We start from the raw sequence: 461,373 nt of genomic DNA, 5'->3' as shown, positions 1-461,373 counted from the left end.
CCAAGTTTTTTACTTGGAGAGCCATATGTAGCGGTTAATGCCTGCATTATTGGTGCACCATCAACAGAAGTCCATTGTGCTTTAACAGCTGCACTTACCTCAAATTTTTCTGCTATCCCCGCCAAAGAGGGGTTTGAAAGATATTGATTTTGATAATAGCTACTAGCCATTGGATTTAATTGTGCATTGACTTTATTAATAGGCAAGGCTAAAAAACCTAGTAATGCTGCTTTTAAATATTTATTTTTCATTTCTTATTAAAATTAAATTCCTGACTATTTTTGACTTCTAATTATAGTTATAGTACCCCTTATTAAACCTTGTCCTATACCAAGATCAATTACATACAGATATGCATCCTCATTTAAAGGTTTGCCGTTATAGGTTGCATCCCAATCATTTTTATATCCCTTCTTGTTATATATTAGTCGGCCGGCACGATCGTATATTTTAACATTGTTATTAGGGAAATATTCAATATTTTTTATGGTCCAATAATCATTCTCTCCATTACCATTAGGCGTGATTATATTTCCAGGTATAACTTTTACTATTGGGTTGACAACCAATGTAATTTCTCCAACTATACTACATCCTGTTGCATTGCTTACTTCAACTGTATAAGTTGTAGTTTCATCTGGACGAACTAATATGCTAGATGTGCCTTGACCAGAAATAATACCTGTTGTTGGCATCCATGTAAAACTACTCCCATCGGCAACACTTAAAGTAGCAATATCACCTTTGTTGATATTGCTTCCCAAGTCGCTTTTTACAATGGCAGTAGGAAGTTCTGAAATAGTTATTTTTCCAGTTAAAATCGGAGAAACACAGTTACCAACAGCAGTAACTGTATAATTAAATGAACCTGTAACCGATGGAGTTCCTTCAATCTCCATTGTTCCATTTAGATAAGTTGAAGTTAATCCAGTTGGTAATCCAGTAACTATAATATTCGTAGCATTAATTGAAGAATAAATAATTGATGATATTGGTTTTCCAATACATATAACTTGTGCAGCAGTACTTGGTAAAGTAGTTAGGATTAATTGAGTACCCATTTTTATACTTAAAACTCCGCTTGAAGTTGCTGGACTACAACCGCCAGTAGTTGTCACTGTGTATGGAAATATTCCATATGCAGTTGGTGTTCCTGTAATGGTAAAAATTCCTGCAACATAATTTCCAGTCACTCCGTTTGGAAGGCCTGTGACAACAGCCCCTGTTGCATCTGTAATTTTGTATGAAATATCGGTAATCTTTACACCTTCGCAAGCACTTTGCTGATCAGTACCAAAAACGCTTGTTAACGTAATGGTTGGTACTTGATTAATTGTAATTGTTCCAGTAGCTATTGGAGATTGACAATCACCCGTTGCACTAATCGTATAAGTGAACTTACCTATAATGGTTGATGTACCCGAAATGGTTACTACATTGTTAGCAAAATTGCCAGTTATACCTGCGGGCAGACCAATAATTTGCACATTATTTGCATTTGTAATATCATAAGTGATATTACTAATTGTTGAATTAATGCAGGTAGTTTGAGCATCGGTACCAATTCCACTAGTTAAGGTTATTTTGGTAGCTGGTACAATTCTTAATTGCCCAGAAGTTGTTACTGGGATGCACCCACCCACAGTAGTAACAATGTAGGTAAACAAACCGTTTTCGGTAGGGATGCCACTAATAGTTAGTATACCCCCAGTAAATGTAGCACTTACCCCATTAGGAAGTCCTGTTACGGTTACATCTGTAGCTTGGGTAACGGTATAAGTAATCGGCGTAATAGCTATTTCTTCACAAGTGCCTTGAATATCGCTACCAGCAACACTTAGTGTAATAGTTGGCGTTTGTTGAACTGTGATCGTACCCGTTACTACTGGAGATTGGCAAGGACTTGTCGCACTTATGGTATAAGTAAATGTTCCACTAATAGTAGGTGTACCAGAGATGGTTACCACATCATTAATGAAATTGCCAGTTACACCAGCGGGTAAACCAGTAATTTGAACAGTAGGTACATTACCAATATCATGTGTAACATCATAGGTGATATTAGTAATTGGTGCATTAATACAGGTCGTTTGTGCATCGGTTCCAATGCCACTTGTTAATATGATTTTAGTAGCTTGGGCAACTCGTAGTAACCCTTTTTTTATTATCGTTTTACAACTTCCAATTGTTGTGATAGTATATTGAAAGGTTCCATGTTCATGTGGAGTACCACTAATTGTGAGTTCTCCTGAATTAAATACATAGTTTACACCCAATGGCAAGTTGGTTACTGTAACACCTGTGGCATTAGTTACAGCATAGGTAACAGGAGAAATAGCGCTTTCCTCACAAACATCTTGTGTTATAGTGCTTTGACCACTAGTTAATGTGATGGTAGGGTCTAATCCAATTGTGATTGTACCAGTAGCTATTGGCGATTGGCACTCACCAGTTGTGCTAATTGTATAATTAAACATACCAACTTCGGTTGGTGTCCCATAAAGGGTTACTACATTATTAAAAAAGTTTCCGACTACACCAGCTGGTAAACCATTAAATTGAACCTTAGAGGCATTTGTAACCTGATAAGTTATATCAGTAATTGGAGAGCCAATACAAATTATTTGGGCATCAGTACCAATAGCACTGCTTAAAGCTATTTTTGTGGCTGGTTGTACTCTTAGTATGCCAGTTCTAGTTACTGGTTTACAACCGCTTACTGTAGTTATTGTGTAAGGAAAAGCACCATTCTCGGCTGGAATTCCACTGATAGTAAGTACACCTGATGCAAAATTTGCAGTTACTCCATTTGGTAGTCCGGTTACTGTGGCACTTGCGCCTTGACTAATCGCATAAGTAATGGTTTCTATTGCAATATCTTCACATGGACTTTGAAAATCTGTTCCTGCCACACTTGTTAATGAAATAGTAGGAGAGATTGGATCATCTATGGCAATTGAGGTGGTTTGAATGATAGCTCCTGATGCATTCTTTACTGTTACAGTATAATCCCCAGTAGCTAAATTAGTAAAGGTTCCACTTGTAAAGTAATTCGTGCCATTAATGGAATAAGTATATCCAGTAGAAGACGCATCTGGTACAACAGTTATGGTCCCTGTTGGAACTGCACAAGTCGGTTGAATAACATTAATCTGCAAGTCAAATACTAACTTTTTTCCATTCAAGTCAAGTGCTAAATCATACTTTGATTTTAAAAGGCTGTCGGAGGTGGCCTTTACCTGAAATATTGATAATGCTAAAAAGAGCACTAACAAATAGTATCTACATAATTTTTTCATTTTTTGGTAGTTTTAAGTGTACCAACAAGCTTTTTGTTGGTTTGCGCAAATCTACCTGATTGATGAACCCTATAAAATCGTCTTTTAGGGGTGAGGTTTATGTAGGGATTGATTTAAATTCACCTTTAAGTGGTGTTAAACTCTATGTGTTAAAAAAACCGATGGATCTAAATCATCTTTATAGTGAGGTATAAAAATTTAATAGCCGTATTTTCAAGATCAAAGCTGACCCTGTTTTCTAACATTAAAATATAAAATTGAATAGTTAGAAATAAAAGCAAAATATTGCTTTTTATAGTATGGTTTTCTTTTAAAGAATTTTATTAAAAATAACTATATGAGATTTAATAAATAATTAAAATTACTTCTCTCTATCTAGAATTTGCTGTACTAATTCTCTAAAATTGGCTTTCTTTTCATCAGCTACAGCTAAACTATCTAATGCAAAATTAGCTTTTGTTAGAAATTTATTCATTTCTAAGGCAGCTTTTTCCTTTATTTCATATTTATCGTATAATTGTTTCACAGCATTTATTTTGTCGATTTTATTGTCAGAAATGCTTACTAGACTTTCTTTTTCATTTTCATTAGCTAAAGCCAATGTTTTTAAATGCAGAAACGTTTTTTTATTGGCAATAATATCTCCACCAACTTGTTTTCCGAATTTTTCTGGATTGCCATATACATCTAAAATGTCATCTTGTAATTGAAAAGCAACGCCCAAATTTTCACCAAAGTTATATAGTAGTTCTGCATCAACTGAATTTGCACCACCAACAATTGCCCCTAATTTCATTGCTCCACCTAGCAAAACAGCTGTTTTAAGGCGTATCATTTCTAAATATTCATCTATGCTTACATCGCTACGCTGTTCAAATTCCATATCTAATTGTTGACCTTCGCAAACTCCTTGGGCGGTAGCATTAAATGTATCTAAAACTGCTTTTAACACAGTAATATCTACTTTTGATAAATGCTTGTTTGATTCAACCATCATCACATCTCCACTTAAAATAGCATTATTATTTCCCCATTTTTCATGTACAGTCTGTCTACCGCGGCGTAAAGGAGCATTGTCCATAATGTCGTCATGAACCAAAGTAAAATTATGAAAGGTCTCTATAGCTAAAGCTACATCAATTGCTTTGTGAACTTCAGTAGTAAATAATTCTGAGGCCATTAAGACCATTACTGGTCTTATCCGTTTGCCACCTAAACTCATGATATAACGAATTGGCTCGTATAAATTTGCCGGATGTGATGGATATTCTATTTGGGGTATAGCTTTTTCTATTATTTCTTGTAATTGTGTAGAACTATGCATTATTTAAGGGTTAGTCTTGTGATAAAAGTATATTTGCTTCTATCTTTAGTGAAGAATTTTGCTAATCAATTCTATAGGTTTTATATATTGTTTCTTACTCTAATAGTTACTTTATAGATATCAACCTTTATTAAAATTTCTTTATTAATCTTGTACTAATGAAAAATCTATTTGACGTTTAGATAGATCCACTTTTTTAACTTTTACTTGTACTTCATCACCTAATTGGTATTTTTTATGTTTACGTTGACCGACAATGCAATAGTTTTTTTCATCCCAAACATAAAAATCGTCTGTTATATCTCTTAAGCGAATCATTCCTTCACATTTATTTTCTGATATTTCTACATACATTCCCCATTCGGTTACTCCAGAAATTATTCCAGTATAAATACTTCCAATATTATCTTCTAAATATTCGGCTTGCTTATATTTTATAGAAGCTCTTTCTGCGTCAGAAGCACGTTTTTCCATTGAAGATGAGTGAGAACTTGCTGCTTCATATTCTTCTGCATTTGCCGAGCGACCTCCATCTATGTACAAAGCTAATAAACGGTGTACCATTACGTCGGGATAACGACGAATGGGAGAGGTGAAGTGTGTATAATGGTCAAATGCTAAACCATAATGACTGGTTTTTTTAGTTGTGTAAATTGCTTTGGCCATTGAACGAATTGCTAATTGTGTCAGCATATTCTGTTCTTTTTTTCCTTCTACATCTTCCATTAAAAAATTTAACGATTTAGCAATGTCTTTATCAGTTTTGGTATTGATTTTATACCCAAAACGAGAAGCGAAAGCCGCAAAATTATTTAAATTTTCTAAGTTAGGTGAGTCATGTGAACGATAAACAAAAGTGTATTTATTCTTGCCATTGCCTTTTTTTGCAACAAATTCTGCTACTTTTTTATTAGCCAACAACATAAAATCTTCAATTAATTTGTGTGCATCTTTTCTCTCTTTGACATACACGCCAATTGGTTTCCCGCGTTCATCTAGTTTAAATTTAACTTCAGTACTTTCAAAGCTGATGGCACCATTTTTAAATTTTCGATCACGTAAAATATAGGCAAGCTCGTTTAACTTTAAAATCTCTTCAGCATAATCGCCGGCTTTAGTTTCAATAACTTCTTGAGCCTCTTCATAACTAAAACGACGGTTTGAATGTATGGTTGTGCGGCCAAACCATTCGCTTTTAATATTAGCTTCGCTATCTAATTCAAAAACAGCGGCAAAACATAATTTATCTTCATTTGGTCGTAAAGAACACACACCATTGCTCAATCTTTCTGGCAACATAGGTATTACTCTATCCACTAAATAAACAGATGTAGCACGTTCATAAGCTTCTTTATCTAATGCGCTATTAGGTTTTACATAATGAGAAACATCTGCAATGTGAACACCAATTTCAAAATTTCCGTTAGGTAATTTTTTAAAAGAAATGGCATCATCAAAATCTTTTGCATCTGCAGGATCAATGGTGAAAGTAATGGTATCTCTAAAGTCTTTTCTTCCTTTTTCATTTATTTCAGCTTCACTAACTGTTTCTGGAATGGCATTGGCTTCTTTTTCAACCTCTCCAGGAAAACTTAAAGGAAAACCATATTGAGCCAAGATGGCATTCATCTCAGTATCATTTTCGCCCTGCGTACCTAAAACATTTATAATTTTTCCTATCGGATTTTTTGCTCCTTCTGGCCAATCAGTAATGCTAACTTGTACTTTTTGCCCATTTTTAGCTCCGTTTAAATCGCTTAATGGTACAAAAATATCATGCAACATTTTACGGTCATCTGGTATAATAAATGCAAAACGTTCTGAAACTTTCGCAACACCAATAAAATCTGTCTTTGCTCTAGTTATGATTTCTACAATCTCACCTTCATTTCTACGTCCACTCGTTTTTTTACCAAAAACATGAACTTTAACAATATCTCCATGTAATGCATTGCGCAGTTTACGTGGGGCAACAAAAATATCTTTCTCAAATTCATCATCTGGCACAATAAAAGCAGAACCGTCAGCAGTCATGTCTACCTTTCCTGTTAAGAAGACTTTCTGATCTTTTAATTTAAATTTGCCACGTTCTGGGCGAATAAACAAACCATTTTCTGTTTGCTCTATTAATACTTCTAAAATAGTATCAACAGCAGCTTTATCGCTTAAATTTAGCTTGGCAGCAACTTGTTTGTGGTTAAGTGCCACATTTTTATTTTTCTCGAATATATCACTAATCATTTGTGTTAAAACGAGTTTGAATTGAGAATTTTTGTTTTTTGCCATAGCGTTTTGCGTATAGTATCGAAGATAGTAATTGTTAATTTACGTTAGGTTATTTTTTGCAAGAATTAACGTTTCTATAACACAATTGGGTTATAGTTTGGTTTTGTATATAGCGTAATATGCAGAGAAAAAGTATTAAGCTACTATATTTCCAGTGCCGGGGATAGCGGCGATTAATTTTTTAGTGTATTCGGCTTTTGGAGAATTATAAATTATTTCTGGAAATCCTTCCTCTTCCACTTTTCCTTTATTCATCACAATCATTCGATCTGAGATGTGCTTTACAACAGCTAAATCATGAGAAATGAAAATGTAGGTTAGGCCAAACTCTTGTTGTAACTCTCTTAATAAGTTTAAGACCTGCGCCTGAACCGAAACGTCCAATGCTGAAACGGATTCATCACATATGATAAATTTAGGTTGTAAGGCCAATGCTCTAGCAATTACAATACGTTGACGCTGCCCGCCAGAAAACTCATGTGGATAACGATCAAAATGTTCTGGATTTAAATTTACCTTTTCTAATAAATGTAAAACATGTGCTTTGCGTTCCTGATCATTTTTAAACACATGATGCACCTGTAAAGGCTCCATTATGGCATTACCAACAGTAATTTTTGGATTAAGAGAAGAATAAGGATCTTGGAAAATGATTTGAACATCTCTGCGCAATCTTCTTAAATCAGCTTTGCTAGATTTGATTAAATCTGTTCCATTAAAAATAATTTTACCAGAAGTCGGTTCTACTAAACGTAATATGCTTCTGCCTAATGTTGTTTTGCCACAGCCAGATTCACCAACTAAACCTAGAGTTTCTCCAGGAAAAACATCGAAAGTAATATCATCAACTGCTTTAACGTAAGAAGTGGATTTGCCGAACAACCCCTTTTTTATTGGATACCAAGTACATAAATTTTGCAATTGTACTAATGGTTTTTGTGTATATAGATTGTGTCTTCGTTGCTCAATTTCTTGTTGTGTATAGCTATTAATATCAAGCAAATGCCTTACAGCAACATCTTTATCTTCATTCAAGAAATCAGCAACAATTGGTAATTTTTTTAAACGTCGTTGTGGCGCTGGTCTGCAAGCTAATAAGCCTTTTGTATAAGGGTGTTGTGGGTTAGTAAATAATTCTTTTGCAGGACCTTGTTCTACAATATTTCCTTTATACATGACTAAAAGTTCATCTGCTATTTCGCTGATTACAGCTAAATCATGTGTAATGAAAATTAAACCCATGTTACGCTCATTCTTTAGTCTAAGCAATAAATCTAGAATAGTTTTCTGAACAGTTACATCTAAAGCAGTAGTTGGCTCATCTGCAATTAATAACTCGGGATTACAACTTAAAGCCATTGCAATCATTACACGCTGCTTTTGTCCGCCAGACAATTGATGTGGGTAACTTTCGAAAATATTTTCAGGGCGGGGGAGTTGTACTTCCTTAAAAAGATCGATGGTTTGTGTTTTCGCTGTTTCCTTATCTACCTTTTGATGCAGCATAATGGCTTCCTGAACTTGATAACCGCAGGTAAAGACGGGGTTTAAAGAAGTCATGGGTTCTTGGAAAATCATGGCCATTTTATTCCCTCGGAAATTTCTGATTTCATGATCAGATAAATTCAATATACTGACGTTGTCAAAATCTATTTCACCAGAAATATTAGTGTTTTTAGAATCATGCAAACGCATGATAGAGAAAGAAGTAACAGATTTTCCAGAGCCTGATTCACCAACAATACCTAAGACTTTTCCTTTTTCGAGTTTGAAACTAACTTTATGTACAGCTTCAGTCCAAGTTTTTTCTTCTCGGTTATAAAATTCTATGGCGAGTTCTTTTACGTCTAACATTAATCACTAAGGTAACGTTTATCGATGATTTTGCCAATCAGTTTTATTTATATCATCAAAATTTTTTGGCCGCAGATTAAGAGATTAAACAATGATTTATTAATCTGCAGCTATTTTTACTTATTTATTTTTTTGATGAGGCAATTGTAATGTTTTCTGCTAAAATTGCTTCCATTCCTTTAAAACGTAATAAAATTTGTGCGGTGGTAATTACATCTTTCTGGCAGTAGGTTACAATGCGTTGTAAATCATTTTGTTGGTAGTATACATCCTTAACCATACTTCCATCAATATCATCTTTTGGTGTAGGGATATTGAAAATAGCTGCCAATAAATTTAAAGAAGTATAGTTTTTATAGTCTCCAAATTTCCATAATTCCATGGTATCAAGGTGATTAATTTCCCAGGGCTTTTTGCCAGCAATTTGTAATTGCGGAGGAATAGGAATGCTGTTCACCAACATTCTACGACAGATATAAGGAAAATCAAATTCTTTACCGTTATGTGCGCAAAGAACAAGATCTTTTGATTGTTTGGAGAGTAATGTGTTAAACTGATTTAAAACTTCAGCCTCATTATCGCCAAAATAAGAATTTACTCTGAAGTGCAGTTTGCCTTTGTGTGTATGAAATAGCCCTACGCTAATACAGATGATTTTGCCAAATTCGGCCCAAATGCCAGCTCTTTCATAAAAGTCTGATGGTGTTTTATCGTCTTTTCTAAGAAATTGAGTTTTGCTATCCCACAGAGATTGCATTTGTAAGGGCATTTGCTCAAAATATTCATACAATGGAATAGTTTCGATGTCAATTACAAAAACCTTATTTAAGTTAACGTCTTTAAGCATAAGCGTAAATGTTTAGATGTAAATTTAAATAGGGAAGTTGAAGATATAGAAAATAGTTGAGTTTATTCAAACTCTCTTTCGTCATTCCAAAATTTAATCGAGAATCGTAATGCGATTTATATCATTGTGCTTTACGATTCCCGTTTCACGGGAATGACTAGCTGGGCGCATAAAAAAATCCTCCCCATTTTGTAGGAAGGATTTTAATATACATTGAAATTCAATTAAGAAGTATAACCCAGAATTTTTAAAACCTGTTTACTGTTTTGTTCTTCTCCAAAAACTTCAAAATTGAAAGTCTCATCTCTATTTCTGCGAATAATTACATGCTTTGGACTTGGTAATAAACAGTGATGAATACCTCCATAACCACTCAAAACTTCCTGATAAGCACCAGTGTTAAAGAAGCCTAGGTATTGTACTTTACGCGTTTTCGGCATAAATACACTATTCATGTGCGCTTCTTGATTGTAATAATCCTGACCATCGCAAGTAATACCACCCAAGTTTACGCGTTCGTATTCTGCATCCCAATTATTAATTGGCAATAGAATATATTTTTGGTTCAATGCCCAAACATCTGGCAAATTTGTAATAAAAGAACCATCTAACATCAACCATTTTTCACGGTCATTTTGTTGCTTACGACCTAGTACTTTATATAAAATACCTGATGCTTCTGCTACTGTATATTTACCAAATTCTGTAATAATATCTGGTTCAACAACATCATGCTCAGCACAAATTTCTTTAATCCGTTTAACGATTTCATTTACCATGTATTCGTAATCGAAATCAAATACCAAGCTATCTTTAAATGGCATACCGCCACCAATATCTAAGGTATCTAGTTCTGGATTAATTTTTTTGAACTTACAATAAAGGGTTACATATTTTTCTAATTCGTTCCAGTAATAAGGAGAATCAGTAATGCCAGAGTTAATAAAAAAGTGTAATAACTTAACTCTAAAGTTAGGATTTGCAGAAATTTTATTGTTGTAAAAATCGATAACATCTTCCATACGTACACCTAAACGTGAAGTATAGAATTGAGAATCTGGTTGTTCCTCTGCAGCAATACGGATTCCTAAATTACACGGAGTATCCATTTCCACCTCATCATCATAAAGATTAAATTCTTCTTTATTATCTAAAACTGGAATAATGTTTTTAAACCCATCGTGCAACATATCAATGATATATTGTTTGTATTGGTACGTTTTAAAACCATTACAAATTACAGTAATGTCTTTCGTTAATGCACCCTTTTTCTCCAAAGCCTCAATCATTGGCATATCAAATGCCGAAGAAGTTTCTAAGTGAATACCATTTTTTAACGCTTCCTCAACAATGTGACGGAAGTGAGAACTTTTAGTGCAGTAGCAATATTTATAATCGCCACGGTAATTATTTTTAATAATAGCCTGCTGAAACAACAACTTAGCCTGTTGAATCTTCTTACTAATCATGGGTAAATAAGTGAAACGCAATGGAGTGCCATAGGTTTCTATCATTTCCATTAAATTTAGATCCTGAAAATATAATTCATCGTCTATAACGCTGTAACCCTCTTGTGGAAAGCCAACACTTAGATCAAGAAATTCGGAGTAACTCTGCATTTATATCAAATAATTTTTGCAAAAATGTAATTTTAATTCGAGAATTAATGTAGTAGTTTAAAATTAATCCACTCAGTTCATAAACTTTTACGAAAAGTATATAATTGATGAATAACAGTCGAAAAGCAAAAACAGTTTTTTATCGGAAACTTAAGCCCTGCTGTACACTTTATTTCGCTTCGCTACATGTTCGTTTCCATCAGGTTTAGCACTATTAAGTTCGCGTTACTATTTAAGCTTGCTCAGTTTGATGTAATAAAGAAATATTGTCATCCTGAGCCTGTCGAAGGACTTAACTTTTTAATGTTTCAATTTATACAAAACTTCGGTCGGTGGAGACACCAACCGATAGCGTAATTTATTTTTATTAGGTCTCCGACAAGCTCAGACTGACAGCTAATTAATAAACTATTGTTCTATGTACTGGAAAATTAACCTTTCCTTAAATACTTTGTTAAAATCACAATCGTTTGTCCTTCTACTTTGCCCTCTATTTGCTCAGTATTATCATGCACCAAACGAATATTTTTAACAACCGTACCTAATTTGGCACTTATAGTGGAACCTTTAACATCTAGCGTTTTAATTAAAACAACAGTGTCACCTTCATATAAACGAGCTCCATTGCTATCCTGATGAAATTCTACCGTACCATCTTGTTCATGATCTCCAGTTTTTTTAGCCCATTCTAAAGTTGCTTCATCAAGATATAAAATGTCTAAACTATCAGCAGCCCAACCTTCATTTCTTAACCGACTTAACATACGCCAAGCCACAACCTGCACAGGCGCAAATTCAGACCACATGGTTTCTGTTAGTATTTTCCAATGGTCAGCGCTAATTTGCTCATTTTTTTCTATCTGATCTAAACATGTTTTACAAGTAATAATGCTGTTGTCTGCATTGGCATTACTAATTGGTGGAACTTCGTAAACTGATAAATTAGATTGGGAAGTACATAATTCGCACTGGTGATTAGCACGTGTTAGCAATTGTTGTTGTAAAGACATTGAATTTAGATTTTCTGCGAAAATACTAAATTAATTTAAAGGGTATTAATCAAGTATGGGCTGTTACTGCAATTTTAGCACCGTACCATAAGTTTTTTCTTTAATTTCTGTTTTAGATATAATTTCGAACTTATAGGTAACATTATCAGCTTTGACTGTGATTAAACTGCCGCTAATTTTATACGTGCCTCGCCAAACGATATCTCCAGTAGGCAATACATCAGCAATACCATCTGGTTTTAAAGTAAGCTGCCAGCCAGAATTGTAAGGGAAACCAGAATCTCCATGATCTACCTGTATAAATACTTTTTCTTGATCTACAATGAGCTGATCTTTCTTGCAACTGCTTAACAAGAAAATAGAAATAATAAAAAGAGCGATAAATGTTCTAATGACTGTTAGTTTCTGGTTCATCTTAATGAGTTTAGGTTTATTAGCCTTTACGTTTACCTATTCAAAAACGCTACACAAATTATATTTTATAATAAAAGAGTTAATTGGTAAAGAGAGCTCTGCTAAAAAAAACATATTTGTTGCTTTGTCATTCCGACTTTGGAGGAATCTCTAATACAACATTTGAACAGGGATTCTTCGCTGTACTCAGAAGGACAAATAAAATAAGGATTATGTTGTCGTTCGAAATAATGATAGCTTAAAAACTATGTCTTCTATGTTTCTATGTGGTTTACTTAACTGGTAAATGGATTTCCGCTAACATGCACCTTGCACTTCCACCACCATTTTTTTCTATTGTATATAAAGGGGCGTAAATTAATTTACAATGTTTTTCTAGCGAGGCGATTTGCTCCTTTTTTAAAGCTAAATAAGCTTGTTCCGACATCACGAGCAAGCTTTCATTCTTTTTGTTTTTAACCTGAAGCATGTTGCCTGCAAAATGGTTCATCTGATCAAAATTAATTGCTACAAGTTCTTTGCCCGAATTCACAAGCCTTTGCTTAACATTCTCTTTTTCTTTCAGATCAGGAATAGAATCAAAACAAACTACAGCAAAAGTATCACCAACACACATCATCACATTGGTGTGGTAAATAGGGAAGCCCTCCGAATCCACAGCGTTAAAAACAACCGCATGATAACCAGTTTTTTGACAAAAATCAGCCAATACTTTTTCATCCATTCTTACCGATCTGCAAGCATAGGCTATTTGATGATCACGATCTAAAACTAAACTCCCTGTACCTTCCAAAAATAAGTTTTGCGTTTCGTAAGTGCTTAAGTCTGTTATTTTATCGACCTTAAATTGATGGCCAATGCTGGTAATAATATCTTCTCTCCGTTCAGCACGACGATTTTCTGAAAACATAGGATATAAAATAACCTCGCCATTTGCGTGAAAAGAAACCCAATTGTTTGGGAAAATAGAATCGGGAGTTTCAGGAGTTAAGGTATCATCAATTACAGTTACATCTACTCCATTTGCCACTAACATTTCTACAAAACCATCAAACTCCTTTAAAGCTTCGTTTTGAACATCACTTTGTGCAGATGCTTGCTGAAATTTATTATTTACCGCCGTTTGCGCATTGAATTTAAAATCAACAGGGCGGATCATTAAGATATGGTTGGTAGATTGGCTCATTAGTTCAATTGTATATTAGTTCATTGGTTCAGTTGTTCATTAGTTCAGTTGTTCATTAGTTCATTGGTTCAGTTCAATTGTTCATTTGTTATTAGGATAATTTCTTATTAATAATCCCAACCGAATGAACTAATGACTAATAAACTAAATCATCTCTCAATAGAGGTAAGCTCATACAATGAAAACCGCCACGAGCTCTTGATAATTCAGCAGAAGGCATTAAAATTAAGGTATCTGTTACCGTTTCAGGATCGATTTTACCACTTTCTAAGTCGGCAATAAAGTCTTTAACTTTTGCCACATTGAAGCCTTTTGCTTTAAATGCCTCTACGGTTTTATCATTCCGATCATAACCTAAAACTATACCTTCTTTTATGGCTAATAAATTGCATGAATCTGTCCATTGCTCTCTACTATCGTAAGGAAAAACATTTCCACCGCTATAAATTACTTGAGTTGGAGTTTTACTTCCTAAATCATTTCTACTGATATCATCTAACAAAGCTTCCACATGTTCAAAAACTTTAGGCTGACCTGGATTATTTTTATGAAACTGCAATGCAGTAGTTGTCTCTAATTTTTCTGGCTCTTTCAAGAAATGAATAGGTTCATTTGCATCATAAACCGGACTATGTGCAATGCTATGCAAAATTACCCAAGTATCTCGTTTTACTTGAGTAAAAACCGTGTCTAAGTGCATGTAATCCCTTTTAGCAGGAATTTTTACCACAGTTACTTTTTCTACAACATTATTTTCGAAAAGCAATTTAATCGCTTCGTTTGCACCTTCTTCAGATGTACGCTCACTCACCCCAATAAGTACATGATTTGGTGCAACCATCATCACATCCCCACCCTCTAATGTGGTGCGAAACTCCGGCTCATCACCAGGTCGCAAGAAATGTTGGGTAGGATCTGGAATTTCTAGCACATTTCCTCTGTATGCTTCAAAAAACGAATGGTTAAAAAAGATATAGCGCATCAACATCGTTTCGCGAACCCTAGCTTTTTTGGCTGGTTTATTTAATAAAACAAAGTTGTTGATGGTTGTACCCACATCTCTGGTAAAAATTAAATTGGGGATAGGGGCAAAAATCATCGTATCATCTGCCATTGTTCCTGAAATAAAAATTTCAGCCAATTCTTTAGGTTCGGTAGATGATAATTTTAACTGTAGCTTATAGGTACATCCTTCAATGGCACATACAGCAGCGGTTAATTTTTTTCGGATATATTCATCCTTTAAAATATCAGCTAACAAATTTTGTACTTCAATTACATTTGCTGAATTATGAAAATTAGGATGGTTTGGTTTGTAAAAACCTCTATTTGCAGCTTCGCTATCAATAGCCGCTAATTTTCCTTTAATCTTATCGGGATCTAAGAAATACATCAACAATTTGAGATAATAATCGTACTCATCTTTGCGAATGGTATCTAAATGAACAATATCTTCAAAAAGCCAATCTTGTGCTTTAGAAGGTACTACTTTACCTATTCCACTATCCGGACTATGGATCAACAATTTACGTAATCTGCCGATTTCCGAAGTTACATTCACTTTAAAATTTTCGTTCTGCCCACTCATATATTTGGTTGTCGTTATGCAAATCTATTTAATTTTTCGAGAGTCCGAAAGTCCTGAAGCTTGGAGTTCGGAAAGTACTGATGGTTTTCTTAGGGCTATTGAGGTTCTTAACACTTTCTGACTTTCGGGCTCCTTCTTTTGACTTCCCGACTTCTTTCCTTATTTTAGCCCTATGAATTTTATCATTACCGAAACACTTAACGCAGTCAAACAAATTTATAACGAAGAAATTGCTGAAAGTGTCATCAATATACAAGAAACCCGTAAAGAATTCGAAGGTCAAATTACCCTAGTAGTTTTTCCGATTGTACGTTTTTCAAAGAAATCTCCAGAAGAAACGGCAACCGCAATAGGCGAATATTTAGTGCAAAATGTAAAGGAAGTTACTGCTTTCAACGTTGTTAAAGGATTTTTAAATCTAAGCATAGCTGATAGTTATTGGCTAAACTTATTTAATACGGAGCTATTAAATGATGATTTTGCTAAAGTGAAACCAAACGGGCAAAAGGTAATGGTAGAATATTCTTCGCCAAATACCAATAAGCCTTTGCATTTAGGGCATGTGCGTAATAATTTATTAGGTTATGCAGTAGCCGAATTGTTAAAAGCCGATGGTTACGAAGTTTTTAAAGTGAATTTGGTAAATGACAGAGGAATTCACATCTGCAAATCCATGTTAGCGTGGGAGAAGTGGGGCAACGGAGAAACCCCAGAAAGCGCAAATCTAAAAGGCGATCATTTAGTAGGGAAATACTATGTGATCTTCGATAAGGAATATAAAAAGGAAATTGAAGCTTTAATAGCTGAAGGACAAACTGAAGATGAAGCCAAAAAGAATGCTCCTTTAATTAAACAAGCACAGCACATGCTATTGGCTTGGGAAGCTGGCGACGAACACGTGATTGCCTTGTGGAAAAAGATGAATGGCTGGGTGTATGATGGTTTTGAAGTGAGTTATAAAAACTTAGGTGTCGATTTTGATAAATACTATTACGAGAGCAATACCTACCTTTTAGGAAAAGATACAGTTGATGAAGGTTTAGAAAAAGGCGTTTTCTTTAAAAAAGAAGACGGTTCTGTATGGATAGATTTAACCGCTGAAGGCTTAGATCAGAAACTCGTATTACGTGCCGATGGAACTTCAGTTTACATTACCCAAGATTTGGGAACTGCACAAATGAAATACGATGATTATCACATGGATCAGTCTATTTATGTGGTAGGTAATGAGCAAGATTACCATTTCAAAGTGTTGTTTTTAATTTTGGAGAAATTAGGCAAAAGCTGGGCTAAAGGTTTACACCATTTATCTTACGGCATGGTAGATTTACCTAGCGGGAAAATGAAAAGTAGAGAAGGAACTGTAGTTGATGCCGATGATTTGGTAGCTGAAATGATTGACACGGCTAAACAAAAAACGGAAGCATTAGGTAAAATAAACGATTTCTCTGATAAGGAAAAACAAGCCTTATATTACAACATTGGATTAGGTGCTTTAAAGTACTTTTTACTTAAAGTAGAACCTAAAAAGCGCTTATTGTTCGATCCTTCAGAATCGATAGATTTCCAAGGTCATACCGGACCCTTTATTCAATACACACACGCAAGAATTAAATCGCTATTAAGTAAAGCAAATTATAAATTAGTTGCAGGAGAGGAACAAATAAATGTTCCATTAGCTCCAACAGAACTGGATATGATTATGCTGTTGGCTAAATATCCAGAAGAAATTTCAAATGCAGCCAAAGCATACAGTCCAGCGTTTTTAGCTAATTATTTATACGAAGTAGCCAAATTGTTTAACAAGTTTTATCACGAAGTGCCACCAATCGTAAAAGAAGAAAACGAGGCTTTAAAACAACACCGATTAAACATTTGCAAGCTTACAGCTGATGTATTAAAAAGTGGTACAAAGATTTTGGGTATCAACGTGCCAGAGCGAATGTAGACTAGTAGTTCATTAGTATCATTTGTTCATTTTAGCAATATGCTACATCTCAAGCCAAAGTAGCAATTTAGTGCTGCTAAAATCGCCCTTGGCTGATGCGGAATGTACCAACTAAGTATAAGCAGAGCCTTTAATAGCATCAGGCGCAGGCGTGGCTTTTTTGGTGACTTTTTCAGCTACAGGAAAAAGTCACACCCCGTAGGGAACAATTTGTTTTGGTTCCTCACCAATCGAAAGTTGAATAGATTATTGCTGCAATTTGAATTAAAATTTACGCTCTGAAATGGCAAACATGATCCAAGAACTCATTTTACTTTGCCTAGCTGCCTTTGCAGCAGGTTTTATTGATGCAATTGTTGGAGGAGGGGGCCTCTTGCAAACCCCAGCTACCTTACTCATTTTACCACACTATCCAGTAGCCAGCATTTTTGGAACAGTTAAAATTCCTTCTTTAGCAGGCACAACTGTGGCTGCCTATAAATATTCCAAGCAAGTAAAATTCAATTATAAAGTTTTAATTTCTTGTGTAGTTGCAGCGTTTTGCACGTCTTTACTCGGTGCTTATTCGGTCAGCATGATTAACAATGCTGTTATCAAACCTGTAATCTTAGTGGTATTGATCGCAGTTGCACTGTATACCTATTTCAATAAGCAATTTGGTATTCATCAACATAAAGCGCATTCCCTACAAAAGCAGATTTTGTTGGCAGGCTTCTTCGGGTTAATTATTGGCTTTTATGATGGTTTAATTGGTCCTGGAACTGGTTCTTTTTTAATCCTAGTATTTATCGCGGTTTTAGGGTTTGATTTTGTAGGTGCAAGTGCACATGCTAAAATCGTAAACATGGCCACCAATTTGGCAGCCCTACTTTATTTTAGTTCAACAGGGCATGTGCTGTATCAATATGCCATCCCAATGGCGCTATTTAATATCTTGGGCTCATTTTTTGGTGCTAAATTAGCATTGCTGAAAGGCAATAAATTTATCCGAATTTTCTTTTTAATTGTAGTTTTTGGTACAATCTTAAGATTTGCTTGGGATGTGTTGCTGAAATAAAATAGCCCAACAATATTCGTACTTCATGAATTTGTCAAGCCAAAGCACCAAATTAATGCTGCTAAATTCGCACTTGGCTGATGCGGGAATGTAACAACTGAATATTCACAGCCTTTAATAGCATCAGGCGCAGGCGTGGCTTTTTTTGGTGACTTTTTTCAGCTACAGGAAAAAAGTTACACCCCGTAGGGAAACAATAATTGGTAAAATAACCGATTATCATCACAGCCTTTAATAATTTTTCAGCTACAGGGAAAATTCACCGTCCGTAGAAACTAATAAGAATCGATCAAAAACCTTACTTCTTATCAATCGTTCCTGACTTCGTGGTAACAGGAGCCAATTTTCTAAACTTTGGAAAAGTTAATGGACTTTTAGTTGGCCTTTCATCACCCAATAAAACGCCCCATTGTTTAAACGATTCACTGCGGTCAAAAATGATTTTTAGTACGGCGATAATGGGCATGGAAAGAAACATACCAGAAATTCCTGCTATACTTCCACCAATAAATACACCTAGAATAGAAACAAGTGCATTGATTTTAATCTTAGAACCTACAATACGAGGCATTAAAATATTGTTATCCAAAAACTGAACCACGGCAATTACCCCTAAAACCGTTACCACTGGCCATAATTCTGTAGAAGAAGTTAAGGTTAACAGCACACCTATTAAATTTCCGATTAACGCACCGATATAAGGTATCAGATTTAAAATGGCAAAAATAACCCCAATTAAAAGCGCATGTTTAATACCAACCAATAGTAAAATGCCACCTAAAAGGACGGTCATGTAAGAAATCTGAATCAACAAACCAACAAGGTAACTTTTAATGATCGATTCGGTTTCGTATACTGCATCTTTCACTTTTGCATGATCATCTGTTTTAAACCACAAAAACACGAAACGCATCAGAATGTCTTTGTAAAACAAAATCAAATAAATATAAATCGGCAATAAACCCACAAAAATGAATATACCACTTAAGGTTACAAAAGCCCCGCTAGCAGCAGTTCCAGCCATGCCTAGCATATCATCACTTTTTGTCTTGATGAACTGTTCTTGCTTAGAGATGCTCATTTTGGTAAAACCACTAATCCATTGCTGCAAACTCTGTAAATGCTTAGCTACATTTTGTTTAATTTGAGGGAAATCATCTACCAAAATACCCACCTGTGCAGATAAAAACCACATAATTCCGGCAACAAAAAGAAGTACTAATAAAATGGGCAAAATAATAGCAAGCGATTCAGGTACCTTACGTTTCCTTAAAAAGCGATAAATGGGCAATAGCATAATGCTGACAAAAAATGCCATCAGTACAGGCATAAAAATGTCTTTACCCACTACTAAAATGACAACAATAAGTGAAATGCCTAATAACTCTATAGACCGTTTTACAGTAAGGGGAAATTGATTCGTCATTTGTTTGGTAGTTTTCTGGTGTTAAACACTAAGATAAGGAATTTGTTTGGCTGATGAGAAAGAAAGAAATTACGATTTCATGTTTTCAAGTGATTTACCCATTGAAAATTCAGATCTTCATGTACTAAATCTCCGCGATTTCTCCTAGTTTCCTCCCACACTGCTCCTAGTCTTGTTCTGGAAAACGGCGTTTGAGAAGAAGAAACCTAGGGTAAAACTCGAACAACACTAGAACAAAACTACTTTTTTACTGACATTTTCGGACATACTCAGACATTTTCGGACATTTAAGCTGCTTTATCTGAAACAGTAGCAATTTAACCGAGCGCTAATAAAAATATCCTTATTTTTGTGCTTCGATTAAGTTTAGGGCGGAAATAGAAAAAGTGATTTTTAACGCCAAAACAACAGAATCCGATTGTTAAAGAAAAAGAAATGTATACAACAGATACGATTATTGCTTTATCTACACCTCCAGGGAGCGGCGCTATTGGCGTTATTCGTTTATCTGGACCAGAGGCCATTACACTAACCAATCAGGTTTTTGCAGGCAAAGATTTAACTAAACAAGCATCTCATACCTTGCATTTTGGTTTAATTAAAGATGAAGAAGTGATTGTAGACGAGGTGGTTGCAGGGTTGTATATTGCGCCTAAATCGTATACGAAAGAAAATGTGGTTGAAATTTCTTGTCACGGATCTAATTACATCATTCAGCAAATTTTAAACCTGTTTCTAAAAAAAGGAGCTAGAGCAGCAAAGCCAGGAGAATTTACTCTAAGAGCTTTTTTAAATGGTGCATTCGATTTAAGTCAGGCAGAAGCCGTGGCAGATTTAATTGCATCAGATAGTAAAGCCTCTCACGATGTGGCTTTGCAACAGATGAGAGGTGGTTTTTCTAATGAACTGAAAGATTTACGTGAGCAATTAATTCATTTCGCATCCATGATTGAGCTAGAGCTCGACTTTGCAGAAGAGGATGTAGAATTCGCCAATCGTGAACAATTAAGAGCCTTAATTTTAAAAATTAACACGGTGCTATATCGCCTAATCTCTTCTTTTGAGATGGGTAATGTACTGAAGAACGGTGTTCCAATTGTGATTGCTGGTAAACCTAATGTAGGTAAATCAACCTTGTTAAATGCCTTGTTAAATGAAGAAAGAGCTATCGTATCAGATATTGCAGGTACTACACGTGATACCATTGAAGATGAACTCAATATTAATGGTATCATTTTCAGATTTATAGATACAGCGGGTATTCGCGATACCGCAGATATTATTGAAGCAAAAGGGGTAGAGCGGACCTTAGAGCGAATGAAACAAGCGAAGCTGATCATGTACATGGTGGATGCTCTGCAAACTCCTGCTGAGCTGGAAGAGCAATTGAATGATTTGAAGAAGATTGACATCCCATATCTTGCTATTGTAAACAAAGCTGATTTATTTACCAAAGAACAAAAAGCAGCCTTTGCTCAACAGGAAGTTTTGTTTTTATCTGCCAAGGAAGGAATAGGGGTAGAAGAACTGAAAACTGCCCTTTTAGCAAAAGTGAACCTTCACCACATCAATACCAGTGAAACACTAGTGAGCAACATCCGACATGTAGAGGCTTTAAAGCTTACCGAAAAAGCCTTAGAAAATGTGCTCAACAATATCGATAACCCCATCACTTCCGATTTTCTAGCTATGGATATTAAACAGGCCTTACATTATTTAGGGGAAATTACGGGTACAGTTACTACTGATGACCTGCTAGAAAATATCTTTAGTAAGTTTTGTATTGGAAAGTAAGGTTTGTTATTCTTTGAAGATTTAACGCATTTCACTTATTGATCTCGAATTCTAACCCTATCCGACTTTAACGTCCACAGGTTGCCAATTTTAGAATCTAAAAATTGTGTATATCTTTAAAGCAGACCATACACATCCGAATCATCCTTAAAAAAAATGAAAAAACTGACTTTGCTATTCGTGGGGCTCATCGCTTCGCTAGGTTTAAATCCGGTGCTGGCCCAAACTACTGCATTTACGGTCATTGCCAATCCAGGAGCAAATGCGTCGAGCGAAATCAGGCTCAATTGGCACACTAGTCTCGGTAGCGGAGATTCGTATATTACCTTTACCAAGAAATCAGATAAAAATTGGAAAAAAGCGACCATCCTTAAAGCTGATCAGGCCCTATGTACCGTGTTCGATAGCATTTATTCTAAAAAGGCAAATGGAGATAGTTTTTATGAAGATGCCAGGTTTTTGCGCAATACCATCGCCCTGCAGGGACTAACACCAAACACTATATATCAATACAAGCTTTCTTCAGCAACATCACCAGCTAAGGAAACCGACGAAATTCACGAGTTCAACACTGCTCCAAAATCTGGAAAATGGCAAATGGGTGTCATTTCCGATATGCATGTATACGCTCCACTGCCCGACAGGCAAAAAGCGGCCATGAAAATGATCCAGCAGTTGGAAACACAAAATAAAAAGCCTCTCAATATGATGCTCCACGTGGGAGACATCGCTGCATGGGGCGGAAGTTATTCGTTTTGGCCAGCCTTATATGCTGATTCTACTTTCCGTAAATACGTATGGGCGGGGGTAAACGGCAATCACGATAACATGACCCGACAAAATGCGCAAAGCAACCAATTTTTCCGCAACGTGAACAGCTATCCGCTTAACGGATATGCTGGAGAAATAGGTGTATCCTATCATTTTACCTACGGAGGTGCATTGTTCATTATGCTTAACAATGAAGCTATGAGAAGCGAAGAAGGCCTGACAAAGGCGCAGAATTGGACAAAGGAAGTGATTAAAAACAATCCAGCAACATACATCATCGTTATGGAGCATTACCAATGGTTTAATGGAGAAGATGGTAAGAGTGCGCAATACAATAGATGGAAGGAGCTGTTCGACGAATATGGGGTTGATCTTGCCATTAGCGGCAACAACCACATTTATGTACGTACCAATGCCGTGTACGCCGAAAAAGAAACGGATGGCACCAAAGGAACGGTGTACATTCAAACGCCTTCATCAGATAACGAAAGAGGGGTGTCATCTGGCGAACAGCGCTACAACAACGATCTCATTAAATTTCGTTGGACTGAAGGGAGCAAAACGGTTGGAGCCATACTCATGAAAGCTGATAAAAAGCAGTTAAGCCTTACGCTCTTCGATCGAAAAGGACAAGCAATCGATCAAGTTGCAGTGAAGGCAAAAAGAAAATAAATGTGAGTTAGGGTGATTGATCATCTTTTTTTTAGTGGTAATTGGGGCTAAGCGCATTATGATACTCAGTCATGCTGAGTATATGACGGTGTACTGAGATAGATCCTTCGGCTACGCTCAGGATGACGAAATGGAGGTTCAGTATGACGATCGAGGTAGGATACTATCGGATTATAATGCCCAGTCAAGCTGGGCATGACGTGTGACAATAGATCCTTCGGCTACGCTCAGGATGACGATACATGGAAGGACGGCCTCAGTGGAGAGACGTTAAGAAACCGTTTATCAAAAGAGATATTTTTTGATAATAAGCTCCATCTCTCCGCTAAAAAACAATAAATAGGATGAGATGAAATCAAGGAGTGTAGCGTTAGAACAAAAAGCTGTTTGAGCGAAGCGAGTTCTTTTTGTTTAGCGGAACGATTGGATTTTTAGTCGAGCCAGTGCAGCCTTGATTGTTTGTTTCTTTATCATCAAGGATAAAGAAATAGGGGTTTCGGCGCCTATGAGCCGAGGCAAGGTGGTGCGGAGGGTTGCCAAGTTCAAAGATCCTTCGACTGCGCTCAGGATGACGAGATGGGGGTGCAAGATAGGTGTTGGGTTGAAGATTACTGCATTACGATGCCCAGTCAAGCTGAGCATGACGGTTTAACGAGAGTTCTTCGCTTCGCTCAGAATGACAAAAAACTCAATAAAAAACTAAAACCGATCTGACTAAGATAATGTTATCAATATAACATTATATAACCTTGACAATCATGTTAGTTAAAACTATTATCATCAACCTTGTGGTTCTCGGCATTTATTGTACCTTAATCACCACTGGTTCTGAAGCTGCGAACAAAGGCTTTAACATTGCAATTGGAGCTGGAGTTTGCATGGCATTGCATGTAGGTTTAAATATTATAATAGGCTTGATCTTTCTAATAATAGGCAAGAAGGAGTTAGCTAAATCATTGCTTATCAGTGGAGGAATTCTTGCTCCAGTTGGGTTTTGTACTTGGCTCATATTGCTGAGCATCTACGGATAATATGCTAAGAAGTAGTTTTTTGAATTTAAAGCAGGAGCCATCACTAGACTGATTTTAAGCTATGAAACACAAACTGGGAATCTTCATGACTCCCAGTTATATAATTGCTCGCTTTATTAGAAATTGATTGAATAAAGATTTTAGTCTTTCACGAGTCTTACTGCGCAACCAGTCGTCTTGCTATAGTCGGTTACACGAGGTTCTGAGTATTTGTTAAAGTCAAGGTAGTAAGCGAAGCTATCGCCGCTTGACTTAGTTGTACTCGACCACCAGTAGCTTAACCATATTCCATACTTAAATGATTGGCCGCCACCATACTCATCTCCTGATGCACTACCATTTGTAAGTAGGTTAAGGCCAGATGAGTTATCGCCATTGCCATGGGCAAAATTATACGAATCCTTTATGTCCCAACCTTTAGTGCCACGCATTTTCTTACCGGCTACTTTTTCGCCACCTAAAGTATTAATAAGTGTTAAAAATTCATTACTACTAGGTATATGCCAACCTGCAGGAGCTAGTCCACGTCGGTCGGTTACTGCATAGAAGTTGTACAACTTTCCATATTTCTTTTCATTGCTGCTATCGAAATTTAGGTAACAATAAGCTGGAATTTTTTCTCTGCTTACCTTTTCCCATTCTTTTTGGTTAGCTGCATAATATATTTGCTCACCATTTCTATAAGTGCTTACGTTTAGATTGGTGCTTGTCCACACTTGATTGCCAATTTTTACTGGACCAGTGATTTCCGGAGATGCATTATATATTTCTTTTAACGGAGCAGTTTGTGCTGAATTGCAACTCCACACAAAATTAGTGGGTTGTACACCACCACTTCTTTTTAAACATTCTCTGGTCGCAATTGCATCTGCTTCTTCTTTTGTTTTTCCAATGCCCCAGCCAAATGCAGTACCTACATTACCATTTATGGTGCGGTACGAGGCACAACCTGTACCCGAATAAGTGAGTACAATGCTACAAGAACCACCGCGTTTATTGCATTCGGCAACAGCTCTTTTTTCTGCCTCTGCCAAGTTAGGCTGATCGAATGAAAAACCATAGTAAAAACCATTTGAGCGGTCTACGGCTAAAGCTCCATATTTGGTGCTAACTTGAGCAGCTGGTTTAGTTGCTGGCTTTTTAACCTGGGCAAATAATGTGGTAAAATGGATCGATTGCACAAGGAGTGCCATTAAGAGTAGTTTACTTATTTTCATGTCCTGACGATTTGTTACTCACAAATTTACTAGTCGGCCTAATAGCCATCAATACCAATTATTAGGTATATTTTATCGGATAATAGAAGAGAGATATGAATGGTGACATTTCCTGATGTTGTAGCATAATAAGATGATCAAATCGATAAAGATTTGAGTAAATGGAATTTCAAATAGTATATATTTGTAAACTACTTCCAAACGGCCATGCAAATTAAGCAATTCCCAGTCCGAAACCCGCTCTTGCATAAGTATATTGATTATTACTATATATTAACTACCAATAATATGGATGCCGGAGCAAAATACATCGCTTATCCATCTATTAATACTCCTTTGGCGTTTTTTAATCAATGTAAAGTTGAAATTGGCAAAGAACTTACGATTGTGGAAAAAGAACCTGGAATGGGAATAACATCGGTATTGGCTGGTAATTTTATAAAACCAGTGCATATCTCTATTGGTAGCGGTATTACAGAGTTTTCCATTGTATTTAAACCAATTGGCATCAATTGTTTGTACAGTGAAAATATTGGCAAGCTGCTTGGCAATGGCCTAATGGAAGTGAATAATTTTGACTTTCTAAAAGGAACTGTCGCCAAAATCTTATCAGGTGAATTTGCCTTTGAAGAGTTGGAGGAATTGATACTTGAACACTTTGAGTGCACAATAGAACTAGAGAAACTCGAACAAATCATTAAATTGTTGTGCATGAGTGAAGTCATTTCATTTCAAGAAATTTCTGACCGTTTAAGAATTCCATATAAGGCAATCTACAGATCTTTTATTAGGCATTTGGGCATTAGTCCCATACAGTTTAAAAAAATTAGAAGGTTTAGTATGGCCATCAAAAAAGGAGTTAATCCTGCATATGAAAGCAGGATGTCGAGCATTGCACTTGAAAGCGGCTATTTCGACCAAGCCCATTATATCAATGAGTTTAAAAAGATGACAAAGCTTACTCCAAGAAGTTTTAAGCTAGGTGTGTGGACGGATGAGAACAGAAGGATAGTTTGGAAACTTGAATAGCTGTCCGATTTTTCCAATTTACCGATTGGAAACATGTTTAGTTTTGAAAGAAAAATCATGAAAAAAATCATTATCCTAGGTTTTATAGTGTTACAGGGAGTAACCGCCCTTGCTCAAGATAAGGTTAAAGCCTTACAAAAAAAGATTGATAGCTTGTTGACCATAGATCAGCTTGTTCAGCAAGAAATGATCAAAAGCAATAAGAATGGCGCTTCAACAGTGCAAATGGACAGTTTGGAGCATGTCAAAATGGAAACCTTTAATAGGCATATACCTATCTTAAAGCAAATCATTGCCAAGTATGGATTGCCCACATATAGTTTGGTGGGGGTAAAAAGTTCAGATAACTTCATAGTTATGGTAAACCACAGCGTTACTGACACTAAATTCCAAGAAAGGGTAATCAGTTTAGCTCAAAAGGAAATGAAAAAAAGGAATATTTCTGGACAACAGATTGCATTATTGACTGATAAGATGCTCATTTCCTCGGGGAGAAAACAGATTTACGGAACTCAGTGTGGATATGATAAGGATGGGAATGCATTTGCTAGAGACCTTCAAGATCCAGCAAACGTAGATGAAAAAAGAAAACTTGCAGGATTGACAACATTAAAAGAATATCTTTCTTTTATGACTGATCTTCACAAACAGATGAACAAAAAGAACTAACTACTTTTGGTACAAGTATTTGGTCTATGTGTAAATGAGATGTCAAGGCAGTGCAAAATAGCGCTTTTCGCTTTAAACACAAAAGGAGTAGGCACTAACTTCATAAATATTTCAAAATTCAAAAGTTATTTTTTACCTTTCTTCCAATTAATATAACTTGCCATTTTGGATTTTATAGTTTAACACTTACTCTGTATCCTTCAACCATGACACTAAATACGCATACATTGCTACAAAAAAAGAAAAAAACCATCCTTGAGCTTTGGATGAAAAACCAGCTCGCTGATGAAGGACTTCGTGAAGATTTAATCAGTAACGAAGAACTCAGAAGCCAATCTGAAGAATTGATCACCGCATTGGTTGGGAATCTTTCAGGTGATAACTTTTCAAACCTTGAGTCTGATGAATGGAGTCCGGTAATTGAAATCCTAGGTGGAATTGCTATTACTCGAGCTCGTCAAGGCTTTAGTCCTCGTGAAACTGGAAATTTTGTGTTTTCGCTTAAGGATGCAATTCTTGACGTGCTTCAACAGGAGATTACCAATGACCCTGCCACCTTATTTGTGGAGAGTCAAAAGGTAAATAAACTGATGGATAGTTTAAGTGTAGTTACTTTCGAAACTTTTATTAAAGGTCGGGAAGAAGTAATCTTACGCCAAACTGATGAAATTACTGAAATTTCTACCCCAGTCATCCGTGTGTGGGAAGGGATACTTGCATTGCCTATTATAGGTACACTTGACAGTGCCCGTACACAGATTGTGATGGAAAATTTATTACAAGAAATTGTGGAAACAGGATCGAGCATTGCCATATTGGATATTTCTGGGGTACCTGCAGTTGATTCTTTGGTTGCACAACACCTGATTAAAACAGTTAGTGCTACCAGATTAATGGGTGCAGAATGTATCATTAGTGGTATCCGTCCGGAGATTGCACAAACGGTAGTACATTTAGGAATTGATCTTTCCAACATCATTACTAAAGCAACATTAGCGAGTGCGCTTGCTTATTCGTTTAAGGTAATGCGACTTGAAGTGAAAAAAGTGACAGTAACAAAACTCTAATATAATAAAATGGATAAAATTCCTATTCTAAGGATGGGGGCTTTCCTCTTGGTGACCATACAGGTTGATTTGTATGACCGTTTGGCGCTAAATCTGGAAGCTGATCTAGTACAAATGGTTAATAAGACAAATGCCAAGGGTGTTTTGATAGATATTTCTGCTGTTTCAATTGTTGATTCCTTCATGGGGCGAATTATTGGAAACATTGCAAGCATGTCTAAAATTTTGGATGCAGAAACTGTAGTTGTGGGTATGCAACCTGCAGTAGCGATTACATTAATTGAATTGGGACTTCCACTTAAGGGTGTACACACTGCTCTTGATATGGAAAAAGGTATGAACCTACTGAGATCTATGATCGACGTTGACGATGAAAACGAAGATTTAGAATCAGAAGAAAATGATTTTATCACTGAGTAAAGATACCGTTCAGGTACTTAAGGAAACCGACGTAGTTTTTTTGAGGAATCGCGTAAAGGAAGTTGCTGTAAAGATTAAAATGGGATTGGTGAACCAGACCCGTTTACTTACAGCTGCAAGTGAACTTGTGCGTAACATGATGCGTTATGCCAATGGCGGAGTATGTATGATCGAAGTAGTTTCCAGTGGACGAATGAATGGGGTTAGACTTACTTTTTCGGATAGTGGCCCAGGTATTCCAGATATAGCAGCCGCTATGCGAGATGGCTTTTCTACAGGAAGGAGCCTTGGACTTGGTCTTCCAGGAACCAAAAGATTGGTAAATGAATTTGATATCAAAAGTAAAGTAGGAGAAGGTACAGTGGTTACAATTTTAAAGTGGGCTAATGGTTGATGCAACACATATCAGCTTTACCGCCGATGACAGAAGTTACTTCTCGTTAATCAAAAAAGAGATTCACCGCAAAGCGGTTGAAGTGGGGATGGATGCAGAACGAATCCATAAACTTGATTTGATTGTAGCAGAAATGACTTCTAATCTTTTCAAATTTAGTGATGATGGTGAGCTACTTCTAGGTGTATTTTCTAATGGAGGGGCTCCATATATAGAACTGATTAGTATTGATAATGGTCCTGGAATGTCTAATCCAACGCGTATGGTACAAGATGGTGTATCAACTAGTAATACGCTAGGTCATGGACTAGGAAGTATGAAACGACTTTCCGACACCTTCGAACTTTACTCACAAGTAGGCTGGGGAACTATCGTACTTTCAAGAATCTATAGTCAATCGGAAAAGCCTAGTCCAAAAAACTCCGTACAGATTCATCCTATTGTAGTTCATAAACCGGGAGAAAAAGTAAGTGGTGATGGTTTTGTTTTCAAGAAGACGGATAAATATCTCAAAATGATGCTAGCCGATGGGCTTGGTCATGGTCCTGAAGCAAATTTCGCCGTCAATGAAGCTGCCACCGCTTTTAAAGTGTTTCCTGATTATAGTCCAGCAGAAACCATTCGCTTTATCCATACTGCCATCAAAAAAACTAGAGGTGCAGTAATCAATATAGTAGGATATGATTACCAAAGGCGTTTGTGGACATCGGTAGGAGTTGGCAACATTGCTGCACGTTTGTACGGGCCAGTTCAATTTAAGAACCATATGTCGTATAATGGTATTGTGGGCCATAACATTCCAAATACGCTCAATGAGCAAAGTTATTTAGCAGATGAATTTAATCAGGTGATGCTCTGTTCTGATGGAATCAAAACAAGGATTGAACTCTCTAAATATCCAATGATGTATAAATATGATTTGACAATTCTTGCAGCAGCCATCTACAAGGACCATGCCCGCAGGAACGACGATATGTCGGTAGTAATGGCAAAGATAAAATGATCAAACTAGTCTCAATCACATTAGAGAATGAAATGGATCTTGTGCTTGCGCACAAGCGCTCTATGATCGTAGCTGAAAAACTTGGCCTTACACTTTCTACCCAAACTACCTTCGCTACAGCAGTATCAGAAATCGCTCGGACGATTATTGAACATACGGATCAGGGAATACTCGAAATTGGACTCGAGCAACAGAAAGCTCGTTACAGCTTATTTGCTCATGTAGCATTCGATAAGGAGATTCATTTTACCAATGATGACTCTGGATTTTACTATGCACAAAAACTTGTACCAGAGTTTAACATGGCATTGGTTGGTGAACACAATCTGATACAGATGAAGATTGGATTGCCGCGATCACTTAAGCTTGATCCTACGAGGATTGCTGCATTAAAGGTTTATTTTTTAAATGAACAACCATTAAATGCTTATGAGGAGATTAAGCAACGTAATATATCTTTAAATAAACTTGCCGGTGAAAAAGAAGAAGAACTTCGTCAGTCAAAATTGATTGATGAAAAGAAAACGGAATTTATATCGGTAGCCAGTCATGAAATCAAAACACCAATGACGGTACTCAAGGCTTATACCCAAATGGCCAAAGCAACAAAGGAGCCCATTTCGGAAAGATTAAGATTAGTGCTAGAAAAGATAGATCTTCAATCAACTAAGCTAATGCAACTTGTGCAACAGCTAATGGATATCTCTAAAATTGAGAATGGCAATCTCCAATACAATCTAAAAAAAGTACAGCTGAATAAGTTTCTAGTGGCACAGCTTGCGGTAATGCAACAAATTTTACCTGATTATGAGCTTTTCTCAGAATTAGGCAGTGATGCAGAAGTGAATGTTGATGAATTGAGAATGGAGCAAGTATTTTCTAATCTATTGGGGAATGCGGCAAAATATTCTGACAAAGGAACCCATATTACTGTGAGTTCTAATCTTACTGAAGATGGAATGATTTGTATCAGTATTAAAGACCAAGGTAAGGGCATTTCTAAGAATAACTTGAAATCTATATTTGATAAATTTTTTAGGGCAGAAGATGTGCTAACCACACACGCAGGGTTGGGAATGGGACTTTTTATTACGTCGAAAATTATTACAGATCATGGTGGTAAGATTTGGGTGGAAAGTGAGATTGGTCAGGGATCGACCTTTTTCTTTACACTGCCATCTACTCACTCTTAAGCATAATGAGCAGCTTAAAAAGGCTCAAAGAACCCTATTAAATTACTCTTTTTTCCATTAAACTATTTTTCGGTAAATTTTTAATTTTGCTGCTCGTTTTTGCAAACAAACGAAGAAGGATAAAGGTTATAGTTTAAAATACCTATAATAATGGAAAATCAAGATACAACCAAAAGAGGGAATAGTTCAAAAACCGATCAAGGAGGTACAACTGTTCCCATTGCTACTCCACAAGATAAAAATCCTGCTATTAAAGAAGGTGATCCTGCACAGCAACGACCTGAATATGGCTCTAAAGGTGGTCCAAATACCTCAACCCGTGAAGACCAATTACCGACTTTGGATGAAAATACGGATGGAAAATCGCAAGGAAAAGAGTAATTCTTATTAAATATGAAGTTACTTAGCGCTGGCATTTTAGCTTATCGAAAGCACTCGGGCATCGTAGAATTTTTTCTAGTGCATCCTGGAGGACCTTTCTTTGCTAAAAAAGAGCTCGGGGTTTGGACTGTGCCAAAAGGATTGGTAGAGGGAGAGGACGAGCTGTTGGCCACAGCCAAGCGTGAGTTTTTAGAGGAAACAGGATTTGAGGTTCAGGGAAATTTTATTGATTTAGGCCATATCGTACAAAAGGGTGGCAAGAAGGTATATTGTTTTGGCGTGGAATTCGATCTTGATTCCTCAGCGATAAAAAGTAATACCTTTGAGATGCAGTGGCCACCTGGTTCAGGGAAAATATCATCTTTTCCTGAAATTGATCGGGGTGAGTGGTTAGATCTGAAAACCGCTAAAGAGAAAATCAATCCACAGCAAGCAGAGCTACTGGATAGGTTACTTCAATTACTTTAAACTGATTTGCCTAGTAAGCGTAGCGTTTTAGGATCTTTTTCTCCTTTAAAAAATTGATCTAGTACATCGTTGAAGACAGAATTTGGGCAGATCACGCTAAACAGAGTCATACTTGAGCGTAACTTTAGGTCGTCTGGGCTACCCATCAGTTCAGTCGCATTATCAGTACTAGATTGGAGCAAAGCTGTGGAAATTTCAATCAATCTTTGGCCAAGTATTGGGTGTGAAAGATAAGCTTCTGCCTGTTTAAGGCTTTTGATGCCATAACGAATGGCCATTTCACTGTGGCCCAGCCCTTCTAATTGAGGAAAGACGAACCACATCCAATGACTGGTCTTTTTGCCATTTTTAATTTCTCGGAGCGCTGTTGTGTAGGTATGCGCTTGGGCAGTAATGAAGTGGTCAAGATTGGCTTCCTGGGTCATTTTAATTATTTCAGGTAAAAGTAAAACATCGCTTTTACGATTTGGCTCATCGATCGTTTGCCTGTCACCCAGTCCGAGATACTTTCTCGATCCAGACCAGTATCAAATGCTATCTGTTTAATCCGTACTCCCTTTTGTTGCATTTTGCTTTCTAGCCAAGCGGTGGTTACCGTACTAGCTGGAGAGGGGGCAAAGGTCTGAGCATAAATGCGGAGCTTTGTTTTTGGAAGCAATTTTGAGAAAAGGTCTTTTGTTCTGGTAGATAAAGTAGTTTCGCTAGCATATCTGCCAGACTTAGTTTCTCCTTGAGTAACCTCAATTTCGATCCCTTCTTCATTTACCGAAAGGATGGTAAAATTCATATTGGAAGTTTCACTATGACGCCCTGCTGCTTTAACAAGTTTTTCGATTTCAGTGCTGCTCAGTAGCATGCTGAGCTTTTCGATACCTGGAATACTATTGATCATAATTTTCTTTATCTGTAATGCGACGGCTTGTTATACAATTGCATATGAATAACAATGGCTGGGTTTAATTGTTTAAGCGATATGTTGATCTACCTTAAACTGTTAAATTTGAGATACGACTGGAATTTAGAGCTGCGATTTCAGTAATGGCCAAACGTTTTGGGCAATGATCTTGTAACCAGCAGCATTTGGGTGGACTAGATCTGGCAAATTGAGCAAACGATTTCCGATTACCCCTTCGAGCAGGAAAGGCAGAAAGGTGAGCTCATATTTTTTTGCCAAATTTTTGTAGCTATCTCGATAGGCAGAAACTCGGTCGTGGGAAATCCAGGCTGGAAGTTCCATGCCAAGCAAAATGATCTTCGTATTGTGATCGTTTATCCTTATTTTTTGAATAATTGCCTCCATGTTAGCGTTCATGGATTGCGGTGTATATCCTCGAAGAATATCATTGGCGCCTATACCCAGTACGAAAATATCGAAATTTCTTTTTAATATACCAGGCAGTCGCTGCAAGGCAGTAGCCGAAGTATCGCCGCTAATACCAGCGTTGGTATAGGAGAACGCATGATCTTCTTCCACAGCTTTTTTCGCAAGCAGTGCTGGAAAGGATTCAGTAGAAGGTGATTTCAGGCCGTAGCCTGCCGTAAGGCTATCGCCGAAAAATAGGACATGTTTCATGGATAATACCTTTGCTATCTTTCCAAATGTTCAATGGCGATGTGTGCGGCATTATCGGCTCCAGTTAGACTTGTTATTCTCTGGTCCAGATCATCTGCCCAATCCATAATGGCCTCTTCTGGACTGTCTCCGCAACCATAAATTCCTACCTGCGGATCAGGTCCGAATACGCAGCAATAGGCGAAGCCATCTTTGTAAAGGTGTGGTTTAAGTTTCTGTGCTCTTTTTGGTACCCATTCTTGGTCGAAGTCAAATTCGATCTTTTCATAATTTTCAAAGTCCCTGTTGTTCATGTTGATGTAGCTAGGTTTTAACTGTTAGCATGTCACTTCTTCTTTTTTAACAATCATTACTGAGTTTGGTTTTTGGCTTAGTCAAGATCATATTCCTGATGATACTCTGGAATGGCAATGTGTTTGAAACCTTTTTCACGCAGCCGATCAGCAAACTTCTGCTGGGTAGCATACTCGCCATGTACCAAAAATACCTGCTTATTCTTTTCTGGGTCTTGGCATGACATGAAATGCAGTAAATCTTGGTAATCTCCATGTGCACTCATCGATTTGATAACTTTGACCTCTGCATTAACTTGGTAATACTGTCTAAAGATCTGCACATTCTTTTCTCCTGCCAACAATTTTCCTCCAAGAGAATTTGGATCACAGTAGCCCACCATGAGTATAGTGTTCTTTTGGTTTTCGATGTTATTTTTTATATGGTGACGAATTCTTCCACCCTCGGCCATACCAGATGAAGCGATAATAACGCATGGACGGGGATCTTCGGAAAGTTTCTTTGATTCGACAGGACTGTCTACAAAACGCAATCCTTTAAAATTGAACACATCATCATCTACCTTTAAGAGCTGCTTAACACCATTATTAAATACATCGGGGTGGTTGCGCAACACCTGTGTAGCCTGTGTGGCCAGTGGGCTATCCACATAATATGGAATGTCGGGTAATTTCCCCTTAAGTTCTAGGCTATTTAATGCAAAAAGCAGTTCTTGAGTTCTTCCAACGCTAAATGCTGGGATTAGTACCTTTCCTTTTTTAATGGTACAAGTCTCATTAATGATTTCCAATAGGAGATCCTCAATGGGCAATTGGTCTTTGTGTAGGGAATCACCGTAGGTTGATTCTAATATAACATAATCAGCTTGGTGAAAGGCTTGTGGACTTCTCAGTAATAGGTCAGAATATCTGCCAATGTCGCCACTGAAAGTAATAGAAGTTTGCTTTCCATTCTCAATGATTTTTAAATGTACTGCAGCACTACCTACCACATGTCCGGCATCAGTGAAAGATAACTTAACGCGATCATCAATGTCAATTTCCTCACCATAATCGACCACCTTAAATAAACCCATGGTTTTAATTACATCCTCTTGGGTAAAAAGTGGAACTTGTTCTGGCTCATCAATATTCTTGTTTTCATTGACAAAGTCGGCGTCCTGTTCATGGATATTTGCAGAATCAAGTAATAATATTCGTGCAAGGTCCATTGTGGCTGGAGTAGAATAAATGGTTCCCTCAAAACCTTCAGCTACCAATCTTGGAAGTAATCCGCAATGGTCAATATGTGCATGGGAAAGGATCATCATAGTGACTGATGAGGGTTTAAATCCGAAATAGCCATTGAGTAAATCGGTCTGTTCACCCATGCCCTGAAACATGCCGCAGTCTAAAAGTATCGTGGTGCCGTTGTCCAGTTTGATTAAATGTTTGCTACCGGTTACGACACGTGCTGCACCATGGAAAGCTATTTTCATAATTCTATATGATTGTTTTTTATTGGATTAGATTTATTGAGGTTAAAAGTAATTTAGACCCAGTTTCGCATTTTTTGTACGTTATTCGGCTACACTTTGCGATATCCATTTCACACGCTTGTTCCGGGCAAAATTGACCAATCATCATGTCACCTGTTAATTATTGCAGGTGGCATGGTGTAAAATTGCATGTGTTGGTTAGGATAACTTAGGATGCTGTTTCTGGTGCAGTTAAGCCAGCATAATTTAAGAAATCTGCTTGCTCAACATAATCTTTGAAACTTTGGATATCTTTCCTTATCATTTTTTCAAATAAACCATTAAATAGCGAAGTTATTGTGCGTCCTACACTGCCAGCAGGGGCAAAATAGTTAAGTTCTACATGGAGTTCAGTTCCGATAGCATTAAGAGTATCTGTGAAGGTAATTTTTCCAGCATGTTCAATCATCGAACCCTGTGTTGACTGCCAGCCGATATAACTTCCTTGTTCTTCATGGGTAATTTCTGCATTCCATGTAAGTGGAATAGGGTTGCCCGGGATCTGTGCTGCCCAGTGTGAGTGTGTTGCACTGTTTTCAATGACTTGTTTCAGGTGCGACATAAATTTAGGTAGGTTAGCTAATTCCCTCCAAAAGGCGTATACCTTTTCTCTGGGTGCGTTAACCGTTAAGGTTTCGGTAATCTGCAGGGCTTCTGGATCAGTGGTATCAATGTCAAGTGCTCTATATACCGGACAAACTCCTGTTGCTCCACGGTAAATTAGCAATCCACTTGCAGCTACTCCTTCAAGTGCGAGTACTGGATGAGTGGTGATGAGCTTGAATGATTTGTATAGTAAGTAAGTCCCTCCAAGAAAAGATAATGCACGTTCACCTGTATCAATGTTTGCAGTTCCTGTTGGTTTAATGTTAATGTCTTTGAGCTTATTTATAATGTTGTTTGAAAGAGTATTTTCCATAGTTTCTATTGTTGATATGAAAAGATAACAGTGGCAGAAAAGTTTTGTTTAAGAAAAAGCTTTTATAATTGGAATAACTTAGGTTTTAGCGTATCTGAATGAAATATCAGGAACAATTTTTACTAGTTATTGTTGTAGAATTAGAATGAATATACCATTTGAACACTACTATTCAGGAACTAGTGGGCTTTTGCTACCTGTACCAAATAAGCTTTATTATCCAGAAGAATTTCAGGATAAAAGTAGGTTATGTTATTATGCCTCGTTAATGGATACGATTGAGGTCAATTCTTCTTTTTATAAAATCCCACAGGGTCGGACGCTATCTAAATGGGCTAACGATGTACCTGAAGAATTTAGGTTTACCTTTAAGTTGTTTAAGGAAATTACGCATAATAAGGATTTGGCTTTTGATCCACAATTGGTGACCCATTTTTTCGATGTGATCAACCATGTTGGGGATAAAAAGGGTTGCTTGCTAGTCCAATTTCCTCCTAGTGTGCGGATTAGCCATTTTGCGCAACTGCATCTGTTAATGGGAATTCTTCGGCAAAATGACCCTGATCAGGATTGGAAAATCGCTCTAGAGTTTCGCCATCCCTCACTTTATATAGATGAGGTTTATGAAGTATTAGAAGAGTTTTCTTTAGGAATGGTGATCCATGATAAAGGTGCTGCCTCTTCGCCCTTAAGAGATGATCAAATGGATTTTATTTACCTACGCTTTCATGGTCCAAGTGGAAATTACCGTGGAAGCTATTCAGATGATGTGTTGTATGAATATGCAGGCTATGTAACCGAATGGCTCGAACAGGGAAAAAAGGTCTTTGTTTATTTTAACAATACGCTGGGGCAGGCTCATGAAAACTTAAATACCTTGCGTCAGCTGGTACGGGATACTTATTAGCAGCTGTAGCCAGAATTCTTATTTCTGAAATTTTTATTCGTAATTGTTAACTATATAGGATTTCGGCTCTTCTTTAACTGCTATGAGTTGTTTTCAGTGAGTATAGGTGCAACTATGTTCTGAACAATTTGTCGGAGCCAGGTATTGGTGTTTCGATTATCGGAGATGGTCTGCTCAATAAGCGCTGGTACGGTTTCCAAGTTGAGCGCTACCGCTATTGGATGGAGCAACTCATAAATGGCTAACTTCTGGTTTTGAATGTTTAACGCATTCTCGATAATCAATAAGTCTTGAGTAGGGTTTGCCTTTGATTTTAATTGTAACACGGGCAATTCATATTTTATTTCTAGTTGAGACGTTTTAGGTACCAGCTTTTTGATTAAGGATAAACGTTGCTGATGAGCAAGTATGTCAGTAGATTCTGGATGCAAACATTTAGCAAGCTCATCTGTATGAGCAACTTTAGTAAGCTTAGCGTATTTTTTTTCTGAAAACTTTTCTAGTTTTTCCGCTTGATCAATGCGCTGTGCGAAAAATTGATGAAGTGAGGAATTATTTGAGTTTGGCATTAATTTATTGGTGTTTGATGTTCATTGGAGTATATGTAAATGGGAGTGCTACAGGCACTCCCTTAACTATTTTTCTAAGCTTGATATTCAGGTCTCTCTGGGTCACCTTCTCCCTTGTGCTGATCTCCACCTTGGTTGTGCGAGGCACCAGGCTGTAGCCAAGGTTTAATTTGATGCTGTTCATTGTGGTGGGTATTTTCTCCAGTGTGCTCATCGGCTGCGTGTAAATTGTTAGCTTTTGACCTTTCGATCATCTCATGGATGGATTTTTGCTCGTTAGCCCTTTCAGGGTTTCCACCACGCTGGTAGAAACTACCAGTATCAAAATGTTGATGCGCATAAAACTGTTGTTGATCAAAATCTATCATTTTTTCCTCCATCCTTAATGCTGCAGGGCTGCCTATAACATTGCGGATATAAGCCTCTGTGTCTGGACCAATTTTGTCGGCTTCGTATGCTGGAAGTGCATTATACTGGTCTAGATGTATATTCGGTAACACAACTTCATCATCGCTGGTGTGTAAATGAGCAATACCGATCGGGATCATTACCCGTTTATCATCGATAGAAAGATCATTGTCATCGAGGTCAATAATTAAGTATCTTACTGATCTGGTTTCCGGATCGAAAAGTAGTTCTTCTACTTCTCCAATATAGGTACCTGTTTCGGATTTCACTTCCCAGCCGATAATGTTCGGTTCACCGTTTACGATCTGGAAGTCGGAGCTTGATAATTCTTTTAAGGATTGATAGGTATGTTGTGCCATGATTTTTAGTTGATGTGTTTGTTTAGGTAACGCTATTATTTGCAATTTTCAAAATTGACACATTCTGGTAAGGAGCACTTGTGTCAAAAATTGTTGTTGTGTCCTTTTGAGCACGCATTGCATCAGATTTTTCTGCATCGCATTTTCTCACGAGGGTTAGTCCAACAAGTATCAGTACGATGATGGTCAGGAGCCAAAACCACCAGGGACGTTTTGGTTTAGGTTCTACTTCTAGGTGGGCCATAGCTTTTTGTTTTTAATTAGTTGCGCTGCCTTTTGCAGTTGAATAGGTTAACATTATGGATTTAAAATTGTTTTTGGCAGTCGAACGGAAGTTGCAAAACAATTTTTTGATGACGAATGTTACGAAGTTGAACGCAGTCTGTTAAAATGCTGCAATAGGTAAACATTTACAACAAAATTTAATGTTATGGCAGAATTACCAGATCTTACTGTATTTGCACAAATATTATCACGCAGATTTAAGGGTAAAACTTTAAAAGAAATTGAAGTTAAGGTAGCTAAGAAATTTAAGCCTTCGTCAAGTGAAGTGAAATCTGCCCTCGAAGGAAAAAAACTTTCTACTGTCAGTAGGGAAGGAAAGACTTTGCAATTCCATTTTGCTGGAGAACATGTTTTAGGACTTCATCTGATGCTTCGAGGAGAACTAAAAGCCTTAGAAAAAAATGCTACGCTTCCAAAGCACACTGTTTTTGCGTTTCACTTTTCTGGTGGTGAAGGATTTGCTGTTGTAGATATTTTAAAGCAAGCTACACCAACGCTCAACCCCGAAACACAAAAGTCTCCAGATGCCTTGGAGATGGGGGCAAGTTACTTTACTGACCTACTTGCCAAGAAAAAGAAAATGGTTAAGGAAGTATTGATGGATCAGAAGCTGATGCGTGGCATAGGTAATTCTTATGCCGATGAGATCTTATGGGATGCAGGAATTTCTCCTTTTTCTATTGCCAACACCATTCCAGATAAAGAAGTGAAAACTCTCTTTAGGAGTTTAAAGGGTGTACTTGAAAAAGCCATTTCTGATATCGCTGCGGAGAATGAGGACGAATTGGTGGGTGAACTTAGAGATTTTATGAAGGTACACGGATCTAAGATTGAGAAATCTCCAACTGGAGGGAAGGTTAAATCTGAGAAGATAGGTGGTCGTACTGCTTATTATACAGATGAACAAAAGCTTTATTCATAGTTAGCTATTTATGTTAACCATTTGCTATTGCCTGATAAAAAGACTCACGATAAACTTCACCTATTGCTATCTTTTTATCGCCAATGCTTACCATATTCCGTTCCACACTGTTAATCTTATTAATGGCTACGATAAAAGATTTATGGATTCGAATAAATTGAGCTGTAGGTAGCTGATCTTCTGTTTTTTTCATGGTTTGAAGACTCGTAATTTTTCCTGTAGCCGTATAAATCATCACATAATTTTGTAAACCCTCAACATATAGAATATCCGTTATGTTAATTCTAACCAGTTTGTATTCTGTTTTTACAAAGATATGGGTGAGCTCTTTCTCCTTTGTAAGCGATTTAGTGCTTGTTTTAACTAGTTCTGCTCGACCGTTTAAAATCAATTGTGTTTTTTCTACCGCTTTATAAAACCGCTCAAATGACACTGGCTTTAAAAGGTAATCAACAGCATCATTATCGAAACCTTCCAGTGCAAACTCAGCATAGGCAGTAGTTAAAACTACTAAACACTTATTTTTAACGATTTTCATAAATTGTAGACCTGTAAGTTCAGGCATTTGTATGTCCAAGAAAACCAGATCCACCTCACCTTCAAGTACCTTGTTTAAGGCTTCTAGCGGGTTAGTGGTACAAAAACTTAATGTTAGCGACGGAACTTTAGCGATGTAATGCTTTAAAACATCAATGGCTAGGGGCTTGTCATCTACAACGATGCATCTAATCATATAGGTCAATTTTTAAATCAACGATAAAAGTATCGCTTTGCTGGTCAATTAAAAGTTCATGTCTATTTGGATAGATTAATGACAAACGTCTTTTCACATTGACATGGCCAATTCCACCAGTTTTGTCTTTTTTAGCCATATTGATCTTATTGCGAAGATGCAAATGAAAATTATGTCTGTCAACAGTAATTAAAATTTCTATTGGTTCTTCACTATTTTTAAAAACACCGTGTTTGAAGGCATTCTCAATAAAATTAATAAGAATCAATGGCGCAATCTTTTGTTGACCAATTTCGCCTACTAGCTTAAAATTAATATGCGATTGTCCTTTTTGTCCAATCTTTTGTAAATCAATCACGTTATTCAGGTAATCTATCTCATTGATTAGAGGTACGTAAGGATCATCACTCTCTCTTAACATATAGCGAAGCAGTTCTGAAAGCTTAAGCAGTGCTTCTGGAGCCTCCTCAGATTGTTGTTGGGTGAGGGAATAAATATCATTAATGGTGTTGAACAGATAATGTGGGTTTACCTGCGATTTTAAAAAGGCAAGTTCTGTTTTAAGCTGCTCCTTTTCAACAACCTCTTTCTCAGCACGGATGCTGCGCCAGTCCATGAGATAGCTGAGCAATAAACCTAAAAATATATTCAAAAAATTTGCCGCTAAGGTAACAAAGAATGCGAAAAGGAAATCGAGGTCCATGCTATAGCTTTTCCAGCCAATTAATGGATATACAATTTGTTCCATCAAGTAATAGAGCGGGCTGAATACAAGTATACATCCTAACAAGGAACCTATATATTTAATAATGCTTCCCTCTTTTAGCACATATGGAACCAACAACAGGTAATTTACATAAAAAAATAAGGCAGAACAGGCAGTTTGTAATACTTTAACAGGCAATACAATGGAGAGGAATAAGCGCCAATCGAATTGTGTACCCATAACCCCGGTACCCAGAGCAACGAGTAAAATTTGCGTCAGCACCAATAACCAATAGCCAATATGTAGGTGAATAATTAGTCGTTTCTTCATGGTTTAAAAGTAAGTTAAATTAAGAATGTCAAGAAAAATAATCCACTAAGTGGTCAATTTTATTGACAAGACTGGTTAATACATACACAAAGATTGATTGCTACATAATTCATTCTTGTCAAGGGAAGTGTGGCGTTCGTCAATCGTTTTTCCTTTAGCAATTTTAGATACAGACATTTGAGGAGTTAAACAAAAATATATATGAAAACAATTAAATATAACTTCCTATTGCTGTTAGCTATCCTATTGTTAAATACAACTAATGTACAGGCACAGCAGCTCAACGTTAAAATTCAAAATGAGAACATCCAACGGTTTATCCAGATATGGGGATTGGTTAAATACAAATCACGAAAAAGTATTGCTGGAAAATTTGATGCCGACAAAGTGTTTCTGTCACTCATCGATTCCGTAAAAGATGCTAATGAGAATCAATTCAATCAATTGATGTCATCACTGATAGGCACTGTAGATGTTTCTTTAGATGCAGTAGCAAATGGTTACGATCGCAAAAAATTGAACAACTACCAGCATCTGCTTAAAAATGTTGATTATAACTGGATAAAAAACAAATACTTTTCGAGCACATTGAGAGAACAGTTAGTAGCACTATCCAATCAAGTTAATCTGAGCGCTAAGCATCAATATATCCCATCTGTTTGGTATGAAGGAGATTTGCCAAATGAAGGTTCTTATGCTAATTATGCTTTTAACGAAGAAAAAATGAATTTGTTGACCTTAGCTAAAACCTGGAATGCTGTTGAATACCTATTTCCTTATAAATATATGATGGATAGGGATTGGAAAGCGATTTTAATAGAAATGGTACCGGTTTTTAGAAAGATCAATGATAGGTTAGGCTATGAAAAAAGTATATTAATGTTGGCTGTTGCAATTAATGATACACATGGGGGAGAATTGATGGAGACTGGAAATTTGAAAATGACCAGTACTATTTTTAATGTTAGATATTATCCGCCATTTGATTATAAAGCGGAGCTAAAAGGTATCATCATTAAGAAATTCTTAAACGACTCCTTGAAAAATAGTAGTGAGTTGAAGGCAGGAGATGAGATTGTTGCCATTAATGGAATAAAAATAGAACGTTGGCTTAAAGAAAGAGGAGCCTTGCTTCCTGCATCTAATGACGCAGTTATGTATAGAGAATTGAGTACATCTAATAATAACCGAGGAGATACTTTTGCCTTTAGCAATTTACCAAGTGGAACTTTAAGCGTAAAAGTTAAAAGAGATAAAGCTTATTTAAACTTAACATTAGTAATGTTGGACCGTTCTCAAAAAGAAAATGTGAAACTGATAGAAAATGATATTGTACAGAAAAGAATAAAAGAAAAAAGTATCAAAGGCAAAGAAAATATAGGTGAGGATATAACCTTGTTTAGAGCGGGCGATTTGTTTGATAAAGATCTACCTCGAGAAAAAGATCTTATTATTTTATCAGCCGAATTAAAAAGTAAAAAGGCCATCATTGTCGATATGAGAAAGTATCCACAGTCACCAGGTTTTTTTAGTTATTATTTGCCTTTGCTTTTGGGTAAATCTCCATTTGTATTTGCCCGTTATTATGCAGTAGACTTAAAAGATCCAGGAGCTTTTCTACTTAGAGAAGGAATTGAAAATTATATGCATGTAGCCAAAGATGGCTCAAAACCTATAGGAGAGTTATATAAGGGTGAAATAGTGATTTTAACAGATGAAAATACCCAAAGCATGGGCGAGTGGTTTGCTATGATGTTGCGCCAGTTAAATGGCAATACTACGGTTATCGGTAGTCAAACGGCAGGTGCCGATGGTGATGTAAAAAGATTGACCTTACCAGGTGAGTATCGTTTTAGCTTTACTGGTAACGGTATTTTTTATCCAGATGGAAAGGAAACTCAGCGAATTGGTATTAAACCTGATATTTATTTTAAAGCATCTGCCAAAGAGTTAAGTGGGGAGGAAGATGCACACCTACAACGAGCGGTGAAATTTATTAGAGAAGGAAAATGATTTCTTTCGATAAATTCTCTAGTAATCACTGGTTGCTCAACTCTACCAACATTTTTTTATAACCTAACGGTCATGCTGGCAAGCTTTCTCGTTTTTTCCTTGAACGTGTCTATATCAAAAGGCTTTTCCAGGTGATCATCGGCGCTGCTCTCGATTTTTATGGAGAGCAGGTCGTCCGTTGCAGACATAATTAAAATAGGAATGTCTTTTGTCTGTTTATGCGATTTGAGTTCCTTACAGATGTCAGCACCGTTTCCATCTGGCAAACAAACATCCAATAACATCATATCCGGAAGATCATGCTGTCCAAGGGCGGCATGGAATGTGGTAGCATTAGGGTAGGCGCTAACTTGGAAGCCATCCTGGCTTAAAAGGTAGGTGAAGAGTTCACGAAGAACAGCCTCATCCTCAAGTACGTATATGCTTTTTTTCATCATTGTAGGCTAGGTTCTCTATTTCCAACAGTGATTTAGTTCTTTTGTTTGTTGTATTATTTACAATCCCACAACCTATTGGGTTAAGCTTGTAGTGTCATATTTACAGGCCTTGCAAACTTTTTGGACAAGAGAGGGTTTAATCTGTAAAAAATCTAAAAGACATGGAAAACAATCAAGAAATTATCTCCGACCTAAAGGGTCTGATCTCTATCATCAATGATGGTAAAGAAGGTTATATGTCGGCGGCAGATTCGACCGATAATGTAGAACTTAAGGCTGTGTTTGCAAAGTATGTAGCCGAAAGAAAGTTATACGAGACTGAGCTAAAAGCGCATTTAGCTAAACATGGCGCAGCCTCAGAAAATGATGAAGGTGGTATATTAGGTGCTATTCACAGAACTTGGATAGATATTAAAGAGGCTTTAACCGATAAAAGTGAAACTGCTTTGTTGGGTGCCGTAATTACAGGGGAAAAAGCCGCACTGGAAAAATACGACATGACCATTAAAGACAATGAGCTACATTCAGATCATTTAAATTTGTTGACCTCGCAACGCAATGGAATCGCAGAAGCGTTAAAAGAGATTGAAGTTTTAGAACAAAAATACAAGGACTTGTAGTTCTCTATTCACTAAATAATTACGGAATTCTCCGCAACTTTATGCAAAATACTAAGATTATAAGAACGGGAAAGGTTTAAGCCTTTCTCGTTCTTATGTTAATATGCTCAGTACTTTGTACTTATTTTCAATTTAGTAATAAATTGTCCTTAGTAATAACAGAACACTATCTAACCTAAATTTCATCTTTGCATTTGTAATGCAAATCAAATCTTAATTCGAACGACATTATTATCTTTCTAGTAATCTAGATACAGAGTTTAATAATACGTCAATGTCAAATGGTTTAGCTAAGAATTCGTCAGCACCTGCCGCATTTGCGATAGCCTTCCCATCAGTACTTGCAGAATACATTAATACAGGCATTGGCATACCATCTGCTTTCATCGCTCTTAAAACTTGATCACCAGAGATTACAGGCATCCAGATGTCTAGCAAAACAAGACCAGGTGCTTCTGCTTTAATCTTTTTGAGTGCATTCACACTTTTGTCTTCTAGCACTACCTCATAACCCTCCTCCTCTAAAATTAACTCCAACATTTCTAAAATGCCTGGATCGTCATCGCAGACTAATATTTTTTTATTATTCATATTTATCTGCTTAATTGTTTATTGGTAAGGTAAAATTGAATACCGAACCCCTTCCTTTTTCACTCTCTACCCATATTGTTCCACCGTGGTTAGAAATGATCTGTTGGCAGATATAAAGACCGATGCCCATTCCTGGATAATCTCGTTGAACTTCACCAACTCGGTAAAAACGGTCGAAGACTTTTGCTTGGTCGTCAGTTGCAATACCCATTCCCTGATCAGATACTGATACTCTAAGAAAATCGCTAATCTTACTGATCTGTACACCAACCGTGCTTTTTGCGGGTGAATACTTGATAGCATTACTCAAAAGATTATTCAAAACTTGGATCAGGTGTGATTCATCACCATTATAGAAAATTTCTGTTTTTCCAGAAAGTTCTATGGTTCTGTCTGGACTTGCGCCCCTCATGCCTTCTATAGTTTCAACTACCATACGATCAAAGTCGAAAGGTTCTCGGTGCAATTCGATGTTACCTGTCTGGATGCGTGAAACGTCTAAGAGTTCAGATAACAATTGGTTAAGTCGTTGTACATACCGACCAGTCTTTTCAACAACGTTTTTAAATTTATCAGTTGCATTTTCTGGCATCAACCTTTCCATCATTTGCATATAGCCCACTATTGTGGTTAAAGGAGTTTTAAGTTCGTGGCTGGCTATTGAAAGAAAATCGTCCTTACGCTGTTGAATAGCACGGCGTTCAGTGATATCTTCAATGGCCAGTAGGATCCAGTCTTTGTATTGTCCTTCAAGCTCGATACGATGAGCATTAAGTAGCATCAGTTTTTTACCAATGTGGGGAAATTCGTGTTCCACCTCATAGTCTAGCACTGGATTGTTAGTAGGAAGAATTTCTTCCATCATTTTTCTAAGTTCTGGAATATCCCATTGTCCGTTTCCAAGCTCAAAAAGTAATTTACCTTTAGTTTCATTCAACGAGACCTTAAACGTATGTAGAAAATGATTGTTAGCGCTAAGGATTTTATATTCTTTATCCATCACTACCAGACTTTCACGAATGGTTTCTACAATACTTGTCAAATATTCTTGACTTTCTTTGTAAAGTTGGGTACGTTGTTCAATGGTTTTCTCCATTTCACTGTTAGCCATTTCCAACTCTAACTGAGATTTTTTACGTGAGCTTACATCATTTTGCACACCAATAAAGTGGGTAACTTTCCCGCTTTCATCCTTAACAGGAGAGATATACAATTCGTTCCAAAACAGTTTTCCGGTCTTGGTGTAATTTCTTATCTCTACATTGCATGGTTCACCATTAGCTATCGCATTAGCAATAGTTTGGCGCTGTTGCTGGGTACGGTCTTTTCCTTGCAAAAATCTGCAATTATGACCAATAATCTCGTTGCGTGAGTATCCAGATATTTTTTCAAACGCCGGATTGCAGTAAATAATTGGATTGTCTGGCAACCCATTATCGGTAATCACAATGCCCGTATTAGTAGCATCCATTACTTTTGAGAGCAGTTCCAGGTCCAACTTGGCACCTGTCGCCTTTTTTGTGTTATAAGTTATTTCGTCCAAATCAAAAAATTATTTTACATAAACGTTTCCTGGTAGCGAAAAGTTTTTTATCTGGAAAAATTTATATGATTTTAAAGCAATGTCGATAATTAACCTTTTCCTTCGGCTCTTTTTTGTTGATCATGTATTTTTTTGGTATCTAATTCTTTCATCATCTTTTTAAGCTCAGGATCATTGTTTACAATGCCAAGCTTTTCTTGTATCGCCTGGAGCATGCCCAGCACCTTGGTAACTTCCTTTTCTGCTCGCAAATTAACTTCAAACTCTACTTGCTCTGCAATTTTTTCTAGCCTTGCTTGACGTTTCTGGCTAATGAGTACTGCTGTTGAAAGGAAGATGGCGAAAGCCGAAAGAAAAAGTTCCAATTTAGAATAAGGATCTGGGTCTATAGGTTTAATTCCCTTAATCATACCACTATTATAAATGATCCAACCTGCTGTGGCAATTAGGAAACTTATCAAAAAGGCGATGCTGCCAAAAATATTGGTAATGTAATGAGCTATTCTGTCTTTTGAATGATGGCTACTATGATTAGTACCTGCTTTTGTAGGATTATTATTTTTTTGCTTTGGCATTACATGAACTTTGGATTTGTTTTAAAACAGTTGGACTGAATTTTTGTTTTATTTCCAATAGTTGTGGGCTTGTTCGGATATGGCATTTTTAGCTACTTGTTTTGCCGTACATTTATGTACATTTTAATCTTATGATCGAGAATACCTTTGGAAAGAATATCATTCCTGAAAATGATACCGAGCGGATTGCAGCACTTGAACAATACCGAATAATGGATTCTCCACCAGAGGACTGCTTTGATAATCTGGCCCAGCTAGCTAGGGAATTTTTTGACGTACCCATTGCTTTAGTTTCCTTAGTAGATGCTGAACGTGTGTATTTCAAGAGCAATGTTGGCATGGGTAGTACAAAGGAGAGTAATCGTGGCAAAAGCCTTTGCGCACTTGCTGTCTTAGATCGTGAAGTGACCGTTTATGAAGATGCCTTAAAAGAACCATGTCTGATAGCTAACCCTAATGTAGCAGGAGATTTCGGCCTAAGGTTTTATGCAGGGGCACCTTTAATTTCTCCAGCTGGTTTTGTGATAGGGACTTTATGCATTATTGATAAGGTGGCTAGAGCATTTTCTAAAAAGGATAGGCAATTGTTGGCCAAACTTGCTAAGGCGGTTATGGACCAGATCGAGTTAAGAGCTGCTGCCTTATCAGATCGTTCGACCCATGAAGATGAAAAGGTTACTCATGTGGCATTCTCGGAAGAGTTGCAGGCAATGAACGAGGAAATGTCAGCAACAAATGAAGAACTAGCTAATTCTAGGGATCACTTGGTCCAAGCAAATGCCAATTTAGAGCAAATTTTAAACATGCTGCCCGCTTCTGTAGTGGTAATTAGGGGTTATGATTTAGTGGTCGAAATGATCAATACAAGTAACCTAACCTATTGGAAAAAGACTAAAGAGGAAGTATTAGGGAAACCATTTTTAGAAATCTTGCCCGATCTGGCCGATCAACCCTTTGCTGGTCAATTAAGACGAGTAATGGATACTGGAGAGATCATTGATGTGAAAGAAAGCCCAGTTTTATTTGATGCAGGTGATGGAAACATACGTGAAACCTACGTAGATTATACTTATCAGCCACTGTCAGATTTAGCAGGCAATAGGAACGGAGTGCTCGTAATGTCTTTTGAAATTACTGAACGGGTGATTTCTAGGCGCTTGTTGGAAAAATCGGCCAAAGAGCTTGCTAATGCTAACATGAGATTACTTGCCAGCAATGACAAACTTTTTAAAAGCGAATCGAGGTTCAAGTTCCTAATAGAAGAGGCTCCGGTTGCCATTGGGGTATTGCATGGTAAGGAATTATTCGTGGAAACAGCAAATACCAAGTTGTTAGAAGTATGGGGCAAGAGCAGTGGGGTAGTAGGTCTTCCCTTAGCTGAAGCTTTACCCGAAATTGCAGGACAACCTTTTTTATCAATCCTAGACGATGTGTTTCGTACGGGTCAGGCATTTTATGCTAATGAAATTAGGGCGCTTTTAGAACATCAGGGCGAACTACGTGAGTTGTTCTTTAACCTAGTATATCAGCCCGTTCGTGATTCTGCAGGTGCTGTAGCAGATATATTGGTCGTAGCCGTTGATGTGAGCCAACAGGTACAGTCAAGAAGACTAGTTGAGCAGGCAGAACTAACTACTAGACTTGCGGTGGAAGGGGCAAACGTTGGTACTTGGCGTATTGATGCAAAAACAATGGATATTGTTGCATCACCTAGGTTAAAGCAACTATTTGGATTTGCTGCAGATGCAGAGGTTTCGGTGGGGCAGCTGGTAGAGCAGATTGATCCAAGTTCGCGAGCCGATGCCGTGGCACAGATGGAAAAGGTAATTTCCCAAGGAGGAAGCTATGATATTACTTATCTTATTGGACGTGATGGAGAGAAAAAACGCTGGCTTAGAGCCTTAGGTAAGTTAACTGGAGAGCCTGGCGACGATGCCACCCTTTTTTCGGGTGTGGTAATGGATATTACGGATATCAAAGAAGATGAGATCAGAAAAAATGATTTTATTGCAATGGTGAGCCATGAACTTAAAACACCATTAACCTCGCTTACTGGTTATTTGCAATATATGCAGCGTAAGGTTTCAAAAGGGGATGTGCTTTCAGTTTCGATGTTCAATCAGCCACTTAGGCAGGCAAAGCAGATGGCAGAGATGATCAATGGATTTTTAAACGTATCAAGGCTTGATTCGGGAAAGATACATATCGAAAAATCAGTTTTCGATCTTTCAGAATTAATTGCTGAAGGTCAAGCAGAACATTTTTCCGTTTATGGAACAGATCAGATACTTTTTGAAGGAACCGATAAACTTCTAATTAATGGTGACCGGGCTAAGATTGGCCAGGTGCTGAATAACCTGGTGAGCAATGCGGTGAAATATTCTCCAGTTGGTGCATCAGTTCAAATTACCTGTAGTCGTTCAGATGGTTTTGCAAGAGTTTCAATAACAGATCAGGGTATAGGAATAAGAGCACAAGATTTGGAAAAATTGTTTGAGCGTTTCTATAGAGTAGAAAACAACAATAATATATCTGGATTTGGGATTGGACTATATTTGTGTTCAGAAATTATTGAACGCCACGGCGGGAGGATTTGGGCAGAAAGTGAGTTGGGTAAAGGCTCTGTATTTACATTTGAGCTTCCACTTGAATCATAAATCTGTTTTAAGTTTAATAGTGCCTTATGCAAGTTGTTGTACTTTATCAATAAAATAATTGATGTCAAAAGGCTTTGCTATGAAAGCCTCTGCAGGACAGTCATGTATATGATTAAAATCGCGGTGTGCTGACATCATGATAATTGGAATATTTGAAGTTTGGGGATCTGCCTTAACCTCTGCACAAATCTGCATGCCATCCCCATCAGGTAACTTAACATCCATTACAATAATGTCTGGTGTTTCTTTGTCAAGACTTTCTTTAAAGGTTCTGGCCGTGGGGTAGGCCTTTACTTCAAACTCTTCTTCTTCTAGTAATAAGGTAAATAGTTCGCGAAGCGACTGGTCATCTTCAAGTACAAATACGCATTTTTTCATAACTGATTAAGTTGTTCTTAGTTACAAACTAACTATGGTAGTAGTTGGTTTGAAATTTTTACCGCTTTCGTATTCCAGAATTGTTTATAAGATTGATTTTTATCATGCAGATTAACTCCATTTGTCTTTTTACAATATTTACATTTTAATTTACAATTCTGATTCACCCGACTGAAGTACATTGAAGTAATTTTATTGCACCAACTCAAAAGGGTTTAAATAAACAAATGTGATATTGATCTAATTGATCAGGAGACTTTAACTAATAAAAAAAAATGAAAAAGATCATTTATTGGCTAATCATAATACTGGTTGTGGTAAGCGGACTACTATTTGCCAATGGTAAAATTAAAAACGAAGTTTCTAAAAAGGCATCTTCAAAGCCTTTAACTGCTGCTGAAAGAGCATCTGAAATGAAAAGATGGGAAGCTAGCCCTGATGGTGTTAAATATAAAAAATGGGAAATGTCTCCCCAAGGGAAAAAAGTGTTTGCTGGTGTTGCTAAAATAAGAAGACAAGTAAAGGATTATACCAATATGCAAGCAATTGTAACCTCACTTTCTCTTCCGCCCGGTTCAAAATTAGGTTTTGGGATGATGGTCAAGATTAATGGAGACGATTATATTCTTAGTTTTGGACCAGAAAATTCTGACAGAAATTTAAAGCTTAACAATCAATTTAAGCAACTGCATAACTTGAAAGTTAACGACAAAATAATTTTAAAAAGCCATGGCGTATCGGTAGCACCTAAATATGCATACCCAATTGTATCTGGCGATTTTGTAGCACAAGATGGTAAAATAATTTATAAACATATCCCTCGAAAAGGAGGTTGCTAATTGAAAACTAAATAGATACATCTACTAGACAAGTTCTACATCGATTTATCTTCTTCATCTAAATCGATGGTTCCTGTTGCTTTAGTGATAGAACGAATTACCTGATCAAGTTCATTGGCCGAAGCCACAAGATAATCGTAAATGGTTTGCTGTTCGGCAGATGCTTCAGTAATTTGGCTCAATAAGGGGATGAGGCCCATAATTCGAGACAGAGGTGCTCTAATCACATGAGATTGCATCCAAGAAATGTCTAATAGTTTTTTATTCTGGGCTTCAATGGCTTTAACATAGCGAACTCGCTCTGTTACATCATTTGCAAGTACAACTCTAGCTTTTACACCTTTATAAACAATTTGGTTGCTTTGAATATCTACCTGAATAATTTCACCGTTTTTTTTGCGATGGCGAAATGTGCCATGAGTTTTTACTTTATGCTCTTTTTGTTGCTCTAAAAGTACATTTTGTATTAAGGGAATATCGTTAACTGGTCTAATGTCTAAAATGGTCATGGCTAAAAAATCTTCCCTACTATATCCATAATGTGTTATTGCAGCAGCATTTACATCTAAATATTTCAAGGTTTCTATCTCATAAACAAACATGGGCAATGGACTTAGCTGAAAGAGATCACTATAACGTTTTTCTGATTCAGCTAGTGCTTGCGATGATTTTTTACTTTCGGTAATATCTCTGAAGAATACAGATAATCCATTCTGTGAGGGGTATGCATTAATACCAAACCAAGTATTCATGGCCGGATAGTAATCTTCAAAATGTTGGGCATTACCTGTGCGCATTGCCCGTTGGTAATATTTATAGAAATCTAATTCAACTACATCACTATAAATATCCCATAAACAACGACCCAGTACCATTTCTCTCGAATTACCCATTGTTTTTTCAGCCGTGGCATTCCAATAGGTAACTATCCAGTTATGATCTACTGCAAAAAAACCATCACCAATACTGTCTAGAATATTATTACGTTCGGCAAGAGTAGCTATGGCAGCTAATTCCGCTCGCTTCCGGTCATCAATGTCTTGAAAACTACCATAAACCCTTATGCATTCTCCATTTCTAAACTCCGCTTCTGCAATAGCTCTAACCCAGCGGGTATTTCCTTTTGCGGTAACCAATTCTACTTCTGCATCGCAAGGTTGTCCTGTAGCTATGGTCCCTGCCATTTTACCAGCAATGTAATCGCGATCAGCTCCTTCGCGGTAAAAGGATAACCAATTATCAATTCCTGGAACAAAATCGTCAGGTACCTCATAAATCTCTCTCGTAATTTGTGACCAGTAGGCAATACCAGTCACCCTATCTATTTCCCAACTTCCTATCCGGGCAAGTTGATTAGCCTTGAGCAAGAGATTTTCCATTTCCTTTTTCTCAGAAATGTTTTTACCTACACAAAACATCAATCCGTCATCTTCAGAGCGTGTCACTGTCCATGATAACCAGATAGTTTTGCCACTTTTGGACACAAATCGATTTTCGAAATATAAAGTTAAATCACCTGTAGCTAAAAATGCTAGAGTTCTTTCACGACTAACTTCTAGATCTGCTGGGTGTACTAACAAGTCTAGAGGTGTTTCAAGTAATTCCTGTTCTGTATACTCTAATTGATTACACATGGCAGGATTTACTCTTTTGAAATAACGATCAATCCCCAGTATACCAATCATGTCTGGTGCCCGATCAACAAGCATATAATATTGCTGATCTGCTTTTTTACGAATGGTTATGTCTTGAATGAACATAGAAAAACCATCCTCTCGAGGATAAATTCTGTTTTCCTGCCATAACCCAAGCGGAACGTAATGATCTTCATTAGTAATATATCGTTTTTCACGTAGTGCTTGCTGAATACATTCGTAAGTTGATGAGCCAACCGCATCTGGAAACAGTTCCCATATATTTCGGCCAATCATATCTTCCGGGTTCATGCCAACAATTTCACCCAACTTTTTATTCACATAAGTATAACGTTGTTCAGAATCCGCGGAAAAAAATCCATCAGTAATACTGTCCATCAATTCTTCCATCTGGCTTGATTGCTGTCTAACTTCGGCCTCAGCAAGCTTAATTTCTGTGATATCGTAAATTAATGAGTAGAAGCCTTTAACCTTGCCAGGAGGTCCATCAGGTAAGTATTGTGTATGTGTAAATAAGGTATTGCCATTTTCTGAAGGCAAGCTGCGCTCAAAGCTTTGGCGATGGCCCTTTAATACAGCTTTTAAGTGACGTTGATGTGTGCTGTACTCTTCTGGAGACAATAATTCTGATTTTAATCTGCCAATTACACTTTGATTTCCACCAAAAAAATCTTCATAAGGTTTATTAGCAAAGCGGCAACGAAGATCAGCCGAAAAATAAGCAATCATGGCTGGAGTGTGATCTGTTACCATGCGAATAAAATCAGCTTTTTCCCTCAAAAGAGCTTGGCTCTGATGTTGCTCAACTTCAAGTTCTACCTGCCTAGTAATATCTATGAAATTGAAAACAATCGCTTCTATGTCTTCCTCATGCAGTAGATTAGTTAATGTACAGTCTATCCAAATATAGTTACCATCAAAATGTCGAATTCTAAATCGGGTAGAAAGAGACTCTCCTGGTTGGGCATATACACGAAGTAATACATCTTGAAGAATATCTTCATCATGGGGATGAACTAAGGAGGAGGGACCAATTTCCGAACGTTCTGAATCACTCCAGCCAGTAATTCGTTGAGCAGAAGGACTTCGATAAATCATCTTCAAATCCTTATCCATAAGTGTCACTCCTGCATAACTATGTTCAATTAGTTTGCGGAAAGACAACTTACCATTGGTTATTTGGTTAGTTACTTCAGGTCTACCCATTGTACAGTCTTATCTAGGTTTATTGTAAGTTACGTATCCTAGATGACAATCAAAAGACATTAGTGGTTTTTCTCTATGACTTAGGTAGTTCAAGTATATCACGAAATTTGTTCTTGATTGAGAGTGCTATTGGCCCATGCTGGAAAATACAGCCTCAAGATTGGGTAATCGGTTTAACTATGAATTTGATGTATAACAGTGGTGATTATGAATTTGATTTTTCTAGTTTTAGTGAAACATTAATAATCACTTCTTCAGCTGCATCGCCAGGTTTAGTATTTGGTAATGAAATTCCAAATGAACTTAATTTTACAAATTGTTTAGCATTTAAGGTAATGCTTCCATCTTCATTAGCTTCAGTGCTCATTTGCATTGGAACACTATTTACGCGGTCGCCAATTTTTACTTCACCAATCATATGAATCATCTTCATAATTGGGAGAATCATTACTCTTTGTTGTTTAAATTCAATTTCTTCACAGTTTTTGCCTTTCAATGAAGTAATCAGGCTTTCTGCTGACTGCACACTTGCAGATTGAAGTTGATCTAAAGTAAAACCTAAACTCAAATTCTGAATATCACTAAGTTCATTATCCTCTATGGTAAATACGCCTTTACAGTTAGCACTTTTAATGTTTACTTTCCATTGATCACTTTTTGCTGAACCAGAAATAAATGCGTTCGAACTAGCAACATGGTAGTTGCTTTCAGTTGGAGCACTTACAAAAGACATCATCATCATACCGATGGTAATAATTACTAAGCTAAGGATACGTGTTTTCATAGGATTATAAGTTTAGCGTTAATGAATTTCCAATGATTCAAATTTGCACAATTCACTATCCTTAGTATATCATTACAATTATGAAAATCTTGTCATAATTTGTTCTACAAAAAGTGTGATAAGACAAGGTAAAGATGGATGTTATAAATTACCTACATGCCTACTATAGAAGTAATATTTCACAGGAGGTAGGTAAGCACTTATATAATTATTGGTGTTTTCTTGAGGAGAAATCTAAATTTCCTTTAAGGTGAAGACTTTTCCCTGTTACTCAAAGCTCTTTCCCTGTTACTCAAAGCTCTTTCCCTGTTACGCAAAGCCCTTTTCACGTTATGCAAAGCCCTTTTCCCGTTACGCAAAGCTCTTTTCCTGTTACGCAAAGCCCTTTTCCCGTTACGTAAAGCTCTTTTCCTGTTACGCAAAGCCCTTTTCCCGTTACGCAAAGCTCTTTTCCCGTTACGCAAAGCTCTTTTCCTGTTACGCAAAGCCTTTAGACTTCAACGCAAAGGCCTTTCCTTAACGCGGAAAACTAAACAATGCATTTATTGATTGAAGAAATGTAAGTCTAGAACCTTGTACATAGTAGTTTATCCTTGGGTGAGGTTCGATGTCTAATAATAATGAAGTTGCGTTATATTAAATTAGAAGGAAGTCGTGAAGAGACTGGATTATTTGACTAATTTTTGCGTAATGGCATAGGTTGTTAATTCTGCATTGTTTTTCATTTTCATTTTTTCCAGAATTCTAGCTCGGTAAGTGCTAATGGTTGGCTTACTCAAAAATAATATTTCTGCAATCTCGGTTATTGTTTTACCAGATGCAATTAAGATTAAGGTTTGATATTCGCGTTCAGATAATAATTCATGAGGTTCTTTATCAGAATTGGCTTCAAGCATATACAGTAGCTGTTCAGATAGGGCTTGTGATACATATTTTCGTCCAGACATAATTTGATTAATTGCCTTCACAAGTTCAAGATCGGCAGCATCTTTAGATAAATAACCTGCCGCACCCAGTTTCAATGCCCTAAGCGCAATTTGCTGTTCTCCATGAAAACTGAACATCAACACCGGTATTTTTGATTTCTCTGCCTTAATTTGCTGCAAAATTTCTAATCCACTTCTGCCTGGTAAATCGATATCAAGAATAAGAATATCCCATACATCGCTTTTCAATCGATGAAACACCTCCATCGCATTTGTTGCTTCGCCAATCACTACACCAACAAATTCACTCATACAAATCTGCTTAACACCTATTCTAATGGCAGAATGGTCGTCAGCTATTAAAATTTTCTTAATCATTTGGATTTACAGTTATTTCAATTATTGTTCCACTGGGTAAATTATTCGTAATAATTAACGTAGCTCCAATTAGGTAGCTTCGTTCTTTCATATTTAAAAGTCCCATAGATATTGAATTGTTTAAAGAATTTGGTATCCCAATTCCATTATCACTTACCTTAAAGTGCCAAGTATTTTCAATGCAAGCAATATCTAATTTAATTTCGGTAGCCTGCGCATGCTTTGCAATATTCGTTAAAGCTTCCTGACAAATGCGAAAAATATTAATTTCTACTATCTTATCTAAAACAAGTGGCGTATCAACAACATTAACCTCGCTCGACATGCCAGTTTTTTTAGCGAACTCTTTTACAAGCCACTCTAAAGCAATAGGTAGGCCCAATTTATCTATCAAAACAGGGCGCAATTCATTCGCAATTCGCCTTACCATTTCAATAGAGTTATTCACTTCCTCCACTAAAGAATTAATAAACTCTTCCTGAGCTTCTGGCGAATTTTTAAGTTTTCGCAAGGCAGATAAAGACATTTTAAGACCAGCTAATTGTTGACCAAATTCATCATGTATTTCCCTTGCAATATGCGCTCGTTCTTCCTCTAAAGCATTGTTAAGTTGGTTAGCAAAACTTCTAACTTGTTTTTCAGATTCTTTTAATTTATTGCTTATTTTTTGACGCTCTGCACTATAAATAAGACTTTTATACAAGCCATTTGCGTTTAAGTCTTCTTTTAAAAGATAATCAGAAACACCCATGCTCAGCGATTTTACACCAAATTCAAAATCACTGAAACCCGTTAGCACTACTACGGGTGTATGCCTAGAAAGTGCAATAATTTCGTGAATTAAATTTTCACCATTTTTATCTGGTAAGGAGAGGTCTAATAAAATGATATGATAAATATTTTCAGGTTTAGCTAATAAGGTTTCTGCTTCTTTAAAAGAATTTGCATGTTCAATTTTTGGAAAATCGACACGCTCAATAATAAACTCTTCAATTAAAGTAAAATCTCCCAAGTTATCTTCAACTACTAAAATTCGATATGGGCTTGTGGTAGAATTAATCATAACTATATCACATCAAAAATTTTCAATTTGATTAGTGGTCTTCATAAAAATGTCTATATCTAGCGGCTTACTCATAAATGCATCTGCGCCGTTTTGTTGCGCCAATTGCATATCACGTTCAGACGAAGAAGTAGTCAACATAATTACGGGTATTTTGCAATAAACCTTATGCTGCTTAATAAAACGTAACACCTCATGACCAGTTCTTTTAGGAAGATTGATATCTAATAATATTAAATCAGGGATTTCTATCTTATCATCTGCTTGCTCAAAATAAGCAATAGCTGCGGCTCCATCCTTAATAGTCTTTATATTATGACTTACATTATGATCTTCTAAAGCCTCTATCGTCAGTAAAATATCGCCTTCATTATCTTCTATAAGTAAAATCGTTATTGGTCTCATGGTTTATTTTTCTCAATGGTAAAATAAAATGATGTACCTATACCAAGTGTAGATTCCAGCCATATCTTTCCGCCTAAGTTTTCTACAATTTTCTTCGCAATAGCTAAACCCATTCCCGTACCACTATATTCATCTTTATTGTGTAAACGCTGAAAAATAATAAAAATCTTGTCGTAATACTCCTTTGAAATACCGATCCCATTATCCTTAATGCAAAATTGATAATGGTGAGCAGTTTCTTTACAACTAATCGCAATCTTTACTGCACGACTTGGATCCTTGTACTTCAGTGCATTACTAATTAAATTTTGAAAAAGCTGCCTAATAGGAACCTTATAAGAATTTATAGTTGGCATACCTTTAAAAGTGATTACAGCATCATGCTCTTCAATTTTTTTACGGTACAATACAAGCACATCCTCTATAATTTCTGCAATTGAAACTTCTTCTACCTGTGCTTTTAAACGACCAATTCTAGAATATTCCAATAAATCTAGAATAATCTGGCGCATCCGTTTGGCACCATCAACCGCAAAATAGATGTACTTTTTGCCCCGATCATCTATTACATCATTATATTTGAGCTCTAGCTGAGTTAAAAAACTGGTAATCATTCTCAGTGGCTCTTGCAAATCATGAGAAGCTACATAAGCGAATTGTTCCAATTCAGCATTTGAATCCGACAGTTCTTTAGCTTGCTGATGTAAAGAAACATTCAAGTTATTTAATAAAAGCTCAGAAATTTTACGCTCGGTAATGTCTTTAAAATAGACAGATAAGCCAGCGTCAGAAGGGTAGGCGCTTATTTCATACCATTTACGCAACTGCGTATATTGATCTTCAAAATGTACAGATTGGTTGGTTGCTAAAGCTTCATGGTACTTAGTATAAGATAATGAACTAACATTTGTTGCAAAAACATCCCATAAATTATGGTGTAGCACTTCCTCTTTCGGTTTAAGCAACACCTTTGCGGCAGAGTTATTCCAATAAGTAACCACCCAATTTTTATCTACAGCAAAAAAAGCATCTGCAATACTCTCCAATATAGTATTACGTTCTTCAAGTACTTTTTTAGCTCTAATTTCAGCATTTTTTAACGTGTTAAAATCATCCTCCATTTTGCGCTGCAGCAATTCTTCAGCTTCCTTTGCTTCAGTAATATCAATACAATTACACACAATTGCATTGACATCTACATCATTTAGCATGTTGGTAAACGTACATTTTAACCAGATGTAATGCCCAAGTGCATGTTTAATTCTAAAATGAGTGGTTTTTTGAGCATTTGCTACCTGCCGCACTTCTTCAAGTGCGTCTGTAACTATTGCATAATCATCTGGATGAACCAATTTTGTGATATGATTATTGGTATCATCAATAGTGGCATAGCCATTTATTCTTTTAGAAGAATCATTACTATAAATGATTATATCATCTTCATTAATTAAAGAAATACCTTCCTGACAATGTGCTATCAATTTTTGATAAAAAGCAATACTGTTATGCAGCGTCTTATTTTCTTTCATGTATTACTAAATTAGGCAATGTGCCTGTCATCCGCTTTAATTTTTAACATAGCATATCGGTTACAACAAATTTCTCTATTCACAAGTTAATACAGTTAAGGTAGTTATAAAATTGTAACCGATATAATTTAATTTTTAAAATCCATTTACCCATATTTAGCGCAAATAACAAACAATTGACCACTTAAACATTATATAGAGGCTATAATTTTCTTAATATTCTTTACAATTGATAATATTAATTAACTTGACGGCCAGCACAAAGGATTGACCACTATGAATTCCAAAATATTAGTTATTGATGATGACAAGGTCATCCTGTTTATTCATAAAACGCTAATGGACATTAGTGGCATTACAGCCGAAGTAGAATACTTCCACGATCCAGAACTTGCCCTACAACATATTCTTAACCATATCAATACACATACCTTTTTGTTGCTTTTAGATATTAATATGCCCTCTATGAGCGGTTGGGATATGCTCGATATCCTAAAAGATCATGAGTTTCATCAAAACATTCATGTAGTCATTATTACTTCATCCGTTTCAGACTTAGATAGAGAAAAAGCATTTACCTATCCTCAAGTATGTGAGTTTTTAACAAAACCGCTTAAAGTAGCCGATTTTATTGCCTTGCAAGAACACGAAATTACAGGTAAATACCTAAGACCAGTTTAAATAGGGTTAAGAATTCTAATTGATACTGAACTAAAACACATTTTAGTTCAGTATATATTTAAGAGTTCATAGGCAGGCTGAAACTAAAGATAGAGCCCTTACCTTGTTCACTCTGTGCCCAAATTTTACCGCCGTGGCGATCAATGATTTCTTTGCAGAGATATAATCCAATACCAAAACCTGATACAGTGGACATTTTACTATCCTGTACACGGTAAAAACGATCGAAAATCTTTGAAAGATCAGGAGCGCTAATGCCAATTCCATCATCTGCAATTGCAACATAGGCAGTACTTTCATCGTTTGTGCAGGAAATGCGTATAGTAGAATTACTGGGCGCATATTTAACTGCATTAGAGATGAGGTTGTGCACTACCTGTCCAATTTTATCATGATCTGCATTAATGATAGTACTATTTACTGGATCAAAAATTACTTTGTGTGTATTGATAGTAGTATGTGTCTCTTGTTCGGCCTCCCTAATAAGCAGGGCAAGATCAAACTCCGTAGGCTCAATGCTAATCTTTCCAGATTCAAGACGCGAAACTGTTAAAAAACCATTAATCATCCCTGTCATTTTTACAGTTTGAGCGAAAGCTTTTTCTAATGCGCCAATAGCAGAATCATCGCCCATAGTAAGAAGCTTTCTGAGCACGATTTGAATATAGCCCTTTAGTGATGTCAACGGGGTTTTAAGCTCGTGGCTAACCATAGCAATAAAATCGTTCTTCCTTAATTCATCAGTTTTCTGTTCGGTAACATCCATTACAACTCCTGTAAAAGCAGAAAATGCGCCCGAAGAATCTGCTTTTAGATTACCTATAGCCCGTAACCAACGCAACTTGCCATCGTGTAATCCCTCTACAGGATAAGTCACATCATATTCGCCATTGTTATAAATAGCATTTTCTAATTTTTGAGAAACCATTTCCCTATATTCTTCTGAAATCTGGGCAATAGCCTGCTCAATAGTAAGTTCCTCATCAGGATAAAAGCCAAACAGTTCTTTAAGCCTGCCATCAGTAATAAATTCTCTAGTAACTGAATTGATATACCAAGTGCCAAAATCAGCTCCTTCTATAGCAAGGCGCAGAGCGATTTCAGTATCCTCTATTTTTTTTCTAGCTTCCAGCAGCTGGTCGTTTAGCCTAATTAATTGCTCATTGCTAGCAATTAGTTCTTCATTAGTCGCAGCCATTTCCTCAACTGTACTTCGCAACTCTTCATTTGTAGTTTGCAACTCTTCGCTAGTTTCCTGTAGCTTTAGCTTAATGTTATTTATTTCTGTAATATCTCTGGTGGTTCCAGCAACTGCAATTACTTTCCCATCATTGCCCATTACCGGAGTAAAAATATAATCGTAAATTCTTTTGCCCAGAGTGGCATGGGGGAAAGACACCTCGCCGCGTATGGGCTTTCTCGTTGCTACCACTTGGTCAATTTCTTTTTCATGCATTTCGGCATGCCAAGGTTCATATCCATTATCTAGCAACCTTTTGCCAATGGCATTATCCCAAGTTTTTCCCCACATATTTAGTAATGCTTTGTTGGCATAGGTAAAGCGATAGTTCAGGTCAAATACATACATCAAATCTGGAGTACCTGATATGATAGTTTCATAAATTTGCTGCTGATCTTCGATTGCTTTTCTTGATTCAGTCAATGCAATCTCGGCCTCTTTTCTTTTAGAAATATCTTTAGCAATGCCATACCATTCTTTGATATTCCCACTTTTGTCTAAAATCGGCACTGCCCTAGAGTAGGTCCACCCAATGGTACCATCAGCTCTATTAACTCGATGTTCTAATTCAAACATCTTTTTGTTTTTGATAGCACTGGCAATTGCCTCATCAACAATTTTCAGGTCCCCTAAAAAAACATTTTTTTCTTTCCAGTTCGTTATGGGTTGATTGGCATCTAGCAGAAATCCACGTCCGTCCAAAGGATGCATAATCTTCCAGTCTGCACTAAGACTATAAGTCACATCGGCCGAAGCCGCAGTTAACGCGTCCAAGCGTTCTTGAGCTGTGTTTTTGTTAGGAGTTAGGTTTTGTTCTTCTGAATTCTGATCCATTTGCCATGTCGAAAAAGTTAACACAAAAACAACACATAAATTGAATTTGTTTGATTTTAGAATTAAGTTAAGCTGTGTTTTCACCCGCTTGCTATACGATATTATACCAAAAACATGCATCAATGGAAAAAGCACTAATTATATATAGGGAGGATGCCAAAATAATTTAACTTTTGAATATCCTCTGTACTGCAAACTCATAGATACATTTAAGGAATGGTAAAGAAGTAATAATTTCATATACCTAAAAATTGGTATTGACAGGAATTTGCAATTCTTCTTAAATTAGTATCCTAAACCTAATTTAACTGAATTTCAACATGAAAAAAATTTTACTACTTGTTTTATTCTCTATTGTTATTTGTAAAATAACCAATGCTCAAGGTTTAACTCAGTATTGGGATAATACCACATATAAGTATGGCTTAAAAGACAAAAACAATAAGATAATTGCGCCTGCCAAGTACGATGTGATTTATTACAAAGAAAATGTAAATCTATATGTGGTGCAATTAAACTATAAGTATGGATTAATGGATCCAACTGGAAAAGAAATTATCTCTACCAATAACGAATTTATAGGCGACTTTAGTGAAGGGCTAGCCATAATTAGATCTTCAAGTTATAAGGATGGTTATATTGATCAGACAGGCAAATTAGTTATTCCTATGAAATTCAAAGATGCTTCAAACTTCAGTGAAGGATTAGCAAATGTAGCTATTGAAGTAAAGCAAGGATTTTACGACGTAAAAAAATATGGCTATATAGATAAAACAGGGAACTTTGTTATTCAACCAACTTTTCAGCAAAGTTTATCTTTTTCTGGTGGTTTTGCTGGGGTAGGACTGGATGGTAAATGGGGATATATAGATAAAACTGGAAAGCAAATAGTACCTTATCAATACGATGCAGTATATAACTTTTATGAAGGTATGGCTGTCGTAAAAAACAACAATAAATATGGTTTTATTAATGAGCAAGGTAAGGTGGTTATTCCCCTTAAATATGATTATGCCAATGGATTTAGTGAAGGGCTTGCATCGGTAAATTTAGGTGCCCAACCAGCTTTTTCTGGTTTGCCAAAAGGAGGGAAGTATGGCTTTATTGATAAAACTGGTAAAACAGTAATTGCGTTCAAATACGATTCTTCTTGGAGCCTGTATAAAGGCAAAGCCGAAGTTGAACTCAATGGACGTAAATTCAATATCGATAGAAATGGAAATGAAGTGAAGTAGATAGTGATTATTTACGAATCTTAAAAATATACACAAACAAAGGCTTATTGTGATGAGCAATAAGCCTTTGCTTTAATTTTAGATTGTCGAACCGCTTAAAAAAGCAGCAATAACCATCTAAATTTAATTAGCTCTATCCTTCGAAAGTTTTAAAGGCACATCGCCTTTATCATTTTTAATGCTCTGAATCATTTTATTCACAGTTTCTGCATGAGCAGCATGCGCTTTGAGTATGGGTAAATGTTTAACCGCAAAAGCTTTCAATGCCGCATTGCTTTCATTCTCACTAGCAGCGGTAAACAAAGCAACCGCTTCCTGATGTTCTTTCACCATCAAATCAGCATAATAACGGTTAGCCTCTTCTTCTTTTAACGTGCTGATATGGTTAAGCTTTTCCATCTTGTCAGACGGTAAGGTTTGAGGAAGATTAAGTTTTTCTCGCTTAGCAATTTCCTTTAACTCATTATTGGCAGCTGTGTGGTCCTTTACCATCATAGCAGCAAGCGTTTGTATATCTGGATTTTCTGTAAACTTGATCATTTTAGCACTCGATTCAACTTCCATCATACCGCCAATAGCAGCTTTTTCGGCAAAATTATCCATATTAGGGTTGGTAGCAAGCGCAGTATCAACTGGTTCCTTTGAGATTTGAGTAGTGTCGTTCTGGCTAGAGGGATCAGGTTTCGCATTGCAGGCAAATAAAAGTGCACTAGATAAGGCACAAAGTAATAGATACTTGGTTTTCATGTTCTTGTCATTAGGTTGCTTGCCAACCGACCATCGGTCAACAAAAAATAAACAGCCAAAACTTAGATTTAGTTTTTATAGGTATAAATTGTTGTTCATATGCTTTATTGATAGGCTAAATCAAATTAGCAATCATTAATTTTAAAACTTATTCATGATTAAATTGATCAGTACCATTTAATGTTCGAATGTTTATTTCTAAATTTTACTTTTGATTGAGTATATCACTGATTTTTGGTGTCCTTTAATAAAACCAAACAATTAGCCATCAAAACAAAATCATTAATGCTAGAGAAGAAAGATCACCTTATTGTGTTGTTTAAGGAAATTCAAGGTGGAAATACACATGCATTTGATGAACTTTTTTTGCGTTACCACGATAAATTATTAGCATTTGCCCTTCAATATGTAAAACAATTAGAAAGTGCCGAAGAAATAACTTCCGAGCTATTTGTAAAGATATGGCTTAAAAGAGCCATGCTTACCAACATCCTCAATCCAGAAATCTATCTCTTTATCTCCATTAAAAATGCATGCTTAAATTGGCTGAGGTCTAATCATAAAAAAAGCAGATTGGTTACTGTTTCATCAGATGAACAGTCATTAGATATCGTCTCCGCATACCAAACAACCATTGCCGAAGAAAAAGAACTCTCAAGAATTTTAGATCTAATTGTAGCTAAACTACCAGAACAGCGTCGACTGATTTTTAAGTTAATTAAAGAGCAGGGCTTGAAACGTCATGAAGTCGCAGAAATATTGGGCATCTCCATTAGAACCGTCGAAAACCAATTGCATAAGGCCATAATTACACTAGCCGAAGCCATTAGCGGTTATTTAGGTTACGATCCAAGAAAGAAAACAAGTAAAACACAAAAAACTTTCCTAATCACTTCTTTATTTTTTTTGTGGTAGATAAGTATGAATTAAAATTCGAGTGTCCTTAAGATATAAAAGCTAAAACAATAGCAGCTTTATTCTTTACTAAAGATGAAGCAACAAAATTCAACAACATGAAAAAAGATAAGTTTCTATTCTTATTGTCTAAAAAGCTCAGCAATGATATTGCTGCTGAGGAGAATGAGCTTTTAACGATAGCGATCAACAATAGTGAAGAATACAAACAGCTTGCAGATAAGCTGACCAAGTATTTTAACCAGCGGAAAGTTAAAAACTCAAAAACAGACAAGTTAAGAACTACATGGGCAATGATAGCTAAGGCGGGGGCAGACGACTTTGAAGAAACATTTGATTATAGCCCGCCAAAAAGAAAGTTAAATACCGCTCTTTTTCTTAAAATAGCATCCGTATTTATTTTAGCAATCGCATCTACATTCCTAATTTATAGGCTACAAAACCGTACTGAGCAAGAGATTGAAACCATCAGCACAGGTACTACTAAATCTTTTAAATTATTAGCAGATGGTACAAAAATTTGGCTCAACAAAAACTCTGCGCTACAGTACAACAGTGCCTTTGGTAAAGAAAAACGTGAAATTACCCTTAAGGGCGAAGCTTATTTTGATGTAGTGAAAAATTCTTCTATTCCTTTATTCATTCATGCTGGTAATATTACCATAGAAGTAAAAGGAACGGCATTCAATGTAAATGCATATAGCGATAAACCAAATATTGAAGTGGCTTTAATCAGAGGGTTAATCCAGGTAAGTCATACTTCAGACTCTGAAAATATGGTGCTGCTTAAACCTAATCAAAAACTCATTATTCCAAATGCATCAGCAAACGGCGCTCATTCAAAATTTATAATAGAACCAATCAATAGTTTGGCATTATTAAATGAAACCAAATGGACATCAGATACGCTGATCTTCAAAAAGGAGAAACTAAAAGATTTGGCTTTGCAGCTAGAAAAAAAATATGAACTAAAAATTGAAATCCAAAGTGCACAATTAAAAGAACGCCGCTTTAGTGGAACATTTACCACAGAAACTATTAAACAAGTTTTAGAAGCACTCAAACTTTCTTATCCATTAACCTATACCATCAGCAATAAGCTGGTAATTATTAAAGATTAAAAGATGAGAAAAATAATTACCGTACTAATTGCACTAAGCTTACCCATGCTAACTTTTGCACAAGATCGAGTGGTAACCCTTAATCTCAACAAGCAATTTATCAGTTCGTTATTTAAACAGATCGAAGAACAGAGTAAATATAGTTTCGTATACAGTGATGATGTAGTTTCTGATACCATGAGAATATCTTTAAACGTAACGAATATGTCGGTTAATGAGGTATTGACAAAGATATTACCCGAGCAAAACCTCTATCATCAGATGATTACCAATAGACTAATTGCAATTGGTAGTAGAAAGCAATTAGCAAAAGAAAAATCGATTTATAAAACAACTTTAAATGGTAAAATAGTTGATTTAAAAGGTAAAGGGGTTCCATTTGCCTCAGTAGGGTTATTTGATGATAATGTGCTCTTGGGCGGTAGCATTAGTAACGAAACTGGGAACTTTCAATTGGCGTTTAATTTTTTGCCAAATTATACATATCGCTTAAAAATTACATCTGTTGGTTTTAAATCAAAGGAAATGGATTTCACTTATCCTGATACCCTTGCGGCAAAGCAAATTACACTGGGTGATGATCAATTGGCACTCAAAACAGTAAATGTAACAGGAACCAAACCTTTAATGGAAAGGAAAACCGATCGATATATCGTAAATGTGGAGGGAAGTTTCTTAGCAAATGGAATGAACGGACTAGAAGTATTACAGCGATCGCCAGGGATTTGGGTAGATAACAATGGTGGTATTAAAATAAGGGGAAATCAATCTGTAATGGTCATGATTAATGATGTGGTGCAACGCATGTCTGGAAATGACCTTGCAGATTATCTGCGAACCTTAAAATCTGAAGACATTAGCAAAATTGAAATTATTTCTAGTCCACCATCAGAGTTTGAAGCATCAGGCTCCGGTGGTATTATCCATATCATTCTTAAAAAATCTCGTAAGGACGGATTGGTAGGAAGTGTAAATACGCAATATCGTCAAATCGAAAATCGGTATGGGTATGGAGTTGGACTAACATTGAACTATAAAGTAAAGAACTTGTATCTTTTTGGTAGTGTATCAGCTGGGAATGAAAAGAGTGAATCCATCGCCACTAATCGAGTTACTTATCCAAATCAGGATTCTTATTCCAGCAATACAGATCGGTACAATAACAATGATGCTACTAAGTATCAATTTAGCGCAGGGTACGACTTAGGCAAAAATCAGTCTATCGGCATCCAAACAGTTCAAACCGGAACTAAGTTAAACCAGTATTTTAATACCTATAATAATTTTATTGGTGCTCAACCACTATCTGGTACGGCAAGATCTGACTGGTATAGAAAACCTAGTCTTAGTGGAACTACTATAAATTATGTATGGAAATTGGATAGTTTAGGCTCAAGCTTTAAAGTAATTGGCGATTATATTTACAGCAATAGAAAGGAAGTAAATAACTTTTCTTCGGTTTACGATGTGCCTTCAAAAAATTCTACCTACCGCAATAATACCCCAAATACTACAAATGTATATAGCCTTCAAACAGATTATACAAAAGTGCTAAAACAACAGATTTCCATTAAAGCAGGTTTGAAGTTTGCCTCTACAACAAGAGATAATGAAGTAATTAACGAAAATTACACTGGAGGTACTTGGGTGCTGAATCCCAATTTAAGTAACCAATTTATTTATAAGGAAGACCTTTCCATGGCCTATGCTTCAATGGAAAAGAGCTGGAAAAAACTAAGCGTCAAAGCAGGTTTAAGAGCAGAACATACCCATATGAATGGAAATTCAATCACATTGAACAATCAATTTACACGAAACTATCTTGGACTTTTCCCTTCGGTGTTCATAAACCAAAAGTTGGATGAAGAAAAAGGTTCGGCTATTTACTTTAGTTATGGGAGGAGATTGCAACGCCCTTCTTTTGCAGATTTAAATCCTTACCGTTTACAGTTTGATGATTATCTGGTGCAAATCGGAAATCCGGACCTTACCCCAGAATATACGCATAAATTTGAAGTGGGAAGTTATTTTTGGAAAGACATTGCTGCAGATTTATACTTTGCGGTTACCACAGATCGAGTTGCACAATTGGCACAACCTGTTGCAGGAAATGTAATCGAATATCAAAACCGCAATTTTAGCAGTAGTAAAGAATACGGCTTTTCTATATATGCACCAGTTAAATTCTTTAAATGGTGGACAATGAATACATCCCTATCAGGATTTAATTTAAGGTATAATTTAGGCAATTATCAGATCTCTCAATCAACCTTAAATGTTTCATTGCAGCACGCAGTAACGATTAAAAATATTGTTGACCTAGATGTATACGGTTATTATCGTTCACCCTCTGTAAATGCAAATACCAAATCTTCAGAACAATTTAATGTAGATGCTGGGCTTACCAAACGTCTACTCAATAAAAAACTACAAATCAGAACCTATTTCGCCGATATCTTTAACCTCGCAAGAGAAAAAAGTTATACGGAGTATTTAGGAACGAGCATAGATTTCTATCAGAAAAGACAAACCAGAACAATTAACTTATCCTTAAATTATACCTTCAGCTCGGGTAAAAAATTCAGTAACAAGAAAATCGAACAAAGTAACGATGACGAAAAAAGAAGGATAGGGAATTAAGCATAGGCAATTAATCAATGGGAATATACTATGACAACAATTTGCACAACCATTCATAGTTTGTCATAACCAACTCGATTGGATATCTTAATGAATAAATAAGTTAAGAATTTAGCTTTGTCAAACTTTTAACAAGATGCAAAGAAGTTTGACAAAGCTCCTGCATTATAATTCATAGTTCGTCATACTCAACTCGATTGGGGTATCTTAATGCATAAATAAGGTAAGAATTTAGCTTTGTCAAACTTTAAACAAGATGCAAAGAAGTTTGACAAAGCTCCTGCATTATAAAACCTGAACCCTTCCTAGACCACAACCTATTCCCAAGCGGCCTTGTAGCATCCCGAAGGAGAATGCAATCAACTTGTAAACTCGATTGGGTATCTTAATGCATAAATAAGCTAAGAAAATCAGCTTGGTAATAAAGTAACTACGAACACCTTTACAAAACAACACATCGCATAAACTGTTGATGACATTGATAAAAAAACATACTAAACAGCAGCTTCAAATTATATATTTGTAACTAGAATTGATAAAACCTTATTCTTATGATACGCAACATTTCATTAAAAAGCTGGCTATTCACACTTATCATCTTTATTGGATTAAAAGCAACAGCACAAACTGTTACACTAGATAACTACTATAACCAAGAAACAAAAAAGGACAAGTCTGGTAACATGGTTAGCTTTCATTACTTATGGGATGAAACAGCATCATCAGGTTTTTCAATTTTCAGCGAAGCCTTTAAAAGGAATGGTGCTAAAGAATTAAAAACATTAAGTACTGCACCAAATGAAACAAATTTAAAAGGTACGTCTATTTACGTTATCGTAGACCCAGATAATTTAAAAGACAATCCGAAACCTAATTATGTAGCAGAAACAGAAGCAACAGCAATTGCAAAATGGGTAAAGGAAGGCGGGGTATTATTAATTATGGCAAACGATGATGTAAATGCTGATTTAGAACACTTAAACCTGTTGACGACTAAATTTGGTTTTACCTTTAACAAAGATTTAATTCTTCATGTTATAGACGACCAGCATTTTGCTGATGGTGAACTGACCATAGAGAATAACCCAATTCTAAAAACTGCAAAAACGATCTTTATAAAAGATGCCTCTTCAATTACGATTAACAATTCTGCCAAACCTATCTTAAAAACAACAGACGGGAAAAATGTGATGGTGAGTGTGAAGTATGGTAAAGGAACAGTATTAGCTGTTGGGGATCCATGGTTGTACAACGAATATGTAAATGGAAGGTTGCCTGTTAAGTATGAGAACGATAAAGCAGCAAACGATATCGCAAATTGGTTATTAAAACAAACTACTAAAAAATAGTTTCAAACTAACCTTGAAGACTTTTTAATTTTTGCTGTAGTTCTTGCATTCTGTTTAATAGATGTTTGATGGTTTCTATACCCGCCATATTAATCTCTAAATCATAATGCAAGCGCATGTATCTTTCTAAATCAGGTAATTGCTCATAGCTAATAAACGCTTTTTTACCCGAACGACTGAGTTCAATTAAACCCTGTTCATTTAATTGCTGTACAAATGTTGTTTCTATGCTATAGTAAACGCAGCAATCTTCAACCGATATTCTTTGTGCTTTATCTATACTATTTTTCATTCTATGTAATCTTTAAATGATTTTAAATCATTAAATATTTAACGCTCTTTAGCAAGCTGTCCAAATAATTCTTTTTCTTTCTCTGTAAGTTTAGTCGGAATTTCTACATGATAGGTGAGGTAGAGATCACCAAATGCGCCTTCCTTTTTATATACAGGAAAACCTTTACCCTTCAAGCGTACTTTTGTTCCATTTTGTGTTTCAGCAGCTATTTTCATTTTTACCTTTCCAGATAAAGTTTCAATCATTTCTTCGCCACCCAACACCGCTGTATAAAGATTGATGCTTACATCCTTGTAAAGATCATTTCCCTTACGCACAAATGAAGTATCATTTTTAATCTCAAAAGAAACATATAAATCACCATTCGGACCACCATTTGTGCCAGGTGCACCATAACCAGCAATTTTTATTTCCTGTCCATTTTCAATACCAGCAGGTACCGTAATACGGATATTCTTTCCATTAATGGTAAAGGTTCTTTTATGAGTTTGATAAACTTCAGATAAATTAAGTTGAACAGAGGCACGGAAATCTTGTCCTCTAAATTTGGATTGCCTGCTGCTACCACCACGGTTACCAAACATCGATGAGAAGAAATCTGAAAAGTCACCACCGTCTCCAGTAAAGGATCCGTATTGCCCACTTTCGAAAGGGTTGCCTCCTCCACCAAAGGGATTTCCTGCACCACCACGTCCAGATGATTGTTGCTGTTTGCGAGCTTCTTCATATTGTTCGGCATGCTTCCAATCATTTCCGTATTGATCATATTTTTTCCTTTTCTCAGGATCGCTCAATACTTCATTTGCCTCATTAATCTGCTGAAATAGTTTTTCAGTCTCAGCATTATTAGGATTTAAATCTGGATGGTGCTGACGTGCAAGTTTTCGATATGCCTTTTTTATCTCATCAGCAGTTGCACTTTTGGTAACGCCTAAAGCCTTATAGTAATCAATATAATCCATCGTATAAGAATAATACTACAAGATAACAACTAAAGCTGTTAGAACGTTTGATGAAGATCTTTCTTTTTTATGATTTACATTATACATTGAACAGTTCAAACGTTTGTGTTGCATTAAACCATTCCCTTACATCAAAATATTTCTAGTTTAGAGCAATCCCTAACCAAACTTTATTAACCATCATGTCTCTTAAAATTAAACTGCCAATCCTCGCAATACTCCTGTTAAATTTTCAGTTTGGAAGCGCATATGCACAGGAAGAAAAGCTAACCAGCGAAGATTCGACAGCATTTAAAGCCGTAATTTCACAATTATCCTTTTCCAAAAAGTTGGAGCAAGGTACTCATCAGTTGGTGCTTCCAAAACCGACAGCAGGATATCAGCTTTTCTTATACGGGTCGAGTAGAAAACCGGTTATAAATACAGATGGGAAAGTATATCAACCCTTAACTGATTCTGAAGTACAATTGGTTTTTAAGTTAAAGAATACACAAAACAATCGCTCGTACGAATTTCCACAAACCTTGCAAGTAGTAGGTCAATTTCGTCCAGAGACGGGTGTTAACAAACAACCATTTGTAATTCCAGCCCTACAAGAATGGAAGGGTGGCAATGGTTATTTTAAATTATTAAAAACGAGTAGAATTATTGTTAGTGCAACAGCAAAAAAGGTTTTACAACCAGCTGCCGAAATCTTTTTGAAAGACCTTAAACTCGTAACAGGCTTTAATAACTTAACTATCTCTAATGGAAAGGCAAGACCTGGAGATATTATCTTGAGTTTAACTCCAACACAGCAAAACTTAGGGAACGAAGGTTACGCAATTAATATTGATCAAACTGTACACATTAAAGCCCCTTATTATAAAGGAACCTTTTGGGCTACGAGAACCATTCTACAACTTTTAGAACAAGATCCTTTACATCGTCAAATTGTAAAAGGTACAACACACGATTATCCTAAGTATGAAGTAAGGGGATTTGTGCTCGATGTAGGTCGTAAATTTTTTACACTCAACTTTTTAAAACATTATGTAAAAATGATGGCCTACTATAAAATGGGCGATTTCCATATTCATTTAAATGATAACGGATTTAAACAGTTTTTTGACGGTGATTGGAATAAAACTTATTCAGCATTTAGGTTAGAGAGCACCGTATATCCTCAATTAACTGCAAAAGATGGTCACTATACAAAAGCAGAGTTTAAAGAACTTCAGCAGACTGCGAAATTATATGGTATGCGCATTATACCCGAAATAGATGTTCCTGCACATTCTTTAGCATTTACCAAAGCCTTCCCTGAAATTGGGAGTATAGTGTATGGAATGGACCATTTGGATATCAATAATCCTAAAACTTATGAAGTTATAGAAAATGTATTTAAAGAATATATAGGTGGAAAAGATCCTGTTTTCGTTGATCCAGAAGTTCATATCGGTACCGATGAATATGCAAAGAAAGAAGCCGAAAGTTTTAGAGCATTTACCGATCATTACATTCGTTTTGTGCAGAGCTTTGGTAAAAAAGTACGCCTATGGGGTGCACTAACTCATGCACAAGGACAAACTCCGGTAAGTGCAGAAGGGGTAACAATGAACGCTTGGTACAATGGTTATGCAGAACCTAGAGAAATGGTACGTTTAGGTTACGACCAAATTAGTACACCGGATGGATGGCTATATATTGTTCCTGCCGCTGGGTATTACTATGACTTTTTAAATGTAAAACAACTTTATCAAAATTGGGAACCTAATCAAATCGGTAATGTTGTTTTCCCAATGGGTCATCCTAAAATAAGAGGAGGGATGTTTGCTGTATGGAACGATCATGTTGGTAATGGCATTACCATGAAAGATGTCCACCAGAGAGCTTTCCCAGCGCTACAAGTATTAGCAGAAAAAATGTGGACAGGAAAAACTGCACAGTCTAATTGGAGTGACTTTACTAAAAACAGTACTAAAATAGGTGAGGGACCTGGACTTAATATGCGAGCTATAGTAAAATCAACCACAACAGACTCACTGGTGTTAACAAATGATTTACTTACCAAAACATCCAAATCAATTCGACTGCCATTAAAAGAAATTGGTTATCCGTATTCAGTTGCTTTTACCTTACAACCAGCTGTAGGAAGTAAAGATGATGTCACTTTATTTAAATCTGAAAATGCCAGCGTATTCTTACTTCAAGAGAATGGATTGAAATTAGGCTTTACTAGAGAAAATTATACCGATTTGTTCGATTTTGTATTCTCAAAAGATAAAACTTATAAAATTTTAATCACAGGGAATGAAAGAGGAACTTGGTTATATGTAGACGGAAAGCTTGTTCAAAAAATGGAGGACAAAAAAGTAAGCTTCCCAAATACGAGAGATAAAATAAGCAGAATGCAAACTCTCGTATTTCCTTTAACTGAGATAGGAGATACTAAAAATGGAGTTTATGGAATAGTATCATCATTAAAAGTTTACAACAAAAGATTAGACGATCAAACAATAGAAGATTTAAAGTAAACGCAACAAGCAAATTAAGTATACGGCATAAACAAACGTTTGTGCTGTATTAATCTAATTTAGGTTTACGAGTTGTCTCATAAAATCAAGTTGTAAAACAAGCCTACCTATGCAATATTCATAAAAGCTATCTAAGCAAGAGGCAGAAAATATATTGTTCTAATTACCCATTATAAAGAACAGACACTCAAAAATACTTAACTAATAGTTAACAAGGTCAATAAGCCTGTTATTACCTTGTTATGACCCTGTTATCACCTTGTTAACACCTTGTAAAAACAGTTTAAAAAAGAATGAAACCGAATAGCAAAAACGATCTAAAATTAACTTAAAGTTAATTCTGGTTTTATCTCACAGTAATTACAAGAGGGGATAATTTGAATAAAAATAAATTTATTTATCAATTTACTTTGAAATGCAAAGTACTTTTATTTAACTTTGTAGCTCAAAGCACTTTTGTGGAGAACACATTACAAACCAAATTATGCAGATGATGAACATAAGAATAATTGTACTTAGCCTAATAATGATGACAGTAGGTACCGCCAGTTACGCACAAACGGTTAATAAAGCAAAACTAGATCAGTATTTCGACAAGTTAGCAGAAAAAAGTAAGGCTATGGGTACAATAGTTATTGCTAAAGAGGGCAAGGTGGTTTATACACGTTCTATAGGTTATAGTGAAATTGGAGAAACACAAAAAAAACCACTTACAACGACAAGCAGATATCGAATTGCTTCTGTTACTAAAATGTACACAGCTGTATTAATTTTTCAATTAGTGGAGAAAGGAAAATTAAAACTCACAGATACACTAGCAAAGTTTTTTCCTCAAATTGCTAACGCCGATAAAATTACAATTGCTCAAATTCTTGCACATCGTAGTGGAATTCATGATGCGTTAATAGATCCAAACTTGCGTCCTAAAGATAAAACACTATCAATCACTAAAGATGAATTAGTAGGTATTATCGCAAAAGGTAAATCTGATTTTGAACCTAATACGAAACATGCGTACAGTAATTCTGGTTATGCGCTCTTGGGGTTAATTATAGAGAAATTGACAGGTAAAACCTATGCTGAAATTCTTAAAGCAAATATTACATCAAAATTAAAACTTAACGATACCTATGTGGCCACAGGAATCATTAACGTAAATAAAAATGAAAGCCTTACCTACAAATATAATAATGGTTGGAAACAAGAACCCGAAACACATCCGAGTATTCTTTTTGGTGGTGGGTCAATAATTTCAACACCAGTTGACATGGCTAAATTTATTCATGCTTTGTTTGAGTCGAAACTCATCACAAAAGAACATTTAGCTATTATGCAAACCATCAAAGATGAAGATGGATCGGGAATGGAAGCTTTTTCTTTTGCAAATAAAACTTTTTATGGTCACACCGGTGGAGGTGATAATTATGGTGCATGGCTAGCTTACCAGCCAGAAGAGAAACTAGCGGTAGCTTATACCACTAATGCAAAGTTATATCCAGTAGCAGATATTATGAAAACAACTATGGATATTTATTACAATAGACCAGTTGAGATTCCAACATTCGAAGCACTTTTAGTGAGCGAAACTATCTTAGATAAATATGTTGGTGTGTACTCTTCTACGTCAGCACCGGTGAAATTTACTGTTACCAGAAACGGATCATCACTTAATATTCAGCCCTCAGGACAAGCCATCATAACATTAGAAGCAACAGCTCAAAATAAATTTAAAATCGAAGGCAACAATGCAGTAGCTTTTGAATTCGATGTAGAAAAAAGTCAGTTAATCATTAAAAGAAATGGCGGAGAACGCGTTTTTACTAAAGAAAAATAAAGAAGAAAAAAAATATTCACAACTTATAAATCAAACAACCATGACATTAGAAAACAAATTTGCATCACGACCAATTGATAAACGGTCATTAATTACAAGAATGCTAGTAGGTGCCGGAATTGGCTTAGCTCTAGTTACATTTTTTTTAATTGGAAATACATACACTAGACCAGAATGGGGACAATTTTGGATGCTCAGACCTTTAATAATAACTCCTTTAGCAGCTGCTGGAGGTGGATTAGGCACTTATTTTATGCAATATATGTTAGGTTACAAAGGAGGTTCGAGCAAAGTAATAGCTGTAATTATTAGCATTATAGGATTTTTAATTTCACTTTGGTTAGGTACAGTATTAGGCTTTGCCGGCACATTGTGGAACTAATTTTAAAAGATTTAATAGTATAAATTAAAAGCTCATGAAAGATCAAATTGTAATTCACATCAACGATCCTAAACAACTCGAAAAACTCTATCGAACTAATAAGTCTCAATTTAAGCAAGCATTTAATGAATTATATCCAGAGCTTAAAGGAAGTACGGTAGCAGATTTTTGGGATGAAAGATTAAATTACGAAAGCGAAACAGTTAAATGGGGAACGGGTAAAGAATTGGTATTTGTAATTATTGCTTCCCTTTTAGCAGGTCTTATTGCAAAATTGCCAGTATTGCTTAATCTTAGCGAAGATTATTTCTATCCAAGAAATATTGGCTTTATCGTTTTTCCGGCGTTAACAGCTTACTTTGCTTGGAAAAACAAACTATCAACAGGTAAAATTGCTTTTATTGCTTGTGCAACCTTAGCAGGCGTGGTTTTTATTAACTATTTGCCAAACGTTAAAACAAGTGATACCTTGATTTTATCATGTATTCATTTGGTACTGTTTTTAGGTTCAATACTCTGCTTTACTTTTGTTGGCGATTATAGAAACATTGAGGATAAGCGACTTGCATTTTTAAAATACTTAGGCGATTTAGTTGTAATGACAGGCCTAATTGGTATCGCTGGCGGAATATTAACTGCACTTACTATTAACCTGTTTTTATTAATTGGCTTACATATTGAAGATTTCTATTTTAATTATATCGGAGTATTCGGAGCTTGTGCTGCACCGATAGTAGCCACTTATCTAATTCAAACTAATCCACAATTAGTTGGTAAAATTTCACCAGTAATCGCTAAATTGTTCAGTCCACTAGTTTTAGTGATGTTGGTGGTTTATCTAATCGCGATTATATATTCGGCAAAAAACCCATACAATGACCGTGAGTTCTTACTCATTTTTAATGCACTGTTAGTCGGAGTAATGGCACTGATTTTCTTTTCTATTGCAGAAACAAATCAGTCTACCAAAAGCAATACACAAATCTGGATACTTTTTTTACTTTCGGTTGTAACCATTATCGTAAACGGAGTAGCACTTTCAGCAATTATATTCCGAATAGTTCAATGGGGAATTACACCAAACAGAGTAGCAGTTTTAGGAAGTAATGCATTGATATTAATTAATCTCTTGTTGGTAACGGTTCAATTGTATAAAGCTGCTCAAAGAAAAGTAAATATTAGCGCTGTAGGCAAAACCATTGCTTATTATTTACCTATTTATCTAATATGGGCAATTATAGTAACCTTCATTTTCCCTTTCTTATTTGGCTTTAAATAAAAACAGAACAATAATTTATATTAACATTAATGAATGAGAAACATAATTACTGTTTCTCATTTTTTATGTCATAAAATGCTTGTGGCGAAAGCCTAAATTTTAATGATTAGGTTATTTGCTAATATTGAAGAATAGTATGCTTATTCTGTAAACTTTAATACCATTGTTTTTAAATATTCTTGTTTAAAGATTATCCCTAATGCAATGAATAAATTGATTTTTACATCTATATTATTTTTTATCACACTTTGTTCATTTGCGCAAGAGAAGGTGCAAGAAACAGAAAAACCATCTTTAGGATCTAAATTACTAGTAGAAAGCTTCACTGGACCTGTTACTAAAAATGAAATAACTGCATTTAAAGCACATATTAGAGATGTTAAAGCACCTGCCTCGGCAGATGGAAATGTATATGTATATGGCAATCCAGGTAAAGTTATAGAGGCCTGCGGTTTGATGTATGAAATAACAAACGATCAAGAAATTTTAGATAGAATGATTTATTATTGCGACAATGCATTGGCAGGTCGTAATGATTTAGCAACTGCAACCAATGGCGGTCAAAGAGTAGTATGGACAGGCAAAATCGAACCAGTTTGGCCACCTTCAAAAGCTAACATTTCTCCAGCTGGTGCGGGTATAGAACAAGGAAGTGTATTGGCGCATATGCTATATAGCGCAAAACTAATTTTATCAAATCCAGCAATCTGGAATAAAAAAGTGAGTTTTGGAGATTCAAAAGGATTTGGACTTACCTATAAAGAAAGAGCTTTAACTTATGTAAAGCAATCCGATTTTGTTATTGAGAATTGGATTTTACCCTACTTTGTAAGGAAAGATAAGAAATTTTATTTTCCAGATGCTCCAAACACCTACAAACCAAAAGAAGCTGCGCCTTGGAATCAGTTATTTATGTTAACAAATGGCTTAATTCGTTTATCGCAATGCCATATATTACTTAACGATGCACAGGATAAAGTGAAATTATACGACGAGCTTATAACCGAAAATATCAATTGGTTTAAGCGAAATGTAAAATCATATACGTCTTCGTTAGGTACAAATTGCTGGATATTTGATTACGCATTAGTATCTAGGATAGAAGATACTAATCATTTTGCTTACGAAAGCGAAGGGATGTGGCTAGCTTATGATGCAGCAAAATATGGTGTAACTAAAGCAGATATGATGGCAATGGCAAATACCTATTTTGATGTGGTATTGGCAAACATACAAAATGGTCGTTTTGCTGGTAATGTAGATGGAACGACTGGTAAAGGTCATGCTGGTGGTGATAATTATGTAAGAGACGAATACATTTATTTAGCAGCGATTAGACCAGAGAAATACGAAACCGTTGGCAAGATTGAACAATCGACAGGAAAGATAGCCACTTCACCACAAATTACCGCAAGGTTATTATGGCTAAAAGACCGTAGATTTAAAACAGGGGAATAAATATGAAAAGACAGCTTTATTTAGGTTTATTTTTAACGCTAGCAAGTTTTGCTTGTTTAGCTCAAGGTAACCAGCAAAAACCCAATGTAATTTATATTTTGGCAGATGACATGGGCTATGGGGATATTAAAAAATTAAATGCCGATGCGCAAGTAAGCACACCAAATTTAGATCGTCTGATTAATGAAGGTGCTGTTTTTACCAATGCACATTCTGGATCAGCGGTATGTACACCAACTCGATATGGGATTTTAACGGGTAGATATGCATTTAGATCGACCCTTAAAAAAGGAGTGTTAAATGGTTATTCTCCTGCATTGATAGAAGAATCTAGATATACGGTAGCTAATTTGGCAAAGGCAGCCGGTTATCAAACTGCAATTATTGGTAAATGGCATTTAGGCTTTAACTGGACACCTATAGATGGTACTAAAAAGGCAATTACTCCTGGAGAAGATCAATATAAACCTGATTTAAGTAATGTAAACTACCAAGTACCCGTAAAAACAGGCCCTAATCAAAATGGATTTGATTACAGCTATATCATTGCTGCATCTTTGGATATGCCACCCTATACATATTTGGAAAATGGGAAATCTACAAGTCTGCCATTGGTGCCTTTTAAAGGCTCAAATTCACCAAGAGGCGTTTTTTGGAGAGCTGGCCCAGCTGCAGAAAACTTTGTGATCGAAAAAACACTCGATGTTTTTATTGCTAAAGCACAAGATTACGTGGTTAAGGCAAGTACAAAAAAAGAACCTTTTTTCCTTTATCTTCCTTTAACAAGTCCACATACACCATGGCTGCCAGCCGATAAATTTAAAAACACTTCTAAAGCTGGTATTTATGGAGATTTTGTACAACACACTGATGATGCAGTAGGTAGGATTTTAAAAACACTAGATAGCTTAGGTATTGCGAAAAATACAATTGTTATTTTTACATCTGATAATGGCGCCGATTGGAAGCCAGGTGATGAAAAGGAATATCCTTTACACCATGCAAATTATATTTTTAGGGGAGAGAAATCTGATATTTGGGAGGGTGGACATCATATTCCGTTAATTGTACGCTGGCCAGCTTCGGTTAAGGCAAATCGCACTATTTCACAAATTACCTGTTTAACAGATTTAATGGCAACATTCGCAGGAATTACAAATCAAAAACTTCCAGCGGGTGCTGGTCCAGATAGTTTCAATTTACAACCTGCTTTAATGGGAGATGTTAAACCTGTCCGTGAAAGCATTATTCATCATTCTATAGACGGCATGTTTGCCATTAGAAAAGGAAAATGGAAATTTATTGATGGCAAAGGAAGTGGTGGTTGGTCTATGAAAAAAGGTAAGCCAGATGACCCTGATGGACAGTTGTATGATATGGAAAAAGATGAACGTGAAACAATTAATCTATACACCAAATATCCGTTGATTGTTAAAGAATTGAAAGCACTTTTAGAAAAACAAAAGGAACAAGGTTATAGCGATAGATGAGAAAAATAATTTATGTGTTACTTTTTGTAGCAGTTTCATTTACTGTCCAAGCGAAAGACTTTTATGTTGCTGTAAATGGCAATGATCATAATCCAGGTACTTTAGTAAAGCCATTCGCAACCCTACAGAAGGCAATAGAAATAGCTAGAAAATACCCTGAACAATCGATAATAATATTTGTGCGTGGTGGTAATTATTATTTACCGAAAGCATTAACATTCACAGCCCTCGATAGCAGAAATAAAAATGGCACATTAACAATTAAAGCCTATGCAAAAGAGATTCCTATTCTAAGTAGTGATAAAGTATTAAAGCTAACATGGAAACCACTTGGGAATGGTGTTTTTTCTGCTGATTTAAAAGATACTAATCTAAAATTTGATCAACTCTTTATTAATGGTAAACGAATGGTAATGGCTCGTTACCCTAATTATAAGGAGGGTGTACTTCCTTATGGTGGAGCTGCCGCAGATGCAATTGCTCCAGAAAGAATTGCAACCTGGAAAAATCCTGTTGGCGCATTTATTCATGCCATGCACAATAGTCTTTGGGGTGATTTAAGTTATAAAATTACTGGGAAAGATAATTCAGGTAAACTCGTAATGGAAGGAGGATGGCAAAACAATAGACCATCGGCTATGCATGCCAAATACAGATTTGTAGAAAATATAAAGGAAGAGCTAGATCAGCAGAACGAGTGGTATTACGATAGCCAAACACATCAATTGTATATCATTCCTGAAAAGGATTTAAATTTATCAACGGCGTTGATACAAACCCCACAACTAGAAAGTTTAATTACTTTTAATGGAACAGTTGATAAACCTGTTGAGTACATAAATATAGAGGGTTTAACCTTAACGCATACCTTACGTACGTTTATGAAAACGAGTGAGCCTTTACTACGAAGTGATTGGACGATGTATAGAGGAGCGGCAATTTTTGCAGAACAAACTGCACATATCAATATCACCAATTGCGATTTGCAATTTTTAGGCGGCAACGCCATTGTTTTCAGTAACTTTAATCAATACAATACGGTAACCAGTTGCCACATTAAAAATATTGGCGCTAGTGCAATCTCATTTGTTGGCGATCCAGCGGCAGTACGTTCGCCAAGTTATAAGTACCAGGATTTTGTAGCACTAAAAGATATAGATCGAGCTAAAGGTCCAAAAGGCGATAATTATCCAAGATTTTGTAAGGTTTCTGATAACCTAATTCATCAAATTGGAGAAGTAGAAAAACAAACTGCTGGTGTACAAATTTCTATGTCGAGAAATATTGAAGTACTACACAATACCATTTATGATGTACCAAGAGCAGGCATTAATTGTAATGAAGGCACATGGGGTGGCCATTATATTGCCTACAATGATGTATTTAATACCGTTTTAGAAACTGGCGATCACGGCGCATTTAACTCTTGGGGTCGAGATCGTTTTTGGCATCCCAAACGAGAAATCATGGATAGTTTAGTTAAAAACCATCCCGAATTGATTTTACTAGATGCAATTGAACCAACCACATTATTTAATAACCGTTTTAGATGTGATAATGGTTGGGATATTGATTTAGACGATGGATCATCGAACTATATTATAAAAAATAACGTGTGCCTAAATGGCGGCATTAAATTGCGTGAAGGCTTTAACAGAGTGGTGGAGAATAATGTGATGATTAATAATTCTTTTCATCCACATGTGTGGTTTAAAAACAGCAATGATCTATTTAAACATAACATTGTGGGCTCAGCCTATCAACCTATCCGAATTACCGATTGGGGAAAACAGATCGATTATAATTTCTTTCCAGATCAAGCTTCGCTTGATAAAGCTCGATTGCAAAAAACAGATATGAATTCTACTTATGGAGATGCTTTATTTGCAGATGCAACTAATGGTAATTTTAGTTTAAAAGCTAACTCACCAGCATTGAGTTTAGGTATAAAATCTATTGACATGAATTTTGGAGTAGTTTCTCCTCGTTTAAAAAAGCTAGCTAAAAGGGTAGTGATACCAACCTTAGTTAACTTAAAAATTGTAGAAGATAAGGAAGTTGATTTCTTTAATCTAAAAGTTAAAAATATACAGACTTTAGCAGAGCAATCGGCAACAGGAATGCCCGATAAAAATGGAGTGTTAGTGACCAAAAGTAATTTAAAAAGTATATTGTACCCTTTGGTTAAAGAAAATGATGTCATTTTGTACTTTGCAGATCAAAAGATAAATAACATTAAAGATCTGTTTGATGCACGTTTAACAATTACATCAAAAAAAACAACAACAATGACTGTTTTTAGAGATCAAAAATCACAAGAAATTACGGTTGATATTAAATAACAATAAATGAATAAACTGATAGGATTTATCTTTTTTGCGCAATTCATTACTTATTCAGTTTGTGCGCAAATTGCGGGCTCAAATACAATGATTACCTATACCGATAGGAGCCCTCATATTGCTCAAATCTCTAACAACCAACTAGTTTTGATAACTGGAACAACATATAGCTTTACAGTCGATACTCCTGAAGATAAAGGTCTAATCAGTACTCAAGCAACAGTTGAAGAGTTGATGAATGAAATTACTTCAACAGATGGTTCTAAACAACGTTATCAAATAACAGATAAGATTGGCGTTTTAAAAACTACAGGATTAATAAATGGAGGTGATAGATTAAAAGTTACTGCCAACGACGGAAAAACAACAAAAGAATATGCAATCGTATTAAAACGAATGGCATTGAGTGGGAAATTAACATTGGTACAAAAACAAATCACCCAGAATACCAATCAAATCATTACACTTTTTTATACTGCAGGGCAAAGAAGTTCAGATGCAAGTGTTAGATTTCATTTGCCACCAGGCATTGAACCAAATTTAGAAAATACAAGTGTAAATGTTATTGGTAGAGGTTTTGTAAAGCTCAGCGAATTATCAAAACAATCTATTGGAAGGGTTGGCTCACTTTATTCTTATGCACAAGTAGGAACAGCTGCTATTACTAAATCTATACATGGTACTGCCATTACGCTTAATCATTTAGATTTCAGACCAGCAAACGGAGCCGATATAATCCTCAAAATAAATAATGTAAACTTAAAAACGTTAGGTAATCTTACATTTACCGCCACTTATACCACCTCACAACCAAACGTCTTAAGCAGTGCGGGTACAGGAAATGAAGTTACAGTTTTAAAAGTAACCAAAACCATTTCAGATTTTATTCGCGTTGTCGATCGTAGTTTAGCTTATCAAGAAACTCCAAATACTTACACTTCGGTCAACTTTAAATGGCCAGTAGTAAACGATGCCAAAAATATACAACTCCAAGCATCAACAAACAATGGTAAGACATGGTCGGCTATAGCTGCGGTAATAGATGCAAAAATAGGTAAAGCAAAAGTATCCAACCTAAAACCAAATATTTTATACAGCTTTAGATTGTTGGTAAAGGATGGTGAGAAAAAGGGTTACTCTAATGAAGCTCAATTTTACACCGGTAAAATGGATGTTAAAAAATTTGGCGTAAACGCAGACGATCAATTTGACGATACTCAAAAAATAAACGAAGCATTAGCTTATTTAAATAAAATTGGGGGCGGTACATTAGCATTTACCAAAGGGACTTATTTGGTTAAAACAGTCCACCTACAAACTAATGTGTATTTATTTATTGATAAAGACGCTACTATAAAAGCTATTAAAGGAGCTGATGCACCTGAACGAACTTGGTTTAGTGATAAAAAATACCGTTCTGGCTTATCTCCAACGGCTGTTGGCCCGTATGCTGATCCAGAAAATTACATGACAAAACAAGATGTAGGACATCACTACTTTAGAAATACCATGTTCTTTGGCGAACGATTAGATAACGTAAAAATCATTGGAAATGGAAGAATTACTGGCGATGGCAACTTAGTAAATGGCGATAATGTGATGAACAATGCAGCTGATAATAGAGCTGATAAAATGTTTACGTTAAAACTGTGTACCAACTTAGAAATAGGAGGTTTAGCGAAAAAAGAAGATTTATGGTACGATCCCGCTAAAGACGAACCGTACTACATCGCCAAAGATGGCTCTAAAGACTTTAATACAGAGAATATGCTCAATATAGATAGAGCAGGGCATTTTGCATTATTAGCAACGGGCACAGATTCTATCAACGTTCATAATACCTATTTCGGAAAAAATAACACCTCAAACGTTCGTGATATTTACGATTTTATGCAATGCAACGAAGTAACTGTAACTAACATCTATTGCAAAGTAAGTTCAGATGATATCGTTAAACCTGGTTCTGATTGTTCATTAGGTTTTACAAGACCTGCTCGTAATTATAAAGTCCGTAATATTATAGGTGATACAAATTGCAACCTATTTCAGATCGGTTCGGAAACCGCGGATGATATTATGGATGTCTGTGTGGATAATATTTATGTATTAGGAGCAAATAAAGCCGGATTTTCTATTTCAACTAACGATGGTGCACACATTAAAAACATACATTTAAACTGCGGCCACACTGGAATAATACATTCTAGGTCTCAAATGTTGCGCACTACTACACCTTTCTTTATTTCCATTTCTAATAGAGGCAGAGTTTTAGGCGCAGATGTAGGCAAATACAACTTTACCGATAACGGTGAAAAACACAGCGAACTCTTAGTGAAGAACATCAATATCGGTACAGTAGAAAATATCATCATCAACGGTGTTGATATTGCAGAAGTATATGGAGGAAGTTCATATGGTGATGCCACCAACCGCTGGAAAGCCTACAATGGTAAACAACGCAAAGCAAGCCCGATCATTGCAGGTTATAAATTGCCAGATCCAGCAACAGTAGACGGTGGCTTAGACTTTAAACTACCTAACGGGCAGCATACAGGTTACATCAAAAACATATCCTTTGCAGATGTAAATATTCTAGTAAAAGGTGGAAATGATGTTAGTGATACCTTACAAACTCCTCCAGAATTGGGTGTAGGGCAATACAATGTTTCCAATTTAAAAACACAACCCTCTTATGGTTTATGGGCTCGCCATGTAATGGGGCTAACCGTTAAAAAAAGCTCATTTAACTATGAAAAAAGAGACAGCCGTTATGTTATCTTTTTAGACGATGTAATAGGCGCACAACTTTCAGACTTGAAGATGGTAAAACCAATAGACAATCCTACTTTAATCGGACAGAAAAATGCTTCTCAAATTAAAATCGATAACATCGTTTATTACGACGATGAAAATGGTAAAAATCCAAAACAACACAAATGATTAAGCGCAAAACAACTACACTTCTTACTGCTTTAGTATTACTGGCAATAAACACGCAAGCTCAAAAAGATAAAATTTACCATAAAGGCTGGATTGATTTTAACAAAAACGGGAAAATGGATGTTTTTGAAGATCCATCAAAACCGATTGATAGTAGAGTGAAAGATCTATTGAGCCAGATGAATTTGGATGAAAAAACCTGTCAAACAGCAACACTTTATGGGTATGGCAGAGTATTAAAAGACGAAATGCCAACAGCCGAATGGAAAACACAAATTTGGAAAGATGGTATTGCCAACATAGATGAGGAGTTAAATAGCTTACCTTATAACAAAAAAGCGGTAACGCAATACTCATTTCCGTTTAGTAAACATGCTAATGCTATTAATACTGTACAAAAATGGTTTGTAGAAGAAACACGCTTAGGTATTCCGGTCGATTTTACCAACGAAGGTATTCATGGACTTTGCCACGATAGGGCAACGCCATTTCCAGCGCCAATCAACATTGGTACGACATGGAATAAAAATCTTGTCTTTAGCGCAGGAAGCACAGTTGGTCGCGAAGCAAAAGCATTAGGTTACACCAATGTATATGCACCAATTCTCGATGTAGCCAGAGATCAACGATGGGGCAGAGTAGTAGAATGTTATGCAGAAGATCCTTTTTTAATCGCCGAACTCGGGAAACAAATGACATTGGGCATTCAAAGCCAAGGTGTAGCAGCAACATTAAAACATTATGCAGTATATAGTGTGCCAAAAGGCGGTAGAGATGGTCAAGCTCGTACCGATCCACATGTGGCACCTAGGGAATTACACCAAATGTTTCTTTATCCGTTTAAAAGAGTAATACAAGAAGCTAAACCCATGGGTATCATGAGCAGTTATAATGATTGGGATGGCGAACCTGTAAGCAGTAGCGCTTATTTTCTTACAGAACTCTTACGTAAACAATATGGTTTTATGGGTTATGTAGTTTCAGATAGTGAAGCTGTAGAATTTATTGCTAGTAAACATCATGTGGCAGATGATTATAAAAGCGGAGTAAAAAAGGCAATTGATGCTGGACTAAATGTGCGCACTCATTTTACCATGCCCGAAAACTTTATCCTTCCACTTCGTGAACTTGTAAAAGAAGGTAAAGTGGCAATAAAAACACTGGATGAACGCGTGGCTGATGTGCTAAGAGTAAAATTCGAATTAGGTTTATTCGATAGCCCTTATGTAAATGACCCAGCTGCTTCCGATAAAAAAGTGCATACGGTTGCAGATGAAGCATTGGCTGTACAGCTTAACCGCGAATCGATGGTATTGTTAAAAAATGATAAGAATTTACTTCCGTTAGATGTAAAACAATACAAAAACATATTAGTTACTGGTCCGTTAGCAACCGAAGTAAACTATACCACTAGCAGATACGGCCCATCAAACAACCAAATTGTTTCCATTTTAGATGGAATTAAAGCTTACGCAAGTAAATCTGCAAATGTAACGTACAGTAAAGGGTGCGATGTAATTGACGCTACTTGGCCAGAAAGTGAAATTATTACTACTCCTTTAACTGCCGAAGAACAGGCTCACATCAATGAAGCAGTGGCTGCGGCAGCTAAATCCGATATTGTAATTGCTGTGGTTGGCGAGACGGATAACCAAGTTGGCGAAAGTAAATCAAGAACAAGTTTAAACTTACCTGGTCGACAACTTTTATTGCTACAAGCTTTATATGCAACAGGGAAACCAATAGTTATGGTGATGGTAAACGGTCGCCCTTTAACAATCAATTGGGAAAATCGCTACCTTCCTGCAATTCTTCAAGCAGGATTTCCTGGTCCATCGGCAGGAACCGTTGTTGCCGAAACCTTATTTGGAGATAATAATCCAGGAGGTAAATTGACTATGACCTACCCAAAATCAGTGGGTCAAATTGAATTGAATTTCCCTTTTAAACCAGGTTCTCAAGCAGGTCAAAGTAAAAGTGATGATCCAAATGGAACTGGTAAAACCAGAGTACTTGGTGCGCTTTACCCATTCGGATACGGATTAAGCTATACCACATTCGAGTTTACTAATCTTAAATTAAGCGCACAAGAAATTCAGCCAAAAAATGATATTCAGATAGCGGTAGATGTTAAAAATACAGGTAGCCGTAAAGGAGATCAAGTTGTACAACTTTATCTTAAAGATATGGTAAGTAGTGTTACGGTATATGAGTCTGTTTTAAGAGGATTTGAACGTGTAAGTCTAGCCCCAGGTGAAACTAAAACTGTAAAGTTTACGCTAAAACCAAGCGATTTGCAGCTTCTAGATAAAAACATGAAGTGGACAGTAGAGCCTGGTAAGTTTCAAGTAATGATAGGTAATTCATCAGAAGATATTAAACTGAAAAAAGAATTTACAGTCTCTAAATAGCATATTTCCGTCATTGCGAGGTACGAAGCAATCTTACAACACAATCAGATAAATTCATCGCTTTAAGATTGCTTCGTACCTCGCAATGACGCCATTCAATATAAAATCGAAGAGGGAACTAACGCCAATATATCTGATTTAAAAGCTAAAGTGCCTTATTATATTTTACATTTTAATAACTAGGTTAGAAATTAAATTATACCATTTATAAAATGAACCGCAAAAAAACCATTCTACTCGCTTTTCTATTACTCACATCAGCAACACTATTTGCTAAAACAGTTACTGTCGCATCTATAGCAGAATTACAAACTGCAATCGATAAAGCGCAACCAGGCGATGTGATTGTATTAAAAAATGGCACTTACACTACCACAGCAGATATTATAGTAAACAAACAAGGTTCAGCTCAACATCCCATTACCATTGTAGCAGAGAAAATTGGCGAAACAGAAATTACAGGTAAAGGAGGATTTAGTATAGTCAGCCCAGCAAAATACATTATTATTAAGGGCTTTAAATTCACACATATCGCTTCAAAAGCCAAGACTGGCAATGGTACTAGTTTTTGCCGTTTTACACAAAATATCTTCGAAACACCAGGAGATGGAGAGAATTTAACTGTTGCAGGTTCAGACCAAGAAATAGATTACAATACTTTCCAAAATAAAAATGCGATGGGCAGGTTTATTGCCATTAGAGGCGAAGGAAAACAAATTGCCGAACGCTTACACATTCATCATAATTATTTTAATACAGCCGCAAGTCAAGGTGGTAAGAACGGAGCAGAAGCCTTTCAGTTTGGTTTAAGTGGGTTCAGTATGTCGTTAAGTAATAGCATAGTAGAATATAACCTATTCGAAAAATGTGAAGGAGAAAACGAATTAATCTCAGTAAAAGTTGGCGGTGTAACCTTAAGATACAATAGCATTATAGATTGTCCAGCACAATTTACTTTGCGTCATGGCAATAAAAACTTAGTGTATAGCAATTACTTTAAAAACACACCAGGGTTAAGGATATTTGGAGATGACCATCAAATCTTTAGCAATTATTTTGAAGACTGTAAACCAGCAATTACCATTGGTAATGGCGGTGCAGAAGTAGCTGATGGAGCACCGTTGACATCTCATGATAGACCAGATAGGATTTTAATTGTCTTTAATACCTTAGTTAATAATAAAGAAAACATTGTTCAAACCCCTAGAAAAGATGGTATAGGAGCAACATACGTTACGGTTGCGAATAACATTATTGAAGGCGGTGGTGTTGCTGCTAAAATTTCAGGTCCAATGACAAATGCCAAATGGCAAGGAAATATCATTTTTAAAGTAACGGGAGCAGGAGATTTACCTGCGGGTTCTTACCAAGAAATGAACCCTAAGTTGGTTAAAGATACGTCAGGCATTTTTCAATTACCAGCAAATAATCCGGTAATTAATAATACAATAGGTCAATACCCAGTTGTAAAAGCAGCAGGCAAAATTGTTGTTTTATCACCAAGTCAAGTAGGCTATTTAGCAAAAAAATAATGAACAAACTGACTACAACTTTTCTTTTAGCTTTTATTTTTTCTATTGGTAACTCTGTATATGCACAAAATAGCGAATGGGTTAAATACAACCAAAAAGGAAAATTAACCTATAAAACTACACCTGCGGGAGATCAGATTATGGATTTTTCTCATGCAGGATATTTGGGTGGTGGTGTAGCTTTGCCAACAATTACTACTACAATTACTGTAAAACCATCTGGAACAGGTGATGATACGAAAACAATTCAAGCTGCAATAGATCAAGTGGCAAAAATGCCATTAAAAAATGGTTTCCGTGGAGCAGTGGAACTTTCTGCAGGTGTATTTAATTGTGCAAGTTCAATTATTATTTCAGAAAGTGGAATCGTTTTACGTGGTAAAGGAAGTGATCGAAGTGGTACCACGATTAAAATGAGTGGCGACCCACATACTGCTATTGTAATAGGCAAAGGAAATACAAAAGTAGCTTTGGGTGCAACAGAAGATACCAATCAAGTGGAGCAAACGACTACACGTTTTGTTGATTCTTATGTTCCGTTCGGAGCTAAATCTTTCAATGTTGCCAATGCAAAGGGTTTCAAAATTGGAGACACGATTGCTATTTATAGACCAACTACTGATGCTTGGGTTCATTTTATGGAAATGGACAACATGTATAGAGAAGGCAAAAAGCAAACGTGGGTGGGAACAGGTAGAGAAGAGATTTCTAAACGAATAGTTAAGGCAATTTCAGGTAATCGAATAACAGTTGATGTGCCATTAGCAGATTCGTACGATGCGAAATTTTTAATGCCAATGGGTGTAAAAGTAGCGAAGATAAAAGCATTAAATAGAGTAACTCATGTTGGCATTGAGGATTTGCATATCCAGTGTGAACCTTTAGAATCTTCTTATGGAAATGCACCTTATGCAGGGATTAGAGTAGGTGGTGATGATTGTTGGGTTAAAAATGTTTTTGCAGAAGAAACCATGAATACCACCGTTTTAGCAGGAGATCGGATTACGATGCAACGCGTGAAAATTAAACATACCTATACCAATTTAGGTGCATCTAAGCCTGCAGATTTTAGTTTAGAAGGTAGTCAGAATTTAATAGACCGCTGTGAAGCAACTGGTGGAAACACTTATTTTGTATGGACATCAAGTTTAATAACAGGGCCTAATGTAGTGTTAAATTCTACTTTTAGAGGTATAGGAAGTCGCATACAACCACATCAACGTTGGGCTACAGGATTGCTAGTAGATAATTGTACCATCGCCGATGGTAATATTGATTTTATGAATAGAGGCATTGCTGGTTCTGGGCATGGTTGGACGATGGCTTGGGGAGTTGCTTGGAAGTGCATTGCAAAAAGTTATATTATTCAAAACCCACCAGGAACTGTAAATTGGGCAATTGGCTGTATCGGACAAAGAGAACAAACAGCTCGGTTATTTGATGGCAGCCCAATCATCCCAGATGGAAATTTTGATTCTCATGGCAAACCTGTAGCTATTCAAAGTTTATACTTAGCGCAACTGCAAGAAAGAGTTGGTATTAACGGCTTAAAAAACATCGGCTACCAAGGCAATACGAAGAGCGAGTTTAAAAATAAAACAATAGCACTCAGTCCATTTACTCCAGATCGTGATTCTAAACTAGGTATCAACTTAGCCTTTGAACGACCTGTAAATACAAATAATGTGAGGGGCACTACACGTGAATTTGGAGGAGAAAGAGCTTTAGATGGAAATGATAAAACCTATTGGGCAGTTAATGATGAGGTAAAACAAGCTACATTAGAGGTAGATATGGAAGGGCCAGTGCTCATTAATGCCTTAAAAATGAGTGAAGCGCTTGGTCAAAGAATAGAAGAATACAAAGTAGAAGTGCAGTTAGATAGTAAATGGATTTTAGTAGATAAGGGTACCACAATAGGTACAGATAAAACGGTGAAATTTCCAAGTATAGTGGCATGGAAAGTAAAACTAACCATTAGTAAATTTAGCAATTATCCAGCCTTAAAGAGTTTTGGATTATACCTTAGCAAATAGCATACGTAACTTATATCTTATTGTAAAGTTCAAAGATTTAGCTTCGCTGAGCACTACGTGGTTCTCGGCTACGCTCGAAATGACGATAAGACTTCTTTTTATTAGTTTGTTTTCTCACAGTTAATAGACATTTCTCATTTGTAAATACTCTTTTATGGCAGGGAAAATGGTTTTACATTAAAGTTTATTGAATTTTCTTAAGTAGAATTCTTCTTTGCATAAAGGTCGAAAGGCTTCTATCGCTTTTCGAAGGGCTTCGCGTTTGGGTTGAAGAGTTCGCGTTTGGGTCGAAGGGCTTTGCGTTTGGGTTGAAGAGCTTTGCGTTTGGGTCGAAAGGTTTTCCGTTTGGGTCGAAAGGCTTTACGTTTGGGTCGAAAGGCTTTCCGTTTAGGTCGAAGAGCTTTCCGTTTGGGTTGAAAGGCTTTGCGTTTGGGTCGAAAGACTTCGTGTTTAGGTTGAAAGGCTTTTCTCGACGAGAAAACCGAAATTTCCACTATGTTTCTCTATTTGCTAAGAACAAGTAAAGAGCAATATAATTTCAATTGGATATACATTAAAAAGCTAAAGCAGACCTCTTAATGTCAATATTGTTGAATAAAAAGATAATTCTATTGCGTAAAACTTGACTAATTATCACGTAGTTGCAATAACTAAATATAAATGAACTTCAGGTTCAATTCTTTTATTTTAAAGTATACTGTATGAGGAAATTAGTTGCACTATTCGCTTTCCTATTCATAATTACAACTGTAAAAGCGGCAGATTTCGATATTACCAAATACGGTGCAATTGGTGATGGAGTTACACTCAACTCACAATCAATTCAAAAAGCAATTGATGCATGTTACAAAAGTGGTGGTGGAAAGGTAATTATCCCGGCAGGAAAATTTTTATCGGGTACCATTGCGCTGAAAGATAACGTTACGCTTAATCTAAAAAAAGATGCGGTATTATTAGGTAGTATAGATTTAAAGGATTATCAAAATTTAGATCCATTTACAGAAGGATTAGGCATTGATGTGGGCTGGGCTTTACTGGTTGCAGTTGATATAAAAAATATTGGTATTGAGGGTGAAGGAACAATAGATGGACAAGGAGCAGCTATAAAAGCAAAACATATTTTAACAGATACCCGTCCTGAAGGACAACGCTGGGGATTAAGACCTTTTTTAGTCCGAATTGTAAGATGCACTGGAGTTACTGTAAAAGGCGTAACCTTAAAATATGCAGGTGCATGGACTTCACACTATTTCCAAAGCAAGCAGATTTTAATTGAAAATGTAAAAATTCAAAGTGTAGGTGTTGCGCACAACGATGGAATAGGTATTGATGGTTGTCAGCAGGTGCGCATAAAAGACTGTGATGTAGTAAGTGGCGATGATGCATTGGTATTTAAAACTACATCGAGCTTAATGTCATGTAAAGATATCGAGGTATCTGGTTTACGATTAAAGAGTAGTCAGGCAGGTATAAAAATAGGAACGGAGTCTATTGCTGATTTCGAAAATATTAAAATTACCAACTGCCATATTTACGATACTAAAAATGGTGGAATTAAATTGTTAACGGTTGATGGTGGGCACATTAGAAATGTACTGATTTCTGATATTACCATGGATGAAGTGAAAACTCCTATGTTATTTCGATTAGGTTCGAGATTAAATGTTTTCAGAAAAAAAATGGAAACCAAAAAACCTACAGGAACTTTCGAAAACGTAGTGATTAGAAATGTAAAAGCCAAAGCAGCAGATCAGGCACAATTAACGCCACCATCTGGAATTTTAATTACTGGCGTACCTGGGCATGATATTACCAATTTGACTTTAGAAAATATCGAAATCACTTTAGCTGGAGGTGGTACCGCAGAGGATTCACGTAAAGCAGTTCCCGAAGCAATAGATCAATACCCTGAGGTAAAAACTTTTGGTCCAAAAATTCCAGCTTATGGTGTTTGGGCTCGACATGTAAAAGGTCTAAAGTTAATTAATGTGAAATTTAATTTAGATAGTAACGATCTACGTCCAGCACTGGTTTGCGAAGATGGTAAAGATATACTAGTAACCAACTGGAATTTACCAGAAACTAAAGGTGCAGAGGCTATTGTTCGTTTAGAAAATGTATTAGGGGCAAATATTAACGCCTTAACTGTACCAGGAGAAGCACAAGCATTGGTAAGAGTAGAAGGAGCTAACAGTGCATCAATTAAGGCTGCTAAAAACACAATGCCATCTATTAAAAAGGAAGTAGAAACCATAAAATGAAGAAACTCATTCAACTCGTAATACTTTTCTTATTAAGTCATAATGCTTTTGCTCAGGCAAACATTACAGAAGAGAAAACCAGTACTTGGAATAAATTTGAAAAAGTAGCCTTTAAATTTAATGGGATAGAAGCGTGGTATGTAAAACCATCAGTTGCAGCTAAAGGAAATCCTTGGGTTTGGCGAGCACATTTTCCTAGCTGGCATACCGAAATGGATAGTGTTTTGTTAGAAAGAGGCTTTTATGTTGCCTATATTAACACCAATGATTTATTTGGACATCCAAAGGCGATGATGATTTGGGATGATTTTTATAATTATTTAGTAAAGGAAAGAAACTTTGCGCCAAAAGTGGCTTTAGAAGGGGTAAGCCGAGGCGGTTTGTATGTATATGGTTGGGCAAAAAGAAATCCAGCTAAGGTAAGCTGCATTTACACAGAGACACCAGTTTTAGATTTTAAGAGTTGGCCGGGAGGTAAAGGGATTGGAAAAGGTTCGCCTAAAGATTGGGCAAAGCTTTTAGAAGTATATCATCTTACAGAAGAAGAAGCTTTAAAATACGATGATTTACCTATCAATAATCTCGACGGTTTGGCTGCGTATAAAGTTCCTATTTTGCATGTAATTGGTTTGCAGGATAGCCTTGCTCCACCGGTAGAGAATACTGATGTTTTAGTTAAAAATTATATCAGCAAAGGTGGACCAGCAACAGTAGTTCCCATGACAAAAGGAAAGCAAACGCTTAGTGGACATCATTTTTCCATAGAGGGTCCAGAAAAACTAGCCGACTTTATCTATCAGAATAGTATGCCTGTTATTCCTAAATTGAAAGATGAAGATTTTATACAGATGTTTGGTCAGCTTTCTAATATAGCTTACCGCATTAAAAAAGAAAAGAAAGCTACAGTTGCCTTTTTAGGTGGTTCTATAACTAATATGAAGGGTTGGCGAGATAAAGTTTGTACCTATTTAAAAGAATTGTATCCAGAAACTGATTTTACATTTATCAATGCAGGTATTCCTTCGTTAGGAAGTGTTCCACATGTTTTCAGATTAAAAAATGATGTATTAGATAAGGGAAGAATTGATCTAATGTTTATCGAATCGGCAGTAAATGATTATGGAAATGGAACTTCAGAACAACAACAAAGAAAAGCATTGGAGGGTATTGTTCGACATGCTTATCAAGTTAACCCCAACATCAACATGATCATGATGGCTTTTGTTGATGAAGATAAAATTGCAGATTACAAAGTAAATAAAATTCCGGTAGAGGTAAAAGTGCATCAAGATATTGCCAAACATTATCAAATTCCATTTATCAATTTAGCTGAGGCTGTAAGTAGACGCATTGAAGCAGGAGAATTTACATGGGATGGCGATTTCAAAAACCTCCATCCATCACCATTTGGACAAGAAATTTACTTCTCTGAAATCAAAACTTTAATTAGAAAAGGAATTAAAGATAATTTAACTACACAGCTAACAGCTTTTAAATTGCCTTTAGCAATTCAAAAATATGCGTATACCAAAGGTGATTATGTTGGCGTAGAAAAAGCAGTAATTAAAAAAGACTTTGTGTTAGATCCTTCTTGGAAACCCAAAAATAAAGTAAATACCAGACCTGGTTTTGTAAATGTTCCAGTTTTATCAAGCACAAATCCTGATGCAGAACTCTCGTTTTCATTTACAGGTAATGCAGTTGGAATTGCCATTTTAGCAGGTCCAGATGCTGGAACAATCAGCTATACGATCGATGGAAAAAATCCTAAGATAGTAGACCTTTATACACAATGGAGCAAAAATCTTCATTTGCCTTGGTACTTGGTATTGGGTGATGAGCTTGCAAAAGGCAAGCACGTTTTGACTATAAAAGTCTTAGCAAATCATAATGAAAAATCTTTGGGCAATGCCTGTAGAATTGTACATTTTTTAGTGAATAGTAATGAAAAGTAAAATTTGGATTATCCTTTTGTTGATCTTGCCTTTTATAGCTTCAGCAGAAGTTAAATTACCTTCTTTAATTGCGGATGGAATGGTTTTACAACAGAAATCATCGATTTCTTTATGGGGATGGGCAAACCCAGATGAAAAAATAACAGTTGTAGCAAGTTGGGATCATCAAAAAGCTGAAGTGATAACGAATACTAATGGCGAATGGTTAGTTAAATTAAAAACGCCAACAGCTGGTGGTCCGTTTACTATAACAATTAGTGGTACTAATAAAATAGAAATTAAGAATGTACTTGTCGGCGAGGTTTGGTTATGCTCTGGGCAATCGAATATGGAATTTCCGTTGCAAAAAACAACACCTTCATGGAAAACAGGTATTGTTAACTATGAAAGCGAAATAGCCAAAGCTAATTATCCCAACATAAGAATGTTTACGGTAAAGCAAACTGTAGCACAAGAACCTCAACAAGATGTGGAGGGAAAATGGGAAGTATGTAGTCCAGCAACTGCTGGGAAGTTTTCGGCAGTGGCTTATTATTTTGGTCTCGAACTAACCAGATCATTAAATTGTCCGATTGGTTTAATTCATTCGTCTTGGGGTGGCACGCCAGCAGAATCGTGGGTTAAAAAAGAAGTGTTGGAAAAAGATACTGCACTTATATCAATTTTAACCAACTACGATAAAGACGTTAGAAGCTATAAAGCTGTTGATTCTACTTATCAAAATGCTTTAACAAAGTGGAAGGAGGATAAAGCGAAAAATCCATCTTCAACAGTTGTTGCCCCAAAAAAGCCAGTAGAACCTACTAAAAACTCAAAATCAGCAACAAAACTATACAATGGAATGATTGCACCTTTAATTCCATTTACCATTAAAGGCGTTATTTGGTATCAAGGAGAGTCGAATTCCGGAAGGGCATATCAGTATAGAAAATTATTTCCGGCGTTAATCAATTCTTGGAGATCAGATTGGAAGACAGATTTTCCTTTTTATTTCGTTCAAATCGCTGTGCATTACCAGCAACTTCCAGAAATTAGAGAAGCGCAATTATTTACCATGCAGTCTACTCCACAAACGGGCATGGCTGTAATTACTGATGTAGGTGATTCATTGAATATTCACCCTACAAATAAAGAAGTTCCAGGTCATCGTTTGGCACTTTGGGCGTTGGCTAAAACTTACAATCAAACACAATTGGTGTATAGCGGGCCTCTTTATCAATCGATGAGAGTTGAAGGAAATAACATCATCCTCAAATTTAGATATGCAGATGGTTTACTAGCCAAAGGCGATACACTGACCGAATTCACCATTGCAAATAGCAATCAACAATTTATACCAGCAACAGCGGTAATAAAAGGAGATGAAATTTGGGTGTCAAGCCCATCAATTAAAAAACCAATAGCAGTTCGTTTTGCTTGGAAGAATTTCTGTAGACCAAACTTATACAACGCCGCAGGTTTACCAGCCTCGCCTTTTAGAACAGATAATTGGACAACCAAAAATTAATTATGAAGAAGACTTTTTATTTATTGACGTTGTTAGCAATCCTCCAATTCCCCATACGTAGTTTCGGTCAAACCATGGATCAAATGTGGGATAGCAGTGTTTCGGGAAAAGAAAATCCAAATTTGCAATGGTTTAAGGATGCTAAGTTTGGTATGTTTATCCACTGGGGTCTGTATTCAAAAATTGCAGGAGAATGGAATGGGAAACGTTATTACGGTAGTGGCGAATGGATCATGAACCAAGCCAAAATCAAAGTAGCTGATTACAATAAAGTAGCTTCAACCTTTAATCCAATAGGTTTTAATGCTGAGGAATGGTCGCAGTTGGCTGCAGATGCAGGTATTAAATACATGGTGATTACTGCTAAACACCACGAAGGTTTTTCTATGTACAAATCTAACGTGAGCGATTTTAACATAGTTGATGCTACACCTTATAAAAAAGACCCGATGAAAGCATTGGCAGAAGCTAATCGTAAACGTGGCATTCAATTCGGATTTTATTATTCGCAATTTCAAGATTGGCATGAACCTAATGGTGGAAGAAATACCTGGGATTTCGATGAATCAAAGAAAGATTATCAAGCATATTATAGAGAAAAAGCAATTCCTCAATTAAAAGAGTTATTAACAAATTATGGTCCGTTAGGCATTGTTTGGTTCGATACACCTGGTGGGATGACTAAAGAACAAACCCAGTCGTTTGTAAATGAGTTAAGAGTATTGCAGCCAAAAACATTGTTTAGTAGCAGAGTGGGACAGGGTCTTGGCGATTATAAAGATTTCGGAGATTCTGAAGTACCTAACACGCCAATTAAAGGAGCTTGGGAATCCATCTACACGCACAACGATTCGTGGGGTTACATTAAACACGACATGAATTTTAAAAGCAGTAAGGAAATTATTCAACTGCTTGCAAACGTAGCTTCAAAAGGTGGAAACCTGATGTTAAATGTTGGTCCAGATGGAAATGGAAAAATACCGGAATATTCGGTTAAATTTTTACAACAAACAGGTAACTGGCTTAAATTAAATGGCGAAAGTATTTACGGTACAACCTACGGTTTAATTCCTACTCAACCTTGGGGAGTTAGTACATCTAAACCGGGTAAACAATATTTACACGTCATGAACCGACCAAAAAATGGAAAATTATTCATTCCAGATTTTAACGTAGCCATTAAAAAAGTTTATGCCCTGACAGATAAAAAAGAACTATCGTTTAAAAAAAACGGAAAAGCAGTAGTTATTAATTTACCATTATTTAATCAAGATTCTGTAAATACTGTTTTTGTGGTCGAATATTCTGGAACGGTTACTGATTATAGCTTGCAAACTCCAATTACAGTATCTGGTCAATTTGATGAAAATAATGTAGATGCTGTTTTTGCTCAAGCTACTGGGAATACAAAAATTCAATCACTTACCTATAGCCATTATTACGGCGATTGGAAACACACCACCTGTGTAACCAATATGAAAGATAGTACGGACCAAGCTACATTTACCATTAACGTAACCGAGCCAGGCGATTATCACATTAAAGTTGAATACAGTTGCCCACAAGAAAGTGTGAAATTGGAAGGTAGTTTAAGTGTTAACAATCAAGAGTTTCTATTTAGAACCTTGCGCACATCCGAATTTGATAAAAGTTCACCTTTATTGTTCATTAAACACACCGTTGCAACTACTACGTTTTCAAAACCAGGAATATATCAAATTAAAATTCATCCATTACAAAATGGAAAAGAGCTTTTTAAGTTAAAATCCGTTATACTAGAACCTGTTAAATAGATATGAGAAAAATTACAACCATAGCCGCACTTTTAATTTGCTTGGTGTTTAGTCAAGCTAAAGCGCAAACACTTAAAGATGCTATGCAGCCTGCCGTAAAAAACGGAGGTTTTAAAATGGAAGGCTATATTTTATGGTGTCCATCGGTTATAAAAGTAGGAGATACCTACCATATGTTTGCTTCTCGCTGGCCAGATAAATATGGTTTGGGTGGATGGACAACCTATTCGGAAATTGTAAGAGCAACTTCAAAAAGCTTATACGGTCCTTATGAATTCCAAGAGGTAGTCATACAAAAAAGACCAGATTTCTGGGATAATGATCGAGCACATAACCCTAAAATTGTAAAGGCAGGAGATACGTACGTGCTGTATTATATCTCGTCAGCAAATGAAACCGGTTACGCTTATAGTAAATCCATAACCGGTCCATGGACAAGAACGGATAAATTAGCAATGCCATTTTCTAATCCAGCGCCACTCGTTAAAAAGGATGGAAGTGTGTATGTTTTTGGAAGAAAATCGGTAGATAACATCCGCATTGCACAAGCCTACCAGGCACCAACTTTTAATGGAAATTATACACAGGTTAGCAATCAATATAACTTACTGCCAGATAAAAATCAATTAGAAGATCCAACAATATGGTGGGCAAAAAATCAATACAATGTTATCCTAAGTGATTTTAGAGGAGATGCCACAGGTACAGGTAAAAATGGCGCACAATATGCATCAAAAGATGGAATTAACTATATATTAGTGTCTAAAGAGTCTGTTTATACTAAAACTGTAAAGTATGATGATGGCACCGAACAAACATTTAGAAGAAGAGAAAGACCGTTTGTCTATGTAAATGAAAAAGAACAAGTAACCGCATTTTTCACTTCATGTTTAACCCAAGCTAAAGATGGTAGTGAAAAATCATGGATTGAAGTAAATCCTGTAAATAAATATGTTCCAAAGGAGATAAAATAATCCTATGATTACCATAATTCAAAGAAAAAGGCTATTCTCAAAGAAATAGCCTTTTTTATTAGTAATCATTATTTATCCCCTCTAACAGCTTTAACCTGAGCTGGAGTAATTAAGCTTGCTTTATTTCCGAAACTGTTGCGAACAAAACTCAACACATCTGCAACTTGCTGATCGCTAAGATGGCCTAATCCAGGCATTGGGTTAGCGTAGGTATCTCCATCAATTTCAATCTCTTTATTAAAACCCTTTAAAATAATATTAATTAATCTTTTTTGATCCCCTAAAACATATTCAGTTTTACTTAAAGGAGGATTTAAACCCATTACACCACCACCATCTACCTGATGACAAACCATGCAGTATTTAGTGTAAACCAATTTGCCATTTACAATGGATGGTGCAGGAACAGCAGATTTAGCTTTAGTTTGGATTTTTTTAGTTTGAGCACTTAAGCTCAATACGCACCCAATTGTTAAAAGTGCAGCAAAAATTATCTTCTTCATACATTTTATTTTTTAGTATAACCAATTCTATAAACAGCACCTTTTACATCATCTGTAACAAATAAAGAACCATCAGGACCTTGAGCTAATCCGCAAGGTCTATGTATAGCTTCTTTTGGTGCCATAATTTCTGCCTGACCAGAAAAATTATCTGCAAATACTTCCCATTTGCCAGTAGGTTTTCCATCTTTAAAAGGAACAAAAACCACAAAATAACCAGCTTGTTTTTCTGGTGCTCTATTCCAAGAACCATGAAAAGCAACAAAAGCACCATTTTTATATCTTTCAGGAAACATATTGCCAGTATAAAATAACAATGCATTAGGCGCCATGTGCGCAGGGAAAGCCACAATAGGATCAATAAATTCTTTACTTCCTTCTATTTTACCATCGCCACCATACTCTGGTGCAAGAATTTTTTTGTTTAAAAATGGATCATAATAGGTGTAAGGCCAGCCTGCATTATCACCCTTTTTTAACATATACATTACTTCAGCAGGTAATTCTGCAGATTGTTTATCGGTATATAATTTTGGCCATGATGAACTTAAATTATCTCTGCCATGTTGCATTACATAAAGTGTATTATTTTGAGTATTCCAATCTAAGCCCATTACATTTCTTAAGCCAGTAGCATATTTTACACCATCAACATAGGTTTGATTTAACTTGTCTGCTTTAAATTGCCAAATTCCGCCAGCAGAATCTAATATTGGGCAACCTGCTTTTCCTTTTGATTCTAAACCACGATCCATTTCTTGACAAGAATTAGATGGGGAACCAATATTCACATAAATATGATCATCGTTATCTAAAACAATAGATTTAGTTTGATGTTGCCTGCCCGCTATTAAGCCTGTTATTATTTTTTCTGGTTTGGTAGGATCAATTACCTTTTCGGCATCATCTAACTTATAACGGAAAATCTCTTTGTCGGAAGAAGCATATAAATAACCTTTCTTAATTGTTATTCCAGTTCCGGCGTAATCGCCAAATGCTAATTGGGTTTCGTATTTTCCATCTTTATCGTTATCCTGAAGAAAGAGAATACCTTTTCCATTAACCAATCTAAAAAGCTTAATGTATATGCTACCGTCCTTTGTTACTATAATATGTCTAGCTCTGCCAATGTTATCAGCAATCTTATTAGCTCCAAAACCATCAGCTAATTTTAAACCAGCATTATCAGTATCAGGTTTAAACGGAGTGATTTCATTTGTGTGCTTGTATATAAAAGATAATAATGCGCCTATTAGTAAAAAGCATGCAAAATAGCGTAGGATAATAGTTTTAACTCTCATTTATTTAGGGATTAACATAATTAGTATTTCAAATCTAATGCATACAAAAAGGCATAATTGTTAGTAATTGGCTTTTTATACAATAAAATTGGCATAAAACTATTTTAAACAATTCATTTACATAGAAAAATGTCTTATAAGAATTCCTGTAATTTCAAGTTTTCTAATATGATGTTATTATTAAAAAATAGAAAGAATTTGTTGCTGAAATATACAAATAGCGCATTTTTTACGAAAGATAAAGTTTGGATTTTCAGGGAAATAAGCCTTATTTGGTTAAAAATGTTATCAACTTTTTAAGCATGTTTAGTTTAATATTTATTTAAGGTATGCCAAAATAACTGATTAATACGCTAAAAACATTCACTAAAGGAAGTTGAGAATTTCTTTCTATTGTATAACCAATTATAAACTATTCAACTATGACACCAAACCGCAAAAGTATGCGTTTAATCGCATCCTTAAATGCTTATCCAACATGAATGAATTTTGATCATTTCACAAAAATCAAAATTTAACCTAACAAAATATTCATTATATGGACAAGACATTTACAAAACTCATTAACCATAACATTTGGAAAACATTCGTTTTCTTACTGCTTATGTCTCCAATTGTTTCATTTGCACAAACAATTACTGTTACAGGTACAGTTAAAGACAGCAAAGGAGAAACAATTCCAGGTGTAGGTATTAAAGTAAAAGATGGAACTACCTCTACACTAACTGATAAGGATGGAAAATTCTCGATTAAAGTTCCAGATCAAAAAGCAAAGTTGATATTCAGTTATATCGGTTATAATCCTTACGAAGAACTGGTAGGCGATAGAAAAGTACTTTCTATTGTGTTGCAAGAAAATATTGCTGCTTTAACAGAGGTAGTAGTTCAAGGATATGGTGGTTCTTCTAAAAAATCAGATTTAACAGGATCTACTGTTTCTATTAATGCTGCTCAAATTGCAGAACGCCAACCTACTAATATATATGATGCCATTCAAGGTCAGGCATCTGGTGTATTAGTAATTAACGATAATGGAGAACCAGGTGCTGAAGGTTCTATTCAAATTCGTGGAGCTTCTACCTTTAGTGCGGCTGGTAATAATCCATTGTTTGTTATTGATGGTGTTGTTAGCGAAGGAGGAATTTCTGCTATTAATCCTAACGATATTCAAAACATCGAAATTTTAAAAGATGCTGCATCTACTGCTATTTACGGAACTAGAGCGGCAAATGGAGTTGTTTTAGTAACCACTAAAAGAGGTCAGGTAGGTAAACCAAGAGTAGATGTTTCTTATGGTCGTAAAATAGGTAACATTGCGCATACTATACAACAAGCAAATTCAAAAGATTTACGTTTATGGAGACAAATTCAAAACAATAATAACCCAAGCTCAGGTAGCAATACCGATTCATTAAACATTGCTTACAATGCTGATAACTATTTAGAAGATATGTTATTAGGTAATACAGCTATTTTAAATGATATTAAATTAGGTATTAGTGGTGGACAAAAAGGCTTAACTTATTATTCGAGTTTAAATTATTTGGATGATAAAGGAAGTGTATTAAATACATGGTCTAAAAGATTGCAAGGAAGGATGAATATCGATTTTCAAGTAACTCCTAAACTCAGAAATAATACCAATATTACCTTTAACTGGAATAAAAAATCTACATGGAGTACAAATAACTCTTTAAATCCCGTATTTGATAGACCAAATAACTTGAGGATTTACTTACCAGATGGTTCATTAACAAGTTATACCTCAAGTAAACGTAATCCAATTGCAAATGCTTTACTAGAAACCAATATAGCTGATGGTTATGGGGCGGCCATTACCAATAATCTTGAATATAAAATTTATAAAGATTTAAGATTTACAGCAATTGGAAGTGGATCATTAACCAATAACAACACAAAGTATTTTCAACCGGAGTTTTTAGATGACAATGGAAATGAGAATAGAGGAAATCAAACTTCTGCGATACGTTTTAACTGGACATTACAATCTTTCTTAAATTATGATAAAACCATTGGAAAAGATCATGTTATTAATGCAACGTTAGGTGTAGAATCGTCGAGAGTTGATAATAGATCTTTAAAGTTACAAGCATTACCTGGCTCTTTTGTAAATGAGCAAATTACCAATTTTAACTTAAGTAATATAGATATTAGAAATAGTAACTCTGGTGGCGGTGGTAATTCATTAGCCTCGTTGTTTGCTCGTGTAGGTTATAATTACAAAGGTAGATATATTCTTAATAGCACATTTAGAAGAGATGGATCATCTAAGTTTGGTACTGATAATAAATGGGGTAATTTCTTATCTGGTTCATTGGCATGGCGTTTATCTGATGAGAAATTTATGTCATGGGCTAAAGGAAAAGTGTTAAATGATGCAAAAATTAGAGTAAGTATTGGGCAGCAAGGAAACAATGGTATTGGTGATAATGAAGATGCTACTTTAGTAAGCTTCGGAGATGTAAGTTATTTAGGAGATGCAGGTGCCGTAATTTCAAATAGATTAGGTAATCCAGAAATTCAATGGGAAAATACAGTTCAAACCAATTTAGGAACTGATATTAGTATGTTTGGTGGAAGGTTACTATTGGTAGTTGATTATTACCATAAAGCAACTAACAAATTGTTAATGGATAACTTATTGCCAAAAGAAACTGGTTTCCAAACAGTACGGGTAAATGCTGGTGATTTGTATACCAATGGTGCTGAATTTTCACTTTCTGGTACACCAGTTGCAAAACCTAATTTTACTTGGTTTGTAAATGCGAATATCTCGTTTGAACAAGGAAGAGTTAAAAGCCTGTTCAAAAATGAGCCATTTATTGCAGGTACTAGATATCTAATTACACCAGGTGGTAGGTTAGGAGATTTTTATGGCTATAAACAGTTAGGTATTTACAGATGGACTGCATCTAATGCTTATTCTTCAGACTGGACTAGATTAGAACCAGTAAATGTTGCTCCAGATGGGCAATCTGCTGAATATTATACTTTAAATGGACAACGTTATACCGGTGCTATTCAAAAAGTGAGTGGTCCTGCAGGTTTTCTTAAAGGTGGAGATACAGAATGGTTAGATGTAAACAAAGATGGTTTAATTGATGATGCTGATCGTAGCATTATTGGTAATGCAACACCAGATTTTTACCTAGGTTTATCTAACACTTTCAGTTATAAAAGATTTTCATTAAACGTAATGTTAAATGCTACTATTGGTGGACAAATCTATAACTCATTTAAAGAGAGTTTTTCAACTTTTGGCTCTACAAATGGAACTGCATTTCCTGAAGCTATTTACGGCGCATGGAGAAAAGAAGGAGATATTGCGATTTATCCATATTTCCCAACAAAAGACAATAATGGAAATCAAAAAAGAGGTGTAAATAGCTATTATTTAGAAGATGCTTCATTTGTAAGATTATCAAGTGCAAGATTAAATTACTCATTCCAACCTGCGTTAATTAATAAATATAAGTTGAAAGCGCTTTCATTATTTGTTTATGGTACCAATCTATTAACATGGACAAATTACTCAGGTTTTGATCCAGAATTTAGTAACGATAATCCATTAACGCCAGGAACCGATGGTGGTAAATATCCTAAGCGTAGAGAATTTGGTTTTGGTATAAACATTAGCTTATAAAATTAGATATGAAAAAGATAGCAAGTATTGCTTTTTTAACAGTAATGATAATGTTAGGAAGCTGTAAAAAGTTTTTAGAAGTTCCGCCCGTAACTGCCATCAGGGCAGAAGATTTTTACAAATCGGCCAAAGATATGACTGGTGCAATGGCTTCATTATATGGGAATTTTCAACAAGCAATGGTTGGAGAATCACAGTTTAACAATAAATACACCATGTGGGGTGAAGCTCGTTCGGATAATTTTGAAAGAGGGGGCAACTCAAATTCTACTTATGCAGAACTACAATTAAATGGGTTAACAGCTGGTAATCCATTTTCAGATTGGTCTAGTATGTTTAAGGTAATTAACATTGCCAATTTAAATCTTAAATATTTTCCAGGTATTGCTAAGACAGAAATTAATCCGGCATTAGTTACACCATTAATTATTAATGATAATATCGCACAAAGTAGAGCTCTAAGAGCAATGGCTTACTTTTATATTGTAAGAACTTGGGGGGATGCACCGATTAAACTAACTCCTTTTGAGGATGCTACTTTAGATGCAAAACAAGCTAGAGACGGTGTAGATAAAATTTTCGATACTGTAATTATCCCTGATTTGGAATTCGCTTATAACAATGTAAATACTGCAAATTATAGTGTATTTAAATTTAGTAGAGGAGCAGCTTGTGCAGCATTAATGGATGTTTACATGTGGCGTAAAGATTATGTAAATGCTAAAAAATGGTTTACATTATTAGGAACTGCTAAAGCACCTGCAAAAGCTACTTATGGTGGTACAGCAATTACAGATTTAGAACCTACTGCTAACTGGAATAAAATGTTTACCGACCCATCGAATAGCATTGAAGCTATATGGAATATTCATTGGGATAATGTTGTAAATGGTTGCCCTTGTATGGCTGGAGTTTCTACTTCTCCAAATAATTCGCCTTTAGTAATCGATTATGGCATTTTTTACGATTGGCCTTTGAAATATCCTACAGATATTAGACATAGAGCAACTTATGATATTGCCAAAACTGATGCTAGAGATCGCGTTTGGAAGTTTTATAAAGGAACCGGAACTATAGGTACAACTACGTATACCGTAGCTGCAGCTGATAGAGATGCGAACAATTCTGTTGTTTATCTTTCTATGTATAGACTAGCGGATATATATTTATTATATGCAGAGCTGTTAAATAAAACTGGCGACAAAACCAACTCTTTAAAATATTTAAACTTCATTCGTACAAGAGCAATGATACCTGTTTATACAACAAGTAGTCCAGAAGTTTCGGTAACACCTGGTGTATTAGATGAAACTAAATTAGAAGATGCAATTATTCAGGAAAGACAATATGAACTTTTTGCAGAAGGAAAAAGATGGTTTGATTTAGTACGTACAGATAGAGTAATTCAGGTAATGGATCCAATAATTAAAGCTCGTCAAGTAAGAGCTGGAGTATTACCTGCAGATGCTACCGGTTTTGGTACAGATAAAAGAAAATATCTGTGGCCATTAAACAGAAACGTGCTAAACTCTAACTCTTTATTAACTCAAAATGCACCATATACAGACTAAGAAATTTATATCATGAAAAAAATAAAAATAACATTTAATAGACTAGTGGTGCTGGTTGCTCTTAGTTTATTTATATCGGGATGTAGCATGTTTGGTTTAGATCTTCAACAAGATTATGATTATAAAAAATCAATCCTTCAAGAAAATGTGAACATGACTGCATGGGCCTATTTGAAATCGAGAGCGGATGGAAATAATCCAAATGATACCGTTTTTAGATGGATGAAGAAAGCAATTGATTATTCTGAAATTGATACGTTGGAATATACAAAACCAAATAGAACATATATCTTTTTACATAACGATGCAATTAGAAGAGTAAATGGTTCACAAACCTTACAATCAAACTGTTTTTTTATCGATTATCCGACAATAGTTAAAAATCCAGATGGAACTATAAAATTCACTACACCTACTTCTGGCATTCCAACTACTTCAGCTGGTACTAAAAGCTGGAAAGATTATGATAAAGAAACGGTGAGGAAATATCTATTGTATCTAATTGGATTAGGAGATTATAATTATGATAACCTAACCCCATCAGGTGTAGATATTCAGTCATTACTGCCTGCTGGTAGTGTTGCAACAAAAGAAACCCGATTAGGATATATGGTTACACCATCCACTACTCCTGGTTTTACAACGGCAAGTACAGGCACACCTGCAGTATTTGCTTTTAATTATACTGGTACAGGAACAGCACCTACAGGTTTTGATCCAGAAGGTAAGTTTAATTTAAAGGTGTCTAATACGGCAGATTCTAAAGTGTTTTTTAACGGAGGTTTAATCGTAAGATCATCGAACTATAAGTGTACCAATGGCACTATACATGTTTGGGGAGTTACAGTTCGTCCATCTAGATAATTCATTTTAATTAAAATATAAACAAATGAAAAAACTTTTAATCCTCATAACCATACTAATAGCTGGTCATAGCTTAATGGCCCAAAAGACAAAGTTTGGTGTAAGAGCTGGTTTAAATTTCCCATCCTTACAACCTAGAACTAGTTTTAGTCCCTCTTCAGAGTATAAAATAAGTGCTAAATTTTTACTTGGAGTTTTTACAACTACCCCTGTTGGCAAAGCCACAACTTTACAAACTGGTTTAAATTTTTCAGTAAAAGGAAATAAATCAGTAGAACAACATAATAGTATTTCTTTCGGTTACCCAGTGCCATACACTACTGAGCGTAATATCAACTTAGCTTATTTAGAACTTCCTGTTAACTTGCTTTACAATAAAGAAGTTAATTTAGGAACAGTATATATAGGTGGCGGAGTTTATGGCGCATATGCTATCGGAGGTAGAATAAGATCAATTGACAAAAGAGATATCTACATTAAAAGAGGTAGTGCAGAAAGTATAGAATTTGGCGATCAACCAACCGAGTTAAAATCTGGAGATTATGGGCTTAATGCTTTAGCGGGTTTCAGATTGAAGAACGGAATGTTTATTGACTTAAATTATGGATTCGGTTTAGCCAACATTAGTAATAATGATAACTTTAAATCACATAATAGAGTAGCCGGATTTTCACTGGGATATCTATTTTAAAATTAATTATTTTAGCAAAAAGGCCGCCCATTAGGTGGCCTTTTTAGTATGGCTACTAGCTACTAGTTTTTATTAAATCATTAATATGTTAAAAAAGACCTTAGTTTTTGGCATTTGGATTTGCCTTTCTGTTTCTGTTTTTGCGCAAAACAAACAAAATGATGCTGCTCTAAAGTTATGGTATTCAGCACCCGCTGCGAATTGGAATGAAGCATTGCCAATTGGAAATGGCAGGTTAGGAGCAATGGTTTTTGGTAATCCAGCTAAAGAACAATTGCAATTAAACGAAGAGACAGTGTGGTCGGGTGGGCCTAATCAGAATATTACTGCAGAATCTGGAGCAGCAATCCCTGAATTGAGAAAATTGATTTTTGAAGGGAAATTTGAAGAGGCACAAGCAATTGCTGATGTGAAAATGTTCCCGAAAAAAAACAGTGGAATGGTGTATCAAACCGTAGGGGATTTGTTTCTTGATTTTAAAGGTCATGAAAAAGCTAAAAACTATTATCGGGATTTAAATATCGAAAAAGCGGTAGCAACAGTTACTTACGATTTGAATGGTGTACATTATAAAAGAGAAATATTTTCATCTTTTACAGATCAAGTAATGATTGTTAGATTAACAGCCAGTAAACCTGGGCAAATTTCTTTTACCTCTTCGCTAGCTTCGCCACAAAAAAGTGAACAAAAAATAAGCAATAGCAAGTTAATTTTAAATGGAATAACATCAGATCACGAAGGAGAAAAAGGACAGATTAAATTCGAATCGCAAGTTAAAGTTGTTAACCAAGGCGGTACTATTACAGCAAAAAACAATACCTACGAAGTCAAAAATGCCAATTCTGCTATTGTCTATATTTCTATCGCTACTAATTTTAAAAAGTATAATGATCTCAGTGGAAATGCAGCAGAGAAAGCGGCGAAATTTTTAAACAAAGCTGTGCTTAAAAATTATGATGTAGCCTTAAAAGAGCATATTCAATTCTATCAAAAATACTTTAATCGCGTAAAATTAAATCTTGGTGTTTCTGCTGCGGTAAATAAACCTACCGACCAACGTATTTTAGAATTTGCAAAGTCGAATGATCCGCATTTAGCTGCGCTTTACTTTCAGTACGGACGATATTTATTGATTTCTAGTTCACAACCAGGTACTCAGCCAGCTACTTTACAAGGAATATGGAATGATAAATTACTTCCTCCTTGGGATAGTAAATACACCATTAATATCAATACAGAAATGAATTATTGGCCTGCCGAGGTTACCAATTTAACCGAACTGCATGATCCTTTATTTAAAATGGTAAAAGATTTATCCATCACCGGACAAGAAACGGCGAAAGTAATGTATGGCGCTAAAGGTTGGGTTACACATCATAATACAGACTTATTTAGAATTACAGGACCTGTTGATCGTGTTTTTCCAGGTTTATGGCCTATGGGTGGAAATTGGTTGAGCCAACATTTATGGGATCATTATCAATTTACGGGCGATAAAAATTTTCTAAAGCAATATTATCCAGTGTTAAAAAGCGCTTGCGAATTTTATTTAGCTATTTTACAAGAAGAGCCTTCTCATAAATGGCTGGTAGTTGTACCTTCAGTTTCGCCAGAGAATACGTATGTGGAAGGCAAAAGAATATCTATTTCAGCTGGTACAACAATGGATAATCAATTGTTATTCGATTTATTTACTAAAACGAGTAAAGCGGCATCAATCTTAAATTTAGATGCTGATTTTAGAAAGAAATTAGGTTCGACACTAGATAGATTAGCACCAATGCAAATTGGAAAATATGGTCAGCTACAAGAATGGCTAACTGATTTAGATCGTGTTGATGATAAACACCGTCATGTATCACATCTTTATGGTGTATATCCAAGTAATCAGATTTCGCCAAACCGTACACCAGAATTATTTGATGCTGCAAAAACTTCTTTATTATATCGTGGTGATCCAGCAACAGGATGGTCTATGGGCTGGAAAGTAAATTTATGGGCAAGGTTTTTAGAGGGAAATCATGCCTACAAACTCATTGCAGATCAATTAAGATTAGTGGGGAGTAAACTCGATACGGTAAACACAAAGGGTGGAGGTACGTATCCAAATTTATTAGATGCTCATCCACCATTTCAAATTGATGGAAATTTTGGTTGTACAGCTGGTATAGCCGAAATGTTGCTACAATCTCATGATGGCGCAGTGTATATTTTACCGGCATTGCCTGATGTGTGGGCTAATGGAGAAATTAGTGGTTTAATTGCTCGTGGCGGTTTTGAAATTGCAATTGCTTGGAAAAATGGACGGATAGCTCAATTAAAAATTCAATCTAAATTAGGAGGCAATTGTCGCTTACGGTTAAATGATTCTCAAATAGATAAAAGTAAAATTCCATTTAAATTAGCAAAGGATAAGAATTCAAATGCTTTTTATGAAATGCCGCAAATCAAAATGCCGTTAATTTCAAAAGAAGCTAAACTAAATAAAGTACTTATCCCTAAATCAACCGATTATGATTTACCAACTGTAGCCGGTAAAACGTATACTTTTAATTTTTAACAGATGAAACGTTTCCTTTTTCTAGCCTTAGTATTTTTTACATTTTCTGCATCAGCACAAGTAAAAGACCCACTTAAACTTTGGTATACTGCACCAGCAAGAGTTTGGGAAGAAGCGTTGGCTCTGGGGAATGGAAAAACTGGAGCTATGGTTTTTGGTCGAGTTAATAAAGAACGGATTCAGTTAAATAATGCAACACTTTGGTCTGGTTATCCCGATGGAGGTAATAATCCAAAAGGAAAGGAATTTTTACCAAAAGTTCGCCAGGCAGTTACCAATGGAGATTATGGTCAAGCTGCAACGTATTGGAAAAATATGCAGGGAACGTATTCTGCAAGGTATTTAACCATGGCCGATCTATTTTTGGATTTTGGGTTAAAAGACTCAACTGCTATCAATTACAACAGAACTTTAGATTTAAATACTGCGGTTCATACAGTAACCTATCAAATTAACGGGATAAACTATAAAAGAGAAACGTTGGTGAGTTATCCAGATCGTGTGCTGGTAATTAGAATTACTGCCGATCAAAAGAATGCTATTAGTTTTACAACAAGTTTAACCAGCAAATTACGTTATCAAACCAATGCAATCCAGCCAAATTATCTTGTTTTAAAAGGAAAAGCACCTAAACATGTTGCACATCGTACTACCGAACCTCAACAAATTGTGTACGATGATAAAGAGGGAATGACCTTTGAAGTTCATGTTAAAATCAAAAATGAAGGTGGAACTGTGATGCCTTCGGGTAATGAGATTAAGGTTTCGAAAGCAAATGCAGTTACCATTTATTTAACAAATGGAACGAGTTTCAATGGCTTTGATAAATCACCTGGTTTAGCAGGAGTGAATCCATCTATTGAAGCGAAAGCAAATTTAAAAAATGCAGAACTTAAATCATTTTCGACTATAAAAGCTGCGCATCTGGCGGATTATCAGAAATTGTTTAATAGAGTAAGTTTTAATTTAAATGCGGATGCTAATTTGAGCAAATTGCCGACAAATATTCGCTTATCACAACAAGGACAAATCGGAAATGATCAGGGTTTACACACACTTTATTATCAATTTGGAAGGTATTTAATGATTGCCAGCTCTAGACAAGGAAGTCAGGCAACAAATTTACAAGGGATTTGGAATGATGCAGTTCAGCCACCATGGGGAAGTAATTATACTGTAAACGCCAATACGCAAATGAATTATTGGTTAGCTGAAAATACCAATTTATCAGAATTGCATCAACCCTTACTCGATTTTATTGGTCGACTAGCTAAGAATGGAGCAGTAACAGCAAAAGTAAATTACGATATTAATAGCGGGTGGGTGGTTCATCATAACAGTGATATTTGGGCTAAAACATCACCAAGTGGCGGATACGATTGGGATCCTAAATCAGCAGCTCGCTGGTCGGCATGGCCAATGGGTGGCGCTTGGTTAAGTACTCATTTATATGAACATTATCTTTTTACTGGCGATAAAGTTTTCCTAAAAGAAAAAGGGTATCCTTTAATGAAAGGTGCCGCAGAATTTATGCTCAATTGGTTAGTGGAAGACAAAAATGGCTATTTGGTTACTAATCCTTCTACTTCGCCAGAAAATGTTTTTAATCTAAATGGAAAAGATTTTGAGATAAGCATGGCTACAACCATGGATATGAGTATCATTAGAGAACTTTTTGCCGATTGTATTTCATCTGCCAAAGCGTTAGGCATAGACAACGAGTTTACTGATCGATTAATTAAGGCGAAAGCAAAATTATACCCTTTTCACATCGGGCAATACGGGCAATTGCAAGAATGGTTTAATGATGTAGATAATCCGAAAGATACACATAGGCATTTATCACATTTATTTGGCTTATATCCTGGTCAACAAATTAACCCATTAAAAACACCCGAATTGGCAGCTGCAGCCAAACAATCCTTACTACACAGAGGTGATGTAAGCACAGGTTGGTCTATGGCTTGGAAAATTAATTGGTGGGCAAGATTGTTTGATGGAGATCATGCGTTAAAAATTTTAAAAACAGGTTTAACCTTAATAGATCCTGTTAAAAGTACAGAAGTAGCCATGACAGGAGGGGGAACTTATCCGAATTTATTTGATGCGCATCCACCATTTCAAATTGATGGCAACTTTGGGGCAACTGCTGGTATTACCGAAATGCTGTTGCAAAGCCAGAATGGCGAACTTTATCTATTGCCAGCTTTGCCAAAAGAATGGAATGTAGGTGCAATTAATGGGATTAAAGCAAGAGGTAACTTTACAGTAAATATAAATTGGAAAGACAATAAAATAACGAAAGCTGTTATTGTTTCTAATATGGGCGGTAATTGCAGATTAAGAACAACAATTCCAGTTAAAGTTGTAGAAACAACAGCTCATACAGCCACAGGGGTAAATTCAAATCAACTCAATAGTTTTGCAAAAGCAGAAGAGTTTAAGAAAAATGGAACTGCTAAATTAGTAGATTTAGCTATTGCTAAAAGTTATGTGATTGATTTTGATACAATTAAAGGTAAATCGTACACAATTATACCGTTGTAGTCATTCAACTATATACTCCTATTATTTGAAATCCATCTTTTATTGATGCCAAAATAATTGAATAAAGTGTATAGTAGATGGAATGAAAAGAGGGTAAAAATTCTTTACTTGCTTATCTTTAGTCGAACAACCAAATGTATAAACCTGTCATGAAACTTAGAATTGTACTATTCTCTTGTATACTTTTTTTTGCAACAATTTTTAATGGAAACGCACAAGAAATAGCATGGACACAGGTTGAACCTGGAGTTTGGAAAGGTGTATTTGGTACTCCCGAAGCATACGATTTATTAAAAGCATCAGGTGCTACACCAAACCACGAATCACTTACTAAATTAGGTTCAACTCCATTTCCTTTTGCACACCAATCAATCGTAGCACAACTAATAGATGGAAAAACCTATTTAAGAATTCCGCTAGATAAAACCGAACAGTTATATGGTTTTGGTTTAAATTTTCAAACCGTACATCAAAGAGGAAAGATATTAGAATTGCATGTAGACCATTACGGAGGTAAAGACAATGGCAGAACGCATGCGCCAACACCTTTCTATATTTCTTCTAATGGATATGGGGTTTTTATCAATTCGGCCAGATATCTTAAAGTTTGGACGGGTACTGGAATGCGAAAAGACAGTAAAAATTTCCCTACACCAAAAGATAGAAATTCTGATAAAACATGGTCTTCCCGAAACAATGGCGATGAAGTAGAAATTTTAGTGCCTTCTGCAGGGATAGAATTTTACGTTTTTGGAGGACCAAAGCCTTTGGATGCCATTAAAAGATATAATTTATTTAATGGAGGTGGGTATTTACCACCAAGATGGGGTTTAGGTTTTACGCAACGTGTCATGACCCGTTCAACTGCAGCTGATGTAGAAAAAGAAGTAAATAGTTTTGAAGAAAAAGGATATCCGCTAGATTTTATAGGATTAGAGCCAGGCTGGCAAAGTAAAGCCTATCCAGGAACTTTTTCATGGGATAAAAACAGATTCGCTGAACCCGCTAGTTTTGTGAAAAGCATGTTGGCAAAAGGTATTCGATTAAATCTTTGGATCAATCCGTATGTATCTCCAGATGCTCCTTTTTATAAAGATATTAGACCATTAACAGGTTCGCATACCGTTTGGCTAGGCGCAGTTCCAGACTTTACACTCCCTAAAGCACAAAATCTATTCTTCAATCAGCTAAAAAAAGATCAAGTTGATATTGGTATAAGCGGATATAAAATTGACGAAGTTGATGGTTATGATCACTATTTATGGCCAGATGTGGCAACTTTCCCATCGGGAATTAGTGCCGAACAAATGCGCCAAACCTACGGATTATTAATGCAGCGATACTCTGCAGAAATGTTTAAAAATAGTAATAAACGCACTTTTGGTTTAGTAAGAGCGTCTAACGGCGGGGGGACTTCATTTCCTTATGTAATCTATAATGATTATTATAATCATGAAGATTTTATCACAGCACTCATTAACAGCGGTTTCGCTGGCGTACTGTGGACCCCTGAAGTTAGGGCTTCAAAAACTGGAGAAGAATGGTTGAGAAGATTTCAATCTAATGTTTTTTCGCCTATGGCAATGATTAATGCATGGGCAAGCGGCACTAAACCATGGACCTATCCTGACGTAGAAAAACAAGTAAAAGAGTATGCTTTATTAAGAATGAGGATGATGCCATATTGGTATACCGAATTTGCTAAATATCATTTTGAAGGCACACCGCCTTTTAGAGCAATGAGTTTAGAAGATGGTTTTAAACAAGAAGTAAAAGTAGAAACTGGCAACGTTAATTTAGAAGAAAATCCTTATGCGGAAGCTGTTTCTAAAGAAATAAAAGATCAATATATGGCTGGAGAGTATTTATTGGTTGCACCGATGTTTACTGGCCAAACGCAGCGTAAAGTAGTTTTACCAAAGGGAAAATGGTATGATTTTTACACAGGTGCTTTTGTTGGCGATGGACAAATAATAACCGTTACACCGGGCTTAGATAAAATACCAGTATACGTTAAAGATGGCGGAATTATTCCGATGATGCCCGCTGTATTGCATGCACCTAAATTAGGTGAGAAAGTAGATTTAGAAATCCGTCATTATGGAGAAAAAACGAATGAGTATAACTTATATGACGATGATGGAGAAACCTTTGGTTTTGAAAAGGGACAATTATCTTGGCGAAAAATTAAGGTCGAACGCTTGAAAAATGGTCAATTGAAAGGCAGTATTTCTGCGCCTGAAAAAGGAAAACCAAATACCATTGGTAAAGTAAGTTTCACATTTATGACGAAATAACATGACGTTAAAAATTAACCATTTGCTGTTTTTATTTTTTGTTTTTGCTTTTACAGCTAAGGCAGATCAGAAAGATGATAAATATACTGCTGAAGTAAGTAAGGTACTGAGAAAGCAAATTTTAGCAGAAGCAAATTGGGCATTATCGCAATCACCAATAACAGTTACTGCAGAAACCTCGCCAAGAAGCGCAGGAACTAAACATGATTTTTTTTCAGAAGGAGATTATTGGTGGCCAGATCCAAGTAATCCAAAAGGACCTTATATTCAAAAAGATGGATTAACTAATCCAGATAATTTTGTAGCACATCGTTTAGCAATGATCCGTTTTAGTAAAGTTATCGGAGCACTAGCATCAGCCTATAAAATTACAGGAGATGAAAAATATGTTAAACATGCGTTTGTGCATTTAAAAGCATGGTTTGTAAATGCTGAAACCTTAATGAACCCTAATCTTTTATTCGCACAAGCGATACAAGGAAGATTTACGGGAAGAGGAATTGGAATTATCGATACCATTCAATTAATGGAAGTTGCGCAAGGCGTTTGGGTCATGCAAAACTCAAAAGTTGTAGATAAAGCAGCACTTGCAGAAATTAAAAAGTGGTTTGCTAACTATTTAATATGGCTAACTACCCATCAATACGGTAAAGATGAAATGAATGCAGAGAATAATCACGGAACGTGTTGGACCATGCAAGTTGCATCATTTGCTAAGTTGACTGAAAATAAGGAGTTACTTAATTTTTGTAGAGAACGTTTTAAAACAGTGCTTTTACCAAATCAAATGGCAACAGATGGCAGTTTTCCGAGAGAGCTAAAACGTACAAAACCTTATGGGTATTCATTATTTAATTTAGATGCAATGACCACGCTTTGCCAAATATTGTCTGATAAAGAAAATGATTTATTTGCGTTTAAACTTCCAGATGGAAGAACCATGAAAAAAGGAATTGAATACATGTATCCTTTTGTTGCAGATAAATCGACATGGCCTTTTCCTAAAGATGTAATGTATTGGGATAATTGGCCCGTAGCACAACCTTTCTTAATATTTGGCGCAAAACAATTTAAAAATGATGCATGGCTAAACACATGGAAAAAATTAGACCATCAACCAAAAGTTGAAGAAGTGATACGAAACTTACCCATAAGAAATCCATTGATTTGGTTATAAAACACACGTAATGAAATTCAAGAAATCCCTTATTCTTTTAACCTTGTTGTCCCTTCATTTCATGGCTTTTAGTCAGGTAGCAGGCGATGAAGACAAAGAAATGTTTAACCAGTCTAAAAACCGTGATCAAAAAGCAATTGATGATGCAGTAAATACCTGGTGGACAGCTTCAATGAAAACACACGAACAACGTATTCAATGGTGGAGAGATGCCAAGTTTGGGATGTTTGTACATTGGGGTATTTATTCTTTACCTGCCGGAGAATGGAAAGGTAAAAAAGTAGGTGGTTATGCAGAGCACTTAATGCGCAAAGAAAAAATAACTCGAAAAGAATATTTGGATGTTGCTCATCAGTTTAATCCAGTTCTTTTTGATGCAGATAAATGGATTTTAGATGCTAAAAAAGCGGGAATGAATTATTTCATCATCACTGCAAAACACCATGATGGTTTCGCCATGTTTGATTCTAAAGTATCGGATTTTAATATTATGGCGCAAACTCCATTTAAAAGAGATCCAATGGCAGAATTAGCCGCTGCAGCTAAAAGACACGGAATGAAGTTTGGTTTTTACTACTCTCATGCTTTTGATTGGGAGCATCCAGATGCACCAGGAAATGATTGGGAATACAAAAATCCAGGAGGAGATTTAGGATTATACGGCGGCGTAAATTGGTACACAGAACATCCAGAATTATTGCAAAAGGCAGTTAAATATGTGGATGAAAAAGCAATTCCGCAGATTAAAGAATTGTTGACGAAGTACCACCCAGATATTTTATGGTTTGATACACCACAAAAATTACCACTCTCAGAAAATATAAGAATTTTAAAAGCAATCAGAGAGGCTGACCCAAATGTTGTAGTAAATGGAAGATTGGTAAGAAATGCCAATGCTAATTTTGGAGATTATAAAAATACTGCCGATAGACCAGCAGAATTTTACCCTGTTGATGGTGATTGGGAAGCTATTCCTACTACAAATGAATCGTATGGCTACAGTAAATACGATGACTCACATAAATCATCAGGATTTTTTATTCAGCTTTTAGCCAAAGCCGCTTCAAGAGATGGAAATCTTCTATTAAATATTGGGCCCAAGGGAGATGGTTCTTTTGATACAAAGGATTCTAAAATACTAAGTGGAATTGAAAAATGGGTAGCAAAAAATTCAGAAAGTATTTACAAAACTCATAAAACGAGTTTGCCATTACAAAGTTGGGGCGTAACTACACAAAATGAAAAGAAACTGTATTTACATGTATTTAATTGGCCTAAAGATGGAAAATTATATGTTGGAGGTTTAAAATCAAAACTAACTAATGCGTACTTCCTAACTGATTCTAAAAAATCTAAATTATCAATTCAGCCGATTGGCGATAATGATTTCTACATCAATGTTCCAAAAAACGCCCCTGATACTGCCAATACTGTAATTGTACTTCCTTTAAATGGCAAACTCAAAACCGATAACTTACGGTATGTAAGTGCAAATGCTGGTTTAACCAGATTATTGGCCTTTGATGCTGATTTAAGTAAAGGATTTAAGTTTGGAGATGGAAAAACAGATCGTTTTTATGTAGAAGGTTGGGAGAAAAAAGAGCAAGAAGTGAAATGGGATTTTAGGACAACGTTTCCACAAAAGTTTAAAATCATCATCAAATATTTAGCGGGTAAAGACAGCGGAGGCAGCTATACTTTTAAAATTGATCAACAAGAAATTAAACAAAACGTAGTAATTGGCGATGCGAAAGTTGTTTTACAAAACATTAGTGAAATACAATTAGCAAAAGGCATACATCACATTACCATTACCCCAACTACCATTTCCAAAACTGAATTAATGAAACTATTAGAAGTGCAGTTAATCCCTATAAATTAAATATGAAGAAAGTAAATTATAGCATTATTACAATAGCTTTACTGGCATTACAAACTACTGTTTCTGCACAAGAAGTAAACGTAAAAAAAGCATTTCAACATGCAGCTACCCAAACAACGTTGTTATTACAAGAAGTAGAGAAAGCTGCCGATCCCGCTAAACCAGAACTAATTTCGCCAAGAACATTAGATCATGGAAACCTAAAACTAGTTGCTACTAGAGATTGGACAAGTGGATTTTTTCCGGGGGTGCTTTGGTATTTAGATGAATATTATAAAACAGCTCAATGGAAATCAGCTGCCCAAAAATTCACTACCTATATGGAAAAGGAAAAAACCAATGGCACCACACACGACATGGGTTTTAAAGTTTTTTGTAGCGTTGGCAATGCATTTCGTTTGACAGGAAGTGCTCACGATAAAGACGTAATTATAGAAGCTGCAAAAACATTGGCTACTCGTTTTAATCCTAAAACGGGCGTAATATTATCTTGGGATCACAGTCGTGATAAATGGGTAAATCCAGTAATTATAGATAACATGATGAACTTAGAATTGCTATTCGAAGCCACTAAACTAACAGGCGATTCATCATTCTATAAAATTGCAGTAAGTCATGCCAATACGACAATGAAAAATCATTTCCGTGAAGATTTTAGCTCCTATCACGTAGTAGATTACGATCCTAAAACTGGCGAAATATTAAAGAAAACAACACATCAAGGCTATAGCAACTCATCTGCTTGGGCACGTGGACAAGCGTGGGGTTTATACGGTTACACCATGTGTTATCGCTATACAAAAAATCCAATTTACTTAAAGCAGGCAGAAAATATTGCCAAATTCATTTTTAACAATCCAAATATGCCAAAAGACTTAGTGCCGTATTGGGATTTCAATGCACCTCAAATTCCTAATGAACCAAGAGATGCATCAGCTGCTGCTGTTATTGCTTCAGGTTTATACGAATTAAGTAAATACAGCAAACAAGGAAGCGATTATTATAAGAAAGCAAACAAAATTTTAAACAGTCTAAGTACCGCATATATAGCACCAATTGGCACAGCTAAAGGTTTTATATTATTACATAGCACAGGTTCAAAGCCCTCAAATAGTGAGGTTGATGGTCCTCTTAACTATGCCGATTACTATTACCTAGAAGCCTTATTAAGATACAAAAACTATAAATCAACCAAATAAAAAGCATATCGTCATTGCGAGGCATGAAGCAAACCGTACATAGAGAGCTCACGAATACTAATAAAACAATAAACATAGTAAGAGTAATCTTAAAGTTTTAGATATAACATTAAATCGATGAACAATACAATTAAAAACATAAACCACATGAAATCTAAAAAAATATTCTTCGCATTACTATTATGCTGCGTTTACAGCTTTAGCAATGCACAACAAACCGAGCACGATAAAAAAATGGAATGGTGGCGAGAAGCCCGTTTCGGAATGTTTATTCACTTTGGAGTGTATGCACAAATGGCTGGCGAATATAACGGTTACCAACAAGCTAGGGGTGGTGCAGAGTGGATTATGAATAGAATGAAAGTTCCTGTTTCAGTATATAAAGAAGTGGCAAAACAGTTTAATCCTGTAAAATTTAATGCCGATGAATGGGTAAAGATGGCAAAAGATGCAGGTATGAAATACCTGATTATTACAGCAAAACACCATGATGGTTTTGCACTATTTGATTCAAAAGCAAGTGATTGGGATATCGTAGATGCAACACCGTATAAAAAGGATTTGTTGAAACCCTTGGCAGCAGCTTGTAAAAAATACGGCATCAAATTAGGTTTTTATTATTCTCAAGCACAAGATTGGGGAAATGCAGGCGGTGCTGTGGCGAGAAAAGTAATGGCAGAAGGTTGGCCAAATCCAGATAGCACTAAAATTAACGCTTATACCGAAGCACACAAAGGTCATTGGGATCCAGTTCAAGAAACATCTACTTTTGATCAATATATAGATAGAGTATCAGTACCTCAGGTTAAAGAATTAATGACTAATTACGGTGATATTGCAGTATTATGGTGGGATACCCCAACAAATATGACCGACGCAGCAGCTTTAAAACTCCAAGCAGCCTTAAAATCACAACCAAACATCATTACAAATGATCGATTAAAACGTCCTAATTTTCCTGGAGATACCAAAACCCCAGAACAAAAAATACCAAACTTAAGTGAGTTAGATGGTAAAGATTGGGAAACCTGTATGACTATGAATGGAACCTGGGGTTTCAGAAACTCAGATACCAATTGGAAATCTTCAACCACATTAATCCGTAATCTGGTAGATATTGCTTCAAAAGGAGGGAATTACTTATTAAACATAGGCCCAAAACCTGATGGCTCATTTCCAGAAGCAAGTGTAGAACGTTTAAAAGATTTAGGTGCTTGGATGAAAACATACAATGAGGCCATTTATGCTACCCACGCTAGTCCTATTCAAGCCCAAACTTGGGGCAGAGTAACCAGAAAAGATCATGCAAATGGTAATACAACTTTATACCTTTCGGTTTTTGAATGGCCCAAAAACGGCGAATTGGTAGTGAAAGGCTTATCAAATGAAGTATTATCAGCTCAATTACTAAACAACGGAAATAAAGTAACGTTCAATAAAGCAGCAGACCAAGTAACTTTAAAATTGCCAGCAACAGCTCCAAATGCAGTAGCTAGTGTAATTAAAGTAGAAGTAAAAGGAAATATGCAAACATGGTTTGGCGAGTCTGGTAAAGAAAAAATGAAAACAGGCGCTATAGATTAATTGCTAAATAACAAAAACTAAAATAAGCAGCAAATGCGCAGATTAATTTATTTAATCTGCGCATTTGTGGCTTTAAAACTATCTTGTATTTTCTCAGAAAGCAAAATCAACATTCCACATCAAAGCCAGCCCTGCTTTTCATTACAATCTTTTTTTAAGCACAACCACAAATCCTATGCTCGTCTTTGCGAAGTGCAGCTACGTGCAATCTCAATAATAGCTGCAACAAAAAAAGGATTTCCATTTCAATCAGGTTTAAAAAACTCAACGCATCAGTAATCAGTTCCTATAAATAACTGGAGTTGCTACTGGAACCAATACCCTTATCGCCTCGCTCGTCATTCCCGCGAAGGCGGGAACCCTAAAGCCTATTAAATTGCATTACGATACCCAATAAAGTTGGGTATGACGCAACATCCCTATGTCAAAGAGAAACCTAGCAATGTAAAAGGAAAATTGACTATGTCAAAAAGAAATCCAGCTATGTAAAAAAGAAAACTATCAATGTAAAAAAGAAACCTATCAATGTAAAAAGGAAATCGACGTATGTCAAAAAGAAATTTAACTATGTGAAAAGGAAACCTAGCTATGTAAAAAGGAAAATTGACTATGTCAAAAGGAAATCTGCCTATTTAAAAAGGAAAACTATCAATGTAAAAAGGAAACCTATCTATGTAAAAAAGAAAATTGACTATGTCAAAAGGAAATCAACGTATGTCAAAAAGAAATCTCGCTATGTAAAAAGGAAATCTGCCTATTTAAAAAGGAAAACTATCAATGTAAAAAGGAAACCTATCTATGTAAAAAAGAAAACTGTCAATGTAAAAAGGAAATCGACGTATGTCAAAAAGAAACTTAGCCATGTAAAAAGGAAATCCAGCTATGTGAAAAGAAAAACTAAGTGTGTCAAAAAGAGATCTGGCTATGTAAAAAAGAAATCTAACACCTCTCTACTTTCTCAAAACCATAACCCAATCCCAAAAAGGCAATACAACCTTGTAGCACCCTGAACAAGTTTAGCTTTGTCAAACTTTTAACAAGCTGCAAAGAAGTTTGACAAAGCTCCTGCATTACAACGCCTTGATCTTTTGGTTAAAGAAATTATTTAACCTTCTTCCTATTTTGAAGCTGTGCTAAATACAATGATTTTGGGTTAATACCAGCTTGGTTTTGGTTCTCCCAAACACCATCAGGCCTGCCTTTTAGGCGACCATCGTATTTTTCACCTTGTGTACCTAAACTATAGTTTTGTCCACCAGCCCAAGGGTTTTGAACCGCTGCTCTTTTAACCTTACAATTCCATAATACTTGTGTTACGCCAGCCCAACCATGTCCACTTCCCCAATTACCTCTATCTTGAACATTAATCTCACCATCAGTATTAATATTGTCAAATAAAGTACCTACTGCCCAACGGTGGTGCGGACCAATATCTGCATGAGTTTTAGTGGCTTTACAATTATAAAAAACATTAGGGCCTAAAGTTTTAGCACCGGTAACATAATCATGTCTAGCTTCAGTTGATTCTAAATTCATGAATAAATTAAGCTGTCCATCATTGTTAAATGAATATCTTCTTCCGCCAGTAATAATTGATTTTGCATCTAAGCATTTCGAATCTTTAACGGTAATCTGCTTTGAGTTTGATTTAATACTTACTGCTGCATAACCAAAATACCTTGTAGTTATATTCCTTACCCAAGCATTTTCAACTTTGTTAAACTCAACAGCAACCCAACCATGGTCTTCATCAATATCAGTTGCATATTCCGATTCGATGTACATGTTTTCAATTCCAACCTCATTAATCCTTCCATTAAAAGAAGCCTTAAAAATTTCAGCACCACCATATTTCTTTTCCATTTCCATCACAATAGGATTATCGATCGTAATCTTATTACCTTCAATTTTCGTAATCTCTCTTTCAAATTGTAAATTATATTCATTAGGCTGCCATTGTTTAGTTCCATCTCTTGCTTCAATTCTGTCCATTTGCAAATCTTTAATCCAGCTATCAGTGCCAGGTCTATACACCACAATATCATCTCCAGTTTTAAATTTACTAGCATCACTTACCGTAAATGAAAACGTACCAACCGGCACAAATTTGTCTTCTATTTTCACTCTAGTATTAGGGATTTCTTTCAATGCCCCATCACCACTAAAAACAATTAAAGATCGTTGGCCTTTACCTGTAGCAATTAATTTCGTGGCGTTTTCTCCTTCGCCTCTTAAAATAATTCCGCTTTTGGTAATATGAATAGTGCCTGGAATTTTATATACCCCTTTTTTAAGCAGAATAGCTCCTCTAAATCCATCTTTATTTATTGGTAATTGAGCTACCTCATCAATTGCGCTTTGCAAAAGCTGCTCGCTATCTCCATTTTCGTTGGCATTTATCGTTTTAACAACCGCAACATTCACTATATTTTTATCACCTTGATGATAACCCACACGACTAAAATCTGGAATAACATTGCCCTTGGCATCTGGAATATATTTTAAAGAACCATCTGCATTTACTTTTATATACTTTGATTCCCATAGTTTTTTAACTACGGGTTTAAAAGATATAAGTAAGATGGCAGCGGCGCTTAATAAGAGTATTTTTTTCATCATTTATAAAATAGGTTAAAAGCTAAATTAATAAGAATGAGCAATAAATGCTAAGCTAATATTGGCAATAAAGTCTTTAATTTATCCCTCAAATAAAAAATCAATCGCCTATACAAATCTTTAGTCACATAAATAGTTTTAATGCTAAAATTGCTGAATGAGTAGCCAATACAGGAAATAATCTATAGCATCAATTTTTGTTTATTGCATTAACCAAATCAATTAAATCATGAAAAAATCGCCAGTAATTTTAGGTTTACTATTCGCTTGTTCAATCGCATGTTTTTCTCAATCAGCAAATTTAACTACATGGCCAAAAGGCTCTTCACCAGAAGAAGTGGGCAAAAGAGTTGCAGCTAGATTTGTAGCTACACCGCATACAAATTTTAATAGACCTACACCACCATCAGTAATCACTTATCCTGAAAGTTGTGCATGGTATGGCGCATTAAAGTTCTCTAAAGCTACTGGTAATGATGTCTTGAAAAATGAATTGATTAAAAGATTTGAACCGATGTTTACAACAGAAGCTAAATTAATTCCGCCAGTTACGAATGTAGATTGGGCTGTTTTTGGTTCAGTTCCATTGCAGCTATATATTCAAACTAAAGATAAAAGATATTTAGAAATTGGACAAACCATTGCCGATAAACAATGGGCTACACCTGATGAAGCGCAAAAGGCGAAGATGAAACCAGAGCAAACAGCGGCATTCGAAAGAGGATATTCTTGGCATACACGCATGTGGATAGATGACATGTTTATGATTACTGCATTGCAAACTCAGGCTTATAGAGCAACTGGGGATGCAAAATACATTAATAGAGCAGCCAAGGAAATGGTCTTGTACTTAGATTCACTACAAAAACCAAATGGCTTATTCTATCATGCACCTGATGTTCCTTTCTTTTGGGGTAGAGGAGATGGATGGATGGCAGCTGGAATGGCTGAGATTTTAAGTTCTTTGCCAGAAAACAATCCCGATCGTCCACGTATTATGAAAGGCTATAAAACAATGATGGCTTCTTTATTAAAATATCAAGCGCCATCTGGTTTATGGAGACAATTGATTGATGAACCAACTGCTTGGGAAGAAAGTTCTTCGACTGGAATGTTTACCTATGCTATGGTGGTAGGTGTTAAAAAAGGATGGTTAGATAAAAAAACATATACCCCAGCTGCACGAAAAGCTTGGTTAGGTTTGGTTTCTTATATTGACGAAAATGCTGATGTGAAAGATGTTTGTGAAGGAACCAACAAGAAAAATGATAAACAATATTATTTGGATAGGAAAAGAATAGTTGGAGATTTACATGGGCAAGCACCAATTTTATGGACAGCTGCAGCATTAATGAATTAATTTATAATCAATAAATCTAGAATGAGATTATTAACTGTTGTTTCCTTTTGTGTTTTTATAGGAATTAGTGCGGTTGCTTTGGCTCAAGTAAAATTAACGCCACAGCAAGATCGATGGATTATCCAAGCGGATGGAAGTATAAACTGGAAATTGGATAAAAGACTACCTCATACCGATCATATAGAAATGAGTGGTGAAAAAGTATCGATGTGGGTGGAGTATGGTATAGATAGTGCAAGTAAATCGACGATTAACAGAACTATTGTTTTTCCAACATTTAGAATGTTGCCAGATGCCACGAGAACACATATTTCTTATTCGTTTACCGATAACGATTTACCTCGTTTTTACATCAACAACAGATTACTTAAAACAAATTTGGCTAAAAGTGGTAAATCGGGAGATTTATCTTACAAAATAACAGGCATTACACAAAAAGGAGTGATGACGGTTAATGCTGAATCTGGGACTCCAGTTTTAGCAAAAATACAACGGAAATTTTATCCTTCAGTAAATCAGCCAATGGCATTTGAAAAATTCGTTTTTACGAATGTAACGGATAAAGACGTGACATTCGCTATGGAATATTTGAGAAAGGAAATTAGAACGGATAGCGCTAGAAGTAAAGGTAAACAGCATAGCATTCTAACTGGAACCATTGGTGCTGGGAACAAAGTGGTTTCGCCAGGTAAATCTATCACATTTACGGTTTATTATATGGCTACGGATAATTCTAGTCAGGTGTTAAACATAAATCCAGATGTTGAAGAAACTGCCAGAATTAATCGTGTCGCAGGTTTAATGGATAGATTACAATTGGTAACGCCCGATAAAATTTTAAATACCACATTCGATTTTGCAAAAATTAGAGCTACAGAGAGTATTTATAAAACAAAAGGTGGTTACATGCATGGACCAGGAGGTTTGGCTTATTATGCAGCAATTTGGGCAAATGATCAGGCTGAATATGTAAATCCATTTTTTGCTTTTTTGGGCGATAATGTAGGAAATCAATCGGCTATGAATGCTTACCGATGGTTTGCAAAATACATGAATCCAGATTACAAACCCATCCCAAGTTCGATAGTTGCCGAAGGTGATGCGGTTTGGAAAGGAGCTGGTGATAGAGGAGATCAAGCGATGATTGCTTATGGCGCTTCGAGATATGCCTTAACATATGGAAACATTGATTCGGCTAAAGTACTGTGGCCCTTAATAGAATGGTGTTTAGAATATAGTCATAGAAAGTTAAATGCAGATGGAGTTGTAAATTCTGATGCAGATGAACTAGAAAATCGTTTTCCGGCAGGTAAAGCAAACTTATCTACCAATAGCTTGTATTATGATGCACTTCGTTCTGCAACTATGTTAGGTAAATTACTAAATAAGCCAGCAAGCCAAACAAATACCTACACCAAACAAGCCGATGATTTAAAAGCAAATATGGAAAAGTATTTTGGAGCTAACGTAGAAGGCTTTGATACCTATAAATATTACGAAACCAATACTACTTTACGGGCTTGGATTTGTATGCCGTTAACTGTTGGGATTTTTGATCGAAAAAAAGGAACAATAGATGCATTATTTTCCCCACGGTTATGGACTGCAGATGGTTTAGCTACTGAAGCTGGTAAAATTACTTTTTGGGATAGATCTACACTTTACGCTTTGCGTGGAGTTTTTGCAGCTGGCGAAACAGAAAAAGCAATGGACTTCTTAAAATATTATTCTCAAAGAAGATTACTAGGTGAACACGTGCCTTATGCTGTTGAAGCTTATCCAGAAGGAAACCAAAGACATTTATCTGCTGAAAGCGGATTGTATTGCCGAATTTATATAGAAGGTTTATTTGGCATGCGACCAACAGGATTTAATACGTTTGATTGTACGCCACGTTTGCCAAAAGACTGGAATGAAATGGCTTTGAATAAAATTAATGCTTTTGGTGGTGAATTTGATTTATCGATATCAAGAGCAGGTTCAAATCAATTAAAAGTAAGTGTAAGCCAAGCTGGAAAGAAAACTAAAACCTATTTAATTAAAGATGGAGCTACTTGCAAAGTAGTATTGTAATGAAAGAAAAAATAATCCTACTGTTAATCTTGGGCTCTTTTTCAATAGTTTACTGTAAAAAGAAAACACCTGATGTACAACCTGAACCTGAAATTATAAAGCCACCTGTTACTGCACCAAAGTTAGGCATATTGTTACAAGCTGACGGACCTGGAAATACGTATGAATTGATTAACAGTAAATTAGGTAGCAATGCAGAAGAAACTCCAGATTGTGGACACGCTGCTTTTGGTCGTCATATTGCAGAAGTATATGATGATATATTAAAGAAAAATGTATTCGAGTTTTATATGCATGTTACACCTGATGATGATCGTTGCAATGGCTCAACAGATAGACAGCGAAATGAAATTAAAAGTTATGGTCCATCGCCAGATAATGTAAAGGGAACAATTGGAGAAACAGTAACTTACAGATGGAAATTTAAATTGGATGCAGGCTTTAAACCCTCACCAAGTTTTACACATATTCATCAAATTAAAGCTGGGGATGGTGACGATGGTTCGCCTTTAATCACCATTACTCCACGATATGGTAATCCAGATCAACTTGAAATTATTCATACCGCAGGTTCGGCGGCGACCAGCTTAGGAAAATTAAAAACAGTAAACCTTGCACCATTTAAAGGTAATTGGGTTGAGGTAATAGAGAAAATTAAATACGGAACCAACGGTACCTACGAGATTAACATAAAAAATGTAAGCGATGGTGCTTTGTTGTTAAACTATGCAACTAATAATATCGATTTATGGAGAACAGGAACTACTTTTTGTCGCCCAAAATGGGGGATATATAGAAGTTTGAATAATAAATCGTACATAAAAGATGAAGCAGTACGATTTGCTGATTTCTGTATTGCCGAAGGTGATGCAGTTTGTGAGTAGTTGTGGTTGTAACCAGTTAGATAATATTTTAGTTCGTCATTCCCGTGAAGACAGGAATCTTAATGCATGACCCCTTATGATATTTAAGATTTAGCTCGCTGAACACATCGTTTTTCCAATCGGATTTGATTGACGAACGTGAGGGCATTTCTAACTACTACTTTAACTAATAAGTGGTTACAATTTTATTGTTGAAAGAAAGTACATAAAGTATCTTTTTTGCAGCATCGTATGCTAAATCAACAGTATTTACTCTTGGTTAAAGGCTATCAAGCAAAGTTTCTACCTTACCATTTTTTTCCATAGTTATTTGCTTGTAATTTCTAAAACAATACTGCTCAATGGTCTTAATTTAGCAGGAGAAACATTTAAACCAATTTCCATTAAATAACTTCCTGTATAAACTTTGCCATTTTCAGGACTTTCTGCTGCTGCTCCCGGAATCAAATTAGTTTCTGTAATAGTGTATTCTTGATCAGGATTTAAACCTTGAAGTTTTACTTTTCCGAAAATTTGTTTCTTCCTTAAATTTAAATTATAGCTAAACAAAACGGCCTTATTTTTAGTCGAATCACTATACATTAATACTGCTCTATCTTCATCATACGGAGATACTAAACGATATAAATCACCATACCAAATAATAGGGTTTAATCGGTTATAATTTGCAATAGCAGCACTGCTGAAGTTAATTTCTTCAGGCGTCATTTTATCCACACTAATATCATAACCCAATTTGCTCATCATCGCTACATCTGTTCTAAATTTAAGAGTTTGCTTACCCATAGAAGTTACATGACTAGAAATAGTATTAGAAGGGAAGAAATAAGAATAACCCCATTGAATAAATACACGTTCGGCGGCATCAGTATTATCACTTGGCCAAAACGAATCGAAATACTTAAGTGCACCATAATCTGTTCGTCCACCGCCACCAGAACATAACATAATACCTAAATGAGGATATTTACCTCTAATACGTTGCATTACTTTATAGAAACTCTCTGTATAATCAATAAATAAACGCGATTGATCTTTACCTAAATAAGGAGAATAAGTATTTGACATGAATCGATTGTTATCCCATTTAATATAGCCTAAACCAGGATTTTCGGTCATCATTTTATCTACGAGATTAAATACAAAATCTTGAACTTTTGGATTAATCAAATCTAAAATCAACTGATTACGTTGGTAATTTTCAGCCCTATTTGGAAGTTTTAAAACCCAATCTGGATGTTTTTCGTACAACTCACTTTTAGGATTTACCATTTCTGGCTCTAACCAAATACCAAATTTGATTCCTTTTTTAGTTGCCTCTTTTACCAAATAACCTATTCCATTTGGCAGTTTTTTACGATCTTCTTGCCAATCACCCAAACCAGCCTTATCATCATTTCTAGGATATTTATTCCCAAACCAACCGTCATCTAACAAGAATAAATCAAGCCCTAATTTTTTCGATCCATCAAATAATTCAACCAATTTTTCTTGGTCAAATTTCACATGTGTGGCTTCCCAATTGTTTAATAAGGTCATTCGAGGTTTTAAACCATCTAAAACTCCATAAACACGAGCCCATGTATGTAAATTTCTACTGGCCTGGCCTTTACCATTGGCACTATATGTAAATATAAATTCTGGAGTCATAAAATGTTCACCAGCTTTTAAAGTAAGAGTAGAAGCATAAGGGTTAATGCCCGAAATTATCCTTAATTTATTCGTTCTATCTACTTCAAATACAAACTGAAAATTACCTGTCCATGCAATTGTGCCAGCAATTACTTCGCCTTCTGTTTCTGTCGATATTTTATTTGGTGCTAAAAAAAACACCGGACTTTGATACATATTTGCTCTACTGCCTAATTTGCTATCAATTATTTTAATGCCACTCGTTAATTGACTTTCTTGCATATCCATTTCACGAGCCCAATCTCCATGAAATTGAGTGAGAAAATAATTTGAAGCATCAAAATGTAACATAGAAGAAGCATAATTACTTAAAACAACGCTATTTTTTTCTTTATTGATGATTTCTGTCGAACTGCTTAATACATTCGATTTAAAGGCCGCTTTGAAATGTAAAATAACTTCGGTTTGATAAACTGGATCTTTTAAATAGATATCAGTTTGAGTGATATCATCATCTAATTTTTTGGTTTCTACTTTGTTAAACCGCAAATCTAAAGATGGATTTCCATCAGCATGTACCATACGAATAGCAGGTTCGAAAACATCTTCCATGCCAGCACCAATATAGGCTTCCATACCGTTTCTTAATTTCGCATACGTATCTTTTGATAATGCTTTTCCGAAATAACGTTGGAATAATTTTCCACCTTCATCGCCAGCAAAAACTAAACTAGTATTTTGAGTTTCGATAACAATTGGAGTACGATTTTGTGCCCATAAAAAGGATGAGCAAAATAAAGAAATGCTAAAGAGTATAATTTTCGGATTCATATATTTTAGTTCTGATATAAAAGAAACAATTCTAACGGCTATTTAAGTAGTTGTTATTAGCTAGCTACTCAATTAATTTGACATTAAATTAAAAATACCCAGAGCGATCTTGCGCCATGTGCACCAAGTACTAAACTCTGCTCTATATCGGCAGTTTTTGATGGCCCAGCGATAAAAGTGCCATAACCATAATGCTCATTTCCAATTTTTTCATACGCATGATGCATGGTTGGTAAAATATCGATTTTATTAACAATCAAAATTAAATGTTGTGTAATAAAAGGCAAAACCCTATCCAATAACATTGCTTCACTTAACCAACATGCCCCATTTTCCGCTACTGCGAAATGAGCAGGTAAAATAGCAAGTTCAACATTTTGTAGCTCATGTGGATGACGATTGTCAATAGCATTAATGGCGATTTCTTGCATAGTAGATAAAGGCGAAATCACTCTGATTTGGTCTAATGAATAGTTTGCTTTTAATAAGGAGATAATCTCAGTAGTATCCGCTACAACTGTTACTTTTCCTCCAATTCCAGTTAAAACTTGAGTGAATTTTTCGATTAAAGCAGTTTCTTGTCCTTGAAAAAAAGAATCGAGCTGAGGCAATAAAGTTAATTCTGGTTGATTTGCTTTAACAGCTGCTAAAATCTGATCTCTACTATTCATTATTCTTTCTATTGATTTTATACCATTCTCCAAATGAACTTTTTGGTACCTTGGGCATTTCTCTTTGTAAATACCAAGCATTAAACTTATTGTTTATTATTAATGGTGCATATTTAAGTGTTGTTCTTGCAGCTTTTCCGGCTATTTTATAAAGTGTAGGCGAAGACAGGGTAGTGGCCATAGTTTTCATTGCAATTTCCTTAGCTGTGGTAGCGTAACCTTCTTTTACTAATACTTGTCGCCATTTGTAAAGTTGATCATGTATATCAATTTTAACCGGACAAACATTTGAGCACGAACCACACAAAGTGGATGCAAAAGGTAAATCTGCATACTGTTTCATGTCTAAATTTGGTGCTAAAATAGCTCCAATTGGCCCAGAAATGGCATTATGATAACTATGTCCTCCACTACGTCTATACACCGGGCAGGTATTCATACAAGCTCCACAACGAATGCATTTTAATGAATTTCTAAATTCTTCTCTACCCAACTGACGAGTTCTACCGTTATCTACCAAAATGATATGTAATTCTTTGCCATCTCTTGGTTTAGCAAAATGGCTAGAATAGGTGGTAATCGGTTGTCCGGTTGCACTCCTGGCCAATAATCTTAGAAACACAGAAAGATGCTCACGTTTTGGGATGATTTTCTCTATGCCCATACAAGCAATATGAATATCAGCTAAATGCGCTCCCATGTCGGCATTGCCCTCGTTAGTACAGATTACAATTTCTCCTGTTTCTGCAACTGCAAAATTAACACCTGTTAGCGCAGCTCTTCGAGTTAAAAAAGTATCTCTTAAATGTACACGAGCAGCTTCTGTAAGTGTTTGTGGATCTGCATTTCCTTTTGGTGTACCTAAATGTTCGTGAAATAATTCGCCAATTTCTTCTTTCTTTTTATGAATACAAGGTAAAACAATATGGCTTGGTGGTTCTTTTGCCAATTGTACAATGCGTTCTCCTAAATCAGAATCTATGACTTCTATTCCATTTTGCTCCAAATATTCATTTAAATGGCATTCTTCAGTCAACATTGATTTACTTTTCACCATTTTATTGATGCCTTTTTCCTTTAACAAGCGATGTACAATCTCGTTATGTTCTTTAGCGTCAACTGCCCAATGGATGATGATACCATTCTTTAATGCATTTTTTTCAAACTCAAGTAAATAGTCGTGTAAATTAGAAAGTGTATTTGATTTAATAGCTGATGCAGCATTGCGCAAATTCTCCCATTCTGGAATTTGATGTGCAGACTTATCTCTTTTCTGTCTAATCCACCATAGGGTTTCATCGTGCCAATCTACTCTTTTTTCATCTTCGTTAAAGATATCCGCTCTTTCAGCATGATCTAGAATTTTCATGCTTTTACTCCATTTAAAATTTCTGCAATATGAATTATTTTGATCGGACTTTGTTGTCTGTTTAAAATTCCTTCCATGTGCATTAAACACGACAAATCTACGCCAGTAATGTATTCTACATGATGTTTAGCGTGATCCTTTACTCTGTCTTTTCCCATTTTAACAGAAACTGTCTCCTCAGCTACACAAAAAGTGCCGCCAAAACCGCAACATTCATCTTTCCGATCTAGTTCTACTAATTCTATATCTTTTACTAAATTTAAAAGCTGTCCTGGTTTAGAGAAATCAGGGGCATTTAATTCGGTCATCTGCGACAGCTTTAAGCCTCTTTGTCCATGACAACTTTGGTGCATTCCAACTTTATGAGGGAAACTACTTTTTAAGACATCTACTTTCAGAATATCAGTCAAAAATGAAGTTAATTCATAAGTTGTTGCTGCAATATGTTTAGCTAATTCAGGTTCATTTTCATCATGTAGATGTTCCCTAATATGTAAAACACAGCTACCAGAAGGAGCGACGATATAATCGAAACCACTAAAATTTTTAACAAAAAGAGAATTACATCCGCCAGTTAAATGCTCAAAACCAGAATTTGCCATTGGTTGTCCACAACACGTTTGAGAGCTTGGATAAGTCACATCAATTCCTAAATTTTCTAATAACTCTAAAGTAGCAATTGCCACTTGCGGATAAAATTGATCTACATAACACGGAATAAAGAGGGCAACCTTCATAAAAATGGCAAGAGCTAGGATTTAAGAGCAATTAAATAAAATCTATTTAATTGTTATGGTGTGAAATAAATTCTTTTTGATAGTTTAATGGGCTTTTACCAGTTGTTATTTTGAAATATTTGTGAAAGCTGGCTAAATTGTTAAATCCACTTTCGTAGCATAATTGCTTAATGTTTAATTTATTTTCCATTAATAGTTTACAAGCATGGCCCACTTTTATTTCTGTTAAAAATCTGGAATATGTTTTACGGGTTTTAGATTTAAAGTATCTACAGAAAGAATTTGGGCTAATTACCGCTACATTAGCAATTTCTTCTAGATGAATTTTTCTTCTAAAATTACTCAAGGTATAATCGTAAATGGCATTAATGCGTATATTCTCAGATTCATCATAATCTTGTTTAAAGCCAATTGAGGAAAGCTTTACGGTTTGGTTGCAATTAGCAATAAGAGAAAGTGCTTCTATTAACAAAACAATGCGTTGAGTTCCTTCAGCAGTTAACATTTGCTCTAATAAATCGGCCACTTTTATTTTTACTTTGCCGTTTATTTGTAAACCTCTTCTGCTATTTTCAAGTAATGATTTAATCGCCTTATTTTCTGGAAGATTTAAGAATTGATCACCCCAAAAATTTTCGCTGAAATGGGCAACTCTAACATCGGCACAAGCTTTCGATTGGTCATTGAAGTACATGTCGTCAAATCTCCAATAATGAGCTAAATGAGCGCCTACTAATACGATGTCGCCTGAACGAAAGCCTTTAATGCTATCACCTATAAATTGAGTTCCGACACCTTTTTTTAAATGGATAAGTTCAACCTCTGGATGATAATGCCATTTATTGTTCATGTAAGGAACTAAATCTCTTCTTACACTAAATGACTGAGCAGGCCCAGTTGAAACTTTTAATAATTGAGGTTTCATGTTAGTACAGTGGTTTATAATTGGTCAATTAAATATACAGTATAATTATACTATCTTTCATATTAATGCCAATATTGCTGAATATTTGGATAATTCGAGCTAATTTTTGAGATTTAATTATTCAATTTCTGTATTAATTTAATTACAAAAAAAAGCCTCGACCATTTTAATGATCGAGGCTTTTTTGATGGTTTATAATTAGAATTTATAAGAAAGTGTAGTTATAAACTGACGAGGTGGAATTGGGTTTACGCTGTAATTCTCATGAACGAAATAATTTAACTCGTTTGTAATGTTGGCTACTTTTGCTAATAAAGAAAGCTTTCTCCAAGCGTATCCTGCTGATAAATCAAATGTTGTAAAATCACTTAAGGGAATTAATCTGCTTGGAGTTCCGGTTTTGCTGTCGTTATAACCTCCATTTCGATTTCCCGTGTAATAAGCGGATGCACCTAATTTTAGACCTTTAACACTTCCATTTTGGAAGGTATAGAATAAGGTTCCATTAGCTGTGTTTTTGGTCGAACCCACTAGTCGTTGCCCTTCAACAATACCACCAATTGTTGTGGTTGTTGTACCAGAGGTAATTGTGGTTTTGTCTAGGGTTTCTGTGTAGCGGATAAAATTATAGCTATATCCAGCAATGAAGTTTAAACCTTTGATAATAGTTCCTGTTAAATCAAACTCAATACCATCACTTGCTGTTTTTCCACTTAATTCTTTCACATTAGTATCGCCGTTTGGTGTGCCATCAGCTTTAAGCAAAGCCTGTTGTGCAAATTTATTATTGATAATTCTATATACCGTAATGTTTGCAGATAGTTTTCCATCTAATAAATCGTTTTTGATACCAGCTTCATACTGATCAACTATTGAAGGATCTAATGGTGCACTGTATATATCCATTCCAGCATTTGAAATGAAATTATTCGCATAACTTACATAAAGTGAAGTTGCTTTTAAGGGCTGATAAATCAATGCGAATTTTGGAGAAAAAGCAGTTTCGACCTTAGACTTTCCAATAATATTATTGCTTAAAGTTTTAGCACCTGTAGCAAATGAAGTAGTTACTGTTCTAGGTGTTTTTTGGAAAGTATAACGAACTCCAGCTAAAACTTTAAATTGTTCTGTTAGAGAAACTAAGTCTTGCACAAAAGTACCCATTCGGTAAACTGGTGCAAAGGTTTCAGAAATAGCAGTTGTTGTTGGTAAAGGTGCATTATTATTAAAACTATTAGGATTTAATAAGTTAATATTACCATAATTATAAGTTGTGGCACCACCTGGATAAGCAAAAGCATTCGAAGTTACCCTAGACTGATCGGCATCTGCACCAACTAATAAAGTGTGTGTAATGCTACCTGTTTTAAAATTACCGTTAATATTAATTTGTTGGTTATAAGTAAATTCTTCTGTTTTAGAACGAGTAAGGTTTCTAGCAGCAACACCTGCAGCATTTGCAAAAGGGCGCTCTGCGCTATAATAATTTCTGTTATAAGACTGCAAACTAGCAATCACATTTAATTTCCAGTTGTCGTTAAATTTATGATTTACATTTAATTGAGTACTCGTAGTATTAGTTTTATTATATGCTCCTGGTGCATTTAAATAGGTGCTTCTGCCAATGTTTACAATTTTATTATCCACAGAACCTATACCAAAATCTGGAGTGTAATCACTTTTCAGGTAATCGCCTTGAAGCAAAATATCCGTTTTCTCGCTTATTTTGTATAATAGAGATGGGTTTACGTAGGTTCTTTTGGTATTTACACTTTTTCTAAAACTACCTGCATCTTCAAAAGTACCAATTACGCGAAAAGCTAAGTTCTTTGTAATAGGGCCATAAATGTCGCCAGTTGGTTTGTATAAATTATAACTACCACTACGCATAGCTACTTCACCACCATATTCGAATTTTGGTTTTTTAGTTACCAAGTTTACAACTGCGCCACCAGTAATTCCACCATATAATAATGCTGCGCTACCTTTTAATACCTCAACAGACTCCAATGTACTGGCTTCTGGCATACCGCCACTGTTTGCACGGGCACCGTTTTTAAATACATTATTTGTACCTAAACTATATCCTCTAGCAAAGAAAGTTTCACCACTTACAGAGCCCCGGTTTTCGCCAAAAGCAACACCATTTACGTTTTTCAAAACATCGCTTAAACGATTAGCTTGTTGATCAGTAATAACCTGATTACCAATGATCTGAACAGATTGAGGCAAATCTATAGGTGCGATTGCTATTTTACCCAAATTGACTGGCTTTTTGTTGGGAGTTTTATAACCTGTAACCGCTACCTCAGCTAATTGAGAAGCGGATTCTGTAGTCAAGAAATTTATTTCAGTGGTTTGTCCTTGAGTTACCACAATTGATTTCTCTTGAGAAACTAAACCTACTGCAGAAATTCTAATAGTATAATTTCCAGCAGAAATATTGTTGATTGTGAAATTTCCATTTTCATTAGTTTGAGACGTTTTGTTGGTGTTTTTTAAAACCACACTTACATAAGCTACAGGCAAACCATCGCTTGTTTTTATTGTTCCTTTTACTATTCCAAAATTGTTTTGAGCTTGCACTGCTCCAAAGAAAAAAATAGATAGGGCTATTAAATTGAGAGATTTTGTAAATAATTTACGCATATATTTATTTGGATTAATTCTAAATTACTGCAAAGATAAGATGAGGATTGAAAAGCACAAATTTTATTTAGACTTATTTTAAATAATAATATATAAGAAAAATTGCAATAAGTTTGTGAATAATAAACGTTACTTAGTTGGAAGCTATCTTGAAAGTAAAATTTTAAAAACTCATTATTCTGATCAAATTCTGACATTTTATCACGTTTCGGTAAAATAATTTAAGTACATTTGCTAAAAATAATAGTATTTATTCCTGCCGTATGAATGTCACTGTCCTTGCTATATTTGATGAATTTAATCATAATGCTTCTTTAGCGAAAGTAATGAAGGAACGATTAATTCGCTTAGCTGCTGAATTACAGGATGTTCATTTAAAAAGTTTTTCTGCGCTTAAGCCACTATCTGATGATGTTGTAGTTTACATTAGTTATAATCCAAAATATACTATCCGTTGGAGAATTGTAAACGATGTGCCTAGCTTTGTAGAGATAGAAGTAGCTAAGATTTGTGCATTATTAAATTACATTCCCTGGAAAACATTAGCTATTAATGTGTTCAAGCAAAGTTAAGCTTTAATCAATTTAAAGAATACTGAAAGTAATATACTATCAGATTACCTATTCCTCTTAAAATAAAACTTCAAGAACAAACTGAATGCTTTATGTGTTAAATGAAAGTTAACATTGTTTTATTATATATGTTATCAATCATTTAGTAATAAATCATTGTTAGATTTATTGCGAGTAAATAATACTCATTCAGAACTAATGGATAAAAGGGATAACCTAGATAATGTTTTTAAAGAAGAAATAAAAAAACCATCTGATTTTAAGTTTGGCGCTACTGTTGCCAATGCTTTTGATGATATGGTAGAGCGTTCTGTACCTTTCTATAATGAAATACAGCGTATGATTATAGAATTAGCAGTAGAGCATGCCTTACCCGATACTAATGTGGTAGATTTAGGATGTTCGACCGGTACAACAATGATCGGCCTTAATCCATATGTAGCAGAAAACATTAAGTTTATTGGAGTAGATGATTCTGCTGAAATGCTTAAAAAATGTGATGTTAAACTAAAACAATCAGATTTTAAAAGAAACTACGAATTAGTACAGGCCGATTTACACGAAGACATTAAGATCGAAAATGCATCTGTAGTTATTTTATGCTTAACCCTACAATTTGTTCGTCCAATTTTTCGCGAAAAACTATTAAAGAAAATATATGATGGTTTAGTTCCTGGTGGAGTATTGATTATTTCAGAAAAAATCTTAGCAGAAGATAGTTTATTCAATAGAAATTTCATTAAATACTATTATGATTATAAGCGTCGTAATAATTATAGTGAAATGGAAATTTCTCAAAAAAGAGAAGCGTTAGAAAATGTATTAATACCTTATAAATTAAGCGAAAACTTTAAAATGCTCAAAGAAGCTGGTTTTCCGCATACCGAAACCTTTTTTAAATGGTATAATTTCACAGGCTTTATCGCAGTAAAAAACTAACATGATAGCAATAGGTAACTTCTTTTTTAAATACAGAAATTTCTTGTTTATTTTCTTGTATCTCGCTTTGTTTATTCCATCTCCACAGCTTTTTACTGAAAGTGTATTAGGGCCAAAATACTATCAATATCCTTTAATTATAGGTTTGTTCATTACCATATTAGGGCAATTAATTAGAGGGATTACTATAGCTTTAGCATATATTGTTCGTGGAGGGAAAGATAAAAATGTATATGCAGATCGCTTAGTGGTCGAAGGATTTTTCAGTCATTGTCGTAATCCATTATACGTAGGTAATATTTTAATGTTAGTTGGAGTAGGTATTCTAATTAATTCTCTGTTGTTCATCATCATTTTTATTCCTTTGTTTTTGTTTATCTATCAAGCAATTGTATTGGCTGAAGAGAACTTTTTGAGAAATAAATTTGGTAAGCAATTCGAGGCTTATTGTGCTCGTGTTAATCGCTGGTGGGTAAATTTTAATGGCCTTGGGAAAACCATAAATGGTATGGCATTTAATGGGAAAAGATGGCTCATTAAAGAATATAATACCCAAACAATTTGGTTGGCAGGCATAGTCATAATCCTACTCTTTTACTACCCACAATTAACAAATGGCAATGAAGACTTAAGAAATAAAATTTGCATTGGTGCTGCAATTTTATTAGCTATTTATTATCTTACTATCCGTTATTTAAAGAAAAGCGGTACATGGAAAGGATAAAATTTTATTCCCTTATTAAAATATTTCTGGTTTGTTTTTTATTCTCATTTGCAGTAAGTGCGCAAACTAATAAGCCTTTATTTAAGGATAGCTTAAAACTTATTTCTTCTCAATTTAAATTTACTGAAGGTGCATCAGTTGATAAAAAAGGAAATGTATTTTTTAGCGATCAACCTAGCAATACCATTTGGAAATATAGTGTAGATGGAAACTTATCTTTGTTTACAGATAAGTCAGGAAGAGCTAATGGTACTTATTTCGATAAAAAAGGGAATTTACTAGCATGCGCAGACGAAAATTTTCAAATTTTATCGTTCGATAGAAATGGAATATCTAAATCCATTTATAAAAATCCAAAAGAAAATGATTTGAATGGTCCAAATGATTTATGGATAGATAAAAAAGGCGGGATTTACTTTACTGATCCTTATTATCAAAGAAATTATTGGACAAGAAAAACTCCAGCTATAGTTGGTGAAAAAGTATATTATATACCAAATAAGGAAGAATCTCCAATTAAAATTGTGGAAGAGGGTTTAGAAAAGCCTAATGGAATTGTTGGAACTCCAGATGGTAAATTACTATATGTGGCCGATGCAAAGGCAGGTAAAATTTATCAATATTCTATTCAACCTAATGGTACGTTAACAAATAAAGTGTTGCTCATTAATCAAGGTTCCGATGGAATGACATTAGATGAGAAAGGTAATATTTATTTAACAGGAAACGGTGTTACTATTTTTAATAAAGAAGGAGTGCAAATAGAGCATATCAATGTTTCTAAAACACGTACATCTAATCTGTGTTTTGCTGGAAAAAATAGGAACATCTTGTTTATTACAGCGGGTAGTTCCATTTATATTTTGCCAATGTTGGTAAAAGGAGTAGAGTAATGTTAGCAATTATTACAATGATTTTTACAAACAATTAAATTAAATTATGGTTATTGCTATTAGGGCTTATCAATGGAAATTAATTTACTTGTATTATGTTGAAAATTGATTACTTGTGCGAAATATTCGAAAATCAACTCCCATATCTTTATACCTTATTACAAGTTGATGTTAATGATGTGTTTTGTGTTTGCATTGGCGATCAATTAATAGGGACAATAAAAAAAGTGACGAATGGTTGGGAGCAAATAGGTGGCAGAGAAATGTCTAATGAATTTATAGATGGTGTCGGGAAATTTTTAGAACACAGGTTTTATAATGCTGAAATATCTATGCCTTCCTTAGTAGTAGGTCATTAACTAAGGTTTTTAAAATATTAAAAACTTTTTTTACTAAAAAGCTATTTAATATATGGTCATTGACTAAACATTGACGGAATGAACATTTAACCTTAATAAAAAAGACAATGAAATTCAAATTCTTAATAGTCCTCGCAGTTGCTGGTATGGCAATAGGGGGATGTAGTTCAAGCAAAAATAGTAATGGAACAATGGATTCTACGGCAATTGATAGCGCTAGAAAAGATAGTTTAATGCGTGATAGCTTAGCTCGTGACACCAGTAAAATGTTACCAGATACTACAAAACGTCCAGATACCACTAAACACGAATAGAACAACTTAATGATAATAATTGAAATGCGTAGGATGTCCTATGCATTTTTTTATATAAATAGAATTGGAGTATTAGATATGTGTAGAAAAATTTACCCTTATTCAGGCAGCAATTACACTATTTGGGGAATTAACACCTCATTATTCAATGTTGTATTTTTTTCAATTGCTTAATTTAATAAAATATTTTTTAAAAGTTTTTAAAAATATAATTTATTAATAATGAGCTTATTTGGCTTAATTCGAAAGATTATTTTAATTTTTTTATAAAAAAATTAAAATAAAACTTGTGTAATAATAAAATATTTACGGTATATTAGATTTGTGGCACGGAGAAAATATAAAATTGATTTCCTTCATGCCACATAAACACATTGAAGCTTATTCCATAAAATTAAAGAGATGAAGAACTACTACAATGCCGAATCAAATTTAAGAAGTTATAAAAGCATTACTTTATTTTTCCTTGTATTAACAGGTTTGCTGTGTGCACAAATTACTAAAGCACAATCTCCTTATAAAGTGGAAGGAGATTCTCAAATCAAAATTTCTATTGATTCAAGCCAAAATGTAATGAGTGCACTAAGTGCTGAAGGTAATTTTATCATTAAAGATGGGATGTTAGATGAAATTAATTCTTTCGAACTTGATTTGCCAATAGCAACTAATAACTCTAAAAATAACACTGTAGATAAAGAAGGAATAAGCTTTAAACTTACACATGTAATGATTTTACCAATGATGAAAATGATTCATGCAGTAGGAATTTTAAATGTTGGTGGTGTAAGTACTAGAACAGATTTAGAGTTTAATTTTGTAATGAACAATGATGAAAGCATTACATTGAGCGGTTACAAATCAATAAAATTAAGTGATTATCACAAAGAGCCAAATTTTGCCTTAGCTTCTCTTGCAAAAAATAATGAGGTAAATCTTAATATGAATTTGATCTTTAAAAGCAATCAATTTTATTCAAATAACACTATAGTTAATAACAGCAAAATGACTATTATAAGTGCTAGGGATTAAATTAAGATGATTTAATTTAGAATTAGATTTCTTCGTTTAATTTCAATAAAAAATCCTTCAATTTTTCTAACGAAGCAATAACTTTTTGGTTTTCTTTAACTTCACTATTGTTATTTTTTAAATGGTCTTTGGCGCCTTTTAGTGTGAAGCCTTTATCATCGACTAGGTGAAAAATAATCTTTAAATTTTCAATATCCTCAGGAGTAAAAAGACGATTGCCTTTCTTGTTTTTCTTTGGTTGAAGTACATCAAATTCTTTTTCATAAAATCTAATTTGCGATGCATTTACGCCAAACATTTCGGTAACCTCGCCCATGGTATAATACATTTTATTAATATCTCTCTCTTTGTACGGCATGTTTTAATCTGATTATGAATTGTTTGTAGGTTTTACTTAAAGTATCCAAATGTAAAGGGATTTTAGTAGAATACCGCAATAAAATTTTAATTTTGTTTTTCCAAATTTTCTACACAGAATGACAGCAAAAGAAATAAGACAAACCTATTTAGATTTTTTCAAAAGTAAACAACATCATATTGTAGCATCGGCACCAATTGTGGTTAAGAACGACCCTACTTTAATGTTTACAAATGCCGGTATGAACCAGTTTAAAGATTTGTTTTTAGGTGAAGCTGCCATAAAATACCCTCGTGTTGCAGATACTCAGCGATGTTTACGTGTTTCTGGAAAACACAATGATTTAGAAGAAGTAGGTATAGATACTTATCATCATACCATGTTCGAAATGTTGGGTAATTGGAGTTTTGGTGATTATTTTAAGAAAGAAGCCATTGCATGGAGCTGGGAATTATTAACAGAAGTATATAAAATTCCAAAAGACCAATTGTACGTTTCTATTTTTGAAGGGGATGAAAAAGAAGGTTTACCACGAGATACCGAAGCTTTTGAATTGTGGAAACAATATGTTGATGAAGACAGGATCATCTTAGGAAATAAAAAGGACAATTTCTGGGAAATGGGAGATACTGGCCCATGCGGACCTTGTTCTGAAATTCATGTTGATTGTCGCCCTTTAGCAGAAAGAAACGCATCTAGTGGAAAAGATTTAGTAAATGCAGATCATCCTCAAGTAATTGAGATTTGGAATAATGTATTTATGCAATTTAACCGTGTTAAAGATGGTTCATTAAAACCTCTACCTGCGCAACATGTAGATACAGGAATGGGTTTTGAACGCTTAGTTCGTGTATTGCAAGGCAAAACTTCAAATTATGATACGGATATTTTTCAACCCTTAATTCAATTTATTTCAGACAAATCTGGATTTGACTATAATAGCAGTGCTGAACCTGGAGACAAAGGATGGAATGAGGCTGTAGCAATGCGGGTAATGGCAGATCACATCAGAGCAATTTCTTTTGTTATAGCTGATGGTCAATTACCATCAAATAATAAAGCTGGCTATGTAATTCGTCGAATTTTGCGTAGAGCAGTTCGTTATACTTATACATTTCTAAACTTAAAAGAACCATTTTTAAACCAATTGGTGCCAGTTTTAGCTGAACAATTTAAAGGAGTTTTTGATGAATTGTATTTGCAAAAAGATTTTGTACAGAAAGTAGTTTTAGAGGAAGAAGTTTCGTTTTTAAGAACATTAGCTACAGGAATTCAGCGTTTTGAAAAATATGATACAAATGAAATTATAGATGGTAATTTTGCTTTTGAACTTTATGATACTTTTGGCTTTCCAATAGATTTAACAGAGTTGATGGCTCGTGAAAAAGGCTTAACTGTTGATATGGAGGGTTTCAATAAAGCTTTAGCAGAACAAAAAAACCGTTCTCGTGCTGCAACTGCCATAGATACTGGAGATTGGGTAATCGTAAATAAGGATAATGATACTGAATTTGTAGGTTATGATTTAACGGAGATTGAAACTGAGATTTTAAAATACCGCAAAGTAAGTGCAAAAGGTAAAGAGCAATATCAAATCGTTTTACGACAAACACCTTTTTATGCAGAGAGTGGTGGTCAGGTTGGAGATGTTGGTCGTTTAGAAGATCATAGCCGTCAGTTTTGGGTAGAAATTACAGATACCAAGAAAGAAAATGGAGTAATTGTTCATTATACAGATACTTTGCCAACAGATTTGGAAGGTAAATTTTGGGCCGTAATTGATGAAGATAAAAGAGTTTTAACTGAAGATAATCATTCAGCTACCCACTTATTACATGCTGCTTTGAAGAAAGTTTTGGGTTCGCATGTTAATCAAAAGGGAAGTTTGGTCAACTCAGATAACTTGCGTTTCGATTTTTCGCACTTTGCAAAAATCAGTGAAGAAAATTTAGCGCAAATTGAGCACATCGTAAATCAAAAAATTAGAGAAAATATTCACTTAAAAGAACAAAGAAATGTTCCTTATGGTGAAGCAATTAACTCTGGTGTAACTGCATTATTTGGTGAAAAATATGGTGATTTTGTTCGTGTAATTACATTTGATGATCATTTTTCTAAAGAATTATGTGGTGGTACTCACGTAAAAGCAACTGGACAAATTGGTTATTTCAAAATTGTTTCAGAAAGTGCTGTGGCTGCTGGTGTTCGTCGTATTGAAGCGATAACAGCAGAAAAGGCAGAACAATTTATTGTGAACCAAAGCAAAGAATTAAATCAGTTAAAAGGTTTACTAAAAGGAAATCAAAACATCAGCCTTGCGGTACAAGCTTTATTGGATGAAAATGCGAAATTGAAGAAAGAAGTAGAAAAAAGCATTTTAGCCAAAGCTGGAGATATGAAGCAAACCATTGCTGATAAAGCTGAAAATATTAATGGAATTAACTTTATTGCAACACAAGTTGATTTGCCAAATGCAGAAGCTGTAAAAAATCTAGCGTTTGAAGTTAAAGCCTTAGTGCCAAATTTGTATTTAGTATTTACTACATTAATTGATGAGAAACCTGGAATTACAGTGATGATATCAGAAAATATAGTGTCAGATAATTTAAACGCTGCAAAAATTGTTCGAGAATTAGGTAAAGAAATTCAAGGTGGAGGAGGAGGACAGCCATTTTACGCAACGGCTGGTGGTAAAAATGCAGCAGGTTTGGCTAGTGTATTAGATAAAGCAAAGAATTTCTTAAGTTAGAAATTGAGTTTCATTCCATAAAAAAAAAGCCTCAATCGATTGGATTGAGGCTTTTTTTTAGAAACATTTTAACTAGTGCTTTCCTTTACCGTTATGGCCCTTTCCATTGCCATTGTTCCCTTTACCTGTGTACATTTTTTTCGCTTGTCCAGGAGGCATTCCGTGTGGATGACCTTTTACAACATAGTATTTTTTATCATTACTATTTTTAATAACTAGTTGTTTGCCACCCCAATTTTTATATTTACCATATTTAACCTTATCATTTTTATAATTTAAATAAGGTCTGTCTCCATTCATAACAACTTTGTAACCATTATACAAATTGTAATTGCTGTATCTAGCCGGTAATGAATTATTAAAAACCCAATTTCCATTGTCTAAATAAACAAATTGACGTTTAGGAACAGAATAATAGCTGTCCACATCTGGTAAATAATAATAATCAACGTGATCATATCCAACTGGACCCCATAACGGTTGGGAGCCAATATTAATATTTAAACTAACTTGGGCTTTTGCATTGTTATGAAATAATGTTACAAAACCAAGTAAGGCTACTAAAATTAACTTTTTCATTTTATGTTATTTAGATTGTGAAATTAATGTCTTCCTCTTCCATGACCTTTTGAATGGCCATTAGGTTTATTATAATGTTTATAATTTACCTTTTTAACAGAATAATACCTGTTTGCAGGTCTATAATTAGTGTAATACGTACGACGAGTTTGTGGTTGTGCTCTATACACTACTACATTTCTTTTCGGATAATAGTTGTGATGTCTTTCTACATAAACCACTTCTCTAGGCGGGGTATAATACGAATTATAACCGTAGTAATTAGGGGTTCCTATGTTTAAACTAATACTAACTTGAGCTTTTGCGGGTTGATAAGTAGCTGCTGCAATTCCTAACACAGCTACAATAATTAACTTTTTCATAGTTCTAAAATTTATGTGTGTATTAATATCAAATCTAATTTTGTGCCACAAGCATATTGTTACCCATTTAACAATAGAATTGATACATTATTTGCCTATCTTTGAAAAGTCTTAAATGACTGTTTTAATACATATTACCCAATAAATGAGTACAAAAACTGCAGCTGAAAATGTGACTTTCGAATTAGTATCTGGTTTAGAAATACATGTACAGTTAAACACACAGTCTAAAATATTTTCATCAGATAGTGCTGCTTTCGGAGCTAGACCCAACGAACATATTTCTCCTGTTTCGCTTGCTTTACCTGGTGCATTGCCTAAATTAAATAAGGAAGTAGTTGCTAAAGCGATTAGAATTGGCTTAGCTTTAAATTGTGAAATTAATCAGCATAATTTTTTTGATCGTAAAAATTATTTTTATGCAGATTTACCAAAAGGATATCAAATTACACAAGATAATAGTCCAATTTGTAAAAATGGATACTTAGATGTGGTGTTAGCCAATGGCGAAGAAAAACGGATTGGTATAAATAGAATTCATTTAGAGGAAGATGCAGGTAAAAGTTTACATGATCAAGATGCAAAATATTCATATGTAGATTTAAACAGAGCGGGAGTTCCATTAATTGAAATTGTAACCGAACCAGATATACGCAGTGCTGAAGAAGCATCAGCTTTGCTTATAGAAATTAGGAAATTAGTACGCCATTTAAACGTAAGCGATGGTAATATGGAAGAAGGTTCTTTACGTTGCGATGCAAATATTTCTATACGTGAAAATGGTTCGACAGAATTTGGAACGCGTTGTGAGGTAAAAAACCTAAACTCTATAAGAAACGTACGTAGAGCTATGGAGTTTGAATTTCACAGACAAATTAAAGTTATAGAGAATGGCGAAAAAATTATTCAGAGTACATTAAATTTTGATGCAGATAAAGGTACAACATCGCCAATGCGTACAAAAGAAGAAGCAAATGATTACCGTTATTTTCCAGATCCAGATTTACAACCCATTTCTATTTCCGATGAATGGTTAGTTGAAATTAAATCGGCAATGCCAGCTTTACCAAAAGAAATTGCTAAACAGTTAGTTACAGAATTTGGTGTCAACCAAGCAGAAGCGAATATGCTGGCAGAAGATATTGATTTGTTTAACTATTTTAATACAGCAAAAACTAAAGTAAACCATCAAAAAAGTTTAGTAAACTGGCTTTTAGGTTCAATACGAGCGTTATTAAATGAAGAAGGAATTGGCATAGCTGATTATAAAGTTAAACCAGCTCAATTGGCAGAGGTAATTAATTTTGTAGATGATAAAAAAATAAGTCAACAAAATGCCTTGCAACAACTTTTACCCGCTTTAGTTGCTCATCAAAATAAATCTGTAGAAAACTTAGCTACAGAATTAAATTTATTAATAGTTGAAGATAATGATGCGATTAATGAATTTATTGACGAAGTTTTAGGGAAATATAAACCTCAAGTAGAGGCATACAAATCTGGTAAAAAAGGCGTTTTAGGTTTGTTTGTTGGCGAGGTGATGAAATTGGCAAAAGGCAAAGCGGATGCTAAAAAAATAAGTGATTTAATACTAGAAAAATTAAAATAGAAATCAGATGAGAAAATTAAGCTATATTTTATGTTTTGTTGTAGCATTAGCAACAGCATGTAAAGACAAAACAAAATTTACGATTGACGGAAAAATTGAAAATCCTGGAACAGAGAAAAAAGTTTACCTATACGGTATGGCAAGCAGCAATATGGTTGTTTTAGATTCGACTATTTTATCTGAAAAAGGAGAATTTAAGTTTTCAAAAGTTTCTCCAGAAGCAGATTTTTATCGCATTAATATTGGTGCAAACGAATATATGGTCATTGCTAAAAATGGCGATGAAATTATTTTTAATGCAGACTTAGCCAATAAAAATCACGAATATAAAGTGAAAGGTGCTGAAGACGCTGTTAAATTAGAAGAATTTAACAGCTTGAAAAATTCATATGCTGCAAAAATCGAAGCTATAAAAAATGATTTCGAGCAAAAAGTAGCTGCAAATCCTGATAGTAGAGAAGCGTTAGTGCAACAAATTACGCCTCAATATATGAAAGCTATTCAAGATTTAAACACTGCAGTTATCAAATTCGCAAACGACAACACGAAATCATTGGTCAGTTTTTATGCAATAAGCTTGGTAAATCCGACAGGAAATGAAGCAGCAATGGTAACTTATGCAGAAAAAGTGGATGAGAACTTGAAAAAAAATCCAGCGGTAAAATCCTTTGTAGAAAAAGTTTCTAAATTAAAAGCTGTACAAATTGGTCAGCAAGCACCAGATTTTAGTATAAATTCTATTGATGGTAAAACAATCAATTTAAAGGATTTTAAAGGTAAATATGTATTAATTGATTTTTGGGCTTCTTGGTGTGGACCATGCAGAAATGAAAATCCTAATGTAGTTAAGGCATACAATAAATTTAAGGATAGAAATTTTACCATTCTGGGTATTTCTCTAGATAAAGATAAAGCGGCCTGGGCACAGGCTATTCAGCAAGATGGTTTAACATGGAACCATGCAAGTGAATTAGCGGATTTTGAAGGACCAACAGTTAGGTTATATCAAGTAGAAGCTATACCTGCATCATTTCTTTTAGATCCTAATGGAAAAATTATAGCCAAAAATTTGAGAGGGGAGGAATTGGATAACTTTTTAAACAAAACCTTACCTTAAACCTAATTTCATGTTAAAATTATTACGTGTTTTAACAATTTGTTAACTTCATTTTAACTCAATAGTGCATTAGTATACTTACTTTCGTAACAAATAAAATAAGCGATGAGTACAGCGAAACAAAAAATATTAATTGTTGATGATGAACCAGATATTTTAGAGCTGATTGAGTACAACTTAAAAAAAGAAGGTTATCAAGTATTTTTAGCAAGTAATGGACAAGACGGAATTTCGGTTGCGAAAAAAGTTCATCCTGATTTAATAATTTTAGACATTATGATGCCTAAAATGGACGGAATTGAAGCTTGCCGTTTAATGAGAGCTATTCCAGAGTTCAAAAATACGTTTATGGTGTTTTTAACAGCTAGGAGTGAAGAGTATTCTGAAATAGCCGGTTTTAATGTAGGTGCAGATGATTATATCGCAAAACCAATTAAACCAAGAGCTTTAGTAAGTCGTATCAATGCAATTCTGCGTAGAAATTCGAGTGGAGAAGAAGTTTCTGATAACAAAGTTGAAATTGGAGATTTAATAATTGATAGAGAAGCTTATTTAGTTTATCAAAATGGAGAGAAGGTAGTATTAGCCAAAAAAGAATTCGAATTACTATACCTTTTAGCATCAAAACCAGGTAAGGTTTATACAAGAGAAGCTATTCTTAAAAATATTTGGGAAGATTCAGTTGTAGTAACCAACCGCACAATCGATGTGCATATTCGTAAACTACGTGAAAAACTAGGCGAAAACTACGTTGCTACCGTAAAAGGAGTAGGCTATAAATTTGAGTTAAGTTAATAGTAAGAAAGTATATAGAAACAAAGATATGGTTTCAAAATATAATTAGTCTTGGTGTATAACCAAGACTTTTTTTGTGTTAAGGATTTAGATTTACCTTTGAATTGCCCATTCAATTTTCCATTTACCTCTTCTATCTTTACCAATGCCCTTAAATATTCGTACTTTTGTAGTATACTTAATAACACAGAGTGAAATACCCTAATTTTAAAGATCTTATTATTTTTGAAAACGATGATTATATCATTGTAAATAAACCTCCTTTTGTTGCCTCTTTGGATGAACGCAGTGCAGCTGGCGAAGTAAATATCTTGCGTTTAGCAAAACAATATTCAGCCGATGCGCAAGTGTGCCACAGATTAGATAAAGAAACCTCAGGTGCAATTGTAATTGCTAAAAACCCTGAAGCATATCGTAATTTATCTATGCAATTTGAAAGGAGAAAGGTTAAAAAGATTTATCATGCTGTTGTAGATGGACAATATCAATTTGATAACCTATTTGTCGATTTACCTATACTAAATGACGGAAATAAGAACGTAACGATTGATAGAGCTGAAGGTAAACGAGCCGAAACCTATTTCAACTCTATTAAAAATTATAAGCATTACACGTTGGTAGAATGTAAACCAGTAACGGGAAGAATGCATCAAATTCGTATTCACCTTGCTACACAACGTGCTGCAATTTGCGGCGATCACATGTACAAGGGTAAACCAGTCTATTTATCAGCTATTAAAAAAGGATATCGTTTAGCTAAAGATGAAGAAGAGCAACCTATTATGAAACGTTTTGCCCTTCATGCCAAAGAAATTACTTTTAAAGGTTTAGATGAACAAGATATTCATATTGAAGCATCTTATCCTAAGGACTTTACCACGCTTTTAAAACTCTTAGATAAGTTCGACTCTTAAAAGGTAGTTTATAATTTAAGTTTTCTTTTAGCATCTTGTTTCTGTTGATCATCCTGAATAATTTTCAATAAGAGAGGTTCGTTAATAATTTTATAGCGTTTATCTACAGCAACTACACAGTTTTGTTCGTTTAATTCTACCATAACCTTAAAAAACGTTTCATAAGAAACACCCGAAAAAGCAGATAAATCCTGTCTAGTAATTTCTAAATTGATAAAATTATTTTCGTCTACACCAAATTGATTTTTAAGTGAAACAAAAGATTGAGCAATACGAGCTTTCACAGTCATATGCGCTAAATCCCTCATTCTTCTATCAGTGTTTTGCAACTCATTTGCAAAAAAATGCATTAAATTGTACGTTAATTTATTGTTTACTTCTAAAGTAGATTCAAAGAAATCCATTTCTAAATAACAAACCACAACTTTTTCTAACGCTGTAGCAGAAACTGGATAAAAATTTTCTGTACCCAACCCTAAATGACCTAAAATATCCCCTTTATTGGCAAACCGAACAATAAATTCTTTTTCTTCATCCCAATATTTGTGAACTTTCACTTTACCTTCGTAAACAAAGTAGATACCATTTACAGGATCTCCTTCCTTAAATATTTGCTGTCCTTTTTTAAATTCAAAGTTTTTCTTATTTAAAGCAATTAGTGGTTGCCAGCTTTTTAAAACAAACTGACACAAAAAGCAAGTGCTCTGATCGCATTTTGTAGAACTTAATTTCATTATGGGATATTAAAATGCAATAATAATCATTAATAATTACTAAGTATGTTATTTGTGCTTTATTAAATATGCAATATTATTATGGTTTTAAAAATATTATTTAGACCAATTATATTGTTATTACAATATAATTTATTGTAATAACGCTTTTCATTATCTACTTTTGCAAAATATTTAAGTATATCATTAATTGATATAGCCCTAGTTATGAAACATAAAAACGATGTTGGTATTCCAATCTCCACAAGCTTAGATAATTTAGAAAATAAAGTATTTGCATCTAAACGGTCATTTATAGCAAAAAAAAGTCTACTTAAAATTTCTGCGCTTTCTATTTTGGTAGCTGTATTTATTAGTTTAATCGCTAAATTCTTAATATATCTAATTAATCTAGTTACTAATATCTCTTTCTTCGGTCTATTTAGTGGAGAATTTCATAGTCCAGCTGCTAACAATTTAGGATTATGGGTAATTGTAATACCTGTAATTGGGGGTATAATAGTGGGTTTCATGGCACTGTATGGTTCAAAGGCAATTAGAGGACATGGTATTCCTGAAGCAATGGAGCAAATTTTGGTTAATCAGAGTAAAATTAAACCTTCAATCACCATTTTAAAACCACTTTCCTCTGCTATTGCAATAGGAACTGGAGGACCTTTTGGCGCCGAAGGGCCAATTATTGCAACAGGTGGAGCATTAGGCTCAACCTTAGGACAATTATTTAAAATAGATTCTAACGAACGGAAAATAATATTAGCAGCCGGAGCAACCGCTGGTATGACAGCTGTATTTGGAACACCAATTGCCGCAATCTTTTTAGCCATCGAATTATTATTATTTGAATTTTCGCCAAAAGCAATATTGCCAGTAGCTTTAGCTTGTATTACAGGTGCGGCCGGTCACCATTTGCTATTTGAATCTGGTCCTGTTTTTCAAATGGCTAATTTAATAGTTCCTTCTAATTTGGCTTTGGGTATTTACAGTGCAATGGGTATTGTAATTGGTTTTATCTCCATTGGTTTAACTAAAATCGTATATTTTATAGAAGATACATTCGAAAGAATACCTATACATTGGGTATGGTGGCCAGCAGTTGGAGGCATTGCGGTAGGTGTAATTGGTTATTTTTCTCCGCATACACTAGGGGTAGGGTATGATAATATTACCACCATGCTCGAAGGAAATACTCCATTAATATTGATGGCAAGTTTATGTTTTTTTAAGTTTTTATCTTGGTCAATTGCATTGGGTAGCGGAACTTCTGGCGGTACACTAGCACCATTACTAACTATTGGTGGTGCGGCTGGAGCAATGTTAGGTAGTTTAGTTGTATTAGTATTTCCAGATTCTGGTGTTAATATTCCAATGGCAGCTTTAATTGGTATGTCGGCTATGTTTGCTGGAGCTTCAAGAGCATATTTAACAAGCATTACATTTGCATTAGAAGCGACCATGCAATCAAATGCGTTATTGCCACTACTTGGCGCTTGTACAGGCTCTTATTTAATTTCTTTTTTCTTTATGGAAAATACAATAATGACCGAAAAGATTGCAAGAAGAGGAATTATCACACCCGATTCTTACGAGCCAGATGTTTTAAGTAAAATAAATGTAGAGCAAGTTGTTAAAAAAGATGAGTTCGTGTTAAACAGCGAAGATACCATACAAAGTGTATTGGATATTTTAAAGAATAAACATGTTAAACAAAATCACTTTTTAGTTAAAGATGTAAATGGAGCATTTAATGGTGTTATAAATGTTCAAAATCTGATTATCAAAAATCTAAATCCTCAAGAAGCTATTTCTAGTAACGTAAAACGAAATTTAGCCTACATCAACAATGTAGATACACTTAAACGAGCCTTAGAAGTTTTGTTTGTCAACAAACAAGAATACGCACCAGTTCTAGCTGTAAGTAAAAATGAAATTATAGGTCTTATCTCTCAAAAGGATATATTGAGTGCTTATAATCAACATATGTCAAAAGACAAAGAAAAAACAGCTAACTTATCACTTGCAAGACAACGAAAAAAAGTTTTGGTGCGTGGCAGACAGTTAATTACTAAGAAAAAATAATGCTATACAAAAAAGTTGTATGATATAACCACATACTTATGCTTACATCATACAACTTATAGCGCCTATTAATCTATTCAGCCCTCTTTAAGCCAAATTTTTCAATTTTACTATATAAATGACTGCGTTGAATTTCAATGTCATCGGCAGTTTTAGAAACATTCCAGTTGTTTTTTTCTAGTTTGAATTTGATAAATTCCTTTTCAGCATAATCTTTATAGTCCTGAAAGTTTGAGAATTTTTCATAATTCAATGCAGTTCCACCATTTGTAATAGGAGCAGCATTACTGTTCGCAGCGCCAATATTTGTACCACCACTTGGATTAGCAAAAGCAATTACATCATTTTCAGTAATTATTTTATCACTCAAAATAATTAAACGTTCAATCATGTTGTGTAACTCACGCACATTTCCTGTCCATGGTAAAGCTTTTAAAGCATTCATTGCTCCCTCACTAATTTTTTTAACAGGCATCCCATAATCACCACAAATTTCTTCTAAAAAGTTCTGTGCAATTTCAGGTATATCATCCGTACGTTCTGTTAAATGCGGAACATGAATATTAATTACATTTAAACGGTGATAAAGGTCCATTCTAAAATTCCCATCCTCAATCTCCTTCATCAAATCCTTATTTGTTGCAGCAATTACACGAACATTTACATCTAACTCTTTTTCGCCACCAACACGGGTAATTTTATGTTCTTGTAAAGCACGAAGCACTTTTGCCTGAGCAGACATGCTCATGTCACCAATCTCATCTAAGAATAAAGTCCCGCCATTAGCCAATTCAAATTTTCCAATTCTTTGCTTAACCGCAGATGTAAATGAACCTTTTTCATGGCCAAATAATTCACTTTCGATTAACTCTGATGGAATAGCAGCACAGTTCACTTCAATTAAAGGACTGTCAGCTCTATTCGATTTTTCATGGATCCATCTTGCAACTAATTCTTTACCACTACCATTAGCACCAGTAACCAATACACGAGCTTCAGTAGGAGCAACACGTTCAATTGTCTCTTTTATTTTAGTAATACTATCAGATTCACCTAAAATATGACGCGTTTTACTAACCCTACGTTTTAAAACCTTAGTTTCAGTTACCAACGTTCCGCGATCTAATGCGTTACGAACAGTAATTAATAACCTATTTAAATCAGGTGGTTTAGAAACAAAATCAAAGGCACCTTTTTTACTAGCCTCAATAGCCGTTTCTACTGTTCCATGACCAGATATCATGATAAATGGAAGATCTGGTTTTAAGATCAGTGCATTTTCTAGCACCTCCATACCATCCATTTTGTTCATTTTGATATCGCACAATACCAAATCGTAGTTATTTTTCTTAATCAGTTCTAATCCGTCAATGCCATTATCAATGTCATCAACTTCATAACTTTCATATTCTAAAATTTCACGTAAAGTACTTCGTATTGCTCGCTCATCATCTATAATCAGCAGTTTTGCCATAGTTTGTTCAGTTTTTTAAATAGAGTGCTAATATATTATTTTTTTGTTTACTGTATAGTTTTTTATACAGCTTATAAACGTTAAAGTAAGTTAAAGGTTTTAATGTAGTCTTAATTATTTCGAAAAAGAACGTCACTAGCATTTGGATAATACAGCCCTGCTTTTTGTTACTGCCGTAGGCTCCAGACTATCAACTGCAAGTTTATCAAGTGATGCAGGCTATTGCCGACACTGGTTAACTTCAAACCATTAAAGAAAATTAAGAAAAAAATACAAGCCTGTAAGCCGGGTTCTGTTTCCGATAAATCGAAATTCTACCATTAATCTACTATAAACGTTGCCATTTATCTCTAACGACCTACCCACTAACATCGAGCGAGCAGCTCTACATGCGTTAGCCTATTTGGTCTTTCAACTCCCGAGGTTTACCAAAACGTTAATCACTTAACGAGTTCGTGAGCTCTTACCTCACGTTTTCACCCTTATCCCGACTTTACGTTGAGACGGTATATTTTCTGTGGCACTTTCCGTCATTTAGGTCTTCATTCCCAAATGCCTTCCCGTTAGGAAGCGAGATGCTCTATGTTGCCCGGACTTTCCTCCCCGATACAAGATCGCGGCGATAGAACAGCTTGTATTTTATACAAAGGTAGGAATAAAGTCGATAGTCTATAGTTACGTAAGGTATCAAATTAATTATTTGCAGTTTTCTAAATCTTTCGCAACTTGCTCGTAGGTATACATTCCCTGTTTGTTACTAAATGAATTAGTGATGTAAACAACCAACTGCGCTACATCAATATCATGTAGTTTGGAAAAAGCTGGCATTTTACCTTGATAGCTTTTTCCATTAATTACAACTCCTTCACTCGATCCATTTTTAATAATACAAGCCAATTTAACCTTGTTTTCCTTTAGAAAAGTAGTGTCAGTTAGAGGTGGAGCTAACTCTCCTAAACCTTCTCCATTTGCACCATGGCAATTTTGACAATTGGCGGTGTATAAATCTTTACCACCCGTCATGTACTTTGCCTGCTCAATTTCACCAGCATTTTGGCAAGAGTAAATCATACAACAAACTGTGATAAAAAAAACTACAAATAATAAAGTTTTACGCATTATTTCTTTTCTTCAGCTAATAAAGTAACTATATCTTTTTTTAATTTTTCTACCTCTTCGGTTTTGGTACCATCGTAAGCACCACGCATTCTCTTTTCTTTATCAATTAATACCAACCAACCTTGGTGTATATATCCATCAGTTGCAGTACTATCTTCTTTAACAACTGTTAGATAACTTTTTTCGGCTAAATTGTATACTTCATCTTTACTACCATATACAAATTGCCATTTCGGTCCATCTACACCTAATTTTTGTGCATATTTTTTTAATACAGATGGCTTGTCGTATTTAAAATCGATAGTATGAGATAAGAATAAGATATCAGGATTGCCTTTATATTGTTCATATACAGTTTTTAAATTTCTGTGCATTGTTGGGCAAATTGTAGTACAAGAAGTGAAAAAGAAGTCGGCCACATAAATTTTCCCTTTAAACATGTATTGGGTAATATATGTACTATCTTGATTTAAAAATCTGAATGCTGGAATAGTTTGGTAAACCGTATCTACTCTTTCAGTTCCATCTGCTCCCTTAACTATTTTAGCTTCTCGCTGACCGTAAATAGGTAATTTTTTTTCATTAGTACAAGCTGTAAAGCTGATTACTAAAAATGCTAATGCTGTAATGCTACTGATGTTTTTAAATTTTATCATGATGATTGAATTTGATACAAACATACGTTAAACACAAAATAATGTTTAACGTATGTGAATGTATTTGTTAAGATTTTAGTAAATAATACAATTGATTGATATTGTAAGTGACACCTAAGTATATTTTGGCGGCACTTTGTGGGTGATCTGTTTTAGCTTCCCAAGCATTTTTCTGTAGCCCGATATTTAATGCAATATTTTTATAATATAAATCTGCACCGATACCAGCCATCAAATTATTCATTTCATGCTCACCGGTTTTAACGCCTTTATAAGTTTCTCCATCAGATTTTTCATAAAAGAATTGAATAGAAGGTGTTACTTGCCAATCTTTACTAATTTTTTGCGTGTAAAAAAGATTTAAGAATGTGGTACTACTGTTAGCAATCCCTTCTTGTTCGGTATTTTCACCGTTAATTTTGTAAGAACTATTTATACTTAAGCCAATTTTTTTGTAGCCTATTAAGTAATTGGCATATACAAAACCATCTGTACTACCTGTTCCGGGTTGCATTAAAGCGGAATATCTAATACCTGATGTGGTTTTTATATCATTTTTTCCGCTAGGTAATTTTATGCCAGCACCAACAATTAAACGTTGACTAAAAGCGGATTGATCTAACTTTCTTATTAAATGATACCCTGCATATAAATTAATATCTCCAACTCCAGAGATAGAAGAACTATTGCCATTGTACCGCTCACTATTTGAATTGTACGGAATAATAGCATTCAGTTCAATGCGTTTGTGCACAAAATATCGACCTCTAATTTCTAATGTTCGGTATAATTCATAATCGTTCGGATTACCATTATGGGTTGTTAAGGGTGCAGTTCTATCATCTTTCGGAAAAAAGAAACTGCTACCACTAGGAAATGTTAAGTGATTTTGCCCTTGATAACCACTAAATGATCGATAACGATATAATAAACCAACACTACTTTGATTATCATAAGGAGTAAGCCCCATAAAGCAACCACAAATATCGCATGCAGCAGCACTAAATGAGAATGTGATTAGAGTAAATAGTATCAGGTTAATTTTCATAGAAAATTTTATTTTTAATAAATTCATCGTCTGTTAATGTTTTTAAAAAACCAATTAATTGTTGTTTTTGGATTGAAGATAATTGAATGCCTAGTTGTGAATTTTTAAATAAAGAAGCATCCAAATTTTCACTGTGCTGCACTCCAGAATTATAATGCTCTAGCACTTTTTCTAAGGTATTAAAACGACCATCGTGCATATAAGGTGATGATAATTCGATATTCCTTAAAGTAGGAATGCGGAATTTTCCTTTATCAGTTGGTAAACCTGTAATCACTTTTCTTCCTTCATCAGCACTGTTTAAATCTAAGCCATTGCTGGTATAATTTAAATTGGTAAACAAAGGCTCTGTATGGCAACTAGCACATTTATCCTTAAATAATTGATAACCCTGTTGCTCATCTGCTGTAAAAACATTCTGCTGAGGATTTCGCATTACTTTATCGTATTTGCTATTTGCAGAAACCATAGTAGCTGTAAATTGCGCCAAAGCTTTCAAAAAATGTTGCGATGTAATGGTTGCTGTGCCAAATGCATTTGCAAAAAGCTGAGGGTAAGGATTAGTTCTATTTAAAAAACTGACAATTGTGTTTAAGTCAGTACCCATTTCGCATACATCTGTAATTGCATTTATTGGTACAATTTCTAAATTCTTAGCACCTCCATCCCAAAAAAACTCTTTTTGCCAAGCCAAATTGAACAATACTGGCGCATTTCGTTTGCCCAAACAATTGTTTACTCCATGACTTACTTTATGATCTAAATTTGCGAAACCTGCAAATTGTTGATGACAGCTACCACATGAAATGGTTTTGTCTGCCGATAATCTAGCATCATAAAAAAGCTTTTTGCCTAAGGCGAAACCATTATTTGTTAAGGTATTTCCATCAAATTTGTATACCGCGTCTGGGAAATTTTTAGGAATCACAAACCGAATATCCTCAGTTTGTGGTTTAATAACTTCGGTTTTACTGCATGCATACAATACTCCAATACTTATAAAAAGTAGGAAGTATATTTTCAAATACCTCATACTAATTATGGATATGTTCAAATTCGAATAAACTAGAGACGTAATTGTCGGCAACTATTACAGAATTTGCACCACCCATAGTAAAGTTTAGGTTGGCAAAGCTGATGTTTTGTTTACCTGTAAATAAACTTCCAGCATTTGCTGAAAAATGTATTTGAGGATTTTTATCAGCCCTAATTCTTAATGGATTTCCAGTGCTAAAATCTGTGCTAAAAATTCTAATTGTATTATTTGGATCAACAATGCCTCCAATATGAAAAGTTAACACATTATTAGTCGCAGTTGATTGAGGCGATGTCCCTTCTAGCTTAACGAAAATGTAACCGCTATTCCAAGTCCAAAACATACCTAAAGCTGGATCCAGAGCACCCGTTTGTGCGCCTGCTAAATTACGCTCCTTATCAACGCCAATAATGAAGGAAATTTTAGTGTAATCTCCTGCCGGGATATTCTTGAAGCTGTTTAAAAATGAACTAGGTTTTGATGCATCAACTAAAACGTAACTTTCTGGAATGCTATAAATAGTGCCATCTGTTTTGGTTAATTTGATGTTACTGATATAATATTTAAAAACTGAAATGTTGTAACTATCGCCATTTGCATTTTTATAATTTTGACTATTTAAGACTAAAGGTACTCCATTTACTTCATTTTCGAATTCTATAGTTACACTACCTTTTTCTGTTGAGTTGATTACTTCGTCTTTTTTGCAAGATGTAAAACCTACTATTAATACTGTAAATAGTAAGATCATTATATTTTTGATATTCATTATTTTGAATTTATAAGTTAGAAAATAGCCATAGCAAAGCTGATGCTACTGCATAACTATTTAAATAATTAAAATTGTTTTTGCTGAAAACCAGCGAGACTTATATAATTAAAGTCTTGAGAAAACCTAAGCTTGTTTAGGCGGGTGGAAGATAGAGATCGTAGTATTAATTGGACTTTTTTGCAGATAATTTGGAATTGCTATAGAAAAAGATGTTTGATAAACAGGTGCTAATAAATCTGCTGTAACAGGCGCAACCGTTTCAACTATTCTTTTTAAATTATCTTGCTCTTGCTTATTTTTTTGTTCTAATTCTTTCAATTTGATATCCATAAAACATTTACCCTCACAATGCAGTTCGGGTTTATCTTTATTGGTACAAAGTACAGATGCGATATAAGCTTTGTTAAATGAGTAAGATGATGATAATACCCAAAAATTAAAGCAATTGACTAATATGCCAACTAATAAAAAAAGTGCAATAATTTTTCTTCGGATAAACATTGCGTCAAAAGTAAGCATTGATTTCTACTTGTGAGCGATTAATTATAATTTTTATAAGGTGTAGATTATGTATTTTAGCTTCTAAATCATCGCTACACTTTAATAGACCCTGATGTTAAAAATCAACCCTAAATTCTTCTTTTTTATTTTGCTTATTGGTTTAGCTTTTAAAGGTAATGCACAAGTTTTGTCGCAAAAATTAAATGCAAATTGGAGTTTTCAAGAACAAGACAATGCTAAATGGTATCCTGCAAAAGTTCCAGGAGAGGTGCATGTAGATTTAATGGCTAATAAATTAATTCCAGATCCATTTTATCGTGACAACGAAAAGAAAGTGCAATGGATAGAAAAAGAAAACTGGGATTATAAAAGTACTTTTTCAGTTTTGCCAACTGTTTTCAAAAAGCAACGTATAGAGTTAATATTTGATGGATTGGATACTTATGCAGATGTGTATTTAAACGGGAAACTGATTTTACAAGCAAATAACATGTTTCGTCAATGGAAAATTGATGTGAAGAAATTAGTTAGACTGAAAGATAACAAACTGCTTATCCGTTTTCGCTCTGCACAAAATACAGTTGACTCCTTATCAAAAGCAGATTTGCCTTATTTTATTCCAGATAATCCACGTGCTTATGTACGCAAGGCGCAATTCCATTTTGGTTGGGATTGGGGACCTAAATTAACGGGTTGTGGAATTTGGAAAGAAGTAAGATTAGAAGGTTATGATCATAAGCTTCTAGAAAAACCATTCGTTGCGCCAATAAATGTAGAATTAGTGCAGCAACCAGATGATAAAGGAACATCATTTTATTTTAAAATTGATGGCAAACCTGTATACATGAAAGGGGCGAATTACATTCCATCAGATGCTTTTGTAACTCGAATGACTAAAAATGATTACCGCAAAATGCTACTTATGGCAAAGGATGCCAATATGAATATGCTTAGGGTTTGGGGTGGAGGAATTTATGAATCAGATGATTTTTATGATTTATGTGATTCTTTAGGCATTCATGTGTGGCAAGATTTTATGTTCGCAGGAGCGATGGTGCCCGGTAATAAAGCATTTTTTGATAATGTTAGAGAAGAAGTAAAATATCAAGTAAAACGATTACGTCATCATAAAAGTATTGTGTTATGGTGCGGAAATAACGAAGTTGATGAAGCTTTTAACCGTTGGGGTTGGCAAAATCAATTTCGTATTCCACCTAAAGATTCAGCTAAACTATGGAATGATTATATTCGATTATTTAGAGATAGCATTCCGAAATGGATAAAAGAAGTTGATGGAAGCAGACCGTACATTAGTTCATCTCCAAAATATGGATGGGGAGTTAAGAATAGTTTTACCGAAGGCGATAGTCATTATTGGGGTGTTTGGTGGGGTAATGAAGATTTTGAGGTTTTTGAAAAGAAAACAGGAAGGTTTGTGAGCGAGTATGGTATGCAAGCTATGCCTAATTATTCGAGTATTTTAAAGTTTACCCAACCACAGGATAGATATTTATTTTCTGAGATTTTAAAAGATCATCAAAAAGCGGGAAATGGATTTGCAAAGCTAAATGTCTACCTCAAAAATTACATGATTGATTCGGCGAAAATTAGCAGACTTTCGGTCGAAGATTATACTTACCTCACACAATGTGTACAATATTATGGGTTTAAAAACATGATTTTAATTCATCAAAGTAAAGCACCTTATAACATGGGATCGCTGCTTTGGCAATTAAACGATTGTTGGCCAGTGGCGAGTTGGAGTATTACTGATTATTACAATAGAACGCCAAAAGCTGCTTGGTACGCAGTAAAAGAAGCTTATAGAGATGATGCGAAACCTGGAGATGTAGTAAAACCTAAGGATTTAAAACTAAGTAATCCGAAAATTACCTATCAAATTAAGGGTAATCAAATCATTTTAAAATCATCAAGCTTTGCTAAATATGTTTTTGTAGATATTGTTGGATACGCAGGTAAGCTGAGCGATAATTATTTCGATTTATTGGCGGGGAAGGAGAAGATCGTTACGTTTGATAAAAAGGATTTGAAGGCTAAAGAAATTGAGGTAAAAGTAAAATCACTTTGGGACGTTGTGAATAAATAATTCGTCATTTCGATCGAAGCCGAGAAATCTTTGATTTTCTATTTCAAAGATTTCTCCGTTTCGCTTTGCTACACTTGAAATGACGAATTAACTCGCAGGAATTATCCTTGTAAATCTTCCATTATCGTTTTAATCTTTTCTGCAAGTTTAGCTTCTGTTTCATCAAAATCAGCTGCGCTTGCTAAATAGGCATTTACACTGCAATAGAACTTTATTTTAGGTTCAGTGCCACTTGGCCTAGCAGAAATAATACTTCCATCTTCAGTTATAAATTGTAAAACATCAGATTTTGGAAAGCCTAATTCCTTGCTTGTGCCAGCTTTAATATCAGTTTCTTTATTTAGCTCATAATCTTTTAACGTTACCACTTCAGAACCACCTAATTTTGCAGGCGGGTTGTTTCTGAATTTTTCCATCATTGCTTTGATCTCTTCGGCACCAGTTTTACCTTTTTTGGTAATTGATACTAAATCTTCTTTGTACATACCATAGGTTACATACATTTCAATCATCGCTTGGTATAAACTGCTACCTTTATCTTTGTAAAAAGCAGTCATCTCAGCTATAAAAGCACAAGAAACTACGGCGTCTTTATCTCTCACTAAATCACCAATCAAGTAGCCATAACTTTCTTCACCGCCAGCAATAAAGGTTTTTTTACCTTGTAAATTAGTCATTACTTGACCAATCCATTTAAAACCTGTTAACGTATTGAAATATTCAACTCCTTTAGCATCGCAAATGGCTTTAATTAAACTAGTTGTTACTATGGTAGAAACCACATATTCATTGCCAGTTAATTTTCCTTTTTCTTCCCAAGCTGTTAAAATATAGTTAATTAACAAGCTTCCGGTCTGATTTCCATTTAATAATACAAATTCACCATCGTTATTTTTGACAGCAATACCCACACGATCAGCATCCGGATCGGTTGCTAAAACCAAATCAGCATCAATTTCTTTTGCTTTTTTTAAGGCTAAAGTCAATGCTTCTTTTTCTTCTGGGTTTGGATAAACAACAGTTGGGAAATTTCCATCGGGTTTACTTTGCTCTTCAACAACAGTTACATTGGTAAAGCCAAATTGTGCTAATGCTTTCGGTACTAATGTAATTCCAGTACCATGAATAGGAGAATACACTATTTTTAAATCATGTTCGCGAGCAATGGCATCAGGAGAAACAGAGAGTTCAGTAATTTTATCTAAGTAAAGCTGATCAATTTCTTCGCCTATTAATTCTACATTGTTATCAATTCGTTCAAATTTTACTTCATCAATATTTTTAATGGCAGCAACTTCATCCATTACCATTTTATCATCTGGGGCAGTAAATTGCCCACCGTCATTTCCGTAAGCTTTATAACCGTTATATTCTTTCGGGTTATGCGATGCTGTCAACATTACACCACTTTTACAACCTAAAGTACGGATAGCGAAAGAGAGTTCTGGAGTTGGTCTTAATGCAGTAAAGAAGTAAACATGAATACCATTTGCAGAGAACACATCTGCGGTGATTTTCGCAAAATAATCTGAGTTATTTCTGCTATCATGTGCAATAGCAACACTTATTTTTTCGTTTGGATATTTTTTGTTTAAATAATTTGATAAACCTTGCGTGGCTGTTCCAATGGTATATTTATTAATTCGATTAGAACCAGCACCCATAATTCCACGTAATCCGCCTGTACCAAACTCTAAATTTCTGTAAAATGCATCGGTTAATTCAGTCGTGGAATTACTATCTAATAATGATTGAATAGAATTTTTAGTTTCTTGGTCATAATTTCCAGTAAGCCATTGATTTATGGTTGTTAATGTCGATTCTTCTAGTTGCATACTTGATTTAGTTGATGTTTTATATATACTACAAAACAGAATTAAAATTGTTCAAATCTATTTTTCAGAACGTTATCAGAATTTTATTTTGCCAATTAAGCGGAAATTAAACGCCTTTTCGCTATTTTCACGCCCCGATACAATAATAAGAAAAATACGCATTTTAAAATGAAGCATTTATATTTTTTCTGATATAAAAAACTTCATTATCGGTTTAAAAACAAGTAAATTCTAATGAAAATATTAAAATTTGGCGGTACGTCTGTAGGTAGCCCAGAGCGCATGACAAAATTGTTGGATATTATTAATCCAGCAGAAGAACAAATCGTAGTATTATCAGCCATGTCTGGTACTACAAACAGTTTAGTAGAAATTTCTGCCAAGTTATTGAAGGAAGAAAAACAGGACGCCGCTCAATTAATTAATTCATTACATCAAAAATACAATGAGGTTGTAGCAGAGCTTTTACCAACAGGTGATTTCAGACAACAGGGACAAGAAATAGTTGATTATCATTTCAATTTCTTGACTTCTTTGGCAAATGATATGTTTACGAGCATAGAAGAGAAGGTTGTTTTAGCTCAGGGAGAATTATTATCCACCACATTATATCACATTTATTTAAAATCTATTGGTGTGCCATCTGTGCTTTTACCAGCTTTAGATTTTATGAAAATTGATGAAGATAATGAACCAGATATTCCATTTACAACCGAACATTTAACTCCATTATTAGCTCAGCATAAAGGGAATAAACTATTTATCACTCAGGGTTTTATTTGTAGAAATAGTTTTGGTGAGGTAGATAATTTGCGTAGAGGTGGAAGTGATTATACAGCTTCGTTACTAGGAGCAGCTATTATGGCTGAAGAAGTTCAAATTTGGACTGATATTGATGGAATGCATAATAATGATCCGAGAATTGTAAAAGGCACCAAACCAATTTCTCATTTATCATTTGATGAAGCGGCAGAATTAGCTTATTTCGGTGCGAAAATTTTGCATCCACAGTCTGTTTTTCCTGCTCAGAAATATAAAATTCCAGTTAGACTATTAAACACAATGGAGCCTAAAGCTTTAGGAACTGTTATTAGTACTGAAAGCGAAAAGGGTAAGATTAAATCTATTGCTGCAAAAGATGGAATAACAGCTATTAAAATTCAATCGAGTAGAATGCTATTGGCTTATGGTTTTTTGCGTCGAATTTTCGAGATTTTCGAACGCTATAAAACACCAATTGATATGATTACTACTTCGGAAGTTGCCGTATCTTTAACGATTGATTTAACCGATAATCTGGATGAAATAGTAAAAGAACTAAACTCTTTCGGTTCGGTTGAAATTGATAAAGATCAGACTATTATATGTGTTGTAGGTGATTTTGGTGCAGAAAAACATGGTTATGCAGCCAAAGTGTTAGATTCAATTAAACATATTCCGGTACGAATGATTTCTTATGGCGGAAGTGCTTATAATATTTCGCTTTTAGTTGGTACACCAAACAAAGTTGAAGCACTAAGAAGTTTACACGATCGTATTTTTGAATAAATAATGCGCATTTACACTCTTTTTCTAAGATAGAAATAGAGAAAAATGATAACCAACAAAAGTAAGATAGAAAGTCGGATTCTGCGTTCAAACTCCTTTCGGCTAATATTTCCATTTTTGTAATCGATATAATTACCGGCATACATTATTGCCAAAAAGACCAAGAAGAGTATAAATAGAAATTTCAAAGATTATGTTTTCCGATAAAGATATAGCACATTTCTCTAAATTAGAAACTCCGTTTTACTATTACGATTTAAAGTTGCTTGAAAATACCTTAAATGCATGTAATAAAGCTGCAAGTGCGTACAAATTTCATGTGCATTATGCAATGAAAGCTAATTTTAATCCAATCGTATTAAAAAAGATTGAAGAAGTTGGCTTTGGTGCAGATTGCGTAAGTGGAGGCGAGGTGAAAAAAGCCTTAGAAATGGGTTTTGCTAAAGAAAAAGTTGTTTTTGCGGGGGTTGGTAAATCAGATAAAGAAATTAACGATGCATTAGATAATGATATTTTTTGTTTTAATGTAGAATCTGTACAAGAGCTTTCTGTAATTAATGATTTAGCAGAAAAGAAAGGTAAAATTGCTAAAATTGCTATTCGAATTAATCCAAATGTTGATGCACATACACATGCAAATATCACCACTGGTTTAGATGAAAATAAGTTTGGTGTTAACTCTTGGGATATGCCAGCCTGTGCGGATGTTTTAAATATTTCACCAAATTTGCAATTCATTGGTATTCACTTTCATATCGGTTCTCAGATTACGAATTTGGATGTTTATAAAAATCTTTGTGTTCGTGTAAATGAGTTTGCTGCTTGGTTTGAAGATCATGGATTTAAAGTAACTGTTTTAAATGTTGGTGGAGGTTTGGGTATAGATTATCATCATCCAAATCAGCAAATTCCTGATTTTGAATCATACTTTAAAATTTTTGCAGATTTCTTAGCGATAAAACCGTATCAGGAAGTTCATTTTGAATTGGGTAGGGCATTAGTTGGCCAAAGCGCCTCTTTAATAAGCAGAGTGCTTTACGTTAAGAATGGTAAGAAAAAGAATTTTATCATTTTAGATGCTGGTATGACAGAATTAATGCGTCCAGCGTTGTATCAAGCTTATCATCAAATAGAAAATCTATCACAAACAAGTACTGAGATTGTCAAATATGATGTCGTAGGACCAATTTGCGAGAGTACAGATTGTTTTGGCAAGGAAGTTCAATTACCAGAAACCTTTAGAAATGACCTTATTGCAATTAGAAGTGCTGGAGCGTACGGAGAAGTAATGGCATCCCATTATAATTTAAGAGAAAATGTACAAACTGTTTCTAGCGAAAAAATAGCTCAGTGTATTAGCTGACAAATAAAAAGAAGAGAATTTAATTGGTTAAATTCTCTTCTTTTTATTTTAAATTACCTAGCTATTTTTTTTAGAACTTACAAAGATTATAACTCCAGCTATTAAAACTATACCGCCTACATATGGTGGCCAGTTCACAGATTTTTCTTTATCTGCAGAAACCTGAATAGGTCCCGCATCAATTACTTTTTCCCTTTTAGTGTAAGTAAAACCTGTCCAAATTAATAGTATTATACCTAATACAATTAAAATAATGCTTAATGTTCTGCCCATAATATTAAATTTATTAAGGAACAGCTTTATAGGGAAATTGTTTTAAAATGAGTAACCTAAAGTGATTTTTCCAGAGTTATTCATTAAGTTGTTGCCACTGCTGAGTATGCCATAAGCATTTCTAATTTTCAAGAAAAAAGAAAAATCTGAAGCCATACCACTAATCTTTTCAGATGTATAATTAATATTATGTTGTAAACCTATAGTGGCTCCTAAAAACAGGCGAAATCCATATTGTCTATCCCTATTTTTTTGCCGTACCAAATAACTTCAGTAGACCCACCTGTAGAATATAAGGTTGTTTTATCTGAGGTAATAGATAAAGGATCGTGTTTTTCTCTTTCTTTTTTAATGAAAGAAGAATAGCCTCCTCCTTCAAATACTACAGAATTTTCCCAATTTAATACTCTAAACTCTGTATTACCTGATTGTTCAGCATAACCAATTGAAGTTCTTAATCCCAAACCTTGAAAACCTTTTCCATAAAATTCATCACTAATTTTACGTGTCGAATTTTCGTAGCCTCTAGATGTACCGCCAAAATAGGCAAAACCACCGTATGAGAAATTAATATTATTTATAACATGTGAACGATTGTAATTTATAAATCCCATTACCATATCTCCAGTTTCATATGGCAAAGTATTGTTTGAAAAACTTACACTTAAGTAATTTTTAGTTTTCACGCTATCTGCCATCATAGGTTTTGGTAAATAGGAAACGTGATTTGAGGTAGATGCAGGTGTGTAAAATACAGGTAGTGTGCTGTTTAAGCTACCGCATGAAGAGATAAAACCGCTTAGTAAAAGCAGAATTAGGAGGAAACTATTCCTTTTGATGAACATAATTTAGAGCGTTTATTTTGCTTTCTAAAATACAAAACATTCTTAAACAGAAATAAATATTAAAATTCCACTTCAAAAAAATCAGCTAGTCCACCTAAAAAATACTCCTCAATTCCTTCAGTAAAATCTTTATAATCTTCCTCAGGGATATTAGTTTGTACAAATTCTAAAGAAGTACCTTTTTTATCTTCATGTAGTTTAATAGTTACTATTGATGGTTCACTATCTTCTCCAAAATACCATTGTTGAACGATTTTTTTATTGGGATCAAACTCAATGTTTTTACCTACAATATCACCATCCCAAAAAGAAAATTCTGTTCCAGCTTCCTCTATAAACTCTACCTCGGCTCCGGTCCATAATTGTATACTTTGAGCTTTTGTTAAGGCTAAATAAACTTCTTCTGGCGAAGCAGGTAAGGGTAAGTATTTTTTATAATTTTTCATTATGGTTATTTGAATGCATTTAAACCTGTTACGTCCATTCCAGTTATTAATAAATGTACGTCATGAGTTCCCTCGTAAGTAACTACAGATTCTAAATTCATCATGTGTCTCATAATCGAATATTCACCAGTTATCCCCATTCCACCTAACATTTGACGAGCATTACGAGCAATATCTAAAGCAATTTCAACACTGTTTCGTTTAGCCATAGAAATTTGTTCTGCAGTTGCTCTATTCTCACTTTTTAAAACTCCTAAACGCCAAACCAATAATTGACCTTTTGTGATTTCGGTAATCATTTCTGCTAATTTCTTTTGTTGTAATTGAAATCCGCCAATTGGTTTTCCAAACTGAATTCGTTCTTTTGAATAACGTAAAGCTGTATCATAGCAATCCATTGCAGCACCCAATGCGCCCCAAGCAATGCCGTAACGAGCCTGGTTTAAACAGCCTAAAGGTCCTTTTAAACCTTTAATGTCTGGGAAAATATTTTCTTTTGGAACTTTTACATTATCAAAAACTAACTCACCAGTTGCAGAAGCTCGTAAACTCCATTTGCCATGTGTTTCTGGTGTAGTAAAACCTTCCATACCACGTTCTACTACCATTCCGCGTATTTTTCCTTCCTCATCCTTAGCCCAAACCACAGCAATATCTGCAAATGGGGCATTAGAAATCCACATTTTTGCACCATTTAAAAGATAATGATCGCCTTTATCTTTAATGTTGGTTACCATCCCGCCAGGATTAGAACCGTGATCTGGTTCTGTTAAACCAAAACAACCCATTATCTCACCTGTGGCTAGTTTTGGTAAATATTTTTTACGTTGCTCTTCTGTGCCATAAGCATAAATAGGGTACATGACTAAAGAACCTTGAACAGATGCCGTAGAACGGATACCTGAATCTCCACGTTCAATTTCCTGCATAATAATTCCATATGCAGTGTAATCTAAACCTGCTCCTCCATATTCAACTGGAATTGTCGGTCCAAATGCACCAATTTCTCCTAAACCCTTAATTAAATGTTTAGGAAATTCGGCTCTTTGAGCATAATCTTCAATTATCGGACTTACTTCTTTTTTAACCCAATCTCTTACAGTTGAGCGAATTAAAAGATGTTCTTCTGATAAAAGCTCATCTAATTGATAATAATCTGGTGCTTCGTAAAGATCTTTCTTGGTCGATTTATTCATGTTTTGTAGCGATTTGGTTATGCTTTTTGGTAAAACCAAAGGTAATAATTTACTATAATGACTAGTTAAAACCGTTAAAAAAATTAATTTTGCTACATAAATTGCTTTTAAATAAGTTAAACCTAATGTTTGTACAAACAGTTGCCTTAAAAGATGTAAAGTTTTATGCTTTTCACGGATTTTATCCTGAAGAACAGCTCACAGGAAGTCATTTTTCTGTGGATATTGAGGTAACTTTTATACCAACTGGCGATACAGAAGATTTAAAGCAAACCGTAAACTATGAGGTGATCAATACAATTCTCATATCGGCTATGCAAAAGACGCAAAAGCTGCTAGAAACAGTCGTTAAAAATATAATAGATGAGTTAATAAAAGTTTATCCATTTATAGCAACAACAACTGTTGGGATAAAAAAAATACATCCACCTATGCCTGGCGAGATAGGTCATTCATTTGTACAATTAAAATATACTTCTTCAAAATAAAATGGAATACACCAAAATTACGAGCGCTATTTTAGCTGAAATTGAAAATGCTATTGGTAAAGCAAATGTTTTTGTTGATGATGAATCATTAGCAAATTATGGTCATGATGAAACTGAAGATTTGAGCTATTTCCCAGAAGTTGTGGTTAAGCCTGTAGATACTGCTAGTGTTTCAGCACTGCTTAAAATCTGTAACCAATATCACATTCCGGTTACGCCACGTGGCGGAGGAACTGGTTTAAGTGGCGCTGCTTTGCCAATTTTTGGTGGAGTTCTATTGTCAATGGAAAAATTTAAAGCAATTATAGATATTGATACTGAAAATTTACAAGCTACTGTTGAGCCTGGTGTAATTACTGAGGAATTTATGAATGCCATTGCCGAAAAGGGATTGCTTTATCCGGTAGATCCGAGTAGTAAAGGTTCATGTTTTATTGGTGGTAATGTAGCGCATGGTTCTGGTGGGCCAAGAGTAGTTAAATATGGTACTATTCGTGAATATATTCTCAATTTAGAAATTGTTTTGGCTAATGGTGATGTAATTTGGACTGGTGCAAATACATTAAAATATGCTTCTGGTTATAATTTAACACAGCTGATGATCGGTTCGGAAGGAACTTTGGCAGTAGTTACTAAAATTGTAACAAAACTAATTCCTGCAGTGAGTCAAACTGTATTGATGTTAGGTTCATTTGCTACAAATGAACAAGCTTGTGCGGCAGTATCAGCTATTTTTAGAGCAGGAATTACGCCATCTGCATTAGAGTTTATGGAAAGGAAAGGGGTAGAGTGGGTAATTAAATTTGATGATATAAAGTTCGATTTAAAAGATGATGTAAATGCATTTTTAATGATTGAGTTTGATGGAGATGACTTAGACACCATTTTTAAAGATTGTGAAAAGGTAAATATGGTACTCGAAGAATTTGGATGTACAGAAGTTCTTTTTGCAGATACAGCGCAACAAAAAGAAGATTTATGGCGAATGCGTAGAACAATGGCCGAATCTGTAAAATCAAACTCAGTTTATAAAGAAGAAGATACGGTTGTACCTAGGGCTGCATTGCCAAAGTTGATCAATGGAATTAAAGAAATTGGTACTAAATATGGTTTTGAAAGTGTTTGTTATGGACACGCAGGAGATGGAAACTTGCACATTAATATTATTAAAGGCAGTATGAGTGATGAAGATTGGAATGATAAGTTGAAAGATGGTATTGTAGAGATATTTGAATTAACAACCGACTTAGGTGGAACAATTTCTGGTGAACATGGCATTGGATTAGTGCAAAAGAATTATATGTCTATTAAATACAGCGAAATTCACTTAAGTTTAATGCGCAATATTAAAAAGGTTTTTGATCCGAAAGGGATTTTAAATCCTGGTAAGATATTTAATTAGTTGATGGATTGTTGGATGATTGGTTACTGAGCCAATTATCCAATGAACCAAACCGCTAGCTAACCAGCAAGTTGTTCAAATTCCATCATTTTATTTCTTTCCTTATCTGGAATTGCGACAGGCTTTTTTGAGTTATAATCAAAAGCCACGCAAACAGTTTTGCCTCTACTGCAAATTATCTCTTTCCCATTTATTTCTTTTGAAATCAAATATTCTAAATCAAAACTTGTAGTTCCTATTCTAGAAGTGCGTACCTGCATTGTTATTTTATCACCTAAAAATAGTGGTGCTAAATAATCTATTGATGCTTGACCAATTATAACACCTGTGGTTTGCCAATCCCATTTTATGGCATGATTCCAATACTTTGTTCTTCCAATTTCCATGTAAGTAAAATAAACCGCATTATTTACATGACCCATCATATCTAAATCAGCAAAACGCATTTCAATTGTAGTTTTATACTTGAAACTGTCTGAATGACCAAGATTAACTGACTTTTTGTCTGTTGCAATTTCTTTTTTTCGCCAAAATGTCTTAAAAAACATAAATAATAGGGTTGGAATGAGGTTTGAATATGAACAATTATAATTTAAAATATATATAACGGAGGATTTAAAATGACTTTAGTAAAATTTAACAACAAAACAAGAAACACAGCACCATATTTTAACAATGTTTTCGATTCTTTGTTTAGCGATGCATTAAATAAAAATTACGGTGTAAATAAAGTACCTAATGTAAACATTTATGAAAACACAAGTGATTACAAAATTGAATTAGCTGCTCCTGGCTTAAATAAAGAAGATTTCAAAATTGATCTTAAAAAAGATAACCTTTCTGTTTGGGTAGAGAAAAAAGCAGAAAATACTGACGTACAAAAAGATTATACACGTAAAGAGTTTGAGTATACTTCATTTGCAAGATCATTTGTATTGCCAGAAGGGATTGACGCAGAAAAAATTAGTGCAGAATATATTAATGGAATTTTAACAATTACCATTGGTAAAAAAGACGAAGCTAAAGAAGCACATAAAGAAATTGTAGTTTCATAATACAATAGTTTGATTTTGAGTTTAAGGTTGGTAAGGGAGCATCGAAAGATGTTGCCCTTATCTTTTTTATAATCATTTGTTCATTGGTTTAAATATTTAGTCAGTTGAAGTAATAGACCATTGATGCTAATGAACTAATGATTTTTGTTATTTTTGCACCATGGAAAGAGAAATTCTTGATACCAAGCGTAAGGCCTTAAAAATAAATCTAAACGAACAAATTTATGGGACATTTGCAGAAATAGGTGCAGGGCAAGAAGTAGCACGTAATTTTTTTACGGCTGGCGCAGCTTCCGGTACAGTGGCTAAAACCATGTCGGCCTATGATATGACTTTTAGTGATGCGATCTATGGTGCAGAAGCGTCTGGTAGATATGTAAGTCAGAATAGACTTTTAAGAATGCTAGATCATGAATTTGGTTTGCTTAACGAACGTTTGTTAGGTGAAAAATATGATAATCGTACCTTTTTTGCATTTGCAGATACTGTTACTACGTTAAATTTTAAACGGACAAATGAACCCCATGGTTGGGTGGGAATTCGTTTTCAGAATGAACCAGAAGGTTTGCCAAACGAAATATTTTTCCATGTTCGGTTATTAGATACCGATGTAAATATGCAGCAACGCGTATTAGGTATTATTGGTGTAAACTTAGTTTACGCTGCTTTTTATCATTACCATGAACCAAAGGTGATGATAGAATCATTAGCAGATAATTTAACTGTTGGTTCGGTGGAAATTGACTTAATTTCGGTAAAAGGACCCGCTTTTGGAGATGTGAATAATACACTCTTAAATCTTTATTTAATTATGAAAGATTTTTCTGCAGCAGCTATTTTTGATGCAGATGGACACCCTCGTCAAGCTAAAGATTTATTGTATAAGAAAGACATTATGATTTTGAGGACTAAATACGGTCAAAAATCATTGCCTAACTTTAATTTATTTAATAAAGCAACCGAACAATTTAAACGTACAAACACTGTAGAAGATGGCGATCTTGCTGTGATGATAGAGGTTTTGTTAACGAACGTTTTAACTGATGAGCAAGAAACTCCTGATGACATTGATTTAGAAGCTGTAGCTAAAAGAGCTGAAGATATGTGCAAAACAGGGAATTTAGTAATTGTTTCTAATTTTACACGACATAATAGATTAGCCAAATATTTAAGCCGCTGTAAACCAAAAAGTGTTGGGATTTCGACAAATATTAATAACCTTAAATTCGTTTTCAATTCTAAAAACTTCGGCGATAATTATTCAAGTCAATTGTTGGCATATGTGAGTGATATGTTCACGCAAAATGTGAAACTTTTCGCTTATCCTTTTATGGATAAAAAAACAAATACAGTGATCTCTACTGAAAACATGCCGGTAACTCCGGATGCAAAACCTCTATTTGATTTTCTATTGATTAACGGTTACATCACTGATATTAAAGATTATAGCGAAGAAGATGTTAAAACAGCTTAATGGAAAAGTTTAAGCAAGAAAAAAGCACTTTACATTCCAGAAATAAACATCGTTCGAGGTATGATTTTAAGGTTTTAATTAACTCATGTTCAGAACTAGCAAACTTTGTTACCGTAAACAAATATGGCGATGAATCAATTGATTTTGCAAATCCAAGTGCTGTTAAAACATTAAATAAAGCCTTACTAAAACATTTTTATCAAATAGAATTTTGGGATATACCAGAAGGATATCTTTGTCCACCAATTCCTGGTAGGGCAGATTATATTCACTACGCAGCAGACTTATTAGCTTCTTGTAATAATAAAACTATTCCGATAGGTAAGGAAATAAAAGTTTTAGATGTTGGTGTGGGTGCTAATTGTGTATATCCAATTATTGGTCATCAAGAATATGGATGGAATTTTGTTGGTTCTGAGATTGATGAAATTGCAATACGCTCTGCGAAAAATATCATTGCTATAAATCCATCCTTAAAAAATGCAATAGAAATTAGGTTGCAATCTGCTAAAAATGAAATATTTAAAACGATTGTCCATAAAGAAGAACGTTTTGATTTAACCATTTGTAATCCTCCTTTTCATGCGTCTGCAGAAGAGGCTAATGCGGGGTCACAAAGGAAAAATAGAAATTTAGGAAATAAAAATTATGCTAAACCTGTCCTTAATTTTGGTGGTAAAAATAACGAATTATGGACAAAAGGAGGTGAAATTGCTTTTATTGGAAAGATGATCGAAGAGAGTAAATCAATTAAAAATCAATGCCTTTGGTTTACAAGTTTAGTTTCTAAAAGCGAAAATTTAGCCGCTATTTACGCAATGTTAAAACGAGTAGATGTTGCTGAAATTAGAACGAGTGAAATGTCTACAGGTAACAAAATTACAAGAATTATTGCCTGGACATTTTTAGATGAAAATCAACAAAAAACATGGATTAAAGGTTGGTAGTGCTTTTCATTATTTCTTTGTACCTAACAATGACATTTGCTTATTAAAACGATTTAGTGATTTATAATTTTTGTTTATATTGCGTTACAGTAAACAAAAGATCTAATGAAACTACACCGCATTATTGTTTTCCTTTTGGCATTGCCATTATTTTCTCAAGCACAAACCTCTGGTAATCCTATATTCCCTGGTTGGTATGCAGATCCTGAAGCTCAAATTTTTGATAAAACTTATTGGGTTTATCCAACTTATTCTGCTAAATATAAAGAGCAGGTATTTATGGATGCTTTTTCATCAAAGGATTTAGTTACTTGGACAAAACATCCAAAAATTATTGATACTTCAGCAATCAAATGGGCAAACAAAGCAATGTGGGCACCATCCATCATTAAAAAGGATGGAAAATATTATTTGTTTTTCGGCGCAAATGATATTCAAAGTGATAATGAAGTTGGTGGAATTGGAGTTGCAGTTGCAAATAAACCAGACGGTCCATTTAAAGATCATATTGGCAAGCCATTAGTAGATAAATTTTATAATAAAGCGCAACCAATTGATCAATTTGTTTTTAAAGATAAAGACGGGCAATATTATCTAATTTATGGAGGTTGGTCGCACTGTAATATTGCCAAATTAAATAACGATTTTAATGGTTTTGTACCTAATGCTGATGGTACAATATTTAAAGAAATTACACCAGAAGGATATACTGAAGGTCCATTTATGTTTATTAGAAATGGCAAATATTATTTTATGTGGAGCGAAGGTGGTTGGACAGGACCAGATTATTATGTTGCTTATGCGATAGCAGATTCACCAATGGGGCCTTTTAAAAGAATTGGAAGAATTTTAAAGCAAGATACTTCTATTGCAACTGGTGCAGGCCATCACTCTGTAATACATGATGCTAAAAAAGATTTGTGGTATATTGTTTATCACCGCAGACCATTAGGCGAAAAAGATGGCAATCACCGTGCAACTTGTATTGATGAAATGTCTTTTGATAAGGATGGATTTATTAATCCTGTTAAGATTACAAAAGAAGGAGTGAAGAAAAGTAAACTTTAGATAATGAATGTCTTTTGATAAGGATGGATTTATTAATCCTGTTAAGATTACAAAAGAAGGAGTGAAGAAAAGTAAACTTTAGATAATGAATGTATAGAGGTAAGATGGAAAATGAAACATATTTTATCTTACCTTTTATTTCAAGTAGATATCTTTTACTATTATTTCCATTCTTCTTTCAGGAAATGCTAAAGCTTTAAAACCAAATTGTTCATATAGACGATGTGCATCTAATGTTCCCAAGGTATAAGTTCTTAAACCTTGTAAGTCTTTATGAAACATCATGAGTGACATTAGTTTTTTAGATAAACCTAATCCTCTAAATTCTTCTACTATAAACACATCACATAAATAAGCAAAAGTAGCCCTGTCGGTTACCCAACGAGCAAAGCCGACTTGTTTATCATCTTTATATACCCCGAAACACAAAGAGTTATGAATAGATCTTTGCACAATTTCCAAAGGAATTCCTTTTGCCCAATACGATTGCGTGCTTAAATAATGATGTACGGAATTTACATCAATTAGATTACTGTCATCAGAAAAAATGAAACCATTCTCTATAATTTCCATTCAATTGTTTATTTGTTCAATAATTCATTTGTTAATTAGGTAAGGTGCCAAATAACTAATGATTAGTGAGCTATTTAGTTTCTCATATTAATAAACTGCAATGGCTGTCCGAAATCTTCACCTCTACATAAAGAAATCACTTTTTGTAAGTCATCAATGCTTTTGCTTTGCACACGAACTTGATCATCCATCATTGAAGCCTGAACTTTTAGTTTGCTATCTTTAATTTTGGCAACAATTTTTTTTGCTGCTTCTTTATCAATTCCCTCTTTAATTTTTAGCTCTTTTCTAATCATATTACCAGATGCTACAATATCTTTCCCGAAATCCAAACTTTTTGGATCTAAATTTTGTTTCATCATACGAGAGATGATCGAATCGGTGATAGCCTTTAAACGCATATCATCTTCTGTCAAAATAGTTATGATGTTCGTTTTTTTATCTAATTCTACTGTACTATTCGAACCATTAAAATCATAACGGTTTAAAATCTCTTTTTTTGCATTGTTAATTGCATTATCTAATGTTTGGGCATCTACTTTGCTTACAATATCGAAAGTGGGCATGATTTTAGCTTTAATTGATAAAAAATAATAGATTTAATAAATAAACTTAATTCTACAAAAAACGAGAAAAAATATATGAAAACCAATAAATCAACACCTCAGAAAAAAATAACAAAAAAAGCCGCAAAAAAACAACTTGAACAAAGCTTAACAAGTAGATTTCTAGAAGCAGTTAAGGGTTTAGGCCATAATGCGGAATTAATTGCAGAAGATATTGCGAAAGCTAGTAAAATTGCTGCTAAAAAATTGTCTAAAAAGTTTAAAGAAGTAAAAGATGTTGTAGGAAATAAAATTGATGATGTTTCAAGCGCAAAAAATGCTGCTCCTAAAAAAGTTAAATTAGCTAAAAAGGATGCATCTAAACTTTTAAAGAAGGTAGATAAATCTGTAACAAAAGTGGTTAAAAAAGCAGTAGCTAAAGCTAAACCTGTTGTGTCGAGTGTAAAAGTAGCAAGTATTGCATCTGAGGAAAAAGCTGCAGCTGCATTAAAAAAACCAGTAACAAAAGCGGTAACAAAAACTAAGGCTATGGCAAATAAAACTAAAACTGCAGCGAATAGTGAAAAAAAACCAGTTGTTAAGGCAGTGTCAAACAATCCGGTTAAAAAAGTAACTTCAAAAGCTATTCCTGCTAAGAAAAATACATCGAGTACAAAGTAAATTCAGGTGTCAAATTAGCTATTAATTAACACTAACTTAACACTAAAATTTGCAGATTTGGAAATCTCTCGATTACTCGGGAGATTTTTTCGATTTTTATACATGGCTAAAAAGAAGCTACCATTTTTAAATAGAGAAATAAGTTGGCTATATTTTAATGAACGTGTTTTGCAGGAAGCTGCAGATGAAACAGTTCCATTAATTGAACGCATTAAATTTCTTTCTATTTTTTCATCAAACCTCGAAGAATTTTATCGAGTTAGAGTAGCTACACTAAGTCGATTAGTTAACTTAAATGATAAAGCAAAAGCTCTATTAGGCTTTAATCCTAAAAAAGTACTAAACGAAATCAAGAATATAGTTGTAAAACACGAACGCAAATTCGAAAATATATTTCAGGCTACTTTAATTAATGAATTAGCTCAAAACAGAATATTTATTTTAAACGATACTCAACTCAACGTATCAAGAGGGGAGTTTGTACGGAACCATTTTAGAGATAAAATTCTATCAAATTTGGTTCCTATCATGATTGATTTGGATCAACCTTTTCCAGAATTAAAAGATCGTTATTTATACTTTTTTGTACGTTTGACAAAAAAAACAGGCAAAAAAAGTGAAAAATTTGCTTTAATAGAATTACCAGAGAATTTACCTCGATTTTTAGTTTTACCAGAAACAAATGGACTAAAGTTTATCATTTTAGCTGAAGATATTATTAAATACTGCTTGGATGATATATTTTATGTGTTTAATTACGATGAAATTGAAGCCTTTTCTATTCAACTAACAAGGGATGCCGAACTAGATATTGATAAAAATATAAGCGATAAGTTTATTGAAGAATTAAAAACAAGTCTTGATAAACGCAAAAAAGGTAAACCAATGCGCTTATTATACGATACGCAAATGCCTTTTGAAATGCTGAGCATTTTGGTTACTAAATTAAAAATTGAAGCTGAAGGGTTAATTCCAGGTAATCGCTATCATCGATTTGGAGATTTTATCGCTTTTCCAAATGTTGGATCAAAAGATTTAGAATATCCAATAAATGAACCCCTTAAGGTAGATGGTTTACACAGAACTGAAAGTATTTTTAACAAACTAGCAAATCGTGATTACTTAGTTAATTTACCCTATCAATCATACGATTATATCCTTCTATTTCTTCGAGAAGCAGCAATAGATCCTAAAGTAACAGAAATTAACATCACATTGTATCGCCTTGCAGAAAATTCTAAGGTAATTAATGCGTTGATTAATGCAGCTAAAAATGGTAAGAAAGTTAATTGTGTTGTAGAATTAAAAGCTAGGTTTGACGAAAAGGCAAATATTTTTTGGACAAACAGGCTAATGGAGGAAGGTGTTAACGTCAATTATGGTTTAACAGATTATAAAGTACACTCTAAAATTTGTCTCGTTAAAAGGATGGAAAGAGGAAGAGGTGTGTATTATGCCAATCTTGCGACAGGTAATTTTAATGAAAAAACTGCTCGAATATATTGCGATCACAGTATTTTCACTTCAAAAAAGGAAATAACGTTTGATTTAAAGAAACTATTTAATGCGTTAAACAAACGTACGGTTGCAAAAGATTTTAAACATTTAATCGTTTCGCCAATAGATTCTAGGAACAAAATATATGGTTTAATTAATAGGGAAATCAAATTCGCGAAAGCAGGAAAGCCTGCTTACATGATTTTAAAAGTGAATAGTTTGGCAGATGAAGGAATTGTACAAAAACTGTACGATGCAAGTAATGCTGGCGTTCAAATTAAGCTTATTGTAAGAGGAATTTGTTGCTTGGTGCCAGGTGTTGCAGGATTTAGTGAAAACATTACTATTATTAGTATAATCGATAAGTTTTTAGAGCATGCTCGTGTTTTCATTTTTGGAAATAATGGTAAAGAAGAAATGTTTCTTTCATCTGCAGATTTAATGAGCCGCAATTTTGAGCATAGGGTAGAAGTTGGTTTTCCAGTTTTAGATGAAGGAGTAAAGCAAGAAATTAGAGACATTATAGAATTTCAGTTGCAAGACAATGTTAAAGCAAGAGATATAAATCGATTAAATAATAATAAGTATCATAAGAATCGCTTAACTACAAAAATAAGAGCCCAAGTACAGACCTATAACTACCTTAAAAACAAACATCAATAACGCTCATGATAAGATACGCTGCCATAGATATAGGCTCTAATGCCGTTAGATTATTAATTGCCGATATTACCTTGAACGATAATGAATATGGTTTTAAAAAAAATACACTTGTTAGAGTGCCTTTGCGTTTGGGCGATGATGCTTTTTTAGATCATAAAATATCATCAAAAAAAACGGAAGATTTGATAAAAACCATGAGTGCTTTTAAAAACCTGATGGACGTTTATCACGTTTCGAAATATTTAGCATGCGCAACTTCAGCCATGCGTGAAGCAGAAAATGGAAAGGATATTATAAAGAAAATAAAAGCTTTAACTGACATAGATTTAGAAATTATTGAAGGTCAACGTGAGGCTAATATTATTTACTCAAATCATATTGAACAAAATTTAGATTCCAAAAAGAGCTACTTATATATTGATGTTGGTGGGGGGAGTACAGAACTTTCAGTTTTTGTTAATAAACAGCCTATTGCATCTAAATCATTCAATATCGGTACAATCCGTATTTTGGATAACCAAGATAAAGATGAAACTTGGGAAGAGATGAAGGTTTGGGTTAAAGAACAAACTAAAGATTTAAAAAACTTAGCGGGTATTGGTACTGGAGGAAATATCAATAAATTGTTCCGCATGTCTGGAGAAAAGGAAGAAATGCCACTTACATTCTTAAAGCTTAAAACACTATATAACGAGCTTAATTCATATTCTTTAAAAGAACGCATTACACTAATGAAGCTTAATCAAGATAGGGCAGATGTAATTATTCCCGCGTGTGAGATTTATCTTACATTAATGAAATGGACGGGAATTAAGCAAGTTTACGTCCCTAAAGTTGGTATGGTTGATGGCATTATCAATTTATTGATTGAAGAAAATTTAGAGATTTAATGCTCAACCATCATCCTAAAAGTTAAATTTATTCTTGGTTGGCTAATTACTTTTGTTGGTGGTAAACGATGTAGCCAATTTGTTTGTGTGGTATCTTTCATCACCAATAAACTTCCATTTTCTAGAACTAAAGAAATTCGTTCTTTGGTTGATTTATGTTTAAATGAGAATTTACGTTCAGCTCCGAAACTTAAGGAAGCTATAGCACCATTTTTCTTTAAATCTTTTTCGCCATCACTATGCCATGCCATTCCTTCATCACCACTATGATATAAATTAAGAAGACAAGAATTGTACTTTTCTCCCGATTTTTCTTCAACCAAAATTTTTAATGCTAATAATTCTTTCGTCCAGATTAATGCTTGCTTAGTAACATTTGAGTAGGTGTATTCGAAATTATAATCTCCATACCAAGCTACTTTTCTTTTGGTTAAAATGTGTTTTCCAAAAATTATAGCTTCATCCTGTTTCCATTCTATGGTTTCCAATAAACTTTCGTAATACTGATTAGCCAATGAATGTGGCATTATTTTACCATAATAATTTACAATTCCGCCATATGGCAAAAGGTTTAAAGTTTGATCTAATTCAGTATTAAATAAATCCATGCTTGGGTTCTTAACTTGAGAAGCTTCCCAAGCCAACAATATACTTTTACGCACTTGACCCCAATGATATTGTCCAAAATTACCCGAAGATTGAATAACTCGATGACATGGAATTAAAAATGCGATCGGATTATCGCCAATAGCAGAACCGACTGCTCTTGATGCATTTGGATGACCAATTTCTTTCGCAATTCTACCATAAGTGGTGAAATTTCCCTTTGGGATTTTTAACAATGTTTCCCAAACCTTTAATTGAAACGCTGTTCCTTTTAAGTGCAATTTTATATTAGCTTTTTGGCTCCAGTTTTGATTAAATATAGGCAAAGCAGCTTCTTGTATAGTATCTTTTTGTTTGGTGAATTTTGCTTGAGGAAATTGCTGTTTAAGTTCTTGAAATGTTCTGTTCTCATCATCAGCAAATGCCATAAAACAAATTCCTTTAGGTGTTGAAGCAATTAATAGATTCCCAAAAGCAGTGGGGAAATACTCATAGTTGACCATTAAATCCGTTCCACCATTTTTAAATTCTCCAGGCGTTATCCCTTCAATATTTACAAATAAATCGTGTAAGCGACCTGTACTGGATAAACCAGTTTCAAAAGCAACATCAAATAAGGTTAATTGTTTATCTCTTAAAATGTTTTTTGCGTACGATAAACTCAAAAATTGTAGAAACTTTTTAGGACTAACTCCAGCCCATTCAGTAAACAACCGTTGGAAATGAAATGGGCTTAGGTTTACTTTTTTCGCTACTTCGTCTAAATCTGGTTGTGTCTTAAAGTTTTCTTGCAAATAACTTATTGCCTCTGCAATGCGATAATAATTTAACTGCTCTTGTGTACTCATTTTAATTTATTTGATACATCAAAGGTAGCTACCTATATTACTTCATAAAACCCGAAAGTTGCTATTTTATAAGTTAAGAAAGTTTGTAGCGCTTTCATCCACAAACCAATCTAAATTTCCACTTTGTGGCTTTATAAGTTGCGCTGGATACATTTCAAAATCTTTTTCTTCGTCTGCAATTACATGTTTTAATGCATTTGCTTTATTTTCTCCAAAGGTGATAAAAGCAACATTTTTAGCTTTATTAATTAGCGGTGCCGTTAAACTAATGCGATGGGTATTTAATTTTTCTACCCAAACAGCCGCCACAGTTTCATGTTGGTTATGTACCAAATTAGTATGAGGAAATATAGACGCTGTATGTGCATCATCACCCATGCCTAAAAGAATTAAATCAAACGTAATTTCTTCACCTTTAAAATGTTCATCTAATGCTTTTTTATAAGCAATAGCTGCTTTTTCTGGAGATAAGGTAGTATCTACATAAAAAATATGGTTTGTAGGTGTGTTTAAATTATCGAAAAGATTTTCTTTAGCCATTAAGCCATTATAATCTTTATGATTCGGTAAAACGCTTCTTTCATCTCCAAAAAAGAAATAGACCTTGTTCCAATCAATTTTATCTTTAAATGTAGTTGATAATTCTTTATAAAGCTCTTTAGGGGAGTTTCCGCCAGTTAGTACAAAATCAAAACGGCCCTTGCTAGCAATTGCTTTATTTGCAATATCAATTACATAAATAATTAGGTTTTCGTTTAATTCTGCTACAGATTTAAAGATATGTAAGTTCATTTTAAGTTTTGTTAATACATAAATCGTCATTGCGAGGCACGAAGCAATCCTAAAGCATTTTACAATGGTATTAAGATTGCTTCATGCCCCGTAATGACGACAATTTTTTATTCTTTGTCCTTTAATGGTAATGTGAACCAATGAAAACCATCTCTTGCAATTAATGCTTCGGCTTCTTCTGGTCCCCAACTATCTGCAGGATAATTCGGGAAATTAAGAGATTTTTTATTTTCCCAAGTGTTAATAATTGGCATTACTAATTCCCATGCAGCTTCAACTTGATCGCCACGCATAAATAAAGTTTGGTCTCCATTCATTGCATCTAAAAGCAAAGTTTCATAAGCTTCTGGCGTATCAGTATCGTAAGTTCCTTTATAGTCAAATACCATATCTACTGGATTTAAAACCATTTTTACACCTGGTCTTTTTGCCTGAACTTGCAAACGAATACTCATTTCTGGCTGAATACTGATGATTAGACGATTTTGTTGCCAGGTTTCAGTTGCTCTTGCAGAGAAAATATGATGAGGAACATCTTTAAACTGAATAGTTATAATTGATGAGGTTTGATTTAACCTTTTTCCTGTACGCAAGTAAAAAGGAATTCCTTGCCAACGCCAATTATCTATGAAAAATTTAACTGCAGCAAATGTTTCTGTATTAGAATGGGGATCTACACCATTTTCATGTCTATAGCTCGGAACTTCTTTTCCTTCAACCCAGCCTTTACTATATTGTCCACGAACAGCATTTGTACTAATTTCTTCTGGTTTAAAAGGTCTCATGGCTTTTAATACCTCTACTTTTCTATCACGAATTTCATCAGCGTTAAATGAAATTGGAGCTTCCATACCCACTAAACACAGCAATTGCAGCAAGTGATTTTGGATCATATCTCTCAATGCTCCAGCTCCTTCGTAATATCCACCACGATCGCCAACACCAAGTTGTTCTGTAACTGAAATTTGAATATGCTCTATATAATTTCTGTTCCATAATGGCTCAAATAATGAATTAGCAAATCGGAAAGCCATCATATTTTGAACAGTTTCTTTACCTAAATAATGATCAATACGGTAGATTTGTTTTTCTGTAAAAATCTTGCTCAGCAATAGATTTAACTCTTTTGCAGTTTCCAAATCATGACCAAAAGGTTTTTCGATTACAATTCTACTATTGTCCTCATTTTCTGTTAGCTTATATTTACATAGACACTCTGCAATTAAAGGGAAAAAATTTGGAGCTACTGCTAGATAAAATATAACTTGAGTTTCTGGACCAAATTCGGTTTGATATTTCTCAATGTCAGCTTTTAAACCCTCAAAAGTTTCTGGAACGGTAACATCGGTTGAACTATAGTGAACATTGGTTTCAAACTCTTTCCAAGCATCGTCTTTTACTTTTCCATTTCTAGAGAATTCATTTACATTTTCTAAAATAACTTCTTGGTATTTTTTATCAGTAAATTTTGTTCTACCAGTCCCTATAATTGAGAATTTTTCTGGCATATAACCTTCTGTAAATAAGTTATATAAAGCTGGTGCTAGTTTTCTTTTGTTTAAGTCGCCTGTGCCGCCAAAAATTACAAATATGGTTGGATTAAGTTTGCTTTTTTTCTTCATTGTAATGGTCATTATAAATTCTGTTTGTTCCAATCTGCATGGAAAATCCCTTCACTATCTATGCGCTCAAAAGTATGTGCACCAAAGAAATCTCTTTGAGCTTGAGTTAAATTTGATGGCATTCTGCTTGTTTTTAAAGTATCAAAATAAGTTAAAGAGGCTGCATAAGCTGGAATTGCAAGCCCTGCTTGAATTGCTGAACAAACTACATTTCTTGTTCCTTTTAAACTTTGATTAATTTTCTTTTGAATAGATGTATCCTCATATAAATGCTGCAACTCTGGTTGTTTTTTATAAGCTTGATAAATATCTTCTAAAAATTCTGCTCTTATAATACATCCTCCACGCCAAATTTTTGCAATTTCAGCTAAATTTAATTCATATTCATATTGAATAGATGCTTGCCATAATAAATGCATGCCTTGCGCATAAGCGCTAGCCATAGCGAAATAAAAAGCTTCCTCTAAATCGTTAATAAAGTCTTTGGTTGCATTAATTTTTTCCGCTGCTGGAAACGCTTCAGCTAATTCTACACGTAGTTTTTTCAGTTTAGATAAGTTTCTGCTCGAAACTGCAGCATCAATTGTTGGAATAGGTGTTTCAATATCCATCGCAACTTGTGAAGTCCATTTACCAGTTCCTTTAGATTTTGCTTCGTCCTTAATCTCATCTACCAATAAATTACCTGTCTTAACATCTTTAAAAAGAAATACGTCTTTAGTAATTTCCATTAAAAACGATTTTAAACGCCCGTTATTCCACTTTTCAAATACAGCTTGAATTTGATTATTATCATAATCTAAACCATTTTTAAGAATTTCATAGGTTTCTGCCAATAATTGCATAATTGCGTATTCAATACCATTATGCGTCATTTTCACAAAATGCCCAGAAGCACCGGGACCAATATAAGTTACACATGGTTCATCATTAACTTTAGCAGAAACTGCTTCTAGCATTTTTTTAACGACTGAATATGCTTTTTTATCACCCCCTGGCATCATACTTGGACCAAACCTAGCGCCTTCTTCACCACCAGAAATGCCCATCCCGAAGAAATGAATGCCTTTTTCTTTCAATTCAATTGCTCTTCTGCTGGTATCGGTAAAATGAGAGTTACCGCTATCAATAATGATATCGCCTTCATCTAACAGAGGTTGAAGTTCTAAGATCACACTGTCAACAATTGCTCCAGCTGGCACTAAAAGTATAATTGTACGCGGGGTTTGTAAGCTTTGTACAAAATCTTCAATCTCTGAAAATCCCTTTAGGTTATGTTTTTTGCCTTCTTCTTCAAAGATTTGTAGCATTTTTTCACTCTTATCGTAGCCTGTAACTGCAAATCCATTATCTGCCATGTTTAATAGCAAATTACGACCCATAGTTCCTAAACCAACCATTCCGAAGGTGTATTGTGCTTTTCTATCGTTATTCATTTTATGATTTATTTATACTTTCTAAAATTAGTTTAGCCTGTTTAAAGCCTTTGTGAACATGCGCATTAATTCCCATTTGCTTAGCTATTGCAACGTGGATAGCTCTATCGTCAAAATATAAGCAGTTTTGAGGCTCTTCTTGGGCAATGCCTAAAGCGAGTCTAAAAATAGATGGATCTGGTTTTGAAAAACCTACTTCGCATGACGAAATAAAAGCATCAAAACAGTCATGAAGCTTAAATTTTTTTATTCGATAATCATTAAATTCTTTTCCTTCGTTATTAATAGAGAAAATTTTAATGTTGTTTTTCTTTTTCCAATCAATTAACCACGGTAAAAATTCAGGTAATTGTTCTGATTTTGAAAACATAAACTGTTTGAAGTCTTCTTTTGAGAAAGGGCAATCTACATTGAAAATAACTGCATCTAAATATTGATCTAAATTCAATTTTCCATTTTCGAATAGAGGAAAAGCTACTGCATGATCTTTTTGAAATTGAATAGGTTCTAATCCAAATTTTTCAACAGCTTGCATTCTTGCTTTATGGTTCCATCCATCACTTAAAAGTACACCTCCAATATCTAAGAATAGTAACTTAACGTTTTCCATTATTTTTGCTGTGGGTAAGTTGTGTGGACATGATATTTTTCTTTGGCAAGCCATAACTTAGCACCGCCTTTGATACCGTCTTTATTAGAAACTAATTTGATATTTTTATCTAAATCGAAATTAATTTCGTTAGAATTTCCTCCTCCGATATATAATTTATCGTAATTAAAAACAGTTTTGTAAATTTCTATAATATACTGTAAACGCTTATTCCATTTCTTTTTCCCCACTTTATTAAAACCTCTATCGCCAATAAAATCATCATAATCATCTGTTTTATTAACGGGCAAGTGGGAGAGTTCTAAGTGAGGAAGTAATTCTCCATCAAATAATAGGGAAGTACCAAAGCCTGTACCCAGCGTAAATACAATTTCGAAACCTTTACCGCTCACAATACCTAAACCTTGTTGGTCTGCATCATTTATTAATCGTACGGGTTTGCCAAATAGATTACTTACTTGTTGGGCAAGATCTACATTTACCCATTTATTTTCGGCCAAATTTGGTGCAGTTTGTACAACACCATTTTTTACATATCCAGGAAAGCCGATGGAAATTTTTTCAAAGGATTTAAAATCTGCTGTTAGTTTTTTTATTCCCTCTAAAATTGCTTCTGGAGTTGATTTTTTGGGAGTTGGTGTTTTTTTGAAATCCGTTAGCAATTTCCCTTTTGGACTTAATAAACATGCTTTAATATTAGTGCCACCTATGTCTATAGATAATATATCACCTTGTGGAATCTTAGTTTGTAATGGCATAAGCTAATAGTTTTGATATAATTTTGTTGCTCATCATCAATAAACAAAAATACAACCATAAAGTAGCTTAGCCGTAATGTTTATGTAATAACTTTGCTGTTAATTATTAACAAAATCTTAAAAATGTTGATTAAAGCAATAGTCTATAAATATCTAAGCCACCATTGTGTATGTGTAGCTTTATATTTTTGAAACCAAATACAAGGTCGATATAAACTCGCTACAACACTAAACCAGATTAAATATACAATAGGTAGGCTATAACCTAAAGTTGCTGGACGGAAGAAAAATGGTATTTGCGGAGAAGCAATATCTTTCACACCATACCCACTCATAAAGAAAGCTATAACCAATACAACATGAAGAATATAAAAGTGTAAAACGTAATAAAAGAATGGAACTTTTCCATATACCATTGTAATTTTAGCAAACCAATTTTTAAGATTCTCAATTCCAGATAATAGCATTAAAGCTGGCCCTAATGTCATGCCATAATATTGTAGAGATGGTGGGTATTTGCTCACATTTAAGAAAGAAAAAACGGTTTTAAGTATATCATTATAAACTATTCTTTGAGTTGGGTTACCATATAAACCAAAATAGCGTAAAACGATAAAAGACAAGAATAAACCTAGTCCACTGTAAAATAATAAATGTTTTCTTTTGTTTTCATCAAATTCTTTCGTGTACCAATGTCCAATAGAAAATCCTAAAAACATAGCTCCTGTCCATGGTAAGATAGCATAAAAAATGCCGATAATATGGTTGTCTCCAATTGGGATAAAAGAAACATTTGGTGTAAATAGAAATGCGATTAATCTTCCATTAAAAGTATTTTGTTCTGGTAGTTGAAGATAATTTAAGATGTTATGTCCGAAGAATAGAATTAAGCCAACAATTAGTACTAAACGATGAGAAATTCTACTCAATATCCCTAATAAAATCATACTACAGCCAATAGCCCAAATTACTTGTAGAATGATGAAATTGTATAATGGATTAAAAGTTAATCCTAAAGTGATAAATACAATTTCTACCACAATTAACCACAGACCTCTTTTAATTAAGAAGTTACTGGCTTGTTTTGGGTCTTTGTTTTTTGAAGAAAGATAAGCAGAGACACCAGATAAGAATACAAAAGTTGGCGCACAAAAATGAGTTATCCATCGTGTGAAAAACAGAAAAATGGTAGTGACTTCTGGGTTCATTGGGTCGCTTGTTACACTACCCATATGTAAAAAATCGCGGGTATGATCTAAAGCCATGATTATCATGACTAATCCCCTTAAAATATCAATAGAAAGAATGCGTTTCGAAGCCGTTGTCATAAAGTGTTTAGTTGATTAACTAAAATTACATTATTTCATTGAATATCAAAACTTTAGGTTTTTTGTTGATCATAGTGCCTATTAACTCATCAGTTTCTATGTTTTTAAAATATAAACTATCTGATTTTTTCATTTGCTTTTTTATACAATAGTAATGGTGTAAGCAATTAATCCAGTTGATAGCAGCAATTTTGTTTTTCCATAATTGAGGGTATAAAAAAACGGTATCCAATTCAAGTCGTACCAAATTTTTACTTTCCCATTCTTTAATATTAGAAATAATTTGAGCCGTTTGTTGCGCTAAATCTGGTTTAGAAACCACTTTTTTATTTGCATAAATCATGATTGTAAATATAATTAAGACATGGCAGAAATTGACATAAAACAAAAATGCTATTAATCTTTCGACTAATAGCATTTATTTGAGCGGAGAGCGAGGGATTCGAACCCCCGGACCTATGACAGTCAACAGTTTTCAAGACTGCCGCATTCGACCACTCTGCCAGCTCTCCGCTGCAAAAGTACAAATCCGGATTAAATCTGCAAACTCTGAATACCTTTTTTTTAAAGAAAGTGGCTAAAAGCTTATAACAGAGGGATAAAAAAATCACAATACTACTTAATGTGTTACTACACCAATGATATTGTTTCTATATGAACTGGGAAAACAAATGAAATTCTATAAATATAATTGGAATATAATGTGCAATAAATTACCCAATACGTGATTTTTAGGGTGAAAAGAATTACCCATTACCCAGTACAATTATTTTGAGTATTTGATTTAGATGATAATTAATTAAAATAAAATATTAACAATCAACACTTTATCTTTTAAAGAAAAAATATTTCTTCAAAAGATACACAAGGCATACTTTTCGTTAATTGGTTGAATATTACTGAATTTAATGAAATTTTTCTCATCCCTACTTATTATTTTCTTTTTTAGCTCTTTGTGTGTTGTTGCGAATGCTGCAACTGGTTGTTTGTCTAGTAATACAACATATACATATATCAATCCAGAGGGTAAATTACGAAATGGTGTTCCATCATATTATCATCGATATGAATCTGATCGTATAGCAAGTTCAAACACCTACTGTCAGGTTAACACGGGTGAGGGTTGCTACATTTATTCAACGCGAGATGGCTATACTAGTAGTCCCGGAACGATCGTACAATATAGTCTAGTAAATAATTGTCCTATAGATGATGATATCAACTTCATCGTGGTGGGAATAGCTTTGATTGGTTTTATATATTTGAAAAGATAGTTTTATTAAAAAATAAACCTATCTATCTAATTTTTCTTCTACAGGAAGTGGTTTTTTGAAGATGTTGAAGTTTGGTCTAATGATTTTAACACTTCTTTTTGATAAATCTACACTTGCATTAAGCTCAAAACCTACCAACAAGATCAATGAGTTGAGGTAAAGCCAAATCATTACAACGATTAAAGTTCCAATAGAACCATAAATTTTATTATATGAGCTAAAGTTGTTGATGTAGAATGAAAATCCCCAAATTGTAAGGAAGGCGAGTATGGTTGCTAGCCAAGATCCTGCACTAAAGAATTTCCATTTTTTTGCATGAGCTGGACCGTAACGGTATAAAATCGAAACAGTGATGAAATACAAAACTCCTAATAATGCCCATCGTGTAAACTGAATAGCAAAAAGTGTAATACCTCCTTTATAATGAAGCTCTTTCTGTAAGTAAGTTAGTAAAAGTTCGCCCATTGCCATAGCCACAATACAAACAATCACTGACAGGGAAATAATAACAGTTAAAATTATAGCAACTATCCTTTGCTTCAACCAAGTTCTAGTTTCTACAATTAATGATGATTTATTAAAAGCAACCATCAATTTATGAACGCCATTCGTTGCAAAAAATAACGACAGTACAAAACCAAATGAAAGTAAACTTCCATTTTGAATATTTACGATTTCATTAATAGTTGTCTCAAAAGCTAAAAAAGCATTATTCGGTAATACTAAAGCTAACAATGACATTAAAGTATCTTGAAATCCGATACTTTTTGGAATATAGGGGATTAGGGTAAACAAGAAAATGATGGCTGGAAATATAGCCAACATAAAATTATAAGATAATGATGAAGCTTTATTTACCAATGCTTCCTTTCCAATTTCTTTAAAAAAGAAAGTAGCTACCGTGTAAATAGGCAAAGGGCTAAAACCAGGTAATACACAAACTTTTGTCCATTCGATAAAAAGAGAATAGATTTTAAGTCTTAATAACTGTTTGTGTATCCAATTCATTGTTAACTAAAATATTGACGAACGTTTTTCATAAAATTTTCAGGTGGTTGACAAGGCCTTCTATTTTGCTTATTTACAAAAACTAGAGTTGTTTTTCCTGTATTTATGAGTTCATTTGTTTCATTATAAATTTCATATTCTACATTTAATCTAACTGTAGGTAACTCCCTTACAATAGATTTTATAGTTAGAACCTGATTATAATAAGCTGGTTTTAAATATTTAGATTGTAGTTCAAGTATGGGAAGCATAATTCCTTCAGCTTCCATAGATTCATAAGTCATGCCAGAACATGCTTCAAAACATTCCGTTCTTGCTAATTCGTAATATTGTGTATAATTACTATGATGTACAATACCCATTTGATCAGTTTCTACGTAACGAACCCTGACTTTGCTTTCGTATACAAACATTATTTATAGATGTTACGTTTGTTTAATGCTTCTCTATATTTTCTTGCATTAATTTCATGTTGCTCTCTCGTTTCAGCAAAATTGTGGTATCCCGAAAAGTCTTCCTTGGCACACATATAGATATAATTGTTTACTTCTCGATTTAACACTGCATCAATAGCTTTAATGCTAGGCATCATAATTGGTCCTGGAGGTAAACCTGCATATTTATAAGTGTTGTATTTTGAATTTACAGAAAGTAAAGCATTGGTAACACGTTTTACTGTAAAATCATCGTTAGCATAAATTACGGTAGGGTCTGCCTGCAATAAAATACCTTTATTTAAGCGATTTAAATATAAACCAGCAATTGTCGGCATCTCTTTGTCGTAAAGGGCTTCAGAATCTACGATAGAAGCTAGAATAGAAACTTGAATAGGAGTTAAGTTCAGTTTTGCGGCTTTACTCTTACGCTCATCAGTCCAGAATTTAACATATTCTTTTTGCATTTTTTCAAAGAATTCGTTCGGGCTAACATTCCAATATAATTCATATGTATTCGGAATAAACATTGTATAGATATTCTCGGTATTAAAACCATATTTCTCTATTAAAGCAGCAGAATCTAAAACACTAATGAAAGCTAATGAATCGGCTTCCATATTTTTAGCTAAATACGCTGCAAAATTTTCTTTCTTTCTAATATTTTGGAATTTTAGTTTTACAGCATCCTGATTACCAGCTTTTAATTTATTTATTAACGTACGGTTATTCATACCATCTTTTACAGTATAGCGACCTGGTTTAATATTGCTTGCCAAATTCATCTTTTCGGCTGCTTCTTTAAAAGAATTTTCATTTTTTAAGATGCCCTTTTCTAATAAATTGTGTAAAAAACTAGTATAGTCCATGCCAGTTTTAATATAAATATATTTTGCGTTGCCTCTTACATTTGGTGCCAAGTATGTGTTATATATTTTGAGGCCAAAAAATCCTGCAATTGCAACAATTACTATTATACTAACTAATATGATTTTAGTGGTGTTTTTCAATGGTTTTTTCTCGTTATTCATTTTATAATTTACTACTGATTTTTTGGTTTGTTAGATAGTGTAATGTTTATTGGGGTTCCTATTTTAACCTTTGTCAATGTATCGGCTACTAACGGATATTGCATCACTACTATTGCATTAGCAGAATCTGTTATTGTACCTTCGTATGTTACAGTACCTAAAGTAAGCATGGAACCCTTTAAAGAAAATCTGGCTTCATCTTTTGTTAAACCAGTCAAGTTTGGTAATTCTACATCTTCATTTCCACGACCATCACCAAGTGTTAAGTTAATTCTCGATCCTGTGGGTAAAACTTCTCCACTTTTAATAAATTGACCACCAAAATAAGCTTCCAAAACTACGTCTCTTGCAACATCTGGCTTATAGGTTGTGTCGCCTAACTTTAATCGGTAACTTTCTAAAATAGATTGTGCTTCTCGAAAAGATTTAGCTTCGATATCTGGGAATTTTACATTAGGCGCTTGCGAAGTATTAATTGTCAAGTAAATTGTTCTATTTCCTTTTACAAAGGTATTTGCATCGGGATCTTGATCGGTAACTATCCCTGGTGGCTTATCCATAATATAAACCGAATCAATTTCGTAACGTAAGCCTAAATCTTCTAATTTACTAACGGCTTGTGCAAGGGTAAGTCCTTTTACTTCTGGTACATTTAAGCCTTCACCATGTTTGGTATAAAATCGTAAACTGAAAAAAGCAATTGATAGGATGGCTACAACTGTACATATTGCCGCGATAAGATTAGTTCGGAAAGATTTAGTTTTAAGATATGCAATAAAGTTGCTCATTTAATTTCTAAGTGATAGATGTATAATAATCCAAATTTAGTTTAAAAAAATATTTTATCTCAATTAAAATCAAATCTGCATCAACTAATTTATATTTTTGGCTATAAATAGTAAAGATTATCAAATGAAGAAAACAATTGCATTATTAACAGGAGGTACAACAGGCGAATGGGTAGTATCTGTAAAAAGCGCAGCAACAATTGCTCAAAATATTGATTCAACTAAGTACGATGTATATAAAATAATGCTTACAGAATCCGGATGGTTTTATGAACCAGCTGATTCATTGAAAATTGATATCGATAAAAATGATTTTTCTTTAACCCTAAATGGTAGGAAAATAAAATTTGATGGTGTTTTTATTGCTATTCATGGTTCGCCAGGTGAAGACGGAAAATTGCAAGGTTATTTTGATATGATTGGTATTCCTTATACTACGTGTAGCGCCTTAACATCTGCAATTACAATGAATAAAGGTTATACAAAAGCAATAGTTAATGGAATTAAAGATTTACATGTTGCTAAATCAATCCAAATATTTAAAAATATCAGTTTCGATATTGATGACATTAAAAATAATTTAAAGCTTCCTTATTTTGTAAAGCCGAATAGCGGTGGTAGTAGTATTGGTATGAGTAAAGTTAAACATGCTGATGATTTGCAAGCTGCATTAGATAAAGCTTTTAATGAGGATAATCAAATCTTAATTGAAGAATTTGTAGAGGGAAGAGAGTTTTCAGTTGGTGTTTTTAAATCCAAAGATGAAATTGTTGTTTTACCAGCTACAGAAGTGATTCCTGCAAATGAGTTTTTTGATTTTGAAGCAAAATATACACCTGGAGCAACAGAAGAAATCACACCTGGTCGTATGACTGATGAAGAAAAAAATAGGGTTGGAGAAATAGTAACCGGTGTTTATCAAAAATTAAATTGCAATGGTGTAGTAAGAATTGATTATTTCTTAGAAAAAGAAACTGGTAATTTTTATTTTATAGAAATTAATACTATTCCTGGGCAAACAGCAACAAGTTTTATTCCACAGCAAGTTGCGGCTATGGGCATGGAGTTAAAAGAATTTTATACGCAAGTTATCGAGGAAACTATTTAATAACATCAAAAAATAGTTTAAGCCCGAAAGTCAATAATTTATTGACTTTCGGGCTTTATTTTAAACCATGGTTTTTTGCCATTTACCTTTTCTAAATAAAATAAATGCTGCAATTGTAATTCCAACTTCGGCTACTGGAATAGCAATAAAAACACCAGTTGGCCCCATATTTAAATATTTAGCTAGATAGAATGCAAATGGAATTTGGAATAACCAAAATGCAATAACATTAATTTTCGTTGGTGTCCATGTATCTCCAGCACCATTAAATGCGCTTATCAACACCATTCCAATGCCATATAGTACAAAGCCATAACTTAAAATCCTCAAGGCTTCTACGGCAACAAGCTTTACCTGATTATCTGTCGTAAAAAACGCTGCGAAATATTTACCACAGGTTAAAAACAAAACGGTAACACATGCCATAAATATTACAGCATATTTCATAGTTACAAATACAGATTGTTGCGCTCTACCCATATGTCCAGCACCCATATTTTGTCCAACTAATGTTGCAGCAGCATTACTTAATCCCCATGCTGGCAGCATAAAAAACATCATTAAGCGTAAAGCAGTTTGATAACCGGCAGATCCATGATCTCCTCCGGTTGTAGCAACTAATTCTGCTAAAAATATCCAGCTACAAGAAGCAATAACAAACTGTAAAATAGCAGGAGCGGCTATTTTAATTATTGCTTTGATTTGTTCCCAATGTGGTTTAAAATAAGATAATTTAATTTTGAGAGCACTGTTTCCTCTTACCAAATGAAATATTTGATAGGAAACACCTAATCCTCTACCTATTGCAGTTGCCATTGCAGCACCAGTTAATCCGAAAGCTGGGATTGGACCTAAGCCTCTAATAAATAATGGACATAAAATGCAATTGGCTACGTTAGCAATTATTAAACTTTGCATAGCGATTGATGCATTACCTGCACCTCTAAAAATTCCATTTATTAAGAATAAAAGCATGATAATCATACTGCTACCCATCATGATTTGAACAAAAGTAGTGCCTTGAACAGCTGTTGTTTCTGTAGCCCCCATAAGCAATAAGAGTTCTTTTGCATAAATTAGTCCAGCAACGCTGATAACTATATTTATAAATACAGAAATCACAATAGTTTGCATACCTGCTTTTGCTGCTGCTTCTGGATTTTTCTCGCCAATTCTTCTTGCAACTACAGCGGTAGCTGCCATGCTCATTCCAATTGCCAACGAATAAATGATGGTTAAAACTGACTCCGTTAAACCAACAGTCTGTATAGCATTACTGCTATTGGGTAAATGACCAACAAAATAAAGGTCTACTAAAGCAAAAACAGATTCCATCATCATTTCTAGCATCATAGGAATTGCTAAAAGAAAAATCGCTTTGCGAATACTAATTGTCGTATAATCTGTTTCTTTGCCAATAATTGCTTGCCATAAAACAGTGAAAAAATTTGAAAGACCACCTTTGGTCTTAGAAGATTGTAACATTTGAAAAATATAAGATATAAACCATAAGATGCCGTTTTTTAGCATCAATTATTTGATAAAAGAATGTGGATTTAGCTTTTAGCAGCCAAATTTTTCCCTCGAGGCTATCATGGTTCGTTTGATTTTGATAAACAAAAATATAAAAATAAATGAAGCAGCAAATATTAATTTATTCTTATTGTTTGATTATAAAGTTAGCTAAATACTGTATGCTTTAATCATATCATCAGTTACTTTGCAAGAACGTTGGGTTTTTAAATCAATCATTACATATTCAAAAATACCATCAGAGGAAACCTTGCCAGTTGTTTTATTGATGATTTCGAACTGAACATTACTGCCTTTTTCATTCATTTCTAAAATACCAGTGCGTACTAACATTTTATCGCCCATTTTTAAAGGACGTTTAAAGTTGATGATCACTTTAGCTACAACCCAACCAAAACCTTGTTCCGAAAATTTTTCCCAGCTCATGCCGTAAAATTTATCCATTTGTTCGTAACGAGCAGCTAATACATAATCTAAATATTTGCTATTATGTACATGATTAAACATATCTATATCATCTGGACGAACGTTTAATTCACTTTCAAATATGCTGTATTGGTTGTTAATCATAATGATACAAAAGTAGCATAATAGCATTAATTATGATTCGCATTTTTTAACATACTGAGAAAACCTAAATCAACCATTTAAATTGATGAGTAATTAATAGTAAACAATAATTCATGGTTGCGACGGGCTTAGTTCGGGGTTGGTTCGGAGTTTGTTCGGACTTGTGACAATTGTATCCGAACTTACTCCGTTTTAACTTCGACTAAAATGTGAATAACAAGTTAGCTTTTGTATACCCTATAAGAAAAGCTATAACTTAAATTATTAAACCTGATTTTCAAATCATTAAGGTTTTAATTTTAGGTTTGATAATCTATAAAAATACCTTATCTTTGCGCCACAATTAATTAATTTTAACTTTAATATTATTCAAGAATGTATTTAAGTACAGAAAAGAAAGCCGAAATTTTTGCAAAACACGGCGAAGTAGCAACCAACACTGGTTCTGCAGAAGGTCAAGTAGCGTTATTTACATACCGTATTGCGCACTTAACAGAACACTTAAAGAAAAATCGTAAAGATTTCTCTACTCAGTTGTCACTTCAAAAATTGGTAGGTAAACGCCGCGGTATTTTGGCTTACCTATACAAAAAAGATATTAACCGTTACCGTGCTATCATCAAAGCTTTATCGCTAAGAGATATCATCAAATCGGTGTAATGTTATAAAAGCCATTCTTTTAGAGTGGCTTTTTTTAGTTTAATACAAGAAGAAGTATATATAAACACGATCTGTTCGAAAGAGGAAAAACAGGTCACAACAATTAAATATGAATGTAATAAAAAAATCGTTTGATTTAGGCGATGGAAGAATTGTAGAAATTGAAACAGGTAAATTGGCTAAACAAGCTGATGGTGCTGTTGTAGTTAAAATGGGAGATACCATGTTGTTAGCAACAGTAGTATCTACAGTTGGTGCAAAACCAGGTACAGATTTTTTACCATTATCGGTAGATTATCAAGAAAAATATGCGGCTACTGGCCGTATTCCAGGAGGATTTTTACGTCGTGAGGCAAGATTATCTGACTATGAAGTGTTAATTTCTCGTTTGGTAGATAGAGCTTTACGTCCTATGTTCCCTTCAGATTATCACTCTGATACACAAGTAATGATTTCATTAATCTCGGCTGATAAAGATATCATGCCAGATTGTTTAGCTGGTTTAGCGGCATCTGCTGCTTTAGCAGTTTCTGATATTCCTTTTAACGGTCCAATATCTGAAGTACGTGTAGCTAAAATTGATGGAAAGTTGATTATCAATCCATTAGCTAGCGAATTAGAACGTGCAACTTTAGAATTTATGGTTGCTGGTTCTGCTAACGATATAGGTATGGTTGAAGGGGAGTGTGATGAAATTCAGGAAGATGAAATGGTTGAAGCTTTAAAATTTGCACATGATGCAATTAAAGTTCAATGTGCTGTTCAGCTTGAATTAACTGAAGCTACTGGGAAAACAGTAAAACGTGAATATAACCACGAAGATCATGATGCTGATTTAAAAGCTAAGGTTTATGCTGATACTTACGATAAAGTTTATGCAGTAGCAAAATCTGGTTCAAATAAAGATGAGCGTAAAGTTGGTTTTACTGCAATCATTAATGAGTTTTTTGAGGCAATGCCCGAAGATACAGCAGATTTAACTAAGGCAATGGCTAAGCATTATTATCATGATGTGCAGTATGACGCAATTAGGAATCTATTATTAGATGAAGGAATTCGTTTAGATGGTCGTAAAACAACTGAAATTCGCCCAATTTGGAGTGAAGTAGGTTATTTACCTGCAGCACATGGTTCTGCAGTATTTACACGGGGTGAAACCCAATCATTAACATCAGTTACTTTAGGTAGTAAAGATGATGAGCAAATGATTGATGGCGCATTCTTTAATGGTTACAACAAATTTTTATTACACTATAATTTCCCTGGTTTCTCAACTGGAGAGGTTAGACCTAATAGGGGTGCTGGACGTAGAGAAATTGGTCATGGTGCTTTAGCTCAACGTTCTTTGAAAAAAGTATTACCAGAAGGAGCAGAAAATCCATACACTATTCGTATCGTTTCTGATATTTTGGAATCTAATGGTTCTTCATCAATGGCAACTGTTTGTGCTGGTACTTTGGCATTAATGGATGCAGGTATTAAAATCAAATCTCCAGTTTCTGGTATTGCAATGGGTTTAATTACTGATGAGAAAACTGGTAAATATGCTATCCTTTCAGATATTTTAGGTGATGAAGATCATTTAGGAGATATGGACTTTAAGGTAACTGGTACTGAAAATGGTATTGTTGCTTGTCAAATGGATTTAAAAATCAATGGTTTATCTTACGATGTATTAACTAAAGCATTATTACAAGCTAAAGAAGGCCGTTTACATATTTTAGGTGAGATGAAGAAAACCATCGCTAAACCTAATGAAGATTTAAAACCACACGCTCCACGTATCGTTTCTTTAAGTATTGATAAAGAATTTATTGGTGCAGTAATAGGTCCAGGCGGTAAAATTATTCAAGAAATGCAACGTGAAACTGGCGCATCTATTTCTATTGAAGAGGTAGGTAATAAAGGTATCGTTGAAATTTTTGCTGATAATAAAGCTGCAATTGATGCAGCTGTTGCACGCATTAATGCAATTGCTGCTAAACCAGAAATTGGCGCTACTTACCAAGGTAAAGTAAAATCTATCATGCCATTTGGTGCATTCGTAGAAATTATGCCAGGTAAAGATGGTTTATTACACATCTCTGAAATTTCATGGGAGCGTTTAGAAACGATGGATGGTGTTTTAAAAGAAGGCGACAAAATTGAAGTTAAATTGTTAGATGTAGATAAACAAGGTAAAATGAAACTTTCTCGTAAAGTTTTGTTGCCAAGACCTGAAAAACCTGCAGCTCCACAAGCATAGTGAATTAATTGTCATCCTGAGCTTGTCGAAGGATAAATATCAAAACCCTTTCAGTTTTTACTGGAAGGGTTTTTTATTGATGAAATTTTAGTATTTGCTAGCAAGAAAATCTCCTAGTTCTTTTGTAACTTGCCAATATTACCGTCATCGCTTCGTATTTGGCATGACGAAAACACAACTAAAATGAAACAAATAATTGCTCCATCAATACTTTCTGCTGATTTTGCTAATCTGCAACGCGATACTGAAATGATTAATACTAGTGAAGCTGATTGGTTCCATGTTGATGTGATGGATGGTGTTTTTGTGCCTAATATTTCTTTTGGTTTTCCTGTGTTAAAAGCAGTCAAGAAATATGCGAAAAAACCATTAGATGTACATTTGATGATTGTAAATCCTGAAAAGTACATTCAAGAATTTGCAAAAGAAGGCGCTGATATTATTACAGTACATTACGAAGCTTGCACACATTTGCATCGTGTTGTACAAATAATTAAAGATGCAGGATGTAAAGCAAGTGTAGCACTTAATCCACATACTTCTGTGAGTTTGTTAAAAGATATTTTGGTTGATTTAGATATGGTTTTGATTATGTCTGTAAATCCTGGTTTTGGTGGTCAGCAATTTATACCTCAATCTCTAAACAAGATTGTAGAGTTAAGGAAACTGGCAAATGAAACCAATCCAAATCTATTAATTGAAGTTGATGGTGGTGTTAGTATTTCAAATATCGAAAGTTTAATTAAAGCTGGTGCTAATGCTTTTGTAGCTGGTAATGCAATTTTTGGGGCATCCAGTCCAACTGAAATGATTGCTAGTATGAAAAATATTGATATCAACTCAACCCAAATCTAATTTCCTTGAATGCGCAAAGTTTATCTGTTAATTCTAGCTTTATTATTAGGATTTACGTTGGTAAATGCTCAACCTTTGGTAAGAGTTACGGGTGGAGTACAAGATTCGAAATTTGATCCCTTACAGCAAGTTACAGTTACAATTCTTGGTCAACAGGAATCTACATTGACAGCTCCAGATGGTAGTTATACTATTTATTCTAAGACAACATCATTTACAGTCAAATATAATTTGCTTGGTTATAAACCAATATTGATTAAAATAAATGAAAAAACTGCAGGTCGTATAGTCAGAAATATCATCTTAATGCCTAATATAAATGAATTAGAACAAGTTACTGTAACTAATAAGCAAAATCAGTTAAGCAATACAAGTACCATTAATATTGCAGATTTATCTTCCTTACCTTCAGTTTCTGGAAATTTTGAATCTGTTCTAAAAACTTTACCTGGGGTATCTACTAATAATGAATTGAGCTCACAATACAGTGTGAGAGGCGGAAATTTTGATGAAAATTTAGTTTATATTAATGATGTTGAGATCACTAGGCCAACATTGATTAGGAATGGACAACAGGAAGGTTTAAGCTTTATTAATGGAGATTTAGTGTCAAGAGCCAAGTTCTCTGCTGGTGGTTTCGAAGCCCGTTATGGCGATAAATTATCTTCTGTTTTAGATGTTAAATATGATAAGCCAGATAGTAATCAACTTGTTTTAACGACAGGATTTCTTGGGACATCCTTTAGTGCTAAATATGTAAGAGATAAAAGTTTTTTATTAACTGGTTTGCGCTATAAAAATAATAGTAGTGTACTAAATAAACAAGATAATAAAGGAAATTATAGTCCAAACTTTGGAGATGTGCAACTACTTTATCAATACAGATTCTCAGATAAATTTAGCTTAAGTGCATTGGGTAATTATAATATTGGCCAATTTAAATTGGTACCTGAAGATAGAGAAACCCAATTTGGTACGCTCGACACTCAACTAAGATTAAATATTGCATACAACGGGCAAGAAATAGATAGCTACCGCACAGTTGGTGGAGCTGTAACTGGTATTTTTAGTCCAAAGCCTAATGTGGTAATTAAATGGATTAACAGTTATTTTAACACAAAGGAAAAAGAACGATTTGACATTGAAGGACGATACATTTTTGATGAGCTAGAAACAGGATTTGGTTCTGCTGGTTTTGCTTCTGTACGTGTAAATAGGGGCATTGGAACCTATTTAAATTATGCACGTAATAGCTTAAATTCACAAACGTTTAGTTCTGAAATTAAAGCAGATCAAAACTTTGATAATCATGTTTTTTCTTGGGGTATTAGATTAGAGCTCAATAAATTTAAAGATGAATTAAATGAATATCATCTAACCGATTCGGCTGGTTACATTTTACCTTATGATGCCAAGAAATTTTTCTTAGAACAATCAATTAAAATAGCTAACAAAGTTGATATAAATAATTTAACAGCTTTTATTCAAGACAGTTATAGCTTAACAAAAAATACAGATCTACAATTAGGAGTTAGAGGGAGTTATAATAATTTATCAAATCAATTATTAATAAGCCCACGTTTATTGTTAGCCTATCGACCAGCTAGTAATAACAAAATTATTCGTTTTACTGCAGGAATTTATCAGCAGGCACCAACTTATCGTACTATCAGAGCTTACGATGGAGTTTTAAATCTAAATCAAAAGGCACAACGATCCTATAACACTTCAGCAGGTTTTGATTATGCATTTGATGGACTAGGTACGCGATTAAAATTTAGCTCTGAAGCATATTTTAAATATTCAGACAGATTAATACCTTATGTAATTGATAATGTTAGAATTAAATATCTTTCATCAGAAATAGCTAAAGGACATACCTACGGCATGGATTTTAGTGTTGGAGGTGAGTTTGTAAAGGATTTAGTTTCATATTTTAGGCTTTCTTTTATGAAAGCAGATCAAGACATCATAGGTGATTCCTACGTAAAGAAAGATAAATCTGGTTCATCAATAGTTATATATCCAGGTTACTTAAAAAGACCAACTGATCAGCGAATTAATTTTTCTGTTTTCTTTCAGGATAGATTATTAAAAAGTCCTACTTACAAAGTACATTTAAATATGCTGTACGGATCTAGGTTGCCAATTGGTTCTCCTCAAAGTGATCATTACTCTGATGAATTCCAAATACCTGCCTATAAGCGAGTTGATATTGGGTTTTCTAAAGATTTTTTAGATGATATCGCATTGCGAAAACCTAAATTATTAGATAAATATTTTAGTTCGTTTATTGCTTATTTCGAGGTGTTTAATTTGCTCAATATCAATAATACAGTATCTTATTTGTGGTTAAAAGATGTAGACAATGTGCAATATGCTGTTCCAAATTACTTAACTGGTAGACAATTCAATTTTAAATTGATTTTAAAGTTCAAAAGTCATCAATAAGTGCGACTGATTTACTAGATTTACGTCCATAAAATTTTAGATAAAATGAGACATAATTTTGGTGCAGGCCCCTGTATTTTACCTCAGGAAGTATTTAAACAAGCTTCTAGAGCAGTTTTAGATTTTAAAGACGGTTTATCAATTTTAGAAATTTCCCATCGTACCCCCGAGTTTGAGGGTGTGGTAGAAGAGGCGACAAAATTGGTAAAGGAACTTTTAAATGTACCATCAGGATACTCCGTTTTATTTTTACAAGGTGGAGCAAGTTTACAATTTGCAATGGTGCCAATGAATTTGTTGCCAGAAGGAAAAACAGCTGCTTATTTAGAAACTGGAGTATGGGCAAATAAAGCGATTAAAGAAGTTAAGTTTTTTGGCAACGCTAATATCGTGGCTTCTTCAAAAGAATCTAATTATACCTTTATCCCTAAAGACTATACCATTCCAGAAGATAGTGCATATTTTCACTGCACTTCAAATAATACCATTTATGGAACAGAAATGTTTACTTTACCAGTAACAAAGGTTCCGGTTGTATGCGATATGTCATCAGATATTATGAGCCGTGTAATTGATGTTTCTAAGTATGATTTAATTTATGCAGGAGCTCAGAAAAATATTGGCCCAGCAGGATTGACCATCGTAATAGTTAAAGATGAAATATTAGGAAAAACAGGTAGAGGAATTCCTTCAATGCTAGATTATAAAGTGCATATAGAAGGTGGCTCGATGTACAATACTCCGCCAGTATTTTCAATTTATGTAGCAATGTTAAACTTAAATTGGTTAAAATCTAAAGGCGGTGTTGCAGAAATTGAACAGGAAAATAAGGCAAAAGCTGAAGCACTATATAAAGAAATAGATAGAAATCCATTTTTTAAAGGAACTTGCGCAGTTGAAGATCGCTCAAGAATGAATGTGTGTTTTGTAATGGAAAATCCGGAATTAGAAAAATCATTTGCAAAATTTGCTGATGATAATGGTTTCGAAGGTTTAAAAGGGCATAGAAGTGTTGGTGGATTTAGAGCTTCAATGTACAATGCACTTCCAATTACAAGCGTTCATGCTTTAATAGATTTAATGCAAACTTTTGAAGAAAAACAAAAAAGCTAAATTATGATTAAGATACTCGCCAATGATGGCATAGACCCAATTGGGAAAAAATTACTAGAAGAAGCTGGTTTTCAGGTTGATAATCAAACAATTCCTCAAGATAAATTAGCTGAAGCCTTATTAAATTATGATGGAATAACTGTTCGTAGTGCTACAAAACTTAGAAAAGAATTAATTGATGCTTGTCCAAATATCAAATTGATTGGTAGAGGTGGAGTTGGTATGGATAATATTGATGTGGATTACGCAAGAAGTAAAGGTGTGGCTGTAGTAAATACACCAGCAGCTTCGTCGTTATCTGTTGCTGAATTAGTTTTTTCACATTTATTTACAGGCATTCGCTTTTTGCATGATTCTAATCGTAAAATGCCAATTGAAGGAAATACTAAATTTAATGACTTAAAAAAGGCTTACGCTAAAGGGATAGAATTAAAAGGTAAAACTTTAGGTGTAATTGGTTTTGGAAGAATTGGAAGGGAAACAGCTACCATCGCTTTACGTTTAGGAATGAATGTGTTAGCATATGATCTTTATCCTTTTAACGGCTCTATTTCTTTAGATTTCCAAGGTGGGATTAAAGTTGATGTACCTGTACAAACGGTGAGCTTAGCGGAAGTAATTTCACAAAGTGATTTCATTACTTTACACACACCATTTGCTGATAAACCAATTTTAGGTACAGAAGAATTTGCTGCAATGAAATCTGGAGTAGGTATTGTAAATTGTTCTCGTGGAGGAACTATAGATGAGCCTGCACTAATTGAAGCTTTAAATTCTGGTAAAGTAGCATTTGCTGGTTTAGATGTTTTTGATAACGAACCAACACCAATTGAAGCTATTTTAACACATTCTAAAATATCGTTAACTCCACATATTGGTGCTTCTACTAATGAAGCTCAAGAACGTATAGGAACAGAATTAGCAAATTTAATTATCGATCATTTTAAGAAATAACCTATTCTTATATAGATTTTAAAACCTTCAGCTAAAACTGGAGGTTTTTTGTTTAGAAATTAACTTGTAATTATTTTGAAAAGCAGGTTAATCCCGACTATCTTAGTCTAGCCATTTATAAATCTTTATGCCGAGAATAAAGCCGTTTTGTGCATTAAAACCTGCGCCTACTTTACTCAATACAGTGGTTACTCGACCGCTTGAAAATTATGGCATTGGACAAGCCAAGTTAATAGCCTCAGAAAATCCCACTAGCTTTTTACATTTAATTAATCCAGAATTGGATAATCCCTATTTACGTGGCTCAAGGCAAGAATTGATTTATAAAAAAGTTGCGGAAAACTTAGAAGGTTTTATAGAAAAAGAAATCTTAATAGCTGAAGAAAATCCCTGTATTTATATTTATCAGATTGTACATGATGGTTTAGTGCAAACTGGAATTTGGACTTTAACACATATCAATGATTACTTAGAGGGAAATATTAAAAAGCACGAATTAACTGTAGAAGCGAGAGAAAAATCACTGGCTGAGTATTTGCAACAAACTGGCTTGGACGCTAATCCGGTACTAATTACGTATCACCCAAATCAAATCATCCAGCAATTGCTGGAAAAATATAAAGCTTTAAAAGCAGATATAGATTTCACTTTTGTAGATGGAACACAACATCGCATTTGGAAAATTGATCGTCAACAAGATTTAGATAAAATAGTAAATGCCTTTGCAGAAATGCCAGAAGTTTATATTGCAGACGGGCATCATAGAGCTGCATCAATGGCTAAAATGGGTTTGCATAAAAGAACAGTATTTAGCGAAGATAATGCTCAATTTAACTATTTTACCACCGTTTATATGGATACGGAAGAAGTGAAGGTTTTAGCATATCATCGTTTAGTAAGAGATTTAGCTGGTTTAACTGAAGAAGAATTTTTCCAGAAGATTTCGGCAGATTTTGAAGTAAAAAAAGTAGATCAGTTTATTAAACCAACAACTTTGCATCATTTTGCAATGTATTTAAAATCGGGTTGGTATACACTAATCGCGAAACAACATACTTATACTGAAGATCCGGTTAATATTTTGGATGTTAGTATTTTACAAAATTTTGTTTTGGGACCTATTCTAAATGTTAAAGACCCAAGAAAAGATGCAAGAATTAAGTTTGAAGGAGAAAAAACACCTATAAACATTTTAGAAAGGCAAATAGCTAATGGAATAAATGTAGTTGCTTTTATTTTAGCTCCTATAGCCATAGAGCAATTAATTAAAGTTGCTGATGCAAATAAAGTGATGCCGCCCAAATCTACTTGGGTAGAACCTAAATTTTTGGTGGGTTTATTAACGCACTATTTTAACAAGTAATTTAAAGCAGTTTAAGGAACAAAAGTCTAATTTTTTCAATATTGTTAGTTTGCTTTTTTATAATTTTTAAGCTGCTTGTTTTTAACGTTTAAATAATAAGCCAGTATCGCTCCACCAATTAGTAATAGAAGTATAAATAAATAAGCTAAATTTCTGGATTTCTCTAGTTTATTAATACTATTATTTAAAGATTCATTTTGATCTTGCAAATTTTTAATGCTTCTTCTATAATTCTGTATACTTTCAGAATTTGAGTTTACAGCTGTTTTAACTTGCTCAACCTGCAAATCTTTGTAGTCTAATAATATTTTTAATTCTTTAAAAATGTCATTATCATTTAATGCAATTTGCCTTAAAATCTCATTTGAATTTCGGATATCTCTCTTAGTTTGAAAGCCAAATATGCCTGTTTTTGTATTTAAGCTTTCATCATATTGTCCGAACTTCGCACTTCTTTCGGCTAATAAAGCATTAATTTTTAATCGTTGTATTTCGTAAGCTGAAGTATCTTGTGCAAATAGATTTACAGCAATTGAGCTTAGAATTAGAAATAAGAAAGCTGTTTTTTTGATCATGATTTACTTTTTTATTTTTCAAGCAAACTCCATGCCTCAGCTTTGCTTTCAAAATTAGGTTTTACTTTTGCCCAAGTTTGCTGAAAAAAATCAGAATTACGATAAAGCTCTAAATGCTCTGCAGATTGCCAGTTACTAATTGTGAAAAATAGTTCAGGTTGACTTTCATGTTGCAGTAATTGCACACCATTACATCCTTCAAAACCAGAAATTAATGGTTTTACTTGATTGAATAAAATTTTAAATTCTTCTACAAAACTAGGAGTGAAGTGCATTTTTACAACTCGAACTAACATAATTTTGGTATATGGTTTTATGAAACTAATTGAGGTGCATTAGCCTTAAGATAATGATAATATTAAGGATGAAATTCTACCCGTACAATATCGCTTAAATGCAAGCCTAATAACCCACTAGCTTTACCCTTATTTATAGCGATTTCTAAATGGTTACTAATGCCAAATAAACAGAGTTTTTCTCCTTCAGGAACTTCGTTATAATGCCAACTTAATTGAGTGATAGTTTCGCTTTTTCTAAAGTATAAAGTGAAGTCTCTATTGCGTTGTATTTTTGTGAAAAGATCTTTCGTGATATTAGTAATTACATTGCAAAAAGTATCAATATAGATTACACTTCCTCTAATTATATCTCGCTCAATTACAGGGTGCAAAAGCATCCGTTGTTCAATGTCTCCTGTAGGTAAACCAATGTCTTTTAACTTTCCGCCTTTGGCTAAATGAATTGCTGCTTTTACAAAAATATCTACCAAGGGAAAGTGCAAATATTTTAAATCCTGCATAATATTTAACTCCACCAATTCATCAGGCGCTTCATCTAATAGCAGAGAAAAAATCCCGTTATCGGCACCCACAAAATAATGATCTTTATAACGAAGTGCGATATATTTTGTGTTTTCGCTAAATACAGAATCGATACCAATTAAATGGACTGTGTTTTTGGGAAAATAAGGGTAAGCGTTTTTAAGTACGAAAGCAGCGTAAGAAATATTGAAAGATGGAACTTCGTGAGTAATATCTATAATATTGGCAGTAGGCAGAATACTCAAGATACTGCCTTTTAAAGCAGCCTGATAAAAATCCTTTGAACCTAAATCTGTCGTTAATGTTATTATAGCCATTAAAAATTCAATATTTATTCTTATTCTTGTGTATAGGCAAATCGCCTACAAATATTCAATTTTTAAATCAAAATATACACTTCTAAATAAAAATACAATATTTTGAACGAACTAAAGCTAACATTAGAAACAACAGACCAAGTACAATTTTGGGGCGCCAACAATGAGCATTATGAATTAATCAAAAGTGCTTTCCCAAAATTAAAAATAGTAGCGAGAGGAAATGATGTAAAAGCTTTGGGCGATGAGGCTGAGCTTAAGTCATTTGAACAAAAATTCGAGCAGTTAGTTGCTCATCTCGAAAAGTATGGAACACTTTCTCATAACGATGTAGAATCTATTTTAGGGTCTAAAAAAACGGCTGAAAAAACAGATGAGACATCAACTGCAGCAATTAATACTGGAGAGGTAATCGTTTTTGGTAATCATGGTTTAATGATTAAAGCTCGTACCGCTAATCAACGTAAAATGGTTGACAGTATTAGTAAAAATGATGTATTATTTGCCATAGGTCCAGCTGGAACTGGGAAGACATATACAGCTGTAGCTTTGGCAGTTAGAGCTTTAAAGAACAAAGAAATTAAGCGCATTATTTTAACTCGACCAGCTGTAGAGGCAGGAGAAAGTCTTGGTTTTTTACCTGGCGATTTAAAAGAAAAAGTAGATCCTTATTTACGCCCACTTTATGATGCGTTGGATGATATGATTCCGCCAGAAAAGTTAAAATTATATTTAGAAAATAGAACAATTGAAATCGCACCATTGGCATTTATGCGTGGTCGTACATTAGATAATTGTTTTGTAATCTTAGATGAAGCTCAAAATTCTACAGATTTACAGTTAAAAATGTTTTTAACACGTATGGGTCCAACTGCAAAGTTTATAGTAACGGGTGATGTTACGCAGATAGATTTGCCTAAAAAAGCACAATCCGGTCTACATAATGCTTTAAGGATATTGACAGATATTAAAGGAATTGATGTAATTTACCTTACTGGAGAAGATGTTGTGCGACATAAATTGGTAAAAGCCATATTGAAAGCATACGGAGATATTCAATAATGGAAAATGAGTTTGCTCAAATGTGATTTAAATGCAACAGCTAATTCTAAACGAAAAATTAATTTTATCTATTGAATCTTTAGGTAAAAAAGTTAGATTAATCATTTCAGAGCTTGATACAGAATTGGCTTGTCGAAAAGAAACAATAAAGAATTTGGAGCGATTTTTAATAGAATACGAAGCGAAAATATTTAAAGGAAGATTACAATTACATAAATACAACGAAATAATTGAAGTTGTGCTTAAAAGCAAGCCTATTGCAGTAATATCTTCAAGTGATTTTAAAAGCATCATTGATAATTTATAGTCAACTATTTAAAATATTTGGCTGTAATTCCTAGGTATTTCCGACCTCTAACTTCGGTCTTTCCGACTTTTTTTCTATTTTTATACCCTCATGAAAGCAATCAAAGAAACCCATTTTAATTTTCCTCAGCAAACCAATTTCTATAAAGGTAAGGTACGCGATGTGTACACCATTGATGATCAATTAATGGCTATGGTAGTTACCGATAGAATTTCCGCATTTGATGTAGTTTTACCAGAAGCTATTCCTTTTAAAGGACAAGTTTTAAATCAAATTGCTGCTAAATTTTTGGCTGCTACGCAAGATATTGTCCCTAACTGGGTTTTGTCTACTCCAGATGAGATGGTTACAATTGGAAGGATCTGCGAACCATTTAAAGTAGAAATGGTTATTAGAGGTTATTTAGCCGGCCATGCTTGGCGTGAATACAGTGCAGGTAAAAGAGAAGTTTGTGGCGTTGCTTTACCAGAAGGATTGAAAGAAAACGATAAATTACCTCAACCAATTATTACACCTACAACAAAAGCTGCTGTTGGGCATGATGAAGATATTTCTAAGCAAGATATTTTAGCCAAAGGCATAGTTTCATTAATAGATTATACACAGCTTGAGGAATATACACGAGCTTTATACAAACGTGGAACAGAGATGGCTGCTGAGCGTGGTTTGATTTTAGTGGATACCAAATATGAGTTTGGTAAAGTAGGAGATACAATTTACTTAATTGATGAAATTCATACACCAGATTCATCTCGATATTTTTATGCTGATGGCTACGAAGAGCGACAAAAAACAGGTGAAGCCCAAAAGCAATTATCTAAAGAATTTGTTCGTAAATGGTTAATTGAAAATGATTTTCAGGGAAAAGATGGTCAAGTAATTCCTGAAATGACACCTGAGATTGTGAGTTCAATATCAGATCGTTATATTGAATTATATGAGCAAATTACGGGCGAAAAATTTGTTAAAAATCCTTCGTCAAGTATTGTAAACAGAATAGAAGAAAATGTCAAAAATGCGATCAATGATTTATTATCAAGATAATATTCGTTACTTTCGTTTTATATAAATAGATAAGACCATGAAATTCTCTACAGATAAACACGAAAAATATGTTGTTTTAAAATTGGATGAACCAAAGTTTACCAATGACAATACACCAGCATTAAAATCTGAATTTATCCTCTTAAATACTGAAGGCTATCGTAATATTGTACTCGATTTATCGGCTGTAAAGGAATGTAATGATTCACAAGATTTAAGCTGCTTATTAGTAGGAGATAGACTTTGCAAAAGTGCTGGCGGTATATTTATAGTTTCTGGAGTAAATGCTGCAATTGCTAATATTGTAAAAATTTCTAATCTTCATCACTCAGTTACTTTTGTGAATAAATTGGATGAGGCTACAGATTTAATCTTTATGGAAGAAATAGAGAAAGAATTACGTGGTAGTGTAGATAAAGGATAATTTTTAATGAAATTTGAAGTAACCATTTTGGGTAGCAGCTCTGCAACCCCGGTCTACAACAGAAATCCTACTGCCCAATTATTAAATTGTAATGAAAAATTTTATCTAATTGATTGCGGTGAGGGTACTCAGCAACAACTGATAAAATTTGGAATTAAAGCTTCAAAAATAGATTACATTTTTATTAGCCATTTACATGGTGATCATTATTTCGGACTAATCGGGCTGCTTTCTAGCATGCATTTGAATGGTCGGATTAAACCAATGTACATTTTTGCCCCTAAAGCAATACAGGAAATATTAGAGCTTCAATTTAAGCATTCTGATACTACATTAAAATATGAATTGGTTTACTTCGTAATTGATCCAACACAGCCTGCTGTAATTTTTCAAAATAACGATGTTACTGTAGAAACAATTGTATTAAATCATCGTATTCCTTGTACAGGATTTAAGTTTACAGAGAAAAAACGCTTGCGTAAATTATTAGTTGAAAAGCTTGAAAAAGATAATGTTCCATTAGAATTATATCCACTATTGAAAAGGGGAGTAGATTTAGATTTACCTAATGGACAGGTTTTAAAAAACATAGATTACACTACAGATTCTGCCCAACCAAAATCATATGCATATTGTTCAGATACATTAATGGATGAGCGTTATTTCGATAGCATTAAAAATTGTGATACATTATATCATGAAGCTACTTTTTTACATGAAATGTTAGAACGAGCAAATGAAACGCATCACACTACTGCTTTACAAGCAGCAGAGGTTGCTAAGATAGTAAACGCAAAGAAATTACTAATTGGTCATTTTTCTTCTCGTTATAAATCACTTAATGAGCTTTTAGAAGAAGCAAAAACTGTTTTCCAAAATACAGAACTGGCTATTGAAGGAATAACATTCCAAATATAAGTTGTTTGCTCTACGATGACTGGTATTACCCATTTAACTTAATTAAACGTTTACTCATAAAAAAGCCGCAAATAAAATTTTATATCTGCGGCTCCTATATTATTAAGTTAAATTACTTATCTGTTTTATTACCTCCTCCAAACACAGAGAAATGTACGTAACGCTTAGGATTTGCCTTTAAATCAATCATTAAATTATCTAGATTTTTAGCAGCATTCGTCAGATTATCATACATCTGTTTATCATTAATTAGCTGACCTAAAGAACCTTTTCCGTTTTTAACGTCAGTAACTATTCCTTGTAAATCAGCAACTGCTTTATTGGCGTTATCTATAGTTTGTTTAAAGTTTAATGCAGCCACTTTATCTGTTACTGTATTTAAATTTGTTAAAACAGCATCAATCTTAGCTCCATTATTTTTAAAGTTCGCAGTAATTGCCTCAACATTTGATAGAATAGCGGAGAGTTTTGAACTTTCTGACCCTACCAATGCATCCACTTTTTTAGAAGTTGCTTCCAAAGAACCCAATGTAGAAGCAATACTAGTAAAGCTTCTATCCACATTTTTTTGGAAATTTGGATTAAGAATAGAGTTTACGCTAGTTAAAATCGAATCCATTTTAGCTATCAACAGTTCTGCTTTTTTCTGAACAGGTTGAACAGTTTCCATTAAACCTTTAACCACATTTGCATTTAAAGTATCTCCATCTTTTGCAAAGTTTCTATCATTCCCTAAAATCATAACAATCGCCTTTCCTCCTAAAAGATCGGTGCTTTCTAATCTAGCAATGGTGTTCTTCGGAATTTCATATTCATCCTTCACTTTTAAGGTCGCAATAATAGTTCCGTTAGGTTGTAAAGTTAATTTGTCAACTCTACCAATTTGAAAACCATTAATTAATACAGGTTTTGAAACGCCTAAACCATCAACGCGAGAATATATAGCGTATAAAACCGTTTCGCTAGAAAATATAGAATTCCCTTTTAAAAAGTTATAGCCAATTATTAATAAGGCAATGGCAAATGCTGCTAATACGCCTACTTTGGTTTCGTTTTTTATCTTCACTTAGTTTGGTGTTTGTTAAATCTCAATTTCTTTTTTGTATTGTTTTATTGCATTAACAATTGCAGTAACTATTTCCTCTTGTCCTTCTGGAGAATTAATATAATCTTCTTCAGCTGGATTAGAAATAAAACCAATTTCTGTTAGGACAGATGGCATGGCTGCACGTTGTAATATCAATAAACCTTGTTCTTTAACACCTCTGTTAACCCTTTTGTTCACATTAGTGTAGTTTTTTTGAATCATCTTTGCTAAAGCTAAGCTTTTAGCTCGGTAAAGTGATTTGTACAAAGATAACATAATTAATTCTTCGGGATTTGTAGGATCGTAAGTTCCTTTCTTTTTATAATCCTTATCCTTTAAAATATCTTCGTTTTCTTTTAAACCAGCATCCATTTCATTGATACGTCTGTAAGCACCAACAAAAGTTTCGGTACCTCTTGTAGTTCTATCGCTGCCACCCATTGAATTACAATGGATAGAAATAAATAAATCTGCTTTTGCATCATTTGCTATTTCAGCTCTTCGATACCAATCAACATCTACATCAGTTTTACGAATTTGAATAATTTTTATTCCTGGTAATTCCTCTTCTAATTTTTTGCCTAGTTTTAAAGCAACTTTTAATGCTACATTCTTTTCTAATGAATATTTGCCAGCTGCTCCTGGTTTAACACCACCATGTCCTGCATCAATTACAATGGTTTTGATTTTATAACCCTGTGCAAGAACGTTACTTGAATAAAAAAGAAATAGGATGGCAAAGGTTAACAGGGCACTTTTTAATCTCATCTAAACTTATTTTTTACAAATTTATAATAAATAACGTCAACTAAATTTCTACACTTGTTTTATAGGCTTCTATTGCTTTTAGCAGACAATTGGTTATCTCTTTTTGTCCGGCCTCCGAGTTCATATAATCTTCTTCACCAGGATTGCTAATAAAACCAATTTCCGTTAATATAGCTGGCATTCCAGCACGAGCTAATACTGCCAAACTCTTTTCTTGCACACCTCTATTTATTCTACCAACCTGTATATATTCATCCTGTACTAACTTAGCCAGCTTTAAACTTTGAGTTCTAAAAGTATTTTTCATTAATGATAAAATAATGGCACTTTCTGGATCATCTGGATTAAAACCATCATAATTCTCTTTATAGTTATCCTCTAAAAAGATAGATGCATTTTCCCTTTTAATTGCTGCATCCTGCTCATTCACTCTTCCGCTACCCGAAACGAAAGTTTCTACACCTTTAGTAGAGGTACTTTTAACATATCTGGTTTTATAAATCGGAACTTTTTTACCCTTCTTATTTCTAGTGTATCCACTGATGTAACGTGAGCTATAAACAGGCATATCATTACAATGGATTGAAATAAATAAATCAGCTTTTGCATTATTAGCAATGGCAATTCGCTCGTAAAGTGGAATAAAAGTATCATCCTGTCTCGTGAAAATTACTTTTACATCCTTTAAACTATCTTGAATTAATTTGCCTAATCTCAAAGCTGTTTTTAAGGCAACATCTTTTTCTGTAGAATATAATCCTCTTGTGCTACCATCTTTTCCGCCGTGGCCAGCATCGATAACAATTGTTTTTATTTTGTACTCTTGCGCAAGTAATTGATTATCAATACCTAAAATAGATAAAGCAGAAATAAATATAATCAAAATTGCATTTGGTCTAACCAATGGTATATTTTTCATTAATTTTGAACGTTTTGGGATAAACATTATTGCAAAAATAACATTCACACACGAATTTGAAACTTTTACGCGATATCATTTTTATTATTGCCGCTCTTTTATTAACATCTGTTGGTAACAAAGCGCTAGCATCGTCTAATTTTTTCTTCCAACAGGTAAGTAAACAAACGGATTCTACCAAAAAAGATACCTCAAAAGTTAAAATGAGAAAGAGTGATCTGGATGAGAAGGTTGAATACTTTGCGAAAGATTCTACTCGTGTTGATAGAAAAAACGGTATCATGTATTTATATGGTAGGGCACGAGTAATTTATCAGGATTTTGAATTGGATGCAGATTATATCAGATTTAACTCAAAAGACAATACCATTTTTGCTAGAGGTATTAAAACTGATAAAGGGAAATATGTTGGCCGACCTATTTTTAAAATGAGTAGTCAAGGCTCTTCAATTGCAGATTCATTAACTTACAATACAAAAACAGGTAAAGGAACTGTTAGTGGCGTATTTACTGAGCAAGAAGGTGGTTTCTTTTCTGGTGGTAAAACTAAAATGCAACCAGATAATGAGTTTAATGTGTCTGGTACAACATATAGTACCTGTAATTTACCAGAACCTCATTATGGTATACACATTACCAAAGGGATTGCCACAGAAACCCAGATTATTACAGGGCCAGTTTATTTGGAATTTGAACGAGTTCCGCTTCCTATAGCTATTCCATTTGGTTTTTTTCCCAAACCCAATAAAAAATCATCTGGTATTATATTACCTACTCCAGGGGAAGATTATACAAAAGGTTTTTCGTTAACTAATGGAGGATACTATTTAGCGTTAAATGATTATTGGGATGCAAGATTAACTGGAGATATTTATACAAATGGGTCGTACCACTTAAATTTAGCGACGAACTATATCAAACGCTATAAATTTGGAGGCAATTTTAATTTAGCTTATGCAAGTGATCGACAAGGGTTAGAAGGAACTCCAGAATACGATCCGCAAAAAAACTTTCACATTGGCTGGACACACAGCCAGAATGCAAATGCCAGACCGGGTACAACATTTAGCGCTTCAGTAAATGCAGGTACAGGGAATTATTTCAGTGTTTCTGCTGCAAACGGAACGTATGATATTAATCAGATAGCAAGTAATACGATGAGTTCGAGTATTGCTTATGGAAAGGTGTTTGGAGATGGCTTGTTTAATTTAACCACCTCACTTTCACACAGTCAAGAAACTAGAGCTAAAACAATTTCGCTAACCTTACCACAAGTAAGTTTGAACATGTCTACTATAAGCCCATTCGACTCTAAAAATAGAGTAGGTGAACAAAAGTGGTATCAGAAAATTTCAGTGGGCTACAGTATGCAGGCAAGTAATACTGTAAGCACCAGAGAAGATTTATTATTTGATAAAGATGGTTTAAAGAGATTTAGAAATGGAATGCAACATTCTATTCCAATTAGTTTGCCATTTAATGTTTTAAAATATTTAAACTTTAATAGTAGTGTGAATTACAGTGAACGTTGGTATTTACAAACCGTTCAAAATAGATATTTCAAAAGGCCAAACTCATCTGATAGTGTGGCCATTGATACGGTTAACGGCTTTAAACGTGCTGGAGAATATTCTTTAAGCTTGGGAATGTCTACCAAATTATACGGTGGAAAGAAATTTAAAAACCTAGGTAGCATTAAAGCAATACGACATGTGATGACACCCAATGTAAGTTTCTCTTATAAACCAGATTTTTCTACCAATAATTATGGCTATTATAAAAACAAAGTATATTACACAAATGATTTGAGGCCCGGTAAAAGTGTGCCACTAGATGGTGATAACTTGGTAAGAGATTACCAAGGACTCCCTCAAAAATATTCCATATTTGAAGGTGCACAATATGGTGGTCCCTCTGCTGGTAAGCAAGCAAGTATTGGATTTTCTGTAGATAACAATGTCGAATTAAAAGTATCCGATTCAAAAGATACAACCGGAACTGGAGAAAAGAAAATCCCAATTATACAAGGCTTAAACTTTTCTAGCTCTTATAATTTTGTATCTCCAACTAAAAAACTATCCCCTATAAACTTTGGAGGAAGATCTCAATTTACAGATAAATTAGGCTTTAATTTTAGTGGAGTTTTTAGTCCCTATGCTGTGCAAAATGTGCCAATAACTTCAGGGTCTGGACCAAACCAAACTATTACATATCAATATCAAGAAGTTGATAGATACGTTTGGAAAGATGGTAAGTTGCCAAGATTAACTAGTTTTAATTTCTCTTTTGATTATAGTTTAAATCCAGAAGCATTAAAAGGTCGCAATAAAAATATGGATGCACTTCAAAATCAAACTGATCAGCAACAAGCTGGAAGAACACCAGAACAAATTGAACAATTGCAAGCAATAAGTAGAGATCCAAATGCCTTTGTGGATTTTAACATTCCATGGAATATTGCTTTTTCTTATAGTTTCAACTATAATAATGCTTTAGGTTTAGCATCAACAAGAACTATAAGTAATACACTAAATTTTAATGGAGATTTTAATTTAACTCCAAAATGGAAAATTCAATTTAATTCGGGTTATGACTTCAAAGCTAAAACAGTTTCTTACACTTCATTTGCAATTTATAGAGATTTACATTGTTGGGATTTAAGCGCCAACTGGATACCATTTGGTAGCTATCAAAGTTATTCGATAGATATAAAAGTAAAAGCATCTATCCTTCAAGATCTTAAACTAAGTAAACGTAAAGGATATTATACCAAGTACTAAAATTGAAATTATGTTGGCGGAAATCATTACCATAGGTGACGAAATACTAATTGGTCAAATAGTAGATACGAATTCAGCCTGGATGGGTAGAGAATTAAATAAAATTGGAATAAGTGTAAAGCAAATTACATCAGTTTCTGATAATGCTGAACATATTATACAAGCCTTAGATGAAGCACAAAAACGTGCTGATATAATTTTAATTACTGGCGGATTAGGTCCTACAAAGGACGATATTACTAAACTTACCTTATCGAAATATTTTAATATGCCTTTAAGGAGAGATCAGGCTACGTTAGAACATGTAGAAGAATTGTTTCGTAAGTTTAATAGGCCAATGATAGATGTGAATATCAGGCAAGCTGATGTGCCAGATGGATGTATTGTTATCCAAAATCAAAACGGTACTGCGCCATGTATGTGGTTTGATGTGAATGGAAAAATTATTGTTTCTATGCCAGGTGTGCCTTTTGAAATGATGTATTTAATGGAGGGTGAAATCTTGCCTCGATTAAAAAATAAGTTCGATTTACCCTATATCATCCATAAAACAATACTTACAGTTGGACAAGGAGAATCGTTTCTTGCACAACAAATTGAAGATATTGAAGATAGTTTGCCAACTCATATTAAGTTGGCTTATTTACCTAAACTAGGACAGGTAAGATTGAGGTTAAGTACTATAGGAAAAGATGAACTTGCTTTAAAAACGGAAATTAATATATATGCGCAACAAATTATAGGTAGAGCAAAAGCTTATGTTGCGGCAGAAGAAGATGTTGCTTTAGAAAAAGCAATATTAGATATCATGAAAGCTAATAACTTGACACTTTCTACAGCAGAAAGTTGTACAGGAGGATATATTTCACATCTAATTACACAGCATGCAGGTTCATCTGCAGTTTTTGCTGGAGGAGCTGTAGCTTATTCTTACGATTTAAAGGAATCTGTTTTAGGGGTAAAACATCAAACCTTAACAGAGTTTGGTGCAGTTAGTGAGCAAACAGTTAAGGAAATGGCTCAAGGTGCAATTACTCATTTTAAAACTGATTATGCTATTGCTGTTAGCGGTATAGCTGGTCCAGATGGGGGAATGCCTGATAAACCTGTTGGTACAGTATGGATTGCAATTGCCTCAAAAAATAGTGTAGTAGCAAAATTGTTCACCTTTAGCAACAAAAGAATACAGAACATAGAACGTTCTGCTACAGCAGCTTTTACGCTGTTACTAAATCTATTAAAACAAGATTTGAATTAAATAGGTAAAAAGGCGTACTTTTGCGCTCAGATACCAATTATAAACATACCAAAAACAATATGGCTCAATACGAATTATTGTTACCAAAAATGGGAGAAAGTGTTGCAGAAGCAACCATCATTAAATGGACTAAACAACCAGGAGATTTAATCCAGTTGGATGATACGATATTAGAAATTGCAACGGATAAAGTAGATTCTGAGGTTCCATCGCCTGTGGCTGGTAAATTGGTAAAACAACTTTTTTCTGCTGATGATGTGGTTCAAGTAGGTGCGGTAATTGCAATTATAGAAACTGAAGGCACAACAGAAAGTACTCCAGTTACAGAACCTAAAAAAGAAGAAGTTGTGGCACCAACAGTTAACGTAGAAAGTATTCCAGGTGTAGCTCAATTGCCAATTAACAAAACTGAAGAAAATACCCCTCAAGACTTTAAAAATTCAGATCGTTTTTATTCGCCATTGGTGAAAAATATTGCTGCACAGGAAAATATAACTGTAGCAGAACTTGACCAGGTAAAAGGGAGTGGAGCAGAAGGACGTTTAACTAAAGATGATTTGTTAAACTATATCCAAAGCAAAAATAGTGGTGCGCCAATTAAAGCTGTACCAGTTGCAACAGAAGCTCCAGCCACAGTTGAAGCCAGCAAACCTGCAGTTTCACCCGCAAAACCTGTAACTTCTGTAAGTGGTGGTGATGAAATTATAGAAATGGATCGAATGCGTAAACTAATTGCCGAACATATGGTAATGAGTAAACATACCTCACCACACGTTACTTCATTTGTAGAGGCTGATGTAACTAATATGGTAATGTGGCGTGATAAGGTGAAGAAGGCATTTGAACAACGCGAAAATGAAAAAATTACATTTACACCGATTTTTGTTGAGGCTGTAAGCAGAGCGATAAAAGATTTTCCAATGATTAATGTGACCGTTAATGGAACGCAAATCATTAAAAAACGTGATATTAATATTGGTATGGCAGCAGCCTTACCAAGCGGAAATTTAATTGTACCTGTTATCAAAAATGCAGATCAATTAAACTTAGTGGGTTTGACTAAAGCGGTTAATGATTTGGCTTCCCGTGCTCGTAACTCCAAATTAAAACCAGACGAAACTCAAAACGGAACATTCACCTTAACAAATGTTGGGTCTTTTGGTAATGTAATGGGTACTCCAATTATCAATCAGCCGCAAGTTGCAATTTTAGCAGTAGGCGCTATTAAAAAGAAACCAGCTGTTTTAGAAACTGAATTTGGCGATGTGATTGCAATTAGACATATGATGTTCCTTTCACTTTCTTACGATCATAGAGTAGTTGATGGTGCTTTAGGAGGATCTTTTGTTCGTCGCGTAGCAGATTATTTAGAGAATTGGGATATCAATAGAGAGATTAATTAGCTTACGTTAAATAACTTAAGTAAGTATTAAGGTCTATGTTTTTATGTAGACCTTTTTTTATTGCTCATTTTCATCATTCCTGCATATGCAGGAATCTCAAAGCGATTATAATACAATTCAAATTATTCTATCGCATTACGATACCCAATCGAATGGCGTATGAAGATACTAGAAACAAAATACCTTAAACAGCAAAAAGCCTCAACATAAAGTCGAGGCTTTTTTGCTCAAAACAAAACAAAAAACAATTAATTAGCCAGAATACCTTCTTCGGCAATTGCAGCAATATCTTGTTGACTATAGCTTAACTTTCCAGTTTGTGCTATAAATACATCTTTATTTAAAAGTAAATCACGGTGTGCGATTAAATTTTTTAAACTCACACTTCCAATTACATACTTATATTCGTTACGAGAAAAACGTTCTGAGATATTTTCTACCTGTAATTTCTCTATCGTATATTCATGTACATATCTTATATACACTTCAATACTCACTTTATCAGTATGAATTAAGCCATTGAGTTGATGGTATTTTTTATACTCATAACGGTAATCATAACGTAATGCAGCAATATCAGAAAGTACAGCTGCGCCAGTAGGATGCCCACCTGCACCTTTACCAAAGAAGAATTGTTTATCAGCAAATGCTGCTTGCACAGTAACGCCATTGTATTCATTTTCTACATTGTAGAGAAAATCATCAGCCTTCACAAATTTTGGTAATACAAATGTGACAACTTGTTTGGTGCTTATTTTACGTGCTGTTGGTACTAATTTAATTTTAAAGTTTTTCTCTCTTGCATATTGAATATCAGCATCAGAAATATTTTGTATACCAACATTTAGTATATGATTTGGATTAATAAATAAACCATAAGCATGTGCTGTAGCGATTGCCAGTTTGTATTTCGGATCGTATCCTCCAACATCTAAAATAGGATCAGTTTCTGCGAAACCTAAATCTTGAGCTTGTTTTAAAGCAGTTTCATAAGCTAATCCTTCGTTAAATATCTTAGATAAGATGTAGTTTGATGATCCGTTAAAAATACCACTAATGCCATGTAAAAGTTCATTATCGTAATATTCTTCTAGGTTACGAATAATTGGAATACTGCCACAAACTGCACCTTCGTACAATAAAGATGTACCATACTTTGCTTGCAATTGCACTAATTCTTCTAAATGAATAGCAATCATTTTTTTATTGGCCGATACCACATGTTTACCATTGCTTAGTGCTTTTTTTACAATTTGAAAAGCAACATCTGCATCGTCAATTAATTCTACTATTGTGTTTATTTCTGGATTATTTAAAATCTCGTCGTGAAAAGTAGTGAAAAGTTGGGCATCTAAACTGCGTTTCTTTTCAGGGTTTTTAATTGCAATTTTTACTACTTCTAAATTTAGGTTTTGCCCACGAATAATATCATGTAAACCTTGTCCAACTACTCCAAATCCAAATAATCCTATTTTAAGTTTCTTACTCATTATATTCTTGTCTTTATTCCTTGCTCTAATTCTCTACTAGGCTGTTTTATGTAATTTGATTATTTTTTTATCGCTACTTTCTTTTAAGAAATTCCCTATTATATTTGTTAGTTTATCAGTTTCTATTAAAAACCCATCATGTCCATAAGCGCAATTAATACTGCTAAATTGGGCTTCATTAATATGGCTAGCTAAAAACTTTTGTTCACTAATAGGGAAGAGCACGTCATTTTCAATACCAATCACTAATGTATTTACTTTAATTTCTGCTAGCGCTGCAGTAATGCTTTTTCTTCCTCGTCCAACATTATGACTGTCCATAGCCTTGCTTAGATACCAATAGCTGTAGGCATTAAAACGTTTACATAATTTCTCTCCCTGATAATTTTGGTAAGATGCTGCTCTGTAACCTGTTATTTTATCGTTTACACTTTCCAGTTGCGTTGCCGAATACGCTTCGTAAGTACGATAAGATAATAAGGCTATACTACGAGCAACTTTTAAACCTTTTAACCCACCATCTGGCTGATTTGAGTAAAATGTCCGATCGGCACTAATCGCTAAACGTTGACTTTCGTTAAAAGCAATTCCCCATGGAGAATGAACTGCATTTGTAGCCACTAAAATTAAATTTTCTATCGTTTGTGTTTTAGCTAACGACCATTCTAAAGCTTGTTGACCACCTAAAGATCCTCCAATTAAAACTTTGATTGTACTTATTTCTAAATGATTAGCTAATAAATTGTGGGTAGCGGCTAAATCTTTAATCGTAAATTCTGGGAAAGATAAATAGTAAGGTTGACCAGTTGTTGGATTTTTACTTAAAGGATTTGTAGTTCCATAATTTGAGCCTAAAATGTTAGCACAAACAATAAAATGTTCTTCGGGATTAAATAAAGCATTATTTCCAAACAATCCTTTCCACCAATCTAATACATCTGCATTGGCAGTTAAGGCATGACAAGCCCAAACTACATTGTCTTTATTGGCATTTAGTTTTCCAAATGTTTGATAAGCAATTTCGAGATTGCGCAACTTTTTGCCGTTTTCTAGTTTGAATATTTTAGGGTGTTTATAGATAGCTACTGTGCTCATGATGTACTAATTCTTCTTTTTAATGTAATGTGGAGTTGATAATAGGTAACAGCGTATCTCGATTTCTCGAGACCTTCCGGATTGAATAATAACAAAGTGGAAGATTTTTTAACTAGTATATGCGACAGCACATACAGTTCATTAAGTGCATGTTACAACAAATCAGATTTACATTTAAAAACGCAATTGACCGTTTGGGGCTTGACTTAAGATTTTCGCTTAACGAAATTAAATTAACTGTTTTCATCTTCTTAATTTATATTTCCAAACAACACCATGTTGGCTGGTCAGGAATTGGCACCTTCTCCGTTAGGGAGGGTTGCCAGTGGGTCAAAGAGCCTGTCTCTCGCCACTTCTTTATAAATCAAACCGATTAAAGATTTGATTTTTTATTTAGCTTTCACCAAATAATATTTCAAATATAGGATTGTATTGTAAAATATGCAAAATAAAATTTTGATTAATAATTAACTATCTGAAAATTAGTTCAATAAAATTGATTTGTGAGGACTAATAGTTTTATTACTTATTAGTTATTAACCTAATGCTTGCTCAAAATCTGCAATCAAATCGTCAATATGTTCTAATCCAACCGAAACCCGAATTAAATTTTGTGGAGTTTTAGTATCAGGTCCCTCAACAGAAGCACGATGCTCCACTAAGCTTTCTACACCACCCAAACTAGTAGCTTGAGCAAATATCTTCACTGTGTTTACAACTTTTTTGGCAGCTATTGCATCACCCTTAACCAATACAGATAACATTCCGCCAAAATCTTTCATTTGTTTCTTTGCGATGTCATGTTGTGGATGAGAAGCTAAACCCGGATAATATACCGTTTCTACTTTTGGATGACTTTCTAAATATTGAGCTAATTTCATTGCGTTTTCACAATGGCCTTTTACCCTGTAAGCTAAAGTTTTAATACTTCTAAGTAGTAAAAAACAATCAAATGGAGAAGGAACTGCACCACCGTTTTGTTGTATATTTTTAATTCTATCCCAAAATTCGTTTTTTGTAGCAGTAGTTAAAGAGCCTCCTAACACATCGCTATGACCACCAATATATTTTGTTGTAGAATGCATTACGATATCTGCACCTAGTTTAATTGGGTTTTGTAAAGTTGGAGATGCAAAGGTACTATCAACTGCTAAAATGAGTTTGTGGTGTTTACAAATCTTTGCAAGAGCATTAATATCTGTAATTTTTAAGAGTGGATTTGAAGGAGTTTCTGCCCAAATCAACACTGTATTTGGTTTAATGAAACTTTCTACTTTATCGATATCAATTAAATTAATGAAATCGAAGGTTAAGGTTTCGTTAAAAATACTTAATAACTGTTTTTTTAGCCCCCAGTACATGTCATCAGGTGCAATAATATGGCTACCAGGTTTTAAGGCCTGAAAAACAGACATTCCTGCGGTATTACCAGATGAAAAAACACAAGTATCAGCACCGAATTCTAATGTTGTAATTACATTTTCTAAAGCGGCTCTGTTAGGATTATTCATCCGACTATACATATATCCACCTGGATAACCACCCTCTTCATCACGTAAAAAAGTGGTAGATAAGCTAATAGGCATTGTCACATCGCCTGTGGCACTTTTTACTAAATTTAACGCATGGATGGCGGCAGTTTCTGGTTTCATTTTTTACGAATTAAATACTGAAGATTTATAACAAAGCTAAATTTTATCTCGCAAAAAAAATGTTTTTGGCAAGATTTATGTAAAAGCTAATCAAAAAACAAGTATATGAAAAGAATATTTTTAATAGCAGCCTTAATTTGTAGTTCATTAATAGTGTTACAAAGCTGCTCTCCGAAAACAACAAGTGGTTCAGTTGCGGTAAAACGTGGCGATGTATCAGGTAATTGGGTTTTAAACGACATTACTTTTGATGGTATTCCTGAGGTTGCCGTGAAATCTTTCTTAGGCGAAAGCTCTTATAAATGTTTTGTAGGTAGCACTTGGGATTTAACAAATAGTGGAAATGGTAGCTATAGTTTACCATCAAGTGCAAGTTGTGGAGCTAAAATACAAGCAATTTTTTGGTCGGTAAGCACAGCTGATGAAACTTTCCAATTTAAGAAATTAAACGAAGGTGATAAAGCTAAAAACGTAACTGATGGTTACCGTTTAATGCTTTCTTCATCAGATGGAACGAATATGGTTATTAAATCGCCAATAGAATACGGTAGCAAAACTGCTTACATTGTACTAAATTTTACAAAAGCAGTTAAATAATATCCAATTATATTTTAGCCGCAGATGTGCAGAGGATATTAAATCTTGCGCATCTGCGGCTTTCTTTTGATGTATTGTTTCTAAATAAGCCATTTTTACAAGAAAATGATTTTCAATTAGGTCAATATTGTACTTTTGCCTAAACATAAAATGAATTATTGTGCAGGCTTTAACTCTACTTCTTAACAACCCAACTCTTGCAGCACCTTTAAAGGCGATTGCTCAAAAAGTTCAAAACCATCAACGTATTACATTTGATGAAGGAGTTTACTTATATGAACATGCAGAATTAGGTTATTTAGGTGTGTTGGCTAATTTTATTAGAGAAGAAAAGCATGGGGATAAAACCTTTTTCAATCGTAATTTTCATTTAGAGCCAACTAATCTTTGTGTTTACGATTGTAAATTCTGTTCGTATTCTCGTTTAATTAAACAGAAAGAAGAAGGTTGGGCATTAACTATGGATGAGATGCTCGATATCGTTAAAAAATATGATACAGAACCTGTAACAGAAGTTCATATTGTAGGTGGTGTTTTACCGCAATACGATGTAGAATTTTATTCAGGTTTATTCAGTGCAATTAAAAAACATCGTCCCGAATTGCATGTAAAAGCATTAACTCCAGTAGAATATCATTATATCTTTAAAAAGGCAAAAATAGATTATGCGACCGGCATGAAATTGATGAAAGACGCAGGTTTAGAATCAATTCCTGGAGGTGGAGCAGAAATATTTCATCCAGAAATTAGAGAGCAAATTGCCAAAGATAAATGTACCGCAGATCAATGGTTGGCGATACATGAAGAATGGCATAAACTAGATATGCGTTCTAATGCAACAATGTTATATGGCCACATTGAGAAATATGAACATCGTGTAGATCACATGGAGCGTTTACGAAATTTACAAGATCAAACTAAGGGTTTTCAAACGTTCATACCTTTAAAATTCAGAAATCAACATAACCAAATGAGCCATGTGCCAGAAGTTTCGGTGGTTGAAGATTTACGCAACTATGCCATTGCTCGTATTTACTTAGATAATTTTGATCATATTAAAGCTTATTGGGCAATGATTAGTAGAGAAACTGCGCAAATGTCGTTAAATTTTGGGGTTGATGATATTGACGGAACCTTGGATGATACAACCAAAATTTATTCGATGGCAGGTGCTGAAGAGCAAAATCCGGCAATGAGCACACAAGAGTTGGTTAATTTAATTAAACAAGTAGGCAGAAAACCTATTGAAAGAGATACATTGTATAATGTTGTAACTGATTATACTGATATTATTTTTGAAAGTGATGTTAAACCATCATATTATAAATTGCCTGTAATTAACTAATGGATAAAGAATTATACATTATACGCCACGGCGAAACTGAACTGAATAAATTAGGAATTGTGCAGGGCAGAGGAGTTGATAGTGATTTAAATGATACCGGTCGAGCACAAGCTGCAGCATTTTTTGAGCGATATAAAACTGTAGCATTTGATAAAATTTACACTTCTGAATTGAAGCGTACACATCAAACGGTACAGCAATTTATAGATTTAGGTTTACCTTGGGAGCAGTTAGCTGGTTTAGATGAATTAGCCTGGGGTTTATGGGAAGGCCAGCCAAATACGGAAGAATCTAGAGCGGCTTTTAGAGAAGTAGTTGAAAAATGGCAAGGTGGTAACTATGATGCGAAATTTGAAGGTGGAGAAAGCCCAAACGATGTAAGTTTCCGTTTACAAGAAGCACTTTCGATAATTAAAAGTAAAACTGATGAAAAGCGAATTTTAGTGTGCATGCATGGCAGAGCTATGAGGTTATTACTATGTTTATTACTTGATAAACCACTATCAGAAATGGGTGATTTCCCACACCAAAACACAACATTATATAGGTTAAGTTTTGAGGATAATAGATTTGCTGTTATCGATTTTAACAATACCGATCATTTAAAATAATTTATAGAAATCGTCATGCTGAATTTATTTCAGCATCTTTTTGCAAAACAGACCTTGAAATAAATTCAGGGACGTGAAGAAGAGGAGTAAAATATAGTGAGTAAAATAAAAATATCTGCAGTTTCTTATACCAATACCAAACCATTTATTTATGGAATTGAGCGTAGTGATGTTCGTGATGAAATAGATTTAAGTTTAGATATCCCATCAGATTGTGCCGCAAAACTTATTGATAATAAAGTAGATATCGGTTTAATACCAGTTGCTGCAATACCTTATGTGCCTAATGCTAATATTATAGGTTCATATTGTATCGGCTCGGTAGGCGCAGTTAATTCTGTTTTTATTTTTTCTAATGTGCCTGCTGCAGAAATAAAAACGGTAAAGCTCGATTTACAATCACGTACTTCTAATAACCTAGCAAAGGTTTTATTAAAATTTCACTTTAAAGTTGAAGTAGAATTTACAACTGATCAAGAGGCGTTAACTGACGCAATTGTGCTAATTGGCGATCGTACTTTTGGTCGTAAGGGAGATTTCGCTCATGTGTATGATATGGGCGAGGAGTGGATGAAGTTTACTGGTTTACCTTTTGTTTATGCGGCTTGGGTGGCTAATAAAACCATTTCTCCAACTTTTGTCGCTGCATTTGATGAAGCTTTGAAATTTGGATTAGCACATATAAATGAAGTTTTAAAAGAATTGCCCCAACTCAAGAACTTCGATTTAGAAGATTACCTTGTAAACAAACTAGATTTCGAATTAACTGATGAGAAGAGAAAAGCATTGGAGTTATTTCTCAGTTATATAAAAAAGCTTTAAGTATTATACTAAAGATTTTTTGTAACAGCTTTTTTAGCTGGCTTTTCAGTAATAACTTTATTTTTAGTCAGTACCTTTACTTTTTTTGTTGGTTCCGCTACTTCAGCTATTGCAGGTGCATTTTGTTGTAAAAAAGAAGTTAAAACTTGCTTTAAATATAAATCTGGTTTCGGCATGTTTATTACCGTACCAGGTTCCTTATCTTGAGATTGTTTGATGTAGGCTGATTTAATTTTGCCCCAATCTTTGGAATATAATTTGATAAACATTTCTACAAATTGTTCATCTGTATACTTTTTAGGCAATCTGCCTAGTACTGCTTGTATTTTTTCTTCTTTTCTATGTAAAACTGCCATTAGCTTTTTTGTGTTTAGCAAAGATAGATATATTAATGCAACTAGTCATTAATACAAGAAATGTCATTAATTTTAATTTCTTCATTTAAATTAGTTTTAAAAATGGATAACCTAATAGAACCAAGATATTCAATTGCTATTATGCCACCAAAATCTGGTATTGACTACGTGAATGAGCTTAAGAATTCTCTTTGTACTGCTATCAATTGGTTTAATAGTAAAAATTCAAAAGCGCATGTTACTATTAGTGAGTTTGTAGCTGATGATGATGAAATTGAAAAAATAATTAATCAACTTAAGGATTTATCAAGTTATGAAAAGCCATTTCATGTAAACTTTGAAGGAGTTAGCAGCTACAAAAATGGAGCAGTGTTTATTACACCTGATGGAAATTCGAAGATTGCATTAAAACAATTAATGTTGAACATACAAAAAGGCTTGAAGATAAAAAATGTTAATCATAGTAAAGATCCACATATGTCGATTGGTAGAAAATTAAGCGAAGATAATGTTGCAACAGCACTTAAAATGTTTGCAGATGTAAAACTAAACTTTGACTGTGTTGGGCTTGTTTTAAGGAAATTTAATCCTGATATAAAGGTAAGACAGTATGAAGTTTTGAATCATGATTTTAAGTTTCTTGGAAATGAACCTAAACCAAATTTACAGCAAAGTTTGTTTTAAGCGTCTTGTTCATTAATATTTGTATTTCTTTTGCCATCTAAACCTGATAGTAACGAAACGGAATAAAGTGAATAGCAGGACTGACATCAATCATATATGGGAATTTGCTTTTCTAAAAAAGTAGGCTTATTATTTATTTTACCTCTTAACATTTAAATAATTTATCCACAAAAACTTCAACGCTAATGGGCAAGATGCTATATTTACAGATTACTAATTTAGATAAATTTTGGCCAAAGTAAAAGAGACCGTTACCCCATTAATGCAACAATACAATACTATAAAGGCGAAATATCCTGGTGCATTATTGTTGTTTAGAGTTGGAGATTTTTACGAAACATTTGGTGAAGATGCTATAAAAACAGCACAAATTTTAGGCATTGTTTTAACTAAACGTGGCACAGGACCAAACGGAGCTTTGGAGTTAGCTGGTTTTCCACATCATTCTTTAGAAAATTATTTATCTAAGTTGGTTAGAGCGGGACAACGCGTAGCTATTTGCGATCAGTTGGAAGACCCAAAAACTACTAAAACTATTGTAAAAAGAGGCGTAACAGAGTTGGTTACACCAGGTGTTGCATATAATGATAATATTTTAAGTCAGAAGGCAAATAATTACCTCGCCTCGGTTTTCTTCGATAAACAAAACATTGGCGTTGCTTTTTGCGATATTTCTACTGGAGAATTTTTAGTTGCTCAAGGCAATGCAGAGTATATTGACAAACTTTTGCAAGGTTTTAGACCTACTGAAGTTGTTTTCCAGAAAAGTAAACGTCAAGAATTTTTAAACCTATTTGGTGATAAATTTTATACTTTTCATCTTGATGATTGGGCTTTTACGTCAGATTATGCGAATGAAATACTAACTAAACATTTTGAGGTAAACTCACTTAAAGGTTTCGGGGTAGATAAATTAAATGCTGGTATTGTAGCAGCAGGTGTGGTTTTAAATTATTTAGGTGAAACTGAGCATCGCAATTTGCAACACATTAGTTCTATTTCTAGGTTAGAAGAAGAACGTTATATGTGGTTAGATCGGTTTACTATTCGCAATTTAGAATTGGTAAGTACAGCTAACGATAACGGCGTAACTTTATTCGATGTTCTAGACGACACGTGTACACCAATGGGTGCAAGAATGTTGCATAAGTGGATTATTATGCCGTTAAAAGAGCTCAAACCTATTCAAGAGCGTTTGGGAATGGTAGAGTACTTGGTGCACCATGAGGAACTTTTGCAAGAATTCTTAACGCATATTAAACCAATTGGAGATTTAGAACGACTAATTTCTAAAGTTGGTTTGCAAAAAGCTGGGCCAAGAGAATTGGTTCAATTAAAACGAGCTTTATCTCATATTGCAGATGTTAAAAAAATAGCTGAAGAAACGAAAAATCCATTTCTTACCGTTTTAGCATCGCAATTAAATCCTTGTTTAAGCATTAAGGAAAAGTTAGAGCGAGAATTAAATCAAGATCCTCCAGCTTTGCTGATTAAAGGAAATGTAATTGCCGATGGAATAGATGAGGAATTAGATCGTTTACGTAAAATCGCCTTTGGCGGAAAAGAATATTTAGTTGAAATTCAGAAAAGAGAAGCAGCTACTACTGGTATTCCATCGTTAAAAATATCTTTTAACAATGTTTTTGGCTATTATTTAGAGGTTACGCATACGCATAAAGATAAAGTTCCAGAAAGTTGGATCCGTAAGCAAACTTTGGTAAATGCAGAGCGATATATTACTCCTGAACTGAAGGAATATGAAGAACAGATTTTAGGTGCAGAAGAGAAAATTCAGGCAATCGAAGTCCGTTTATATAATGAATTGATGTATCAGGTTTCACATTATATTAAACCTATTCAGTTAAATGCCTATTTAGTTGCACAATTAGATGTGTTGCTTTGTTTTGCACAATTGGCCATTAAAAATCATTATGCCAAACCTATACTTAACAATAAAAAAGAATTAGACATTAAAGGCGGCCGCCATCCGGTAATAGAAAAACAATTGCCAACAGGCGATGAATACATTACCAACGATGTTTTTTTAGATAATGATACACAACAAATTATCATTATTACTGGTCCAAATATGTCTGGTAAATCAGCTATTTTAAGACAAACTGCACTAATTGTTTTAATGGCGCAAATTGGTTCGTTTGTTCCTGCAAAAGCAGCTCATATCGGGATAATTGATAAGATATTTACAAGAGTAGGAGCTTCTGATAATTTATCTAGTGGAGAAAGTACATTCATGGTAGAAATGAATGAAACAGCTAGTATTTTAAATAACATTTCGGATAGAAGTTTGATTTTGTTAGATGAAATTGGTCGTGGTACGAGTACGTATGATGGTATTTCTATAGCTTGGGCAATTGCAGAGTTTTTGCATGAACATCCAACGGCACGGCCAAAAACTTTATTTGCTACCCATTATCACGAGTTAAATGAGTTAGAAAATACAATGAGCCGTATCAAGAACTTTAATGTAACGATTAAAGAGATGAACAATAAGGTAATTTTCTTGCGCAAATTAGTGCCAGGTGGAAGTGAACATAGTTTTGGTATTCATGTAGCTAAAATGGCTGGAATGCCATCGAAATTAATTAATCGTGCAAACGAAATATTAAAACGTTTAGAGATTGATAGAACCGAGGGACAAAGTATTAAGGATAGCATTAAGAAGGTTCAAAATCAGGCTTATCAGTTACAAATGTTCGCTATTGATGATCCAGTGTTAGTAAAAATACGAGACACGTTAAATAACCTAGATGTAAATTTGTTAACACCTGTTGAAGCTTTGCTGAAATTGGATGAAATACAACGTTTAATTAAAACTTAGGTATGAAAGCACTAAAAGTAAATTGTTTTATTGTTTTAATATTTGGATTGCTCTTAGCATCATGCAGTTCTAGAAAATATACAGTTAATCCGAGTGAAAAAGCAGCAAAAGCAGCAGATGCCATGGCTGCATTAAAAAGTAAAGATTTATATCGTTTCATTACCGATTGGACAGGTGTTAAATATCGCTTAGGCGGATTAGATAAAAGCGGAATAGATTGCTCGGGTTTTGCATTATTGTTAGAAAAGAATATTTATGGACATACTTTACCAAGACGATCAAAAGATCAGGCAGAGTCTGTAAAAAAGAAAAACAAAAGTAATTTAGAAGAAGGTGATCTTATCTTTTTTTCCTTTGGAGGCAATGAAGTAGACCATGTTGGCGTTTATTTGAATAACAATTTTTTTGTGCACGCCTCCACTACCAGAGGTGTTGTAGTTGATGATCTGAATATGCCTGTTTATCAGAATGCAATTGTAAAAACAGGAACTTTAAAATAATAATATGCGTAAAATAATAAGCTTTCTTTGTTTAGTAGTTAGTTTAACATCAGCTGTATATGCCCAAAAAACATTAAAAGTTGGTGAGGTATTGCCTAATTTAGCTTTATTAAGTACCAAAGGAAATGTATATGATTTAAAAGCTCAAAAAGCGGTAAAAGGTTTTATTCTAGTTTTTATGACTCCAACTTGCGATCATTGTATAGCCTACGAACCTAGAATTATGGCTTTAGATAAGAAATATAAGGTTAAGGGTTTTCCTGTGGTAGCTATTGGTCCTTATGGAGATGATCCGATTAAATATCCGCTAGATGCGATGCCCGAAATGAAAAAACTGGCAATCAATAAGCAGTTTACATTTCCTTATTTATCTGACGATAATTTTAAATATACCTGGTTATTAGGTATAAGAGAAACACCAACCGCTGTAGTATTGCAAAAGAAATCAAATGGTTTTTTAATTAAATACATTGGCAGAATTGATGACGAGCAAAACCAAAAACTAGTTCCTAAAAATAAATTTGTAGAACAAGAGGTTAATAAATTGCTGACGAAATAAATCATTGTTTGTGAAGAAATATCTGGTGATTTTATTTTTGTTAACATTAACTTTTTCTGTAAATGCACAGGTTAAATTAATATCATTAAACGAATTACAACAAAGATTTACCAAAGGAAAAGATACAACGTATGTAGTAAATTTTTGGGCAACATGGTGCGGGCCTTGTGTTAAAGAATTACCACACTTTGAAAATTTAAAAACAGAATATTTCAAAAAGCCTGTAAAAGTAATTCTGCTTAGTATGGATTTTAAATCTAAGCTTAACTCCGCCGTTATACCATTTGTTAAAAAACATAAACTAAAATCAGAAGTTTATGTAATTAATGAACCCAATCAACAAACTTTTATAAGTAATGTGGATAAAAAATGGTCTGGCGCATTACCATCTACTTTGATTGTGAAAAATAATATGCGATCATTTTTTGAAAAAGAGTTTACCAATATCGAATTAGAAGATTTAGTAAAAAATATAGTTCACGGAGATTATAAACCTTAAGGCCACAACTTATTTTTTGCACAATTACTTGTTAATTGACTACTTTTATCCCGAAATATTAAGCATTCTTATGGCTTCTCCTAAACACGATTATTCTTTCTGGACGAAATACAAACGTTTTGCTACGACAGAAATTCTAATGTATTTAATAATGGTTATCGGAATTGGTCTTGGCATTATTTTTTTAAGCTAAATACCAATTTTAAGTGATCTGCAGTGTTCACATCGGATATAAACTTAAAAAATGCTGTATAACTTTCTGCTGGAAATGTGCCATCATTCATAACAAATTTTCTATAGTAAGTTAATTTATTCCCTTCTAACCTGGTTCTTGAAATATAGGAACCAAATTCATTAGAAATTTCTTTATTGTTTGGCTCAATAAAAGGAATTACATTTTCCGGTAAAGTGTACGTAATGCTATCTATATCTGTATATCCTCGATTTATATAAACTGGCAAAGTTCTATTTTTTGAATCAGGTATAGTGGCTTTAATATTAAATGCATTTAATAAAAGAAACATTTTTCCATTATTTATAGACCCGTAATTTCTAATGTTTAAAGTTAAATTTTCTGTGAGTTCAGGTTCAATATCTTTCTTTTGATTATACTCAATTTTGTCGAAATTGATATTGTCAATATCATATGCCTCTTTTAATAGTTTTTGTTGTTCTGTTAAAGATTTATCAATAATCTGTTCATGGTTATCATATTGTGCACCAGAAAACATGGTTTTCAAATTTCCAGTTACATTTCCCTCTTTATCTATACTTAAATCCGCTCTGCTAACTTGAAGATTTTTTGACGTAGTTAATTTTGGTGTACGTAATAATTTGCCCCCATCAGCTGTGCAAGCCAATACATATCTATCATCTGTAAAGTCACTTAAAAAACCGAATGGAATTTTCTGACTGGTGCACTCTAGCCAGGTTGTATCGCCTTTAAGTGGCATGCATAAAATAACATGATTTCCTTGATTCATACTCGCATACGTTGGATCTAAACTCTTTTTCTGACTTCCGGCTTGTACAATGCAATAATATGATTCGATACCAGCAACATCTAAAAGACTTTGCATATAATTAACTAACGCTTTACAATCGCCATAACCTAAACGATCTACATCTGCAGCAGTAACAGGTTGAAAACCACCAATGCCTATTTGTACACTAATATAACGTGTTTTATTTTGCAGGTATTGATATATTTTTCTAGCTTTTTCTTTATCTGTTGTCTCGTTTTTAACTAAATCTCTAATGGTTTGTGTAGTAGTGGATAATAGTGTTTTACGATTTTTTAACAAATTATCATATTCCCATTTACCTAATTCTTGCCAATTCGTGTAATCGCCTTTATAATTGAAATAGCTAAAATTTTGAGGTGCAATCTTAACACTAGTTTGGTAGTTTTCTCTGTCAGGGCTATAGGGTTCAGGTTTTACACCAGCCAGATTATTTACCGTCCATACCAAAGTTTTCTGCTTATCAGTTACAGTTTCGATAGCCTTATTAGCTAAATTTTGAGTTTTAATGCGAAACTGATCAGTTGGCTTACAAATAAATGTATAGCTACTTTTCTCTACCGAAACATCATTAGCAGGTTTTGGTGTCCAATCTGGGATAATTAGATTTTGCTTGTAACGCATTTCATAGGTATAAACTATGGTATATGGATACGTATTAACAGCAGGTAAATAGTGTTTTACTCGACTATCTTCAAACAACGAGAAGTCTTGTACAGCACTTTCATCCTTAAAATCATTTTGTGAAAATTTGCCCGCCAATTTACCTACTTCGTTATAAATTTCACCTTTGATGCTTTTAATCGAAGTATTTTTATCATAGAAGAGGACTAAACGAGCACTGTTTTCGCCATTTTTATTTAAAACTGTAATAGCTTGCTTTACCGAATACATCACATTATCAGGAGAACGCATATCTACAACGGTTTCTTCATTTCGGATCGTTGCATTTGCTCTATTTCGCAATGTTGCAGGTATCAATTCTGCATCATAGTTGTCTTGAGCAAACCCTGTATGAAAACTTAAAACGAAAATAAAAAACAGAAATAAAACTTTCATTAATTGGCTTTTTTTAAGAATAAATCTGTTTTTTGATTTTGAATGATCTTGCTATAGAACTCTTTGAGATAAAGGTATTCTTCTGGAGCATAAATCGCTTTGTTAAATTGCAAAACTTGGTTTAGTACTAGATTATTATCTGTTAAATTAGTTTGTAATAAATATCTACCTCCGGCTGATGGTAAAGCTAAGCCCATATCTTTAGGTTTTTCTTGTACTACATAGTTTTCTGGAAGGCTAATTGTTATTGAAATTCGCTCATCAGATGCAGCACCTAAATCTACCGGATATGTTCTTTCATTTAAATTAAAAGGATTTTTTGAAATACGATTAATAAAGAAAGGATTAATATAGAGTTGGTTTTGATTTGATCCATCATGAGCTGCAAATTCAACTTCGTAGGTCTCTATAAGTGGTTTGTCTACACTGTCAATATTTAAGATTTCTTGTTTTAAGATACTTAATTTTGCAAGTCCTTCATCTAGTTTCTCGACATATTCATCTGTAGAATTATATTTTTTAATTTCTTTTCGTTTGTTGAAAGCAGCATAACCAAGAGTAGTAGTGGTGATGGTTCCTTTAATTTTTCCATCAGAATTTAATTTTCCATTTAATGCATAATTCGTAACACTTTTCTGAGCAGCTTTTAAATCAATCCAATAAGATGGTTTTTTAAGATTAATTACTCTACCTTGATCATTTATACAACGTAGGGGTAATAATCCAAAAGGTAATAAAGGTTCTGTCGCATCTAATAAATAACTTTTTTCTCCAATATTAACTTTAGCAACTACATAGTTAAAATCGCTTATAATAGGATATAATTTGTTTACATTTCCATTATCTCGTGTAGATATAATTACGGCTTCTGCATCTAAATCTGCAGCTGAAAGAGCAGCAATTAAACTTAAATTTATGCCAGCAGCATTGCCAGATCTATTTTCAAGAACATTTTTTATATTTTCCTCACTATATTTTCCATAGTAACTATTCCATTTTATCTGTTTCTTGATATAGTTGTAAATTGCTTGGGCTTTACTCAATTCATCTGTCGTATTCTTTAAAATAGATGGCAATAAATCCTTAAATACATCTTTTCGCTTCATGTGTGAGCCAAAATTCTTATCAGATGTTAATTCGTAATCAACATCTTTCCAAGCCTTGGTAAAACTTTGTTTGCTACCATTTGTCATTTGCATATCGGAAAGCTCAAAATAAATTGCCGACTTAAAATTACTAGCAGCTGTCATGTAATCTTCTTCCAAAAAAGCAGGTACATTTTTCATATTATAAGTCATTTTCGAACAATCAATAGTCACTCCGTTTAAACGTAAACATTCTTTACTTAATTCGGCCTTTTGCTCATTTAATTTATTAAATCCACGAAGTGTTACATTATAATTATAATTTCCAGGTATGTAGGCTATATATTCACTACTTACTTTAGGAATATCGGATTGAAATTCCCATGTTTTAAAATTAAAGTAGTTTGGAGATTGCAAAAGATAACTATATTCTATAATAGAACCATCTTTAATATTTGGTAATGTAAATTTAGTTAATGAAGTGTATTTGGATCTATTTTCAGTAAAAACCGCTTTCTTATCCATAACAGTTTCAACAAATTTTCCATCTACATAATTAAAAGTAGAAGCTTTAAGATTTTTAATTAACTCTTCTCTGCTATCATCTTTATAAGTAGGAATAACAATGTTAGCTTGATTAAAACCTTCCTTATTGTAAATTTTAATTTTTACGTGGTAATTAAACATTAACAAAAGTCGTCCTGTGGCATCGTCAAGTTGTAATGTTGCTGTTCCAAATTCCCTTAAAACCACAGCATTGGCATTACTATCTAAAGTTTTTTTATTAAATTCATAATCATCATGCGTAATTGCTCCAAAGTTAAAGTCTTGAGCTTGAGTAGATAAGAATAGAGAACAAAAGCAGATTACAGCTAAAATTTTCTTCATAAAGAGGCTAATTAATTTATAGCAATTTAATTCTACTAATTAACAATATGAAATAATTTCAACTAAAATTTTAGCTGAATAGTACAGAACTAACCAAACCTTTTTAGCATTTTTGGAAAAGAAACTTTTGCTTAAAAGCAATACCTCATTATCTAGATAAAATGAAATTAAATTTAAAACGTCCTTTAGCCTTTTTCGATTTAGAAGCCACAGGAATAAACATTGGTGTAGATCGAATTGTAGAAATTGCTATATTAAAGGCAATGCCTGATGGATCGGAAGTTATTTTAACAAAACGAATTAATCCAGAAATGCCAATTCCATTAGTTACTTCATTGATACATGGTATTTATGATGAGGATATTAAGAATGAGCCGACGTTCGGAGCAGTTGCAAAAGAAATTGCAGCATTTATTGCTGATGCTGATTTAGCTGGATATAACTCCAATAAATTCGATATACCAATGTTGCTAGAAGAATTTTTAAGAGTTGGTGTTGACTTTGACATGAGTGATCGGAAATTTGTTGATGTTCAAAATATTTTCCATCAAATGGAACAACGTACATTAAAAGCTGCCTATAAATTTTATTGCGAAAAAGACATTATTAATGCGCACTCTGCAGAAGCTGATATAAAAGCGACTTACGAAGTCTTATTAGCGCAACTCGATAAATATCAAGATGTTGAATTTGAAGATAAACAAGGAAATAAATCAAAACCTGTGCAAAATGATGTAGACTTATTACACAATTTTACCAACATGAATAAAGTAGTAGATTTTGCTGGTAGAATGGTTTACAATGAAAAAGGAGAGGAGACGATTAATTTTGGTAAACATAAAGGGAAAACAGTTGAGCAGGTTTTTGATGCAGAACCAAGTTACTATGCTTGGATGAAACAAGGTGACTTCCCTTTATACACAAAAAAGAAATTAGAAGAGATTTGGTTGAGGTGGAATAAAAAGAAAGAAGCGCAAAAAGCAGAAAGACAGTCGCAAGCACCAAAAACTGAACCTACAATTGCAAAACCTCAACAAAAGGAAAAGCCTGCCCAACCAATTAATAATGATATGCTTGAGCAGTTAAAAATGAAATTTGGTAAATAATATTCACAATATAATATGAAAATAAAATTATTCAGCATTCTATTCTTAGTGAGTTTATATGCAAAAGCTCAACTTCCAATAGCGCCAGTTTTTCAACAAGCTTACCAAAATGGAACTCGTGATGTAAGTGGAGCGCCAGGATCAAAATATTGGCAAAACACGGCTAATTATGATCTCAAAATAGATTTTAACCCAGAAACACGATTAATAAAAGGAACAGTAGAGATTCAATATACCAATAATAGTCCAAATGTTTTGGAGGAAATTTGGTTTAAACTGTATCCAAACCTCTATAAAAAAGGAGTTCCAAGAAAATCTAAATTAAATGAACGCGATTTAGGTGAGGGAGTTAAGATTACAAGTATTTTGTTAAACAATCAACCTAAAGATACATCAACTTTAGTAATTGATGGTACAAATATGCATACAAAAGTTCCTGCATTGGCACCTGGTAAAACAATGAATTTTAAAATTGAATACAACTATATTTTAAATAAAGGTTCTCATCAAAGAACTGGTCAAGTAGATGAAGGCGCACATTTTATCGCTTATTTCTTTCCTCGAATTGCCGTTTATGATGATGTTGATGGCTGGAATAAAATACCATATAGTGGTGCAGAAGAGTTCTATAACGATTTTTGCAATTTTAAAGCTGCAATTACAGTTCCAATAAATTATGCAGTTTGGGCAACAGGCGATTTATCAAATGGTGCAGAAGTATTTGCAAAGAACATTTACAAAAAATATCAATTAGCAAATAAAAGTGATCAAACTGTAGATGTAATAGATAGCGCTGAATTAGCAAAAAATAAAGTAACTGCTCAAAAACCTTTTAACACATTTAGGTTCGACGCTAAAAATGTGGTTGATTTTGCTTTTGCAACTAGTAATCATTATTTATGGAAATCAAATAGTTTAGTAGTAGATCCAAAAACAGGTCGTAGAACAAGAGTTGACGCTGTTTTTAATCAAAAACATAAAGATTATTATGAGGTGATTGATTTTGCTCGTAAAACAGTTCATGCAATGAGTTATGTTTTTCCAAAATGGCCTTTTCCATACAGCCACGAAACTGTTTTCGATGGTTTAGACCAAATGGAATATCCAATGATGGTAAATGATAATCCTACTCAAAATAAATTTGATGCAATTACACTAACCGATCATGAAATTTTTCATACCATGTTTCCATTTTATATGGGTATAAATGAAACAAAATACGGTTGGATGGATGAAGGTTGGGCAACAATAGGCGAGTGGCTAATTTCACCAATGATTGATAGTACAATTGTTGATGATTATGGTGTGGCACCTACTGGAAATTCTTCGGGTACTAAAGATGATAGTCCAATTGTAACGTTGACAACAGAATTAAAAGGCTCAGGATCGTTTACAAACTCTTATCCTAAACCCGGTTTTGGTTATCTTTTTGTTAAAGATTATTTGGGTGATGAGCTCTTTACTAAAGCATTACATAACTATATTTCTAATTGGAATGGCAAACATCCTATGCCTTACGATTTCTTTTATAGCATGAATACTGGTGCTGGTGAAAATATGGATTGGTTTTGGAAACGTTGGTTTTTTGAAGAAGGTGTTACCGATATGGCCATTAAATCTGTCAATAAAACCAATGGTGGGTATGATATTGAAATCGAAAACAAGAGTAATAAACCTTTACCAATAGATTTAACAATTACTTATAGCGATAACTCGATTGAAAAAGTACATCACACCATTGGTGTTTGGGAAAAAGAGAATAAGACATTTGTGTCATCTATTAAAACTAACAAACAAATTAGTAAAGTGGTGATGAAAAGCGATCATGTGCCAGATAAAAACAGAAGTGATAATACTTTTGTGGTAAAAAATTAGAAAAGCAAATAAAGAAGCCCGATTAACGTTAGTCGGGCTTTTTTGCTACAATCTTTTTGTGTATTTGTTGTACTGACCTTGTCGATTATCTACAACACAAAGGATTTTCGCTACAATCCCGTTTATTTAAAATTTTGCAGTACAACTATTTAACGTGGCAAATTTTAAAGAAAGAAATTAATTATCCGAGTATTCTGTAATTGGATAGTACGATTTTGCAATTATACCCTCATCACTTAATAATTGATTTAAAATAGAATCTACCAAAACTTTAGCTAGTGTAGTTTTTTTACCGTTAACCCATACTTTATTTTGAATTAATCGAATACCGTGACTATAATCAGCCCACATGTTAGTATGTTTATTATAAAGTGGTTGTATCGCTTTTCCATCTAATTTATGCCAGCCATAAATTACTACTTTTGGAGTTTTTTCTGTATATATTTTATTGCTAATAACAATATCTTTTTTATTCCCGGCAGTTAATTCGCTACCATTATGCTGAGTCAAATAAGGTTTCAGCTGCGTTCTAACTATTTCATTATGTGTTATAAAGATAGGAACAGTAGTCATTGCTTTAGTAGGAGGAATAGGTTGAGGCTCAAGTTTTATTGTTGCATTTTGATAAATTAAATCCACCATTTTACGAGTCGGTAAACTGCATTTTAATAGAGAAGCAACTCGTTGAGCCAAAACTGGTGTCATTGGTATATAGATATAATCTTCATCACTTCCAATTGCCATATAATCTGGTAGCACAAAAAAGTCTATTGAATACTCCAGATTATTTATTTTTGAGCTGTACGATATTCTTTTTAATTTTCTCAAAAAATCAGGAATATTACCACTCTTAATTTCCTTGTAAATGATATTTTCTCTATCGGCTAAGTTTAAGTTGCTGTCAATAATGGAATTAGCGAAAGCTTTTCCGCCTAATGCATCAGCTTTGCGATATGTCAATTTTAATTCTTGTGCATTTAGATTTTGAAAAAAAATTAAGACTAGAAATAGAATAAATATTTGCTTCATATTTGTTGTAGAAAATCTATATTTCGTTTTAAACCTGTAAATTTTGTTCTTTTAACTGCAGATCCTTTAAATACTTTCTTAAAAACTTCATCAGTCATTTCAATCAACTCTGTTTTACTAAGGTGTAATAGTTCTAATGCAGGCATAAAAGCTGGCTCTTGATGTGGTGTTGCAAAACGATTCCAAGGGCAAACATCCTGACAAATATCACAACCAAATGCCCAATTTTCCATTTTATTCTTAAACTCGTTCGGAATTTCATTTTTTAACTCAATTGTTAAATAAGAAATACATTTACTCCCATCAACTACATAAGGATCCATAATTGCGTCGGTAGGACATGCATCAATGCAACGGGTACAAGAACCGCAATGATCTGCTACAAAAGGCTTGTCATATTCTAATTCTAAATCGATAATCAGCTCTGCTAAAAAGAAAAAAGAACCAGCATCTTTACTAATTAAGTTTGAGTTTTTGCCACGCCAGCCTAAACCAGATTTTTGTGCCCAAGCTTTATCCATTACAGGAGCAGAATCTACAAAACATCTTCCAGAAACTTCACCAATGTTATCGTTTATAAAGGCTAAAAGCTCTTTTAACTTATCTTTTATCACGGTATGATAATCAGAACCGTAAGCATATTTAGAAATCTTTGGGGCATTGATATCCAGTTGCTTATCTTCTGTGAAATAATTCAAGGTTAATGAAACTACAGACTTAGCATCACCTACTAATAGTTTAGGGTTTAAACGTTTATCGAAATGATTTTCCATGTAAGCCATTTCCCCATGATGGTTATTCTTTAACCAGGATTCTAACCGAGGTGCCTCGTCGGCTAAGAACTCTGCTTTCGCAATTCCACAAGCCATAAAACCAAGCCTTAATGCTTCGTTTTTAATCATTTGACTATATTTCTGGGCATTGTTATACATAGATTTACAAAGATAGGCTTTTGACTTAAAAACCTTTTAATGGCTAATTTGTTATTAAACGAAACTAAATAATTATTGTCATGGAAAATACAACATCTAATCATAAAGATCCGAATCAAGAACATCCACCTATAGAGACTAATTACGAAGCCCATAAAGAAAATCCAGGTCCTGCGCCAACTGTAAATGAACCAGATAATAAAGGAGCTGGTCAGGCTATGAAGTGGATTATACCAATTGTGGTCGTAATTTTATTGGTTATCTATTTCTTATATTTCAGAAATAACACAACGCATTAAGGCTAAAATAATTTTCCTGTTTGCCCTAATTTGATTCTATTTAAATGTTTATAAGCTGCTTCGGTAACTTCACGTCCACGGGCTGTGCGCATTAAATAGCCTTCTTGGATTAAAAATGGTTCATAAACCTCTTCTATTGTTCCGTCATCTTCACCTACGGCAGTTGCAATGGTTTTTAATCCTACCGGGCCACCTTTAAATTTGTCAATAATGGCCAATAAGATTTTGTTATCCATTTCATCTAAACCATGTTCGTCTACGTTTAAAGCAGTTAAAGCATAACGAGCAATTTCTGTATCAATACTTCCAGTGCCTTTTATTTGAGCAAAATCTCGCGTACGACGCAAAAGTGCATTGGCAATACGAGGTGTACCACGACTACGGCGAGCGATTTCGTAAGCACCTTCATCTGTAATTGGTGTTTTTAATATTTCTGATGAGCGTAAAACAATGGTAGTTAATATTTTAGCATCATAGTAGGCCAAACGAGAATTTATTCCAAAACGAGCTCTTAATGGTGCCGTTAATAAACCCGAACGCGTAGTTGCTCCAACTAACGTAAAAGGATTTAAGCTAATCTGTACGGAACGAGCATTTGGACCGCTTTCAAGCATAATATCAATCTTGAAATCTTCCATTGCGGAGTATAAATATTCTTCTACCAAAGGTGATAAACGATGAATTTCATCAATAAAAAGAATATCCCCAGTTTCAAGGTTTGTTAATAATCCTGCTAAATCTCCAGGTTTATCTAATACAGGGCCTGATGTTACTTTTATATTAACACCCATCTCATTTGCAATAATATAAGAAAGGGTTGTTTTACCTAATCCTGGAGGACCATGTAATAACACATGATCTAATGCTTCACCGCGTAACTTTGCTGCTTTAACAAAAATTTTAAGGTTTTCTAAAATCTTTTCTTGTCCTGTAAAATCTTCAAATTCTTGAGGGCGTAATACTTTTTCAATATCACGTTCAATTGGAGATAAATTATCAGAAGATGGATCAAGATTTTCGTTCATTTGGTAAAGATAATGGTTTAACCCCTAAATCCCCTAGAGGGAACTTCATTTTATAGGGATTAATATAATAGATAGATTTTAAGTCTACTAGTGGTTTGAAGCAAATTTAGGAGCAACTATGGCTTCTTTAATTCCATTAGTGTAATCGTAAAAACCTTCACCAGATTTTACTCCTTTTTTACCAGCCATTACCATGTTTACCAAAAGAGGACATGGCGCATATTTAGGATTGCCAAAACCTTGATTTAACACATTTAAGATGGCTAAACAAACATCTAATCCAATAAAATCTGCCAATTGTAATGGACCCATTGGATGAGCCATACCTAATTTCATTACTGTATCGATTTCACTTACACCAGCTACGCCTTCATATAATGTATAAATAGCTTCGTTTATCATTGGCATCAAAATTCTATTAGCCACAAAACCCGGATAATCATTTACTTCAACAGGAGACTTTGCTAGCTTTTTAGAAAGCTCCATTACCGAATTGGTTGTTTCATCACTTGTAGCATAGCCTCTAATTACTTCCACCAATTTCATTACAGGAACTGGATTCATAAAATGCATACCTATTACCTTATCGCCACGATTAGTAACCGAAGCAATTTGTGTAATAGAGATAGAAGAAGTGTTACTTGCCAAAATTGCATCTGGTTTTGCGAATTGATCTAAATCCTTAAATATTTTGAGCTTTAGGTTGATATTTTCTGTGGCAGCTTCTACAATTAAATCAGCATTTTCTACACCAGTTTGTAAGTCTGTAAATGTAGTAATGTTGGCTAAAGTTAGGTTCTTTGCATCTTCGGTTAAAGTTCCTTTAGCAATTTGCCTTTCTAAATTCTTGGTGATAGTAGTTATAGCCCTTCCAAGAGCATCAATGTTAACATCAACTAAATTTACTTGATAACCAAATTGCGCAAATGTATGTGCAATTCCATTTCCCATTGTTCCAGAACCAATTATTGTTATGTTTTTCATTCCTTTGTTTTACAAAACAAATCTATAGGAATACAGATGATAAACCAAGCTAAAAAACAAATGGAATTTAAATTGTTGCGAAATTTTAGTTTAATAAAAAATAAGATGTTGAAAACTTTATGAAATCAAGAAAATCGATTTAGTTGCATTTTAGAATACAAAACATGTTATAACAATTAATGTATACGATTTGTTTGTAAAGAAAATGTTGCAACTATGTTGCGAGAAAGTTACAAAGGCCGTATATTGCAGTAATTAAATTAACTTTTTAACTTTAAATTAACGTAAATGAAACAAAAATTACTTAAATTATTTGTTTTGACATTGCTAACAATTAGTTCAGCTTTTGCGCAAAACAAAAACATTACAGGTAAGGTTACAAGTGCAGAGGATGGGTTGCCTATTCCATCAGTAACTGTAAAAGTGTCTGGGACAGCTATTGCTGTACAAACAAGATCAGATGGATCTTACTCCATTTCAGTGCCTTCGACAGCAAAAACTATCGAATTCTCTTACATTGGTATGGGTACTGTAATAATGAACATCGGATCGAATTCGGTTGTTAATGCAAAATTGGCCTCGAATACTGAACTTAATGAAGTTATTGTGACAGGATTTGGTCTCCGTCAAAACAAAAAGGACATTACAGGTTCAGCTTCTTCAATTTCAGGGAAGGATATTGAAAACTTACCTGTTCAAAGTGTAGATAGAGCAATGCAAGGAAAGCTTGCTGGTGTTCAAGTAACATCGTCAAGTGGTATTCCCGGATCTGCAATGAGTGTAAGAATAAGAGGGGTTGGATCAATTAATGCTGGGAGTTCTCCTCTTTATGTAGTTGATGGTATTCAGGTAAATGCTGGAGATTTTACAAGTGCTACTACAAGTGCAAATGCACTTAGCGCATTAAATCCAGATGATATTGAATCACTAACTGTATTAAAGGATGCATCGGCAGCTGCTATTTATGGTGCATCTGGCGCAAATGGTGTTGTTATCATTACTACTAAAAGAGGTAAGGCTGGTAAAACCCAATTAACATTTAATACCTATGTAGGTTACAATGATTTTATTACTAATCCAAAATTACTTACAGGCCCAGAATACATTACTTTAGCATTAGAAGCTTATGGTAACCGTTATGGATATACATCAACTCAATATAATAGTTTTTATAATACTTATGTAACTCCTTATGGTTCTGTTGCTAATGTACCAAGTTATGATTGGTTAAGTGCTGTTTCTCAAAAAGGTTTCACTCAGAATTATGAGTTAAACGCTAGAGGAGGTAATGAAAAAACTAAATTTTATGTTTCTGGTGGCTATAACTCACAAAAAGGTCAAGTTATAGGTACAGATTTTACAAGAGGTAACATTAAGGTAAATTTGGATCATTCAGCTACTGATAAATTGGACTTTTCTACTTCAATGGGTTTAAGTACTATTACTCAAAATACAACTTCTAGTGCAGGCGCATTTGCAAACATTAGTAGAACTGCTCAATTACAAGCTCCAATAAATGCAATTTACAATGCAGATGGAACTTATAATACAAATCTACCAGGTGCTTATGATCAATTTAACGTTGTTCAAATTGCAAAGGGAAATATACAACGTGGTACAAGTAATCAATTTACAGGTGCAGGAAATGCTAAATATAAGTTTACAGATTATTTATCATTCAGATCGAACTTTGGTGTTGACTATTTAGAAATTATTGAAAATACATTTAATGACCCAAGATTTGGTGATGGTAGATCTGTTGATGGTTCTGCAACTGCAGGTAATACAAGAAATACAAATTTTCAGACTGACCAAACTTTAAATTTCGTAAAATCTTTCAATGCAAAACACAATGTTAATGCCTTATTAGGTTTTAATTATAGAAGTGAAGTAAGAACTTACAGTAACGCAACGGGTCAAGGTCTACCTTCGTACCAATTTACTCAAGTATCATCAGTTAGTACTCCACTTGCTCCATCAGGAACGTACACAACTTTTAGAACTGCAGGCTATTTTGCAAAAGTTGATTATAACTATAATAATAAATATTATGTTTCTGGAGCTGTAAGATATGATGGTTCATCAAGATTTGGTACTGATAATGTATTTGGTTGGTTTCCAGCTGGAGCGGTTTCTTATCGTATTTCACAAGAAAACTTCCTTAAAGATGTTAAATTTATTACCGATTTAAAATTAAGAGCAAGTTATGGTACTACTGGTAACCAGGCAATTGGTAATTTTGATTCTAAATCATTATATGGTAAATCAGGTGAATATGTAACTACTGGAACTGGATCTTCACTAGCTGCAGGTTTAGCTCCATCACAGTTAGGAAATACTTTCTTAGCATGGGAACGTGCTACAACTTTAGATTTAGCTATGGAATTTAGCTTATTTAAAGGAAATGTGGCAGGAACAATTGGTTATTACAAAAAATCAAATACTAACCTATTATTAGGACAACCTCTTCCTTTAACTTCTGGTTATGCTACAATTAATCAAAACGTAGGAGAAATGAGAAATAGTGGATATGAGTTTGAACTATCTACACAAAACATAAAAACTAAAGATTTTTCATGGAAAACTGATGCAAATATTGCATTTAATAAAAACAGAATTGTTAAATTATTAGATGGACAGACTTTATTAGGTGGTAACTTTGCTATAGCTGTAGGTAAACCAATAAATTCTGTTTACACTTATAAATCTGCTGGTGTTAATCCTGCTGATGGTAGAGCAATGTGGTATGATGGGAATGGAAACATAACTTATACTCAAAACTCTTCAACAGATAGAAGCTATATTGGTGATTTAAATCCTAAGTATACTGGTGGTCTAACAAACACATTTAATTACAAGGGTATTTCGTTAAGTGCATTCTTCCAGTTTAGCTATGGTAACTTAGTATTAAACCAAGATAGAACATTCTTTGAAAGATCAGGTGCAACTGTTGATAGAAATCAATACGCTGTGAACTTAAATAGATGGACTACACCGGGCCAATATACTGCAATTCCAAAACCATTCTTTGGTGGAACTACTTTAAATATTGGTGGTATCAGTCATACTTCAAATACAGCTATTTCAGACCGTTTCTATGAAGATGGATCATATATTAGATTAAAAAGCTTAACTGTGGGTTATGATTTGCCAAAATCAGTATTAAATGCAATTAAACTTCGTTCAGTTCGTGTTTATGCTCAAGGTTTAAATCTTTTAACAATTACAAAATATCAAGGTGTTGATCCAGAATTTGTAAATGCTAGTGGTGATTTCGGTCAATATCCGCAATTTAAAAATTACACATTAGGTTTAAGTGTTGGATTTTAATAATTAAAAAAATGAAAAATAAATATATATTGTTAATGATGGCGGTAGCTTTAATGGTAACTTCATCATGTAAAAAGTTATTAGAAACGGAACCTAAGAATTCAATTTCTGCTGAAGTTGCAATGAAAGAAGCTGCTGGGGTAGAAGGATTAACAAACAGTTTGTATCAAACTTTACAAGGTTCGGGTTATTATGGTAGAGATTTCATTGTTGTCCCAGAGGTTCTTTCTGACAACATGAGAATTGCCAGTACAAATTCAAATCGTTTTGTTCAAGAATCCAATAATGCAGTTGCTGCAACAATTAATTTATGGCAAACTGGCTACAGTTTGATTAATAGAGCGAATGGTGTTATTAAATATGCTGATATTGCAAATGGCCTAACTCCATTAAGAAGAAAACAACTAGCAGGTGAAGCGTACTTTATAAGAGCACTAGCTTATTTTGATCTAGTTAGAACTTATAGTTATAATCCTAAAAATAGAGTTACCGGTAGACCAAATAGTGATTTAGGTGTACCAATCGTTTTAAATTATGTAGAAAATTTCCCTGGTGATATTACCTATCCATCAAGAGCTAGCATAGATGAAACTTTTACTCAAATTAAATCAGATTTGGATAAAGCGATAACTTTATTGGATAATTTATTTGCGCCAAAAAGAATCAGTTTGTCTGCTGCTAATGCATTAAGAGCTAGAGTTGCTTTATATAATGGTGATTGGGCTGATGCTGCTACTTTTGCTAACACAGCAATTAATGGTGGTGTTGGTACCTTTGTTGATCCATCGACAGCAACTACACCTGCATTAAAATCTGCAGCTTATGCATCTATTTTTAATACACCTTCTTCTGCTGAATCAATTTTCGAATTAAATTATGAAATTACTGAAAGTTTAGGTTCAGATGGTCTGAGCTCTATATATACTAGAAGTAATCCAATTTCTACAGCAGGTGCTGGTTATGGAGATGCAACCCCTCAAGCGAATTTAGTTGCTGCATATGAAGCAGGTGATGTAAGAAAGGATTTATTGTTTGCAATTACTAAAGGATCTGAAGCAATTTTCTGGAACCAGAAATACCCAGCAGCTAAAGCCCCTCAAATTGATAACATCAAAATTATTAGAATGAGCGAAATGTATTTAACTAGAGCTGAAGCTAACTTTAGAAATGGTTCGGCAATTGGTGCTACTCCTCAAGCTGATTTAGATAAAATTAGGTTAAGAGCTAATCTTGCAGTAACTCCTGTTACATTAAATGCAATTTTGAAAGAGAGAAGAGTTGAGCTTGCATACGAAGGCCATAGATGGTTTGACTTATTGAGATTAGGTTCTGACATTGGAAAATCTAACTCTACTTTACCAGCAAATGCAACTCCAAACTCAACTCTTTTATTTACAGACTTTAAGGTGTTATCTAGAATTCCATTAACTGAAGTTCAAAACAACCCAAAAATCATTCAAAATTATCTATATTAAAATTATGAATATGAAATCGAAATTTTTAATACTATCTATATTTATATTAAGTATTTCTAGCATGTCGTGCATGAAAGACAGAGATAATATTTATAAAGGACCAGATGTTGTAGAATTCTTAGGTACAACAGGAACTGTGAAAAAAGGAACAACTGCAGTACCTGGTGTTGCTAATGTGACAGTTCAGTTAGTTGGCCACCAATCTAACTCTCCAATAGAACTTAACTATTCAATTGCTGCAACTAGTACTGCTGTTAGTGGTACCGATTATAACATTACAGGTACAATGGGAAAAGTTACTATTCCTGCAAATAGTAGTTCTGCAAATATTGTGGTTACTGTAATCCCAGCTGGTATTCCTACTGGCACTAAAACACTTGTATTGAATTTACAAGGTAATAGCACGATTCCAGCTAGTGCAAATTATAAAACATATACTTTGTCTATTACCCAGTAATAGTTATACATAGTTTACATTTATTAAACCCTTAGTGTAAAAACTAAGGGTTTTTTATAGCCGCTACTTTTATTAGATCAATGCAGTTGGAATGATAATGTTAATATTTAGTGATTTAGAAAAATATTATGAAAAATAGAAATCTTTATATAGCTATCTTACTTACTTTTATTTTTAATGCCACAGTTTTATCAGCACAAGTTATTTCAGACGCAAAAGGTAGGCCTTTAAAGCAAATAGAATACTTTGAACTTGATGGTTCCCCATTTTTCTTAAAAACTTGGGTTAAAGGGGATGTGATATTTGATAATGGCAAAATTATTAAAAATGTTGAGTTGAAATATGATCAGGTGAAGGATGCATTAATTTTTTTGAGTAATGAAAATGAAGAACTTTATTTTATTGATCCAATTAAAGAATTTAATCTAAATGATGGTGCAATTAATTACTTATTCAGAAATGGATTTGCTCCATATAAAGATTTTTCTAGTGACACATATTTCGAAATTCTTTTGCAAGGAAAAATAATGCTTTTAAAGAAAGTAATTAAAACAATTGTAGAAACCAAGGAATATAATTCGGCAACCACTATTAAAAAGATAATAAATAACTTAAACCTATATATTGTTAAAGACAATAAAATAATTGCTACTTCAAAAGAAAGTATTAAAATTATTGCAAATGCAATTGACCCTCAGAAATCCTCTTCTTTAATTGAATTTTCTGAACTGAATAAGTTAAATCCTAGAAAAGAGGAGGACCTGAAAAAAATATTAAAGTATTATAATTCAATGCCCTAAGGAGCTAATCTATTTGTTTGCCATTTTCCATTTATAAGATCATATTTAATACGATCGTGTAAACGACTTGTTCTTCCTTGCCAAAATTCTATGGATGTTGGTTTAACAATATATCCACCCCAATGCGCTGGTTTAGGGATTATTTTATCTTGATAAGTTGCTGTTAATTCTTCAACCTTTGCTTCTAATATTTGTCTATCTGTGATCACTTGACTTTGCGGAGAAACAATAGCACCAATTTGACTTCCCTTTGGACGAGAATGAAAGTATCTTTCTGAAGCTTCTTTACTTAGTTTTTCTACTTTTCCTTCAATTCTAACCTGACGTTCTAATTCGCCCCAAAAAAATACTAAACACGCCTGTGGATTTTTCTTTAATTCCTTGCCTTTTGCACTTAAATAGTTCGTGTAAAAACTAAACCCGTTTTCATCAAACCCCTTTAATAGAACGATTCGGGCATTTGGTTTACCAGATTTATCAGCAGTCGCCAAAGTCATTGCATTGGGTTCAAATATTTCGGCAGTCATAGCTTCAGAAAACCATTTCTCAAATTGTTTAATAGGGTTTTTATTAAAATCGCCGTCGTTTAATTGTTCAGAACGATAATCTTTTCTTAAATTTTCTAATGTTTCTTTAGTAACCTCCATGGTACAAAAATATGCTTTAGTTCTCTGAATTTTTAATCAGCTAGTTATTTTTGTCATTAAATGATAACAATCATATTCTCTAATTTTATTTTTTCATTGGGAAAATGATGTTGGTTTCTTAAATTTCGCAAATGTTAAGTAAAATTACCCCTTCAGCTGGCAAACTATTAATTTCTGAACCTTTTTTAAATGATCCGAATTTTAAACGATCAGTTATATTAATGGCAGAATATGGAGAAGAAGGGACGATTGGTTTTATTTTAAATCAGCCGAGCAGTTTATTATTAAAAGATTTAGTTCCTGATTTAGGGCAAGCAGATTTTCCAATTTTTATTGGTGGACCAGTTGAAGTTGATACTGTTCATTTTATTCACCGTTGTTATGATAAATTAAATAGTGGTGAAGAAATTGCTAATGGAATTTATTGGGGTGGTAACTTTGAGACACTTAAAATATTGGTTGATAATAATGACATTTCTGAAAATGAAGTGAAATTTTTTCTAGGATATTCAGGTTGGTCGGCAGAACAATTAGAAGAAGAAATTCAAGCAAATACCTGGATTGTATCTGGTAAATACCATCAAGATATTCTCTTTTCACATAACGAAGAAGAACTATGGAGAAAAGTAATTGTCAATTTAGGTCCAAAATATGCTCATATAAGCAATTTTCCAAGTGATCCAAGTTTGAACTAGTTAAACTTTTCGTGACTTTAGGACTTTTTTTCCATCTCAGCTACACTTTCCTCTACTTTTTTCTTCAAATCATCTTTATACGCTTGCATTTTTTGAGCAAGGTTTTCATCGGCAGTTGCCAAAATTTGAACAGCTAATAAACCTGCATTTTTAGCAGCATTTAAAGCAACAGTAGCAACAGGAATACCATTAGGCATTTGCAAAATAGATAAAATAGAATCCCAACCATCAATAGAATTTGAAGATTTTACAGGAACACCAATTACAGGTAAAGTTGTGATGGATGCTACCATTCCAGGTAAGTGAGCTGCACCACCTGCCCCAGCAATTATTACTTTTAAACCTTTTTCAGCGGCATCTTGTGCATAGGTAAACATGCGTTCTGGTGTACGATGAGCTGAAACAACAGTCATTTCAAATTCCACACCAAATTCTTTACAGATATCAGCAGAATCTTGCATAACATTTAAATCAGATTTGCTGCCCATGATAATACCTACTTTTGCGCTCATATTTTATTATTTTATCTTGTTCTATTACGAAACAACTTTTAAAGTTTGTTGTATATACCTTGCTTTTTCTATTGCATTTTCACGGTTTTGATCTACAATAGTAATATGTCCCATTTTGCGGAAAGGTTTAGTATATTTTTTTCCGTATAAATGTACATAAACGCCATCAATAGCCATTATTTTCTCTAAACCATCATATTTGGCTAAACCATCATTACCCTTTTCGCCTAATAAATTTATCATTACCGCATTGCTAATGGAACGCGTATCGCCCAATGGCAAATTAAAAATTGAACGTAAATGTTGTTCAAATTGTGAGACGTAATTTCCTTCAATAGTCTGGTGGCCACTATTATGTGGACGAGGGGCTAATTCATTCACCAAGATATTTCCATCCTTAGTTACAAACATCTCTACTGCTAATATTCCAGTAATATTTAATGCTGAAGCTATATTTAATGCTATTTTTTCAGCTCTATTTTGAATATCATCTGGATAAGTTGATGGTGAAATTAGAAACTCAACTAAATTTGCTTCTGCGTTAAATTCCATTTCCACCATTGGAAAGGTTTTCATATCGCCATTTGCATTTCTAGCTACAATAACAGCTATCTCCTTATCAAAATCTACTAATTCTTCTATTAAAGACGGTGCTTCAAAAGCATTTTCAACATCAGCGAGGTTGCTAATTTTCATTACACCTTTACCATCATACCCATCTTTACGTTGTTTCAAAATGTATGGAAAAGAAAAATTTCCATTAGTTAAATCTTCTTTTGAACTTACCAATTGAAAAGGAGCAGTTGGAATTTCATTTTCTTTAAAAAACTGCTTCTGTACACCTTTATCCTGAATTAATCTAATCACACGAGATTGAGGAAATACCAATTTTCCTTCTTTTTCTAGTTGTTCTAGCGCTTCAATATTTACTTTTTCAATTTCGATAGTAATGATGTCGGCTTTTTTGCCAAAGTTGTAAACGGTATCAAAATCTGTAATTGAACCGCATTCAAATTTATTAGCAATATGTTTACAAGGTGCATCCGGATCAGGATCTAAAACGAAAGTGGTTAAATTATAATTTATCGCTTCCTGAATCAACATTCTGCCGAGTTGTCCACCACCTAATATTCCTAGTTTTAACTCGCTTATCTGTTTTGCCATTATCGAATATAAATTTTTATGCTGCAAAAATAACATTTTGAAACGCAAGTTCACTACACTAATTTAAGTTCAGTCCCGCCATTTCGTTAAATCTTTTTGTGCTTTGACAAGCTCAGCATTACAAAAAGGATATCGCTACTGTCGGGGCTATTAAAAAACAATCGTGCTACTATTATCTATTAAACTTTTAACTTTGAACTCTCAACTCAATTAATGGAAATAGATGCAATAATTATTGGTGCTGGTGCTTGCGGATTAATGTGTGCTGTGCAAGCTGGCTTCTTAGGTAAAAAAGTAATTGTACTAGAAAAGAACAGTAAACCTGGCGCTAAAATCTTAATTTCCGGCGGTGGCCGCTGTAATTTTACCAATCAATGGGCTACTACAGAACAGTTTATTTCTGCTAATCCGCATTTCCTAAAATCTGCATTTAACCAATGGACAGCTGATGATACAATCAACTTTTTTGAAACATACGGCATTGTTGGCAAAGAAAAAACCTTAGGTCAATTATTTCCTGATCATAAAAATGCAAAGGATGTTGTTGAGGTATTTACATCGCTTTGCGAACAAATGGAACAAGAAGTTTGGTGTAATATTGAGGTGAAAGATATTGAGCAAACAAACAATGGTTTTGTTGTAAATTATGCCATAGGCGATAAAGTTAAAGCTATTTCTGCCGCTAAAGTAGTCGTTGCAAGTGGCGGATTACCAATTCCGAAAATGGGCGCAACAGATTTTGCTTTACGTTTTGCTCGTAATAACGGATTAAAAATTATAGAAACTGCTCCAGCTTTAGTTCCTTTAACTATTACAGGAAAAGATGAAGACTGGTACGCACAACTTTCTGGAAATTCTGTTTTTTGTGAGGTAAGTAATGATGAAATTTCTTTTGAAGAGAATATTCTATTTACTCACTGGGGATTAAGCGGACCTGCAATTTTGCAAATTTCATCGTATTGGCGTAGAGGAGAAGTTTTCAATATTAATCTTTTACCACATCAAAATATTCTCGAATTAATAGAAAATGAACGTAAAACGAATGGGAAAGTTCTTTTATCAACCTTATTGAATCGTTTATATGCTAAAAAATTTACAGATGCCTTAAATAAATTTCTTCCATTAACTAAAACCGTTGCCGATTTAAGCAAAGCTGAAATGGAATTAATTTATCAAACTATTCATGAGTTTAAAGTTAAACCAGCGGGGGATAAGGGCTACGATAAAGCAGAGGTAATGAGGGGGGGAATTGACACGGATGAACTATCATCAAAAACTTTAGAATGCAAAAAAATACCTGGTTTATATTTTGGTGGCGAATGCATGGATGTGACTGGCTGGTTGGGTGGTTATAACTTTCAATGGGCTTGGGCTAGCGGTTTTGTAATTGCACAAAATTTGTAGTTTATTGCTTACGTCATTGCGAGGTACGAAGCAATCTTACTACTATGGGTTAGTTATTTTCTATCGCTTTAAGATTGCTTCGTACCTCGCAATGACGATCTTTTAAGTAGTTCGTTTTTTGCTTGTACAGAATTTATAAAGAAACATTTATGTAATTTTGCAACAAATCAATAACCTTGAAAAGCGACCTTTTTTTAATAACACCTCCATTTACACAACTGAATACTCCGTATCCTGCGACGGCATATATTAAAGGTTTTCTTAATACAAAGAATATTTCATCAACTCAAGCAGATTTAGGTATTGAAGTGATTTTGAAATTGTTCTCTAAAAAAGGATTTTCAGATTTGTTTTTCCAAGCTGAATTAAACAAAAGTGAGTTATCTTTTAATGTACAACGTATCATTGCTTTAAAAGAAGAATATCTAAAAACAATCGACTCGGTAATCGCTTTTTTGCAAGGGAAAAATCCAACATTAGCTTTACAAATTTGTCAGGAAGATTATTTACCAGAAGCATCTCGCTTTGCGCAATTAGAAGAGCTAGATTGGGCTTTTGGAGCTATGGGAACACAAGATAAAGCAAAGCATTTAGCTACACTTTATTTAGAAGATATCTCAGATTTTATTGTAGAATGTATTGACCCAAATTTTGGTTTTAGTAGATATGCAGAGCGATTAGGTAGAAGTGCTAATTCATTTGATGAATTATATGAAGCTTTACATCAAGAACCTACATACATCGATAAAATCTTAATTGATATCCTTAAGGATAGAATAGAAGAAGTTCAACCCAAATTATTTTTGATTTCTGTTCCATTTCCAGGGAATTTATATTCCGCTTTTCGCTGCGCACAATATGTGAAAAAGCATTATCCTGAGATTAAAATATCAATGGGTGGTGGTTTTCCCAATACTGAATTACGTTCATTAGCTGATAAAAGAGTTTTCGAATTTTTTGATTTTATCACATTAGATGATGGTGAGTTGCCGATAGAACTATTATATGATGCTCTTGTAAAGGGAGGTGAGTTTAACCTTTATAAAAGAACTTTCTTAATAGAAAATGGAGAGGTTGTTTATAAAAATGATGCATTAAGAAGTGATTATAAGCAAGCTGATGTTGGTACACCTGATTATTCAGATTTACTATTAAATAACTACATTTCTGTAATTGAAATTGTAAACCCAATGCACAGAATGTGGAGCGATGGCCGTTGGAATAAACTCACAATGGCCCATGGTTGTTATTGGGGTAAATGTACATTTTGCGATATTTCCTTAGACTACATTAAGGTCTACGAGCCAGTTGCCGCAAAGCTGATTGTAGATCGAATGGAAGAGTTAGTACAAAAAACTGGCGAAAATGGATTTCATTTTGTAGATGAAGCTGCACCTCCTGCATTAATGCGTGAAGTTGCTTTGGAAATTTTGCGTAGAAAGATTTCAGTTACATGGTGGACAAACATTCGTTTTGAAAAAAGTTTCACTCAAGATTTGTGTTTGTTGTTAAAAGCCTCTGGTTGTATAGCAGTTTCTGGAGGTTTAGAGGTTGCCTCAGATCGATTATTAAAACTAATTGATAAAGGCGTTATTGTTGAACAAGTCGCCAAAGTGACCAGAAACTTTACTGAAGCTGGCATTATGGTTCATGCATATTTAATGTATGGATATCCAACTCAAACCGTACAAGAAACGGTTGATAGTTTAGAAATGGTGCGTCAATTATTTGAAGCTGGAGTTTTACAGTCTGGTTTTTGGCATCAGTTTGCAATGACAGCACATAGTCCAGTTGGTTTATATCCTGAAAAGTTTGGCGTGATAAAAGACACTGAAGTGATTGGGACTTTTGCAAATAACGATATCAACTACAGCGATAAAACTGGAATTGATCATTCTAAATTTAGCTTTGGCTTAAAGAAATCACTCTTCAATTTTATGCATGGCATTTGCTTCGATTACAAATTGCAAGATTGGTTTGATTTCAAAATTCCAAGAACAACAATTCAACCTAATTTTATTGCTAAGGCCTTATCTACTGACGACAATCTAATTAGTAAACCAACCGCAAAAATAGTTTGGTTAGGAGGTAAACCAACAACAGAAACTTTTACAAAATTTAAAAAAGGAAATTCTTGGCAAATGATGACGCTGAATTTCCACAGTAAAAAAGAAAGTTTCAGCATTCAAATCAATCAGAAAGAAGGAGAGTGGTTGGTTTCAATTCTAGAGAAAATATCAGTTTTTAATGAGAAAGTTTATACTTTTCAAGAAGTAAAAGCTGATTTTGAAAATACAATAGAACATTTTGAATTGTTTTGGTATTCAAAACCAGTTCATACTTTAAGAGAGTTTGGGTTGTTGGTTTTATAGGTTCTACGTCACCCTGGAATAAATTCAGCATGACGAAGTGCTAAATTATCATTCAGAGCGAAGCGAAGAATCTCAATTAAGAATTCACAAAAGAGATTCCTCGTTTCTCGGAATGACAAAGTAAAAGTTATAGCTTAATCGCAATTTGGTACGGTAAATGTCCAGGTGTCAGATAATTTATATGGAATTGTAAACGCCATACCTTTATCTAATTCGAACCATAATTTAGAACGAACTTTTTCTCTGCTACCAATTTCATTTAAGGTTAGGCTATCGTATAATCTACCATTTACCATTACGTATTTTATCTTTTCAGAATTCCTAATGTCATCTAACGGGTTTGAATCCATTACGACTAAATCCCCCAATTTTCCAACTTCCAAAGACCCAATTTCTTTATCCATTCCTAAATAAGAAGCACCGTTTAATGTTGCATAGCGAATAGCTTGTAAAGGTGTAGCACCCCCTTGTACAAACATCCATAATTCCCAATGTGCGCCTAAACCTTGTATTTGCCCATGAGCACCTAAATTTATTTTTGTTCCGCCATCAGCAATTTGTTTAACCGCTTTTGAAACTTCAATATGTCCATAATCTCCATATTCAGAAGTTGTTCTTCTTCTTGAACGTGAATCGATAATTGCCCTTGGTGTAAAACTTAATAAACGCTCATTCTCCCAAACATTAGTTCTATCGTACCAATAATTTTCTCCCCATTGACCTCCATAAGCAACAATTAAAGTAGGGGTGTAACCCACGGTAGTGTTGCTCCAGAAATTTACCACATCTTTATAAATGGGAGTAATAGGAATGCTGTGTTCAATCCCTGTATGACCATCCGCAATCATATTCATGTTGGTGAAAAATGTAGATCCACCTTCAGGAACAACCTCCATATGTAGTTGTCTTGCTGCTTCTAATATTTGCTGGCGCTGTTCTCTTCTTGGCTGATTGTAAGATTTTACCGAAAACGCACCTACAGCTTTTAATCTTCTTAAATGAGATAAAGCATCATCCAAACTATTAATTACCACCTTAAAATCGCCATCAGCACCATATAAAATAGAACCAGTTGAATATACTCGTGGGCCGATCATTCTACCTGCTTTAAGCATTTCACTCTGACTAAAAACCATTTCTGTATTGCTACTTGGATCATGAGAAGTAGTTACACCAAAAGATAAATTAGCTAAGTAAGACCAATCTTGTTGTGGGCTAATCCCATCTGGACTGGTGCGTAAATGTGCATGTACATCAACTATTCCTGGCATTATTGTTTTCCCAGTTACATCAACAATTTTTGCATTTGTCGGAATGTTTACATCTTTTCCAACTGCGATAATTTTATTGTTTTCTAATAAAATAGTTCCTTCTTCAATTACTTCATCACCTTTCATGGTAATAATTCGGGCGCCTTTTAATGCTAAAATCCCGGTAGGAACATCAGTTTTAAGTTTTAAACCAATTGCAATACCAACGGTATCTGGTTCTGGTAAAACTTGTGGCGCACCTTCAATAAAATTGAATGTATTTTTTATTTCTCTATTATAATATTGCTCTCCTAATGTCCAAAACAACTTTTTGCTATCTGTACTCCAATGTAAAAATGTTCCAGCATCTTTGGTTACTCTTGCCAAAGGGATAGATTTGTTATTGGCAGATAAATCTAACGCAATACCAGTGGTTACCATTGGAGTAATATAAGCATTGAATAGCTCTGTAAACGCCATCCACTTACCGTCAGGACTAGGTGTAAACTGCGTAGCATATTGAGAGGTGTAATGCGTTCTTTCATTGCCTCCATTCAAATCCATGCTTTTGAAAGCTTTTTTGCCAGCTTCATATCCTTGGAAATAAATTCGACTATCATCAGCATTAAAAATTGGTTTAATTCCGCTTTCGCTAATTAGTGTTTTTGCGCCACCATTTGCTGACATAATAAAAATGCCTGTATTTTTTCCGTAGGTTAAACCTAATGTTTCATTCCCAACGCCTTTTCTAAAAACAATTTTATCACCTTTATTTGAATAAGAAGGAGAGTAATAATATCCTTTTTCATCTGTTAATGAAATGGTTTTGCCTGTTTTAAGATCGGTTCTTTTTATTGCACCTTTAAATTCATCGCTCCAAGTTGTATAAATTACAAACTTACCATCGTTGCTAAATTCTGGCTCAAACTCAAAATCAATTCCATTAGTTACTCTTTCAGGTATCCCATTAGGTAATTCTTTTTTGTATAAATAACCTGCTGCATTAAAAATCACCAATTTGCCATCAGGTGATGTAGTTAATTGCCTAATCATTTTTACCGTGAATTCAGGATTAAAAACTTGGTTCTCAAAATGTAAAGCTTGTTGCACAGTTTGCGAGCTGTTTACTTCGAAAGGAATATCGCTTACTTGTAAATTAATTAAGTCGATTTGTTTGATTTTTCCTTTAGCATAAAATACAATTCGTTTCGAATCTGGTGTCCATGCAAAGTTTGGATACACTCCAAAAATAGCCCAGGTTTCTTGTTGATCATGAGATAAATCCTCATATAATGGCCATTCTTCGCCAGTTTTTAAATTTTGAATATATAAAGCTGATTTTAAACGTACTCTTTTTACATACGCCATTAGTTTGCCATCTGGCGATATTTGTGGACGAGCAGAACCACCTTGTTCTGCAATTAAGTTTGATAATTTTCCAGTGGTTAAATCTAATTGTCTAATTGCATAAATTAACCCATTTGGATCTTTACTATACTCAAAGTTAGGACCTGGAGAAACATCTTCACTAAAATATAAGAATTTGCCATCAGGCGATACGTTTGGCTCTCCAGCATCTTGCTGATCATTTTTTCTTTTCGTTAATTGTACACCGTCGCCACCATAAATACTATACATCCACATTTCGCCAGCACCTAATGAACGTGAGCCTGTAAAATGTTTTCTTGCTACTAAATATTCACTATTTGGCATCCAAGTTGCATTATTTAACAGACGAAAAGTTTCTTTTGTAATCTGTTTTTTATTACCGCCGTCTGTATTCATAATCCAAATATTATCGCCACCACTTTTATCGCTGGTGTACGAAATGTATTTTCCATTTGGACTAAATCTTGGCTGAACATCCCATGCAATGCCACCACTTAATAATTTTGCAGGACCTCCATTTATGGACATTTTATAAATATCACCCAACAAATCAAAAACAATTTCTTTTCCATCCGGACTTACATCTAAATTCATCCAAGTGCCTTCATCGGTTGTAATTGTAAAGCTTTTGGTTTGACCTTTGTATTTTTCTACATCCCATTTTGCGGCTTCTTTTTTCTCTTGTGCAGAAGCAGAAATGAGTAGGAATAAACAGCTGGCGAATAAGGAAATTTTTTTCATCTTAGTTAATTGAGATATTTATTTGCGCAATTTAATAATATCAGTCCGTTTTTATTAGTTTTGAAAACATCTTTTTTATGACAGAAGCGGAGATTTTAAAGAAATATTGGGGTTTTGACAACTTTAGACCTTTGCAGGATGAAATTATCCAATCGGTTTTAAAAGGAAATGATACATTAGCTTTATTGCCAACTGGCGGAGGAAAATCATTATGTTTCCAAGTGCCAGCCATGGTAATGGACGGAATTTGCATTGTAGTTTCGCCATTGGTTGCCTTGATGAAAGATCAAGTCGAAAATTTAAAAGCAAAAGGAATTGAAGCTATCGCGATTTACGCGGGAATGGGTAAAAGAGAGATTGATATTCTGTTAGATAATTGCATTTACGGGAAAATTAAGTTTCTTTATTTATCACCAGAAAGATTACTCTCAGAAATAGTTCGTGAGCGAATTGCTTACATGAACGTGAATTTAATTGCTGTTGATGAAGCGCACTGTATTTCTCAATGGGGTTATGATTTTAGACCGCCTTATTTAAAACTAAAAGAACTTCGAGAAATTCATCCTGATAAGCCAATTTTAGCCTTAACAGCTACTGCAACGGCTTTTGTAAAGGAAGATATTTTGCAAAAGCTGGAAATGAAAAGTCCCCAAGTTTTTGTAAAAAGCTTTGCTCGTACTAATTTAAGTTATGTAGTTTTCGATTTGGAAGACAAACATAAAAAGCTATTAGAAATTGCTAAAAATGTAAAAGGATGCGGATTGGTTTATGTTAGAAATAGGAGAGAAACTGCTGAGGTGGCGCATTTTTTACAACGAAATGGAATTGCAGCAGATTTTTATCATGCTGGAATTGAGAAAGAATTACGTTTTAAGAAACAAGAAGATTGGAAAAAAGATGTAATTAGAATTATGGTTGCCACCAATGCTTTTGGGATGGGAATTGATAAACCAAATGTTCGTTTTGTAATCCATTTAGATTTGCCAGATAGTTTAGAAGCTTATTATCAAGAAGCTGGCAGGGCAGGAAGAGATGAAAAACGTGCTTTTGCAGTATTATTAGCAAATAAATCCGATCAGTTGATGCTAAACGCAAAATATGCTGATAGTTTTCCAACGGTTGAGGATATTAAAAAAACATATCACTACTTAGGAAGTTATTTTCAACTTGCATTTGGTGCTGGTGAAGGTTTAAGTTTTGAATTTGATTTGGCCGATTTTTGTAAAAAGTTTAATCTTGGTGTAATTAAAACATTAGCATCATTAAAGTTTTTAGAGCATGATGGTTATCTAGCTTTATCGGAAAACATATTTTTACAGTCTCGAATTATGTTTACGGCAAACCATGAAGATGTCTATCGTTTTCAAATAGAAAATTCTGGTTACGATCCTTTAATTAAGACTATTCAACGTAGTTATGGAGGTGCTTTTGATGGTTATGTAAAAATTAAAGAAGCTGATTTATCCAATAGATTGAAAATATCGTTTAATGAAGTTATTAATTATTTAAATCGGTTACAACAATTAGAAATCTTATCGTATTTACCACAAACAGATAAACCACAATTACAATTTATATTACCAAGGGCAGATCAGTTGCACCTAGATATAGATGCAAAATATATTAAGCTACGTCAGGAAATTCAGATTAATCAACTAAAAGCTGTTTTAGCTTATGCATCTACACCATTATGTAGAAGTAAACAGCTACTTCATTATTTTGGTGAAACGAATGCTGATAAATGTGGTTTTTGTGATATTTGTCTAGCTGAAAGGAAAGTAGAAGAATTATCTCAATTAAAAGATAAAATAGATTTTGAGATTATTACTTTATTACAAAGTGATCATTATAGTTTAGATGAATTGGTAAATAAACTTAATTCAGGTATGGAAAACGATAAAATCGAAAGAATTAGAGAGTTATTAGATGCTGGAAAAATAAAAACAGATGGGAAAAAGTATTATTTGTAGCCAATTAATGAATTTGTTAATTTTTAATTACTTTTAATTTCGCTTAAAAATATGCAACAGAAAAACGATAAAAAAGTTATTCGCTCTTGGGCCTTTTTCGATTGGGCAAACTCTGCTTATAACTTGGTCATAACTTCAACAATATTTCCTGCTTATTACACCATTATTACTTCGGATAAGAATGATAATACCATAGATTATGTGACTTTTTTAGGAAGAAAGTTTGTGAATTCTGCATTGTACAGTTATGCTATGGCTTTTGCGTTTCTAGTTATCGCAGTTTTATCTCCAATATTATCTTCAATTGCAGATACCAGAGGAAATAAAAAGATTTTCATGCAGATGTTCACTTATATTGGCTCCTTAGCCTGTTGTGGCTTGTTCTTTTTTAAAATAGAAACATTAGAAATTAGTGTGGTTTTATTCGTGTTAGCAGCGATAGGCTTTTGGGGAAGTTTAGTTTTTTATAATTCTTATTTGCCTGAAATAGCTACCGTAGAAGAGCAAGATAAAGTGAGTGCAAAAGGTTTTACTTACGGATATATTGGAAGTATAATTTTGCAATTAATTTGTTTCGTTTTTGTGTTTAAACCAGATTTGTTTGGTATTATCGATAGCTCTATTCCAGCTAGATTATCATTCTTTATGGTGGGTGTTTGGTGGATGGTCTTTGCGCAAATTCCATTTAAAAACTTGCCAAAGGGAAGCCCTAACTTTAAAAGTGAGAAACAAAATGTAATGACAAGCGGCTTTACCGAATTGAAAAAGGTTTGGAGTCAGGTAAAACAAATGACTTATTTAAAAAGATTTTTATTCGCATTCTTTTTTTACTCTATGGGAGTACAAACCGTGATGTTAGTAGCCACTATTTTTGGAGAAAAAGAACTGCATCTTCCAACATCAAAATTAATTGCAACCATTTTATTATTACAAATTGTAGCTATTCCGGGTGCAATGCTGATGTCTTATTTATCCTCAAAAAAATACGGAAATGTGAATGTTCTGATAGGGGTAGTACTCATATGGATTGGTTGCTGCATTGCTGCATATTTTATTCACACAGAATATCAATTTTATGCTTTAGCAGCAGTAATTGGTTTAATTATGGGTGGCATTCAATCTTTATCACGCTCTACTTATTCTAAATTTTTACCTCAAGAAAGTCCAGATCATACTTCTTTTTTCAGTTTTTACGATGTAACTGAAAAGGTTGCATTAGTATTTGGGATGTTTAGTTTTGGTTATATTGAAGAATTAAGTGGCAGTATGCGAAATTCTGTTATCGCATTAGCATTCTTTTTTGTTTTAGGATTACTATTTTTGCTGTTCTTGAAAAAAGTACAACCTAAATCAGTTGCTATTATTGAAGAATAAGAGCTTTATTATTTAACATCCCTAAATGAAGATAGAATTATTTGTTCCCTGCTTTGTAGATCAATTATATCCCGAAACCGCATTTAATACCGTTAAAGTTTTAGAAAAAGCAGGCTGCGAAGTGAGCTATAATTCAAAACAAACCTGTTGCGGACAGCCAGCCTATAATGCGGGTTATTGGGAGCAAGCAAAGGAAATTGGCGGCAAATTTCTAACTGATTTTTCTGAAAACGAATACATTGTAGCGCCATCGGCTTCATGTGTTGGTATGGTTAAAAATGGATTTAATGATCTGTTTACCAACACAATAGTTCATAATAAATGTAGGAGCATGCAAGCTAATATTTTCGAACTATCTGATTTTTTAATTAATGTTTTAAAGAAGGATTATTTCGGAGCAGAGCTTGATGGAAAAGCAGTTTATCATGATTCTTGCAGTGGCCTTCGCGAATGTAAAATAAAAGAAGAACCTCGTCAATTGCTTTCTAAAGTACATGGACTAGAAATGGTAGAAATGAAAGACACGGATATGTGTTGTGGTTTTGGAGGGACTTTTGCTGTAAAATTTGATGCTATTTCTTCGGCAATGGCCGAACAAAAAGTAAATAATGCATTAGAAATGGGAGCTGAGTATATTATTTCTACAGATTTATCATGCTTAATGCACTTAGAAGGTTATATCAAAAAAAATAATATTCCTTTAAAAACGATGCACATTGCAGATGTATTGGCAAATGGTTGGTTAGAAAGTACAGAATACTAAACTTATGTAAAAGATAGGTTAGGTTTCTATAAATTAACCTTTTTTAACACTTGAAGTCTAAAAACTACAATAAATTTGTAGTATCAAAACAATAGATAATATATCCATGAAAAAAATTCTTATTGCCTTTGTTGGTTTATTAACATTAACCTTAACGGCACAGGCACAAAAAAAATCCGGAGCAATCCAGTTTGAAACGACAATAGACCCAGCTGCTATGGCTGCAGCAAATGGTATTAAACTATCTGATGAAATGATAGCTAGAATGCCTAAATCATCTAAATTGAGCTTCGAATTATTGTATACTCCTACTAATGCTAGTTACATGCCAGTAGAAGAAACAGAAGATAGTAATGGTGGTGGAGGTGGTGGTGGCATGGCCCGTATGATGATGCGTTTTGGTGGTGGCGGTGGTGCAAGGGAATACTTTTATACTTTTGCAGACCAGAAATTAGTTGAAGTTTTCGATTTAAACGACACTACTTATGCAATGGCTAGTAAATTAACTGTAGCATTACCAACTCCTCCAGCAATGGGAAGACAAGGTCAACAACAAGGTGGAGCTACAACTCCAGCTCCTGAAGCAACAAGTGCGGTAGTTTTTTTACCTGGACCTCCAACGTTAGAAGTGGTTAAAACAGATGAAACAAAAAAAATCATCGGATTAAATTGCAATAAAGTGATTGTAAAATCTATTCGTAAAGCAAAAGTTTTAGGAATGGATAAAGATGTTGTTGATGAAACTGCTGTTTGGTATACAAATGATCTTGGTTTTAATTTTTCTCCAAATCCAAATTTATGGACTGAAGGAACTGTTTTAGCTATAGAGAATAAAGGAAATAGTACAGTTGCAAAAAGCATCGAATATAGAAATGTAAGTACTAAAGATGTAACTGCTCCGAAAAAAGCAGTAGCAATTACAGCTGATGAATATAAAGCTAAAATGGAAGCGATGATGAAAAGATTTAGCGGTGGTAACAGACAAGGTGGTGGACCAGGTGGTAATGTTAGAAGTGTCATTATTAATTAATCCTCTTTAAAGATATTTTTAAGCCCTCGGTAGTTATCGGGGGCTTTTTTTGTTACCTACTTTTAATGATATGCTTAATAAATCTGCATCAGTCTTTTTAATAATAAACTAAATGATATGATAAGTTTTTCTTTGTGCATACCGATCAAATCGCTATTATTGAACACACAAACAATGAAACTTAAATGAATACTGAACAAAAAAGCATCAATTTATTAAATACAAAAAAGCATTTCGAAATTTTAGACGGACTAAGAGGAGTAGCCGCTGTATGCGTAGTTATATTTCACTTTATGGAAATTGCAATTACAGATTACAACAAAAATTTTATTGGTCATGGTTATTTAGCAGTTGATTTCTTTTTCTGTTTGTCTGGTTTTGTAATTGCTTATGCTTATGATAACAGAGTAGCGCAAATGAGTACTTGGCAGTTTATCAAATTAAGGCTTATTCGTTTACATCCTTTAGTAATAATTGGTTCTATTTTGGGCTTATTAACGTTTCTTTTAGATCCTTTTAGCGATTTATATGCTGTTTATGGATTTGGAAAAACTGTTCTACTTTTCTTATCATCCGTTTTTATGATTCCGTATCCAATTGTTGATGAACGTTATAATAACTTATTTAATTTAAACGCCCCAGCTTGGTCTCTTTTTTGGGAATACATTATAAATATTTTCTATGTAATATTCCTTTTTAAAATCTCAAAAAATCTATTACGATTTTTAACCTTTTTAGCTGCATTAATTTTATGCTATGTAGCTTTTCACTCAAAAAATGTGAGTGGGGGTTGGGGTGGTCCAAGTTTTTGGGATGGTGGTGCCAGGGTGCTATTTTCTTTTACAATTGGTATGTTAATCTACCGTTCAAACTGGATAATAAAAAATAAACTGGGCTTTTTTGGGATGAGTATCCTTTTATTAGTCGCGTTTTTGAGTCCGTATATGGATCAGTATAACTGGATTTTAGAACCTATTATCATTATATTTTATTTTCCATTATTAGTTTCTTTAGGCGCAGGATCTAATTTAAAATCAGGTCAAAAAAATATTGTAAAATTATCTGGAGAAATATCATATCCATTGTATATGACACATTATCCATTTGTTTGGATATTTTTAACTTATGTAACGGTAATTAAACCTTCATTTTCGCAGTTGGCAATTATTATCCCAATTTCAGTTGTATTGTTAGTTATTTTGGCTTATTTAATTATGAAGTTTATTGATATTCCAATTCGTGAGTATCTGAAAAATAAGCTAAAAAAAGCAGTTTAAATTTTCTTAAACAAGCATTAATACTTTGAAATCTCTCGTATAATTGGCATCTTTGTACTTCAAAAATCACTTTGTATGTGATTTACTAAACATTTTTTTAACTTTTAAATCATAGTTGTAGATGATTAACATTACTTTACCTGATGGTTCTAGCCGTCAGTATGAAAAGGGCACAACTGCCCATCAAATTGCCTTATCTATCTCAGAAGGCTTAGCAAGGAACGTTTTAGCAGCAGAAGTTAACGGAGAAATCTGGGATTCTTCTCGTGCAATTGAAACTGATTCTACTGTTAAATTATTGACATGGAATGATACAGCTGGTAAAGCTACCTTTTGGCATTCATCAGCTCATTTAATGGCCGAAGCATTAGAAGCGCTTTATCCAGGTACTAAATTTGGTATCGGCCCCGCCATTGAAACTGGTTTTTATTACGATGTAGATTTTGGAGATAGAGAATTTTCTTCAGATGATTTCAAAGCAATAGAAACTAAAATGTTGGAGTTGGCTAAACAAAAAGAAGAGTTTAGTCGAAAAAGTGTGAGCAAAGCTGATGCAATTCAATATTTCACCGAAAAGGGCGATGAGTATAAACTAGATCTTTTGCAAGGTTTAGATGATGGAAAAATAACTTTTTACACTCAAGGTGAGTTTACAGATTTATGCCGTGGGCCACACATTCCGAATACTGGTTTTATTAAAGCTATAAAATTGATGAATGTTGCTGGTGCATACTGGAGAGGAGATGAAACTAAAAAACAACTGACTCGTATTTATGGTGTAACTTTCCCAAAGGCTAGCGAATTAACAGAATATTTGTTAATGATCGAAGAAGCTAAAAAACGTGATCATCGTAAGCTTGGTAAAGAATTAGAGTTATTTATGTTCTCTGATAAAGTTGGTGCTGGTTTGCCAATGTGGTTACCTAAAGGAACTGCCTTACGAGAACGTTTAGCTCAATTTTTGACTAAGGCCCAAGTTAAATCTGGTTACGAGCAAGTAATTACTCCACATATTGGTCATAAAAATTTATATGTAACTTCTGGTCACTACGATAAATATGGGAAAGATAGTTTTCAGCCAATAAAAACTCCACAAGAAGGAGAGGAGTTTTTCTTAAAACCAATGAACTGTCCGCACCATTGCGAAATGTATAAATTTAAACCTCGTTCTTACAAGGATTTACCAGTGCGTTTTGCAGAATTTGGTACGGTTTATCGTTACGAGCAAAGTGGCGAATTGCATGGACTAACTCGTGTAAGAGGATTTACTCAAGATGATGCACACTTATTCTGTCGTCCAGATCAAGTAAAAGAAGAATTTAAAAAAGTGATTGATTTGGTGTTGTATGTTTTCAAATCTTTAGGGTTTGATAATTATATTGCTCAAATTTCATTACGTGATCCAGAAAACAAAGCAAAATACATTGGTTCTGATGAAAATTGGGCACTAGCGGAACAAGCTATCATTGATGCTGCCGAAGAAATGGGTTTGCCAACAGTGGTAGAATTGGGCGAAGCTGCTTTTTATGGTCCTAAGCTAGATTTTATGGTGAAAGATGCATTGGGTAGAAAATGGCAATTAGGCACAATTCAAGTAGATTATAATTTACCAGAGCGTTTCGAATTAGAATACACTGGTAGTGATAATTTAAAGCATCGTCCGGTAATGATTCATCGTGCACCATTTGGTTCATTAGAACGTTTTGTAGCGGTTTTAATTGAGCATTGCGCAGGAAACTTTCCATTATGGCTTTCTCCTGAGCAATATATTATTCTACCTATCTCAGAAAAGTATGAAGAATATGCAAAAAAAGTTTCAGATGAACTAAATAATTCCGATATTCGCGGGCTGATAGACTTTCGAGATGAGAAAATTGGAAGAAAAATCAGAGATGCTGAGGTTAAAAAACTACCTTATATGCTCATAATCGGTGAAAAAGAAGCGGAGGAAGGAAAAGTTTCTGTTCGCAAACACGGAGAAGGAGATTTAGGAAGCATGACTTTAGCTGAGTTTAGCGCATTAATTAGTAAAGAAATAACAGTTTAATAGAAATTACATTTGGCATTAGGAAGACCAGGATTTAATAGGGGACCACGTCCTCCTTTTAAGAAAAAAGAAGCAGAACATAATATTAATCAGTATATCAGAGCTCAAGAGGTGAGATTAGCTGGAGATAATGTTGAGCCAGGAATTTACCCTTTGGCAAAAGCTTTGGCACTTGCTGATGAATTGGAGCTTGACTTAGTTGAGATTTCTCCAAATGCAGTTCCACCTGTCTGCCGTATTATCGATTATAGCAAATTTGTTTACGAACAAAAGAAAAAGCAAAAAGAGATAAAGGCAAATGCTAAACAAACTGTTATAAAGGAAATTCGTTTCGGTCCTAATACGAACGATCACGATTTTCAATTTAAATTAAAGCATGCGATTAGCTTTTTAGAAAATGGCGAAAAAGTAAGAGCTTATGTACACTTTAAGGGTAGAGCTATTGTTTACAAAGAACAAGGCGAAATCTTATTGTTAAAGTTTGCTCAAGCATTAGAAGATATAGGTAAAGTAGAATTACTACCTAAATTAGAAGGAAAGCGTATGTTTTTAACATTAGCGCCTAAAGTAGCAAAGAAGTAATAAATTATATAAATTAAAACAGGGTTATGCCAAAAATGAAAACCAATTCCAGTGCTAAAAAGCGTTTTTCGCTTACTGGAACAGGGAAAATCTCAAGAAAGAACGCATACAAAAGTCACATTTTAACAAAAATGAGCACTAAACGTAAGCGTAATTTAGGCCAGACAAGTCTGGTAAGTAACGCTGATATGGGCAACGTTAAGCGTATGCTTGCAATCGGTAAATAATTAATTTTTAACCAGATACTCGGTACCTAAGATTGCAAATGCAACACCGCTTATCAAAAATCACACACTATGCCACGTTCGGTAAACGCAGTAGCTGCTAGACGCAGAAGAAAAAAAGTCCTAAATATGGCCAAAGGCTATTGGGGATCAAGAAGCAAGGTATTTACCATTGCTAAAAACACGGTTGAAAAAGGTTTGCAATATGCATACCGTGACCGTAAAGTTAAGAAAAGAGAATTCCGCGGATTGTGGATCCAACGTATTAACGCTGGAGCACGTGAGCACGGTGTATCTTACTCTCAATTGATTGGTAAATTAGCAGCTAAAAACATCGGTTTAAACCGTAAAGTATTAGCAGATTTAGCTATGAATCATAAAGATGCTTTCAAAGCAATCATTGATGCAGTAAAATAAGAAATACAGTTTGAAAGAAAAGGGGAAGCGAAAGTTTCCCTTTTTTTATGTGATAAAATACGTTATTTCGAAATGAGCAAAGCGATTGAGAAATCTGTTTCTTAAATAATTCGAAAAGCAAAACCATCACGACATTTAAAGTAAATCTGGTTTTATACTAAATATCTTTTTTGTTTTTTTTATGTTTATGGCACTAAGAACAAAAAAAAAATTCGCTGCAATCCAGTTTAAAAACTTAAACCTGTGCAATGAACTAAAAGTATTGTAGATTTTAAAAATTCAAATTCAAACCAGCTAATAAAACTTCAGATTTAGAAATGCTTTTTAAAACTGGGATATTACCCAAGTTGGTTATCCCAGTATATTTTAAAATATAATCTTGACTTTCTAAATTCTCTTCACCATTAAAAATAATTCCTTTAATGGCAATCTGATGCTGTTTTAAAGTGTTAATGGTTAATAAAGTATGATTGATACTTCCCAAATAATTTTGAGATACTATAATAACTTCAATAGCTAAATACTTAATTAAATCTAAAATCAATTCTTTATCATTTAGCGGAACCATCAAGCCACCAGCACCTTCAACTATTAAATGGTTCTCTGTTTTTGGAAGTTTAAATTGATCAAGTTCTATTTGTATTCCATCAAGCTTAGCTGATAAATGTGGTGAAAGCGGATTATTCAATCTATAAGTTTCGGGATAGATATTGGTTATCGAGTTACTGATCAAACTTTTAACTGCTAAACTATCACTTTGTGCTAAATCTCCAGATTGGATAGGTTTCCAGTAATCTGCTTTTAATTTTTCTGTGATCACTGCACTTGCAATAGTTTTCCCAATTCCCGTTCCAATACCAGTGATAAAATATTTTTCAGCCATTATTAAAGTTGTTTCAATTCATTTACCAATTTTGTAATTTCTTCATCGCTATTGTAAGTGTGCAAGCAAATTCTTAGACGTTCTTTACCTTCTGGTACAGTTGGACTTAAAATGGCTTTTACATCAAACCCTTTTTCTTGGAGATTTTTAGCTGCATTTTTAACAGTTTTGTTATTATTAAACAAAATAGTTTGAATTGCACTTTGGCTTGAAATTGTGGGTAATTTCAAATCGTAAATTAAGCTATTATAAAGATTTATTTTGCTTGTTATTTTTGTGGTTTCATTGCCTTTGGCTAGTAACTGATACGCACAGTTAATGGCTACAATATGGTATAAAGGCGCTGCTGTGGTGTAAATAAATGAACGAGCAAAATTAATTAAGTAATTGTGTAAATTTTTGCTTCCTAAAACTATGGCTCCATGCGTACCAATCGCTTTTCCAAAAGTTACAATACGAGCAAATACCTCATTTTGCAAACCTAGTTTTAAAACTAAACCCTGCCCTTGGTTGCCAAAAATACCAGTAGCATGAGCTTCATCAACTATTAAATGCGCATTATACAATTTACATAAACTATTAATTTCTAGGATCGGCGCCAAATCTCCATCCATTGAATACACACTTTCTATCACTACATAAATTAAACCTTTTGCAGCTTTAAGTTTCCATTCAAGGTCTGCAATATCATTATGTTTAAATTTATATCGCTTTGCATAGCTTAATCGTGCACCGTCAATTAAACTTGCGTGTATTAACTCATCGGTTATAATTGTATCTCCACTTTGTGGGATAGAGGAAAGTAAACCAATATTAGCATCGTAACCAGAATTAAAAATTAAACCAGTTTCTGCGTCATGAAAATCTGCAACAAATTGTTCGGTTTCTTCTGTATATGGATGATTTCCGCTTAATAGCCGAGATCCTCCAGATCCATTTAGATAAGGCTTTACATATTTGATTTGCTCTTCAATTAATTTTTTTAAAGCAGAAGAACGGGCAAAACCTAAGTAATCATTTGAGCAGAAATCTACTGGTAAAAAGTGATTTGTTAGTTTTCTTAACAATCCTTTATCGGTTCTTTCTTTTAGTTTTTGTTGAAGGAAATTCTCTGCTTGGCTCATTCCTTTCAAAAATAAAGAAAGCCCCGAGATTATCGAGGCTTTCCTATTTATATTTTGAAGATTATTATTTCATATGTAAGGCTAAATATGCCAATGCTGCTAATGAAGAACCAATTATTGGACCTAAAATAGGTACCCAAGCATATGCCCAATCGCTACTACCTTTTCCTTTCATTGGAATTATAGCGTGAATAATTCGTGGTCCTAAATCTCTGGCAGGATTAATAGCATAACCTGTAGTTCCCCCTAAAGATAAACCAATAACCCAAACTAAAAATGCTACAGGAATAGCGCCTAAAGAACCTAAACCAATAGGGGTAGTTTCTTCTTTTGTGCCCATACTTGCATCTGTAAAGTAGAAAATCACGAATATTAATACGAATGTTCCGATAATTTCAGAAACTAAGTTGGAGCTATAATTTCTAATTGCCGGAGCAGTTGCAAAAGGTGCTGCTTTTAATCCTTGATCATCGGTTGCATCAAAATAGTCTTTATACATTATCCAAACTACAAATGAACCTACCATTGCACCAAGAATTTGCGCACCGATATATCCTGGAACTAATGCCCAATCAAAACCTTTCCCAATTGCTAAACCAAGTGTAACAATAGGATTTAAATGAGCTCCGCTATATGGCCCAGCTACTACCACACCAACAAAAACGGCTAATGCCCAAGCGGTAGTAATTACAATCCACCCGCTGTTGTTGCCTTTTGTACCTTTTAAAACAACATTCGCCACTACACCATTTCCTAGTAAAATCATTAAGGCAGTACCTATAAATTCTGCTAAATAAACATTCATATCTATAAGAGGTTAAATTATTTAATTTTTAAATTGTTGATTGATGGAACCGAATTAATCTTCTGCATTTACTCTTGCTGCTTTTATAGCTCTATTCCAGCCTTTTACACGTTCGGTATTGTCAGAATTATCTTCTGCTACAAAAGTTCTATTTATTTTCCATTGGGATCTAATTTGATCTATGCTATCCCAGAAACCTGTAGCTAAACCAGCTAAATAAGCAGCACCAATCGCGGTAACTTCTGTAACTTCTGGTCTGATTACTTTACAATTTAATAAATCTGCCTGAAACTGCATTAACAAATTGTTTGCTGTTGCACCACCATCAACTCTTAATTCGGCTATGCCAACACCAGCATCGGCTTCCATGGCTTTTAACACATCCATAGTTTGGTAAGCAATGCTTTCTAAAGCTGCTCTTGCAATGTGCGATTTGTTGGTCCCTCTTGTTAAGCCAGTAATAGTTCCACGAGCATGTTGATCCCAATGCGGCGCACCTAATCCTGCAAATGCTGGAACAATGTAAACTCCTTGTGTATCTTTCACTTTTGCTGCTAAAGTTTCTACATCAGCAGATTTAGAAATCATTCCTAACTCATCTCTTAACCATTGAACAACAGCACCACCAATAAAAATACTACCTTCTAAAGCATAAAAAACTTCATTGTTAATTTTCCATGCAATAGTCGTCAATAGGTTATTCGCAGATATTTTTGGCGTTTTCCCAATATTCATCAGCATAAAACAGCCAGTTCCGTACGTGTTTTTAACCATTCCAGGTTCTGTACACATTTGTCCAAATAATGCCGACTGTTGATCTCCAGCTATACCTGCGATTGGTAATTTTGCTGCTAGAATATCACCTGCTGTTTCTCCATAGACTTCGCTTGATGATTTTACTTCAGGTAGCATTGATGTTGGGATGCCAAAAAGCTTTAATAACTCTTCATCCCATTTTAAAGTATGAATGTTATACATCATCGTACGCGATGCATTACTCACATCAGTAACATGAGTTTCGCCATTTGTTAATTTCCAAATCAACCATGTGTCAATTGTACCAAATGCCAATTTTCCTGCATCAGCTTTTTCTTTTGCACCAGCTACGTTTTCTAATATCCACTTCGCTTTGGTAGCTGAAAAATATGAATCGATTATTAAACCTGTTTTATCTTGAATTTTTTCTGCTAAACCTTCCTTTCTAATTTCATCACAATAAGCAGAAGTACGTCTATCTTGCCAAACGATGGCATTATAAATAGGTTGGCCAGTTTCTCTATCCCAAACTACAGTGGTTTCTCTCTGGTTAGTAATCCCGATTGAGTTAATATCCTTTGCAGATAGTCCAGCTTTTACAATAGCCTCTGCTGCAACAGATAATTGTGTAGACCATATTTCCAAAGGATCGTGTTCTACCCAACCAGCATGAGGATAAATTTGGGTGAATTCTTTTTGTGCAATTGCAACAATTTCACCATTATGGTTAAATATGATAGCTCTCGAACTTGTGGTTCCCTGATCGAGAGATAAGATGTAATTACTCATAGTTATAATTGGTTAGGTTTTTTAGCTCGCTAAAGCCTCTTTTTGTCTAGGTTTCTCTGTATGATAAATATATCCAAAAGCTAATTTATTAAATATTTCTATTTGATTTTCTTCCCATTCTTTATTTGCTCCTAATTCTGTTGCTAAAATAGATGCTACTTTAGGGCTCATTTCAATTGCGGCCGTTGCATCAATAAAAAGAACTCTTAATCTTCTGCTTAGTATATCTTCTACTGTTTCGGCCATTTCATTCCTAATAGACCAAAGTACTTCAGCTTCTGTGTAGGGAAAATCTGGATGTAGTTTTTGAGCTAATTCTGGATGTTTTTTGGCTAAATCTTCAATATACTGTCTGTCTGAACCATAAATATTTAAGTAATTATTATCGTTGGCTAATACAGAACCGTGAATTTTTAAATTCTTGGTTGCACACACTTTTGGGGTAAAGCCGCTATGTGTAATTGCTAAATCAATAGTTTCTTCTGCCATTCTTCGGTAAGTTGTCCATTTGCCACCAGTAATAGTAATTAGACCTTTTGCCGAAATGATTAATTTATGATCGCGACTGATTTCCTTAGTACTGTTACTATTTGCATCAGTAGGGGCGGCCAACGGTCTTAAACCAGAAAATACACTTAAAATATCCTTTTCAATTGGTTTTCTTTTAAAATAGGCACCTGCAGTATTTAAAATAAAATCTGTTTCTTCTTTTAATGCTCTTGGTTCTAAACTATGTTCATCTAATGGAGTATCAGTTGTACCAACCAATAAATGTTCATGCCATGGCACAGCGAAAAGTACACGTCCATCTGCAGTTTTTGGAATCATTAATGCTGACTCACTATTTAAAAATTCCTTTTTTAGAACTACGTGAACTCCTTGGCTAGGACGAACCATTTTTTTAGCCGTTGGATTATTCATTTGTAAAATCTCATCAACAAAAACACCTGTAGCATTAATTACAACTTTAGCATTCAATTTAAATTTTGCTTTTGTTAATGTGTCTTCAGTTTCAACGCCAACAACCTCGTTTTCTTTTTTAATTAGATTTACTACTTTCATGTAGTTGATTAATGTTGCCCCTAATTCTACAGCTGTTTGAGCAATATTAATAGCTAATCTTGCATCATCAAACTTTCCATCATAATAACTAATCGCACCTTTAAGACCTTTTTCTTTAATACCAGGCATTAAATTTAAAGTTTCTTTTTTGGATAAGTATTTTGATGCTCCAAAACTAAATTTTCCAGCAAGCCAATCGTAAAGTGTAAGCCCAGTTAAATATTTGGCAATCGAAAACCAATCGTAGCATGGAATAATAAATTTTTCTTTATGGACTAAATGGGCAGCATTTTGCGCTAACAATCCTCTTTCTCTTAAAGCATGCTTTACCAATCCAATATCACCCTGTGCTAAATATCTTACTCCACCATGCACTAACTTAGTACTTCTGCTTGAAGTTCCTTTAGCAAAATCCGATTGCTCTACCAGCAATGTCTTTAAGCCTCTACTTGCTGCATCAAGCGCAGTTCCCAAACCTGTTGCACCACCACCAATGATGATTACATCCCAATTTGAATTTTCTTCTATATTATAATTATGTAGCCTTTTCATTAAAAAGAAATAAAACGAAACAATAAGCAATTATAAGTAATAGTTATTGAAATAATATATAATGCATGTTAAAAAATTATTATTTTTATAAATCCTCTACAAATTGACTGCTTATTTTTATTATTTTGCAGAACTTGATAACATTATTATGATGAATTTAGCTGAGAGGCACCAGTTTATATTAAACCGCATTCAAAAAGATCAGTATATTAACGTAGTAGAATTGTGTAAAGAGTTAAAAGTCTCTTCTGTAACTATTAGAAAAGATTTAAAATTATTAGAAGATAAAAATCTACTTTTTAGAACACATGGGGGGGCTACTGTAAATAATCCATATACAGTAGATCGACCGGTTAATGAAAAGGAAAAAATACAATCATCTGAAAAAAATAAAATTGGACTTGCAGCAGTACAGCTATTAAAAGAAAATGATTCTATTGTAATTGCGTCAGGTACTACATTGCTTTATTTCGTTAAGAATATTCCATCTGGTTTAAACTTAACTGTGGTAACATCTGCATTAAATATAGCACTGGAATTAGTTAGTGAACCGAGTGTTGAGGTAATACAACTAGGGGGGTTAATGCGTAAAAGCTCCTCGTCAGTTATGGGAACCTATGCCGAGCAGATACTGCAAGATTTTTATTTTAATACCTTATTTTTAGGAGTAGATGGCATTGACTTAGATTACGGATTAACTACAACCAATGCAATGGAGGCACATTTAAATCGTAAAATGATTAACGTTTCTCAAAAAACAATTGTCTTAGCTGATTCTACAAAATTTGGAAAAAGAGGATTTGGGAAAATTTGTGGTCTAGAAGACATTGATCACATTATAACTGACAAAGGAATTTCTCAACAAATTGTAAATCATTTAGAAGGATTAGGGGTTACAGTTACAATTGTATAACTTTTCCAATCTCTAATTGTTTGATAATCCTTCATTAGAAATATTATTCCTATTATCGTTTTAGGAAATTTAATTAACGTAGCTTTATTAATTCGAAAGCTTAATCTTGCATATCCTATCTCTTGTAAATGAAATGTTACATTTTGTTTCCTTAGTTGTCATAAAAACCACTTTAGCATCTTAATTCATCATATTTAAAAAAATACGACCTATTTTAATACAGTAGGCTGACGTTTTATAGCGTGGTTATTGGCCTATTATCTACTGTAAAATGCAGAATCTAGAATACTAATTTGAAAAATATTATTAGTTTCAATTTGTTTTTATATTTTTATATCGAAATGTTTGATAACAAAAAAATAAACAAATCGTAATAAAAATAATCTGGTATTAACCATTAGTTAATATTAGATTAATGAAGACCATTTACTTTTGCAACTTCGGTAGCAAGACAAATTGTTTGCATAAACTAACCGGATATATCAATAATTATGAACAAAACATTTACTCAACATGCTGCTTTGCTTTGGCGCCACTTGCGTAGTGAAACTAAAGTCGCAGGAAAGCATTACAGAAAAAAAAGTGATTTCAATTTGGTTTACAGTAGCATATTTTGCTGTAAACTTATTTTGCTTAGTACTTTGATTTTAGCAATTTCTTCGGAAAAAACACTCGCACAACAAACCACTGTACAAAATATTACAGTAAAAGGAACTGTTTTAGATGATACTGATGGTCAAGGAATACCTGGTATCACAATTATTGACAATGCTAAAAAAGTTTGGGGTGTTACTAATGAAAGTGGTAGTTTTTCTATTATTGTTCCAAAAGGTACAACAATTAACTTCACTATGATTGGTTATACCACTGTAACAAGAGTTCTAAATGATTCTCAAAGCAACTTAACTATCCGCGTAAAAACTTCTTCAAGTCAATTAAATGAGGTTGTAGTAACTGCCCTAGGTATTAAACGTGAAGAAAAAGCTTTAGGTTACGCAATTACGAAACTAGATAGTAATACTTTTACAGATGCAGTTTCAAGTAACTGGACTGATGCACTTTCTGGTAAAGTGGCGGGTTTAAATCTAGTGCGCAATAGTGGACCAGCAGCATCAAATAAAATTATTTTAAGGGGTGAAAATAATTTAACTGGAGATAATGAGGCATTAATCGTTATAGATGGGGTAGTTGCGAGCAGTAGTTCAAGACGCTCTTCTGCTACTGGAGGAGGAGTGTATGGTACTTCTGGAGATATATTGCCAGTCGATTTTGGTAGTAGCATTAATGACATTAATCCTGATGATATAGAAAGTGTAACTGTCCTAAAAGGTCCAGCTGCTTCAGCACTTTACGGTCAAAGAGGTGCTAATGGAGCAGTAATGATTACTACTAAATCAGCTAATAAGAACAAGAAAAAGTTAGGAATTTCATTTACTTCTAATAGTGCTTGGGAAGATGTTAACCGCAGTCCATCAAGACAAAACGAATTTGGAGCAGGTACAGATGGTACTACAAGCTATCAATTTGGTAGTAATAATACAAGCTCTACTTATGGTCCAGCATTTTCAGATGGATATATGTTTTTTCAATATGATCCTGCAATTAAAGCAAGAGGTTTAACAAAAACACCTTGGGTTGCTTACCAAGATCCTGTAGATGCTTTTTTTGTAACTGGTTTCGAATCTAGTAATTCAGTTAGTTTAGATGGAACATATAAAGGTGTAGGGCTACGTTTTTCAGCAAGTCATGGAAATAATGAATGGATTGTGCCCAACACAGGTATGGAAAGAACTAATGTAACCTTAAATGCTAATAGTAATATTACCAAAAAGTTGAGCATTAATTTAAAAGCGCAATACAGTAACAGAAACAGTGATAATTTACCTGCAACGGGATATGGTAATCAATCATTAATGTATTGGTTTATTTTTGCACAGCCTAATATTAATACAGATTGGTACAGAGATTATTGGGTTACAGGTAAGGAACAACAACAATTTGTTAACTTAACTACCTCTTTTCCTGAAGGTCCGTATGCAATTTCAGAACAATATTTAAATGGTCAGAAACGTAATGGATGGTTGGGAAATATTCAAGCAAATTATAAGTTTACGAATGAATTAAGTTTAATGGTTCGTGCATCTGCTGATTATAATAACGATAACAGAGAAACAAAACGTCCATGGGATACCTCATCAGGAGGTTTGTTTGCTCAAGGATCTTACAGAGTAACTAAGATAAAATCGTATGAAATAAATGCCGATTTTATGTTGAAATACGAGAAGAAATTTAATAAAGATTTTAGTATGACAGCATCAGTAGGTGGTAGTCAAATGCGTAATGAATATGATAGATTAGAAACTCGTGCAGATGGTTTGGTTTTACCAGGAGTATTTGACTTAACAAACAATATCAATAAATTAGTATATGTACCTGATACAGCTAGATATAGAATTAATAGTTTATATGCAGTTGCGTCATTCTCGTACAAAAACTATTTATTTTTAGATTTAACTGGTCGTCAAGATTGGAACAGTACTTTAGCTACTTTAACAAGAAAAGACAATGTTGGTTTTTCTTACCCATCAGCAAGTTTATCTTTTGTAGCATCAGATTTTTGGAAAATGCCTAAAGCAATATCTTTCGCAAAATTAAGAGCATCTTATGCGCAAGTTGGAAGCGGAAGCACAACTCCTTATCGCACAGCCTATAATTATTTAATTGCTTCGAATGGTGTTTATCCTGGTAATGCGATGACAAATCCTAGAATCTTACCAAATCCAAATTTAAAACCATTAATGACTACAACTATTGAATTGGGATTAGATTTAAAATTATTTAAAAACAGATTAAATTTTGACTTTGCTGTTTATAGTGGTAACACTAAAAATCAAATCTTAAGTCGTGTTTTAGATAAATCATCTGGTTATGATATTGGTGTCTTTAACGTAGGTAGAGTAAATAATAAAGGTTTAGAATTGGCAATCAATGCTATTCCACTAAAATCTAAAAACTTCACTTGGACGTTGAATGGTACTTTTAGCGCTAACCGAAATGAAATTAAAGAATTGGCCGATAGTTCTGTAATTTTACGTACAGGCGGATTTGGTAACTCAGGTCAAGTTGTAGCGAATGTTGGTGGCAGCATGGGTGATTTATATGGAACTGGTTTTATGCGTTCTCCAGATGGTCAGATTGTTTTTGATGCAGTTACTGGTTATGCTAAACCTACAACTGATGTTAAATATTTAGGAAATACTTTACCTAAGTTTAGATTTAGTTTTGGTACTGGAATTACCTATAAGCAAATAAGTACAAGCGTTTTATTTGATGCTCAACTTGGTGCTGTAGGACATTCATTTACATTTGCACGTATGGCTTCATTAGGTAAGTCTACCATCACATTACCGGGTAGATACAATGGTATAATTGGAGATGGTGTTGTAGACAATGGTAATGGAACTTTCAGAAAAAATGATATTATCGCTACTGATATTGAGGGTTATTACAATTCAATATATTATAATCAAGCAGAAGGAAGCATTTTTAGCACAGATTATTTAAAGTTTAGAGAAGCAAATATTACCTATGCTTTTAACAAAAGCTTTTTAAACAAAATTGGATTTAACAAACTAACTGTAGGTGTTTACGGACGTAATTTGTTTATCTGGTCGCCTTGGCCGGCATTCGATCCTGAATTTGGAACTTTAGCTGGCTCCGATATTCAACAAGGTTTTGAAACTGGACAACTTCCTTCTACAAGAAATTACGGTGTACGTTTAGTTGTTGGTTTATAATAATTATAGTTATGAAAAAGAATAAAAATATCATTATATATACCATTTTGGTAGGATTTGGTTTATCTATTTTATCTTGTACAAAAGATTTTAATGAGGTTAACACCGATCCGCTTGGGAAAACAGAAGTAAATGCTGATCAGTTATTAGCGCCAACATTAGTAAATCTAATGACAACTAATATGTTGCGCAACCGAAACTTCAACAATGAATTAATGCAAGTTACTGTTGATTTGGGTGATACTGAAGGAAAAACATTTAGATACGATATCAGAAGAAATGCAGCTGATAATACCTGGAATAATTGGTATCTGAACCTTACAAATATTACAGATATACAGGCAATTGCAAGTAAGCCAGAAAAACTAAACAAATCATATCAAGGTATTTCTTTAATATTACAATCTTGGGTTTATTCCTTACTAACTGATACTTATGGTGATGTGCCATACTCAGAAGCAAATAAAGGAAAAGATGGTAATTATCAGCCAGTTTTCGACAAACAAAAAGATATCTATTTAGGTATGTTTGAAAAGCTTGAAGAAGCAAATAATTTATTAAAAGATGGCACATCAATCGTTGCAACAAGCGATCCGATTTTTAAAGGTGATGTCGCTAAATGGCGTAGATTGGGTAACTCATTATATTTAAGATTATTACTTCGCGTGTCTGGTAAAGCTGAAGTATCATCTACCGTTATTGCTAAAATAAAGGATATTGTTGATACAAATCCGAACAATTATCCAATAATGGAAACTAACCAGCATACAGCCAAATTACAATGGACAGGTTCTAATATTAGCAGTGCTTTATATACCTCTCCATTTATGGCAAATGTGCGTGTAAATGATTTTTATGTACCTGCAATTGGAGAATTTTTCATCAATAATTTAGTAGTATGGAATGACCCTCGCATTTTACAAGCTTTTGGAACAAATAACATTAATAGATTCCGTATTAGACCTGGCACAAATGGATATGCCGGTGTTCCAAGTGGTTACGTACCAGGTAATGAGCCAGCAAAACAATCTGTTTTTTATTCTGCAAGCGATAATGCAGTGTTATCATTACAAACTGACCCATATACTGGTATTATTATGAATGCAGCTGAAGTAGATTTTATTATTGCTGAAGCGGCTGCTAAAGGATGGGTTAGCAAAAGTGCTCAATCATTCTACTATAAAGGTATTGCCGATGCTATAAATTATTGGATACCTAATATAATGAATGGTGGTGCTACAGATCCTGCAGCAATTGCCTACGCAGATGCTGCAGATATTGAATGGAACAATAGCTTACCATTGCAAAGTGCATCGGCAACTAGTGTAAGTAAAATGTCTTTAATTCATCAACAAAAGTATTATGCTTTGTTTTTAGTAGATTTTCAACAATGGTTTGAGTATCGTCGTAGCACATATCCAATGTTGCCTATGGGTTTAGGTTTACTTAATAATCGTGTAATGCCTGCCAGGTTATTTTATCCTGTTGTAACTCAATCAGCTAATCCAACAAATTATAAAAATGCAGTGGCTTCTCAAGGACCTGATGTAATAAGTACTCAAGTTTGGTGGCAAAAACCTTAATTTTAAGTTATATTAAAATGAAAAATACATTAAAATATATAAGTGCTTTAGTAGTTATTGCAATTATAGTAATTACTGGATGTGATAAACAAAAAGATGAATTTGTTTTAGGTACAATCAGTCCTTTTATCTCAAATTTTGATTTAAAAAAATCTTTTAAAGAAACAGATTTAGTATTAAATTCTTCGGTGATGAAGGGTGCTACATCAATAAAAGGTGTAGTGATATCAGATTTTGTAGGAGGTAATACACTAAAAAATTTGTTAGTTGTACAAAACTCAAGAATAGTTGGCAATGGAATAGATTCTGTTCGCGGAATTGCAATAAATATTGGCGCAGATGCTGCAAAATACTTAGTAGGGGACTCTGTTCATATTAAAGTTGATGGTGGTACAATGAAACGAGTTGATGGTATACTTCAAATTGAAGGTATTAGTGGTACAGCTGTTAATAAAATTGCTTCAGGCAAAACTATTAAGTCACCAGTTGTAAATATTGCTACATTGCTAGCTCAACCAAATGTTTATGAAAATACATTGGTAACTATTAGCAATACTGTAGTAGAACCAGAACCTTTAACAGGTGAGACATTCTCTGGCGATAAAACAATTAATGATGGTTTTGGCAAAGCAAAATTACATACAGAAGCTACGGCAAGTTTTTCTGGTAACCAGTTACCTCCAGCCGCAAATTTTACGGGAGTTGTATATTTTAAAACCCAAAATAATCAAAACCAAGCTTATTTATGGATGCGAAATGCAAATGATGTTTTTGCACTTCCATTGGTTAAACCTTCACCAATAATCATTTCAGGGTATTTGACAAATCCAGGAGGTAGTGAAGCTGTAACTAGTGGAACTCAAAAAGGGGCATATGAATATATTCAGTTATTGGTAACAAAGGATATTAACTTTGCAACCACTCCATATTCTTTAGTAACTACAAATAATGCAGGCTCGGCTAACCCAGCTCCAACCGATGGTTGGGCGATTGGTGGAGCTCGTACTTATAAAATCAACATTACTTCAGGTATTGCTAAAAAGGGCGACTTTGTTTATGTTGGTGGATACAGTAAAGTGATATGGGGTTATGGTTCGACAAATATTTCTACATCAAATTGGGTTGCGGCAGTAGATTATGCCAATAATGATGGCGCAAACTTTGGAACTAAAACCACAAACTTATTAGCTAATAGTGGTAATATAGCAGGTATCGCCTTATTTGAAGGTACAACAGTAAATGCAAATACTGTCCCTGTAGATGCAATATTTTATGGTGGTTCGAATGCAAATTCTGGTAATGTTTATTCTGCTGGTCCACCAGAAGTAGGTTATAGAATTACAAATACAGATTATTATACTACAATAAATCCATCTTCTCGTTTAACACAGAACTTTTTCGGTGCCGGTAGTAACACAAATCGTTTAGGCTTTCAAGTTGAACAGGCTGGCACTAATGGAGGTGGTTTTATTCAGCTTGGAGGAATATACGTTGCTAGCACAGGAAGATGGGAAAAAGGAAGATTGCTAACCAATATAGTAATGTCAACAACATCCAATGTTTCTGATTTGCAAACAGGCCCAGGTGTTACTGTTTTAAAAAATTAATTCATACAATTTACAAAGGATAGTATTTAGCTATCCTTTGTTATTTTAATTAGTTTACTTCAATTACAATGAATAGAAGATCATTTATACAAAAATCAAGTTTATTAGCCACTACATTATTCGTTAGTTTAAAAGCGCACTCTTTTTCTTTCCTTGATATAGATCAGAAAATTTCAGGACGTATTACTAGTAAAGGTAAAGGTGTTGCTAATGTTGTAGTTTCTGATGGCTTTAATGTAGTACAAACTGATGGTCAAGGAAATTATACCATTGAAATTAATCCGTTGGCTAAGTTTGTTTGGTTAAGTACACCATCAGGATACGAGTTTAAAACCGAAAGCTATTTAGCAAAACATTACGAAGCATTAGCTACTTCAAAGCTAAATTTTGATTTAAAAGCATTATCTCAAAAAGACGATAAGCACAATTTCATTATTTGGGCAGATCCTCAAGTTAAAAACAAAAAGGATGTAGAAAAAATGATGGCTACATCTGTTCCTGACACCAAAAAAATCATTAAATCATTAGGTAATGCGCCAATTCATGGTATCTGTGTTGGAGATATTGTATGGGATAATCATGAATTATTTGTTGATTATAATAAAGCAGTAACAGAAATGGGAATCCCGTTTTTCCAGGCTTTAGGAAACCATGATATGGATTACCGAATGGGTGGAGATGAAACATCTGACAAAACTTTTCAAGAACATTACGGACCAACTTATTATTCCTTTAATAGAGGAAAAGCACACTATGTAGTTTTAGATGATGTAAGATATTTAGGTATTGAGCGTACATATGATGGTTTTATCACTCAAGCTCAATTAGATTGGCTAGCAAAAGATTTAAAATTTGTATCCAAAAATAATTTGGTCATTATTTGTGCCCATATTCCAATTCATAATGCTGTTAAAAATAATGAAGATTTGTATAAAGTATTAGAAGGTTTTACAAATGTTCATTTTATGTCTGGACACACACATTACAACAAAAACACCATAAAAAATAACATCTATGAACATAATCATGGAACTGTTTGTGGTGCTTGGTGGACTGGTCCAATATGTGAAGATGGAACTCCAAATGGTTATGGAGTTTATGAAGTTAATGGAACAGAATTAAAATGGTATTATCAAGGAACTGGGTTAGATAAGAAAGAACAAGTTCACATTTACGTAGATGAATTAACTGGACAAAAACGTTTAATTGCAAATGTTTGGAATTGGGATCCCATGTGGAAAGTAGAGTATTTTTTAGATGGTAAAGCAATGGGAAGTATGGAACAACAAAAAGGCTATGATCCATTGTCAGTAACCTTATTTAAAGGAGATAAACTACCAATGGGAAGGACTTTTGCAGAGCCAAGAATGACAGAACACTTATTTATGGCGCATTTTGATCCATCAGTTAAAAAAGTAAAAGTAGTGGCAACAGATCGTTTTGGAGAACAATTTATAGCAGAAGCATAAAATGAATAAATCAACTATATTTTTCAGTTTTTTGAGTTTAACTTTAGTAGTTGGATGTAGTCAATCGATCCAACAAAATAATATGCAAAATGTAAGTTTTCCTTCATTTAGCGCAGAAGCTCATCGTGGTGGTAGGGGATTAATGCCTGAAAATACCATTATCGCTATGCAAAATGCAATGACTTTTGATGCAGTAACCACTTTAGAGATGGATACGCATATTACAAGAGATGGCAAAGTTGTAGTTACACATGATGATTATTTGAGCCCAAGTTTTATGCTTACACCAGAGGGAAAAGATATTCCTAAAACTGATGCACAGAAGTATCCAATCTATCAAATGGATTACGATTTATTAAAAACATTTGATATCGGAACCAAAGCAAATACAGGATTTCCTCAACAAAAAAGAATTAAAACTCACATTTCCCTACTAGCAGATTTAATTGATTCCGTTCAAAAAGAAATCAAGCTAAAAAACAAAAAACAACTGTTTTATAACATCGAGACAAAATGCGATGTTAAAGGAGATAATATAGTAAATCCAGAACCTGCAGTTTTTGTAAAGTTACTAATGGATGTGATTGAGAAAAAGAAAATTACACCTTATGTGGTTATCCAATCATTTGATAAAAGAACAATACAAATTATTCATAAAGAATATCCTAATGTTAAAACTTCATTTTTAGTAAGCAATAAGAAATCCTATGAGGAAAATATGGCTGATTTAGGATTTAAACCATTTATTTTAAGTCCAGTTAACACAATGGTAGATGCAGATTTAACGAAAAAAGCGCATGCTGATGGTGTTAAAGTTGTGCCATGGACCGTAAATACACCAGAAGAAATTAATCGTTTAAAATCTTTAAAGGTTGATGGTATTATTACAGATTACCCAAATCTTTTTTAGAAAACTTAATTTCATTTATACTTTAACACTAACCTAAACAAATAGTATGAGTTTTAAACTTTTTCCACCACCAGCAGCTCATAAACCACTCTTACCTCAAGATAAAATTAATTCAGAATATAAAGCCCAAAGAATAAAAGTATTTCTTGGAATTTTTTTGGGATATGCTGGTTATTATTTTGTTCGAAAGAATTTTTCTTTAGTTATGCCAAATCTCAAAGAACAGGGTTTTGATGAATCAGATTTGGGTTTGGCACTATCGGGCGTTTCAATAGCTTATGGACTTAGTAAGTTTTTGATGGGAAATATATCAGACCGTAGCAACGCTAGGTATTTTATGGTTGCAGGACTTATATTGTCAGCACTTACAATGATTGTAATGGGCACGTTGCCATTTGCTACATCATCTATAACCGTTATGTTTGTGTTACTTTTTCTTAATGGTTGGTTTCAAGGCATGGGTTGGCCACCTTCAGGAAGGGTAATGGTACATTGGTTTTCAATTAAGGAGCGCGGACGTTGGATGTCTATCTGGAACTTGGCGCATAATGTAGGAGGGGCACTAGCACCGCAACTAACTTTGTTAGCTTTAATTTTGTTCGGAACTTGGCAGAGTAAACTTTTTCTACCTGGTATTGCTTCAGTTATAATTGCATTAATAGCTTTCATTTTTATTCGTGATACTCCTCAGTCCGTTGGTTTACCTCCAATAGAAGAATATAAAAATGACTATCCTGCGAATTATTCAAAAGAACATGAAAAGGAATTGTCTGCTAAAGAGATTTTTATTAAGTATGTTCTAAACAACAAGACTCTATGGTATATTGCTATTGCAAATGCCTTTGTGTATTTGGTACGATATGGGGTTGGAGATTGGGCACCAACATATTTAAAAACTGTTAGAGGGTTTTCTGAATCAGAAGCAAGTTTTGGCGTTTCTTACTTTGAACTGGCAGGAATTCCTGGAACTCTCTTATGTGGATGGTTAAGCGATAAAGTTTTTAAAGGAAGAAGAGCACCAGCGACCATAATTTTTATGACGCTAATAAGTATTGCTCTTATTATATACTGGAAAGCTCCAGATGGTTCACATTGGCTTATTAACGGATCTTTAATTGTTATTGGATTTTTGATTTACGGCCCTGTTATGCTAATAGGTGTTCAGGCATTAGATTTAGCTCCTAAAAAAGCAGCTGGTACCTCGGCTGGTTTTACAGGTTTATTTGGTTATTTTCTTGGCACTGCTCTCTTTGCTAATATTGGTCTAGGTAAATTAATTACTAATGTTGGATGGAATGCAGCTTTTATAGTACTACTAATCGCGTGTTTATTAGCTATCTTCTTCACGGCATTTACATGGAATAGAGAAAAGAAAAATCTAGCTAACCTTACGCCATTGTCTCACTAATTTTTTGATCATATGAAATCACTTTTTAATAAGTTATTTATTGCACTTGGAGTAATCATAGTAATTGCTTTTAATCAGGCGAATGCCCAAACTTTAAAATGGGATAGTACTTATCGCCCTGCGAAATATGTAGAACAAGTTGCAAAATTTAAAGCTGATCCGAAATCTAAAAAAGACTATATTTTTTTGGGAAATAGCATCACCGCTGGTACAGATTGGGCTAAACTATTAAATTTGCCACAAGCGAAAAACAGAGGTATTTCTGGTGATATCACTTTTGGGGTTCTAGAACGTTTACAAGATGTAATTGATGGAAAACCTAAGAAAATATTTATCCTAATAGGAATAAATGATGTTTCTAGAAATGTTCCTGATAGCATAATTTTAAGTAACTACAAAAAAATTATAGAAAGAATTAGAAAAGGGTCTAAGAAAACTCAAATCTATTTCAACACCTTATTACCTGTCAATGCTTCTTTCGAGAAATTCAAAAATCACTACGGTAAGGATAATCACATACTTTGGTTAAACAGCGAAATTAGAAAGTTAGCTGCTAAAAAAGTAACTATTATAGATTTATATCCTCAGTTTTTAGATAAGGATAATCATTTAAGAGCAGAATTAACCAAAGATGGTTTACACCTTATTCCAGAAGGATATAAGGTTTGGGCAGATTTTTTAAATGCTAGCGGTTATCTAAGGTAGTTAGATAGTATCACTATTGAGTTCTATAAAAAAGCCCCGATAAAATGTCGAGGCTTTTTTATTTAATTATTTGTCGCAGGGCTAGGGGTCTTGTCTCCATTACGAGAACCCTTTGGACCTTTTCTATCTTTCATTTTTTTTCTCATTTCGTCACGAGAAGCAGCTAAAGTTTTTCTTTGCTCAGCTGTTAAAATAGCGTCCATTTTCTCTTTGCTTTCTTTTAGAAAAGCTTTACGCTCATCCATTTTACCCTTCATGGTATTTTCATCTTGTTTACGCCATTCGTCATTCTTTTTAACGCGATCTAATTCAAGTTGATAAACCTTTTGCTTTTGGTCATCTGTTAATGCTAATTTTTGTTGCATGGCTTCGCTAGCCATCTCAGCTCTCTGCTCTGCAGAGAATTTAACAGTTTTATTTGTTTTTCTTACACGAGTGCTGTCTTGCGCATGAACAGCAGTAAATCCAATTACTACAATTGCTATACTTAAAATTAATTTTTTCATATGTGTTGTTTTTATTGATGAGATACAAAAAAGAGTAAACGGTTTAAAAGCAATACGTTAAAAAATGTTAATTTTTATTTAATTGAGAAATTGACTTTTGCATTTGAGCCATCATGCTCGATAAAGTTTCTATAGTTGGCTCAGGCGTAGGATCCGGTAGAGTAGTAGATATATAAGCTTTTGCTCTCCATATTTCTAAGATATCATCCGAATCTATTGCATATGGATCATAAACCTTATTATCCGAAATTAATTTCAACTCTTTGTTTTCTTTAAAACGATTACCTGCTCTTTTATAAACTACACCTTCATTCTTACTAACAATAACATATGTTTCTCCAGTTTTTACATCATTCCAGTTGTCCATATATTCGCCAATAATTACGCTACCTGGTTGGATAGGTAACATTGAATCACCCATAATTTCAAATGCTCTAAATGTTCCTTGTCGTAATGCAGGTAGGGGGAGTTGAAACTTTGGTAAATTTTGAATGTATTGAGGATCAGAAAAACCATTTAAATATCCAGCACTAGCTTTTACTGGTACTAATTCTATATTTTCATTATCGTTTTGATCTACAGAAATACTTAATACTCTTAAGTTAGAACCTTGACTCTTTGGTTTTGGCTTCCAATTATCATTTATGTTTTCGTTGATAAATTCATCAATAGTTAAATCAAAGTATTCTGCTATTTTTTTTAGTAAATCATATTTTGGTTCTGCTCTATCTTCTTCGTAAGCTCCAATTAATGAACGCTTAATTTCCATAGCATCAGCGAATTGCTGTTGTGTATGACCTTTTTTCTTTCTTAAGTATTTAAGGTTGGATGAAATATTTGACATAAAAAATAATTTTAAAATAAATTTGTTTTTACTAAAATTGTTAGTATTATTGTGCTCATAAAGTTAGTAATATTTATTAAAAGTACAAACATTTATCTAATTAATTTAGTTTTTAATCTTTAAGCCGAGAAGTCATGAAAAAATTTGTTTACATCGTAACCGACAGAAATCGCACAAGTTTACACGTAGGAATGAGTGCTGATCTTATCAAAACACTTGATTTTTATAAGCAAATGCCAAACTTGTTTTTTGATAGCGGTCAACAATTAACACGATTGGTTTATTTTGAAGAATTTAAAACTGAAGTTCAAGCGTTGAGCCGATTTAAATTAGTAAGTCGTTTTACTAGAATGCAAAAAGAAAGAATTGTTCGTTCATGTAATCCAGATTGGATTGACTTAACCATCGGTTTAGATTTTGAAAATATTCTTTCTCATCAGAAATTAAATACCCAAGTAGCTTTGCCTTTAAGTATTTTGTCATAAAAAAAGCGCCTCGGTTTAATCGAGACGCTTCATTATACTATATTAATATTTACCAACCAGGAGCGAAGGTTAATCCAAACACGCCAACTTTTACATCTGAACGTGTGAAAGGAATAGCGTAATAAGGTTCAATTACAAAATAACCAAATACATTCACCCTTAAAGAAATACCAGCACTTATTGCAGGTATACGTTCTGCAGGAGTACCATCAGGTAATAAAACTCCGTTTGGTTCTCCTTTAAATGAAACTTTAGAATCTTCAGTCCAAGCTAAACCTGCATCAAAAAACAAGTTCAAATCTGTAAATAAAAATTTCGACGGAATTTGAGCTAATTTTTTAGGTCCGGTAAACGGTAATCTAACTTCGAAATTAAATACAGCTAGTTTACTACCAGATAATTGATTGATGTCAAAATTCCCTGTATTTGCTATTTTGCTATTATAAAATGAATTTGCTTCGTAGCCTCTAATTAAATAACTATATCCCGCATATAAAGGGTAAAGGTTTTCTCCGTCACGACCTAAACGCATATAGTTATATGCTCTTACTGCAAAAGTAACTGGTTTTGCTCTAAAGTATTTTCTTAAATCTGCAGTAACTGCTGTAAAACTAAAATCTCCAAAATATTGCTCAACACCAACTCTATATCTAAAGCCATCTAATGGAGCTGCAACCCCAGATATTGAATTATCTCCAATAAATGATGCATTAGTTTGGAAAATTGAAAATGGTTCTAATGGAATTCCTAATGTGTTTGTTGCTTGAGCATTAGACACTTTTTGTCGATCAGAACCTAAATATCCATAAGGATAAGTACCAGCCTGATAAAAATTATTAAATCTATCCAAACGATAACTATAATAAGAGAAAGCCCCACCAGCTTCAAAACGATGAACTTTATTAAAAGGGTAGGAGCCAAAAAGTTCAAGTTTATCTTCAAAAGTTCGCAAAACGTTTGTACTTATTGTATCAACAGGATTTGCACCTGAAGATGGATCATAAACCCCAAGACTTCTAAAACCAGTAACATATGGAATATGAGAAATACCAACTCCCCAATTAATTCTGTTTTTCTGATTGATGTAACCAATCAATCCTCCAAAATCATAAATTTCTCCATTAATAGAAAGATTTGCAATAATTTGATTTCTACCTAAGATATCACTAAACATACCAATAATACCACCTTGTACACCGGCTCCAAATCTACTCGCCGATACCCCAACGCCACTATTTGCTAAATAATCTAAACGGAATTTGGGTTTATAGGGAACAACTTTCATCGAATCAGCTGTTATTTTTTCAAAACGATCAAAGTTCCCTAAATTAGAATTTACAATGTTTACCCCAACATTTTCCATTGGAGGTAAAATAGCCGCATCAAAGTTAACTTCTTGTGCATTAACCGTTTTAGCTTTAAAATTATTTAAGGGAGAATTATATAAGGTATAGCGTTGATAGCGATAGTAACTATATATGATGTCATCATTTCTAGAAACAGTTATAGCAGGTGAAAACTCTGTTATCCCACTAATACCTGTAAAATAATCTGTTAATTGTTTTACTGAGTTATCTCCTAAATTATATTCATATAAATTTCTAAACCCATCACGATTTGATAGAAAGAAAATACGTTTACTATCTCCAGAAAACTGTGCATTTAAGTTATTTGCTCCAGGAAAAACAGGAATATTTGTCAATGATTTTGTTGAAATATCATAAACCGTTAAGTTGATTGGATTAACTGCATTTATATTTCCACTAACAATTGCAGCTCTATCAGATGAAAAAACTATTTTTTTGCCATCAGGAGAGAAGCTTGGTGCATAATCTGAGTAATCATCATTTGTAAGTTGAGCAACTTCTTTAGTGCTTAAATTATAAGAAAAAATATCACTCTGACCTTCTACCATTCCAGAAAATGCAATTTCTTTTCCATCAGGTGACCAGGTTAAATTTCCAAACTGCTCTACTTTACCCATGTCTGTTTGGAATAGGGTAGTGCCATTTGACACATCAATTACAAGCATTTGATTTTTGCCTTTACTAAAAATACTAAAGGCAAATTGTTTGCTATCTGGCGACCAAGCACCAGCAGATTCTATAAAATTATAATCATCTATATGTGAATTTGCTACCTGACTACTCAGTTTTCGGAGTATTTTACCAGTTTTTGCATCAGCAAGAAACAAATCTATACCGAATAAATCTTTCTCAGAAAGAAAAGCTAAATATTTTCCATCGGGACTAATAGCTGGTGCAACATTCATATTGCCAGCATTTTTATTATCAATAATTTTCGTTCCTGATATTTTAATTTGAGAACTATCAGCTCTTAACAAAGGCCTATAATGCTGCTCGATTGAGTTTTTCCATAAACCAGATAGTGTTTTATCATCATATCCAAATGTATATTTAATACCATTTTCGTATCCAAATCTAGCCGTAGCTTTAAATAACGGAACAATTGTAGTGTCTCCATATAGTGAACCAACAAATGTCCAAAATGCTTGACCATAGCGGTAAGGAAAGTATTTATTGGAATTTGTTAAATCTTTTAGAGATGGAATATCACGATTTAATAAAGCATCACGCATCCACATAGAAGTAAAAGCATCTTTTTTACCAACAGATAAGTATTCTGCCATACCTTCGACCATCCACAAAGGAGTATTTCCAACATTTTCTAAACTAATTGAATCTTTTTCCAGTAATAAATGATATTGAAAGGCATGTACTAATTCGTGTCCTAAAACATGTCTAGTTTGGCTTTTTATATCCATTAATGGCATTATAACTCGATTTTTTAAAGCCTCTGTTACACCGCCAGTACCTATACCCACTTCTCCATTTAAAGCTGTCGTTTGCTGAAAATCTGGGTGATTATTATACAGGATTATTGGATTCTTAGTTAAAAAAGTATCACGAAAAACTTCTTGATGCATTTTATACCATGTTTCTGCATCTTGAGCGAAGTTTTTTAATAATTTTTCATTCTTTACATAGTAATAAATTTCAAAGTGAGGAGTATTTAATACTTTAAAATCTTCATTCTTATATCTTACCTTATTTTGTCCAAAATATTGGGCATGAACAGAAAAAATCGAGGATAAAATAAATAATAGAATTAACAAGGACTTCCTTATCAAAGTAGAATTTCTATTCATAGTTTAAATTTTAAGAACAGTATAATATGTTAATTTACGAAAAAGTATGCTATCTAGTTTTAATACAATAACTAACCTCCGCCATTTTTGTTTTTTTCTTTTTCTTCTTGACGTTGTTTTCTCCGTAGTTCTCTTTCTTCTTTCTTAGTTAGTGGAACAACTGGTGTAGCAGGAGATTGCTTATTCGTTGTTTCATTATTATTTTTCTTTTCTTCAGGTTTCTGAACTTCAGTTTCTGGTTTAACCACAGGGATTTGTTCATCGGTAACTGGGATACTTACATCTAGCGAATCAACTTGGGTACTATCAATTTCCGTTGTATCTATTTGCTGACGAGGAGTTGGACAATTGATTTCTCTTGTAATTTCTACTTTAGATTTCGGAAAAGGTCCATAAGTGTATCCACTGTTTGGATCGTGATAAACTTTTTCCATAAACTTAGCAAAAATCGGTAAAGCTGTATGAGAACCTTCTCCTTGCTCACCATTTTGGAAATGAGCTGTACGTTCATCACAACCCACCCAAACACCTGTCACTAAATCTTTAGTAATACCCATATACCAGGCATCTACATAATCTGATGAAGTACCAGTTTTACCTCCAATTTGATTATTTTTCTTAAATAAATCCCATTCCCATAATGCTTGAGAAGTTCCTCCTGGTTCTTCCATGCCACCTCTAAACATATACAACATTAACCAAGCTATTTCTTCGGTTAATACCCGTTTAGTCTTAGGCAGAAATTCTTCAATTATTTTATCATTTTGGTCTGTGATGCGCTCAACTAAAATAGGATCTGTTTTTACACCTTCGTTTAAAAAAGTGCCATAAGCTTTTACCATTTCATAAACTGAAACATCATTTGGACCTAAACTTACCGATGGAACTGAAGCTAAATTACTTTCTATACCACACTCATGTGCCCATTTAACTACATTATCCCATCCAACTTTTTCTGTTACTTGAGCAGTAATGGTATTTACTGATTTTGCCATTGCCCAACGTAAAGACATTTCTTGGTAACTATTACTCCAATCAGCATTTTTGGGCTCCCAATATTCTGTTTTGCCTTTATTTTGATAAGGGATTTTAACAGGTTTATCTACAAATTTATCACATGGACTCATGCCGCTTTCTAAAGCAGCTAAATATGCAAAAGGTTTAAAAGTAGATCCAGCTTGTCTTTTTGCTTGATTAACATGATCATATTTAAAAAATTTATGATCAATACCACCAACCCAAACTTTAATCTTTCCAGTTCTTGGTTCCATAGTCATCATTCCGGTATTTAAAATTTTACCGTAATAACGGATGGAATCCATTGTAGAAAATAAGGTATCTCTATCTCCTTTATAAGAGAATATTCTCATTTTTTTCTTCCTATTAAAATAGGCATCAATAGAATCGGTATTGTTGTTATATTTTTTCTTTAGTAAAGCATAAATAGGTAAATTCTTCTTTGCCCTATCTGGATAATCCACTTTTTTGCGTTCAGAATCTTCCCAAGGGTCTTCATTTCCCCAAACATTATAAAATCTTCTCTGTAGAATTCTCATCTGATCTTTTACAGCTTCCTCTGCGTAACCTTGCAATTTAGAGTCGATAGTTGTGTAGATTTTTAAACCATCCTCATATAAGTCAACATTGTTTTCCTCACACCATTTCTCTAAATATTTGTCAACAGCAGCTCTTAAATAAGAATCGCCGTCGCTACTATCTTGCATTTTACCTTCTTTTAACTGCATTGGTTGTTTAGAAAGTAGTGTTAAGCTATCCTTACTTAAATAATTATATTTATTCATCTGACTCAAAACTGTGTTTCGTCTGTCTAATGTTCTTTCTGGATATTTTAGCGGATTATAATATGAAGTACCTTTTAACATACCAACAAGTAATGCGGCTTCATTGGTAGATAATTCTTTAGTTTCTTTATCGAAATATATTCTCGATGCAGTTTTTATTCCGTAGGTATTATTTCCAAATGATACTGTATTTAAATACATTGTAATGATATCATTTTTACTATAATTAGATTCTAGTTTTAGGGCTGTCATCCATTCCTTTAGCTTGGATACAAAGGTTCTAACCAATGGGATATACTTAACTAAACCAGAAGATTTACTATAACGCGTACGATATAAGTTTTTGGCTAATTGTTGTGTAATTGTACTTGCACCACCATCTTTTCCCATTCCAATTACTGCTCTTCCGACAGCTTGTGCATCAATACCAGAATGTTTATAAAAACGAACATCTTCTGTAGCTATTAAAGCATTAATTACACTTGGCGATATTTCATTATAATTTACTGGAGTACGGTTTTCTTTAAAGTATCGTCCAATTAATTTTCCATCAGATGTATATAGCTCTGAACCAACTCGCTGTGCTGGTTTTTTAATGTCTTTATAAGACGGAGAGTAGCCAAATAGCCACAAGAAATTTAGTTGTAATGCGCAAAAGAAAATAACTATGAAAAATACAAAAAGTGCAATATAGCGAACGTATCTATTTTTTATTTCTTTAAACATGGGATAAAGATGGAAAAAACGTGAAATATTATGTGTTAAATTGTGTTAAAAGTATAGTACAAATTAACGTATTTAATTTGCTTAAATTTTAGTCTATATTTAAAAATAAAATGATTTTACCATGAAAACCAACACAAAAAAATATTTAGCTAAAGGCGGAGATAAATTTTCATTAAAAGATTACAGCACAACTTATGATGGGCATTTAGATAAAGAGGCTGGTAAACAAGAACTTGAGCGTGTTAAAGGAGAATTAAAAGATTACCAAGAAGCACTATATGCATCTGATTCTCATTCGTTACTAATAATATTTCAGGCTATGGATGCCGCAGGTAAAGACAGTGCAATTGAACATGTGATGTCTGGTTTAAACCCTCAAGGTTGTCAAGTATATAGTTTTAAAACGCCTAATAGTGAAGAATATAATCACGATTTTTTATGGAGGCATGCTAAAACTTTACCAGAAAGAGGTAAAATAGGCATTCACAATCGCTCACATTATGAAAACGTTTTGGTTTGCAAAGTGCATCCAGAGTATATTTTAAGTGAGAACATTCCTGGATATGATGACGTAAAAAAAATTGATAAGAAATTTTGGAAAGAAAGATACGAGAGCATTCGCAATTTTGAAAAACACATTATTGCAAACGGAACAGTTGTTTTAAAATTTTTTCTACATGTTTCTAAAGAGGAACAAAAACAGCGCTTTTTGGATAGGATAGAGGAGCAAAGTAAAAATTGGAAATTCTCTGTGGGCGATTTAAAGGAAAGAGCTTTGTGGAAAGAATATATGGCTGCTTATGAAGAAGCAATAAAAGAAACTTCAACAGATAGTGCACCTTGGTATGTAATTCCTGCAGACAAAAAATGGTATGCAAGATTAGCTATAAGTCAGATTATTGAGGAAACTTTAGAGTCTTTAAATCTAAAATATCCTGTACTACCAAAAGAAGAAGCAGACCAATTAGAAACTATTAAACAACAATTGTTAAGTGAAAAATAAATCTGATTTTTTAATAACAAATTAAAATATACCTTTGCGTCGCTTTTTGGTTTCCGATTTTACATCGGAATTAAAAGGGAATACAGTGTAATTCTGTAACTGTCCCGCAGCTGTAAGCTCTATAAAAGTTTTTCAAATCTAAAGTCACTTTTCGCATCAAGCGGATGGGAAGACAGGAAAGCCAGAGTAAGTCAGAAGACCTGCCTAAAAGTTTAATATTTCATAGCTTTCGGGGATTGAAGCTAGGAGTGGGACTTTTTATAATACCTCATTTCTATTCTGATTCTGTTGCTGTGTGTGAAAAACTCACAACAAATGAACAAAAAAACTAAATTAATTGTCGCAGGTCTAGGACTTGTGCAGTTAGCCCTATTGGGAAACAAAGCCGTGGCTCAAGAAGCCCAAAATTTAAATGAAGTGGTAATTTCTGTCACAAAAAATGAGCAAAAACAATCACAAACTGGTAAGGTTGTAACAGTAATTACAGGCGAAGAATTGGCTCGCAGTAGCGGAAAAAATTTGGCAGAACTATTAAATCAGCAAGCTGGAATTACAATTGGTGGCGTAGGAAGCAATGCTGGAAAAGACAAAAGTTTATTTTTTAGAGGTGCTGGAAGTGCTTATGCTGTAATTTTGATTGATGGTATTTTAGTTACAGATCCATCTGGAAATGGGGGCACTTTCGATTTGCGTATGTTTTCAATTGATCAAATTGAACGGATTGAAATTTTAAGAGGCGGACAATCTACTATTTATGGTTCTGATGCTGTAGCAGGAGTTGTAAACATTATCACCAAAAAAACTGGTAAAAAAGGCAATAATGTGTATGGTGTTGCTAGCGCAGGAAGTTATAATTCATATAAAGGAACTATTGGATTAAATGGTAAAGTTGATGCATTTACTTATAATTTGAGTTATTCGCATTTTAAAACTGATGGAATTTCTGAAGCTGCTAATCCGGCAGGGAATACACAAGTTTTTGATAAAGATGGTTTAAAACAAGATGCATTAAATGCTAATTTTTCTATTCAATTAGATAAACGGTTAAGTGTAAATCCATTTTTTCGTTATTTCTATGGCAAATTTGATTATGATGATAATGCCTTTACTGATGCAAAAAACACTTCTGTTTCAAAACATTTTAATGGTGGTGTAAATGCAACTTATCAATTAGACAAAGGAAAAATTACGTTAAATTATAGCCATGAAAATACGGGTAGAGATTATGTGAGCAGTTATTCAGGTAAGTACGAAGGGAGTATGAATTTGGTTGATGTGTTTTATAATCAAGATTTAGGTAATAAATTAAATCTACTTGTGGGTTTAGATAATAGAGCGACAACCGTTACTCATTTTGGTACAACAACGAATACAGAACCATCGGCAAATTTATTTAGCACATATGCATCTTTGTTTTTACATAATTTAAGTGTATTTAATTTAGAAGTTGGTGGCCGTTATAATAAACATAATAAATACGGAGAAAACTTCACCTACGCTGTAACACCAAGTATTAATATTATAAAAGAGGTAAAAGTTTTTGGTACAGTTTCATCTGCATTTAGAGCGCCGACTTTAGAAATGTTGTTTGGTCAATATGGTGCGAATTTAAATTTGAAACCAGAAAAATCTACCAGTTATGAAGCTGGTGCACATTTCAATTTCTTAAATGAAAAGATAAATCTTCGAGTTGTTGGTTTTAAACGTAAAATGACCGATGCTATTATCTATGGCGCAAGTGGTTACGTTAATCAAGATAAACAAAATGATAAAGGTTTTGAGATTGAACCAGGAGTTAAATTCGGTGCATTTTCATTAAACGGATATTATGCTTATGTAGAAGGAAAACAGACATCTGGAACTGTAATTTCTGATGTGTTATTACGTAGACCTAAAAATACTTTTGGTGCAAATGTAGGTTTACAAGCAACTTCTGATTTATATCTAAGTGCTAATTACAAATTTACTGGTGAGCGTACAGATAGTGATTTTAGCACATATCCTTCGGTAAATAAAATATTAGATTCTTATCAGATAGTTAATTTTTATGCAGAATATGCTTTGGCTAAAAAACGTGTTAAAATCTTTGCTGATTTGAAAAACTTGACAAATGAAAAGTACACTGAGATAATTGGTTACAACACAATGGGTTTTAATATGAATGCAGGAGTAAACTTTAATTTTTAATTTCTTTAATAAGTGTAAAGCCTCGAATTTCTTCGAGGCTTTTTTGTTTAAATTATAATTTTATTGATATTATTACATTATGTATAAAAAAATAATTTTAATAGCATTTTTTCTAACCACAGCTTACATGTGTAATGCTCAAGTAGTTGATATTAAAGAGTTAACAATGTTATTTGATATCCCTATTAAATTATTGGAGAAAAAGATAGATACTAATAAGTGGAAAAAAGTTATTGAACTTAAAAATGAAGAGGGTTTAATTTATTCGACAGATTACAGAATTAATAGTTTATCTAATGTAGAATCAACTAAAATACGAATTGTCGAGTACTTAAAGGGACCACCAAAAATACTCTTATTTATGACTGCAGAAAAGAAAACGATTGCTGAACTAGATAATGAAATTCTAGCTACAAAATTTAATTTAGTTGAAACTAATAATAAAAATGGAGCCGTAGATAGAATTTACATGAATGGTCAATATCTTTATATCTATAGTAAAGCAGAAGCAACATCAGTTTTACTTATTACAACTTCAAAAGAATATTTAGAAGATAAAAAAATTAATTCAAATAATCCAACTTAAACTTGCTTAAATCTGGTAATTGTTTTTTAGCTCGATTAAGTTCGTATTCATAAATAGTTCTTCCTAAATTTTTCATAAAAGGATAGCAAACAGTTTCATACTCGTATTTACCATCGTTATAAATTCCATCTTCATTACTTTGTACTACCGCGGTTAAAAAATATTCAACTTTGTTTTTAAAATCTACGAAGTAAGAATTATCTATAATGAAACCATAACTATCGCCATATTTATTAAAAATTCTAATATTTGGATCCAAAACTGCGTTTTTCTCTCTTCCATAATATAACATTTTGGCATAAGTTGACCAAAATTCTTTCTCGTTATATTTAGGATAATCACTTTCTGTTGGATATTTACTCATGTAAGTGTAAATGAGTTTGTAATCTTCTGGCGTTAAATTAAATCGCTCATTAGTAGGATAAGCTTCTGGCATTATTAACCTCTTCATTAAAGATTGTTGGTCAGCTACCGTAAAAACATTCTTATTTTCGAAACTATAAGGTTCATTGACTAGTTTTTCATTGCTATCCATATAACCTTTACCCACAATCAAATTGGTCAATTCTAACGGATAATCTTTAGCGTCGTATTGTTCAGGTTGATAATAAATCAATTTATCCCCATCGTAAAAATCAATCGGATTAGTATGTCTTGCAGATTCTCCTCCATCGCCTATGGCTAAACGATTTAAAATTCTACTTTCAGTTAACCCATATTTCTTCAACTTTACATTAATTTCACTTCTTCCAAGAAATTCAAATAGACGATTAAACGCATCATTATCACTAGTTAACAAAACTTTTTTAATATAGTGAGCTAAAGATGGTTTTCCATTAACTGCACTTTTATCTTTAGAAACCTTAGTTTGTCCTTTAAAGCTACTATCGGTTATCATGGTTAAATTTGCAGTTAAACCTTTGCTTTTTAGTTCGTTTACCTTCTCTAATGCAAAAATAACTCCAGCTAATTTTACGGTACTTGCCGGATAGAAATATCGCTTTGCATTCACATTATAGGTAAATGTTTTAAAGCTAGGTTTATTATTTTTATCTCTATTTACCTGTGTATAAATAACTTGAATTTCATTATGAGTTCGATGATTTAATATGGCAGAAAATAATTCCGGTTTGTCTTCCATTAATTTTTTTAGAAATAAAGTATCGGTTTTTTGTGCCATTGCTTGGTAGCTAATTAGAAATAGTAAACAAAGGGATAATTTTCGCATAAGATTTAGTATTTGATAATTAAAGATAGGATTTTCTATTTTCTAATAACAGTTCACTTATAAATTCTATATTTTTTATTCAGGATTTAAAAAGCTAATTTTGTTTATTAATTATAAAGAAAATAAGAAATGAAAAATAGTTCTAGAACACTTGTATTGTTATTGTTAATGCTGGTAATTGTTGGTTTGAGGGTTATTGCCCCACTTTCGCCAGATTTTAAAGTAATAGCCAATTTCTCTGGGATAGGTGCTGTAGCTTTATTTGGTGGAGCTTATTTTAAAAATAAATTGAACGCTTTCGTACTACCATTATTTGTGTTATTGTTAAGCGATATAGGTCTTGCTTTAACAATGGGCAAAGATTATGGCTTTTATCAAGGTTGGTATTATACCTATATTGCCTTTGCATTAATTGTGTTAATAGGACATTTAATGATTAAAAAAGTAAATGTTCAACGTGTTTTAGCCGCTAGTTTAACAGGGGTTTTAATTCATTGGTTAGTTTCTGATTTTGGCGTTTGGTACGGTTCTTCATTTTATCCGCAAACATTAGCTGGTTTTTGGTCTTGCTTAGTTTTGGCAATTCCTTATGAGCTTAATTTCTTATATGGAACATTAGCATATTCAGCTATAATGTTTGGTGCTTTCGAGAGCCTGAAAGTTAAATACCCAGTGTTAAGTTTAAAAAATAAAGCTTTAAATTCATAAAATTTATAAAATGAATAGAAAACCCTTTTGTACAGTGTGCAAAAGGGTTTTTTATTTAAATTAGTAATAATGAAGAAGAGATTGGTTGTTTTGACAGGTGCTGGAATTAGCGCCGAAAGTGGATTGAAAACCTTTAGAGATTCTGATGGTTTATGGGAAGGCTATAATATATATGACGTAGCAACTCCAGATGCATGGGAAAGAAATCCAACATTAGTACAAGAATTTTATAATGAAAGAAGAAGGCAGATTTTAAATGCAAAACCTAATCTTGCGCATATTGAATTGGCAAAGCTCGAAGAAGATTTTGATGTACAAATAATAACACAAAACATTGATGATTTGCACGAACGAGCTGGTTCTACACAGATTACGCATTTGCACGGCATTATTACTTTTGCTCAATCTGATAAGAATTCATCTTTAATTTACCCTATCAAAGGAGATGAAATAAAAATTGGGGAATTTTGTGAATTAGGTTCGCAATTGCGGCCACATGTAGTGTGGTTTGGTGAAGCTGTACCGATGATTGAAACTGCTGCTGCTATTTGCGAAGAAGCAGATATTTTTATGCTTGTTGGTACATCATTAGCTGTTTATCCTGCAGCTGGATTACTTGATTTTGTTCCAAAAGGCGTTCCAAAATATATTATTGACCCTAAAATCCCTTCCGTAAATCAGTATGCTAATTTGATTAAAATAGAGAAATCAGCAACTGCTGGAGTAAAGGAAGTTACAGAGCTATTAAAAAAAAATGGTTAAGCAAATTCCTTCAGTGTTTAATTGGAGTGGAGGAAAAGACAGTACTTTAGCTTTACACCATGTTTTGAAGCAAAAATTATATGATGTACGTTATTTACTAACCACTGTTAATAGTTCTTTTAATCACATTGCGATGCACGGTGTAAGAGAAGATTTATTAATTGAGCAAGCAAATAGTTTAAATCTTCCTTTGTTTCAAGTGCACTTACCAGAAATGCCTGATATGGGGATGTATGAAAAAACTATGTCCGAAGCCTTATTCAAGATAAAAGCTGAAGGAGTTACGCATTCTATTTTTGGTGACATCTTTCTAGAAGATCTCAAAGTTTACAGAGAAAATCAATTGGCCAAAATAGGGATGGAGGCTGTTTTTCCATTGTGGAAAAGAGATAGTTTAACAATTGTAAAAGAATTTATCAATTTAGGTTATAAAACTATCGTGGTGTGTGCGCAAGAAGATTTAAAAGATTTCTGTGGAAGAGTGATCGATCAATCCTTTTTAAATGACTTACCAAATCACATTGATCCTTGTGGAGAAAATGGAGAATTTCACACATTTGTTTTTGACGGACCAATCTTCAATCAACCAATTAATTTTGAAATAGGAGAGCTGGTCTATAAAACTTTTTCTAGTCCAAATGCAAGTAATAAATCATCTGGATTTTGGTATATTGATTTAATTCCGAGAGCGTAATTTTATTCTTGCATTTAAATAATGTGTTCTCATATTGAAAAAATTTTCAATATGAAGAGCTACCCATTTTCTTAAATTCTTATTAATCTAAAATCTTGATTTTTTTAACTTAATGTACCAAACTTCCCATTTATTTGGCGTTTTTATCAATCAATATTATATTTTGTTTAACGATTTATTTTTTTAATTATCAATTAGTTACATATAATTTATTAAACTATTAATTCTTTAAGAAGAAGTGTAAATTCATTAAAACTAGTTCAATTTGCCAAACTATATTTTGATATATAATTAAACTTATTATTTTACAGTTAGTTATGCATTTTATATAAACAATTACTGCTGACGCTGATAGGCTGCTGAAAAATCTGCTCTCATGGTTTTAAAACGCTCAATAACAGTAGTCATAAATGTTTCATCTATGATTTGAAAAATCTCATTTGCTCCCCCTCCGCTAAGGTCAAGTTCAGATAATTTATAGCTTTGTTCCAACTGACCCTGCTCAAATTTTACGATGTATTTTTGATTCATATTGAACAAAGTAATTTTACATTCAGGATGTGGTAATTCTGCGAGTATTCTCATGTTATTTTATTTATTCACAATAGGGTGAAATATTGACAAATAGTTATTTAAAGATTTACTCCCATTTCTTTAAGCAAGAAATCGGCGTGATCTATTTTTGCTGCAACCCAAAGTACATATCGTATATCTACACCTATTGAACGGCTATAACTTTCATTCCAAGCATAATCATTAATTGTGGCTTCGTAAGCACGATCAAAATTTACCCCAATTAATTCGCCATACGCATTCATAATAGGGGAACCGGAATTTCCGCCAGTTGTATCCATGTTATATAAAAATGCTACAGGAACATCATTTAGCTCTTTTTTAGTGAAAGGACCGAAGTCTTTTGCATCCCATAGTGTTTTAATTAAAGTTGGGTATCCAAACTCAGGATTACCAGTTGCACCTTTTTCTATAATTCCTTTAATGCTGGTGTATGGTGCCATATAACTTGCATCTGCAGGAGAATAACCACGAACGTGGCCATAGGTAAGTCTTAATGTGCTGTTTGCATCTGGGATAAAATCTTTTTGTAAAAACTTTTCTTTCACATTCACATAATCGCCCATTAATTTATTTAAAACACCGTCTCTACGATCTTTTTCTGGTTTTAATTCTGCTATTTGTTTTGTGATATCCTTTTCAAATAATAATAATCCATCATTATAATCACTAATGGATTTACTAGATTTTAAAATATTGTTTAGTACGTAATTTTTGTCTTTTAGCTTACTCAATCCAAATGCATCATTGATAAAATCATCTATCATTGCATTGCTATTAGCGCCTTTACTTGTTATTTTTTCAACCGCGTTGACTCTTTGATTCGAAGTAAATAACGCTGCGTCGGCTAACATTTTCTTAAAAATTCTGCGATCTACATCAATATCAAATGAATCATAAACTACATTTATTGCTTGTTTCAGTTTATCTATATTCGAGTTAAAATAAACCTCTTTTTGTGTTGTTGGCTGACTTTCCAGCTCCGTTTTAAACGTATTGATCTGTTTTGAAACATTCAATAAACTAATGGATGTGTATATTTGCGTTAACCACATGTCTCGATATACATCGCCATTTATTTGCTTATATAATTGATCAATATCTGTCATTAAGTTCCCGTATTGCGCTTTTACATCAACATTGTTATTTATAAACTGTGCTAAAGCTGCATCTTCTTGTCTTTTTTGTGCAACCAAATCAATTCCCTTAATTCCTTTTAGCTTACCTCTATAATTCTTCATTACATTGGCATTCTTCTTAATTCTAGTTGCTAATTTTAGTTCGGTAGTTTTATCTTTTTTACCTACATTTTCCATTGTAGCGTTCTGGAAATCATATAATTCAGAAACATACGGTAGCAAATATTTTTGCTGGTACTCTATAAATTCTGCAGGACGGTGACGAAAAGTTTTTCCTGGATATCCTAAAATAAATACAAAATCTTCTTCATTAGTCCCGTTCGGATTAACCTTTAAGAATTTTTTTGGTGTATACGGAATGTTATTTTTTGAATATTTAGCAGGTTTACCATCTTTTCCAACGTAAGCTCTCATGAATGAAAAATCACCCGTGTGGCGTGGCCAAACCCAATTGTCTGTTTCACCACCATATTCTCCAATTTTACGATTAGGAACATATACTAAGCGTACATCCTGAATTGTTTTATAGCGAAATAACACGTAGCTTTTTCCAATAAACATTTCCGAAACTTCAGCTTTAATGCTTGGATCTTTTTTTTCAGCTTCTAACGCAATGTTTTTCATCGCATTATTAATCAATTGCAATCGGCTTGCTGGATCTTGTATTTCAGCAACTGCGCCTAAAACTTTATCAGATACATCTTCATAACTATCAGTAATACGGCATGTTAATCCTTTTGCTTCAATCTCTTGTTCACGACCATTTGCAACAAATCCATTATTTAAATAATCATGTTCTGGTGTACTTGCCAATTGTACAGCACTAAATGCGCAATGGTGGTTAGTGATAATTAAACCATAATTAGAAACAAAAGAGCCTGTGCAACCACCAACATTTACTAATGCATCAACTAAGCTTATCCCATTAGGATTATATACTTCGCTTTGATCTATTTTTAAACCGGCTTTCTTTAAATCTAATTTGTGTATTTCACTTAAAGGAAACATTCCTTCTTCAGGTGGACTGTAAGAAAACTGAAATAATCCAGCTAAAACGATTAAAGTAATTAATAAGATTTTCTTGTTCATGTTGTTGTGTTAATGCATATAATCGTCAAATCTAAGTATTTTGTTTAAAGTAAAAACACAATGTGGAATAGTAATAGGAATGTTAATTCTTCGCTATAAAATCAGATTATTTAATGATTTTGTACCTTTGTAATTCAATAAAAAATGCAATGGCAGAAGATTTAACAATAACCAAAACTGGAACTAAAGAAGAACAGTATTTATCGCTTATTCCTCAAATAGAAGCTTTACTTTATGGCGAAACAGATTTGATAGCTAATTTAGCTAATGTTTGCGCTGCTTTGAAAGAGCAGTTTGGCTGGTTTTGGGTTGGATTTTACTTAATTAAAAACGATGAATTAGTTTTAGGACCATTTCAAGGCCCTGTTGCTTGTACCAGAATTAAAAAAGGAAAAGGTGTTTGCGGTGCGTCTTGGGAAAAAGAAGAAACTATTGTTGTTCCAAACGTGGATGAATTTCCTGGTCACATTGCTTGCGCTTCAGCTTCAAAATCAGAAATTGTATTGCCATTTTTTAGCGCCAAAAACATAATAGGTGTGTTAGATGTTGACAGTGAATATCTTGCTCATTTCGATGAGATTGATAGTAAGTACTTAAATCAAATTGTTAATTTAATACATGCCTAAATTACCCTATTCTTTTTACCAACAAGAAGATGTAATTGATCTTGCAGTTCAGCTTTTAGGTAAGCAATTATTTACTTTAATTAATGGTAAATTAACTGGTGGAACAATTGTAGAAACAGAAGCTTATAATGGAATTATTGATAAAGCTTCTCATGCATACAATGGTCGTTTTACACCAAGGACTTCAATTATGTATGAAGCTGGTGGTGTTTCTTATGTATATCTGTGTTATGGCATTCATCATTTGTTTAATGTCGTAACCAATAGTAAAAACAATCCAAATGCAGTTTTAATTCGTGGCATTGAGCCTAATGAAGGACTTTCAACTATGTTAGAACGTAGAAATATGCAAAAACTAGAACCTAGAATTACTGCAGGGCCTGGTGCATTAGCTAAAGCGTTAGGGATTGATAAAAACTTAAATGGCAAAGATTTGCTGGGAGATGAAATTTGGATTGAAGATAATGGAATTCATTTCAAAGAAGATCAAATAGTGGCGTCACCAAGGGTTGGTGTAGATTATGCCGAAGATCATGCATTACTTCCTTGGCGATTTTATGTGAAGGGAAATAAATTTGTGAGTAAACCGAATTCTTAAGTTAAATTAAAACCATTTCATTTTAGCTGATGTTTATTAATAAAAGCATCAACATGAAAAATGAAAAAAATATTGCCGTTCTTCAAGAAATGGCCGAAAAAGTAAGAATTTGTATGTTTAATACCATCACTAACGATGGCTTTCACAGTCGCCCGATGGGCACTGCAAAGATTGAGGATGATGGAACTATTTGGTTTTTTACAAATGAATATTCTCCAAAGTCTAAGGAAATTTCAAAAGATAATGAAGTTAATCTAGGATACAGCGATCCATCAAATAATACATTTATTTATGTAAACGGCGTGGCCGAATTAGTTGATGATCAAACTAGAAAAGAAGCTTATTTTTCTCCAGCCATTAAAGCATGGTTTCCTGAAGGAGCAGATGACCCTAATTTGATTTTAATAAAAGTAACTCCAAGCGTTGCTGAATATTGGGACTCAAGTTCAAGCAAAATGGTAATTGCATTTCATATGCTTAAAGCCATAGTTACCGGCGAAACACCTGATTTAGGCGAGCATGAGAAAATGAAATTTTAGTAAATACTCATATGAAATTGAAAAGTCTAGCCGTATGGTTAGGCTTTTTTTTGTTATTATTGAACCATGAATTTTGAGAATAATTTAGCCTTTGCTCAAACCTTAGATCAACAAGATCCACTAAGAGAAATGCGTAATGAATATCTATTTCCTCAGCAAAATGGAAAACCATTTATATACCTATGTGGTAATTCTTTAGGGCTACAACCTAAAGTGGCACGTGAGGTTTTAGAAAAGCAATTAAACAACTGGCAAAACTTAGGGGTTGAGGGTTGGTTTGAAGGAAATTCTCCATGGATGTTTTATCACAAGGAACTTAAAAAGTTAATGGCACCAATTGTTGGAGCAAAACCAGCAGAAGTTTGCCCAATGAACACCTTAACTGTCAATCTTCATTTATTGATGGTTAGTTTTTATCAACCAAAAGCTAAACGTTTTAAAATTATAATGGAAGCGGGAGCATTTCCATCAGATCAATATGCAATAGAAAGTCAAGTTCGTTTTCATGGTTTTGATCCAAAAGATGCTATAATTGAAGTAAAACCACGAGAAGGAGAATACACCTTAAGAACAGAAGATATTGTAAAAGAAATAGAAGGTAATGCAGAAGAAATAGCTTTAGTGCTATTTGGAGGTATTAATTACTTTACTGGGCAGTGGTTTGATATGCCTGCAATTACTAAAGCAGGACACAAGGCTGGTGCAATTGTAGGCTTTGACTTAGCTCACGCAGCTGGAAACGTACCTTTACAATTGCATGATTGGGATGTCGACTTTGCTTGTTGGTGTTCTTATAAATATCAAAATGCTGGACCAGGAGGAATTAGTGGAATTTTTGTTCATGAAAAGCATTTTAATACATCTATGAATCGCTTTGCAGGATGGTGGGGTTATAATGAAGAACAACGTTTTAAAATGGAAAAGGGATTTATTCCAGAAGCTGGAGCTGATGGTTGGCAGGTAAGCTGTACACAGGTAATGCCGATGGCTTTATATCACGCATCACTGCAACTATTCGAAAAAGCAGGATTTATGGATGTGTTAAGAGCAAAAAGTAAAACTTTAACTTCCTATTTGTTTTTTATTATAAATCAAGTAAATAAAGAACTAGGAGACGAGCAATATAAAATAATTACCCCACAAACAGAAGCTGACAGAGGAGCGCAAGTTTCTATCATTGCAAAGGCAAATGGAAAAAAAATCTTCGACGAATTAGTAGCACATAATGTACTTGGCGATTGGCGTGAACCGAATGTAATACGTTTGAGTCCGGTGCCTATGTATAACAGTTTTGAAGATGTTTATAAAACTGGATCTTTATTGCTAACCATCAGCCAATCCATAATATGATAAATTACAATCCAAAAGAGTGGGTAAGTTTTATATTTCACATTCACAAAGCAGATACCTTTAGAAAACTATGGCCTTTAATGCTCACTGTGGCTGCTCTTTCTGCTGGTATAGCTTATTTAGAGCTCAACTATTTAAAACTTGCAGAAACGACTTATATTAAGAATGTGGGAATGATGCATAATCTTTTAGGATTTGTTATTTCCATGTTACTGGTATTTAGAACTAACACATCATATGATAGATGGTGGGATGGAAGGAAATTGTTAGGGGCATTAACAAATGTGAGTAGAAATTTAGCCATCAAAATCAAGGCATTAAATTTGGATGCAGCCGAAGTAGAGTTTTTTAAATATGCTATTCCAAAATACGCATTTGCACTAAAGGAGCATTTAAGAGAGAAGCAATATTTCGGAAAAGATAGCTTTTTAATAGAAATTGATGGTGGTAAACATATTCCTAATCAAGTAGCTACAAGTATTGTGAGCAGAATTTATGATTTACAAACAAACCATAAAATATCTCAAGAACAATTAATTACTTTAAATGCTGATACAAGTCAGTTTACTGATATTTGTGGAGGTTGCGAAAGAATTAGAAATACACCAATCCCTTATTCTTATAGCGCTTTTATCAAGAAATTCATTTTTATTTATGTACTTACGTTACCTATTGGATGGGTATTTAGTTTAGGTTATTTCGTTATTCCTATTGTACCCTTTATTCTCTATGTGTTAGCAAGTTTGGAATTGATTGCAGAAGAAATTGAAAATCCTTTTAATACAGATGCGAACGATTTACCGGTAGATGAAATTTGCAATAATATCGAAAAACATGTTAATGAAATTTTGAGTTGATTTCAAGATGCTTAAAATTGCCTATCATCCTTTATACGCACATCCTTTACCAGAAGGACATCGATTTCCTATGCTTAAGTACGAATTAATACCAGGTCAATTACTTCACGAAGGAACTATTCAACAAGAAAATTTATTTGAACCAGAACCTACTTCAGAAGAAAACATTCTAACTACACATGACAAAGACTATTGGTTGCAACTCAAGAATGGTACTTTACCTACAAAAGAACAACGAAGAATAGGGTTTCCGTTAAATGCTCAATTAATATAACGAGAAATTAGAATTGCACAAGGAACTATTGATGGAGCTTTATATGCTCAACAAAATGGAGTAGCATTCAACATAGCTGGTGGCACGCATCATGCAGGTAGCAATTGGGGAGAAGGATTTTGCTTATTAAACGATCAGGCTATTGCAGCAAACTATTTGTTGACAAACAATTTAAGTAATCGTATCTTAATCATCGATTTAGATGTTCATCAAGGTAATGGAACTGCAGAAATATTCCAAAATGAACAGCGGGTTTTTACATTTTCTATGCATGGAGCTAAAAACTTTCCATTTAGAAAAGAAAAATCAGATTTAGATATTCCATTAGATGATGGCACAACAGATGAAATTTACTTAAATCTGCTAAAAGAGGCCTTAATTAATGTTTTTAAAATACATCAACCAGATTTTGTATTTTATTTAGCAGGAGTAGATGTATTAGCAACAGATAATTTAGGTAAACTAGCACTTACTAAAAATGGTTGTAAACAACGTGATATAGCAGTTTTTGAAGCTTGTCTTCAACATCAAATACCAATTCAAGTAAGTATGGGTGGAGGTTATTCTCCAACTATTAAAACCATTGTAGATGCGCATTGCAATACCTTCCGCGTAGCGAGAGATTTATTTTATTAATGACTATCTTCGCCACATGCTAGAAATTGTCTATCAAGACGAATATTTAATTGCCATAAACAAACCACACGGATTACTGGTACACCGTTCTAAAATAGCAAATGATGCCACAGAATTTGCCTTACAGCTATTAAGAGATCAAATTGGCCAACATGTTAATCCTGTACATCGTTTAGATAGAAAAACAAGTGGACTTTTACTTTTTGCATTTACTAAAGAAGTTGAAATTGAAATGCAAAAACAATTTCAAGAAGGTTTAGTTGAAAAGAAATACTTAGCAATTTTACGCGGGTATACTCCAGATCAATTGGATATCAATTATCCCTTAAAAAAGGAAAATGGAACGCTGCAAGAAGCATTTACATCGTTTATTACTTTACAACGAGCAGAAATAGAAATTCCTTTTGGTAAACATCCAACTTCACGTTATTCTTTAGTAGAAGCAAGCCCAACGACAGGACGAATGCATCAGCTTCGTAAACATTTTGCACATATTCTTCATCCTATTATTGGCGATAGAAAACATGGATGCAATAAACAAAATGGCTTTTTTGCCAAACAATTTGAAATGACAACGATGCTTTTACATGCATCTGAACTCAGCTTTATTCATCCTGTAACTGCACAACGAATTCACTTAAAAGCAACATTTCATAACGAATTTAAAAGAATGTTAGATGTATTAAAATTTACCAGCTAGCATAATAATTGCTATCCAAAAGCTGTTATTAATTCATCTATGATTACATATTCACGAATTATCCCCGTGTTGCTTATTTTATTTTTAAGCAGCTGTTCATCAATTTATATACCTAGTGTACCTAATACGCCTATGTTAACTACAAAAGGTGAAATTGCAGCGGGTGCACATATTTCATTAAAAGGGAATGCTAATTTTAATTCGGCCTATGCCATAAGCAATCATTTTGCTGTATTGATAAATGGTGCATATATGAATAATGATGGCACTAAAAAAGATGTTAAGCATAAAATGGTTGAGTTTGGAGGTGGATATTTTAATACTTTCGGTCCAGATAATAATAGGATAATAGAAATTTATGGTGGTGTTGGAAGTGGTAAAAGTTATAGAGTATTTAGAGAGTTTGATCAAAATAAAACTTTAATCAGTACAGATCATCAAGAGGCAAAATACGATAAGAAGTTTATTCAAGTAAACTATAGCTCAAAAAAGAGAGATAACCTGCGTTTATTTGGTGTAAACTTCGGTTTAAATTTTGGTACCGCTTTGCGGGTAAGTTTCATTAAAACGAATGATTTTTTCAGAAATAATATTCAGCAACCCAATGAAGAAAATATTTTTCTAGAGCCTGTTTTCTTCACTCGAATGATTTTAAGCGATGAAGTGCAGTTACAATATACTAGCGGAAGCAATTTCGGTCTAAAAAATCGTAAGTTTTTAAATGCAGGCAATTCCGTATTCAGTGTTGGTGCTGTTATAAATTTAGGTAGAACTCCTAAAAAACAATAAGAAGTTATTGTAAATTTGTTAGCATGAGATGGTGGTTATTAATCTTTTGCGTAATTATTTTTAAAACGGATTTAAAAGCTCAAGCTACTTTTAATGAATATTTCAATTCTTTAAAAAAGGTAAAAATTGATAGCGGTGTCACCTTAACCTTCGACGAGCCTGCTCAGTTAAATCCAAAAAAAACAACAAAACTTATCGTTTTTGCTTTACCAAATGGCAATACAACTGCACAAACTTTTGGTAAAAAATTATCCAATGGTGATGATTGGCATTTTGATATACAACATATTGGTGCACAAACCGCATTTATCCGTAATGCCGATCAAAACACAAATTACATCGTTGTTTACCTAGAAAACGAATTAAAAAGTTGGCCCGCTTGGAGAAAAAAGTTTTTAAGTGGAGATGAGCGAATAGGTAAATTGATTGAGGATTTAGTAAAACGTTATAAAGATTATCGACCTAAAATTACATTAAGTAGCCACAGCGGTGGTGGAAGTTTTATTTTTGGTTATATCAATTCTCAAGTTGAAATACCAGCTTATATAGAACGTATTGGATTTTTAGACGCAACATATGGGTATGAAGCAGAAAAACATCAAGCGAAGCTTAAAAACTGGTTAAATACAAAAAATAAATCTTTGCAAGTTATTGCTTACAATGATAGCGTAGTAGTTTATAATGGTAAACCTTTGGTATCGCCAACTGGCGGAACTTGGTATAGAAGCCAATTAATGGCGAAAGATTTACAAAGTGATTTTAAATTGAAAAAATACGATTTGTTGGACAGAATGAATTGGTTCAATAAAAATCATTCAATTGCATTTTCTCTCATAAAAAATCCAGAAACCAAAATTTATCATACTGTTTTAGTGGAGAAAAACGGCTTTATCCAGCTGATATTTAACGGCACAAAATATCAAGATAAAAATTATCTGTTTTGGAGCGATAGAGCATACGAACAATATGTTTTGCAGTAAATGGAAAATGAATCCAAAAATCTAGTTCGCAAAATTATTCATATTGACATGGACGCGTTTTATGCGTCTGTAGAACAAAGAGATTTTCCAGAATATCGAGGTAAACCATTGGTGGTTGGCGGTTCTCCAGAAGGTAGAGGTGGAGTAGTTGCAACGGCAAGTTATGAAGCTCGAAAATTTGGCATCCACTCCGCTATGACTTCAAAAAAAGCACAACAACTTTGTCCATACGCAATATTTGTTAGACCCAGATTTGCTGCTTATAAAGAGGTATCTCAAAAAATAAGGGAAATATTTAGTCGTTATACGGATTTAATTGAACCACTTTCCCTAGATGAAGCTTACTTAGATGTTACCTTAGATAAACTAAATATTGGATCTGCGATAGCTATTGCTGAACAAATTAAGCAGGCTATTAAAGATGAATTGAATTTAACTGCTTCTGCAGGAGTTTCAATTAATAAGTTTGCTGCAAAAATCGCTTCCGACATGAATAAACCTGATGGTTTGACTTTTATAGGTCCATCACGATTAGAGAAATTTATGGAGCAACTGCCTGTAGAAAAGTTTTTTGGTGTAGGTAAAGTCACTGCTGAGAAAATGAAGAGACAAGGATTGCATACAGGTGCTGATTTAAAAGAATTATCACAACAACGCTTGGTGCAGTTATTCGGTAAAACTGGTAAGTTTTTTTATAATATTGTAAGAGGTATCGATAATAGGGCAGTACAGCCTCATCAGGAAACAAAATCAATTAGCGCTGAAGATACTTTTTCTTACGATTTGGATAAAGGAGAGGAGCTTAATGATTGGTTAATTCAAATAGCTAAATCCGCTTTTAAACGTGTGCAACATTATGAAATTTACGGACGAACTTTAACCCTAAAAGTTAAATTCGAAGATTTTAAGATAATAACTAGGAGTACGTCTTTTACAAGTCCAGTTACAGAATTAAATCAGGTTTTAGAAACTGCTCAAAAGTTATTGGATCATTTGGATTTAGGCGGTAAAAAAATTAGGCTTTTAGGCGTTTCCTTTTCTAATTTTTCAGAAACTAAGCCTAGAACAAGGTACGATTATCATCAGCCCACACTTTTTCCACCTACTAAAATTTAATATTGAGTTAATTTTAGCGAAACAAACCTGATGTATTTTTGATAAAGTAAAAATCTAATCGATTTACAATGAAAATAAATACCGTAATCATAGCTATTGTAGTCGTAGCGATTTTGGCCTTTGTTTATTTTATTATAAAACGCAATAAAAAAGACCAAAAAGAATTAGAACACGAATTTAATCAGAAAGAAGTAAAGCCTGATAAACACGACGAGAAACACATCTAATTGATTAAAGCTTTTAAGATTGGAATTGTTTCATTAAAGGATCTTCTTAAAGCTAGTATAGATAGTCTGATTTTAGTTTTTACCGTACCTAAAGGAATATTTAATTTTTCGGACACCTCGGCATGTGTGTATCCTTCAAAATAAACCAAATCTAAAATATTCTTTTGTTCAGGTTTCAACTGTTGAATTAATTGTTTTATACCTATTGTTTCTGTGTTAAATTGAGTGTAGTTTCGTCTGTCTAGTGTAACTATTGGTATTTCATTTAAATTATCAGTTTTACTTGAATTTGTACAACTTTTGCTCCTTAAATGATCTATCGCAGTATTTTTAGCCAAATTTGCTAACCAAGTAAATAATCTTCCTTTGGAAGCATCGTATTGGTCAATCGACTTCCATACTTTTATAAAAGTATCTTGTAGAATATCTTCTGCTATCTCATCAAACTTAACAATGCGAGTAATTATTCCCAAAAGGGAACCAGAATACATTTTATATAGTTGAGCAACTGCTTGTTTATCACCTGTTTTAAGCCCATTAACTAGGTCAACTTCCGTAGAGTTTAATTCTTTTGTAGTAATTGATTTATTTACGGAAAGAGCAAAGGCAGCCATTTGAGTTTTATTAATATTAACTCAATAACATTAAACATCACTCGATGTTTGTCGTATTCTTAAAAGCTATTCGAATTTGAAATATTAAGATAAAGATTTGTGAAAAATGTTTAGAAGGGATTAACTATTATTTCCCAACTGATCGTTTAGGGTTTCTAATAAGGTATCAATATCAAATGGTTTTGGCACCACTTCATCGGCACAAACCTCTTTCACTCGTTCAATTTGAGGATGGGTTGACAACACTATTACAGGAATATGATTAGTTCCTTCAGCTTCTTTTATTCTACGGCAAAGTTCAGTTCCCTCTAATGTAGGTTTAACAATATCAAGTAATATAGCATCGGGTTTAAATTCCACAATGTGCTCAAATATATCTTTCTCACTTCTATAGAGGCTAATTTTATAGCCAGCTTCTTCCAATACTATTGAAATTAATTCTAAAATATCCTTATTGCTTTCAACAACCAAGACGCGTTTTTTCATATAGCTAAATATAAAAATAAATCTAATTAATTAAATGAAGTTTGAATTAATAATCTTGTTCTATGTTGAAATCTAAAGAAGAGTAAAATTGATGCTGTTAAAAGTCCAAAAGTTAAGCCGTACCAAATCCCTTTTACACCCATATCTAAATGAAAACCTAAAAAATAACCTAATGGGATTCCAATAATCCAGTAGGATAAAAAAGTAATAAAAGTTGGCATATTAACATCACCTATTCCACGTAAAACGCCTAAGCCAACTACTTGTGTGCCATCAAATAATTGAAAAAATCCTGCTATAATTAATAATTGTGCAGCAATTTCAATTACCTTTAAGTCAGTAGTATACAAATAAGGTAATAGCGTATTTGCTAGTACAAATAATAGTGCTGTACAACTCATAAATGCAATTACTACATGATAACTAGCTATTGCAGAACGACGAAGATCTGTAAAATTCTTTTGGCCCAAATAGTTTCCTGTTTTTATTGTAGCAGCAGAGGCAATTCCGCTCGCTACCATATATGTTAATGCGGCCAAAGTAATTGCAATTTGATGTGCAGCTTGTGGTGCAGCACCAATAGTACCAATAATTATAGCAGCACCACTAAAAGCACTAATTTCAAAAATATATTGCATGGCAACCGGTGCTCCGATCCTTATAATTTGTGCACTTCTAATTTTATCGATTGCGTACAATTTAAAATGTTCAAGGTAAACTTTAAAGTTTTTTGATCGCATAACATAAATCCCCATCACCAAAGCCATTAATGTACGATCAATTAATGTGCTTAAACCAACACCTTTTACACCCATTGGTTCAATTCCAAACATCCCCCTAACGAAAATAATTCCTAGGATGATGTTTAAAATGTTTCCAAAAATGGAAATCATCATGGCTTGCATGGTAAATCCTAATCCTTCTGCAAATTGTTTAAAGGTTTGAAATATCATTAAAGGAATAATTGAGAAAGCAAGTAGACCCAAATATGGTTTTGCATAAGCTACAACTTCAGGTGATTGACCTAAATGACCGATAATAGATAGAGTGCCAAAGTGTAATAAAAGGTAAAGAAGAATCCCTGATATAATATTTATTAACAAGCTATTAGAAAGCAGTCGACCACATTCACTGTAATTTTTACCGCCATTTTGCTTGGCAATTAACGGTGTTAAACCATAAGATAAGCCAAGTCCTAAAACCATGATTATAGTGAAAAGACTATTTACTAAAGATACTGCTGCTAACTGAACTGTGCCTGCAAATTGACCAACAATTACACTGTCTGCGATATGCACAGCCATGTGTCCAATTTGAGAAACTACAATGGGACTAGCTAGAATAAGATTTTCTTTATAGTAAGGTTTATATTTTGTGTATAGTGCTTTTAGCATAAGACTTGCAAATTCGCATTTTTATCTCGAAATAGCAGATTTTATTTTACATCTGCAGCTGTAAAATATTCTTCTTTTTCTGAAGTATGTGGTAAGATTACACCAGTGAGAATTAAGCTTACAATAATTTTTTGAGCCTTTTTATAAGCGCTCCTGGTTAACTTACTATATTCTTTTAAGGTAATGCGACCATGTACTTCTAGGTAATTCAATAGTTTTTTTTCGTACTCTGAATAGGAGATGAGTTGTCCAGTTTCTTGGTTACCTTCTTTTAAAACATCAACAATAATCTTACTGGCTAGCACACTTTTGTCTTTAACTCTAAAATAAACCCACCATTTTTTATTTTCATCTAACGCATAATGTGGCTTAGTATCACTTTTAGGAATATCAACTACTAAGACAAGTTTATCGTCAACATATATTTCTTCAAACTTTGGTTCTATGGCAGGTTTGCAAAATAAATGTGCCGATTTGGTAATCATGTATTTCTCTTCATCCTCAGACTTTACGCCTTTAATGCTTCCGTCATCAGCTACGCCAATCAATAATTTTCCACCTCTATTATTTGCAAAGGCAACTAATGTTTTAGCTATTTTTTCGTTGTTGCTAATAGTTTTTTTAAAGTCTAAGCTTACATTTTCACCTTCTAGAATTAGTCTTTTGATATTCATAATTCAGCGTTAAATTATATAGCAACTCTCTGTTTTTCCCCTGGAAATTTATTTCTCAAATAGATTTCATTCATCACTGTAGCACACAATTCTCCTTGTTTGTTAAATAACTCCATTGGGTACGATTTCACAAATTTACCTGTCTCAGTTAAAGAAGTTTCAGCTTCAGCAATCATTTCATCAGTAATTTTTAAGGTAAAATATAAAGTAGTTAAACCAGGTTTAAGATATTGAATAGATGCACTTTTTAGCCAAACTCGCACTTTAAAACCTCTGCGTTGCATTAACTGATCAAATAAAATAGCATAAAATGGATCAGTTGCCGCATAAATAGAGCCGCCAAAAATAGAACCATTATAGTTTCTATTTAAAAAACTGTTGCTAATTTTAACATCGACACCTCTAAAATCAGTATGAAATTTTTTAACCCAAATGCGCTGAAACAATAAAGGAGGATATAAACACATCGCCCATTTAAGGGTTTTTTCAGAAACTATCATGATGTCTTAAATATCAGAAATAGAATTGAGCTTTAAAAGCTTATCTCTGATAATCATCCAATTTTGTGTTTGAATAAAAAAATAAAACTTGTAAGAATACTCTATAATTAGATAAAACATTTTAATTACCAAGGCGTTAGCTTAATAGTTAATTAATTAAACTCACTGGATGGTGGGAATATTTACGTGAAAAAAACATAAGACTACCTATGTTTAAGTAAATGAAACCCTTAATAGTAGACGTACTTTTAAGGGTTATTTATTTATAAGGTTATTAAAAAATATTGGTAATTTGGTGGTATGCATATTTACGACACACTTACCGCCGCTGTAGCAGATTTAGAAAAAAGAGGCTACGAATACGATTTCACATTGGCCCAAGATTGTATTGAATGTAAATCTTTAGATCTTCAATTAATGCCAGAAGAGTTTGAAATAGATGAATTTTATCGTTTTGAAGGTATGACCGATCCTGGAGATAGCGCCGTTATTTATGCCATTTCATCACCAGTTGGCAATTTGAAAGGTGTTTTAATTGATGCGTATGGTGCGTATTCGGAAAACATCTCACCAGAATTAATAGATAAACTAAAAGTACATCACGACAACTAATTCATAATTTATTTTTTGCTTTAAAAACCACTCTGCAATTCGTTTCGTATGTAGGGTATAAAACTTAAAAACAAAAAATAAAATTTTATGAAAAAGCAATTCTTAAGTGTAGCAATGGGTATAGCATTTTTAGCTATGGCAACTGCTTGTAACTCTACTAAAACAGATTCTTCAACTGGTGATAGCGCTGCTATGGATACCGCAATGGCGGACACCTCTATGACGAGTAAAGAAGCTGGTGTAGAAGTAGGTGGAGCAATGATGGTTCCTTCTAAAAACATTGTAGAAAATGCAATGGGTTCAAATGATCACACAACTTTGGTTGCTGCTGTTAAACAAGCGGGATTAGTGGAAACATTAAGTGGAGCTGGTCCTTTTACAGTATTTGCACCAACTAATGAAGCTTTTGCTAAAGTACCTGCAGCTACTTTAAGCGATTTAATGAAACCAGCTATGAAGGCTGATTTAACTAAAATTCTTACTTATCATGTTGTTTCTGGAGCTTTAAAATCTTCAGATTTAAAAGATGGTATGGAATTAACAACTGTTCAAGGTCAGAAACTTAAAATCTCTATGAAAGATGGTAAATGGATGGTTAATGGTGTTAACATTACTATTCCAGATGTAATTTCGAGTAATGGAGTAACTTACGTTATTGATGGTGTTTTAATGCCAAAATAAGACTTTCGTTTAAATAATTAATTTTTAAAGCCTTTTCTATATTGTAGAAAGGGCTTTTTTATTTAATATATTTTTTTGTAGTTTAATCGCTCCAAACCCTTATATATGAACGTTTCAAATAAGCGAAACATTACGCTGATCGTTATTGTAGCCGCATTAGGCTATTTTGTTGACATTTATGATCTTATTCTTTTTTCAGTTGTTAGAGTTAAAAGTCTGAAAGAATTAGGCGTAGCCGATGATGACATGCTAAATATTGGTACACACATCATAAATAGTCAAATGTTTGGAATGCTAATTGGCGGTGTACTTTGGGGTATTTTGGGCGATAAAAAAGGAAGATTGAGTGTGCTATTTGGTTCTATTATATTGTATTCCATTGCTAATATTGCCAATGCATTTGTAAGTTCTGTTAACGCTTATACTATTGTGCGTTTTATAGCGGGCGTAGGTTTAGCCGGCGAATTGGGTGCAGGAATCACATTAGTTACTGAAAGCATGGGAAAGGAAAATAGGGGATATGGGACTATGATTGTTGCGGGAGTTGGTTTATTTGGTGCTGTTGCCGCTGCATTAATTGGCGGACATTACACTTGGCAAACCAGTTATTTAATCGGTGGAGGCATGGGCTTAGTTTTGTTATTTTTACGTGTAGGTTTAGTCGAATCTGGATTATTTAAGGATGTAAAAGAAACAACAGTTCAGCGTGGAAATATGTGGATGCTTTTTAACAATGCCGGTCGTTTTAAAAAATATCTATGCTGTATTTTAATAGGCTTACCGCTTTGGTTTGTGGTAGGTGTGTTAATTACTTTTTCTCCAGAATTTGGTAAGGCTTTAGGTGCTACAGGTATTTTAAATGCCGGCAAAGGCGTAATGTATTGTTATATAGGTATTGCCACAGGAGATGTTGTTGCAGGGTTTTTATGCCAACTATTAAATTCTCGCAAAAAAGTAATGCTTATATTTTTGCTACTAACAGCAGTCTCAATTGTTGTGTATTTAAATGCTAAAGGATTAACTCCTGAAACATTTATTTGGTTGAGCTTATTTTTGGGCTTTGCATCTGGTTATTGGGCTACATTTGTAACTATTGCATCCGAGCAATTTGGAACTAATCTAAGAGCTACTGTAACTACTACGGTTCCCAATTTTATTCGAGGTTCTGTAATTGCAGTTACACTTTCTTTTCAGTTTTTAAAAGGTGAAGTTGGAATTTTGCAAAGTGCACTAATTGTAGGTTTTGTTTGCGTAATCATCGCTCTACTAGCTTTAAGTCAACTAAAAGAAACCTTTCACAAAGATTTGGATTATGTTGAGGTATAAAATTCTCAGTTTTATTTAGTTTTTAGCTGTATGAAGTTACCCATTAGGTATGTCAAAAAAATGTACTATCTAAACTTTCAGTTAACATTCGCTATTAATAGCCTTAACTTTGATATCTAATTTAGAAGATAATGTTTAGGGACGAAGTAGCAGCCGCATATCAAAACATACAAGATAGTATTTGTGAAGGTTTGGTTCAAGCCGACGGAAAAGCAAAATTTGAAGAAGAACTTTGGCAACGTGATGGTGGGGGTGGTGGTAGGACTCGTGTAATGCAAAACGGAAATGTAATAGAGAAAGGTGGTGTAAATTTTTCTGCTGTGCATGGTAAACTTCCTGAATCAGTTAAAAAAGCTTTTAAAGTAGATAGTGATGACTTTTTCGCCACTGGCGTTTCTATAGTTATGCATCCAGAAAATCCATTTGTACCAATTATACACATGAATATCAGGTATTTTGAAATGGATGAACAAACACGTTGGTTTGGTGGTGGTATAGATCTTACACCTCATTATGTTATTCCCACAGATGCACGTTTTTTTCATCATCGCTTAAAACAATCCTGCGATAGTTTCGATACCTCTTTTTATCCAAAATTTAAGGCAACTGCTGATGATTATTTTTTCATCAAACATCGTGAAGAAACAAGAGGTGTAGGTGGTATTTTTTACGACAGATTAAAACCAGAAAATACTGGTTTAGATTTTAATCAAATATTAGATTTTTCATTAGCTATTGGAAATACATTTTTACCAGTTTATTCGGAATTAATAGATCGCAATCGCGACAAGAACTATACTGAACAGCAAAAAGAATGGCAATACCTACGCAGAAGTCGTTATGCCGAATTTAATTTAGTTTATGATGCAGGAACTAAATTCGGACTAGAAACCAATGGTCGGATTGAAAGTATTTTAATGAGTTTACCACCAACCGCTAAATGGAATTATAATCCTCAAATTATAGCGAATAGTGAAGAAGAAAATACCCAAAATTTCCTTAAAAAAGGAATAGACTGGATTTAGAATTATCAAATATTTCAGCAAATTACAAACTAATAAATTTAGTTAATAACTAAATAATTATTTTTTAATACTAATTATATTAGTATTATATTTGTTTGTAATTTATGGAATTTAGCGATAAACATATCATCCATATGGATCAAGATGCATTTTTTGTATCTGTAGAAATTCTTAAAAATAGTAAGTTAGCCGGACTGCCTGTAATTATTGGCGGTTTATCAGACAGAGGAGTTGTAGCCTCCTGTAGTTATGAAGCTCGTAAATTTGGAGTTCATTCGGCAATGCCAAGCCGTTTGGCTCGCCAACTTTGTCCACATGCAATTTTTGTGAAGGGTAGTATGGAAGATTACAGTAAGTACTCCCATCAGATAACCGAATTACTTCAGGAAAAAGTACCGCTTCTAGAAAAAGCAAGTATAGACGAACATTATATAGATATGACTGGGATGGATCGGTTTTTTGGTTGCATGAAATTTGCCCAAGAATTACGTCAATCTGTGTTGCATCAAATAGGATTACCAATTTCTTTTGGTTTATCTATTAATAAAACGGTTTCTAAAATGGTTACAAATGAATATAAGCCAAATGGCGAAAAACAAATACAAAAACCAGAAGTACAATCGTTTTTAAATCCACTTTCCATCAAAAAAATCCCTGGCTTAGGCGATTCTACTTTTATAAAACTTAGTGAAATGGGTGTAAGAAAAATTCACACTTTAACTCAAATTCCACAAGATTTAATGTTTAAAATTTTAGGGCAAAATGGACTTAGTTTATGGCAAAAAGCTAATGGAGTAGATAATTCACCTGTAATACCCTATCGAGAGCAAAAATCTATCGGTAAGCAGACAACTTTCGATAGTGATAGTATGGATATTGCGGGTATAAAAATCATTCTTACTGACATGATTACCAAGTTAGCTTTTGAACTTCGCCAAAAACAAAAATTAACAGCATGTATTACTGTAACTATCCGCTATGCTAATTTTGAAACCGTTACCCAACAGGCTAAAATTCCTTATACATCACTCGATTCTGTCTTAATCCTCAAAGCAAAACAATTGTTCGATCAAGTTTATCAAAAACGAATGTTATTACGCTTGGTAGGGGTAAAGTTATCGCATTTAGTAAGTGGGCATGAGCAAATTGCACTATATGGTCCATCGGAAAAGATGTATAATCTTTATCAGAGCATGGATAAAATGCGTTCTCGTTATGGAGTAGATACCATCAAATTAGCAACGGTTTTACCCAATAAAGGAGATGACAAAAAGGTGTACAAAAAGCAATAAAAATTTAGAAAATAGACTATATCTTTTTAATCAATAGCATGCACAGAAAAAAATCTAAATTCTGGTATTAAACATGAGTTTAAAGCATTGTTGATGCCATTTCAAAGCTAAATTATTTCTATCTTAGCATCCTATGCAATCATTTGATTTAGATAAAACAGACGTTTCTAAGCTAAAGCAAGCAATAAGTGGTGATAATGAACTGCTTAAAGCTACATTAGCGGAATATCACGCGTCTGAAATCGCTATTTTATTTGAGAGCATTAGCAGTGATGATCAGCATCGGATTATCAATTTATTAGATGTAGAAACCGCTTCGGAAGTAATTGCAGAGATGCACGAGGAAGCGCACCCAGAGGAATTGCTCTTACAATTACATCCTGATAAACGTACCGAAATTGTTGAAGAACTCGATTACGATGATGCAACGGATATCATTTCTCAATTAGAGGAACACGAGCAAAAAGAAATTTTAGAAGATTTAAGTGAGGATGATGCATCGAGCATTCGTAATTTATTAAGTTACGACGAGAAAACCGCCGGTGGTTTAATGAATACGGAGGTTATTAGGATAAATCTAAATCTTACTAAAAAAGATGCAATTGATGAAATTATTCGTCAGAGCGAAGAAATAGAAGAGTTTTATACCGTAAACGTAGTTGATGATGCTAATATATTTAAAGGAATTGTCTCTTTAAAAGATATTATCAAGGCAAAAGGTAATGCTAAAATAACTGAAATGGTTAATGCTGATGTAGTTTATGTTAAGGCGGAAACTGATCAGGAAGAAGTAGCAAAACTGATTTCACAATATAATTTAACAAGTATACCTGTTGTAAATGATGAAATGCATTTACTAGGGCGTGTTACTTTTGATGATGTGATTGATGTGCTGGAAGACGAAAATACTGAGGATTTTCTAAAAATATCAGGGGTATCTGAAGATGAGGAACTTAGTGGTAACTGGATTGAAGCGGTAAAATCTCGTTTGCCTTGGTTAATTATAAACTTAGGAACAGCCTTTTTAGCATCAGCCGTTGTTAGGCATTATGAGAATACATTAAGTCATTTAGCTGTACTTTCTGCTTACATGGTTATTATTGCAGGAATGGGCGGTAATGCAGCAACACAAGCTTTAGCAGTAACTGTTAGACGGATTTCACTTAATGATTTAACAGATAATCAGGCTTATAGAACAGTATTAAAAGAATTTACTGTTGGATTAATTAATGGTGCTGTAACTGGATTAATTGTATTTATTTTCGCTTATTTTTTTGATGGAAAACCAATGCTTGGCTTTGTAATATTTTTAGCCATGACAGGGAACTTGGTTATTGCAGGTATTACAGGATCAAGCATTCCGTTAGTTTTAAAAAGAATAGGAATAGATCCAGCCATTGCATCTTCAATCATTATTACGACATTTACCGATGTTTTTGGCTTTTTACTTTTATTAGGCCTAGCCAGCAAATTACTTTTATAAGTAACATGATTTAACTTTCAACCTATAACTTTTAACTTAAATGCAAACACTAAAACACGATTGGACTAAAGAAGAAATTACAGCTATTTATAATAAGCCATTTTTAGATTTAGCATATGAGGCTGCAAGCATTCATCGTGAAAATACAGATTATAATGAGGTTCAAATTAGTTCGTTAATCTCAATAAAAACTGGCGGATGCGCCGAAGATTGCTCTTATTGTCCACAAGCAGCACGCTACCATACAGATGTTGATGTACAAGCTTTAATGAAAGTAGATCAAGTAGTAGATGCTGCAAAAACAGCTAAAGCAGGGGGTGCATCTCGTTTATGCATGGGTGCAGCATGGAGAGAAGTTCGAGATAATCGCGATTTTGATCGTGTAATTGATATGGTTAAAGCGGTTAATGAATTAGATATGGAGGTTTGTTGTACACTTGGTATGCTGACCGAAAGTCAAGCTCAACGTTTGGCCGATGCGGGTTTGTATGCATACAACCACAATTTAGATACTTCGGAAGAAGATTATAAACGAATTATTTCTACACGTACATATGATGATCGTTTAAATACAATAAAAAATGTACGTAAAGCAAAATTAACTGTTTGTAGTGGAGGTATTGTAGGTTTAGGTGAAACTGTTGCTGATCGTGTTTCAATGTTACAAACACTTGCAAACATGCCTAAGCATCCAGAATCTGTGCCAATTAATGCATTAGTGCCAGTAAAAGGAACGCCCTTAGAAAATCAACCACGTATTTCTATTTGGGAAATGGTACGTATGATTGCTACTGCAAGAATCGTGATGCCTAAATCGGTTGTTCGTTTAAGTGCTGGAAGAAATGAAATGAGTACACTAGAACAAGCATTCTGTTTTATGGCGGGAGCTAATTCAATTTTTGCTGGGGATAAGTTATTAACTACTCCAAATCCTGCTTTTGTAGATGATATGGCAATGTTTGAATTGCTAGGATTAAAAACTAGAGAAGCTTTTAAAAATGGCAGACCAGAAAATACTAAAAAAGAAGTGCTAGTTTAAATAATAACCAGACAGAAATATAGTGAGCTGTGAATTATATTTCTGTCTGATAAAATGAATTATACTGCGGTAACTCTTACCTCAATATTTCCTCTAGTTGCTTTTGAGTAAGGGCAAGCACGATGTGCTTTATCGGCCAAAGCTTGGGATTCTTCTTGAGAGATACCAGGTATATGTACATCTAAATCTGCAGAAAGTACAAAAGCATTTCCATCCTTATTAAAAGATACGTGAACATTTACATTTGCTGCACTTACGTCAACACCATCACGTTCGGCTACACTACCCAAAGCTCCTAAATAACAAGCACCCCAAGCAGCAGCAAATAATTGTTCAGGATTACTTGCGCCACCTTGTCCACCAAGTTCTTTTGGTTTCCTTAGTTCAAAATCTAAAATTCCATCACTTGATTTAACGTGTCCATCTCTTCCGCCAATTGCGGTAACAGAGCCTGTATATAGCTTTTCCATATTCTTAATTTTTAAGAATAACATAAATGACAGGACAGTTGTTTTTATTAATCTTAACTAGAATAGTATTAGATTTTAAGCTTTTCAGTTAACTTAAAAATATCATAAGCAACTTTCTGTATCAAATCAAATTGTTCAGCTATGCTCATATTTTCGCTTTCGCTTGCAAGTTCATTAACATTTTTACGGCGAATAAGAGGAACGTTAATAAATTCTTCTTTAGGCGATAATAGATTTTCTGTTGCTTGATTTAACAGATAAATTGTATTTTCAGAAATTGGTTTTAATTCTTCTTTATTTAAGTAAACAAAATCGTGTTCTTTTTTATAAAGTAATAACGTAGCAATATAAGAGGACAATAAATGATTAAATACTGTGAATTGATGTAGTTCTTTAATATAAAGTTGTTTGCTTTTGGGTTCTGAAAACATCCGTTGAAAGAGTGATGCCAAGTTTGACGAATTCACATACACTTCTTTTCTTGCAAGTTTATAATTAGTTAAGTTTTGGTTTTGCTCTTGTTCAAAATATAAAAGCGTAACTTCTTTAAAATAATTCCTATTTGCCTTTATCGTATCTAACATGGCCTCTTTCAATTTTTCATGTTCCCAGTTTGGGAATAGTGAATAACTTGCCAATAAGGCAATGCCAGAACCTATTAAAGTGTCGTAAATTCGCTCTCTTGCAATCGAAAGACTTCCCATTCCTAAAAAATCAAATAAAATGAGAATATATGGCGTCATGAAAAGCACACTAACTACGTAATTTTTACGCTGAAAGCTGTAACAACCAATCATACAAATTAATAGGATTACGAAAAGTGTATTTTTATCGTGAATATAAATTAAAACACCCATTCCAATAAAAGCTCCAACAACTGTTCCTATAATACGTTGATAGTTTCTTTCTTTAGTTAAAGAAAAACCAGGTTTTGATATTACTAAAATTGTTAATAATATCCAGTAGCTATGTGCAAAATCTAAGCTTTTAGCAACTACGAAGCCAATTAGCATAACTATAGCAACGCGTAAAGAGTGCCTAAAAGTAGAAGAATTAAAAGTCAAATTATCTTCTAATATTTTGAAATCAAATTTTTGTTTGGTTACAAATTTCTCAACTTCTATATCTCTATGCTTTAAATTTTTCTTCTCTTTTTTATTAAAGTACCCAGTAATTGTCTTAACCCTGCCTAAAATATTTTCGATGTTCACTTCAATATTCTTTAGTGCAATAAGTCCTAAAGTGTTATATTGGTTATCTGCATTTGCTTCTAAAACATTAATTTCCTCCTTCAATATAGCTACGTCTTTTATCAAAGATGAAGAAAGGGTAGGCGTACCTCCACTTTTTAAAGCAAAAGCAATTTCATCAAGCGAACCTGCTATTTTATTTATTATTTTTTCATATTGATGAAGTATTCCTGCAGAATCAAATTGTTCATGCAATTGTTTATAATTATAATAAGTAGACATTACTTGTTCAAAAAGATCAACCATATCTACAAAAACAAGTAAAAGAAATCTTCCTTCTGGTGTAGATTCTCTAACTATTTCCCTCGTCCTAAAAAGCACATCACGTACTTCATCTTGTTTTTCATGTACATGAACTTGTAATTGAAGTAACGCTGCATAATTCTTTTCATAATCGGTATTTTCATGATAGAATTTAGCTTTAGCTCTTAAAAACTCGCTAACTTGATGTATCGAATCACTTAATGTTTGCTGAACTAATCGGTAAGGTCGCAACCGATAGACGAAATAACTTAATAAAGTATACCAAATGCTACCTGCTAAAATTAGCAAAGCATAATAAACTACCTCTTGCCATGGCCTAATATCATCTATGCTTAGTACCATAATGAGCAAAACGGATGTACCTATAGAAGCTGCTCTATTTCCATACAAAAAGAACATAGAAAAAATAAAACTACATACGACTAATAATGTTCCTGTAACATATATATTCTTGTTAGTTAAACCAGTAATAATAGAAATTACAAAAAGTAAAATCGTGGTCACTAACATTGCATTTCTACGGTGTATTATAGGTCCAGGAGAATCGACAACACTAATACATAATGCCCCTAATGATAAGGTCATGCCATATTGGAGCATTCCAAATTGTGCTAAAATTAAAGAGGGGCAAAGCACACCAATAGTAATACGCAAACCATCTGCAAAATAAGTACTGAGCAAAAAATCTTGTATATTTCTAATTGGCTGATTGAGCATAGTGCAAATTTACATTATTTGAGTTTTAAAATACCTTGAAAAGTTAAGATATAAACTCATTTGTTTTATGCAAAGCTGATAAATAAGCAGAAATATGAATTTAAAAATCATAAATTAAATCATAATTGTGCATAAACTAAAAATTTACGATTGTTAATAACAAGAATAAAAGCCAGACTAAACTTTATCCAAACTACATTTACATGGATTTCACATCATTATATGTGTTAATAACCCTATGATATAAAGTGTATAACTTGTTAAAAAAATAAATCAATTTTTCTTGACATATATTGCTTCAGACACTAATTTAGATCATATCAATAACGAAGTACTTTGACAGTCTGATAGAATAATCCAAAACAAAAATGAAGTCGAAAGACTAAAATTTTTGGGAATTTTCACTAAGTTAAATCAAATCTGACGAGCATTGCAAAATGCAAAGTTGGTTTACATTAAGAAGTCGCAAGACGGTTAGCATGTAAAAAATCGAGCACTTAAACCAGATCATTTGAAAGAACAGATGGGCGTTAAGAGCAATAGGTTGCAAAACCGATAAATTTGTTTGTTTTAATACATCAGACATTATAACTAATTGCGGCATTTTACGGAGTAAGGCAATAGATGGTTATAATTTTATAAACGAGTTTTGAAATTCGAAAGAATAACAATACAACGAATAAAGGTTAAGTATATTCAATTGATGCCTTATTTTTAATTACGGTTAAATATGAGGTTAAAACGGAGAACCAAATCGCAAGAAGAGGGTCTCCGTTTTGTTTTTTTAGCCATTTTTTATTTTTAAATACTATAATCTTTAAAGGCTAAACGCTAATTTTAAAGCATCATGGCAAAGAAAGAACTAACAAAAAAAATATTTGTATTAGATACTTCAGTTATCTTATATGACCATAATGCTATTAATAATTTCCAAGAACATGATGTTGCCGTTCCTGTGTTAGTTTTAGAAGAGCTTGATAATTTTAAAAGCGGTAATGATACGCGTAATTTCGAAGCTAGAAGTTTTATCAGATTAATAGATCAAGCATCAAAAAACCATCTTATTAATAAATGGATATCCTTAACAAAGATTAGTCAAGGCAAGTTTAAAATAATTTTAGATGAAAGTCCAAAGAAAATAAATGCTGAAAAATTATTTGGAGAAGGAAAATTTGATAATCGGATTTTAAATTCAGCGTTAGTTTTAAAGGAAGAAAATCCCAAAAGTAAGGTCATTTTAGTGTCTAAAGATATTTGTCTCCGTTTAAAGGCAAAATCTCTCAATTTATATGCAGAAGACTATGAGACTGGGAAAATTAAAAATGCTGATGAACTTTATACAGGTAAAACAGAATTGATCGATTTTTCTATTGAAGCTATTGATGAATTGAGAAAAAATGGCACTATAGATGCATCTGCTTTAAATTTACCCCATGGAGATTCTAATCACTTTTATAGTTTAAAGAATAAAAAGAAAAGCGTTATTGCGTTTTATAACGCTACTAAAAAACAACTTAGATATGTAAATCAAGATGCTGCATTTAATATTTCGCCACGTAATGCAGAGCAATCTTTTGCCATTGATGCTTTACTTAATCCTGATATTAAATTAGTAACAATACAAGGAAATGCGGGTACAGGTAAAACTTTATTAGCTTTAGCAAGTGCTTTAGAACAACGTAAAAATTTTAGACAGATTTATATTACGAGACCTATTGTTCCTTTAAGTAATAAAGATATTGGTTTTTTGCCAGGCGATGTAAAAACAAAAATAGACCCTTATATGGCGCCTATATGGGATAATTTGAAATTTATTAGAGAGCAATTTGTTGGTGATGAAAAGATGTTATTTAAAATTGATGAGCTAATTCGAACAGAAAAAATAGAAATTGCACCTTTAGCGTTTATAAGAGGTAGAACGATTACAAAAATATTTTTCATTGTGGATGAAGCTCAAAATCTTACTCCACACGAAATTAAAACCATCATATCGAGAGCTGGAGAACATACTAAAATTGTTTTCACGGGCGATATTTATCAGATAGATACGCCTTATCTTGACTCTGAAAGCAATGGACTATCGTATTTGATAGAAAATGCTAAAAAACATCCGCTTTATGCCCACATTACATTACAAAAAGGAGAGAGGAGCGAGTTAGCAAATTTAGCAATAGAGTTACTTTAGTGATGTTTTCTTAAAGTTGCAGTTGTAATAATTAGGGAGATTAATGTCAATATCATACTAAAAATAAATGGTGCACCTGGAAAATATATGCCGTTATCTTTTGCAATAAAGTGCGCAAAAATATATGCCATAGAAAATGGGCCTAAAATAGCACCAGCACTCTGCATACTTGTTACAATACCTTGAATTTCACCTTGTGCATTTGCAGGAACCTGATTTGAAATAATGGTTTGCATTGCCGGATTTCCAATTCCAGCCAAGCAATAAGGAAGAATAAAAATCATCATCATCAATCCATTAGGTGCAAATGCAAAACATGTAAAACCTATTATATATAGAATTAAACCCAAAATAATTGCATTTTTCTCGCCAATTTTCGGAATAACAATTCTTATTAATCCTCCTTGAACTATAGCTACCGCAACTCCAACTATACTCAATGAATAGCCAATCATAGACGAATTCCAATTGAATTTTTCGATTACGTAATATCCCCAATTAGACTGCACAGAATGACTTGCTATAAATAATAATAATAATGCTACAACTAAACCTATTATTGTAGGATATTTAGCAATACTAATCATAGAACCAATAGGATTTGCCCTTTTCCAAGAAAATTCTCTGCGATTTTCTTTCTTTAGTGATTCGGGCAAAATGAAATAACCATATAGCCAATTTAAAAGCGCTAACCCAGCAGAAATAATAAAAGGAACCCTAAGTCCCATGTTACTAAACAACCCGCCAATTAATGGGCCTATAATAAAACCAATGCCAAATGCCACTCCAACCATTCCGAAATTTTGAGCCTTCTTTTCCGGAGTACTAATATCTGCGATGTAAGCCATTGCAGTAGTAAAACTTGCACCCGTAATTCCCGCAATAACTCGCCCAATAAATAGCCAACCTAATGTCGGAGCAAAAGACAAGAAAATATAATCAATACCTAAACCTAAAAGTGAAATTAATAAAATTGGACGTCTACCATATTTATCACTTAAGCCCCCAACAATTGGAGAAAAAATAAATTGTGCTATAGAATATGCCACTAATAACAAACCGCCGTATTCGGATGCAGCGGCTAAAGATTTTCCAGAAAGTTCTTTAATCAAGTTTGGCAATACAGGAATAATGATCCCAAAACCAATACAATCAATTAAAATGGTAATAAATATAAAGCCTAGTGTTGATTTTTTTGCGCTCATTTTTAACGTTTGCTATAAAAATAGAATTTTAAACTAAAATAATACAGGTGTCGGATTAACTTCTTTATATCCAGCCTGTAATTTACCCATTCTAAAATCATTCACAATTTCATGGGCTAATCTTGTTGGTTCTGGAATTCTATGATTTCCTATACACTTTTTCATAATTTCTAAGCTCTTTACCAAACTTAAACCATAACCAGGAGAAATATAAACAGGCTTAGTTTTATTTTTAGTTCTTAAAGCATAACCAATATGTTCATTTGTATGATGTTCAAATACTTTACTAAAAGAATATTTTATTATTGAAGGTTCTTCATAAAAGCCATATAATGATGATTTTGCACAACCAATAGTTGCTTGAGCAGTTAATAAACCAAAATGAGATGCGATACCCATCCTTCTTGGATGTAAATAACCTTGACCATCTAATACTACCACGTCAGGCTTATTCTCAATTTGCTCCCAAGCCTTTATCAGCGTTGGAACTTCTCTAAAACCTAAGTAACCAGCTTTGTAAGGGAAATTAGTTTCACAAGTAACTAAAGAATATGCTTTTAACCTTAATTCTGGATAACTCAAAATTACAATGGTTCCATACATTGTGGTACTATTCGGATTATATGAAATATCCGTAGCAGCTATGGAATTGATAACTTTACTATTTGGAATATCAAATTTAAGCTGCTTTCTAAATTCTTCTTGCATTAGCTTTGCTTCTACAAAAGTAAGTTCGTCGTAATTTAAATCCATCTTAAAATAAATTCAATTGTGTTGAAGTAGGCGCTTTTTCTTTACCAAAAACTGTTCTTCCGCCATATTTCCAAGAATTATCTCTTTCTGTTTTTATTAATTCTTCCAAGTTTTCATTAGGAATAAAATCTTTTTCTAAGCGTTGTGAAATCTTACTTAATGATTGAAACGCTTGCATTTTATCCGAATTACCTATTTTTGATTTGTCTATTGCGCTCCTTAAAGTTTTAATTGTTTCATCATATACATTTACAGGAACAGGGAAGGGGTGACCATCTTTTCCTCCATTGGCAAATGAAAATCTAGCAGGATCTTTAAATCTGGAAGGATTTCCGTAGATGATTTCACTAACTAATGCTAAAGATTGTAATGTTCTTGGCCCAAGCCCTTGCAATAGTAATAGGTCTTCAAAATTTGAAATATTGTTTTCTTGAGCCAACCAAAGCGTAGCACCCAATCGTTTTAAATTAACATCTTTTGATCTAACCTCATGATGATTAGGCATCACCAACTTCTTAATCTCTTTAATCATTTTTGCAGGTTGTTCACAAGTTAGATTCAATATTGATTTTTTAAGTGGATTGGCGTCCTTATCGGTTAAATTTAAAATTTCACCGCAATTTTGACCATAAATAAATGTATGAGGTTCTTCTGTAAAAGATTTCAGAGTTGATGAATGCCAGTGATATCTTCTCGCAGTCGCACTTTTATCACTCATACCTTGCTGAATAACAGTCCAATTTCCTTCATCGCTAACAATAAAATTATGCTGATACAATTGAAATCCATCTTGAATAGCTGTATTATCAACTTTAGCACTTAGTTTACTACATTTTACTAAATTGCTAGCATTCAATCCATTAGATTCAGAAAACTTTATGATTTCATTTGGTGTATTTTTGGAAAGCTTTCCCTTACCACCGCAAATATAAATACCAAATTCTTTAGCATGTATATTTATATTTCTTTTTAATGCCCCTAAAACGGAAGTTGTAATTCCAGAAGAATGCCAATCCATTCCCATCACAGCTCCAAGACTTTGAAACCAAAAAGGATCACTCATTCTTTGCAGAAAGTTGTTTTTCCCCTTATTTGAAATAATTTCTTCTGTTATCGCTAGACCCAATTTACCCATTCGCTCTGCTAACCACAACGGTACATGACCATAATGTAAGGGTAAATCTGCAGTTCCAGCTCGCTTCATAATACTAACAAAATTAGTAAATGAAACTGAATTATTATTATTATTATTTATTTAATTAATTAATTTTTATTCAACCTTATAAATGCACAATCAACTAATTTTCATAATTTTAATTCTGTCTTATAATTAACATTATGTTAAGTAATAAATTGCAATATCTACTCTAGCCATTAATTTCAACTAAAATTCATTTAATTTTCTTTTTAAATCTTGAACTTTATCCAATTTATTTTTTCTTGTATATATTTCGATTAATAGTTGAATAGTGTTTCTATCATTAGGATTTATTTCGTGAGCTCTAAGCAACGTAAATTCTGAACGGTTAATATAAGATATGAATTTTTGATTTTTCTTTTCTTTCAATGAGTTATTAGCATTATTTATATAAACTAATCCTAATTGATATAAAGCATCAAAATAATTTTGATCGATATCTAATGCTTTTTTATATGCAAGTTCTGCTGCGTTATTATTATTAAGTTGAGATTGCTGCAAATAACCATGTAAAAATAACAATAACTTATTACGCTTTTCATTAGGTATAGAGCCTTCAATTATTTTAACGGCAGCATCATATCTTTCATTATCTAATAATAAATTAATATAATCATTAGTTAAAAATGGATGATATGGATTGAGCTTTAAACCGTCCTCAAGTGTTTTTATAGCTAATTCATTTTCAAATTTAGAAGCATAAATACTAGCCATAGTTTGAAAAACAACAGGATTTTTAATTTCATTCTCCTTTGCTCTTTTAAAATAATTCAGTGCTTCATCGTATGATTGGATATTTTGAGCACACAATGCTACATTTACTGCTAAAGTTGTATCTTTTGGTAAAAAATCACTTACTTGTTTCAATAAATTAAAGGCTGTCACAAAATCATTTTGCTGATAAGCACTATTTCCTTCGATTTGTTTTTTGATGTTTATGTTATAAGTTGATGCTTTAATTAAACCAGAATTATCTTGATATTTATCAAGTTTAATTGCCTTTTCAAGAGCTTCGCCTGCTAAAATGTAATATTTATCGGCATTTGATTCGTTTTCATCAATTAGCGAAATGTAAGAGCTTAAATATGCTTTGATCGCCCATGTTTCTGCCCAATTTTTAGTTTTCTTATCATTTTGAGCAACTTCAATAGCTTTAATACCCTCACCTATTGTTGTCAGTTGCTTTTTTACATCCTCTTTATTTGCAATACTTACCTGTAATTTTCCGACGCTATTTTGTGCAAGTTGAACTTGAGTTTTTTGAGCATTAACATTGAGAGAGAGTGTGCAGATAAAAATTAGTAAAAAATTGTTTTTCATAATATGGAAGGATATTCGCTTAGCAAAAATAATAAAAAAAGAGGGATAACATTAATTACCCCTCTTCATCTATTCAAAATAGTATTTTTAATTAGCAGGTATAGCGTCTAATCTTTTCTTTATATCTGCAAAATTTACACTGTCATTTTTAAAACCGTAAATCTGTTTTAAAGACTCTAATGCTGGTACTAGCTTAGGGTCTAATTCTATAGCTTTCTTATAAAATGGTATTGATTGATCAATAAATCCAACCATTTTAGCAGTTATTGCATCGAACTCCTTTACTTTTTTTGGATCTAACTTACTTCTATCCGTTTGTAATGCTAAAGCTTGTTTATAATAAGTATCACCCATTAAATACTGATAAATTGCTTTTGATGGATCTTTAGCAATTAGTTTTTTTAATGCTTCTTGCGATTTTGCAATATCTCCTTTAGCAATGTAGATATCAGTCTCTATGCCAACAAAATCAGCATCATCAGGATATTTTGCAATTGCTTCTTTAAGCAAATCTAAACTAGCTGTTGTATCTTTCAAATTTGATAAAGTCATCGAAATAGTTTCAGCATAAAAGTTTTTTGTCTCTGGTACATTAAAACTTATAACCTTCTTAAAGTTTTTTATCGCCTCTGGATAGTTTTGTGCTAATTTCGCAGTAACGCCTGCATTAATATACATGGCAGTATCTGTTGGATTAAGGGCAGTCATTTCATTAAAAAGTGTTAATGCATTAGCATAATCCTTTTTGTTATATGCTCGTATTGCTCTGCTATTTATCGCATTACGTATGGTAATTTCAGCAGATTGGATATTTTCTTTTTGATCTCCTTTTGTATCTAAACTTTTTGCTTGAGCAATTGCCTCAACAGCAATTTTTTGTTTAGCTAGTGCATTGTCAAGATTAACTGAATCTGTATAAGCTATTGCTGATGCAAACAAAGCTCTATAAGACCATGCATCAGGCATAATTTTAGATTTTTCATTAGCAATAGCATTATCAGTGTGTTTCAACCCATTATTTAACGATAACATAGATTTATCATACGGATTTTTTGTAGCCATTATGCTATATAAATCCCAAGTTTTTTTTGCTTCGGCCACTTCACTCTTTTGAGCATTTGCAAGTGTAGCTACACCTACAAATAACATACTTAAAAGTATTTTTTTCATGTTTCTTGTTTTTTTTTCGAAATTATATTAATTCTCTTCTGTTTCTTCTTCAGTATCAGGATTGTTATCTTCTGTAGGCTTTTCATCTGTTTTTCCAGTTGAATCTTCTACAACCTCTGCATCTTCTATCTCTTCAACCTCATCTTCATCTTCATGTTCAATTTTAGCTACCGATGCAATCTCATCATTACCTTTTAATGTAATTAAGCGAACACCTTGAGTTGCTCGTCCCATTACTCTTAATTCACTAACCACAATTCTAATTACAATACCAGATTTATTAATAATCATTAAATCATCAGCATCAGTTACATTTTTAATAGCAACTAGTGCGCCAGTTTTTTCGGTAACATTAATTGTTTTAACACCTTTTCCACCTCTATTAGTAACGCGATAATCGTCTATATCAGTACGTTTACCGTAACCTTTTTCAGAAACTACCAATACAGTAGCAGACGGATCGTCAATTGCGATCATGCCTACAACTTCATCTTTATCATGAGCTAAAGTTACACCTCTTACCCCTGTTGCAGTTCTTCCCATTGGTCTAACTGTACTTTCATTAAATCGGATTGCTCTTCCAGAACGTAAAGCCATTACAATCTCACTACTTCCTGTAGTTAAACTTGCTTCTAATAATTGATCACCTTCATTAATGTTAATTGCATTTATACCATTAACACGCGGACGAGAGTAAGCTTCAAGTGAAGTTTTCTTAATGGTACCTTTTTTAGTACACATAATGATAAAGTTATTCTCTAGATAATCTTGGTCTTTTAAGTTTTTAACCTTGATATAAGCTTTAACTTTTTCTTCTTTAGGTATATTAATAATATTTTGTAATGCTCTGCCTTTACTTAATCTGCTTCCTTCTGGAATTTCATATACTCTTAGCCAGAAACAACGTCCTGCTTCGGTAAAGAATAACATATAATTGTGATTAGATGCAATTAGCAAATGTTCAATAAAATCTTCATTTCTCGAATCACTTCCTTTGGACCCTTTACCCCCTCTACCTTGTGTACGGTATTCTGTAGCTGGAGTACGTTTAATGTATCCTTCGTGTGAGATAGTAATTACAACTTCTTCATCTTCGATGAAATCTTCCATGCTCATATCTTCTGCCGAATGAACTATTGTTGTTCTACGCTCATCACCATATTTATCTAACATTTCAGCTAACTCATCTTTTATAATTTGCATACGTAAAGATTCATCAGCTAGAATAGATTTCAAATACTCTATGGTCTTCATCAGCTCTGCATACTCGTCTTTAATCTTATCACGTTCTAAACCAGTTAGTCTACGTAATGTCATGTCAAGTATAGCTCTCGCTTGAATATCACTCAAACCAAATTTTTCCATTAAGCCGACTCTTGCTTCTTCTGGAGTGTTTGAAGCACGGATTAATTTAATTACTTCTTCAATATGATCTAAAGCAATTAATAAACCCTCTAAAATGTGTGCTCTTTTTTCAGCCTCAGCTAATTCGAATTTCGTTCTACGAACGATAACATCATGTCTGTGGTTTACGAAATGACGGATTAAATCTTTTAGGTTTAACATTTGCGGACGGCCATTAACCAAAGCAATGTTATTTACACTAAATGAAGTTTGTAATGCAGTTTGTTTAAATAGGTTATTTAAAACGATACTAGCATTCGCATCACGTTTTATTTCATAAACAATACGAATACCATCTTTATTCGATTCGTCTTTAATATTAGAAATACCTTCTAATTTTTTCTCACCTACCAATTCAGCAGTTCGCTCAATCATTTGCGATTTGTTCACTTGGTAAGGAATTTCAGTTACGATAATCGTTTCGCGATCTTTTATAGTTTCTATTTCTGCTTTAGCACGCATAACAACACGTCCTCTTCCAGTTTCGAAAGCATCTTGTACTCCAGAATAACCGTAAATAATAGCTCCTGTCGGGAAATCAGGACCTTTTACATATTTCATTAATTCAGGAATAGTAATTTCATTATTATCGATATAAGCAACTGTTGCATTAATAACCTCCGTAATGTTATGGGGAGCCATGTTAGTAGCCATACCTACAGCAATACCAGAAGAACCATTAATTAACAGGTTTGGCACTTTAGCTGGAAGAACAGTTGGCTCTTGCAATGAGTCATCGAAGTTTAGTTGAAAATCAACCGTGTCTTTATTAATATCAGCTAACATATCTTCGGCCATTTTTTGGAAACGTGCCTCCGTATAACGCATTGCTGCTGGCGAATCTCCATCTATCGAACCGTAGTTACCTTGTCCGTCTACCATCAAATAACGTAAACTCCAAGGTTGAGCCATACGTACCATCGTCATATAAACAGATGAATCTCCATGTGGGTGATACTTACCGAGCACCTCTCCCACAATACGAGCAGATTTTTTATAAGGTTTCCCTGCTCCTAAACCTAAATCTAACATACCGTATAAAACACGGCGGTGTACTGGTTTTAACCCGTCACGCACATCAGGTAATGCCCTACTTACGATAACTGACATCGAATAATCGATGTAAGCAGATTTCATCTGCTCGTCTATGTTTATTGAAATGATTTTGTCGTTCTCTTGATTTTCTAAATCTTCTGCCATAAATAATTTGTTCGCTAAAAACGAAATTTAAATTAGGTTATACTATAACCTTGCGAATTTAATAAATTATGCGCCAATATGCACCTTTATGTGGAAAAGTTTTGCGCTTATTAATAACGTTTTTTTAACGCTAATTTGTAAGATATTTATTTAGTGTTTAATACTGGATTATCAACAATTGGCAATTTAGCAAACTTCATAACTTCTATGCTTGGCACTCCAAAATCTAGCACCACTTTGCCTAAAATCAGGTAACATCCTTTACCTCTAAAAGGATAAATTGGATGATTATTTGGAAAGTGCACCGTGTCAAAGAAGTTGCCTTCATTATCTATAAAAGTTCCAAACCACATTTTAGTATTCTTACTCGTATGAACTGTTTTATCGCAGACAAAATTACCTAGCATTTTTACAATTTTACCTTCATGCTTTTCTAAATCATCCGCTAAAATATCGCCTCTATATGTTGTTTTTAATAAATCGAACATACTTAAACTAATTGGAAAACCTAGTAATTCTAATTCTTGATAAGCATCTTCAATTAAATGCGTATCCAAATTTGGTAATACATATTCTTTGCTCGCTAAATGAAATAATTCTTTTCCAGGTTTAGGTTTTGTCTTATTACCCAAATAGTTATATACTTCCCATAGCAGTTCTTTTTTACTTTTACCTGTAAAACGTAAAGCTCCAATTCTAATCAAAATAAGTGCCTGTTCTAAACTTAAATTAGTTCGTTTAATTACATCTTCTAAATCTATATAATTTCCATTTTGCTTTCGCTCCTGCGGGATGAGTGCAATCAACCTATTCTCCAAGCTTTGCACACCAATAAAGCCTAAATAAGCTTTATTTCCATTGATATTAACTACTTCATCGCTATGATTTACGCAGGGCAAATGAACTTCAGCTCCTGCTTGTTCTAAAGCTTTTACATATACCCAACGCTGATAAAAGCCACCATAATTATTTAAAACCGCCACCATAAATTCTTTAGGGTAATAGGTTTTAAGAAATAAACTTTGATAACTTTCTACTGCAAAACTTGCAGAATGTGCTTTAGAGAAACTAAATCCCGCAAAGCTGGAAATTTGCCGCCAAACCTCTTTCGTTGTTTCTTCATCTCGATCTAAAGCCTTTGCACAAGAGAAAAAACGTTGTTCCAACTTTTCAAATTCAATTTTTTGTCGGTATTTACCGCTCATTCCTCTACGCAAGATGTCCGCATCTGCAAAATCTAAACCTGCATAATGGCAACAAACTTTAATCACATCTTCTTGATACACCATAATACCAAAAGTATCACCCAACTGTTCTTCCATTACTTTAGATAAATACCTTACCCCTTTTGGATCATGGTAACTTTGGATATACATTTTCATCATACCAGAACTTGCTACGCCTGGTCTAATAATTGAACTAGCAGCAACTAGAGTTAGATAATCTTCGCATTGCAATTTTTTAAGCAATTGTCGCATGGCAGGAGATTCGATATAAAAACAACCGATTGGTGTGCCAGCCCGTAGTTGTGCGTTTAGTTGCGGATCTTCTTTAAACGATTTAAAATCATGAATATCTATTGTTATTTGCTTATTTTTTTGAACAAGTTGAACGGCTTCTCTAATATGTCCAATTCCTCGCTGACTTAAAATATCGTATTTATCTAGTCCAATGGCTTCTGCTTCATACATATCCCACTGTACTGTTGGCAAGCCTTTAGGAGGCAAATCTAATGCTGTATAATAAGTTAAAGGTTCTTCTCCAATCAAAATTCCACCAGCATGAATAGAGCGTTGATTTGGCATGTTATTCATGTACTCTTGTATGGCCAAAATTTTATTAAAAGTGGGATTATTTTTATTGAACACTTCTTTTGTAGGGTCTGTAAAATCATCAATTTCATTTTTTGGCAAACCCATAACTTTACCGATTTCTCTAATAATTGCTCTATTTTTAAAACTGCTCATTGTACCTAGGAGTGCAGTGTGGGGATATTTTTTGAAAATATATTGTTGTATCTCAGGACGTTCATCCCAACTAAAATCAATATCAAAATCTGGTGGAGAACTACGTTTGTGGTTTAAAAATCGCTCGAAATAAAGATCTAATTCAATTGGATCAACATCAGTTATTTTTAAACAATAAGCAACAATACTATTGGCTCCGGAACCTCTACCCACATGATAAAATCCCCTTTCTTCCATTCCATACCTCACAATATCCCAAGTAATTAGGAAATAAGCACAAAAATCTAGTTCAGAAATAACTTTAAGCTCATTTTTAATACGTTTTAAAGCAACTTCATTATTTAAGCCATAGCGATAAACTAAACCTTTCATTGCAAGTTCAGTTAATAACTTCAAATCATTTTCTACGCTATTTGTAAACGTTTTTTTATTCTTTTTTCCGAAACTATAATCATCCATACAGCAACTATCTAATAGTTTTTGCGTATTAGAGACTATAAAATCATAAGCAATAAATTTATCTTTAAGTTCATCTTCTGAAATAAACACTTCATCCTTCTGACAGCTATTTTCTTCAGTTAATTTGCCCAATACCGTATTTAATCCAATAGCTACTAGGTATTTATGTAATTTATATTCTACTTTATCTTTAACTGTTACAGGATGAAAAATTACCAATTTATCTTTTACTAAATCCAATGACTTACCGGCAATTTTATTCAATTCATTAGCTCGAATACCTAGATATTCATTTTCTGCTAATACCATATTGTTTTTATAAGGGTAAACAACAAAAGCATTATCAAAATGAAATGGTTTTTCAGGCAAAGGGATTTCATTTAGGTTATGATGAGTTAAAAAGTCATTTAACTCTTTCATCCCCTCCTTATTTTTAGCGATACCGATGTATAATAATTTATGATTTTTACGGAATTCTATTCCGATAATGGGTTTAATAGCGTAACCAGATTTTATGGTTTCTCCAAAATCATCCTTCTCCTCTATCCCTTCTTTTCTACACAGTCTAATGAATTCCATACAGCCTGTAGAGTTGTTAATATCCGTGAGCACCATCTGGTGGATATTTTTACTCCTAGCCTCTGCTATTAAGGTTTCAATATCCATTGTGCCATAACGAAGGCTATATTGAGAATGGACGTTTAAAAACATTTAAAAAAAATTATACTTTGGATGAAACTACTTAAACCAACCCTTGCGCCAAAAGTAAATGATTTGTATCACTGCTATAATTGCCATAACAATCATAGTATATAAATAGCCATGTTCCTGGTAAAGTTCGGGCATGTTTTGACGCAGAATCTTACCAGTAACTGGGTCTTCCCTACTAAAATTCATTCCGTAAATACCAGCTATAAAAGTTAATGGAATAAATATGGAAGAGATAATAGTAAGTACTTTCATAATCTCGTTCATGCGGTTGCTGATGATAGAAAGGTACATATCTATATTGCTAGCTGAGATTTCCTTAAGTGATTCGACCATATCTATAATTTGTATACAATGATCGTAAGCATCACGAAGGTACATTTTAGTTTGATGATCAATTAATGGACTATCTGTACGTAAAATATCATTCATTTTATCTCGTTCTGGCCAAGCAACACGTCTAAGTGTAATTAAATTGCGCTTAATTAACTGAGTATCATACATAATAGATTTGTCTGGTTTTTCAAACAAACGATCTTCAATAGCATCTAACTGTTCACCCCAAGCACTTAAAACCGAAAAATAGGCATCTACAATCATATCCATTAAAGCATACATTAAATAGCTGCTGCCTCCTATTCTTATATTTCCTTTTCCAATCATTAAACGTTGACGAACTGCTTCTAAACAATCTTCATATTTCTCTTGAAAAGTAAATAATATGTTGTTAGTTAAGATAAATGATACTTGTTCGTTTTCTAAACAGTTTTCTATATCAAGATACAGCATTCTGCTAATAGCAAAATCGTAATCGCCATATTCTTCATATTTAGGACGTTGGTATGTTCTCGTAATATCTTCTAATATTAATTTATTAATGTTCCAATCGGTACTTAGCGTTTCGAACATGCTAATAGATCCAAAACCTTTAACTTCTACCCAATAGTTTAATTTTTTATCTGCAGTGTATTCTACTAATCCTTTTAGGTCGTTTAACTTTTCAACTTTGTAAGTATCAGCATTATAAATATGTAGGTTTATTTTAGGTTGAAGTGAATTTTCATCAATAAAAACTAATCCTGGACTTGAGCCAGGCATAGGTAATGAGTAATGATGCTTTTTGCTTTTATGCCTATTATTTTTTGCCATGTACTAAAGATATAATTTCGTTTGTGGACCTTGATTAAACAACAAGTCTACAATACTTAAGTTAGCAATAAATTCATTTCTATCGCTAAACACCTGAAAATAGCTTTTAGTTTCAGCTCCCGGATTTACCTTTTTACTGCTAAATTTATTTCTATAATCTAAATCAAGAGGCATTTCCTTCTCATAAGTTTCGTTAAAAGAAAGCAGCGGGTTTACTTTAAGCTGTTTAAATATCCACTCCAGTAATTCTAAATTATAATCGAATAAGTAATCAAATTTCTTTTGATAAAACGGTATTAAGCCATCTTCGTAAAACTCAAAATATGCAGAATTTCTATAACAGGTTTGTAGACTTAACCAATGTAAACGCTGCCATTTTAAATCGTAGCTAATTTTAACATCCTTTATTGGAGTGTGCATTTTAGAACCTTTAACAACCGGTATAGTTAAATCTAAAATACCATTTGGAGATGCAATGCTTGCTCTATTTCTATAGGTCTGCTTAGGAAAATGCTCATATTTCTCTAATTGAATATCAAAATCGTGAGCTTTTAAAGCAGTAAAATAACTAACTGGCGGAAGATAAAAAAGTGGAAATATTGCTAAACTTTGCATCTGATATTTTATGTTTGCATTCTAGCTGCCCAAATTAATGATTAAAAAAGGCTTTTCGCACATCGGTATATTTTTTTTGTCTATTTTATCGCTGCTACCTTTACCTGTGCTTTACTTTTTTGCTCGCCTGCTCTATTATCCTTTGTATTACATTATTGGTTATCGTAAAGCAGTTGTACGAGGAAATTTGGTTAAATCTTTTCCTGAAAAGAATAGAGAAGAAATTATCAACATAGAAAAAACCTTTTATAAATACTTAGCTGATTTAATTTTTGAGATTGTAAAAATGGGTTCAATCTCCAAAAAGGAGTTAAGAAAACGTGTGAAATTTCACAATTTGGAAGCTATTGAAACTTACTTTAAGAAAGGTGAAAGTGTGTTGGCCTGCACTGGTCATTACTGTAATTGGGAATTAAGTATGCTGGCCTTAGGAGATGCAGCAAGCGCAACGGAATATGTAATTTACAAACCTATAAATAATGAGGTTTTTGAAAACTGGTTTAATAAGATAAGAACTCGTTTTGGAAATGTATTTGTGGCGATGCGTCAAACATTACGAGCAATTATTGCTACTAAAGATACACCAACCATGTTTTGTTTTGCTAGCGACCAAACGCCAGTAAAGCATGAAACACAATACGTTTTAGAATTTTTAAATCAAAGGACTGCTGTTTTACTCGGTTTAGAAAAAATTGCCTTGCAAACAAATAGGCCTATATTTTACTTTGAAGTTAAACGAGTTAAACGTGGATATTACGAAGTAGAAGTTATGCCTTTGTGCTTAAATCCTAAGGAAACACAAGGACATGAGATAACCGATTTATTGTTTGAATTTTTGGAGAAAACAATTAAACATGAGCCTGCTTTTTGGTTGTGGAGCCATAGGCGATGGAAATATAGCTAAGTTATGGAGCCTAGTGTAGCAGTAGTAATCTTAAATTGGAATGGCAAGTCTTGGCTTGAACGCTTTTTGCCAAGTGTTGTGCAAACGAACTATCCAAACTTACAAATCATAATTGGAGATAACGCTTCAACAGATGATTCTATAAGCTTCTTACAGCAAAATTATCCGCAATTAGGTATTATAGAAAACGATAAGAATTATGGTTTTGCTGGAGGATATAATCATATTCTTTCTAGGGTAACAGCAGATTATTTTGTGTTATTAAATTCTGATGTTGAAGTTCCTGCTAATTGGATAAAACCTGTAATAGATTTAATGGAAAGCCATGTTAAAATTGCAGTTGCTCAACCTAAATTAAAATGGCAGCTTAAAAAAACAGAATTTGAATATGCTGGTGCTGCTGGTGGTTTTATAGATCTTTTTGCATATCCGTTTTGTAGAGGAAGAATTTTTGATACGGTAGAAACTGATAATGGTCAGTATAGCACTACTGCAGATATATTTTGGGCAAGCGGCGCTGCATTTTTCATTAAAAGTAGTATTTGGAAAGAAGTTGGTGGTTTAGATGCAGATTTGTTTGCCCACATGGAAGAAATTGATTTGTGTTGGCGTTTAAAAAATCTAGGGTATCGTGTTGTTTGTTGTACTGATACAGAAGTTTACCATGTAGGTGGTGGCACATTAAATGCAAATAATCCATACAAAACTTACTTAAACTTCAGAAATAACTTAATCATTATGCAAAAGAACTTACCAAAAAGCGAGGCTTATTCTAGAATTTTTATTAGAATGTGTCTGGATCTTTTGGCATGGTTACAGTTTCTAATCAAAGGAAAGTTTGCTTTTGCTTTTTCGATCAATAAAGCTCATTGGCATTTTTTAACGCAAATAGGAATTACTTCTAAGAAAAGAATTACTCAAATTCCTTTATTCCAACATACAGGGGTTTACTCAGAAAGTATTGTTTGGACCTATTTTGTGAAGAAAATAAAAAAGTTTAACGACTTAAAATGGTGATTAAATGCCTTTTAATTGTTCGCTGATGGTTTTTTCTACCCAATAAACTGTATTTGAAGCTAAACCTGTTGTATGAAATTTCACCAAACCATCTTTGCCAACCACTAAGTGTGTTGGGTAGCTTCTCACACCATACTTTTCAGCATAAAATCTTCCGCCATCAACAATGTTATAGTTAAATGGTATTGTTTTTAAAAACTGTTTAAGATCATATTTCTCATCTAAAGCAATGGCTAAGAAAATAACATCTTTATTGTCTTTGTATTTAGCATAAAGCTGATTTAGCTCTGGTATTTCCATTTTACAAGGTGGACAATTGATAAACCAAAAATTCAAAACCAATACCTTTCCTGTGATATCTCTCAAATCATATTTATTACCATTAATATCGGTAAATTTATTTCCTTTAAATTTTTCTCCATCTTTAAAAGCAGTGCTTAATCTTGGTCTACTAGAATTAGATAAAGCAAGTTGTTTCCTTTCCTCGGCTTTAATTTTCTCTTCAGGACTCATTTGATAGATGATGAACTCTGTTTTTTCTTTGTTTAGTTTAAAAGCATAATCACCTGTTTGATAATAGGCTCTCCACAACTTTGTAACTATCAAATTACCCGCCTCGTCTCTTACAATAGCATTATCATCTAATTTAGGTACAGTTGTAGTTTGAGCATTGCTTTTAATAGCAATTAGGAGCATTAAAATAAATAAATATTTCTTCATAGTATATTATTTCAAAAAGCTTTCTATGGCAAGTCGATATCCGTCTAAACCAAAACCTGTAAGCACACCTTTGCAATTTTTTCCTGTTAAAGATACATGACGGTATTCTTCACGAGCATAAATATTAGAGATGTGCACTTCTACAACTGGAGTTTTAATGGCTGCAATTGCATCTGCTAATGCAACCGAAGTATGTGTATATCCACCAGCATTAATTACAATACCATCGTAAGAAAAACCAACTTCATGTAATTTATTAATCAATTCTCCTTCTACATTGCTTTGATAGTAATCAATTTCTATAATGCTATACAGTTCTTGCAGTTTCGAAATATAGCTATCAAATCCTTCAGATCCGTAAATTGTAGGTTCTCGCTGGCCCAACAAGTTTAAATTTGGGCCGTTTATAATTTGTATCTTCATTACCGATGTAAGGTTAAAATGTTGTAACGTTGCAATGTTGTTTAAATTGCAGTAAATATAATGAATACCCATTCTTACCTAAAAGGATTTAAGGATTATTTGAAGTTAGAGCGTTCGCTTTCTAAACATTCTATCGATGCTTATTTAAACGATGTAGAGAAGTTGGTACAATATTATTTAGCAATTGATAAGGATTTGATTATTAATCAACTGCAATTAAGTGATTTAAGAGAATTTATAACATGGTTAAACGAGGTTGGAATGCAGGCTAACACTCAGGCAAGAGTAATATCGGGCATTAAAGCTTTTTTTACCTATTTAATGCAAGAACAAATTATTTTAGAAGATCCAACTGCTTTACTCGAATCGCCTAAACTAACTAGAAAACTGCCAGATACATTAAATATTCATGAAATAGATCAGTTAATTGATGCGATTGATGCCTCTAAACCTGAAGGAATGAGAAATAAAGCTATTATTGAAATGCTGTATGGTTGTGGTTTGCGTGTAACAGAATTGGTTGAATTAAGGATATCTAATATTTATGCCGATACAGAATTTATTAAAGTTATTGGTAAGGGAAATAAAGAGCGTTTAGTACCAATTGGTTCAACAGCTCTAAAATTATTAGAAATTTATGTAAGCCGAATACGAGTGCATCTATCTATTAAGAAAGGACATGAAGATTATATTTTTTTAAATCGTTCTGGTAGTCGGTTATCTCGAATTTCTGTATTTAATTTGATTAAAACATTGGCTATAAAGGTCGGCATTCATAAAAGTATTAGCCCGCATACTTTACGTCATTCTTTTGCCACACATTTAATAGAAGGCGGCGCCGATTTACGTGCTGTACAAGAAATGCTAGGACATGCAAGCATTACAACTACTGAAATTTATACACATTTAGATCGCGATTATTTAAGAAGTGTAATTACTCAATTTCATCCGAGATCTTAAGCTCACAAACTTGCTTTAATCATTCTCTCTTTTCCCTGCATATCTTTTCTTAATTCAATGTCTTTAAAACCTTTATCTTTTAATAATTGAACTGTTTGTTGACCTAAATATTCATTAATTTCGAAGAAAAGTAAGGCATTTTGTTGTAGGTTTTTTAAAGCAAAATTTGTAATGGCATCATAAAATATTAAAGGTTTTTCATTACTCACAAATAATGCTCTATGCGGTTCGTGAGCTAAAACATTTGCATGCATTTCTGCCTTTTCATGTGCTGTAATGTATGGCGGATTGCTTACGATTATGGAAAATTGGGAACTGAAAGTTGAAAGTTGAGCGTTCAGAATATCATCTTCAATAAACTGGACTTCTACATTATTTAATTGAGCATTTTGTTTAGCTATTCCTAAACTATCTGCTGCAATATCTAACGCAACGACTGCTGTATTTGGTAGATTTTTCTTTAGCGCAATGGCTATGCAGCCACTTCCTGTACCAATATCAAGTATATTTATAAGTTCAGATTTTTGATTTAAACTACAAGTTGATATTATCCACTCTACTAATTCTTCAGTTTCTGGTCGTGGAATTAATACAGATTCATTTACCTTAAATGTTAAACCATAAAAATGTGCTTCGCCAAAAATATATTGTATAGGTTTTCCCGTTTGAAGTTCTTTTAAAATGCTTTCAAATTTTGATAAATCATCAACTGAAATGTCCTGTTCCTTCTTTAAAAGATAATCAGCTCTGCTTAACCCTAATAAATGATGAAGGGTTAACTGAAATAGAGCTTGCGCCTCATCTTCTGGATAAAGTGAATTTAAATCTGTTTCAAATTTTACTGCTAATTCCTTTAATTTCATTTGCGGTAAAAATAGCTATAATCATGACAATAATTTACTTTTGCACTAATGAGCGATAAACTTTACATGCAACGTTGTTTGGAATTAGCCATAAAAGGAATGGGCAATGTAAGTCCCAATCCAATGGTTGGCTGTGTAATAGTTCACGAAGGCAAAATTATTGGCGAAGGTTATCACAAAAAGTTTGGTGAAGCTCATGCTGAAGTTAATGCAATTAATGATGTGTTCAGTAATTTTGGAGATGAAAACTCTTCCCTCCTTAAAAATGCTACGGCTTACGTTAATTTAGAACCCTGTGCACATTTTGGCAAAACTCCACCTTGTGCAGATTTGCTGGTTAAACATCAATTAAAGAAAGTGGTAATTGGTAATACTGATCCGTTTTTGGGTGTAAATGGCAAAGGAATTGAGAAATTAAAAGCTGCAGGAATCGAAGTGGTTACAGGCGTTTTAGAAAAAGAATGTAGGTTTTTAAATCGTAGATTTTTTACCAGAGTTGAACAACAAAGACCTTTCATCATTTTAAAATGGGCACAAACTGCTAATGGATTTTTTGCACCAAAAGACGCTTCACAGCAATGGATCTCTGGTTTGGAAGCTAAAGAATTAACGCACCAATGGCGAAGTGAGGAAGATGCGATTGTTGTTGGAAAACAGACTGTGTTGATTGATAATCCGCAATTAACAACTAGAAATGTAAACGGAAAAAATCCTATTCGCATTGTAATTGATAAAAATTTAGCGATTCCTGAAACCTATCATATTTATAATAATGAAGCTAAAACCATAATTTTTAATGAAATAAAAACTGATGTAATGAATAATATCCACTTTGTGCAAATGGAAGATATGCAGTTTTACTTAGCACAAAAAATAGCTTTTCAATTGTATTTAATGGATATTCAGTCTGTAATAATAGAAGGTGGTGCTCAAATTCTACATCAGTTTATTGATACTAATTTATGGGATGAAGCAAGAGTTTTTACGGCAACAACAGAATGGAATGGTGGAATTAAAGCTCCTTCAATAAAAGGAAATATATTCGAAACTTTACAAGTCGGCAGCGACGAATTAAAAATTTACTCACCTTATTCGCAAAAATGATCTATTTAGTTTTAAGTATTAGTTGTAGTGTTATTGTTGGCGTTTTGCTTAAGCTAGCCAAACGTTATCAGATTAACATTATGCAAGCCGTCACCTGGAATTATTTATTCGCTATCGTGTTAAGTGCTTTCTTTTTTAAGCCTGATTTCTCCACACTAAATTTAACTATAATCTCTCCTATTTATGTTTTGCTTGGTATATTGTTGCCCGCAATTTTCCTCATTCAAGGCATCTCTGTACAACAAACTGGTTTAGCAAGAACTGATATTGCACAACGTTTATCGCTGTTTATTTCACTTTGTGCAGCTTACTTTTTGTTTAATGAAAGTTTTGGTCGTTTAAAATACGTAGGCTTAATTATTGGCTTCACAGCAATTATTTTCACAATTTATCGTAAATCTGGAAGTTCATCTTCAAAACATACATGGTGGTATTTATTACTTGTTTTTGTAGGTTTTGGAGCAATTGATGTACTCTTTAAACTAGTTAGCCAAATCACAGTTATTCCTTATATAACTTCATTATTTCTGATTTTTTGTATTGCTTTTGTGTTTTCACTGCTCTATATTTTTTATCTAGCCATTACTAAAAAAACTAAAATTCAATTCATCAACTTTGTTTGTGGCTGCATACTGGGTTTTTTCAATTTTGGAAATATTTTATTTTATCTAAAGGCGCACAGAGCAATGTCAGACCAACCATCAACTGTATTTGCAGCGATGAATATTGGCGTAATCATAATTGGAAGTTTAATTGGCATAGTAATATTTAAAGAAAGATTGAGCAAACTGAATTACATAGGCTTAATACTAGCATTAATAGCTATTTTGTTAATCACTATATCGAAATTACATGCTATTTGATGATACCTATAAAACTATAAAAACTACGTCAGAAGGTATTTTTAAAGACAAAGGAAGTAAGTTCATTGGCTATGCCTATCCTATTTCAAGCGAAGCTGATATCAAAAATATCATCCTAAAACTTAAAGCAGATCATGGTAAAGCAAGGCATTTTTGTTGGTCATTGCGGTTGTCGCCAGATCGAAGTATTTTTAAACTAAACGATGACGGCGAGCCTTCGGGAACTGCTGGTAGACCGATTTTAAATACCTTACTTTCTGCTGATGTAACCAATATTCTAGTGGTGGTAGTTCGTTATTTTGGAGGAACTTTATTAGGCGTTCCAGGTTTAATTAACGCTTATAAAAACGCTACTGTTGAAGCACTTGCGACAAATGAGATCATTACAAAAACTGTAAATGATGTATATGAAATTCATTTTGATTATTTGGAGATGAATACGATTATGCGCATCGTAAAAGACGATCAATTAACTGTCCTTAATCAGGATTTTAATACGAAATGTGTAATTAAATTTGAGGTTAGAAAAGCAAATCTGAACGCTGTTTTAGGTAAATTAGAAAAGGTTGAAGGTGTTGAAATTAAATATCTAGGCACCCTTTAACTTCAGAACTACAAACATCTAACGAACTTATTTACTAAGTTTGTTAACTTAAACACCAATCTTATGGAAAAATTATCAGAAGCTGATTTAATTATCAATCCAGATGGAAGCATTTATCACTTAAACTTACTTCCAGAGGATATTGCAGATACAGTGATTACAGTAGGCGATTTGGATCGTGTTTCAGAAATCAGCAAACATTTTGATTCCATTGAGGTTAAAAAAGGGAAAAGAGAATTTATTACACATACTGGTTATTTAGGGAAGAAACGCATTACCGTACTTTCTACAGGAATTGGTACAGATAATATCGATATTGTATTTAATGAGTTAGATGCTTTAGTAAATATAGATTTTACAACCCGAGAGGTTAAAAAAGAATTAAAATCGTTAAATATTATCCGAATTGGAACTTCTGGGGCAGTACAAACTGATATCCCAATGGGAACTATTTTAGCCTCTTCTTTTGGTTTAGGTTTTGATGCACTAATGAATTATTACATACATCAAATTTCTGGTGATGAACACAGCTTATTAGATAGCATTAAATCTCATTTTTCACATATTAAAGGTATTCATCCTTATTTAACAGCTGCGGACCCAGGTTTATTAGAGACGATTGCCAAAGGAATGGAACAAGGAATTACCGCAACTGCTCCTGGTTTTTACGCTCCGCAAGGTCGACAAGTGAGAGCAAAAAATGCAGTTCCTGATTTTATTACTCAACTAAATAGTTTTAAAGAAGGTAAAAACAGAATTACCAATTTAGAAATGGAAACAGCGGGTATTTATGCCTTAGCCAAAATATTAGGTCACAAAGCCTTATCTGTTAATGCCATTTTAGCTAGTCGTGTAAAATTTGAATTTAGTACTACACCAGAGAAAATTGTTGAGAAAGCAATTAAAATGGTTTTAGAACGATTATAGTTATTTTACTGTAGGAATATTTTCTACAACAAGTTCATGCCCAGCCATATCTAAATAAGTTACTGTCATCGCATTTAAGTCTGTAATCCATTTTTCAACTCCGGCAAAAGCAGCTTGCTTACAAAAGGTTTGATAATCAGTTTCACCTTGTTGGTGAATTTTTAGCGCTTCTTTCAAATCTGTTGCTGATGATTTCTCTTCTATTAACAAATTTTCATAAGCAGGCGGACTTTCTACTGTATATTCATCATCACCAAAATAAATGGCCATTCCGTTCATTACATACACATCGTATCTGGTTACACCCATTTCTTTAATATCGGCAATGTATTGCGGGAAATCAGCTCCAGTTTTAGTTTTTTGATGTGCGGCTTTTATTTTTTCAAGTGTAAACATGATGAATTTATTTAGTTAATACTTTGTAGATAGTGGTTTGTGTATAAATTTCTTCAGGCATTAAAATAGTACTTGGAAAATGAGGAATGTTAATACCATTTGGATGATGTTGTGTTTCTACACAAAAAGCATCATACTCATTATAGTCTTTTCCTCCTTTGCCATTTTTAACATTTAAATATTTTGCAGTGTACAAATGTGCAACTGGCTCTGTAGTGTACACTAACAAAGATAAACCACTGTTGGTTTCGCTAGTTTTGCTCGCTAAGGTTAGTGTTCCGTATTCTTTATCTAAAACAAAAGTCTGATCATATCCTTCAGTTACATCCCAATTTGTATTAAAAGCTTTTTCCTTTCTAAAATCATGAGCTGTATTTTCAACAGGAATTAATTTACCTGTCACCACATAATTATCATCTTGCTCCAAATAATTAGACGCATTCATTTGGTGAATGTGTTTGCCTACATTTCCGCCAGTTGGCGATAAATTAAAATAACTGTGATGTGTTAAATTAATTGGGGTAGCTTCATCGGTATCAGCCTGATAGGTTAATATAAGTTCATCGTTATTAGTCAGTTCAAATGTAAGCTGTATGGCTAAATCACCAGGGAAATTTTCTTCTCCATCCAAACTGAAATATTGAAACGTTACACTAGCATGTGGCTCTTCTCCAACACTAATAATATCCCACATTTTTTTATCGAAACCTATCTTTCCTCCATGCAAACAATCATTTCCGTTGGTTTGGGCTAATTGATAATCCACACCATCTATTTCAAATTTCCCGTTTTTTATACGATTTGCGTAACGACCAATAATAGCTCCAAAATACGGGTAGTTGGCTAAGTAATCAGGACTGATATAATCTTCAAATTTATCAAAACCCAATACAATGTCTTGTTGCTCGCCATTGGCATTTCTAACTATAAATCGATTTATAATTGTACCATAATTAAAGATTTTAACCAAGCTTCCTTTATCGTTACTTAATTCGACTGCTATTACCTCTTTTTTATCAATAAAATTGCCTGTATTTATCTGCTTTACTTTCATAAATTGTATCTTAGACCGTCAGCTAAAATACAAATAAACTTATAACCTGCGCAGAAAATACCATTTATGAATAGTCAATTATCCGAAACTTTTTTTGAGAAATATAAGCAACATCCAGCCGCTACTTACTTTGCTCCAGGCCGCGTTAATTTAATTGGAGAACATATAGATTACAATGGCGGTTTAGTTATGCCATGTGCAATTACCGCTGGCACGTGGCTACTTTTAGCACCGAATAATGATAACTTAATTAGATTTAGTAGCATTAATTTTAAGGAAGAAGGAGTATTTCAACTTCAAAAAGAATACAGTAAAACTGGCAAGGAATGGTACAACTATCCTCTGGGTGTTTTTCACGAACTTCAGAAGTCTGATTGGACAGCTCAAGGACTAGATTTATTATATTTTGGTAATATTCCAATTGGTTCAGGTTTATCATCTTCTGCTTCCATTGAAGTGCTTACCGCCTATGCTTTAAATGATTATTACAATTTAAATAATGATAAATTAGACTTAGTGAAACTTTCTAAAAAGGTAGAAAATGAGTTTGTTGGTGTAAATTCTGGTATTATGGATCAGTTTTCTATTGCATTTGGAGAAGCAGATAAAGCCTTGGTTTTAAATTGCGATACATTAAAATACAAAGTAGTTGATTGTAATCTTGGAGATCATGTTTTAGCGATTATTAATACCAATAAGGTAAGAGAGCTATCAGAATCAAAATATAACGAGCGTGTAGCAGAATGTGGAACAGCTCTAAAAGCATTGCAACAAGAAATAAAAATTAATAATTTATGTGAACTGACTGCTGATAAATTTGCCTTACATAGTCATTTAATTACTGATGAAACGGTTTTAAAAAGAGCAACTCATGTGATTAAAGAAAACGATAGAGTTCATTTAGCTGCAAAAGCCTTAAATGCTGGCGAGTTAGAAGAATTTGGTCGGTTGATGTATGCTTCTCATTACTCTTTAAAAGATTTATACGAAGTAACAGGTAAGGAATTAGATGCTGTAGTAGATTTTTGTAAAGATTATGAACATGTGAGCGGAGCAAGAATGACAGGTGCTGGTTTTGGTGGTTGTGCCATCGCTTTGCTTAAAAAAGGATACGAAGAAGATTTCGCAAAGCAACTAACAGATTATTATGTCGCTCGAATTGGCTATCCAGCAATTATTTATATTCACCAAATTGGTGATGGAGTTAAAAAAGTAACCACAAATTAAAGAAAATGCGAAAATTAAAACTCGATGAACTAAATCGTGCCGACATTAACGAATTTAAAGAACAGGAGAAATTACCTGTTGTGGTGGTGTTAGACAATGTAAGAAGCATGCATAATGTAGGTTCTGTTTTTAGAACTGCTGATGGTTTTTCTATAGAAAAGGTAATTTTATGTGGAATAACGGCTCAACCACCACATCGCGAAATTGAGAAAACTGCTTTAGGCGCTACACAATCTGTAGATTGGATTCATTTTGAAGATACGTTGGTTGCTATTGATACTTTGCGTGAAAAAGGATATGAAATTATTGCCATAGAACAAGCGGAAAACAGTACCATGCTTAATATTTTTAAACCTGATTTAACTAAAAAATACGCCTTAATTTTTGGTAATGAAGTAAATGGTGTGAGTGATGAGGTAATGCAGAAAATTGATAACTGTATTGAAATTCCACAATTTGGTACAAAACATTCGTTTAATATCGTAATTTCTGCGGGCATTGTACTTTGGGATTTCTTTGCTAAATTGAAATTATAAATGTGTCATCCTGAGATTGTCGAAGGATATAATATTAATCAATTATGGAAAACACTCTTTTGAAAAAACTACAAGTCAAATCTGGATTTAAAGTTAAAGTTCTCAATACACCAGATAATTTTCCAGCTGTTGTTGGCGAAATACCATCTGATATAGAAATTTCATTTAATGAAACAATAGAATTTGATGCATTATTTGTATTTGCAATTACTAAGGTTGATTTATTAAATGCTTTAAAAACTGAGACTATAGGTGTGAAAACAATTTGCTGGATATTTTACCCTAAAGCAAAATCAAAATTAGCCAGCGATCTAAACCTAATGCAAAGTTGGGAAGATTTAAAAACATTTAACTTAACGCCTTGCGGTTCTGCAGCAATTGATGAAACTTGGACGGCATTGAGAATCAAACCAGAAACAGAATTGAAAAGATCTGGTGTAGGTAATGCAGAAATAGCTAAAAGCGATTATGGTAACTATGTAGATGTAGCTAATAAAATTATTAATCTGCCGGAAGATTTAGAAATTGAGCTTAAAAAACAAACTTCAGCTTTTGATTTTTATCAAGGTCTATCCTATTCAAATCGCAAAGAATATGTGCTATGGGTATTAACAGCTAAGCAAGAAAAAACTAGAACAGACAGAATTTCTAAAACTGTAGAGAAATTAATTGCTGGAAAGAAAAACCCAAGTGAAAAGTAAAGATTAACCACATAGAAACATAGTCCACATAAGTATATAACTGATAAATTACTATGTTTCCTATCTGTCTATGTAGTTAAAGCCTAAGCCTCCAATACCTTATCTGGTGTAATTGGTAAACTTCTTATCCTTTTACCAGTTGCATTAAAAACAGCATTAGCAACTGCACCTGCAAATCCGATTAAAGCAATTTCTCCCATTCCTTTAGCGCCCATTGGATTAACAATTGGATCTGGTTTATCAATAAAAATCACATCAATATCTGGGACATCTGCATTTACAGGTACATGGTAATCTGCAAAATTATTATTCACATACCTTCCATATCGATTATCTAAAATCGCCTCTTCTGTTAATGCCATTCCAATACCACCAACGGCTCCGCCAACCATCTGACTACGAGCTGTTTTTGGACTTACAATTTTACCTGAATCTCCTACCGAAACAATTTTATTCACTTTTACCACGCCTGTTAATTGATGAACTTTTACCTGCACAAAGTGGATGGAGAATGAATACATTGAATAATTTTTTGCCTCAGGATTATTCTGTGATGATTGAATCGTCTTTTCAATCATGGGTAGATTATTTTTCTTCAGTACATCAACAAAATTTGATGTAGCATCCATATTTGAATTAGCTGCTAATTCTGCAATAGTAGATTTTAAAGCTACGCACACATCGTTCACGGCACTACCAACTGTAGAAAGTGTAGCAGAACCACCTTGGCTAGGTGCTGGCGGTAAAGAAGAATCCCCCAATTCAAAAACTATTTTATACACTGGGATATTCATTAGTTTACTAGCTATTAAGGTCATTCCAGTTCCAGTACCAGGTCCAATATCGCTAGTTGCACTTTGCAAAACTAAGGTACCATCCGCTTTTAAAATTCCTTTTACACTTGCTCTACCTCTACCGGCATTAAATACGCCTACACTAACTCCATATCCAATTTGCCATGAGCCTTCTACAATACTTCCGGGCTTATTTTTACGATTATTCCAACCGATCTTAGCAGCACCTAATTTATAGGCTTCTTTAATATATTTACTAGAAAATGGTCGTTTTTGTGAAGGATCTTGCTCAGGATCATTCTTTGCTCTAAAATCCAACGGATCCATATCCAATGCGAAAGCCATTTCATCAATGGCACTTTCTAAGGCAAAAGCTCCTGTTGCTTCTCCAGGACCACGCATCCAAATAGGCACTCCCATATCTAAGGGGATAACATAATAGTTTGTATTTACATTTTCAGAATCATACATGAACTTACTCATGTTTACCACACCTTCAGTAAAATTCTCGTAGGTAGCACTTTGACCGAAAGCAGTATGAGTAATTCCTGTTATTTTTCCATCTTTTGTTGCGCCTAAACCAATTTTCTGATAAGCAGCTGGTCTATTTCCAACCATGGTAAACATTTGATCGCGAGTAATAATCAGCTTAACAGGTTTTTTTAACTGTTTGGAAGCCATGATTGCTGCAATTTCTAATGGCCAAGTCCTTAAAGCCATTCCAAAACCGCCACCAACAAATTGAGAGTTTACTTGAATGTTTTCTGCTGGTATTTTAAAGACATTAGCTATAGTATTTTGAGTAGATTTTACACCTTGTGTTTTTGCGTATACCGTTACTTTGTCATTTACCCCCCAATCGGCAATAATTCCATGCAATTCCATCGGATTATGCGTTTCAACAGGCATTTTATAAGTCTGCTCAACTTTAACTTCGGCAGTTTTATAGGCATCAGCTATACCTCTTACGTATGGTGGTGCACCTTGTAGTTTTTTTACTGCGGCATCTTTAATGCTTGCTTCAAAATCCGTATTAAAAGCAGTTTTTTCATAACTAACTTTAACTAATGATGCTGCATAAGTTGCTCTCTCAAAAGTATCCGCCACTACAATGGCTATAGGTTGTCCATTAAAGAAAACCTGATCCGTATAAAAAATCTTCATCGGCGAACCACCGGCTTGCTCATAACCTGCAGCAGATGGCTTATTTAAATGAGACAATACATCTAAAACACCTGGAGCATTTTTAGCTGCCTTGGTATCAATTGCTATAATTTTTCCTTTTGTAATTGTACTTGTTACCAAAACCCCATAGGTTAATCCAGGTAATTGGTATTCAGCAAAATATTTCGCTTTTCCAGTTACCTTTTCTATACCGTCAACACGGTCATTTTCATCTATAAAAAATTCCATTATGCTTTGGCTTTTGCTAGGGTTAATGCCTCGATAATTGTATTAGGTGCTAGTTTGAGTTTGAAATCATTTTCTCCAAAACCTTTCGCACCATTCATTGCTAGTTTAGCCGCTTCTTCAAAAGTTGCTGTAGTTGCTGGTTTTCCTTTTAAAAATTCCTCAACCAATTGTAAACGCCACGGTTTATGGGCTACACCTCCCATTGCTAAACGAGCATTACTAATCGTATTATTATTTATTTCTAAAGCAGCTGCCACAGAGACTAAGGCAAATGCGTAAGACGTACGATCTCTCACTTTTAAATAATGAAAATTCTTATTCAAATTATTGATAGGAATTTCCAATCTAACAATCAATTCTCCTTTTTGAAGGTTATTGTCTTTTTCTGGTGTCGTTCCTGCAAGGCGATGAAAGTCTATAAAATTAATTTTTCTTTCGCCTTTTATACTTGCTAATACAACTTGTGCATCTAATGCAACCAAACCCACACACATATCGCTAGGATGTACCGCGATACAAAATTCAGAGGTCCCAAATATTGCATGCATTCTATTATACCCTCCAATAGCACCACAACCACTCCCAGGTTGACGTTTATTACAAGGCATTGTGGTGTCGTAAAAATAACCACAACGCGTACGTTGCATCATATTTCCACCAACTGTAGCCACATTTCTCAATTGTGCTGAAGCTCCAGCTTTTAAAGCTAACATCAACAAAGGAAATTTTTCTTTTACTAATTGGTTTTCAGCTAATGCAGAATTAGAAACCAATGCGCCTATATGTAGAACGTTGTTTTTTAGTTCAATTTGTTTGAGGGGTAGATGATTAATATCGATCAGTTTTTCTGGAGCCGTAACTCCTCTTTTCATTAAATCAACCAAATTTGTTCCACCAGCAATAAAAGTTGCTTTTGAATCTTTACTTACTAAACCTAACGCAGTTTTAATTACTGAAGTTCTTACGAATTGAAAATTAATCATATTACTTTCCCTCCTTCTTTCACTTCATGTATCGCATCAACTATATTTGGATAAGCACCACAACGACAAATGTTTCCACTCATGTATTCTCTAATTTCATCTTTTGAATTGGCATGACCTTCTCTTACACAAGCAACAGCGCTCATAATTTGACCAGGTGTACAATAACCACATTGAAAACCATCGTGTTTAATAAAAGCAGCTTGCATTGGATGTAATTCATCTCCTTTGGCTAAGCCTTCAATTGTGGTGATACTTTTACCCTCATTCATAGCCGCTAAACTTAGGCAAGAATTTACACGCACACCATCAACATGAACTGTACAAGCACCGCATTGTCCGTGATCACAACCTTTTTTTGTTCCTGTTAAATGTAATTGCTCCCTTAATAAATCTAACAATGTAACCCTAGGCTCAACTTTTAGAGTATAGGCTTTATTATTTACTTTTAGATTTAAAGGAATTTTTTCAAAAAGCTCAGCAAAACGCTCGTCCACTTTTTGATCTGCAGCTTTTAAAACCGTTAATGGCGTTAAAGATAGCGCCGTAAACAGCGAGGATTTTTTTAAGAAATCACGGCGGGTATCACCAGATTGGTTTTTATCAATTTCAGCCATAATAAATTAGAGATGGTTATTGCTCTAATATCGTGATTATGACTTTTAGTTTTATCGATTTAAATAATTTAGAAGGATTCTATTGTGATATTATAATTATCCTTTCCAGAATTCCACATTCATTAATTTATTCGCTTGCAAATAAATATTTGCTCTTTTAGCATCAATAATGATATTGAACTTTTTTAATAAATCTCCACCTATAATACTCACCTTTTGTCTACCTAATGCTCCTGTAAAAAAGCTAACTGGGACTTCTTTTAAGCTATTTTTTCCAATTGTAAAAGCTGGAATTATTGCTTTTTTTGTTTTCAAGATATTACCGAACGAATCCTTTAGCGCTTTTTCATCAATTACTTTTAATTTACTATCAATCCCATTGTCGACCGTAAATTTATCATCCAATAGAATTGTTCCAGCATAACCAGAATGAACCAAAAATTTGTTGTGTAGTATTTGTTGATCGATTTTTAGACCTCCTTCCACAAACATCATTTCATCTTCAAAAGATAGTTTCAGTTTGTCGAATTCTTTTATTTTAGCTGGTAACTGATTATAAAGCACAATCAATTTTTTATCAAAATCAATTTCGATTACTTTGTTCGCAAAAAGTTCTAAGCCAAATTTTCCATCTGTTTGTTGTCCAGAATTAGTGTTTTCCCAAATTGGCACATTTTCCCATTTCAAATCACCAATTTGTAACAGATTACTTTTACTAAACCGCGATGAATTTCCATTTCCGCCCCAACTTTTTACACTATCACTGCGGTCAAAAACTAAGTTTTTCATCTTTTTTGTCGCTTCTTCTGTTAAGGTAAGCGAATTTGCAGCAGTATGGAACATCAAATTTACCGTGTCTTTCTGATTAATTATAGCCTTTACTTTCAGGTTATTATAATCTGTCAGCTCAAATGGAATTTTAGTTTGCGCAAAAACAGAAAGTGAGAAAAAAGTACTAATATCGAAATTGAGCGAAAGAAAGAAAAATTAAACATATGTTGGTTTTTAATGCAATCTACTAAAATTTCAAGACTGATTTTTCGCAAGGATACATATCTTTTATATAAAAAATTCCATCAAAAACTTGAGTCCAAACAGCTTCATTATAAATATGGTATTTTCCTTTCATATTGAAATATTCAAAGGAATTTGGATTTAAATTCCTAAACCTTTTAAAATCTACAAAAGCATATTTTATATTATCATTCATCCAGTCTTCAAAACTATTTTTAATTGGAAGAACAACTTTGTAAGTATTTGGAATAGTAATACGACCAGCTGTTCCATATTTAGAGCTAAAACCCACTATATAAGTTTGTTGATTTAACAAACTATCTCGCGTAAAAAAATGCCCCATATTAGTCCAATTTTCATTTGATGATTTAGACTTTATAAATTCTCTGTTTTTTAAAATATGAGCGCTATGCGCCCAAACAATAATTTTTTGATTTGGAAATTTCTGATTAACTAACCATTTTAAATTTTCGGCCATTTGTTTATCCCGTAATTCCTTATAATCTTTTGCTTTAGTTAAAAAAGAAATACCATTTTTACTACTTTCCTGTAAATTGTGTAACACTAAAAGTTCAAAGCTCCCTTCCCATTTTTTAGAGATTTGCTTAAATATGGTATCAATTTGCTTGATAAATAGTGTTTGCTTAGCTACATCTTTACTTATTTTAATAGAATCAATAAAAGGAAGAAAGTTGTCTATATAAGATTTAGATTTAATGAAAGGAATATCATTCACTTTAAAAAAATCATCAATATACTTTTTTAGGTTATTACTATATCCTCCATCAAATTGACTATCAAATCCACTTATGGTAATTGGGTTATTTGTCCCAAAACTCTCAGAAACATAGTTATAGAATAAGTTTTCGCATTGAGTACAGCTTGTCCAAATTGAAAAGATATTTTGTTGGATGAAATTATTTATAGTAGTTTTTTGTTTATCCAAATGATCCCAGCCTTCATTTAGTGCAAAGAAATCACTTTCAAAGGCTAGCACATTAAATCCTTTTTTTTCATGAAGATATTTGATTAATCTTGTTTTTGCCAGAAACGTAGGTGCATCACCATGATCTTGTTCACCAAGCATTACAATTCTTGAATTTCCAATTGCATTACCAATAACTTCCACGTCAGTGAAATCTGTAGAATCAGGATCAATGGATCGAATAATATTTAAGTTTTTTTCTACAAAATTCTTAGTCTGTTTTTGAGCGAACCCCTCAAATCCTAAGAAAATAAATAGTAAAATTAATAGCTTTTGCATATTATATGGGCTAACAATTAAAGCTAATAATAAATAGTGCAAGAAGATAAATGATTAACAGAGTTTAACAAAATTAACTCATTTTAACTGTTTAGGAAGTAAAAAGCCACAGACGTCAGAGTATAGACCTAAGTATCTGTGGCTAAAATATTTATCGAACAAGATTGCTTCGGGTTATGAAGAACAACATCTCGCAATGACGATTTATTGTTGTTTACGCATAAGCAATAGCATCCTTAGATGGCAACTTACTATAACCCATTAAATATTCATCAACTTTTCTAGCAGTTTCTCTACCTTCAGAAATTGCCCAAACTACCAAAGACTGACCTCTGCGCATATCGCCAGCAGCAAAAACTTTAGGAATATTGGTTTGAAAATTACCTTCAACCGTTTTCACATTTCCTCTTTCATCTAGTTCTACGCCTAATTTTTCAATTAATCCTTGTTTTTGAGGATGTAAAAAACCCATTGCCAATAAAACCAACTCGCAAGGATATTCCTTTTCAGTACCTGGAATTTCTTTAAAGCCTAGAGCTCTTCCATTCACATCCATTTCCCATTGCACTTCAATTACACTCAACGATTTTAAATTACCATTTTCGTCAGCGTTGAACTTTTGAGTATTTACTGCCCAATTTCTATGTGCGCCTTCCTCATGTGAAGAAGTAACCTTTAACAACATTGGATATTGTGGCCAAGGCATGTGCTCCGTTCTACTTTGCGGTGGCATTGGCATAATCTCAAATTGTGTTACTGATTTTGCCCCCTGGCGATTAGATGTTCCAATACAATCAGAACCTGTATCACCACCACCAATTACAATTACATTTTTTCCTGTCGCGGTTAGTTCTTTGCCCTCTATTTTTCTTCCACTAACACGTTTATTCTGTTGTTTTAAAAAATCCATAGCGGGATAAATACCTTCCAATTCTCTTCCTGGTAAGTTTAAATCTCTTGGAATAGTAGAACCACCGGCTAAAACTAAAGCTTGATACTCTCTTAATAATGTACTCAATTCTATGTTTTCACCAACATTAACATTGCATTTAAAAACAATACCTTCTTCTTCCATCAGGTTAATCCTTCTTTCTACCACATCTTTCTGTAGTTTAAAATCTGGAATACCATAACGCAATAATCCTCCTGGTACATCATCACGTTCAAAAACCACCACTTCATGACCTGCTTTATTTAATTGAGCTGCAGCGGCTAAACCTGCAGGACCAGAGCCAATTATAGCTACTTTTTTACCTGTTCTAATTAATGGTGCGTTTGCTTTAATGAAACCTTTTTCGAAGGCTATTTCTATAATATGTTTTTCAATTTCTTCAATTGATACTGGAGATTTGTTAATACCCAATACACATGCGCTTTCACATGGTGCAGGACAAACTCTACCTGTAAACTCTGGGAAATTATTTGTGCTTAACAATATTTCGGCTGCATTTAACCAGTCTCCTTTATAAACAGCATCATTAAATTCTGGAATTACATTACCTAAAGGACAACCAGATTGGCAGAATGGCACTCCGCAATCCATACAACGAGCTGCTTGATGATTCAATTGATCAGCAGCAAGTGGATTTAAAAATTCATTATAATGTTCTAGGCGTTCGCTAGGTTGTTGTCTAGTTGGCGAAACTCTTTCGTACTCCAAAAATCCTGTAACTTTTCCCATCTTAATTTATTTTTACTTGTTGACGTTGTAATAAAACTGCTTTGTATTCTTTCGGAAATACCTTTACGAAGTGTGCTGATTGATTTTCCCAATCGCTTAAGATAAATTCTGCAACTCTACTGCTGGTTAATCGAATATGGTTTTTTAATAAAGTCTGAATTCTTTCTTCATCCTCTGCATCTAATGGGTCTAAATCAACCATTTCTGGATTACATTTATTTGCAAAAGTTTTACTTACATCGTAAATCCATGCAATACCACCGCTCATACCTGCTGCGAAATTGCTACCTGTATCTCCAATTATGAGTACTTCTCCACCAGTCATATATTCGCAACCGTGATCGCCAACACCCTCTACAACTGTGGTTGCACCAGAATTACGAACTGCAAAGCGTTCACCTGCTTTACCGCGTACATATAATTCGCCAGAAGTTGCCCCATAAAGAGCTACGTTACCAATAATAATGTTTTGCTCAGGTACATAATTGATATCACTAAAAGGATAAATAACCAATTTAGCACCAGATAATCCTTTCCCTACATAATCGTTTCCTTCACCTTCTAAAGTTAAGGTTAAACCCTTAGCAGCAAATGCACCAAAACTTTGTCCGGCAGAGCCGAAGCATTTGAAATTAATAGTATCTGCAGGTAATCCAAATCCTTTATGAACTTTACAAATTTCATTTGAAAGCATTGTTCCAATTGCTCTATCAGTGTTTTTAACATCGAAGTTGGCGAAAACTGGTTCATTGTTTAAAATAGCAGGTTGCGCTTTTTCAATTAATTGATGATCTAAAACATTTGCTAAGCCATGATCTTGTAATTCTGTTTGGTATAATGGCAAACCATTATCTGGCTCCTTGTGTAATATTGGGGCCAAGTTTACATATTTCAATTTCCAATCTGCATCTGCTACTTCTCTGGTTTTAAGCATTTGCGATTGTCCAATCATTTCATTTACAGTCCTAAAACCCAGTTCTGCCATAATTTCACGTAATTCTTCTGCTAAGAAATGGAATAAGTTAACCACATGGTCAGTATCACCGGTAAATAATTTTCTTAACTCTGGATCTTGTGTTGCCACTCCAACCGGACAGGTATTTAAATGACATTTTCGCATCATGATACAGCCAGAAGTTACTAATGCAGCTGTTGCTACTCCCCATTCTTCAGCACCTAATAAAGCTGCAATAGCAATATCACGACCAGTTTTTAACTGTCCATCTGTTTGTACTACTACTCTACTTCTTAATCTGTTTTTTACCAAAGTTTGATGTGCTTCTGCCAACCCTAACTCCCATGGCAAACCTGCATGTTGAATAGAAGTTAATGGTGATGCCCCTGTTCCACCATCGTATCCAGAAACTAAAATTACATCGGCATGTGCCTTAGCAACACCAGCTGCAATTGTACCAACACCAGCTTTAGAAACAAGTTTAACATTAATTCTAGCTGCTCTATTGGCATTTTTTAAATCGAAAATCAACTGCGCTAAATCTTCAATAGAATAAATATCATGGTGTGGTGGCGGAGAAATTAAACCTACTCCTGGTGTAGCATGACGCACTTTTGCAATCCAATCATCTACTTTATGACCAGGTAATTGCCCACCTTCTCCGGGCTTTGCACCCTGAGCCATTTTAATCTGCAACTCATCGGCATTGGTTAAATAATAACTAGTTACTCCAAAACGAGCAGAAGCGATTTGTTTAATTGCCGAGCGCATTGAATCGCCATTGGCCAATTTTTGATAACGCATTTCATCTTCGCCACCCTCTCCAGTATTACTTTTTCCGCCGATGCGGTTCATGGCGATAGCTAAAGTAGAGTGTGCTTCGTGTGAAATTGAGCCGAATGACATCGCTCCTGTAGCAAATCTTTTTAAGATAGATTCAGTTGATTCTACTTCTTCTAAGCCTATTACAGGGCGATTATAGTTGAATTCTAATAAGCCTCGAATAGTGTATGCTTGTTGCGTTTGCTCATTAATTAGTTTAGAATATTTTTTAAAAGTAGTGTAGTCGTTTCTTCTAGTTGCGTTTTGTAATAAATGGATGGTTTCAGGGTTGAATAAATGTTTTTCACCACGTCTTCTCCATTTATAGGTTCCACCAGCAGTTAAAATTGGTTCTGCTTGTGTTTTTGGCCCAAAACTACGACGATGTTTAATCAGTGTTTCATGAGCAATTTCATCTAAACCTAATCCTCCGATACGAGAAACAGCACCTGTAAAATGCGTACTTACAACCTGTTCATTTATACCTAAAATCTCAAATATTTGTGCACCATGGTAAGATTGTAGTGTTGAAATCCCCATTTTAGAGAAGATTTTTAGCAATCCATTGTTGACTGCATAGATATAATTGGCAATTAATTTTTCTGGTTTTAAACCACTTTCTTTATCAAAGCCTTTAATAGTTTCTAAAGCTAGATAAGGGTTAATAGCAGTCGCACCAAAACCAATTAATGTAGCAAAATGGTGTACTTCCCAAACATCGCCAGCTTCTATTACAATACCAACAGCACCACGATAACCTTTTCTAATTAAGTGATGATGAACTGCTGAAACCGCTAATAAAGAAGGAATTGCGGCATGTTCTGAATCAATTGCCCTATCTGAAAGTACAATTACCTGGAAACCATCTTCAACTGCATCTACAGCGTAACGACATAAACGATCTAACGCTTTTGCCATTGCCCCAGGTTTTTCATCTGCTCTAAAATACATTTGCAGTGTTTTAGATTGGAATAATCCTGTATCGATGCTTCGTAATTTTTCTAATTCTAAATTAGTTAATATTGGATGTTTGATACCTACACAATGGCATTGCATCTGGTTTTCTTCCAGTAAATTACCATTGTTACCCATAAAACCAGCCAAACTCATTACAACTTTTTCACGAATTGGGTCAATAGGCGGATTGGTAACTTGAGCGAATAACTGTTTAAAATAAGAAGATAAATGCTGGGGTTGTTTTGATAAAATAGCCAATGGCGTATCTGTTCCCATCGATCCTATTGCTTCTTTACCTTCAATAGCCATTGGTTTTAGCAATAGATCTATATCTTCTCTGCTATACCCAAATACTTGTTGATATTTAAAAATAGAGTCTGCTGCCAAGTTGGTAAACATTACCCTCGGTTCTGGCAATTCCTCTAATCTAATTTGATATTGATTAATCCAGTCTGCATAAGGCCTACGAGCACAAACCTGTTGTTTAATTTCTTGATCGCTAATAATTCTGCCTTGCTGCATATCTACAACAAACATTTTGCCTGGTGTTAATCTACCTTTTTCTATTACTGTACTCTGATCAATAGCTAAAGCACCAGATTCTGATGCCATGATTACCCTATCATCGCTCGTTAACACATAACGAGATGGACGTAAACCATTACGATCTAGTGTTGCACCAACTAAGTTTCCGTCGGTAAATGCAATGGCAGCTGGTCCATCCCATGGTTCCATTAGCGATGCGTGGAATTGATAAAAAGCTTTTTTGATTGGATCCATGTCATCATTACCATCCCAAGCTTCTGGAATTAACATCATTAAAACATGTGGTAAAGAACGACCCGCATGCAATAATAACTCAACTACGTTATCTAAACATCCCGAATCAGATTGTGTTTCATCAATTACCGGAAGAATCATATTTAACTCTTCAGGCGTAAAATATGGAGATGCAAAAGACTTAACACTAGATCTAAACCAATTTAAATTACCTTGTAACGTATTAATCTCGCCGTTATGAGCAATAAATCTAAACGGTTGGGCTAATCGCCATGAAGGAAAAGTATTTGTTGCAAAACGTGAGTGAATTAAGCCAAAGGCCGAAACCATGCGTTTATCACTCAATTCTGTAAAATATGTCCTAACTTGTAAAGATGTAAGCTGACCTTTATATATAATAGTGCGTGAAGAAAATGAAACGATATAAAATTCATCTTTACTACCCGCTACTGTATTATAAATTGTTTTAGTTAAATAGGTTTTAAGTACGAAGAGTTTACGCTCAAAATCAGCTCCTTCGGCAATATGATAGGGTCTAGCCACAAATACTTGCTCTATTTCTGGCTCAACAGAAAGTGCCGTATTGCCTATATCTGTTGTGTCTACTTGTACTTTTCTAAATCCTAAAATTTCTAAGCCAAGCTTTTCAGCAGTGCGATAAATAATTTCACGGCATTCTTCTCTAGCACGAATTTCTTTAGGTAAAAAAAGTTGACCAACTCCATAATCTCCATAAGCAGGCAAACTAAAGCCCGTTTTTAAACATTCATCGAATAAAAATTCATGAGGAACTTGAATCATAATCCCTGCCCCATCACCTGTATTTGGTTCTGCGCCGCAAGCACCTCGATGATCTAGGTTTTCGAGAATAGTGATCGCATCTGAAATAATTTGGTGCGATTTTCGCCCTTTTACATGTGCTACGAAACCAATGCCACAAGCATCGTGTTCAAAGCTTTTACGGTACAATCCCTGGTGTTCATTTAAGTGGTTCATTTGTGTACATTTTAGTAGGATGATGCTATCATAGAAGGAGTTTAATCTACTTGTCTTATGATAATTTCATTCAGGATTTAGTTAGTGTATAGGAAACACTAAGATAGCGAAAAATAGCCTTAAATTACATTATCAACAATATTTTTTCGAATAAAATATATTTTAATGAATTATAACCCACTTAATTATGAATTTAATAACTGAAATCGTTTTCATTTAACAAATTGATAATTAAATAAATATTATTTATGCATAGTAAAACATTAAATCGCATATTTTAAATGAATTTTATACCTAAAAGCGAGTGATTTATAGATTAAATAAAAATAATTCAGTTACAAATCGCTATCAATCAAACACATAATAATCATGACTAAAAATAAACAGATTTCTTTTTGTAAAATGAGTGCTTTTGCTACCTTTGTGCCGGGCAAGTCTTTTACGATCAGCTCCCTTTGAACTCCCCCAGGGCGGGAACGAAGCAAGGGTAGAAGGTTGTAGCGGTGCGATAAAAGTTGCTTGCCCATTTTTTTCCCCTTACCCCCTGAAGGGGATGTAAACTAATCAGGGTTCTTCTTACCTTAATTATTCCCCACTGGGAAATTAGAATTATGAAATTTTTTATTGATACGGCAAATCTTGATCAAATTAAAGAAGCCCAAGATTTAGGTGTTTTAGACGGTGTTACTACTAATCCTAGTTTAATGGCCAAAGAAGGAATTACTGGCGATGCAAACGTAGTTGCTCATTATAAAGCGATTTGCAACATAGTTGATGACAATGTAAGCGCAGAAGTTATAGCTACAGATTTCGATGGCATTGTTAAAGAAGGTGAAGCATTAGCTGCTTTAAACCCTAAAATTGTTGTTAAAGTACCTATGATTAAAGATGGTGTTAAAGCCATTAAATATTTTTCTAAAAAAGGAATTAGAACTAATTGCACATTAATTTTCTCTCCAGGACAAGCTTTATTAGCTGCAAAAGCTGGAGCAACTTACGTATCTCCATTTTTAGGTCGCTTAGATGATATTTCTACAGACGGCCTACAGTTAATAGAGGATATCCGCTTAATATTTGATAATTATGAATATCCAACGCAAATTTTAGCTGCATCAATTCGTGGCCCATTACACATTGTTGCTTGTGCAAAATTAGGTGCTGATGTAATTACTGCTCCTTTAGCTGCAATTACAGCATTATTAAAACACCCTTTAACTGATAGCGGTTTAGCAACATTCTTAGCAGATCACGCTAAAGCTAGCGGAAAATAGTAGCTCAACTCTATTGAGTTTAAAATAATCAAAAAGCCTCGAATATATTTCGAGGCTTTTTTGTATTCCATTGTTAAGAAAACTATGCAAAATAAAATATTTTAGGTTTGAAAGACACTCGAACCAAACCTTAAACCCTTTCACTCCCTGAATTGACGGCTTCAACATCTATACTTTTTTTGTGCTGTTAAATTCTGTTAAATATGATTGCCTGATTATTCCTTTTTCTAGATTTGAGCATGAGAAAAATTATTTTTTTATTAATCTGCTTTTGCAGTAGTAAGGTTGTTTTTGCGCAAAAAACTATTTCTGGTCAAGTAAGTGATAATAAAGGGAACTCAATTCCTTATGTAAACATTGGGATTAAAGCAAGTAAAACAGGGGCGCTGAGTGACATCAAAGGAAATTATACTATACAAATTGCAGATTCTTTAATTAATGATACACTTACTTTTTCTAGTGTAGGTTTTGAAATTAAGAAGATTGCAATTAAAAATATGAGTAATAAAGATTTTAATGTAGTGTTAGATGAGCGAATAATAGTACTTAATGAAGTTAAAATCAGAAATAAAAAACGAAAGACTTATAAGATAGGGATTACTGGTAGAACACCGATGATGTTTGTTCCTTCTACGGGTCATCAAAGAAACGACATTTTTGAACAGGCGAGATTAATTAATGTAAAAGAACCTGTTCAGGTTTTGAATGCCAATATTTTTGTTCAATCAGAAATTAAAGAAGAGGTAAAAGTCCGTATTAACTTTTACGCAGTTGAAAATGGGCTTCCTGGTAAGTTATTGATAGAAAAAAACACTATTATGAAAATGGAGAATGGAAAAGGTTGGAAAACATTTGATTTAACTGCTGAGCATATTTATTTAGATCAAGATTTTGTGATAGCTTTTGAAATGTTACCAAGCACAAGAAAAATGACGGCTTTTGGTGCAAAAATTGGTGCAGCAAATAGCTTCATAAGAAGTAATAGTTTAGGGGTTTGGAGAAAAAATGCAGCTGCTGGCTGTAGTATTTATGTAACAGTAGAAAATTAATTATAACAGAAAAAAGATAAACTTTTACACCTAAGGAAATAAAAGAGACTTAGGTATCTTGGGGGTTAGAACTGACTTTCAAGCACCGTATTTACTTTATCATAATCAATTTGCTCATCTGGTTCTATTAAAATACCCTTCACTCCTGCTCCATTAGCGGCTTCCACATCTCTTGGTTTATCACCAATCATAACCGATAAACTAGGGTCGATATTATAGGTAGAAATGGCTTCCAATAGCATACCAGACAACGGTTTTTTACATTGGCAAGGCTCTGAAACTGTGGGGTGATGTGGACAATGATACGCATGCGTAATCTTTGCTCCTTTATTTTCAAATGCTTTAAACAAAATTGTATGCATTTCTGCTAAAATCTCTTCCGTATATCTCTTTAAAGCAATTCCACCTTGATTGGTTATGATAATTAACAAATAGCCTTCATCATATAATCTTTTTAATGGGGGAATTTGATATTCCAACACTTCAAAATCTTCTACTTTACATATATAATCGTAAATCTCATGATTTAACACGCCGTCTCTATCTAAAAAAATTGCTTTATTTTTCATTTGGCAAAGATGTTGAAAAGTTTCGTCATAATTTAACGCTGCGAAGCGAGAACATCTTTTCGTTAAAAGCATCCGAATATAGATTTCTCCTAACTTCGAAATGACGTAGTATTCATAAAATAAATTAACTTTAATGTTTAAACTTTCATAAAATGAAGAAAGAAGAATTTAAGCCATTTGTTCCTGCAGAAAGTAATGTTGCAGAATTTACTATTAAATCTATTTTATTAGGTTGTATTGCAGGAATTATTTTTGGTGCAGCAACTGTTTATTTAGCGTTAAAAGCTGGATTAACAGTATCAGCTTCTATACCAATTGCTGTTTTGGCCATTACATTAGGTAAAAAATTCTTTAAAACAACGATTTTAGAAAACAACATTATACAAACCACTGGTTCGGCAGGTGAGTCTATCGCTGCCGGGGTTGTTTTTACCTTACCAGGATTTTTATTTCTAAGTACAGGAATTGGTGGACAAAGTTCAAGTGAAGCTTTTTTCAATTATATGACCATCCTTATCCTTGCTATTTTAGGTGGGATTTTAGGAACATTAATGATGATTCCTTTACGCAGGTCGTTAATTGTAAAAGAACACGATAATTTACCTTATCCTGAAGGTACAGCATGTGCTTCTGTTTTACAGGCCGGTGAAAAAGGTGGAACTTTTGCACGTACTGCATTTTGGGGTTTAGGCTTTTCATTAGTTTATGCTTTGTTGCAAAAAGTATTTCACGTAGTGGCAGAAGCACCAACTTGGGCAACTAAACAAGCAAATAAATTTTTACCATCGGCACAAGTAAGTGGAGAGATTACACCAGAATATATGGGCGTTGGTTATATCATTGGTCCGAAAATATCTGGAATTTTAGTTGCTGGTGGTGTTTTAGCATGGCTAGCTTTAATTCCATTATTAGCTACCTTAATTGATCCATTGGTTGCGGCAAAACAATTAACTAAACTAGGTTTACTTTTAGATATTACTAAACCTGGTGGAGCAGGAAACTGGGATCCAGTTACACAAACTTTTGCCGATTACCCAAGAGCAATTTACCAAGCATTTGTAAAACAAATTGGTGCTGGCGCCGTTGCTGCTGGTGGTTTTATTACTTTATTAAAAACTATTCCAACTATTATTTCCTCATTTAAAGAAAGCGTTAGTTCAATTAAAGAGGGAAAAGCTGGTGGTACTATTAAACGTACCGATAGAGATTTATCGATTAGATTAGTTGGAATTGGAAGTTTAGTTTTAATTCTTTTAATGGCTGTTTTACCTCAAATTCCAGGTGATAGCATTTTAAATAAACTACTCATTGGCGTTTTAGTTGTTGTGTTTGGTGCATTCTTCGTTACCGTTTCTAGTAGAATTGTAGGTTTAATTGGTTCGAGTAATAATCCGATCTCTGGGATGACAATAGCCACAATTATGGGAACATGTTTAGTTTTTATCGCTGTTGGCTGGACAGGTAAAATTTATGAACCGATGGCGTTGGTAGTTGGAGGAATGATTTGTATTGCAGCTGCAAATGCAGGAGCTACTTCTCAAGATTTAAAAACTGGATATCTCATTGGTGCAACGCCAAAATATCAGCAAATTGCCTTGTTTATTGGCGCTATTGTTTCTTCTATCGTAATTGGACTTACCGTAAGGATACTAGATACCCCTACAGCTGAAATGTTGAAGCAAGGCATTCATCATGCGATTGGAACTGAAACGTATGCTGCACCTCAAGCAACTTTAATGGCCACTTTAATTAAAGGGATGTTATCATTTAACTTAGATTGGCAATACGTTTTAGTCGGTGTTTTCATCGCTATTACTATTGAATTATGTGGAATCAATGCTTTATCTTTTGCTGTTGGTGCATATTTACCACTATCTACAACATTGCCAATTTTTGCTGGTGGTGCAATTAAAGGGCTAGTAAATTGGAGAGAAAAACAGAAAATCAAATCTGTCGAAGAAGAAGAAATTGCTCCGGGTAATTTATTTGCAACAGGGTTAGTGGCTGGTGGTGCTATTGCTGGTGTAATTGTTGCAATCTTAATGGTTATTCCGTCTGTTCGAGATAATTTAAGCAAAGTAAATATTGAACCTATTTTTACCAATTGGTTTGGCGATGGTGGATATCAGATATTAGGCGTATTGTTTTTCTTATTTATGGGATTTGTATTGTATACAATCGGGATTAAGAAACAAGAAAAAATAGATTAATTTTTGTCATTCCGGGTTTGCAAGGAATCTCTATAGTAATTTAAATTAGATTCTTCTCTTTGCTATGAATGACAATATTTAAAATTACCGTAATTCAAAATTTCCAACTAGCTCCATTTTAGCAGATGATGAGCCAATAAGGAGTTGAACTTTACCAGGGAATATTTGCATTGAATCACTTTGTGAATTATAGTGCTGTATATCGCTTGATTTCAATTCAAAACTAAGCGATTGTTGTTCTCCTTTTTTGATATGGATGCGTTTGAAACCTTTTAATTCTTTAATTGGCATATTTTCACCTTCTTGTTTGATATAAAGTTGTACAACCTCATCCCCATCATAATTACCAGTGTTTTTAATTGATAAATTAACTTTTAATGGTGTTGTTGAGTTTAAGATATTAGCTGATAACTTTAAATCTGCATAAGTAAAAGTGGTGTAACTTAATCCGTAACCAAAAGGATAAAGTACGGGTTTGTTAACGTAGCGATAGGTTTTACCTTCCATGCTATAGTTATCAAAAGCAGGAATATCAGTAATCGATTTATAAAAAGTTACAGGTAATCTTCCAGCAGGATTGTAATTTCCAATCAATACATCAGCTAATGCGTCACCTCCTTTTTCACCCCCATACCAAGTTTCCACAATCGCATCCAAGTTTTCTTGCTCCCAATTAATCGCTAACGCACTTCCATTTAACAATACTAAAACAATAGGTTTGCCTAGTTTTTTAAGTTCTTTCAGCAATTGAGTTTGTATAGTTGGTAAATTCAAATCTGTTTTATCGCCACCTAGAAACCCCGGTACTTTTACTTTCAGCTCCTCTCCTTCTAATCGAGGGGAAATTCCACCTACAAACACAATTACCTCAGCTTTTTTTGCAGTAGCTAAAGCTTGATCAAAATCACTTTTATAATTATAATTGGGAGTATCTATTATATTACATCCTTTAGCATACATCACACTTGCATTTGAGAAAGCTTTCTTAATACCTTCTAAGGGTGTAATAATATGGGCAGGATCTCCATTGTAATTGCCTAATAACACTTCTGCATCATTGGCATTCGGACCAATGACTGCTATATTCTTTAAATTTTTACTGAAGGGCAATGTATTTTTGTTATTCTTTAACAACACAATTGATTCTTTGGCCATTTGTAATGCTTTTGCTTGATGTGCCTCACTATTAACTACGCTATAAGGAATTTTTGAATAAGGATTTAATTCTTCAGGATCAAAAACTCCGAGCTTAAATTTAGCTCTTAGCAAACGAGCTACTGCAGTATCTAATTCGCTTTCTTTCAATAAACCTTGTTTAATGGCCGGAATTACAGCTGCACCATAACCAAAACATTGATTATCTGAGCCTGCTTTAATGGCTTGAGCCACAGCTTCTACGCTATCTTTTGCAGTTTTATGAAACATGAAAAAATCATAAACTGCACCGCAATCTGTCGCAACAAAACCTTTAAATCCCCATTGGTTACGTAAAATATCATTTAATAAAAAAGCATCACTACAGCATGGTTTCCCATACAAGCGATTATAAGCACACATAAAAGAATACACATGACCTTCTTGCGTTAGCATTTTAAAAGCAGGCAAATAAGTTTCCCAAAGATCTTTTTTGCTTGGTTTTGCATCAAATTCATGACGGCTTGGTTCTGGGCCGCTATGTACGGCAAAATGTTTCGCAGTAGTAATGGTTTTAAAATACTTAGGATCATCGCCTTGCATACTTTTTACAAATGCTACTCCTAATTTACCCGTAAGATATGGGTCTTCACCAAAAGTTTCATGACCTCTTCCCCACCTAGGATCTCTAAAAATATTAACGTTAGGCGAATAAAAAGTTAAACCTGTATAAATCGCTCTATTTCCTTCACGCACAAATTGATGATGTTTTGCTCTAGCTTCATCACTAACTGCAACGCCCATATCAAAAATTCCTTGCTCATTAAAAGTAGCTGCTAACCCGATAGGTTGAGGAAAAGAAGTAGCTAAACCAGCCCTAGCAACACCATGTAAAGCTTCATTCCACCAATTATAAGCTGGTATTTTTAAGCGATCAATTGCAGGGGCATTATTATTCATTTGTAATGCCTTCTCTTCTAAAGTCATTCGCTTTAGTAAATCTTGAACACGAACATCTAAAGATAAACTTGGATTAAGATAGGGAGCTTGTTGAGCTTTTAAAGCACCAAATATCAAAACCAAACAAGCTAGCAATACTATTTTTCTCATTGTATGTTTATTAATCTGCTACACATCTGAAACCTGTATGTTCCAATCCAGTATCTGCAGATGTTTTCATTCTAGAACTTACACGATAACCCTTACAATAAGTTGCATTACACATGAAAGAACCACCTCTAACTACTCTTTTCGGCACTAAAGGTTCCATTGGGTCATTACTTATTGTGGGGCCTGTTGGATTATGACTTATTTTGTTTTTCACACTTTCATAATAGTCATGGTCGTACCAATCGCCACACCATTCCCAAACATTTCCAGCCATATCAAATAAACCATATCCATTCGATTTGAATTGTTTAACAGCGGCTAATCTGTAAAAACCATCCCAATCTGTATTTTTATTAGGGAAATTTCCTTGCCAAGTATTCGCTTTTGGCTTACCTTTTTCAATATCCTCATTTCCCCATGGATAACTTACATCTTTTAAACCACCAAGAGCTGCATATTCCCATTCAGCCTCTGTTGGTAAACGTTTACCTGCCCATTTACAATAAGCCATCGCATCATTCCAAGAAACTTGAACAACTGGGTAGTTATCTTTTCCAATAATATTGCTTTTAGGACCTTGCGGATGTTTCCAATCTGCTCCTTTTTGCCAACTCCACCATTGTGAAGCATCGTTTAGATTAACTAGATGATTAGGCGGACTAAAAACTAAAGATGAAGCAACCAACACACTATCAGGAGGTTTTGGTGTACCTGGAGGAATTTGTTTTTTTATTTCTTCCCAATCTGGTTTGCGTTCGGCTGTTGTGATATATCCTGTTGCTTTAACGAATGCGCTAAATTGTGCATTAGTCACTTCTGTAATGTCTATCCAAAAACCATCCAATTCAACTTTATGCCTAGGTAATTCATCCGCTCGGCCTTGATTATCTGCCGATCCCATTAAAAACGAACCTCCTTTAATCCACACCATTCCTTTATGGTCTGCTTTTCCTTGTTTTATAGTTAAGCCTGTGGTAGTTTCTCCAAAACGTGATGGTAAATTGCTTTCACAAGATGCCATTTCACTTTTTACAGGAGTTTTTTCGTCTTTTTGAGTATTGCGCTGACAGGAAAAAAAACTTATCGTAAACAGGAATAAAATAGCATATAAACCTTTCGTCATTAGTTATTTAGTTAAAAAAGAAGAAAGATATTTCTCGAATAAACTTAAGATATCGCTCTGTCTAAATGTACATAACCACCATCTACATGAATTAGTTGACCAGTAGTATGGCTCGATTTGTCTGACAGTAAAAATACAACAGTTTGTGCAATTTCTTCAGGCATTGTCATTCTTTTTTCGAATGGTATTTTATCAGTGATGGTCTTTAATTTTTCCTCTGGATTATCAAATGTACTAATCCAAGTTTGATAAAGTGGTGTGAATGATTCGGCAACAATAACTGCATTTACGCGAATACCATAAGGCAATAATTCTACTGCCCACTCTCTTGTCAAAGCATTACGAGCGCCATTTGCTGCAGCATATGCTGATGTTCCACCCTGTCCAGTTTCTGCCGTTTTACTACCAATATTCACAATTACGCCTTTACTTTTCTTTAAAGAAGGTAAAGCGTAATGCGCCAACATATAATAATGGATTACATTTTTGTGTAATGATGCGATAAAATCGTCATAACTTCCATTTTCTAAACTCACACCATCATTTACACCGGCATTATTAATCAATCCATCAATTTTTCCGTATCTACTGATTACTGTTTCTATTACATGCTTGCTTGCCTCTGGTTTAGTTAATTCGGCTGTAACGAAATCAACTTGTTGCCCTAAAGCCTTAATTTCATTCGCTAATTTCAAATTATCATTTTCATTTCTGCCAATGATGATTGGTAAAGCACCTTCTGCTGCTAAAAGTTTAACAATAGCAGCTCCAATTCCTTTAGCAGCACCAGTAACAATAATTATTTTATGAGTTAGATTTAAGTTCATTTCAATTGATATTATAGAATTTCACAGCATTATCGTTAAAAATAGCTTGTTGATCTGCTGCTGTAAAATCTTTCGTATATTTTTTTATTAGGCTAATCCAATTTGTATAGTTTGAAGCTAATAATAACACAGGCCAATCGCTTCCGAATATAATACGTTCTGTTCCAAAGCTTTCAAAAATCACATCTAGACAATTAAATATGGTTTTTTCATCCCAATTTACCCAATCGCATTCGGTTAATAATCCAGATAGTTTACAAAATACATGTTTTTGTTGTGCAATTAAACGGATATTTTTTGCCCAATCTTCCATCTCTCTATTTTTAAGATCTGGCTTAGCACAATGATCAATTACAAAAGATTGATTTTCCGTTCTGTTTAAAAATTCAATTACTTCTGGTAGCTGAGCATGTTGAACTAGAATATCGTAAGTGTAATTGTAGTGTCTTAAGGTATTAATTCCTTGAATAAAATCATGTTGTAAAAGAAAGCCTGCCGGTTCTGCTTGTACAATATGACGCCAACCTTTAATTAAGGGTTGTTTTGCATATTTTTCTAGCTGTTCATCCAAGTTTGGGCTTTTTAAATCTATCCAACCCACAATCCCCTTAATAAAAGAATACTGGTGTGCTAAGTTTAGTAAAAACTCAGTTTCAGTTATTGATTGATCTGCTTGAACCGCTATACACCCATCCACTTGATTGGCTTTTAATTCATCTATCAGTTTATTCGGTAAATAGTCTTGACGTAAAACTGCCATTTCATTTGTAATCCAAGAATCTCTTATAGGATCAAATTTCCAGAAATGCACATGAGAATCAATCATTATAAACTGAAAATTTTATTCATTAAAATCCATTTTTCACCAGGTTTTGCGAATGGTAACGCTTGTTGGTATTTCCACATTAAGGTTTCCCATTCTTGTACTTTTGGATTAGCTAAATCGGAGATATTTTTTTGCTCAAAGCTAAATATATCATTCACTTCCATAATCATAAATAGTCTATTACCAGCACGATAAATATCTAATACTTCAATTCCAGAATCAGTAATGCTCTTTAAAATTTCTGGCCAAACTGCTGCATGGTACTCCTCGTACTTAGCAATTAATTCCTCATCATTTACTAAATCTAAAGCAAAACAATGTCTTTTCATACGGTATACGCTTTGGCGATTTGCTTGCTAGTTCCTAAGCCATCAATTCCTAATTCAACAACATCACCTGGTTTAAGGTACCAAGGTTCTGGTTTTTGGCCTAAACCAACACCAGCAGGAGTTCCAGTAGTAATTACATCTCCTGGTAATAAAGTCATAAATTGGCTAATGTAATGCACAATAAAAGGAACATTAAAAATTAAATTAGCAGTTGTGCCATCTTGTAATTTCTTGCCATTTACGGTTAACCATAAATTTAATTGATGTACATCAGCTATTTCGTCTTTTGTAGCAATGTATGGACCTAAAGGTGCAAAAGTATCGCAACCTTTACCTTTTGCCCATTGCCCATTGCGTTCTAACTGAAATTCTCTTTCACTGTAATCGTTATGTAGGCAATATCCAGCTATATAATCATATGCATCTTCCTCTTCTACATAACTTGCTTTCTTGCCAATTATAATGGCTAATTCTACTTCCCAATCTGTTTTTTTACTTCCTTTTGGGATAATTAAATCATCATTTGGTCCTACAATGGCAGTTGTAGATTTAAAAAATAAAATAGGTTCTGTAGGAATGGGCGCATTGGTTTCTTTGGCATGATCTAAATAATTTAAACCTACACAAAGTAATTTTGATGGCCTAGCTAATGGAGAGCCTAAACGTACATTTGAGTCTACTTTTTTAAGGCTTGCACCTGATATTTCTTTTTCCAGCTTTTCAATTCCACCATTACTAAAAAAATCCTCATTATAATCTGTTACTAAATCTGATACATCAAAGTATTCATTGTTAATGATTACACCTGGTTTTTCTTTCCCAATTTCTCCAAATCTGATTAATTTCATATTCTTTTATTAGTTTTTATTAGCCATCAAAAGGCATTTGTATTCTTCTATAACTGATTTAGTTGTTCAATGTTGTAAAACCTCCGTCTATCGCATAATCTAATCCTGTAATAAAGGAAGCCTCATCACTGCATAAATATAAAGCCAAATAACCAATTTCTTCTGGTTTTGCCATACGACCAATTGGTTGAGATTTAGATAATTTATCGAACATTTCTGCCTTATTATCTGCGTAGTTTTTATCCAGAAAACCATCCACAAAAGGCGTATGTACACGTGCTGGAGAAATTGAATTACATCTGATATTTTCTGTAAGATAATCTTTAGCGACACTCATTGTCATTGCTTTTACTGCACCTTTAGCTGTACTGTACGCAAAGCGATCGGCTAAACCAACTAACGCTGCTATTGATGCCATATTTAAGATTACTCCTCCACTGCTTTTGCGTAATTGCGGAATAGCAGCATGAATGCAATTATAAACACCTTTTACATTCACATTCATTACGCGATCAAAATCTTCTTCTGCTGTTGTATCAGCTTTCCCAATATGAGCAATTCCGGCGTTGTTCACTAAAACATGGATAGCACCTATTTGCTGGAAAACTGCTTCAGTTTCTGCTTGATTGGCCACGTTACAACTATACGCAAAAGCTGTGTTACCAGCTGCTTTAATTTCTGTTACTGTTTTTTCAGCGTTTTCTGCACTTAATTCTAAAATATGTACTTCTGCTCCATTATTGGCTAATGCAAGTGCAATTGCTTTTCCAATTCCACTACCACCACCTGTAATTACTGCTTTTTTATGTTGAAATGAAAACATGTATTTAAAAATTATTATTAATGATTATAGACTTACTCCTCTTTTCCAAGGGATGAAATCATCTTGATTTAACTGCACGGCTTTAGGAATTTCTTCTCCACTGGCAACACTGATGCAATAGTTTAATATATCTTCGCCCATTTCTGCAATGGTTTTATCTCCTGAAATTATTGCACCAGCATCAATATCGATGATATCTTTCATTCTTTGCGCTAAACCTGTATTTGTAGCTACTTTAATGGTTGGGCAAACAGGATTTCCTGTTGGTGTACCTAAACCTGTAGTAAACAAAATTAAAGTTGCACCTGCTGCCGCTTTTCCAGTGGTTGCTTCAACATCATTACCTGGAGTGCATACTAAGCTCAATCCAGCTTTAGTGGCAGGTTCTGTATAATCTAAAACATCAGTTACTGGTGCTGAGCCTGCTTTACGTGCTGCACCAGCAGATTTAATAGCATCAGTAATTAAGCCATCTTTAATATTTCCTGGAGAGGGATTCATGTGAAATCCTGAACCGACTTGATGAGCTAATGCATTATATTCAGTCATTAAGCGAATAAATTTACGAGCTGATCCTTCATTCTCGCAGCGATCTATCATTTCTTGCTCCACACCACATAATTCCGGAAACTCTGCCAACAGTACTTTTCCACCAAGTGCCACTAGTAAATCGGCACAATAACCAACAGCTGGATTTGCAGAAATCCCGCTAAAACCATCACTACCACCACATTTTACACCTAAGCATAATTTGCTTAATGGTGCTTGTTTTCGTTCAATTTTATTAATACCAATTAATCCTTTAAAGGTTTCCTGTATAGCATCTTTAATTAATTGTTCTTCACTTTTTGCACCTTGTTGCTCAAAAACTAATAAGGGCTTATCGAATGATGGATTGCGTTTTTTAAGTTCTGAGATAAAATCACTCACTTGTAAATGCTGACAACCTAAACTCAATACGGTAACACCTGCAACATTTGGGTGGTCGGCATAAGCAGCTAATAGTTTGCTTAACGTTTCTGCATCTTGTCTGGTACCGCCACAACCACCACTATGATTTAAGAATTTAATTCCATCTACATTGGAAAACAAACGATTGCGTGTATTTTCCTGACTAGGGAGCAATAATTCTTCATCAACATTTGCCCCATTTTGATAGGCTTTAATTAATTGCTGAGTATATGACTTATACTTATCGCTAATTGCATAACCAAGTTCAGCATAAAGCGCTTCTTTAATCATATCTAAGTTTCTGTTTTCACAAAAAACTGTTGGAATAAACAGCCAATAGTTAGCTGTTCCTACTTCTCCATTACTACGGTGGTAGCCTAAAAAACTCCGATTAGCAAATTGATTAACATCTGGTGCATGCCAATCGTAGTTTGTATTTCTGTATGTAAAAGGTTCGGCAGCGTGATGTGTATTGATCGTACTCATTCGACTTCCTTTTAAAACCTCACTTTGAGTTTTTCCTACTAGCACACCATACATAATCACTTCTTCTCCCGCATTCATTGTTTGCATAAAAAATTTATGCTTAGCAGGAATATCTTCTTGAAGGATGAAATCTTCTTGTTCGAAATGAATGATATCGCCTTTAACTAAATCGTTTAATGCGACTAAAACGTTATCATTTTTATGAATTTTTAATACTCGGTGTTTCATTTTATTAATTAACTGTAGCTTTTGGTAATCCGTTTTTTGCCGTATTTCTATTATTTATACCAAAAATCAGTATAACGATAAAACAAACTAGGGGTACTAAATAACCATATTGAATATTTTGAGTGGCATCAGAAATTAAACCTAAAATTGGAGGTAAAGCTGCACCCCCAACAATTGCCATTACAATTAGGGATGAACCAATTTTAGTATTATGCCCCAATCCCTCTATTCCGATAGAGAAGATTGTAGGGAACATAATGCTCATAAAAAACGCAATTCCTATTAATGTATAAACTACCACTATACCCGTTGCGAAAATGGCTATGGCAGTTAATATTGAACAAATGACAGCATAGATAATTAGTAATTTTCTTGGGTTGATATAACGCATTAAGAATGTTCCAAAAAATCTACCTAACATAAATGCTAAACCAAATATGCCCAAATATGTTGTAGAGCTGCCTTCGCTTAAACCGGCAGCATGCGTGCTCATTTTGATAAAAAAGCTACCAACACAAACTTGTGCACCAACATAAAAAAATTGAGCAATTATCCCCCATCTTAGCTTTATAGATTTAAATGCGCTAGCAAAACTTGCCGCACCGCTCTCTCCTTCTTCTTCGTGTTTAATATCTGGCAGTTTGGTGAAGAAAAATATAATGGCCACTATAAATATGATAATACCTAATACTAAGTATGGTCCTTTTACACTTGCTGCTTCATTACTTAAGTAGGCATTTAATTGTTCTGGAGACATGGCTTGTTGCTGTGCTGCTGTTAATTCCTTACCAGAAAGTATCATTTTACCAATATAGTTTGGTGCAACAAAAGCAGCTAATCCGTTAAAAGATTGAGAGAAATTAATACGTTGAGTAGCAGTTTCTGGTGGACCTAATACAGTTACATAAGGGTTTGCCGCAGTTTCTAAGAAGGTTAAGCCACAGGCAATGATAAATAAAGCACCTAAAAAGAAAACATATTGTAAGGTGTTTGCTGCAGGTACAAAAAGTATTGAACCAGTTCCAAAAAGTAGTAATCCAATTAATATACCAGATTTATAGCCATACTTACGCATAATAAATCCAGCTGGTAATGCCATTACGAAATATGCAATAAAGACAGAAGAATCTACTAATGATGATTCTAGATCGTTTAATAAAAAAGCTTTACGTAAATGTGGAATTAAAATTGGATCAAGGTTATGTACAAAGCCCCAAAAGAAAAATAGACTGGTTACTAAAATGAGCGGGAAAAGATACTTGTTGCCCTTGATTTGGTTCATATTTAAGGTTTAGTTTGGTTTGGTTTGTACAAAGGAAAATTAAGTAATTAAAAATATCCTCTGCTACACAAATAAAAGCATTCCAAAAAGTACATCATTCAAACATATTGTCTAAATAGTAAGCGATATTGGACACCTAACCTTCAATTCATTTAAAAATTGATAATTAAATTAAATTTTAAAGAAAAGTACATCAACCTTTGCTTTGCCCTAATAAAAATAAGAGAAAGAAGATTAAACAGTTTATTTTAACTAGATTATTACATTATTTTCCATCAAAAAAAGCAGTATCACTTACCATTTTAACTAATAGTTTACAATTAATTCACTTATAAATCAGTAATGTACGTGTTCAGTTAAAAAAAATCTTGCATTAAAAACATTAGAAGCATATATTTGCACCACTTTAAAACAAACGCTTCGGCGCTAATTCAAAGTAGATTCCGTAGCTCAGCTGGTAGAGCATTACACTTTTAATGTAGTGGTCCTGGGTTCGAATCCCAGCGGGATCACACCAAAGACAATAAAGTTTACAGAACCCTGCAATCTAACGATTAGCAGGGTTTTTGCTTTTTAGGGATTTCAGACAATTATTAATATTTATCATAATCTAGTTTTAAGTAGTTATTTCGCTTTCTTAGAAACAATGGATAAATATTATTGTTAATGATGTGATTACGAGTAACCCTTAGTTTATAATGTACAATATATTACGGAGATTGAAATCCGACTAATCCAAATTGTAGCGGTAGTTCGTATATAAAATAACATTATAGTATTATTTACGGAATGAATAATTCTGAACAACTAAGAGTCGATACAGTAAATAAATTTTTAAAACTTGATTTCAACAAATCAGAGTTTCAAGATATCGTAGAATTAGCAGCTAAATTATGTGAAAAACCTGTTGCACTGATTACGTTATTGGATGAAAAATCAAATTGGCTAAAGGTAAGGTTTGGAACTGATATTGAAGTAATGCCTAGACAAACCTCATTTTGCCAATTTGGTATACAACAGGATGAACTTTTAATTATACCTGACGCAACAAAGGATAAACGTTTTAAAAATAACCCATTGGTACAGGGTGACCCACATTTGAAATTTTATGCAGGTGTACCCTTATCTGTAGGTCAAGGTATAAACATTGGAACGCTTTGTCTTTTCGATCAAAAAGCAAATAAGCTTACCGATGTTCAACAAAAAACGTTATCTATTCTTGCTAGGCAGGTTACTTTCAACATCGAAATGCAAATGAATAGCATCCAACTTCAAAGACAGATAGAGGAAACGGAAGCTAAAAATAATTCTTTAACAAAGATAGCTCAACTGCAGTCGCACCAAATTAGGCAACCCTTAACTACAATTATGGGATTGATAAGCCTAGTAAAAAACAATTATACGGCTGTAAATGAAGAATGGTTAACTATGCTGGAAAGAGCAACGAATGATTTCGATAAAACTATTGTTGAAATAGTTGCAGAAACAATGTGCGGTAAAGACCTTCGAGCTATAAGATTCAACAAAATGGTTGAAGAAATTGATGATTATGCCATATTGCTCCTTGATCACGAAGGAAATATCGAAAATTGGAACAAGGGAGCAGAAAAGATAAAAGGTTATAAATCTTCAGAAGTAGTTGGAAGAAACTTTAGCATCTTCTATACTGATGAAGACAAAAAAAATGGCAAACCGAGGCGCTTAATTACAAGAGCTGCCAAATTGGGCGTAGCACATGATGAAGGCTGGCGATTACGAATGGACGGCACAAAATTTTGGGGCTCAATAATTATTACTGCTATTCACGACGAAACTAGAAAGGTAATAGGCTTTACAAAAGTTACAAGAGACCTTACCGAAATAAAAGCAGCGCAGGATAAACTAAAAGCTTCTGTAGAAATGCACGATTTAATAACTGAGCAAATGGGAAAGCTCGCAAGAATTGGTGGCTGGGAGTTTGACCTTATGAAGGATTCGCTGTCATGGACTGATATAACTCGTCAAATACATGGAGTGGATGAAAATTATATTCCTCAACTAGATAGCGCTATCAATTTCTACAAAGAGGGTATTAGCAGATTACAAATAAGTAACGCTATGAAACAAGCTGTTGAGGAAGGAATGCCTTGGGACTTAAAGTTGCAGATGATAACCTTTCAGGGTAAGGAAATCCATGTTCACGCAATAGGAAGATCAAATTATAAAGATGGAGTTTGTACTAAAGTCTATGGCACTTTTCAAGAAATAACTGATAACTCCTGAAATAGTCATGCTGACGATTAATGTTTTCCTGTTAATTAAATATTAGAAATAACAGAAATTTAATTGCCTTTCTTTTATGGTGTAAAAATTCCAGCCCAAAGAAATCTCATGAGATGAACCCGCATAACCTGCCAAATTGCTCGTACTAAAATCGTAAGAATAGCCTAATCTTAAACGTTGGCTAATAAATATTTCACTCATCGCGATAAGTGCATTTTTATTATTGATTTCTCCTTTTAAAGCAGGCTTGTCATAGAGTTTAATTCCAGTTCTATACCCCATACCTAACCAAACAGTTTGTTTAAAAAGAAAAAAAGCATTTATATCCAGTACTGTTGGTCCTTTGATATCATCTTTAATTAAAAAGAAAGGCTTAAAGTCTATCACAAATTCTTCTACCGGAATTAATACCCCTCCTGTTAAATAAAAATGTGGTCTTGGTGTTGGAAAGTTATAATCTAAAGATTTTTTGTCTAATATATATTTCCCTATTAAATTGTTAACTGATGCACCAATATACATTTTGGGCGTTGAAAAAAATACACCAGCATGCATGTCTGGAAATATCTGTTTTACAGTACCACTTGGAATATAATTATCACCAAAATCTCTTGGGTTTAACATATTACCGTTTAAACTTGATTGCATTACACCTATTCCTAAACCGAAGGCTAGTTTTGATGTTCCCTCTTCATTAATTGGAAAACGATATGCGTAATTAGCAAATGCATTTATGCTTTTTTGAGCTCCCAATTGTTCTGCGCTCATAGTCAACGACAATCCAACATGTTCATTAGGCATTATAGCATCTGCAGCAAAGGAAAAACTTTTTGGTGCACCCTCAATGCCAGTCCATTGATTTCTATAAGTCGCATTAAGATTTACACGTTCTCGATATCCAGCATAGGCTGGATTAATATAAATGCCATTGAAAATATATTGACTATACTGCGCATCCTGTTGGGCAAAGCACGGGACTGCTAAACACCACAATAAAATAAACTTAGTAAACTTCCACATGTCAATCCTTTATTAATGTAATCCAACCGGTTGTACTTCTTTCACTTCCATTTTTTTCTTTAATCTTCAATAAATAATAATAAGTGCCTTCATTAAGACCATTGCCATTCCAATCATTTTTATACGGGCCATTGCTTCTATAAACTTCATTACCCCATCTGTTAAAAATAAATAAGGTATGATTTGGGTGAAGCTCCAATCCATCTATCTTGAAAACATCATTTCTACCATCACCATTAGGTGTAATTACATTTGGCACTACTACATCGCCAATAATTTCTTTTATATCTGTAGCCATATTGTTAGCCAAATTTGGATCTGGTTCAATAGCAGTTACACTAGCTGTATTTACTACAGTTCCTGCTTTAATTGCAGTTGTGTTTAGTGATAAAACTAATTTTTGCTTATTGGCCAGTGTAGGAATTCTCCAAGTAATCACCTGATCAGCTACCGTAACATTACCTATTTGCTCACCTATGGTACCAATAAATTTTAAGTTACTTGGTAGTTTATCTATTACTTCTATTCCTGTTGCATCAATAATTCCATTGTTTTGTACTGAAATTTGATACTCAAAAGCTTCACCTGGGCCAACATATCTTTTTTCAGAGATTTTGCTAACCTCCAGATCTGCATATTCAATTATTAACAAAAAACCATCCGATAAATCTGATTTACAGCCTTCTGCACTTATAGAAATTACTTGGTATAAACCGGCTACACTTGCAGTATATGCTGCTCCACTAGCATTGGCTATAGGTTTCCCATCTCGATACCATTGGTATGAGTAAAGCCCTGTCTGATCTCTTACTGCAAATTTTACCGAAGAACCCAAACGAATTCTAACAACATTAGGAATTGTTTGTGCAAATGCAAAATTAGTCAGTAGAAAGAAGAACGCCAGTAATATATGCCGTTTAATGTTCAACCTAGTGTGCTATAAATCCGAAAATTATTGGATTACAATAGTTGGTTTAACTGGTTTAGGTGTTACAGTTACTGTTTGTGTAGCAGTGGCTGAAACTTCACATCCTTTACCATCACCTGATTTTAGCACACCGGTATTACCAGAGGCTATCACATATTTCACTGTAGCATTAAATACATAAGTTCCCGCAGTAGTAGCAGTTAACGTAAATTTGTTTGCAGCTGTCTTAGAACCGTCTTCCGTACCAATTCCAGAAAGAGGTGTTACATTAGTCCCATCTTTTGTGGCCGACCAAGTATATACATATTCTATACCTGCAGGTAGGGCTTCTGCTGGTGTAGTAGTAGCAGTAATTATAGAACTTAAAGTTGCATCATCACCGCAATAAGCAGTTTTATTTGTTGTTAAAGCAAGTGCCTTACTCGGAAGCTGATAAACCTGAAAAGGATCAGATAGATCACCCCAACATCCTGCAGCAGATAATATTCTACTCGTATAATTATGTACACCAGCACTCAAATTATTTGGTGTAACATAGTTGGTTTGATTGGCCGTTCCATTAAAAGTTATCACATCTACCTGCGTACCCTCTAAATACCAGAAAACTTTATCTCCATTTGACAAAGTACTTTCTTCCGGAGTATGCAGTGTCGCTGTTCCGCCATCACATAAATAAACTGGATAGTAAGTTTGAGCCTTGCTCTTTGCATTTACACATAAGATGATGATAAATGCCGCTACGATTGATTTAATAAATGTTGCTTTCACTTTTTTTAGATGTTTGTTTATTAATTGTTTAATTGAATATGTGCTTTTGTAGGTAATGCATTAGTTTTAATGATTACATTAGTTTGTGTTCTTTTGGTGTTCTGTGTTTTGATATAAAATAGTTGAATACCAGTGGATGATACGCTGCCACTTATGGTTCTATTTCCAGCCGCGTCTTGCGAGCTTAATGCTGTAGGAAGAGCTGAGTTTTCAAATTGTGTTCCATCAGGAGATAAAGGATACCCAATCGGGATAATATTTATTCCCTGACACACCTCCTGGCCATTAACCGTATTATATTTAATATTATTACACAAACCAACTCCAGTTGTAGCTCCATTTAGGCATTCCTCATCAGCATCAACAGGGCCTGCAACATTATTTCCAGTAGCATCTGGATCAGATAGGTCAGCATGTCTTAATATACTTGCCTTCATATTACTAAAGATTTGATTATAACTTCCTGTAAAGGTTGCTTCAATAATGATATCAATAGCACCTTGATTGGGTAGATCAAGTAAAGCTGTATAGCTTTGTGTACTCTTAACGGCATTGTTTAATACCACTCCGGTGCTAAGATTTGCAGTATTTACAGAACTAATGGCCAAACCTGATGGTAAAGTAATTGCTAAAGGCGATCCATTGGCGGAAGAAGGCCCATCGTTTTGAACCTTAATCGTATAAGTAATGGTATGGTCAGAAAAATATTTTGATAAGTCTGGATTAATCGATTCTATTTTTAAGTCAGCTTGTTGAATTTCGATGTTGACCAATTGCGCTGTTTTATCGCTTTCAATATAAGCCCAGGTATCCATAGAACGTTCATCGCCAAATTGATTGTTGTTAGCATAAGCACCAAACTTGTGTCCATTTGAATTACTGTGTTCTCCAGCTAAATTGGTTACCGGACTAGAACTATTACTTCCAGCCACGCCTGCATTGCTAATATTAATATCGTCCCAATAAACCAAATCATTATATTCGGAAGGATTTGTATTTAAAGGATTTACGGTATAGCTTGTATTGTTCTCTATTAATTCGATGATAATCCCTCTAGGATTGATCTCCATATCGATATAAGGGAAGTGCACTTCTGCCGACCGTAGAAAAGTCTGTACCATTGGTGTAATCGGCCCTGGTGGAACTAGATTTCCATTACCGTCTTTAACATCCCAAAATATTTCATTATAACCCTGAACAGCAGAACCATTAATTACACGACTAGCACTGTTTGTTATTGGAATGGTGATTTGATAACTACCAGCTGCGGAAGCGGTAAATGTAATTTTAGCTCCTTTATAGCTAACTTTTCCATCGGTACCCTCAACACCTGTAAATTTCAAATCGGTAATAATTGGCAATACGGCATTCTTTTTTAGCCAAGTAGTTTGATTTGCTGCAGTTACAAAGGCTGTTCCTGTTGCTGGTAAATCTGCATTTGGTTTATTATAGAAAATTTTATGTGTTTTATTTAATGCATCATCAAGAGTTCTTGGATCGTGAAGTCCAGCTAGAGCAGCTTGCGTAGATGCATTTAAACTTTTGTAAGTGGCTACCCCATTTACCGCAAAACCATTATTATTAGAAAAAAAAGTAAAAGCATATCCATTGTTACCATTGGTTTGAATGCGGTATGCTCTTCCATCTTCTGTAAGGACGTAATTTGTTACGTAAAATCCTTTAGCACTATTGGTAAAATTATCTTTAATACCAAGATTCAATACATTAGTGTAAACACGTCCTGTTAACCAAGTCGTACCAGACATGTTTCTTATCGATACATCCCATGCTGCAATATAATTTTTATCTGTACCTGTTGGTTGAGTCCAGTTGGCATTAGCCAGAACATCTGGAGCTGTGATGTCATTACTATTGCCGCTTCCTACTGGCGCTAAAAATTCTACTTTCCAAACTCCTTCTTGTGCTGTAGTAACAGTAATACTTATTGGTGTATAACCCACACCTGGCCCAGACAATTCTGCCGCCCTGTTTGGAATTAGACCTACTCCAGCATTTACGTTATAAGTAACAGCAACTCCATCTGGCGAGGTTACGATAATACGACCACCATTTACACCAATAGCACTCGATGCTACAGCTATAGTTTCATTAGCTTTAGCATAAACAAAATGAGCACCTCTGGTTTTAAATGGAAACCTATCTGTATAATTGATATTATCAGTGTTTGCATATAAAAATGCTCTATTACCTTGTGCACCTGATGGATATAAATCTTTACTACCTTCTGCAAAAGTGTTTTTGTAAAAAAAAGAAAGAAAAAAGAAGACTATACTAAACAACGAAAGCTGTAAAGCCAGTACTGAATGCTTTATTTTTTTTAGAAACTTAAGGCAATGCATATATCAAAAAGAGTATGCACCGCTAGAGCGTGATTGTCCTAAACCAAACATAAAAAGGTAACGTTGTGAGTGTGTTATTTTCTTATGGCTAAAATAGGAACAATATTTGTATAGGGTAATAATATCTACAAATTGTGGAAAAAATAATTTACTAATTCTTAAAATCGTAGATTAAATTTCCCAATATTACTCTTATCGCTTGTCATTTAATACTTTACAACTTTTAGCGAGCTTGATTAAGCTATTCGTATTCCTACTGAATTGTTAATATCTCCTTTGTATATCTTTTATTTATTTCTATTTCGGCTTTACCCCCTATTCTTCTATTAAATAAAAAATAATATTTAAAAATATTTGCGAAACCGAAAAGTTGCATATATATTTGCAACCGATTAGTTTCTTAACTTAATAATTAAGCTCAGATGAGAAGAGATATATTTCAAGCAATTGCAGATCCGACACGACGGGCAATTATTGCTTTAATAGCTTTACAAGCAATGACACCTAATGCCATTGCCGAAAATTTTCATACCACCCGACAGGCTGTATCTAAACATCTACGTATACTCACAGAATGCGATCTTGTAAAACAAGAATATCAGGGTAGAGAAATTTACTACACGCTTGAAATTGAAAAAATGAAAGAAATAGATAAATGGCTAGAACAATACCGAAAAATTTGGGAAAGCCGATTTAACCAATTAGACAATGTATTATCAACACTTAAAAAACAAAAAAAATGAGCACAACATTATTTTTCGACTTTACTATCGATAAACAAAACAATACCATTAATATCAAGCGTGAGTTTGCTGCCGACCGTTCAATTGTTTGGGACTATTACACGAAGTCTGAACTTCTTGATCAGTGGTGGATGCCCTCTCCATGGAAATCAAGAACAAAAAGCATGGATTTTCGTGAAGGAGGCAAATGGCATTATGCAGCCGTTGGACCAAATGGTGAAGAGCATTGGTCGATTACCAGTTATTTGAAAATTGAACCTCAACATCTGTTTATTGCCAACGATGCTTTTGGTGATGCCGATGGAAACATCAATCCGCAAATGCCGCAATCAAAATGGACTATGAATTTTAGCGACATGGAAAAGAATACGCTTGTACATGGCATAATGGAGTTTTCGGACTTTGCTCAGCTAGAGCAAACCATCGCTATGGGCTTTAAAGATGGGCTTACAATGGCTATGAAAAACCTAGATGCTATTTTAGCAAAGCATTAAATCCAATTTCACTAAACTAAAAACATAAAAAATGAACAACTTATTATTCGATTTTACCGTTGATAAGGCACAAAAAACGGTATTTGTAAACAGAGAATTTGCAGCAGATCTTTCATTGGTATGGGATGCTTTTACTAAACAAGAAATCCTTGATCAGTGGTGGGCACCTAAACCTTGGGGTTCTAAAACTAAAGTAATGGATTTTAAACTTGGCGGACGAAGATTTTACGCAATGGTTAGTCCTGAAGGAGCTGAGCATTGGTCACTTCAACAGTATACTTCCATCAGCCCAAAAACGAATTTTAAATATTTAAACTCTTTTGCAGATAAAGATGAAAATCCAGAATTACCAGGTTCGGATTGGGATCTTAGTTTTAGTGAAGAAAATGGCAAAACAAAAGTGAGCATTGTGATTAAAAATGATTCACTAGAACGCATGGAAAAAATGATTGAAATGGGCTTCCAAGGTGGATTTACCATGACATTGAATTACCTAGACGAATTATTAGCTACATTATCTAAATAATGATTTACGTTTTCAAAACTATAGTCAAAACAAAAAGTCAGGTTAAGAAGCTGAGTCCGCTTATTAATCAAATAGTTCCAAGCGACAAATGGAATTTCGATCTTGAAGATTGCGATAAGATTTTAAGAATAGACTCTGAAGAAAATATAGTTTTGAAAATAAAAGATTTGCTAAATATACATAAATTTAACTGTGAAGAATTAGAATAACTATGAACGTACAAGATCAAATCGATGCGTATATCGCTAGTCATCCAGAACCAAAACGTGCTGAAATGCAAGAGTTGCACAATTCCATACTTGAGGTAATGCCTGATAGTAAATTATGGTTTTTAGATGGAAGAAACAGTGAAAATAAGGTTGTTTCTAATCCTAATATCGGATATGGACTTAGAACTATCACCTATGCTGATGGTAAAACAAAAGAGTTTTATCAAATTGGATTAAGTGCAAACACTAGTGGCATCTCTGTTTACATTTTAGGTATAGATGATAAAACATATTTAGCCAAAACCTATGCAGAAAAGCTAGGGAAAGCTAGTGTGACAGGGTATTGCATTAAGTTTAAAAAACTAAAAGATATAGATATAGCTGTACTTAAAGGAGCGATACGAAATGAGACAGCGTAAACAATTAGATTTATAAAAAAAAGCCTGATGAAATTTCATCAGGCTTTTTTATGTTAATTTTTATTGTTGTTTAAGCTGAATTGTACCTACAGCTGTGTTTTGTCCAAGAGAGACAGCAACATTAGTAATTGTACTATCTCTATAACCAGCAACTGGCGCAAATTTTACCGAATAATTTCCAGAAGCAAGACCGCCAACAGTAAATTTACCAGTCAACGCATCAGCAACTGTACCAACAGTATCAGTACCTTTTATTACTAAAATTTCTGGATGACTAGCTAATGGCAAAACAGTTCCCGATATTAAACCTGAAGTTGCTGCAGTAACACCTCTCACTACAGGTTTTAGGAGATATTTACCATTACCAGTTGAGACAATAGATTTGGCTGCATCAAAATCAAGTAACAAAGTATAAGCCACTCCTGGTTGAAGATCTGGATTAGCTGTTAATTTAACTTTCCAACCTGATGATTGACCACTTGGCGTGGTTAAGGCTTGCTCTACCCCACCTACCACAATTGTATTTCCAGAATCGTTTAGCACAAGTCTAACCTCAGTAATTTCTCCGCTTGGCATTTCGCCATCCGCCACTAAAAGGTCAGGATTACTTGTTCCCATTCTGAAATTAAGGATATTAAAAACTCCCGTATTCACTGCAAAGACATACGGTTTTGCATCAGAGACCAATACAATTTCTTTAACACTTAAGTTAATCTTATCAAAATTTCCAGGTGCATCAGTCATTCGTATTTGCACTTTGGTAGTTCCGCTTGCAGATTGGCCATCTTTCTTACAGCCAATAAATGTAGCTATACTACCCAAGCTAAATACTAGGGCAATATAAATTAATTGTTTTTTCATAATTGTAGCTTTAGTTAATAATTGTTTAATGAGACAAATCTGGTTACCGAACATGAAAACAGCATGAAATTTCAAATATATTTTCATCTATTTTGAGTCTGATCAAAGCCATCTTGATATGCACAGCATGTTTTTTAAAAGAATTAGCGTTGATCGTAATTTTTCATCTAAATTTCATTTTGCTGATCGATATTTACATCATCATCCAATTGTTGGTTTAAACTTCTTTATATTTATACCATGCGTTTAACAGCTCACATTATTTTAGGTGTTTGTTTATTGTTAGGATTATCTGCAAAAGCATCATTTTTGCCAAGAAAAAATGCATTTACAAATACGAAGAGCTATTTCGTTATTGTAAATGATACTATTCTTATTCAAAAACAAGACGATAAAAAAGAAAATGGTAAGGAACAGACCAATACAAAAAAGCAAGTAAATAAAGGTATTGAGCCAGAGATTAAACAAGTACCTCAAGCAAGAAGGCAGCCTAAACCTACTATAATCAAACCTATAGTTAAGGTAAAACCGATAAAAATTGTGCGTCCAAAAATAAAAAAACCATAATAAGTGAATACTTAATTCCAATTATGAAGAAACTAATTTATGCGATCGCTTTTTGCTTATGCATCTTTAAAGCAAATGCACAACAAGACACCTTAAATAAAACAACCCTTACTTTAGCCGCATTATATAATAGTAATGTGAGTTATTATGGACAAGCTACCACAGAAAAATTACCTTATGTACTGGTTAATACAACATTACGCCTCCCACTAGGAATATATTTTTCGGCTGGTTCTTATAAATTGTTAAATTATGGACCAATAGTATCTGAAACAGATTTAGGGATAGGATATGATTATGATTTCAGCACTAAACTAACTGCAGGAATTGGCTATACACACTCTTTTTTTCCTACAAATTCACAATTATTACGAGCATCTAATGAGAACAACTTAAACTTGTCGGTAAATTATGAATGGCCATGGTTTAAAAGTTCTCTCAGTACAGATTATGCTTTCGGAAAAGAGCAAGATGTATTTGTAAGTCTAACAAATTCAAAAGAAATCAGTTTATGGAGTTTATTTAAGGATAAAGGCCAAATTTCAATAGAACCAGCGTTTGAACTCTCAACAGGTACCAGACATTTTATTGAAACCTATCTTGTACAAAAAGAGAAACATGCCAACAATGGCAAAGCGCCTAATTCTCCAGGTAACTCTGGTCAAAACACGAGTACAACCGTTACTATTGCTAATACAGACTTTCAAGTCCTATCTTATAATTTCAAGTTACCCCTAACTTTTAGTCGTGCCAATTATATGGCCGAAGCTAGTGCTCAATTTTCAATTTTGGGCAAACATAATGAAGCAGAGCTGAAAAGTCAGCAGGCATTTTTTGGTTTAGCATTCTATTATCAATTTTAAACAAAGCCATGAAAGTTTTAATTATTGAGGATGAAAAAACATTAGCTTATGAAGTTGCAGCATTCTTAAGAAAAGCCTTTTACGTATGTGATATGGCCCATACCTTTAAAGATGCTTTAGAGATGCTTGGAATTAATCAGTACGATTTCATTTTAATAGATTTAGGATTACCTGATGGTGATGGCTTAAAAATCGTGGAGCAAACAAAAAAGACCAATCCAGAGGCAGCTTGTATTATTTTAACAGCAAGAGGGAATCTGGAAGACAAAGTGATTGGACTAGATCTTGGAGCGGATGATTACCTTGCAAAACCTTTTTATTTGCTAGAACTTCAATCTAGAATGCAAGCTGTGGCAAGGCGGAAATTTAATATTACTGAAGATTTGCTCACTCTAGGTGAATTTAATATAGATCTACAAAAAAGATTAGTCATTCACCCACAGGCAAAAATTGAACTTTCTAAAAAAGAATTTGATCTGTTAAGTTATCTATTGCTAAATAAAAATAGAGTACTTACCCGTATACAATTGAGTGAACACATTTGGGGAACTTTTGCCGATGATGATTACGATTCTAATTATATAGATGCCCACATAAAAAACATAAGGAAGAAATTAAATGTTTTTGGTACAACAGATTGGCTTGAAACCGTTAGAGGTGTTGGCTATAGAATTAAGAATAAATGAAATTATCTACCAAACTAATTCTATTTATTACAGGATCAAAATTTGCCGTAGTTCTCTTGTTCGTACTGTGTTTACCTTTTTTAGTACAAAAGATTGCTTCCGAATACACAAACTATTCATTACGTGAACAGCAGAAGAAAGTAATTAAAAATGTAGAAAAAAATGGAGTAGATTATTACCTACAGGGAGAAAAGAATTTTGGAAGTTATACAATGCTCAAGGAAGAATATATTTCTATAGAGCAATCCCAATTCTATAATCATATAGATACCATTAAAAATGCTCAACGTGTATTTGCAGATAACGATACCCTTAACTACAGAATTTTAAGCTATACTTTTATAAATGGAAATCGTCCGTACTTATTAGAAATTGGCAAAGCAACTTCAAGTATCAACCAGTACAATAAGCCCCTTCAACGTTTTGCATTATATATTTTAATAGCATTAATTGCTTTAACCGTGGTTATTGATTTAGTATTTACACGGATATTGATTAAACCACTTGCAAAGATCATTAGTACAAAACTACTTCACCGTAAATTTCCCTTTCGTAAACAACTAGAGAAAGTAAAAACGAGCACTACCGATTTTAATTATTTAGATGAATCATTGATTTCTTTAATGAATAAGGTTAATGAAGCTTTTGTAAAAGAAAAGGAATTTACAGCAAATGCATCTCATGAGCTAATGACACCCATAAGCATTCTCCAGAGTAAAATGGAAAACTTAATGGCCGACGAACCCATGAGTGAAGAGGTAACCTTTAGGATTATGGGAATGATGAAAACGCTTGATCGGCTTAAAAAAATTTCTAGTTCTTTGTTATTGATATCAAGAATTGAAAATGAACAGTTCATTAAAAATAACACCGTAAAACCATTACAATTAATACAAGAGATTGTTGAAGAAATTGGTCATAGGCTGCGTACACAAAACATAAGCATTGAAATAAATATTTCTTCATCAGCTATGCTAAAAAATGTGAATTACGATTTACTTTTTCAGCTTTTCTATAACTTAATTAATAATGCTATAAAGTTTAATGTACCTAACGGAAGCATTTTCATTTCCGATAAAGAACTGGAAAACAAATGCTACGAAATTGAAATAAGAGATACTGGCATAGGCATAGCGAAAGATCAAATCCCATTCGTTTTTGATCGTTTTAGCAGAACAAATGCTACAGAAACTACGGGTCATGGTTTAGGACTAGCTATTGTAAAATCAATAGCCATTTACCATCAATTAGAAATTAATGTTGAGTCTGAAATGAATAAAGGAACAACCTTTAGGGTAGTATTTCCTTACTAAACTTAATCCCCAAAAAAAAGCCACAGTTTATTTGAACTGTGGCTTTTTAATTATTAAAATATCTTAAAGTGTTTTAATGTCGATTACAAATCTATAACGAACATCGCCTTTAATCATTCTTTCGTAAGAAGCTGTGATATCTTTAATATCGATTAATTCAATATCTGATACAATATTGTGTTCAGCACAGAAGTCAAGCATTTCTTGAGTTTCTTTAATTCCACCAATGCCAGAACCTGCTAAGCTTTTTCTACCACCAATAAGTGAAAACGGGTGAATTGCATATGGTGCTGGAACACCTACTACGATATGTGTTCCATTTGTTCTTAATAAGGAAAGATACATATTCATATCATGATCTGCTGAAACAGTATCTAAAATGAAATCGAACGAACCTTTCACTGCTTTTAGTTGTGCAGGATCTGTTGTAACTACAAAATTGTGTGCACCTAATGCTTTTGCAGCCTCTTCTTTATTTGGTGAAGTACTTAAAACAGTTACTTCTGCACCAAATGCTACGCCGAATTTAACTGCCATGTGACCTAAACCACCTAAACCTAATACGGCTAACTTATGCCTCTTACCTACTTTCCAATGTCTTAATGGCGAATAAGTGGTAATACCCGCACATAATAAAGGAGCAGTTGCAGCTAATGGTAATTTGTCTGAAATGTGCAATACAAATTCTTCACGAACAACGATGTTATTAGAATAACCACCATATGTTGGTACACCATCTCTACCTTTATTGTTATAAGTTTGGGTATTTCCTTCTAGGCAATATTGCTCTAAATCTGCTTCACAGTTTTCACATACTTGGCATGAATCTACCATACAGCCTACCCCTGCTAATTCATCTACTTTGAAGTTTTTAACGTGATCGCCAACTTTAACTATTTTGCCTACAATCTCATGACCTGGCACCATTGGAAAAATCCCTGGAAACCAATCGTTTTTAATTTGATGAAGATCGCTATGGCACACTCCGCAGTATAAAATTTCTATTTGAACATCGTGAGGTCCTACCTCTCTACGTTCGAAATTCCATGGAGCTAAATCTGTTTCAGCGGTTTGCGCTGCATATCCTTTTGATTGAATCATATATTTTAGTTTTAGTGTATACGAAAATAGGTTAATGATATGATTGGAAATAGAGTTGACAGCACTTTTACTAAATGATTACAATTAGTTTGATCCTATTGAACCACATAGAAACATAGGGAACATAGTTATAACTAAAACTATGTGTCTATGTGGTAAAATTATCCTTTAGCTTATTCGATAGATTAAAACTATTTGCCAATGTGTTTGAGCCACATAGAAACATAGGGAACATAGTTGTTTTCATGACATGTCAGTCTGAGCTTGTCGAAGACTTGTTTGTGATATCCTTCGACAAGCTCAGGATGACAAGTAGTAAACCACATAGAAACATAGGGAACATAGTTGTCATGACATGTCAGTCTGAGCTTGTCGAAGACTTGTTTGTGATATCCTTAGACAAGCTCAGGATGACAATAGGAGTTATTAAAACTATGTACCTATGTGATAAAAAACCTAGATCAAAACTGTATCAACAACAATAGTATGTGTGAGTATTTTGTGAATCGGACAAGCATTTGCAACGTTTAATAATCGCGTTCTTTGTGCATCATCCAAATCGCCAACCAATTCTATTTGTCGAATAAATTTCGTTTGTCCTTCTTCTTCAACAAGTTCTACGTTTACATTTATCTTTTCTATCTCCCATGTTTTCCGCTCTGCGTACATACGCACAGTTGCACAAGTACATGCTCCTAATGATGATGCTAACAATTCTTTAGGGGAAAAACCTTTGTCTTGCCCTCCTTTTTCAAGAGGTTCATCAGCAATAACTACATTACCCGTGGGCGATTTAATTTCTATTTTGTAAGGCTCGGTTCCAATACTTGCTTTTATGGCTATCATATTGAAATATTAATGTGCGTTATCTCTTGTATCCGCTTTTCTGATAAACGTAAGGTAAAATGTTGTAGCAAAAATGATTACGCAAACTGCTGCCAAGGTAATTAGCAATATAGTTCCTTCTGTTGATTGTGGTCCCATGATTTATAATTTTTCTTTAAAGTTAATTAATTATTTGTAGCCAGAACGCAGTTAATTTATCGAAAATGAAAGATGGTTATTTTATTTAAAACTCAACCTCTTTTCATAACAATAAAATCTTAAACCTGGTCTAAAGCTAAGTCCTACTTCACCAGCAAAAATATAGCCTAATTTTGGAAATAACTTTTGTGTGGCTTCATTTTTCGTATTGGTATCTATACGTAATATTGGAATTTGACGAGCAATTGCATTTTTTTCTGCTTGTTGCAATAAGGCAACTGCAACTCCTTTTCCTTGAAATTGAGGATTTACTGCCAATCGATGTGTCACGATTGCAGTTTCATTAATATCCCAACCTACTTGTGCATATTCAAGTTCTTGGTCTGTAGTGATCGCGGCAATACCTGCAATAGACCCATCAATTTCAGCTACCCATAGTTGATGAAAACTAATATCCTTTTCAAAAACAGCCTCATTTGGATAGGCATTATCCCATTGTAGGTTACCTGATGCAATCATTAAGGGAACAACCGCTTTTACCACCTGCATTACTTCTGGTATGTCTTTTATAGTTGCTTCTCTAATTATCATATAGCGGTAAATGTACAAAAACAGATCAAAAAGATGATTTAAACCCTATTTTTTTATTACTTTGAATGATTTATGCTAGAAATTACCATGTTTTTCAGCGACAATGGATCATTGTTTATCTACAATGATGTGATGCTTATCAGCAATAGTGCAATGCTTATAAACAATAGCTTAATGCTTGCCAGCAATGGCGTAATGCTTGCCAACAATAACTTAATGCTTACCAGCACCAGCTTAATGCTTACCAGCACCAGCTTAATGCTTATCAGCACCGGCTTAATGCTTACCAACAATGGCGTAATGCTTATCAGCACCGGCTTAATGCTTACCAACAATAAATTAATGCTTACCAGCAATGGCGTAATGCTTACCAACAATGCTTCATTGTTCATCAACAAAAGTCCAATGTTCATTAACAAAAGCTCAAAATAGCTAAGAATTGATCTTATGTAGTTTTACTTCGTTGTAAAAGGGAAATTCTTATGCTCTATATGTGAGCTTACTAAAATTGCTTTCATTTTTTTAACGATGTCAGGATATTTACCAGCAACATCAGTAGTCTCTTTTGGGTCTGCAGTTAAATTGTATAGTGCAATTGGAGTATTTGGATTCTTCTTCACATTTTCTTTTATCGCTTTCCATTTACCCATTCTTGCTGCTTGTCTTCCCCCATCTTCATGAAACTCCCAGTATAAAAATTCATGTTGATTTTGCTTTCCTTTATTTAACAAGGTTGGTAAAATTGAAATACCATCTGTAGTTTTTAATTTTTGTGCACCAGTAAGCTCCATAAAGGTTGGCATGAAATCCCAAAAGGCTCCAATATGATCTGATATTTGAGGTTTAATTTTGCCCGGCCAACTTACAATAAGTGGCTCTCTAATTCCACCTTCTGTCAATTTCCTTTTAATTCCTTTAAAACCCCCACTACTGTTAAAGAAATCTGGGTCATTTCCTCCTTCCTTATGCGGGCCATTATCACTTGTAAAAACGATCAATGTATTTTTATATAAACCCAACTTTTTTAACTGTTGTACTACCTCACCTACATAATTATCTAGTTTGGTAACCATTGCAGCATAAGCAGCATTTGGATATGCTTGTGGCTGATAATTCTCTCCATTCCAATCCATTTTAATGTTTTTGGGCTGCTCATTGAATTTCTTTTTATAGTATTCAAATGTTTGATCACCTACTGGAAGTTGCAAGGCTGCATGAGGTAAAGTATAAGCTAAATACATAAAAAATGGTTTAGACTTATTATTTTCCATAAAAGTAATGGCCTGTTTTTGGATTAGCTCTGGGGCATAGACTTCTAAGTTGGATAAAGTGTTTGACAGATTTACCCTAGTTAAGTTATCCCATAAATGATCTGGAAAGAAGTTATGAGATTGTCGTTGACAATTGTAACCGTAGAACTGATCTACTCCTTGCTTAACTGGATCTCCTTCAGAACCTGGATATCCCAAACCCCATTTACCAAAGACACCTGTTTTATAACCAGTGGTTTTAAACATTTCTGGCATCGTAAAAGTTGAATCAGGTAAAGGCAATTGTCCTTCTGGCTCAATCTCATAATTACCTCTAATTGGTGTATGTCCAGTGTGCAAGCCTGTCATTAAAGATGCTCTCGAAGGTGCACAAACAGAAGTTCCAGCATAAAATTGAGTAAAGCGCATTCCACTTTTAGCCAACTGATCAATATTTGGCGTTTCTATAAGCTTTTGACCATAAATCCCTAAATCGCCATACCCCATATCATCTGCTAAAATGAATATCACATTTGGTTTTTGTTGAGCTTTTAATCCAACCGTTAGCGCAATCAAAAAACAAGTCAATATGTATTTTTTCATATCAGTACTCAATTAACAATTTACTTAATTGGTTTAATCCAATAACTATACTGTTGGTCTTTGTAAGGAATTTGGTATTGTGTCAAAGGCATCGAACCCCAGCTATCTATCCCTTGTATGCCCAATTGTTCCATATCCATGTGTACATAAATCTGATTACGCTTTACCAATTCGCCAGAATGATATTGCTTTTTCTCCACTTCTGGATCTAAATCCTCAACCGAATAAGGCAAGGCATTAAAACTTAATAAGCTATCTGCATATTCAAAACGTAAACCTTTACCCTGTTTGTTAGTAAAAGTTACCCAACGTACATCGGTTTTATTCCCGCTTTCTTGCGGACGAGCATATGGAAAATATTGCTTATCTACTGTTGATTGATAAGTACCAATTAAAGATGCTGTTTTTCTATCTACATAATTCTCACCTGGTCCACGACCATACCATTGGATAGTATTGTAAGCCGAATTCAATTGTAAATCGTTACCAATACGCATTAAAGTTTTGTATTTACCTGCAACGGCTTTAAACTCATTATTCACTTTTATCGTACCATCTTGATAAATATAAAAGATTTGTTTTGTGGTTGCATCTCCTTTTAGTAAACTAGAAGTGATTTCTACAACTCCTCCATAAGGCAAGTTGTTTATACTCATTGCTTCTGCTTTAATAATGCTTTTGCTCTCATCATATACATTTCGCCACATACGCAAAGATCTGTTTAAACCTGCACCAATATCGTTATCTGTTGGAGCACGGTAAAAGCCTGGCTGCGGACCAGCAACTAAAGTTTCTTTTCCGTCTAGTAGATAGCTTGTTAGTTTCCCGTTTTTTAAATCAAATGTTGCTTGAAAATTTTTACCAGTAAAAATAGCTTTATCAGTAGTTTTAGTCAACTTAACAGGATGATCTGCTTTGTTAGTTTTTACTTCAATACCTTTTGATGTTCCATTTAAGGCAAGCTGTTCATAAGAAATGTCATAGCCCTTCTCTAAAAAAGGTTCAGGTGTTTTTAGCACATAATGGAGATTTAAGAAATACTCTTTTCCAGCTTTGTAACTGTTTTTTATTGGCAAAGTAAAAGTTGATGTTTGTCGGGGATTGATATTTAAAGTTGCCACTATTCCGCTCTGAACTACTTTACCATCTTCTAAAACTTCCCAGTTTAATTGAACATTATTAATGTCGCGGAAGAAATAACTGTTGGTTACACTGATTTGGTTGTTTCCTAAATAACTCGATTTGATAAATTGATATACCTTTTTAGCCTCAATTGCCATTGGTGTTAATTCGCGATACGCAGTGACTACACCTTTTACGCAGAAGTTGTTATCACTAAAATCTTCATTAACTGGACCTTCTAAAGGAAAATCTCCTCCATAAGCTAAAATTCGCTTTCCATTTTTTACAGTATCAATTCCTTGATCTATCCATTCCCAAATAAAACCACCTTGTAATTTTGGATTATTTTCAATTGCATCCCAGTATTCTTTAAAGTTACCCAAGCTATTGCCCATAATGTGCGCATATTCGCTCATAATTAAAGGTCTCGTTTCATTTTTTCCTTTCGAATATCTAACCAACCAATTTGGATCAGGGTATTGAGGAACAATCATATCTGTGTTAAAATCATTCTCAGCTCTTTCGTATTGCACCGGACGAAAATCTCTTTGTTTTAACCATTCATAGGCTTCGTAAAAATTAACACCATTCCCAGCTTCATTTCCTAATGACCAAGTAATAACGGAAGTATGGTTTTTATCGCGTTCATACATTCTGGTAATTCTTTCTAAATGCGGAATACGCCATTGTTTATCATTACCAAAAGAAGTTTCTAGACTATAGTAACGACCATGCGATTCGATGTTTGCTTCATCAATTACATATAAACCATATTCATCACAAAGCTCCATCCAATACGGATCTGGCGGATAATGCGAATGACGAACAGCATTTACATTTAGCTTTTTCATCATCTCCATATCTTTTCTCATGTCTTCATGTGTAAGTGTATGTCCTTGTGTTGCATTATGCTCATGGCGATTAACGCCTTTTAGAAAGATACGTTTTCCATTTACTAGCAAATCACTTCCTTTAACCTCTACCGAACGGAAACCAATACGCTGCGGAATAACTTCAATTATTTGCTCGTTTTTATCTTTTAAAGTAATGTACAATGTATATAGGTACGGCACTTCTGCCGACCAATTTTTCACATTGCTGATTTGTGTTTTAAAAGAAAGGTTGTTTTTATAATTACCCAACACTTTTTGAAGTCCTGTGGCATCTTTCCAAACCGAAACTCCCTTAGCATCAACTAAATTTAAGGCTACATAAAAGCTATCAGGTCTGCTGTGGTTAGTGCGTTGATCTATTTTATAGTTCTCAACGGTTACTTCAACATTTAATAAACCATTGGTATAGGTTTGATCTAAAGTACCAACAGCTTTAAAATCACGAATATCTAATTTAGGAGTAGAATAGAGATAAACGTCACGTTCTATACCAGAAATGCGCCACATATCCTGACATTCTAAATAACTGCCATCACTCCATCTGTAAACTTGCAATGCGATGGTATTTTCGCCAGGCTTCACATATTTTGTAATATCAAACTCTGCTGCTAACTTACTATCTTCGCTATAGCCCACCTTTTTACCATTTACCCAAATAAAGAATGCAGATTTTACAGCGCCTAAGCTGATAAACACTTGTCTATTTTTCCAGTTTTCTGGGATATTAATTTTTCTACGATACGATCCGACTGGGTTATTATCTTCAGGAATATCAAAAGGAGGATTCATTCTATTTCCTGTCAGTTTTCTACCAGCAAATTCATAAGGCTGATTTACGTAAATTGGCAAACCATAGCCGTTTACTTCCCAATTTGCAGGTACTTTAAAGTTATCCCACTTGGTATCATTAAAATCTGTTTTATAAAAATCTAACGGTCTTTTACGTGGGTCTTTAACCCAGTTAAATTTCCAAGTTCCATTTAAAGAAATAAAATAAGCCGATTTCTCTTTTGTTCTTTTAGCAGCCAAATCTGCATTTTCATAAGCGAATGCAGATGCTCGCATTGGCATTCTGTTTAAAGAAACAACTTCTGGAGTTTGCAACTCTACAGGTAATTGCTGTGCCGTTGTGTGCAAGGCAAGCAATACCATGATAGAGCAAATAATAATGTGTTTTTTCATTTGTGTGTTTAGTGGTTAGTTGGTTTTACTGCATAAATGCATTGTAACTCCTAAAATAGACATGCAAATTATTAAATAGCAATTAATTACCACGCAAACGTTTGATATATTAAACTAGAGGCCTTTTATTTTCAACTATTATCAACTACCTCAGGTTAACTGTTGCTTTTAATTGTTTAATCAAATAAGTCTAACAATTTTATATCACAAATTTTGACTTCTAATTTTATGATCCTCTAAAAATGGAAAGGATTTCAAGCGTTTGCGCTAAAATTCATCAAACGCCTTTATTCTTTAAAGGTCAATAAGTAATAAGGGAAGTTCGAAACGCTATTGATAATTAAGGTGTTAAAGCGTGTTCAACAAAGCATCTTAACTATTTTAAAAAATAATTGGGCAAATACGTTTTAATTTCTATATTTGCCCCTCCTTAAACAAGAGGAATGATTCCGTAGCTCAGCTGGTAGAGCATTACACTTTTAATGTAGTGGTCCTGGGTTCGAATCCCAGCGGGATCACAAACAAAACCCTGCAATCGAAAGATTAGCAGGGTTTTTGTTTTTAGGGAATACCTATGATAACATATCCGTTATTACATATGTCATAAGGGTTTTAAAAAAGGAGCATATGATTATGCTCAAAACTATCAATAATCTAATTTATCTCTTTCTGCTCTATCATCCATTTCCTTAGCTGAAGCCCTATAGTTTTTAGCAAGGCCAGAATAAATGCTTGACATCTTGGGATATTTGAGCCTATGTTTTTTTACAAGCTTTTCAAAATAGATTGCATGCGCCCTTTCAATATCACCGCCAGCGAAGGCACCTCTAATAGAAGAACCTCTTTTATTGAAGAGAGCTGTAGAAAATGCAGAGAGCATATCTTTAGTGCCAACAGCCTCAATGACTTCTGAAATAACCTCAGCTGGCCAATTATCTGTTCCATCCTCCGGATATTGCGCTAGGAGCTTACCAATAAAGCTATCAGTGACCTCGGTTCGATCTGCAGCAGCGGCTAATGCCCTGGATTGCTCGACCCAGTTTTTTAAAAATGACTCATTTATTCCCTTCTTATCTTCGATTCCAGGTAATTTTTTCATCGAATTAAGCAACTTATAGGCTTGTTGACCTCGATGAACTAACTGTTCATCTGAAAGGTCATTCCGCTCTTTATCAACAAGCTCCCTATTTTTTGGCAGATAGGCCCATTTGATTACCTCAATAAAAAATTCAGGATTTTTAGCTAACTCCGCATGTAGATACTTAGGATACCGATGAATTCTATGTCCATCCAACAGTGATAGATATAGATATTCTAATCTAATCATCGTTGAATCATCTAAATTTCTCCTTTCGTCAAGCAGTTTGAAAAGGACTCCAGCCTGATAGCTTGGAAAATTCCGGTTTTCATCTGTGGGTCTAGTAACGGCATTCATCAGTAAGTTCAATATCTTTTCGGAACTTAGCTGTTGTTCTTCCGAGATGTGTGCAGCCATATCTATAGCAGAGAAATGCCTGTTGTACTTTTCTAAATTGTCCAAGACAAAATCTATATCATCTTTTTCCATCCAAAATAGCATCGTATTTACTTCTTTCCAATATAATGTTGTTATCTCCGTATCAATATCTTCCAGATATCTCCAAATTTCTCTCGTTGGATGAAGCGAGAGAAAGAACCGATTGATGGCATGGATAGACAAATCACTCTCCGCTAGTTTCCTGTAAACAGAATCTACCCATGCTACATCCTGAGAGAAATATAGGCTTTTGAAATATGTTTGAGCCAAACTTATCTCTCCTTGCTGGCCATCTAATAAAGGATACACCTCATCTGTATATTGTATAGGGTTTTTCACTTTGGCTAAAGCCTCACCTAATATCCACGGTTCCTTAACCTCTTTTGCTAACATTAATACTTTTTCAATTCCTCCATTTTTGAGTATGATTCGAATCCCTTCCATTCTTGCTGCCGCAACTTTTTTACCATGATGATCTCGGCCATTACGACCTCTGATGCTTCCGCCTTCAGGAAAATTTGGCCAATGGTCATCAAATACCCATCTTATTTTTTCGATAGGATCTACAGGTTCGTAACGTTTATAAAGGTCAATATATGGAGAGAGAAGTTCCTCTGGAACCGACCAATCTGCATCTGGATAGGATCTGCTATCTGAAAGGATTTTGCGGAGCGTTGACCAAACCTTATCCTTTCCTTCTTTGATGTTATCTGCATTTTGCTCTGCAAGAGCAAGAATCTTATTTCGCTGTTTAATGGTTAATACTGTTGAACGATTCAACAGTGCAGCTATTCTTTCTGCATCATTTGCCACTATAGACAATAATAAATCGATCACTTGGTCACCAATACTCCAATACTCTCTATGGGTAACCTCCGTATTTACTGGTGTGCTGAAAAGGCGCCATCTAGGTCTGTGGGTAGGATGAGCTGTTCCGCGGTCTGTGTGCAACATTGAAAACAGCACTTTCCAAGCTAAATCATTGTCCTCTTCAATTAAGGATCGCAAAACGGCTATGCGCTGGTCTAGGCTTGCAAGTGTCTGATGGTGCCAAGACTTGTATATTTCCAGCAAGGAATTAATTGGATTATTTACTATTTTTATACCAGGGTCTAACTTCGCTAATCTTGCAAGTAATATGGTGGCATCTTCAAGATATTCTGGTATCCAAGCCAATGCCTCCATTGCCCAAAGCATACCCGTATGATAGGCACTTGGTGTTAGCATTCCAGGCCTTTCTGTTAACATTGGTAGAAGAGTATTCTCTGAGGAATTGAGCGATATATTTACGTAGTGCAAAAAACAACTTGGAGATGCCTCAGCAATCAAAGGAAGCTCCTTGTCTAAAGATATCCATAAATTAGCGTCGGCGTCCTTAAGTAAACTTCCTACTACCTCATCTGTCCAGCCCTGAGGGTCATCCATGCCGTCAAGCTCGAGTCCATTTCCATAGAATCCTATCAATATTAACGATTGCAAAAGGCCTTCTCTAGCCCAAGTCGAATATTGCCTGTCCGATCCTGAAATAATATCAAAGGGGTTATTCTCGTCTTTCGGAATATATGGATTTCCTTTTCTGAGGGCTAATGTTATCGCTTGTTTAAGGTTTTTAAAATCTCCTGCGCTGAGAAATGATGCAATATTTGCCCAGGCATCCAAGGGCGATCTCAACCGCCAAGTATTACCAATTTGAAGGATTGGAGACTCTGGACAATCTCTCCAACGTTTCAGTTTCTCGTGATAAGTTTCATAGCTTTCACCTGAAAACATTTCTATCAATTCGCGGTCTCCAGGTTTAAAGTCGTACCAACGACCAAGCAAAAGAGCCGGTATGATTTCTTTTACATTTCCTTCTAGCCAGTGAATTCGGCTTTGGGGAAACTTAAGCAATCTGCGAAGTACAGTGATGTCACGCCCAGCTTCTATAGAAAGTCTTCTAGCATCTTCATCAGAAATACCCATGGAAATTAGCGAAGTAACCTGCTTTTCCCTATCCAGCCCTGGAAGTGTGATTATATTTTGATTGAAAGTGTCGTCTGGTCCAAGTGGAACTAGAACGTGATGTCCCTTTTCAACCGCAGGAAAAAGTATGTTAAGCTTATCGAACTTTGCAATCATATTAAGATTCCTGCTATTAATCTGAAGGCTTCTAAAATTTGTATCTGTTTCTATGACCAAACTTTTTGATATAAATGAAGTTTGTGCTGATTCATCAAATTGTTTTGCGCACGCAATGATAAAAGCAGTTGCTTCCTCTTTTGAAGCCGCCCTAACTGCATGGATGTCGGGTTCCGCGGCGAGAAAATTAGATAGCTGCTCTAATTCATACTCTCTTCCTCCTGTGAGGATAGATGGAGGGAACTGACCAGGTCTACCATGTGCAAATTCTCTCCAAAATTCCTCAACAGTAATTACACCATCGAATGGCAATACATTTGTCTCAGCTGCAAACCAACGGCTAACTGCAGGTGTCTCATCTAGCCACTCTTCAATATCTCGGCAATCATATGCCCGAATATCTTTCCAAACACCCTCCATCAGCTTTTCGGTGCGCCATTTATCCTTATCCTGCCAGAATCTTGGCGTCAGGAAAATCAGTATCCTCTCAGATGGAACATGTCCTTCTGGATTTAAGGTTCGTTTTTCATAATCCTCATTGGCTTTCTTTTTAACATTTTTTTCAGTACCAAATTCCCACAAAGATATTCCAATCGGCACATACCTGTAATCAACATCTGAATCGACAATACCATCATATCCACGGACATAGGCGGCTGTTCCCGCCGGAAAAAATGTTTTCGTATTTACTGGCATTGAACCTCGCACTAGCCTTGAGATCAGGACAGGAAGGTCTGCTTTTGAGTTAACGGTATCAGCCCAATTTTCTATTTGGGCTCTTTGTATCAGTCGCATATTAATAGAGCATTTAATGCTAATTTACGGAATTTGTATGCGAGATAAAATGTATTGGCTCCAATAATTTATACCATTTGTAAAAGTGTGGTTAAAACCACTAATGATGACTTCACAAAACTTTAATGTATGATTTGGTGATAAGGTAGACATTAAATCCACTAACCGAAGTTTGCAGACCAAATTGTGAACTACTAGATATAACTAGTTATCACGTATTTTTATGAGCCTATGCTACTTTATAATTATCCTCCCGTATATGGGAATAGCAACTTCATTCTTAATAGCATCCTCTCCCTGTTGTATTATTGTATAGTGTTTCTTGGACTGGCAATACATGATTATTCTTTATTCGTCATAGGAATATTGGAACGTATCCTAATCAGGTGCTTTCCTCAACCATGAAAGTTAACAGAATGTTAGGCATTATTGTTTAAACCAATGTGTCTAGGGAATAACTATTGATCTTACCGTAATTAGCCATTAGAATTGTCGCATTCATACTTCAAAGACCAGTCTTTGTTATCGATATTTGTTTCATACAAAGCACATTGTGTTATTTTTAAACATAAGTTAGTATAGGAGATAAAAGACATGAGGAAAATAATTGTTTTATCGATGATTTCACTGGATGGTGTCCTGCAAGGGCCTGGAGGTCCGGAAGAAGATACATCTGGGGGTTTTAAATATGGTGGTTGGACTGCACCATACGGTGATGAAGCTTACAATGAAGCCATACGCAAGGAACTACAACCTGCAGATTATTTATTAGGTAGAAAAACATTTGAAATTTGGGAAAACTATTGGCCAACGCATGGAGATTTTTGGCCAAGCATCAACGAAGGGAATAAATATGTTTTATCTACAACCAGAGATCAATCAGATTGGAAAAATTCAACTTTTCTTAAGGGCGTAGCTGATATTAAAAAACTTAAAAAATCAGCAGGATCTGATATTCAAGTTTGGGGAAGTAGTGAGCTGATCCAGCTATTGCTTGAACATGATTTAGTAGATGAGCTACGATTAAAAATTCACCCACTGACACTTGGTAAAGGGAAAAACTTATTTAGCAATGGTCCTATTCCGGCAGCATTTACATTAATAGATAGTTATGCGACCACAAAGGGTGTAATTATGGCTAACTACAAACGTGCTGGAGAAGTTAAAACGGGTAACGTTGGTGCTGAATAAATTTAATTTGATCAGTTATAAAATAGCCTTGCAAAGATGTAGGGCTATTTGTTTTTAAATTAGTTAAATTGATTACAGTATACGAAGTGACGAACCTATTGAAGTCAGAATTTCAACTTTTGGCGTATTCTCCAAACCGCTATCATCTCTCTCCTTTTGAAACTGAAGAAATGAGGGCACATTTAGAATTTGATGCTGTACCTCTTCGTTTTCATACATAGAAATATGTAAAAAAGTTAAGCCATCTTCTTCAAGATAAACATTGTACAAGAAATTTTTGTCTACTAGCTTTTTAAAATCCGCAAGAAATACATTGATATTTTGCTTGTTTTGAGCTAGGAATTCTTGTTTTACTGTATAGCTTACTTTTACTGAAACCATTTTTGAGAGGATTATTTTTGTATGAATGAGTGTGATAAATGTACAAAATTAGCGAGTACTAATCTATAGATTTATATAAACAAAAAGACCTTGCCATAGCAAGGTCTTTCCTTTGTAATGATTAAGCTCAAAAGCTTATTTAGCGCTGTTTTTTTTCTCAGTCACTTCAGTACGAATTTCTTGTGCTAAACCTTTAAGATCTTGCATTGCTTTACGCACTCTAGTTCCCGCTGCTGCGTTACCACCATTATAAAATTTTTCTGCATCTGCTTCAATCGCAGCGATTACTTCTTTTACTTTTGAGAATTTTTCCATTTTTTAAGTTTTAATTTGATTTCAAATATATCATTTAAACACAAAAAACAAGTGGTATTTAATATTTTTTTATTCGTTTATGAGCTCATTAAGCCACTTTTTAGTTAAAAATTATCGAAACGAAATCCATTCACTTTATCGTTTAAATTAATAAGTACTCTGCAAAAGACTGCTTAATAGCTATTTAACCATAGTTAAAAGGCAAATACAATCACTATTTGCTTTTGCTTTAAACGATAATAACTGATGTAAAGTAAGTAATTCACCTGTTTTTAATTCGACAACATTTCCCATACTTTCAAACAATAAATTTCCATCAATTAACTGCAAACTCATAATAGCTTCGCCTTCTTCGCTTCCTGGCCTTACAGTTTCTCCTTCTTTTAAAGCAATTATGGTAATAGTTACTTGCTCAGATTTAAATACAGTGATCGCATTTTTCCCATTCTTCCCATAGGCTTCTTCCTGTTTAATTTGCTCAATATATTTTGGAATATTTATCGGAATAATACCTGCATCTAAAGGCCTAGCACCTTCTGGTCTTTGTGGCGTGGCGTTGTTGTGTTTCTCTTCCATTTTATTTCAGTTTAGATAAAAAACAGCTATAAACTAAAGTTGTTTGTGCATTTGTAAATGTTTATAAAAATGCGAATTAAAAATTAATAAATTCACTTTCTTTGTATTTCATATGGCTTTATTTATCAGTTCACTTAATACAGGCAGCAACGGAAATTGTTTCTATATCGGAAATGACGAAGAGGCAATTTTAGTTGATGCTGGACTGAGTTGTAAGGAAACAGAGATTCGTATGCAGCGATTAGCTTTGAGCATGAGCAAGGTAAAAGCGATTTTCATTTCCCACGAGCATAGCGATCATATTCGTGGTTTACCAGTACTTGCAAAAAAATATCAGTTGCCAGTTTACATTACGCACCATACTTTATTAGGTGGGAAACAACAAATTCAACATCATTTATTAAACTCATTTGTGGCCTACTCGCCCATCTATGTAGGTAAATTACAGATTACTGCATTTCCTAAGCTACATGATGCCGCAGAACCTCATAGTTTTACCATTAGCTATGCAGGTGTTAAGGTTGGGGTTTTTACAGATATTGGTGGTAATTGTGAAAATGTAGTGCTTAACTTTAAGGAATGTCATGCTGCTTTTTTAGAAGCCAATTATGATGATGAAATGCTAGATAAAGGTAGATATCCTTATTTTTTAAAAAACAGAATACGTGGTGGACGTGGACATTTATCTAACAAACAGGCTTTGGCTTTATTTGTAGAGCACAAACCGTCGTACATGAGCCATCTATTTCTATCCCATTTAAGTAAGGATAATAATTGCCCGAACCTAGTTCATGATTTATTTCAGCAACATGCTAATGGCACGGAGATTATTGTAGCTTCCCGATTGCAAGAAACAGCGGTTTATTATATTAGTGCTTAATAAATTACCACAAAGAAACATAGAAAACATAGGTTAAGTTTTTACCATTCAGGATATTTACTTATTTTTAATAAAAGTCATCCCCTTTTTTAAAAAATAAGAGATGACAAAAAAGAATTTAAATGATTTGACCTATACTATCATAGGTGCGGCTATAGAAGTTCATAAATATTTAGGCCCCGGATTGTTGGAAAGCGCTTATCAAAAATGTCTTGAACATGAATTATCTTTACGAGGAGTATATTTTCTTGCACAACCTAATGTGCCAGTCTATTATAAAGAAATTCAAATAGAAACCACTTTACGCTGTGATTTATTTGTAGAGAATTGTATTGTGATTGAATTGAAAGCTGTAGATTCTATAAGCCCGATTTTTAAAGCTCAATTATTTACCTATATGAAACTATTAGAAGCACCCAAAGGAATATTAATTAATTTCAATTGCCTTAATCTGTTTAAAGATGGTCAACAAACTTATGTAAATGACTTATTCAGCTTATTACCTGAATAAATAATCTTTCACAATAAGCCATACTATGTTTTCTATGTTTCTATGTGGTTATAATTTAAACCTCCTCAAGTTTACTTCCTTCAGCTCTCACGTCAATCACATGCTTAACTCCACATTTTAAAGCGAAATTAGCTCTTTGGTGCCCCACTGGAAAATCAAAGCAAACTGGATAATCATATTCTTTTACTTTATCTAATACAATTTCCACTAAGCTTTTGCCAAACTCATCACCAGAATCATCAGGTTTTACTTTAAAGCCACCAATAATCAGTCCTTTTAATTTTTCTAATTTCCCACTGCGTTTGAGATTATAAAACATTCTATCAATACTGTATAAATATTCTCCAGTGTCTTCTACAAAAAGAATTTTACCATCTGTTTCAATTTCCGATTTACTTCCTGATAGATTCTCAATGCAACGTAAATTCCCTCCAATCAATTCACCTTTTGCCTCTCCCATTCTATTACTAGCATTATATGGTGCAACGTATTTCATTTTCTCTCCTTTCAGCGCCTGCTGGATAGAGTTTATTGTTTCTACTTGAATTGGTTCTGCCAAGGCCCAATCGGATGGAAAACTATTACACATTTTAGAATGAATAGTTGCCACGTGATAATTGGTATTGATATGGCTATGCAAAATGGTGATATCACTAAATCCAATTAACCATTTGGGTGATGATTTATAACTACTAAAATCCAATTGATCTACAATTCTGATTGCCCCGTATCCTCCCCTTGCACACATAATTGCTTTTATAGTTGGATCATCTAACATTTGTTGCAAGTCTGTTAAGCGCTCTTGATCTGTACCACCGAAAGTAAAATCTTTGGCACCAACCGTTTTGCCAATTACAACATTAAACCCCCAACTTTTCATTTGAATAATCGACGGATCAATCTCAGCTTGAGTAATATAACCTGCTGGACAAGTTATGCCAATGGTATCTCCAGGTAAAAGATAAGGTGGTATTTTTATGCGCTTAGATTCGTTTGTGAAAGAAGAAATTACATCAGCTTTGCTAGAGAGTGAACTTAAAAGAAGTGGAGCAGTAATAATTGAGGATAGAAAATATTTACGATTCATGATGAAGCAATATAAAAAAATACTTTAAATTTTATGTCATGTTAAACTTAATGCAGTAAGGGAGATATATTCTTCAAAATACTTTGCCTAAAGATTTCTCGGCTACGCTCGAAATGACGAAGTTTAAAAAGATTTCTCCACTCCGGTCGAAATGACGGGATTTAAAAGGGTTTCTTCATTTTGCCGAAATGACAGTTAAGTTAGCTAGCTGCTGGAACTTGTGATAATTGAGCCGAAAGTCCCACTCCTGCTAATAAAAGCTCTTGTGTAATCGTTTTAGTATATTCTTCAATTTCTGTTTTAAAATCAGTTACCGATGCACCAGAACGAATTTCTTCTAGTCGTTTCTCCCATTGGCCAGTTAACTCTGCCTGTGCGATTTTCTTATCCTTTACAACTTCATAAACTGCCAACCCTTTGGTGGTTGGAATTAAGTTGCGTTTTTCACGAACAATATATTCTCTAGTTAATAAGGTTTCTATAATTGCTGCACGAGTTGCCGGTGTACCTAAACCACTGTCTTTCATTGCATAGCGCAATTCTTCATCTTCAATTTCTTTACCCGAAGTTTCTAGCGCTTTTAACAAAGATGCTTCGTTATACAAAGATTTTGGCTTGGTTTGTTTTTCTAATAAAGCTTTATTTACGATTGGTAATAATTCTCCAACTTTAACTTTTGGCAAAGCCGGATTTTCTTCATCTTTTTTATCTTCTTCAGTTTCATTAAATACCGAACGCCATCCAGTAGAACGGATAACAGTACCATTCGCTATAAATACAGAACCCGATTCTACAGTGATTTTAGTGATTTCTTTTATACATTCTTGATGAAATGCTTCTAACATTCTTCCTGCAACCATATCATATACAGCCTGATGATCCTTACTTAAATTGTAAGGTTTTTCGCCTGTAGGCAAAATAGCATGGTGATCTGTTACTTTTTTAGCATTTACACTTCTTTTGTTGAGTGTTGCTGTTTGTAAAAAACTAGCTTGGTTTGCAAAAATTGGATGATCAGTTAAGGTTGAAATCAGTTTAGGTACATTTGCAAAAACATCATCACCAATATAGCGACTACCTGTACGTGGGTAGGAAACCAATTTGCTCTCATATAAATTCTGCAATAAATTTAAGGTTTGATCTGCTGTAAAGCCATTTTTCTTATTGGCTTCTTGTTGCAAACTACTTAAATCGTGCAATAGTGGTGGCGGTTCCTTTCTGGGCTTTGCTTCAACAGCTGTTATGTTTCCACCAGTCGCAAAGCCAGATGCTACATCTTCTACTTTATCAAAAATTGCTTGCGCCTCAGGCTGGGTTTTAAAATTAGCTGCAGAAATTGCCTTGAATAACTGACCATCTTTATCTAATTGAATAGCGATTTGATAAAAAGTTTGGGGCACAAAGTTTTTGTTCTCTAAAAATCTAGCACAAATCATTGCTAGTGTTGGTGTTTGTACCCTACCTAATGATAGAACAGTTTTATTACCAGCAGATAAACTTAATGCTTGTGTCGCATTCATGCCCACTAACCAATCGCTTTGCGAACGAGCGTGTGCCGAATTAAACAAAGTATCGTAATCTGAGCCAGGTTTAAGATTCCTAAAACCATCTTTAATCGCTTCGTCAGTTTGTGAGGAAATCCACAGACGTTTAAATGGTTTTTTACATTTTAAGAAATAATAAATATACCTAAAAATCAATTCGCCTTCCCGACCAGCATCTGTTGCTACAATGATTTCTGTAGCTTCATCGAACAATTTTTGGATAATATCTAATTGCTTTCGAACCCCTGGATCTTCTACAAAACCATCTTTCGTTTTAATTTTACGTATAGCCAGTTTAAACTTAGCTGGAAGCATTGGCAAGTGTTGTTTTCGCCAACCTATAAAACCATAATCTTGTGGCGGCGCCAATTGTAATAAGTGCCCAAAAGCCCAAGTAAATGAATAGCCTTTACCTTCAATATATCCATCTTTTCTGGTTATAGCCCCAAACACTTTAGCTAACTCACGACCTACAGATGGCTTTTCAGCAATAACAACTTTCATTCTTAGCATTCTTTTTAGAACCCTAAATATGTAAAAAATTATTGGAGCAAAAATGAATTAGTTATCAAGAAATAGCTATCTAGTTGTTATTGAAGTCTTAATTTTAAACTTAAGTTAATAATGAGAATGCTTCATCGTTCCTGTTCACAAAAATCAGAATACATGTCATTGGGAAGAATGAAGCAATCTTAAAGCTGTTGAACAATTAATATTTTGGAACTGTTAAGTGGATTGTAATCTCGAACTTGGGTTAATTTAATATAGTTTTCTCCTAGTTTGCTCCTACACTCCTCCTAGAAAACCGCGTTTTAGCAGAACAATACCAGAACAAACCTAGGAGAAGTCTAGGAGAAAACTACTTTTTCACTGATAAATCGAGACATTTTCGGACATCTTCGGACATTCGTTTGAACTGTTGTATTTTAGCAGCAATGAGATTGCCACACGAGGCGAAAAGCCTCCTTCGCAAAGACGACAAATAGAAGTCATTGGGAAGAATGAAGCGATTTTTAAAAAAATAAAAACGATAAATCTTAAGATTTCTTCGGCTTTGCTCCCATGTAAAAAGTTAGTTTACCACCAGATGTAATATCGCTATGCTTAATAAATGGTTTAGTTAATTCCTTTCCATTTAATAAAACCTTCTGCACATATACATTTTTATCGCTCTGATTAATGGCTTCAACAGCAAATGTTTTTCCGTTTTCTAAGCTTAAACTTGCATTATTTACTGCTGGAGAACCTAATGCATATTCATCGCCACCTGGCGAAACAGGATAAAAACCTAAAGATGAAAACATATACCAGGCACTCATCTGGCCACAATCATCGTTACCCCCCAACCCATCTGGTGTAGGTTTATATTGCATTTTTAAGATATGACGCACTTGAGCTTGGGTTTTATAGGCCTGATCTGCCCAATTGTATAAATAAGCAATATGATGTGCTGGTTCATTTCCATGTACATAACCTCCAATAATTCCTTCACGAGTAATATCTTCAGTATGCGCAAAAAATTCATCAGGTAAATGCATGGTAAATAAGGTATCCAAACGCATAGCGAACTTCTTTTTACCACCCATTACTTCAATTAATCCTGCAGGATCTTGTGGTACGAAAAAGCTATAATTCCAACTATTACCTTCAATAAAACCTTGGCCCTCTGTATCTTTACTATCAAACTTTTGCTTAAATGTTCCATCTGCCATTTTAGGACGCATAAAACCAATTGACGCATCGTAATTATTTTTCCAATTGCCAGAGCGTTTAATAAATTCATTGTAAATATCCATTCGGTTTAGCTTCTTAGCCATCTGAGCGATTGCCCAATCATCGTATGCATATTCTAATGTATTAGAAACAGAAACGCCACTTCGTTCTGCTGGGATATAGCCCAAATCCATGTAATAACCTATTCCTTCGTAGTTGCGATGTTTTGCAGTCATTACACAAGCATCTAAAGCTTTATTTGCATCGCCATTGTAAACTCCTTTTATAACTGCATCAGCAATTACAGAAACACTGTGATAACCACTCATGCACCAATTGTCATTCGCATAATGCGACCATATTGGCAACATTTGCAAACTACTTTGATCGTAATGCGCTAACATAGATTTAACCATATCATTGTTTCGAGCTGGTTGGATAATGTTAAAAAATGGATGTAAAGCTCTATAAGTATCCCATAGAGAAAATGTAGTGTAGTTTGTAAAACCATTTGCCGTGTGTACATCCTGATCTAATCCTTTATATTGACCATTTACATCTGTATAAGTTGTTGGATTAATAAACGCATGATACATCGCCGTATAGAAATTGGTTTTATCATCATCAGATGCAGAGATATTAATTTTATTCAATTCTTTATTCCAAGTAGCTTGCGCTTGTGCTTTAACTTTTTCAAAATCCCAACCTGTAATTTCAGAACGCATATTTTGCAATGCATTTTCTTGGCTTACTGGCGATAAAGCAAATTTGATTTTAATTTTCTCACCTTCATTCGTATCAAAATCAAAGTACATTCTAACTTTTCTACCTGCTATTTCCGGGAAGTTTTTGGTTTGATCAAATTTACCCCAGAAACCACGATATGCTTGTTTAGCATCGTAATTCTTTTGACCATAGCTTTTAAATGGTTTAGAGAAACTCATTGAAAAATAAACAGTACGAGTACGAGCCCATCCGTATGTTTGACGGTAACCTGTAATTAAAGTATCGTTTACTACACGAACGTAGGTCCAAACTGTTTTTTCATCGTAGTTATAAATTCCTGCCATCAAATCTAATATGATATGACTTTGATTAGATTTTGGAAACGTATATTGATGCATACCTACACGTGTGGTAGCCGTCATTTCTGCGGTAATGTTATCATCATCTAATTTTACTTTGTAATAACTCGCTTCTGCAACTTCATTAGCATGAGAGAATGCCGAACGATAACCAGTCTTGGTATCACTTGCAACACCTGGGTTTAACTGCAACTTACCTTGCGTAGGCATGATTAGAAAATCACCCAAATCAGAGTGACCCGTTCCGCTAAAATGGGTATGACTAAATCCAACTATGGTTTTATCTTCATATTTATATCCTGCGCAATATTTATATACATCACCATTATACTTACCATTAACTTCATAAGAAATAGTATCTGTTTCTGGACTTAATTGTACCGCCCCAAATGGAACTGTGGCACCTGGGTAAGTGTGTCCCATTTTTTCGGTACCAATTAATGGTTTTACATACTTAACAAGATTTTGCTGTGCATTAGCAACGATTGAAATGAAAAATAAGCCGTAGAATAAAATTTGTTTCATAATTTTTTATAGCAGAATAATAAATAGAAAATCTAAGGTATTAATTTTAGCTGAAAACTATTATACCATTAAAAAACTATTACTAAAAGGTTTTAGTATAACCATACAATAGGGATAATCAGGTTCTCTTAAAATATCAAAAAATTGTACCTTAGCATTTAATATTATAAATAATTGATGAACACTAATATCACTTTACGAGATATTGCCAAAGCGTTAAACTTATCTATTTCTACCGTTTCTAGGGCATTAACAGATAGCTATCAAATTGGTGATGAAACTAAGCAAAAGGTTGTAGCCTATGCTAAGGAGCATCATTATATTCCTAATCGAATGGCCAAAAGTTTAAAAGAAGGTAAAAGTAGATCTATTGGAGTGGTGGTTTGTTCTATTGACAACAATTTTGTGGCACAAATGCTAGATGGTATCGATCAGTATTGCACTGATCATAATTACCAGCTAATCATTATGCAAAGCAAAGAATCTTTTGAACAAGAAAAGGCTTGCGTAAATTTATTATATGCTGGAGGAATTGATGGATTGCTCATCTCTCCTGCTTATCAAACTACAGATTTCGATTACTTAATCGATTTACAAAAATCTGGTTTACCAATTGTATTGTTTGATAGATTGAGTGATCATATAAATACACATAAAGTGGCGTCTGATAATTTTAAAGGCGCTTATGATGCTACAATGCATTTAATTAACAATGGTTATAAGAGTATTGCACATATTAGCAGCAACACCAAATTGAGTATGGCTACTGATCGTTTTGAAGGATACAAGAAAGCATTGAAAGATTCGGGTTTGACTTATCGAGAAGAACTCGTTAAATTTTGTGATACCTCTAATGCAACTTCTTTACATCAAAACTTAGAAAAAGCGATACAGGAATTAATGGCATTAAAGAATAAACCAACTGGTATTTTTACTGCTACTGATCAATTAACTACAAAATGTTTATCGCTAATTAATCAATTAGGCTATCAAATTCCAACTGATGTTGCGTTAATTGGTTTTAGTAATACAGATTTGGCGGATGCACTACACCCTTCTTTAAGTACAATTCATCAGCCAGCATTTGAAATAGGTAATTTGGCTACAAAGCAATTACTAGCATTAATAGCTAATAAAGAAAGTGAAAAATACGACACTGTGCTTCTTGACACAACCATTCAAGCTAGGGTATCCAGTCAAAAAAACTAATAGCCTTTTTACATTGCTAAGACTACCTTAACTATTTATTTCATCAAAAACCTGTATTTTTGCATCCAGATTTTTAATAATGAGTAAACACGGTAGAATTTTAGTGGCCATGAGTGGCGGAGTTGATAGTTCGGTTGCTGCTGTAATGTTGCATGAGCAGGGTTATGAAGTAATTGGCCTTACAATGAAGACCTGGGATTATGCTACATCTGGTGGAAGCAGTAAAGAAACCGGTTGTTGTAGTTTAGACAGCATTAATGATGCTCGTACCTTGGCTGTAAACTACGGTTTCCCACATTATATTTTAGATATCCGTGATGAATTTGGCGATTTTGTAATTGACAATTTTGTAGATGAATATTTAGCTGGTCGCACGCCAAATCCTTGTGTTTTATGTAATACCCATATCAAATGGGAAGCTTTATTAAAACGTGCTAACAAACTAGATTGTGAATTTATTGCAACAGGTCATTATGCAAATATCCGTCAACAAGATAACGGTCGTTATGTAATTTCTAAAGGAAAAGACGAAAATAAAGATCAATCTTATGTATTATGGGGTGTTTCGCAAGAGAATTTATCACGTACTAAATTCCCGTTAGGCAGTTTTGCAAAAGCAGAAATCCGCCAGATGGCAATGGATATGGGACAAGAAGAATTGGCAAAAAAATCTGAGAGTTACGAAATTTGCTTTGTTCCAGACAATGATTATAGAGCTTTCTTAAAACATAAAGTAGAGGATTTAGAAGATAGGGTTGCCGGAGGAAATTTCGTAAACAGTAACGGAATGATTATTGGCCAACATAAAGGCTATCCTTTTTATACTATTGGTCAACGTAAAGGCCTAGGTGTTGCTTTCGGCGAACCGATGTTTGTTACCCAAATTTTACCGGAAAGTAATACGGTTGTATTGGGTAGAGCTGATGAATTGGAGCGTAAAGAAGCAATGGTTAGAAATATCAACTTAATTAAATACGAAAACATTAACGAACCAATGGATAACGTGATTACTAAAATTCGTTATAAAGATGCTGGAATGTTAAGTACCATTGTTCAAGAAAAAGACCAAATGCGTGTAGTTTTTGATCACAATGTTTCTGCAATAGCACCTGGTCAGTCTGCTGTTTTTTACGAAGGTAATGATTTGTTAGGTGGTGGATTTTTAATTTAATTTTAAGCTCCTCAATTACGAACTTAATTATCCATCCAACTTATTATTAATCAAATAAGGAGTACCAATATTCATTTTTTTGTCTTTGTAAGCTTCAAAGTAATAATCTATTCTACCTAAATTAATTCCAGCGAAACCTACTTGGTTTATAGTCGTAATTTGTCCATCTAAGTTTTTTACATCTTCTGGTACATCCATAAATGTATGCGTATGACCGCCAATAATTAAATCGATATTTCTTGTGCTTTTTGCTAATACCTGATCAGAAACTGCATCGCTACGGTATTTATATCCTAAGTGTGATAAACAAATCACTAAATCGCATTTATAATCGTTTTTTAAGATTGCTGCGGTCTCATTTGCCTTCGTAATTGGATCTAAATACTGAGTTTCTCCGTAGTTTTTAGGATCTACTAATCCTTTTAATTGAATCCCTAAACCGAAAACCCCAATCTTTAGTCCTGCTTTTTTAAAAATTTTAAATGGCTGTGTAGACTTTGAAAGTGCAGTATTGGATAAATCGTAATTAGCAATTAATACTGGGAAATTAGCATATGGTAATTGTTTGTAGAATCCTTCAACACCATTGTCAAAATCATGATTCCCTAAAGTTGTGGCATCATATTGCATCTGACTCATCAGCTTTATTTCTAGCTCGCCACCAAATTTATTGAAATAAGGTGTTCCTTGAAAAATATCCCCAGCATCTAATAATAATACATTTTCTTGCTCAGCTCTAATCCTTTTAATTAATGCTGATCTTCTTGCAGTACCACCTAAACCTTCATTTCTAGAACCATCCATTGGAAATGGTTCTATCCTACTATGAACATCATTAGTATGCAAAATAGTTAATTTTTGCAATCGACCATTAGCAAAAGCATCTAGAGAATTTAAGCTCAATGCAAAGCTAGCACTTGCTATACCACCCGCTTTTATAAAATTGCGGCGATTAATTTTTAGTAATTCTTCCATCTAATTTTGCGTTTATGCTCTTTCCCTCAGCTTGAACTTGTTTAACTTCTCTCAATAGTGCATCACGAACTAAAAGCCCTATATTTTTTCTAGAAATTGGTGTTGCAAAACCTACTGCGTCATCACCACCACTAGCAATATAATCTGATGTTAACACCCAATAATTCTTAGTTACATCAAATGGTTTTCCATTAATTATAATTTGTTCAGGTGATTTTTCTTTGATATTAAATTTTAATCCACTTACTGGTTGCCCATTAGAAATTGCTATATAATTGACCACTTTCAATACATCTTCTCCCTTTAGATTGAATAATACCAATTGGTTTTCAAAGGGCATTAATTCAAATATATTGGAAACGTTTATTGGTCCTTTTGCAATATCATTACGTAAACCTCCTTTTGTAGTTGGAAAAACGAAATCGATTGCTGGCTCCATCTTCTTAGCTTGATGGAAAACAGCATCTGCAAAGAAGTTACCTAATACGGATTCTGGAACCGTAGAACTCTTTGTTAAAACAACATCAGAATATCCAATTACAGTATTCATTTCTGCATCTACCTTAACTTTATAAGGCATATATGTTTTAATGATTGTACTATCTACCTGAACATCATTGCTAATTTTATATTCTTCTCTATTAGATTTTACAACTGCATATTTAGCTGTACAAGAGCCTAGAAATAATAAAGAAGCAGCAAGAAAGTAGATCTTGTTTTTTGTAACCATATAGCTTATTTTGACTACGCTAAGATAACTTGCTTTTGTAATGATTTCAAAGCTATATTGTAATATTATTGCGCAAGTTTTTGTCCAAAAATTCTACTTAGGATGTGGTATAAATCTGGGTGTTTATCCTTTAAAATTTCTGGTTGTTCGAAAAAATATTCTGAAACTACCGCAAAAAATTCAGCTTGATTTGTAATTGCATAAGGATTAATATCAGATTTATCATCTTCTATCCTTTCCATTTCTTCGTGCATCATTTTTATCCAAGGCAAGGTATATTCATGTGTCATCAAATTTTCTGGCACTCCATCTGTTGCGCCGTCTGATTTATCTAATAAATGCACAAATTCATGAATTCCTGTATTCTCTTTGCCAGCACTTTTTGAAAAACCATGTCTTAATGCAGATTGAGATAAAACCATTTGTCCATTCATAAAACCACTCCCAACCATCCCCATTATATTGCGCTCACCACCTTCAAATTGAAAATCTTTATTAAAAGTATCAGGATATAAAACAACATTGGTAAGATTTTTATATTCCCAATCAGCAAAACCAAAAATTGGAATTATAGCGCTTGCGGCAACTAGCAATCTATCTAATTGAGTTATTTCTAAACCCACCCCTTCTATTTTAATTACTGCTAAAAACTGAACTATTTTTTGTTCAAATTCGATTTTTTTAGCGTCATCAAGGTTGATGTAGAAATCTACATTATTATTTAGTAGTAATTTATCAGCTTTGCTTAATGGATGTATGGTAACCTTCTTTTTTCGAAAGATGAAGTACAATGAAATAATTAAAACGAAAGCAAGGATTAAATATGGAGAATAGTTCATTTTCAATACTAAACAAAAAATCCCAAAACGATTATGCTTTGGGATTTATTTAAACCTATAAAAACTACAGGTTATTAATAATAGTGGGATCTAGTGGTTTTACAGCAGAGCGATAACGATGTACCAACTCTCCTTTTTCGTTAATTAAGAACTTTTCAAAATTCCATTTTATATCACCTTTAAAATCTGGATTATCCTGTGTGGTTAAAAATTTAAATAGTGGTGTGATATCATCTCCTTTAACGCTACTTTTTTCGGCTAACAGAAAACTAACGTTGTATTTACCAGTACAAAACTCTTTAATTTCAGCATTTGTGCCTAATTCTTGACCGCCAAAATTGCCTTCAGGAAAGCCAATCAAAACTACATCTTTACCATATTTTTTATGTAGCTTTTCTAAATCTTCATATTGTGGAGTATACCCGCATTTCGAAGCAGTATTTACAATTAAAATCTTCTTTCCTTTAAATTTAGAAAGCTTTACAGTTTTGCCATCAATGCTTTTAAAAGAAAAATCATAAACAGTTTTTGGAGGCGTAGGTGCAGTCCATAAACTTAGTAGTATTAATAAGGTGTTGATCATAATGTTAATTTTTAGAATATACTAACGAAGATAGTTAGAAATTGGATTGATAAAATAATAATAGCGTAAATAAATTGATTTTTTGAAAAAATAGTTAAAAGCGATTTGAATACTGTTAAGCGATGTATAAGAGCTATTTAGCTAACAGATTTAAATATAAATTTAAAAATAAAAGCAAAACCAATTTTGATTTTAGACTTATTTATAGTTTTATTTGCAGAAAAACGTTCTGAATGGCAAAAAATTTACTAATAGTCGAATCACCTGCAAAAGCTAAAACCATAGAAGGTTATTTAGGAAAAGATTTCTTGGTTAAGTCTAGTTATGGTCATATCCGTGATTTAGTAAAAGGAGATATGGGAATTGATACTGAAAATAACTTTTCCCAAACTTATGAAGTTCCTGCCGATAAAAAACAAGTTGTTTCAGAATTAAAGAAGCTAGCAAAAGAAGCCGAAATGGTATGGCTAGCATCCGATGAAGACCGTGAGGGAGAAGCCATTTCTTGGCATTTATACGAAACCTTGGGTTTAAAAGAAAACAATACAAAACGCATTGTTTTTCATGAAATTACTAAACCTGCCATTTTAAAGGCAATTGAAACACCTCGTACAATCGATTATAATTTAGTATTCGCTCAACAAGCCCGTCGGGTTTTAGATAGATTAGTGGGTTTTGAACTTTCTCCTGTCTTGTGGAAAAAAGTAAAACCTTCTCTATCAGCTGGCCGTGTACAATCTGTAGCTGTGCGATTAATTGTTGATCGCGAACGTGAGGTAAATAAATTTAATGCTACTGCTGCTTTTAAAATTACAGCACAGTTTACAACCGGAAAAGGTAAAGAACTTGTTAAAGCAGAATTGCCTCCACGTTTTGAAAAAGCGGCAGACGCAGAAAAATTCTTGCAAGATTGTATCAATGCAAATTTTGAAGTAAGTAGCTTAGAAGTTAAACCTGCAAAGAGAAATCCTGCAGCACCATTTACTACATCTACCTTACAACAAGAAGCATCACGTAAGCTTGGTTTTTCGGTTGCGAGAACAATGCAAATAGCTCAAAAACTATATGAAAGTGGTAAAATCACTTACATGAGAACAGATTCGGTAAATTTATCTCAAACAGCAATTGATGCTGCATCGGCTGAAATTAAATCAGCTTGGGGAGAAAAATATCACCAACCTAGGCTTTATAAAACTAAATCTGCAGGCGCACAAGAAGCCCATGAAGCTATCCGTCCTACGTATTTTAATCAACACAGTGTGGATGGAGATAATTCCGAAAAACGTTTATATGATTTAATTTGGAAACGTGCCATCGCATCGCAAATGAGTGAAGCTATTTTTGAAAAAACAAATGTCAACATTAATATATCTACCAGAAAAGAAGAGCTATTAGCTGAAGGTGAAGTGTTGAAATTTGATGGTTTTTTGAAAGTTTATCTGGAATCTACGGATGATGAGGAGGATGAAAATGAAGACAACAACTTATTACCACCATTAGCAAAAGGTCAATCATTAATTTTAAAAGAATTAGCAGCAACTGAACGTTTTTCTCGTCCACCTGCAAGATATACTGAGGCAAGTTTAGTTAAGAAATTAGAAGAACTTGGTATTGGACGGCCATCTACTTATGCACCAACAATTTCGACAGTTCAAAATCGTGGTTATGTGGTTAAGGAAGATAGAGATGGTAAAAAAAGAGACTTTATGAGTATGGTGCTAGCTAATGGAAACATTAGTAAAGTAACTAAATCTGAAATAACGGGAGCCGAAAAAGCTAAACTCTTCCCTACCGATATTGGCGAAGTGGTAAACGATTTTTTAGTTGAACATTTTAAAGGAATTGTAGATTTTAATTTTACTGCTAAAGTAGAAAAGCAATTCGATGAGATTGCCCAAGGTTTACAAGAATGGACTAAAATGCTTCATTCTTTTTATACGCCTTTTCACAGTGAAGTAGAAAATACCCTAGAAAATGCAGATCGTGCAAATGGCGAACGCTTATTAGGTGTAGATCCAACCACTGGTAAAAATGTATATGCTAAGGTTGGGCGTTATGGCCCTTTAGTTCAAATAGGAGAATTATCTGATGATGAGGAAGATAAACCTCGTTATGCAAGTTTAGGCAAATCACAATCCGTAGGAACAGTTACGCTAGAAGAAGCATTAGATCAATTTAAATTACCTTTTCAATTAGAAGATTATGAAGGTAAAGAAGTGTCAGTTGGAGTTGGTCGTTTTGGCCCTTATGTAAAATGGGGGGATGCATTTATATCGATTCCTAAAAATGAAGATCCATTAACTGTTGATCAAGCTAGAGCATTAGAAATTATTGGCGAAAAAGTTACAGCTGATGCTCCAGTAGCAGAATATGAAAGTTTACCAGTAACAAAAGGAATTGGTCGTTTTGGTCCTTTTATTAAATGGAATAGTTTATTCATCAATGTTCCTAAAGCTTACAATTTTGATTCCTTATCTGCTAATGATATCAAGGAATTGATTGAAAAGAAGATAGAAAAAGAAAACAATCGCTATATCCAGCAATGGGAAACTGAAAAAATTGCAATAGAAAATGGTCGTTGGGGACCTTTTATCCGTTTCGGTAAGGAAATGCTGAAATTGAGAAATAACCCTAAAACCAAAGCAAAATATACGGCGGATGAATTAGCTGAAATATCTTTAGAAGATGTTAAAAAGCTGATTGTTGAGCAAGTCCCGAAAGCTTTTGACGCTAAGAAAAAAGCACCGGCAAAGAAAAAAGCAGTAGCTAAGAAGAAATAACTAGTTAACAGTTTATAGTTGCAAGTTTTCAATTTTGAATTCTTAACTATAATAGAAACAAAGAGTAAGTTGTCATTAAGAACGATTGAAAAATCTCTATGATTAAATTCACAAAGAGATTCCTCGTTCCTCGAAATGACAAACATGGGGTATGAAAGCAGATTTACCGGAAAATATTGTTGAAGATGTGGCTATTGCAGTAGCGTTAGTTAGTGAAACTCCAGAAGTTGGAAGTTGGACTGTGTATGTTGTAAACTTTAAAAATGAACCCATAACCAATGTTTTAATTACATCTAAAGGCTATGGAGAAAAAGATGGTAAACAAGTTAAAACTTCATTATTAAGACATTTTATTGGTGATTTAAATGCAAATTCATTTGCAGGGGTTGAAGCTATCGATCCAGCGGTATTTGGTTTAACAAATGAATATTGGCTGAGTTACTACATTGGAAAAGAAATCTATGATAAGAAATTTATTTTCCTTCCAGAGAGTATAATTGAAAACAATTTAATTCGAATTCCTGTGCTGAACAAGCCTGGTGTAATGATTAAGTAATCCGTACAGTTCTTGCTAACATTTAGCTCTATAAGTTGATAACTATTTTTTAGTTTCCATTTCTTTTTTTGCTATTTTTCATACAACATTTACCAATGTAAAGTTTTATGAAAAACACATCTACTTCAATTTCTTCGAAAAACAAGAAATTCATTCTCTTTAGTGCTATAGCCATTATTTTAGGTCTTTCTGTTATATTTCTTTTTAAGAATAAAAAAAAACAAGATAATCAGGCTTATGCTAAATACATAGAATCTTATACTTCAGGTACTATTTCCAAAAAAAGTTTCATCCGAGTTCATCTTGCAAGTGCAGTTAAGAGTTTAACTGATTTAGGTAAGCCTGATGAAAGAGAATTACTTGACTTCTCCCCTAACATAAAAGGTAAAACGTATTGGATAGATGCACAAACTCTTGAATTTAGACCTGATGAGCAGCTAAAACCCGATCAAAAATATGATGCGACATTAAATTTATCGAACATTACAGCTACAGAAAAAGGATTAGAAGAATTTGATTTCGATTTTAAAGTCATCAAACCTGGGTTAAATTTAGTTCAAAATGGATTGGTTTCTCAAAACAATACTTCTTTAAATTATATGAAATTAAGCGGTGAAATTAATACTGCAGATTTCGAAGAACAATCCAATATTGAGAAGTCAATAATCTTAGATTTCCCACAAAAACTGAATATAAAATGGACTCATGATCCAGAAAAACATCGATCTATTTTTGTAATTGATAGCATTAAAAAAACAAACAAGGAAGAAGCTCTGCTTTTAAAATGGAATGGTAATGCCATAAATGCTGATTATAATAAAGGCGAAGAAAAATTATTAGTTCCTGCACAAGGTGTTTTTAAAGTTCTTGATATTAAAGCGATTCAAAGTGCTGAAGATTATGCGCTAATCCAATGCTCATCCCCTGTAAATGTTGCTCAAGATTTAAATGGTCTGATTTCTTTAGGAAATTTGCAAGATCTTCGTTTTACAATAGATGCAAGTCAGATCAAGGTCTATGCCCCAGACCCATTACAAGGAAATTATGCGGTAACTGTAAATGCTGCAATTACTGATATTGAAGGAAAAGCATTACAAAGTGTTAAATCAGCAAATATAATTTTCGAAGACAAATTGCCTTCTGTAACAATTGCGGGTTCTGGTACTATTTTGCCCAATTCTGGCAAACTGGTTTTACCTTTTGAGGCAGTTAACTTAAAGGCTGTTGATGTTACTGTGATAAAAATTTATGAAAACAATATTCCTCAATTTTTTCAGGTAAACAATTACAAAGAAGGAAATGAGTTAAGAAGAGTTGCAAAACCAGTTGTTCAAAAGACAATTCGATTAGATGAAGACAAAAGCATTAATCTGCACAAAAAAACCCGATTTACTTTAGACCTTGACAAATTGATTAGAACTGAACCTGGCGCTATGTATCGCGTTACAATTGGGTTTAGACAAGCTTATAATGTATACGAGTGTAAAGAAAATACCGAAACAGTTGATGATGGTGCTGATGAAGATTATTATGATAGTTATGGCGACAAAATAGATGAGGATGATGAGTTTTGGGAACAGTACAATAGCTATTATCCAAATCATTACAGATGGAGTGACAAAGATAATCCTTGTACGCCTTCTTATTATACAAATGAACGTTGGGCAAGTCGTAATTTATTAGCATCTAATATCGGCCTAGTAGCCAAAAGAGGAAATGATAACAGTATGCTTATAGTAGCTACCGATTTATTAACAGCTAAACCTTTAAGTGGTGTAAGTATAGAGTTATTGGATTACCAACGTCAATTATTAACAACTGTGAAAACCGATGGTGATGGATTGGCTAACTTCGATTTAAAACGAAAACCGTTCTTGTTAATTGCAAAAAAAGGAAATGAACGTGGATATCTAAAGTTGGATGATGGGAATTCATTACCATTAAGTCGTTTTGATGTAAGTGGAGATGTTGTTCAAAATGGAATTAAAGGGTTTATTTATGGGGAACGTGGTGTTTGGCGACCTGGGGATAGTGTGTATTTATCGTTTATTTTAGAAGATAAATTGAAGAAACTCCCAGAAAACTACCCAGTTACTTTCGAGTTTTATAATCCAAAAGGCCAGTTGGCAAAACGGATGGTAAGTGCACAAGCTTTAAATGGATTTTATACATTTAAAACGGCTACAGAAAATACTGCTCCGACTGGTAATTGGCTAGCAAAAGTAAAAGTTGGGGGTGCATCTTTTTCTAAAACTATTAAAGTAGAAACAATTATGCCAAATCGCCTAAAAATCAATTTTGATTTGGGCGGAAAAACGTATTTAGGTAATGGTGCATCATCTGCTATTACCCTATCAGCAAAATGGTTATTTGGCACTCCTGCGCAAAATTTAAAAGCAAAAGTCGATGTTAATTTGAATACTACTGAAACTAAATTTAAAGGTTTTGAGGAGTATGCATTTGATAATCCAACAGTTCAATTTCAATCGCAACTTAAAACCATATTTGAAGGTACATTAAATGCTGCTGGAACTGCAGTAGTCAACACAAATCTAAGTGAAAACAACACAGCTCCAGGTGTTTTACGTGCTAATTTTACTACTAAAGTTTTTGAACCAGGTGGTAATTTTAGTATAGATAATTTTAGCATTCCTTATCATGTTTATACCAGTTATTTAGGAATAAAAACTCCAAAGGGAGATCGTTTAAGTGGCTTATTATTAACAGGTCAAGATCATAAGATCGATGTTGTAAATGTAAATAGAGATGGGCGTTTGCTCGGCGGAAGCAAAACTGTACAAGTAGAATTATATAAAGTGCAATGGCGTTGGTGGTGGGAACAAGATAACCAAGACAGCTATGCTAATTTCACCCAAAATCAATATAACAAACTCATTAAGAAAGAAACTATATCCTTACGCAATGGAAAAGGTTCATGGAGTTTTAGAATCAATGAACCAGAATGGGGACGGTATTTAATTTTGATTCGCGATGAAAATGGTGGTCACACAACTGGAAAATCTGTTTACGTCGATTGGCCAGGTTGGGCGCAACGTGAACAAGCAAACAATCCTACCGATGCTTCAATGTTATCATTTACCGCAAACAAAGAGAAATTTAATGTTGGTGAAGATATAACATTGACTATTCCTACTGGAGAAAATGGACGAGCTTTAATTTCAATTGAAAATGGAAGTCGTGTATTAAAAACATACTGGATTGATACCAAAAAAGGTCAAACACAGTTTAAGTTTAAGGCCGAAAAAAATATGGCGCCTAATGTGTTTGCAAACATCACCTTATTGCAACCTCATGCGCAAACGCTAAATGATTTACCAATTAGAATGTATGGAGCGATCCCATTAACCATTGAAGATCCAGAAACTATTCTAAAACCTATTATAAAAATGGCAAATACACTTAAACCAGAGGTTGAAAGTAGTATTACGATTAGTGAAGCAAAAGGTAAAGCAATGACCTATACAATTGCTTTGGTTGATGAAGGGTTATTGGATTTAACTCGCTATAAAACTCCAGATCCGCATAGTATATTTTATGCAAGAGAAGGTTTAGGAGTTAAAACGTGGGATTTATTCGATCAGGTTTTAGGAGCTTGGGGTGGCAATCTAGAACGTATATTAAGTATTGGTGGTGATGGTTCAATCAATAAAAATCTAAATCCCGCTAAGGCAAACAGATTTAAAGCTGTCGTTAAATTTATGGGACCATTTTCTTTAGCCAAAGGCGAAAACAAAACACATAAATTTACCTTGCCACAATATATAGGTTCGGTTAGAGCTATGGTTATTGCTGGAGATAGTGGCGCTTATGGCTATGCAGAAAAAGCAGTTGAAGTTAAAAAACCGTTAATGGTTCTAGCCACTTTACCAAGAGTTATCGGTCCTGGAGAAAGTTTTACATTACCAGTAAACATTTTCGCCACCAATGCTAATTTAAAAAATGTAAGTGTACAGTTGCAAAGCAATAATCTACTAATTAATGGTCCAAAAACGCAGCAATTAAACTTTAAACAAGCTGGCGAACAAATGACTTATTTCAATGTAATTGCACCAAATAGTGTTGGTGTAGCAAAAGTTAAAATTATCGCACAAAGTGGAAGTGAAAAAACTGTTTATGATGTTGAAATGGATATTAGAAATCCAAATCCATACATTACTAATGTAGTTTCTGCAACCGTACAACCCAAACAAACTTGGAAAACAAATTATGCCCCAATTGGAATGGCTGGAACAAATACTGGTTCTGTAGAAGTTTCTTCAATTCCTCCTATTGATTTAAATAAGCGTTTAAGTTATTTAATTCAATACCCGCATGGATGCGTAGAACAAACTACATCGAGTATTTTCCCTCAATTAATGTTAGATAAATTAACTCCGCTTAGTACACAGAAAAAAACTGAAGTTGAGCGAAATATTAAATCTGGAATTAACAGATTAAAAGGCTTCCAAACAACTGAAGGAGGATTAAGCTATTGGCCTGGAGAAGGTTCATCGGATGAATGGGGAACAAATTATGCAGGGCACTTTTTAGTAGAAGCACAAAATGCAGGTTATACCTTACCTGTAGGACTTTTAGATGAGTTAATTCGTTACCAGAAAACAAAAGCGAATAATTGGGCACCAAATAGTACCAATTTTTATGGAGGAGATTTAAGTCAGGCGTATCGTTTATATGTTTTAGCCTTAGCTAAAAAGCCAGAAATGGCAGCTATGAATAGATTGCGAGCATTTGAATATCTATCTGTTAGTGCAAAATGGCGATTAGCGGCTGCATATCAATTAGCTGGACAATCTGCGGCAGCAAATGGATTGATTAGAGGTTTAGCTCAAACGGTGGAGCCTTATACTCAATTAGGAGGTACTTACGGTTCTGATTTAAGGGATGAAGCGATGATTATGGAGACACTAACTTTAATGGGACAAAAAAGCAAGGCTGCACAATTACTACAAACAGTTGCCGCACGTTTGGGTCAAAACACATTGTATAGTACACAAACAACTGCTTATAGTTTATTGGCTATTGCTAAATTCTGTGGACAAAATAGTGCTTCAAATAAATTGCAGTACAACTATATTGTAGATGGACAAAAAGGAAATATTACCAGTGAACAATACTTAAATAGTACTGCCCTCAATTTCAAAAACAATACGGCAAGCATTACAAATACTGGAAAAAATGTACTATTTGTACGTTTAATTTTACAAGGTCAGCCAGTAGCAGGACAAAATAATTTCTTACCTAATAAACCTGATGTTTTAGAAATGAATGTGGGCTATAAAACATTAAACGGTAGAATTCTTAATCCAGCCTTGTTAAAACAGGGTACAGACTTTTATGCAGAAGTTACCATTAAAAACCCAGGAAAAATGGGGTATTACGAGCAAATGGCATTAACACAAATTTTTCCTTCCGGTTGGGAAATTATTAATACTAGACTTTATGATAATGAAAGTGCATTGGCATCGGCTGCATATACTTATCGTGATGTGAGAGACGATAGAGTATTTACATATTTCAATATTCGTGAGAATGAAACATTAACGTATAAAGTATTGTTAAATGCATCCTATTTAGGCAAATATTATTTATCTGCTGTGCAATGTGAAGCAATGTATAATAATAACATTAGCGCTACACAAGCTGGGCAATGGGTACAAGTTGTGAAATAATTAATAAGATCGTCATTGCTTCTTCTTTATGGATTGCAATGACGATTTACAATCTTGGCCAAATATTTATCATTAAGAAACGAACAAAGCCAAAAAACAATCTCAATAAAGTAACTAATTTTTCCATAATAGCACATTTGATTAATCAAAATTATCTTTCAAATGTTACCCCTATAAAATCAAATAATGAATAAAAAACAAAAAGCTGTACTAATTTCTGATGGCATTTGCTTTTTGTTTTTTTTGGTATTTCTATTTTCCTTACCTAAACATTTATTTAAATCACCCACCTCTTATGTGATAGAAGCAAATAACGGCCAGTTATTAAGTGCAGCGATTGCTAGCGATGGTCAGTGGCGTTTTCCTATTTCCGATACAATTCCTTATAAATTTGTTGAATGCATCACCGCTTTTGAGGATCAGCGTTTCTTTTTACATTTTGGAATTGATCCCGTTGCAATGACGAGAGCGATGAGACAAAATATTAAAGCAGGTGGTGTAATAAGTGGTGGTAGTACATTGTCTATGCAAGTTATTCGTTTATCGCGGAGACAAAATAGAAGTATTTGGCAAAAGTTAACCGAAATGTGGTTGGCCATGCGATTAGAGTTTCGCTATTCTAAACAAGAAATCATCAGTTTATACGCATCCAATGCACCGTTTGGTAGTAATGTTGTTGGACTAGATGCTGCAAGTTGGCGATATTTTGGTCGCAAAGCTGAAAGTTTATCATGGGGTGAAATGGCCACATTAGCGGTACTACCAAATAGCCCATCTTTGGTTCATCCGGGTAAGAATTCTACACGTTTGATAAAAAAAAGGAACGATTTATTGGATAAATTAGCAAAGCTGAATATCATTGACAAAGCCACTGCAGAATTGTCTAAATCAGAACCAATTCCCGGAAAACCTCTACCATTACCACAAAATGCGCCTCATCTTCTTAACCGCTTTAAGGAAGAAAAGAATTCTTTGAATGTAAAATCTACAAGTTTAACAACTACAATAGATTATGATTTACAATTAAAAATTAACGAACTATTAAAACGATATAATAATCGTTACAAAGCTAACGACATTAATAATATTGCGGCTTTAGTACTAGATGTAAAGAATGGAACGGTAAAAAGTTATGTAGGTAATTGTTATCAACCTGAAAACAAGGAATTTGAAAGCCATGTCGATATGATTAAAGCTCCAAGAAGTCCGGGCAGTACATTAAAACCTTTACTGTATGCAAGTATGCTAAGCGATGGTATGTTATTACCACATACATTAGTGGCTGATGTTCCTACACAAATTGGCGGATATTCTCCTCAAAATTACGATTTGGGTTATGATGGAGCAATTTCAGCCGATAAAGCACTAAGTAGGTCTCTGAATATTCCAGCAGTTAAAATGCTACAACAGTATAAATATGAGCGCTTTTATGATAAACTTAAAAAGTTTGGTTTTTCTACTTTAAATCAACCTGCAGATCATTATGGCTTATCTCTAATTTTAGGTGGTAGTGAAGTTACCATGTGGGATTTGGCTAAAAGTTATTTAGGTATGGCTAGAACCTTAAATCATTTTAACGATTATCAAGGCAAATATAATCCCCATGATTACGACTCTCCTATTTATGATAAATCTTTTAAATCAATTGTAAAAGAAGAAGAAACAGAATTGAATTCTATAGTAGATCATGGCGCAATATGGGCAACATTTAATGCCATGGAAGAAGTAATGAGGCCAGGTGACGAAGGTTTATGGGAACAATTCTCTTCATCTCAACGAGTAGCGTGGAAAACTGGTACCAGTTTTGGTTTTAGAGATGCTTGGGCAATTGGTTTAACACCAAACTATGTGGTTTGCGTTTGGGTTGGTAACGCCGACGGAGAAGGAAGACCTGGTTTAATGGGTATTGAAGTTGCTGCACCTGTACTATTTGATATTTTTAGACAGTTGCCTCGTTCTAAATGGTTTGAAACTCCAAAAACCAAGCTTAAAAAAATGCTCATCTGTAAACAAAGTGGATTTAAGGCTGGAGAATATTGCATAGATAAAATTACTGAACTTGTACCTGTTAATGGCGAAAAAACAGCAGTTTGTCCTTATCATAAATTAGTTCATTTAAATGCAGCAGGTACATTTCGAGTAACTGATAAGTGTGAAAGCACAGCTCAAATGCAACATTTAAATTGGTTTATTCTTCCACCAGCAATGGAATATTATTATAAAATAAAAAACAGCGATTATAAGGTACTACCGCCATTTAAACCTGGCTGCAATGATGCAGGTGGTAATCAAGTAATGGATATGATTTATCCAAAAAATAATGCTGTAATTTATATTCCAGTTGAATTAGATGGAACACGAGGGAAAGTTATTTTAAATGCCGCACATCGAAACTCCGAAGCAAAGATATATTGGCACATTGATAAAGAATTTGTGGGCAGTACAAAATCGTTTCATCAATTGGCAGTAAGTCCTTTACCAGGGAAACATACCTTAACACTAGTTGATGAAAATGGAGAACGTTTAGTCCAAGTTTTTACAGTTTTAGATAGGGACAAAAAGAACTCTATGAATTAGTTTCTGCTTCTATTACAGAATGCTTTTTTAATTTTCTCTCTACAGCACCAATTGTAATGAAATATTGGGCCGCCATATAGGTAATCATAATTGGTATACCTGCAAATTCAAAAGGGAAAACAAATTTATTAAACGCCAAAATTGAGTCTGAAACTACAAATAATATAGCGCCCCAAAAAATCAAATTAAAACTTAAAGTATTTACCCTGCCTTTTCTGTTTACAGCCATAATTGCCATAGCTGAAATAACAATTGAATAAATCATTACAGGAATTTTCATTTCATTCAGATGTGGTCTTAAGTATAGGTAAAAGCCTAAACAAAAAACTCCAGCTACTACTAAAGCTATTTTTGTATATTTCTTTTCTCCAGATGGATGCCATTTGTAATCTAAATAAAATGCACTTATATAAGCTAGATGACCAATTAGAAATGATGCCAAGCCGTACATAAAGAATGAAGGATCAACATCTAGAAACATTAAGAAACAATCTCCAAATAAACCAAAAACTAACCCAATAAATATTCTTTTGGCAAACCTTCCTCTTAATTGGGTATGATATCCTAAAAAAATCATTAAAGAAATGGTGATTAATGGTTTAATGGCAAAGTGAAAATTCGCTAAAATCAGCTTTGCGCTCTTTGGATCAGTCTCAACTAATAATTGGAAAAAGAAAATTACGAAAAATGCAAAGCTAAATTGAAGGTGTCTCTGAAACATGAAAAAGGGAGTTTTGTATATAAAAGAACCAAATTAAGGAGCTAATTTGGATAGTAATTACTGTTAAAGCAAGGGTATTGAAAATGGCGATATCCTTAAAAAAATAAAGTGAAAAAAGACTTAAAATAAGTCTACCAAATTCAAAATACTTTAACCAAGCTTTATTTTCTAAAAGTGCACCGCACGTTAGTAAAGTTAAAATTGTAAAAGTTGCGGCACATATAATAGGTGCGATATCCATTTTAGGGTATAGAAATAATAATGCTGAACCAACCGCTAAGGCAATAATAAACTGCACTAACACATATAAAATCAATCCTCTACTATAGCTGGAGTCGAACTTTTTATAATTAAGAATATCAATTTCTGGAGCTGGTTTAAATCCACCTAATTTTGCTGGAAACCACCCTGGAGGTTTTATGAAAACTTTAATTTTATCAGGCAGACTATCTGATTTTTTAGCTGTATTCAAGAGTTCTGCCCAATAGTGTATGTTCGCCCAAACAGGATTCCAACTTGCCAATGGCGTCGTGATTCCATAATAAACTTCCTCTTCTTCTTTTTGAAAAGTGCCAAACATTTTATCCCAAATAATTAAAGAACCAGCGTGGTTTTTATCTATATATTTTGGATTTGTGCCATGATGAACTCTATGGTGTGAAGGTGTATTTATAATGCGTTCCAAAAAACCCATGCTTTTAATGGTACGGGTATGTATCCAAAACTGATATAACGTATTAAAAGCACTTAAAGTAACAAACATTAATGGGTCAAAACCTATAAAGGCCAGGGGAAGATAGAATATCCAGGAAAACCAACTTTGAAACCAAGATTGACGTAAGGCTACTGTTAAATTATATTCTTCAGATTGATGATGAACAATGTGTGCTGCCCATAAAGCATTAATCTCATGGCTCATTCTATGAAACCAATAATAGAAAAAATCTACTCCAATAAATAGAATAATCCAAGTCCAAATGGTATCTGGCAAATTAAATAATCGCCAATGTTCGAAAATATAGGTATATCCAAAAAACAGTACAGTTTTCATAAATAATCCTGTAATCTGCTGGCCAATACCTTGACTTAAATTAGCGATTGAATCATTGATACGATAATATCCAAGTTTTTTATAGAAAGTATAAGCTAATTCTATTCCTATAAGGATAAAAAAGATTGGTATTGATAAAGCAATATAATCCACTTTCATGCTACTAATTTATAATAAATAATAGTTTATTCCATCTTAAAGGATGATAAGAAACAAAATCGTTATAAATTATTGAAATTCAGTTAAAAAAATTGCGGACAAAAATCCGCAATGCTTTTATAAGGTTGAAACTTGGAATTAAGTTTCAGATAAGAAATATTAATCAGTAAAAAAACTTTAGCCAATTAGACTTTAATCGCTAAAAGAATTTTAGATTTAGTAACTGCGTTCTCTGCTGTTGTTACGTTTAAAACCTCCGCCAGCATTACCACCACCTGTGTTTGGTTTTTCTTGTGCTTCAGCAACTTTAATTCTGTTACCGTTATAGTCTCCGCCGTTCATTCTTTTGATAGCTTCTTTAGCTTCTTCATCGTTAGGCATCTCTACAAAACCAAAGCCACGGCTCTGATTAGTTTCGCGGTCTTTAATAATTCTAAGTGATTTTACTTGACCGAAATCACCAAATACGGCTGTTAATTCATCTTCCCCTACTTCTAAAGGAAGGCCTGTAATAAATATCTTCATTAATGTTTAAAAATTTGCACAAAGATACAAAAAAATACTGGTATTTTGCTATCTAAGTGTCAGTAAATCTTATTTATAAGGTATTGTTTCTCAAACCTTTTTCAATTATTATGATTAAATAATCGAAAAAGATTATCAAACTATTAGAATAACACTAGGATTGAACTTTTGTGTCAAAAAAGATATTTTTTTAACTTTTTGCCAATAACTTTAAAAGTTTTACAGCCGATGCAGTTTTAACATATTCTGTAACGTTAGGATGACTACAATTCTCCATCTTATTAATTTCTTCTATTCCAACATCCTTAAATTCCATTGTCCAATCTGCATAATATCTCTCTTCACAATGACCTTCAGTAATTTTCTTTATGGCAACTAATCGCTCATCAATACGAATGGAATCATATACTTCTTTAACAGCGACTTCTAATCCTTCTAATAATTGAATAAAAGCGCCCTCACAATGTAAGAGTTTACCAGTTATACCTAAATAGTGATTTCTGGATCTGGCTTGCTCCAATAAAACATCAAAATCTTGTTCAGTAAAATCATTTTTGGCAACACCGAAATACAGTAGGTAATAGTACATTTAAATAGTTTCAGTTTTGTAAACAATTTCTTTAGCTAATTGTTTGCCTTCCATAATTAAATAACCAATTTGTTTGAGTTTCTTTAATATTAGCCTCTTCCAGCCATTTTTATCATTCTATGAGCTAAATCTCTTCCTAAATATCCATCTATAATACTATGAACTAGGTATAAAATTGGTGTCATTGCTAATGCGATGATAAATTTATAGGTATAGCCAACTAAACCAATGGCGGCTACCATTTGCCAACTCCAATGATAAGTTGGGTTTAAATAGAAAGCAATAAAAATCACTACAAAACTATCTATCAATTGTGAAATTAATGTAGAACCCGTTGCTCTTAACCATAAAGCTTTTTCACCTGTAAACTTTTTAATTCGATGAAAAATCAACACATCTACCATTTGACCAATCAAAAAAGCGGTAATAGAACCTACTATAATCCACATTCCTTGTCCAAAAATTGCATCAAAGGCAACTAACATATTAATTTGTTGACCATCTATTTTTTGCATTAACCAAAAATCTGATGGCTGTAATTTCATGGCTAATCCAACAACTACAAATGCAAAACCAATTAATATGCAAGTTAGAATAGACAAGAATCTGACTTGCTTTACGCCAAAGTATTCATTTATAATATCAGTCATAATAAAAATAATTGGCCATGTCAATACGCCTGCAGACATATTAAAAGAAAGATTTTTTACACCAAATAAATTAATATCAAATTTTTGAAGACCTAATGTACCTTCAACTGAGAAAATTTTTACTCCAATAAATTCTGATAAAATGGCATTAGCCACAAAAAATGCACCTAGAACTAGGAGCAATCGGCTTTCTTTGGTTTTAAAAGTCATGTAGCTAAAATACGACTATTTTAACAGAAACGAAATTTTAGGTTTTCTCTATTGATTTGTCAAAAATTAATCTCTCTTTTGACAAACTTTAGACGACTAACAGGCTTCAAAATACTCATCTTTGCGCCTCTTAAATTCCACCAATGGCAAAATCAAAATCATTTTTTCTTATTTTAATTCTAGGATCACTTGCAGCTTTAGGCCCATTTTCAATAGATATGTATTTGCCTGGTTTTAGAGCAATCGCAAAAGATTTAAATACAAGTGTGCCAAACGTCTCATTATCGTTATCTACATTTTTTATCGGAATTTCTGCTGGTCAATTATTGTACGGTCCACTATTAGATAAATTTGGAAGAAAAAAACCATTATATTTTGGATTAATTCTTTACATATTATCTTCATTAGGCTGTTTATTAGTTACTTCAATAGATCAATTAATTGTATTGAGATTTGTACAGGCCATTGGAAGTTGTGCAACAGCAGTTGCATCTGTAGCTATGGTTAGAGATTTATTTACAGTAAAAGAAAGTCCTAAAGTTTTTGCCTCTTTAATGTTGGTAATCGCAGTATCGCCAATGCTGGCACCAACAGCAGGAGGTTATCTCATTACTGCTTTAGGTTGGCAATCGGTATTTGTTTTTTTAAGTTTTATGTCTTTATTGATGTTGTTGGCATCAATTTTTTGGTTACCAGAAAGTTATAAACCAGACCCAACTTACTCTTTAAAACCTAAACCTATTTTAAATAATTTCGTATTAGTACTTAAAGAACCAGAGTTCTATACCTATGCGTTGGTTAGCGGTATTACGTTTAGTGGATTATTTGCTTACGTATCTTCATCACCAGTCGTATTTATGGATTTATATCAAGTAAGTGAAACAGGTTACGGTTGGATCTTTGCGCTTTTATCTGTTTCATTCATCGGTTTCAGTCAAGTAAATAGCATTATTCTAAGATGGTTTACAAGCAAAAATATTGTGTTTTGGGCATTAATTGCGCAATGCATTTTTAGTATATTATTTTTATCAGCAGCACTTAATAACCTTTTAAATCTATATACCACAATTGGTTTTATCGCTTTATTCTTAGGCTGTTTAGGCTTTATTAATCCAAATGCATCTGCACTTGCTCTTGCCCCTTTCAGTAAAAATGCTGGAAGTGCATCTGCATTAATGGGAGCCCTGCAAATGGGTTTAGGTGCACTAGCTTCTGCAGCAATTAGCTTATTTGCGGCAGATGTAGTTTGGCCAATGCCCGCTGTAATGACAATAGCTGCTTTAATTGCATTATGTTGTTTACTTATTGGAAGAAATAAAATCAATCAAATTTCTACAAATCAATAATAATTATCATTTCAGTTGAATAGCTATAATTTTATCGGATTATTGCTAATTTCGTAATGCATGATACTTCTTAATTCTAAACTCCCTACTGTTGGCACTACCATATTTTCGGTAATGTCTAAGTTAGCTCAACAACATAATGCGATTAACCTTTCTCAAGGTTTTCCAGATTACGCAACCAATCCTAAGCTAATAAATTTTGTAGCTGATGCTATGAAAGATGGTTATAATCAATATGCACCAATGCAAGGTTTGCAAATACTACGCGAATTAGTTGCCGAAAAAATGGATAAAATGTATGGTGCCTATTATCATCCAGAAACTGAAGTAACTATTACTGCTGGCGGAACTCAGGCAATTTTTACAGCATTAGCAGCAGTAATTAATCCTGGAGACGAGGTAATAATTTTCGAACCTGCATATGATTGTTATTCACCAACGGTAAAGTTATTAGGCGGCTTAGTTAAGCCTTTTGAACTACACGCACCCGATTATTCGATAGATTGGGAAATGGTAAAAAAACTTTTTACCGCAAATACCAGGATGATTATTTTAAATAGTCCCCATAATCCGTCTGGTAGTATTTTAAGCAAAGCTGACATTCAGGCTTTAATTAAACTGACAAAAAACACTGATATCTTAATTATAAGCGATGAAGTGTATGAGCATATCATTTTTGATGGAGAAAAACATGAAAGTGTTGCTTTATATCCAGAATTACAGGAACGCAGTTTTATTGTTGCTTCTTACGGTAAATTATTGCATACTACAGGCTGGAAATTAGGTTATTGTCTTGCTCCTGCTAAACTAATGGCTGAGTTTAGAAAAATCCATCAATTTAACGTTTTTAGTGTAAATACACCAATGCAACTTGGCGTAGCTAATTACTTAAAAAGTGAGAATATATACGATAGTTTATCTTCATTTTTTCAGCAAAAGAGAGATTTATTTAGATCTCTTTTAAGCGAGACCAAATTTAAATTATTACCTTGTAAAGGTTCTTATTTTCAGTGTGTAAGCTATAGTAACTTTAGCGATGAAAAAGATATTGATATGGCTAAACGATTAGTAACAGATTTTGGTGTAGCTGGAATACCTGTTTCTGCATTTTACACAAAAGGAACTGATGATAAGATATTGCGCTTTTGTTTTGCAAAAGAACAAGATACCTTAGAAAAAGCAGTTGAAAGATTATTAAAAGTATAATTTCCTGGTCCTAAAAATTATAAAATGGAAAGTCCACAATACTTAAACATTCAGAACCTAAAAATTACCGTTTTTCAGGCGTATTTATTTTGGGAAAACATTGATAAAAATTTGCAGAATATTTCTTTGCGATTATCCAGTGGCGTACGTGAAAAAACAGATTTAATTGTTTTACCCGAAATGTTCAATACAGGTTTTACCATGAAAGCTGAAGAAATGGCTGAAGAAATGACTGGTAAAACCATACAATGGCTTCAAAAAACAGCCGAAAACTATGATTGTGCGATTACTGGGAGTTTAATTATTAAGGAAAATGGCAAGTTTTATAATCGAATGATTTGGATGTTACCAACAGGCGATTATCAATATTACGATAAACATCATCTGTTTGGTTTGGGTGATGAAGATGCAAATTATACTGCTGGAGAAAAACAACTTATTGTTGAGCTTAAAGGCTGGAAAATCAGATTGGCAGTATGTTATGACTTACGTTTTCCCGTATGGTTGCGCAACAAAAATGCCGAATATGATATTTTATTGCTAGTAGCAAGTTGGCCAGATAAAAGATCTGCTCATTGGCGTACTTTAATTCATGCTCGTGCAATAGAAAATCAAAGTTATGTAATTGGTGTAAATCGGGTTGGTCACGATGGCAATCAAGTATACCATAGTGGCCATTCAATGTGCATAGATCCCTATGGAAATACAATTTATTACAAACCTGAAGATGAAGATTTATATACATTCAGTATAAATTATCCAGATTTGGAGAAAGTACGTCGACAATTTCCCTTTTTAAAAGACGCAGATAATTTTACAATAGGTTAAATAATATCAATTATGTTTGATAGAAGAAAATTCATTAAAACCTCAGCCCTATCTGCAGGTTTAATTGTTGTAAGCAAAAATAGCATTGCAGAAGTTTTACCAAAAACTATAGGAAGCAATATAAACAAACCAATAGTAATCTCTACATGGGATTTTGGAGTAGCAGCAAATGCTGATGCTTGGAAAGTTTTAAGCAAAAATGGACGTGCGTTAGATGCTGTCGAACAAGGTGTTTGGGTTCCAGAAGCTGATGAATCTAATCAATCTGTTGGTTATGGGGGTTTACCAGACCGTGATGGAAAAGTAACTTTGGATGCTTGCATTATGGATGAATTGGGAAATTGTGGTGCTGTTTTAGCATTAGAACATATTAAACATCCGATTTCTGTTGCTCGAAAAGTGATGGAAAAAACTCCTCACGTAATGTTAGCTGGAGATGGAGCTTTACAATTTGCTTTAGAGCAAGGGTTTAAAAAAGAAAATTTATTAACCCCTGCAAGTGAAAAAGCATGGAAAGAATGGTTAAAGACTTCCAAGTATGAGCCAGTTATGAATATAGAAAATAAACTATATGATAAAGCGGCCCCACAGAAATTACCAGGAAATCAATATAACCATGATACCATTGGGATGATAGCCATGGATGCAAAAGGAAATCTTTCTGGTGCATGTACAACAAGTGGTATGGCTTATAAATTACATGGTCGTATCGGTGATAGTCCAATTATTGGTGCTGGTTTATACATTGACAATGAAATTGGTGGAGCAACATCAACTGGTGTTGGAGAAGAAGTGGTGAGAAATGTAGGTTCTTTTTTAGTTGTAGAATTAATGCGACAAGGTTATAGTCCGGAAGAAGCCTGTAAAGAAGCAGTAATGCGTATCATCAAAAAGAAACCAGAAACTGCCAAGAACATTCAAGTTGGCTTTTTAGCCATGAATAAAAAAGGTGAATACGGTGCATATGCAATTCAAAAAGGATTTAGTTATGCAGTTTGCGATAGCAGTAAACAAGATTTGGTAATCAAAGGGAAAAGCTATTATTAATGTCCAAGTCACTTGAAATTTGTGCTAACTCCTACTCTTCTGCTGTTGCAGCTCAAAATGGAGGCGCAATTCGCGTAGAGCTTTGTGAAAATATGGCTGAAGGTGGTACAACTCCCAGTTATGGACAAATTAAGCTTTGCAAAGAAAGGTTGTCCATTGAAATTTGGCCAATTATTCGCCCACGTGGTGGAGATTTTTTATATAATGCTGATGAATTCGAATTGATGAAAGAAGACATCAAAATCTGCAAAGAACTGAATTGTAATGGCGTAGTTATGGGTATTTTAACACCAGATGGTGAAATAGATAAAATACGCTGCAAAGAATTAATTGAATTGGCAAAACCAATGCCTGTTTCATTTCATAGAGCTTTTGATATGAGCAATGATTTAGAGAAAGCGCTAGAAGATTTAATTGAATTAGGTTTTGTAAGGGTTTTAACTTCGGGTGGTTTTGAAAGTGCTTTTACAGGAATGGAATTCATTTCTAAATTAGTGAGACAGGCTAATGGAAGAATAGAAGTTATGCCAGGAGCTGGAATATATCCTGATAATATTAAAGAGATTGCAGCAAAAACCAGTGCAAAGGTTTTTCATTCATCTGCTAGAGTTAGTTTACAAAGTAAAATGCAGTTTAGAAATCAGAGCACAAAAATGGGAAGCATTGAAGACGAGTATCAATACCAACAAACATCAGAAGAAATAGTTAAACAACTTACATCAAAATAACCATATTTATGAAAGCATCTTTCGCCAGTCTAATTTTAGGTATTCTATTTTTAATTGTTTCATTCATTATCCCAAAAGACGCTATTGATATTAATTTCCATGACAAGTTTTTGATGATTGAGCATTCTACAATATTATTAGTTATTGCAATTATATTATTGATTATATCAGGATTATTATATCAAAAACATAGAGTTAAAAGCTAAAATATTTACAAATGAGGTTTAATTTTTTTTTATTCTTGATGTTTCCGCTTTACTTATTTGGGCAACAAACCAGATCTAAAGCTCCTGAATTTGCTTTAGGTAATTTTATTGATGATTATGGAATTACCTATAGCATAAATGACACACTTTGGGTACAAAATCCAACTTCAAAATATCATATCCTTAAATGGAATCTTGAAAAACAGTATTTAGTTGCGAAAAATGATGTGGCAAACAAAACAGATGGTAATAAATATACCAGAATAGATTACATGACCTTTACAGGTATGGAGCCTTGGAAATGGGGTTTCTGCTTAACCGTTTATGATGCGCCAACCGATAGTATTGCTGAACAAACTGCTTATGTAGATAGGCAAAACCCTAAAAAAGGATGCAATGGATATCCATTCTCTCGAATGAAAAAAATTGAACTAAAGTCAACCACTAACTAATTCAAATGAAATTTTTTAAGCTATTGTTGCCTCTTTTGATACTGGCAAATATCGCATCTGCACAAACTAAAAAAGACTTTACTCAATATGTTAATCCATTTATAGGAACCGGAGGACATGGCCATACTTATCCAGGACCTGCAATTCCTTTTGGTATGATACAACCAGGACCTGACACCAGATTAGAAGGCTGGGATGGCTGTTCTGGCTATCATTACACAGACAATATCATTTATGGCTTCTCTCAAACACATTTAAGTGGAACTGGAATTGAAGATTATTGTGATTTTTTATTTATGCCAACAGTTGGCAAACCAGAATTTATAAATAAACAATACGCCTCTCCTTTTCAAAAGAAAAATGAGCAAGCGAGCCCAGGATATTACAAAACTTTTTTAGATAAATATCAAGTTAAAGCCGAAATTACTACCTCACGAAGAGCAGGTCTCTACAAATTCACTTATCCAAAATCGAAGGAATCTAATATCATTATTGATTTAAAACACCGAGATAAAGTTTTAGATAGTTGGGTAGAAATTGTAAACAATAGAGAAATTAAAGGTTATAGAAAATCGAGTTCTTGGGCAAAAGGGCAAGAATTATATTTCCATGTTCGTTATAACAAACCTTTCAAATCTTTTGGAATAGCTATAAACGATGAATTACAAACTGGTTTAAAGAAAGCAAAAGGAACAAATCTTAAAGTTTATATTCAATTCGAAACTACCGATCAAGAAAGCATACTATCACAAGTAGCTATTTCTGCTGTAGATGATGCAGGTGCGCTAAAAAACTTGAATAGTGAAAAAGATGGATTTGATTTTGCAAAAACATATGCAAAAGCTAAGCAAGTTTGGAATATTGAACTCTCAAAAATTGATGCAGTAAGCACAAGTAAAAAACAATTAACTACTTTTTATACAGCATTATACCACAGTTTACTTAATCCAAATTTATATATGGATGTTGATGGTAAATATCGTGGTTTGGATAAAAAGGTACATGTTGCAAAAGACTTCGAATATTATAGTGTTTTCTCTTTATGGGATACCTATAGAACAGAAAATCCTCTATTAACTTTAATTGATAGAAAACGAACGTTAGATTTCATTAAAACTTTTTTAGCAATGCACAAGGAAGGTGGATTGTTACCCATTTGGCCTTTAGCAAACGATGAAACTTTCTGTATGATAGGAAATCATGCTATTCCTGTGATAACAGATGCATACGCCAAAGGTATTAGAGGTTTCGACACCAAATTAGCTTTAGAAGCCATGAAACATGCTGTAAATCGTAAGCAGTTTGGTATCGATACTTATGCAAAAAATGGAGCTGTATTAGCAGATTTTGAGCATGAAAGCGCCTCAAAAACTGTAGAATATGCTTATGATGATTGGTGCGTGGCACAATTTGCTAAGATGATAGGTGCAGAAGCAGATTATCAAACTTACATCACCAGAGCACAGAACTGGAAAAACGTTTACGACCCATCGACTGGGCATATTAGAGCACGAAATAATGGGGGTTGGTGGAAACCGTTTAACCCAACTGAGGTTAATAATAATTATACGGAAGGAAATTCTTGGCATTATAGTTTTAGCACTCAACAAGATGTAAACGGACATATGAATTTAATGGGTGGAGAAAAGATTTATCAAGCAAAGCTGGATGAATTGTTTACCACAAAACAAGGTTTAACAGGCCGTGATCAAAGCGATATTACTGGTTTAATTGGACAATATGCACATGGAAATGAACCAAGTCATCACATGGCCTATTTATTTAATTTCACTACACATCCAGAAAAAACACAATATTACGTCAATAAAATCATGAATGAACAATACGATGATCAACCTGATGGCTTGGCAGGAAATGAGGACTGTGGTCAGATGAGTGCGTGGTTGGTGATGAGTGCGATGGGAATTTATCCAGTTTCGCCAGGGAATAACATGTATAATATTGGTACACCATGGTTTAAAAAGATGACTATTAGTTTAGAAAATGGCAAAAAAATAATTATTTCCGCTCCTACTAAAAGCGATGCCAATTATTACATTAATGGGATTTTATTAAATGGGAAGGCCTACAATAAACTGTTTTTAAATTTCTCAGATTTGGCAAATGGCGCTAATTTAAACTTTGCTTTGTCTGCTACATCAAATTTGAACTATCTAAATGGTTTACAAAAACCTATCATGAAAATTAGCGAAAACCTAATAGTCCCTAACCCAATTATTGAAGGTCCGCAAGAAACTTTTAAAAATAAAGCTGAAATAAGTATTACTTCTGCCCTATCAAATACAGAAATTTATTACAGCATAGACGGTTCAATACCAAATCGTAATTCTATTAGATACATTGCCCCATTTAGTATAGATAAAGATATTTCGGTCAAAGCAATTGCTTATAAAAATGGATTTAAAACCAGTTATGTGAGTACTGCTGCTTATAAAAAAATTACCACTAACTATACTGTAAAAATCAATAGCGAAATCAACAAAAGCTTTACTGGCGGAGGAAATGACGCCTTAATTGATGGTGTTAGGGGTAGTATAAACTGGAGAGTTGGAAATCGTTGGCAAGGCTTCTGGGGAGTAGATTTTGATGGCATTTTGGATTTAGGCAAAGAACAGCAAGTAAATGCTGTAAGTATTGACGCTTTACAAGATACCCAAGCATGGATTATTTTTCCTTCGGAAACTGAGTTTTATATAGCTGGCAATGATATGAATTTTAAATTAATAAGCACAGTAAAAGCTCCCGCTGATGCAAAAGACTATACAATTCAAATTAAAGAACTAACTGCCAAAATTGACAAGACTTGCAGATATATAAAAATTATTGCTAAAAACTATGGAACACTACCTTCTTGGCACGAAGGCGTTGGTGGCAAAGCACACACATTTTTTGATGAAATCACTGTTAAATAGATTTGTGTTAGTGGATTTTCTAGTTCTCTAAACCCGATTGTAGCGAACACGAAGCGCAGCGAAGTAAAGCAAAAAGCGGGACTGAAATAACGATAAGAGTTACTGAAATTGCTTTTCAAATCTTTAGCTAAAAAAACTATCTTTGCAGCAAAGATGAAGCACATACGTAATTTTTGCATAATTGCACATATAGATCACGGCAAAAGCACTTTAGCCGATAGATTATTAGAATATACAGCGACGATTTCTCAACGCGAATCTCAAGCACAATTGCTTGATAATATGGATTTGGAGCGTGAACGTGGGATCACGATTAAAAGTCACGCGATACAAATGAATTATAAAATTGGTGACCAAGAATATGTTTTCAATTTAATTGATACACCTGGTCACGTTGATTTTAGTTATGAAGTTTCTCGTTCTATTGCTGCTTGCGAGGGCGCTTTGTTAATTGTTGATGCATCGCAAGGCATACAAGCTCAAACAATTTCTAATCTTTATTTGGCTTTAGAGCATGATTTAGAAATCATACCAATTTTAAATAAAATGGATTTGCCTGGAGCAATGCCAGAAGAGGTAAAAGACCAAATTATTGATTTGATTGGCTGTAAACGAGAAGAAATTATTCCTGCATCTGGTAAAACTGGAATGGGAATTCCTGAAATTTTGCAAGCAATTGTTGATAGAGTTCCAGCTCCTGTTGGCGATGCGGCAGCACCATTGCAAGCTTTAATTTTTGATAGCGTTTTTAACTCTTTTAGAGGAATTATAGCTTATTATAAAGTTGTGAACGGCGAAATTAAAAAAGGCGATAAAGTAAAATTTATTAATACTGGTAAAGAATATTTAGCTGATGAAGTTGGTATTTTAAAACTAGATATGTCTCCAAGACCGTCTGTTAAAACTGGTGATGTAGGTTATATTATTTCTGGAATTAAAGAAGCACGTGAAGTAAAAGTTGGTGATACGATTACCAATGTTGCTAGACCTTCTGAAGAAGCCATTCAAGGTTTTGAAGAAGTAAAACCAATGGTATTTGCTGGTATTTATCCGGTTGATACCGATGAGTTTGAAGAATTGCGTGAAGCGATGCATAAATTGCAACTGAATGATGCTTCGATCGTTTTTGAACCAGAAAGTTCTGCTGCTTTAGGCTTCGGTTTCCGTTGTGGTTTCTTAGGTATGCTACACATGGAAATTATCCAAGAGCGTTTGGAGCGTGAATTTGATATGACGGTAATTACTACAGTTCCTAACGTATCTTACATTGCACACACGACTAAAGGTGAAGAAATTTTCGTAAATAACCCATCTGATTTGCCTGACCCAAGTAAATTGGATTCTGTTGAGGAACCATTTATTAAAGCAAATATCATTACTAAAGCTGATTTTGTTGGCCCTGTAATGTCACTTTGTATTCAGAAAAGAGGAACTATTGTAAATCAATCATACTTAACATCTGATAGAGTTGAATTGGTTTTCGAAATCCCAATGGGCGAAATTGTATTTGATTTTTATGATAAATTAAAAACCATTTCTAAAGGCTATGCATCTTTCGATTATCACCAAGTTGGTTACCGTAAATCTGATTTGGTGCGTTTAGATATGTTAATAAATGATGAACCAGTTGATGCTTTATCTTCACTAATTCACCGTAGCAATGCATACGATTTTGGTAAAAAAATCTGTGAAAAGTTGAGAGAATTAATTCCTCGTCAGCAATTTGAGATTAAGATACAAGCTTCTATCGGTGCAAAAGTTATAGCTCGTGAAACTTTAAGTGCATTACGTAAAGATGTAACTGCTAAATGTTATGGTGGTGATATTTCTCGTAAACGTAAATTATTAGAAAAACAGAAAAAAGGTAAAAAACGTATGCGTCAAGTTGGAAATGTAGAAATTCCACAAAGTGCGTTTATGGCAGTTTTAAAATTAGATTAAAATAGTATTTAGATATTAGTAGTTAGTATTTAAACGACTACATGATATCTAAATACTAGTTACTAAATACTTTATACTTACAATGCAACTACTAGACGGAAAATTCGCTTCAGAAAAGATAAAAACAGAAATAGCAGAAGAAGCTGCTGAATTTTTAGCACAAAGTGGACGAAAACCTCATTTAGTTGCCATTTTAGTTGGTAACGATGGTGGAAGCGAAACCTATGTTGCTAGTAAGATGAAAAACTGTGAAAAAGTTGGTTTTCAATCCTCATTAGTGAGATATGATAACTCAGTTACTGAAGCTGAACTATTAGCTAAAATTGAAGAGATTAATAAAGATGCAGGAGTTGATGGCTTAATTGTTCAATTGCCTTTGCCAAAACATATTGATCCGGAGAAAGTTACCGAAACCATTGATTATCGCAAAGATGTTGATGGTTTTCATCCTGTTAATTTAGGGAGAATGATGCGTAATTTACCTTGTTTCATTCCAGCTACACCTTATGGCATTTTATTGATGCTGAAAGCTTACAATATTGACACAACTGGTAAACATTGTGTTGTTGTAGGAAGAAGTAATATTGTGGGTAGTCCGATGAGTATTTTAATGGCTCGCAACGCCAATCCTGGCAACTGTACAGTAACACTTACACATAGCAAAACCCATAATTTAAAAGAAATGGTTTTGCAAGGCGATATTGTTGTAGCTGCAATTGGCAGAAAAAACTTTGTAACTGCAGATATGGTTAAATCCGGTGCTATTATTATTGATGTGGGTATTAACAGAGAAACTTCATCAGAAACTAAATCTGGCTTTAAATTATATGGAGATGTGGATTTCGAGAATGTAGCCCCAAAGGCTTCATGGATCACACCAGTTCCAGGCGGTGTAGGTTTAATGACCATTGCAGGTTTATTGAAAAACACATTAGCCTCTGCTAAGAGAGAGATTTATAGTTAAGACCAACTTTATCTAAAAAACCTTTTCCATAAACTTTCTTTAAATCCAACATATAATCCATCTTCTTTCAACTTTGTTGGATAAATATTGATATAGTCTCCTTGTCCCTCAGCACCTCTTCCTGTTTCTAAATTATATTCCCAACGGTGAATTGGACAAACAATATTTCCTTCTTTGCACCAACCTCCACTTAAAAGACCTCCAGCGTGTGGGCAAGTATTTTGAATAGCAGAAAACTTTCCTTTATGTTTAATCACACAGATTTTTTTCCCATCAGCTTTTGCCATTTCTATAAAATCTTCTCTTTCAGTTTCTTGTTTTGACAAAACCTTTACCCAAATCATCTTTTCTGCTTTTTTGAATGTGTATATTTGCGCTCTAATTTACAAAATGGCACACAATATACCAGAAGATGGGACATTACTTCCTTTAATGGAGGAATTTTACACAATACAAGGCGAAGGATTTAATACAGGAAAAGCGGCTTATTTTATTCGTTTGGGCGGTTGTGATGTTGGCTGTCATTGGTGTGACGTGAAAGAAAGTTGGGATGCAGAATTGCATCCGCTTACTTTAAGTGATGATATTGTAGCAAAAGCAGATACTTTTCCTGGCAAAGCTGTTGTGGTAACTGGTGGTGAACCTTTAATATATAACCTAGATTACCTAACTAAAAAACTAAAAGAACAAAATATTCTAACTTTTATAGAAACTTCTGGTGCTTATCCTCTCTCTGGTTCATGGGATTGGATTTGCCTATCTCCTAAGAAATTCAAAGCCCCTAGACCAGACATTACACCTTTTGCAAACGAATTAAAAGTTATTGTTTTTAATAAAAGTGATTTTGAATGGGCAGAGAAATATGCCGAAACTGTATCACCATCTTGTAAATTATATTTGCAGCCAGAATGGTCAAAGTATAAAGAAATGACACCATTAATTGTAGAATATGTAATGGCAAATCCGAAATGGGAAATTTCATTACAAACCCATAAATTCCTTAACATTCCCTAAAGTATTCGATATTTTATTTACATTAGTCTAACATCAAATTGCTTAGCTTAAATGAATAAATTATTGATTTTCTTTTTATGCTGGATAACTTTTTCTGTAAGTGCTCAAACTTCTATCAACAAAAAAGCACAAGAAAATTTTGATGATGCACAGCAGTATTTGAGACAAAACATTTACGATGAAGGGATCAAATATTTGGATGCAGCTATAAAAGCAGATCCAAAATTCCAATTAGCCTATATTCAGTTAGGAGATGTTTATCGTAGGTTAAAGTCTTATCCTAAAGCGAAAGAAAATTATCGTAAGGCAATAAGTGCTTCTCCAACTGTAGAAGCTAGAATTTATTATGTTTTGGCAGAAAGCGAGCTTCTTTCTGGAGATTATGTACCTGCTAAAGCTAACTTTTTACAGTTTCAACAAAAATACATCGGTACTGATCCAGATTTTACAAACAAAACGAAAAAATACATATTAGATTGCGACTTTTCAATTTCAGCTATTAAAACACCAACTAAATATGAACCTATAAATATGGGTTTTTATGTAAATAGTCCTAATCGAGATTATTTTCCAGCGTTGACTGCTGATGGTCAAACACTAATATTTACTAGAGTTACCAATGGAAATGAAGACTTTTTTATTTCTACAAAAAAAGAAAATGAATGGCAAAAGGCCCAACCTTTAAGTGATCAAATCAACACTCCAAACTTTAATGAAGGTGCACAATCTATCTCACCAGATGGGAAATATATTTTTTTTACCGGTTGTAATAGACCTGATGGTTTAGGGCGTTGCGACATTTATGTATCTAGAAAAGAGGGAAATGAATGGGGTAAAGCTATAAATTTAGGAAAAACAATTAATTCTGAATATTGGGATTCACAACCATCAATTAGCGCAGATGGAAACACATTGTATTTTGTAAGTAATCGCCCAGGTGGAATTGGAGGTTATGATATTTGGAAAAGTAATTTAACAGATGAAGGTAAATGGACTGATCCAGTAAATTTAGGATCAAAAATTAATACACCATACGATGAAAATACGCCATTTATGCATGCTGATGGAAAAACGTTGTATTTCTCATCAGATGGTTGGCCAGGTTTTGGAAATAAAGATATTTTCTACAGTCGTATGAATGAAAATGGAGAATTTTCTACACCAATTAATTTAGGTTATCCAATTAATACATTTAATGAAGAAATAGGTTTAACAGTTAGTGCAGATGGATTAGAGGGTTATTTTTCTTCAAATATTGAGGGTGGTGGTTTTGGTGATTTAGACATTTATCATTTTAAGCTTCCAGAAAAAGCAAAACCATTGCCAGTAACATATGTGAAAGGGATTGTTAGAGATAAAGAAACAAAATCGTTATTAGAGGCAAATGTTTTGATTATAGATTTAAAAACAAATATGCCTGTTTTTAACGATTATACTTCAAAAGAAACAGGAGATTTTTTAGCCGTAATGCCTATAGGAAGTGAATATTCTTTTAATGTAGAATCTGATGGATATTTATTTAATTCACAACATTTTGCATTGAATAAAGCAAGTATCAATCAACCTTATCAAATTGAAATATTATTAGATAAATTACAAGTTGGTAGTGATGTTATTTTAAAAAATATTTTCTTCGATACCAATAAATATGAGCTTTTGCCGCCATCAATCGTCGAATTAAATCTTTTAACCGAACTACTTAAAAAATATGAGCACATTTCAATTGAAATACAAGGACATACCGATAATGTTGGTATTGCAAAAGAAAATGAGAAATTATCAGAGAATAGAGCAAAAGCAGTTTATGATTATTTAATTGATAATGGCATAGACAAAAAAAGACTTACATTTAAAGGTTACGGCGAAACTAAACCTCGCTCAGACAATACTACTGAAGAAGGTAGGCAACAAAATAGAAGAACCGAATTTACTATTATTAAAATTTAAATTATAATGGAACAAAATTTTAAAAATCATACTCGTTTAGTGCCTGGATTTCACTTTGTGTTAGGCATATTGATTGTAACTGGTTTATTAGGTGCAATTATTGGTATTTTTCATGCACTCGATACCACAAAACTAAACTTACACAACGCTTTATTGATTTTAATTTTATTTGTAATTGTGGCCTTATTGTTTTGGTATAGCCGGAGTTTCGCCATAAAAGCACAAGATAGAGCTATACGAGCAGAAGAGAACCTACGTTATTTTGCATTAACCGGCAAACTATTACCCTCAGAATTAAGAATGGGTCAAATTATTGCTTTACGCTTTGCTCCGAATGAAGAGTTTTTAAGTTTAGTAGATAGAGCTGTTGCTGAAAAATTATCTGGAAAAGAAATTAAAATAGCTATAAAAAACTGGCGTGGAGATTACCACAGAGCATAATTATAAAATAGCTTGTCTAACTCTTATCAACTTTACCAATAAATCTTCTAATAAGGCTAGATTTAACATATTAGCACCATCAGATTTTGCATTAGCTGGATCGGGGTGAGTTTCTATAAATAAACCGTCTGCTCCTACTGCAATTGCTGCTTTTGCAATGGTTGCGATTAACTCTGGTTTACCACCAGTTACACCACTACTTTGGTTAGGCTGTTGTAGTGAATGTGTGCAATCCATTACGACCGGAACACCAAAACTTTGCATTTCTGGTAAACCACGATAATCTACAATTAAATCTTGGTAGCCAAATGTATTTCCTCTATCGGTGAGTATGACCCTATGATTACCTGAATCTATGATTTTATCAACTGCGAATTTCATTGAACCAGCAGATAAAAATTGTCCTTTTTTAACATTTACTACTTTTCCTGTTTCTGCAGCTGCAATTAATAAATCTGTTTGTCTGCATAAAAAAGCTGGGATTTGTAAAACATCTACATAAGCTGCCGCCATAGCTGCTTCTCCACTTTCGTGAATATCGGTTACAGTAGGCACATCGAATGTTTTGCCAATTTTTTCAAGAATTTTTAATGCTTTTTCATCGCCAATACCTGTAAAAGAACTTCCTTTACTTCGATTTGCTTTACGATAAGAACCTTTAAAAATGTATGGAATATTCAGTTTATCTGTAAGTGTAACTATTTTTTCCGCAATGCGCAAAGCGATATCTTCGCCTTCAATAGCACAGGGACCAGCCATTAAAAAAAAATTGTTAGAATCTGTATGTTTTAATTTATCTATAGAAAAGTTAATCATAGTAGTTTATGTATCCTTAAAGGATTTAGTTGTTTAGTTTCCTAATTCGGACATAAATTTAATCCGCATTAATTGTATTTCTTCGCGAGTATAATCACTTTCGCCCAAATCATTTAAGGCTTCGTCTATCGAATCATTATCAGCTGATCTGAAATAATCAAATACTTCATCTTGCCTATCTTCATCAATAACTTCATCAACAAAATATCCCAAATTTAGTTTCGTACCTGAATTTACAATGGCTTCAACTTCTTTTAAAATATCGAAATAAGTAATTCCTTTTGATCTAGCAATATCTTCCAAACCAATCTGTCTGTCAATATTTTGGATAATGGAAACTTTTAAAGCAGATTTATTTGCCTGAGTTTTAATCACCAAATCAATTGGTCTCTCTATATCATTATCTTCAACATATTTTTTTATAAGTTCGATAAATGATCCACCAAACTTTAATGCTTTTCCATGTCCTACACCAGAAATTTGTTTCAATTCATCCATTGAAATAGGATAATGCGTACACATTTCTTCTAAAGATGGATCTTGGAAAACCACAAATGGAGGAACATTTTTTTGCTTAGCGATTTTCTTACGAAGATCTTTCAATAGACCTAACAGCTGTGTATCTAACGCTCCTGTACCATGTTTTACATCTTCTTCATCATCATCAACTGCGCTCTCTATCAATTCATTTAAAATGAATTTTAAGCTATAAGGGTTCTCAATAAAATCTTTACCACTTTTAGTTAGGCGTAATAAGCCGTAATTATCAATATCTTTTGAAACAAAATTATTTAATACAGCTTGTCTAATTAGTGATTTCCAAAGAATTTCGCCCGCTTCTTTACCTAAACCAAACTCTGGCAATTTATTTTGTTCATAAGCAATAGTTTGTGCTGTTTCACTTCCCATAAAAATGTTCAGTAAATGCGTATCGTCAAATTTTTCGCCTGTAGATTCAATCAATTTTAGTAAAGTCAACAAGTGTTCTTCCGCTTCAAATAATTGCTTTGGCTTTTTGCAATTATCACACATGCAATTGCAACCAGTTTCATTAAAGTTTTCTCCAAAATAATGTAAAATCTGCTTTCTTCGGCACACACCTGATTCAGCATAATCAATTACTTCTTTCAAAATTTGAGTGCCTATTTCACGTTCTGAAACAGGTTTATCTTTCATGAATTTAGCTAACTTATCAACATCTTTCTGCGCATAAAAAGCTAAACAAACTCCTTCTCCTCCATCTCTTCCTGCCCTACCAGTTTCCTGATAATAGCCTTCCATACTTTTCGGAATATCATGATGAATTACAAAACGCACATCAGGTTTATCTATTCCCATACCAAAAGCAATTGTAGCCACAATCACTTCTGCATCTTCCATTAAAAATTTATCTTGGGTTTCCGCTCTAACTTTAGGCTCCAATCCTGCATGATAAGGCAAAGCTTTAATTCCATTCAAATTTAAACTCTCTGCAACTTCTTCTACCTTTTTACGACTTAAGCAATAAATGATACCAGATTTACCTGTGTTATACTTAATGTATCTGATAATTTCTTTAATTACATCACGCTTAGGTCTAATTTCATAAAATAAGTTTGGTCTGTTAAATGACGACTTAAACAATGTTGCATCTGTCATTTGAAGATTTTTTATAATATCTTGTTGTACTTTAGGGGTTGCGGTAGCAGTTAACGCTATAATTGGAATTTCTTCTCCTAAACCCGTTATTACTTGTCTTATTTTGCGATATTCTGGTCTAAAATCATGACCCCATTCAGAAATACAATGTGCTTCATCAACCGCCACAAAAGAAATCTTAAGCAATCTTAAAAAATCAATATTTTCTTGCTTAGCTAATGATTCCGGAGCAACATATAATAATTTTGTTTGTCCATCTAATAAATCACTCTTAACCTGAGTAATTTCTGTTTTATTTAAGGATGAATTAAGAAAATGTGCAATACTATCACTCCCACCAAATGCTCTTAACTGATCTACTTGGTTTTTCATTAATGCAATTAATGGCGAAATTACAATGGCTGTACCTTCACTCATTAATGCTGGCAACTGGTAACATATAGATTTACCTCCGCCAGTAGGCATAATTACGAACGTATTTTTTCCTTCTAAAACATTGGTAATTATCGACTCTTGATCTCCTTTAAAATTATCGAAACCGAAGAAAGTTTGCAAATTATCAAACAACGACTTTTTCACGTCCATTTTTTGTATCAAATATTCTGTGCTATTATTGTTCAAAATAACATAATTTTGCATTAATTAAAGCATCAATATACTAATAAATTCTCTTTGAAAAGTAAAAAATCTATAATCGAAACAGCTATTTCAACTTTAAAGTTAGAATCAGAAGCTATTTTAAACCTTTTACAATATATTAACGATGATTTTGTAAAAGTTGTACATGCTATTTTAGAGAGTAATGGGCGAGTTATTGTGACGGGTATAGGCAAAAGTGCAATTATTGCTCAAAAAATCGTGGCTACATTTAATTCAACTGGTACACCAGCAATTTTTATGCATGCTGCTGATGCTGTACATGGAGATTTAGGAATGATCCAAAAAGATGATATTGTAATTTGTTTGTCTAAAAGTGGAAACACCCCAGAAATTAAACTCCTTGCCCCTCTTTTAAAACAATCAGGCAATTTATTAATTGGTATGCTAGGTTCCTTAGATTCTGATTTAGCGAAACAAGCTGATTTAATTTTAAATACAACAGTTAATAAAGAAGCATGTCCACATAATTTAGCACCCACTACGAGTACAACTGCACAATTAGCCATGGGGGACGCCTTAGCTATTTGTTTACTAGAAGCTAGAGAATTTAATACGGATGATTTTGCTCGCTATCATCCTGGTGGATCTTTAGGAAAACGCTTGTATTTAAAGGTTGGTGATTTAGCTGCAAAAAATGAAAAGCCTACTATTTCTCCTTCAGCTGCTGTAAAAGATGTAATTATTGAAATTAGTAAAAACCGTTTAGGTGCAGTTGTTGTTATAGCCGATGAAAAGATTTTAGGTATCATCACAGATGGAGATATTAGACGAATGTTAGAAAAACATACTAATATTGAAAATATAACCGCTGCAGATTTAATGAATACTAATCCTAAACAGATTGATAAAGATGAGTTAGCATTATTAGCCCTAGAATTAATCAAAACAAATAACATTACTCAGTTATTGGTCACCACAGGTGATACCTACTACGGAATGGTACATTTGCATGACCTATTACAAGAGGGCATTATTTAAATTAAATTATCTTTGTAGTACATGAATAAAAATAACTACGCATTAATAATGGCTGGCGGTGTAGGCAGTCGCTTTTGGCCGGTAAGCAGAACAGGATTTCCAAAACAGTTTATAGATTTCTTTGGTGTAGGCAAAACCCTTATTCAAAGTACATACGATAGATTTTTACAAATTTGCCCACCGGAAAATATCTTTATTGTAACTAACGAGATTTACGTTGATTTAATCAAAGAACAACTTCCAGCGATAAAAGAAGATCAAATTTTGGCTGAGCCAATTATGCGTAATACAGCACCATGTATTGCATATGGTTCTATGAAAATTGCTAAAATTAATCCAAACGCAGTTATAGTAGTTGCTCCATCAGATCATACCATTGCAAACCAAAAAGGCTTTATTCAGGCTATTGAGCAATCAATGGAGGCCGCTTCGACAAATGATTGCTTAATCACTTTAGGTATTAAACCTAATAGACCAGATACTGGATATGGTTATATACAATATGTTGATGAGGTTTTAAAAACTGATGATAGCATACATAAAGTAAAAACCTTTACAGAAAAACCTAATTTAGAACTTGCACAATCTTTTATTAAAAGCGGGGATTTTTTATGGAATGCTGGTATTTTTATTTGGTCAGCGAAAGCTATTAATAAAGCATTTGAAAAGCACTTACCAGATATGCATGAAATTTTCCAACAGGGAAATTCATTTTACAGCACCGCTAATGAAGTAGAATTTATTGCAAATGCTTATTTGCAATGCACTAATATTTCTATCGACTTTGCCATAATGGAAAAAGCTGATAATGTATATGTTCTTCCATCAGATTTTGGCTGGTCTGATCTTGGAACTTGGGCCTCTATTTATGAAATGGCCGAGAAAGATTATGTAGGTAATGCAGTTATTCCTTCTGATCAGGTAATGATGTTCGATTCATCTAACTGCATGGTAAATGTACCAGGCGAAAAACTAGTAATCCTTCAAAGTTTACACAATTATATTGTGGTTGAATCGAATAACACCTTATTAATTTGTCCGCGGTCTGAAGAACAAAATGTAAAAAACATTGTTGCAGATGTAAAAGCGAAGTTTGGTAATAAATTTATCTAAACATTTTTTTTGAAAAGCAAACATACTAGTAAATAGGTTTGTTCTGCCCCGCCATTCACTACAATTCCCGAAAAAAAATCGAGATATTTTCGTTGCTGTCGGGTTTATTAAACACAGGCTTTTGCAATTATTTAGGTTTTACTTGCACAAGCCAACATTAAATAGCCCAGATTGAAGCGATATACTTTTTGTGAGCTGAGCTTTTCGAAGCAAAAAAGATTTAGCAAAAAGCTGGAGGAACTTTAAAAATAGCAGTGTTATTTCGCTTCAATAAAACTAATTAGTTCTCTGTCTAACAGCCTCGTATAAGATTACACCAGCAGAGACAGAAACATTTAACGATTCGATTTGCCCTGCCATTGGAATTTTAGCTAAATGATTTGCCACACG

Annotated in this window: 388 protein-coding genes, 3 tRNA genes, 2 other RNA genes, 3 pseudogenes and 2 riboswitches (2 of these 398 cut by a window edge); of the genes and pseudogenes, 209 read left to right on the top strand and 187 right to left on the bottom strand. The window is 34.0% G+C overall.

The window, feature by feature from the left end; all coding sequences use genetic code 11:
- The 11 genes from HQN85_RS05230 to HQN85_RS05180 all read right to left on the bottom strand — a co-directional run.
- Nucleotides 1-251 carry the 5' portion of a PorP/SprF family type IX secretion system membrane protein gene (locus tag HQN85_RS05230; RefSeq protein ID WP_173269545.1) on the bottom strand. 643 nt of this gene lie to the left of the window's left edge, so 251 of the gene's 894 nt are visible here — the first part of the coding sequence; its start codon is at nucleotides 249-251; its stop codon lies off the left edge, out of view.
- A 24-nt stretch (nucleotides 252-275) separates the two neighbouring features.
- Nucleotides 276-3,299 carry a gliding motility-associated C-terminal domain-containing protein gene (locus HQN85_RS05225; RefSeq protein ID WP_173269542.1) on the bottom strand — a complete coding sequence of 1,008 codons (3,024 nt, stop codon included), beginning with the start codon at nucleotides 3,297-3,299 and terminating at the stop codon, nucleotides 276-278.
- Between the two features lie 361 nt (nucleotides 3,300-3,660).
- Nucleotides 3,661-4,623: a polyprenyl synthetase family protein gene (locus tag HQN85_RS05220; RefSeq protein WP_173269539.1), complete on the bottom strand. Its 963-nt coding sequence runs from the start codon at nucleotides 4,621-4,623 to the stop codon at nucleotides 3,661-3,663.
- Between the two features lie 144 nt (nucleotides 4,624-4,767).
- Nucleotides 4,768-6,909: a ribonuclease R gene (gene rnr / locus HQN85_RS05215; protein WP_173269537.1), complete on the bottom strand. Its 2,142-nt coding sequence runs from the start codon at nucleotides 6,907-6,909 to the stop codon at nucleotides 4,768-4,770.
- Nucleotides 6,910-7,044: 135 nt separating this feature from the next.
- The gene (locus HQN85_RS05210; RefSeq protein ID WP_173269534.1) at nucleotides 7,045-8,763 is read right to left on the bottom strand and encodes an ABC transporter ATP-binding protein; all 1,719 of its coding nucleotides are present in this window, start codon (nucleotides 8,761-8,763) and stop codon (nucleotides 7,045-7,047) included.
- A gap of 124 nt (nucleotides 8,764-8,887) precedes the next feature.
- Nucleotides 8,888-9,610, bottom strand: a complete 723-nt coding sequence (locus tag HQN85_RS05205) for a 3'-5' exonuclease (protein ID WP_173269531.1) — start codon at nucleotides 9,608-9,610, stop codon at nucleotides 8,888-8,890.
- Between the two features lie 224 nt (nucleotides 9,611-9,834).
- Nucleotides 9,835-11,229: an arginine decarboxylase gene (locus tag HQN85_RS05200; RefSeq protein ID WP_173269528.1), complete on the bottom strand. Its 1,395-nt coding sequence runs from the start codon at nucleotides 11,227-11,229 to the stop codon at nucleotides 9,835-9,837.
- 431 nt (nucleotides 11,230-11,660) lie between these two features.
- Entirely contained in the window at nucleotides 11,661-12,239 is a 579-nt protein-coding gene (locus HQN85_RS05195) for a PhnA domain-containing protein (RefSeq protein ID WP_173269525.1), read from the bottom strand.
- Between the two features lie 63 nt (nucleotides 12,240-12,302).
- Nucleotides 12,303-12,653: a hypothetical protein gene (locus HQN85_RS05190; RefSeq protein WP_173269523.1), complete on the bottom strand. Its 351-nt coding sequence runs from the start codon at nucleotides 12,651-12,653 to the stop codon at nucleotides 12,303-12,305.
- 271 nt (nucleotides 12,654-12,924) lie between these two features.
- Nucleotides 12,925-13,839, bottom strand: a complete 915-nt coding sequence (ctlX, locus tag HQN85_RS05185; protein WP_246249615.1) for a citrulline utilization hydrolase CtlX — start codon at nucleotides 13,837-13,839, stop codon at nucleotides 12,925-12,927.
- Nucleotides 13,840-13,975: 136 nt separating this feature from the next.
- Complete coding sequence (locus tag HQN85_RS05180; RefSeq protein ID WP_173269520.1) at nucleotides 13,976-15,427, bottom strand: arginine deiminase family protein; 1,452 nt, start codon at nucleotides 15,425-15,427, stop codon at nucleotides 13,976-13,978.
- A gap of 172 nt (nucleotides 15,428-15,599) precedes the next feature.
- Here HQN85_RS05180 and argS point away from each other — a divergent pair, with 172 nt between their 5' ends.
- Both argS and HQN85_RS05170 read left to right on the top strand, forming a co-directional pair.
- Complete coding sequence (argS, locus tag HQN85_RS05175; protein WP_173269517.1) at nucleotides 15,600-17,375, top strand: arginine--tRNA ligase; 1,776 nt, start codon at nucleotides 15,600-15,602, stop codon at nucleotides 17,373-17,375.
- A gap of 283 nt (nucleotides 17,376-17,658) precedes the next feature.
- Nucleotides 17,659-18,432 (top strand): sulfite exporter TauE/SafE family protein, encoded by a 774-nt coding sequence (locus HQN85_RS05170; RefSeq protein ID WP_246249613.1) that lies wholly within the window; start codon nucleotides 17,659-17,661, stop codon nucleotides 18,430-18,432.
- Nucleotides 18,433-18,730: 298 nt separating this feature from the next.
- On the opposite strand, the gene HQN85_RS05165 is transcribed toward HQN85_RS05170, so the two are convergent.
- Nucleotides 18,731-19,858, bottom strand: a complete 1,128-nt coding sequence (locus tag HQN85_RS05165) for an AI-2E family transporter (RefSeq protein WP_173269514.1) — start codon at nucleotides 19,856-19,858, stop codon at nucleotides 18,731-18,733.
- Between the two features lie 435 nt (nucleotides 19,859-20,293).
- Between HQN85_RS05165 and mnmE the strand changes: the two genes are divergently transcribed.
- Both mnmE and HQN85_RS05155 read left to right on the top strand, forming a co-directional pair.
- Nucleotides 20,294-21,652: a tRNA uridine-5-carboxymethylaminomethyl(34) synthesis GTPase MnmE gene (gene mnmE, locus HQN85_RS05160; protein WP_173269511.1), complete on the top strand. Its 1,359-nt coding sequence runs from the start codon at nucleotides 20,294-20,296 to the stop codon at nucleotides 21,650-21,652.
- Nucleotides 21,653-21,808: 156 nt separating this feature from the next.
- The gene (locus tag HQN85_RS05155) at nucleotides 21,809-23,095 is read left to right on the top strand and encodes a purple acid phosphatase family protein (protein WP_173269508.1); all 1,287 of its coding nucleotides are present in this window, start codon (nucleotides 21,809-21,811) and stop codon (nucleotides 23,093-23,095) included.
- Between the two features lie 802 nt (nucleotides 23,096-23,897).
- On the opposite strand, the gene HQN85_RS05150 is transcribed toward HQN85_RS05155, so the two are convergent.
- Complete coding sequence (locus HQN85_RS05150) at nucleotides 23,898-24,104, bottom strand: hypothetical protein (RefSeq protein WP_173269505.1); 207 nt, start codon at nucleotides 24,102-24,104, stop codon at nucleotides 23,898-23,900.
- A gap of 162 nt (nucleotides 24,105-24,266) precedes the next feature.
- A complete protein-coding gene (locus HQN85_RS05145) occupies nucleotides 24,267-25,343 on the bottom strand; it encodes an FISUMP domain-containing protein (RefSeq protein WP_216847225.1) in 1,077 nt (358 codons plus the stop codon).
- A 288-nt stretch (nucleotides 25,344-25,631) separates the two neighbouring features.
- Between HQN85_RS05145 and HQN85_RS05140 the strand changes: the two genes are divergently transcribed.
- The 9 genes from HQN85_RS05140 to HQN85_RS05100 all read left to right on the top strand — a co-directional run bounded on the left by HQN85_RS05140 (nucleotide 25,632) and on the right by HQN85_RS05100 (nucleotide 31,967).
- The gene (locus HQN85_RS05140) at nucleotides 25,632-26,372 is read left to right on the top strand and encodes a helix-turn-helix domain-containing protein (RefSeq protein ID WP_173269500.1); all 741 of its coding nucleotides are present in this window, start codon (nucleotides 25,632-25,634) and stop codon (nucleotides 26,370-26,372) included.
- Between the two features lie 57 nt (nucleotides 26,373-26,429).
- On the top strand, nucleotides 26,430-27,041 hold the full coding sequence (locus HQN85_RS05135) for a DUF6624 domain-containing protein (protein WP_173269497.1): 612 nt from the start codon (nucleotides 26,430-26,432) through the stop codon (nucleotides 27,039-27,041).
- Between the two features lie 206 nt (nucleotides 27,042-27,247).
- Complete coding sequence (locus HQN85_RS05130) at nucleotides 27,248-28,108, top strand: STAS domain-containing protein (RefSeq protein ID WP_173269494.1); 861 nt, start codon at nucleotides 27,248-27,250, stop codon at nucleotides 28,106-28,108.
- 9 nt (nucleotides 28,109-28,117) lie between these two features.
- Nucleotides 28,118-28,528 (top strand): STAS domain-containing protein, encoded by a 411-nt coding sequence (locus HQN85_RS05125; protein WP_173269492.1) that lies wholly within the window; start codon nucleotides 28,118-28,120, stop codon nucleotides 28,526-28,528.
- A complete protein-coding gene (locus HQN85_RS05120) occupies nucleotides 28,509-28,922 on the top strand; it encodes an anti-sigma regulatory factor (RefSeq protein ID WP_173269489.1) in 414 nt (137 codons plus the stop codon). The genes HQN85_RS05125 and HQN85_RS05120 overlap by 20 nt, the downstream gene beginning before the upstream one ends.
- Nucleotides 28,915-29,925, top strand: coding sequence for a serine/threonine protein kinase (locus HQN85_RS05115; RefSeq protein ID WP_173269486.1), 1,011 nt, complete (start codon nucleotides 28,915-28,917; stop codon nucleotides 29,923-29,925). The genes HQN85_RS05120 and HQN85_RS05115 overlap by 8 nt, the downstream gene beginning before the upstream one ends.
- Nucleotides 29,922-31,118: an ATP-binding protein gene (locus HQN85_RS05110; protein WP_173269483.1), complete on the top strand. Its 1,197-nt coding sequence runs from the start codon at nucleotides 29,922-29,924 to the stop codon at nucleotides 31,116-31,118. Before HQN85_RS05115 ends, HQN85_RS05110 begins: the two co-directional genes overlap by 4 nt.
- 150 nt (nucleotides 31,119-31,268) lie before the next feature.
- A complete protein-coding gene (locus HQN85_RS05105; RefSeq protein ID WP_173269480.1) occupies nucleotides 31,269-31,499 on the top strand; it encodes a hypothetical protein in 231 nt (76 codons plus the stop codon).
- A gap of 12 nt (nucleotides 31,500-31,511) precedes the next feature.
- A complete protein-coding gene (locus HQN85_RS05100; protein ID WP_173269478.1) occupies nucleotides 31,512-31,967 on the top strand; it encodes an NUDIX domain-containing protein in 456 nt (151 codons plus the stop codon).
- Here HQN85_RS05100 and HQN85_RS05095 read toward each other — a convergent pair.
- The 6 genes from HQN85_RS05095 to HQN85_RS05070 all read right to left on the bottom strand — a co-directional run bounded on the left by HQN85_RS05095 (nucleotide 31,964) and on the right by HQN85_RS05070 (nucleotide 36,269).
- A complete protein-coding gene (locus tag HQN85_RS05095) occupies nucleotides 31,964-32,392 on the bottom strand; it encodes a DUF1810 domain-containing protein (protein ID WP_173269475.1) in 429 nt (142 codons plus the stop codon). The two genes, HQN85_RS05100 and HQN85_RS05095, sit on opposite strands and share 4 nt — an antisense overlap.
- Before the next feature lie 5 nt (nucleotides 32,393-32,397).
- The gene (locus HQN85_RS05090; RefSeq protein WP_216847224.1) at nucleotides 32,398-32,859 is read right to left on the bottom strand and encodes an XRE family transcriptional regulator; all 462 of its coding nucleotides are present in this window, start codon (nucleotides 32,857-32,859) and stop codon (nucleotides 32,398-32,400) included.
- Between the two features lie 126 nt (nucleotides 32,860-32,985).
- On the bottom strand, nucleotides 32,986-33,540 hold the full coding sequence (locus HQN85_RS05085) for an arylesterase (RefSeq protein ID WP_173269472.1): 555 nt from the start codon (nucleotides 33,538-33,540) through the stop codon (nucleotides 32,986-32,988).
- 14 nt (nucleotides 33,541-33,554) lie between these two features.
- Entirely contained in the window at nucleotides 33,555-33,833 is a 279-nt protein-coding gene (locus HQN85_RS05080; protein WP_173269469.1) for a hypothetical protein, read from the bottom strand.
- 77 nt (nucleotides 33,834-33,910) lie between these two features.
- Nucleotides 33,911-35,311, bottom strand: coding sequence for an MBL fold metallo-hydrolase RNA specificity domain-containing protein (locus HQN85_RS05075; protein ID WP_173269466.1), 1,401 nt, complete (start codon nucleotides 35,309-35,311; stop codon nucleotides 33,911-33,913).
- A gap of 208 nt (nucleotides 35,312-35,519) precedes the next feature.
- Nucleotides 35,520-36,269: an SRPBCC family protein gene (locus HQN85_RS05070; protein ID WP_173269463.1), complete on the bottom strand. Its 750-nt coding sequence runs from the start codon at nucleotides 36,267-36,269 to the stop codon at nucleotides 35,520-35,522.
- A 145-nt stretch (nucleotides 36,270-36,414) separates the two neighbouring features.
- Between HQN85_RS05070 and HQN85_RS05065 the strand changes: the two genes are divergently transcribed.
- Nucleotides 36,415-37,176 carry a DUF72 domain-containing protein gene (locus tag HQN85_RS05065; RefSeq protein ID WP_173269460.1) on the top strand — a complete coding sequence of 254 codons (762 nt, stop codon included), beginning with the start codon at nucleotides 36,415-36,417 and terminating at the stop codon, nucleotides 37,174-37,176.
- An 80-nt stretch (nucleotides 37,177-37,256) separates the two neighbouring features.
- Here HQN85_RS05065 and HQN85_RS05060 read toward each other — a convergent pair whose 3' ends face one another.
- From HQN85_RS05060 to HQN85_RS05050, 3 genes are all read right to left on the bottom strand, one after another.
- Nucleotides 37,257-37,745, bottom strand: a complete 489-nt coding sequence (locus HQN85_RS05060; RefSeq protein WP_173269457.1) for a DUF892 family protein — start codon at nucleotides 37,743-37,745, stop codon at nucleotides 37,257-37,259.
- Between the two features lie 74 nt (nucleotides 37,746-37,819).
- Nucleotides 37,820-38,512, bottom strand: a complete 693-nt coding sequence (locus tag HQN85_RS05055) for a PRC-barrel domain-containing protein (RefSeq protein WP_173269454.1) — start codon at nucleotides 38,510-38,512, stop codon at nucleotides 37,820-37,822.
- A 22-nt stretch (nucleotides 38,513-38,534) separates the two neighbouring features.
- On the bottom strand, nucleotides 38,535-38,756 hold the full coding sequence (locus HQN85_RS05050; RefSeq protein ID WP_173269451.1) for a hypothetical protein: 222 nt from the start codon (nucleotides 38,754-38,756) through the stop codon (nucleotides 38,535-38,537).
- Between the two features lie 186 nt (nucleotides 38,757-38,942).
- Here HQN85_RS05050 and HQN85_RS05045 point away from each other — a divergent pair, with 186 nt between their 5' ends.
- Nucleotides 38,943-39,719: an Fpg/Nei family DNA glycosylase gene (locus tag HQN85_RS05045; RefSeq protein WP_173269449.1), complete on the top strand. Its 777-nt coding sequence runs from the start codon at nucleotides 38,943-38,945 to the stop codon at nucleotides 39,717-39,719.
- A 13-nt stretch (nucleotides 39,720-39,732) separates the two neighbouring features.
- Here HQN85_RS05045 and HQN85_RS05040 read toward each other — a convergent pair whose 3' ends face one another.
- Together HQN85_RS05040 and HQN85_RS05035 are read right to left on the bottom strand one after the other, a co-directional pair.
- Nucleotides 39,733-40,452 (bottom strand): LytR/AlgR family response regulator transcription factor, encoded by a 720-nt coding sequence (locus HQN85_RS05040; RefSeq protein ID WP_173269446.1) that lies wholly within the window; start codon nucleotides 40,450-40,452, stop codon nucleotides 39,733-39,735.
- Nucleotides 40,445-41,488: a sensor histidine kinase gene (locus HQN85_RS05035; RefSeq protein ID WP_173269443.1), complete on the bottom strand. Its 1,044-nt coding sequence runs from the start codon at nucleotides 41,486-41,488 to the stop codon at nucleotides 40,445-40,447. Before HQN85_RS05035 ends, HQN85_RS05040 begins: the two co-directional genes overlap by 8 nt.
- 201 nt (nucleotides 41,489-41,689) lie before the next feature.
- Here HQN85_RS05035 and HQN85_RS05030 point away from each other — a divergent pair, with 201 nt between their 5' ends.
- Nucleotides 41,690-43,501 (top strand): S41 family peptidase, encoded by a 1,812-nt coding sequence (locus tag HQN85_RS05030; RefSeq protein ID WP_173269440.1) that lies wholly within the window; start codon nucleotides 41,690-41,692, stop codon nucleotides 43,499-43,501.
- 56 nt (nucleotides 43,502-43,557) lie between these two features.
- Here the strand turns inward: HQN85_RS05030 and HQN85_RS05025 are convergent, their stop codons facing one another.
- On the bottom strand, nucleotides 43,558-43,935 hold the full coding sequence (locus HQN85_RS05025) for a response regulator transcription factor (protein WP_216847223.1): 378 nt from the start codon (nucleotides 43,933-43,935) through the stop codon (nucleotides 43,558-43,560).
- A 164-nt stretch (nucleotides 43,936-44,099) separates the two neighbouring features.
- On the opposite strand from HQN85_RS05025, the gene HQN85_RS05020 reads away from it, so the two are divergent.
- Nucleotides 44,100-44,558, top strand: a complete 459-nt coding sequence (locus HQN85_RS05020) for a PA2169 family four-helix-bundle protein (RefSeq protein ID WP_173269435.1) — start codon at nucleotides 44,100-44,102, stop codon at nucleotides 44,556-44,558.
- Between the two features lie 231 nt (nucleotides 44,559-44,789).
- Here the strand turns inward: HQN85_RS05020 and HQN85_RS05015 are convergent, their stop codons facing one another.
- The 3 genes from HQN85_RS05015 to HQN85_RS05005 all read right to left on the bottom strand — a co-directional run bounded on the left by HQN85_RS05015 (nucleotide 44,790) and on the right by HQN85_RS05005 (nucleotide 47,267).
- Nucleotides 44,790-45,149: a response regulator gene (locus HQN85_RS05015; protein WP_173269432.1), complete on the bottom strand. Its 360-nt coding sequence runs from the start codon at nucleotides 45,147-45,149 to the stop codon at nucleotides 44,790-44,792.
- A gap of 10 nt (nucleotides 45,150-45,159) precedes the next feature.
- Nucleotides 45,160-46,692, bottom strand: a complete 1,533-nt coding sequence (locus tag HQN85_RS05010; RefSeq protein WP_246249611.1) for a PAS domain-containing sensor histidine kinase — start codon at nucleotides 46,690-46,692, stop codon at nucleotides 45,160-45,162.
- Nucleotides 46,693-46,781: 89 nt separating this feature from the next.
- Nucleotides 46,782-47,267 (bottom strand): DUF1003 domain-containing protein, encoded by a 486-nt coding sequence (locus HQN85_RS05005; protein ID WP_173269429.1) that lies wholly within the window; start codon nucleotides 47,265-47,267, stop codon nucleotides 46,782-46,784.
- A 131-nt stretch (nucleotides 47,268-47,398) separates the two neighbouring features.
- Here HQN85_RS05005 and HQN85_RS05000 point away from each other — a divergent pair, with 131 nt between their 5' ends.
- Nucleotides 47,399-49,924, top strand: coding sequence for an ATP-binding protein (locus tag HQN85_RS05000; protein WP_173269426.1), 2,526 nt, complete (start codon nucleotides 47,399-47,401; stop codon nucleotides 49,922-49,924).
- 24 nt (nucleotides 49,925-49,948) lie between these two features.
- Here the strand turns inward: HQN85_RS05000 and HQN85_RS04995 are convergent, their stop codons facing one another.
- Entirely contained in the window at nucleotides 49,949-50,302 is a 354-nt protein-coding gene (locus HQN85_RS04995) for a response regulator transcription factor (protein WP_173269423.1), read from the bottom strand.
- A gap of 275 nt (nucleotides 50,303-50,577) precedes the next feature.
- On the opposite strand from HQN85_RS04995, the gene HQN85_RS04990 reads away from it, so the two are divergent.
- On the top strand, nucleotides 50,578-51,141 hold the full coding sequence (locus HQN85_RS04990; RefSeq protein ID WP_173269420.1) for a hypothetical protein: 564 nt from the start codon (nucleotides 50,578-50,580) through the stop codon (nucleotides 51,139-51,141).
- Nucleotides 51,142-51,176: 35 nt separating this feature from the next.
- Here the strand turns inward: HQN85_RS04990 and HQN85_RS15905 are convergent.
- The 8 genes and pseudogenes from HQN85_RS15905 to HQN85_RS04960 form a co-directional block, all read right to left on the bottom strand.
- A pseudogene (locus HQN85_RS15905) lies at nucleotides 51,177-51,782 on the bottom strand (PAS domain S-box protein); the annotation flags it as partial.
- A gap of 24 nt (nucleotides 51,783-51,806) precedes the next feature.
- A pseudogene (locus HQN85_RS15900) lies at nucleotides 51,807-52,118 on the bottom strand (PAS domain-containing protein); the annotation flags it as partial.
- A gap of 84 nt (nucleotides 52,119-52,202) precedes the next feature.
- Nucleotides 52,203-54,002: pseudogene (locus HQN85_RS15895) on the bottom strand (PAS domain-containing protein); the annotation flags it as partial.
- A 205-nt stretch (nucleotides 54,003-54,207) separates the two neighbouring features.
- Nucleotides 54,208-54,786 (bottom strand): hypothetical protein, encoded by a 579-nt coding sequence (locus tag HQN85_RS04980; protein WP_173269414.1) that lies wholly within the window; start codon nucleotides 54,784-54,786, stop codon nucleotides 54,208-54,210.
- 668 nt (nucleotides 54,787-55,454) lie between these two features.
- Nucleotides 55,455-56,090: a response regulator gene (locus tag HQN85_RS04975; protein WP_173269411.1), complete on the bottom strand. Its 636-nt coding sequence runs from the start codon at nucleotides 56,088-56,090 to the stop codon at nucleotides 55,455-55,457.
- Nucleotides 56,083-57,153: an ATP-binding response regulator gene (locus HQN85_RS04970; RefSeq protein WP_173269409.1), complete on the bottom strand. Its 1,071-nt coding sequence runs from the start codon at nucleotides 57,151-57,153 to the stop codon at nucleotides 56,083-56,085. The genes HQN85_RS04975 and HQN85_RS04970 overlap by 8 nt, the downstream gene beginning before the upstream one ends.
- 12 nt (nucleotides 57,154-57,165) lie before the next feature.
- Nucleotides 57,166-57,558: a response regulator gene (locus tag HQN85_RS04965; protein WP_173269406.1), complete on the bottom strand. Its 393-nt coding sequence runs from the start codon at nucleotides 57,556-57,558 to the stop codon at nucleotides 57,166-57,168.
- Complete coding sequence (locus HQN85_RS04960) at nucleotides 57,555-59,087, bottom strand: sensor histidine kinase (RefSeq protein WP_173269403.1); 1,533 nt, start codon at nucleotides 59,085-59,087, stop codon at nucleotides 57,555-57,557. The genes HQN85_RS04965 and HQN85_RS04960 overlap by 4 nt, the downstream gene beginning before the upstream one ends.
- Nucleotides 59,088-59,363: 276 nt before the next feature.
- Here HQN85_RS04960 and HQN85_RS04955 point away from each other — a divergent pair, with 276 nt between their 5' ends.
- Nucleotides 59,364-59,768: a response regulator gene (locus HQN85_RS04955; RefSeq protein WP_173269401.1), complete on the top strand. Its 405-nt coding sequence runs from the start codon at nucleotides 59,364-59,366 to the stop codon at nucleotides 59,766-59,768.
- A 58-nt stretch (nucleotides 59,769-59,826) separates the two neighbouring features.
- Here the strand turns inward: HQN85_RS04955 and HQN85_RS04950 are convergent, their stop codons facing one another.
- Entirely contained in the window at nucleotides 59,827-61,842 is a 2,016-nt protein-coding gene (locus HQN85_RS04950) for an ATP-binding protein (RefSeq protein WP_173269399.1), read from the bottom strand.
- A 320-nt stretch (nucleotides 61,843-62,162) separates the two neighbouring features.
- Between HQN85_RS04950 and HQN85_RS04945 the strand changes: the two genes are divergently transcribed.
- The gene (locus tag HQN85_RS04945) at nucleotides 62,163-63,077 is read left to right on the top strand and encodes a WG repeat-containing protein (protein WP_173269398.1); all 915 of its coding nucleotides are present in this window, start codon (nucleotides 62,163-62,165) and stop codon (nucleotides 63,075-63,077) included.
- A 123-nt stretch (nucleotides 63,078-63,200) separates the two neighbouring features.
- On the opposite strand, the gene HQN85_RS04940 is transcribed toward HQN85_RS04945, so the two are convergent.
- Nucleotides 63,201-63,824 carry a DUF4142 domain-containing protein gene (locus HQN85_RS04940; RefSeq protein WP_173269396.1) on the bottom strand — a complete coding sequence of 208 codons (624 nt, stop codon included), beginning with the start codon at nucleotides 63,822-63,824 and terminating at the stop codon, nucleotides 63,201-63,203.
- A gap of 285 nt (nucleotides 63,825-64,109) precedes the next feature.
- Here HQN85_RS04940 and HQN85_RS04935 point away from each other — a divergent pair, with 285 nt between their 5' ends.
- From HQN85_RS04935 to HQN85_RS04920, 4 genes are all read left to right on the top strand, one after another.
- Nucleotides 64,110-64,739, top strand: coding sequence for an RNA polymerase sigma-70 factor (locus HQN85_RS04935; protein WP_216847222.1), 630 nt, complete (start codon nucleotides 64,110-64,112; stop codon nucleotides 64,737-64,739).
- 98 nt (nucleotides 64,740-64,837) lie between these two features.
- Nucleotides 64,838-65,860, top strand: coding sequence for a FecR family protein (locus tag HQN85_RS04930; RefSeq protein ID WP_173269394.1), 1,023 nt, complete (start codon nucleotides 64,838-64,840; stop codon nucleotides 65,858-65,860).
- A 3-nt stretch (nucleotides 65,861-65,863) separates the two neighbouring features.
- Nucleotides 65,864-68,500, top strand: coding sequence for a TonB-dependent receptor domain-containing protein (locus HQN85_RS04925; protein WP_173269392.1), 2,637 nt, complete (start codon nucleotides 65,864-65,866; stop codon nucleotides 68,498-68,500).
- Between the two features lie 551 nt (nucleotides 68,501-69,051).
- Nucleotides 69,052-69,849 (top strand): hypothetical protein, encoded by a 798-nt coding sequence (locus HQN85_RS04920; protein WP_173269389.1) that lies wholly within the window; start codon nucleotides 69,052-69,054, stop codon nucleotides 69,847-69,849.
- 7 nt (nucleotides 69,850-69,856) lie between these two features.
- On the opposite strand, the gene HQN85_RS04915 is transcribed toward HQN85_RS04920, so the two are convergent.
- On the bottom strand, nucleotides 69,857-70,141 hold the full coding sequence (locus HQN85_RS04915; protein WP_216847221.1) for a chaperone modulator CbpM: 285 nt from the start codon (nucleotides 70,139-70,141) through the stop codon (nucleotides 69,857-69,859).
- A 38-nt stretch (nucleotides 70,142-70,179) separates the two neighbouring features.
- Complete coding sequence (locus HQN85_RS04910; protein ID WP_173269386.1) at nucleotides 70,180-71,106, bottom strand: DnaJ C-terminal domain-containing protein; 927 nt, start codon at nucleotides 71,104-71,106, stop codon at nucleotides 70,180-70,182.
- A gap of 182 nt (nucleotides 71,107-71,288) precedes the next feature.
- Between HQN85_RS04910 and HQN85_RS04905 the strand changes: the two genes are divergently transcribed.
- From HQN85_RS04905 to HQN85_RS04830, 16 genes are all read left to right on the top strand, one after another.
- A complete protein-coding gene (locus tag HQN85_RS04905; RefSeq protein ID WP_173269384.1) occupies nucleotides 71,289-73,622 on the top strand; it encodes a family 20 glycosylhydrolase in 2,334 nt (777 codons plus the stop codon).
- A 490-nt stretch (nucleotides 73,623-74,112) separates the two neighbouring features.
- The gene (locus HQN85_RS04900) at nucleotides 74,113-75,456 is read left to right on the top strand and encodes a serine hydrolase domain-containing protein (protein ID WP_173269382.1); all 1,344 of its coding nucleotides are present in this window, start codon (nucleotides 74,113-74,115) and stop codon (nucleotides 75,454-75,456) included.
- 40 nt (nucleotides 75,457-75,496) lie between these two features.
- Nucleotides 75,497-75,838 (top strand): potassium transporter KefB, encoded by a 342-nt coding sequence (locus HQN85_RS04895; protein ID WP_173269380.1) that lies wholly within the window; start codon nucleotides 75,497-75,499, stop codon nucleotides 75,836-75,838.
- A 34-nt stretch (nucleotides 75,839-75,872) separates the two neighbouring features.
- Nucleotides 75,873-77,117, top strand: coding sequence for a hypothetical protein (locus tag HQN85_RS04890; RefSeq protein ID WP_173269379.1), 1,245 nt, complete (start codon nucleotides 75,873-75,875; stop codon nucleotides 77,115-77,117).
- A gap of 204 nt (nucleotides 77,118-77,321) precedes the next feature.
- Nucleotides 77,322-78,575 carry an alpha-1,2-mannosidase gene (locus HQN85_RS04885; protein ID WP_216847220.1) on the top strand — a complete coding sequence of 418 codons (1,254 nt, stop codon included), beginning with the start codon at nucleotides 77,322-77,324 and terminating at the stop codon, nucleotides 78,573-78,575.
- A gap of 2 nt (nucleotides 78,576-78,577) precedes the next feature.
- Nucleotides 78,578-80,065, top strand: a complete 1,488-nt coding sequence (locus HQN85_RS04880; RefSeq protein WP_173269377.1) for a sulfatase-like hydrolase/transferase — start codon at nucleotides 78,578-78,580, stop codon at nucleotides 80,063-80,065.
- A complete protein-coding gene (locus HQN85_RS04875; RefSeq protein WP_173269375.1) occupies nucleotides 80,062-82,407 on the top strand; it encodes a peptide-binding protein in 2,346 nt (781 codons plus the stop codon). Before HQN85_RS04880 ends, HQN85_RS04875 begins: the two co-directional genes overlap by 4 nt.
- 6 nt (nucleotides 82,408-82,413) lie before the next feature.
- The gene (locus tag HQN85_RS04870) at nucleotides 82,414-85,347 is read left to right on the top strand and encodes an endopygalactorunase (protein ID WP_173269372.1); all 2,934 of its coding nucleotides are present in this window, start codon (nucleotides 82,414-82,416) and stop codon (nucleotides 85,345-85,347) included.
- Complete coding sequence (locus HQN85_RS04865; RefSeq protein ID WP_173269368.1) at nucleotides 85,344-87,758, top strand: glycoside hydrolase family 3 N-terminal domain-containing protein; 2,415 nt, start codon at nucleotides 85,344-85,346, stop codon at nucleotides 87,756-87,758. The genes HQN85_RS04870 and HQN85_RS04865 overlap by 4 nt, the downstream gene beginning before the upstream one ends.
- Before the next feature lie 212 nt (nucleotides 87,759-87,970).
- The gene (locus HQN85_RS04860) at nucleotides 87,971-89,290 is read left to right on the top strand and encodes a polysaccharide lyase 6 family protein (protein ID WP_173269365.1); all 1,320 of its coding nucleotides are present in this window, start codon (nucleotides 87,971-87,973) and stop codon (nucleotides 89,288-89,290) included.
- On the top strand, nucleotides 89,290-91,326 hold the full coding sequence (locus tag HQN85_RS04855; RefSeq protein WP_173269362.1) for a discoidin domain-containing protein: 2,037 nt from the start codon (nucleotides 89,290-89,292) through the stop codon (nucleotides 91,324-91,326). Before HQN85_RS04860 ends, HQN85_RS04855 begins: the two co-directional genes overlap by 1 nt.
- A gap of 701 nt (nucleotides 91,327-92,027) precedes the next feature.
- A complete protein-coding gene (locus HQN85_RS04850) occupies nucleotides 92,028-93,587 on the top strand; it encodes a glycoside hydrolase family 28 protein (protein WP_173269358.1) in 1,560 nt (519 codons plus the stop codon).
- Complete coding sequence (locus tag HQN85_RS04845) at nucleotides 93,584-95,542, top strand: SGNH/GDSL hydrolase family protein (protein ID WP_173269355.1); 1,959 nt, start codon at nucleotides 93,584-93,586, stop codon at nucleotides 95,540-95,542. The genes HQN85_RS04850 and HQN85_RS04845 overlap by 4 nt, the downstream gene beginning before the upstream one ends.
- On the top strand, nucleotides 95,532-97,049 hold the full coding sequence (locus HQN85_RS04840) for a sialate O-acetylesterase (protein ID WP_173269352.1): 1,518 nt from the start codon (nucleotides 95,532-95,534) through the stop codon (nucleotides 97,047-97,049). Before HQN85_RS04845 ends, HQN85_RS04840 begins: the two co-directional genes overlap by 11 nt.
- A gap of 2 nt (nucleotides 97,050-97,051) precedes the next feature.
- Nucleotides 97,052-98,842, top strand: coding sequence for an alpha-L-fucosidase (locus HQN85_RS04835; protein ID WP_173269349.1), 1,791 nt, complete (start codon nucleotides 97,052-97,054; stop codon nucleotides 98,840-98,842).
- A gap of 2 nt (nucleotides 98,843-98,844) precedes the next feature.
- Entirely contained in the window at nucleotides 98,845-99,816 is a 972-nt protein-coding gene (locus HQN85_RS04830; protein ID WP_173269346.1) for a glycoside hydrolase family protein, read from the top strand.
- A 68-nt stretch (nucleotides 99,817-99,884) separates the two neighbouring features.
- On the opposite strand, the gene HQN85_RS04825 is transcribed toward HQN85_RS04830, so the two are convergent.
- Nucleotides 99,885-100,319, bottom strand: coding sequence for a c-type cytochrome (locus tag HQN85_RS04825; RefSeq protein ID WP_173269343.1), 435 nt, complete (start codon nucleotides 100,317-100,319; stop codon nucleotides 99,885-99,887).
- A 5-nt stretch (nucleotides 100,320-100,324) separates the two neighbouring features.
- Nucleotides 100,325-101,620: a PQQ-dependent sugar dehydrogenase gene (locus tag HQN85_RS04820; protein ID WP_173269340.1), complete on the bottom strand. Its 1,296-nt coding sequence runs from the start codon at nucleotides 101,618-101,620 to the stop codon at nucleotides 100,325-100,327.
- A gap of 538 nt (nucleotides 101,621-102,158) precedes the next feature.
- On the opposite strand from HQN85_RS04820, the gene HQN85_RS04815 reads away from it, so the two are divergent.
- The 11 genes from HQN85_RS04815 (at nucleotide 102,159) to HQN85_RS04765 (ending at nucleotide 121,656) form a co-directional block, all read left to right on the top strand.
- Nucleotides 102,159-105,284: a SusC/RagA family TonB-linked outer membrane protein gene (locus HQN85_RS04815; protein ID WP_173269338.1), complete on the top strand. Its 3,126-nt coding sequence runs from the start codon at nucleotides 102,159-102,161 to the stop codon at nucleotides 105,282-105,284.
- A gap of 8 nt (nucleotides 105,285-105,292) precedes the next feature.
- Nucleotides 105,293-106,855, top strand: a complete 1,563-nt coding sequence (locus HQN85_RS04810) for a RagB/SusD family nutrient uptake outer membrane protein (protein ID WP_173269336.1) — start codon at nucleotides 105,293-105,295, stop codon at nucleotides 106,853-106,855.
- A gap of 12 nt (nucleotides 106,856-106,867) precedes the next feature.
- On the top strand, nucleotides 106,868-107,719 hold the full coding sequence (locus tag HQN85_RS04805) for a hypothetical protein (protein WP_173269334.1): 852 nt from the start codon (nucleotides 106,868-106,870) through the stop codon (nucleotides 107,717-107,719).
- A 25-nt stretch (nucleotides 107,720-107,744) separates the two neighbouring features.
- On the top strand, nucleotides 107,745-108,410 hold the full coding sequence (locus tag HQN85_RS04800; protein ID WP_173269332.1) for an outer membrane beta-barrel protein: 666 nt from the start codon (nucleotides 107,745-107,747) through the stop codon (nucleotides 108,408-108,410).
- 85 nt (nucleotides 108,411-108,495) lie between these two features.
- Nucleotides 108,496-110,970: a glycoside hydrolase family 95 protein gene (locus HQN85_RS04795; RefSeq protein WP_173269330.1), complete on the top strand. Its 2,475-nt coding sequence runs from the start codon at nucleotides 108,496-108,498 to the stop codon at nucleotides 110,968-110,970.
- Nucleotides 110,971-110,973: 3 nt separating this feature from the next.
- Nucleotides 110,974-113,517 carry a glycoside hydrolase family 95 protein gene (locus HQN85_RS04790; RefSeq protein WP_173269328.1) on the top strand — a complete coding sequence of 848 codons (2,544 nt, stop codon included), beginning with the start codon at nucleotides 110,974-110,976 and terminating at the stop codon, nucleotides 113,515-113,517.
- Nucleotides 113,518-113,666: 149 nt separating this feature from the next.
- Nucleotides 113,667-115,814 (top strand): glycoside hydrolase family 31 protein, encoded by a 2,148-nt coding sequence (locus HQN85_RS04785; RefSeq protein WP_173269326.1) that lies wholly within the window; start codon nucleotides 113,667-113,669, stop codon nucleotides 115,812-115,814.
- A 1-nt stretch (nucleotide 115,815) separates the two neighbouring features.
- Nucleotides 115,816-116,991, top strand: coding sequence for an alginate lyase family protein (locus HQN85_RS04780; protein WP_173269324.1), 1,176 nt, complete (start codon nucleotides 115,816-115,818; stop codon nucleotides 116,989-116,991).
- A 10-nt stretch (nucleotides 116,992-117,001) separates the two neighbouring features.
- The gene (locus HQN85_RS04775; RefSeq protein ID WP_173269323.1) at nucleotides 117,002-118,873 is read left to right on the top strand and encodes an alpha-L-fucosidase; all 1,872 of its coding nucleotides are present in this window, start codon (nucleotides 117,002-117,004) and stop codon (nucleotides 118,871-118,873) included.
- 2 nt (nucleotides 118,874-118,875) lie between these two features.
- Nucleotides 118,876-120,072 (top strand): glycoside hydrolase family 88 protein, encoded by a 1,197-nt coding sequence (locus tag HQN85_RS04770; RefSeq protein ID WP_173269321.1) that lies wholly within the window; start codon nucleotides 118,876-118,878, stop codon nucleotides 120,070-120,072.
- Nucleotides 120,073-120,219: 147 nt separating this feature from the next.
- Complete coding sequence (locus HQN85_RS04765) at nucleotides 120,220-121,656, top strand: alpha-L-fucosidase (RefSeq protein WP_173269319.1); 1,437 nt, start codon at nucleotides 120,220-120,222, stop codon at nucleotides 121,654-121,656.
- 1,101 nt (nucleotides 121,657-122,757) lie between these two features.
- On the opposite strand, the gene HQN85_RS04760 is transcribed toward HQN85_RS04765, so the two are convergent.
- A complete protein-coding gene (locus HQN85_RS04760; protein ID WP_246249608.1) occupies nucleotides 122,758-124,272 on the bottom strand; it encodes a hypothetical protein in 1,515 nt (504 codons plus the stop codon).
- Nucleotides 124,273-124,501: 229 nt separating this feature from the next.
- On the opposite strand from HQN85_RS04760, the gene HQN85_RS04755 reads away from it, so the two are divergent.
- Genes HQN85_RS04755 through HQN85_RS04745 form a run of 3 tightly spaced genes read left to right on the top strand, consistent with a single transcriptional unit; the run spans nucleotide 124,502 to nucleotide 128,589 of the window.
- Nucleotides 124,502-125,632: a glycoside hydrolase family 88/105 protein gene (locus HQN85_RS04755; RefSeq protein WP_173269315.1), complete on the top strand. Its 1,131-nt coding sequence runs from the start codon at nucleotides 124,502-124,504 to the stop codon at nucleotides 125,630-125,632.
- Nucleotides 125,633-125,653: 21 nt separating this feature from the next.
- Entirely contained in the window at nucleotides 125,654-127,705 is a 2,052-nt protein-coding gene (locus HQN85_RS04750) for a glucosidase family protein (RefSeq protein ID WP_173269313.1), read from the top strand.
- Nucleotides 127,705-128,589, top strand: coding sequence for a heparin lyase I family protein (locus HQN85_RS04745; RefSeq protein ID WP_173269311.1), 885 nt, complete (start codon nucleotides 127,705-127,707; stop codon nucleotides 128,587-128,589). The genes HQN85_RS04750 and HQN85_RS04745 overlap by 1 nt, the downstream gene beginning before the upstream one ends.
- A 306-nt stretch (nucleotides 128,590-128,895) precedes the next feature.
- Here the strand turns inward: HQN85_RS04745 and HQN85_RS04740 are convergent, their stop codons facing one another.
- The 6 genes from HQN85_RS04740 to HQN85_RS04715 all read right to left on the bottom strand — a co-directional run bounded on the left by HQN85_RS04740 (nucleotide 128,896) and on the right by HQN85_RS04715 (nucleotide 137,403).
- On the bottom strand, nucleotides 128,896-131,052 hold the full coding sequence (locus HQN85_RS04740; RefSeq protein WP_173269310.1) for an alpha-galactosidase: 2,157 nt from the start codon (nucleotides 131,050-131,052) through the stop codon (nucleotides 128,896-128,898).
- Nucleotides 131,053-131,135: 83 nt separating this feature from the next.
- A complete protein-coding gene (locus HQN85_RS04735; protein WP_173269308.1) occupies nucleotides 131,136-131,723 on the bottom strand; it encodes a LutC/YkgG family protein in 588 nt (195 codons plus the stop codon).
- Nucleotides 131,716-133,092, bottom strand: a complete 1,377-nt coding sequence (locus tag HQN85_RS04730; RefSeq protein ID WP_173269306.1) for a lactate utilization protein B — start codon at nucleotides 133,090-133,092, stop codon at nucleotides 131,716-131,718. Before HQN85_RS04730 ends, HQN85_RS04735 begins: the two co-directional genes overlap by 8 nt.
- On the bottom strand, nucleotides 133,089-133,829 hold the full coding sequence (locus HQN85_RS04725) for a (Fe-S)-binding protein (protein WP_173269304.1): 741 nt from the start codon (nucleotides 133,827-133,829) through the stop codon (nucleotides 133,089-133,091). Before HQN85_RS04725 ends, HQN85_RS04730 begins: the two co-directional genes overlap by 4 nt.
- 46 nt (nucleotides 133,830-133,875) lie before the next feature.
- Nucleotides 133,876-134,754, bottom strand: a complete 879-nt coding sequence (locus HQN85_RS04720; RefSeq protein ID WP_173269302.1) for an AraC family transcriptional regulator — start codon at nucleotides 134,752-134,754, stop codon at nucleotides 133,876-133,878.
- A gap of 198 nt (nucleotides 134,755-134,952) precedes the next feature.
- Nucleotides 134,953-137,403, bottom strand: coding sequence for a TonB-dependent receptor (locus tag HQN85_RS04715; protein WP_173269300.1), 2,451 nt, complete (start codon nucleotides 137,401-137,403; stop codon nucleotides 134,953-134,955).
- A 263-nt stretch (nucleotides 137,404-137,666) separates the two neighbouring features.
- On the opposite strand from HQN85_RS04715, the gene HQN85_RS04710 reads away from it, so the two are divergent.
- The 7 genes from HQN85_RS04710 (at nucleotide 137,667) to HQN85_RS04680 (ending at nucleotide 142,233) form a co-directional block, all read left to right on the top strand.
- Nucleotides 137,667-137,975, top strand: a complete 309-nt coding sequence (locus HQN85_RS04710) for a hypothetical protein (protein WP_173269298.1) — start codon at nucleotides 137,667-137,669, stop codon at nucleotides 137,973-137,975.
- Between the two features lie 198 nt (nucleotides 137,976-138,173).
- Entirely contained in the window at nucleotides 138,174-138,914 is a 741-nt protein-coding gene (gene cmoA, locus HQN85_RS04705; protein WP_173269296.1) for a carboxy-S-adenosyl-L-methionine synthase CmoA, read from the top strand.
- A gap of 1 nt (nucleotide 138,915) precedes the next feature.
- A complete protein-coding gene (locus HQN85_RS04700) occupies nucleotides 138,916-139,638 on the top strand; it encodes a methyltransferase family protein (RefSeq protein ID WP_173269294.1) in 723 nt (240 codons plus the stop codon).
- Entirely contained in the window at nucleotides 139,626-140,531 is a 906-nt protein-coding gene (locus tag HQN85_RS04695) for an SMP-30/gluconolactonase/LRE family protein (protein ID WP_173269292.1), read from the top strand. Before HQN85_RS04700 ends, HQN85_RS04695 begins: the two co-directional genes overlap by 13 nt.
- Before the next feature lie 95 nt (nucleotides 140,532-140,626).
- A complete protein-coding gene (locus HQN85_RS04690) occupies nucleotides 140,627-140,890 on the top strand; it encodes a hypothetical protein (RefSeq protein ID WP_216847219.1) in 264 nt (87 codons plus the stop codon).
- Between the two features lie 107 nt (nucleotides 140,891-140,997).
- A complete protein-coding gene (locus HQN85_RS04685) occupies nucleotides 140,998-141,204 on the top strand; it encodes a coproporphyrinogen III oxidase (RefSeq protein WP_173269289.1) in 207 nt (68 codons plus the stop codon).
- Between the two features lie 402 nt (nucleotides 141,205-141,606).
- Complete coding sequence (locus tag HQN85_RS04680) at nucleotides 141,607-142,233, top strand: hypothetical protein (protein ID WP_173269287.1); 627 nt, start codon at nucleotides 141,607-141,609, stop codon at nucleotides 142,231-142,233.
- A gap of 22 nt (nucleotides 142,234-142,255) precedes the next feature.
- Here HQN85_RS04680 and HQN85_RS04675 read toward each other — a convergent pair whose 3' ends face one another.
- Nucleotides 142,256-142,591 (bottom strand): MerR family transcriptional regulator, encoded by a 336-nt coding sequence (locus tag HQN85_RS04675; RefSeq protein WP_173269285.1) that lies wholly within the window; start codon nucleotides 142,589-142,591, stop codon nucleotides 142,256-142,258.
- 118 nt (nucleotides 142,592-142,709) lie between these two features.
- On the opposite strand from HQN85_RS04675, the gene alaS reads away from it, so the two are divergent.
- On the top strand, nucleotides 142,710-145,340 hold the full coding sequence (gene alaS, locus HQN85_RS04670; protein ID WP_173269283.1) for an alanine--tRNA ligase: 2,631 nt from the start codon (nucleotides 142,710-142,712) through the stop codon (nucleotides 145,338-145,340).
- 72 nt (nucleotides 145,341-145,412) lie between these two features.
- Here alaS and HQN85_RS04665 read toward each other — a convergent pair whose 3' ends face one another.
- On the bottom strand, nucleotides 145,413-145,919 hold the full coding sequence (locus HQN85_RS04665; RefSeq protein WP_173269281.1) for a hypothetical protein: 507 nt from the start codon (nucleotides 145,917-145,919) through the stop codon (nucleotides 145,413-145,415).
- Nucleotides 145,920-145,942: 23 nt separating this feature from the next.
- Nucleotides 145,943-146,281, bottom strand: coding sequence for a hypothetical protein (locus HQN85_RS04660; protein ID WP_173269279.1), 339 nt, complete (start codon nucleotides 146,279-146,281; stop codon nucleotides 145,943-145,945).
- A gap of 145 nt (nucleotides 146,282-146,426) precedes the next feature.
- Here HQN85_RS04660 and gatB point away from each other — a divergent pair, with 145 nt between their 5' ends.
- The 4 genes from gatB to HQN85_RS04640 all read left to right on the top strand — a co-directional run bounded on the left by gatB (nucleotide 146,427) and on the right by HQN85_RS04640 (nucleotide 150,716).
- The gene (gene gatB, locus HQN85_RS04655) at nucleotides 146,427-147,890 is read left to right on the top strand and encodes an Asp-tRNA(Asn)/Glu-tRNA(Gln) amidotransferase subunit GatB (RefSeq protein WP_173269277.1); all 1,464 of its coding nucleotides are present in this window, start codon (nucleotides 146,427-146,429) and stop codon (nucleotides 147,888-147,890) included.
- A gap of 7 nt (nucleotides 147,891-147,897) precedes the next feature.
- Nucleotides 147,898-149,007, top strand: coding sequence for a redoxin domain-containing protein (locus HQN85_RS04650; RefSeq protein ID WP_173269275.1), 1,110 nt, complete (start codon nucleotides 147,898-147,900; stop codon nucleotides 149,005-149,007).
- Nucleotides 149,008-149,112: 105 nt separating this feature from the next.
- A complete protein-coding gene (locus HQN85_RS04645; protein ID WP_173269273.1) occupies nucleotides 149,113-149,802 on the top strand; it encodes a response regulator transcription factor in 690 nt (229 codons plus the stop codon).
- A gap of 191 nt (nucleotides 149,803-149,993) precedes the next feature.
- Nucleotides 149,994-150,716, top strand: a complete 723-nt coding sequence (locus HQN85_RS04640) for an RluA family pseudouridine synthase (protein WP_173269271.1) — start codon at nucleotides 149,994-149,996, stop codon at nucleotides 150,714-150,716.
- A gap of 8 nt (nucleotides 150,717-150,724) precedes the next feature.
- Here HQN85_RS04640 and HQN85_RS04635 read toward each other — a convergent pair whose 3' ends face one another.
- Nucleotides 150,725-151,450 (bottom strand): Crp/Fnr family transcriptional regulator, encoded by a 726-nt coding sequence (locus HQN85_RS04635; protein ID WP_173269269.1) that lies wholly within the window; start codon nucleotides 151,448-151,450, stop codon nucleotides 150,725-150,727.
- A 207-nt stretch (nucleotides 151,451-151,657) separates the two neighbouring features.
- On the opposite strand from HQN85_RS04635, the gene HQN85_RS04630 reads away from it, so the two are divergent.
- Nucleotides 151,658-153,526 carry a chloride channel protein gene (locus HQN85_RS04630; RefSeq protein WP_173269267.1) on the top strand — a complete coding sequence of 623 codons (1,869 nt, stop codon included), beginning with the start codon at nucleotides 151,658-151,660 and terminating at the stop codon, nucleotides 153,524-153,526.
- 73 nt (nucleotides 153,527-153,599) lie between these two features.
- Here the strand turns inward: HQN85_RS04630 and HQN85_RS04625 are convergent, their stop codons facing one another.
- From HQN85_RS04625 to HQN85_RS04590, 8 genes are all read right to left on the bottom strand, one after another.
- Nucleotides 153,600-155,000 carry a sigma-54-dependent transcriptional regulator gene (locus HQN85_RS04625; protein WP_173269265.1) on the bottom strand — a complete coding sequence of 467 codons (1,401 nt, stop codon included), beginning with the start codon at nucleotides 154,998-155,000 and terminating at the stop codon, nucleotides 153,600-153,602.
- 265 nt (nucleotides 155,001-155,265) lie between these two features.
- An RNA gene (gene rnpB, locus HQN85_RS04620) (RNase P RNA component class A) lies at nucleotides 155,266-155,639 on the bottom strand.
- 57 nt (nucleotides 155,640-155,696) lie between these two features.
- Complete coding sequence (locus tag HQN85_RS04615) at nucleotides 155,697-156,119, bottom strand: c-type cytochrome (RefSeq protein ID WP_173269263.1); 423 nt, start codon at nucleotides 156,117-156,119, stop codon at nucleotides 155,697-155,699.
- A complete protein-coding gene (locus tag HQN85_RS04610) occupies nucleotides 156,119-156,775 on the bottom strand; it encodes an SCO family protein (protein ID WP_173269261.1) in 657 nt (218 codons plus the stop codon). The genes HQN85_RS04615 and HQN85_RS04610 overlap by 1 nt, the downstream gene beginning before the upstream one ends.
- A 67-nt stretch (nucleotides 156,776-156,842) precedes the next feature.
- On the bottom strand, nucleotides 156,843-157,823 hold the full coding sequence (locus HQN85_RS04605; RefSeq protein WP_173269260.1) for a hypothetical protein: 981 nt from the start codon (nucleotides 157,821-157,823) through the stop codon (nucleotides 156,843-156,845).
- A complete protein-coding gene (locus HQN85_RS04600) occupies nucleotides 157,813-158,856 on the bottom strand; it encodes a cytochrome-c peroxidase (protein WP_173269258.1) in 1,044 nt (347 codons plus the stop codon). Before HQN85_RS04600 ends, HQN85_RS04605 begins: the two co-directional genes overlap by 11 nt.
- Nucleotide 158,857: 1 nt before the next feature.
- Nucleotides 158,858-159,628: an MbnP family protein gene (locus HQN85_RS04595; RefSeq protein WP_173269256.1), complete on the bottom strand. Its 771-nt coding sequence runs from the start codon at nucleotides 159,626-159,628 to the stop codon at nucleotides 158,858-158,860.
- A gap of 126 nt (nucleotides 159,629-159,754) precedes the next feature.
- On the bottom strand, nucleotides 159,755-160,150 hold the full coding sequence (locus HQN85_RS04590) for a hypothetical protein (protein WP_173269254.1): 396 nt from the start codon (nucleotides 160,148-160,150) through the stop codon (nucleotides 159,755-159,757).
- Between the two features lie 94 nt (nucleotides 160,151-160,244).
- Here HQN85_RS04590 and HQN85_RS04585 point away from each other — a divergent pair, with 94 nt between their 5' ends.
- Entirely contained in the window at nucleotides 160,245-162,239 is a 1,995-nt protein-coding gene (locus tag HQN85_RS04585; protein ID WP_173269252.1) for a beta-mannosidase, read from the top strand.
- A gap of 101 nt (nucleotides 162,240-162,340) precedes the next feature.
- Here the strand turns inward: HQN85_RS04585 and HQN85_RS04580 are convergent, their stop codons facing one another.
- Nucleotides 162,341-164,074, bottom strand: coding sequence for a phospho-sugar mutase (locus tag HQN85_RS04580; RefSeq protein ID WP_173269251.1), 1,734 nt, complete (start codon nucleotides 164,072-164,074; stop codon nucleotides 162,341-162,343).
- Nucleotides 164,075-164,308: 234 nt separating this feature from the next.
- Between HQN85_RS04580 and HQN85_RS04575 the strand changes: the two genes are divergently transcribed.
- Both HQN85_RS04575 and lysA read left to right on the top strand, forming a co-directional pair.
- Complete coding sequence (locus tag HQN85_RS04575) at nucleotides 164,309-165,622, top strand: aspartate kinase (protein ID WP_173269249.1); 1,314 nt, start codon at nucleotides 164,309-164,311, stop codon at nucleotides 165,620-165,622.
- A gap of 193 nt (nucleotides 165,623-165,815) precedes the next feature.
- Nucleotides 165,816-166,985, top strand: a complete 1,170-nt coding sequence (gene lysA / locus HQN85_RS04570; protein ID WP_173269247.1) for a diaminopimelate decarboxylase — start codon at nucleotides 165,816-165,818, stop codon at nucleotides 166,983-166,985.
- Between the two features lie 57 nt (nucleotides 166,986-167,042).
- Here lysA and HQN85_RS04565 read toward each other — a convergent pair whose 3' ends face one another.
- The 4 genes from HQN85_RS04565 to HQN85_RS04550 all read right to left on the bottom strand — a co-directional run bounded on the left by HQN85_RS04565 (nucleotide 167,043) and on the right by HQN85_RS04550 (nucleotide 169,745).
- On the bottom strand, nucleotides 167,043-167,258 hold the full coding sequence (locus HQN85_RS04565) for a hypothetical protein (RefSeq protein WP_173269245.1): 216 nt from the start codon (nucleotides 167,256-167,258) through the stop codon (nucleotides 167,043-167,045).
- 212 nt (nucleotides 167,259-167,470) lie between these two features.
- Nucleotides 167,471-168,103: a hypothetical protein gene (locus HQN85_RS04560; protein ID WP_173269243.1), complete on the bottom strand. Its 633-nt coding sequence runs from the start codon at nucleotides 168,101-168,103 to the stop codon at nucleotides 167,471-167,473.
- Nucleotides 168,104-168,162: 59 nt separating this feature from the next.
- The gene (locus HQN85_RS04555) at nucleotides 168,163-168,549 is read right to left on the bottom strand and encodes an SRPBCC domain-containing protein (protein ID WP_173269241.1); all 387 of its coding nucleotides are present in this window, start codon (nucleotides 168,547-168,549) and stop codon (nucleotides 168,163-168,165) included.
- Between the two features lie 5 nt (nucleotides 168,550-168,554).
- A complete protein-coding gene (locus HQN85_RS04550) occupies nucleotides 168,555-169,745 on the bottom strand; it encodes an acyl-CoA dehydrogenase family protein (RefSeq protein ID WP_173269239.1) in 1,191 nt (396 codons plus the stop codon).
- Between the two features lie 125 nt (nucleotides 169,746-169,870).
- Here HQN85_RS04550 and HQN85_RS04545 point away from each other — a divergent pair, with 125 nt between their 5' ends.
- On the top strand, nucleotides 169,871-170,233 hold the full coding sequence (locus HQN85_RS04545; protein ID WP_173269238.1) for a dihydroneopterin aldolase: 363 nt from the start codon (nucleotides 169,871-169,873) through the stop codon (nucleotides 170,231-170,233).
- Nucleotide 170,234: 1 nt separating this feature from the next.
- Nucleotides 170,235-171,635 carry an FAD-binding oxidoreductase gene (locus HQN85_RS04540; RefSeq protein WP_173269236.1) on the top strand — a complete coding sequence of 467 codons (1,401 nt, stop codon included), beginning with the start codon at nucleotides 170,235-170,237 and terminating at the stop codon, nucleotides 171,633-171,635.
- Between the two features lie 59 nt (nucleotides 171,636-171,694).
- Here HQN85_RS04540 and HQN85_RS04535 read toward each other — a convergent pair whose 3' ends face one another.
- Nucleotides 171,695-172,183, bottom strand: coding sequence for an acyl-CoA thioesterase (locus tag HQN85_RS04535; protein ID WP_173269234.1), 489 nt, complete (start codon nucleotides 172,181-172,183; stop codon nucleotides 171,695-171,697).
- 72 nt (nucleotides 172,184-172,255) lie between these two features.
- Here HQN85_RS04535 and HQN85_RS04530 point away from each other — a divergent pair, with 72 nt between their 5' ends.
- From HQN85_RS04530 to HQN85_RS04515, 4 genes are all read left to right on the top strand, one after another.
- Nucleotides 172,256-172,690 (top strand): Hsp20/alpha crystallin family protein, encoded by a 435-nt coding sequence (locus HQN85_RS04530; RefSeq protein ID WP_173269232.1) that lies wholly within the window; start codon nucleotides 172,256-172,258, stop codon nucleotides 172,688-172,690.
- A 160-nt stretch (nucleotides 172,691-172,850) separates the two neighbouring features.
- Complete coding sequence (locus tag HQN85_RS04525) at nucleotides 172,851-174,164, top strand: nicotinamide mononucleotide adenylyltransferase (RefSeq protein WP_173269230.1); 1,314 nt, start codon at nucleotides 172,851-172,853, stop codon at nucleotides 174,162-174,164.
- On the top strand, nucleotides 174,164-175,111 hold the full coding sequence (gene rlmF, locus HQN85_RS04520) for a 23S rRNA (adenine(1618)-N(6))-methyltransferase RlmF (RefSeq protein WP_173269228.1): 948 nt from the start codon (nucleotides 174,164-174,166) through the stop codon (nucleotides 175,109-175,111). The genes HQN85_RS04525 and rlmF overlap by 1 nt, the downstream gene beginning before the upstream one ends.
- Before the next feature lie 105 nt (nucleotides 175,112-175,216).
- Entirely contained in the window at nucleotides 175,217-176,179 is a 963-nt protein-coding gene (locus tag HQN85_RS04515) for a glycoside hydrolase family 43 protein (protein WP_173269226.1), read from the top strand.
- Between the two features lie 135 nt (nucleotides 176,180-176,314).
- Here the strand turns inward: HQN85_RS04515 and HQN85_RS04510 are convergent, their stop codons facing one another.
- Both HQN85_RS04510 and HQN85_RS04505 read right to left on the bottom strand, forming a co-directional pair.
- Nucleotides 176,315-176,752, bottom strand: coding sequence for a GNAT family N-acetyltransferase (locus HQN85_RS04510; RefSeq protein ID WP_173269224.1), 438 nt, complete (start codon nucleotides 176,750-176,752; stop codon nucleotides 176,315-176,317).
- A 74-nt stretch (nucleotides 176,753-176,826) separates the two neighbouring features.
- On the bottom strand, nucleotides 176,827-177,318 hold the full coding sequence (locus HQN85_RS04505; RefSeq protein WP_173269222.1) for a YajQ family cyclic di-GMP-binding protein: 492 nt from the start codon (nucleotides 177,316-177,318) through the stop codon (nucleotides 176,827-176,829).
- 75 nt (nucleotides 177,319-177,393) lie between these two features.
- On the opposite strand from HQN85_RS04505, the gene HQN85_RS04500 reads away from it, so the two are divergent.
- The 3 genes from HQN85_RS04500 (at nucleotide 177,394) to HQN85_RS04490 (ending at nucleotide 181,028) form a co-directional block, all read left to right on the top strand.
- Nucleotides 177,394-177,978, top strand: coding sequence for a hypothetical protein (locus HQN85_RS04500; RefSeq protein ID WP_173269221.1), 585 nt, complete (start codon nucleotides 177,394-177,396; stop codon nucleotides 177,976-177,978).
- A gap of 102 nt (nucleotides 177,979-178,080) precedes the next feature.
- Nucleotides 178,081-180,138 carry a polyphosphate kinase 1 gene (gene ppk1, locus HQN85_RS04495; protein WP_173269219.1) on the top strand — a complete coding sequence of 686 codons (2,058 nt, stop codon included), beginning with the start codon at nucleotides 178,081-178,083 and terminating at the stop codon, nucleotides 180,136-180,138.
- Nucleotides 180,139-180,143: 5 nt separating this feature from the next.
- Nucleotides 180,144-181,028: a Ppx/GppA phosphatase family protein gene (locus HQN85_RS04490; protein ID WP_173269217.1), complete on the top strand. Its 885-nt coding sequence runs from the start codon at nucleotides 180,144-180,146 to the stop codon at nucleotides 181,026-181,028.
- Here HQN85_RS04490 and HQN85_RS15860 read toward each other — a convergent pair.
- The 13 genes from HQN85_RS15860 to HQN85_RS04425 all read right to left on the bottom strand — a co-directional run bounded on the left by HQN85_RS15860 (nucleotide 181,025) and on the right by HQN85_RS04425 (nucleotide 193,563).
- Entirely contained in the window at nucleotides 181,025-182,482 is a 1,458-nt protein-coding gene (locus HQN85_RS15860; protein WP_173269215.1) for a methylated-DNA--[protein]-cysteine S-methyltransferase, read from the bottom strand. The genes HQN85_RS04490 and HQN85_RS15860 overlap by 4 nt on opposite strands.
- Before the next feature lie 66 nt (nucleotides 182,483-182,548).
- Nucleotides 182,549-183,274, bottom strand: a complete 726-nt coding sequence (gene pgl, locus HQN85_RS04480; RefSeq protein WP_173269213.1) for a 6-phosphogluconolactonase — start codon at nucleotides 183,272-183,274, stop codon at nucleotides 182,549-182,551.
- A 107-nt stretch (nucleotides 183,275-183,381) separates the two neighbouring features.
- On the bottom strand, nucleotides 183,382-184,896 hold the full coding sequence (gene zwf / locus HQN85_RS04475) for a glucose-6-phosphate dehydrogenase (protein ID WP_173269211.1): 1,515 nt from the start codon (nucleotides 184,894-184,896) through the stop codon (nucleotides 183,382-183,384).
- A gap of 11 nt (nucleotides 184,897-184,907) precedes the next feature.
- The gene (gene gndA / locus HQN85_RS04470) at nucleotides 184,908-186,332 is read right to left on the bottom strand and encodes an NADP-dependent phosphogluconate dehydrogenase (RefSeq protein ID WP_173269209.1); all 1,425 of its coding nucleotides are present in this window, start codon (nucleotides 186,330-186,332) and stop codon (nucleotides 184,908-184,910) included.
- Nucleotide 186,333: 1 nt separating this feature from the next.
- Nucleotides 186,334-186,942, bottom strand: coding sequence for an HAD family hydrolase (locus HQN85_RS04465; RefSeq protein ID WP_173269207.1), 609 nt, complete (start codon nucleotides 186,940-186,942; stop codon nucleotides 186,334-186,336).
- Nucleotides 186,942-187,700 carry an ROK family protein gene (locus HQN85_RS04460; protein WP_173269205.1) on the bottom strand — a complete coding sequence of 253 codons (759 nt, stop codon included), beginning with the start codon at nucleotides 187,698-187,700 and terminating at the stop codon, nucleotides 186,942-186,944. The genes HQN85_RS04465 and HQN85_RS04460 overlap by 1 nt, the downstream gene beginning before the upstream one ends.
- 143 nt (nucleotides 187,701-187,843) lie before the next feature.
- Nucleotides 187,844-189,028, bottom strand: coding sequence for a DUF1624 domain-containing protein (locus HQN85_RS04455; protein ID WP_173269203.1), 1,185 nt, complete (start codon nucleotides 189,026-189,028; stop codon nucleotides 187,844-187,846).
- Nucleotides 189,029-189,053: 25 nt separating this feature from the next.
- Nucleotides 189,054-189,371 (bottom strand): hypothetical protein, encoded by a 318-nt coding sequence (locus tag HQN85_RS04450; RefSeq protein ID WP_173269201.1) that lies wholly within the window; start codon nucleotides 189,369-189,371, stop codon nucleotides 189,054-189,056.
- A gap of 84 nt (nucleotides 189,372-189,455) precedes the next feature.
- Nucleotides 189,456-189,540, bottom strand: a tRNA-Ser gene (locus HQN85_RS04445).
- Between the two features lie 780 nt (nucleotides 189,541-190,320).
- Nucleotides 190,321-191,310, bottom strand: coding sequence for a YihY/virulence factor BrkB family protein (locus HQN85_RS04440; RefSeq protein WP_173269199.1), 990 nt, complete (start codon nucleotides 191,308-191,310; stop codon nucleotides 190,321-190,323).
- A gap of 2 nt (nucleotides 191,311-191,312) precedes the next feature.
- Nucleotides 191,313-191,723 (bottom strand): acyl-CoA thioesterase, encoded by a 411-nt coding sequence (locus HQN85_RS04435; protein WP_173269198.1) that lies wholly within the window; start codon nucleotides 191,721-191,723, stop codon nucleotides 191,313-191,315.
- A complete protein-coding gene (gene mltG, locus HQN85_RS04430) occupies nucleotides 191,723-192,775 on the bottom strand; it encodes an endolytic transglycosylase MltG (protein ID WP_173269196.1) in 1,053 nt (350 codons plus the stop codon). Before mltG ends, HQN85_RS04435 begins: the two co-directional genes overlap by 1 nt.
- Before the next feature lie 11 nt (nucleotides 192,776-192,786).
- A complete protein-coding gene (locus tag HQN85_RS04425) occupies nucleotides 192,787-193,563 on the bottom strand; it encodes a PASTA domain-containing protein (protein WP_173269194.1) in 777 nt (258 codons plus the stop codon).
- Between the two features lie 124 nt (nucleotides 193,564-193,687).
- On the opposite strand from HQN85_RS04425, the gene HQN85_RS04420 reads away from it, so the two are divergent.
- The gene (locus HQN85_RS04420) at nucleotides 193,688-194,671 is read left to right on the top strand and encodes a D-alanine--D-alanine ligase (RefSeq protein ID WP_173269192.1); all 984 of its coding nucleotides are present in this window, start codon (nucleotides 193,688-193,690) and stop codon (nucleotides 194,669-194,671) included.
- Nucleotides 194,672-194,731: 60 nt separating this feature from the next.
- On the opposite strand, the gene HQN85_RS04415 is transcribed toward HQN85_RS04420, so the two are convergent.
- Together HQN85_RS04415 and HQN85_RS04410 are read right to left on the bottom strand one after the other, a co-directional pair.
- Nucleotides 194,732-196,156 carry an MATE family efflux transporter gene (locus HQN85_RS04415; RefSeq protein WP_173269190.1) on the bottom strand — a complete coding sequence of 475 codons (1,425 nt, stop codon included), beginning with the start codon at nucleotides 196,154-196,156 and terminating at the stop codon, nucleotides 194,732-194,734.
- Nucleotides 196,157-196,354: 198 nt separating this feature from the next.
- The gene (locus HQN85_RS04410; RefSeq protein WP_173269188.1) at nucleotides 196,355-196,774 is read right to left on the bottom strand and encodes an acyl-CoA thioesterase; all 420 of its coding nucleotides are present in this window, start codon (nucleotides 196,772-196,774) and stop codon (nucleotides 196,355-196,357) included.
- Nucleotides 196,775-197,149: 375 nt separating this feature from the next.
- Here HQN85_RS04410 and rpsO point away from each other — a divergent pair, with 375 nt between their 5' ends.
- The 7 genes from rpsO (at nucleotide 197,150) to HQN85_RS04375 (ending at nucleotide 206,415) form a co-directional block, all read left to right on the top strand.
- A complete protein-coding gene (gene rpsO, locus HQN85_RS04405) occupies nucleotides 197,150-197,434 on the top strand; it encodes a 30S ribosomal protein S15 (protein ID WP_173269186.1) in 285 nt (94 codons plus the stop codon).
- 109 nt (nucleotides 197,435-197,543) lie between these two features.
- Nucleotides 197,544-199,679 (top strand): polyribonucleotide nucleotidyltransferase, encoded by a 2,136-nt coding sequence (gene pnp / locus HQN85_RS04400; protein WP_173269184.1) that lies wholly within the window; start codon nucleotides 197,544-197,546, stop codon nucleotides 199,677-199,679.
- A gap of 183 nt (nucleotides 199,680-199,862) precedes the next feature.
- Complete coding sequence (rpe, locus tag HQN85_RS04395) at nucleotides 199,863-200,534, top strand: ribulose-phosphate 3-epimerase (protein ID WP_173269182.1); 672 nt, start codon at nucleotides 199,863-199,865, stop codon at nucleotides 200,532-200,534.
- 9 nt (nucleotides 200,535-200,543) lie between these two features.
- Nucleotides 200,544-202,985 (top strand): TonB-dependent receptor, encoded by a 2,442-nt coding sequence (locus HQN85_RS04390; protein WP_173269180.1) that lies wholly within the window; start codon nucleotides 200,544-200,546, stop codon nucleotides 202,983-202,985.
- A 45-nt stretch (nucleotides 202,986-203,030) separates the two neighbouring features.
- Nucleotides 203,031-204,098 (top strand): 3-phosphoserine/phosphohydroxythreonine transaminase, encoded by a 1,068-nt coding sequence (gene serC, locus HQN85_RS04385; protein ID WP_173269178.1) that lies wholly within the window; start codon nucleotides 203,031-203,033, stop codon nucleotides 204,096-204,098.
- 3 nt (nucleotides 204,099-204,101) lie between these two features.
- Nucleotides 204,102-205,052 (top strand): D-2-hydroxyacid dehydrogenase, encoded by a 951-nt coding sequence (locus HQN85_RS04380; RefSeq protein ID WP_173269176.1) that lies wholly within the window; start codon nucleotides 204,102-204,104, stop codon nucleotides 205,050-205,052.
- Between the two features lie 127 nt (nucleotides 205,053-205,179).
- Nucleotides 205,180-206,415 carry a DUF1015 domain-containing protein gene (locus tag HQN85_RS04375; protein WP_173269174.1) on the top strand — a complete coding sequence of 412 codons (1,236 nt, stop codon included), beginning with the start codon at nucleotides 205,180-205,182 and terminating at the stop codon, nucleotides 206,413-206,415.
- 44 nt (nucleotides 206,416-206,459) lie between these two features.
- Here the strand turns inward: HQN85_RS04375 and HQN85_RS04370 are convergent, their stop codons facing one another.
- The 3 genes from HQN85_RS04370 to HQN85_RS04360 form a co-directional block, all read right to left on the bottom strand.
- Nucleotides 206,460-206,990: a hypothetical protein gene (locus HQN85_RS04370; RefSeq protein ID WP_173269172.1), complete on the bottom strand. Its 531-nt coding sequence runs from the start codon at nucleotides 206,988-206,990 to the stop codon at nucleotides 206,460-206,462.
- 11 nt (nucleotides 206,991-207,001) lie between these two features.
- The gene (locus tag HQN85_RS04365) at nucleotides 207,002-207,286 is read right to left on the bottom strand and encodes a putative quinol monooxygenase (RefSeq protein WP_173269170.1); all 285 of its coding nucleotides are present in this window, start codon (nucleotides 207,284-207,286) and stop codon (nucleotides 207,002-207,004) included.
- Between the two features lie 62 nt (nucleotides 207,287-207,348).
- A complete protein-coding gene (locus tag HQN85_RS04360; RefSeq protein WP_173269168.1) occupies nucleotides 207,349-208,128 on the bottom strand; it encodes an SAM hydrolase/SAM-dependent halogenase family protein in 780 nt (259 codons plus the stop codon).
- A gap of 102 nt (nucleotides 208,129-208,230) precedes the next feature.
- Between HQN85_RS04360 and HQN85_RS04355 the strand changes: the two genes are divergently transcribed.
- The 5 genes from HQN85_RS04355 to HQN85_RS04335 all read left to right on the top strand — a co-directional run bounded on the left by HQN85_RS04355 (nucleotide 208,231) and on the right by HQN85_RS04335 (nucleotide 211,883).
- Nucleotides 208,231-209,190, top strand: coding sequence for a PhoH family protein (locus HQN85_RS04355; RefSeq protein WP_173269166.1), 960 nt, complete (start codon nucleotides 208,231-208,233; stop codon nucleotides 209,188-209,190).
- Between the two features lie 31 nt (nucleotides 209,191-209,221).
- The gene (locus tag HQN85_RS04350) at nucleotides 209,222-209,497 is read left to right on the top strand and encodes a hypothetical protein (protein ID WP_173269164.1); all 276 of its coding nucleotides are present in this window, start codon (nucleotides 209,222-209,224) and stop codon (nucleotides 209,495-209,497) included.
- A gap of 90 nt (nucleotides 209,498-209,587) precedes the next feature.
- Nucleotides 209,588-210,541: a phosphoribosylaminoimidazolesuccinocarboxamide synthase gene (locus HQN85_RS04345; protein WP_173269162.1), complete on the top strand. Its 954-nt coding sequence runs from the start codon at nucleotides 209,588-209,590 to the stop codon at nucleotides 210,539-210,541.
- Between the two features lie 37 nt (nucleotides 210,542-210,578).
- Complete coding sequence (locus HQN85_RS04340; protein WP_173269160.1) at nucleotides 210,579-210,965, top strand: STAS domain-containing protein; 387 nt, start codon at nucleotides 210,579-210,581, stop codon at nucleotides 210,963-210,965.
- Between the two features lie 6 nt (nucleotides 210,966-210,971).
- On the top strand, nucleotides 210,972-211,883 hold the full coding sequence (locus tag HQN85_RS04335) for a ribonuclease Z (RefSeq protein WP_173269158.1): 912 nt from the start codon (nucleotides 210,972-210,974) through the stop codon (nucleotides 211,881-211,883).
- 112 nt (nucleotides 211,884-211,995) lie between these two features.
- Here HQN85_RS04335 and HQN85_RS04330 read toward each other — a convergent pair whose 3' ends face one another.
- From HQN85_RS04330 to HQN85_RS04320, 3 genes are read right to left on the bottom strand one after another with little or no spacing between them, the layout of a single operon-like run.
- Complete coding sequence (locus HQN85_RS04330) at nucleotides 211,996-212,949, bottom strand: MlaD family protein (RefSeq protein WP_173269157.1); 954 nt, start codon at nucleotides 212,947-212,949, stop codon at nucleotides 211,996-211,998.
- A 15-nt stretch (nucleotides 212,950-212,964) separates the two neighbouring features.
- The gene (locus HQN85_RS04325) at nucleotides 212,965-213,738 is read right to left on the bottom strand and encodes an N-acetylmuramoyl-L-alanine amidase family protein (RefSeq protein WP_173269155.1); all 774 of its coding nucleotides are present in this window, start codon (nucleotides 213,736-213,738) and stop codon (nucleotides 212,965-212,967) included.
- Nucleotides 213,739-213,778: 40 nt separating this feature from the next.
- Nucleotides 213,779-214,657, bottom strand: coding sequence for an N-acetylmuramoyl-L-alanine amidase family protein (locus HQN85_RS04320; RefSeq protein ID WP_246249605.1), 879 nt, complete (start codon nucleotides 214,655-214,657; stop codon nucleotides 213,779-213,781).
- A gap of 56 nt (nucleotides 214,658-214,713) precedes the next feature.
- Between HQN85_RS04320 and HQN85_RS04315 the strand changes: the two genes are divergently transcribed.
- Genes HQN85_RS04315 through HQN85_RS04305 form a run of 3 tightly spaced genes read left to right on the top strand, consistent with a single transcriptional unit; the run spans nucleotide 214,714 to nucleotide 220,098 of the window.
- On the top strand, nucleotides 214,714-217,437 hold the full coding sequence (locus HQN85_RS04315; protein ID WP_173269151.1) for a putative LPS assembly protein LptD: 2,724 nt from the start codon (nucleotides 214,714-214,716) through the stop codon (nucleotides 217,435-217,437).
- 10 nt (nucleotides 217,438-217,447) lie between these two features.
- Nucleotides 217,448-218,695, top strand: a complete 1,248-nt coding sequence (locus tag HQN85_RS04310; protein WP_173269149.1) for a competence/damage-inducible protein A — start codon at nucleotides 217,448-217,450, stop codon at nucleotides 218,693-218,695.
- Between the two features lie 59 nt (nucleotides 218,696-218,754).
- Nucleotides 218,755-220,098, top strand: coding sequence for a dihydrolipoamide acetyltransferase family protein (locus HQN85_RS04305; protein ID WP_173269147.1), 1,344 nt, complete (start codon nucleotides 218,755-218,757; stop codon nucleotides 220,096-220,098).
- Between the two features lie 248 nt (nucleotides 220,099-220,346).
- Here HQN85_RS04305 and HQN85_RS04300 read toward each other — a convergent pair whose 3' ends face one another.
- The 3 genes from HQN85_RS04300 to HQN85_RS04290 form a co-directional block, all read right to left on the bottom strand.
- Nucleotides 220,347-221,588, bottom strand: a complete 1,242-nt coding sequence (locus HQN85_RS04300) for a homoserine dehydrogenase (RefSeq protein WP_173269145.1) — start codon at nucleotides 221,586-221,588, stop codon at nucleotides 220,347-220,349.
- 36 nt (nucleotides 221,589-221,624) lie between these two features.
- A complete protein-coding gene (locus HQN85_RS04295) occupies nucleotides 221,625-222,683 on the bottom strand; it encodes a homoserine O-acetyltransferase family protein (protein ID WP_173269143.1) in 1,059 nt (352 codons plus the stop codon).
- A gap of 253 nt (nucleotides 222,684-222,936) precedes the next feature.
- Nucleotides 222,937-223,049: riboswitch (SAM riboswitch) on the bottom strand.
- Nucleotides 223,050-223,219: 170 nt separating this feature from the next.
- Nucleotides 223,220-224,335: a trans-sulfuration enzyme family protein gene (locus HQN85_RS04290; protein WP_173269141.1), complete on the bottom strand. Its 1,116-nt coding sequence runs from the start codon at nucleotides 224,333-224,335 to the stop codon at nucleotides 223,220-223,222.
- A 105-nt stretch (nucleotides 224,336-224,440) separates the two neighbouring features.
- Here HQN85_RS04290 and HQN85_RS04285 point away from each other — a divergent pair, with 105 nt between their 5' ends.
- The 4 genes from HQN85_RS04285 (at nucleotide 224,441) to HQN85_RS04270 (ending at nucleotide 227,710) form a co-directional block, all read left to right on the top strand.
- Entirely contained in the window at nucleotides 224,441-224,932 is a 492-nt protein-coding gene (locus HQN85_RS04285; RefSeq protein WP_173269139.1) for a hypothetical protein, read from the top strand.
- Nucleotides 224,933-225,092: 160 nt separating this feature from the next.
- Nucleotides 225,093-226,277: an aminofutalosine synthase MqnE gene (mqnE, locus tag HQN85_RS04280; protein WP_173269138.1), complete on the top strand. Its 1,185-nt coding sequence runs from the start codon at nucleotides 225,093-225,095 to the stop codon at nucleotides 226,275-226,277.
- Nucleotides 226,277-226,888, top strand: a complete 612-nt coding sequence (locus HQN85_RS04275) for a histidine phosphatase family protein (protein WP_173269136.1) — start codon at nucleotides 226,277-226,279, stop codon at nucleotides 226,886-226,888. Before mqnE ends, HQN85_RS04275 begins: the two co-directional genes overlap by 1 nt.
- A gap of 96 nt (nucleotides 226,889-226,984) precedes the next feature.
- On the top strand, nucleotides 226,985-227,710 hold the full coding sequence (locus tag HQN85_RS04270) for a menaquinone biosynthetic enzyme MqnA/MqnD family protein (protein WP_173269134.1): 726 nt from the start codon (nucleotides 226,985-226,987) through the stop codon (nucleotides 227,708-227,710).
- 8 nt (nucleotides 227,711-227,718) lie between these two features.
- Here the strand turns inward: HQN85_RS04270 and HQN85_RS04265 are convergent, their stop codons facing one another.
- Nucleotides 227,719-228,066, bottom strand: a complete 348-nt coding sequence (locus HQN85_RS04265) for a hypothetical protein (RefSeq protein ID WP_246249603.1) — start codon at nucleotides 228,064-228,066, stop codon at nucleotides 227,719-227,721.
- Between the two features lie 60 nt (nucleotides 228,067-228,126).
- Here HQN85_RS04265 and HQN85_RS04260 point away from each other — a divergent pair, with 60 nt between their 5' ends.
- The 5 genes from HQN85_RS04260 (at nucleotide 228,127) to HQN85_RS04240 (ending at nucleotide 233,147) form a co-directional block, all read left to right on the top strand.
- The gene (locus HQN85_RS04260; RefSeq protein WP_216847218.1) at nucleotides 228,127-228,750 is read left to right on the top strand and encodes a 2'-5' RNA ligase family protein; all 624 of its coding nucleotides are present in this window, start codon (nucleotides 228,127-228,129) and stop codon (nucleotides 228,748-228,750) included.
- Nucleotides 228,751-229,012: 262 nt separating this feature from the next.
- On the top strand, nucleotides 229,013-231,589 hold the full coding sequence (gene mutS, locus HQN85_RS04255; RefSeq protein ID WP_173270219.1) for a DNA mismatch repair protein MutS: 2,577 nt from the start codon (nucleotides 229,013-229,015) through the stop codon (nucleotides 231,587-231,589).
- Nucleotides 231,590-231,591: 2 nt separating this feature from the next.
- On the top strand, nucleotides 231,592-232,089 hold the full coding sequence (locus tag HQN85_RS04250; protein ID WP_173269130.1) for a C40 family peptidase: 498 nt from the start codon (nucleotides 231,592-231,594) through the stop codon (nucleotides 232,087-232,089).
- 4 nt (nucleotides 232,090-232,093) lie between these two features.
- Complete coding sequence (locus tag HQN85_RS04245) at nucleotides 232,094-232,648, top strand: redoxin family protein (RefSeq protein ID WP_173269128.1); 555 nt, start codon at nucleotides 232,094-232,096, stop codon at nucleotides 232,646-232,648.
- Between the two features lie 10 nt (nucleotides 232,649-232,658).
- Nucleotides 232,659-233,147: a TlpA disulfide reductase family protein gene (locus HQN85_RS04240; RefSeq protein ID WP_317170022.1), complete on the top strand. Its 489-nt coding sequence runs from the start codon at nucleotides 232,659-232,661 to the stop codon at nucleotides 233,145-233,147.
- Between the two features lie 176 nt (nucleotides 233,148-233,323).
- Here HQN85_RS04240 and HQN85_RS04235 read toward each other — a convergent pair whose 3' ends face one another.
- Together HQN85_RS04235 and HQN85_RS04230 are read right to left on the bottom strand one after the other, a co-directional pair.
- Nucleotides 233,324-235,228, bottom strand: coding sequence for a DUF3857 domain-containing protein (locus HQN85_RS04235; RefSeq protein WP_173269124.1), 1,905 nt, complete (start codon nucleotides 235,226-235,228; stop codon nucleotides 233,324-233,326).
- Nucleotides 235,228-237,201 (bottom strand): transglutaminase domain-containing protein, encoded by a 1,974-nt coding sequence (locus HQN85_RS04230; RefSeq protein ID WP_173269122.1) that lies wholly within the window; start codon nucleotides 237,199-237,201, stop codon nucleotides 235,228-235,230. Before HQN85_RS04230 ends, HQN85_RS04235 begins: the two co-directional genes overlap by 1 nt.
- 161 nt (nucleotides 237,202-237,362) lie before the next feature.
- Here HQN85_RS04230 and HQN85_RS04225 point away from each other — a divergent pair, with 161 nt between their 5' ends.
- Nucleotides 237,363-238,307 carry a 3'-5' exonuclease gene (locus HQN85_RS04225; RefSeq protein ID WP_173269120.1) on the top strand — a complete coding sequence of 315 codons (945 nt, stop codon included), beginning with the start codon at nucleotides 237,363-237,365 and terminating at the stop codon, nucleotides 238,305-238,307.
- Nucleotides 238,308-238,322: 15 nt separating this feature from the next.
- Nucleotides 238,323-240,182, top strand: a complete 1,860-nt coding sequence (locus tag HQN85_RS04220; protein WP_173269118.1) for a M1 family metallopeptidase — start codon at nucleotides 238,323-238,325, stop codon at nucleotides 240,180-240,182.
- 177 nt (nucleotides 240,183-240,359) lie between these two features.
- Here the strand turns inward: HQN85_RS04220 and HQN85_RS04215 are convergent, their stop codons facing one another.
- Both HQN85_RS04215 and queG read right to left on the bottom strand, forming a co-directional pair.
- A complete protein-coding gene (locus tag HQN85_RS04215) occupies nucleotides 240,360-241,211 on the bottom strand; it encodes a hypothetical protein (protein ID WP_173269116.1) in 852 nt (283 codons plus the stop codon).
- A complete protein-coding gene (queG, locus tag HQN85_RS04210; protein ID WP_173269113.1) occupies nucleotides 241,208-242,143 on the bottom strand; it encodes a tRNA epoxyqueuosine(34) reductase QueG in 936 nt (311 codons plus the stop codon). Before queG ends, HQN85_RS04215 begins: the two co-directional genes overlap by 4 nt.
- Nucleotides 242,144-242,223: 80 nt before the next feature.
- On the opposite strand from queG, the gene HQN85_RS04205 reads away from it, so the two are divergent.
- Complete coding sequence (locus tag HQN85_RS04205; protein ID WP_173269111.1) at nucleotides 242,224-242,442, top strand: hypothetical protein; 219 nt, start codon at nucleotides 242,224-242,226, stop codon at nucleotides 242,440-242,442.
- Between the two features lie 2 nt (nucleotides 242,443-242,444).
- On the opposite strand, the gene ruvB is transcribed toward HQN85_RS04205, so the two are convergent.
- On the bottom strand, nucleotides 242,445-243,467 hold the full coding sequence (gene ruvB / locus HQN85_RS04200) for a Holliday junction branch migration DNA helicase RuvB (RefSeq protein WP_173269110.1): 1,023 nt from the start codon (nucleotides 243,465-243,467) through the stop codon (nucleotides 242,445-242,447).
- A gap of 87 nt (nucleotides 243,468-243,554) precedes the next feature.
- Nucleotides 243,555-244,451 (bottom strand): 3-hydroxybutyryl-CoA dehydrogenase, encoded by an 897-nt coding sequence (locus HQN85_RS04195; protein ID WP_173269109.1) that lies wholly within the window; start codon nucleotides 244,449-244,451, stop codon nucleotides 243,555-243,557.
- Nucleotides 244,452-244,739: 288 nt separating this feature from the next.
- Between HQN85_RS04195 and HQN85_RS04190 the strand changes: the two genes are divergently transcribed.
- From HQN85_RS04190 to HQN85_RS04175, 4 genes are all read left to right on the top strand, one after another.
- Nucleotides 244,740-247,781: a SusC/RagA family TonB-linked outer membrane protein gene (locus tag HQN85_RS04190; RefSeq protein ID WP_173269108.1), complete on the top strand. Its 3,042-nt coding sequence runs from the start codon at nucleotides 244,740-244,742 to the stop codon at nucleotides 247,779-247,781.
- Nucleotides 247,782-247,792: 11 nt separating this feature from the next.
- The gene (locus tag HQN85_RS04185; RefSeq protein WP_173269107.1) at nucleotides 247,793-249,256 is read left to right on the top strand and encodes a RagB/SusD family nutrient uptake outer membrane protein; all 1,464 of its coding nucleotides are present in this window, start codon (nucleotides 247,793-247,795) and stop codon (nucleotides 249,254-249,256) included.
- Between the two features lie 70 nt (nucleotides 249,257-249,326).
- On the top strand, nucleotides 249,327-249,713 hold the full coding sequence (locus tag HQN85_RS04180) for a hypothetical protein (protein ID WP_173269106.1): 387 nt from the start codon (nucleotides 249,327-249,329) through the stop codon (nucleotides 249,711-249,713).
- A gap of 128 nt (nucleotides 249,714-249,841) precedes the next feature.
- Nucleotides 249,842-250,513, top strand: coding sequence for a hypothetical protein (locus tag HQN85_RS04175; protein ID WP_173269105.1), 672 nt, complete (start codon nucleotides 249,842-249,844; stop codon nucleotides 250,511-250,513).
- Here the strand turns inward: HQN85_RS04175 and pdxH are convergent.
- Nucleotides 250,510-251,160: a pyridoxamine 5'-phosphate oxidase gene (gene pdxH, locus HQN85_RS04170; protein ID WP_173269104.1), complete on the bottom strand. Its 651-nt coding sequence runs from the start codon at nucleotides 251,158-251,160 to the stop codon at nucleotides 250,510-250,512. The two genes, HQN85_RS04175 and pdxH, sit on opposite strands and share 4 nt — an antisense overlap.
- A 131-nt stretch (nucleotides 251,161-251,291) precedes the next feature.
- On the opposite strand from pdxH, the gene HQN85_RS04165 reads away from it, so the two are divergent.
- On the top strand, nucleotides 251,292-251,855 hold the full coding sequence (locus HQN85_RS04165) for a YqgE/AlgH family protein (RefSeq protein WP_173269103.1): 564 nt from the start codon (nucleotides 251,292-251,294) through the stop codon (nucleotides 251,853-251,855).
- A 17-nt stretch (nucleotides 251,856-251,872) separates the two neighbouring features.
- Here HQN85_RS04165 and purE read toward each other — a convergent pair whose 3' ends face one another.
- On the bottom strand, nucleotides 251,873-252,367 hold the full coding sequence (purE, locus tag HQN85_RS04160; protein WP_173269101.1) for a 5-(carboxyamino)imidazole ribonucleotide mutase: 495 nt from the start codon (nucleotides 252,365-252,367) through the stop codon (nucleotides 251,873-251,875).
- Between the two features lie 24 nt (nucleotides 252,368-252,391).
- Nucleotides 252,392-253,531 (bottom strand): 5-(carboxyamino)imidazole ribonucleotide synthase, encoded by a 1,140-nt coding sequence (locus tag HQN85_RS04155; protein ID WP_173269100.1) that lies wholly within the window; start codon nucleotides 253,529-253,531, stop codon nucleotides 252,392-252,394.
- A gap of 213 nt (nucleotides 253,532-253,744) precedes the next feature.
- Here HQN85_RS04155 and HQN85_RS04150 point away from each other — a divergent pair, with 213 nt between their 5' ends.
- Together HQN85_RS04150 and HQN85_RS04145 are read left to right on the top strand one after the other, a co-directional pair.
- Nucleotides 253,745-254,935: a BaiN/RdsA family NAD(P)/FAD-dependent oxidoreductase gene (locus tag HQN85_RS04150; RefSeq protein WP_173269098.1), complete on the top strand. Its 1,191-nt coding sequence runs from the start codon at nucleotides 253,745-253,747 to the stop codon at nucleotides 254,933-254,935.
- 176 nt (nucleotides 254,936-255,111) lie between these two features.
- A complete protein-coding gene (locus HQN85_RS04145) occupies nucleotides 255,112-257,307 on the top strand; it encodes a B12-binding domain-containing radical SAM protein (RefSeq protein WP_173269096.1) in 2,196 nt (731 codons plus the stop codon).
- 134 nt (nucleotides 257,308-257,441) lie between these two features.
- On the opposite strand, the gene HQN85_RS04140 is transcribed toward HQN85_RS04145, so the two are convergent.
- Nucleotides 257,442-260,687, bottom strand: coding sequence for an amidohydrolase family protein (locus HQN85_RS04140; protein WP_173269094.1), 3,246 nt, complete (start codon nucleotides 260,685-260,687; stop codon nucleotides 257,442-257,444).
- A 77-nt stretch (nucleotides 260,688-260,764) separates the two neighbouring features.
- Between HQN85_RS04140 and HQN85_RS04135 the strand changes: the two genes are divergently transcribed.
- The 9 genes from HQN85_RS04135 (at nucleotide 260,765) to rplT (ending at nucleotide 270,371) form a co-directional block, all read left to right on the top strand.
- The gene (locus HQN85_RS04135) at nucleotides 260,765-262,657 is read left to right on the top strand and encodes a RecQ family ATP-dependent DNA helicase (RefSeq protein ID WP_173269092.1); all 1,893 of its coding nucleotides are present in this window, start codon (nucleotides 260,765-260,767) and stop codon (nucleotides 262,655-262,657) included.
- 51 nt (nucleotides 262,658-262,708) lie between these two features.
- Nucleotides 262,709-264,031 (top strand): MFS transporter, encoded by a 1,323-nt coding sequence (locus HQN85_RS04130; RefSeq protein WP_173269091.1) that lies wholly within the window; start codon nucleotides 262,709-262,711, stop codon nucleotides 264,029-264,031.
- Between the two features lie 25 nt (nucleotides 264,032-264,056).
- On the top strand, nucleotides 264,057-264,794 hold the full coding sequence (locus tag HQN85_RS04125) for a (Fe-S)-binding protein (protein ID WP_173269089.1): 738 nt from the start codon (nucleotides 264,057-264,059) through the stop codon (nucleotides 264,792-264,794).
- Between the two features lie 106 nt (nucleotides 264,795-264,900).
- The gene (locus HQN85_RS04120; RefSeq protein WP_173269088.1) at nucleotides 264,901-265,824 is read left to right on the top strand and encodes a hypothetical protein; all 924 of its coding nucleotides are present in this window, start codon (nucleotides 264,901-264,903) and stop codon (nucleotides 265,822-265,824) included.
- Nucleotides 265,825-266,009: 185 nt separating this feature from the next.
- Complete coding sequence (locus HQN85_RS04115) at nucleotides 266,010-267,101, top strand: acyltransferase family protein (protein WP_173269086.1); 1,092 nt, start codon at nucleotides 266,010-266,012, stop codon at nucleotides 267,099-267,101.
- A gap of 121 nt (nucleotides 267,102-267,222) precedes the next feature.
- Nucleotides 267,223-269,148, top strand: a complete 1,926-nt coding sequence (thrS, locus tag HQN85_RS04110; protein WP_173269085.1) for a threonine--tRNA ligase — start codon at nucleotides 267,223-267,225, stop codon at nucleotides 269,146-269,148.
- A 12-nt stretch (nucleotides 269,149-269,160) separates the two neighbouring features.
- Complete coding sequence (infC, locus tag HQN85_RS04105) at nucleotides 269,161-269,730, top strand: translation initiation factor IF-3 (protein ID WP_173269084.1); 570 nt, start codon at nucleotides 269,161-269,163, stop codon at nucleotides 269,728-269,730.
- A 26-nt stretch (nucleotides 269,731-269,756) separates the two neighbouring features.
- Complete coding sequence (gene rpmI, locus HQN85_RS04100; protein ID WP_173269083.1) at nucleotides 269,757-269,957, top strand: 50S ribosomal protein L35; 201 nt, start codon at nucleotides 269,757-269,759, stop codon at nucleotides 269,955-269,957.
- 69 nt (nucleotides 269,958-270,026) lie between these two features.
- On the top strand, nucleotides 270,027-270,371 hold the full coding sequence (gene rplT, locus HQN85_RS04095) for a 50S ribosomal protein L20 (protein WP_055131818.1): 345 nt from the start codon (nucleotides 270,027-270,029) through the stop codon (nucleotides 270,369-270,371).
- A gap of 271 nt (nucleotides 270,372-270,642) precedes the next feature.
- Here rplT and bioD read toward each other — a convergent pair whose 3' ends face one another.
- The 5 genes from bioD to HQN85_RS04070 form a co-directional block, all read right to left on the bottom strand.
- On the bottom strand, nucleotides 270,643-271,254 hold the full coding sequence (gene bioD, locus HQN85_RS04090; protein ID WP_173269082.1) for a dethiobiotin synthase: 612 nt from the start codon (nucleotides 271,252-271,254) through the stop codon (nucleotides 270,643-270,645).
- 2 nt (nucleotides 271,255-271,256) lie between these two features.
- The gene (locus HQN85_RS04085; protein ID WP_173269081.1) at nucleotides 271,257-272,378 is read right to left on the bottom strand and encodes an aminotransferase class I/II-fold pyridoxal phosphate-dependent enzyme; all 1,122 of its coding nucleotides are present in this window, start codon (nucleotides 272,376-272,378) and stop codon (nucleotides 271,257-271,259) included.
- 64 nt (nucleotides 272,379-272,442) lie between these two features.
- The gene (locus HQN85_RS04080) at nucleotides 272,443-273,183 is read right to left on the bottom strand and encodes an MIP/aquaporin family protein (protein ID WP_173269080.1); all 741 of its coding nucleotides are present in this window, start codon (nucleotides 273,181-273,183) and stop codon (nucleotides 272,443-272,445) included.
- A 54-nt stretch (nucleotides 273,184-273,237) separates the two neighbouring features.
- Nucleotides 273,238-274,728, bottom strand: a complete 1,491-nt coding sequence (gene glpK, locus HQN85_RS04075) for a glycerol kinase GlpK (RefSeq protein ID WP_173269079.1) — start codon at nucleotides 274,726-274,728, stop codon at nucleotides 273,238-273,240.
- Nucleotides 274,729-274,749: 21 nt separating this feature from the next.
- On the bottom strand, nucleotides 274,750-276,342 hold the full coding sequence (locus tag HQN85_RS04070; RefSeq protein ID WP_173269078.1) for a glycerol-3-phosphate dehydrogenase/oxidase: 1,593 nt from the start codon (nucleotides 276,340-276,342) through the stop codon (nucleotides 274,750-274,752).
- Between the two features lie 148 nt (nucleotides 276,343-276,490).
- Between HQN85_RS04070 and HQN85_RS04065 the strand changes: the two genes are divergently transcribed.
- The 8 genes from HQN85_RS04065 (at nucleotide 276,491) to HQN85_RS04030 (ending at nucleotide 288,734) form a co-directional block, all read left to right on the top strand.
- On the top strand, nucleotides 276,491-277,255 hold the full coding sequence (locus tag HQN85_RS04065; protein ID WP_173270216.1) for a DeoR/GlpR family DNA-binding transcription regulator: 765 nt from the start codon (nucleotides 276,491-276,493) through the stop codon (nucleotides 277,253-277,255).
- 491 nt (nucleotides 277,256-277,746) lie between these two features.
- Nucleotides 277,747-281,052, top strand: a complete 3,306-nt coding sequence (locus HQN85_RS04060; protein WP_173269076.1) for a SusC/RagA family TonB-linked outer membrane protein — start codon at nucleotides 277,747-277,749, stop codon at nucleotides 281,050-281,052.
- Between the two features lie 11 nt (nucleotides 281,053-281,063).
- A complete protein-coding gene (locus HQN85_RS04055) occupies nucleotides 281,064-282,635 on the top strand; it encodes a SusD/RagB family nutrient-binding outer membrane lipoprotein (protein WP_173269074.1) in 1,572 nt (523 codons plus the stop codon).
- 17 nt (nucleotides 282,636-282,652) lie between these two features.
- Nucleotides 282,653-284,242, top strand: a complete 1,590-nt coding sequence (locus HQN85_RS04050) for a DUF5689 domain-containing protein (RefSeq protein WP_173269072.1) — start codon at nucleotides 282,653-282,655, stop codon at nucleotides 284,240-284,242.
- 68 nt (nucleotides 284,243-284,310) lie between these two features.
- Nucleotides 284,311-285,711, top strand: coding sequence for a calcineurin-like phosphoesterase C-terminal domain-containing protein (locus HQN85_RS04045; RefSeq protein ID WP_173269071.1), 1,401 nt, complete (start codon nucleotides 284,311-284,313; stop codon nucleotides 285,709-285,711).
- Nucleotide 285,712: 1 nt separating this feature from the next.
- The gene (locus HQN85_RS04040; RefSeq protein WP_173269069.1) at nucleotides 285,713-286,621 is read left to right on the top strand and encodes a glycerophosphodiester phosphodiesterase family protein; all 909 of its coding nucleotides are present in this window, start codon (nucleotides 285,713-285,715) and stop codon (nucleotides 286,619-286,621) included.
- A 46-nt stretch (nucleotides 286,622-286,667) separates the two neighbouring features.
- Entirely contained in the window at nucleotides 286,668-288,029 is a 1,362-nt protein-coding gene (glpT, locus tag HQN85_RS04035; RefSeq protein WP_173269067.1) for a glycerol-3-phosphate transporter, read from the top strand.
- Nucleotides 288,030-288,041: 12 nt separating this feature from the next.
- The gene (locus tag HQN85_RS04030) at nucleotides 288,042-288,734 is read left to right on the top strand and encodes a GDSL-type esterase/lipase family protein (RefSeq protein ID WP_173269065.1); all 693 of its coding nucleotides are present in this window, start codon (nucleotides 288,042-288,044) and stop codon (nucleotides 288,732-288,734) included.
- A 62-nt stretch (nucleotides 288,735-288,796) separates the two neighbouring features.
- On the opposite strand, the gene HQN85_RS04025 is transcribed toward HQN85_RS04030, so the two are convergent.
- The gene (locus HQN85_RS04025) at nucleotides 288,797-289,240 is read right to left on the bottom strand and encodes a hypothetical protein (protein ID WP_173269063.1); all 444 of its coding nucleotides are present in this window, start codon (nucleotides 289,238-289,240) and stop codon (nucleotides 288,797-288,799) included.
- A 67-nt stretch (nucleotides 289,241-289,307) separates the two neighbouring features.
- A complete protein-coding gene (locus HQN85_RS04020; RefSeq protein ID WP_173269062.1) occupies nucleotides 289,308-290,084 on the bottom strand; it encodes an XRE family transcriptional regulator in 777 nt (258 codons plus the stop codon).
- A gap of 134 nt (nucleotides 290,085-290,218) precedes the next feature.
- Here HQN85_RS04020 and HQN85_RS04015 point away from each other — a divergent pair, with 134 nt between their 5' ends.
- A complete protein-coding gene (locus tag HQN85_RS04015) occupies nucleotides 290,219-290,569 on the top strand; it encodes a GIY-YIG nuclease family protein (RefSeq protein ID WP_173269060.1) in 351 nt (116 codons plus the stop codon).
- Nucleotides 290,570-290,618: 49 nt separating this feature from the next.
- Here the strand turns inward: HQN85_RS04015 and HQN85_RS04010 are convergent, their stop codons facing one another.
- Both HQN85_RS04010 and HQN85_RS04005 read right to left on the bottom strand, forming a co-directional pair.
- On the bottom strand, nucleotides 290,619-293,738 hold the full coding sequence (locus HQN85_RS04010) for a basic secretory protein-like protein (protein ID WP_173269058.1): 3,120 nt from the start codon (nucleotides 293,736-293,738) through the stop codon (nucleotides 290,619-290,621).
- 71 nt (nucleotides 293,739-293,809) lie between these two features.
- Entirely contained in the window at nucleotides 293,810-296,266 is a 2,457-nt protein-coding gene (locus tag HQN85_RS04005; protein WP_173269057.1) for a transglycosylase domain-containing protein, read from the bottom strand.
- Nucleotides 296,267-296,387: 121 nt separating this feature from the next.
- On the opposite strand from HQN85_RS04005, the gene HQN85_RS04000 reads away from it, so the two are divergent.
- The 3 genes from HQN85_RS04000 to HQN85_RS03990 all read left to right on the top strand — a co-directional run bounded on the left by HQN85_RS04000 (nucleotide 296,388) and on the right by HQN85_RS03990 (nucleotide 300,042).
- Nucleotides 296,388-297,269, top strand: coding sequence for a polyphosphate kinase 2 family protein (locus tag HQN85_RS04000; protein WP_173269055.1), 882 nt, complete (start codon nucleotides 296,388-296,390; stop codon nucleotides 297,267-297,269).
- A 30-nt stretch (nucleotides 297,270-297,299) separates the two neighbouring features.
- A riboswitch (cobalamin riboswitch) is annotated at nucleotides 297,300-297,491 on the top strand.
- 93 nt (nucleotides 297,492-297,584) lie between these two features.
- A complete protein-coding gene (locus HQN85_RS03995; protein WP_173269053.1) occupies nucleotides 297,585-299,456 on the top strand; it encodes a TonB-dependent receptor plug domain-containing protein in 1,872 nt (623 codons plus the stop codon).
- A gap of 79 nt (nucleotides 299,457-299,535) precedes the next feature.
- Complete coding sequence (locus HQN85_RS03990) at nucleotides 299,536-300,042, top strand: hypothetical protein (protein ID WP_173269052.1); 507 nt, start codon at nucleotides 299,536-299,538, stop codon at nucleotides 300,040-300,042.
- Here HQN85_RS03990 and HQN85_RS03985 read toward each other — a convergent pair.
- A complete protein-coding gene (locus tag HQN85_RS03985; RefSeq protein WP_173269050.1) occupies nucleotides 300,020-301,270 on the bottom strand; it encodes a serine hydrolase in 1,251 nt (416 codons plus the stop codon). The genes HQN85_RS03990 and HQN85_RS03985 overlap by 23 nt on opposite strands.
- A gap of 129 nt (nucleotides 301,271-301,399) precedes the next feature.
- Between HQN85_RS03985 and HQN85_RS03980 the strand changes: the two genes are divergently transcribed.
- The 3 genes from HQN85_RS03980 (at nucleotide 301,400) to HQN85_RS03970 (ending at nucleotide 303,434) form a co-directional block, all read left to right on the top strand.
- Entirely contained in the window at nucleotides 301,400-301,978 is a 579-nt protein-coding gene (locus tag HQN85_RS03980) for a DUF6580 family putative transport protein (RefSeq protein WP_173269048.1), read from the top strand.
- Nucleotides 301,979-302,047: 69 nt separating this feature from the next.
- Nucleotides 302,048-302,740: an SIR2 family NAD-dependent protein deacylase gene (locus HQN85_RS03975; RefSeq protein ID WP_173269046.1), complete on the top strand. Its 693-nt coding sequence runs from the start codon at nucleotides 302,048-302,050 to the stop codon at nucleotides 302,738-302,740.
- Nucleotides 302,733-303,434 carry a Dph6-related ATP pyrophosphatase gene (locus HQN85_RS03970; RefSeq protein ID WP_173269045.1) on the top strand — a complete coding sequence of 234 codons (702 nt, stop codon included), beginning with the start codon at nucleotides 302,733-302,735 and terminating at the stop codon, nucleotides 303,432-303,434. Before HQN85_RS03975 ends, HQN85_RS03970 begins: the two co-directional genes overlap by 8 nt.
- Before the next feature lie 336 nt (nucleotides 303,435-303,770).
- Here HQN85_RS03970 and HQN85_RS03965 read toward each other — a convergent pair whose 3' ends face one another.
- A complete protein-coding gene (locus tag HQN85_RS03965; RefSeq protein ID WP_173269044.1) occupies nucleotides 303,771-304,019 on the bottom strand; it encodes a hypothetical protein in 249 nt (82 codons plus the stop codon).
- A 47-nt stretch (nucleotides 304,020-304,066) separates the two neighbouring features.
- Nucleotides 304,067-306,235: a S46 family peptidase gene (locus tag HQN85_RS03960; protein WP_173269043.1), complete on the bottom strand. Its 2,169-nt coding sequence runs from the start codon at nucleotides 306,233-306,235 to the stop codon at nucleotides 304,067-304,069.
- A 149-nt stretch (nucleotides 306,236-306,384) separates the two neighbouring features.
- Between HQN85_RS03960 and HQN85_RS03955 the strand changes: the two genes are divergently transcribed.
- The 12 genes from HQN85_RS03955 to HQN85_RS03905 all read left to right on the top strand — a co-directional run bounded on the left by HQN85_RS03955 (nucleotide 306,385) and on the right by HQN85_RS03905 (nucleotide 314,927).
- Entirely contained in the window at nucleotides 306,385-306,861 is a 477-nt protein-coding gene (locus tag HQN85_RS03955; protein ID WP_173269042.1) for a GAF domain-containing protein, read from the top strand.
- A complete protein-coding gene (locus HQN85_RS03950) occupies nucleotides 306,854-307,459 on the top strand; it encodes a DNA-3-methyladenine glycosylase (protein ID WP_173269041.1) in 606 nt (201 codons plus the stop codon). Before HQN85_RS03955 ends, HQN85_RS03950 begins: the two co-directional genes overlap by 8 nt.
- A 53-nt stretch (nucleotides 307,460-307,512) precedes the next feature.
- Complete coding sequence (locus tag HQN85_RS03945) at nucleotides 307,513-307,998, top strand: pyridoxamine 5'-phosphate oxidase family protein (RefSeq protein WP_173269040.1); 486 nt, start codon at nucleotides 307,513-307,515, stop codon at nucleotides 307,996-307,998.
- Between the two features lie 66 nt (nucleotides 307,999-308,064).
- Complete coding sequence (gene kynU / locus HQN85_RS03940) at nucleotides 308,065-309,348, top strand: kynureninase (RefSeq protein WP_173269039.1); 1,284 nt, start codon at nucleotides 308,065-308,067, stop codon at nucleotides 309,346-309,348.
- A complete protein-coding gene (locus HQN85_RS03935; RefSeq protein ID WP_173269038.1) occupies nucleotides 309,345-310,205 on the top strand; it encodes a bestrophin family protein in 861 nt (286 codons plus the stop codon). Before kynU ends, HQN85_RS03935 begins: the two co-directional genes overlap by 4 nt.
- A 7-nt stretch (nucleotides 310,206-310,212) precedes the next feature.
- Nucleotides 310,213-310,479: a hypothetical protein gene (locus tag HQN85_RS15855; protein WP_317170021.1), complete on the top strand. Its 267-nt coding sequence runs from the start codon at nucleotides 310,213-310,215 to the stop codon at nucleotides 310,477-310,479.
- 6 nt (nucleotides 310,480-310,485) lie between these two features.
- Nucleotides 310,486-311,115 carry a histone deacetylase family protein gene (locus tag HQN85_RS03930; RefSeq protein WP_317170027.1) on the top strand — a complete coding sequence of 210 codons (630 nt, stop codon included), beginning with the start codon at nucleotides 310,486-310,488 and terminating at the stop codon, nucleotides 311,113-311,115.
- Nucleotides 311,116-311,131: 16 nt separating this feature from the next.
- Nucleotides 311,132-311,815 (top strand): pseudouridine synthase, encoded by a 684-nt coding sequence (locus tag HQN85_RS03925; protein WP_173269037.1) that lies wholly within the window; start codon nucleotides 311,132-311,134, stop codon nucleotides 311,813-311,815.
- Nucleotides 311,816-311,947: 132 nt separating this feature from the next.
- Nucleotides 311,948-312,604, top strand: a complete 657-nt coding sequence (locus HQN85_RS03920; protein WP_246249601.1) for a hypothetical protein — start codon at nucleotides 311,948-311,950, stop codon at nucleotides 312,602-312,604.
- Between the two features lie 23 nt (nucleotides 312,605-312,627).
- Nucleotides 312,628-313,584: a hypothetical protein gene (locus HQN85_RS03915; RefSeq protein ID WP_173269035.1), complete on the top strand. Its 957-nt coding sequence runs from the start codon at nucleotides 312,628-312,630 to the stop codon at nucleotides 313,582-313,584.
- The gene (gene dinB / locus HQN85_RS03910) at nucleotides 313,585-314,700 is read left to right on the top strand and encodes a DNA polymerase IV (RefSeq protein ID WP_173269034.1); all 1,116 of its coding nucleotides are present in this window, start codon (nucleotides 313,585-313,587) and stop codon (nucleotides 314,698-314,700) included.
- A gap of 68 nt (nucleotides 314,701-314,768) precedes the next feature.
- Nucleotides 314,769-314,927 (top strand): hypothetical protein, encoded by a 159-nt coding sequence (locus HQN85_RS03905; RefSeq protein ID WP_173269033.1) that lies wholly within the window; start codon nucleotides 314,769-314,771, stop codon nucleotides 314,925-314,927.
- On the opposite strand, the gene HQN85_RS03900 is transcribed toward HQN85_RS03905, so the two are convergent.
- From HQN85_RS03900 to HQN85_RS03880, 5 genes are all read right to left on the bottom strand, one after another.
- The gene (locus HQN85_RS03900) at nucleotides 314,924-315,541 is read right to left on the bottom strand and encodes an RNA polymerase sigma factor (protein ID WP_173269032.1); all 618 of its coding nucleotides are present in this window, start codon (nucleotides 315,539-315,541) and stop codon (nucleotides 314,924-314,926) included. The genes HQN85_RS03905 and HQN85_RS03900 overlap by 4 nt on opposite strands.
- A 120-nt stretch (nucleotides 315,542-315,661) precedes the next feature.
- A complete protein-coding gene (locus HQN85_RS03895; protein ID WP_173269031.1) occupies nucleotides 315,662-316,027 on the bottom strand; it encodes a response regulator in 366 nt (121 codons plus the stop codon).
- Nucleotides 316,028-316,053: 26 nt separating this feature from the next.
- On the bottom strand, nucleotides 316,054-317,421 hold the full coding sequence (locus HQN85_RS03890; protein ID WP_173269030.1) for an MATE family efflux transporter: 1,368 nt from the start codon (nucleotides 317,419-317,421) through the stop codon (nucleotides 316,054-316,056).
- Between the two features lie 41 nt (nucleotides 317,422-317,462).
- A complete protein-coding gene (locus HQN85_RS03885; protein WP_173269029.1) occupies nucleotides 317,463-318,095 on the bottom strand; it encodes an AlbA family DNA-binding domain-containing protein in 633 nt (210 codons plus the stop codon).
- Between the two features lie 14 nt (nucleotides 318,096-318,109).
- Nucleotides 318,110-318,595, bottom strand: coding sequence for a PaaI family thioesterase (locus HQN85_RS03880; RefSeq protein WP_173269028.1), 486 nt, complete (start codon nucleotides 318,593-318,595; stop codon nucleotides 318,110-318,112).
- Nucleotides 318,596-318,895: 300 nt separating this feature from the next.
- Here HQN85_RS03880 and HQN85_RS03875 point away from each other — a divergent pair, with 300 nt between their 5' ends.
- The 7 genes from HQN85_RS03875 (at nucleotide 318,896) to bioB (ending at nucleotide 326,053) form a co-directional block, all read left to right on the top strand.
- Nucleotides 318,896-319,207, top strand: a complete 312-nt coding sequence (locus HQN85_RS03875) for a phosphoribosylpyrophosphate synthetase (RefSeq protein WP_173269027.1) — start codon at nucleotides 318,896-318,898, stop codon at nucleotides 319,205-319,207.
- 87 nt (nucleotides 319,208-319,294) lie between these two features.
- Nucleotides 319,295-319,888 (top strand): fasciclin domain-containing protein, encoded by a 594-nt coding sequence (locus HQN85_RS03870; protein ID WP_173269026.1) that lies wholly within the window; start codon nucleotides 319,295-319,297, stop codon nucleotides 319,886-319,888.
- A gap of 105 nt (nucleotides 319,889-319,993) precedes the next feature.
- On the top strand, nucleotides 319,994-321,214 hold the full coding sequence (locus tag HQN85_RS03865) for an MFS transporter (protein WP_173269025.1): 1,221 nt from the start codon (nucleotides 319,994-319,996) through the stop codon (nucleotides 321,212-321,214).
- A 131-nt stretch (nucleotides 321,215-321,345) separates the two neighbouring features.
- Nucleotides 321,346-322,239, top strand: coding sequence for an oxygen-dependent coproporphyrinogen oxidase (gene hemF, locus HQN85_RS03860; protein WP_216847216.1), 894 nt, complete (start codon nucleotides 321,346-321,348; stop codon nucleotides 322,237-322,239).
- A gap of 104 nt (nucleotides 322,240-322,343) precedes the next feature.
- Nucleotides 322,344-323,531 (top strand): DNA polymerase IV, encoded by a 1,188-nt coding sequence (gene dinB / locus HQN85_RS03855; protein ID WP_173269024.1) that lies wholly within the window; start codon nucleotides 322,344-322,346, stop codon nucleotides 323,529-323,531.
- Between the two features lie 133 nt (nucleotides 323,532-323,664).
- Entirely contained in the window at nucleotides 323,665-325,014 is a 1,350-nt protein-coding gene (mgtE, locus tag HQN85_RS03850) for a magnesium transporter (RefSeq protein WP_173269023.1), read from the top strand.
- A gap of 40 nt (nucleotides 325,015-325,054) precedes the next feature.
- Nucleotides 325,055-326,053 (top strand): biotin synthase BioB, encoded by a 999-nt coding sequence (gene bioB, locus HQN85_RS03845; RefSeq protein WP_173269022.1) that lies wholly within the window; start codon nucleotides 325,055-325,057, stop codon nucleotides 326,051-326,053.
- A gap of 59 nt (nucleotides 326,054-326,112) precedes the next feature.
- On the opposite strand, the gene HQN85_RS03840 is transcribed toward bioB, so the two are convergent.
- Together HQN85_RS03840 and HQN85_RS03835 are read right to left on the bottom strand one after the other, a co-directional pair.
- Nucleotides 326,113-326,523 carry an organic hydroperoxide resistance protein gene (locus tag HQN85_RS03840; protein ID WP_173269021.1) on the bottom strand — a complete coding sequence of 137 codons (411 nt, stop codon included), beginning with the start codon at nucleotides 326,521-326,523 and terminating at the stop codon, nucleotides 326,113-326,115.
- A 68-nt stretch (nucleotides 326,524-326,591) separates the two neighbouring features.
- The gene (locus tag HQN85_RS03835) at nucleotides 326,592-328,754 is read right to left on the bottom strand and encodes an FUSC family protein (protein ID WP_173269020.1); all 2,163 of its coding nucleotides are present in this window, start codon (nucleotides 328,752-328,754) and stop codon (nucleotides 326,592-326,594) included.
- Between the two features lie 847 nt (nucleotides 328,755-329,601).
- Between HQN85_RS03835 and HQN85_RS03830 the strand changes: the two genes are divergently transcribed.
- Entirely contained in the window at nucleotides 329,602-330,939 is a 1,338-nt protein-coding gene (locus HQN85_RS03830; protein ID WP_173269019.1) for a PhoH family protein, read from the top strand.
- Here HQN85_RS03830 and HQN85_RS03825 read toward each other — a convergent pair.
- From HQN85_RS03825 to HQN85_RS03785, 9 genes are all read right to left on the bottom strand, one after another.
- Nucleotides 330,936-332,144 (bottom strand): TCR/Tet family MFS transporter, encoded by a 1,209-nt coding sequence (locus HQN85_RS03825; RefSeq protein ID WP_173269018.1) that lies wholly within the window; start codon nucleotides 332,142-332,144, stop codon nucleotides 330,936-330,938. The two genes, HQN85_RS03830 and HQN85_RS03825, sit on opposite strands and share 4 nt — an antisense overlap.
- Nucleotides 332,145-332,177: 33 nt before the next feature.
- Complete coding sequence (locus HQN85_RS03820; RefSeq protein WP_173269017.1) at nucleotides 332,178-332,897, bottom strand: endonuclease V; 720 nt, start codon at nucleotides 332,895-332,897, stop codon at nucleotides 332,178-332,180.
- A 1-nt stretch (nucleotide 332,898) separates the two neighbouring features.
- Nucleotides 332,899-334,101, bottom strand: coding sequence for a DUF763 domain-containing protein (locus HQN85_RS03815; protein WP_173269016.1), 1,203 nt, complete (start codon nucleotides 334,099-334,101; stop codon nucleotides 332,899-332,901).
- Nucleotides 334,102-334,281: 180 nt separating this feature from the next.
- The gene (locus HQN85_RS03810; protein WP_173269015.1) at nucleotides 334,282-335,415 is read right to left on the bottom strand and encodes a tetratricopeptide repeat protein; all 1,134 of its coding nucleotides are present in this window, start codon (nucleotides 335,413-335,415) and stop codon (nucleotides 334,282-334,284) included.
- Nucleotides 335,416-335,502: 87 nt separating this feature from the next.
- The gene (locus HQN85_RS03805) at nucleotides 335,503-336,585 is read right to left on the bottom strand and encodes a tetratricopeptide repeat protein (RefSeq protein WP_173269014.1); all 1,083 of its coding nucleotides are present in this window, start codon (nucleotides 336,583-336,585) and stop codon (nucleotides 335,503-335,505) included.
- 27 nt (nucleotides 336,586-336,612) lie between these two features.
- Nucleotides 336,613-339,189 (bottom strand): DNA gyrase subunit A, encoded by a 2,577-nt coding sequence (gene gyrA / locus HQN85_RS03800; protein ID WP_173269013.1) that lies wholly within the window; start codon nucleotides 339,187-339,189, stop codon nucleotides 336,613-336,615.
- Nucleotides 339,190-339,335: 146 nt separating this feature from the next.
- The gene (locus HQN85_RS03795) at nucleotides 339,336-342,326 is read right to left on the bottom strand and encodes a helix-hairpin-helix domain-containing protein (protein ID WP_173269012.1); all 2,991 of its coding nucleotides are present in this window, start codon (nucleotides 342,324-342,326) and stop codon (nucleotides 339,336-339,338) included.
- 27 nt (nucleotides 342,327-342,353) lie between these two features.
- On the bottom strand, nucleotides 342,354-343,472 hold the full coding sequence (gene corA, locus HQN85_RS03790; RefSeq protein WP_173269011.1) for a magnesium/cobalt transporter CorA: 1,119 nt from the start codon (nucleotides 343,470-343,472) through the stop codon (nucleotides 342,354-342,356).
- 3 nt (nucleotides 343,473-343,475) lie between these two features.
- A complete protein-coding gene (locus HQN85_RS03785) occupies nucleotides 343,476-344,087 on the bottom strand; it encodes a WbqC family protein (RefSeq protein ID WP_173269010.1) in 612 nt (203 codons plus the stop codon).
- 37 nt (nucleotides 344,088-344,124) lie between these two features.
- Here HQN85_RS03785 and HQN85_RS03780 point away from each other — a divergent pair, with 37 nt between their 5' ends.
- Together HQN85_RS03780 and HQN85_RS03775 are read left to right on the top strand one after the other, a co-directional pair.
- Complete coding sequence (locus HQN85_RS03780) at nucleotides 344,125-344,991, top strand: lysophospholipid acyltransferase family protein (protein WP_173269009.1); 867 nt, start codon at nucleotides 344,125-344,127, stop codon at nucleotides 344,989-344,991.
- 3 nt (nucleotides 344,992-344,994) lie between these two features.
- The gene (locus HQN85_RS03775; RefSeq protein ID WP_173269008.1) at nucleotides 344,995-346,008 is read left to right on the top strand and encodes a glycosyltransferase family 2 protein; all 1,014 of its coding nucleotides are present in this window, start codon (nucleotides 344,995-344,997) and stop codon (nucleotides 346,006-346,008) included.
- On the opposite strand, the gene HQN85_RS03770 is transcribed toward HQN85_RS03775, so the two are convergent.
- Together HQN85_RS03770 and aroQ are read right to left on the bottom strand one after the other, a co-directional pair.
- Nucleotides 346,009-346,728 carry a TlpA family protein disulfide reductase gene (locus HQN85_RS03770; RefSeq protein ID WP_173269007.1) on the bottom strand — a complete coding sequence of 240 codons (720 nt, stop codon included), beginning with the start codon at nucleotides 346,726-346,728 and terminating at the stop codon, nucleotides 346,009-346,011.
- 6 nt (nucleotides 346,729-346,734) lie between these two features.
- Nucleotides 346,735-347,151: a type II 3-dehydroquinate dehydratase gene (gene aroQ / locus HQN85_RS03765; RefSeq protein ID WP_173269006.1), complete on the bottom strand. Its 417-nt coding sequence runs from the start codon at nucleotides 347,149-347,151 to the stop codon at nucleotides 346,735-346,737.
- Nucleotides 347,152-347,211: 60 nt separating this feature from the next.
- On the opposite strand from aroQ, the gene xerD reads away from it, so the two are divergent.
- The gene (xerD, locus tag HQN85_RS03760; protein ID WP_173269005.1) at nucleotides 347,212-348,111 is read left to right on the top strand and encodes a site-specific tyrosine recombinase XerD; all 900 of its coding nucleotides are present in this window, start codon (nucleotides 347,212-347,214) and stop codon (nucleotides 348,109-348,111) included.
- 2 nt (nucleotides 348,112-348,113) lie between these two features.
- Here the strand turns inward: xerD and prmC are convergent, their stop codons facing one another.
- The gene (gene prmC / locus HQN85_RS03755; protein ID WP_173269004.1) at nucleotides 348,114-348,974 is read right to left on the bottom strand and encodes a peptide chain release factor N(5)-glutamine methyltransferase; all 861 of its coding nucleotides are present in this window, start codon (nucleotides 348,972-348,974) and stop codon (nucleotides 348,114-348,116) included.
- Between the two features lie 48 nt (nucleotides 348,975-349,022).
- On the opposite strand from prmC, the gene ribD reads away from it, so the two are divergent.
- The 4 genes from ribD (at nucleotide 349,023) to HQN85_RS03735 (ending at nucleotide 352,472) form a co-directional block, all read left to right on the top strand.
- Nucleotides 349,023-350,078 (top strand): bifunctional diaminohydroxyphosphoribosylaminopyrimidine deaminase/5-amino-6-(5-phosphoribosylamino)uracil reductase RibD, encoded by a 1,056-nt coding sequence (gene ribD, locus HQN85_RS03750; RefSeq protein ID WP_173269003.1) that lies wholly within the window; start codon nucleotides 349,023-349,025, stop codon nucleotides 350,076-350,078.
- Nucleotides 350,075-350,941: an EamA family transporter gene (locus tag HQN85_RS03745; RefSeq protein ID WP_173269002.1), complete on the top strand. Its 867-nt coding sequence runs from the start codon at nucleotides 350,075-350,077 to the stop codon at nucleotides 350,939-350,941. Before ribD ends, HQN85_RS03745 begins: the two co-directional genes overlap by 4 nt.
- Complete coding sequence (locus tag HQN85_RS03740; protein WP_173269001.1) at nucleotides 350,931-351,545, top strand: IMPACT family protein; 615 nt, start codon at nucleotides 350,931-350,933, stop codon at nucleotides 351,543-351,545. The genes HQN85_RS03745 and HQN85_RS03740 overlap by 11 nt, the downstream gene beginning before the upstream one ends.
- Before the next feature lie 63 nt (nucleotides 351,546-351,608).
- Nucleotides 351,609-352,472 carry a nucleoside phosphorylase gene (locus tag HQN85_RS03735; protein ID WP_173269000.1) on the top strand — a complete coding sequence of 288 codons (864 nt, stop codon included), beginning with the start codon at nucleotides 351,609-351,611 and terminating at the stop codon, nucleotides 352,470-352,472.
- Here HQN85_RS03735 and HQN85_RS03730 read toward each other — a convergent pair whose 3' ends face one another.
- Nucleotides 352,473-352,868 (bottom strand): DUF1398 domain-containing protein, encoded by a 396-nt coding sequence (locus tag HQN85_RS03730; protein ID WP_173268999.1) that lies wholly within the window; start codon nucleotides 352,866-352,868, stop codon nucleotides 352,473-352,475.
- Between the two features lie 7 nt (nucleotides 352,869-352,875).
- Nucleotides 352,876-353,922, bottom strand: coding sequence for an aldose epimerase family protein (locus tag HQN85_RS03725; protein WP_173268998.1), 1,047 nt, complete (start codon nucleotides 353,920-353,922; stop codon nucleotides 352,876-352,878).
- A 66-nt stretch (nucleotides 353,923-353,988) separates the two neighbouring features.
- On the opposite strand from HQN85_RS03725, the gene HQN85_RS03720 reads away from it, so the two are divergent.
- The 3 genes from HQN85_RS03720 to HQN85_RS03710 are packed head-to-tail and all read left to right on the top strand — an operon-like array spanning nucleotide 353,989 to nucleotide 356,386.
- Nucleotides 353,989-355,149, top strand: a complete 1,161-nt coding sequence (locus tag HQN85_RS03720; RefSeq protein ID WP_173268997.1) for a galactokinase — start codon at nucleotides 353,989-353,991, stop codon at nucleotides 355,147-355,149.
- Between the two features lie 5 nt (nucleotides 355,150-355,154).
- Complete coding sequence (locus HQN85_RS03715) at nucleotides 355,155-355,685, top strand: RNA methyltransferase (RefSeq protein WP_173268996.1); 531 nt, start codon at nucleotides 355,155-355,157, stop codon at nucleotides 355,683-355,685.
- A 44-nt stretch (nucleotides 355,686-355,729) separates the two neighbouring features.
- Nucleotides 355,730-356,386 (top strand): YdeI/OmpD-associated family protein, encoded by a 657-nt coding sequence (locus HQN85_RS03710; RefSeq protein ID WP_173268995.1) that lies wholly within the window; start codon nucleotides 355,730-355,732, stop codon nucleotides 356,384-356,386.
- Nucleotides 356,387-356,469: 83 nt separating this feature from the next.
- Here HQN85_RS03710 and HQN85_RS03705 read toward each other — a convergent pair whose 3' ends face one another.
- From HQN85_RS03705 to gltB, 7 genes are all read right to left on the bottom strand, one after another.
- On the bottom strand, nucleotides 356,470-358,593 hold the full coding sequence (locus HQN85_RS03705; RefSeq protein WP_173268994.1) for a xanthine dehydrogenase family protein molybdopterin-binding subunit: 2,124 nt from the start codon (nucleotides 358,591-358,593) through the stop codon (nucleotides 356,470-356,472).
- Nucleotides 358,593-359,576 (bottom strand): FAD binding domain-containing protein, encoded by a 984-nt coding sequence (locus HQN85_RS03700; protein WP_173268993.1) that lies wholly within the window; start codon nucleotides 359,574-359,576, stop codon nucleotides 358,593-358,595. The genes HQN85_RS03705 and HQN85_RS03700 overlap by 1 nt, the downstream gene beginning before the upstream one ends.
- Nucleotides 359,573-360,193, bottom strand: a complete 621-nt coding sequence (locus HQN85_RS03695) for a (2Fe-2S)-binding protein (protein WP_173268992.1) — start codon at nucleotides 360,191-360,193, stop codon at nucleotides 359,573-359,575. The genes HQN85_RS03700 and HQN85_RS03695 overlap by 4 nt, the downstream gene beginning before the upstream one ends.
- Nucleotides 360,194-360,289: 96 nt before the next feature.
- The gene (locus tag HQN85_RS03690) at nucleotides 360,290-361,063 is read right to left on the bottom strand and encodes a pepsin/retropepsin-like aspartic protease family protein (RefSeq protein WP_317170026.1); all 774 of its coding nucleotides are present in this window, start codon (nucleotides 361,061-361,063) and stop codon (nucleotides 360,290-360,292) included.
- 148 nt (nucleotides 361,064-361,211) lie between these two features.
- Complete coding sequence (locus tag HQN85_RS03685; protein WP_173268990.1) at nucleotides 361,212-362,471, bottom strand: erythromycin esterase family protein; 1,260 nt, start codon at nucleotides 362,469-362,471, stop codon at nucleotides 361,212-361,214.
- Between the two features lie 214 nt (nucleotides 362,472-362,685).
- On the bottom strand, nucleotides 362,686-364,152 hold the full coding sequence (locus tag HQN85_RS03680) for a glutamate synthase subunit beta (protein ID WP_173268989.1): 1,467 nt from the start codon (nucleotides 364,150-364,152) through the stop codon (nucleotides 362,686-362,688).
- Between the two features lies 1 nt (nucleotide 364,153).
- Nucleotides 364,154-368,662, bottom strand: coding sequence for a glutamate synthase large subunit (gltB, locus tag HQN85_RS03675; RefSeq protein WP_173268988.1), 4,509 nt, complete (start codon nucleotides 368,660-368,662; stop codon nucleotides 364,154-364,156).
- A gap of 428 nt (nucleotides 368,663-369,090) precedes the next feature.
- Between gltB and ffs the strand changes: the two genes are divergently transcribed.
- The 3 genes from ffs to HQN85_RS03660 all read left to right on the top strand — a co-directional run bounded on the left by ffs (nucleotide 369,091) and on the right by HQN85_RS03660 (nucleotide 370,982).
- Nucleotides 369,091-369,190: signal recognition particle sRNA small type (gene ffs / locus HQN85_RS03670), an RNA gene on the top strand.
- An 83-nt stretch (nucleotides 369,191-369,273) separates the two neighbouring features.
- On the top strand, nucleotides 369,274-369,933 hold the full coding sequence (gene fsa / locus HQN85_RS03665; protein ID WP_173268987.1) for a fructose-6-phosphate aldolase: 660 nt from the start codon (nucleotides 369,274-369,276) through the stop codon (nucleotides 369,931-369,933).
- A 239-nt stretch (nucleotides 369,934-370,172) separates the two neighbouring features.
- Nucleotides 370,173-370,982 carry a carboxypeptidase-like regulatory domain-containing protein gene (locus tag HQN85_RS03660; RefSeq protein ID WP_173268986.1) on the top strand — a complete coding sequence of 270 codons (810 nt, stop codon included), beginning with the start codon at nucleotides 370,173-370,175 and terminating at the stop codon, nucleotides 370,980-370,982.
- 65 nt (nucleotides 370,983-371,047) lie between these two features.
- Here the strand turns inward: HQN85_RS03660 and HQN85_RS03655 are convergent, their stop codons facing one another.
- A complete protein-coding gene (locus tag HQN85_RS03655; protein ID WP_173268985.1) occupies nucleotides 371,048-371,551 on the bottom strand; it encodes a D-glycero-alpha-D-manno-heptose-1,7-bisphosphate 7-phosphatase in 504 nt (167 codons plus the stop codon).
- Between the two features lie 152 nt (nucleotides 371,552-371,703).
- Between HQN85_RS03655 and HQN85_RS03650 the strand changes: the two genes are divergently transcribed.
- The gene (locus HQN85_RS03650) at nucleotides 371,704-373,761 is read left to right on the top strand and encodes an OPT family oligopeptide transporter (protein WP_173268984.1); all 2,058 of its coding nucleotides are present in this window, start codon (nucleotides 371,704-371,706) and stop codon (nucleotides 373,759-373,761) included.
- An 84-nt stretch (nucleotides 373,762-373,845) separates the two neighbouring features.
- Here the strand turns inward: HQN85_RS03650 and HQN85_RS03645 are convergent, their stop codons facing one another.
- The 9 genes from HQN85_RS03645 to fucP are packed head-to-tail and all read right to left on the bottom strand — an operon-like array spanning nucleotide 373,846 to nucleotide 383,728.
- A complete protein-coding gene (locus HQN85_RS03645) occupies nucleotides 373,846-376,005 on the bottom strand; it encodes a glycoside hydrolase family 3 C-terminal domain-containing protein (RefSeq protein WP_173268983.1) in 2,160 nt (719 codons plus the stop codon).
- Between the two features lie 10 nt (nucleotides 376,006-376,015).
- Nucleotides 376,016-377,128, bottom strand: a complete 1,113-nt coding sequence (locus HQN85_RS03640; protein WP_173268982.1) for a formylglycine-generating enzyme family protein — start codon at nucleotides 377,126-377,128, stop codon at nucleotides 376,016-376,018.
- Nucleotides 377,129-377,172: 44 nt separating this feature from the next.
- Nucleotides 377,173-377,955, bottom strand: a complete 783-nt coding sequence (locus HQN85_RS03635) for an L-fucose dehydrogenase (protein ID WP_173268981.1) — start codon at nucleotides 377,953-377,955, stop codon at nucleotides 377,173-377,175.
- 1 nt (nucleotide 377,956) lies between these two features.
- Nucleotides 377,957-378,781, bottom strand: a complete 825-nt coding sequence (locus tag HQN85_RS03630; RefSeq protein ID WP_173268980.1) for an amidohydrolase family protein — start codon at nucleotides 378,779-378,781, stop codon at nucleotides 377,957-377,959.
- Nucleotides 378,781-379,110, bottom strand: a complete 330-nt coding sequence (locus HQN85_RS03625; protein WP_173268979.1) for an L-rhamnose mutarotase — start codon at nucleotides 379,108-379,110, stop codon at nucleotides 378,781-378,783. The genes HQN85_RS03630 and HQN85_RS03625 overlap by 1 nt, the downstream gene beginning before the upstream one ends.
- Nucleotides 379,107-379,958, bottom strand: coding sequence for a fumarylacetoacetate hydrolase family protein (locus HQN85_RS03620; protein WP_173268978.1), 852 nt, complete (start codon nucleotides 379,956-379,958; stop codon nucleotides 379,107-379,109). Before HQN85_RS03620 ends, HQN85_RS03625 begins: the two co-directional genes overlap by 4 nt.
- A gap of 58 nt (nucleotides 379,959-380,016) precedes the next feature.
- On the bottom strand, nucleotides 380,017-380,781 hold the full coding sequence (locus HQN85_RS03615; protein WP_173268977.1) for an SDR family NAD(P)-dependent oxidoreductase: 765 nt from the start codon (nucleotides 380,779-380,781) through the stop codon (nucleotides 380,017-380,019).
- 24 nt (nucleotides 380,782-380,805) lie between these two features.
- Nucleotides 380,806-382,446, bottom strand: a complete 1,641-nt coding sequence (locus HQN85_RS03610; RefSeq protein ID WP_173268976.1) for a UxaA family hydrolase — start codon at nucleotides 382,444-382,446, stop codon at nucleotides 380,806-380,808.
- A gap of 4 nt (nucleotides 382,447-382,450) precedes the next feature.
- Nucleotides 382,451-383,728, bottom strand: coding sequence for an L-fucose:H+ symporter permease (gene fucP, locus HQN85_RS03605; protein ID WP_173268975.1), 1,278 nt, complete (start codon nucleotides 383,726-383,728; stop codon nucleotides 382,451-382,453).
- A 439-nt stretch (nucleotides 383,729-384,167) separates the two neighbouring features.
- On the opposite strand from fucP, the gene HQN85_RS03600 reads away from it, so the two are divergent.
- A tRNA-Lys gene (locus HQN85_RS03600) sits at nucleotides 384,168-384,240 on the top strand.
- A 277-nt stretch (nucleotides 384,241-384,517) separates the two neighbouring features.
- On the top strand, nucleotides 384,518-385,990 hold the full coding sequence (locus HQN85_RS03595; RefSeq protein WP_173268974.1) for a PAS domain S-box protein: 1,473 nt from the start codon (nucleotides 384,518-384,520) through the stop codon (nucleotides 385,988-385,990).
- 42 nt (nucleotides 385,991-386,032) lie between these two features.
- Here the strand turns inward: HQN85_RS03595 and HQN85_RS03590 are convergent, their stop codons facing one another.
- Genes HQN85_RS03590 through HQN85_RS03575 form a run of 4 tightly spaced genes read right to left on the bottom strand, consistent with a single transcriptional unit; the run spans nucleotide 386,033 to nucleotide 391,006 of the window.
- A complete protein-coding gene (locus tag HQN85_RS03590) occupies nucleotides 386,033-387,010 on the bottom strand; it encodes a PorP/SprF family type IX secretion system membrane protein (RefSeq protein ID WP_173268973.1) in 978 nt (325 codons plus the stop codon).
- Nucleotide 387,011: 1 nt separating this feature from the next.
- A complete protein-coding gene (locus HQN85_RS03585; RefSeq protein ID WP_173268972.1) occupies nucleotides 387,012-387,938 on the bottom strand; it encodes a T9SS type B sorting domain-containing protein in 927 nt (308 codons plus the stop codon).
- A gap of 24 nt (nucleotides 387,939-387,962) precedes the next feature.
- Complete coding sequence (locus HQN85_RS03580; protein WP_173268971.1) at nucleotides 387,963-388,706, bottom strand: hypothetical protein; 744 nt, start codon at nucleotides 388,704-388,706, stop codon at nucleotides 387,963-387,965.
- 20 nt (nucleotides 388,707-388,726) lie between these two features.
- Nucleotides 388,727-391,006 carry a DUF11 domain-containing protein gene (locus HQN85_RS03575; RefSeq protein ID WP_173268970.1) on the bottom strand — a complete coding sequence of 760 codons (2,280 nt, stop codon included), beginning with the start codon at nucleotides 391,004-391,006 and terminating at the stop codon, nucleotides 388,727-388,729.
- 482 nt (nucleotides 391,007-391,488) lie between these two features.
- On the opposite strand from HQN85_RS03575, the gene HQN85_RS03570 reads away from it, so the two are divergent.
- The 4 genes from HQN85_RS03570 (at nucleotide 391,489) to HQN85_RS03555 (ending at nucleotide 393,457) form a co-directional block, all read left to right on the top strand.
- On the top strand, nucleotides 391,489-391,809 hold the full coding sequence (locus tag HQN85_RS03570; protein WP_173268969.1) for an ArsR/SmtB family transcription factor: 321 nt from the start codon (nucleotides 391,489-391,491) through the stop codon (nucleotides 391,807-391,809).
- Entirely contained in the window at nucleotides 391,806-392,303 is a 498-nt protein-coding gene (locus HQN85_RS03565; protein ID WP_173268968.1) for an SRPBCC family protein, read from the top strand. Before HQN85_RS03570 ends, HQN85_RS03565 begins: the two co-directional genes overlap by 4 nt.
- 31 nt (nucleotides 392,304-392,334) lie before the next feature.
- Nucleotides 392,335-392,829: an SRPBCC family protein gene (locus HQN85_RS03560; protein WP_173268967.1), complete on the top strand. Its 495-nt coding sequence runs from the start codon at nucleotides 392,335-392,337 to the stop codon at nucleotides 392,827-392,829.
- 211 nt (nucleotides 392,830-393,040) lie between these two features.
- Nucleotides 393,041-393,457, top strand: a complete 417-nt coding sequence (locus tag HQN85_RS03555) for a DUF1801 domain-containing protein (RefSeq protein WP_173268966.1) — start codon at nucleotides 393,041-393,043, stop codon at nucleotides 393,455-393,457.
- Between the two features lie 60 nt (nucleotides 393,458-393,517).
- Here the strand turns inward: HQN85_RS03555 and HQN85_RS03550 are convergent, their stop codons facing one another.
- Nucleotides 393,518-394,318 (bottom strand): DUF4382 domain-containing protein, encoded by an 801-nt coding sequence (locus HQN85_RS03550; protein ID WP_173268965.1) that lies wholly within the window; start codon nucleotides 394,316-394,318, stop codon nucleotides 393,518-393,520.
- 240 nt (nucleotides 394,319-394,558) lie between these two features.
- On the opposite strand from HQN85_RS03550, the gene HQN85_RS03545 reads away from it, so the two are divergent.
- Genes HQN85_RS03545 through HQN85_RS03530 form a run of 4 tightly spaced genes read left to right on the top strand, consistent with a single transcriptional unit; the run spans nucleotide 394,559 to nucleotide 397,747 of the window.
- Nucleotides 394,559-394,885, top strand: coding sequence for a hypothetical protein (locus HQN85_RS03545; protein WP_173268964.1), 327 nt, complete (start codon nucleotides 394,559-394,561; stop codon nucleotides 394,883-394,885).
- 23 nt (nucleotides 394,886-394,908) lie between these two features.
- Entirely contained in the window at nucleotides 394,909-395,748 is an 840-nt protein-coding gene (locus tag HQN85_RS03540) for a hypothetical protein (RefSeq protein ID WP_173268963.1), read from the top strand.
- 8 nt (nucleotides 395,749-395,756) lie between these two features.
- Nucleotides 395,757-396,434, top strand: a complete 678-nt coding sequence (locus HQN85_RS03535; protein ID WP_173268962.1) for a response regulator transcription factor — start codon at nucleotides 395,757-395,759, stop codon at nucleotides 396,432-396,434.
- Nucleotides 396,431-397,747, top strand: a complete 1,317-nt coding sequence (locus HQN85_RS03530; RefSeq protein WP_173268961.1) for a sensor histidine kinase — start codon at nucleotides 396,431-396,433, stop codon at nucleotides 397,745-397,747. The genes HQN85_RS03535 and HQN85_RS03530 overlap by 4 nt, the downstream gene beginning before the upstream one ends.
- A 63-nt stretch (nucleotides 397,748-397,810) precedes the next feature.
- Here the strand turns inward: HQN85_RS03530 and HQN85_RS03525 are convergent, their stop codons facing one another.
- The 4 genes from HQN85_RS03525 to HQN85_RS03515 form a co-directional block, all read right to left on the bottom strand.
- A complete protein-coding gene (locus tag HQN85_RS03525; protein ID WP_173268960.1) occupies nucleotides 397,811-398,848 on the bottom strand; it encodes an NAD(P)-dependent alcohol dehydrogenase in 1,038 nt (345 codons plus the stop codon).
- A gap of 456 nt (nucleotides 398,849-399,304) precedes the next feature.
- On the bottom strand, nucleotides 399,305-399,694 hold the full coding sequence (locus HQN85_RS03520; RefSeq protein WP_173268959.1) for an OsmC family protein: 390 nt from the start codon (nucleotides 399,692-399,694) through the stop codon (nucleotides 399,305-399,307).
- A 9-nt stretch (nucleotides 399,695-399,703) separates the two neighbouring features.
- Entirely contained in the window at nucleotides 399,704-399,832 is a 129-nt protein-coding gene (locus HQN85_RS15800; protein WP_262888134.1) for a hypothetical protein, read from the bottom strand.
- An 81-nt stretch (nucleotides 399,833-399,913) separates the two neighbouring features.
- A complete protein-coding gene (locus HQN85_RS03515; RefSeq protein ID WP_173268958.1) occupies nucleotides 399,914-400,423 on the bottom strand; it encodes a GNAT family N-acetyltransferase in 510 nt (169 codons plus the stop codon).
- Nucleotides 400,424-400,495: 72 nt separating this feature from the next.
- Here HQN85_RS03515 and HQN85_RS03510 point away from each other — a divergent pair, with 72 nt between their 5' ends.
- Nucleotides 400,496-400,855 (top strand): hypothetical protein, encoded by a 360-nt coding sequence (locus HQN85_RS03510; RefSeq protein ID WP_173268957.1) that lies wholly within the window; start codon nucleotides 400,496-400,498, stop codon nucleotides 400,853-400,855.
- Between the two features lie 23 nt (nucleotides 400,856-400,878).
- Here the strand turns inward: HQN85_RS03510 and HQN85_RS03505 are convergent, their stop codons facing one another.
- Nucleotides 400,879-402,276, bottom strand: coding sequence for an arylsulfatase (locus tag HQN85_RS03505; RefSeq protein WP_173268956.1), 1,398 nt, complete (start codon nucleotides 402,274-402,276; stop codon nucleotides 400,879-400,881).
- 20 nt (nucleotides 402,277-402,296) lie between these two features.
- Nucleotides 402,297-405,473, bottom strand: a complete 3,177-nt coding sequence (locus tag HQN85_RS03500; RefSeq protein ID WP_173268955.1) for a glycoside hydrolase family 2 TIM barrel-domain containing protein — start codon at nucleotides 405,471-405,473, stop codon at nucleotides 402,297-402,299.
- 445 nt (nucleotides 405,474-405,918) lie between these two features.
- Between HQN85_RS03500 and HQN85_RS03495 the strand changes: the two genes are divergently transcribed.
- Nucleotides 405,919-405,991, top strand: a tRNA-Lys gene (locus tag HQN85_RS03495).
- A 128-nt stretch (nucleotides 405,992-406,119) separates the two neighbouring features.
- Here HQN85_RS03495 and HQN85_RS03490 read toward each other — a convergent pair.
- Nucleotides 406,120-409,803: a hypothetical protein gene (locus tag HQN85_RS03490; RefSeq protein WP_173268954.1), complete on the bottom strand. Its 3,684-nt coding sequence runs from the start codon at nucleotides 409,801-409,803 to the stop codon at nucleotides 406,120-406,122.
- Nucleotides 409,804-410,496: 693 nt separating this feature from the next.
- Between HQN85_RS03490 and HQN85_RS03485 the strand changes: the two genes are divergently transcribed.
- Nucleotides 410,497-411,093, top strand: coding sequence for a dihydrofolate reductase family protein (locus HQN85_RS03485; protein WP_173268953.1), 597 nt, complete (start codon nucleotides 410,497-410,499; stop codon nucleotides 411,091-411,093).
- 72 nt (nucleotides 411,094-411,165) lie between these two features.
- Here the strand turns inward: HQN85_RS03485 and HQN85_RS03480 are convergent, their stop codons facing one another.
- From HQN85_RS03480 to HQN85_RS03470, 3 genes are all read right to left on the bottom strand, one after another.
- Nucleotides 411,166-411,474 carry a hypothetical protein gene (locus HQN85_RS03480; protein WP_173268952.1) on the bottom strand — a complete coding sequence of 103 codons (309 nt, stop codon included), beginning with the start codon at nucleotides 411,472-411,474 and terminating at the stop codon, nucleotides 411,166-411,168.
- A 135-nt stretch (nucleotides 411,475-411,609) separates the two neighbouring features.
- Complete coding sequence (locus tag HQN85_RS03475) at nucleotides 411,610-411,789, bottom strand: histone H1 (protein WP_090993090.1); 180 nt, start codon at nucleotides 411,787-411,789, stop codon at nucleotides 411,610-411,612.
- 180 nt (nucleotides 411,790-411,969) lie between these two features.
- Entirely contained in the window at nucleotides 411,970-412,365 is a 396-nt protein-coding gene (locus HQN85_RS03470; RefSeq protein ID WP_173268951.1) for a cupin domain-containing protein, read from the bottom strand.
- Between the two features lie 112 nt (nucleotides 412,366-412,477).
- Here HQN85_RS03470 and HQN85_RS03465 point away from each other — a divergent pair, with 112 nt between their 5' ends.
- Nucleotides 412,478-413,245 (top strand): MBL fold metallo-hydrolase, encoded by a 768-nt coding sequence (locus tag HQN85_RS03465; protein ID WP_173268950.1) that lies wholly within the window; start codon nucleotides 412,478-412,480, stop codon nucleotides 413,243-413,245.
- Nucleotides 413,246-413,348: 103 nt separating this feature from the next.
- Nucleotides 413,349-413,756, top strand: coding sequence for a GxxExxY protein (locus tag HQN85_RS03460; RefSeq protein ID WP_173268949.1), 408 nt, complete (start codon nucleotides 413,349-413,351; stop codon nucleotides 413,754-413,756).
- Nucleotides 413,757-413,811: 55 nt separating this feature from the next.
- On the opposite strand, the gene HQN85_RS03455 is transcribed toward HQN85_RS03460, so the two are convergent.
- From HQN85_RS03455 to HQN85_RS03445, 3 genes are all read right to left on the bottom strand, one after another.
- Nucleotides 413,812-414,843 carry a S66 peptidase family protein gene (locus HQN85_RS03455; RefSeq protein WP_173268948.1) on the bottom strand — a complete coding sequence of 344 codons (1,032 nt, stop codon included), beginning with the start codon at nucleotides 414,841-414,843 and terminating at the stop codon, nucleotides 413,812-413,814.
- 200 nt (nucleotides 414,844-415,043) lie between these two features.
- Nucleotides 415,044-416,891, bottom strand: coding sequence for a DNA topoisomerase III (gene topB, locus HQN85_RS03450; protein ID WP_173268947.1), 1,848 nt, complete (start codon nucleotides 416,889-416,891; stop codon nucleotides 415,044-415,046).
- A 533-nt stretch (nucleotides 416,892-417,424) separates the two neighbouring features.
- On the bottom strand, nucleotides 417,425-419,710 hold the full coding sequence (locus HQN85_RS03445) for a GH92 family glycosyl hydrolase (protein ID WP_173268946.1): 2,286 nt from the start codon (nucleotides 419,708-419,710) through the stop codon (nucleotides 417,425-417,427).
- A gap of 177 nt (nucleotides 419,711-419,887) precedes the next feature.
- Between HQN85_RS03445 and HQN85_RS03440 the strand changes: the two genes are divergently transcribed.
- On the top strand, nucleotides 419,888-420,919 hold the full coding sequence (locus HQN85_RS03440) for a LacI family DNA-binding transcriptional regulator (protein ID WP_173268945.1): 1,032 nt from the start codon (nucleotides 419,888-419,890) through the stop codon (nucleotides 420,917-420,919).
- A gap of 79 nt (nucleotides 420,920-420,998) precedes the next feature.
- Entirely contained in the window at nucleotides 420,999-422,090 is a 1,092-nt protein-coding gene (mnmA, locus tag HQN85_RS03435) for a tRNA 2-thiouridine(34) synthase MnmA (protein WP_173268944.1), read from the top strand.
- 27 nt (nucleotides 422,091-422,117) lie between these two features.
- Here the strand turns inward: mnmA and HQN85_RS03430 are convergent, their stop codons facing one another.
- From HQN85_RS03430 to HQN85_RS03415, 4 genes are all read right to left on the bottom strand, one after another.
- Nucleotides 422,118-423,065 (bottom strand): bifunctional metallophosphatase/5'-nucleotidase, encoded by a 948-nt coding sequence (locus tag HQN85_RS03430; RefSeq protein ID WP_173268943.1) that lies wholly within the window; start codon nucleotides 423,063-423,065, stop codon nucleotides 422,118-422,120.
- Nucleotides 423,043-423,795 carry a 5'-nucleotidase C-terminal domain-containing protein gene (locus tag HQN85_RS03425; protein WP_173268942.1) on the bottom strand — a complete coding sequence of 251 codons (753 nt, stop codon included), beginning with the start codon at nucleotides 423,793-423,795 and terminating at the stop codon, nucleotides 423,043-423,045. The genes HQN85_RS03430 and HQN85_RS03425 overlap by 23 nt, the downstream gene beginning before the upstream one ends.
- A 65-nt stretch (nucleotides 423,796-423,860) precedes the next feature.
- On the bottom strand, nucleotides 423,861-424,634 hold the full coding sequence (locus HQN85_RS03420; RefSeq protein WP_173268941.1) for a M90 family metallopeptidase: 774 nt from the start codon (nucleotides 424,632-424,634) through the stop codon (nucleotides 423,861-423,863).
- A 64-nt stretch (nucleotides 424,635-424,698) separates the two neighbouring features.
- The gene (locus HQN85_RS03415) at nucleotides 424,699-425,217 is read right to left on the bottom strand and encodes a glutathione peroxidase (protein WP_173268940.1); all 519 of its coding nucleotides are present in this window, start codon (nucleotides 425,215-425,217) and stop codon (nucleotides 424,699-424,701) included.
- A gap of 233 nt (nucleotides 425,218-425,450) precedes the next feature.
- Between HQN85_RS03415 and topA the strand changes: the two genes are divergently transcribed.
- From topA to pbpC, 4 genes are all read left to right on the top strand, one after another.
- A complete protein-coding gene (topA, locus tag HQN85_RS03410) occupies nucleotides 425,451-427,997 on the top strand; it encodes a type I DNA topoisomerase (RefSeq protein ID WP_173268939.1) in 2,547 nt (848 codons plus the stop codon).
- Nucleotides 427,998-428,148: 151 nt separating this feature from the next.
- Nucleotides 428,149-428,553, top strand: coding sequence for a hypothetical protein (locus HQN85_RS03405; protein ID WP_173268938.1), 405 nt, complete (start codon nucleotides 428,149-428,151; stop codon nucleotides 428,551-428,553).
- 107 nt (nucleotides 428,554-428,660) lie between these two features.
- Nucleotides 428,661-434,243, top strand: a complete 5,583-nt coding sequence (locus tag HQN85_RS03400; protein ID WP_173268937.1) for an alpha-2-macroglobulin family protein — start codon at nucleotides 428,661-428,663, stop codon at nucleotides 434,241-434,243.
- Nucleotides 434,244-434,429: 186 nt separating this feature from the next.
- On the top strand, nucleotides 434,430-436,820 hold the full coding sequence (gene pbpC, locus HQN85_RS03395) for a penicillin-binding protein 1C (protein WP_173268936.1): 2,391 nt from the start codon (nucleotides 434,430-434,432) through the stop codon (nucleotides 436,818-436,820).
- Here pbpC and HQN85_RS03390 read toward each other — a convergent pair.
- The 5 genes from HQN85_RS03390 to HQN85_RS03370 form a co-directional block, all read right to left on the bottom strand.
- Nucleotides 436,810-437,541 (bottom strand): lysoplasmalogenase, encoded by a 732-nt coding sequence (locus HQN85_RS03390; protein WP_173268935.1) that lies wholly within the window; start codon nucleotides 437,539-437,541, stop codon nucleotides 436,810-436,812. The genes pbpC and HQN85_RS03390 overlap by 11 nt on opposite strands.
- On the bottom strand, nucleotides 437,516-438,751 hold the full coding sequence (locus tag HQN85_RS03385; protein ID WP_173268934.1) for a sterol desaturase family protein: 1,236 nt from the start codon (nucleotides 438,749-438,751) through the stop codon (nucleotides 437,516-437,518). Before HQN85_RS03385 ends, HQN85_RS03390 begins: the two co-directional genes overlap by 26 nt.
- 216 nt (nucleotides 438,752-438,967) lie before the next feature.
- A complete protein-coding gene (locus tag HQN85_RS03380) occupies nucleotides 438,968-439,276 on the bottom strand; it encodes an RNA recognition motif domain-containing protein (protein ID WP_173268933.1) in 309 nt (102 codons plus the stop codon).
- A gap of 190 nt (nucleotides 439,277-439,466) precedes the next feature.
- Entirely contained in the window at nucleotides 439,467-439,865 is a 399-nt protein-coding gene (locus HQN85_RS03375) for a BLUF domain-containing protein (protein ID WP_173268932.1), read from the bottom strand.
- Between the two features lie 89 nt (nucleotides 439,866-439,954).
- On the bottom strand, nucleotides 439,955-440,725 hold the full coding sequence (locus HQN85_RS03370; RefSeq protein ID WP_173268931.1) for a queuosine precursor transporter: 771 nt from the start codon (nucleotides 440,723-440,725) through the stop codon (nucleotides 439,955-439,957).
- A 143-nt stretch (nucleotides 440,726-440,868) separates the two neighbouring features.
- Here HQN85_RS03370 and HQN85_RS03365 point away from each other — a divergent pair, with 143 nt between their 5' ends.
- The 10 genes from HQN85_RS03365 (at nucleotide 440,869) to HQN85_RS03325 (ending at nucleotide 452,376) form a co-directional block, all read left to right on the top strand.
- The gene (locus HQN85_RS03365; RefSeq protein ID WP_173268930.1) at nucleotides 440,869-442,071 is read left to right on the top strand and encodes a multidrug effflux MFS transporter; all 1,203 of its coding nucleotides are present in this window, start codon (nucleotides 440,869-440,871) and stop codon (nucleotides 442,069-442,071) included.
- A gap of 60 nt (nucleotides 442,072-442,131) precedes the next feature.
- Nucleotides 442,132-443,277 carry a methionine aminotransferase gene (locus tag HQN85_RS03360; RefSeq protein ID WP_173268929.1) on the top strand — a complete coding sequence of 382 codons (1,146 nt, stop codon included), beginning with the start codon at nucleotides 442,132-442,134 and terminating at the stop codon, nucleotides 443,275-443,277.
- Between the two features lie 24 nt (nucleotides 443,278-443,301).
- On the top strand, nucleotides 443,302-444,105 hold the full coding sequence (locus HQN85_RS03355; protein WP_173268928.1) for a nitrilase family protein: 804 nt from the start codon (nucleotides 443,302-443,304) through the stop codon (nucleotides 444,103-444,105).
- 12 nt (nucleotides 444,106-444,117) lie between these two features.
- Nucleotides 444,118-445,152 carry a N(4)-(beta-N-acetylglucosaminyl)-L-asparaginase gene (locus tag HQN85_RS03350; protein WP_173268927.1) on the top strand — a complete coding sequence of 345 codons (1,035 nt, stop codon included), beginning with the start codon at nucleotides 444,118-444,120 and terminating at the stop codon, nucleotides 445,150-445,152.
- Nucleotides 445,152-445,880, top strand: coding sequence for a copper homeostasis protein CutC (locus HQN85_RS03345; RefSeq protein WP_173268926.1), 729 nt, complete (start codon nucleotides 445,152-445,154; stop codon nucleotides 445,878-445,880). Before HQN85_RS03350 ends, HQN85_RS03345 begins: the two co-directional genes overlap by 1 nt.
- Before the next feature lie 8 nt (nucleotides 445,881-445,888).
- Nucleotides 445,889-446,086, top strand: a complete 198-nt coding sequence (locus HQN85_RS15685; protein ID WP_216847215.1) for a hypothetical protein — start codon at nucleotides 445,889-445,891, stop codon at nucleotides 446,084-446,086.
- An 11-nt stretch (nucleotides 446,087-446,097) separates the two neighbouring features.
- Nucleotides 446,098-446,538 (top strand): hypothetical protein, encoded by a 441-nt coding sequence (locus HQN85_RS03340; RefSeq protein WP_173268925.1) that lies wholly within the window; start codon nucleotides 446,098-446,100, stop codon nucleotides 446,536-446,538.
- A 5-nt stretch (nucleotides 446,539-446,543) separates the two neighbouring features.
- Entirely contained in the window at nucleotides 446,544-449,471 is a 2,928-nt protein-coding gene (locus HQN85_RS03335; RefSeq protein ID WP_173268924.1) for a GH92 family glycosyl hydrolase, read from the top strand.
- A gap of 153 nt (nucleotides 449,472-449,624) precedes the next feature.
- Nucleotides 449,625-451,412: a translation elongation factor 4 gene (lepA, locus tag HQN85_RS03330; protein WP_173268923.1), complete on the top strand. Its 1,788-nt coding sequence runs from the start codon at nucleotides 449,625-449,627 to the stop codon at nucleotides 451,410-451,412.
- Between the two features lie 82 nt (nucleotides 451,413-451,494).
- Nucleotides 451,495-452,376, top strand: coding sequence for a bifunctional 5,10-methylenetetrahydrofolate dehydrogenase/5,10-methenyltetrahydrofolate cyclohydrolase (locus tag HQN85_RS03325; RefSeq protein ID WP_173268922.1), 882 nt, complete (start codon nucleotides 451,495-451,497; stop codon nucleotides 452,374-452,376).
- A gap of 8 nt (nucleotides 452,377-452,384) precedes the next feature.
- On the opposite strand, the gene HQN85_RS03320 is transcribed toward HQN85_RS03325, so the two are convergent.
- A complete protein-coding gene (locus HQN85_RS03320) occupies nucleotides 452,385-452,720 on the bottom strand; it encodes a Rieske (2Fe-2S) protein (RefSeq protein ID WP_173268921.1) in 336 nt (111 codons plus the stop codon).
- A 46-nt stretch (nucleotides 452,721-452,766) separates the two neighbouring features.
- Between HQN85_RS03320 and HQN85_RS03315 the strand changes: the two genes are divergently transcribed.
- From HQN85_RS03315 to HQN85_RS03305, 3 genes are read left to right on the top strand one after another with little or no spacing between them, the layout of a single operon-like run.
- The gene (locus HQN85_RS03315; RefSeq protein WP_173268920.1) at nucleotides 452,767-453,390 is read left to right on the top strand and encodes a 7-carboxy-7-deazaguanine synthase QueE; all 624 of its coding nucleotides are present in this window, start codon (nucleotides 452,767-452,769) and stop codon (nucleotides 453,388-453,390) included.
- Nucleotides 453,391-453,441: 51 nt separating this feature from the next.
- On the top strand, nucleotides 453,442-455,337 hold the full coding sequence (locus HQN85_RS03310) for an OmpA family protein (RefSeq protein WP_173268919.1): 1,896 nt from the start codon (nucleotides 453,442-453,444) through the stop codon (nucleotides 455,335-455,337).
- A 6-nt stretch (nucleotides 455,338-455,343) separates the two neighbouring features.
- A complete protein-coding gene (locus HQN85_RS03305; protein WP_216847214.1) occupies nucleotides 455,344-455,778 on the top strand; it encodes a DUF6526 family protein in 435 nt (144 codons plus the stop codon).
- Here the strand turns inward: HQN85_RS03305 and kdsA are convergent, their stop codons facing one another.
- Nucleotides 455,779-456,594 (bottom strand): 3-deoxy-8-phosphooctulonate synthase, encoded by an 816-nt coding sequence (kdsA, locus tag HQN85_RS03300; RefSeq protein ID WP_173268918.1) that lies wholly within the window; start codon nucleotides 456,592-456,594, stop codon nucleotides 455,779-455,781.
- 33 nt (nucleotides 456,595-456,627) lie between these two features.
- Entirely contained in the window at nucleotides 456,628-458,817 is a 2,190-nt protein-coding gene (gene recQ, locus HQN85_RS03295; protein WP_173270208.1) for a DNA helicase RecQ, read from the bottom strand.
- Between the two features lie 87 nt (nucleotides 458,818-458,904).
- Here recQ and HQN85_RS03290 point away from each other — a divergent pair, with 87 nt between their 5' ends.
- Together HQN85_RS03290 and HQN85_RS03285 are read left to right on the top strand one after the other, a co-directional pair.
- Nucleotides 458,905-459,870 (top strand): KpsF/GutQ family sugar-phosphate isomerase, encoded by a 966-nt coding sequence (locus HQN85_RS03290; protein ID WP_173268917.1) that lies wholly within the window; start codon nucleotides 458,905-458,907, stop codon nucleotides 459,868-459,870.
- A 21-nt stretch (nucleotides 459,871-459,891) separates the two neighbouring features.
- On the top strand, nucleotides 459,892-460,983 hold the full coding sequence (locus tag HQN85_RS03285; RefSeq protein ID WP_173268916.1) for a mannose-1-phosphate guanylyltransferase: 1,092 nt from the start codon (nucleotides 459,892-459,894) through the stop codon (nucleotides 460,981-460,983).
- Between the two features lie 276 nt (nucleotides 460,984-461,259).
- Here HQN85_RS03285 and rlmB read toward each other — a convergent pair whose 3' ends face one another.
- Nucleotides 461,260-461,373: the final stretch of a 23S rRNA (guanosine(2251)-2'-O)-methyltransferase RlmB gene (gene rlmB / locus HQN85_RS03280; RefSeq protein WP_173268915.1), read on the bottom strand. Its footprint extends 654 nt past the window's final position; 114 of the gene's 768 nt are visible here — the last part of the coding sequence; its start codon lies beyond the right edge, outside the window; it ends in the stop codon at nucleotides 461,260-461,262.

This window comes from Pedobacter boryungensis, assembly GCF_013204825.1.
Lineage (GTDB): Bacteria > Bacteroidota > Bacteroidia > Sphingobacteriales > Sphingobacteriaceae > Pedobacter > Pedobacter boryungensis.
This window is presented reverse-complemented; position numbering and strand designations above follow the sequence as displayed.

Excerpts from the sequence above, each read along its gene's own strand:
- HQN85_RS04165 (WP_173269103.1), top strand. The coding sequence starts at position 251,292 with ATGTTAAGTAAAATTACCCCTTCAGCTGGCAAACTATTAATTTCTGAA.
- HQN85_RS04535 (WP_173269234.1), bottom strand. The coding sequence starts at position 172,183 with ATGTTTTTTAAGACATTTTGGCGAAAAAAAGAAATTGCAACAGACAAA.
- HQN85_RS04040 (WP_173269069.1), top strand. The coding sequence starts at position 285,713 with ATGAATAAATCAACTATATTTTTCAGTTTTTTGAGTTTAACTTTAGTA.
- HQN85_RS04960 (WP_173269403.1), bottom strand. The coding sequence starts at position 59,087 with ATGAAAGAAAATAAGACGCTGCATAACAGTATTGCTTTTTATCAAAAA.
- HQN85_RS04275 (WP_173269136.1), top strand. The coding sequence starts at position 226,277 with ATGGATAAAGAATTATACATTATACGCCACGGCGAAACTGAACTGAAT.
- rlmF (WP_173269228.1), top strand. The coding sequence starts at position 174,164 with ATGGAAAAGTTTAAGCAAGAAAAAAGCACTTTACATTCCAGAAATAAA.
- fucP (WP_173268975.1), bottom strand. The coding sequence starts at position 383,728 with ATGAACCAAATCAAGGGCAACAAGTATCTTTTCCCGCTCATTTTAGTA.
- HQN85_RS04230 (WP_173269122.1), bottom strand. The coding sequence starts at position 237,201 with ATGAAGAAAATTTTAGCTGTAATCTGCTTTTGTTCTCTATTCTTATCT.
- HQN85_RS03420 (WP_173268941.1), bottom strand. The coding sequence starts at position 424,634 with ATGAACTATTCTCCATATTTAATCCTTGCTTTCGTTTTAATTATTTCA.
- HQN85_RS03975 (WP_173269046.1), top strand. The coding sequence starts at position 302,048 with ATGAAGAAGAGATTGGTTGTTTTGACAGGTGCTGGAATTAGCGCCGAA.
- HQN85_RS04885 (WP_216847220.1), top strand. The coding sequence starts at position 77,322 with ATGAATAAATTGATTTTTACATCTATATTATTTTTTATCACACTTTGT.
- HQN85_RS04690 (WP_216847219.1), top strand. The coding sequence starts at position 140,627 with ATGTTGAAAATTGATTACTTGTGCGAAATATTCGAAAATCAACTCCCA.
- HQN85_RS04375 (WP_173269174.1), top strand. The coding sequence starts at position 205,180 with ATGCCGAGAATAAAGCCGTTTTGTGCATTAAAACCTGCGCCTACTTTA.
- HQN85_RS05075 (WP_173269466.1), bottom strand. The coding sequence starts at position 35,311 with ATGAAAATAGCTTTCCATGGTGCAGCACGTGTCGTAACCGGTAGCAAA.
- HQN85_RS04435 (WP_173269198.1), bottom strand. The coding sequence starts at position 191,723 with ATGTTTGTATACGAAAGCAAAGTCAGGGTTCGTTACGTAGAAACTGAT.
- HQN85_RS04710 (WP_173269298.1), top strand. The coding sequence starts at position 137,667 with ATGAATGTCACTGTCCTTGCTATATTTGATGAATTTAATCATAATGCT.
- HQN85_RS05025 (WP_216847223.1), bottom strand. The coding sequence starts at position 43,935 with ATGAAAAAAAGCATATACGTACTTGAGGATGAGGCTGTTCTTCGTGAA.
- HQN85_RS04055 (WP_173269074.1), top strand. The coding sequence starts at position 281,064 with ATGAAAAAGAATAAAAATATCATTATATATACCATTTTGGTAGGATTT.
- HQN85_RS03465 (WP_173268950.1), top strand. The coding sequence starts at position 412,478 with ATGGCTTTATTTATCAGTTCACTTAATACAGGCAGCAACGGAAATTGT.
- HQN85_RS03370 (WP_173268931.1), bottom strand. The coding sequence starts at position 440,725 with ATGACTTTTAAAACCAAAGAAAGCCGATTGCTCCTAGTTCTAGGTGCA.
- HQN85_RS04020 (WP_173269062.1), bottom strand. The coding sequence starts at position 290,084 with ATGTCAAATATTTCATCCAACCTTAAATACTTAAGAAAGAAAAAAGGT.
- aroQ (WP_173269006.1), bottom strand. The coding sequence starts at position 347,151 with ATGAAGATACAAATTATAAACGGCCCAAATTTAAACTTGTTGGGCCAG.
- HQN85_RS04825 (WP_173269343.1), bottom strand. The coding sequence starts at position 100,319 with ATGAAGAAGATAATTTTTGCTGCACTTTTAACAATTGGGTGCGTATTG.
- HQN85_RS04195 (WP_173269109.1), bottom strand. The coding sequence starts at position 244,451 with ATGAAAAACATAACAATAATTGGTTCTGGAACAATGGGAAATGGAATT.
- HQN85_RS03515 (WP_173268958.1), bottom strand. The coding sequence starts at position 400,423 with ATGATAATTAGAGAAGCAACTATAAAAGACATACCAGAAGTAATGCAG.
- HQN85_RS04840 (WP_173269352.1), top strand. The coding sequence starts at position 95,532 with ATGAAAAGTAAAATTTGGATTATCCTTTTGTTGATCTTGCCTTTTATA.
- HQN85_RS04420 (WP_173269192.1), top strand. The coding sequence starts at position 193,688 with ATGAAGAAAACAATTGCATTATTAACAGGAGGTACAACAGGCGAATGG.
- HQN85_RS03545 (WP_173268964.1), top strand. The coding sequence starts at position 394,559 with ATGCGTTTAACAGCTCACATTATTTTAGGTGTTTGTTTATTGTTAGGA.
- HQN85_RS04630 (WP_173269267.1), top strand. The coding sequence starts at position 151,658 with ATGAAACATAAAAACGATGTTGGTATTCCAATCTCCACAAGCTTAGAT.
- HQN85_RS04000 (WP_173269055.1), top strand. The coding sequence starts at position 296,388 with ATGAAAACCAACACAAAAAAATATTTAGCTAAAGGCGGAGATAAATTT.
- HQN85_RS03630 (WP_173268980.1), bottom strand. The coding sequence starts at position 378,781 with ATGATTGATTCTCATGTGCATTTCTGGAAATTTGATCCTATAAGAGAT.
- corA (WP_173269011.1), bottom strand. The coding sequence starts at position 343,472 with ATGGCAAAAAATAATAGGCATAAAAGCAAAAAGCATCATTACTCATTA.
- HQN85_RS03625 (WP_173268979.1), bottom strand. The coding sequence starts at position 379,110 with ATGAAAAGACATTGTTTTGCTTTAGATTTAGTAAATGATGAGGAATTA.
- glpK (WP_173269079.1), bottom strand. The coding sequence starts at position 274,728 with ATGAGTAATTACATCTTATCTCTCGATCAGGGAACCACAAGTTCGAGA.
- HQN85_RS05050 (WP_173269451.1), bottom strand. The coding sequence starts at position 38,756 with ATGGCCCACCTAGAAGTAGAACCTAAACCAAAACGTCCCTGGTGGTTT.
- ctlX (WP_246249615.1), bottom strand. The coding sequence starts at position 13,839 with ATGAGCCAATCTACCAACCATATCTTAATGATCCGCCCTGTTGATTTT.
- HQN85_RS05060 (WP_173269457.1), bottom strand. The coding sequence starts at position 37,745 with ATGCCAAACTCAAATAATTCCTCACTTCATCAATTTTTCGCACAGCGC.
- HQN85_RS04370 (WP_173269172.1), bottom strand. The coding sequence starts at position 206,990 with ATGATCAAAAAAACAGCTTTCTTATTTCTAATTCTAAGCTCAATTGCT.
- HQN85_RS04300 (WP_173269145.1), bottom strand. The coding sequence starts at position 221,588 with ATGAGTAAGAAACTTAAAATAGGATTATTTGGATTTGGAGTAGTTGGA.
- HQN85_RS04015 (WP_173269060.1), top strand. The coding sequence starts at position 290,219 with ATGAAAAAATTTGTTTACATCGTAACCGACAGAAATCGCACAAGTTTA.
- HQN85_RS03380 (WP_173268933.1), bottom strand. The coding sequence starts at position 439,276 with ATGAAGATATTTATTACAGGCCTTCCTTTAGAAGTAGGGGAAGATGAA.
- HQN85_RS05020 (WP_173269435.1), top strand. The coding sequence starts at position 44,100 with ATGGAAAACAATCAAGAAATTATCTCCGACCTAAAGGGTCTGATCTCT.
- HQN85_RS03695 (WP_173268992.1), bottom strand. The coding sequence starts at position 360,193 with ATGGCTGAAATTGATAAAAACCAATCTGGTGATACCCGCCGTGATTTC.
- HQN85_RS04870 (WP_173269372.1), top strand. The coding sequence starts at position 82,414 with ATGAATAAACTGATAGGATTTATCTTTTTTGCGCAATTCATTACTTAT.
- HQN85_RS04515 (WP_173269226.1), top strand. The coding sequence starts at position 175,217 with ATGAAACTACACCGCATTATTGTTTTCCTTTTGGCATTGCCATTATTT.
- HQN85_RS04510 (WP_173269224.1), bottom strand. The coding sequence starts at position 176,752 with ATGGAAATTATAGAGAATGGTTTCATTTTTTCTGATGACAGTAATCTA.
- HQN85_RS04770 (WP_173269321.1), top strand. The coding sequence starts at position 118,876 with ATGAAGAAAGTAAATTATAGCATTATTACAATAGCTTTACTGGCATTA.
- HQN85_RS03945 (WP_173269040.1), top strand. The coding sequence starts at position 307,513 with ATGAAAAATGAAAAAAATATTGCCGTTCTTCAAGAAATGGCCGAAAAA.
- HQN85_RS04730 (WP_173269306.1), bottom strand. The coding sequence starts at position 133,092 with ATGAAAATTCTAGATCATGCTGAAAGAGCGGATATCTTTAACGAAGAT.
- HQN85_RS03610 (WP_173268976.1), bottom strand. The coding sequence starts at position 382,446 with ATGAAACACCGAGTATTAAAAATTCATAAAAATGATAACGTTTTAGTC.
- HQN85_RS05090 (WP_216847224.1), bottom strand. The coding sequence starts at position 32,859 with ATGATCAATAGTATTCCAGGTATCGAAAAGCTCAGCATGCTACTGAGC.
- HQN85_RS05205 (WP_173269531.1), bottom strand. The coding sequence starts at position 9,610 with ATGCTTAAAGACGTTAACTTAAATAAGGTTTTTGTAATTGACATCGAA.
- HQN85_RS04155 (WP_173269100.1), bottom strand. The coding sequence starts at position 253,531 with ATGGCAAAACAGATAAGCGAGTTAAAACTAGGAATATTAGGTGGTGGA.
- HQN85_RS03390 (WP_173268935.1), bottom strand. The coding sequence starts at position 437,541 with ATGTTTCAGAGACACCTTCAATTTAGCTTTGCATTTTTCGTAATTTTC.
- HQN85_RS03355 (WP_173268928.1), top strand. The coding sequence starts at position 443,302 with ATGGAAAGTCCACAATACTTAAACATTCAGAACCTAAAAATTACCGTT.
- HQN85_RS05000 (WP_173269426.1), top strand. The coding sequence starts at position 47,399 with ATGATCGAGAATACCTTTGGAAAGAATATCATTCCTGAAAATGATACC.
- HQN85_RS04175 (WP_173269105.1), top strand. The coding sequence starts at position 249,842 with ATGAAAAATAGAAATCTTTATATAGCTATCTTACTTACTTTTATTTTT.
- thrS (WP_173269085.1), top strand. The coding sequence starts at position 267,223 with ATGATTAACATTACTTTACCTGATGGTTCTAGCCGTCAGTATGAAAAG.
- HQN85_RS03810 (WP_173269015.1), bottom strand. The coding sequence starts at position 335,415 with ATGAAAAACAATTTTTTACTAATTTTTATCTGCACACTCTCTCTCAAT.
- HQN85_RS04700 (WP_173269294.1), top strand. The coding sequence starts at position 138,916 with ATGATAGCAATAGGTAACTTCTTTTTTAAATACAGAAATTTCTTGTTT.
- HQN85_RS05105 (WP_173269480.1), top strand. The coding sequence starts at position 31,269 with ATGGAAAATCAAGATACAACCAAAAGAGGGAATAGTTCAAAAACCGAT.
- HQN85_RS04775 (WP_173269323.1), top strand. The coding sequence starts at position 117,002 with ATGAAATTCAAGAAATCCCTTATTCTTTTAACCTTGTTGTCCCTTCAT.
- mnmE (WP_173269511.1), top strand. The coding sequence starts at position 20,294 with ATGTATACAACAGATACGATTATTGCTTTATCTACACCTCCAGGGAGC.
- pnp (WP_173269184.1), top strand. The coding sequence starts at position 197,544 with ATGAATGTAATAAAAAAATCGTTTGATTTAGGCGATGGAAGAATTGTA.
- HQN85_RS05055 (WP_173269454.1), bottom strand. The coding sequence starts at position 38,512 with ATGGCACAACATACCTATCAATCCTTAAAAGAATTATCAAGCTCCGAC.
- HQN85_RS03480 (WP_173268952.1), bottom strand. The coding sequence starts at position 411,474 with ATGGTTTCAGTAAAAGTAAGCTATACAGTAAAACAAGAATTCCTAGCT.
- HQN85_RS04975 (WP_173269411.1), bottom strand. The coding sequence starts at position 56,090 with ATGATTAAGAAAATTTTAATAGCTGACGACCATTCTGCCATTAGAATA.
- HQN85_RS03720 (WP_173268997.1), top strand. The coding sequence starts at position 353,989 with ATGAATAGTCAATTATCCGAAACTTTTTTTGAGAAATATAAGCAACAT.
- cmoA (WP_173269296.1), top strand. The coding sequence starts at position 138,174 with ATGGATAAAAGGGATAACCTAGATAATGTTTTTAAAGAAGAAATAAAA.
- HQN85_RS15685 (WP_216847215.1), top strand. The coding sequence starts at position 445,889 with ATGAAAGCATCTTTCGCCAGTCTAATTTTAGGTATTCTATTTTTAATT.
- HQN85_RS04765 (WP_173269319.1), top strand. The coding sequence starts at position 120,220 with ATGAAATCTAAAAAAATATTCTTCGCATTACTATTATGCTGCGTTTAC.
- HQN85_RS03415 (WP_173268940.1), bottom strand. The coding sequence starts at position 425,217 with ATGATCAACACCTTATTAATACTACTAAGTTTATGGACTGCACCTACG.
- HQN85_RS15860 (WP_173269215.1), bottom strand. The coding sequence starts at position 182,482 with ATGAGTACACAAGAGCAGTTAAATTATTATCGCATTGCAGAGGCAATA.
- HQN85_RS04415 (WP_173269190.1), bottom strand. The coding sequence starts at position 196,156 with ATGTTACAATCTTCTAAGACCAAAGGTGGTCTTTCAAATTTTTTCACT.
- HQN85_RS04980 (WP_173269414.1), bottom strand. The coding sequence starts at position 54,786 with ATGAAAACACGTATCCTTAGCTTAGTAATTATTACCATCGGTATGATG.
- HQN85_RS04530 (WP_173269232.1), top strand. The coding sequence starts at position 172,256 with ATGACTTTAGTAAAATTTAACAACAAAACAAGAAACACAGCACCATAT.
- serC (WP_173269178.1), top strand. The coding sequence starts at position 203,031 with ATGAGACATAATTTTGGTGCAGGCCCCTGTATTTTACCTCAGGAAGTA.
- HQN85_RS03905 (WP_173269033.1), top strand. The coding sequence starts at position 314,769 with ATGAAAATAAATACCGTAATCATAGCTATTGTAGTCGTAGCGATTTTG.
- HQN85_RS04060 (WP_173269076.1), top strand. The coding sequence starts at position 277,747 with ATGAACAAAACATTTACTCAACATGCTGCTTTGCTTTGGCGCCACTTG.
- alaS (WP_173269283.1), top strand. The coding sequence starts at position 142,710 with ATGACAGCAAAAGAAATAAGACAAACCTATTTAGATTTTTTCAAAAGT.
- HQN85_RS05195 (WP_173269525.1), bottom strand. The coding sequence starts at position 12,239 with ATGTCTTTACAACAACAATTGCTAACACGTGCTAATCACCAGTGCGAA.
- ribD (WP_173269003.1), top strand. The coding sequence starts at position 349,023 with ATGAGCGATAAACTTTACATGCAACGTTGTTTGGAATTAGCCATAAAA.
- HQN85_RS03565 (WP_173268968.1), top strand. The coding sequence starts at position 391,806 with ATGAGCACAACATTATTTTTCGACTTTACTATCGATAAACAAAACAAT.
- HQN85_RS04025 (WP_173269063.1), bottom strand. The coding sequence starts at position 289,240 with ATGAAAAAATTAATTTTAAGTATAGCAATTGTAGTAATTGGATTTACT.
- HQN85_RS03875 (WP_173269027.1), top strand. The coding sequence starts at position 318,896 with ATGCATATTTACGACACACTTACCGCCGCTGTAGCAGATTTAGAAAAA.
- HQN85_RS05135 (WP_173269497.1), top strand. The coding sequence starts at position 26,430 with ATGAAAAAAATCATTATCCTAGGTTTTATAGTGTTACAGGGAGTAACC.
- HQN85_RS03885 (WP_173269029.1), bottom strand. The coding sequence starts at position 318,095 with ATGAATATCAAAAGACTAATTCTAGAAGGTGAAAATGTAAGCTTAGAC.
- HQN85_RS05125 (WP_173269492.1), top strand. The coding sequence starts at position 28,118 with ATGGATAAAATTCCTATTCTAAGGATGGGGGCTTTCCTCTTGGTGACC.
- HQN85_RS03315 (WP_173268920.1), top strand. The coding sequence starts at position 452,767 with ATGGCACACAATATACCAGAAGATGGGACATTACTTCCTTTAATGGAG.
- HQN85_RS15855 (WP_317170021.1), top strand. The coding sequence starts at position 310,213 with ATGCTTAAAATTGCCTATCATCCTTTATACGCACATCCTTTACCAGAA.
- HQN85_RS04795 (WP_173269330.1), top strand. The coding sequence starts at position 108,496 with ATGTTAAAAAAGACCTTAGTTTTTGGCATTTGGATTTGCCTTTCTGTT.
- HQN85_RS03870 (WP_173269026.1), top strand. The coding sequence starts at position 319,295 with ATGAAAAAGCAATTCTTAAGTGTAGCAATGGGTATAGCATTTTTAGCT.
- mnmA (WP_173268944.1), top strand. The coding sequence starts at position 420,999 with ATGAGTAAACACGGTAGAATTTTAGTGGCCATGAGTGGCGGAGTTGAT.
- HQN85_RS03990 (WP_173269052.1), top strand. The coding sequence starts at position 299,536 with ATGTATAAAAAAATAATTTTAATAGCATTTTTTCTAACCACAGCTTAC.
- HQN85_RS04810 (WP_173269336.1), top strand. The coding sequence starts at position 105,293 with ATGAAAAAGATAGCAAGTATTGCTTTTTTAACAGTAATGATAATGTTA.
- HQN85_RS04285 (WP_173269139.1), top strand. The coding sequence starts at position 224,441 with ATGAAAAGAATATTTTTAATAGCAGCCTTAATTTGTAGTTCATTAATA.
- zwf (WP_173269211.1), bottom strand. The coding sequence starts at position 184,896 with ATGAAGAAAAAAAGCAAACTTAATCCAACCATATTTGTAATTTTTGGC.
- HQN85_RS03985 (WP_173269050.1), bottom strand. The coding sequence starts at position 301,270 with ATGCGAAAATTATCCCTTTGTTTACTATTTCTAATTAGCTACCAAGCA.
- HQN85_RS04815 (WP_173269338.1), top strand. The coding sequence starts at position 102,159 with ATGGACAAGACATTTACAAAACTCATTAACCATAACATTTGGAAAACA.
- rplT (WP_055131818.1), top strand. The coding sequence starts at position 270,027 with ATGCCACGTTCGGTAAACGCAGTAGCTGCTAGACGCAGAAGAAAAAAA.
- HQN85_RS04560 (WP_173269243.1), bottom strand. The coding sequence starts at position 168,103 with ATGTTCATCAAAAGGAATAGTTTCCTCCTAATTCTGCTTTTACTAAGC.
- HQN85_RS03900 (WP_173269032.1), bottom strand. The coding sequence starts at position 315,541 with ATGGCTGCCTTTGCTCTTTCCGTAAATAAATCAATTACTACAAAAGAA.
- HQN85_RS04865 (WP_173269368.1), top strand. The coding sequence starts at position 85,344 with ATGATTAAGCGCAAAACAACTACACTTCTTACTGCTTTAGTATTACTG.
- HQN85_RS04410 (WP_173269188.1), bottom strand. The coding sequence starts at position 196,774 with ATGATTAACAACCAATACAGCATATTTGAAAGTGAATTAAACGTTCGT.
- HQN85_RS04660 (WP_173269279.1), bottom strand. The coding sequence starts at position 146,281 with ATGAAAAAGTTAATTATTGTAGCTGTGTTAGGAATTGCAGCAGCTACT.
- HQN85_RS04905 (WP_173269384.1), top strand. The coding sequence starts at position 71,289 with ATGTCTCTTAAAATTAAACTGCCAATCCTCGCAATACTCCTGTTAAAT.
- rpsO (WP_173269186.1), top strand. The coding sequence starts at position 197,150 with ATGTATTTAAGTACAGAAAAGAAAGCCGAAATTTTTGCAAAACACGGC.
- HQN85_RS03685 (WP_173268990.1), bottom strand. The coding sequence starts at position 362,471 with ATGCAAAAGCTATTAATTTTACTATTTATTTTCTTAGGATTTGAGGGG.
- HQN85_RS03620 (WP_173268978.1), bottom strand. The coding sequence starts at position 379,958 with ATGAAATTAATCAGATTTGGAGAAATTGGGAAAGAAAAACCAGGTGTA.
- HQN85_RS03455 (WP_173268948.1), bottom strand. The coding sequence starts at position 414,843 with ATGAATCGTAAATATTTTCTATCCTCAATTATTACTGCTCCACTTCTT.
- HQN85_RS03655 (WP_173268985.1), bottom strand. The coding sequence starts at position 371,551 with ATGAAAAATAAAGCAATTTTTTTAGATAGAGACGGCGTGTTAAATCAT.
- HQN85_RS04780 (WP_173269324.1), top strand. The coding sequence starts at position 115,816 with ATGACGTTAAAAATTAACCATTTGCTGTTTTTATTTTTTGTTTTTGCT.
- HQN85_RS04680 (WP_173269287.1), top strand. The coding sequence starts at position 141,607 with ATGAAGAACTACTACAATGCCGAATCAAATTTAAGAAGTTATAAAAGC.
- HQN85_RS04340 (WP_173269160.1), top strand. The coding sequence starts at position 210,579 with ATGAAATTCTCTACAGATAAACACGAAAAATATGTTGTTTTAAAATTG.
- HQN85_RS04010 (WP_173269058.1), bottom strand. The coding sequence starts at position 293,738 with ATGAATAGAAATTCTACTTTGATAAGGAAGTCCTTGTTAATTCTATTA.
- HQN85_RS04800 (WP_173269332.1), top strand. The coding sequence starts at position 107,745 with ATGAAAAAACTTTTAATCCTCATAACCATACTAATAGCTGGTCATAGC.
- HQN85_RS03965 (WP_173269044.1), bottom strand. The coding sequence starts at position 304,019 with ATGAGAATACTCGCAGAATTACCACATCCTGAATGTAAAATTACTTTG.
- HQN85_RS03520 (WP_173268959.1), bottom strand. The coding sequence starts at position 399,694 with ATGATAGCCATAAAAGCAAGTATTGGAACCGAGCCTTACAAAATAGAA.
- HQN85_RS05110 (WP_173269483.1), top strand. The coding sequence starts at position 29,922 with ATGATCAAACTAGTCTCAATCACATTAGAGAATGAAATGGATCTTGTG.
- HQN85_RS04360 (WP_173269168.1), bottom strand. The coding sequence starts at position 208,128 with ATGGCTATAATAACATTAACGACAGATTTAGGTTCAAAGGATTTTTAT.
- HQN85_RS05165 (WP_173269514.1), bottom strand. The coding sequence starts at position 19,858 with ATGACGAATCAATTTCCCCTTACTGTAAAACGGTCTATAGAGTTATTA.
- HQN85_RS05115 (WP_173269486.1), top strand. The coding sequence starts at position 28,915 with ATGGTTGATGCAACACATATCAGCTTTACCGCCGATGACAGAAGTTAC.
- bioD (WP_173269082.1), bottom strand. The coding sequence starts at position 271,254 with ATGGCTGAAAAATATTTTATCACTGGTATTGGAACGGGAATTGGGAAA.
- HQN85_RS03475 (WP_090993090.1), bottom strand. The coding sequence starts at position 411,789 with ATGGAAAAATTCTCAAAAGTAAAAGAAGTAATCGCTGCGATTGAAGCA.
- HQN85_RS05140 (WP_173269500.1), top strand. The coding sequence starts at position 25,632 with ATGGATGCCGGAGCAAAATACATCGCTTATCCATCTATTAATACTCCT.
- HQN85_RS04005 (WP_173269057.1), bottom strand. The coding sequence starts at position 296,266 with ATGTTTAAAGAAATAAAAAATAGATACGTTCGCTATATTGCACTTTTT.
- HQN85_RS04790 (WP_173269328.1), top strand. The coding sequence starts at position 110,974 with ATGAAACGTTTCCTTTTTCTAGCCTTAGTATTTTTTACATTTTCTGCA.
- HQN85_RS03960 (WP_173269043.1), bottom strand. The coding sequence starts at position 306,235 with ATGAACAAGAAAATCTTATTAATTACTTTAATCGTTTTAGCTGGATTA.
- HQN85_RS03805 (WP_173269014.1), bottom strand. The coding sequence starts at position 336,585 with ATGAAAAAAATACTTTTAAGTATGTTATTTGTAGGTGTAGCTACACTT.
- HQN85_RS05170 (WP_246249613.1), top strand. The coding sequence starts at position 17,659 with ATGGCAAACATGATCCAAGAACTCATTTTACTTTGCCTAGCTGCCTTT.
- HQN85_RS05190 (WP_173269523.1), bottom strand. The coding sequence starts at position 12,653 with ATGAACCAGAAACTAACAGTCATTAGAACATTTATCGCTCTTTTTATT.
- kynU (WP_173269039.1), top strand. The coding sequence starts at position 308,065 with ATGAATTTTGAGAATAATTTAGCCTTTGCTCAAACCTTAGATCAACAA.
- HQN85_RS03950 (WP_173269041.1), top strand. The coding sequence starts at position 306,854 with ATGCCTAAATTACCCTATTCTTTTTACCAACAAGAAGATGTAATTGAT.
- HQN85_RS05220 (WP_173269539.1), bottom strand. The coding sequence starts at position 4,623 with ATGCATAGTTCTACACAATTACAAGAAATAATAGAAAAAGCTATACCC.
- HQN85_RS04645 (WP_173269273.1), top strand. The coding sequence starts at position 149,113 with ATGAGTACAGCGAAACAAAAAATATTAATTGTTGATGATGAACCAGAT.
- HQN85_RS04120 (WP_173269088.1), top strand. The coding sequence starts at position 264,901 with ATGAAAAAAATTCTTATTGCCTTTGTTGGTTTATTAACATTAACCTTA.
- HQN85_RS03715 (WP_173268996.1), top strand. The coding sequence starts at position 355,155 with ATGCGAAAATTAAAACTCGATGAACTAAATCGTGCCGACATTAACGAA.
- HQN85_RS05040 (WP_173269446.1), bottom strand. The coding sequence starts at position 40,452 with ATGATTAGATGCATCGTTGTAGATGACAAGCCCCTAGCCATTGATGTT.
- HQN85_RS03570 (WP_173268969.1), top strand. The coding sequence starts at position 391,489 with ATGAGAAGAGATATATTTCAAGCAATTGCAGATCCGACACGACGGGCA.
- gatB (WP_173269277.1), top strand. The coding sequence starts at position 146,427 with ATGAGTACAAAAACTGCAGCTGAAAATGTGACTTTCGAATTAGTATCT.
- HQN85_RS04920 (WP_173269389.1), top strand. The coding sequence starts at position 69,052 with ATGATACGCAACATTTCATTAAAAAGCTGGCTATTCACACTTATCATC.
- HQN85_RS04525 (WP_173269230.1), top strand. The coding sequence starts at position 172,851 with ATGGAAAGAGAAATTCTTGATACCAAGCGTAAGGCCTTAAAAATAAAT.
- rnr (WP_173269537.1), bottom strand. The coding sequence starts at position 6,909 with ATGGCAAAAAACAAAAATTCTCAATTCAAACTCGTTTTAACACAAATG.
- HQN85_RS03980 (WP_173269048.1), top strand. The coding sequence starts at position 301,400 with ATGAAAAATAGTTCTAGAACACTTGTATTGTTATTGTTAATGCTGGTA.
- HQN85_RS04490 (WP_173269217.1), top strand. The coding sequence starts at position 180,144 with ATGATAAGATACGCTGCCATAGATATAGGCTCTAATGCCGTTAGATTA.
- HQN85_RS05180 (WP_173269520.1), bottom strand. The coding sequence starts at position 15,427 with ATGAGTGGGCAGAACGAAAATTTTAAAGTGAATGTAACTTCGGAAATC.
- HQN85_RS04945 (WP_173269398.1), top strand. The coding sequence starts at position 62,163 with ATGAAAAAAATTTTACTACTTGTTTTATTCTCTATTGTTATTTGTAAA.
- HQN85_RS03645 (WP_173268983.1), bottom strand. The coding sequence starts at position 376,005 with ATGAGAAAAATAGTATTGCTAGCTTGTTTGGTTTTGATATTTGGTGCT.
- HQN85_RS04290 (WP_173269141.1), bottom strand. The coding sequence starts at position 224,335 with ATGAAACCAGAAACTGCCGCCATCCATGCGTTAAATTTAGTAAAAAGT.
- HQN85_RS05225 (WP_173269542.1), bottom strand. The coding sequence starts at position 3,299 with ATGAAAAAATTATGTAGATACTATTTGTTAGTGCTCTTTTTAGCATTA.
- HQN85_RS04440 (WP_173269199.1), bottom strand. The coding sequence starts at position 191,310 with ATGAATTGGATACACAAACAGTTATTAAGACTTAAAATCTATTCTCTT.
- HQN85_RS05100 (WP_173269478.1), top strand. The coding sequence starts at position 31,512 with ATGAAGTTACTTAGCGCTGGCATTTTAGCTTATCGAAAGCACTCGGGC.
- HQN85_RS04565 (WP_173269245.1), bottom strand. The coding sequence starts at position 167,258 with ATGGGCAGAACATTAAGCATTATTTTAATTGTATTAGGTATAATACTA.
- HQN85_RS04900 (WP_173269382.1), top strand. The coding sequence starts at position 74,113 with ATGATGAACATAAGAATAATTGTACTTAGCCTAATAATGATGACAGTA.
- HQN85_RS03615 (WP_173268977.1), bottom strand. The coding sequence starts at position 380,781 with ATGTTTTCATTTCAACATAAAAAAGCAGTAATTACAGGTGGTGGTAGT.
- HQN85_RS03350 (WP_173268927.1), top strand. The coding sequence starts at position 444,118 with ATGTTTGATAGAAGAAAATTCATTAAAACCTCAGCCCTATCTGCAGGT.
- HQN85_RS05210 (WP_173269534.1), bottom strand. The coding sequence starts at position 8,763 with ATGTTAGACGTAAAAGAACTCGCCATAGAATTTTATAACCGAGAAGAA.
- HQN85_RS04605 (WP_173269260.1), bottom strand. The coding sequence starts at position 157,823 with ATGAAAATTAACCTGATACTATTTACTCTAATCACATTCTCATTTAGT.
- glpT (WP_173269067.1), top strand. The coding sequence starts at position 286,668 with ATGAGTTTTAAACTTTTTCCACCACCAGCAGCTCATAAACCACTCTTA.
- HQN85_RS04050 (WP_173269072.1), top strand. The coding sequence starts at position 282,653 with ATGAAAAATACATTAAAATATATAAGTGCTTTAGTAGTTATTGCAATT.
- HQN85_RS03650 (WP_173268984.1), top strand. The coding sequence starts at position 371,704 with ATGAAGAAAGAAGAATTTAAGCCATTTGTTCCTGCAGAAAGTAATGTT.
- HQN85_RS03770 (WP_173269007.1), bottom strand. The coding sequence starts at position 346,728 with ATGAAGAAATATTTATTTATTTTAATGCTCCTAATTGCTATTAAAAGC.
- dinB (WP_173269034.1), top strand. The coding sequence starts at position 313,585 with ATGGAAAATGAATCCAAAAATCTAGTTCGCAAAATTATTCATATTGAC.
- HQN85_RS04830 (WP_173269346.1), top strand. The coding sequence starts at position 98,845 with ATGAGAAAAATTACAACCATAGCCGCACTTTTAATTTGCTTGGTGTTT.
- HQN85_RS04590 (WP_173269254.1), bottom strand. The coding sequence starts at position 160,150 with ATGCTTACTTTTGACGCAATGTTTATCCGAAGAAAAATTATTGCACTT.
- HQN85_RS03660 (WP_173268986.1), top strand. The coding sequence starts at position 370,173 with ATGAGAAAAATTATTTTTTTATTAATCTGCTTTTGCAGTAGTAAGGTT.
- HQN85_RS03305 (WP_216847214.1), top strand. The coding sequence starts at position 455,344 with ATGGAACAAAATTTTAAAAATCATACTCGTTTAGTGCCTGGATTTCAC.
- lysA (WP_173269247.1), top strand. The coding sequence starts at position 165,816 with ATGTTTTCCGATAAAGATATAGCACATTTCTCTAAATTAGAAACTCCG.
- HQN85_RS04425 (WP_173269194.1), bottom strand. The coding sequence starts at position 193,563 with ATGAGCAACTTTATTGCATATCTTAAAACTAAATCTTTCCGAACTAAT.
- HQN85_RS04135 (WP_173269092.1), top strand. The coding sequence starts at position 260,765 with ATGACAGAAGCGGAGATTTTAAAGAAATATTGGGGTTTTGACAACTTT.
- HQN85_RS04860 (WP_173269365.1), top strand. The coding sequence starts at position 87,971 with ATGAACCGCAAAAAAACCATTCTACTCGCTTTTCTATTACTCACATCA.
- HQN85_RS04820 (WP_173269340.1), bottom strand. The coding sequence starts at position 101,620 with ATGAGAGTTAAAACTATTATCCTACGCTATTTTGCATGCTTTTTACTA.
- HQN85_RS03430 (WP_173268943.1), bottom strand. The coding sequence starts at position 423,065 with ATGGAAGAATTACTAAAAATTAATCGCCGCAATTTTATAAAAGCGGGT.
- HQN85_RS03365 (WP_173268930.1), top strand. The coding sequence starts at position 440,869 with ATGGCAAAATCAAAATCATTTTTTCTTATTTTAATTCTAGGATCACTT.
- HQN85_RS03700 (WP_173268993.1), bottom strand. The coding sequence starts at position 359,576 with ATGATTAATTTTCAATTCGTAAGAACTTCAGTAATTAAAACTGCGTTA.
- HQN85_RS04935 (WP_216847222.1), top strand. The coding sequence starts at position 64,110 with ATGCTAGAGAAGAAAGATCACCTTATTGTGTTGTTTAAGGAAATTCAA.
- HQN85_RS04455 (WP_173269203.1), bottom strand. The coding sequence starts at position 189,028 with ATGACAACGGCTTCGAAACGCATTCTTTCTATTGATATTTTAAGGGGA.
- HQN85_RS03705 (WP_173268994.1), bottom strand. The coding sequence starts at position 358,593 with ATGGAATTTTTTATAGATGAAAATGACCGTGTTGACGGTATAGAAAAG.
- mltG (WP_173269196.1), bottom strand. The coding sequence starts at position 192,775 with ATGAATAACGAGAAAAAACCATTGAAAAACACCACTAAAATCATATTA.
- HQN85_RS03540 (WP_173268963.1), top strand. The coding sequence starts at position 394,909 with ATGAAGAAACTAATTTATGCGATCGCTTTTTGCTTATGCATCTTTAAA.
- mutS (WP_173270219.1), top strand. The coding sequence starts at position 229,013 with ATGCAACAATACAATACTATAAAGGCGAAATATCCTGGTGCATTATTG.
- HQN85_RS03595 (WP_173268974.1), top strand. The coding sequence starts at position 384,518 with ATGAATAATTCTGAACAACTAAGAGTCGATACAGTAAATAAATTTTTA.
- HQN85_RS03490 (WP_173268954.1), bottom strand. The coding sequence starts at position 409,803 with ATGCCAGTAAATACGAAAACATTTTTTCCGGCGGGAACAGCCGCCTAT.
- HQN85_RS05035 (WP_173269443.1), bottom strand. The coding sequence starts at position 41,488 with ATGAAGAAACGACTAATTATTCACCTACATATTGGCTATTGGTTATTG.
- HQN85_RS04305 (WP_173269147.1), top strand. The coding sequence starts at position 218,755 with ATGGCTCAATACGAATTATTGTTACCAAAAATGGGAGAAAGTGTTGCA.
- HQN85_RS04575 (WP_173269249.1), top strand. The coding sequence starts at position 164,309 with ATGAAAATATTAAAATTTGGCGGTACGTCTGTAGGTAGCCCAGAGCGC.
- HQN85_RS03925 (WP_173269037.1), top strand. The coding sequence starts at position 311,132 with ATGCTAGAAATTGTCTATCAAGACGAATATTTAATTGCCATAAACAAA.
- HQN85_RS03320 (WP_173268921.1), bottom strand. The coding sequence starts at position 452,720 with ATGATTTGGGTAAAGGTTTTGTCAAAACAAGAAACTGAAAGAGAAGAT.
- HQN85_RS03895 (WP_173269031.1), bottom strand. The coding sequence starts at position 316,027 with ATGAAAAAACGCGTCTTGGTTGTTGAAAGCAATAAGGATATTTTAGAA.
- HQN85_RS05145 (WP_216847225.1), bottom strand. The coding sequence starts at position 25,343 with ATGAAAATAAGTAAACTACTCTTAATGGCACTCCTTGTGCAATCGATC.
- HQN85_RS03825 (WP_173269018.1), bottom strand. The coding sequence starts at position 332,144 with ATGAGCGCAAAAAAATCAACACTAGGCTTTATATTTATTACCATTTTA.
- HQN85_RS03865 (WP_173269025.1), top strand. The coding sequence starts at position 319,994 with ATGAACGTTTCAAATAAGCGAAACATTACGCTGATCGTTATTGTAGCC.
- HQN85_RS04030 (WP_173269065.1), top strand. The coding sequence starts at position 288,042 with ATGAAATCACTTTTTAATAAGTTATTTATTGCACTTGGAGTAATCATA.
- HQN85_RS04540 (WP_173269236.1), top strand. The coding sequence starts at position 170,235 with ATGGAATACACCAAAATTACGAGCGCTATTTTAGCTGAAATTGAAAAT.
- gltB (WP_173268988.1), bottom strand. The coding sequence starts at position 368,662 with ATGAACCACTTAAATGAACACCAGGGATTGTACCGTAAAAGCTTTGAA.
- HQN85_RS04995 (WP_173269423.1), bottom strand. The coding sequence starts at position 50,302 with ATGAAAAAATGCGTATTTGTACTTGAAGATGACCAGTCGCTTCGCGAA.
- HQN85_RS04805 (WP_173269334.1), top strand. The coding sequence starts at position 106,868 with ATGAAAAAAATAAAAATAACATTTAATAGACTAGTGGTGCTGGTTGCT.
- HQN85_RS04930 (WP_173269394.1), top strand. The coding sequence starts at position 64,838 with ATGAAAAAAGATAAGTTTCTATTCTTATTGTCTAAAAAGCTCAGCAAT.
- HQN85_RS05015 (WP_173269432.1), bottom strand. The coding sequence starts at position 45,149 with ATGAATAATAAAAAAATATTAGTCTGCGATGACGATCCAGGCATTTTA.
- HQN85_RS04610 (WP_173269261.1), bottom strand. The coding sequence starts at position 156,775 with ATGATAAAATTTAAAAACATCAGTAGCATTACAGCATTAGCATTTTTA.
- HQN85_RS04835 (WP_173269349.1), top strand. The coding sequence starts at position 97,052 with ATGAAGAAGACTTTTTATTTATTGACGTTGTTAGCAATCCTCCAATTC.
- HQN85_RS03505 (WP_173268956.1), bottom strand. The coding sequence starts at position 402,276 with ATGAAAAAATACATATTGACTTGTTTTTTGATTGCGCTAACGGTTGGA.
- HQN85_RS03840 (WP_173269021.1), bottom strand. The coding sequence starts at position 326,523 with ATGGAAAAGCTATATACAGGCTCTGTTACCGCAATTGGCGGAAGAGAT.
- HQN85_RS04615 (WP_173269263.1), bottom strand. The coding sequence starts at position 156,119 with ATGCGTAAAACTTTATTATTTGTAGTTTTTTTTATCACAGTTTGTTGT.
- HQN85_RS03310 (WP_173268919.1), top strand. The coding sequence starts at position 453,442 with ATGAATAAATTATTGATTTTCTTTTTATGCTGGATAACTTTTTCTGTA.
- HQN85_RS05130 (WP_173269494.1), top strand. The coding sequence starts at position 27,248 with ATGACACTAAATACGCATACATTGCTACAAAAAAAGAAAAAAACCATC.
- HQN85_RS04600 (WP_173269258.1), bottom strand. The coding sequence starts at position 158,856 with ATGAGGTATTTGAAAATATACTTCCTACTTTTTATAAGTATTGGAGTA.
- HQN85_RS04875 (WP_173269375.1), top strand. The coding sequence starts at position 80,062 with ATGAGAAAAATAATTTATGTGTTACTTTTTGTAGCAGTTTCATTTACT.
- rpe (WP_173269182.1), top strand. The coding sequence starts at position 199,863 with ATGAAACAAATAATTGCTCCATCAATACTTTCTGCTGATTTTGCTAAT.
- HQN85_RS04450 (WP_173269201.1), bottom strand. The coding sequence starts at position 189,371 with ATGATTTATGCAAATAAAAAAGTGGTTTCTAAACCAGATTTAGCGCAA.
- bioB (WP_173269022.1), top strand. The coding sequence starts at position 325,055 with ATGCAAACACTAAAACACGATTGGACTAAAGAAGAAATTACAGCTATT.
- HQN85_RS03400 (WP_173268937.1), top strand. The coding sequence starts at position 428,661 with ATGAAAAACACATCTACTTCAATTTCTTCGAAAAACAAGAAATTCATT.
- HQN85_RS04065 (WP_173270216.1), top strand. The coding sequence starts at position 276,491 with ATGATGAATTTAGCTGAGAGGCACCAGTTTATATTAAACCGCATTCAA.
- HQN85_RS05045 (WP_173269449.1), top strand. The coding sequence starts at position 38,943 with ATGGCAGAATTACCAGATCTTACTGTATTTGCACAAATATTATCACGC.
- HQN85_RS03890 (WP_173269030.1), bottom strand. The coding sequence starts at position 317,421 with ATGCTAAAAGCACTATACACAAAATATAAACCTTACTATAAAGAAAAT.
- HQN85_RS04345 (WP_173269162.1), top strand. The coding sequence starts at position 209,588 with ATGAAAGCAATCAAAGAAACCCATTTTAATTTTCCTCAGCAAACCAAT.
- HQN85_RS04335 (WP_173269158.1), top strand. The coding sequence starts at position 210,972 with ATGAAATTTGAAGTAACCATTTTGGGTAGCAGCTCTGCAACCCCGGTC.
- gndA (WP_173269209.1), bottom strand. The coding sequence starts at position 186,332 with ATGAATAACGATAGAAAAGCACAATACACCTTCGGAATGGTTGGTTTA.
- HQN85_RS03815 (WP_173269016.1), bottom strand. The coding sequence starts at position 334,101 with ATGAAGCGAGCTGGAACTGCAGATTTACCCTTACATTATGGTCATGTA.
- HQN85_RS03445 (WP_173268946.1), bottom strand. The coding sequence starts at position 419,710 with ATGAAACAAATTTTATTCTACGGCTTATTTTTCATTTCAATCGTTGCT.
- HQN85_RS03345 (WP_173268926.1), top strand. The coding sequence starts at position 445,152 with ATGTCCAAGTCACTTGAAATTTGTGCTAACTCCTACTCTTCTGCTGTT.
- HQN85_RS05200 (WP_173269528.1), bottom strand. The coding sequence starts at position 11,229 with ATGCAGAGTTACTCCGAATTTCTTGATCTAAGTGTTGGCTTTCCACAA.
- HQN85_RS04500 (WP_173269221.1), top strand. The coding sequence starts at position 177,394 with ATGAAAACCAATAAATCAACACCTCAGAAAAAAATAACAAAAAAAGCC.
- HQN85_RS04675 (WP_173269285.1), bottom strand. The coding sequence starts at position 142,591 with ATGCCGTACAAAGAGAGAGATATTAATAAAATGTATTATACCATGGGC.
- HQN85_RS04915 (WP_216847221.1), bottom strand. The coding sequence starts at position 70,141 with ATGAAAAATAGTATAGATAAAGCACAAAGAATATCGGTTGAAGATTGC.
- argS (WP_173269517.1), top strand. The coding sequence starts at position 15,600 with ATGAATTTTATCATTACCGAAACACTTAACGCAGTCAAACAAATTTAT.
- HQN85_RS03635 (WP_173268981.1), bottom strand. The coding sequence starts at position 377,955 with ATGAACTTAAATCTAACTCATAAAATAATTATTGTTACTGGTGCTGCT.
- HQN85_RS04265 (WP_246249603.1), bottom strand. The coding sequence starts at position 228,066 with ATGGCAGTTTTACATAGAAAAGAAGAAAAAATACAAGCAGTACTAGGC.
- HQN85_RS03735 (WP_173269000.1), top strand. The coding sequence starts at position 351,609 with ATGGAAAAATTATCAGAAGCTGATTTAATTATCAATCCAGATGGAAGC.
- HQN85_RS03785 (WP_173269010.1), bottom strand. The coding sequence starts at position 344,087 with ATGCAAAGTTTAGCAATATTTCCACTTTTTTATCTTCCGCCAGTTAGT.
- HQN85_RS04350 (WP_173269164.1), top strand. The coding sequence starts at position 209,222 with ATGCAACAGCTAATTCTAAACGAAAAATTAATTTTATCTATTGAATCT.
- HQN85_RS04650 (WP_173269275.1), top strand. The coding sequence starts at position 147,898 with ATGAGAAAATTAAGCTATATTTTATGTTTTGTTGTAGCATTAGCAACA.
- HQN85_RS04940 (WP_173269396.1), bottom strand. The coding sequence starts at position 63,824 with ATGAAAACCAAGTATCTATTACTTTGTGCCTTATCTAGTGCACTTTTA.
- HQN85_RS05030 (WP_173269440.1), top strand. The coding sequence starts at position 41,690 with ATGAAAACAATTAAATATAACTTCCTATTGCTGTTAGCTATCCTATTG.
- HQN85_RS04735 (WP_173269308.1), bottom strand. The coding sequence starts at position 131,723 with ATGAATAGTAGAGATCAGATTTTAGCAGCTGTTAAAGCAAATCAACCA.
- HQN85_RS04715 (WP_173269300.1), bottom strand. The coding sequence starts at position 137,403 with ATGCGTAAATTATTTACAAAATCTCTCAATTTAATAGCCCTATCTATT.
- HQN85_RS04855 (WP_173269362.1), top strand. The coding sequence starts at position 89,290 with ATGAACAAACTGACTACAACTTTTCTTTTAGCTTTTATTTTTTCTATT.
- HQN85_RS03525 (WP_173268960.1), bottom strand. The coding sequence starts at position 398,848 with ATGATTCAATCAAAAGGATATGCAGCGCAAACCGCTGAAACAGATTTA.
- HQN85_RS03340 (WP_173268925.1), top strand. The coding sequence starts at position 446,098 with ATGAGGTTTAATTTTTTTTTATTCTTGATGTTTCCGCTTTACTTATTT.
- HQN85_RS03820 (WP_173269017.1), bottom strand. The coding sequence starts at position 332,897 with ATGGATTTAAATTACGACGAACTTACTTTTGTAGAAGCAAAGCTAATG.
- HQN85_RS03470 (WP_173268951.1), bottom strand. The coding sequence starts at position 412,365 with ATGGAAGAGAAACACAACAACGCCACGCCACAAAGACCAGAAGGTGCT.
- HQN85_RS03485 (WP_173268953.1), top strand. The coding sequence starts at position 410,497 with ATGAGGAAAATAATTGTTTTATCGATGATTTCACTGGATGGTGTCCTG.
- HQN85_RS04295 (WP_173269143.1), bottom strand. The coding sequence starts at position 222,683 with ATGAGCACAGTAGCTATCTATAAACACCCTAAAATATTCAAACTAGAA.
- HQN85_RS04325 (WP_173269155.1), bottom strand. The coding sequence starts at position 213,738 with ATGAGATTAAAAAGTGCCCTGTTAACCTTTGCCATCCTATTTCTTTTT.
- HQN85_RS04115 (WP_173269086.1), top strand. The coding sequence starts at position 266,010 with ATGAATACTGAACAAAAAAGCATCAATTTATTAAATACAAAAAAGCAT.
- HQN85_RS04070 (WP_173269078.1), bottom strand. The coding sequence starts at position 276,342 with ATGAAAAGGCTACATAATTATAATATAGAAGAAAATTCAAATTGGGAT.
- HQN85_RS04225 (WP_173269120.1), top strand. The coding sequence starts at position 237,363 with ATGAAATTAAATTTAAAACGTCCTTTAGCCTTTTTCGATTTAGAAGCC.
- HQN85_RS04595 (WP_173269256.1), bottom strand. The coding sequence starts at position 159,628 with ATGAATATCAAAAATATAATGATCTTACTATTTACAGTATTAATAGTA.
- HQN85_RS05065 (WP_173269460.1), top strand. The coding sequence starts at position 36,415 with ATGAATATACCATTTGAACACTACTATTCAGGAACTAGTGGGCTTTTG.
- HQN85_RS03590 (WP_173268973.1), bottom strand. The coding sequence starts at position 387,010 with ATGTGGAAGTTTACTAAGTTTATTTTATTGTGGTGTTTAGCAGTCCCG.
- lepA (WP_173268923.1), top strand. The coding sequence starts at position 449,625 with ATGAAGCACATACGTAATTTTTGCATAATTGCACATATAGATCACGGC.
- HQN85_RS04220 (WP_173269118.1), top strand. The coding sequence starts at position 238,323 with ATGAAAATAAAATTATTCAGCATTCTATTCTTAGTGAGTTTATATGCA.
- HQN85_RS05085 (WP_173269472.1), bottom strand. The coding sequence starts at position 33,540 with ATGAAACATGTCCTATTTTTCGGCGATAGCCTTACGGCAGGCTACGGC.
- HQN85_RS04215 (WP_173269116.1), bottom strand. The coding sequence starts at position 241,211 with ATGAAGCAAATATTTATTCTATTTCTAGTCTTAATTTTTTTTCAAAAT.
- HQN85_RS05080 (WP_173269469.1), bottom strand. The coding sequence starts at position 33,833 with ATGAACAACAGGGACTTTGAAAATTATGAAAAGATCGAATTTGACTTC.
- HQN85_RS05095 (WP_173269475.1), bottom strand. The coding sequence starts at position 32,392 with ATGACCCAGGAAGCCAATCTTGACCACTTCATTACTGCCCAAGCGCAT.
- HQN85_RS04080 (WP_173269080.1), bottom strand. The coding sequence starts at position 273,183 with ATGAATGTTTATTTAGCAGAATTTATAGGTACTGCCTTAATGATTTTA.
- HQN85_RS04970 (WP_173269409.1), bottom strand. The coding sequence starts at position 57,153 with ATGATTAATTCTACCACAAGCCCATATCGAATTTTAGTAGTTGAAGAT.
- ruvB (WP_173269110.1), bottom strand. The coding sequence starts at position 243,467 with ATGAACGAAAATCTTGATCCATCTTCTGATAATTTATCTCCAATTGAA.
- HQN85_RS04965 (WP_173269406.1), bottom strand. The coding sequence starts at position 57,558 with ATGAGACCAATAACGATTTTACTTATAGAAGATAATGAAGGCGATATT.
- HQN85_RS05005 (WP_173269429.1), bottom strand. The coding sequence starts at position 47,267 with ATGCCAAAGCAAAAAAATAATAATCCTACAAAAGCAGGTACTAATCAT.
- prmC (WP_173269004.1), bottom strand. The coding sequence starts at position 348,974 with ATGAAATTAAAGGAATTAGCAGTAAAATTTGAAACAGATTTAAATTCA.
- HQN85_RS03555 (WP_173268966.1), top strand. The coding sequence starts at position 393,041 with ATGAACGTACAAGATCAAATCGATGCGTATATCGCTAGTCATCCAGAA.
- HQN85_RS03775 (WP_173269008.1), top strand. The coding sequence starts at position 344,995 with ATGGAGCCTAGTGTAGCAGTAGTAATCTTAAATTGGAATGGCAAGTCT.
- HQN85_RS03530 (WP_173268961.1), top strand. The coding sequence starts at position 396,431 with ATGAAATTATCTACCAAACTAATTCTATTTATTACAGGATCAAAATTT.
- HQN85_RS04955 (WP_173269401.1), top strand. The coding sequence starts at position 59,364 with ATGAATTCCAAAATATTAGTTATTGATGATGACAAGGTCATCCTGTTT.
- pdxH (WP_173269104.1), bottom strand. The coding sequence starts at position 251,160 with ATGGAGGTTACTAAAGAAACATTAGAAAATTTAAGAAAAGATTATCGT.
- HQN85_RS04740 (WP_173269310.1), bottom strand. The coding sequence starts at position 131,052 with ATGAATCCGAAAATTATACTCTTTAGCATTTCTTTATTTTGCTCATCC.
- HQN85_RS03375 (WP_173268932.1), bottom strand. The coding sequence starts at position 439,865 with ATGTACTATTACCTACTGTATTTCGGTGTTGCCAAAAATGATTTTACT.
- HQN85_RS03920 (WP_246249601.1), top strand. The coding sequence starts at position 311,948 with ATGTTAACTACAAAAGGTGAAATTGCAGCGGGTGCACATATTTCATTA.
- HQN85_RS04950 (WP_173269399.1), bottom strand. The coding sequence starts at position 61,842 with ATGGATCAGAATTCAGAAGAACAAAACCTAACTCCTAACAAAAACACA.
- HQN85_RS04925 (WP_173269392.1), top strand. The coding sequence starts at position 65,864 with ATGAGAAAAATAATTACCGTACTAATTGCACTAAGCTTACCCATGCTA.
- HQN85_RS04850 (WP_173269358.1), top strand. The coding sequence starts at position 92,028 with ATGAGGAAATTAGTTGCACTATTCGCTTTCCTATTCATAATTACAACT.
- HQN85_RS04890 (WP_173269379.1), top strand. The coding sequence starts at position 75,873 with ATGAAAGATCAAATTGTAATTCACATCAACGATCCTAAACAACTCGAA.
- HQN85_RS04205 (WP_173269111.1), top strand. The coding sequence starts at position 242,224 with ATGGAAAATACAACATCTAATCATAAAGATCCGAATCAAGAACATCCA.
- HQN85_RS03745 (WP_173269002.1), top strand. The coding sequence starts at position 350,075 with ATGATCTATTTAGTTTTAAGTATTAGTTGTAGTGTTATTGTTGGCGTT.
- HQN85_RS04130 (WP_173269091.1), top strand. The coding sequence starts at position 262,709 with ATGCAACAGAAAAACGATAAAAAAGTTATTCGCTCTTGGGCCTTTTTC.
- topB (WP_173268947.1), bottom strand. The coding sequence starts at position 416,891 with ATGAAAGTTGTTATTGCTGAAAAGCCATCTGTAGGTCGTGAGTTAGCT.
- topA (WP_173268939.1), top strand. The coding sequence starts at position 425,451 with ATGGCAAAAAATTTACTAATAGTCGAATCACCTGCAAAAGCTAAAACC.
- pbpC (WP_173268936.1), top strand. The coding sequence starts at position 434,430 with ATGAATAAAAAACAAAAAGCTGTACTAATTTCTGATGGCATTTGCTTT.
- HQN85_RS03880 (WP_173269028.1), bottom strand. The coding sequence starts at position 318,595 with ATGATAGTTTCTGAAAAAACCCTTAAATGGGCGATGTGTTTATATCCT.
- HQN85_RS04180 (WP_173269106.1), top strand. The coding sequence starts at position 249,327 with ATGAAAGACAGAGATAATATTTATAAAGGACCAGATGTTGTAGAATTC.
- HQN85_RS04720 (WP_173269302.1), bottom strand. The coding sequence starts at position 134,754 with ATGAAACCTCAATTATTAAAAGTTTCAACTGGGCCTGCTCAGTCATTT.
- HQN85_RS04465 (WP_173269207.1), bottom strand. The coding sequence starts at position 186,942 with ATGGAAAACGTTAAGTTACTATTCTTAGATATTGGAGGTGTACTTTTA.
- HQN85_RS04665 (WP_173269281.1), bottom strand. The coding sequence starts at position 145,919 with ATGAAAAAGTTAATTTTAGTAGCCTTACTTGGTTTTGTAACATTATTT.
- HQN85_RS03510 (WP_173268957.1), top strand. The coding sequence starts at position 400,496 with ATGCTAGAAATTACCATGTTTTTCAGCGACAATGGATCATTGTTTATC.
- HQN85_RS04045 (WP_173269071.1), top strand. The coding sequence starts at position 284,311 with ATGAATAGAAGATCATTTATACAAAAATCAAGTTTATTAGCCACTACA.
- HQN85_RS04085 (WP_173269081.1), bottom strand. The coding sequence starts at position 272,378 with ATGAGCCAAGCAGAGAATTTCCTTCAACAAAAACTAAAAGAAAGAACC.
- HQN85_RS03830 (WP_173269019.1), top strand. The coding sequence starts at position 329,602 with ATGGCAAAGAAAGAACTAACAAAAAAAATATTTGTATTAGATACTTCA.
- HQN85_RS04755 (WP_173269315.1), top strand. The coding sequence starts at position 124,502 with ATGAAAAAATCGCCAGTAATTTTAGGTTTACTATTCGCTTGTTCAATC.
- HQN85_RS03780 (WP_173269009.1), top strand. The coding sequence starts at position 344,125 with ATGATTAAAAAAGGCTTTTCGCACATCGGTATATTTTTTTTGTCTATT.
- HQN85_RS15800 (WP_262888134.1), bottom strand. The coding sequence starts at position 399,832 with ATGGGACCACAATCAACAGAAGGAACTATATTGCTAATTACCTTGGCA.
- queG (WP_173269113.1), bottom strand. The coding sequence starts at position 242,143 with ATGTATAACAATGCCCAGAAATATAGTCAAATGATTAAAAACGAAGCA.
- HQN85_RS05070 (WP_173269463.1), bottom strand. The coding sequence starts at position 36,269 with ATGGAAAATACTCTTTCAAACAACATTATAAATAAGCTCAAAGACATT.
- HQN85_RS04750 (WP_173269313.1), top strand. The coding sequence starts at position 125,654 with ATGAGATTATTAACTGTTGTTTCCTTTTGTGTTTTTATAGGAATTAGT.
- HQN85_RS03995 (WP_173269053.1), top strand. The coding sequence starts at position 297,585 with ATGAACAAAAAAACTAAATTAATTGTCGCAGGTCTAGGACTTGTGCAG.
- HQN85_RS04545 (WP_173269238.1), top strand. The coding sequence starts at position 169,871 with ATGTTTGTACAAACAGTTGCCTTAAAAGATGTAAAGTTTTATGCTTTT.
- HQN85_RS04125 (WP_173269089.1), top strand. The coding sequence starts at position 264,057 with ATGAAGATAGAATTATTTGTTCCCTGCTTTGTAGATCAATTATATCCC.
- HQN85_RS03560 (WP_173268967.1), top strand. The coding sequence starts at position 392,335 with ATGAACAACTTATTATTCGATTTTACCGTTGATAAGGCACAAAAAACG.
- HQN85_RS03710 (WP_173268995.1), top strand. The coding sequence starts at position 355,730 with ATGGAAAACACTCTTTTGAAAAAACTACAAGTCAAATCTGGATTTAAA.
- gyrA (WP_173269013.1), bottom strand. The coding sequence starts at position 339,189 with ATGGCAGAAGATTTAGAAAATCAAGAGAACGACAAAATCATTTCAATA.
- kdsA (WP_173268918.1), bottom strand. The coding sequence starts at position 456,594 with ATGATTAACTTTTCTATAGATAAATTAAAACATACAGATTCTAACAAT.
- HQN85_RS03440 (WP_173268945.1), top strand. The coding sequence starts at position 419,888 with ATGAACACTAATATCACTTTACGAGATATTGCCAAAGCGTTAAACTTA.
- HQN85_RS04140 (WP_173269094.1), bottom strand. The coding sequence starts at position 260,687 with ATGAAAAAAATTTCCTTATTCGCCAGCTGTTTATTCCTACTCATTTCT.
- HQN85_RS04880 (WP_173269377.1), top strand. The coding sequence starts at position 78,578 with ATGAAAAGACAGCTTTATTTAGGTTTATTTTTAACGCTAGCAAGTTTT.
- rpmI (WP_173269083.1), top strand. The coding sequence starts at position 269,757 with ATGCCAAAAATGAAAACCAATTCCAGTGCTAAAAAGCGTTTTTCGCTT.
- HQN85_RS04380 (WP_173269176.1), top strand. The coding sequence starts at position 204,102 with ATGATTAAGATACTCGCCAATGATGGCATAGACCCAATTGGGAAAAAA.
- HQN85_RS03325 (WP_173268922.1), top strand. The coding sequence starts at position 451,495 with ATGCAACTACTAGACGGAAAATTCGCTTCAGAAAAGATAAAAACAGAA.
- HQN85_RS03500 (WP_173268955.1), bottom strand. The coding sequence starts at position 405,473 with ATGAAAAAACACATTATTATTTGCTCTATCATGGTATTGCTTGCCTTG.
- mgtE (WP_173269023.1), top strand. The coding sequence starts at position 323,665 with ATGCAATCATTTGATTTAGATAAAACAGACGTTTCTAAGCTAAAGCAA.
- HQN85_RS03460 (WP_173268949.1), top strand. The coding sequence starts at position 413,349 with ATGACAAAAAAGAATTTAAATGATTTGACCTATACTATCATAGGTGCG.
- HQN85_RS04190 (WP_173269108.1), top strand. The coding sequence starts at position 244,740 with ATGAAACAAAAATTACTTAAATTATTTGTTTTGACATTGCTAACAATT.
- HQN85_RS05120 (WP_173269489.1), top strand. The coding sequence starts at position 28,509 with ATGATTTTATCACTGAGTAAAGATACCGTTCAGGTACTTAAGGAAACC.
- HQN85_RS04625 (WP_173269265.1), bottom strand. The coding sequence starts at position 155,000 with ATGGCAAAACTGCTGATTATAGATGATGAGCGAGCAATACGAAGTACT.
- HQN85_RS04845 (WP_173269355.1), top strand. The coding sequence starts at position 93,584 with ATGAAGAAACTCATTCAACTCGTAATACTTTTCTTATTAAGTCATAAT.
- HQN85_RS04320 (WP_246249605.1), bottom strand. The coding sequence starts at position 214,657 with ATGAAAAATATACCATTGGTTAGACCAAATGCAATTTTGATTATATTT.
- HQN85_RS03285 (WP_173268916.1), top strand. The coding sequence starts at position 459,892 with ATGAATAAAAATAACTACGCATTAATAATGGCTGGCGGTGTAGGCAGT.
- HQN85_RS04150 (WP_173269098.1), top strand. The coding sequence starts at position 253,745 with ATGGAAATAGATGCAATAATTATTGGTGCTGGTGCTTGCGGATTAATG.
- HQN85_RS03385 (WP_173268934.1), bottom strand. The coding sequence starts at position 438,751 with ATGAAAGTGGATTATATTGCTTTATCAATACCAATCTTTTTTATCCTT.
- HQN85_RS03680 (WP_173268989.1), bottom strand. The coding sequence starts at position 364,152 with ATGGGAAAAGTTACAGGATTTTTGGAGTACGAAAGAGTTTCGCCAACT.
- HQN85_RS04760 (WP_246249608.1), bottom strand. The coding sequence starts at position 124,272 with ATGAAAAAAATACTCTTATTAAGCGCCGCTGCCATCTTACTTATATCT.
- HQN85_RS03740 (WP_173269001.1), top strand. The coding sequence starts at position 350,931 with ATGCTATTTGATGATACCTATAAAACTATAAAAACTACGTCAGAAGGT.
- HQN85_RS04505 (WP_173269222.1), bottom strand. The coding sequence starts at position 177,318 with ATGCCCACTTTCGATATTGTAAGCAAAGTAGATGCCCAAACATTAGAT.
- HQN85_RS03425 (WP_173268942.1), bottom strand. The coding sequence starts at position 423,795 with ATGGTTACAAAAAACAAGATCTACTTTCTTGCTGCTTCTTTATTATTT.
- HQN85_RS03535 (WP_173268962.1), top strand. The coding sequence starts at position 395,757 with ATGAAAGTTTTAATTATTGAGGATGAAAAAACATTAGCTTATGAAGTT.
- HQN85_RS04185 (WP_173269107.1), top strand. The coding sequence starts at position 247,793 with ATGAAAAATAAATATATATTGTTAATGATGGCGGTAGCTTTAATGGTA.
- dinB (WP_173269024.1), top strand. The coding sequence starts at position 322,344 with ATGGAATTTAGCGATAAACATATCATCCATATGGATCAAGATGCATTT.
- HQN85_RS03935 (WP_173269038.1), top strand. The coding sequence starts at position 309,345 with ATGATAAATTACAATCCAAAAGAGTGGGTAAGTTTTATATTTCACATT.
- pgl (WP_173269213.1), bottom strand. The coding sequence starts at position 183,274 with ATGAACTTACATATCTTTAAATCTGTAGCAGAATTAAACGAAAACCTA.
- HQN85_RS04245 (WP_173269128.1), top strand. The coding sequence starts at position 232,094 with ATGCGTAAAATAATAAGCTTTCTTTGTTTAGTAGTTAGTTTAACATCA.
- HQN85_RS03795 (WP_173269012.1), bottom strand. The coding sequence starts at position 342,326 with ATGTTTTTAAACGTCCATTCTCAATATAGCCTTCGTTATGGCACAATG.
- HQN85_RS03335 (WP_173268924.1), top strand. The coding sequence starts at position 446,544 with ATGAAATTTTTTAAGCTATTGTTGCCTCTTTTGATACTGGCAAATATC.
- HQN85_RS04785 (WP_173269326.1), top strand. The coding sequence starts at position 113,667 with ATGAAACTTAGAATTGTACTATTCTCTTGTATACTTTTTTTTGCAACA.
- HQN85_RS03360 (WP_173268929.1), top strand. The coding sequence starts at position 442,132 with ATGATACTTCTTAATTCTAAACTCCCTACTGTTGGCACTACCATATTT.
- HQN85_RS04260 (WP_216847218.1), top strand. The coding sequence starts at position 228,127 with ATGTCATTAATTTTAATTTCTTCATTTAAATTAGTTTTAAAAATGGAT.
- HQN85_RS03405 (WP_173268938.1), top strand. The coding sequence starts at position 428,149 with ATGAAAGCAGATTTACCGGAAAATATTGTTGAAGATGTGGCTATTGCA.
- hemF (WP_216847216.1), top strand. The coding sequence starts at position 321,346 with ATGTTTAGGGACGAAGTAGCAGCCGCATATCAAAACATACAAGATAGT.
- xerD (WP_173269005.1), top strand. The coding sequence starts at position 347,212 with ATGAATACCCATTCTTACCTAAAAGGATTTAAGGATTATTTGAAGTTA.
- HQN85_RS03970 (WP_173269045.1), top strand. The coding sequence starts at position 302,733 with ATGGTTAAGCAAATTCCTTCAGTGTTTAATTGGAGTGGAGGAAAAGAC.
- HQN85_RS04550 (WP_173269239.1), bottom strand. The coding sequence starts at position 169,745 with ATGAATAAATCGACCAAGAAAGATCTTTACGAAGCACCAGATTATTAT.
- HQN85_RS04695 (WP_173269292.1), top strand. The coding sequence starts at position 139,626 with ATGGAAAGGATAAAATTTTATTCCCTTATTAAAATATTTCTGGTTTGT.
- HQN85_RS03640 (WP_173268982.1), bottom strand. The coding sequence starts at position 377,128 with ATGACGAAAGGTTTATATGCTATTTTATTCCTGTTTACGATAAGTTTT.
- HQN85_RS04990 (WP_173269420.1), top strand. The coding sequence starts at position 50,578 with ATGAAAAAGATCATTTATTGGCTAATCATAATACTGGTTGTGGTAAGC.
- fsa (WP_173268987.1), top strand. The coding sequence starts at position 369,274 with ATGAAATTTTTTATTGATACGGCAAATCTTGATCAAATTAAAGAAGCC.
- HQN85_RS03550 (WP_173268965.1), bottom strand. The coding sequence starts at position 394,318 with ATGAAAAAACAATTAATTTATATTGCCCTAGTATTTAGCTTGGGTAGT.
- HQN85_RS04390 (WP_173269180.1), top strand. The coding sequence starts at position 200,544 with ATGCGCAAAGTTTATCTGTTAATTCTAGCTTTATTATTAGGATTTACG.
- HQN85_RS04910 (WP_173269386.1), bottom strand. The coding sequence starts at position 71,106 with ATGGATTATATTGATTACTATAAGGCTTTAGGCGTTACCAAAAGTGCA.
- HQN85_RS04365 (WP_173269170.1), bottom strand. The coding sequence starts at position 207,286 with ATGTTAGTTCGAGTTGTAAAAATGCACTTCACTCCTAGTTTTGTAGAA.
- HQN85_RS04250 (WP_173269130.1), top strand. The coding sequence starts at position 231,592 with ATGAAAGCACTAAAAGTAAATTGTTTTATTGTTTTAATATTTGGATTG.
- HQN85_RS04580 (WP_173269251.1), bottom strand. The coding sequence starts at position 164,074 with ATGCAACTAGAAGAATCGACATTAACAACCATAAATCAATGGCTTACT.
- HQN85_RS03730 (WP_173268999.1), bottom strand. The coding sequence starts at position 352,868 with ATGTTTACACTTGAAAAAATAAAAGCCGCACATCAAAAAACTAAAACT.
- HQN85_RS03915 (WP_173269035.1), top strand. The coding sequence starts at position 312,628 with ATGAGATGGTGGTTATTAATCTTTTGCGTAATTATTTTTAAAACGGAT.
- HQN85_RS04310 (WP_173269149.1), top strand. The coding sequence starts at position 217,448 with ATGTTGGCGGAAATCATTACCATAGGTGACGAAATACTAATTGGTCAA.
- HQN85_RS05150 (WP_173269505.1), bottom strand. The coding sequence starts at position 24,104 with ATGAGCCAAGTACAAAACCCAACTGGAGCAAGAATTCCTCCACTGATA.
- HQN85_RS04585 (WP_173269252.1), top strand. The coding sequence starts at position 160,245 with ATGTTAAAAATCAACCCTAAATTCTTCTTTTTTATTTTGCTTATTGGT.
- ppk1 (WP_173269219.1), top strand. The coding sequence starts at position 178,081 with ATGGCTAAAAAGAAGCTACCATTTTTAAATAGAGAAATAAGTTGGCTA.
- HQN85_RS04235 (WP_173269124.1), bottom strand. The coding sequence starts at position 235,228 with ATGAAAGTTTTATTTCTGTTTTTTATTTTCGTTTTAAGTTTTCATACA.
- purE (WP_173269101.1), bottom strand. The coding sequence starts at position 252,367 with ATGAGCGCAAAAGTAGGTATTATCATGGGCAGCAAATCTGATTTAAAT.
- HQN85_RS03835 (WP_173269020.1), bottom strand. The coding sequence starts at position 328,754 with ATGCTCAATCAGCCAATTAGAAATATACAAGATTTTTTGCTCAGTACT.
- HQN85_RS05155 (WP_173269508.1), top strand. The coding sequence starts at position 21,809 with ATGAAAAAACTGACTTTGCTATTCGTGGGGCTCATCGCTTCGCTAGGT.
- HQN85_RS04460 (WP_173269205.1), bottom strand. The coding sequence starts at position 187,700 with ATGCCATTACAAACTAAGATTCCACAAGGTGATATATTATCTATAGAC.
- HQN85_RS03725 (WP_173268998.1), bottom strand. The coding sequence starts at position 353,922 with ATGAAAGTAAAGCAGATAAATACAGGCAATTTTATTGATAAAAAAGAG.
- HQN85_RS04895 (WP_173269380.1), top strand. The coding sequence starts at position 75,497 with ATGACATTAGAAAACAAATTTGCATCACGACCAATTGATAAACGGTCA.
- HQN85_RS04745 (WP_173269311.1), top strand. The coding sequence starts at position 127,705 with ATGAAAGAAAAAATAATCCTACTGTTAATCTTGGGCTCTTTTTCAATA.
- HQN85_RS04555 (WP_173269241.1), bottom strand. The coding sequence starts at position 168,549 with ATGAAAAATTATAAAAAATACTTACCCTTACCTGCTTCGCCAGAAGAA.
- HQN85_RS04685 (WP_173269289.1), top strand. The coding sequence starts at position 140,998 with ATGAAATTCAAATTCTTAATAGTCCTCGCAGTTGCTGGTATGGCAATA.
- HQN85_RS03955 (WP_173269042.1), top strand. The coding sequence starts at position 306,385 with ATGGCAGAAGATTTAACAATAACCAAAACTGGAACTAAAGAAGAACAG.
- HQN85_RS04635 (WP_173269269.1), bottom strand. The coding sequence starts at position 151,450 with ATGAAATTAAGTTCTACAAAATGCGATCAGAGCACTTGCTTTTTGTGT.
- HQN85_RS04725 (WP_173269304.1), bottom strand. The coding sequence starts at position 133,829 with ATGAAGGTTGCCCTCTTTATTCCGTGTTATGTAGATCAATTTTATCCG.
- recQ (WP_173270208.1), bottom strand. The coding sequence starts at position 458,817 with ATGGACGTGAAAAAGTCGTTGTTTGATAATTTGCAAACTTTCTTCGGT.